We start from the raw sequence: 461,373 nt of genomic DNA, 5'->3' as shown, positions 1-461,373 counted from the left end.
CTTCGTACCCGACACGGCGTATGTGCGTGCGGTAGGCAGAAGCCACGCGTATCTAGCTGAGCAGGACCGGTGGGTTGATCATCGGGTGCTCGCACGGCTGAGGGCGAGCGAAAGGGCGATTACTCGCGCGCGGCGGCATATCGCGCGTGTGGACCGCATCCCTGAGGAGCAGGTGGCTCCGGAGAAAATCGATGCCGTGCTGGTGGAGAGGGCGCGCCGGAGGTTTGCCACTTTTCACCGGCTCGCTTGGCGTCTGCAGATCGCCCCCAATACGGAACGGGCATTGTATGCAGCTATCATCCCGCCCGGTACTGCTCACATTGGAGGCATCTATAGCCTCGCAATGTCCGAACCGAACCACACGGCTTTGGCGGCGGGATTCTTCGCTTCGCTTCCTCTTGATTATTTTCTTCGCGCCACTGGGCGCAGCAATCTCCATCCTCAGGTAGCCAAGGCCATGCCCGCCCCCACCCCAGACCACCCCTTGGCCTCGGCCCTCCTGCTCCGGACCCTCCGTCTGAACTGCCTAACCCGCGCCTACGCCGACCTCTGGTCTGACCTGTACGACCCCTCCTGGCCGGACCACGAACACTGGGTCCGCGACTGGCCCGGCCTCCAGCGCCTGGACGACGTGACCCCGGACTGGCGCCCAGAAACGCCCCTCCGCAGCGAGCGGGCCCGCCGATCCGCCCTAGTCGAGATGGACGCCCTGGTCGCGGTCTGGCTCGGCATGGATTCCGACGCGCTCATTGCTGCGTACCGGGGCCGTTTCCCCGTCCTCCAGAAGTACGAGGCCGTGACCTGGTTCGACGCCGACGGTTGGAAGCTCGCGGGCAACGCGCGCACGATCGGGCAGCGGCAGACGAAGGAGACGTGGGCGCAGTTCGAGGCGTACCGAGCTGCTCCAGACAGCGCCCCCATTCCCGACGGTTACACGGTGCCCTTCCACAAGGCGGACCGCGAGGTGGAGATGCGCGAGGCGCACGCCGTCTTCCAGAAGCGGCTCGACGATGCGATCGCCAACGGTGAGTGGGACCCGGTCAAGCAGGAGGTGCCGAAGCCGTGAGGCCGACGCTTGAGGCGCGGGGGCTCAAGGAGAGCCTGTTGCAGTATCTGTCGACAACGTACGCGTTGACGGACGAGGGTGCGCGGGAGGCACTGCACCGGTTCCTCGGAGACGAGACAACAGGGATGTTCCGCGGGCCGTACCTGCGGATCCGTACTCCGTTCACGGCGGCCGACGACGGGTGGCGCCAACACCTGGAATGGCAGCGCGAGGGGTTCACGCCGTACGCGCACCAGGCGGTTGCGTTCGAGCGGCTGACGTCCGCGAACGGGCACACGCCGGAGCCAACCCTCGTCACTACTGGGACGGGCTCGGGCAAGACGGAATCGTTCCTCTACCCGGTGCTCGATCACTGCCGTCGGGAGCGGGAGGCGGGGAAGACCGGCGTCAAAGCGGTGTTCCTGTATCCGATGAACGCCCTCGCGACCGACCAGGCGCAGCGCATCAACGACCTGCTCACGCAGAACGACGAGGCGCTCGGCAAGCTCTGGGCGGGGCTGTACATCGGGGACCGGGCGGCAACGCAGTACGAGAAGGTGCGTACGCGGCGTTCGGACATGCAGCTGTCGCCGCCGGACATCCTGATCACCAACTACAAGATGCTGGACCTGCTGCTGCAGCGTGAGGACGATGCCCCGCTGTGGCGGGAGGCGGACATCCGGTATGTGGTGGTGGATGAGTTCCACACGTACGACGGTGCGCAGGGCACCGACGTGGCGATGCTCCTTCGACGGCTCGCGTCCGCGGTGGGCATGTCCGAGAAGGGACGCCCGCTGGGACGCATCTGCCCGGTGGCGACCTCGGCGACGCTCGCATCAGGAACAGACAAAGACGGGGTGACGCGCCTGCTGGAGGTGGCGAGCGACGTCTTCGGTACGGAGTTCACGGCGGAGTCCATCGTCGGGGAGAACCGGCTGTCGGTGGAGGAGTTCATCCCGCTGACGGACGTGAAGATGCAGGGGCTTCCCACCCCTGACGAGCTGCTGGCTCTGCCCGATCCCGCTTCTGGAGAGGAGGCGATGCTCGACCTCATCAAAGCAGTGACCACGGTCTCCGATCCGGATCCGTTCCTGCTGGGCGAGAACCTGAAACGGCATCTGTTCACCCGAGCGGTGATGCAGGCGTTGGACGGCGAAGTGAAGACCAGCCCCGAAGTACTGGACGTCATGTGGCGTGCAGGCGCGGCCGGTTGGGCGGAGGCCGTGGCCCGGCAGCCGGAGAAGGCGGCCGAGGCGCTCGCCCGGTTCGTAGCTCTGCTGTCGTACGCACGCGACCCCAAGTCGCCTCCGGGAGAGCCGCGTCCGTTCGTACACGTCGAGGTGCACCAGTGGGCCCGGTCCGTCTCCCGGCTGCTGCGTGGCGTACTGCCTTGGCCAAAGGCCGAGTTCCGCTGGGACGCGGCCGGCATGGCAGACGCCAGCGCCACGGACGGCGGCCGAACGGCGCCGGTGACGACCGCGACGTCGGGGCAGAGCGCCAACCTGTTCCTGCCAGCCATCTACTGCCGGGACTGTGGGCGGTCGGGCTGGGCGGTGTTCTCGCCGGAGAGCGATGACCACGACGTCCAGTTCGACACCTTCAAGATCCGTCGCGCCTCCCTCGGTCAGGACAAAGCTCGGGTACGGAACCTGATCGCGGCGACCGAACGGGAGGCGCGCGAGGGCTCCGGAGCAGCGCCCATGACGGCCGGCGGTAGGGGTACGAGCGCGGCATCGCAGGGCTCGGGCGGTTTGCTCATGGTGCTGGACGGCGCGCGCAAGCGGCTGCGGCTACCCGATCCGCTCAACGACTACGACAAGGACACCAAGGAGCCGCGGCTGACCGCCCGCGACTCGGCGTTCGTACTGGTCAACTTCGGGGGCACGGTGGCGAACACCGCAGCCAGGGAAGACTGGTGTGCGGCGTGCGGCGAGCGCAACGCCATCCGCTACCTGGGAACCGGGTCGGCCGCGATGGCCGCGGCGTCGATCACGCAGCTGTTCACGGGCGGGGAGCTCGACAAGAAGCTGCACGAGGACAAGACGCTGATGTTCAACGACTCGGTGCAGGATGCCGCGCACCGGGCCGGGTTCGTCGCCAACCGTTCGTACACCTTCTCGCTGCGCGCCCTGCTGGCCAAGCACCTCAGGCACGACCAGCCGACGCCGCTCAATGACCTGATCGCGGGCGTGGTCGAGGCCACCACGGATAAGGACACTCTGGCTGCGGTGGTGCCGCCGGATCTGCACGGGTACAAGGGAGTTGATCGGCTGCTGTCCGGCGAGGGTCGTGGCGGGAGTCTGCCAGTGTGGCGTCTTATCGGGCAGCGTCTCGCGTTCGAAGCGCTGATGGAGTTCGGCTTCCGATCGCGCAATGGCCGCACCCTGGAGCTGACCAGGACCGCTGCTGCGCAAGTTCGTATCGACGATGCGGCGGCCGTCGTAGCCCTCGTCAAGCGGATCCACGAGGAGTGCGTGCGCGACGGTGTCCCGCTGATCGCTCAGCACGACGCACGCTATCTGGCGTTCGTACGGATCTTCTTGGAGCGGCTGCGCACCCGGGGTGCGGTGGCCCACAAGTGGCTGAGTAAGTACGTGGACGAGGCGGGTACCAGCCGGTACTTCATCTGGGGCAAGCGGGCGCCAGGCATGCGGGCTTTCCCCAAGCGCGTCGCGGCCCCGGTGTTCCTGCTCAGCCAGCCCAAGAACGGCAGCGAGTTCGACTTCGCGACCGGGCGGTTGTCCTGGTACGAGCGGTGGGCAGGGCGCTGCCTCGGTCTCCCGCGCGAGATGGCGCCGGAGTTCTGGAATCGGCTGCTGCCAGAGCTGGCCTCGCTCGGCCTGCTCTCGGTCCGTACTCCGACTGATACCTCGGTACGGGTGTACGGCTTGAAGCCGGGCAACATCGAGGCCCAGCTGCTGGACGACGAGCAGGTACGTCACGCCTACGTGCGCTGCCCGGTGTGTTTCTGGGAGCAGACGGTCCACCCGTCCCTGCTTGACCAGTGGCACGAGCAGCCGTGCCCCTCTTACCGCTGCCGCAACGGCCGCCTGGTGGCCGGCGACCGGCCCGAGGGCCTGGGCGCGCACCACCGCGACCGCGACTACACCGACGACTACTACCGTCGTCTGTACCGCAAGGCGGGCACCTATCAGGTGGTCACCGCTGAGCACACCGGGATGCTCTCCCGTCCGGAGCGGGAGAATGTGGAGAAGGCCTTCAAGCGCCGCGAGGGCTTCAAGGACCCCAACGTCCTGTCGTGCACCCCGACACTGGAGATGGGCATCGACATCGGTGACCTCTCGGCGGTCGTGCTTGCCGCTCTGCCGCGTCGCCCTGCCAGCTACGCCCAACAGGTCGGGCGAGCGGGACGCCGTACGGGCAATGCGTTCTTGCTGACCATCCCCGACCGACGGCGCCGCGACCTGTACTTCCTGGAGCGGCCCAAGGATCTGATCGCGGGCACGATCGTGCCCCCGGGCTGCCATCTGTCAGCCATCGAGATCCTGCGCCGCCAATATCTGGCGCACTTGCTGGACCTCGCGGCCGCCGGACGGCTGGTGCGTGCGGACGGCATCGTGCTGCGCGCGCTGCCGCACAAGGCGCCTCGTCTGTTCGGGCCTTCGGGCTACCTGGTTGACCTGGTGGAGCTGGCCATCGCCCAGGGGGAGGAGCTGGCGAAGGGGTTCATGGAGTTGTTCCCCTCCGGTGTCAACGACCAGGCCAAGGCCGATCTGCGCGCGTACGCCACCCACGACCTGCGCTCCAGGGTCGAGGAGGCCGAACGGGAGTGGTTCCGCGGCCAGCGAGCGCTGCGGGCCCGGCTGCGTGAGATCGACGATGCCCACGAGGAACTACACGACTCCGATCCGGACCAGGCACGGCAGAAGGCCGAACTGGACGCCGAACGACGTGGAGTTGGCCGCCGCCTGATGAACCTGGGCGAGACATCGGCCCAGACCGCGCTGTGTGATCTGGGACTGCTGCCCAACTACGCGCTGATCGACTCCACGACCGTTCTGTCGGCGACGCTTTACGGCGAGGACGGGGTGGACGCCAAGACCGGGCAGGTGAAGTACACCTCCACCACCGACTCCTACGAGAGGCCACGGCGTATCGCCCTGGAGGAGATGGCGCCGGGCAACACCTTCTACGTCAACGGCCACAAGCATCAGATCACCGGTCTGGAGATCTCCACCGGCGGACGGCAGGAGTGGCGCACCTGGCGGGTATGCCCGGGCTGCGGATATGTGCGTACCGAGGACGCCGCCGAGGACCGGTCACCGTGCCCGCGCTGCAAGACCAGTCACATCGCGGACGACGGCTCTTGTCTGTTCCAGATCGTCGAACCAGCAACCGTGACCTCGCGGGACAAACGGGAAGACGCCCAGATCCGCGACGACAAGGATGACCGGGACCGCCGCTTCTACACGGTCGTGGACGCGGTCGACATCCCGGTGGAGACCATTGAGCCGGGCTCCTGGCGGCACGACAGCCAGACGTTCGGCGTCGACTACTGCCGCAAGGCGATGATCCGCCGGATCAACGTCGGACCCGTCCGCTACGACGCCCCGAACCGTGACGACTTCGCCGGCCACCGCGTGCGCCTGAACCCGTTCCACGTGTGCACGGCCTGCGGCGCGGCCACCGCGGACGGCCAGCCGGTCTTCGACCACGACACCGACGCACTCGACTCCCTCGCCGTCCGCAGTGGAGCACTCAAGCACCACCGTCCATGGTGCCCGCTGCGGCGCGGAAAGAAGGACGGCGTCCGGCAGGAACCGGTCCTGCTCGCCCACAAGTTGGAGACCGAAGCCCTGCGGGTCCTCATCCCCGCCGCCACCGCAGACGTCGATTCCAAGGTGCACTCGTTCAGGGCCGCACTTCGCCTCGGCGTGGACCTTCACTTCGGCGGCGACCCTCAGCACCTGGCCACCACCGTCGCCTCCATGCCGGACAACGAGAGCGGCGAGCGCCGCTGGTTCCTCGTGCTCTTCGACTCGCTGCCCGGTGGCACCGGCTACCTGGACCGGCTGACCGACCCGATCGCGTTCCGCGACACCCTGGCCAAGGCGTACGAGATGCTCAAGGAGTGCCCGTGCGCCGAGGAGCAGCGCCGGGCCTGCCACCGTTGCCTGCACCGCTACACCCCGGAGCCGTTCCAGGACATCGTCTCGCGTCAGGCCGCGCTGACGATGCTGGAGTCCCTGCTGTTCAAGCAGGACGGCTCGGACGGCTGGGAGTGGAGCGAGGTCGACCACACCGGACTGGTCGGCCTGGATGCCCAGGTCGAATCCGACCTGGAAGCCCGCTTCCTGGCGGCCCTGCGCGACTGGGTGAAGGTCACCGACGACGCCTCCCTTGACGAAGACGGTCATGCGAGCGGGCATCTGCGCTTCACCAACGGTCCCGGGGTCATGCACTGGCGGCTGACTGCGCAGCAGCAACTCCGAGGCACTGTCACCGACTTCACCTTCATGCGCATCGACGGGCCGACCCAGAGCGTCAAGGTCTACCTCGAGGGCTTCCGCTTCCACGCGAGCCGCGAGCACAACCAGATCGCCACCGACGCGGCGAAGCGCACTCTCCTGCGAGCCGAAGGAGAGACCGTCTTCCAGATCACCTGGGCGGACATCGATCTCTTCGAGAAGCGCCCCACCCGTACACAGCCCGTATGGCCGCCGTACCGGGGCACGGCTCAGGAACAGGCTAAGACCGCGTACGAGCAGTACGGCGGCCAGCGCGCCCACTTCGCCGATGCTGTCTTCGCCAACCCCATCGACACCTTGATCGCCTACCTGCGTGATCCGGATGCCGACCGCTGGGCCCGCCGGGCCCGCGCTCTGGTCACCGGGCTGACGGCCCAGCCAGGCACGGCCCCGGTTGCCGCGGCCGGACGCCGCAGCGAACTCGTGGCAGCCCTGCGCGGCCAACTGGCCACCTTCTCCGCCACCGAGCGCCACGACAAGCCGGTCGTAGCGGATGCCGCCGGCATCGGGCCCGTCCATGTCTTCCGCACGCAGGACGAGACCGGGCTGCCGATCGTGTTCGCCCTGGACGCCGCCGACCCCGAGGCCCTGAAGTGGACCGCGCTCGCCGTGCTCGACGACTCCGAAGCCGTGCTGGACACGGATGAGCACAAGGAACGCTGGCGGTCCTGGCTGTATTGGACCAACCTCACCCAGTTCCTGTCTCTGGCCGGCGGTGACGGCGTCCAGCTCGCCACCAGCAAGGCCGCGGACTTCGAGGTTGAAGTCCTCGCGGTCTGCGGCGGGCTCGGCGAACTCGACTCGCTGATCGGCGCCCTCGCCCCTGTTGTGTCCGAGGCTCCCGCGGCCGTGGTTAAGCCCGTCGACCCGGACCCCGGGCACCACTCGGCCGCTGAAGCCGCCGTTGCCCAGGCGCTCCGCGACGCCGTCTGGGACGAGGACATCCTGGAGATCCTGCGCGAAGACACCGACGAGGCACCGGACTTGCTCCGCCTCGCCGAGACACTTGCCGACCGCGGCAAGCAGGCACCCGTCTTCGGCTACGAACTGGGCACCAGCCGCTGGCAGGCCGACTTCGCCTGGCACACCTCCGCCCTCAAGATCGCCGTTGTCTCCGCCCACCAGGGTGACGACGATCCCGAGGCCCAGCGCCGCGACGCCGCGTATGCCGAGGATGGCTGGGCCGTGCGTACCGCCGCCGAATGGCTCGCCCACCTCGACGAACTGCTCGACCAGCTCCCCGACACGGAAGAAGGCACGCTCCGATGACCGCCCGGCTCAGCCTGTACCGCAAAGCCGAACAGGAGCTGTACAAGCTCGACCGCTCGGTCAAGGCCCAGTTCTACGACTTCTGCCACAACTTCCGGAACAACCCCGATCTCCCGGGTCTCAGGAAGAAGAAGCTCAAGGGCGACTCCCGTATCTGGTCGGCTCGCGTCAACCAGGACTATCGGGCCCTGCTCACCCCCACCGGTGTCGACGCAGACGGCGCCGAGAGCTGGCTGGTCATCGCCGTCCGGCACCGCAAGGACGTCTACGAAGAGCTTCAGGTCGCTGTCAACCGCGTCACCGGCGAGATCGAGTTCGTCGACCTCGCCGTCGTCGGCGACAGCGCTCTCCGCAGGGTCGGCATCACCCTCACTCCGGCCGAGCCGGAGGAGCAGGCCTCCAAGCCCGAGACTGTCCCTGAGCCCGAGCCTGCGGCGCCGGCGCTGCTCTCCGCGTACGACGCAGGGCAACTGCAGGGTCTCGGCGTCGCCGAGCAGCTGATCGACCTGGCGCTTACGGTGACCACCAGCGCTGAGCTCGACCAACTCGTCGAGAGCGCCCCGCTGTTGTCGAAGGACATCCTGTACGGCCTCGCCGCCGGGATGGACATCGACGAAGTCCGCAATGAGATCACCGCACCGGTCAAACTCGACCAGCAGCCCGACCCCGACGACTTCGCTACAGCGTTCTCCCGTACCAAGGTCACCACAGTCGACGACGCAGTCCGCGCAGTCATCGAGGAAGGCGACTTCCGCGCGTGGAAGGTCTTCCTCCACCCCACGCAAGAACGCATCGTCCACCGCCACTACAACGGCCCTGCCCGCGTCTCCGGCGGTCCCGGCACCGGCAAGACGATCGTCGCCCTGCACCGGGTCAAGCACCTCGCTGAGCAGCTGCCCCCCGGGCACAACAAGCCGATCCTGCTGACCACCTTCACCAAGAACCTCACTACCGACCTGCGCCTGCGGCTCGCCTCCCTCGTTGAACCGGAGCTGCTGGCCCGCGTCGACATCGCCCACATCGACCAGCTCGCCGCTCGCGTCCTGGGCGAGAACACCGCCCCCGGACGTGGCAAGCAGCGCGTCTACGACCACGTGGCCTTGAACGAGATGCGCCAACTGCTGGCCGAACTCGACGACCGACGCTGGGAGCCGGAGTTCCTCCTCGAGGAGTGGGAGCAGGTGATCCTCGGCCAGTCGGTCCCCACCCGCTCCGACTACTTCAAGGCCCGGCGCGCCGGCCGGGGCCGCGCGCTGACCCGCCCTGAGCGCAACCACATCTGGAAGCTCATCGAGCAGTTCACCGCCCGCCTCGACAAGCTCGGCGTCGAGACGTGGGGCCAGGCCGCCGAACGCGCCGCCCGCTTCGAGATCGAGCGCGCCGCGAAGATCAGGGCCCGCCGCGAGTACAAGGAAGAGATCGGTGGCAAGGACCTCATCCACCGCGATGACAGCTCCGGCATGCGCTACATCGGATACCGCTACCGGCACATTGTCGTCGACGAGGCCCAGGACCTGCGCCCCGCGCACTGGAAGATGCTGCGGGCCATGGCCGACCCTGACCAGCCCAACGACATGTTCGTCGCGGGCGACACCCACCAGCGCATCTACGACCACCAGGTCGCTCTCGGCGCCCTCGGCGTCAACATCCGAGGCCGTGCCTCACGGCTGACCCTGAGCTACCGCACGACGAAGGAGATCCTCGCCGAGGCCCTCCGCGTCGTTGACCCCAAGAGCAAGAACGAGAAGGTCACGTACGACGACCTCGACGACGGCACCGACACGCTCGCCGGATACCGTTCCGTCCTCCACGGTCCCAAGCCCGACTTCAATCGGTACGACACCTGGGACGACGAACTCGCCGGACTCGCCACGACCTTGAGCACGTGGCGCGAGGAACTCTCCACCGACGAAAAGGGCGCCTCCCTCGACCCCAGCGGCCGCATCGCCGTGTGCGTGGCCGACCGCGACATGGTCAGCCAGACCATGTATTACCTGGCTACCAAGGCGGGCATCACCTGCGCCGAACTAACGAAGGACGGCCCCAAGGGCGACGGCGAAGTTCACGTCGGCACCATGCACCGCTTCAAGGGACTCGAGTACCAGCGCCTCGCCATCGTCGGCGCCAGCGACGGCATCATCCCGCGCACCAGCGTCATCGAGCGCTACCGCACCGAAGACCCGCCTCGCTACGAACGCGAGCAGCGCAAGGCTCGCTCCCTGCTGTTCGTCGCCACGACCCGGGCCCGCGACGCCTTGAACATCAGCTGGCACGACAAGCCCAGCCCGTACCTGCCGATCTGACACGCTGTATGGCACTCCCGGGCCGGAGTACCTACGGGGCCCCAGTCCGGGACAGAGAACTTGCCTCATAGCGCAGCTGGTAAGCGCGTACGCCCGTTCCGTTCATGCGGTAGAGCGTGATCGCCGACAGGAATTGCTTCTTGACCTCCGCGGTGCGGTGGCGCTCCTTCTCCCCGATGCCGCTGATCCACTCCTCGATGTGCTCTGGAAGCTTGAAGGCCAGTTCATAGGCGCCGACCGCGTCTGCGGGTGAGAGCGTCCATTCCGCCGTGGCTCCCACGCCCCGTCGCCTGATCCGCACCGTATGGTCGGGCTTGGCCTCCGCGTACTCCAGGAACCCTCGGTGATCATCGGCGGCGAGCGGCAGGATGAATGGTGCGGCTGGGAAACCGAGGAGCAGCTCCGCGTCGCTGTGCTGCCGGAGCACCGTGGCGAAGTCCTCAATCACGGTGCCGCCGGCCTGCTTGAACTTCCCCTCGGGGATGGAAACGGGTGGCAGCTCCAGCGGGGATGTCCCCAGCGCCTTCCGCAGCTCGGAGCGCATCCAATTCAGCGGGAACGGGGCCGACTTCGGCAGATGCTGCTGCGCCGTGCACAGACTCGTCGCCGTAGCTCCGATGTGGCCAAGCAGCCAGGCGAAGGAGGCACCCGACAGATCCACGAGAGAGATCTGGTGGGCGAGCGCGTACTTCTGGGCGTCGGCGGTGAACCCACTCGCGGAGAACAACGCGTACGAGTACTTGTACCGCTGCCGGGGCCGCGTCCCGGTGCCCGTCATGAAGTTCTCGTTCACGTCGTGCACAACACCGTGGGCGTTCCGGACGACCTCCAACTCGCAGCGTGTCTGGTAGTACTTGGCTTCCAGAAACAGCCGCACCGGCATGGAGAACGCCGGGGTGAAGGCGAACTCTCCGAGAACGTCGACCTGGTGGAGCGCGCCCCGCCCTCGGACCCGTAGAGTCTGGCCCTCCGTCACCAACTCCACCGGATCCTGATCTTCGTGGACGAGAAGCCGGTAGCCGCTGCAGCGCAGCAGCCAGGCCAGCGACTCTTCGAGTAAGTAGCCACGCAACGACGAGTCCTTGAGCATTGTTGCCGCCCCCATCTACGAGCTGGTCACACAGCCGAAGGCGATCATCTCACCGACCAATGCACTGCCGAAGCAACTGCTCCTCAACGATCAACTTAGGGCCTGTGATCCACTCGGTCGCTCTCGCACCGCCGCAGCCCTACCCAGCAAATCGATACGCTTGAGTGTGTGGACTCTGATGAACTGCAGCCCTTCGCGGCTGAGTTGATGGCTTGGTTCGCCGACGTACGCGCGCCCGGGTCGGCTGGATCGTACGTGGGGGATTGGCGGCCGCTGAGTGCTCTTGCCAGCTGGTCACGGGTCACCGCCAGTGTCGTTGCGCTTGCGCCTGAGGAACGGCGTCCCGATCTCTATTCCAAGGATCATCGTCTTCGTAACGAGATGCTGTTGGGGCTGAGTGGGTTGGGGCTCATCGCCGATGCCGTCGCGCGCGGCCAGGACGTCGATCTGGACCGGGCGGTGGCGGAGTTCGGTAGGTTCTGTCGTGCCTCGCTGCCTTCCTCGGAGGACTGGCTGCTTCTCGACGGGGAGATCCCAGCTGGCACGCGGATTGAGATCGGCGAGTATGTGCTGGAAGCGCTTTCGGATGAGGAGACGAAGCAGCTGCTGCCGCCCATGTACGCCGTGATGCCGTCAGCTCCTGCCAGCTGGCAGAACGTGTCCGTCCTCAAGGGCGCTCCGTTTCTTCGGCGGGTGGTCCCGGATCGGCCCCTGCTCAGCGGTCACCGGTTTCCACTTCTGGAGATGCCGTCATGTCCCGAACTCCACCACTGGCGTCCGCTACTGCCCATGCTGCTGTGGAGCGATGATGTCATCAGGATGAATGCCTGGTTCATCGTCGAGCCGAGACGGTGCGCGGATCTGTACGCCGGCTCTGTGCCGGTGGTCCCGGACATCTATTCCGCCGGCGACGGCCAGGAGATCGAGTACGAACGGCGAGAGACGGGGCTGTGGCGGCTGACGGGTCGGGACATTTCCCGGCTCGGCGTTTTCTGCGCGGCCGTCGACGGCTTGATCGGCGCGGTGCTCGAGGGCGCCGACGGGAGGAACAAGAAAGCCAAGACTCGGGCACGGCGCCTGCAGCGCGCCGCCGAGCACCTCCTGCGGGCCGCCCACCGCACCTACGGCAATGATTTCGTGTGGGAGGAGGACGCAGACGAGGTCACGCTGCACTACGTGATCGCCATGGAAGCGCTTCTGGCGGACGAAGGGCAAACCGATCTCAGCCGCAAGGTGAAGCAGCGGGCCGCGGCTTTGTGGATGACCGATCCGCTGCGCCTTGAGGTCGCCGAGGTGGTTGGCAGGGCGTACACGCGCCGCTCGAAGTACGCCCACGGAGACGACACGCGTGACATCGATGCGAAGGAGCTGGAGATGCTGCGCCGCGTCGCGCACGGCGTCATGCTGCGTTGGCTGGTCACCACAGTGCCGACCGGGCTGGATCTGCCGCTGGAGTTGGACAAGACCTTGCTGGCAGACACCGCCCGCGCTGCCGTGGTGATGAAGCCGTTGCGCGCGTTCTTCGACGCGGCTTCTCCTGCCCTGCTGCCCTCGGATGCACAGCTGCTTCGAGCCACGTAGGGGCAGTCAGTGTGCCCCTACGGTTACGGCCTCGCGGCAGTCTGCTTGGCCTGCTTTCCGGCGCGGACCAGTGCGATGGCACGCGCCCGGAACTCTTGAGGATAGGGGCGAGGCATGACTGCCAGCCTTCCGCGAAGGGCTGTCAGGTAGCCACCAGAATTGGAACCCGAGACATGGGGCAGGTCAAACCTGTCACCCAACCTTGCAGCAGACCCGACCCTGGTGACCGCAGTAGCGGGAAGCGGTGCAAAGCCAGCAGTCGAGGGTCGGCGTGGCGCCTCAGTCACCGCTACATGCCACTATGACGCGTCACATGAGGAGATGGGGGGCGACGATAGTCATGAGGTACGGCCAGAGGCAGGCGGACAAGCTCGATGAGACGATGCTCGAACTGCTGCTGCCGATAAGCGCGGTGGAGTCACTGGGGCAGTGGCTAGCCGACCCGGAGCGCGGCCAGCGGTACGCGAACGGAAGTGGCCCTCACACCATCCCGTACGCGCCATCCACCTGGATGGCCGTAACACCCTGGCCCACCGCCTTCGCCGACCGGGCGGCGGCCGATTCGGCCTCGGTGAGCCGAGCCGAAGTCGTGGCCGCGGTCCGGGCCGCGGAGCAGTCCGAGAGCTGGGCAGAGGCGTTCGTGGCCACGCAGGTGTGGGGCTACGGTGTTACGGGCTACGGCCCGTACCGCACTCGTCAGGTGCTCGCCCAGCCCAGCGCTGAGGCCGTCCTCACCGAGGCGGTGTCCCTGCTCGTCGACGAGGGCGCGGTCGCAGCCTACGAGGTGCTGCACACTCTCGATGGCCTCGGGCCGGCGTTCCTCACCAAATTCCTTTACTTCGCGGGCCAGGCGCTGCCAGACGTGAAGGGCCCGCGTCCCCTGATCCTCGACAGCGTGCTCGCCGGGGTCCTGCGCAGGCACGCCACGAAGGTTGGACGTGCGGTTGGCTACGAGTGGTCCGAGGCGATCGCCAAGTGGATCTGGCGCGACAGCGGCTGGAGCTCCCACCGTTACGACGTCTACCTCCGGTGGATGTACGCCGCCAACGAGCGACTCGCGGCCGCGTCGATCGACTGGCCCGCAGCCCCAGACGTGCTTGAGCTGGCCCTCTTCAGCGCCGTTTGGGACCTGGAATAGCCGTATCGCCGGTGTTCACCTTCTGAGGCCCGCTTGGTTCAGGTGCTTGCCCATGGCCGCAGCCAAGTCCCGAGGCCTCGAACGTCAGCAGACGATGACCGTCCACCTTGGAGATGGTCCCGCCAGGTGGTGTAGGCGATCAATCGCCGGAACCCGCAGATCGGGGCCGTGGCTATGTCGGGGTAGGCGTCCGGCCCGCCTCAGCAGGACGCCTGGCGGGCTGCCGCGCGGGGACGGCTGCACCGACGTCCGGCCGAGCCGCACGGATCGCCGCGACCAACGGGTACAGGTGCGGATTGAACATGGGCCGATACTTCGTGGGCGGCGACTGCATCAACACGAACCGCGCTTGCCGGTCACCGACGGGGACGTGGGACGCCGCCGTCACCGCCGCTCCTCGGACGTTGCTAGGCCACTTCGACGACAACTCTCCGCAAAGGCTGACGGGTACTCAGACATATCTGACGCACCGTCAACCATTCAAGATCATCTTGCACGTGCGTTGCACAAGGCGCTGAAAAACAACAGTGATCAATGAAGGGTTGTGAAGGTGAGTACTTGCAGGTCAGCTGGCATGTTGAGGTGTCGTGCCCCTTGCCTCCAAGGGGCACGACATTGCGCCGGATCAGATGTCCCGGAAGATCTCGATCTGCGCGCCCACCGAGTTCAGACGCTCCGCAAGGTCCTCGTAACCTCGGTTGATGACATAGACATTGCGGAGTACGGACGTACCCTCCGCCGCCATCATCGCCAACAGCACGACCACGGCCGGCCGCAGCGCCGGCGGGCACATCATCTCGGCCGCGCGCCAGCGGGTCGGGCCCTCGACCAGGACGCGGTGGGGGTCGAGGAGTTGGAGCCGGCCGCCGAGGCGGTTGAGGTCCGTGAGGTAGATGGCGCGGTTGTCGTAGACCCAGTCGTGGATCAGGGTCTGGCCCTGGGCCACCGCCGCGATGGCCGCGAAGAACGGCACATTGTCGATGTTCAGCCCGGGGAACGGCATCGGGTGGATCTTGTCGATCGGCGCTTCCAGCTTGGACGGCCGTACCGTCAGATCCACCAGCCGCGTACGGCCGTTGTCGGCGGAGTACTCGGTGGTGCGGTCGTGGTCGAGCCCCATCTCCTCCAGCACCGCGAGCTCGATCTCCAGGAACTCGATCGGGACCCGGCGGATCGTCAGCTGGGACTCGGTGACCACGGCGGCGGCGATCAGGCTCATCGCCTCTACCGGGTCCTCGGAGGGGGAGTAGTCGACGTCCACATCGATGGACGGCACTCCGTGCACGGTCAGGGTGGTCGAGCCGATGCCGTCGACCCGGACGCCCAGCGCTTCGAGGAAGAAGCACAGGTCCTGGACCATGTAGTTCGACGAGGCGTTGCGGATGACGGTGGTGCCGTCATGGCGGGCGGCGGCCAGCAGGGCGTTCTCGGTGACGGTGTCACCGCGCTCGGTCAGTACGATCGGGCGGTCCGGCGAGATCGTGTGGTCCACCTGGGCGTGGTAGAGGCCCTCGGTCGCGGCGATGTCCAGACCGAACCGGCGCAGCGCGATCATATGCGGCTCGATCGTGCGCGTACCGAGGTCGCAGCCGCCCGCGTACGGCAGCCGGAAGGTGTCCATCCGGTGCAGCAGCGGGCCGAGGAACATGATGATGGAGCGGGTGCGGCGGGCCGCCTCCGCGTCGATCGCCTCCATGTCCAGCTCGGCGGGCGGCACGATCTCCAGGTCCACGCCGTCGTTGATCCAGCGGGTCCGTACGCCGATGGAGTTGAGCACCTCCAGGAGCCGGAACACCTCCTCGATGCGCGCGACCCGGCGCAGCACCGTGCGCCCCTTGTTGAGCAGAGAGCCGCAGAGCAGTGCCACGCACGCGTTCTTGCTCGTCTTGACGTCGATGGAGCCGGAGAGCCGGCGTCCGCCGACCACCCGCAGATGCATGGGCCCGGCATAGCCGAGGGACACGATCTCACTGTCGAGCGCCTCACCGATGCGCGCGATCATCTCAAGGCTGATGTTCTGGTTACCGCGCTCGATGCGGTTCACGGCGCTCTGGCTGGTGGCCAGAGCTTCGGCAAGCTGGCTCTGCGTCCAGCCACGATGCTGACGCGCGTCACGGATGAGCTTGCCGATGCGTTCGAGGTAGTCGTCTGCCATAGGGGAAGATTATCTCAGGTGTGAGATAAGCGCCTGTTGGGGTGCGCTCCCCGGGTGACAGCCACCCGGGGAGTCTCCGGGGGCGGTGCTCCGTGGAACGGTCCGAGGGCGGCCACCCACGCTCCGATGGTGGGAGCCCGGGGCCGCCCCGGCAACCGTAGCGCCGCCGTACGGGTCAGGGCGGCTGACGTACCATCAGGCGCGCTGCAGCCCCGGCCGTCCCGCCTCGGTGAGATAGGAGATACGGGTCGACACGGGCGCACCGGGCCGGGTGACGTAGGGGAGCACCTTGAAGTCGGCCCGGCAGAACTCCCGGGTGGCCGTGCAGCGGACATAGCCGCGCTGGTAGTTGGTGAACTCGATATGCGAGTTGGCCGCGAGCAGGCTCGCCCCCGAGGGGTCCAGGTCCATGCCGTCCATCTTGGTGGAGATGGAGGTGCCGACGAATTCGACGCCGACCGTGTCGGAGTCGGGATCGTCGAAGTTCCGCTTGAGGTTGGCGGCGAGATGGCGGTGCATGTCGCCGGTGAGCACCACCGGGTTGCTCACCCGACGCGCGGCGATCTGGTCGAACAGCCGCTGCCGCGAGGACGCGTATCCGTCCCAGAAGTCCATCACGAACGACTGGCCGGGGCCGGGGTCGGTGTCGACCTGGTTCATCGGGATCTGCTGGGGGATGAAGTTCCAGGTCGTCCCGGAGCGGCCGAGGCTGTTGTAGAGCCAGCTCTCCTGCTCGGCGCCGAGGATGGTGCGGTCGGGGTCGAGGCGCTCGTCGCAGCCGCTCTTCGTACCGTCACCGCAGGGCTGGTCGTCACGGAACAGCCGGGTGTCAAGGATATGGAACGAGGCCATCCGCCCGTAGCCCAGCTTGCGGTACAGCCGGGCCTCGAAGCCCCTCGGCTTGTTGGGCAGGCGCAGCGGCAGGTGTTCGTAGTACGCCTGGAACGCGGCCGCGGCGCGCTGGCGGAAGACCGCGGGGTCCTGGTCGGGCTCGTTGTCGAGCTTGGAGTGGTCGCCCGCCCAGTTGTCCTCCACCTCGTGGTCGTCCCAGACGACGGCGAACGGATGGGCCTGGTGGGCGGCGATCAGATCCGGGTCGAAGCGGTGCAGCGCGTGCCGGTTGCGGTACTGGGCGAGGTCCATCGGCTCGGGGCGCAGCTCGGCGGCGACGGGGACCTGACGCACCCCGCCCATCGCGTCGATGGGGTTCTCGTAGATGTAGTCGCCGAGATGCAGGATGAGATCGATGTCCTCCTGCGCGAGATGGCGATAGGCGGTGTAGAAGCCCTCGAACCACGCCTGGCAGGAGACGAAGGCGAAGTTCAGCTCCCTGGGCCGGCTGTGCGGCGAGGGCGCGGTACGGGTGCGGCCGACGGGGCTGATCACACCGCCCGCGCTGAACCGGTAGTAGTACTGCCGACCGGACTGAAGGCCCGTCAGTTCGACATGGACCGAGTGGGCGAGCTCCGCCACCGCCTTGGTCCGTCCCCGGCGTACGACACGCCGGAAGCGTTCGTCCTCGGCGACCTCCCACAGGACCGTGACCGGGAGGGGCGGCATGCCGCCGTTGCCATCGGGGGCGAGGGGGTGAGGCGCGAGGCGGGTCCACAGGACGAATCCGTCCGGCCAGGGGTCGCCGGACGCGACCCCCAGGGTGAAGGGGTCCTCAGTGAATCGCTCGGCGGCCGCGGCCCGGCCGGCCGACAGGTTGCCGGCGGCGAACGCCAACGCGAGCGTTCCCGAGGCGCCGAGCATCGCGCGTCGCCCCAACCCTCTGGATCTGTCGATCCCACTGTTCAGTGGCATGGATGCTGGTCCGTTCCGTCGTGCGGGATCCCGCCCGAGCCGAGGTACTCGAAGGGGTATCGGCGCTTGATTTAACGTCCGTTCGTGTTGTAATCACACGGTGAATATCACATGAGAATCACGGGGTACAAGAGCACCCGCTGTGGGGGCTACAACGCTTGTCGTAGGCGACTGTAAGCGGCTCCTCAGCGAAGATCGATCGCGGCATGAGATGGCCAACGCGCACCCCGGTAACACTCTTGACACCTCTCGTGGGGGGCTCATAGTCTCCACGCCACAGAATTCACGTTAGATTTCACATTCGAAGATGGTCGTCTTCACGCCGTGCAAGTGACGACGAGCGGACGAACTGACGAACAGTCGACGCTGACGCGCCGCTCCCGGCGCGAAGGAAGGACGTGCTCGTGTCCCTGCGGCCCTACGCCCTGCGATGCGACCACCGCGCCACCCCGCTGGGCATCGACGAGGCCGCGCCCCTGCTCTCCTGGCGGCTCGCGTCCGCGCACCGGGGCGACGCGCCCCTCGCGTACCGCGTGCGGGTCGCCGACCGGGCCGAGGACTTGGACGAGGGAGGCCAACCCCTCTGGGACACCGGCCGGATCGAGGACCCCGACGCGATCGGCGCCGTCTACGCGGGACCCGCGCTGAAGTCCCGTACGCGCTACCACTGGCGGGTCGCCGTCTGGCCGGCCGAGCGGCCCGAACCCCCGGCCGAGCGGCCCGGCCCCAACGGTCCCGATCCCAACAGTCCCGACCCCAACGGGACGGAGGCCAGGACCGGTTCGGCCGCCGCCGTCGAGGCGACATCCTGGTTCGAGACCGCGTTCCATGGCACGGACGAGTGGCGTGCCTCGTGGATCGGCCACGATCCCCGCCCGATCCCGGTCATGGACGCGCCGACCGAGGGCGAACGCGCCCTGGACGACCACGGTCTCGCCCCCTGCCCCTTGCTCCGGCGCGTCTTCACCGGCCCCGAGGCCGTCCGCGCCCGGCTCTATGTCAGCGCGCGCGGTCTGTACGAGGTCCGCCTCAACGGCACCCGGGTCGGCGACGCGGAACTCGCGCCCGGCTGGACCGACTACACCCGTCGCGTGCAGTACCAGACGTACGACGTGACCGAACTGGTCCGCGACGGCGAGAACGTCCTCGCCGCGACCGTCGCCGACGGCTGGTGGAGCGGTTTCGTCGGCTTCGAGCCCCGCAGGGCCGGCGCCCACTACGGCGCGTTCCCGCAGTTCCTGGCGGAGCTTCATATCGAGGACGCCGACGGCCGTACCACCACGGTCGTCACCGACGACACCTGGCGTACCCACACCGGCGCGATCCGGCACGCCGATCTGCTCATGGGGGAGTGCCATGATCTGCGGCACGCCGCAGACGGCTGGGAACTGCCCGGCTTCGACGACACGGAGTGGTCACCGGCGCTGATCACGGACACCGACCATCGTCTGCTCGTGGCGTCCGTCGACGAACCGGTACGTGCCACGACCGCCTTGCGCCCCCGCTCGATCACCCGCGTCCCCCGCCAGGAGGGCGAAGGAGAACGGGGCGAAGGAGAACGGGGCGAAGGGGAGCGGGGCGACGGGGAGCGGGGCGACGCCGGACACGACACCCATATCGTCGACTTCGGCCAGAACCTCGCCGGCCGGGTGCGGCTCCGCGTCGCCGGACTCGCCGCCGGCGCGCGGGTGGTCGTACGCCATGCCGAGGCGCTGGACGAGACGGGCCGCCTCTACACCGCGAACCTGCGCACCGCCGCCGCCACCGACGTACTGATCGGTGACGGCCGTGAACATGTCGTCTTCGAGCCGCGCTTCACGTACCACGGGTTCCGTTTCGTGGAGATCAGCGGAATCCCGCGGCTGTACGACTCCGATGTCGTCGCCGTGGCGCTGCACAGCGACACACCATGGTCCGGCGCGTTCGACTGCTCCGACCCCGAGATCCGCCGGCTCCACGACTGTGTGGTCTGGGGACAGCGCTCGAACTTCGTCAGTGTGCCCACGGACTGCCCGCAGCGCGACGAACGGCTCGGCTGGCTCGCCGACGCGCAGGTCTTCCTGCCGACCGCCGCGCTCAACGCCGATGTCGCCGCGTTCTTCACCAAGTGGCTCCGCGACATCGAGGACGCCCGTACCCCCGAGGGCGGGTTCACCAATGTCGCGCCGCGTCTCATCGGCGTCGCCGACGAGGGCGCCCCCGGCTGGGGCGACGCGGGTGTGCTCATCCCCTGGCATCTGTACCGCACCTACGACGACCCGCGCTTCCTGGCCCGCGCGCTGCCCGCCATGCGCGCCTGGGTCGATCTGATCCACCGTCACAACCCCGACCTGATCTGGCGCCGCCATGTCGGTCCGCACTTCTCCGACTGGCTCGCCCCCGGGGTCCCGACCCCGCGCGAGGTCATCGCCACCGCCTACTTCGCGCACAGCACGACCCTGACGGCGAGCACCGCCGAGGTGCTGGCGCTCCCGGATGCGGCGCGGGACTGTCACCGGCTGGCCGCCGACATCCGTACCGCCTTCAATGAACAGTTCGTGACGACCGACAAGGACGCGGCAGGCGAGCCCACCGTACGGATCGCCGGCGACACCCAGACCGGCTATCTCGTCGCCCTCGCCTTCGGCCTGCTGCCCGAGGACGCCACCGGCCCCGCCGCCCGGCGGCTCGCCGAACTCATCGAGACGGCAGGACCCGCCCTCCAGACCGGCTTCCTCGGTGTCGCGCTCGCCGCGCCCGTGCTGGACGCGTACGGCCGCGCGGACCTGGCGCACGCGCTGCTGCGCCGTACCGAGGTGCCGTCCTGGCTGTTCCCGCTGCGCCACGGCGCCACCACCATCTGGGAACGCTGGGACGGCTGGACACCCGGTACGGGGTTCCGCGCCCCCTCGATGAACTCCTTCAACCACTACGCGCTCGGCTCGATCGGCGAATGGCTCTACCGGGGCGTCGCCGGACTCGACCAGCGCCCGGACTCCACCGGATACCGGCGGCTGCTGATCCGGCCCCGGCCCGGCGAACTCAGCCACGCGAGCGCGGGTTACGAATCGGCCCGGGGCACCGTCACGGTGCGCTGGGAACGCCACGACCGCACCATCGGCCTGCGCGTCCAGGTGCCACCGGGCGCGAGCGCCGAGGTGCATGTGCCCACCGACGACCACGACTCGGTCCGCGAGTCGGGCGCGGTACCGGTGGACGGCGAGCACCTGACGCTCCTCGCGACCGCCCCCGTCGCCCACACCGACACCCACACAGGCACCGACACCGGCACCGGCACCGGCCACTCGGTCTACCGCGTCGGCTCGGGCGTCTACCGCTTCACCGCGTCGTACCCCTCGCGTCCCCCGTACCCCTCGCGTCCCACGGGCGGGTACCCGACGGCGCCCGTCGCGAGCCCCGCGCCCCGACGTGCTCCAAGCCCGGCGGCGTCGCTCGCCGGATCCCACGAGGAGGACACACCATGACCACCGGTTCCCGCAGCCTGTCGGAGTCTGTCCCGGGCACGGTCGGCCGGCGGGGGTTCCTGCGCGCCGGCGGCGCAGTCGCGGCCCTGGCCGCGCTTCCCCCGCTGCTCACCGCGTGCTCCGGCTCCGGCGGCTCGGGCAAGGTACGTGTCGTCGGCGTCGCCGACCAGCAGAAGCCCATCGAGGAACTGCTCGCGCTCTACCGCGAGAGCCACCCCGATGCCGCCTTCTCCACGTCCTTCGCCCCCACCGACCAGGTGCAGACGGTCGTACGCACCCAGCTCGCCGGCGGCAACGCCCCCGATGTGCATGTGCTGTTCCCCGGCAGTGGCAGCGCGATGTCCATGGTCGAGCTGGCCAAGGCCGGACTCCTCACCGACCTCGGCGAACAGCGGTGGACCCGGCGCATCCCCAAGAACTTCGACCCCGCCTACCGCCACGACGGCAAGACCTATCTGTACTCCGCGGGCAGCAGTGTCATCGGCGCCATCTACAACAAGAAGGCCTTCGCCACGGCGGGCGTCCAGCCGCCCAGGACATGGAGCGAACTGCTCGATGTCTGCGCCAGGCTCAAGGCCAAGGGCATAGTGCCCATCGCGCTCGGCGCCCAGACCCCCTGGGTCACCCAGCTGATCAGCTACGCGCTGGTCCCCAACGCCGTCTACGCCAAGACCCCGGGCTTCGACGCCGACATGGCCGCCGGCCGCGCGAAGTTCGTCGGCTCCGGCTGGGCCGACGCCATGGGCAAGTACCAGGAGCTCCAGCGCAAGGGCTTCTTCAACGACAACCCCAACGGCACCACCTACGAGCAGCAGACCTCGCTGGTCGCGAGCGGGAAGGCCGCCATGGCCGTCCAGGTCTCGGCCGTACTCGCCAACTTCCGGCAGGCCACCTCCACCCCCGACGACCTGGGCATGTTCCCCTTCCCCGGCGGTGACAACGCCGCCGAGCCATGGATTCCGGCGGGCATCGTCGTCGGCCTCGGCGTCGCCGCGCACGCCAAGAACCCGGCCGAGGCGAAGGCGTTCATCGAATTCCTGGGACAGCAACAGAACATCAACCGCTGGGCGACGGCCGTCTCGGCGATCCCCTTCACCCGCGACGCCACCACCAAGATCGATCCCGCCCTCGCCGACTTCCTGCCCATCATCGACGCCAACCGCGCCGTCCCCTTCATGGACCAGAGCTGGCCCAACGCCGAGGTCCAGCCCGCCCACTTCGCCGCCGTGCAGGAACTGCTCGCGGGGAAGACGGATGTCGCGGGCGCGCTGGGGAAGATGGACCAGGCGTACGGGAAGGCCTCGTGAACTCCCTGCCGGACACGGCTGCTTCCGATGCCTCCGACCATGAGCGATCCGGCGTGGTGGCCGGCGCGGCGCCCGCGAAGGGCGGCGCGCCCGCTCCGGCGGGACGGACCCGGCGCCCTCGCGACGCCACCCTCCCGCCCTGGGCCTTCGTCGTCCCCGCGCTCCTCGTGTACGCCGTCGTCGTCCTCTATCCGAGCCTCGCCGGGGTGGTGTACGCCTTCACCGACTGGTCCGGCGTCGGCGACTTCGCCTTCGTCGGCCTGGACAACTTCCGTACCCTGCTGGACGACGACCGCGCCCTGGAGTCCGTCAGCAACACCCTGCTGCTCACGCTCGCGGTGGTCATCGTCCAGAACGGCATCGGGCTGCTGCTCGCGCTCGGCGTGAACGCCAACATCAGATCCCGGTCGCTGCTACGGGTGATCTTCTTCGCGCCCGCCGTCGTCAGCCCCGTCATGGTCGCCTTCCTGTGGAAGTACGTCTACAACCCGGACAACGGCGCGGGGCTCAACGCGATCCTCGGCGCTCTCGGCCTCGGCGGACTGCGGCAGGACTGGCTCGGCAACCCCTCGCTCGCGCTCTGGTCCGTCGCCGCCATGGTCGTCTGGCAGTACGCCGGATACTCGATGGTCATCTTCCTCGCCGGCCTCCAGGGCGTACCCGCCGAACTCCACGAGGCCGCCCGTATCGACGGCGCGGGCACCTGGCAGCGCTTCCGTTATGTCACCTGGCCGCTGCTGGCCCCGGCACTGACCATCAACCTCATGCTGTCGACCATCGGCGGCCTCAAGCTCTTCGACCAGGTCTACGCGGCCACCAACGGCGGCCCCGGCACATCGAGCGAGACGCTCTCGACCGTGCTGTACAAAGAGGCCTTCGTCTTCGGGAAGTTCGGCTACAGCACCGCCGTCGCGCTCGTCCTCGCTCTGTTCGTCGCCGCCGTCTCCCTCGTCCAACTCCGTTATCTGCGCGCCCGGGAGGTCACCGCGTGAGCACCACCACCGCCACGACCGCCCGCAGCGCACCCGGCAGGCGCCGCCCCCGGTACGGCGGTTACGCCCTGGAACTGGTCATGGCCGCCGTCGCGGTGGTGTTCCTGTTCCCGGTGTACGCGCTGGTCACGCTGGCGATGAAGGATCCGGCGCAGATCGCGGACTCGCCCTTGTCACCGCCCGCGCCACCCACCTTCGCCAACTTCGGCAACGCGTGGTCCTCCGCCTCCCTCGGACCCGCCCTGCTCAACAGCGCGATCATCACCGTCGTCAGTCTGCTGCTGCTGATCGTCCTCGGCTCCACCGGCGCCTACTACCTCGCGCGCCGCGCCCGGGGACTCGGCTACGGGCTCTACATCCTCTTCCTGCTGGGTATCGTGCTGCCGTTCCAGCTCGGCATGATCCCGCTGTACAAGCTCGTCGACGACCTCGGCTGGCTCGGTACGTACCACGGCATGGTCCTCTTCTACACGGGCATCCAACTGCCGTTCACGGTCTTCCTCTACACGGGGTTCATCCGCGCCCTGCCCCAGGACTACGCCCAGGCCGCGCTCATCGACGGCTGTAACCACCGCCAGGCGTTCACCCGTATCGTCTTCCCCCTGCTGCGGCCGATCACCGGCACCGTGATCATCCTCAACGCGGTCTTCGTCTGGAACGACTTCTTCACCCCGCTGCTGTATCTCGGCGGATCCGGCAAGGAGACCGTCCCCGTGGGCGTGTTCTCGTTCGTGGGCCAGTACGTCTCCGACTACGGCCTCGTCTTCGCCGGTCTGGCGCTGGCCGCCCTGCCGATCCTCGTGGTCTTCCTGCTGCTTCAGCGGTATGTGATCAAGGGCTTCGCGGGCGGACTCAAAGGCTGAAGGCCCCAACGGCTGAAGGCCCCAACCACTCAAGGCCCCAACGGCTCAAGGCTTCATAGGCTCAAGGCTCCATAGGCTAGGAACAGTTCATGACGCACGTAGGACCTTCCCTCCCCACGAGCATCGCGGAGGTCCTGACCGAACCGCCGCGCGCGTTCTCGCCCACCGCCATCTGGTGGTGGAGCGGGGAACGGCTCGACCGCGCGCGCCTGCGCGACCAGCTCCAACGCTTCGCGGAGGGCGGGGTGTTCAATCTGGTTCTGCTCAACCTCGCGCCGTCCGGGCCGCTGTTCGGCTCCGACGCCGACGATCCACCGTTCCTCTCCGACGGCTGGTGGGCCCTGCTCGAAGGGGTCTGTGACGACGCGCGCGAACTGGGCGTCGGGCTCTGGTTCTACGACCAGCTCGGATTCTCCGGAGCGGATCTCCAGGCGCGTCTGGTCGACGAGCGGCCCGGATACGCGGGCCGTCGGCTCGCACGCGTACGCGCCCTGGTCGACGGCCCAGGCGAGCTGCGCTGTCCCGACGGCGGGCAGCCGCTGGCGGGCCGCGCGGAGCCGGTCGACGGCGACGGATCCCCTGTCGGTCCGGCGATCCCGCTGCCTCTCGTCGCGGACGGGGGAACGGTGTCCGTACGGGCCCCCGGCCCCGGACGGTGGCGGCTGACGCTTCATCACCACACCGCCCTCGGCTTCGACTACCTCGGCGCCGACGCCTGCGCGGCGCTGCTCGCGGGGGTGCACGGCGAGTTCGAGCGACGGCTCGGCGACCGTCTCGGGACCGTCGTCGTCGGGTCGTTCCAGGACGAGCTGCCCGCGCTGCCCACCTGGTCCGCGGAGTTCGCCGATGCCTTCCGGCGATCGCGCGGCTACGACCTCGTACCGCATCTGGACGCCCTGTACGAGGACGGCGCGCACCGGCCCGAAGTCCACCGGATCCGCCACGACTACCATCTGACCCGGGCGGAACTCGCCGAGGCGGCCTTCTTCCGCCCCCTCGCCGCCTGGCACGAGCGGCACGGGCTGGTCGTCGGCTGCGACCAGCAGGACCCGGCACGCGCCGGACATCCGGTTGCCGGCGTGGAGCTGTACGCGGACTACGCCCGTACCCACCGCTGGTTCTCCGCGCCCGGCTCCGACCACCACGGGGACGCCCGGATCCACTCCTCCCTCGCCCATCTGTACGGCAGGCCCCGGACCTGGATCGAGGCATTCCACTCCACCGGCTGGGGCGGCACGCTGGAGGAGACCTACGACTGGCTCCTGCCCTGGCTGCGGGCCGGCGCGACCCTCTACAACCCGCACGCCGTCTACTACACGACCAAGGGCGGCTGGTGGGAGTGGGCGCCGCCGGGCACCGACTGGCGCCAGCCCTACTGGAGGCACCATCGCGTCTTCGCCGACGCCGTCACCCGGCTGTGCGCGATCCTCAGCCTCGGCAGCCATCTGTGCGACACCGCGATCCTGCTGCCCACGACCACCGCCCAGACCGGCGCCGCACTCGACGGAGTCTCCGCCGACGCGCGCCGGGCCCAGGCGGTCTATCTCGAACTCGTCGGGGACATGACCTGGTTCAGAACCCGGCCCGGGGTGACCGACCGGCTCGGTCTCGACGCCGATGTCATCGATGACGACTCCCTCGCCCGCGCCCTGATCAGGGATTCGGGCGACGGTACGCGGCTGTGCGTGGCGGGCGAGAGCTACGCGACGCTCGTGCTGCCCGCGTGCACGGCGCTCGAAGAGGACACCGCGCGCAGGCTCATCGAATTCGCCTCGGAGGGTGGGGAGTTGATCGCGATCGGCGCGCTCCCCGAGGAGGTCATAGGGCGTGACGGGGCCGCCGGCCCGGACAAGGTACGGGATGAGTTGCGCGCCTGCTTCGCCGATGGCCGCGCGGTTCTCGTCCGCACGGCGGACGAGCTGGGCGAGGCGCTGGGGCGGGTCCGGGCGCGGACCGGGACGCGGCCGGTCGTACGGGCGTCGGTACCCGCGCTCGCGCGCCGGGTGGCGGACGCGACGGTGGTGTTCCTGACCGCGGCCTCGTTCGACGCGCCGCGCGCGACCCGTGCCGCGGTCGCCGCTCCCGACGAACGCGGCGCCGCGCAGGGCTGGATCGACGCCCGTTACGACTTCGACCCCGACCGCTATGTGCGTCACGCATACGTGCGGGTCAGGGATGTGGAGGGGCCGGCCGTACTGCTCGATCCCTTCGGCGGAGAGCCGCGTACCGTACCGGTCCGGCGCGTCGAGGATGACGAACGGGCGGTCGAGGCCGAGGTGCCGTTCGACCGGGGGCCCGCGGCGCTGCTGGTCTTTCCGGGGCCGGCGGCGGAGCGCCCGGGGTGCGCGGACGGTCCGGTCGTGGAAGGTCCGGCCCGTACGACGGTCGAGGTCCCACCGGACGCCGAGTGGGACATGACGCTGGTACCGACCCTGGACAACAGCTGGGGCGACTTCGCGCGGCCCGGCCCGTACGGCGGCCCCGAGCGTCCGGTGGGCGGCGACGACCGGGAGGGCCGCGCCGTCGTCGAGTGCCGTACGTTCCGGCGGGGCCGCGCGGGCGATCCGGCGCGGCCTCGGGCACACGCCACCTTCGGCCCGCACGCGCTCCTCCTCGACAGCGACGGCGACGGCCTCGACGACGGCCTCGACGGCGACGGCGAGGGCGGGAGCGCCGGTGGCTCGCCGCTCGCATGGTCCGACACCCGGGGCGTTCACAAGGACCCGATCCACCGTGATGTCCTCGGACCCAAGGGGCATGTGCCCGAGGAGTTCGTACGGATCGGCCCGACCGCCGCCGGAACGGTGGCGCGCGTACGGACCGAACTGCTCCTGGACGAAGCGTTCGAGGGACATCTGGCGGTCGGGGCCGCCGCACGGAAGACGGTACGGCTCGGGGGCGTGCCCGTGGCGCTGGACGACGCCGGCCATCTCGCCATGGGGCCCGTACGGCTCGCGCCCGGGGGCCATCTCCTCGAACTGGATCTGACCCCCGATCAGGACCTCGACCTGCGCGCGCATATGGCGCTCGTACGCGATCCGGAGCGCTACCGCCGCCCGGAGTGGATCCTCGCGCCCGGCGGCCGGGCCTCCGTGGCGACGACACTGACCGTGCCGGACCTCCCGGCCCGTGCGATCGTCCAGATCGCGGCCCGGGGACGGTGTGTGCTGCGGGTCAACGGTCAGGTGGTCGGGATACAGGGCGGATTCGACCCGTACGCCGAGCACTCCGTGCCGCGCGTGCGACGGCACGACATCGCGTCGGCCCTGCGGATCGGCCTCAATGAGCTGGCGGTGGAGACGGACGACGGCGAGGACCCCGCCGTTCTGGTGGACGCGGCCCTTTATGACGTCCATGGCCGGTGCGTGACGACCGTGCACAGCGACGGCACATGGCGGGCCGAGCGCGCCGGTGAGCCGGTGCCGGTCGTGGTGCGGAGGGAACAGGTGGGGGACCCGGCCGCGCTGTATCTGCGCCGTCGGCCGCATCCGCTCCCCGGCGCTGCCTGGCTGGACCCGGACGCCGATGACGGCACTGTCGTACCGGTCGGCTTCGCCGTCCCGGGAGCACGGCCGGGAGTGGAGTGGTTCCGGTGTGAACTCCCGCCGGGCACAAGCCGGTTGACGGTGGACACCTATGGCGCGACCACCGTGTTCATCGACGGTCACGAGCGCGCCGCGACGACGACCGCCGACAGCGACTCCGACTCCGACAGCGACTCCGGCAGTGGCCCCGGCGTCGTCTCGGGCGGCGGTCCCGGCGGCGGTGTGGATGGCCCCCATACCGTGACCGTCGATCTGACCGCCGACGGCCCCTCCGGGACACGGACCGCCACCCTCCGTGTGGAGACCGGACCCGGCCACCAGGGCGGCGCCGCGCTGGCGGGCCCCGTACGGTGCGAGGTCGGTCCCGGGCGGATCCGCACCGGGGACTGGGAGTCACGCGGCCTCGCCGAGTACAGCGGCGGCGTGCGCTACAGCCGCGTGATGACCCTGCCCGCGGACGCCGGCACCGGGCAGGTCTCCCTCGACCTGGGGCGGGTGCGGGGCACGGCGGAGGTACGGGTCGACGGTGTCGCCGCCGGGGTGCGGGTGTGCTCCCCGTACGTCTTCGATCTGACGGGACTGGCCGGGCCCGGGGACCGTACGGTCGAGATCACCGTCTACGGCACGCTCGCGCCGTACCTGGACGCCGTGAGCCCGACCCACTTCGTCTTCCCCGGGCAGCGCGTCACCGGTCTGATGGGCCCCGTACGGCTGATCACCGGCCCGCTCGGCTGATCACCGGCCCATCCGGCCGACCGGGGGCCGCGCCGCTCAGTGGGTGGCGGCCGGCCCCCGCCACCGGGTCCGCGCGCTGCCGACCCGGAACAGATAGTCGGCGTAGGCCTGTTCGTAGAACGCGACGCCCGCCGGATCCGGGTCCACCACGGCGTCCGGCGCGGTCCACGCCGCGACGTCCAGGCTCTGCCCCAGCTCGGCTCCCCGGGCGTCGACCGCGGCGAGCACCGCGCCGCGCGCGCCCGGTTCCGGCCCCCGCGCGACCCGTAGCGGGCGGCCGAGGACATCCGCGAACAGCCGCAGCCAGGCGAGGTTGCGCGCGCCGCCGCCGCACACGGCCAGCTCGCCGCTGAGCCCCGCGGCCTCCAGACAGTGCCGGGCCGCGAACGCGATCGCCTCGCACATGCCCCGTACCAGATCCTCGCGCGAGGCCCGCAGATCGAGACCGGTGAACTCCGCGCGCGCGGTCGGGTCGACGAACGGGGCGCGTTCGCCGGACGGGGAGAGATAGGGCAGCGCGGCGACCCCCCGGGCGCCGCGCGGGGTCGCGTCCAGCATGCCGGAGACCTGGTCGTGGGTGGTGCCGGTGAGTTCGAGCACCCAGTCGAGCGCGACCGTACCGGTCATCGCGGGCAGCGCCCGCATATGGCGGTCGGGCCGGGCCAGCGCGAGATGGAAGCCGACGGGGTCGTCGTCGAACGCGACCCGCTCGACCACTACTTGGCACGCCAGGGTCGTGCCGACGATCAGCAGCCCGTCACCGGGCTCGGTCACGCCCGCGCCGATCGCGCTCGCGGGAAGGTCGTAGGGACCGGAGGTGACGGGGGTGCCGCGCGACAGTCCCGGGGTACGGCCATGGGCCTCCCCGTACGGCAGGGTCGCCGCGATGGGCGGCAGCAGCGCCGCGCGATGCTCCACCCCGAGGGCCGCGAGCGCCTCGGGGGAGTAGGTCCGGGTGCGCGGATCGAGGAAGGGGACCGACGCGTCGGAGAGATCGGTGGCGCGCTCGCCGGTGAGACGCAGCTGTACGACGTCCTTGCAGCACGCGGCGGTCGTGGCCGCGTCCAGGGACGCCGGCTCGTGACGGTCGAGCCACGCCAGCAGAGGCCCCGGGGAGCCGGGGAAGAGCACGTTCCCCGTACGCCGGTACATCTTCTCCGCGGTGCCGTCGTCCAGCCATCCGGCGACGAGCTCGCCGGCCCTGCCGTCCATCCACGACAGCGCGGGACGTACGGCGTGCCCCTCGGCGTCGACCAGCCACAGGCCGTCGCCCTGACCGGTGATCGCGACCAGGGCGGGCGCGCGTCCCCCGGTCACCGAGCCGAGGACGTCGGTGGCGGCGGCGACCACTTCCTCGATGTCCTGCTCGACACCGTCACCGTGGCCGCCGAGCGAGATCGGCTTCGATTCCACCCGCAGCGCCGTGCCGTCCTCGGCGAAGGCCGCGGCCTTGACGATCGAGGTTCCCATGTCCAGTCCGACGAACACCCTGTCTCCTCCGGTCGGTACGGCGAGCATGACGAGCGACGAGCCCGACTTGCCACGAGCGTGACGAGCGTTCAGATGACGCGATGGGCGAGCGGTTCCCCGCGCAGGAACCGGCCCACCTCGGCGGCGGCGATACGCGCCGCGTTGTGCGCGACCGAGATGTTCGCCCCGGCCAGATGGGGCGTCATGACGAGGCGGGGAGCGGCACGCAGCCGGGAGTCCGCGGGCGGCGGCTCCACGGCGAACACATCGAGCCCCGCCGCCGCGAGCCGGCCCGACTCCAGGGCGTCGCAGAGCGCGTCCTCGTCCAGGAGCGCGCCACGCGCGCAGTTGACCACGACCGCGCCCTCGGGGAGCAGGGCGAGTTCGCGGGCGCCGAGCAGCCCGCGGGTCTCGGGCGTGAGCCGCGCGTGCAGCGAGACGACATCGGAGCGGCGCAGCAGTTCGTCCAGGTCGGCGACGGGGGTGCCCCACTCGCGCAGCGCCTCCTGGTCCGCGTACGGGTCGTGGAGACGGACATGCGCGCCGAGCGCGCCGAGCGCGCGGGCCACCCGGCTGCCGACCGCGCCGCAGCCGATCAGCCCGACGGTCGCCCCGTCCAGACCGGGACCGCAGTTGTCGTACGTATAGAACTCGCCCGCCCAGCGGCCCGCCGCGAGCGCCGCCGAGGTCTCCGGGATCCGGCGCATCGTGGCCAGCAGCAGCCCGACGGTGTACTCGGCGGTGGCCGCCGCGTTGCGTCCGGGGGTGTTGCACACCTGGACGCCGTGCTCCTTCGCCGCGTCGAGGTTGACGTTGACGGGGCCGCCCCTGCCGACGACCACCAGCCGCAGGTCGGGCGAACCTTCCAGCACCTTGCGGGTCACCGGAGCCATCTGGGTGACACACACCCGCGCCCCGCGCAGCGCGGTGAGGAGGGTGTCCTCGTCACCGGACGCCTCGTCGACCTCGGAGACCGGCCCGAAGGGTGTCAGGGGCCAGGGGAGGCGCAGTTGGCCGATGGTGTGGTCCGTGCCGATCTCGGCCGTCAGCTCCCGGGTGAACAGATCGGGGGCGACGAAATGGTCACCGGCGGCGAGGATTCTCATCGTCGAGGTCTCCTTGACGGTCAGAACGGCGGAACAGGGCTCAGGTCTCGGCGACCTCGTAGTGGACACCGCTCTCGTCGAGCGAGCGCCGCACCTCGGGCGGGGTGCGGTCGTCGATCAGTATCAGGTCGAAGGTCGACAGCGGGGTCAGCCGGTGCAGCGCGGTGCGGCCGAGTTTGGAGTGATCGATCATCAGCACCTTGTGGCCCGCGGCCTTGAGCATCGCGCGCTTGACGGCGACGATGCGCTGCTCCTGGTGGAAGGCGAAGTCGTCGTAGACGGACGAGGTGGACACGAAACACATGTCCACCCGCAGTGCCTCGACGGCCTCCACACAGGGCACCCCGAGGAAGGAGTCGTGCAGGGGGTCGTAGTCGCCGCCCAGGGCCATCAGATGGATCCCGCGTTCGCCGGCCAGTAGATTCAGCGCTTCCCGAAAGTTGGTGACGACGGTCAGCGGTTCGATACGGGGGAGGAGCCTGGCCAGTTCCAGCACGGTGGTCGAGTCGTCGATCATCACCGACATACCGGGGTCGATCAGTGTCGCGGCCTTGGCGGCGAGCGCCTCCTTCTCCGGCCGCATGGACTTCTTGCGGTAGGCGACATTGCTTTCGAACACCCCGGAGGGCTGTGCGGTGACACCTCCGCGGAACTTCCGCAGGACGCCCTCGCTTTCGAGCTCGTCGATATCGCGGTAGATCGTCATCACGCTCACGCCGAACCGCTCCGCCAGGTCCGACGCCGATACCGATCCCTCGGTCAGTACATGATCGGAGATCTCCCGGCGGCGCTCTATGGGGCCCCGCTGGCTCTTGTCCTGTGACATTCCTCGGTCCTGTTCACCTCATGAATAACATGAAGCTCTGAGGTTATAACATAGATTGTTGAGGTACCGTTCGGCAGTGTTCCGTACGGTCGATGGCCTGGTCAACCCGTCCGTCACCACGTCAGCCCCTTCCCCACCAGGTGAGACGCGGAGCCCGGGGCGCTGAGCTGTGCCGACGCCCTCGACGGAATCCGCACTCGCGATGTGAAATGCGTCGTGAGATCAACATTCGTGCGAACACCGGACGACGACGAGAAGGCGGGAGCCTGTGCGCGAGCCCCTGACGGACACACGCCACCAGGACGTGTGGATGGGAGTCGACCTGGGGACGCAGAGCGTACGCGCCCTGGCTGTCACCGACGACGGGCGGGTACTCGGCCGCGGCTCCGCACCACTCACCGGTCACCGCGAGGGGAACCGTCATGAACAGCTGCCCGCCGACTGGTGGCGGGGCGCCGCCGACGCCATCCGCCGGACACTGAGCGCCCTGTCCGCTTCCGCTTCCGCCGCGCCCGCGCGGGGACACGCGCGCGTACGGGGAATCGCGGTGTGTGGTACGTCGGGCACGGTCCTGCTGACCGACGCGCTCGGGGTCCCCCTGACCCCCGCGCTGATGTACGACGACGGCCGGGCCGGGGCCGAGGCGCGGCACGCGCAGGAGACCGGTGCCGAGGTGTGGGACGCGCTCGGGCTCCGTATCCAGCCCAGTTGGGCCCTGGCCAAACTGCTCTGGCTGATCGGCGCGGGCGCGAGGAACGCCCACGGCAGCCTTAAGCGCGCCCGCGTCTGCCACCAGCCGGACTTCATCACCGGGCGCCTGGTCGGGCGGCCCGTACCGACCGACTCCAGCCATGCCCTCAAGACCGGCTACGACCTCCACACCCGCTCCTGGCCCACCGCCGTGCACGACCGGCTCGGTCTGACCGGGCTCGACTTCCCCGCCGTGGTGGCCCCCGGCACCCCGCTCGGTACGGTGTGCGCCGAGGCGGCGGCCGACACGGGGCTCGCCGAAGGCACCCCGGTCATCGCGGGCATGACCGACGGCTGCGCGGCCCAACTCGGCTCGGGGGCCTGGGAAGTGGGCCGGTGGAACACCGTCCTGGGCACCACGCTCGTCCTCAAGGGCGTCACCGCCACCCCGCTCCGTGATCCCGCCGGTGTCCTCTACAACCACCGTTCGCCGGACGGCCACTGGCTCCCCGGCGGAGCCTCCAGCGTCGGCGCGGGCGCCCTGACCCACGCGTTCCCCGGCGCCGATCTCGCGCGCCTCGACGCTCTCGCGGCGGACCGGGAGCCGGCGGGCGTCGTCACGTACCCCCTCGTCTCCCGAGGCGAACGCTTCCCGTTCCTGGCCGCCGAAGCCGAGCCCTTCACGCTCGGCCGCCCCGCCGACGAGGCCGACCGTTACGCGGCGCTGCTCCAGGGCGTCGCGCTCGCCGAACGGCTCTGTCTGGCGTATGTACGTTTCCTGGGCGCCCCGATCGAGGGGCCGGTCACCTTCACCGGCGGCGCGACCCGCAGCGGCTACTGGAACCAGCTGCGCGCGGACATCCTGGGCCGCCCCGCCGCCCTCCCCGAACAGGCCGACTCCGCCCTCGGCATGGCGGTGCTCGCCGCCCACGCGGTGACCGGTGACGACGCGGCCCGGCGCATGGTGCGTATCCGTACGATCCTGGAACCGCGGCCCGAGACCGGCCGGCGCTTCGACGGGCCCTTCGTCACCCTGGTCGACGCGCTCGAACGGCGCGGCTGGCTGCCCTCGGAGACCGCCACCTACGCACGGGAGCACGGATGACGACCAGCACCACCCTCTTTCTCGCCCGCCACGGCGAGACCGTCTGGCACGCCGAGAACCGCTACACCGGCATCAGCGACATCGAGCTGACCCCGCGCGGCCTGGTGCAGGCGGAGGCGCTCGGGGTGTGGGCCGCGGGCGCGGGACTCGACGCGATCGTGACCTCGCCCCTCTCCCGCGCCCGGCGCACGGCGGAGCCCGCGGTCCGGGTGACGGGGCTGACGGCGGTGGTCGAACCGGATCTGCTCGAAGTCGACTTCGGGATCGCCGAGGGCCGGACCATCGCCGAACTCGAAGCGACCCATCCCGGCGAGGTGGCGGCGTTCCGGCGCGACCCGGCCGCCCACCCGCTGCCCGAAGGCGAGGACCCGACGGCCGCCGCCGCGCGCGGTGCCGGGGCCCTGCTCCGACTCGCGGACATCCATCGGGGGGAGCGAGTGCTGACGGTCGCGCACAACACGCTGTTCCGGCTCGTCCTGTGCCGACTGCTCGGCATCCCCGGCAGTGAGTACCGACGCGTGTTCCCGGCGATGCGCAACTGCGCGATCACCGAACTGCGGGTGCCGGCGGCCCCGGCCGGGCAACCGCGGCAGGTCGCCCTCATGTCGTACAACGTGCCGACCTTCTGACGTCGCACCCACGCATGACCGAGCGGCGGTCATGTATTAGAGTTATCTCGACATCGAGATATCTGCCGAAGGCGTACCGCGGCCGCCCAGCTGGTAAGGGTTACCTAACTAAGTCTTACCTTAGCGGATCGGCGAGGAGTCGTGGCGGCAGCATGACGGTAGTACGCGCACATTGATGAAGGAGACTGTCGTGTCGGCGAACAGCTTCGACGCCCGCAGCACGCTGCGCGTGGGCGACGAGTCGTACGAGATCTTCAGGCTGGACAAGGTCGAGGGCTCGGCCCGCCTCCCTTACAGCCTGAAGGTGCTGCTGGAGAATCTGCTCCGCACCGAGGACGGCGCGAACATCACCGCCGACCACATCCGCTCCATCGGCTCCTGGGACTCCCAGGCGCAGCCGAGCCAGGAGATCCAGTTCACCCCGGCCCGGGTGATCATGCAGGACTTCACCGGTGTGCCCTGTGTCGTGGACCTCGCCACCATGCGTGAGGCCGTGAAGGAGCTGGGCGGCGATCCGGCGAAGATCAACCCGCTGGCCCCCGCCGAGCTGGTCATCGACCACTCCGTGATCGCCGACAAGTTCGGCACGCCGGAGTCCTTCGCGCAGAACGTGGAGCTGGAGTACGGCCGCAACAAGGAGCGCTACCAGTTCCTGCGCTGGGGCCAGACCGCGTTCGACGAGTTCAAGGTCGTCCCGCCGGGCACCGGCATCGTCCACCAGGTCAATATCGAGCACCTGGCCCGTACGGTCATGGTCCGGGGCGGCCAGGCGTACCCCGACACCCTCGTCGGGACCGACTCGCACACCACCATGGTCAACGGCCTCGGCGTGCTGGGCTGGGGCGTCGGCGGTATCGAGGCCGAGGCCGCGATGCTCGGCCAGCCCGTCTCGATGCTCATCCCGCGCGTCGTCGGCTTCAAGCTGACCGGCGAGCTGCCGGCCGGCACCACCGCCACCGACCTGGTCCTGACGATCACCGAGATGCTGCGCAAGCACGGCGTCGTCGGCAAGTTCGTCGAGTTCTACGGTGAGGGCGTCGCCGCCACCTCCCTCGCCAACCGCGCCACCATCGGCAACATGTCGCCGGAGTTCGGCTCCACCGCCGCGATCTTCCCGATCGACGACGAGACGCTGAAGTACCTGCGCCTGACCGGCCGCAGCGACCAGCAGGTCGCCCTCGTCGAGGCGTACGCCAAGGAGCAGGGCCTCTGGCTCGACCCGGCCGCCGAGCCCGACTTCTCCGAGAAGCTGGAGCTGGACCTCGCTACGGTCGTCCCCTCCATCGCGGGCCCGAAGCGCCCCCAGGACCGCATCATCCTGGCCGAGGCCAAGGAGAAGTTCGCCGAGGACGTACGCAACTACGTCTCCGAGGACGAGGAGGCGGGCAAGGAGTCCTTCCCGGCCTCCGACGCCCCGGCCTCCGCCAACGGCGTGCCGACCCGCCCGACCCTGGTCACGGCCCCCGACGGGACGACGTACGAGATCGACCACGGCGCCGTCACCGTCGCCGCGATCACCTCCTGCACCAACACCTCGAACCCGTATGTCATGGTCGCCGCCGCGCTGGTGGCCAAGAAGGCGGTCGAGAAGGGCCTGACCCGCAAGCCGTGGGTCAAGACCACGCTCGCCCCGGGCTCGAAGGTCGTCACCGACTACTTCGACAAGGCGGGCCTCACCCCGTACCTCGACAAGGTCGGCTTCAACCTCGTCGGTTACGGCTGCACCACTTGCATCGGCAACTCGGGCCCGCTGCCCGAGGAGGTCTCCAAGGCGGTCAACGAGCACGACCTCGCCGTCACCTCGGTGCTCTCCGGCAACCGCAACTTCGAGGGCCGGATCAACCCGGACGTCAAGATGAACTACCTGGCGTCGCCGCCGCTGGTCGTCGCGTACGCCCTGGCCGGCTCCATGAAGGTGGACATCACCAAGGACGCCCTCGGCATCGACCAGGACGGCAAGCCGGTCCACCTCGCGGACATCTGGCCGACCGAGGCCGAGGTCAACGACGTCGTCGCCAACGCCATCGGCGAGGACATGTTCAACAAGTCCTACGCGGACGTCTTCGCGGGCGACGCGCAGTGGCAGGCGCTGCCGATCCCGACCGGCAACACCTTCGAGTGGGACCCGCGGTCCACCTACGTCCGCAAGCCCCCGTACTTCGAGGGCATGACGATGGAGACCTCCCCGGTCGAGGACATCACCGGCGCGCGCGTGCTGGCGAAGCTCGGCGACTCGGTCACCACCGACCACATCTCCCCGGCGGGTGCGATCAAGGCCGACACCCCGGCCGGGAAGTATCTGACGGAGCACGGCGTCGAGCGCCGCGACTTCAACTCGTACGGTTCCCGCCGCGGCAACCACGAGGTCATGATCCGCGGCACCTTCGCCAACATCCGGCTGCGCAACCAGATCGCGCCGGGCACGGAGGGCGGCTTCACCCGCGACTTCACCGTCGAGGGCGCCCCGGTCTCCTTCATCTACGACGCCTCCCAGAACTACCAGGCCGCCGGCACCCCGCTGGTCGTCCTGGCGGGCAAGGAGTACGGCTCGGGCTCGTCCCGCGACTGGGCCGCCAAGGGCACCGCGCTGCTCGGCGTGAAGGCCGTCATCGCCGAGTCGTACGAGCGCATCCACCGCTCGAACCTGATCGGCATGGGCGTGCTGCCGCTCCAGTACCCGGAAGGCGCCTCGGCGGGGGCCCTGGGCCTGACCGGCGAGGAGACCTTCTCCTTCACCGGCGTGACGGAGCTGAACAACGGCACCACCCCGCGCACGGTCAAGGTGACGACGGACACCGGCGTCGAGTTCGACGCGGTCGTCCGTATCGACACCCCCGGTGAGGCGGACTACTACCGCAACGGCGGCATCATGCAGTACGTGCTGCGCAGCCTGATCCGCAAGTAGCGGGCGCTGCGACGGAAACGAGGGCCGTGTCCCGTACGGAGAGTACGGGGCACGGCCCTCGCCGTTCAGCGCGCGAACCACGTGGCTAGCGCAGCAGCTCCACCTCCGCCAGGGTCGACGGGGCGTCGCTCACCAGGCGGTACTTCGCGTATGACCCCGGCTCGCCGACGGTGAAGACCCGGGTCTGCCGGTCCCAGCCGAACGACTGGCCCGAGCGGGTGTCCAGGTCGCGCCAGGTCGTGCCGTCCGCCGAGCCCTGGAGCGTCCAGCCGGTCGGGGCCTTCGTCGCCGCGGCGGACGTCAGGGTGTACTGGACCGCCTTCGTCGCCGACGCCACCGGCAGCTCCACGGACTCGACCGGGGCCGAGGTGCGCGAGGAGTCGTCGAAGAGCGGGCCCGACGCGGTCAGCGCGTCGGTGCGCGGCGACGGCGCCTTGTCGTCCTGCTGGATCGAGACCGGCGCGGCGTTCTCACCCGTGCCCCAGGACGACGGCTTCGGACCCATCGCGAACTCCAACTGCCCGCCGCGCGCCAGCACATCGTGCGGGAGCGCCGTGGAGTTCCAGGACTTGCCGTTGACCTTCAGGCCCTGGACGTAGATGTTCTTGTCGCTGTTCTTCGGCGCCTTGACGACCAGCGTGCGGCCGTTGTCCAGATGGACGGTCGCCTTGGTGAAGAGCGGCGAGCCGATCGCGTACTCCCCGCTGCCCATCACGAGCGGATAGAAGCCGAGCGCGGAGAAGAGGTACCACCCGGACTGCTCGCCGTTGTCCTCGTCGCCGTGGTAGCCCTGGCCGATCTCGCTGCCGACATAGAGCCGTCCCAGGACCTCGCGCACCTTCTCCTGCGTCTTCCAGGGCTGCGAGGCCGCGTTGTACATGTACGCGGCGTGGTGGGCGACCTGGTTGGAGTGGCCGTACATCCCCATCCGTACGTCGCGCGCCTCCGTCATCTCGTGGATGACACCGCCGTACGAGCCGACGAACTCGGGTCCCGCCGTCTCGGGGGTCGCGAAGTAGGTGTCCAGCTTGTCCGCGAGACCGGAGCGCCCGCCGTAGAGGTTGGCGAGCCCGCGGCTGTCCTGGACCGCCGTGAAGGCGTAGCCCCACGCGTTCGTCTCGGTGTAGTCGTAGCCCCACACTCGCGGATCGAACGAGTCGGAGGGGACCCGCCAGTCGCCCTTGAGGTTACGGCCCTGGAAGAAGCCGGCCTTCGAGTCGAAGAGCGAGACATAGTTCTGGGCGCGGTTGCGGAAGTACTCGGACTCCTCCTTGTAGCGCTCCTTCTTCGTCTTCTTGTAGAGCGCCTCGCCCATCTTCGACAGGCCGTAGTCGTTGAGGTAGCCCTCCAGCGACCAGGACAGACCCTCATGGGTCTCCGTGGAGGCGTAGCGGAGGAACGGCGATGTCTCCATGCCCTTGCGGCCCACACCGGAGCTGGGCGGCACCACGGTCGCGTTCTTCAGCGCCGCCTCGTACGCCGCCTCCGCGTCGAAGTCGACACCCTTGACGTAGGCGTCGGCGAAGGCCACGTCCGAGCTGGTGCCGGTCATCAGGTCCGCGTAGCCGGGGGAGGACCAGCGGGAGATCCAGCCGCCGTCCTTGTACTGCTGGACGAAGCCGTCCACCAGCTCACCGGCCTTCTTCGGGGTGAGGAAGGAGTACGCGGGCCAGGTCGTCCGGTAGGTGTCCCAGAAGCCGTTGTTGACATACACCTCGCCGTCGACGATCTTCGCGCCGGTCTGGGTCGGGGTGTCGGCCCCCGTCCGCGGCGAGAACGGGCTGGCGTACTGCTGCTTCGGGCGGGACTTCGTACCGGTGTTCTCGAAACCGGAGTTGGGATACAGATACAGCCGGTAGAGGCTGGAGTAGAGCGTGGTCAGCTGGTCGTGGTCCGCGCCCTCCACCTCCACCCGCCCCAGGATGTCGTCCCAGGCGCTCTGCGCCCGGTCCTTGACCCGCTCGAAGCGGGTGGTGGCGGGGATCTCGTCGGAGAGGTTCTTCTTCGCCTGGTCGAGGCTGATCAGCGAGGTCGCGAGCCGCAGGGTGACGGTACGGTCCTTGCCGGCGTCGAAGCGCAGATAGCCGGTGACATCGGCGCCCCCGCCGCCGGAGAGCTTGCCGCTCGCGGTGACCGGCGCGTCGAAGACGCCGTAGACGAAGAGCCGTGTCGCGCCGGTCGACAGTCCGCTCTTCACGTCGGAGAAGCCGGAGAAGGAACGGGTCGCCGGGTCGAGGGTGAGTCCCCCCGCGTTGGAGATGTTGTCGAACACCATGCTGGCGTTGTCACCGGGATAGGTGAACCGCATCATCGCCGCGTGGTCGGTCGGGGTCATCTCGGTCTTGAGACCGTTCTCGAACGTCACGCCGTAGTAGTGCGGCTTCGCGATCTCGTTCTCGTGCCGGAAGGGCAGCGCCCGCGCGGTACGGGACGCCTCGGGTGTCCCGGCGGCCACCGACGGCATCACCTGGAAGGTCTGCCGGTCGCCCATCCAGGGGCTCGGCTCATGGCTGGCGCTGAAGGCCTGCACGGTCGGCAGATTGTCGGCGTTGTTGGCTCGGCTGTACTCGTAGAGCCAGCTGGTGGAACCGGCGTTGGTCACCGGCGTCCAGAAGTTGAAGCCATGGGGCACGGCGGTCGCGGGGAAGGTGTTTCCGCGCGAGAACGAGCCGCTGGAGTTCGTGCCGCGGGTGGTGGAGGCGTAGTCCGACAGATGCGCCAGCCGCTTCTCGGGGGCCTTGGGCGCCAGGCTGATGTCATCGATCCAGCCCTGGAACTTCGCCGGGCCCTTGCGGGAGTCGTACGCCACCAGGATCCGGTCGACGGTCTTGCCCGCCGCCACGGCGCCGATCCGGGCGTCCACCTGGTTCCACTGGTTGACATAGAGCCGCTTGGCGTCGCCCTGGCCCTGAGGCGTCAGCAGCCCGCCGTGCGCGTCGGTGGCCTTCAGATCACTCAGATAGGTGCCGTCGGTGAAGGCGAGATCGACCGAGACATTCGTGGCCGGATAGTTCAGATCCGTCTCCGGGAGGGAGGGATAGATCCGGTACGAGAGCGCGGTGTCGCGCCGTATGGCGGTGTGGACGTCGAAGACCTTGTTGTACGAGTACGCCCGCCCGTCCCCCTGGTGCGTACCGGCGTACTTCAGCGCCTTCGTACCGGTGAATCCGGCGCCGGACTTGGCGGTGGGGGAGCCGGAGGGGCCGCGGTCCACCTGGGTGCGCATGTCCTGGGGCGCGGGTGTGCTCGTGTCCCCGTCGGAGAACTGCACGTCGGCCAGCTGGGTCGCGTCGGAGGCGCCGTTGTTCGCCGTGATGTCCAGCCGGAAGTGCTGGTAGGCGGCCTGGCCCGGGACGGCGATGTCGTAGGACTTGGTCTGGAACCGCTCCGTGAAGGTCTCGCCCTTCCGGGAGTCCAGCTCCTTCCACTCCTTGCCGTCGGTGGAGCCCTGGAGCGTCCAGTCCTTGGGGTCGCGCTCGTCGTGGTCGTTCGCCGAGGTCAGCGCGTACGTGACGACCTTGACCGGCGCGTCGAGATCGAACTCGATCCAGGCGGTCGGCTCGAACGCCAGCCACTTCGTGGCCGACTGGACGTCGATGAGGTTCTCCTTGGTCTCACCGCCGCCCGTGTTCTCCCCGCTCGCGCGCAACTCCACGACCCGGTCGGTGACATTGCCCGGAATCCCGTTGGTGAAGCCGCCGTCGACGCCGGATGCCCGCTTCGCCCCGTCAGGCCCCACTTCGACGGTATTGCGCCAGTCCGGCTGGGGTTCATCCGCCTCGAAGGAGGAGGTGAATTCCCTTTCCGCCGACTTCGGTTGGGCGGGTTGTGCGATAGCCGCCGACTGTGCTGTGACGACGAGCAGTGAGGCGGCCGCCACCAGGGCGGCCGTATGCCATTGTCTGTGCCGGGGTCCGGTTCTCTGCCGCATACCGAGCCTTTCATCCTGCGTACCAAGTTGGACAACGTTGTCAAACGAAGCGCAGGGTCCAGTAGGGGCCAAGTGACGTGTGGTGTCAAGGGTGTTGCCGGGATGGCGTGATCGGAATGGCTCATTCTTGAGAGACCGAGGTGGTCGAATGAGTACACACCCGGCTCAGATATCCACGAGGTCTCAACTCGGGAAAGACTGCCGTCCAAACCTGCTTTCGATCTTGCCCCGTCGGCGGGAAGTGGACTATACCTGTCGCGTCCGGCCAAGCGTTGCGATCGAGCACGACCCAGCACGATCAAGCACAGCAATTCCGCACGACCCAGCTTCATTTGACCGCGGTGGCGGGGCCCTTCGCCTCAGAAGAGAAGGACGGGCGACCGGTACACCGCCTGAGTCCTGGAGAAGGCGAGGACTTGAGCATGGGATCCACCTCCGCTCAGAACAGCGAGGGCCTTGGCCGTCGTGATGTGATCAAGCGGTCCGCCGCGATCGGTCTGATCACCGTCCCGACGATGAGCTTCCTGGCCTCTTGTGCCAGTGGCGACAGCGGGAGCGACAAGAAGGTCGAGAAGGGCGAGGCGACCGAGAAGAACCCGCTCGGGGTGAACGCGAGCGCGCCTCTCGACTTCGTCCTGTTCGACGGCGGATTCGGTACGGAGTACGCCACGGACGCCGTCAAGGAGTACGAGAAGGCGTTCCCCGGGGCCAAGGTGAAGTTCACCCCGACCCAGAAGATCCAGTCCGAGCTGCAGCCGCGCTTCAACGGCGGCACCCCGCCCGACCTGATCGACAACTCGGGCGCCGAGCAGATGGACATGGGCGTTCTCGTCGGCAAGAAGCAGCTCGCCGACCTCACCCCGCTGCTGGACGCGCCCTCCATCGACGACCCGGCCAAGAAGGTCCGCGAGACGCTGCGCCCCGGTGTCGTGGAGATGGGTCAGTTCGACGGCGACCCGGTCTGGATCCTCTACTACGCCTACACCGTCTACGGCGTGTGGTACTCGCAGACCGCGCTCGACAAGCTCGACGCGGAGTACCCCGAGGACTGGGACGCCATGCTGGCCCTCTGCGCGAAGGCCAAGAAGCAGGGCATCGCGGGCTGGACGTACGCCGGCAAGTACCCGTACTACCTCCCCTTCTCGCTCTACCCGTTCATCGGCAAGATCGGCGGCCGCGAGGTCCTCGACGCCATTGACAACCTGGAGCCGGGCGCCTGGAAGCACCCTGCGGTGAAGTCCGCCTTCGAGGCGTACTTCGAGCTCTTCAAGAAGGGCTACATCCTCCAGGGCACCCCGGGTCTCGACCACATCCAGTCGCAGACCGCGTGGACCGAGGGCAAGGCGCTGTTCATCCCGAACGGCTCCTGGGTGGAGAACGAGGCGGCGAAGACGACGCCGGCGGACTTCCAGATGAAGGTGGCCGCGCCGTCCAGCCTGGACAGCTCGGACAAGCTCCCCTTCGGCACGCTCTGGGCGTCAGGCGGCGAGCCCTTCGTCGTACCGGCGAACGCCAAGAACCCCGACGGCGGCATGGAGCAGCTGCGCATCATGCTCAGCGAGGCGTCGTCGAAGAACTTCACGTCCAAGGTGAAGTCGCTGAGCTCCTTCAACGGCGGCACCGACGGACTCACCCTCTCCAGCGCGCTGCAGGCCGGGGTGGACGCGCTGGCCAAGGCCGGTGCCAATGTGCTCAACCCCCGGCTCCAGGACTGGTACGTGGCGCTCCAGAAGGAGAAGATCGGCGTGGGCGCGCTCGGCGAGATGATGGCCGGACGTCTCACCCCCGTCGAGGCCATCAACAAGTGCCAGGAGTACGCCGACGCGGCTGCCAAGGACACCTCCATCAAGCACTACAAGCACCAGTAGGAGTGGAAGTGACCGGAGGCCCCGCCGGGGCTTCCGGTTCCGGCCCGTCGCACGGGCCCCCAAGGCAGCACGGCGGCACCCGCCGGAGATTCGGGGTCGGGAGACATGCAACACGGCAAGTACCGGTTCATTGTGGGGTTTCTGGTATTCCCCCTGGCGATATACGCGCTCTTCGTCGTATGGCCATTCATCCAGTCCATCTATTACTCGTTCACGGACTGGACCGGTCTCAGCCCTGACTTCACGATGGTGGGCTTCGACAACTACATCCGGATGCTCGACGACGACACCTTCTGGAGTTCTCTCCAGCACAGTCTGATCTTCGCGCTTCTGCTGCCCGTGGTGGTCCTCGGCCTCGCGCTGTTCTTCGCCTTCATGCTGAATGTCGGCGGGCGCAGCCGGAAGGGGGCGGCCGTCGCGGGGGTCCGCGGATCCTCGTTCTACAAGATCGTCTACTTCTTCCCGCAAGTGCTCTCGATCGCGATCGTCGCCCTGCTTTTCCAGTTCGCGTACAACCCGAACAGCGGCGCCATCAACTCCGCGTTCAGCGCGATCGGTCTGGACAGCGTGAAGCCGGACTGGCTGGGCGATCCGAACCTCGCGCTGTGGTGTGTGATGGCCGTCCTGGTGTGGAGCACGACGGGCTTCTTCGTCGTTCTCTTCTCCGCGGGCATGGCCTCCATTCCGAAGGACTTCTACGAGGCGGCGCTGCTGGACGGCGCGAGCCGTGTCACCACCTTCTTCCGGATCACCCTGCCGCTGCTGTGGGACACCGTGCAGTCCGGCTGGGTCTACATGGGCATTCTCGCCCTGGGCGCGGAGTCCTTCGCGGTCGTCCAGATCATGACCGTGGGTCCCGGCGGTCCCGCCGATTCCACCAATGTGCTGACGTTGCTCGTCTACCAGAAGGCGTTCCGTGACGGTCAGGCGGCCTATGCGACCACGATCGGTGTCGCCCTCCTCGTCGTCACGCTGGCCTTCGCCGCCATCGTGATGCGGCTGGGTCGACGTGAGCGGCTGGAGTTCTGATGAAGACCACTGAGACCCCTCCCCCCGCCGACACGCCTCCGCCGGCGGACGCCGTACGGACCCGGCCCCCCGTGACCAAGACGGCCGCCCCGCCCGACAAGGAGTCGAAGACCGGCGGCGTGCTCAATGTCTTCTCCCACGGCGTGCTCGTCATCTGGGCCTTCCTGGTCGCGATGCCGCTGCTGTGGGCGGTGATGACGTCCTTCAAGGACGACAAGTCGATCTTCACCTCGCCGTGGTCCCTGCCGGACACGCTGCACTTCGAGAACTGGTCGCGCGCCTGGACCCAGGCGCATATGAGCGACTACTTCCTCAACACCGTTCTGGTGGTGGCGGGTTCACTGTTCGGCACGCTGCTGCTCGGCTCGATGGCGGCGTATGTGCTGGCCCGCTTCGAGTTCCCCGGCAACCGGCTCATCTACTACTTGTTCATCGGCGGGATGAGCTTCCCGATCATCCTCGCGCTGGTCCCGTTGTTTTATGTCATGAACAATATGGGCCTGCTGAACACGATCCACGGTCTGATCCTGGTCTACATCGCGTACTCGCTGCCGTTCACGGTCTTCTTCCTGACCTCGTTCTTCAGAACGCTGCCGACCTCGGTGGCGGAAGCGGCGATCATCGACGGGGCCTCGCACACCAGGACCTTCTTCCAGGTGATGCTGCCGATGGCCAAGCCGGGTCTGATCAGCGTCGGTATCTTCAACTTCCTCGGGCAGTGGAACCAGTACCTGCTGCCCACGGTGCTCAACACCGACCCGGACCACAAGGTCCTCTCCCAGGGGCTGGTCCAGCTCGCCGTCAGCCAGGGATACAAGGGGGACTGGTCAGGTCTCTTCGCCGGGCTGGTGATGGCGATGCTGCCCGTGCTCGCCGCGTACATCATCTTCCAGCGCCAGGTGGTCGCCGGGCTGACGGCGGGAGCGCTGAAGTAGCGCGTCAGCCGGACGAACCCGCCCGTCGGCCTCGGCCGGCGGGCGGTTCGGCGTGTTCCGATCGCTCAAGGTCTTGACGGGAAGGCGCCCCAAAGGCTGAGCTTAGGGTTCACAAGTTGGAGATACGTCGGGGTCTCATTGGCGCGGCCCCGGCCGGGGGCGGTGGTCGTGCCGTCCGCCAAGGGCAGGAGTGGATGAGTCGTGGAGACTCCGGGGTCGCAGTCGTCTCTGCACCGGGCCAACCTCGAACGGGTCGTGCGGGCGGTGCGCATGGCCGGTTCGCTCACCCAGGCGGAGATCGCCAGAAGCACGGGACTGTCGGCGGCCACGGTCTCCAATATCGTCCGTGAGCTGAAGGAGGGCGGGACTGTCCAGGTCACGCCCACCTCGGCGGGTGGCCGCCGGGCCCGCAGCGTCTCGCTCAGCGGGGACGCGGGCATCGTCATCGGGGTGGATTTCGGTCATACGCATCTGCGGGTGGCGGTCGGCAATCTGGCCCATCAGGTGCTCGCGGAGGAGTCGGAGCCCCTGGATGTGGACGCCTCGTCCGCGCAGGGTTTCGGCCGGGCCGAGGAACTGGTCGAGCGGCTGATCGTCACCACCGGAGTCAGCCGCCAGAAGGTGATCGGCGTCGGCCTCGGTGTCCCCGGGCCGATAGACGTCGAGTCGGGCACGCTCGGCTCCACCTCGATCCTCCCCGGCTGGACCGGCATCAACCCGAGCGACGAGCTGGCCGGGCGGCTCGGCGTACCGGTGTACGTCGACAACGACGCCAACCTCGGCGCACTCGGCGAGCTGGTCTGGGGGAGCGGTCGCGGGGTCAGGGACCTCGCCTACATCAAGGTCGCCAGCGGGGTCGGCTCCGGGCTGGTGATAGACGGCCAGATCTACCGAGGCCCCGGCGGTACGGCCGGCGAGATCGGCCACATCACGCTCGACGAGTCGGGCCCCGTCTGCCGCTGCGGCAACCGAGGCTGCCTGGAGACCTTCACGGCGGCCCGCTACGTACTGCCGCTGCTCCGGCCCAGCCATGGCGTGGATCTCACCATGGAGCGTGTCGTCCAGCTCGCCAGGGAGGGCGATCCGGGCTGCCGCCGGGTGATCGCCGATGTCGGCAGGCACATCGGCAGTGGCGTGGCCAATCTCTGCAATCTCCTCAACCCCAGCCGGGTGGTGCTCGGGGGGGATCTGGCGGAGGCTGGGGAACTGGTGCTCGGGCCCATACGCGAGTCCGTCTCCCGGTACGCGATCCCCAGCGCGGCACGGCAGTTGTCGGTGCTCCCCGGGGCGCTCGGGGGCCGCGCCGAGGTGCTGGGCGCGCTCGCCCTCGTCCTGAGCGAGATGGGTGATTCGACTCTTCTGGAGAGCGCCCTCCCGGCAGGGACTCCTGCCTTCACTTAGATAACGAATGGCACCGTTGTCATCTCGTTAAGGATTTACTCCTTGACGCTGGCCTCGCGCCGGAGTTGACTTCCTGCCACCTCGGCCGCAACGACGCGGCCTCGTCAGGGAGGTTTTTGAAGTGAGCGCAAAGATGCGTCGTGCTGCCGTGGCCACCGCCGCTACCGCTATGGCCGTCTCCCTCGCCGCCTGTGGCAGCGCCAAGGAGTCAGGCGACAAGGCCGAAGCGTCCGCGTCGGACAAGAAGGGCCCGATCACGGTCGGCCTGCTGCTGCCGGAGAACCAGACCGCGCGGTACGAGAAGTTCGACAAGCCGCTGATCGAGAAGAAGGTCAGCGAGCTGACCGACGGCACGGGCAAGGTCGTCTACGCGAACGCCAAGCAGGACGCGACGCTGCAGAACCAGCAGGCCGACACCATGGTCACCAACAAGGTCGATGTGCTGGTCGTGGACGCGGTCGACTCCAAGGCCATCGCCAGCTCGGTGAAGAAGGCCAAGGAGGCGGGCATACCGGTCGTGGCGTACGACCGTCTCGCCGAGGGGCCGATCGACGCCTACACCTCCTTCGACAACGAAGAGGTCGGCCGGGTCCAGGGCAAGGCGCTCCTCGAAGCGCTCGGCGACAAGGCCAAGTCGGGTCAGATCGTGATGATGAACGGCGCCGTCACCGACCCGAACGCCGCCCTGTTCAAGAAGGGCGCGCACTCCGAGCTCGACGGCAAGGTGAACATCGGCAAGGAGTACGACACCAAGGAGTGGAAGCCGGAGAACGCCAACGCCAACATGGAAGGCGCCATCTCCGCCATTGGCAAGGACAAGATCATCGGCGTCTACTCCGCCAATGACAGCATGGCGGGCGGCATCATCACCGCGCTCAAGGGCGCCGGCTTCAGCACGCTCCCGCCGGTCACCGGCCAGGACGCCGAACTCGCCGGGGTGCAGCGCATCGTCACGGGCGAGCAGTTCATGAGCGTCTACAAGTCCTACCCGCAGGAGGCGGCCGTGGCCGCCGAGATGGCCGTCGCGCTCGCCAAGGGCGAGAAGCTCGACTCCATCGCCAAGAGCACCGTGGACAGCCCGACCACCAAGGGTGTCCCCTCCGTGCTCGTCCCGGTCGTGTCGCTGACCAAGGACAACATCAACGACACGGTCATCAAGGAAGGCATCTACACCGTCGGTGAGATCTGCACCGACAAGTACAAGGCCGGCTGTGACGCGATCGGTCTGAAGTAGTCCGCTCGGGGACCGTCCGGTGACCGCCCCCGGTGCAAGCCTGTCCGGCACCCCGCCCGTCAACGCCCCGCAGCTGGGGCGGGGTGCCGGATGGAACCACCCCGGCCCGCCGGTGCGCCCCGCGTGCCGTGTCGCGCGGCGTCCGTGATCAGGACCCGCGCGGCCGGCCCCTTGCTCGTCTCTTCTGCTCGACCTCCGCGCCTCCCCCCGGCGCGGCATCCCCGCCGGTCAGGCGGCGAAGGAGATGGTTCACGTGACCGCTACGCCCGTGCTGGCGTTGCGAGGGGTCTCCAAGCGATTCGGTGCCGTTCAGGCGCTCACCGACGTAGAGCTTGAGGTCCACTCCGGTGAGGTGATCGCCCTCGTGGGCGACAACGGCGCCGGGAAATCAACGCTGGTGAAGACCATCGCCGGCGTACACCCCATCGATGACGGCGTCATCGAGTGGGAGGGCAGGCCCGTCTCGATCGACCGGCCGCACGACGCCCAGAACCTGGGCATCGCGACCGTCTACCAGGACCTGGCGCTCTGCGACAACATCGACGTCGTCGGCAATCTCTATCTCGGCAGGGAACTCCGCAGCTGGGGTGTCCTCAACGAGGTCGAGATGGAGCGCCGCTCGCGTGAGCTGCTCACCACACTGTCGATCCGGATTCCCAGTGTCCGTATCCCGATCGCCTCGCTCTCCGGCGGTCAGCGCCAGACCGTGGCCATCGCCCGGTCGATGCTCGGCGACCCCAAGCTCGTCATCCTCGACGAGCCGACGGCGGCCCTGGGCGTCGAGCAGACGGCGCAGGTGCTCGACCTCGTCGAGCGGCTGCGCGAGCGCGGTCTCGCCGTGCTGCTCATCAGCCACAACATGGCCGATGTGAAGGCCGTCGCCGACAAGGTGGCGGTGCTCAGGCTGGGCAGCAACAACGGCGTCTTCGACGTCGCGTCCACCTCTCAGGAAGAGATCATCGCCGCCATCACCGGCGCCACGGACAATGCCGTGACCCGCCGCGCGTCGCGCACCGTGGAGGTTCAGAAGTGAGTACGGACAAGACCTCCACGTCTCTTGAGAAGACCCCGGGCGAGACCCCGGGAGAGACGATCCCCGCCCAGGTCGACGCCCCCGCCGCGGCGGAAGGCGCGGTCACCGCGGTGGACCCCCGACTGCTGGTGCGCGAGCAGGGATTCGCGGGCTATGTCGCTGAGTTCAAGCGCAAGATACGCGCCGGTGATCTGGGCTCGCTCCCGGTCGTGGTCGGGCTGCTCATCATCTGCGTGGTCTTCCAGAGCCTGAACTCCAACTTCCTGTCCGCGGAGAACCTGAGCAACATCTCCGTGGCCATGGTCGGCACCGGCATGATCGCCGTCGGTATCGTCTTCGTCCTGCTGCTCGGTGAGATCGACCTCTCGGTCGGCTCGGTCAGCGGTGTGTCGGGCGCCATCGTGGCCGTACTGAGCGTCACCCACGGCATGAACGAGTTCCTGGCCCTGGTGGTCGCCATCCTCAGCGGCGCGGTCATCGGCGCGATCCACGGCTTCTTCTTCGCCCGCGTCGGCGCGCCCGCGTTCGCCGTCACCCTGGCCGGTCTGCTCTTCTGGCTCGGCTTCATGCTCCAGATCCTGGGCGACAACGGCACCATCAACCTGAACTCCGACGGTCTGGTGGCGAAGCTCACCACCTACTACTTCACCGATGTCGCGGCGGCCTACGGGCTCGCCCTCGTCGCGGTCGTGGCGTTCTTCCTGACCTCCTTCCTGGAGAACCGCCGCCGCGAGGCGGCCGGGGTCCCGTCCAGGCCGGTCAGCGAGACCGCGCTGCGCACGGCCGTCCTCGCGATCGTGGCCTTCGCCGCGGCGTTCATGTTCAACCAGTACAAGGGTCTGCCCCTCGCGCCGGTCATCTTCCTGCTGGTCCTGGTGGCGACCGATTTCGTACTGCGGCGCACGACCTACGGTCGCAAGGTCTTCGCGCTGGGCGGCAGTGTCGAGGCGTCCCGCCGCGCGGGTATCAACGTCACGCTGATCCGGGTCTCGGTCTACTCGATCGCCGGTACGTTCGCGGCCATCGGCGGTCTCTTCATCGCCTCCAAGATCGCCGCGGCCAACCAGGGCGCCGGCACCGGCGATCTGCTGATGAACGCGATCGCGGCGGCCGTCATCGGTGGCACCAGCCTCTTCGGTGGCCGGGGCCGTACCTGGAACGCGCTGCTCGGTGTCATGGTCATCACCTCGATCCAGTACGGACTGGCGCTTGAGGGCATCGCCACCCCGATCCAGTACATGATCACCGGTGGTGTGCTGCTGGCCACCGTCGTCATCGACTCCGTCACACGCAAGACCCAGAAGACCGCGGGCCGCGCCTGACCGCGGTCCCGCGCGCCGTGCCCGGCACCCTCGTGGTGCCGGGCACGGCGCTGCTCCGGGCGCAGCCGATATGACGTACCTACCGTCGATCGGGTGACGTGGGATGCACCGCCCGCCGACCACTCGCGCGAGTGGAACATTAGACTCGCCAGATCGGCATGCTCGACAGCTCATACCCAAGGAGGCACGGGTGGCGTTGCTGACCCGCATCAGGGGACCACGCGATCTGGACCGGCTCGGCCCGGAGCAGCTGACGCAGCTGGCCGGAGAGATCCGGTCCTTCCTCGTGGAGGCGGTCTCCAAGACCGGCGGCCACCTCGGTCCCAACCTCGGTGTCGTCGAGCTGACCATCGCCCTGCACCGTGTGTACGACTCCCCCAAGGACAAGGTCCTCTTCGACACGGGGCACCAGTCGTACGTCCACAAGCTGCTCACCGGCCGTCAGGATTTCTCCAGGCTCAGGAACAGGAACGGGCTCTCCGGCTATCCGTCCCGCGCCGAGTCCGACCACGACATCATCGAGAACTCCCACGCCTCCACCGTGCTGGGCTGGGCCGACGGTCTCGCCAAGGCCAACGAGGTCCTGAAGAAGGACGACCATGTGGTCGCGGTGATCGGTGACGGCGCGCTGACCGGTGGTATGGCCTGGGAGGCGCTGAACAACATCGCCGCCGCCAAGGACCGTCCGCTCGTCATCGTCGTCAACGACAACGAGCGTTCGTACGCGCCGACCATCGGCGGTCTCGCGAACCATCTCGCGACCCTGCGGATCACCGACGGCTACGAACGCTTCCTGGCCCGCGGCAAGGAGATCCTGGACCGCACACCGGTCGTCGGCAGGCCCCTCTACGACACCCTGCACGGCGCCAAGAAGGGCCTGAAGGACTTCATCGCACCGCAGGGCATGTTCGAGGACCTCGGGCTGAAGTACGTGGGCCCGATCGACGGTCATGACATCGAGGCCCTGGAGTCCGCGCTGCAACGGGCGAAGCGATTCGGCGGCCCGGTCATCGTGCACTGCATCACAGAAAAGGGCCGCGGCTACAAGCCCGCCGAGCAGGACGAGGCCGACCACTTCCACGGTATCGGCCCCATCCACCCCGACACCGGACTGCCCATCGCCGCCGCCGGCATGGACTGGACCTCCGTGTTCGGCGAGGAGATGGTCAAGCTCGGCCATGAGCGCGAGGACATCGTCGCCATCACGGCCGCCATGCTCCAGCCGGTCGGTCTGGAGAAGTTCGCGAAGGCCTTCCCCGACCGGGTGTACGACGTCGGGATCGCGGAGCAGCACGGCGCGGTCTCCGCCGCGGGCCTGGCCACCGGCGGTGTGCACCCGGTGTTCGCCCTCTACGCGACCTTCCTCAACCGCGCCTTCGACCAGCTGCTGATGGATGTCGCCCTGCACCGTTGCGGTGTGACGTTCGTCCTGGACCGGGCCGGCATCACCGGCACCGACGGCGCCTCGCACAACGGCATGTGGGACATGTCGATGCTCCAGTGCGTGCCGGGGCTGCGGATCGCGGCCCCGCGCGACGCCGACCAGGTCCGAGCCCAGTTGCGCGAGGCCGTGGCGGTGGAGAACGCCCCGACCGTGGTCCGTTACTCCAAGGGCGCGGTCGGCCCCGCGGTCGCCGCCGTCGGCCGGGTCGGCGGGATGGACGTCCTGCGCAGGACCGAGGAGGGTACGGCGGACGTCCTGCTGGTCTCCGTCGGCGCGCTCGCCCCGATGTGTCTGGACATCGCCGACCTTCTTGACAAACAGGGCATCTCGGCCACAGTTGTCGACCCGCGCTGGGTCAAGCCCGTCGACGAGGCACTCGCCCCCCTCGCCGAGCAGCACCGCGTGGTGGTCACCGTCGAGGACAACAGCCGGGTCGGTGGCGTCGGTTCGGCGATCGCCCAGGCGCTGCGCGACGCCGGGGTCGACGTACCGCTGCGGGACTTCGGTATTCCGCCGCGCTTCCTCGACCACGCCTCCCGCAAGGAGGTCATGGCCGAGATCGGGCTGACCGCACCGGACATCGCGCGCCAGGTCACCGGTCTGGTCGCGAGGCTGGATGGCCGGCTGGTGGACTCGCCCACCGAGGCCGCCCGCGACTGATCCTCCGTATCGCGTTGTACCGATGGGCCGGTGGGGCCGCCCTGTAAGGGTGGACGAATCGGCCCATCCGTGTGAAATTCGCCCATATCGGGTGCCCGGAAATGGCACGCCTCTCGATCATGGCCCGATGAACGCGCACACGGAGGTACGCCGGTGAGTACGCAGCAGGGCTCGGGACCGGCCGGAAACGGTCTGTTCCGTACCAAGGATGTCGAGCAGTCGATCCGTGACACCGAAGACCCCGAGTTCGCGCTCAGGAAGTCCCTCTCCGCGCTGGATCTGACGGTCTTCGGCGTCGGTGTGATCATCGGTACCGGCATCTTCGTCCTGACCGGTGTGGTGGCCAGACAGACGGCGGGGCCCGCCACCGCCATCGCCTTCGTCGTCGCCGGGATCGTCTGCGGGCTGGCCGCTCTCTGCTACGCCGAGTTCGCCTCGACGGTCCCGGTCGCCGGATCCGCGTACACCTTCTCGTACGCCTCGCTCGGCGAACTGCCCGCCTGGATCATCGGCTGGGACCTCGTCCTGGAACTGGCGCTGGGCTGCGCGGTCGTCGCGGTCGGCTGGTCCGGCTATGTGCGCTCCCTGCTGGGCAACGCCGGGGCGAGTCTGCCGGACTTCCTCTCCGGCACGCAGAACGGGAAGTTCGGCTTCGATCTGCTCGCGTTCCTGCTCGTCCTCGCCCTGACCTGCGTCCTCGTCGTCGGCGTCAAGCTCTCCTCGCGCGTCACGAGCGTCATCGTCGGCGTCAAGGTCACCGTCGTCCTGCTCGTGATCGTCGTCGGAGCGTTCTTCGTCAACGCCGCCAACTACCGGCCGTTCATCCCGCCGTCCGAGGCGACCAGCGGCGGCGGCGGGCTCAGGGCCCCGCTCATCCAGCTGATGGCCGGCTACACCCCCACCAACTTCGGGATCCTCGGCATCTTCACCGCCGCGGCCGTCGTGTTCTTCGCCTTCATCGGCTTCGACATCGTCGCGACAGCCGCCGAGGAGACCGTCAACCCGCAGCGCGATGTCCCCCGTGGCATCCTCGGCTCCCTCTTCATCTGCACCGTGCTCTATGTCGCCGTCTCGCTCGTCGTCACCGGAATGCAGCACTACAGCGAGCTGACGGTGGACGCGCCGCTCGCCGACGCCTTCAAGTCGGTCGGCCATCCCTTCTGGGCCGGGCTGATCAGCTTCGGCGCCGCCGTCGGACTCACCTCGGTCTGCATGATCCTGCTGCTCGGCCAGACCCGGGTGTTCTTCGCGATGAGCCGCGACGGACTGCTGCCGCGTACCTTCTCCCATGTCCACCACCGGTTCGGCACGCCCTACCGCTCCACCGTTCTGCTCGGGGTGATCGTCGCGATCGTCGCCGGCTTCACCTCCATCGAGGAACTGGCCGAACTGGTCAACATCGGAACGCTGTTCGCCTTCGTCGTGGTCGCGGTCGGCGTCATCATCCTGCGCAACCGGCGCCCCGACCTGCCGCGCTCGTTCCGCACCCCGCTGGTGCCGTATCTGCCGATCGCGTCCGTGCTCGCCTCCTTGTGGCTGATGCTCAACCTGCCCGCCGAGACCTGGCTCCGCTTCGGTATCTGGATGGCCGTCGGCGTCGTCGTGTACGTCGTGTACGGACGCGCGCACAGCCGTCTCGGGCTGTCCCGCTGACGGTCCGTCATCCCGCGGTGAGGTCCGCCACGCGGTCCGGCCCCGTATGTCCTGCTCCGGCACGGACCGCGGGGCCGGTTACTGTGCCGCGCATGGTCGTCGAGCCGCCCGCCCTCCGGTACGTCACGCCCCCACGACGTTCCGCCCCGCACCCCGTACCGGCACCCGCCCGGCCGCCGGTCCGCCCCAGCGCCGGCTACTGGCGGCGGCTGCTCCCCGTTCTCGCGCTGCTGACGCTCGTCACCCGGCTGCCCTCCTTCCGCCCGCCCCTGTGGAGCCCCGACGAGGGCTATCTCGCCGTCCAGGCACGGATACTGGCCGCCGGGGGAGCGCTGTACGACACCGTCGTCGACCGGAAGCCGCCACTGCTGCCCTGGCTCTACGAAACGGCCTTCGCGCTCTTCGGCGACCAGTCCCTGTACGCGATGAAGGCCCTCGCCGTCCTCGCCCAACTGACCACCGCGGCGCTGCTCGCCGCCGTCGCCCGGGAGCGCTGGGGCGACCGCGCGGGCCGCACCGCCGGGGTTCTCTACCCGCTGGTCTCCATCGGGCTCAACCCCGAGGACACCCAGTCGGCCACCTTCGAGGTCTTCATACTGCCGTTCACCGTCGCGGCGGTATGGTGCGCGGGCCGGGGCCGCTGGGGCGCCGCCGGGCTCGCCGTCGCCGGGGCGCTGCTGACCAAACAGACGGGCGGCGCGGTCCTCGCCCCGGTCCTGTGGCTGCTCTGGAACACCGCGCGCACCACTCCCGCCCCCCTCTTCCGGGCCGCCCTCGGGCGGCTCGCCGCCGGGCTCGTGCTGCCCGTACTCGTCGTGGCCCTGCTGACCACCCCCTCCGGCTTCCTCTTCTGGGCGGTGACCGGCTCGGGCGCGTACGCCACCCTGACGGGCTCCGAACTCCATGTGCTCTCCAGGGCCTTGGCCAACACCTCGCTGCTCTGCCTCGCCTGCGCGGGACTGCTGCCCCCCGTCGTCCGCGCCCTGCGCGTCCGCGGCGGCACCCGCGGACCGGGCGCCGACCTCTGGGTGTGGCTCGCGTCCTCGTCCGCCGCCGTCCTGCTCGGCTTCCACTTCTTCGGCCACTACTTCCTGCAACTCCTTCCACCGCTGGTGCTCCTGGCGACCGCCGCGCTGCGGCTGCTGCCCCGCGACCGGCTCGCCTCCGCTCTGCTCCCCTCGGCCTGCGCCTGCGCGCTGTTCCTCACCTGGGGCGTCCTGGCACCCCGGCCGGAACTCGCCCACGCCCAGCGCCTCGCGGACGCCGTACGGGCCCGTACAGCGCCCACGGACCGGGTTCTGGTCTGGGGGATACACCCGGAGGTCTACTGGCTCGCCGACCGCGCCCCGGCCAGCCGCTATCTGACGGCCGGTCTGCTGACCAACTACAGCGGCGGCCGGGACGGGCCCCGGGTCGGCGAGAAGTACGCGATGGCGGGCACCTGGCCGGTCCTCGTCGACGAACTGAGCGCGAACCCGCCCGCACTGGTGGTCGACGACTCACGCGGCAAACCCTTTGCCCCCGACCGGCTGCCCACCCTGCGCGGACTGCTCGCCCGGCACTACGAACCACTGCCGGGGACGGTCGACGGAGCGGTGCTCTACGTACCCGCGCCCGGCGAGCAGCCCGGCGAGCCGCCCGGCGGCCCGTCCGGGAGCCCGTCCGGTGCCCCTTCCGGCGGCGCGTCCGTGCTCAGGTCCGTCGTCCGGTCCCCGGGCTGGTCAGGGGCCGTGTCAGGGGCCGGGGACTGATCCTCCGGCGCCCGGCGCTCCGGTGCCCGCCGTACGGTCCTGGGCCCGGCGCACTCCGCCCCGTGCGCGGCCACCCGCCGGCGCAGTTCGCGGTCGGCCGTGACGACGACACAGCCCGCGCCGTCCGCCGCCGCCCGCGCGGCCAGCTCCACGATCAGATCGTCCCCGCCACCGGCCGCCGCCTCCACCCGTACTCCCGGTACGGACTCCACGCCCCGCGCGGCGCCCTCCACGACGAGCACGACCTCAACGGGCCCCGGATGCCCCGCCGCTCCTTTCGCGGCGTACGGCACCAGGGAATCACGCAGCCGCTCGGTGGCACCCCGCCGGTCGCGCCACCACCCGTCGGGAACGGATCCGACCACATTCGCCGCGTCGACGATCAACCGCATCAGCACAGCCGCAGCCTCGCACAGCGCCGGCCCGTACGGCCTCCCGGAGCCCTCGCCGACGCCCCTGAGTACTATCGAGCTCTGGGTTTTCCGCGCTCGGGAAGGTGGCAGTGGGCCATGACACCGCGGTCCGGACGGACGTCGAAGCGGTCGGGGGACAGCGCGAGCCAGGCCCCTGACCCCGGCACGAGGCCACTTGGGGCGCCGCCCGCGCCCCTTGGGGACGACGCCCTCCCCGCGACCACCGGCTGGCTGCTGCGCGGCAAGGACGGCAGGCTCACGGCGTACGCGCCGACCACCGACGGAGTGCTCCGCTGGACGGAGACCCGCCCCGGCGGCCCCGACTGGACGGGCCCCGAGCAGTTGGCCGCCCGGGGCCTGCTGCCGTATCTGTCGCTCGCGCGCAGCGCCGAGGGCTTCGTCCATCTCGTGGGCGTACGGAAACGCCCGCGCGCCGACGGACCCGCCGACACCGATCTCGTCCACGCCGTGCAGTACCAGACGGGCCGTCCGCTGCGGGACTGGCACTCACTGGGCAACCCGCACGGGAAGGACCGGGAGAAAGCCGTGGACATCGGCCTGCCGTCCGCGGTCCTGGACACCACCGGCTCGGTGCATCTGTTCCTCCGCAACACGAACGGCGGACTCTCGGCCAAGCACCAGTCGCCCACCGGCCGCTGGGGGCCCTGGGGCGGCGCCAACGCCGAGGACACGACACTGACCGGCGAGACGGCCGCCGCCGTCACCGACCGCGGACTGATCGATGTCCTCGTCCCGGCCGGGGACGCCGTGGTCCGCTGGCTGCGCCCGAAACCCGACGCGAAGCTGGAGCGCGCCGAGGACGAACCGGAAGGCGGGGTCGAGCCGGGCACCATCACCGCCTGGCCCACCGGAGGCGGACGGCTCACCCACTTCTGGCGCGACGCGGGCGACGGCACCGTCCGCGCCTGGCGCCCCGGGATCCGGCCCGCGCGGCTGGGCGGTCCCGGCACCGGCCCGCTCGCCCTGCTGCGTACCCCCGTGGACGGCCACGACTGCACGATCCTCGCCCAGCGCGGCGCCGACGGCCGCCCGCACATCGCCGCCTATCCGACGGAGGACGAGGCGGCGGGCCTGCACTGGACCCCGACCGGGGAGCGCTGCTCCGGCGCGCCCGCGCTGGCGCTGGACGGCCGGGGGCGGGTGATCCTGGCGGTGATCGGCGAGGACGGCGCCCTGCGGACGGCCCGTCAGAAGGCGGAACCGGGCCTGGCGCTGGAGGCCTGGACCCGGATCTGAGCGCCGCAAGGAGGCCGCGTCGTACGGAGGTCACCTCGTACGGAGGTCACGTCGTACGGGCGGGCACGGACGGCACAACGGACCGGGCCGGTACGGAAGTCCCCTTCCGCACCGGCCCGTTCGCCGCACGCCCGGGAACGCTACGCGGGGACGCTCGCGACGCCCGGTGCCAGGAACCGCTTGCCGTTCACCCGCTCCGAGACGCCCTCCCTGTCCAGGTACGGGGTGATGCCGCCCAGGTGGAAGGGCCAGCCCGCGCCCGTGAGCAGACAGAGGTCGATGTCCTGGGCCTCGGCCACGACACCCTCGTCCAGCATCAGACCGATCTCCTGGGCCACCGCGTCCAGCACCCGCTCGCGCGTCTGCTCCTCGGTGAGGACGGTGTCGCCCTGCTGGAGAAGCGCGGCCACCTCCGGGTCAAGCTCCGGCTTTCCGGAGTCGTGGACGTAGAAGCCGCGCTTGCCCGCCTTGACGACCGCCGCGAGGTTCCGGGAGACCGTGAAGCGGTCCGGGAACGCGCCGTGCAAGGTCTCCGAGACATGCAGACCGATGGCGGGCCCGACCAGTTCGAGCAGCACCAGCGGGGACATCGGCAGCCCCAGCGGCTCGACCGCGCGCTCCGCCACCGCCACCGGTGTGCCCTCGTCGATGACGTTCTGGATCTCGCCCATGAAGCGGGTGAGGATGCGGTTGACGACGAACGCCGGGGCGTCCTTCACCAGTACCGCGCTCTTCTTGAGCTTCTTCGCCACCCCGAACGCCGTCGCCAGCGCGGCGTCGTCGGTCCGCTCCCCGCGCACGATCTCCAGCAGCGGAAGGATCGCGACCGGGTTGAAGAAGTGGAAGCCCACGACCCGCTCGGGGTTCTTCAGCTTCGAGGCCATCTCGGAGACGGACAGCGACGAGGTGTTGGTGGCGAGGATCGCGTGCGCCGGGGCGACCGCCTCGACCTCCGCGAACACCTTCTGCTTGACGCCCATCTCCTCGAAGACAGCCTCGATGATGAAGTCCGCGTCCGAGAAGCCCTCCGCCTTGTCCAGCACACCCGAGACGAGGCCCTTGAGACGGTTGGCCTTGTCCTGGTTGATACGGGACTTCAGCAGCAGCTTGTCGATCTCGCCGTGGACATACCCGACGCCCTTGTCGACCCGCTCCTGGTCGATGTCCGTGAGGACGACCGGGACTTCGAGCCGGCGCAGGAAGAGCAGCGCCAACTGCGAGGCCATCAGGCCCGCGCCGACGACGCCGACCTTGGTGACCGGGCGCGCCAGCGCCTTGTCGGGGGCCCCGGCCGGCCGCTTGGCGCGCCGCTGCACCAGGTTGAACGCGTAGATGCCGGAGCGCAGTTCGCCGCCCATGATCAGATCCGCGAGGGCCCGGTCCTCGGCGTCGAAGCCGGCCTGGAGGTCGCCGTCCTTGACGGCGGCGATGATGTCCAGCGCGCGATAGGCCGCCGGGGCCGCGCCGTGCACCTTGGAGTCGGCGATCTGCCTGCCGCGCTCCACCGCGCGGTCCCAGGCCTCGCCGCGGTCCACCTCGGCGCGCTCGACGGTCAGTTCGCCCGTCAGCACGGACGCGGTCCAGCTCAGCGACCGCTCCAGGAAGTCGGCGCCCTCGAAGATCGCGTCGGCGATGCCCAGTTCACGCACCTGGGCGCCCTTGAGCTGCTTGTTCTGGTTGAGCGAGTTCTCGATGACGACCGAGACCGCGCGGTCCGCGCCGATCAGGTTCGGCAGCAGTGTGCAGCCGCCCCAGCCGGGGACGAGGCCGAGGAAGACCTCGGGCAGTGAGAACGCGGGCAGCGCGGCCGAGACGGTGCGGTACTGACAGTGCAGACCGATCTCGACACCGCCGCCCATCGCCGCGCCGTTGTAGTACGCGAACGTCGGCACGGCCAGCGCGGCGAGCCGCTTGAAGACCTCGTGGCCGCCCTTGCCGATCGCGAGCGCGTCCTCGTGGCGCTTCAGCAGCTCCACGCCCTTGAGGTCGGCGCCGACCGCGAAGATGAACGGCTTGCCGGTGATCCCGACGCCGACGACCGTACCGTCGGCCGCTTCCTTCTCGACCTGGTCGATCGCGGCGCCGAGGTTCGCCAGCGACTGCGGTCCGAAGGTGGTCGGCTTGGTGTGGTCCAGGCCGTTGTCCAGCGTGATGAGCGCGAAGCGCCCGGCACCCGCGGGGAGATCGAGATGGCGTACGTGCGCCTGTGTGACGACCTCGCCGGGGAACAGTTCGGCCGCGCCCTTCAGGAGTTCGGCGGTGCTGGTGCTCACTTGGTGCCTCCGTCGAAGTGCGGGTTCTCCCAGATGACCGACGCGCCCATGCCGAAGCCGACGCACATGGTGGTCAGCCCGTAGCGGACGTGCGGGTGCGACTCGAACTGCCGCGCGAGCTGGGTCATCAGCCGGACACCGGAGGAGGCCAGCGGGTGGCCGAACGCGATGGCGCCGCCGTACTGGTTGACACGCTCGTCGTCGTCCGCGATGCCGTAGTGGTCCAGGAAGGCCAGCACCTGTACGGCGAAGGCCTCGTTGATCTCGAACAGACCGATGTCGGAGATCGAAAGACCCGCCTTGGCGAGCGCCTTCTCCGTCGAGGGGATGGGGCCGTACCCCATGACCTCCGGCTCGACGCCCGCGAACGCGTACGAGACCAGCCGCATCCTGACCGGAAGGCCCTGCTCGCGCGCGAAGTCCTCGGCGGCGATCAGCGAGGCGGTGGCCCCGTCGTTGAGCCCCGCCGCGTTGCCCGCGGTGACCCGGCCGTGCGGCCGGAACGGGGTCTTCAGCCCGGCCAGCGTCTCCAGCGTCGTCCCCGGGCGCATCGGCTCGTCGGCGGTGGCGAGCCCCCAGCCGGTCTCGCCCGCCTCGGGGTTGGTCCGCCGGATGGAGATCGGCACCAGGTCCTGCTGGATCGTGCCGTCGGCGTACGCCTTGGCGGCCTTCTCCTGCGAGCGCACCGCGTACTCGTCGGCGCGTGCCTTCGTCAGATGCGGGAAGCGGTCGTGCAGATTCTCGGCGGTCATCCCCATGAAGAGCGCGGAGTCGTCCACAAGCTTCTCGGAGACGAAGCGCGGGTTCGGGTCGACGCCCTCGCCCATGGGATGACGGCCCATGTGCTCGACACCGCCGGCCACGACGATGTCGTACGCGCCGAACGCGATGGAGCCCGCGGTGCTGGTCACCGCGGTCAGCGCGCCCGCGCACATCCGGTCGATCGAGTAGCCGGGTACGGACTGGGGCAGCCCGGCGAGGATCCCCGCGGTACGGCCGAGCGTGAGGCCCTGGTCACCGATCTGGGTGGTGGCCGCGATGGCGACCTCGTCGATCCGGGCCGGGTCGAGGTCCGGGTTGCGGCGCAGCAGCTCCCGGATCGCCTTCACGACGAGATCGTCGGCACGGGTCTCGTGGTACATGCCCTTCGGGCCCGCCTTGCCGAACGGGGTGCGGACGCCGTCGACGAAGACGACATCCCTGACGGTACGAGGCACGATGGCTCTCCTCCAGGGTGCGGGGTGGCACTGCGGGGCGCGCTGAGGCGCGCTACCGCTTCTATGCTACTTGTGGGTAACCACGCTGCCCAGTCCCCCTTCCATTTTGAGGGCTCGGTTCGCCTCCGGGCGCTTGCTGTATCCATCAGCGGCCTCCGGCCGCGGGCCCTGTCGACGGTCGACCGTGCTCGACCCCTCGTTCCTCGGGGCCTCCGCCCACGCGGCGGAGCCGCATATCGAGCACAGCCTCCCTTACGACAGCGGCGCGCCCTTCGGCTCACTCGCCGGCGGTCGTGGGCATCCGGGACGTCCCGGGCGCCGCGAACCACCGAGTGGGGCCCGCGGTGGACCCGCGGGCCCGGCCGCCCGCGCCTCCGCCGGGAGGCGAGGCGCACCGTCAGTACGACACGACAGGTCAGTACGGCACGGCCGGTCAGCCCGACACCGTCAGCGCGCGCGTCAGCAGCGGCGCCACCTGCTCGACCTGCCAGGCGCGCGCCCCATGGCCCGCGAGCGCGTCCGCCACCTTCGCCACCGTCGGCTCGTGCGGCGGCTCCCAGCAGACCCGGCGCACCGTGTCCGGCGTGATCAGGTTCTCCTGCGGCATGTTCAGCCGCTCGGCCAGCTCCGAGACCGCCGCGCGGGCGGCCGACAGCCGGGCCGCCGCCTCCGGGTCCTTGTCCGCCCAGGAGCGCGGCGGCGGCGGCCCCGCCACCTGCTGCCCCGGCTGGGGCAGCTCCACGTCGGGCAGCGCCCTGGCCCGGTCGACCGCCGTCTGCCACTGCTCCAGCTGGCGGCGTCCCATCCGGTGGCCGAAGCCCGCCAGCGCGGTCAGCGCGTGCACGTTCACCGGCAGCGCCAGCGCCGCCTCGATGATCGCGGCATCGCTCAGCACCTTGCCGGGGGAGACGTCACGCCGCTGCGCGACCCGGTCGCGGGTGGTCCACAGCTCCCGTACGACCGCCATCTGACGGCGGCGGCGCACCTTGTGCATGCCCGACGTACGGCGCCACGGGTCCTTGCGCGGGGGCGGCGGCGGGGCCGAGGCGATCGCGTCGAACTCCTGGTGCGCCCAGTCCAGCTTGGACTGGCGGTCGAGCTCTTTCTCCAGCGCGTCCCGGAGATCGACGAGCAGCTCCACATCGAGCGCGGCGTAGCGCAGCCACGGCTCGGGGAGCGGACGGGTCGACCAGTCGACGGCGGAGTGGCCCTTCTCCAGGGCGTAGCCGAGGACGTTCTCGACCATCGCGCCGAGCCCGACCCGGGGAAAGCCCGCCAGCCGGCCTGCCAGTTCCGTGTCGAACAGCCGGGTGGGCGTCATGCCTATTTCGCGCAGACAGGGGAGATCCTGAGTCGCCGCGTGCAGGATCCACTCGGTCCCGGCGAGCGCCTCGCCGAGACCGGAGAGATCGGGGCAGCCGACGGGATCGATCAGCGCCGTGCCCGCGCCCTCGCGGCGCAGCTGGACAAGGTAGGCGCGCTGACCGTAGCGGTAACCCGACGCCCGCTCGGCGTCGACGGCCACGGGGCCGGTGCCCGCGGCGAAGGCCGCGATCACCTCGGCGAGCGCCTCCTCGGTGGCGACTACCGGCGGAATGCCCTCGCGGGGCTCCAGCAAGGGGATCGGCGCCGTTTCGACGTCGTCCGGGGGCAGCGACATGAGCGGCTGGCGCTCCTGGCCCCCGGTGGTTCGCAGTGCTGGCTCTGCTGCGGTCTCTTGGGCGTCGGTCACCTGTCAAGGGTATCCGTGAACGGAAGGCGCCCGTCGACGGAACGTTCCGTCGACGGGCGGTGGGGGCGAGAAGTGGTCAGTGGATGATTCCGGTACGGAGGGCCACGGCGACCATCCCCGCCCGGTCGCCCGTGCCGAGCTTGCGCGCGATCCGGGCGAGATGGCTCTTGACGGTGAGTGCGGACAGGCCCATCGAGACACCGATGGCCTTGTTGGACTGGCCCTCGGCGACCAGCCGGAGCACCTCGACCTCACGGCCGGAGAGCTCCCGGTAGCCACCCGGGTGGCTCGGGGCCCCCGGAGGACGGCGGTGCATCCGCTGGCCGGCGCCGATGGGGGCGGCGCCGGGACGGCCCGGGTGGCCGATGTTCGTGCGGGTACCGGTGACGACATAGCCCTTGACACCGCCCGCGAGGGCGTTGCGCACCGCGCCGATGTCATCGGCGGCGGAGAGGGCGAGGCCGTTGGGCCAGCCCGCGGCTCGGGTCTCGGACAGCAGGGTCAGCCCGGAACCGTCGGGCAGATGGACGTCGGCAACGCAGATGTCGCGCGGGTTGCCGACGCGGGGGCGGGCCTCCGCGATGGACGACGCCTCGATGACGTCACGTACTCCAAGGGCCCACAAGTGGCGGGTGACGGTGGAGCGGACGCGTGGGTCGGCCACGACGACCATGGCCGTCGGCTTGTTCGGGCGGTAGGCGACCAGGCTTGCGGGCTGCTCTAGGAGAACGGACACCAGGCCTCCTGGGAAGGTGCGGGACGGGGCCGGCTCTGGGGATGAAGCCGGGGCGATCCGTGCTTGAAGGGTCATTGACCTCTTCGGCAGCAATCCCGCCCGCCTTTAGAGAAAGATCACGATTTGGTGAGTAACAATTCGGGCAATTCGGACGGGTGATCGATCATTCCCTGTCGTGCCCCCACGACTGGACCCCACGACTGGAACTCACGGCCCGCCCCCGCGACCGGCCCCACCCGAGGCGGCGCGGTGAGGGCGGTCAGGACACCTGCGGCCCGCGCCGCTGGGGCAGCGACACCACACCCGCGCCGGCGCCCGGGTCCGTCCCGCCCGCGACCGGTCCCGTCGTGGCCGGCGGCAGCCCCGCGATCTGGCAGAGCAGATCGCACCAGGCCGCCAGATGCGCCGCCGCGTCGGGCACCCCGCCCCGGCCCTCGCGCGGAGTCCAGGACGCGCGGATCTCGATCTGGGTGGCCGGTCTGCGCTCGGCGAGCCCGCCGAAGTAGTGCGACCCGGCACGCGTGACGGTGCCGCTGGCCTCCCCGTACGACAGTCCGCGCGCCTCCAGCGCGCCGGTCAGCCAGGACCAGCACACCTCGGGCAGCAGCGGGTCCGCCGCCATCTCCGGCTCCAGCTCCGCCCGTACGAGCGTCACCAGCCGGAAGGCGCCCTGCCAGGCGTCATGTCCGGCCGGGTCGTGGAGCAGGATGAGCCGGCCGTCCGCCAGATCGTCGTCACCGTCGACGACCGCCGCCTCCAGGGCGTACGCGTACGGTGCCAGCCGCTTGGGCGGCGGGGTCGGGTCGACCTCGATCTCGGGACGCAACCGCGCCGTTCGCAGTGCTTCGACCGCCGAACGGAACGTGGCCGGACCGGAATCCCCCTCCGCGCCCCCCGTTCCCTCGGTGCCGTTGGAATGATCGGAAAACTGTCCCTGAGCCGCAGCCATGCGGGGAAGAGTAGGCGGAACGCGCGCCTCGCGCAGGGAAGGACACCCGGGCCGGGGCCCCGGCTTCCCCGTACATGCGAAGATTCTGGTCGTGAGCGCCATTGACCGCCCCTCGGGCCAGCAGACGAAGCCGTACGAATCGCCCTTTATGAAGGCGTGCAGGCGTGAACCGGTGCCGCACACACCGGTCTGGTTCATGCGACAGGCGGGCCGCTCGCTGCCGGAGTATCTGAAGGTGCGTGAGGGGATTCCGATGCTGGAGTCCTGCATGCGGCCCGAACTGGTCACCGAGATCACCCTCCAGCCGGTACGGCGCCACAAGGTCGACGCCGCGATCTACTTCAGCGACATCGTCGTCCCCCTCAAGGCCATCGGCCTCGATCTCGACATCAAGCCCGGGGTCGGCCCCGTCGTCGCCGAGCCGATCCGCACCCGCGCCGATCTCGCCCGGCTGCGCGACCTCACCCCGGACGACGTCTCGTATGTGACCGAGGCGATCGGCATGCTCACGGGCGAGCTGGGCGCCACCCCGCTCATCGGCTTCGCCGGCGCTCCGTTCACGCTCGCCAGCTATCTCGTGGAGGGCGGCCCGTCCCGCAACCACGAGCACACCAAAGCGATGATGTACGGCGACCCGGAGCTGTGGGCCGATCTGCTGGACCGGCTCGCGGACATCACCTCCGCCTTCCTCAAGGTGCAGATCGAGGCGGGCGCGAGCGCCGTGCAGCTCTTCGACTCATGGGTGGGCGCCCTGGCGCCGGTCGACTACCGCCGTTCCGTCCTGCCCGCCTCGGCGAAGGTCTTCGAGGCCATCGCGCCGTACGACGTCCCGCGCATCCACTTCGGGGTCGGTACGGGCGAACTGCTCGGGCTGATGGGCGAGGCGGGCGCGGATGTCGTCGGCGTCGACTGGCGGGTCCCGCTGGACGAGGCCGCCCGCCGGGTCGGTCCCGGCAAGGCGCTCCAGGGCAACCTCGACCCGGCCGTGCTCTTCGCCCCGACGGCGGCCGTGGAGACCAAAGCCCGCGAGGTACTGGACGCGGCGGCCGGTCTGGAGGGCCATGTCTTCAATCTGGGCCATGGGGTGCTGCCGACCATGGACCCGGACGCCCTGACCCGGCTCGTGGAGTACGTACACACCCAGACCGCCCGCTAGGGCCTGACCTCAAAGCCCCGCCTTCCGCACGGTCGTCGTCGCCTTGCGCGCGGCGACCAGCACCGGGTCCCAGACCGGGGAGAACGGCGGGGCGTAGCCCAGGTCCAGGGTGGTCATCGCCTCCACCGTCATCCCGGCCGTCAGCGCCACCGCCGCGATGTCCACCCGCTTCGCCGCGCCCTCGCGTCCGACGATCTGGGTGCCGAGCAACCGGCCTGTACGGCGCTCCGCGAGCATCTTCACCGTCATGACGGCGGCGCCGGGGTAGTAACCGGCTTTGTCGGTGGACTCGATGGTCGCGGTGACGAACTGGAGGCCCGCCCGGCGCGCGTCCTTCTCCCGCAGCCCGGTCCTGGCGATCTCCAGATCGCAGACCTTGCTGACGGCCGTGCCGACCACCCCGGGAAAGATGGCGTAGCCGCCGCCGACGTTCGCGCCGATGATCTGGCCGTGCTTGTTCGCGTGGGTGCCCAGCGCGATATGCCGGGTCGAGCCCGAGACCAGGTCGAGGACTTCCACGCAGTCCCCGCCCGCCCAGATGTTCTCGTGGCCGCGCACCCGCATCGCCAGATCGGTGAGCAGCCCGCCGTGCGGCCCGAGGGGCAGCCCCGCGGCGCGGGCGAGGGTGGTCTCCGGCTCCACACCGATACCGAGCACGACCACATCGGCCGGATACTCGGCGGCGTCGGTGACCACGGCGCGCACCCGGCCGTCCGCGCCGGTGCGTACGCCGGTGACCGTCGTGCCGCCGACCGTGGTGATGCCCAGCCCGTCCATCGCCTCATGGACCAGCCGGCCCATGTCGGGGTCGAGCGTCGCCATCGGCTGGTCCCCGTTGTGGACCACGGTGACCTGATAGCCGCGCTTCAGCAGCGCCTCCGCCATCTCCACACCGATGTACCCCGCGCCGACGACGACCGCGCGCCCGCCCTTCGTAGCCCCGAGGGTGGTCAGCAGCGCCTGCCCGTCGTCGAGGTTCTGCACGCCGTGCACGCCCGGCGCGTCGATCCCGGGCAGCGCCGGGCGCACCGGGCGGGCGCCTGTCGCGACGACCAGCTTGTCGAAGCCGGTCCAGCTCTCCGTACCGTCGGAGAGATCGCGAACGCGCACCCGCTGCCCGGCCACGTCGATCTCCATGGCCTCCGTGCGCATCCGCAGATCGATGGCGCGTGCGCGGTGTTCCTCGGGCGTCCGCGCGATCAGGTCACCGGGCCCGGCGACATCCCCGCCCACCCAGTACGGAATGCCGCACGCGGAGTACGAGCTGAAGTGGCCGCGCTCGAACGCGACGATCTCCAGCTCCTCCGGGCCCTTCATCCTGCGGGCCTGCGATGCGGCGGACATGCCCGCCGCATCACCGCCGATGACCACCATGCGCTCCGCCGCCATTGCGCGCCCCTCTCGCTTCCGTGTTCCGGGGGAACGCTACGCGGGCGGATCCGGATCAGTCCGCGCGCGTCCCCTCGGGGGCCGATGCGTCGGGAACCGGCGAGGGCTCGGCCGAGGGCGCGGGGGTGGGCCAGGGCGCGGGTACGGGCTCCGGCCTGCGGGGCAGCCGGCCCCGTACCAGCCGCCACAGCACGTAGAGCACCGCGAGCACGGCGGCGAACGGCGCCACCGCGCCGACCACCACCCCGATCCACCGCACGGTCGCGGTCAGCGCGTCCCAGCCGCCGCCCAGCGCGTCCAGGAACCCGGGGCCGTCCTCCTCCCTCTTCGTCTCCTTCTTGACGGCCGGAGCCTCGGTGAGCTCCAGGGTGATGGTGGCCAGGGACGTACGGTCCTTGAGCGACGCCTGCTGGGCGAGCAGCGCCTCCAGAGCGGCCTGACGCGTGCTCAACTCGCCTTCCAGCGAGACCACATCGCTGAGCGTCGTCGCCTGGTCCATCAACTCCCGTACGCGCGCGACGCTCGCACGCTGCGAGGCGATCCTGCTGTTCACATCGACCACCTGGTCGGTGACGTCCTTGGCGTCGGCCTTGCGCGCCACCAGCGTGCCGGTGCCCGCCAGTTCGGCGAGGACGTCGTCGTACGCGTCCTGCGGCACCCGCAGCACGATGCGCGAGCCCACATGGCCGCCCTCGACCCGCTCGGTGGACTCGTTCTCGACGAGACCGCCGGAGTTCACGGCCGCGGCCCGCGCCGTGGCGAGCGCCTTCTCCGTGTTCTTGACGCGCACCGTGAGTTCGGCGGTGCGGATCACATGCGTACGGGGCGTCGCGGGCCGCTGCTCGGCGTCCGTCCCCTCGCTGCCGGACGCCGGCGCACCGGCCCCCGACGCGGTGCCCGGCGCGTCCGCCTGCCGCTCCTGAGCCGGTTTAGCGGCGCTGTCCGCCGCCGACGCGTTGTCACTGCCACCGGAGGCGCTGCATCCGGCGAGCGTGAGCGAGACGGTGAGTAGTGCTGCCGCGAACAGTGGTGTCGCGCGCATATCGGCCCCCCAGAAACGGTTGAGAAGAAAGTGATGCCGGTTCGACGCGCGAGGGCCCGGCACGGATGCTCGTCCACGGTCCCGAAGCGGTCACGGTCGGGACTCGTTATGGACCGTCCCAACCGGTTTGAGAGAGTGGGGGCATGGAGTCGAGCGCGCAGCACGTGGACACGCATACGGGCCATGTCGTCGTCATCGGGGGCGGTATCGCCGGTCTGGCCGCGGCGCACCGGCTGCTGGGCGCCGGGATCCGGGTGACACTGCTGGAGGCCACCGACCGGCTCGGCGGCAAGCTGCGGACCGGCGAGATCGAGGGCGCTCCCGTCGACCTCGGGGCCGAGTCGATGCTCGCGCGGCGGCCCGAGGCCGTCGATCTGGCCGAGGCCGTCGGGCTCGGCGAACTCCTCCAGCCGCCCACCGCCACCACCGCGTCGGTGTGGACGCGCGGGGAGCTGCGGCCCATGCCCAAGGGCCATGTGATGGGTGTGCCGGGTGACCCCGCCGCCCTCGCCGGGCTGCTCTCCGACGAAGGGCTCGCCAGGATCGCCCGCGAACCGGAGCTGCCGCCGACCGAGGTCGGCGACGATGTCCCGGTCGGCGAGTACGTCGCCGAGCGGCTGGGCCGCGAGGTCGTCGACCGGCTGGTGGAACCGCTGCTCGGCGGGGTCTACGCGGGCGACGCGTACCGCATCTCCATGAAGGCGGCCGTTCCGCAGCTCTTCGATCTGGCCAGGACCCATGACTCCCTGCTGGCGGGTGTGCGCGACCTCCAGGCCGCGACCGCGGCGAAGCAGCGCGACGGCGCGGCGCCGGGCGCGGTCTTCGCGGGCATCGCGGGCGGTGTGGGCACCCTGCCCGGCGCCGTCGCGGACGCCGTACGGTCGGGCGGCGGCGAGATCCTGGTGGAAACGCCGGTCACCGGCCTCCGGCGCACGCCCGACGGCTGGCTGATCCGTACCGGGCGAGGCGATCTGCCCGCCGACGGCGTGGTGCTCGCCACCCCCGCCCGGTCCGCCTCGGCGCTGCTCTCCGACGAGTCCCCGGCAGCCGCCACCGAACTCGCCGGGGTCGAGTACGCGTCGATGGCGCTGGTCACGATGGCGTTCCGGCGCGCTGATCTCGGTGCGATGCCCGAGGGCAGCGGCTTCCTCGTACCGCCTGTCGACGGCCGCACGATCAAGGCGTCGACCTTCTCCACCCGGAAGTGGGCATGGGTCGCGGACGCGGCGCCCGGCCTCTTCGTCCTCCGTACCTCCATCGGACGGTACGGCGAGGAGGAGCAACTGGAGCGCGAGGACGCCGAACTCGTCGGTGTCTCGCTGCGCGACCTCGGCGACGCGGTCGGGCTCACCGCGAAGCCGGTGGCCACGGAAGTGACCCGCTGGATGGGCGGTCTGCCGCAGTACCCCGTGGGCCACCAGGCCAGGATCACCCGGGTCCGCGAGGCCGTCGCCAAGCTCCCGGGGCTGCGGCTGTGCGGGGCCGCCTACGACGGCGTCGGCATCCCGGCGTGCGTCGCGTCGGCCCGGCGCGCCGCCGACGAGATCATCGCCACGTCGACCCTGGCGTGGGGCACGGGACGGGGCGCGGGAGAATAGTCCTATGACTGCTGCACCAGAGAAGACCCCGAACGCGGGCAAGAAGGCCAAGGACCTCAACGAGGTCATCCGCTACACGCTGTGGTCCGTCTTCAAGCTGCGCGATGTGCTGCCGGAGGACCGGACCGGCTTCGCGGACGAGGTCCAGGAGCTGTTCGACCAGCTCGGCGCCAAGGACGTCACCGTACGCGGCACGTACGACGTGTCCGGGCTGCGCGCGGACGCCGACGTCATGATCTGGTGGCACGCGGAGACCGCCGACGAACTCCAGGACGCGTACAACCGCTTCCGGCGCACCCGGTTCGGACGGCAGCTGGAGCCGGTCTGGTCGAACATGGCGCTGCACCGCCCCGCCGAGTTCAACAAGTCGCACGTACCGGCCTTCCTGGCCGACGAGACGCCCCGCGACTATGTGAGCGTCTACCCCTTCGTACGGTCCTACGACTGGTACCTGCTGCCCGACGAGGACCGCCGCAGGATGCTGGCCGACCACGGGAAGATGGCCCGGGGCTACCCCGATGTGCGCGCCAACACCGTTGCCTCGTTCTCGCTCGGCGACTACGAGTGGGTGCTGGCCTTCGAGGCCGACGAGCTCTACCGGATCGTCGACCTGATGCGCCATCTGCGCGGCTCCGAGGCCCGGATGCATGTCCGGGAAGAGGTCCCGTTCTTCACGGGCCGCCGCAAGTCGGTCGCCGACCTCGTGGCGGGACTCGCGTAACCCCGGCCTCCGGAAGCGATGAGGATGTGATGGAGGGGGCCGGCCCGCCGCGGGCCGGCCCCCTCCATCCCGCCCGGAAGATCAGACGACCGGCGGCGGCCCCTGGCCGCCCGCCGGCTCGTCCAGCGACACCGGGTCCGGCTCAGGGTTCCCATCGGCCGCCGACCGCGGAAACCCGCGGGGAAGTCGGACTTCCGCGGCCGATGGAACCCGAGTTGGTTCGCAGCCCGAGTCGGTACGGAGAAGGACACACCGGGCGAGGCGCCCGGTCGTCGAACAGAACCGGCGGGGTCATAGGCGCACGATGACGAGGGCGGTGTCGTCCGTGACGCCGCCCGGCGGGAGCAGGTCGGCCAGCAGGGCGTCCGCGAGGGTTTCGGGGTCGGCCGCCCGGTGGCGGGCGAGCGAGCGGGCGAGCCGCGCGAGGCCGGCGTCGATGTCCTCGTGGCGGCGCTCGATCAGGCCGTCGGTGTACAGCACGAGCACGGAGCCCTCGGTGAAGGACGCGGTGGCCTGGGGGCGGGGGGCCGGTTCGGGGCGGGCACCCAGCGGGGGGTCCGTGGCCCGGTCCAGGAACTCGACGGTGCCGTCGCCGCGCAGGAGCGCCGGCGGAGGGTGGCCGGCGCTGCTGTAGGTGATGGTGCGGGTGTCCCAGTCGATGAACGCGGTGGCCGCGGTGGTGTTCTCGGCGCCCTCGACGGAACGGGCGTACAGCCCCAGGACTTCCAGGGCCCTGGCGGGTCCTTCGGTGGTGCGGGAGGCGGCGCTCAGCGCGCTGCGCAGCTGCCCCATGACCTGGGCCGCGGGCAGACCGTGGCCGACGACATCGCCGACGGCGACCGCGCCGCGGTCGCCGTCCAGGTCCACCAGGTCGTACCAGTCACCGCACACCTCCAGCGTGTCGATGGCGGGCCGGTAGCGTGCGGCCGACGCGTGGCTCCCGAGGCAGCGGGGAATGGGCAGCATCGCCTCTTGCAGGCTCAGCGCCACCTCGCGGGCGCGGATGAGTTCGGTGACGTCCTCCACCCGGTGCATCAGCAGTGCCATCCGCCCGTCCGGACCGAAGACGGGCGTGTTGATCATGCTCAGGTACCGCTCGTACCGCATTCCGGGCCGCTCGGGGTCCTCCCTGTCGTAGCGCTGAAGCTCCATCGTCTCGCGCTCACCTGTCTCCGCCACCCGGCGCAGTGAGGCCACGACGTTGCGCACCACGGCCGCGCCGGGGTCGTTCGGACTGTGGGCGAAATCGTCCCCCAAAAAGCGCCCGCCGGCGGCCTGCTCGCGGGTGCGGCCCATCTGCCGCAGGAACTCCTCGTTGACGTCCAGATAGAGCAGCTCCGGGGTCAGCAGCACCACCGCCCCGGGGAGGGCCTGGAACACCGCCTTGTAGTCGATCTCCGGTTCCGTCACGTTCGTCTCGCCTCCGCGCAGCGCTCCCGAACGTTCAGAGACGGATACCCGGATTGAGCCGTCTGCGCAGTTCGACAAGTCGGTCGGTCGGCCGAGGCGACGTTGGGTCGGGCTCCGCGCGCGGCGCGCAGTCAGCGGCCCGCACCGGCGCCTTTCCGTGCAGCAGGTAGTCCTCCAGATAGGCGGTGGCGCAGGCGTTGGCGCCACCCGTCACCCCGTGCGTACCGGCGTCCCGCTCGGTCACCAGGGCCGAACCGGCCAGCCGCTTGTGCAGCTCCAGGGCCCCCTCGTACGGCGTCGCCGCGTCCCGCTCCGCGGCCAGGATCAGCGTCGGCGGCAACTGGCCCGGCGAGGTGCGGACTTCGGCCGGCCGCCCGCGCGGCGCGGTCCAGTAGGCGCACGGCAGATTCATCCAGGCGTTGTCCCAGGTCTCGAACGGCGCGCGCCGCGCCAGTGCGGTGTTGTCGCGGTCCCACACCGCGAAGTCCGTGGGCCAGGGCGCGTCATTGCACTCGACCGCCGTATAGACCGCCCCGGCGTTCTCGCTCTCCGCGGCGGCGGCCGGACGGGGCGAGGCCTGGGCGATCAGCGGCTGCTGATTGCCCTTCAGATACTCGGAGAGGGCCGTGGCGCGCGTCGGCCAGTAGTCGTCGTAGTAACCGGCCCCGAGCATCGCCGCCTGGAGCTGGCCCGGCCCGACCTTGCCGCCGGCCGGCTTGTGCGCGACCCCCGCGCGTACCCTCTCGTAGCTCTGTCCCACCTGCTCGGCGTCGGTGCCCAGGTGGTACGTCGCGTCATGCTTGGCCACCCAGGTACGGAAGTCCTCCCAGCGCCGCTCGAACGCGACCGACTGGTCGAGGTTGTTGCGGTACCAGATCTGCTCGGGGTCCGGGTTCACGGCGGAGTCGAGGACCATCCGGCCCACGTGCGAGGGGAAGAGCGTCGCGTAGAGCGCGCCGAAGTAGGTCCCGTACGAGGCGCCCATGAAGGAGAGCTTCTGCTCGCCGAGCGCCGCGCGCAGCACGTCCAGATCGCGGGCGTTGTTCAAAGAGTTGTAGTGGCGGAGCGCGGGTCCGGCGGCGCGGGCACAGCCCTGCGCGTACGCCTTGGCCTCGGCGATCCGCTCCCGTTTGTACGACGCGGAGGGATGGACGGGGGACTGCGTCGGGGCTTTGATGTAATCCGCCGGATCCTCGCAGGAGAGCGGGGCGGACCGGCCCACTCCGCGCGGTGCGTAGCCGATGAGGTCGTACGCCTCGGCGATCCGCTTCCAGTGGGGCACCTCGGCGACCATCGGGAAGTACATACCGGAGGCGCCGGGACCGCCGGGGTTGAAGACCAGCGCGCCCTGCCGCCGCTCCGGACTCCCGCTCGCGGGCACCCGGCTGACGGTGAGGCCGATCGTCCTGCCGTCCGGTTCGGTGTAGTCGAGCGGGACCTCGACCGTGCCGCAGACGAGGGGGTCGGGCAGCCGCTCGGCCTCGGGGCAGGCGCCGAACGTGATGCCGGCGGTGGCGGCGCGCTCGGCGGCCCGCGCGACACCGCGGGCCGCGCTGATCGTGGGGTGAGCGCCGCCTGCGTCGGCGGCGTCCACGGGAACGACGACGAGGGCCGACAGGACCACGGAGCCGAGGGTGGTCAGCGCCCCGTATTTCGCTACTGCTCTCATCGCTTTCCCTTCCGTACGTACGGATCGGAGGATGATCCGCAGACAGAGGGTCAGCAGAGCGGCGGGGGCGGACAAGTATCCGTACGCGGTGTCGGTCGCAATGACCCCGATGCGTCGTCCGGCCACTCCGAAGGGTCCGAGCAGTGGCCGGACGGTACGGGATGTGCCGCCCGGACCGCCCGGACCGCCCGAACCGGCCAGGACCGCCCGGCGGCTCCGGAGCCCTACGATCCCCCGCCGCCACCCCCGCAGCCGCCGCCCCCACCGCAGCTGCTGCCGCCTCCGCCGCCCCCGTCCGACCCGCCGCCTCCGCAGGAGCTCGCGCCACAGCCCGACCCCGAACCGCCGCATCCCGTCCCCGAGCCGGGCTCGGCGCCGTAGCACCAGGCCACCGCGGCCGTGGACAGATGGTCCGCCGGCGCGAAGTCACGCCCCGGGCGCATCCGCGCGGTGGTGCGCAACTGCTCCCGCAGCTCCGGGTCCGGCACCCCCCTCACCCCGTGCGCCGCGACCTGGTCCGCCGCCGAGTAACCGAGCCCCGCGACGTAGTCGCGCAGCGCCCGCCGTCCCGCTCGGGTGATCCGCCGCCGGGCGACGGACGCGCAGACGAACCCCGTGATCATGCCCGCGAACAGGACCGGCAGCAGGGAGAACGCCCACATCCCGCTGGGACCGAACTCCAGGGAACCGAAGGTCACCAGCGCGCCCGCGACGAACGACAGGGGCAGGGCGACGAAGCAGAGCACCCCCTGGGTGACGCCCCAGGTCCGCCACGGGCGCGTCCGCGCGCGTGGCACCACCAGCCCGCGCGCCGCGAGTGCGTCGCCCACCTGCTGTACGGCGGGGGCGCGCATCACCGCGAGGCGCAGCGCCTGCAGGGCGCCGGTGGGCGCCTTGGCGTGCTCCTGGAGCACGGCCCGCTCCACCGGGTGGTACGCGACCCGCTGGAGTACGGCGACGATGCCGGGGCCGCCGACGGCCAGCCGGCCGTCCGCCCGCATCCCGGCGAGCGCGGCGTCCACGACCCTGCCGGGACCGCCGCCGAGGAACGAGGCCTCCCACACGTCATGGGCGGCCGGCGTCCCCGTCACCCGGGCACGGGACCGGACCACTCCGGCGATCAGCAGGACGGAGGAGAGGGCGACCGCGAGAGTGACCGCGGCGAAGAGGATCGTCGTCATCGCCCCTCACCTCCCGGCCAGCGCGGCACGGGCCACACGGAGGAGACGGGTCGCCCGGCGCGGTGGCCGCGCGGCGGCCCGCTCACGCCACCAGAGGGTCAGCCGCCGCCGGGCGGCGGAGTCCTCGGGCCGCCCCTCGATCAGCAGACTCTCGGCGAAGTCGAGCGCGTCTCGGCGGTATCCGGCGCGCATGGGCGTGTGCGCGGCGTACGCCAGGAACGCCGGGCGGAAGCCCTTGCCGAGGATCTCCGGCAGATCGGGGGCGACCTTGGCGACGACGCCTGCGCGTTTGGCGGCGAGGGCGTGGCTCTGCACACGCAGCCGCCGCGGATCGAACCCCTCGGGTACGGGCGTACCGGCGACCAGCGAGGAGAGCAGGGCGGTCTGGCTCAGCGCGAGCCGGCCGCGGGCGGCGTCGGTGTCGGTATCGGTGTCACCAGGCACTGTCCGGCACATCCCGCCCGGCTCGCGACGCCCGGCACGCGCGCTGGCGGCCGTGATCGTCTCCCGGATCGTGGTGAGTTCACCGGCCAGCTCCGTCGCGGGCGGGAAATCGTCGTCCCGTTCCAGCAGGACGCCCGGCGGGGCGACCCGGGCGCGCAGCTCGGACAGTACGTCCAGCACCGGCGCGGTGACCGGGTGCGCGTGGGTGTCGTGCCAGACCCCGTCGCGCTCGATCCCGCCCGCGACATGGACGTACGCGATGGCCTCGACCGGCAGTTCGTCCAGGGCCTTCGCGGGGTCCTCGCCCCGGTTCACCTTGTTGGTGTGCAGATTGGCGACATCGATCAGCAGCCGTACGCCCGTGCGCTCGACCAGCTCCGCGAGGAACTGCCCCTCGCTCATCTCCTCGTCCGGCCAGTTGATCAGCGCGGCGATGTTCTCCACGGCGAGCGGCACGGGGAGCGAGTCCTGGGCGATCCGGATGTTCTCGCAGAGCACGCGCAGGGCGTCCCTGGTGCGCGGGACCGGCAGCAGATGACCGGCTTCCAGGACGGGCGACGCGGTGAGCGCCCCGCCGGCCCGTACGAACGCGATGTGCTCGGTGACCAGCGGGGAGCCGAGGGCCTCGACGCGCTCCGCGAGATCCGCGAGCCGCCCCGCGTCCGGCCGCTCCGCTCCGCCGAGGCCGAGCGAGACCCCGTGCGGTACGACGGTGACGCCGCGTTTCCGCAGCCGTACCAGCGAGTCGGGCAGATGGCCGGTGCAGAGATTCTCCGCGACGGCCTCGACCCAGTCGACGCCGGGCAGCGCCTCGACGGTGTCCGCGATCTCCGGGCGCCAGCCGATGCCGATCCCCAGCTGTGGTGTGTCGTTCATGGCTCCCCCTCCTCGGTGTCCGAGGCGTTCCCCTGTCCGCGACGGGCGCGGTCCGGAGGTGATGACCCCGTGGCGCGCCGGTGAATCCTCAGTGGGGGACGTTCAGAGGTTGATTTGAGGTTCCCCACGCGCGACCGGGTTCCGCGCGGAGGGGAACCGGATGACAGGACCGGGCTCTACGGGTCGGTCCCCGGCGCCGGCCGGTCGGTGTTGATCGCCGTCGGTGCGCCCGGTTGGGTGGAGGGCCGGGAGGTGAAGGTGTCGTTGCCGGTGGGCGCCACGGCGTCCGGCGCGGGCGGCAGATTCCCGTTCGGGGGCGGCGGTCCTGTCGGGCTGGCCGTCAGGGTGCCCGCCGCCTCGTTGGCTAGGGCGTCGAAGTCGACCATGCCGGTGGCCTCCAGCATCGTGATGTGGTCCAGGACGGTCTGGTTGGCGTCGCTCGCCAGCTGCCGTATCAGTGTGTTCCTGGTGGTGTGCCGGACCTGCGCGATCAGTGCGAAGACCTTGCCGTGGGCATTGCGCAGCAGATTGGCGAACTTCCGCTCGTACTCCTGGCCGGTGGCCGCCGACAGCTCCCTCAGCCAGCCCTGCTGCTGCTCGTTCGGCTGGTTCGGCAGCTCGACCCCGAGCTTCGCCGCGACATCGCGGGCCCGCTTGTCGAGATCGGTGTGGCCGACGACCAGATGGTCACCGCACTCCTTGATCGCCCGGCTGGGGGCGCGTTCGATGGCCTGCTGTCCGGCGGGCAGCTCCCAGAGCCCGGCCAGCCGCACCTTCACCAGAAGATCGCGGTCGGTCGCGGAGAGCGGGCCCCACTGGGTGGCCACGCTGGAGGCGTTGAGGTTCGCCTGACCGGTGCCGGAGCGGTCGGCGTAGGACCATACGGGGAAGGCCAGGGCCCCGACCGTGACGACCAGTGCCGCGATGATGAGCGCCGTACCGTTGATGCGTCGCAACAATGTGCTGCCTCCCGAACCGAATTCCGACACCGCTGACCCGACCGTCGGCCTCGCCGCCGGTTCAACCCGCGTCGCGGTACCGGGAGATACGTACGGTCCGGCCGCGGTGTTCAGCTCCGCAGCGCCGGATGATCAGCGACCACGGTGCACGAGCCGGGTGCGATCTCGGTGAACCCGGCATCACGGACCACCGGCAGTCCACCGGCGGTCAGTTCGCGCCAGCGCCTCGCGTCGGCGGTACGTACGGCGAGCGGGAAGCCGGCCTCGCGCCATGCCTTGCGCTCCGTCTCCGACAGCTCCCACCAGGCGAGTTGGGCGCCGTGCCCGGCCTGGGCCATGGCCTTTCCCGCCGACATGTCCAGATCGGGGCTGAACCAGAGCACGGGCAGCGCCGGGTCCGGCGCGGGCGGCGCCTCGGCGTCGGCCAGTTCGGTCCCGGAGACCTGGAGCTTCGCCAGCTCCTTGGGCCAGCCGTCGAGCGGGACGGGCGGGAAGACCCGTACCTCGGCGGTGGCCGCCGTATCCGTCGTGGGCCCCTCGCCCAGGACCGTGAGCCCGGGGAGCGCGGAGGCGCGGCGCCACTCCGCGCCGCGCGCCCTCCGTACCACCTTGCGGATCCGGGCGTCCTGCCAGTCCCGCATGGCCCGCGCCCACTCGCCCTCACCCACCGACCGCTCGTCGGAGAGCATGACGAGCACCGCGCGGGCCGCCGTCTCCAGCGCGTCGGTACGGGCGGGCGGCGCGGCCTTCTCGATCCGGACCACCAGCGGCAGTACGAACTGGGGGGCCTCGTCGCGGGAGGTCCGGTCGGGCACGCCGTCGCCGCTGTCGCTCATGTCACTGCTCACCGGTCCAGTCTGCCAGGGGCCCCGGGCCCGCTTTCCCGGGCGGATTTCCTGGGCACACCTTTCTTGGGCAAACCTTTCTTGGCGGAACGGGCGCGTCCGGGTGACTATGCACGGCATGAAGAGCGATCTCTTTTCCGCCGAGTACCTGGCGCAGCCGGCCGCCGCCCCCGGGATGACGCTGCAGAACGCCAAGTCGATCAAGTACGCGGTCCATGGTGAGATGTACGCACGGCAGGGATCCATGATCGCCTTCCGCGGGAGCCTCCAGTTCGAACGCAAGGGCCAGGGCATCGGCGGCATGCTCAAGCGGGCCGTCACGGGCGAGGGCCTGCCGCTGATGAGCGTCAAGGGCCAGGGCGAGGCGTGGTTCGCGCAGGACGCCGCCAACTGCTTCATCGTCGAGATCGAGCAGGGCGACGCGCTCACCATCAACGGCCGCAATGTGCTCTGTTTCGATCCGACCCTGTCGTACGAGATCAAGACGGTGAAGGGCGCCGGGATGACCGGCGGCGGACTGTTCAACAGCCTCTTCACCGGCTACGGGAAGCTCGGCGTCATATGCGAGGGCAACCCCATCGTGATCCCCGTCACGGGCCAGGCCCCGGTGTACGTCGACACCGACGCGATCGTCGGATGGAGCGCGCAGCTCTCCACCTCGCTGCACCGGTCGCAGTCCGTCGGTTCGATGATCCGCGGCGGCTCGGGCGAGGCCGTCCAGCTGATGCTCCAGGGCGAGGGCTTCGTCATCGTCCGGCCGAGCGAGGCCACCCCGCAGAAGGCCACCTGACCCGCGCGGGGAGTGGCGGACGGCGCGCTCGGGCTGACCGCCGTCCCGCCGGGACACGTGCGGTCAGTGGCTCATCAGCTCGGAGACCTTGACGAACCGGTAGCCCTGCTTCCGCAGCTCGGGGACGATCTGCTGTACGGCGTCCTCCGTCACCGGCGCCGCGCTGCGCGTGCAGTGCATCACCACCAGTGACCCGGGCTTCACACCCTCCAGCACCTGCTGCGCGACCGCGTCCGCGTCCGTGGCGAAGGCGTCGCCGCTGACGACGTCCCACTGGACCGCCGTCACCTTCGAGGGCGCCAGCGCCCGGAGCGCCGTGTCGTCGTAGCAGCCGCCCGGGAAGCGGAAGTACGGCATCACATTGCGCGCGCCGGCGTCGCGGAACGCGGTGAAGGCCCGCTGCACGTCCTCGTTCATCTTCGTCTCGTCCACCCGCGGCAGCCCGTAGCAGTCGGCTGTGAAGGCGTGGTGACTGTAGGAGTGGTTGGCGATCTCGAAGAGCGGATCCTCGCCGATCGCCTTCGCCTGCGTCGGGTACTCCTCGGCCCAGCGGCCCGTCATGAAGACCGTCGAGGGCACTTCCAGCCTGCGCAGCAGGGCGATCAGCGAGGGGTTGTCGAACCGCTCGCCGCGCGCCGCCCGGGTGCCCTGATCCGCCGTCATATCGGCGTCGAAGGTGAGCGCCACGGTCTTGCCCGCAGCCGGGTTCCCGCGCTTGAAGACCGGGGTCAGCCCGCCGGGACCGGGGGCCAGGGTCGGCGGTGCCTTCACCACCGCGGAATTGGACGTCGCGGCGGCGCGCGCGCCGGAGGAGCCGGAGGTCACGGCCTTCCCGGCGCCGTCGGCGCAACCGGCGAGGGAGGCGCCCAGAACAGCGGAAATGGCGAGAATGCGTACATATGTGGTCACTCACGGAAAATATATGATGATCCGCCCGGAATGGTCGCACGGCACTCGCCCATGCCGAAGTCGCCCCGTAGGGTCCCGCTCGGGATCAGCCCGTCTCCAGCAGCTCCCGGCGGCACTCCTCGACATCGAAGTCGGCCTCCGGATACACCGGGTCCAGCGCCTCCAGATGTTCGAGCAGCAGCGTGCTGATCGCCCAGTTGCGGTACCACTTGCGGTCCGCCGGGACGAGGTACCAGGGGGCCGCCGGCGTCGAACAGCGGGACAGGGCCAGCTCGTAGGCCTCCCGGTAGTCGGGCCACAGAGCGCGGTCCTCGATGTCGGACGGGCTGAACTTCCAGTGCTTGTCCGGGTTGTCGAGCCGGGCCAGGAGACGGTCGCGCTGCTCGTCGTGGCCGAGATGGAGGAAGACCTTCACGATCGTCACGCCGTTCTCGGCGAGCACTTCTTCGAAGCGGTTGATCTGGCCGTAGCGGCGGCCCAGATCGCGCCGGGGGACCAGTTCCCGTACGCGGGTGATCAGGACGTCCTCGTACTGCGAACGGTCGAAGATCCCGATCTCGCCCGGCTCGGGCAGCGCCCGTCTGACCCGCCACAGGAAGGGGTGGCTCCGCTCCTCCGGGGTCGGCGTCTTGAAGGCCCTGACCCGGCAGCCCGACGGGTTGAAATGGCCGATCACATGCTTGATCGTGCCGCCCTTGCCGCTGGTGTCCATGCCCTGGAGGATCAGCAGCACCCGGCGCCGGTCGCCCGCCGTGCTGGCCGCGTACAACCGGTCCTGGAGACCGGCCAGGCGTTGCGCCAGCGGGGGGACGGCGGCCAGCGCCGCCGCCTTGTTCTCCGGGCCGCCCGGGGTGGCGCGGGAGTCGTACGAGGAGAGGTCGACGGGCTCGCCCTCGGGGAGGCGCAGCAGCTCACGCAGCGGCGGTGGCGGCTGTTTCCGCTGTCCGGCTTTTCTGTCCTTCTTGGCCACGGCGCACCCCTTAGGTCGGCTCCTTAGAGGGTGCGTCGGATCGCCGCGTTCTGCGACCGCTGACGCCGCCGGGGATCACTCCCGCCAGGGACCCGTCACCCGCGTGACGCACCTGTCGTGCGACAGGTGCGTCACGCGGGTCGGCGCCGCCTCGGGTGTCGCGTCAGACCAGCGACGCGCTCAGCGTGATGGTCGTGCCGGTGAGCGCCTGGCTGACCGGGCAGTTCACCTTGGCGTCCTCGGCCGCCTTCTCGAAGTCCGCGGCGTCCATACCGGGGACCTCGCCCTGGACGGTGAGGTGGATACCCGTGATGCCCGTGCCGGGCTGGAAGGTGACGTCGGCCTGGGTGGTCAGCCTGGTCGGCGGCGTGCCGCCCTTCGCGAGACCGTTGGAGAGCGCCATCGAGAAGCAGCTGGAGTGGGCCGCGGCGATCAGCTCCTCCGGGCTGGTCTTGCCGTTCGCCGCCTCCGCGCGGGAGGGCCAGGAGACCGCCTGGTCGGCGATGCCGGAGGAGTCGAAGGTGACGGTGCCCGTGCCCTGGAGGAGGTTGCCCTCCCAGACCGTGTGCGCCTGGCGCGTGGTGGCCATGGTGGAACCCTTCTGCTTGGTCTTGGTGATACGGGTGTGAGTACAGCAGATGCGATGACGCGAGATGGCAAGGCTTCGACATGTCAAGGCCCTGGGGCGCAGCGGCGTTACGGCGCCGCGGAGTTGCGGCTCCGAACCTACTGGCCGACCAGCCCCTTCGCGTCCCGCGCCAGCGCCGTCAGCCGTGAGATCGCCCGGAAGTATTTCTTCCGGTAGCCGCCGTTCAGCATCTCTTCGCTGAACAGCCGGTCGAAGGGGAGCCCCGAGGCGAGGACGGGCACCTCCCGGTCGTACAGCCGGTCCGCGAGGACGACGAGCCGCAGCGCCGTCGACTGGTCGGGCACCGGCGAGACATTCGTGAGACAGACGGCCCGCACCCCGTCCGTGAGCGCTCCGTACCGGCTCGGATGGACCCGGGAGAGATGTTCGAGCAGGCCGGGGAAGTCGTCCAGGCTGGCGCCCTCGGTCGCGTACGCGGCCCGGGTCACCTCTTCGTCGGAGTACGGGGCGGGAGCGGCGGGCAGTCCCCGGTGCCGGTAGTCCTCGCCGTCGATGCGCAGCGGGCGGAACCGCGCCGACAGGCCCTGGATCTCGCGGAGGAAGTCCGCGGCGGCGAACCGGCCCTCGCCGAGCTTGCCCGGCAGGGTGTTCGAGGTCGCGGCCAGTGCCACGCCCGCGTCGACCAGCTTGCCGAGCAGGGAGGAGACAAGGACGGTGTCGCCCGGATCGTCCAGCTCGAACTCGTCGATGCAGAGCAGCCGATGGCCGCTGAGCGTCCGTACGGTCTCCTGGAAACCCAGCGCGCCGACCAGATTGGTCAGCTCCACGAAGGTGCCGAAGGCCTTCTGTCCGGGCATGGCGGGAGTGGCGTGCCAGAGGGACGCCAGCAGATGTGTCTTGCCGACGCCGTAACCGCCGTCCAGATAGACCCCGCGCGGTCCGGTGGGCGCCGCCGGCTTTCTGGAGAACCAGCGCCGCCCGCCGTGTCCGCCGTCGGCCGGGTGCGCCCCGCCGAGCCCCGCCGCGAACGCGCTCAGGACCGAGACCGCCTCGGTCTGGCTGGGCTGCCGGGGGTCGGGTACGTACGTGTCGAACCGTACGGAGTCGAAGCGCGGTGGCGGCACCATCTCCGCGACCAGCCGGTCGGCGGGGACACGTGGCTCACGTGCGCAGAGGGAGAGCGGGGCCGCTTCGGTTATCGACTGACGGCCGGACGCCGCGGTGGAGGACGACACAGTTCGTAACTCTATGCGCCATGCCAGACTGCTTCGCATGCGACGCCTGTTCCCTGTGACCGATCAGACACCCTCCGCCGCGGCTTCCGGAGGGGAATCAGCGGTTGTGTCCGGCGCGGACCGCGAATGGACGCTCGACGAGCTGGCGGACGCCTACGCGTACCCCGTCGGCGCGGGCGGCGGCACTGGTTCCGGCACCGGGGCCGAGGGGGGTGCGCGGCCCTGGCTGCGCGCCAACATGGTGTCCACGCTGGACGGCGCCGCCCACCACGAGGGCCGTTCGCAGTCCATCTCCTCCGCCGCCGACATGCGCGTCTTCGGCACTCTGCGGGCGCTCGCCGATGCGGTGGTGGTGGGTGCGGAAACGGTTCGCCAGGAGGGGTACCGGCCGGCCCGCGCCCGCGAGGCCTTCGCCGGGCGCCGGGCGGCGGCCGGCCAGCGGCCCGCGCCGGTGATCGCCGTGGTCAGCGCGAGTCTGGAGCTGGACTTCTCGCTGCCGCTGTTCACCGCCGCCCTCGCCCCGACGCTGGTGCTGACCGGCGCGGCGGCCCCCGCGGAGCGGATCCTCGCGGCGGAGAAGGCGGGCGTGGAGGTGGTGATCGCCGGGGACGGCCCCGAGGCGGACCCGGAGCGTGTCGTGCGCGCCCTGGCGGATCGCGGACTGGTCCGGCTGCTCACCGAGGGCGGACCGCGGCTGCTCGGGCAGTTCGTGGCGGCGGGACTGCTGGACGAACTCTGTCTGACCGTGTCTCCGATGCTCACTTCGGGGTACGCGCAGCGCATCACGGGCGGTCCGGCTCCCGCCGTGCCCGAACGGTTCGCGCTGGCGTCGCTGCTGGAGCAGGACGGGTTCCTCTTCACCCGGTACCGGCGCGTCTGATCGACCCGGCACCCGGGTGTCTGACAATCAGCGGAATTTGTCGTTCCGGTTAGCTTCCGCTGGGCAGACTTAACCTCATGGACCCCGTGCGGGCACGGGGAAGGATGGTTTCAGCAGTGGGCCGCACGGCCCTGGAGGAAGAAGGGCGCCTGTCGTGTTCACAAGCGTATTGATGATCGAGAAGCCCCTGTCGTCGGAGGACGTGGAGTTCGTCACCACCCTCCACGGCGACGAGGAGATCTCGTTCGTGGTGCTCATGCAGCCGCGTGGCGACCAGGCCGATCTGCTGCTGCGGGCCATCGACGACATCGCGATCGGCGAGCTGCGGGACGCGGCCAGGGAGGACGAGGTGCCCGAGGGCAAGGCGGCCAGACAGCCCGCCGAACTCGCCCTCGAACACTCGCTGGCGCTGCTGCGCGGCCAGGGCTCCGCGGCCACCGGCCAGGTCGTCGAGGAGCATCCGCTCGACCGGCTCAAAGAGGTCGTGGACGAAGCAGGGGCCGACGAGGTGATCGTGCTCACCGAGCCGCACTACGTGGAGGAGTTCTTCCACCGGGACTGGGCGTCGCGGGCGCGGCACAAGGTCGGCGTACCGGTGCTCAAACTCTTCGCGCACAGCGAATAAGCTGGATCCGCTACAGCTGCACGCTGTACCCCGCCCGCGTCCTGGGCCCGCCTGCACCTTGGGAGAGAACACGTATGGCACCGGCACCCGGTATCCCCGCAGCCATGGAACGGCCGCACTTCATCGGTATCGGCGGCGCCGGAATGTCGGGTATCGCCAAGATCCTCGCCCAGCGCGGTGCCAAGGTCGCGGGCAGCGACGCGAAGGAGTCGGAGACCGCGGAGGCGCTGCGGGCGCTGGGGGCCACCGTGCATATCGGCCATGCCGCCGAGCACCTCGCGGACGACGCCTCGTGCGTGGTCGTCTCCAGCGCGATCCGGGCCGACAACCCCGAGCTGGCCCGCGCCGCCGAGCTCTCCGTACCCGTCGTGCACCGCTCCGACGCGCTGGCCTCGCTGATGGGCGGGCTGCGCGCGATCGCCGTCGCCGGCACCCACGGCAAGACCACCACGACCTCCATGCTGGCCGTCGCCCTCACCGAACTGGGCCTCGACCCCTCCTACGCCATCGGCGGCGATCTCGCGGGGCCCGGTACGAACGCCCGGCACGGCGAGGGCGAGATCTTCGTCGCCGAGGCGGACGAGAGCGACCGCAGCTTCCAGAAGTACGACCCCGAGGTCGCGATCGTCCTCAATGTCGAGCTGGACCACCACGCGAACTACGCGTCGATGGACGAGATCTACGAGTCGTTCGAGGCGTTCACCGGCAAGATCGTCCCCGGTGGGACGCTGGTGATCGCCGCCGACCAGCCCGGCGCCGTCGAGCTGGCCTCCCGGGTCCGGGCTTCGAGCGCGCTCAAGGTCGTCACCTACGGGGCGGCCGAGGACGCCGACATCCGCGTGCACAAGGTCACCGCACGCGGTCTGACCAGCGAGGTCACCGTACTGCTCGACGGCCGCTTCCTGACCTTCACCGTCTCGGTCCCCGGCCGGCACTACGCCCACAACGCGGTCGCCGCCCTCGCCGCCGGTATCGCCCTCGGTATCCCGGCGCACAATCTGGCCTCGGCGCTCGGCGCGTACACCGGGGTCAAGCGCCGCCTCCAGCTCAAGGGCGAGGCCGCGGGCGTGCAGGTGATCGACTCGTACGCCCACCACCCCACCGAGATGACCGCCGACCTGGAGGCGATGCGGGCCGCGGCGGCCCCCGGCTCCCGGCTGCTGGTGGTGTTCCAGCCGCATCTGTTCTCCCGTACGCAGGAGCTGGGCACGGAGATGGGCCAGGCCCTGGCCCTCGCCGACGCCTCGCTTGTGCTGGACATCTACCCGGCCCGCGAGGACCCGCTGCCCGGTGTCACCAGCGCCCTGATCACCGACGCCGCCGAGGCGGCGGGCGCCACCGTCACCGCCGTCCACGACAAGGGATCCGTCCCCGAGGCGGTCGCGGGAATGGCGCGCCCCGGTGATCTCGTTCTCACCATGGGCGCGGGCGATGTCACGGACCTCGGTCCCGACATCCTGGCCCGGCTCGGGGACTGACCCGCCGGGGCAGCCGGGCCCGTCCGACCGACTGAGGAGAGCGCATGCCGTACGACATCGACAAGCCGGACGAGCAGTGGCGCGCGGAGCTGACCGACGCGGAGTACCAGGTACTCCGCAAGGCCGGCACCGAGCCCGCCTTCACCGGCGAATACACGGACACCAAGACGACCGGCGTCTACTCCTGCCGCGCGTGCGGCGCCGATCTCTTCCGGTCCGACACGAAGTTCGAGTCGCACTGCGGCTGGCCGTCCTTCTACGACCCGAAGGACACGGACGCGGTCGAGCTGATCGAGGACCGCTCCCACGGCATGGTCCGCGTCGAGGTCCGCTGCGCACGCTGCGGCTCGCACCTCGGCCATGTCTTCGAGGGCGAGGGATACCCGACCCCGACGGACCAGCGGTACTGCATCAACAGCATCTCGCTGCGGCTGGCCCCTGACGAGAGCTGACCGGGCGCGGTGGGGACGGCCTCTGCTAACGGGGCCGTCCGAGGCCGCCGAGGCGACGGCTCAGCCTGCTGAGGGCCCCCGGGCGGTTCCAGGCCCTGAACTCCTCCGCGCGGTGGGCCCCCGCACGCTCAAGGCCGCGCTCGACGGAGGCGGTGTCCTCGTCGGACAGCGCGCGCACGACCGGCCGCAGCACCTTGTCGAGCAGTGCGGTACGGGTCGAGTCCCATGCCCGGGTCGCGCCGGGCAGTGAGCTCCACGCGATGAAGCAGTCGGCCGTGTAGGCCGGGGAGGTACGCAGCCGGTCGCGTACCCGCTCCTCCTGGGCGGCGGTCGCGTACGCATCGAGCAGCCGCGGCTCGCCGCTGTGGATCAGGGCGTACAGCTCGCCCTCCGGCCGTTCCTCGGAGAGCAGCCGGCGTGCGAGGGTCCCGAACACCCGGGCCAGCAGGGCAGGTTCCACCGGCTCGGCCTCGGCGCGCAGCGCCAGCACCCGCTCGGTCCACGGATGACCTGCCCGGCCCGCGCCGATCTCGCCGGCGAACTCAAGGAGCAGCAGGGCGCCCCGTACGCGCGGCTCCAGTTCGTCGGGGAAGCAGCGCAGCAGATCATGGGCGAGCGCGGCGGCATCCGCGTCGTCGATGCCGGCGGGGGCGTCGGTGCCGGTGGTGGGGCCGTCGAGCGCGGCCCGTACCAGCGCCCGCCAGGTGCCCGCGGCGCGATGCGCGTCGGAGCCCGTCTCGCTGAGCAGCCGCCGCGCCTCGCCCGGTAGCGGGGCGCCACCGTCCCACACCAGCCGTACGGCCGTACGCAGCACCAGCGGATCGGTGAACGGCGAGACTCCGCAGGCGCGCAGCGCGGCATGCAGCGCGGCGAGGCCGTCGCCGCCCCCGGCGGCCGGAGTCCAGGGCGCACCGGCGCACATCCGCAGATGCGGCAGGGACTGCACCCCCGTGAGAGCCAGGGGCGTACGCCCGAGCAGCCGGACGGCGGCGGGCGGATCCTCGGCGGCGAGGGCGTCCAGCGCGCTGAGCAGCGCGGTACGCAGCTCGAAATGCTCCTCCAGGACGTCTTCCAGGACCGTGAGCGGATCCGGGCTCCCCGCGGTCTCCCGGACAGGATCCAGCAGGGAGCGGGCCAGCCGGTGGGCGAGACCTGGCAGCAGATCCGTACAGTCCACCCCGAGCGCGTCGGCGACACGCAGCAGCTCCACCGGCCGGGTGATGCCGGGGCCGGAGTCTGCGACGCCCGCGCGCAGTTCGGGAGCCAGACCGGCCGCGAGCCGCTGCCCGAGGTCTTCGGGGAGCGCGGTGAACAGCCGTGTCAGGGCGGTGAGTTCGGCCGTCGTCCGGTCCTCGGCGGTCGTCCGGAACGTCTCGACGAGCCGGCGCAGCCGGGCGTCACCCAGGGCGTGCGCGTGCGTGTGCGCCCAGTCGGCCGCCGCCGTACGGCCGTCGGCACCGGGGGCGAGGTCCGCGCAGAGGGCCACGACGGCCAGGGCGCCGGGGGAGAAGACACCACCCGGCAGCGCCGCCGCCTCCGTGAACAGCTCGGGCGCCCGGCCCAGCCAGACGCGCGCGGCGATCGCGGCCCAGATGTCCGTCGGCGTGAGTTCCGCGGGCACGGGGGCGGGGCCGGGCGCGGGGGCGGGGGCGGGGGCGGTGCAGTCGTGCACTCGGCAGCGGTGGTCACGGCCGTCCGGCTCCGGCGCGTCCCCGGGGAGTACGCCGACGATCCGCTGCCGGGCCTCGCGCGGCCGGCGCGTATAGGTGGTGAAGGTCAGCCGGTCGGCATGGTCGCGCGGCAGTACGGCACAGGCCAGCGCGATCCACAGGGCCACATCGGCGCTGTCGCGCTCCACGAGGACGATCCGCGCCGCCGGCTCCGCCGCCCGCGGCCCGGATGTCTCCTCCGTCAGCTCGCGCAGACTGGCCAGGAAGCCGGGGAGCCAGGGGCCGCGCGAGGCGGCGAACCCGACCAGCGCCTCCCGTCCGAGAAGACCCGACGGGGGAAGGGCCTCCAGCTGCGCCGGAGCCCCGTCGGCCGGGGCGGCGGAGGCCCACCGCGACGAGTTCCAGGCGGAGATGGGCAACCCTCCGCCCGGCAGTCCCGCGTCGGCCGGCAGCAGCACGGCATGGGTGTGGGAGCAGGCCACGCCACCGCTGCCGCCCGCTCCCGTGCCCGTTCCCGCGCTGGTACGCACCGCGCGGGCGAGCAGACGCGTGCCGTCCGAGAGCAGACTGTGACTGAACGCCTGGGGAAAGGCGGCGAGTTCGGCGGCGCCGGGGCGCTCGGGGGCGTCGCGCGGCGGCTCGTACCCGAGCAGCGGCTCGGCCTCTTTGAGCAGGGACGCCGGTATGCCCGGGGTGACCGCGGTGTACCGGGAGCCCGGTCCGTTCGGTCCGTTCGGTCCATCGGTTCCGTAGGATCCGTCCGGTCCCTGCGGGGCCGAGGTGTAGTGCAGCTGCGCCAGGCTCATGCGCCGGCCCCCTTCGTTCTTGCGTGCCCCGCCGTCAACCCGGTTCGGGCGGCGTCGAATTCGGCAGCACGAAGGTACCGTTCATCAGGGGGCCGCGCGCAGGGACCCCCGCCCCCGCACGGGCGGAGGCAGGGAATCACACCCGCGTTCGGGGGGTGTGCTGAACCCCGGATTCGGGGGGCTGCCCTCCTGTGCTCGCGGGCTCGGTGCGAGAGAGTGGACGTGCTGAGGAAAGCGTCGCGGAAGGTGAAGGAAATCCCATGAAAGCCCTGCTCTGGATCGTGCTTATCGGCTGCCTGCTGGCCAACGTGTACTTGAACTTCCTGGTGGACGACGGCGGGACGGAGATCGCGCTGAGCGTCGTGGCCGGGCTCGGAGTGGTGGGGTCCGGACTGGGTTTATGGCTGCTGCGGAAGTCCCCCTCCTGACAAACGGGGGGCGGGACCTGGCGGGAGGCGCCGGGCAGGGCCGTCGAGGGCCGTACGGGAAGACGCCGTACGGCCTTCAGTCTGTCCTCAGGTCTTTCCGGCCGGGCCCTCAGGCGGGCTGGAGCAGGTCCCAGCGGTTGCCGTACAGGTCCTCGAAGACGGCGACCGAGCCGTACGGCTCGTGGCGCGGCTCCTCCAGGAAGCGGACGCCGGCGGCCCGCATGCGCGCGTGATCGCGGGCGAAGTCGTCGGTGTGGAGGAAGAAGCCGACCCGCCCGCCGGTCTGCACGCCGATGCTCGCGCGCTCGGTGTCGTCCTTGGCGCGCGCCAGCAGCAGACACACGGAGGCCGCCGAGCCGTCCGAGCCGTCCGGACCGCCGCCGGTGGAGGGGCGCGGGCGGACCACGACCCAGCGTGAGCCGTCGCCACGATCGGTGTCCTCGATCAGCTCGAAGCCGAGAGCCCGCGTATAGAAGGCGAGCGCCTTGTCGTAGTCGTCCACGACGAGGGTGACCAGGGCGATGTAAGGCATGTGACGTACGTTATACGTATGACCGGTGGCCAGCAAGAGTGGGCGAGGAAGGGGATGACAGGATGCGGTCCGCCGCGTGGTGACCCGCTGCGACTAGGTCCTGTCCGGCCGATCTTCGCGGCCCGTGAAGATCGGCCGGACAGGGCCTAGCATCAGAGGTTGGGCGATCACCGGGACGGGTGATCACCGGACGAGCGGGCGGGAGGCGATGGTGTGGGGCTGTTCCGACGAGGGCCGAGGCGCGACAGCCGCGACGCGCCCCGGGACCTCGCGTTCCCCTTCTTCTCGGTCGACGAGGCCGCCCTCTTCCGCAGCCAGGTCCGGGAGGCCTTCGCCGAGCACGGCCTTGAGGTGACCCTCTACGCGGACCAGGTGACCGACAGCTCCGGCCGTCAGTTCGGGCTGGCCAATCTCGCCGCCGTCTGCCACCACGACGAGCGCGGCCCCCGCGTCTGGGGAGATCTGGCCCGGCGGCACGCGGGCATGGTGCTGCGCACGATGGACTCCCCGTCCGCGCTGGACACCCTGCCCCCCGAACAGATCCGGGCGCAGCTCTACCCCCGGGTGATCAGCGAGGACGGCCTCGACCCGCAGACGTTCGGCTATGCGCGCTCGGTCGCTCCCGGGCTGTACGAGGTGCTCGCCCTCGACCTCCCCGAGAGCGTCATGATGCTCACCGACGAGGCCCTGGAGCCGCTGGGCCGGCTCCAGCACCTCCGGGACCGGGCCCTGAGCAATCTCCAGGAGCTGCCCATCGAGGGGCACGAGACCGTCAAGGACTCCGACGGGATGCGCTTCGAGGTGCTGCTCGGTGACTCCTTCTACACGGCCAGCAGGGTCCTGACCCTGGACACCGTCGTACCGAGGATCACGGGCCGGCCGATCCCGCCGGACGGCGCGCTGGTGGCGATGCCCTACCGGCATCAGCTCGCCTTCCATGTCATCCACGACACCTCGATCATCCCGACGCTCAACGCCATGACCGCGTTCGCCGCCTCCGGGTACGAGGACGCCCCCGGGGCGGTGAGCCCGTATGTCTACTGGTGGCGCGCCGGGGCGCTCACCCAGCTGAGCACCAGGGACGCCGAGGGGCTGCGGATCGTCGTCGGGGACGACTTCCACGCGTTGCTGGAACGGCTGGCCCGCAAGGAGTCACCGGATGACCTCTGAGAAAGACATCCCGGTCCGCGAGAGATCGAGAAGGAGCACCCATGCCCACCACCGCCCCGCCCCCGCCCTTCACCGCTGACGACTACCGCGCCAGGCTGGCCCGCGCGGCCGGGTCCGCCGCCGAGGCGGGACTGGCGGGTGTGCTGATCGCGCCGGGCCCGGATCTCACGTATCTCACCGGGTACCGGCCGACCGCCGACACCGAGCGGCTCACGATGCTCGTCATCGCGGCGGGCCAGGATCCGGTGCTCGTGGTGCCCACGCTGGAGGCGCCGGACGCGGCGCGCGCCCCCGGCGCCCCGGCGCTCACGCTGCGCGACTGGACGGACGGCAAGGATCCGTACGGTGTGACAGCCCCGCTGCTCGACCCCGCCGGACGGTTCGGCGTCAGCGACAACGCCTGGGCGATGCATCTGCTCGGGCTGCAACAGGCGCTGCCCGACACCTCGTACACGGCGCTCACCGAAGCGCTGCCGATGCTGCGCGCCGTCAAGGACGCGCGGGAGCTGGACCGGCTCGCGGCCGCGGGCGCGGCTGCCGACGCCGCGTACGGCGAGATCCTGAAGGTCCGCTTCGCGGGGCGCCGGGAGAGGGACGTGGCCGCCGACCTCGCCGCCCTCCTTCTCGAACACGGCCATTCCCAGGTCGACTTCACCGTGGTCGGCTCGGGCCCCAACGGCGCCGATCCGCACCATGAGGCCGATGACCGCGTCATCGCCCACGGCGACATGGTCGTCCTCGACTTCGGCGGGCTCAAGTACGGCTACGGCTCCGACACCACCCGTACCGTCCATGTCGGCGAGCCCGACGCCGAGGAGCGGCGCGTCCACGATCTCGTACGTGAGGCGCAGCAGGCCGGGTTCGAAGCCGTCCGGCCCGGTGCCGCCTGCCAGGACGTCGACCGCGCGGCCCGCGCGGTCATCTCCGGTGCGGGGTACGGCGAGTACTTCATCCACCGCACCGGCCATGGCATCGGGGTCACCACCCATGAGCCGCCGTACATGATCGAGGGCGAGGAACGTCCGCTGGTCCCCGGCATGTGCTTCTCGGTCGAGCCCGGCGTCTATCTGCCGGGGCGCTTCGGTGTGCGGATCGAGGACATCGTCACGGTCACGGAGGACGGCGGCCGTCGCCTCAACAACACACCGCGTGAGATGGCGATCGTCGAATAGGTCACAGACGCCGCGTCCGGGGGGAGGCCGCGCCCGAGCCGGAATCAGCCGTCCGTCAGCACCACGCACGACTCGGGCGGCAGCCGCAGCACGCCGTCCGCGCCCGGGGGCTCCGTGGGCTCCCAGGACGCCAGTACCCGGGCCGCGTTGCCGAGCGGGATCAGCGCGGGCTCGCCGGAGAGATTCACCGCGACCCGCAGATCGCCCCTCCGGTACGCCAGCCAGCGCGCCTCCTCGTCGTACGCCACCCGGACCGCCGCCAGATCCTGATCGGAGAGATCCGGCTGGGTGTGCCGGAGGGCGATCAGCTCGCGGTACCAGGCCAGCAGGCGCGCGTGCGGTTCCTTCCCGGCCTCGGAGCGGTCCAGACAGGAGCGTTCCCGCGTCGCCGGGTCCTGCGGGTCGGGGATGTCCTCCGCCGGCCAGCCGTGCGCGGCGAACTCCCGGCGCCTGCCGGTGCGTACGGCCTCGGCGAGCACCGGGTCGGGGTGGTCGGTGAAGAACTGCCAGGGGGTGGTCGCGCCCCACTCCTCGCCCATGAACAGCATCGGGGTGTGCGGCCCCGTCAGGACGAGCGCGGCGGCGCAGGCCAGCAGCCCGGGGGAGAGGGTGGCGGAGAGCCGGTCGCCGAGCGCCCGGTTGCCGATCTGGTCATGGGTCTGGGCGTAGCCGAGGAAGCGGTGGGCGGGCGTTCTCGTACGGTCGACGGGCCTGCCGTGCGCCCGGCCCCGGAAGCTCGAATACGTACCGTCGTGGAAGAAGACCCGGGTGAGCGTCTTGGCCAGCGCGGCAAGCGGCTCGCGCGCGAAGTCGGCGTAATAGCCCTGGGATTCACCGGTGAGCGCCGTGTGCAGCGCGTGATGGAAGTCGTCGTTCCACTGCGCGTGCAACCCGAGGCCGCCCGCCGCGCGCGGGGTGGTGGTGCGCGGGTCGCCCAGATCGGACTCGGCGATCAGGAACAGCGGTCGCCCCAGCTCGGCGGAGAGCGCGTCGACGGCCGTCGACAGCTCTTCGAGGAAGGTCAGCGCGCGCCGGTCGGCGAGCGCGTGCACGGCGTCGAGCCGTAGCCCGTCGAGCCGGAAGTCCCGCAGCCAGGCCAGGGCGCTGCCCAGCAGATACGCGCGTACCTCGTCCGAGCCGGGGGCGTCCAGATTGACGGCCGCGCCCCACGGCGTGTGGTGGGTGTCGGTGAAGTACGGGCCGAAGCTCGGCAGATGGTTGCCGGCGGGACCGAGATGGTTGTGCACCACGTCGAGCACCACGCCCAGACCCAGACGGTGTGCCGTGTCGACAAAGCGCTTCAGCCCCTCGGGGCCGCCGTACGGCTCATGGACCGCCCACAGCGAGACACCCTCGTACCCCCACCCGTGGGTCCCGGGAAAGGGGCACACCGGCATCAGCTCGACATGGGTGATCCCCAGTTCGGCCAGCGGGGCGAGCCGTTCGGCCGCCGCGTCGAAGGTGCCCTCGCGGGTGAACGTACCGATGTGCAGCTCGTACAGGACCGCGCCGGGCAGATCGCGGCCCCGCCACGGCGTGTGCCACGCGTAGGCCGCCTGGTCGACGACGGCGCTCGGACCGTCGGGGCCGTCCGGCTGGCGACGGGAGCGCGGATCGGGCAGGACGGGCCCACCGTCGAGCGCGAAGCCGTACCGCGTACCGTCGGCGGCGGGCGCCTCGACGGTCCACCAGCCCGCCCGTGCCTGATCGCGCTCCATGGGCAGCCCGGCGGGCCCGTCGTCCGCCCGCCGGAGTACGATCCCGTTCCGCGCCTGCGGCGCCCACACCTCGAACCGCACGGGTGGTTCCCCCTCGTCGTCGGCACTGTCACTGTCCACTGCTCTCCGCCACACGGTGACAAATTCCATGGTGACAAGCGAGGCGGCGCGAGGCGCGGCGAAGGTGGTGAAGGTGGTGAAGGGGTGGGTGTGGCCGGGGGCGCGTACGGAGTCCCGGGAACTCCGTACTGTCTGGACACCTCAGGTCCGTCGGAAGGACAATCACGTCTGTGACGTCCTCCTTCGAGTTCCACACGTATCCCGCGCGGCTCTCCGACGCCGAGCGCGACCGTGTCCTCGCGGTACTCCGGGAAGGCGCCGCGCAGGGCAAGCTGTCGCACGACACCTTCCTGCGCCGGATGGATCTGGCGCTGGCCGCCCGCAGGGCCGATGAGCTGAAGCTGCTCACCGCGGATCTGGAGTCCGAAGGGCCTTGGTCCCGCCGGGTGTTCGGCACGGTGAGCCGGGTGTCCGCGTTCTCGCAGCGGCTGCGCAGGGCCTGGCAGGCGGAGCGGCTGCCGAAGCTGTTGCTGCCTCAGCCCGGCCCCTATCCACTGCGGATAGGCCGTGATCCGGTCAACGGGCTCCGGCTCAGCCATGACACGGTCTCGCGGCTGCACGCCGAACTGAGCATGCAGGGCGGGCGATGGATCCTGCGCGATCTCGGCTCGACCAACGGCACGACCGTCAACGGACTGCGGGTGACCACGACGGTCGAGGTGCGGGACGGCGATCTGGTGAGCTTCGGGACGATCGGCTTCCGGCTCGCCTCGCACTGAGCGGGCTCTCGCGTGCGAGAAGACGGACCCGGCCCGCCGTTCCGGTGGGGGCGGGGAACGGCGGGCCGGGCGCTTGGTGGTTCGGTGTCCGGAACCGCGCGGGTCAGTGAACGGAACAGGGCGATGCGGAGGCGGTGTCCGGCGGGCCTCCGGTGGCCACGTAACTGAAGGTGGTGGAGGCCCCGGCGGCCAACGAGCCGTTCCAGTCGGCGTTGTGGACCATCACCTCCTGGCCGCCGTAGGTGGCGTTGCCATTCCAGAGACTGTCCACGCGCTGGCCGCTCGGCAGCGTGAACTCCACCATCCAGCCGAGGATCGGGTGGCTGCCGGTGTTCTTCACCGTCACCTCCGTCTGATAGCCGCCCGACCAGGTGCCGGTGGTGGCGCGGGTGGCGGTGCAGGTGGCCGTGGGATCGGTGGGCGGGTCGGTCGGGTTCCCGGGGTCACCGACACCGGTCACCTCGCCCTTGCCACCGTCGAAGACCACATCGGAGCAGCTGTAGAAGGTCTCCTTGCTGTCCGAGCGCTCCCACACCATGTAGATGATGTGCCGGCCGGACTTTCCGCCGGGGAGGTTGCCGGTCCACTTGTAGGCGCCCTCCACCGTCCCGACGGGCCCGGTGACCTGCGGGTGGTCGACGGTCAGGAAGGGCGCCGGCTCCAGATCGGCCCAGGTGAAGGTCCTGGTGGGGTCGAACCCGTCCTTGGTGATGTAGACCCGGAACCAACCGGGGTGCGCCGCCCAGGCGTTGTACGAGAAGTCGAGCGACGCGCCCGAGGTCAGATGGGTCAGCGGCCAGTCGTTCCTGGCCAGGTCGAAGCCGGTGAACGTGGTGTTGCCGCCGCTGCACAACTGCCCGTCGGGGATGAAGCCCTGGGTCCGGCCCGCGCCGTCGGAGCGCAGCACGGAGAACCAGTTGTAGAGCGGGGTGGTGCCGCCCGCGGCGACGGCGGCGCGGCAGGCGGGGTTGATGGGTTTGATCTCACCGGTGCTGCTCAGGCCGTCCCTCCAGCACATGAACGTACGGCTGGCCGGCTGCATGGGGGTGCCGTGGGCGGACGAGGTCCCGCTGTTGCCGACGACCAGCAGCAGGGCGGGGAGTACGGCGAGCAGGACGAGGAGGACGGCTCTCCGGGGGTGCGACAGCCATCGGGGCCGTCGTGGGGGGTGCTTCATCACGCGAGTCCCTTCGACGTGATCATGACAAGTGAATGACCGGATGATTGGGAGCGCTCCCATTTCGGAACGTAGCGCGAGCGGCGCACCCTGTAAACGCTTCGTGTACGTAAAGGCCGCGCGGACAGATTTTTCGGCCGGTCCGTCAGTCGGCCGTCAGCAGCGCCACCGGATACTGGTCGAGCAGTTCCGCGAGCCTCGGCGCGCCCGACACCTCACGCCCCGTCAGCACATCGCGCCAGTGGCCTGGCGGCAGCGCCAGTTCCGTGGAGCGCCACCCTCCGGAGCGCTCAAGTCCGTACGGCAGCCGGGTGGTCACCGTGATCACGCGCCCCGACCTGACGAAGGCCAGACAGTGCGAGGAGGCGGGACCGGCCGCGGGCAGCGGGGCGTAGGTCCCCGACTCGCCGAAGAGCTCGGGCCGTTCACCGCGCAGCCGGAGCGCCGCTGTCGTGATCACCGTCTTGTCGTCCGGCGGCCCGGTCCTGAACGGTCGCCTGTTGTCCGGGTCCACCAGCGCGAAGTACGCGCGCTCCGTGCCCTGGTAGAGATCGGGCACCCCCGGCATGGTCAGCTGCACCAGCGCCGCGCCCAGCGCGCTCGCCCGCGCGTAGGGCGCCAGCGCGCGGCTGAGCGCCGCGACCGTACGCCGCGCGGGACCGGCGGGACCGGCCTCCACGAACGCGGCCACCGCCTGTTCGTACAGCGGCTCCGCCTCCGTCCAACTGGTGTGCAGCCCGGCCTCCCGTACGGACTTCAGCAGCGCGGGCACCATCCGCGAGCCCTCCGGGAGCACGCCCTCGGCGGCCGGGGTGAAGCCCACCGCCGTCTGCCACGCCTGCCAGGCCACCTGCGGATCCGGCGCCGGCGCGGGCGCGGCCCCCACCACCCGCTCCAGCAACTCGTCCCAGCGCTCCGGGCACTCGGACAGGACGGCGATCCCGGCCCGTACGTCCGCGCTCCGCTTGGTGTCGTGCGTCGTCAGTACGGTGCCGGTGGCCGGCCAGTCGCGCGCCAGCCGCGCGCAGTACGCGTGGAACCGCTCGGGGCTCACCGCGGGATTGCCCGGATCGCCGCCCACCTCGTTCGCGGAGATCAGCGGCACATAGCGGTAGAACGCCGTGTCCTCCACCGACTTGGCGCGCAGCGCGGACGCGGTCTGGGCGAAGCGCGCGCAGAAGGCCGTATGGTCCGGGCCCGTACCGAGCCTGCCGAGGGCCAGCTCCCGCACCACGTCCACGGCCGTCGCCTCCCGCTCCACCGGGAAGACCGTCTTCGCCTGCCGTGCGGCCTCCGCCGGGACCGCCGCCTCGGCCGCCTCGGGGCAGGGGCCGCCCGCCGTCGTGTAGGGGCGGTAGACGGGGACCCGTACCAGCAGCTCCCGGATCGCGGTGCGCAGCGCCCACGGCGCGTGGTCGCGCAGCGCGGGGTCGGCGGCGCAGACGCGCTGTGCCGTACGGACCAAGGTGGAGATCTCGGCGGCCAGTTCATGGAAGACGACCTTGTACGCGGCCCGGCGTACCGTCCCCTCCCAGTAGCCGCCCCGGTCCCCGACGGGCGCGGCGACATCGCGGTAGCGCACCTCAAGCGCCTCGGCGCCCACCGGGTCCGTGAACACCCCGTCGATGTGGCGCAGCGCGTCATATCCGGTGGTGCCCGCGACCGGCCACCCCGCGGGCAGTACCTCGTCGTCGGCGAGGATCTTCTCCACGACCGTCCAGCACTGCCCGGCCGTCGCGTCGTGCAGCCGGCGCAGATACTCCTCCGGATCGGCGAGACCGTCCGGGTGGTCGACGCGCAGCCCTTGGACGACTCCGTCCCGTACCAGTTCGATGATCTTGGCGTGGGTGGCGGCGAACACCTCCGGGTCCTCCACCCGCAGGCCGATCAGTTCGGAGATGGTGAAGAAGCGGCGGTAGTTGAGCTCGGTACGGGCCAGCCGCCACCAGGCGAGCCGGTAGTGCTGGGCGTCGAGCAGTTCGGGCAGCCCCAGGTGTTCGGTACCGGGCGCGAGCGGGAAGCGCTGGTCGCCGTGGTGCAGCACCCCGTCCTCGACACTCAGCCCGCCCGCGTCCAGCTCCTCCCCGATCGGCCCTGCCAGTACGGGCAGCAGCAGCTTGCCGTCGCCCGCCGCCCAGTCGATGTCGAACCAGCGGGCGTACGGCGAGTCCCGGCCCTCGCGCAGCACCTCCCAGAGCGCCTTGTTGTGCCGGGGCGCGGCGGCCATGTGGTTGGGCACGATGTCGAGGACGATCCCGAGACCGTGCTCACGCGCCCGGCCGGCCAGCCGCCGCAGCCCCTCCTCGCCGCCCAGCTCGGCCCGTACGGTGGAGTGGTCGACCACGTCATAGCCGTGCGTCGAGCCCGGTACGGCCTCCAGGACGGGCGACAGATGCAGATGCGAGACCCCGAGCGCGGCGAGATACGGGACGGCCTTGGCGGCGGCCGCGAACGGGAAGTCCGGCTGGAGCTGGAGCCGATAGGTCGCGGTGGGAGTCATACGATCGTACGTACCCCGCTTCTCGGTATCTGTGTCATACGGGATTCGTACGAGATCTGTGTCATACGAGGTCATGCGTGGTCACCCGAGGGAGCCGGTGGAGCCGGTCGGGCTCGTTGACCCCGCTGACCCCTCTGAACCCGCTGAGCCCACTGACCCCGGTACTGGTGGCCGGTACACGAACGGCGTCGTCGTGCTGAGCACCCTGAACCCGAGGCGCTCAAGGATCGGGCGGCTCATGTCCATCGCGTCGACATGGAGCAGGCGGTAGCCGCGCTCGGCGGCGATCCGGGCCCGGTGGGCGACCAGGGCGCGGTAGAGACCGCGGCCACGCCATTCCCGTACCGTCCCGCCGCCCCACAGCCCGGCGAAGTCCGTGCCCGGGGGCAGCTCCATCCGGGCCGCGCTCACGGGCGTGTCGCCCGCCATGGCGACGACCGCCACGACGGTCTCCGGGGCGGACGCGAGCTGCGCCGACAGCCGCTCCCGCAGCGCGGTGCCGTCCGTCCCGAACGCCCGCTCGTGGACGTCCGCCAGCAGCGCCGCGCCCGCCGCGTCGGTCACGGTGAGCAGCCGTACCCCGTCGGGCAGAGCGGGCTCGCCGGGCGTGTCCCCGGTCTCCCGGACCATCAGCGCTTCCGTGGCCCCGGGGGTGAACCCGGCCGCGCGGAGCCGGTCGGCGAGGCCGACGGGCCGGTCATGGGCGTACAGCTTCCACTCGAACTCACGCCCGAGCGAGGTGAAGTACGCGATCTGCGCGGCGATCGCCCCCGCGGCCGTGTCCTCGGTCAGCTCCGACCAGAGCACCCCGTGCCAGTCGTGCGCCGCGCCCGACAGGCGGACGACCTCCCCCACCCGTTCGACCCGGACGCCGGGGCCGTCGGGCCGCGCGTCCCGCCGCATCCGCCGGTCGAAGGCCGCCAGTTCCACATCGTGATCCATCCGGCCACTGGAACATCACGGGGGCGGCGCGGCAACCGGGTTTTCCGTGCGCGCCGCCCCTCGGTACGGATCCGGGTCCCGGTCGGGACCCATCCGGAGAGCGGGCCCTACGCCGGTCGCATCAGCACCGTCAGGCTGCGGCCGATCATCGTGATCCGCTCACCACCGTCGACCTTCTCGCCCTGCCCCGGGGTCACTCCCTCCGGCCGGGCCGTGTCCACCATGATCCGCCAGTGCTCGCCGTGGTTCACCGGCACTACGAACTCCAGCTTCTCCGCGCTCGCGTTGAACATCAGCAGGAACGAGTCGTCCGAGATGCGTTCACCGCGCGGCCCCGGCTCGGAGATCGCGCCACCGTTCAGAAAGACCGTCATGGCCTTGGCGTGCGCGGCCTGCCAGTCCTGCTGGGTCATCTCCTCGCCCTCCGGCGTGAACCACGAGATGTCCGACAGATCGTCGTGCGTCCCCTCCACCGGGCGCCCGTGGAAGAAGCGCCGGCGCCGGAACACCGGATGGTCGCGCCGCAGCCACACCATCGCCTGGGTGAACTCCAGCATGGTGGTGTCGGTCTCCACCCCCTTCTCCGGCCAGCGGACCCAGGAGACCTCGTTGTCCTGGCAGTACGCGTTGTTGTTGCCGCCCTGCGTACGGGCGAACTCGTCGCCGTGGCTGAGCATCGGGACACCCTGCGAGAGCATCAGCGTCGCGATGAAGTTCCGCATCTGGCGATTGCGCAGCTCCAGGATCTCCGGGTCGTCGGTGTCGCCCTCCGCCCCGCAGTTCCAGGACCGGTTGTGGCTCTCGCCGTCCCGGTTGGACTCGCCGTTGGCCTCGTTGTGCTTCTCGTTGTACGAGACGAGATCGTGCAGCGTGAAACCGTCGTGACAGGTGGTGAAGTTGATGGAGGCCAGCGGCCGTCGCCCGTCGTCCTGGTAGAGATCGGAGGAGCCGGTCAGCCGGGACGCGAACTCCGCCAGCGTCCTGGGCTCACCCCGCCACAGGTCCCGTACGGTGTCCCGGTACTTGCCGTTCCACTCCGTCCACAGCGGCGGGAAGTTCCCCACCTGGTAGCCGCCCTCGCCCACGTCCCACGGCTCGGCGATCAGCTTCACCTGGCTGACCACCGGGTCCTGCTGGACGAGGTCGAAGAACGACGACAGCCGGTCCACCTCGTGGAACTGACGGGCCAGCGTCGCCGCGAGGTCGAAGCGGAAGCCGTCGACATGCATCTCGGTCACCCAGTACCGCAGCGAGTCCATGATCAGCTGGAGTACGTGCGGGCTGCGCATCAGCAGGGAATTCCCGGTCCCCGTGGTGTCCGTGTAGTAGCGGGGGTTCTCGGCGAGCCGGTAGTACTGCGCGTTGTCGAGACCGCGGAAGGAGAGGGTCGGGCCGAGGTGGTTGCCCTCCGCCGTGTGGTTGTAGACGACGTCGAGGATGACCTCGATCCCGGCGCGGTGCAGCGCCCGTACGGCCTGTTTGAACTCCAGGACCTGTTCGCCCCGGTCGCCCCAGGAGGCGTACGCGTTGTGCGGGGCGAAGAAGCCGATGGTGTTGTAGCCCCAGTAATTGCCGAGACCGGCGTCGACCAGCCGGTGGTCGTTGACGAACTGATGCACCGGCATCAGCTCCAGCGCGGTCACGCCCAGTTCCGTCAGATGTTCGATCACCGCCGGATGGGCGAGTCCGGCGTAGGTGCCGCGCAGCTCCTCGGGCAGCTCCGGATGGAGCATGGTCAGGCCCTTCACATGGGCCTCGTAGAGCACCGTGCGGTGATAGTCCGTACGGGGCAGCCGGTCGTCGCCCCAGTCGAAGTACGGATTGACGACGACGGAGGACATCGTGTGGGGGGCCGAGTCCATGTCATTGCGCGAGTCCGGCTTGCCGAAGTGGTAGCCGTACACCGACTCACCCCAGTCGATACTGCCGCTGATCGCACGCGCGTACGGATCGAGAAGCAGCTTGGCGGAGTTGCAGCGGTGTCCGCGCTCCGGCTCATAGGGGCCATGGACCCGGAAGCCATAGCGCTGACCGGGCATGATGCCCGGCAGATAGGCGTGCCGTACGAAGGCGTCCGTCTCGCGCAGCTCCACCGCCGTTTCCGAACCGTCGTCGTGCAGCAGGCACAACTCGATTCGGCCGGCGACCTCGGAGTAGACCGCGAAGTTGGTACCGGCGCCGTCGTACGTGGCGCCGAGGGGATACGTCTGTCCCGGCCAGACCTGCATAGATACGACTCTTTCCATTTCTGATCCGGGTGCTGCGGGCCTCTGGAGAGGCCACGTGCCTGGATGGGGCGGCCTCTGAGCCAGATCTTCCCCGAAAGAAGGGCAACCACCTAGGAACCCGATGGGTTCTTGCCTCTTCTTGCCGGTTCTCGGCCGGGGCGGCGCGGGGGACGGGACCCGGCGTCAATCTCGCGTGACGGGCCGTCGCCCGGATCGCCGCGACCGCCCCGGCGGACCCGCGCGCCCCACGGATCCCCGGCGGCCCCGGGAACGTACCAGGTCCAACAGCTATGAATCACCTCACTCCGGCTGATCTCGGCGCCAGGAACAAGCCTCACGATTAAGGGAGTTGGGAAAGGAGCCTGTGCATCCTGCTGCACCGCCTCCGGGATGCGGAGTACCCTTCCTTGATCGTTGAAGGGGAGAGAAGGCGGTGCGCGGGTGAGCTCGGGAGGGCTGGAGTTGCCCCCTGGTGACGCAGGTCATACGGGGGAATCCGGTGACATCCCGCCCGGAGCGGTTTCCCTCGCGCGACCGATGGAGATCGGGGCGGAACTGGAGTGGGGCGCGGACGCCTGGAGCGAAGTGCGTACGCGCGCACAGCGGGCCGGACGCGCCTATATCTGGCTGAATCTCGTGGAACAGCGGCTGCGCGCGGTGGTCGCCGCGGTCCTGCGGCCCATCTATGAGCCCGTGCACGGCGAGGAGTGGGTGGTCGCCGCCGCCGGACCCGCCGGACAGGAGTGGGTGCAGCGGGCCGTCGCCGTACGGGAGGTGTCGCGGCGCAAGGGGTATCTCCTGGACCCGGCCGACGACAACGTCCTGAGCTTTCTCACCCTCCCTCAGCTGCGTGAGCTGATGGTTCAGCACTGGCCCTGCTTCGAGCCCTACTTCGACGACCGCCGGGACGTGGAACTGGCGCTGGACGAGCTGGAGGTCGCGCGCAATGTCGTCTCCCGCAACCGCGCGCTCTCCGAGACGGTCCTCGCCCAGGCGGAGCGGGCCTCGGCCAAGCTCCTGGAGATCCTGGGCGGCGGCAGCGGGGTGCCCTCCGCGGCGCGGCTGCGGGTCGACGCGGTGGAGGACCTGGTCGGCGACCGGTACGCGGACGTGGTCTCCGTACACCCCGACCGGGTGAGGCTGCAACGGCAGATCCCCGCCGAGGATCTGTTCGGCGGCGCCCGGCGTGTCGACGCCATCGGGATCGGTCTGAATCTGCTCGTACAGAACTTCTCCGGACGGCGGCTGATCCGGCTCGCCGAATCGGGCTGCCGGATACGGCTGGTCTTCCTCAACCCGGCGAGCAGCGCCGTCAAGCGCAGGGAGCGCGAGCTGGGGCTCAAGAAGGGCGAGCTGAGCCGGTCGGTGGAGATGAACATCCTTCATATGCGCCGGGTGCGCTCCAAACTGCGCGATCCGGGCGCCTTCGAGATCCATGTCTTCGACGAGACCCCGCGCTTCACCGCGTATCTCGTCGACGGGGACGGCTCCGACGGACTGGCCGTCGTCCAGTCCTATCTGCGCCGGGCCCGGGGCATGGAGGCGCCGGTACTGGTGCTGAGGGGCGGCGGGCGTGAGGTGGTGCGCACGGGGCAGGACTCGGAGCACGGTCTCTTCCAGACCTACCGCGAGGAGTTCGAGGCGGTCTGGGCCGATTCCAGGCCGGTCTCCTGAGCCGGCGTCGGAGCCGGGAGCCGCGGCCGGCGGCCGGGAGCGAGAGCCGGGAGACGGAGCGCGTGCCGGGGCACTGTCAGTGGTGCGTGGCAGGGTGAATGTCCAACGGGGGAAGCACCACCGCACCATGAGGGAGGGCCACGATGACTTGGCATGGGGAATCACTGGTCGGTTTCGACCTGGAGACCACGGGCACCGAGCCGCTGGAAGCACGGATCGTGACGGCCGCGGTGGTCGAGGTGCGGGGCGGTGAGGTGGTACGGCAGCGGACGTGGCTGGCCGACCCGGGCATCCGGATCCCCGCCCAGGCGTCCGCGGTGCACGGCATCAGCAGTGAACGGGCCGCGGCGGAGGGGCGTCCCGCGCCCGAGGTGGCCGGGGAGATCGCCGGGATCCTCGGTGCGTACTGGACGCGCGGGGTGCCTGTCGTGGCGTACAACGCGCCGTTCGATCTGACCCTGCTCTCCGCCGAGTTGCGCCGGTACGGACTGCCGCCGCTGGGACCGGTCGGGCCGGTGATCGACCCGTATACGATCGACCGCGCCGTCGACCGCTACCGCCGCGGCAAGCGCACGCTGGAGGCGGTCTGCGCGGAGTACGGCGTGGTGCTCGACACCGCGCACGAAGCGGGCGCGGACGCGCTGGCGGCGGTCCGGGTGGCCACGGCGATAGCGGAGCGGCATACCTCGGTGGCCGGGCTGACCCCGGCCCTGCTGCATGAGCGTCAGATCGGCTGGTACGCCGAGTGGGCGGCCGGCTTCCAGAAGTTCCTGCGGAAGAAGGGCGACGCGGACGCGGTGATCGACGGGGTCTGGCCGCTGCGCGAGCCGGCGACCGAGCCCTCGGCCAGGGCGACGCCCTGACGCGAAGGGGCTCCCCCGTACGTCTCCGTACGGGGGAGCCCCTTCGCCCTACGATCACACACACGGGACGCCGCTCCTCGACACAGGTCTCACCTGCTCCGTCAGTGCGCGGCGATCTGCTGGAGGGCCGCTCCCTGGTAGCGGGCACCGGCGTTCCAGAGGATGAAGGAGTTCATCTTGTTGGCCGCCGCGGCCTTGATCTGTTCGGCCACCTGGGTCGGCCCGTACTTGCTGCCCATCGAGAAGTCCTGGAGCCACGGGACGATCTCGGTCTGGGTGCCCTTCGCCAGGCGGCGGAAGTCGGCGAGCGAGCGCTGCACGATCGCGTACGGGGCGGTGTCGGGGTTGGCGACGCCGTACTCTCCCGGCCCCCAGTGGGACGGGTAGACCATCGGCGCGATGTAGTCGGTGACCTTCACCAGGGCCGGGATGTCCTGGGCGATCTCCTTGGGCCGGGTCGCGGCTATGCCGAAGACCGAGACACCGAGGTACTTGCCGTGCGGGCGCATCGCGATCCGGGTGTCGCCGACGAACGAGGTGATGGACTGCTCGGGCGTCGCGGACCCGATGCCCGGGAAGCGCATCTTCGACAGCGGGCCGTCGGGACGGCGCACATAGTCGTAGAGGACATCGTCGAAGCCGAGCTGAGCCGCTTCGACGGCGAGGTCCTGGTTGTACTTGCGGACCGTGGGGTCGGCGAAGTTGGTGAAGGCCAGGTTCCCGTAGTGGCCGCCGCCCGCGTACGCCCCGCCGTCCGGGGTCTGCACGACCTGGTCGCGCTTGCCGGCCTTCCAGGCCGCCGTGGCGAGCTTGGGGTCGCGGAAGGCGACGATGCGGCCGATGACCTGGGCGCCGGCGGCGTGGATCTCGGCAATGGCCTTACGGGCGTCGTAGTAGCCCTTGGCGGCGCCGATCTGACGGGCCAGCGCCACCTGCGAGGCGTACCCGACCTCGCCGTCCTCGTCCTTGATGTCCAGTTCCACGGCGTTGAGCTTGCCGCTGCGGACCAGGGCCATGACGTTGGTGCGCAGGGTCTTGTCGCCCCAGCCGATGGCGGTGATGTGCGCGGCACGGATCATGGGGCGACGGCCCCGGGTCGACACGGCCTTGGCGGTGAGGTTTCCGGCGCGGTCCACAGCGGTGATGTTCACAGAGGGAGTGCCCTTGGGAACCGTGATCTTGAAGGCACCGCTCTTGTCGAGGGGAACCTCCTTGCCGTCGACGCTCACCTTGGCGTCGGTGGAGGCCGTGCCGGTGACAACAACGGGGTCGTTGGCGTTCTTGATCTCGGGGTCGGCCACCTTCAGATCGGGAGCGGTGGTGTCCACGGTGAAGCCCACCACCTCGCGGTACGAGGCGAAGGGGAGACTGCTCTCGCCCTCCACCACCAAGGTGTGCTTGCCCTCGGTCAGCCGCGGCAGGCCCAGTTTCAGCCGGGTGCCCTCAGGGGTGATGGGGACCGCGGTGCCATCGAGGGTGACGCGCACCTTGTCCTTGCTGCCGGCTTCCCCGGCGTCGAGGTAGGCGCTGATCTGTGCGGCCTTGCGTCCGTCGAGGACGGCGCCATCGCTGAGACCCTGCACGCCCGGTCCCGGCGCGAGGAAGGTCCAGGCCCCGACGCCGGCTCCGGCCAGTGCGAGCGCCACGGCCGTCGCTATCAGGGCGCGTCGGCGGGCCGGACGGTGGGGACGGTAGGAGGAAGGAGAGCGGGATATGTGTGTCGTGGCCATCATGACGCCCTTCGTGCTGTGGCCGGGGGTGGTTCCTCCATTGCTTGCCGCACCGGCGTGTCGGCGCTCCTGTTCCGACTGGATTTCACACGAACGGCCGCGCTCGGCCCCGGCGTGGTGACTGCGCCATCCAGGGGACGGTGCGGTACGGGGGCTCCCGCCGCCGGTAGGGATGGCGCGACACATTCGCCTTGGAGGTCCCTCATGCGCCACCCGCTCGTCCCGCTCTGCGCCCTGGCAGGCGCCGCCCTGCTCGCCTCGGGCTGTTCCCCGGGGTCGTCGTCAGCCGGTGGTCAGTCGGCCGCCTCGGCGGCGATGGCCAGCCCCGTCGCCGCGAAAGCCCCGGCAGAGGTGGGCGCCGACGAACTCGGCCAGGTGCCGGTCCTGATGTACCACCAGCTCACCGCGAAACCGGCCAGCGTCTATGACCGGACCCCGGCCGATTTCCGGGCGGAGCTGGAGCGTCTCGCCCGGGAGAAGTACGTGCCGGTCACCGCCCGGGACTTCCAGACGGGCCATATCGACATCCCGGCCGGCATGCACCCGGTGGTCCTCACGTTCGACGACTCCACCAACAGCCAGGTGAGCCTTGACGCGAACGGCAACCCGACGCGGGACTCGGCCATCGCCATCCTGGCGGAGACGGCGAAGAAGCACCCCGAGTTCAAGCCGGTGGGGACCTTCTTCGTCAACGCGGACGCCTTCTCGGCCACCGGTCCCGCCAAGGCGCTCAAATGGCTGAAGGACCACGGGCACGAGATCGGCAACCACACCGACCGCCACCCGAACCTGGCCTCCCTGGACCAGGCGGGCGCCGCGCGGGCCATCGTCGGCGGACAGCAGGCGATTGTGAAGGCCGCGCCCGGGACCAAGGTCACGTCCCTCGCCCTGCCCTTCGGGGCCATGCCCAAGCCGCCCGAGGTCGCCGCGAAGGGCACGGGCTACCGCAACGAAGGCGTGTACCTCGTGGGCGCCAACCCCTCGGTCTCGCCGTTCGCCAAGGACTTCAAGCCCGGCGCGATCCCGCGGATCCGCTCGGCGGGCCCCAAGGACGCGGACGCCGAGTTCGGTTCGTCGCGATGGCTGGACAAGCTCGCCGAGGGGAAGAACTGGTACGTCTCGGACGGGGACCCGAACACGATCTCCTTCCCCAGCGCCTCGCAGGACAAGGTGGCCCCGGCCTTCGCCAAGCAGGCCCGCCCTTACTAGGACGCGTCTTCGAAGCAGCGGCGCGTCGTCCAGTGTGCGTGCGCCCGGAGCGTCGCGCGCACTGGACGACCTGCCCGTCTAGAACGGGTACCAGCGGACCTCGGGATCGTCGTCGCGCAGCGAGGCGACCCGGCGGCGGAACTCGTCCAGAGCCTTGGGGTTGGCCGGCGCGTGCTGGGCCACCCAGGCGCAGCTGGCCGTCTCGCGGGCGCCGCGCAGGACCGGGCAGCCCGGCCATTCGCGTACGTCCCAGCCGTAGCCCGCCGTGAAGGTGTCGTACGCCTCGGCGGGCAGCCCGTACCGGTCGCGGGAGAGCGCCATGACCACCAGATCGTGTTCCCTGAGGTCCGACGAGAAGGTCTCCAGATCGACCAGCACGGGTCCGTCCGGGCCGACATGGACATTGCGCGGCAGCGCGTCGCCGTGGATCGGGCCCATCGGGAGCCGGGGGACGAGTGTGGCCGCGGCCTCGGCGAAGCCGTCGCGCCGGCCGCGCAGATAATCGGCGTCGGCCGGGTCGATCGCGTCCCCGGCTGTCCGCAGCCAGCGCTCGACGCCGCCGAGCAGTTCCCGGCGGGGGAGTGTGAGCAGCGACGGGTCCGGGGCGGGCAGGGCGTGCACCAGCCGCAGGAGGAACGCCAGATCGCCGGGCCCGGCGGGCCGTACGGCGGCGGGCAGCCGGTGCCAGAGCGTCACCGGGTGACCCTCCACCGACCGTGCCTCAGGCTCGGCCGCCCGTACGGCCGGAATGCCGGACTCCGCGAGCCAGGACGCGAGGGCGACCTCGCGGCGCGCCCGCTCCAGCAGTTCGGTGTGGTCCGTCGCGTCCCGGCCGACCTTGACGACCAGCTCGGCCGTTCCGAATACCGCGTTCTCCCCCAGGGCCAGCAGTTCCGCGTCCCGCGGCAGCCCCGTCGCGGCCAGGATCTCCCGCGCCCGCGCCTCGTCCATCGATGGCTCACTTACCTCTGGTGGTCACGCCTGTGGTTGTTCCTGTCCGGTGAAGTCTCGCATCCGTGCCGGTTCGTCCGAGAAGGAGGAGAGGCGGCCCCGGGCCATGAATTGAGTTGCACGAGACGTATCGTCTCGTTTAGCGTCGGGTCATGACCGCATCGAAGCGTGCCCATATCGCCATGTTCTCCATCGCCGCCCACGGGCATGTGAACCCGAGCCTGGAGGTCATCCGGGAACTGGTGGCCCGGGGCCACCGCGTCAGTTACGCGATCCCCGCCTCCTTCGCCGAGAAGGTCGCGGCCACCGGCGCCGAGCCGGTGATCTACACCTCCCTGCTGCCCGGCCCCGACGACGATCCCGAAGCCTGGGGCACGGAGCTGATCGACAATCTGGAGCCGTTCCTCGACGACGCCGTCCAGGCGCTGCCCCAACTGGTCGAGGCGTTCGAGGGCGACCGGCCCGATCTGGTCCTCGGCGACACCACGGCCTATGAGGCGCCCCTGCTCGCGCACCGCTGGGGTGTTCCCTACCTCCAGTTCTCGACGCACATGGTCGCCTGGGAGGGGTACGAGAAGGAGGTCGGCGAACCGATGCTCGCGGAGCTCGACTCCTCCGAACGCGGCAGGGCGTATCGCGCGAGGTTCCAGGAGTGGCTGGACGAGCACCACATGGACCACACCGACCCGGACCGGCTGATCGCCAGGCCCGCCCGGTCCCTCGTACTGATCCCCAAGGTGCTCCAGTACAAGGCCGAGGCGGTGGACGAGTCCGTGTTCACCTTCGTCGGGGCCTGCCAGGGGGACCGCGCCGAGCAGGGGGAGTGGCCGCGGCCCGCCGGGGCGGAGCGGGTGCTGCTGGTCTCGCTCGGTTCCGCCTTCACCAAGCAGCCCGCTTTCTACCGGGCGTGTGTCGAGGCGTTCGGCGATCTGCCGGGCTGGCATGTCGTCCTGCAGATCGGCGCGTATGTCGACGAGGCCGAGTTGGGTGACGTACCGGCCAATGTGGAGGTGCGCCACTGGGTGCCGCAGCTCGCCGTACTCAAGCAGGCCGACGCGTTCATCACCCACGCGGGCGCCGGCGGCAGCCAGGAGGGTCTGGCGACGGGCACGCCGATGGTCGCGGTGCCGCAGGCCGTCGACCAGTTCGGCAACGCCGACGCGCTGGTCGCGCTGGGCGTGGCGCGTCGTCTCGACACGGAGACGGCCACCCCCGAGGCGCTGCGCGCGGCGGTCCTCGCCGTGGCCTCGGACGCCGAAGTGGCCAGGCGGCTCGGGGAGATCAGGCGCGAGATGGCCGCGGAGGGCGGTACGCGACGGGCGGCGGATCTGATCGAGGAGGCCCTGCCGAAGGGCGCGGCCTGAGCGGCGCGTCCGCGGGGTGAACGGCGCGTGCTCACCGAACGGCCGCGCCGGTCATCCGGGTTGAGGCACGGGCGGGTTCAAGCCGTATCGGTCACGACGGCTTGAAGGTCTTGATATGAGCGCGTCAATCGGCCAGGGTTTCGCATCAGCCCGCCGGAGATCTTCCGTCCTGCGGGCGATCCCCCCACAGACAGTGACGAGGAGTCCCCTCTTCATGGCTATACAGAAGCGCGCGAGCAGGATCAAGCTCACCGCCGCCCTCACCGCCGTGGCCGCCGCGGCCGGAATCACCGCGTTCACCTCCCCCACAGCGGGCGCGGCTCCGGCACAGGGAGTGGTGTACGGCGCCGACGCCAAGGACGCGGTCGCCGGCAGCTATATCGTGCTGCTGGACCGGCAGACCGCCACGACGACCGACAAGAAGGACCTCGCGAAGGAGTACGGAGGTCTGCTGAAGCGCGAGTACAACACGGCCGTCAACGGCTTCGCCGCCAGCGGACTCACCGCGAAGGAGGCCAGGCGCCTCGCGGCCGACCCCGCTGTCGACAAGGTCGTCCAGAGCAGGACGTTCACCGTCAGCGCCACCCAGGACAACCCGCCGTCCTGGGGTCTCGACCGGATCGACCAGACCGCGACCGCGGGGGACAGCGCCTACACCTATCCGGACAGCGCGGGCGCGGGCGTGACGGCGTATGTCCTCGACACCGGAGTCCGGATCAGCCACCAGGACTTCGAGGGCCGCGCGAGCTACGGCTACGACGCCATCGACGGTGACGACTCCGCCGACGACGGCTACGGCCATGGCACGCATGTGGCCGGCACCATCGCGGGCGCCGCGCACGGTGTCGCCAAGAAGGCGAAGATCGTCTCCGTCCGGGTGCTCGACGACAACGGCTTCGGCACCACCGAGCAGGTAGTGGCCGGAATCGACTGGGTCGCCGCCAACCACCAGGGTCCCTCCGTCGCCAATATGAGCCTCGGTGGCGGCGCCGACCCCGCCCTCGACGAGGCCGTCCGTAACGCCATCGCCTCCGGCGTCACCTTCGGCGTCGCGGCCGGGAACAACGCCGGCGACGCGAGCCTGACCTCACCGGCGCGGGTCGAGGAGGCCATCACGGTCGCCTCGTCCACCGAGGCCGACGGCCAGTCGGGCTTCTCCAACTTCGGCTCGCTGGTGGACCTCTACGCGCCGGGCTCCGCCATCACCTCGGACTGGAACGACAGCGACACCGGCGTCAACACGATCTCCGGCACCTCGATGGCGACGCCCCATGTCGTCGGCGCCGCCGCGCTCCATCTCGCGGATCACCCGGACGCCACCCCGGACCAGGTCGCCACGGCCCTGACCGACGGGGCCATCCCGGACGCCATCACCAACCCGTCCCCGGGTACCCCGAACAGGCTGCTCAAGATCGTCGAGTAGCCGGCCCGCCCGTACGTCACCCACACTCGGTACGTCCGGCACACCCAGTACGTCCGGCGGCCGTCGCGCTCTCCCCCCACGGAGTGCGGCGGCCGGCGCGCCTGTCGGGCCCGGCCCGGCCCCGACCCGCTCGCGCCGGGACCCCCAGGCGCGGCCTCCCGTCCTATCGTGTGTTCATGACCACGACGTACGCCGCACTCCTGCGCGGGATCAATGTGAGCGGCCACAGACGGGTCCCGATGGCCGACCTCCGCGAGCTGCTGTCCGATCTGGGCCACGGTGATGTCCGTACCTACCTCCAGAGCGGCAACGCCGTCTTCACCAGCGAATCGGACGACGAGAGCGCCCTCGGCGCCGCTCTGGAGCGCGCCATCGAGCGGCGCTTCGGGTTCACCGTCGACTGTCTGGTGCGCGGCGCCCCGTATCTGCGGGCCGTCACCGAGGCCTGCCCCTTCCCGGCGCAGGCGCTGGAGGGCAAGCAGCTCCATCTCACCTGCTTCTCGGAACCGGTGGGCCCCGAACGGCTCGCGTCGCTCGATCCGGCCGCGTTCCTCCCCGAGGAATTCCGGCTGGGCGACCGCGCGCTGTATCTGTACGCGCCGGACGGCGTCGGCCGCTCGAAGCTCGCCGCGGCGCTGGCCAGGCCCGCCCTGTTCAAGGGCGTCGTCGCCACCAGCCGGAACTGGAACACCGTCCTCAAACTGGTGGAGCTCACCCGTGACTGACCGAACGTCCGCGATCTCCGCTGCCATCCGGGCCGAACTGCGGCTGCTCGACCGGAAGGTACGGTCCTCGCCCGCCCTTCTCGCGGAGCTTCTTCACCCGGACTTCAGGGAGTTCGGCGCCTCCGGCCGGGAGTGGGACCGGGCCTCGGTCATCGCCCTGCTCACCCAGGGCGGCGCCCCGGCGCCGCCGCCGATCACCACCTCCAAGATGCGGGGCGTGCGGCTCGCGCCCGACGTGGTGCAGCTGACCTACGACAGCGACTTTAACGGCCGCCGGGCGCACCGCAGTTCACTGTGGCGGCTGACCGATGACGGCTGGCTGCTCTTCTTCCACCAGGGCACGCTGTTCGACTAGGTCATGCCCCGGGCCCTCTTCCTGTTCAGGCGTGGCGGGGCCCGGCGCGGTACGGCCGACCCGTTCGGCGCGCGCCGTCCACCGGCCGTCCGTACGGGAGATCCGCACCGGATGGTCGAAGCAGGTGCTGATCCGGTCCGTCGTCAGCACCTCGTCCGCGAGCCCCGCCCCCAGGCACCGCCCCGCGCGCAGCAGCATCGCATGGGTGGTGGAGGCGGGCAGCTCCTCCAGATGGTGGGTGACCAGCATCGTCGCCAGCTCGGGGTGTTCCAGCCGCAGCGCGTCCAGACTGCTGAGCAGCTGCTCGCGCGCGGCGAGATCGAGACCGGTGGCCGGCTCGTCGAGCAGCAGCAGCCTCGGCCGGGGCATCAGCGCGCGGGCGATCAGGGCCCGGCCCCGCTCACCCTGCGAGAGCGTCGGCCAGCGCGCCTCGCCCTTGCCGGCCATGCCCAGCATGGCCAGCAGCTCCCCGGCGCGCTCGCGTTCGCGCGGGGTGGGGGACCAACGGGGCACCGGCTCGACGGAGTTCGTCAGCCCGGTCAGTACGACCTCACGCACCCGCAGCGGTGAGCGCAGCGGATGGCGGGGATTGACATGACCGAGCCGGGCGCGCAGCTGCCGCAGATCGACCCGGCCGAGGGACTCTCCCAGGATCTCGACCGTTCCGCGCGTGGGGTGCGTGACCGCGCCCACCATCCCCAGCAGGGTGCTCTTCCCCGCGCCATTGGCGCCGAGCAGGGCCCAGTGCTCCCCGCCGCGTACGGTCAGTGAGACCGAGTCCAGCAGCAGTTTTCCGTCCCGGACGACATCGACATCTTTCGCGCGTACCACGATGGCCGCGGTGGTCATACGTCTGTGCTCCCTGTTTCCGGCAGTCGGTGGCCATGGCCGACTGGAAGCAGGCGCAGAGCGCGGGACCATGGGGCTCGCGCGAAACTCGACACCGCCGCCGAGGTCCGGTCGAGGAGGGGGAAGCGGTTCTGCACCAAGGCGATCCCGGTCGGGGAGAGCGCCCGCTCCAGCTGGTCGGCGGTGATGGTGTTCAGACCGATGTACCGGATTCTACTCCCGGGCCGCGGCTCCTCCGGAGCCCCCGGCCGCTCCGCCGGCGCCCGCTCACCGCGTGGCCCGGACAGGGCGGCGGGGCGCCGTCACCGCCGGGAGGACTCCGCGGGTCCGGCGAGGTCGACGATGTCGTCGGAGGCCACGTCATGCAGCCGGATGGCCAGATCCTCCAGCGCGCGGCTGGCGGCGAGTTCGTCGCCTATCTCGGGTACGGTCCGGTCGATCGGATTGCGCCGGGCCATGCCTCTGCCCGCGATGCGTGAGGTGTCCCGGGTGGTCAGGACGGCATCGGCCTTGGTTTCGTTGCCCTCTTCCGTGATGTGGATTCGGACGGTCCATTCCTTGGATTCCATGGCTATCACCCTTCCGCTCTTCCGAGTCTCCGCACGGATGAGCGCCCTGCATAGGGCCGAACGGTACCGCGGGGTACGGGCCGGCCCGTGACGGACAGGGACGGCGCGACTCCGTGACGTGGCCAGGTCCCTTCCGACCGGACAGGACCTACGCGGGGCGGGCCAGCGGCGTGCGGCGTTCGGGGGCCGATGCCCTCTCGTCGTAGCGGCGCAGCAGCAGCCGCGCCAGCTCGGGGGCCGCGCCCAGCACCCCGGCCAGTATCCGCGCGCCGCCCTCCCGGGCACCGGCCGCGATGCGGTCGGGCAGAAAGCCGGGGGCGATGACGTACGGGGCCACGGCGACCCGTCGGACACCCTCCGCGCGCAGCGCGCGCACCGCGTCCTCGGTGCGGGGCAGTGATGCGGAGGCGAACGCGGGCCGCACGGCGCACCAACCGGTGTGCCGCCACTCCCGCGCGATTTCAGCGATCACCGCGATCGCCTCCGGGTCCGAGGAGCCCGCCGAGGCCAGGACGACCCCGGTCGAGCCCTTGTCGGCGGGGGTGAGCCCCGCCTCGTACAGCCGCCGCTCCAGCGCGTCCGTCAGCAGCGGCGAGGGACCGAGCACGTCGGCCTGCCGGATCCGCAGCCGCGGGTGGCGCCCCGACGCCTCGCGCAGCACCGCCGGGATGTCGGACTTGGCGTGGAAGGCGCGCGTCAGCAGCAGCGGCAGGGCGATCACGTCCCGTACGTCCTCCAGCGCCAGCCGGTCGAGCAGCTGGGGCACGGACGGGGCGTTGAAGTCCAGGAATCCGGTCTCCACGCGCAGCCCCGGCCGCAGCGACCGCAGCCGCCCGGCGAGGGCGCCCACGGTCGCGGCATGCCGGGGGTCGCGGCTGCCGTGGGCGATGACCAGCAGGACAGGAGGGCCCGCGTGGCGCGTGGGCCGCCCGCCGTGCGCGGGACGGGTGTGGTGCGTGGGATGCGTGTGGTGCATGGAATCAGCTCTTCACCAGCAGACCGCGGCCGCGCAGCACCCGCCGCTCCAGCGGACTGAAGATCAGCAGGTCGATGGCGATACCGACGATCAGGATCAGGAAGATGGCGAGGAACACCATCGGCATACTGCCGACCGTACGGCCGTTCTCCAGCAACTGCCCGAGACCCACGCCGAGATCGGGCGAGGACGCGATGATCTCCGCGGCCATCAGCGAGCGCCAGGAGAACGCCCAGCCCTGCTTCAGTCCGGCCAGATAACCGGGCAGCGCGGCCGGCATGACGATGTGCCAGGTACCGCGCAGCCCGGTGGCGCCGAGCGTACGCCCGGCCCGCAGGAAGAGCGGCGGCACCTGATCGACCCCGGAGACCAGACCGTTGGCGATCGAGGGGACCGCGCCCAGCAGGATGACCGCGTACATCATCGAGTCGTTGAGCCCCAGCCAGATCACGGCGGGCGGCACCCAGGCCACCGACGGCAGCGACTGGAGACCGGAGAGGATCGGGCCGATGGCCGCGCGGACGAACTTCACCCGGGCGACCAGCAGTCCGAGCGGCGTGCCGATCACCAGCGCCAGCAGGAAGCCCAGCAGACCGCGCGACACACTGGTCCAGATATAGCCGAGCAGCGTGCCCTGCGCCCAGGCGTCGGACACCTCGCCCCACACCGCCCCGGGCGAGGGCAGCTTGTAGTCGTCGGTGACCTTGGCCCAGACGAGGATCTGCCACACCACCAGCACCAGCGCGATGGCGATGACGGGCGGCAGCACCTTCTGGACGAGCGTGTGGCGCAGCGGTGGGCGCCCGGTCTGTACGGTGTCCAGCGCGTCGAGTCCGGCCTCCAGACCGGCCATGTCGCCGTGCGGCGAGCCACCGTGCGGCGAGGCGCCTTCCGTCGAGGACTCCTCCTCCGCCGAGGGGCCCTTCGGCGACGTGCCCTTCCGCGTCGTCTCAGTGCTGGCCATGGCGGCGGATCTCCCCACGCAGTTCTTCGGTGATCTCGACGGACAGCTCCGCGACGGCGCTGTCCTCGATACGGCGCGGCTGCGGGATGTCCACCCGCCACTCGCGGGCCACCCGGCCGGGGCGCGACGACAGCAGCACGACGCGCTGCGCGAGCCGTACCGCCTCGCGCACGTTGTGCGTGACGAAGAGGACCGACAGACTCGTCTCCCGCCAGATCCGGGTCAGCTCGTCGTGCAGAACGTCCCGGGTGATCGCGTCCAGCGCCGCGAACGGCTCGTCCATCAGCAGCAGTTGGCTGTCCTGGGCGAGCGCGCGGGCCAGCGCGACCCGCTGCCGCATCCCGCCGGACAGCTCGTGCACACGCTTGCCGTACGAGCCCTCCAGCCGTACGAGACCGAGCAGCCGCTCCGCCTCGCCGCGCCGCTCCTGCTTGGGCACACCGCGCAGCCGCAGGGCCAGTTCGATGTTCTTGCCCGCGGTCAGCCACGGGAACAGCGCGTGCTCCTGGAACATCAGGGCGGGCCGGCCGCCGGGCGTCTCGATGGACCCGGCGGACGGCCGGTCGAGCCCGGCGACCAGATTGAGCAGGGTCGACTTACCGCATCCCGAGGCTCCCAGGAGGGTGACGAACTCGCCCGGTGCGACATCGAGCGTGATGTCGTCCAGGACGAGCTGCTGCCCGGCCGGTGTCACGAAGGACTTCGAGACATGCGCGATACGGGCGGCGTGGTCCACCGCCGGGGTGCTCTCGGCGGCCTTGACGAAGGTTGTGGCCATGGTCGTCACCTCCTGGGAACGGCTGGATACGGTCGGGGTGCCGGCTTATTCGGCGCCGAGACCGGCGTCGGCCACCTCGGGCTGACCGGCGGCCTTGAGCACCTTGTTGAGGGGCCCCAGGTCGTAGATGCCCTTCAGGTCCGGCTTCTTGAGCAGTCCGGCCTTGACCGCGTGATCGGCCTCCGCCTGGAGCGTCGCGGCCAGCGGGTCATTGGTGATCTGGATGGACTGCCACGCTGGGTCGAGGACCTCGGGCGGCAGCGCCTTGCCGGAGAGCTTCTTCAGCGCCTCGTTGGCGGACGCCTTCGCCTTGTCCTGGTTGGCGTTGATCCACTCGTTGGTCTTCACCGAGCCGCGCAACACGGCCTCGACCACGTCAGGGTGCTCACCGAGGAACTTCTGCGACACGATGATGTTCGTGATCACGAACTTCTTGTCCGGCCACAGGTCCGACTCGTCGAGCAGCACCTTGGCGCCCTCCGCGACCAGCTTGGACGCGGTCGGCTCCGGCACCCACGCGCCGTCGATGGAGCCCGACGCGTAGGCGTCCGGGGTGATCTTGTTGTCCGTACGGACGACGGAGACATCGCCCTTGCCGGACTGGGCGTCGACCTTCCAGCCCTTCTCGGAGATCCAGTTGAGGAACGCCACGTCCTGCGTGTTGCCCAGCTGCGGGGTGGCGATCTTCTTGCCCTTGACGTCGTCCAGGGTCTTGATCTTCGCCGGGTTGACCACGAGCTTCACCCCGCCCGAGGCGGAGCCGCCGATGATACGCAGACTCTCGCCGCCGGTCTGGGTGTAGCCGTTGATGGCCGGTGAGGGGCCGATGAAGCCGATGTCGATGCTGCCCGCGTTGAGGGCCTCGATCTCGGAGGGCCCCGCGTTGAAGGTCGAGGGCGCCACCTTCGTACCGCCCAGCTCCTTCTGGAAGAGACCTTCCTGGATACCGACGAGGGCGGTGGCATGGGTCAGGTTCGGGAAGTAACCGATCTTCACCGTGTCGGCGGAGAGCGCCTTGCCCTCGGCGGCCGGCGCGGCGTTGTCGCTCTTGTCCGCCTCGGCGCCGTAGCCGCAGGAGGTGACCGCGACGGCGAGCAGCGGCAGTGCGGCCACGAGGGTGAGTCCGCGGCGGGCGGTGGTGCGGGAGACAGGCACGGGAGGGGTTCCTCTCGTTGGCCCGGTGCTCGCGCCCGTTTCTCTAGGTCGGGGGCGCGGCCGGGAAGTCGGCAGGTCTTCGGCGGAACGGGTCGTACGGGTACTGCGGGTGGGGGGTGCGGGCGCGCGTGCGGTGCGCGTACGTCATCGCGCACATCGCGCCACCCCGCCCGTTCCCGCGCCGAGGGCGCCGCTGCCGACCCGGCCGCCCTCCTTCGCGAACGTCGCGAAGACGTCATGAACCGCCAGGGTCATCAGAAGTCCCAGCCCTCGTCGTCGGCCGGGGCCGCGGCAGGCGTGTCGGCGAAGGCGTCGCCCGCCATGCCGGCGCTCAGCGTCGTACCGTCGGCGGGGTCGATCAGCAGGAAGGAGCCGGTGTGCCGGGAGTCGGCGTAGCTGTCCAGCGCGAGCGGCTCGGCGGTACGGACCCGCACCCGCCCGATGTCATTGGCCACGAGCTGTCCCGGGGCCGGGTGCTGGGAGAGATCGTCCAGCGTCAGCCGGGACGGGATGTCCTTCACGATCGCCTTGACCGTACGGGTGGTGTGCTTCAGCAGCACGCGCCGGCCCACGGTCAGCGGCTGGTCGGCGACATGGCAGACCGTCGCCTCGACATCCTGGGTCGTGGCGGGCAGTTGCGCGGTGGGCGCGATCAGATCGCCGCGTGAGATGTCGATGTCGTCGGCGAGCCGGACCGTCACGGACTGCGGCGCCCACGCGATGTCCACGGTGGTGGCCGCGCCGACGCCGACGCCCAGCGCGTCGATGCCCGCGATCGTGCTCGTACGGCCCGAGGGCAGGACGGTCACCGGGTCGCCGACGCGCAGCACCCCGGAGGCGATCTGGCCCGCGTAGCCGCGGTAGTCGGGGTGCTCGGCGCTCTGCGGGCGGATCACGTACTGCACAGGGAAGCGCGCCGGGCAGTTGGCCAGATCGTGGCTGACCGGGACGGTCTCCAGATACTCCAGCACGGTCGGACCGCCGTACCAGTCCATGTGCGCGGACGGCTCCACGACATTGTCACCGGCCAGCGCCGAGATCGGGATCGCCGTGATCTCCGGAACGCCCAGGGAGGCCGCGTACGCCGTGAACTCCTCGGCGATCGCGGCGAACACGGGCTCCGCGTACTCGACGAGGTCCATCTTGTTGACGGCCAGGACCACATGCGGGACGCGCAGCAGCGCGGCCACCGCGGCATGGCGGCGGGTCTGCTCGACCACGCCGTTGCGGGCGTCGACGAGAACCACGGCCAGCTCGGCGGTCGAGGCTCCGGTCACCATGTTCCGGGTGTACTGCACATGCCCGGGGGTGTCGGCGAGGATGAACCGCCGCCGGGGCGTGGCGAAGTAGCGGTAGGCGACATCGATCGTGATGCCCTGCTCGCGCTCGGCCCGCAGCCCGTCCGTGAGCAGCGCCAGATCGGGTGCCTCCTGGCCGCGGCTGCGGGAGGCGTGCTCGACGGCCTCCAACTGGTCGGTCAGCACCGACTTGGAGTCGTGCAGCAGCCGGCCGACGAGTGTGGACTTGCCGTCGTCGACGGAGCCCGCGGTGGCGAACCGCAGCAGGGTGGTCGCCGACAGCCGCTCCGCGAACCGCTCCGCGGCGCCGTCGCTCGTACTCGTGCTCGTCATGGCTAGAAGTACCCCTCGCGCTTGCGGTCTTCCATCGCGGCCTCGGACAGCTTGTCGTCGGCGCGGGTCGCGCCGCGCTCGGTGAGCCGGGAGGCGGCGATCTCGGCGATCACCGCGTCGAGCGTGGTGGCGTCGGAGTCGACGGCGCCGGTGCAGGACATGTCACCGACCGTGCGGTAGCGCACCAGGCGCTTCTCGACGGTCTCGGACTCCTTGGGGCCGCCCCACTCCCCGGCGGTCAGCCACATGCCGGAGCGCTTGAAGACCTCCCGCTCGTGGGCGAAGTAGATCTCCGGGAGTTCGATGTCCTCGCGGGCGATGTACTGCCAGACGTCCAGCTCGGTCCAGTTGGAGAGCGGGAAGACGCGGACATGCTCGCCGGGGGCGTGCCGGCCGTTGTAGAGGTGCCACAGCTCGGGCCGCTGACGGCGCGGGTCCCACTGCGAGAACTCGTCGCGCAGCGAGAACACCCGCTCCTTGGCGCGGGCCTTCTCCTCGTCGCGCCGGCCACCGCCGAAGACCGCGTCGAACCGCTCGGCCTGGATCTTCTCGGTGAGCGGCACCGTCTGGAGCGGATTACGGGTGCCGTCGGGCCGCTCGCGCAGCTTCCCCGTGTCGATGTACTCCTGCACGGACGCGACATGGAGCCGCAGTCCATGAGCGGCCACCGTACGGTCGCGGTACTCCAGCACCTCGGGGAAGTTGTGCCCGGTGTCGACATGGAGCAGCGAGAACGGCACCGGCGCGGGCGCGAACGCCTTCAGCGCCAGATGCAGCATCACGATCGAGTCCTTGCCGCCGGAGAAGAGGATCACCGGCCGCTCGAACTCGCCCGCCACCTCGCGGAAGATATGGACCGCCTCGGACTCCAGGGCGTCCAGATGGCTCAGCGCGTACGGGGCGTCCGTGCCCTCGGTGACGGCGGCGACGGTGGTGGTCACGCCAGACCCCTCTCGGTGAGCAGTGCGTGGAGCGCGGCGGCGGACTCCGCTACGGACTGGGTGTGCGACTCGATCCGGAGATCGGGCGAGTCCGGCGCCTCGTAGGGGTCGTCCACCCCGGTCAGCCCGGAGATCTCGCCGGCCGCCTGCTTGGCGTACAGCCCCTTCACATCGCGTACGGAGCACACCTCGACCGGCGTGGCCACATGCACCTCCAGATACCCGGTGCCCTCGGTCTGATGGCGCTTGCGCACCGCCTCACGGCTGTCGGCGTACGGCGCGATCACCGGCACCAGCGCCTTGACGCCGTTCGACGCGAGCAGTTCGGCGACGAAGCCGACGCGCTGCACATTGGTGTGCCGGTCCTCGCGGCCGAAGCCGAGGCCCGCGGAGAGGAATTCCCGGATCTCGTCGCCGTCCAGCACCTCGACGCGATGGCCCTCGGCACGCAGCCGGTCCGCCAGCGCGTTCGCGATGGTCGTCTTGCCCGCGCTCGGCAGTCCGGTGAGCCAGACCGTCGCGCCCTGCTCCGTCGCGCTCACACGCCCCTCCTGATGGTCCGTCATCCGTGCAGCCCGCACTCGGTCTTGCCGCGTCCGGCCCAGCGCCCGGCGCGCGCGTCCTCGCCCTCCAGCACCCGTCGGGTGCAGGGGGCGCATCCGACGGAGGCGTAACCGTCCAGCAGCAGTGGGTTGGTGAGCACCCCGTGCTCGGTGACATAGGCGTCCACATCGGCCTGCGTCCACCGGGCGATCGGGGAGACCTTGACCTTGCCGCGCTTCTCGTCCCAGCCCACGACCGGGGTATGGGCCCGGGTCGGGGACTCGTCGCGGCGCAGTCCTGTGGCCCAGGCGTCGTATCCCGCCAGGCCCTCCTCAAGGGGCGCGACCTTGCGCAGGGCGCAGCACAGATCGGGGTCGCGGTCATGCAGCCGGGGGCCGTGCTCGGCGTCCTGCTCCGCGACGGTCCTGTGCGGGGTGAGCGTGATGACCCGGACGTCCATCACGGCGTCCACCGCGTCCCGGGTGCCGATGGTCTCGGGGAAGTGGTAGCCGGTGTCGAGGAAGACCACATCGACTCCGGGCCGCACCCGGGAGGCGAGATGGGCGACCACCGCGTCCTCCATCGAGGAGGTCACGCAGAACCGCGCGCCGAAGGTGTCGACCGCCCAGGTCAGGATCTCCAGGGCGGGGGCGTCCTCCAGCGCGCGGCCCGCGCGCTCGGCCAGGGCCCGGGGATCGTCGGTCTCCGTTCGTGCCGTCATATCTCTTCGCCTCCGTCGCTCCGTTGGAGTCCGCGGGCCAGCAGCCCGAGGAACTTCAACTGGAAGGCGCGATTGCATGCCGCGCATTCCCACGCGCCATGGCCCTGCTCATTCGGACGCAGGTCCTCGTCGCCGCAGTACGGGCAGTAGAAGGGAGCCGCGCGCTCACTCATGACAGCGCCTCCTCGGAGGCCCGCGCCGCCCAGCTGGCGAAGCGCTCGCCGTCCTCGCGCTCCTTCTGGAACCGCCCGAGCACCCGCTCGACATAGTCGGGCAGCTCCTCGGAGGTGACCTTCAGACCGCGCACCTTGCGGCCGAATCCGGCCTCCAGGCCCAGCGCGCCACCCAGATGCACCTGGAAGCCCTCGACCTGATTGCCGTCCTTGTCCAGCACCAGCTGGCCCTTGAGACCGATGTCCGCTGTCTGGATACGGGCGCAGGCGTTCGGGCAGCCGTTGACGTTGATCGTGATCGGCTCGTCGAACTCCGGGATACGGCGCTCCAGTTCGTCGATGAGCGTGGCACCGCGCCGCTTGGTCTCGACGATCGCCAGCTTGCAGAACTCGATACCGGTGCAGGCCATCGTGCCGCGCCGGAACGGTGAAGGACTGACCCGCAGGTCCAGCGCCTCAAGACCGGCCACCAGCGAGTCGATCCGGTCCTCCGCCACATCGAGCACGATCATCTTCTGCTCGGCGGTGGTACGCAGCCGACCGGAGCCGTGCGCCGCCGCCAGCTCGGCGATCTTTGTCAGCGTGGCGCCGTCGACCCGGCCGACGCGGGGCGCGAACCCGACGTAGAAGCGGCCGTCGCGCTGCCGGTGCACACCGACATGGTCCCGCCAGCGGTGTACGGGCTGCTCGGGCGCGGGGCCGTCGACCAGCTCGCGCTTGAGGTACTCCTCCTGAAGGATCCGGCGGAACTTCTCCGCGCCCCAGTCGGCGAGCAGGAACTTCAGCCGGGCGCGGGTGCGCAGCCGGCGGTAGCCGTAGTCACGGAAGACCGAGATGACACCGGTGTAGACGTCCGGGATCTCGTCGAGCGGCACCCAGGCACCGAGCCGTTGGCCGATCTTGGGGTTGGTGGAGAGCCCGCCGCCGACCCAGAGGTCGAAGCCGGGGCCGTGCTCCGGGTGGTTCACCCCGACGAACGCGATGTCGTTGATCTCGTGTGCCACGTCCAGCGACGGCGATCCGGAGATCGCGGACTTGAACTTGCGCGGCAGATTGGAGAAGTCGGGGTTGCCGATGATCCGGCGCTGGATCTCGTCGATCGCCGGGGTGCCGTCGATGATCTCGTCCTCGGCGATACCGGCCACGGGCGAACCGAGGATCACGCGGGGGGTGTCACCGCAGGCCTCGGTCGTGGAGAGCCCCACCGCTTCGAGCCGGTTCCAGATCTCCGGCACGTCCTCGATCCGGATCCAGTGGTACTGGATGTTCTGCCGGTCGGTGATGTCGGCCGTCCCGCGCGCGAACTCCTGCGAGATCTCCCCGATGACCCGCAACTGCTCGGTCGTCAGCCGGCCGCCGTCGATCCGTACCCGCAGCATGAAGTACTCGTCGTCCAGCTCCTCCGGCTCCAGGATCGCGGTCTTGCCGCCGTCGATCCCGGGCTTGCGCTGGGTGTAGAGACCCCACCAGCGCATCCGGCCGCGCAGATCATTGGGGTCGATCGAGTCGAACCCGGCCTTGGAGTAGATGTTCTCGATGCGCGCTCGCACATTGAGGCCGTCGTCGTCCTTCTTGAACTGCTCATTGCCGTTGAGCGGAGTGAAGTGACCCACGGCCCACTGGCCCTCACCGCGGTGACGGCTCACCTTGCGGCGTGGCGTGGCACTGGAGGGCTTTTCCGGGGTGGCGGCCATGGCGGATACGTCCTTCGAGACATGCAGGAGGGCGGCTCTGAGCCGCACACTCGCGCGTGGGCGCGGCGGTGCGCGGCAGGGTCAGAGGAGAAATCGGGAGAGCGGGAAAGCGCTGGATCGCGGCGGTGCTGGGACTCTCAGCCCGCCGGACAGATGGCGCTGGACATGCGGCCGAGGTCGACGTGCAGCCGACTCACCAAGGCAATTCCAGCTCGGGACATGACGGAAGCGTGGCACGCAGATCTCCGGGCAGTCCACTGCTATCCATCATGTGGATTTATACGTCTCAAATGGCGAGACGATGTGGCGACCGTCACGGGCTCCCGGGGTTTACGCGGTGGCCGGGGGCTCCTCCTCGACCTTGGTGTCGAAGAGCCTGAAGCCCCGGCGCAGATAGTTGTCCATGGCGTACGGCCCGTCCTTCGAGCAGGTGTGCAGCCAGACCCGCTTCGTCGGTTCCGTCCCCGGCCACCGCTCGGCCAGATCCCAGGCCCTGGCCACCCCGTACGACAGCAGATGGCCGCCGATGCGCCGGCCCCGGAAGGCCGGGATCAGCCCGAAGTACACGATCTCGACCGTGGCCCCGTCCTGCGCCGCCAGCTCGATATACCCCGCCGGGGTGCCCCGCTCATACGCCACCCAGGTCTCCACACCGGGCGCGGCGATGATCTCCTGCCACCGCTCCCGCGTCAGCGGGAGCCGGTCATGCCAGCTCACATCGTCGCCCACGGCCGTGTACAGGAACCGGCTGAACTCCGCCGACGGCACCTCCGCCCGTACGATCCGCACCTCGCCCGGCGGCTCCGCCGCGGGCCGCAGATCGTCGGGCGAGGTCTGTTCCAGGGACCAGGTGGTCACAGAGATGCTCATACCGGCCAGCGAACCACGCCGCCCCCACGCCCAGGGAAGCGGCCCCCGTACCCGCCGGGCCCCACCGCCCCTCAGGGACAGGGCAGCCGCCGCGCGTCGAGCACCGCAGGGGCCGTCGAGTGCGGCAGCAGATCGGCGGGGTCCCGCGGCCGCACGACCTCCACCTCGACCTCCTCGCTGAACCGGTAGGGCCGGTGCGCCAGCACACCCGACAGATGGCGCCGCACCCGCGACATCTCGGCCCGTACGGTCACCGTCCTGGTGGGGTCGCCGAACACATCGCCCGCCAGCTCCGCCGCACTGCGGCCGGCCCGGTGCACCGCCAGGATGTACAGCAGCTCGGCATGGCGCGGGGTCAGCTCCTGCGCCCAGCTGCCCGCCGACCCGGACACCGCGACCGACCAGCGCCGCGGGCGGCTCAGGTCCAGCACCACCCGGCTGATCGTCTCACTGTGCGGACACTCCTCGTCCACCTGTATGAGCCAGCCGCCCGGCAGCGGCTCGACCGAGCACATGCCCAGCGAGGGCTGCCACAGCCGGCCGGCCCGCAGTGTCTTCGGCAGCGGCAGCCGGTCCACCGGCGGCATGCCCGTCACCGCGGCCGTCCAGCCATGAAGGTCGACGGCCAGGGCGCGGCCCCCCAGCCGGCACAGGATCGGCGCCGCCACCGAACGCAACCGCTCCACGGCCCTGCCGTGCCGCTGGCGCAGCTCGCTCTCCGCGAGCCGGGCGACGGAACTGACCAGCGCCAGCGTCGTCGGATGGAAGCCCGTTGCGGGGCCGCTCACATCGACCACCCCCAGCAGCCGCCCGTCGCGCGGATCGTGCACCGGTGACGCCGCGCAGGTCCAGGTGTGCAGACCGTGCACGAAATGCTCGGCCGAGTGGACCTGTACCGGCGTGCGCATCGCCAGCGCCGTGCCGATCGCATTGGTCCCCATGGCCCTCTCCGACCAGGCGGCGCCCTCTTCCAGACAGATGCCGTCCGCCTGCCGCAGCGTGGCGGGAGGGCCCTCCCGCCACAGCACCCGTCCCTCGTCATCGGTCACCACCATCACCTGGTGCGAGGAGTGGACGATCTCGCGGAGCGCGCCGCTGAGCGTGTCCATCGCCTCGCTCAGCACGGAGGCACGCCTGCGCTGCTCCAGTTCGTCCGGCCCCAGCAGCACTCCGTACGCGGACCGGTCGGGGTCAAGACCGAGCCCGAGCATCCGCCGCCAGGACGCCTCGATCACCGGCCGGGGAGCCACCGGTGGCCGCTCACCCGCCAGCGCGGCGTCCCGTACCCGGTGCAGCAGCCGGGCGGCCCGCGCACCGTCCATGGCCATGAGGCGCGTCAGATCGAGCGGCCCGTCGTTCAGCGGTGTGTCCTTCAGCGGTACGTCCTTCATCGGGCCCCCGGGTCACCTGCGGTGCAACGGATATCCAGCGCGCCCGCATGCAACGGCCTGCAACTCTGGCGGACCGCGGGCGAGTACGTGAAAGTGAAAACAAGTCAGGGGTGGTGCCGTGTCGGCGCGGCGCCACCCCGGCCTGCCGCCGGACAGCGCCTCAGCGCCTGTCCGGCGGGCCCCCTCGGACAGCGCCTCAGCGCCTGTCCGGCGGGCCCCGTCAGCCGACCGGCCGCGCCCGGTCCACGACGGACGCCAGATCGAGTGTGTGGGGCAGCGTGCCGAAGGCCGTACCCCAGTCCCCGCCCAGCCGTGAGGCGCAGAACGCGTCGGCCACCTCCGGCGGCGCCCACCGCACCAGCAGCGAGCCCTGGAGCACCAGCGCCAGCCGTTCCACCAGCCGCCGGGCCCGCGCCTCGACGCCGGACAGATCCGCCAGTTCGGTCAGCAGTCCCTTGATCGCGCCGTCCAGCCGGTGATCGGCTCCCCGCGCCTCGCCGACCTCCTGGAGCACCGCGTTCAGCGCCTCCGGCTCGCGCTGGAGGGCCCGCAGTACGTCAAGGGCCTGCACATTCCCCGAGCCCTCCCAGATCGAGTTGAGCGGTGACTCGCGCAGCAGCCGGGGCATACCCGACTCCTCCACATAGCCATTGCCGCCCAGGCACTCAAGCGCCTCGGCCACCAGCGGCGTACAGCGTTTGGTCACCCAGTACTTGGCCGCGGGCACCGCGAGCCGCAGAAAGGCCCGCTCCCGGTCCGCGCCGTCGCCGCCGTCCTGGACGGTGTCGTACGCGGACGCCAGCCGCAGCGCGAGCGTCGTCGCCGCCTCCGACTCCAGCGCCAGATCGGCCAGTACGTTGCGCATCAACGGCTTGTCGATCAACTCACCGCCGAACGCGCCGCGATACGTGGTGTGATGCACCGCCTGCGCCACCGACTGCCGCATCAGCGCGGCCGAGCCCAGCACACAGTCGAGCCGGGTCGCCGCCACCATCTCGATGATGGTGCGCACCCCGCGGCCCTCCTCACCGACCCGGCGCGCCCACGTCCCGTCGAACTCGACCTCGGCGGACGCGTTGGAACGGTTGCCCAGCTTGTCCTTGAGCCGCTGGATACGGAACACATTGCGGGTGCCGTCGGCCAGCACGCGCGGTACGAGGAAGCAGGTCAGACCGCCGGGCGCCTGCGCCAGCACGAGAAACCCGTCGCACATCGGCGCGGAACAGAACCACTTGTGCCCGGTGAGCAGATACTCCTCGCCCCCGTCGAGCGGCACCGCACGCGTCGTGTTGGCCCGTACGTCGCTGCCCCCCTGCTTCTCCGTCATGCCCATCCCGAAGAGCGCGCCGGCCTTCTCCCCGGCGGGCCGCAGCCCCGGCTCGTAGCGGTGGGAGGTCAGTCTCGGCTCCCACTCGGCGGCCGACGCCGGATCTGTGCGCAGGGCGGGGACCGCGGCGTGTGTCATCGACACCGGGCAGCCGTTCCCGGCCTCCACCTGCGTCCAGACGAAGAAGCCGGCCGCACGGCGCAGATGGCCACCCGGCCGGCCCCAGGCGTCGGTCAGCCCCACCTCGACCGAGCGTCCCAGCAGCTGATGCCAGGCCGGATGGAAGTCCACCTCGTCGATCCGGTTCCCGTAGCGGTCATGCGTGCGCAGCTTCGGGGGATTCTCATTGGCCAGCGCACCCCACTCCTGGACCTCGGCGGATCCGGCGGCCCGGCCGAGGGCCGTCAGCTCCGCGCGGGTCTCGTCGAGGAGTGCGGGCGCGCTGTGCCGCTCCACGCCCTCGGTCAGGGCACGGTCGGCGTTGAAGACGTCGTACCCCACCAGGGGCGGAACCTGGTTGGTCACTGTGTGGGTGCTGGCTGCCATGCCGATACGGTAAGGAGGTGCAGGCAGCAAAAGAAACACCCGAGCGACCAGCGGGTCGACTCCACCGGGCCCGAGTCCTCTATCGCGACGTATCCAAACGGAAGATGGCCTGGCTGCTGCTGAAGGACACCGTCAACTCGTGCATCGAGTACCGCATCCTGGGGCTCGCGGCCGAGGCGGCGTTCTTCACACTGCTCTCGCTGCCCCCGCTGCTGCTCGGCCTCATCGGGCTGCTCGGCTATGTGGACGACTGGACCAACACCACCACCGTCGCCTCCATCGAGAAGAACATCCTCTCGGCGGCCGGTACGGTGCTCTCGGAGCGAGGTGTCGACGAGATCGCCAAACCCCTGCTGAAGGACATCACGCACGGCGGGCGGCCCGATGTGATCTCGCTCGGCTTCGCGATCGCGCTCTGGTCCGGCTCCCGCGCGGTCAATGTCTTCGTCGACACCATCACCGTGATGTACGGGCTCGACGGCCGGCGCGGCATCGTCGCGACCCGGCTGCTCGCCTTCCTGCTGTATCTCGTGGCGATCGTGATCGGCGCGGTGGTGCTGCCGCTCGCGGTGGTGGGCCCCGACCGGGTCGTCGAGCTCATCCCCTGGGGCACGGAGGTCGTCAGCATCCTCTACTGGCCCGTGGTGATCCTGCTCTCCATCGTCTTCCTCACCACGCTGTACCACGTGTCCGTACCGGCACGCTCCCGCTGGATCGAGGACCTTCCCGGCGGTCTGGTCGCTCTGGGGATGTGGGTGCTCGGCAGCTTCCTGCTCCGGATCTATCTCTCCAACGCGGTCGAGGGCCCCACGATCTACGGGTCCCTCGCCGCCCCCATCGCCGTGCTGCTCTGGATCGGCGTCTCCGCGTTCGCGGTGCTGGTGGGCGCGGCGGTCAACGCCGCCATCGACCGGGTCTGGCCATCGGTCGCCACCGCGGCGGCGCGGGCGGCCAACGAGCGGCTGCGCGCCGCCCAGGCGGCGGAGCTGGTGGCCCGTACGAACGGGATGGAGGGGCAGGAAGGGCCGCAGGACGACGATGTGACCGATCCGGACATGCCCTCGGAGTTCCCGGAGCGATGGTCCAGGTTCCTGCCGCCCGACGATCTCAAGTCGCGGATGAGGTCGGGGTTGCACGGGACTCGGGACAACCGTGACAAGGGCGGGGACGGACAGGGAAGTTAGAGCCGTAGTCAGGGCCTGTCCGGCGGCCTTTCGGTATTCCCCCGGCTCTCCGGGTTCTCGTCCTCGGCGGTATCGCCGCCGAGGAGACGGCGCCACCAGGAGGGCCGGGCGGGGGGTTTGGGCGGCGCGTAGTGGATCACTCGGTACCAGACGACATGGGTGGTTCCGTCCTCGGCCGCCGTGTCGAAGGGGAGGTAGCCCTCGGGCGCCCCGGCGCGCCGGTACAGGTCGTCCCGTAGCCCCAGCGTCATGGCGATCCTCCCGAACCCCAGGCCGCCCAGCGATCCCAGGGCCGGGGACTTCCGCTCCAGTTCCAGGGCCAGGGGGTCGGGCGGCCCGGAGTGGAGATGGATGGTCAGCGTCACCGGCAGCGGGAAGAGCAGGCGTGACATCCCCTCGGTGAGGGTCGGGGCGAACGGGTCGGTGAGCCGGTCGAGCACCTGGGCCAGGGTGTATTCCGGTGCGGCAGTGACCCGGAGCAGGGCGTCCGGGACCGTGGCGGTGCCACGCTCCTCGAAGACGCCCGGATCGCCGAACGCCTCCCGGCACGCCCGCCGGAGCCGGGGGACGAAGACCAGCGAGGCTTCGGTACGGGTGTCCTGGGGGACACCCCACAACTCGGCGCCACCGATGGAGAGGTGGACATCGTCGCCCTGGACGTCCGGAGGTGGAGCCTCCGGTGGGGCGGCGGTCTCGGGCGGGGGCGCGGTCTGCTGCGGGATCATGGCTTGCTGCGGGAGCATGGCCTGCTGCGGGGGCGCGGCCCGCGGCGGAGTTGTCGCGCCCGGCTCCGGCAGCGCGTCGCGCGCGGCCTCCAACGAGCGCTGCCACCTGCGCAGTCGCGCACGCTCCTGCTTCGCCCAGGCGCCCTCGACGCCCTCCAGCGGCTCGCCGTACCAGTGCCCGAGCGCCGCCTCGTACAGCCCGGCGGCACGCCCGGTCTCGCCCGCCTCCGCCGCGCGACGCGCGTCGGAGGCCAGCCGTGCCGCGACGGAGAGGTCCAACTCGGTTTCGAGCCGCAGACGGTAGGCCCCGTCGGGTCCCTCCACGGCATGCCCGTCGTCCAGCAGGACATCGAGGACATCCGTGACGAGGGTCTCGTCCCACGGCGATCGCGCGCTCCCCAGAGCGAGGCCCAACTCCTCCCCGGACACCGGCTCGTCGCCCGCCAGCAGCAGTCGGCTGAGGACGATCCGCCCCGCGGGCGAGGCGGGTGTACGGTCGCGCCCGCCGTGTACCGCCCTCAGCGGCCCCAGTACGCCGTACTGCCATGTGCTCCCCGGTACACGCGACCTCAGCGCGTCGGCGCCGCGTCGGCGGGTCTCGGGGACGTCGGAGAGAAGATTCAGGATCGGCACCTCCAGTGAGGGGGGCAGCCGTCGCAGCGGTCGCGGGGCCTGCGCGGTGGCGGTGGGGTCGAGGCCGGTGCCGAGTTCGAACAGCACACGGCCCACGGCATGGAGCTCGTCGGAGGCCTCGTCGTCCCGATGAGCGGCCCCGAGGCCGAGGAGTTTCACCGTGCCGTCCGGCAGCCGGACGATGTTGGTCAGGGAAGGCGGCTCCGGCCGGACGTTCTTCGCTCCGGCATAGGACAGCACATCGAGCACCTGTGACGCGATACCGATGATCTCGCCCACGGGGAGCGGACGGCGGCCGTTCTTCACCATGAGTTCGCGAAGGGTGCTCCCCTCCAGAGGCTCGCTGACCAGGTGGGCGACGCCGCTGTCCGTGCCGCTCTCGTGAAGCTTCACCACGCCGGGGTGCCGCAGCCAGGTGGCGGAGTCCTGCTCCGATCGCGCCATCGCCCAGAGGGATTCGCGGGTCATCCCCGGGTGGTCGAAGATCTTGACGAGGACCGTGCGGTACCGGTCGCGCGCGCGCCACACCGCGCCGTACGCACCGCGGTCGATGACCTCCACCAGCCGGTACCGCCCGGCCACCACTCGCTCGCCGTTCTCCGGCTCGGACCCCCGCAGCAGCCGTACGCTCTCCCGGCTCACCAGCGCGAACGGTTCGCCCGCCGCCCGGCCGTACCCCGCCGGGCCGCCGCCGGCCAGCAGCGCCCGGAACTCTCCGCGCGCCGACCCCGCGCGCGACTCGATCACCGCCCCCACCCGTTCGAGCAGGCCGACCGTGTGGGCCAGCCCCGTACGCGGCAGCGCACCGAGCAGCAGTTCACGCACGCCGGGCCGGAAGTCGTAGGAGCCCGCGGGGCCCGGTACGGCCGTGAGCATGCCGCTCAGCACCACCTCCGCCAGATGCTGCGGCTGCGGATGTTCCTCGATGGCCGCCTGTACGAGCCGCATCACCGGCAAGTGCGGTGGACCCACCGCCAGATGGGCCGCCAGCCGGACCGCCTGCGGGGAGGAGACCGAGCGGAAGCGCAGCACCAGCTCCTTCGCCGACAGGTCCCACGCGATCAGACCGGCCCCGTCCTCCCCCGGGAGCGCCGCGGAACGCCCGGCCATCGGTCCGGCGGGCAACAGGGCCGCCGCTCCCGGGAATTCGGCTCCGGCAGGGGAGGCCACCAACCCGGCCCAGTGGCCGAGCCACTCCGCAGTCGGTTCGAGCACCGGCACGGGAATGCCTCGTGCCTCGCCGTCGTACGGTGTGAAGCCCAGCGCGGTGGTGGGAGCCCCGGGACCGGCCGCCGTGAACAGCCCCGGCACCGGCTGTGGCGGGGTGTGCCGCCACATCCGCTCCGGCAGCGGCTGGATCACGGCCACCGGCAGTTCACGGGTCCAGCGCCGCAGCGTCCGGTACCACCGCCGTCCCGCGTCCCCCGCCGCTGCGAACAGTTCCGGCCGCCACTGCGGGCCCATCGTGTCGCTGAGGACGAGCACGATCGTCCGCCCGGGGGTCCACTGCCGAGGGGGTACGGAACCGTCCGCGCCGAGCCGTACCAGCTCCACCGTACGGAACGCGCCCGTCTGCCCGAAGGCCGTGTACAGATCGCGCGCCAGCGGCTGCCACATGGCCATCGTCGGGCCGCAGTCCAGGACGAGCCGCAGATGGAGCCAGCGCTCCGGTGCGGGCCGCAGCTCGGGCAGCCACCGGCCGCGCCGGGCGCCGAGCGAGGCGATGCGGTGCGCGGTGCCCGTCTCGTCCAGCTCCCGCTCGCGCGGCGACGGCACGGTCCTGCGCAGTGGACGCAACGCCCGCTGGACCGCGAGTGGATGGGAGATCATCGGCGGGGCGGGGGCGAGCACTTCGGTCCGCGCGTCCGGAGCCGGGGAGGGCGAAGCCGGTTCGGTGCGCGGGGGCACCGCCCGGCTGTGCAGGGCGATCATGTCGTCGGCGTGGTCCGGGGAACGGGAATCGCCGGAACCCGCGTGCGGCATGGCCCGTCCCGGGGGAGTCCGCGTCCCCCGGGACACCCCGATCCCCCCGGGATCCGGGCTCTGCGGAGCACCGTGGGAGATGGCCATGCGCCAGGCGGCGGTGTTCGGCCCGAGCGGCGGAAAAATGTCCTCGGGCTCGGCTTCGGCGGCGGTTTCGGGCTCGGCGTCCGGTTCCGGATCGGGCTGTACATGAGTCGCCAGCCACAGCACCTCGGCCAGTTCCCTGCCGGTCGGCGGGTCACCACCCGCCGCCGTCAGCATCTCCCGCAGCGCGGCCAGTTCGGAGAGCGCCCGTTCAGGAGCGCGGTCAGAGGCCCGGTCAGAAGTCATCGGGTTCCGGCGTCCGGCTCAGATAGCTCATCAGCCGGTCCGCGAGCTCATCGCGCGTCGGCGCTTCGAGCCCCGAAGTCCGCGCCAGATAGATGGCGTTGAGCAGCTGGTCCGTCGCCAGCTCACCACCGCTGCCGCGCTCCAGGAAGCGGTGGACCAGCTCCCGCGCCTGCCCGTCGAGCGGGCCCAGATGCGCCTGGACGATGGCCTCCAGATGGGCCGCCTCGGGCTGCTTCAGCTCCAGCGTGACGCAGCGCCGCAGAAACGCCGGCGGGAACTCCCGCTCCCCGTTGCTGGTCAGGACGGTGAACGGGAACGCGCGGCAGCGTACCCGGCCACGTTCCAGCGCCACCAGCCGGTCCGCGTCGGCGACCAGCACCTCCGCGGTGGAGCGGGTCCGCGCGGCGCGCACCAGCTCGGGGATCTCGTACTGGCCCTCCTCCAGGATGTTCAGCAGATCGTTCGGGAGATCGAGATCACTCTTGTCGATCTCGTCGATCAGCAGCGCCCGGGGCCGCTCGTACGGCAGCAGCGCCGTGCCCAGCGGGCCGAGCCGCAGATGGTCCTCGATGTTGGTGTGCTCGGGATCGCCGCTCTCCGGGCCCCGGCCCGCCGCGTAGAGCCGGGAGAGCGGGTCGTACTGGTAGAGCCCGTCGCCGAGCGCGCTGCGGCTGGTGATGTTCCAGCGCAGTACGGGACCGAGCCCCAACTCCCGCGCCACCGCGTACGCGAGGCTCGACTTGCCGCTGCCGGGAGGACCCGTCACCAGCAGGGGCCGCCGCAAGTACAGCGCGGCGTTGACCAGTTGGACGCTCTCTTCCGTCGCGCGGTACGCCTGCGCGCGGTGCACCCGGTCCGGCGAGGGCGCCGGGTCGTCCTGGGGCGGCTCGATCACGGGACCGCCGTTGAAGGCACGCCAGGGCGGCGGCTCGGGCAACCGCCCGATGCCGTCGTGGGGTTCATCGGCTCCGGTGTAGACCGGCCACAGGGGCATCGCGTTCTCCAGGTCTCGGTTCGGCGGCGTCGGGCAGGCGGGACTTTGAGGACACGCCCTGGCTCAGCCGACCGGCATCGTGCTCAGCGGGGGGACATCGGGGAACCACCGCGGATCCTCCCAGACGAAGGAGAGGTCGGCGGCCCAGTGCGGCTCGGGTCCTTCGTGGCCGAAGGCGCTCTTGCGCAGTTCGAAGATCCGCTCGGGCAGATCGCCGGGCGGCAGCACGGAGAGCTGGTCGGCCAGTGCGTTCAGGAACGCGGCGCCCCGGCAGGAGCCGCCGCACGCCGCGCCGTCGGCGCAGCCCGTGCGGGGCCAGAGCACGATCGGGGCCGGGGCGTCCAGTACCGCGGTGTGCAGCCGGTCGCGCGGGCCCCTGGGCGGTCTGGTCAGCCCCACCGGGCCCACCACGTCCTGGAGTTGTACGGTCAGCCACTCGGGCCTGGCGGTGCCCGCGCAGTTGACCCCGTAGACGGCCGAGCCCGGCTGCCGGTCGAGCATGTCCCACATCTTCTTCAGCCGGAACTGGAGCCGCTTGTTGGCCCGCCGGTCGTGGTCCATCACCACCACCGGCGCGACACACCCCAGCGGTGTGCTCATCCCCTTGCGCGCGCTCCACTGGTCGACCGGCTTGTTGAGCCAGCGGCGCGGCAGGGCGAACGCGATCAGCTCCCTGCCCTCGGTGTCGATCTCGGCGAAGGCGTCGTCGATACGGTCCAGCACCCAGGCCCGGACCTCGCGCTCCGCCAATCGCTTCTCGCCGACCAGCCGCCGGCCGCCGTCGCGGTACGCGGAGACCTCGACCAGCAGCGCGCCGCGGTCGGCCCCGCTGCGCTTGATCTCGACGAGGATCGGCGACCAGCGACGGGTGGCGGGGTGGCCGGGCGGCGTCCCGACGGCCGGTCCCGGGACCGGGACCACGGCCGGGGCGGCGGCATACGGTACGACGTGCTCGGCCGCGAGCGGTGCCGCGTGGTCGGCCGTGTGCGGTGCCGCGTGCTCGGGCGTGTGCGGAGCGGCGAGCGATGTGGTGTGGTCCGCCGTGTACGACGGCGTCAGTGGCACGTGGCTCAGCAGGCCCACGGTCTTGTGGCTCGGCGCGGGCGGCGTCACGGGCGGTGGGTCGTGCCGCGCGCGGTGCGCGCGGGACCAGTCGCGCAGCTCCGCGCCCAGCGTCTCGTCATCGACCAGACCGGCCAGCCGCACCATGAGCTCGGCGAGCGGCAGCGCTCCCGGCTCCGGCCGCCGGGACTCCGACAGCAGGAACCAGACCGCCTCCCAGAGACTGCCCGGCTCACCGGGCGGCGGCTCGACGCCCAGCGGTCCTGCGGCGGCGCGCAGCAGTCCGCCGAGGGCCCCGGCGCGCGCGGGCGAGCCGACGCGGGCCACCAGTTCGCGCAGCCGCCGCTTCTCCTCGCTCGGATAGCCGGGGGTGGGGACGAGCTCGGCGAGCGGCGCCCAGTGCCGCGCGAGGATCCGCGCCGGGATCATCCGGCTGGTGTGGCTCACCGGGTCGTGCGAGACGACCATCCCGGCCACCGTGCCGGTGCCCTCCAGCATCACGGCGGCGCCGCTGAAGCCGTGGTCGGTCTCCTGCCCGTAACCGCGCCAGCCACCCAGCTGTGCCCACTCGTCGCGGATCAACTGGCTGGAGACGGAGCGTAATTCGCTCTGGACGCCCTCTTCGCCGTATCCGTAGGGGAAGCCGTACGCCACCAGCTTCGGCGCGGGCGAGGCGTACGGCGCGTCGAGCGGGGCGAAGGCCGCGGGGGCGAGGCCCGGCGGCCGGGCCAGCTCCAGGACGGCCAGATCGCCCGGGTCGCGGTCCCCGCCCGTCCAGGCGTCTGGCCGTACGACGACCCTGGCCGGTACGGGGGCGAGCCCCGGGGCGCCGGGGAAGACCACCGAGGCCCGGTCGCCGGCCACCACATGGGCGCAGGTCAGCACCGTACGGTCGGAGATGAGGAAGCCGGAGCCCACCGCCCCGTCGGTGTCGACCCTGGCGTGCCAGGCCGGAGAGCGCGTCACCGGCCCGCCGTTCCCGGACTCCCCGCCGATCCGGGGTCCCCGGTGGCGGCGGCCGGGCCGTCGACGGCGCCCGGGTTCCACGAGAGCTTGACCGTCATATGGCCCTCGGCCGAGGTCTTGGCGATCACCGCACCCGCCTCCGCCATCAGCTTCACCCCGAACTCCAGCTCCACACCGTCCGGTTTGAGCGAGCCGTCCCGGAACACCGCGAGGGCGGATTCCGCGGCCGAACGGATCCCCTGGAGCGCCTCGCCGAAGGTATGGCCCGCCTGCGCGAGGGAGTTGCCGCGCGCCACCGGTCTGGCACCGGGGGTGTCACGGTCGACCTCCACCACGACGGTGGCACCGCTGTCGGTGGTGAACTCCATCAGTGCCGTCATCGTCGCCCCCGCGATCGAAACATCTCAGGTCCCGCCGGACCCGCCGGACGCCCATTCTGGATCAATGGCCCTCTTCCCGGCGAGGCTTTGGGGTCTTTCGCTTCGATCGGGCCGCGCGGCTCGGTGCCGGGGTACGCGGCTGTGATGCCGGGGTACGCGGCGCGATCCCAGCGAAAGGTCCTAACCTGATCCGTATGTACGAGGAACGGACATCGCGGCTGGACGGCGCGATGGTCTGGACGCGCACGGTACGGGCGGACGACGGCGCCCCTGCCTATCCCGTGCTGCCGGACGGCTGTATGGACCTGCTGTGGATCGGCGGCAGACTGCTCGTCGCGGGGCCCGACACGCACGCGTACGCCCCCGAGGGGATCGACGGGCTGTACTGCGCCGGAGTGCGCTTCGCGCCCGGGACCGCGCCCGCGCTGCTCGGCGTACCGGCGCACGAATTGCGCGACCGGCGGGTGGAGCTGGCCGACCTGTGGTCCCCGGCCGAGGTGCGCCGGCTCACCGCCCGGCTGGCGGCGGCCCCGGACCCGGCGGCGGCCCTGGAAGCCGTGGCACTGCGCCGGGCCGCCGTGGCGGGACCGCCGGACCCGCGGCTCCGGGCGGTCGTCGACGCCCTGGAAGCGGGCCGTACGGTCGCCGCCAGCGCCGACGCCGTCGGCCTCGGCGCCCGGCAACTGCACCGCCGCTCGCTGGACGCCTTCGGCTACGGGCCCAAGACCCTGGCCCGGGTGCTCCGTCTCCAGCGCGCGCTGACGCTCGTACGGGAAGGGGCGCCCTTCACCGACGCGGCGCTCGCCGCGGGCTGCGCCGACCAGGCGCATCTCGCCCGGGAGACCCGCGAGCTGGCCGGGCTCACCCTCGGTGCCTACGCGGCACTGGCGAAGAGGGAGACCGCGCAGCCGTCCGGGTCGAGGACCACCGCGTAACGCTGTCCCCAGACCGCGTCCCAGGGCCTGAGATGCCCGGTGTGCCCGGCCGCGACCAGTGCCTCGTACGTGGCGTCCACCTCGGCCGGGCCGGCGCAGAGGAAGGCGAGTCCGATCCGCTCGCCGCCCTGCGGCCGGGTCCATTCCGGATCGTAGGAACGGACGGTCTCCTCCGTGTCCCAGAGGATCCGGAGCCCGCTGGGCAGCGTCGCCTCGGCGTGGGGCGCGGAGTCGGCGTCGGCGGGGACATCCACACCGAGCAGGCGGTAGAAGGCGAGCGAGGCGGCCATGTCGGAGACGACCAGGCCGATGGCGTCGAGTCGTGGTGCGCGTGGAACGGTAGTCATGCGCTCACCGTAGGACCGCGGGCCCGCCGGGTCTTGAACGAATCGGACGTGCGGGGTCTGAGGGGGATGCGATCCATCGCCGTCATGGTTTCGTCGGCCGTCATGGTTTCGTAAGGAGTGCGGGGCGGTGCACCGGCCACCGCCCGAGGAGACTGGACGTATGCACACCATCCTGGTCGTCGACGACGATCCGACCGTCGCCGAGGTCGTCACCGGCTATCTGGAACGGGCCGGTTTCTCCGTGGACCGGGCGGCCGACGGCCCCGAGGCACTGCGGCTGGCCGCCGTCCGTCCGCCCGCTCTGGTGGTGCTCGATCTGATGCTGCCCGGCATGGACGGCCTGGAGGTGTGCCGGCGGCTGCGGGCCGCCGCTCCCGTACCGGTGATCATGCTGACGGCCCGGGGCGACGAGGACGACCGGATCCTCGGGCTGGAGATAGGGGCGGACGACTATGTCACCAAACCCTTCAGCCCCCGCGAACTGGTCCTCCGCGTCGAGTCCGTCCTGCGCCGCCAGGGCGGCGACCAGAGGCGCGTGACGGGCGTCGCGGAGCCCGGTCTGCACCGGGCCGGTATCACCCTGGACCCGGCGGGCCGCCGCGCCACCAAGGACGGCCGGCCGCTCGCGCTCACGCTGCGCGAGTTCGATCTGCTCGCGCACCTCATGCGCCATCCGGGGCTCGCGATCGGCCGGGAGACGCTGATGCACGACGTCTGGGGATGGGAGTTCGGCGACTTGTCGACAGTCACGGTGCATGTACGGCGGCTGCGCGGCAAGATCGAGGACGATCCGGCCAGGCCCCGGCTGATCCGGACGGTCTGGGGTGTCGGCTACCGCTTCGACGTGCCGTCCGACGACGACGCGTCCGACGGCGACGCGTCCGCCGACCAGGGCGAGGGCCCGGCCTCCGAGCCGGGTTCCGTACCCGTGGCTTCCGCGGCGGTCGTACCGGCACCCGCACACGCACCCGCGTCGGAATCCCCACCCGCATCCCCACCCGTATCCGCGTCCGTGGCCACATCCTTCGACGGGAGCCGAGCGCGCCGTGCGTGACATGGCGCTGATCGCGCTCTTCGCCTTCCTCGGCGCGGCCGCCGCCGGTCTGCTCGGCGCGCTGGCGCTGCGGCTGCTGCGGGACCGCTCGGTCGCCGTCGCCCTGACCGTCGTCGCCGCCGTCACCGTCACCGCGATGCTCGCGGGCACGCTCGTCGTCGCGCAGGCGATGTTCCTGTCCGCCCATGACCTCTCCGTCGTCACCACGGTCGTGGCGATGGCCGCGGTCGTCTCGCTGGCCACCGCGCTGCTGCTGGGGCGCTGGGTGGTCGCCCGGAGCCACGATCTGACACTGGCCGCCCGCTCGTTCGGCGACGGCGGCAGCTTCGCCGCGCCCGACGGTGCCTCCACCGCCGAACTCGCCGCCCTGGGCCGCGAACTGGCGGCCACCAGCGCCAAACTGACCGCTTCCAGGGAGCGCGAACGGGCGCTGGAGACATCCCGGCGCGAGCTGGTCGCCTGGATCTCGCACGATCTGCGTACGCCCCTCGCCGGACTGCGCGCCATGTCGGAGGCGCTGGAGGACGGTGTCGTCCAGGACCCGGACCGCTACTTCCGGCAGATCAGGGCGGAGGTGGAGCGGCTGAACTCGATGGTCGGCGATCTCTTCGAACTGTCCCGTATCCACGCGGGGGCGCTGGCGCTCGCCCCGACCCGGATGTCGGTGTACGACCTGGTGGGCGAGGCGCTCGCGGGCGTCGATCCACTCGCCAGGGAGCACGGGGTACGGCTGGTCGGTGGCCGGGTGGAGGCCGTGCCGGTCGAGGTGGACGGCAAGGAGATGACCCGCGTCCTCGCCAATCTCCTGGTCAACGCCATCCACCGGACCCCGGCTGACGGCACGGTCGCGGTGGCCGCGGAACGGCGCGCGGGCTCCGTCGTCCTCTCCGTGACGGACGGCTGCGGCGGTATTCCGGCCGAGGATCTGCCCCGGGTCTTCGACACGGGCTGGCGCGGCACCCAGGCGCGCACCCCGCCCGCGGGCGCGGGCCTCGGTCTGGCGATCGTGCGGGGCATCGTGGAGGCGCACGAGGGGCGGGCCGAGGTGCGCAATGTGACGGGCGGCTGCCGGTTCGAGGTCACGCTGCCCGCGGCGGCCACCGGCTGACACCGGCGGCTCTCGGCACGGACCGGGGCCGCTTGACGGACCACGACACAACGGGCCGCGCACCAGGTGCGCGGCCCGTCGGGCCTTACGAGGAAGGGTGTCGCTGGTGTCGCCGGTGTCGCTTAGAAGACGCTGACGCCGTAGGCGTTCAGGGCCTCGACGACCGGCTGGAAGAACGTGGTGCCACCGGAGGAGCAGTTGCCGCTGCCGCCCGAGGTCAGGCCCAGCGCCGTGCTGCCGGCGAAGAGCGCGCCACCGCTGTCGCCGGGCTCGGCGCAGACGTTGGTCTGGATCATGCCGTAGACGATCTGGCCGCTACCGTAGTTGACGGTCGCGTTGAGGCCGGTGACCGTACCGCTGTGGACACCGGTGGTCGAGCCGCTGCGGCGGACGCTCTGGCCGACCGAGGGGTTCGCGGCGGAGGTGATGTCCTGGTACGAGCCGTTGTACAGGTAGACCCGACCGTCGGCGGCAGCCGCGTTGGAGTGGCGGATGATGCCGTAGTCGTTGGTCGGGAAGCTCGTGCCGGTACGGGTGCCGATGCTCCAGGACGCGCTGATGTTGGTGCAGTGTCCGGCGGTCAGCGCGTAGTACGTCGAGCCGCTGCGGACGTTGAAGCCGAGCGAACAGCGGCTGCCGCTCGTGGTGATGGCCTCGCCGCCGGCGATGAGCGTGTTGAACTTGCCGGGGGTGTGCTTGATCGTGACGCCCGCGGCGTCGCCCACGGAGTCCTTGATCGTGGCGATCTCCGAGTCCGTCACCGTGCTGTCGACGGTGACGACGACCTTGCCGGAGGCCTTGTCCGTGTACCAGGCCGTACCGGCGATGTCCGCTTCGGCGATGGCGGCGCTGGCGGTGGCGAACTGCGCCGCGGTCGGCTGGGGGGCCGGGGCCGGGGCGGCGACGGCCGACGGGGCCGCAAGCGCGACGGCGGTCACCAGACCGGAGGTGACGGCGAGAAGCCGAGCTCGTCTGGAAACCGCGCCGAGGGGGGAGAAGCGCTTGAAGGTCACAAAATCCTCCATTGGTGGGGGCAAAGCGTGGCCCGTTGGGTGAGCGGGCCGCTGGGGGATGCGGTTGTCCACAGCCATTCGGTTTTAGCCGTGGACCTGTCAACCGCACGCTCCGAATCGTTGACTCCGTTTGCTTTTGAAGCAAGGCCGAGTTCTGGACCGACGGCGGGGATCGACCGACGGCGGCCCTGATCTCCCCGAAGTCATGGGGTTGACAACCCTGTTGGCCGGTTCCACCGGCCCGGCCGGGGGTGCGTACATGAACTGCTGCAAAGCCTGTGCCGACGGCAAAGCACCGGCAAATATCCCTCAAAGCCCACGCCAGACGGGGGTTTGTGTTCTGACGTCATTCGGCCACGCGAAGATTCATCACAAACACACATGCTTAACCGAGGGTGTCGGATGTATGACGCAGTGGCTTCAAGTAGCCGGGGGGAGGTGGCTGATCGATCGTATCTATGCGCGTCCGTCGCCCGTTTAGATGCCGTACCACCGAATTGCCCTCGTGTTGATCATGGCTGAATTTCATCGGTACGGGCGTGGAATGGTGCGCAACGGCCCGAGACCGTACGGAGATTCGACCGGCAGGGCGCTCTTGCGTACCGGAGTGACGTGTGCTGCCAGTGGGCCGGGGCGGACGACCGTTCGGCCCCGGCGGGGCTACAGCGCGCTGTACAGCGCGTCGATCAGCGCCATTTTGCGGGGATCGTCGGCGATGTTCGACCCCATCCGGTTCATCACATAACCCAGGCTGACGCCCGCCTCCGGATCCGCGAGTCCGCAGGAGCCGCCGAAACCGTCATGGCCGATCGCCCTGGGATTGGGCCCGTACGAACCGTTCCTGCCGCTCAGCCAGAGGCCGAGGCCGATCTCCGTGTCGTGGGCGAAGCCCGCGCCCAGTACGAGGTCCCGGCAGGCGCCCTGGCCCTCGCGGACCCGCTCGACCGTCTCCGGGGAGAGCACGCGGTGCTCGCCGAGGCGTCCCCGCCCGGCCAGGATCCCGTACAGCGCGGCGACCGCCCGTGCCGTGCCGTGACCGTTGGCCGCGGGGATCTCCGCGGCCCGCCACGCGGGGGTGTTGGCATCGGCGGCGCCCGTCGCGGGGTTGCCCAGGGCCGCGAGCGCGACCGGCTCCATGTGCGCGAAGGCGGCGGCCTGTTCGGCGGTGGGCGGGGTGCGCGGATGCACCAGTTCGGCGGCGCGCGCGGCCTCCTTCTCCGGCAGCCCGATGGTGAAGTCGATACCGAGCGGCCCGGTCACCTCCCGGTGCAGGAACTCACCGGGCAGCAGGCCCGTGACGCGTCTGACGACCTCGCCGACCAGGAAGCCGTAGGTGATGGCGTGATAGCCGGACCGGGTGCCCGGCTCCCACCAGGGCTCCGTCGCGGCGAGCCGGGACGTGGTCAACTCCCAGTCGTAGAGCTGCTCGACGGAGTGCGGTTCGCGCAGTCCGGCCAGCCCCGCGCGGTGGGCGAGCAAGTGGCGCCCGAGCACGGACTCCTTGCCGGCCGCGGCGAACTCGGGCCAGTACGCGGCGACCGGCGCGTCCGGGTCGAGCAGTCTGCGGTCGATCAGCAGATGCGCGCACAGGGCCGTCGGACCCTTGGTCGTCGACCACACGTTGACCAGGGTCTCGCGCTCCCATGGCCGGGTCCGCGCGCCGTCCGCCCAGCCCGCCCACAGGTCGACCACCGGCTTGCCGTCGGCGAGCACGGTGACGGCCGCGCCCAGTTCGTCGCGCTCCTCGAAGTTCCGCTCGAACGCGGCGCGCACGGCGGCGAACCGTTCGTCGCAGTGCCCCTGTACCCGCGGTACGCGTGATGTCATCTGGCCCCTCCGTCGCCCCGGGCAGGCCGGGTGGCCCGCTGGCGGATCCGGTTGCCAGGAAACGTACCGACTGGTCGGACCGGCGGGAAGATGTCGGACAGTGCCGCACGGAACGTCCGATGTGCGACGCGATCCCTGTTTGTCCACGATTGAACAAATGTATCGGTCCATCGCGCATCGGAGCACGACGGCATCAAGTTGCCGGTCCTGCAAGGGGATAGGAGGGTGAGCCTTAGCGCGCAATCCACCATGAAACGGACCATGAGGAGTGATTCACATGCCACGAGGCTCCAGCCCCAAACGTGAGCGCCAGTACGAACACATCAAGGACAGCGCGCGAGCGCGCGGCGAGAGCACGGCGCGGTCGGAGGAGATCGCCGCGCGCACCGTGAACAAGGAGAGGGCCCGGGCGGGGGAGTCCCGTACGGCGAGCAAGTCGTCCACCCAGGACATGGCCTCCTCCAGGCGTGGCGGACAGCGCTCGCACAGCGGCGCCGCGGGCCCCACGTACGACCAGCTGTACGCCGAGGCGCAGCGCCGTAACGTGCATGGCCGCTCGTCCATGAACAAGGCCGAGCTGAAGCGCGAACTGGGGCGCTGACCCGCTCATGGCGGTCGGCGGGGCCCGGGAGGCGGACGGGGCCCAGGAGGCCTGAGGTGCCGAGGAGGCCTGCTGGACCGAGGAGGTCTGCCGGGCCCGGGGCGTACGCCGGCCGCCGCGCGGCACATCGACGTGATCGCGCGCGCCGACCTCGTCCGTGCCCGCCCCCGTCCGCGCCGACCTCGTCCGTGCCGGACCCGCCCCAACGGCCGCCGAACGGCCGCCACATGCCGATGCCCCGGACGAGGCCATGATCGTCGCCTCGGAGGCGGACGGCCGCCCGCCCACCGCCCGCCGGGATCGCCGCCCGCCCGGGCCACCCGGGCCGCCCGGAATCGACCGTACGGCGCAGACGCGCCATGTTTTTCACGCGGCGCCGGGCGTCACCCGGTCACTCGGGCCGTCACACGGCCATCACACGGCCACTGCCGCGCTCCCCGCCGCTGGCGAGACGTATCGGGCCCGAGATGCGGGGTCGAGAGCTTCCGCTCCGGTCCGATCTCCGGTGCGGTGAAGGGATGATCGCACCGCGCCACTACAGTTTCAGCGCCCCCTCAGCTCGGCACGAGAGGTATCTGTGACTCAGCACGCGTTCCCGGACGGCAATGGCGACGGCTACGGCGGCAGCGGCTACGACCACGGTGACGGCGACGGCGCGAGAGACCGCGGGCGTGACTGGTGGCGGGAATCCGTCGTCTACCAGATCTATGTCCCCAGCTTCGCCGACGCCGACGGCGACGGAATGGGCGACCTCCGCGGGATCACCGACCGGCTCGGCCATGTCGCCGAACTCGGCGCGGACGCCGTCTGGCTCACGCCGTTCTACCGCTCCCCGCTGGCCGACGGAGGCTATGACGTCGCCGACTACCGGGACGTCGATCCGCGGCACGGCACCCTCGACGACTTCCGCGCGCTGCTCGGCCGGGCCCGTGCGCTCGGGCTCCGTACGATCGTCGACATCGTGCCGAACCACTGCTCCGACCAGCATCCCTGGTTCGCCGAGGCGCTGGCGTCCGAACCCGGCTCGGCCGCCCGTGACCGCTTCGTCTTCCGGGAGGGACGCGGCCCCGACGGCGCCGAGCCGCCCGCGGACTGGCAGTCGAAGTTCGGCGGCCCGGCCTGGACACGCGTGCCCGACGGCCAGTGGTACATGCATATCTTCGCCGCCGAGCAGCCCGATCTGAACTGGGAGAACCCCGACGTCACGGCCGAGTTCGAGAGCATCCTGCGCTTCTGGCTCGACCTCGGGGTCGACGGCTTCCGTATCGATGTGGCGCACGGCCTGCGCAAGGACCTCAGCGCGCCGCTGCGCGACACCCGGGGCGGTGACACCGCGCCCCTCAACTCCCCGCCGAGCGGAGAGAACCACCCCTTCTGGGACCGCGACGAGGTCCATGACATCTACCGCGTCTGGCGGAAGATCACCGACTCGTACGCCCCGCCCCGGATCATGGTCGCGGAAGCGGGTGTGAGCGCGGCCAGGCTGCCGCTCTACACCCGGCCCGACGAGCTGCACCAGGCGTTCAACTTCTTCCATCTGCGCTGCCCGTGGGACGCCGGTTCCTTCCGTGAGGTCATCGACACCTCGCTCACCGGCGCGGCCTCCGCCGGGGCCCTGCCGACCTGGGTGCTCTCCAACCACGATGTGGTGCGCCACCGCAGCCGCTACGGGCTGCCCGAGGGCACGGACCTCCGTGCCTGGCTGCGGACCGACGGCCGGGACCCGGAGCCCGATGACGCCAGGGGAGGCCGACGGGCACGGGCCGCCGCGCTGCTGACCCTCGCGCTGCCCGGTACGACCTACCTCTACCAGGGCGAGGAACTGGGCCTCCCCGAGGTCGTCGATCTACCGGCGGACGCGCTGCGCGACCCGATGTGGGAGCGCACGGGCCACCGGGTGAAGGGCCGCGACGGCTGCCGGGTGCCGCTGCCGTGGACCACGGCCGGCTCCTCGTACGGCTTCGGACCGGGCGGCAGCTGGCTGCCGCAGCCCGACGGGTGGGGCGAGTGGTCGGTGGAGGCCCAGTCCGGCCGGCCGGACTCGTTCCTGGAGCTGTACCGTACGGCGCTGTCCGCGCGCCGGGGCTTCCGCGGCGACGAGAGCTTCGCGTGGCTGCCCTCGGCCCCGGGTGAACTGGCCTTCAGGAAGGGCGAGGGCCTGGTCTGCCGGGTCAACCTCTCCGAAGCGCCAGTGCCGTTGACCCTGCCGGCCGGGACGAAGCCACTGCTGGCGAGCGGCGAACTGACGGCCGACGCGGGACAGGACATCACCCTCCTGCCGCCGGACACGGCGGTCTGGCTGGACACGAGGAAGGCCTAGGGCCGACCGGGCGGGCGATGAAGACGCGATCCCTGGGTATGCGTGCAGTTGCGCAACTAAGCAATGTACGCGGACTGGGAGAACGACGTGGGCATCATCAGCTGGATCATTCTGGGGCTGCTGGCCGGGGTGATCGCGAAAGTCCTGCTGCCCGGACGCGATCCCGGAGGGCTGGTCGGCACCACGCTCATCGGTATCGCCGGTGCCTTCGTGGGTGGTTGGCTCTCCGCGAAGATCTTCGACCGCCCGGTGCAGAACGAGTTCTTCGACGCGGCCACCTGGGGCGCGGCGATCGGCGGCTCGCTCGTGCTGCTCATCCTCTACCGGCTGCTCTTCGGCAACTCCCGCGACTGACACGACTGACACGACTGACGGGACCGTGGGATCCCCGGGGCGAGATGAGACGCGGGGCGAGATGACAGGCGGGGCGGTGGCCGACGGCCACCGCCCCGCGCGCGTCCGGGCCGAGGGCGGCCGGGCCGCTACTCGTCGCCGCCCTCGTCCTCCTCGCCCTCGAACGCGTCACCGATCTCGTCGACGACCTCGGCGGCCACCATGCCGCCGACCACACCGACCGCCACGCCCGCGGCTACGCCGGCCACCACCGCTCCCGTGCTGGGGCCGGACCGATGCCCGCCGGAGTGGTGTTCTCCGTAATGCTGCCCGCCGTGGTGCTGCCCGCCGTAATACTGCTCTCCGTGGTGCTCCCCGTGATGTGCGCCGTAGTGGCCCGGGTGCGCGCCACGGCTGTCGACAAGTTGCTTGATCCACCTGTCGACTTCGGCGTTCCAGTCCATGTGCTGGACGTTGTGGTGCGAGACCGTGAACCGGTTGACCGTGTCGTGTCCGCCGGAGAAGAGCCCACCGCGCTTGTCCGCCTCGATGACGACGTCCATCCCGCCTGCGGTGGCGAGGAAGGTGACCTCGATCTCGTTCAGCGCGTGCGCGTAGTGCGCCGGCGGGGTGAGTTCGAGCTCCTGGTAGAAGGGCAGCCGCTGGTCGGTGCCGTTGATACGGCCCAATTCCAGATCGGCCGATTTGAAGCCCCAGCCCAGCTGCCCCAGGGCCTCCAGAATGGCCTCCTGGACCGGCAGAGGAGAGACGGTCAGCTGGTCCAGATCGCCCTTGTCCCGCGCCCCTGACACCGCCAGCTCGGTCCGTACCCCGAGCACCACGCCCAGTGGCTGGCCGTGGAGTTCGGTCACGGGCGTCTCCCACGGCAGGGTCAGCGTGAACGGAATCGTCTGCTCCGACTCCTCCGCCAGCCGGAACCCACCGGCGACGGTGACCCGGTCGAAGACGACCGTGCCCTCGGTCTCCTCGTCATGTCCCTCGGCCTCGACCCGGGCGACCAGGTCCAGCGTGATCTGCTCGATCTCCAGGTCCGTACGGCCGCCCCGCAGCCGCACCTGACCCGACAGCGGGCCGCCCGGCACGGCGGCCACGCTGTCCAGCACAGTGTCGACAGACGGTCCGCCGACACCGACGGCTCCGAGCAGTTTCTTGAACACCATCGTGGCGTCCACTCCTTCATAGGGGTGTTGAACGCCACCAGAACTACCCCAGAAGGTAAAGCGGTTCCCAAGAGGCGCCCCGGCCAGGGATATTTCCAGCCACTCGGCCGACCGTGCTCCACGCCGACCGCGCTCCGAGCCGGCCGCGCGGGGCACTACGCGGAGCGGTCGCGGCGTTCCCTGCCGCGGCCCGGCTTCTCACGCGGTACGAGCGTGGGGTTGACGTTGTCGAGCACGGTGTCGCGGTCGACCACGACCCGCGCCACATCGTCCCGGCTCGGCACCTCGTACATCACATTGAGCAGCACCTCTTCGAGGATCGCGCGGGCCGCGCGGGCGCCGGTGCGGCGCAGCAGCGCCTGCTCGGCGATGGCGCCGATGGCGTCCTCGGTGAACTCCAGCTCCACCCCGTCGATTTCGAAGAGCCTCTGGTACTGCCTGATCAGCGCGTTGCGCGGCTCGGTGAGGATCCGTGTCAGCGCCGCCCGGTCCAGCGGCTGTACGGTCGTCACCATCGGGAGACGGCCGACGATCTCCGGGATCAGCCCGAACTTCAGCAGATCCTCCGGCAGCACCTCGCCGTAGAGGTCGCGCCGCTCCCGCTCCTCCTTGCCGGCGAGCGTCGCGCCGAAGCCGATCCCCCCGCGGTCGGCCCGCTGCTCGACGATCCGCTCCAGGCCGGCGAAGGCGCCGCCGACGATGAACAGCACATGGGACGTGTCGATCTGGAGGAACTCCTGCTGCGGGTGTTTCCGGCCGCCCTGCGGCGGTACGGAGGCGACGGTGCCCTCCAGGATCTTCAGCAGCGCCTGCTGGACGCCCTCGCCGGAGACATCGCGGGTGATCGACGGGTTCTCGCTCTTGCGGGCGACCTTGTCGATCTCGTCGATGTAGATGATCCCGCGCTCGGCCTTCTTGGCGTCGTAGTCGGCCGCCTGGATCAGCTTCAGCAGAATGTTCTCGACGTCCTCGCCCACATAACCGGCCTCCGTGAGCGCGGTGGCGTCGGCGATCGCGAACGGTACGTCGAGCATCCGGGCGAGCGTCTGGACCAGATAGGTCTTGCCGCAGCCGGTCGGACCGATCAACAGGATGTTGGACTTGCCGAGTTCGATCGGCTCGCCCCCGTCCGCGGTCTCCGCCCGCTCATCCCTGCTGATGCGCTTGTAGTGGTTGTAGACCGCCACCGAGAGAGCCATCTTGGCGTTCCTCTGCCCGACGACGTACTGATCGAGGAAGGCATGGATCTCGCGGGGCTTCGGCAGCTCCCTTAACCCGTCCGCGTGGGCGCCGTCGAGCTCCTCCGCGATCAACTCATTGCAGAGCCCGACGCATTCGTCACAGATGCAGACAGGGCTCGGACCCGCGATGAGCTTCCTGACCTGCTTCTGGTTCTTCCCGCAGAAAGTACATCTGAGCAGTTCGCCGCCGTCACCGATGTGTGCCACTGGGAAGCGTCTCCTCAACGGTTGTACGGCATTCGCATGGTTGGACCATATGACATCACCATCTGAGTGGTCACGGTATCTTGAAGCGGCACTGAACAGCAAAGCGGGGACGAGTGAGGGCGATGGGCCGGCTCAGCAGAGCGGAGCTGCAGGAGCACAACCGCGCCAAAGTACTGGCCGCCGCCAGGGACGAGTTCGCCGAACGCGGGTTCAGGGACGCCAAAGTCGACGGTATCGCCGAGCGCGCCGGGTTGACACGCGGGGCGGTCTACTCCAACTTCCCCGGGAAGAGAGCACTTTACTTCGCGGTCCTGGCCGATCTGGCCGAGGGCGAATCCATACCCGCGTCCGAGGGCGACGACGAGACCCCATTCGCGCCCGGGTCCGACGCCGGGCCCGGGTCCGACGCCGGGCCCGCGCGTGATTCCGGGCTTGGTTCCGCGCGTGATTCCGTGTCCGGCACCACTCGTGACGCGCTCGGCGCGCTCGCCCGCGCCTGGGTCGCCCGGCTGCCGCTCGCCGACACCGACGAGGAACACGGCCCGGCACGGCTCGGTATGTATGTGATGCCGGAAGTCCTCGCCGAGGGACGGATCCGGCGTCCCTTCGCGCAGTTGATGAAGCTGGACGCGATTCTGCTCGGGCTGGCTCTGGAGCGCCTTCGGCCGCCCGAGGGGCACGACGGGCCCGGCAGCGCCGGGTCGGGCAGTGACGGCTCCGGCAGTGACGGGTCCGGCAGTGACGGGTCCGGCAGTCAGGTGCGGGTCGCGGAGGCCGCGCTCACCACCCTGCACGGCGCCAGCCGGCTCGCCGCCGTCGCGCCCGGTTTCGTGGAGCCCTTCAATGTCGTCAGCGCCGTCGAGCAGTTGGCCGGCCTCGCGCTCCACGACTGGTGGCCGCCCCCACATGTGATCACTCAGGCGTGGCCGACCGACGAGCCGTGGGACCCGCCGCCGGTGCGGGACGCGGTACGCGGCGAGCCCGCGCGGCTCACCGGCGACGGTGTGGTGGCGATTCTCGGGCTGCACCGCATCGAGGCCGTCGAAGAGGCGGTACGGGCCGCACCGCCCGGCGCCCGGATCACCGCCGTCCTGGTCACCGGCGACCCCGCCGAACTGGCACCGCTGGCGCGGCTGACCGTCGCCGGTCTCTGCAACTGCCTGCGCCAGGCGTTCCCGCCCTCGGCCTGGCCCCGGCTGCAAGTGGTGTTCGACGAGTCGGGCGCCTTCGCGGCGGCGGCCGGCCTGCCCGCCGTCAGCGACGCGACCGAGGCCGCCGTACGGGTCGAGGCGGGCCGTATCGTCGCCCGCGCCGACGGCCGCGGCGCCTGCCACGCGGCGGCCTCCGCCGGGGTGGCGGCCCCGAGGGTGAGCCCGTAATTACGGACGCCGGCCCGACCGCCGGCGCGGTGATCCGTCGATCCGGCGGCCCGGATAAATAACTCGCGTCACCTCGTCCGGTACGGCTAGGGTGAGCGCCGTTGGACCGGCCGACGTTCGTCGGCCGTCGGCCGTCCGCCGTCGCGGACCGGACGGGACCGAGGAATCAGGAGGTGAGGACATTGATGACTGTCACCACGCTGGGCGCCGCCCAGGAGCAGAAGTTCATCAATCCCACCCCCGTGGTCTCCGGCTGACCTTCCACCTCATCTCTCGCGCCCACGGGCGCGTGCCGGGGCCACCCTTGTGAAGGGTCCCCCTTGTCTCTCTCTTCTCTGCTCGCTTTCCCCTCCGCCCACCCGCTCGTTCCGTACGGCTGGGACGAGGGCTGGGAAGCCGCGTTCGCCCCGTACGCCGAACGCGGCCTGGTGCCCGGCCGTGTGGTGCGGGTCGACCGCGGTCAGTGTGATGTCCTCACCCCGGACGGCCTGGTACGGGCCGACACCGAGTTCGTGACCCCGCGCGATCCGCTGCGGGTGATCTGCACCGGCGACTGGGCCGCCGTCGACCCGGGCGGCGATCCCCGGTTCGTACGGGAGTATCTGCCGCGGCGAACCGCGTTCGTACGGTCCACCGCCTCCACCCGCTCCGAGGGCCAGGTCCTCGCGGCCAATGTCGATCACGCGGTCATCGCGATCTCCCTCGCCGTCGAACTCGACCTCGGACGCGTCGAGCGCTTCCTCGCCCTCGGCTGGGAGAGCGGCGCCCTCCCGGTCATCGTGCTCACCAAGGCCGATCTCGTGGACGACCCCGCCGTGCTCGACCATCTGGTCGAGGACGTACGGATCACCGCGCCCGGAGTGCAGGTGCTGACCGTCAGCTCGGCCACGGGGGAGGGGATCGATGTGCTCTCCGCCGTGCTCTCGGGCGGCACCAGCGTCCTCCTCGGTATCTCCGGGGCCGGCAAGTCGACCCTCGCCAACACCCTGCTCGGGGAGGAGGTGATGGACGTGCGGTCCACTCGTGACGCGGACGGGAAGGGACGGCACACCACCACGACCCGCAATCTCCTCGCCATGCCCGGGGGCGGCGTGCTCATCGACACCCCGGGGCTGCGCGGGGTCGGACTGTGGGACGCCGAGACCGGGGTCGGGCAGGTCTTCTCGGAGATCGAGGATCTCGCCGAGGAGTGCCGGTTCCACGACTGCGCGCATCTGGCGGAGCCGGGATGCGCCGTGCTCGCCGCGATCGAGGACGGCTCGCTGTCCGTGCGGCGGCTGGAGAGCTACCGCAAGCTGCTCCGCGAGAACCAGCGCATCGTCGCCAAGACCGACGCCCGGCTGCGCGGCGAGATCCGGCGGGACTGGAAGCGCAAGGGCGCGGAGGGCCGCGCGGCCATGGAGGCCAAGCGCGGACGGATCCGGTAGCGGCGGGCCGGGCGGCCCGGCAGCCCGCCCGGCAGCCCGCCCGGACGCCCGGCAGCCCGCCCGCCCGGCAGCCCGTTCCCGGGACCGCCGGGCGTCCGGCCGCGCCGCCGGGCTCAGGGAAACGTGGTGTCCGATATCCGCCAGTCTCGCGGGGCGGGCCGTCGCACACTGGGAACCGTGATGGACGAGGAGACGAGATACGAGGCGGTCGCCAGCCGCGACGCGCGTTTCGACGGCGCGTTCTTCTTCGCCGTCGAGACGACGGGGATCTACTGCCGGCCGAGTTGCCCCGCCGTGACTCCGAAGCGGAAGAACGTACGGTTCTACCCGACCGCCGCCGCCGCCCAGGGCCAGGGCTTCCGCGCCTGCCGCCGGTGCCGGCCGGACGCCGTGCCCGGGTCGGCGGAGTGGAACGTACGCGCCGATGTCGTCGGCCGTGCGATGCGGATGATCGGCGACGGGATCGTGGACCGGGAAGGGGTGCCGGGGCTGGCCGGGCGCCTGGGCTACAGCGCCCGGCAGGTGCAGCGCCAGCTCACCGCCGAACTGGGCGCCGGACCCGTCGCCCTCGCCCGCGCCCAACGGGCCCACACGGCACGGGTGTTGCTCCAGACGACCGGGCTGCCGGTCACGGAGATCGCGTTCGCGGCCGGCTTCGCGAGCGTGCGCCAGTTCAACGACACGATCCAGCAGATCTACGCCCGTACCCCCAGCGCGCTGCGCGCCGAGTCGGGGACCGGGACCGCGACGAGGACCGGGACCGGTGCGGGCACCCGCACGGTGACCGGGTCTCCTTCGGGACGAGGACCGGGACCGGTGCGGGCACCCGCACGGTGACCGGGTCTCCTTCGCGGGCCACCGCGTTCCTTCCCGACCTGGCGCCCCGCACCGATGTGCCGCTTCTCACCGGCATCCCCCTGCGGCTCGCCTACCGGGGCCCCTACGCGGCGCGCGAGGTCTTCGACCTCCTCGCCCGGGAAGCGCTCCCCCACACGGAAGAAGTGGTCGGCGAAGCCGGCGCCCGCACCTACCGCCGTACGCTGCGGCTGCCGCACGGCCCCGGCTTCGTCTCCGTGGACGAGACCCGGCCGGCCGGTGACGTACGCGACGCGCGCGACCCACGCGCCCGCAGCGGCTGGCTGGAGGCGCGGATCCATCTCACCGAGCTGCGCGATCTCACCACCGCCGTACAGCGGTTGCGCCGGCTCTTCGACCTCGACGCCGATCCGTACTCCGTGGACGAACGCCTCGGCGCCGACCCGCGGCTCGCCCCGCTCGTCGCGGCACGCCCCGGGCTGCGCTCGCCGGGCGCCGCCGAACCGGAGGAGTACGCCCTGCACGCGCTCGTCGGCCACGCGGCGGCCGCCCGGCTCGTCGAGAGATACGGCGAGCCGGTGGATCTCCCCTGCGGACGGCTCGACCGGCTGTTCCCGGAGCCGGCGGCCCTGCGTGACGACCCGGTCGCGGGCCCGCTCGCCGCCGCGCTCGCCGACGGGACCGTACGGCTCGACCCCGGAGCGGACCGCGACGAGTCCGAGCGGACCCTGCTGACCGTGCCCGGGGTGACCCGGCGTACGGCGGCGCTGATCCGGATGCGGGCGCTCGGCGACCCCGATGTGGCACCCGAGGGGGAGCGGGACGACGAGATGTGGCGTCCGTGGCGGTCCTACGCGACACGGCATCTGCGTCTCGACGCGGACCACGCCGTCGGCCACGTCGTCGGCCACGCCGGTTCGGTCGCCTAGGGCCGCACAGAACCGGGAACCCGGGCCCCGTGGTCCGAGGGCAGGCCCGCGGGCCCTACCCCCAGATCAACGCCCCCAGCCACGCGCCCACCACCAGCAGACACGCGAACAGCTCCGCCAGGATCGAGTAGCCCGCCGCCCGCATGACCGCCCGCGTCGACGCCCAGCCGTCCCGGCGGCTGCCGAGCCGTGCGCGCTCCGCGCCGTAGATCCCCCCGACGTACCCGGCGATCCCGCCCAGCGCGGGCACCACGAAGAATCCGACGATCCCGGAGACCCCGCCCACCAGCAGCGTCCGGGGCGGGGCTCCGGTCCTGCGGGTCCTGCGGGCCGGCAGTACGGGTCTGAGCGCCTGGTTGAGCAGCAGCAGCGCCGACGCGCCGATCAGAATGCCCCAGGCCAGGTGTGACGTGTCGGCCAGTGCCCACCAGAGCACGGCCGCCCATACGATCGCCTGTCCCGGCACCCCGGGGATGAGCACACCGAACAGGCCGAGCAGCATGACCAGGCCCACCAGGACGAGCTGCCACACTTCCATCTGCCCCACTGTGCAGGATCGGGCTCAGGGGCGCAGGTCGCGCGCCACCCAGCCCTTCTCGTAGGCGTGCCAGCCCAGCTGGAGACGGGTCGTCACCCCGCTCAGCTCCATCAGCCCCTTCACCCGGCGCTGTACGGTGCGCAGCCCCAGGTCCAGCTGCTTGGCCACGCTCGCGTCGGTCATGCCGGCGAGCAGCAGGGACAGGATCTCCAGGTCGGTCGTGTCGGGGCCGGGCAGGCCGAGCTCCGTGACCGTGCCGTCCGTACCGAGCCGCAGGGGCAGCGCCTCGCGCCACACCGCCTCGAAGAGCCCCATCAGCGACTCCAGCAGTCCGCTTGCGTGCACGACCAGCGCCGCGGGACCGAGCCCACGGCCCGTCAGCGGCACCATCGCCAGGGCTCGGTCCGCCACCACCAGCTTGGTCGGTACCCGCTCGGTCACCCGGACCTGCTCGTCGCGGCCGAGCGCGGCGGACAGCTCGGTGATTCCGGTGGGCAGCGAAAGCACCTCGCGTTCGAGCACCACCCGGTACGAGACGCCGCGCGTGGCCGCCCGTTCCTCGGCCTCGTTGTCCATCCCGGTCACGGCCACCGGCCGGCCGGTGACCAGGGCACAGACCTCGTCGGTGGCGCCCAGCTGCAACTGGCGGAAACGGTGGGCCACCGCGCTCGCGCCCGTCACCACCTCGATCAGATCGTGCACCGCCGGTTCGGTGGCCTCCGCGCGGTACTCCTCCGCGAGCAGTACGGCGGCCAGTTCGGCCTGTTCCAGCTCATGGCGGTGCTGGGTGAGCAGCGCGCCGAGCGCGACGGCGGGCGGCGCGGCGACCCATCGTCCGGTACGGGACGAGGACTGCGCGGCCAGGCCCTGGCGCTCCAGCCGGCGCAGCGCCCGTTCGGTGTCCGGCTCGGGGAGTGCGAGCCGATGGGCCAGATCCGCCACCTCCGCGGCGCCGATCGCCACCAGCGCGCGGTACGCGGACTCCTGTCTCTCATCGAGACCTATCGCTCCCAGCATCCCTGCCAACCCCTCCCTGGACGCCCGCGCGGCCTCCCCGGCCGCACTCTTTCCGCCACGGGCCGTGGCGGAAACCGGCCACGGCGTAAACCCGCCGCTCCCCATCATCCCTGTACAGGCCGTCTGTCTGCCAAGGTGGCGCCATCACAGCTGCAACAGACCCGGTCATATTCCTCCTGGGTACGCATGACCGGCTCTGCTCGAATCTGTGAATGTTCGCCGGGCGTCCTTCCCGTGGGGGGTGGGGTCGCCCGGCGGACTCCGAGGCTCTTCTCCCCAGCCCTTTTTCCTCCCGCGCCGTTTTCGCGTCCTCGGCGCGGTCGACAATAGGGTCATGAGCCAGCAGGGGGAGAGGTCGCCCGACGGCGACTGGTGGAACCGGCTGTACGACGACTCCGCACCGGACACGGGCCCCGCTCGGGCGGCGGGTGACACGCTCGACGACCGCTTCGACTCGGCGGCGGACGCGGTGTCGGAACCGGCAACGGATCCGGTGGTGGAACCGGTCTCGGAACCGGTCTCGGAACCGGTGTCCGAAGCGCTCAAGGGCCAGCCGGAATCCGTGACTCCGGAGCCACCGCGACCAGGGCCCCGACCCCCCGTCGCGGGGGCGCCGTGGGAGCCCCCCGCGCCGTACGCGCCCAGCGACGCACGCCCGCTGCCGGGCGCCGCGGCCGGGTCACCCCCCTCCTCGCCCCCGCCCCCGCCCTCGCCCCGGCCTCCGGACCCGCGTCGGCCAACTCCCCTGCCCCCCGCGCCCGCCGCCGCCCCGGCCGCCCCCCTCACCCATGTGGGCGACGGGCCGCCCACGTACGACCCCGAACCCACCGCCCTGCCCGCCACGCACGCCGACCGGCTGGACGAGATCGTCGCCGACACCGTCCTCGACGGCGCGCGCTACGGGACGTACACCCTGCGCGCCGTGTCGGTACGGGGCGACGCCGCGCGCCACCGCGGCGAGCCCCGCCGCGACGCCCTGTTGACCGCCCGCTTCGGGGACGGCGCCGACGCGCTCGTCCTCGTCGCCGTCGCAGGTGGCGCCCGCGCCACCGAGGGCTCCCACCGCGCCGCGGCGGACGTGTGCCGGTGGATCGGCGGCGCTGTCGGACGCAGCCACGACAGCCTCTCCGCGGACATAAGAGCGGGCCGCAGGGACGACCTCAAGTCCGGGCTGCACCGGCTGACCGACCGGGGGTTCGGCAAACTCCGGGCCCGCGCCGCCGAACTGGGGCTGCTCCCCGAGCAGTACACCGCCGGCCTGCGCTGTCTGCTGCTCTCCGCCGACCCCGACTGCCGTACGCGCGTGTTCTTCGGGGTCGGCGACGGCGGCCTCTTCCGGCTCAGGGACGGCGCGTGGCAGGACCTGGAGCCGCCCCTCGCCAGGCCGGGCGACTCCACCGGCCCGCCCGTGACCGGCTTCGGTTCCCCGCCCGCCGAGACGCCCGAGGGCGACCGGCTGACCATGGACCTGGAGATCACGAAACCCCCGTCCGCGTACGACACGTCCCGGCGCGACGCGTCCCCCTATGCCACTTCCCCGTACGCCGAAGGGCCGCCTCCGCCGCCGCCCGAGCCGTTCCGGTTCCGCGCCTCGGTCGCCCGGCCCGGCGACACCCTCCTGCTGTGCGGCCCCGGCCTCTCGGAACCCCTGCGCGCCGAGCCCGCATTCGCCCGCGAACTGGCCGACCGCTGGGGCCCGATCACCCCACCGGGTCTGGCCGGGTTTCTCGCGGACACCGCACTGAGGGTGAAGGGCCACGCCGACGACCGCACGGCGGTCGGCGTCTGGGAGTCGTAACCGCGTCCGGCACGGACCGCGCGTGCTCCCAAAGGTCCGCACGGAAGGGACAGGACCGACGCCGCGTCATGGCCGTCGGTCCTGTCCCGCCCCGCACACCCCCTACGCGGGCGTGAGCCGCAGCGTCAGGATCTGGAACGGCCGCAGCCGGAGCCGGAGTCCCTCCTCATCCGTCTCCGCGTCGTGCAGCGGCCGTTCCAGCAGATCCGTCACCCGCGCGCCGATCACGGGGAAGCCGACTCGCAGCGTCGCCCCGGCCCGGCCGCCGGCCGACTCGTAGAGCCGTACGATCACATCCCCGCTCCGGTCCTCGGCGAGCTTGACCGCCTCCACGGTCACCGCCGGGTTGTCGACCTTCACCAGCGGCGGTTGCTCCGGTGCCGGTGCCACGCGCAGCGGCAGATTGAGCGCCAGGCCCTCCTGTACGGTCTCCTCCACCGTCCCGCCGGGCAGCAGGGCGTACTGGAAGCGGTGCGTGCCGAGATCGGTCTCGGGGTCCGGGCTGTGCGGGGCGCGCAGCAGCGTCAGCCTTACCGTCGTGCCGAGACCGTCCCGGTGCGGCGCGCGCGTCGCCTCGTGACCGTAGGTCGAGTCGTTGAGCACCGCGACGCCGTAGCCGGGCTCGGCGACCCGCAGCCAGCGGTGCGCGCAGATCTCGAACCGGGCGGCGTCCCAGCCGGTGTTGTCGTGCGTCGCCCGGTGTACATGGCCGAACTGCACCTCGGCGGTGGACCGTTCGGCGTGCACGTCCAGCGGGAACGCGGCCTTGAGGACCTTCTCCGACTCCTGCCAGTCGACTTCCGTGACGATGTCGACCCGCCGGGTGTCGGCGGTGAGCCGGATCTCCTGCGTGATCCGGGACGACCCGAACGTCCGTACCACCCGTACCGCCGCCCTCAGCGGACCCTCCTCGATCAGCTCGACGGAGTCGGCGGCGGTCAGATCGGTGTGCCGGCGCCGGTAGTGCCGGTCGATGTCCCAGGCGTCCCACTGATTGGGGTGGTCGGGGTGGAGTTGCAGCAGATTGCCCCGGCCGCCGGGCGCCAGCACCTCGCGGTTCGCGACGAGATCGCGTACGGAGGACAGCAGCCCGTCGGCGTCGACGACCACCTCCAGCCGCTCATTGCTCAGCGTGAAGCCTCCGCCGGCCGGCGCGGCCGTCACGGGGGCCGGGGCGAGCGTGCTGAACGTGCCCGGTGCCAACGCCCTGACCAGGGCCGGGGCCAGCACCTCGGCGTCGGCCAGCGGCTGGGTCAGCACCCCGGGCGCCACATCGGCGGCGCGCGCCGCGACGACATCGCGCCGGGCGAACGGGGCCGCGTTCCAGACCCCCACCGCGCTGCCGTCGCCGCCCAGCGCCGCCAGCGCGTCGTCGATGATGCCCGTCAGCTCGTCCTGTACCGCCGCATAGGTCGCGCGCGCCTCACGGTGCACCCAGGCGATCGAGGAGCCCGGCAGGATGTCATGGAACTGGTGCAGCAGCACCGTCTTCCAGATCCGGTCCAGCTCCTCGTACGGATACGTGTACGGAGCGGCGCGGCCCCCCGAGTGCAGCGCCGCCGCCGTCGCCCACAACTCGGCCTCGCGCAGCAGGTGTTCGGCACGCCGGTTGCCCTGCTTCGTCTTGGCCTGGGTGGTGTACGTGGCGCGGTGCAACTCCAGATACAGCTCGCCCGACCAGACCGGGGCCCGCGCGCCGTACTCCTCCTCGGCCGCCGCGAAGAAGGCCGCCGGGGGCTCGATCTCGACCCGGGGCGAGCCCTCCAGGGACTTCAGCCGCCGTGCCCGCTCCATCATCTCCCGGGTGGGGCCGCCACCGCCGTCGCCCCAGCCGAACGGCACCAGGGACCGGGACGCCCGCCCCTTCTCCGCGAAGTTCCGCTCCGCGTGGGCCAGTTCGGAGCCGTGGAACTGCGAGTTGTATGTGTCGACCGGCGGGAAGTGGGTGAAGACGCGCGTGCCGTCGATGCCCTCCCACCAGAAGGAGTGGTGCGGCATCTTGTTGGTCTGGTTCCACGAGAGCTTCTGGGTCAGGAACCACCGCACCCCCGCGAGCTTCGCCAACTGCGGGAAGGCCGCCGTGTACCCGAAGGAGTCGGGCAGCCAGATCTCCTCCGTCTCGATGCCGAGCTCCTCCTGGAAGAAGCGCTTACCGTGCACGAGCTGCCGGGCCAGCGCCTCACCCCCCGGCATATTGGCGTCCGACTCCACCCACATGGAGCCCACCGGCGCCCATGTCCCGTCCGCCACCGCCTGCTTGATCCGCTCCCAGATATGCGGCTGGTGATCCCGCACCCAGGCGTACTGCTGCGCCTGCGAACAGGCGAAGACCAGCTCCGGGTAGTCGGCGGCGAGCGCCGTGACATTGGCGAAGGTCCGCGACGCCTTCCGTACGGTCTCGCGCAGCGGCCACAGCCAGGCCGAGTCGATATGGGCGTGCCCCGCCGCCGAGATCCGGTGGGCGCTCGGGGACGCGGGCCGGGAAAGGGCCTCCGCCAGCTCACCGCGCGCGGCGGCGGCCGTGCCCGCCACATCGTGCAGGTCGAGCGCGTCGAGCATGGACTCAAGGGCACGCAGGATCTCATGGCGCCGCGAGCGGTCCACGGGCAACTCGCGCATCAGCTCCGCGAGCACCTCGATGTCGAGGATCAGATGCCAGACCTCCCGGTCCAGAACCGCCAGGTCGGCGGCGGCGAAGCGATAGAGCGGGCGGTCGCCCGCGGTCAGTACGTCACCGAGAGGCGTCGGCCGGAAGTCGTGCAGGACGGCGGGGTTGGCGGCCGCCTCCAGCAGCAGCCGGACCGGCTCGCCGCCGGCCGCGGGCGACGCGACGGGGATGTACCGGTTGCGCGGATGAATGCCCTTGAGCGGGACGCCCGCGGCGTCGTACACCAGCCCCTCGGCCTGGAAACCGGGCCCCTCACCGGTGAACCCCGGGTCGATGACCACCTCCACCGGCAGCCCGGCCCAGGACTCGGGGACCACACCCTCCAGCCGGAACCAGTGGGTGGACCAGGGCGAGCCCCACTCCGTACCCGTGGTGAACGGCTCGTACGCGCCCCGCAGCGCCCGCTCCACCGGCACCGGCTCGCCCGGCGCGTGCCAGACGGAGAGCGAGAGCGGCTCCCGCGCCGCGTACTGCGCGGGACGGATGAACTGGCGCAGGGCCCGCTCCAGCCGCCCTTCCACCAGGGATCGGTCGTCGTGCATCGGTGCTCCTCGCTCCTCGGGATCGGCTCGCACGGTTTCACTCCCCCCGCACATCCCCGGACAGTCCTCGCACACCCGTCGCGCGCCCTCTGCCCCCAACACGACGATCAGGTGATGAACACCATGAGTGGTCCATTCCGGGTGGGGAATGCATCTCCTGTACGCATACGAACGTGGGGCGGGTCCGGACCGGCGAGGAGAGGGACGTCATGAGCGGGGGGACAGAGTGATGAGAGGTCTGCGGCGCAGAGTGGGGGGCGCCGATCTCGCGGCCGTCCCCGAAGTACGCCACGCGTTGCGGGAGATGCTGCGGCACTGGCAGGAGCGGGACTCCGCGGCGGTGGCGGAGCTGCTGATCAGCGAGCTGGTGACGAACGCGCTGGTGCATACGGACGACGGCGCCGTGGTCACCGCGACCGTCGCGGACTCCCGGCTGCGGGTGGAGGTGCGGGACTTCGTCGCGGGCGTGCCGACACCGCCCGCGCCGGAGCGGCCGGTGCCCGACGACGCCACGCACGGCAGGGGGCTCGCGCTGGTACGGAGCCTCGCGGACGACTGGGGGATACGGGCGCGGCCGGTGGGCAAGGTGGTCTGGTTCGAGCTCAACGGCGAGGCGGCGTAGGCGTGGTGAGGAGGAGTGCGCGGTGAGCGCGGTGGCGGCGGGGGCGAAACAGCGGACCGGCGTGACGGCTGTCCGTCACACCGGTCCGAGTGCTGTTCCCCGTGCTGTTTCCTTGTGCGGTCGCCCGCGTCAGCCGAACTGCTTCTCAAGGTCCTTGAGTTTGCGCTCCAGGGAGTCGAGCCTGGGCAGCGCCATGGTGTCGTCCTCCGCGGTCAGGTCCACCGTACGGGGAGTCTCGGTGGCCTTGACGGGCTGAAGGGAGAGCCGGGAGTGCTGGGTCAGCTGGCCGGGCTCCACTATGGCAGGCTCCGCTGCGGCTTCGACGGCCGGCGGCGATCCCGACCCCGAGTTCACCGCGGGAAGGGCCACCTGACGGCCGCCACGCCCTCGGCCCCAGGCCCGGTGCTGGCGGTTGAGCGCCTTGATCTGCGCCCGGTCCAGCTTCTCCTGCTCCCGCCTGCGGTGCCGGTTCTGCTCCTTCTGGCGACGGTCCTCGCGGACCTCGTCGACCGCCTCGTCCAGCGTACGGACACCTTCGAGCAGCATCAGCGACCAGGCGCCGAAGGTCTCGCGGGGAGCCCGCAGCCACCGTACGATCCGGATCTGCGGCAGCGGACGGGGGACAAGACCCTGCTCACGCAGCGCCGCACGGCGGGTCTGCTTGAGCGCGCGGTCGAACAGGACCGCGGCCGAGAGGGACATGCCGGAGAAGAACTGCGGAGCGCCTTCGTGACCGATGCCCGTGGGGGCGTGCACCCAGTTGAACCAGGCGGCGGCGCCGGCGAACGTCCACACCAGCAGTCGCGAGCCCAGGGCCGCGTCGCCGTGGCTGGCCTCGCGCACCGCGAGCACGGAGCAGAACATCGCCGCGCCGTCGAGACCGAACGGGACGAGATACTCCCAGCCGCCGCTGAGACCGAGATTCTCCTGGCCGAAGCCGACCAGGCCCTTGAACGAGAGCGCGGCGGCGACCGCCGCGCAGCAGAAGAGGAGTGCGTAGGAGGCGATGCCGTAGATGGCTTCCTTCCTTCTGCGGCGCTCCTCGCTGCGTTCCCAGGAGTCCTCGATGGGTGCGGACTTGTCGGCCGTCGCGCGCTTGCCGCGCGCGAACACCGCCACGGCCACCAGGATTCCGACGAGCAGGACGACGCCGGGAAGCAGCCAGTTCAGCGATATGTCAGTCAGTCGCATGCGGTGTTCCTTGCATCGCAGTAGGGCGTTTGGGTCGCCATTTTGGCGGAAGTGCGGTGACGCTCAGGGGGTTTTGGGACAAGAGAACACCAACGAGGCGGTGCAGCACGTGAAGAGGCACGAACGGCTGACACCGCCGTTCGGCAGGTGGCTGTCATGTTCGATTAATATCACCCCTGCGGGTGGCGTGGGAGCGAGGGTGACGCGGGGTCAGACGCTCGCGGCGAGCTTCCGGACCCGCTCGTTGTCGCAGGTACGCGGGCAGGTCACGCAGGTGTCCTCGGGACGCAGCGTGTAGAAAAGGCAGCAACTGGCCCGGTCACGGGTCGGCAAAGATTCACCGTCAGGACCGGTCAGCTCGCGGAAACCCGCCGCTCCGACGTACGGCGCGGTCGTGCCCGGCATCAGCCGCTCAAGCTCCGCCATCGCGTACCGCTCCTCGCCCAGCAGATGGGCGATGTACCACAGGCCCTCGACGATCTCGTCGGTCGCCATCCCCCACAGCGCCCGCCGGCCGCGCCGCAACCGGGGGGCGAAACCGTCGAGGACCGGCGCGAGATGGTCCGCGACGGCCGCCCGCACCTCCGCGCGCAGGGCTTCCTCGTCCGGAACGACCCGGGCGCCGGGCAGTGTCGCGGCGGGGTCGTCCGGCAGACAGGCGAACTCGTCGATCCGTACGGTCATCCGGCCCAGCGCCCGCTGGAAGGAGACGGCCTCGACGGGCAGCCGGGGCACCCTGCGGCGCAGGAACCAAGGCATCGTGATCAGCAGACAGGCAGGCCAGGCGTACCGGTGGAAGGCGAAGCCGGCGATCACATCGGGGCGCGCCTCCTGCCCGTAGTCCCGGCGCACCTGCGCCTCGTCCCAGGCGAGGAACGTGTCGAGGGCCGCGCCCCCGGCCGCCAGGTCCGCCGCGCTCACCCAGCCGCCGCCCATCGGGGGCCGCTCACTCCCGGTGAGCTGGTCGATGCTCAGCGCGGGGAACACCTCGGCCAGACGGGCGTACGCGTCCGTCACGGGCGAGGCGAGGGAGCCGGGCAGCAGCGTGGGCAGGGTCATGCGGGGGACCACCGAATCGGGATCGTTTGGAGGTAAGCCTTACCTTATCCGATGTGATCGAGGTTTGAACTACGGCCCGGTCGGCCTATCGTGCACGGGTAAGGAGGTGGGCCGGAGTGGAGCAAGGCAGAGCGCGCGCTGCCGCCGTGCGCCGTCACTCCGTGCGCGGACAGATCCTCGACGCCCTGCGCACCGCGCTCGTCAGCGGTGAGCTGACCCCCGGCGAGGTCTACTCCGCCCCCGTGCTCGGCGAGCGCTTCGGCGTCTCCGCCACCCCCGTACGGGAGGCCATGCAGCAGCTCGCGCTGGAAGGCGCCGTCGAGGTCGTGCTCAACCGGGGCTTCCGTGTCATCGCGCGCAGCGCCCGTGAACTGGCCGAGCTCGCCGAGGTGCGCGCCCTGCTCGAAGTGCCGGTGATGCTGCGGCTGGCCCGTACCGTATCCGCCGAACGGTGGGCGGAACTGGTCCCGTTGGCGGAGGCGACCGGTGCCGCTGCCGCGATCGGGGACCGCGCGGCGTACGCGGAGTGCGACCGGGCCTTCCACCGCGCGCTGCTCGCCCTCTCCGGCAACCAGCAACTGGTCATGGTGGCGGACGATCTGCACCGTCGCTCGCAGTGGCCGCTGGTCAGCGCCCCGACCGTACGCCGTGCCGATCTGGTCGCGGACGCGGCCGAACACTCCGCGCTGCTCGACGCGTTGACGGCGCGGGACCTGCCGGTGGTGCAGTCACTGATGAGGGAGCACTTCACAGGCTCGGCCGGCTGACCCCGCACTGACGTCACGGCGTCACCGACGTGTCGACGTCACCGGTGTTCCGATGCTCCGATGTCACCGATGCCGGGAGGCCGCCGCCGCCGCTGCCAGCGCGGAGGTCATCAGATCCGGGTCGAGAAGGGTGCTGTCCGCGAGACGGCTCGCGCCCCCGTACGCGTTCAGCATCGCCTTGGCCGTCCGCAGCGCCGCCGGAGACCTGCGGACCATCGGCCTGACCCACCGCTGGACAGCGTTGTCAAGCTCTTCCATCGGGACGACCTTGTGCAGGACGGACAGCTCCGCCGCCGTCGCCGCGTCGAAATTGTTACCGGTCAGCAGAAGCTCACGGACCCTGGCCGCGCCCGCCTCCTGTATCAGCCGGGGCAGGGCACCTCCCCAGGCGGGAGGCATACCCAGGGCGAGTTCGGGCATACGGAAACGGCAGTCGTCCGCCCCTGCCCTCAGATCGCAGAACACGGCGAGAGCGAGCCCCGCGCCTATGACGCCGCCGTGCAGCCGGGCGATGGTGACGGCATCGGCCGTCGCGAGCGCGTCGCAGACCCTGCGTGCCTTCTTGCCCAGGGTGCGAAGGCTCGCCCCACTGGGGTCCGCGGCCAGGAATTCGGCGAATTCCGCGCGGTCTCCGCCGAGACAGAAGTCCTTTCCCACGCCGGAGAGGATCAACACCCGGATTCCGGGGTCGTCCTGAAGGGCGCTCAGTACGGAGAGCAGTTCGTCCAGGAGCGTCCCCGAGACGGCATTGCCGGTTTCGGGTGAGTTCAGCTCCACCGTCAGCACGGGCCCTTCCTGAATGACCCGGAGCGCCTTGAAGTCTTCCACCACGCCGTTCCTTGTGTATGCGTCGGATCTCACTGTGCCCCTACGTCTCATTTTTCCCTGATGCCAGGTCAGGCTCTGGTCACCGGGAGTTCCGTGATCCGTCGGAAGCCCACGCGAGGCGCCCACACCGGATCGCCGTCGAGACGGAGATCGGGCAGCCTCCTCAGCAACGACGCCAGCAGAGTCGTCGCCTCCAGCCGGGCCAGGGGAGCGCCGAGGCAGTAGTGGATCCCGCCGCTGAAGCTGAGATGCGCGGCCTTGCGCCGGATGTCGAAGAGCTCAGGCTCGGTGTGCTGCTCCGGGTCGTGGTTGGCCACACCGACCATGAGATGCACCATCTGGTCACGCTGGATGTACGCGCCGCCCAGGGTGGTGTCCTCGCCGGCGACCCTGCTGATCACATGGTTCGGCGAGTCGTAGCGGAGCACCTCCTCGACGGCGCCCGGTATGTGCTCGGGATGCGTGCGCAGCCAGGCCAGTTGGCGCGGGTGCTTCAGCAGGAGCCACACCATGTGGGAGAGGAGTGTCGCCGTCGTCTCCGGCGCGGCCAGGAGGAAGAGGAACGAGAGGAAGTACACGGCTTCGTCGACCGTCTCCTGGTCGTCCTCAAGATCGTCCCAGGTCCGCAGCCACTCCGAGATCGGATCGTCGCCCGGTGCGCGGCGGCGTTCGCGTATCACCGCGGTGAAGTACTCGCGCAATTGGGCGGTGGCGGCGTCCGACAGCGCGAGCTGACTCGGCGTCGGCAGCAATTCCTGCGAGAACACCTGATCACGGGTGAGCGAACGGAGCAGGTGATAATCGGAGGGCGGCAGGCCGAGCCATTCGCCGATCGTAATGATGGGCAATTCGTCGCTGACCAGCGAACTGAAATCGGCCCGGCCGCTCCGCAATTTCTCGGTGAACCGGTCCAGCAATTGCTCCGTGGTCCTCTCGATCGAACCCTTGGAATTCGCGAGAGATCTACGGTCGAAAGTGTTGCCGACCGAACGCCGCACCCTGGTGTGGTGCGGCGGATTCAGTGCGGGCAGGGTCTTTCCCATTTCCTGCGCGGAGGAGGCGTTCCAGCGGGTCGCCGCGCCCTGCCTGGCGCGCCACTCGCTGTCGGGCACCTGCCAGGTCTTGTTCCTCAGTACCTGGTCACAGAGGTGGTAGGAGGTCACCAGATGCCCACCCCAGGGAGCGGGGATGATATCTCCCATTGCCCGGAGCTCTGCGTAGAGAGGCAGTGGATTCGACTGGCCATTGGATGTACGCAGACGGGAAAATATCGAGACTACAGCACGTCGATCTACTGACGAAGTAGTCAGGGAGGGCTCCACAGCGTCTCCTTTTCAGGGGATCACGTAAGATTCGCCCACCCTGTCTACCCCTGCGGTTGAACGTTCATGCGAAGGTAAAGGGCCCCGCTTTGTTGCGGATCTCACACCTTCCACCAGGCGAGGAATCCACTCCAGAAGCTACCCTTCTGCGGCTTGGCCTGATGGGCCGGAGCCGGGGCATTTCCGCCGGTACGCGTGCCGCTGGTCGGATACGGTACGGATTCCGACTTCTCTTTCCGTACCGGGGTGAATCGGGCCGGAAGCGCGGTGAGCGCCCGGTGGAACGGACCCGGCCGGGAGAGCAGGGTGTCCGCGGGCACCGCGAGCTCGATGTCCGGCAGGCCGTTGAGCAGCTTCTCGATGGCCAGTACGGAGATGAGCAGTGCCGGGTCCTTCGCCGGGCAGGCGTGCGGACCGGCGCCCCAGGCCAGATGCGCCCGCTTGCTGAGCGTCTGACGGCTCATGGACAGGCTCGGGTCGGTGTTGGCGGCGGCGAAGCTGATGAGCACCGGATCACCGGCGTCCAGCTTGCTGCCGTTGAGGTCGACGTCGTACAGCGGGTAGTGCGCCGCGTAGTTGGCTATGGGGGTGCTGTTCCACAGGACGTCGTTGATGGCGTCCTCGACCAGCAGGCCGGCCGAGTGCGGTCCGTCGGCGTACTTCTCGTCGGACAGCAGCACCCGCAGCGAGTTGGCTATCAGATTCGACAGCGGTTCCGTGCCCGCGCCGATGAGGAGCAGGATCTGATGGATCATCTCCTCGTCGGTGAGCCCGACCGGATGCTGCATCAGCCAGGAGGTGACGTCCTCGCCGGGCCTGGCCCGCTTGAGCGCGACCAGTTCGCTCAGCGCCTCGGTCAGGACCTCGTTCGCCTTCTCCGCGTCGATGCCGTCGAAGATGCCCGAGAGCCCGAAGACCAGCCGGTCACCGATCTCGGCCGGGCAGCCGAACAGGTCGTTGAAGACCAGCAGCGGCAGCACCTGCGCGTAGTCGCCGATCAGATCGGCCTTGCCCCGGCCGCTGAACTGGCTGATGAGATACGAGGCGACCCGCTCGACATGCCGGGTCACCCGGTGCGTGTCGATCTTGGCCAGACTCTCCGTCACGGCCTGACGGAGCCTCAAGTGCTCGGCGCCGTCGGTGAACATCGGGTTGGGCCGGTACATCATCATGGGCAGCACGGGGCTGTCGAGCGGCACCCGGCCCTCGTTGAGCGCGCGCCAGCGGCGCGAGTCCCGTGCGAACGCCTCGGGGTTCTGCAGCACATGGAGCGCCGCCGCGTAGTCCGTGACGAGCGAGGCCTCCACCCCGGGGGCCAACTCCACGGGCGCGGCTGGGCCGTAGTGCCGCATATGTTCGTAGAAGGCGTCCGGGTCGGCAGCGAATTCGGGACCGTGCAGGGGCACCCGCATACCGCTGTTGTGCGCCGGGCAGCCAGGTGGCGGGGCCTGGTACTCCGAATGAGATTGCATGCCGAACTCCTAGCGAAGGCGTGACTGGAGGTAACGGACGAGGACGATGAGCGCGTTCGCTGACGACCGCTGGTCCCGCGCGTCACAATTGACGAGGGGCGTCTCGGGGAGCAGGTCGAGAGCCTCTCGTATTTCCTCGTCCTCATGGGTCGATGTGTCGTCGAATCGGTTTACCGCTATGGTGTAGGGAATTCCGTAGTGTTCGACCAGGTCCATCACGGGGAAGGACTCTTCGAGGCGCTCGGGATCCACCAACACCAATGCCCCGAGGGCGCCCCGGGACATGTCTTCCCACACCTGGACGAAGCGCTGCTGTCCGGGTGTGCCGAAGAGATAGAGGACCAGCCTGTCGCTGAGAGTGAGGCGGCCGAAGTCCATGGCCACCGTCGTCGTGGTCTTGCCGGGCGTGCCCTTGAGGTCGTCGATTCCCTCGCCGGCCTGCGTCATCAGTTCTTCGGTGCGCAGCGGCGGGATCTCGGACATGGTCCCGATGAATGTCGTCTTGCCCACGGCGAAATGCCCGACCACCAGGATCTTCGCAGCGGTCTGCACTGATTCGCGCAGATAGACACCGTCATCCAAAGCGGGCTTGAAGGCCATTCAGCACCTCCTCAAGTATTTGCCGGTCGACGAGTTTCGCGGCAGGTATGGGGGCGCGTGTGAAGAGATACCCCTCCTCCGTGAGGTCGGACAGCAGGATTTTGACGACACCCACGGGAAGATGCGAGTGTCCCACTATTTCGGCGACCGAGAGATAACCTCCCGAACACAGGTCGAGCAGACGGCGTTTCTCAGGATCGAGATTCCCCGCCCTGGGTATGTCCTCGGCCGCTGTGACCAGAGTGATCAAGGAAAACTCGTGGTCACCGAGCAGACTGCGGCCGTTGGTGATGACATACGGTCGCACTAATGTCGGGGCTATTGGTTCCTGATCCGGCTCATCTGATGTGGTCATGCCTTGGTATCAGCAATCTCGCGAGGGGGACTGGTCAGGGATTTGCCGAGCTGGCCGACAAGCTGCTGCATACGGAAGGTGATCTCGGCCATGTCGACTTCGGGCGACGCGGAAACGGCGAGATAGGCGCCCTCGCCGGCGGAGATGAGAAAGACCCAGCCGTGGTCGAACTCCACCAGCGTCTGGTGCCACTGCGGCCGGGTGTTCGGCGGGCCGCCACAGAACTCGGCGACCGTACGGCTCAGCGACTGCATTCCGCTCATCGCCGCGGCGACGGTGTCGGCGTGATCCTTGCCGACATCCTTCGAGCGGGCCATGAGCAGGCCATCGGCCGAGACGAGGATCGCGTGCCGTGCTTCGGGCACTTCAAGGGCACTGTCAAGCATCCATGACAGGTCGTAATTCACTGAGTCTCATGCCCTTCGCTGCTTGCGTTGGTGGTACGACGGCCGGACTGCGTACCCCGTTGGAACGCGCCCATGACGGAGGCGGCTTGTTCGCTGGAGCGAGCCGGGGCTTCCGAACTGTCCGCGGTCGGCACGATGGATATCGCGCCTCTCCGCCGGCGTTTGGGAAGGCCGCCGAATGTGGTCGGGGGAGCCACCGGATTCTCCTCGGGCGGCATCGGGGAGGACGCGGCCACGGCGGGGAACTCCTTGGGCTCGGGCTTGGGCTCGGGCGCGGGCTCTGGCATGGCGGTGAGCAGCTCGTCGGGGAGCAGCACCACGGCGCGCACACCGCCGTAGGGGGAAGTGGAATCCACGGACACGGTGAAGCCGTAGCGAGCGGCGAGCACACCGATCACGGTGAAGCCGAACTGCGGCGGATTGCCGAGACCGGAGACGCCGGGGGAGCGTTCGCTCGACAGGAGCTTGGCCGCCCTGGCCTTCTCTTCCTCGTTCATGCCGACACCGGCGTCATCGACAATGATGCAGACGCCCTTGGGCACCGGCCGGATATTGATCTCGATCACTGTTTCCGGCGCCGAGTAACTGGTCGCGTTGTCCAGCAGTTCGGCGAGGGTGAGCGCGACCGGCTCGACGGCCCGGCTGACAATGGCGAAATTACTCTGGGCCCGGATCTCGACCCGGGTGAAGTGGCGAATACGGCCCTTCGCGCTGCGCACCACGTCGTAGAGTGAGGCGGGATCGCGCTGACGGCCGAGCCAGCCGTCGCAGAGCACGGCGATGGACTGCGCACGCCGGGCGAACTGCGAATTCATGTGGTCGATGTCCAGGAGGTCCTGGAGAATCTGGAGTTCGCCGTACTTGTCCTGAAGTTTGGTAATGGCCAGCTGCTGTTCGCTGGCAAGACCCTGAAGCGTCCGCATGGCGGACTTCAGCGCGGTTTTGGTGGCTTCTTCCGCCCTGTCCTTGGCCTCTTCCACGGCCTCCGCGTAGTGGTCCTCAAGGGTGGCGTAATGGGCCTTGAGCTCCTGCTTCTCCTTCCGTAGCTCGGCGATCGATTTTCTTCCGCGAATGATCGCGGTCGCGGCGACAGGAGTACCAGCGATCAGACCCCAAAGCGCTGGATCCTGGAAGTATTGCGTCATAAGACTCTCTTCGGGCGACTGGGCCACCAGGTACTGAATGTCTGGAGGGTACGTTCGAGTGATCTCGCGGTCACAGACATATCGCGGTCACTGATGAGGGGATAGGTCGGCGCATGGTAGCCTGCCGGACTGCCTTGAAGGCCCGGCTGATGGCATAGTTCTCCCCCGGGGGTGGCGGAATTCTGGGCCGATGCGCTGACTTTTCCTTTATGCCTTAGCGGGTTTGGCACCGCTTGGCAAGCTTGGCGATCTTATCACCACACGATGGGGGGACGTCCATGTCGTTCTGTTCTGTTTCTGGCATCTGACGGAAATTCAGCAAGCCTCCCCTTTTGGGGTTGTTGGTGATCCTTCCTCGTCCGTCCACGAGCGCTCCGAGCGGGAATTATTGCCCGGATTACGGGCGATGTGCTCCTTTTGCTCTTCCGGTGAGGGTGTACCGGAGACGTCAACCCGGGGTGTTCGTGGTGAGCCGGTGGTGAGGTCGTGCGGAGGCCGTAACGGTACGCGCGGCGGCGTGCGGCCCCGGGCGCCGCGCGGCGTGCCCCGGACGGCCCCGTAGGGTGCGAAGCATGGGGGACTCAATGGGGGAGTCAGACATGCATCCCGGCACTCCGGACCGGCGCAGCGCCGCGCGGTACTTGTGGTGGCTCGTCACCAGCCAGCGGGGGCGGGTGGCCGCCGGCGCGACCTGGGGCAGCGTCTGGATGATCGGGCTGACCCTGCCCCCGTATCTGCTCTCGCGCGCGATCGACGACGGCCTGGAGCCGGGGAACCGGGCGGCGTTCCTCGGCTGGGTCGGGGCGCTGTTCGGGGTGGGGGTGGCGAACGCCCTGGTCGGGATGGCACGCCACCGGACCATGACCAGGGTCCGGCAGGACGCCTCCTTCCGTACGGTGCGCGTCGTGATCCGCCAGGCGACCAGGCTGGGCGCCACCCTGCCGCGCCGCGTGACGGCGGGGGAGGTCGTCACGATCGGCATCGCCGATGTCAGCGCGCTCAGCCGGACGCTGACCATCACCGGCCCCGGCTTCGGCGCGGTGGTCGCGTATCTCGTCGTGGCCGCACTGCTGTTGTCCGTCTCCGTGCTCCTCGGCGCCGTCGTGCTGCTGGGTGTGCCGCTCCTCGCGGTGCTCGTCGGTCCGCTGCTCGGCCGGTTGCAGCGGTCGGAGACGGCATACCGCGAACGGCAGGGCGCCCTCACCGCGCGCTTCGTCGACATCGTCGGCGGGCTGCGCGTGCTGAGCGGGCTCGGCGGCAAGGACGTCTACGCGGGGCGCTACCGGCGCGATTCGGCGAGGCTCAAGGAAGAGGGGTACCGGGTCGGGGCCGTCACCAGCTGGATCGACGCTCTCGGCCTGGGACTTCCCGCGCTGTTCCTGGCCGCCGTCACCTGGCTTGCCGCCCGGTTGGCCGCGCAAGGGGCCATCACCGTGGGCGAGTTGGTGGCGGTGTACGGGTATGTGGCGGTCCTCGTCGTGCCCGTGGCGTTCTTCATCGAGGGCGGGTACGACCTGAGCCGCGGCCTGGTCAGCGCCCGCCGGGTCATCCGCTTCCTCGATCTGGAACCCGAACTCGCCGACGAGGAGGCGGGACCGGCCGCGGCGGACGCGCCCGCGTGCCCCGCCCCGCTGAGCGACCCGGCCTCCGGAGTCTCCCTGGCGCCCGGGACGCTGACCGCGCTCGTCTGCGCCCGGCCCTCGGACGCCACGGAAGTGGCCGACCGCCTGGGCCGGTTCGTCCCCTCGGACGCGACCTGGGACGGCATACGTCTCGACGCGATCGCGCTGTCCCGGATCCGCGAACGCGTACTGGTCGCGGACAACGAGGCCGACCTCTTCGCCGGGACCCTGCGCGACGCCGTCTCGGGCCGTCGCGACCGCGACGAGGAAGCCATCGCGGCGGCCGTCCACGCCGCCGCCGCGCAGGACATCGTGGACGGCAGAAGGAACGGCATCGACTCGCGCGTCCTCGCCGGGGGCCGCGATCTCTCCGGCGGCCAGCGGCAGCGCGTCCGGCTGATCCGGGCGCTGCTCGCCGATCCCGAGGTGCTGATCGCCATCGACCCCACCTCGGCGGTCGACGCGCACACCGAGGCCGCCCTCGCCTCCCGGCTGCGTACCGCCAGGGCCGGCCGCACCACCCTCGTCACCACCACCTCGCCGCTCGTGCTGGAGCGCGCCGACACGGTGCACTACCTGGTCGACGGGCGGGTGGCCGCCACCGGCAGCCACCACGAGCTGATCCGCGAGCAGGCCGGCTACCGCGCCCTCGTCTCGCGCGGTCTGGCAGAAGGGGCCGCCCGATGAGCACCGGCCGGACATCCGCCACCCCCGCCCACCATCTGCCCGTCGCCGAGCCGTCCCACGTCCGGCGCGCGGCGATCGAGCTGATCCGCCGGGACGGACGCGCCTTTGCCGCCGCGATCACCCTCAACGCGCTGGCGGCGGCCGTCGGGCTCGTCGGCCCCTGGCTGCTCGGCCGGATCATCAACACCGTACGGGCCGGCGGCGGGGTGTCCGCCGTCGACCGGTACGCGCTCGTCATCCTCGGGTGCGCGCTGGCACAGCTCCTGCTCGCGCGGTACGCACGCCTCATCGGCCACCGCTTCGGGGAGCGCACCTCCGCCCGTATCCGCGAGCGGCTTGTCGGCCGGGCGCTGGCGCTGCCCGCCTCGACCGTCGAACGCGCCGGTACGGGCGATCTGACCACCCGCGGCACCACCGATGTCACCGCCGTCGGCACCTCCCTGCGCGACGCCGGACCCGATGTGTTCATCGCGGGGGTACAGGCCCTGTTCATCCTGGGCGCGGTCTTCGTCCTCGACCCGCTGCTCGGCGCCTGCGGTCTGCTGGGACTGCTCGGTATCCGGGTCGTCACCCGCTGGTATCTGCGCCACGCGGGCACCGACTATCTGGCGGAGGGCGAGGCCAACTCCGTGCTGGCGGAGGTCCTTTCGTCCACCGCTTCGGCCGCCCGTACCGTCGAGGCGTTCGGACTCCAGGAGCGCCGCGTCGCCGCCTCCGAGGCGGCGATCGAGGAGTGCCTGCGGACGCGCAACCGGACGCTGTTCCTGCGCAGCGTGCTCTTTCCGGCCGTGGAGATCGGATACGTCGTCCCCGTCGTGGCGATCCTGCTGGTCGGCTACGCGCTGACCGGCGACGGCCTGGTGAGTCTCGGTACGGTGGTCGCCTGCGCCCTGTATCTGCGGCAGTTGGCGCAGCCACTCGACACGATCCTCCAGTGGGTGGAGCAACTCCAGAGCAGCGGCGCCTCCTTCGCCAGGATCGAGGGCCTGGCAGGCGCCGACACGGACACGGACTCCGACGCCCGCACTGACGCGGACCCGGGCACCTCGCGGACACGGACACCGGCCCGGCCCGCCCCGGACGGCGACCTGATCGAGGTCACCGGCGTGCGGTTCGCGTACGACGGCGGGCGCGATGTCCTGCACGGAGTCGATCTGACCGTACGGCCCGGCGAACGCCTCGCCATCGTCGGCCGCTCCGGCGCGGGCAAGTCCACCCTGGGACGGCTGCTCGCGGGCATCGACCGGCCCCGTACCGGTTCGGTGACGGTCGGCGGCGTGCCTGTCGCCGCACTCGACCCCGTCGAACTGCGCCGCCACGTGGTGCTGGTGACCCAGGAACACCATGTCTTCATCGACAGTGTCCGGGACAACCTGCTGATCGCCGCGCCCACGGCCACGGACGAGCGGATACGGGCGGCGCTCCACGCCGTCGGGGCGGACTGGGTCGACGACCTCCCGGACGGCCTGGACACGGAACTGGGCGCGGGTGTGCTCGGCGTCCCGGCGGGCTCCTCCGGCGCCGCTTCCGAGGGTGCCTCCGGCTCCGGTTCCGGCTCCGGTGGTGCGCCCGGCGAGATCGCGATCGATGGCGCGCGGTCGCAGCAACTCGCCCTGGCCAGGGTCGTGCTGGCCGATCCGCATACGGTCATCCTCGATGAGGCGACCGCACTCCTGGACCCGACGACCGCGCGCCACGCGGAACGGGCACTGGCCGCCGTACTCGAAGGCCGGACGGTCATCGCCATCGCGCACCGGCTGCACACGGCGCGCGACGCGGACCGGGTGGCCGTGATGGACGGCGGACTGCTGACGGAGCTGGGCACCCACGAGGCGCTGGTGAGCGAGGGCGGCGCATACGCCGGGCTGTGGCACTCCTGGCACGGCGACACCCCAGCGGCACCGTCCGGTCCGTAACGCGCGTACCCCGGCGGTCAGCGGCTGAACTGCACCGAGGCGAAGGCGAGGAAGTCCTCTCCACCGGGTTTGATCCGGGTGGCATGGCCCGCGCACCGCTTCTCGCTGTAGACGATCGCGACACGGTCGGTGGAGTTCTGCGGGTCCCGCGCGCTTCCGACGCTGTAGCACAGGCCGTCCGCGGGGTTTTCGAGGACGATCGGGCCGTACTCCGACGTGTAGAAGAAAAGCCCCTCGGCCGCTTGGGCGCTGAGCGGGAAGCCGATGCAGAGAACGGCGGCGGCACCGGCGGTGACCAGCGTCCTTCCGAGACTCTTCACGGGAACCTCTTTCGGTGGGAGTGAGGGGAGAGACAGGGAGAGAGGAGGGGAGGGAGGGGGAGGGAGGCGCTGAGCGGTGGAGCGGGGGCAGTCTGGCCACCTCGTTACGCGCGTATGCGTCGCCTCACTCGAACGGCCGCTGCGGAAACGTTTCTCTGTCACTCGTCCGTGGGGCGGCCGAGGGTACGATCGGCCGCCCCACCACACGTTCTCACCGCTCAGACCGCGGGGGCCGCCGACGCCGGAGGAGCGAGCTGGTCCGCGAGCCAGGTGGGGACTCCGCCGAGCAGTCTGAACAGACGGCCGGCCTCCGCGCGAAGACGGGTCGCCTCCGGTTCCGGTTCCGCGTCGGCCAGGGCCGCGAGGGCCGGGGCCGTGCCCACCAGGTAGCCCAACTCCTCCCGGATACGCAGGGACTCGCCGAAGCCGTGCCGTGCCTCCGCCAACTCCCCCTCGCGCAGGGCCAGCCCGGCCAGATGGCGCCAGGTGAAGGAGAGCAGAAGCGTCTCGCCGTGCGCGGTGGCCGCGGCATGGGCGCGGCGGTAGGCGGCGCGGGCCGACTGCGGGGAGTCCGAGAGGTGTTCGGCGACCAGACCGCGCCGGAAGTCGAGCAGGGCGCGCCCGGGAGCCGTCGGATCCAGCAGCGCCGCCGCCCGCCCCAGCGCCGACCGCGCCTCGTCCGCGCGGTCGCGTACACCGAGGACGGTCGAGGCGTAGGCGAGATGACCGCGTTCGCACGCGGCGGCGCCCCGTTCGTCGTCCTCGCGTGCCGTGGCCTCCGCCGCGCGGAGCGCGTCCTCGGCCTCCGGCCAGCCACCGCCCGTGAACAGACAGCGCTCCACGAGCAGCGCGGCCCGCTGGAGTGTCCGGGCGGGGACGGAGCTGTGCGGTGCGAGCAGGGCCGCTGCGTCGGTCCAACAGCCGCGCGAGCGCAGCCGCCATACCGCGGTCTGGAGAGGGTCGTCACCAGCGGTGGTTCCGGAACCAGACATGGCGGTATGCGCCACATTGCCCTCCCCGAGCGCGCCATTGTGCTGTTGAGTGTGGACGCATCTCAGCATGGATCGGCACGCCGGGCCAATAGGGCAGGTGAAAAATTTCACAATCGCTTGGTCATCGGCGGTGGTGGTGAGGCGCGGGCGACGGGGGTGTCCCGGGGTGCCGACCGGGGCGGGCGGGATCGCCGGGAGGGCTCTCACCTGGGGCGACTCATATGGAGCGAGGCACGGTGGGGCCCCGGAGCCCGACCTCGCGGCGCGAGCGGATCTTCCGCTGACCGTTCCGGGTGATGGCGGTCAACCTCCGTCTCCCTGGCACCCGGTGACGTCTTGATGACAAGGCGATGACAGGAGCGCGGTCTCAGCTCATCCGAAGCGCCTGTCTCAGCTCATCCGAAGCGCCAGGAAGAAGTCCAGCTTGTCCTCCAGGCGTGCCAGGTCACGGCCCGTCAGCTGTTCGATCCTGCCCACCCGATAACGCAGCGTGTTGACATGCAGATGCAGCCGGGCCGCACACCGGGTCCAGGAGCCGTCGCAGTCGAGGAACGCCTCCAGCGTGGGGATCAGCTCCGCGCGATGGCGCCGGTCGTAGTCGCGCAGCGGGTCGAGCAGGCGCGCGGTGAAGGCACGCCGTACGTCGTCCGGGACGAACGGCAACAGCAGTACGTGCGAGGCCAGTTCATGGTGGCCCGCCGCGCAGACCCGGCCCGGTCTGGCCGCCGCCACGCGACGGGCGTGGCGGGCCTCCTCCAGCGCGCCGCGCAGCCCCTCCGCCGAGTGCACCGCCGCGCTCACGCCCAGCGTCAGCCGGCCGTCGTCCGCGAGCCCCGCGGACAGCGGGTTCCGAACGGCGGCCAGCAGCGCGTCCGCGTGGATGCCGGGGTCCGCCGCGGGGGTGTCCAGGGGCTTCTCCGCCCCGGAACCGGCGCCCGGCGCCTCCCCGCCCGCTTCCGGGACGGCCGAGGGATCCAGGGACACCGCCGGCAGCGGCACCAGCGCGATCGCCTCATCACCCGTATGGGCTACCGCGATCCGGTCGGAGGCGTCCGCTCCCGCCCCGGCTCCGGTGCCCGCCCCCGTCCACGCGGGGTCGACAAGGATCTCCTCCAGCAGCGACTGGGCCACCGGACCGCCCTCGATCAGCGCCGCGCCCGCGCCGGCCGTACCACCCGTACCACCCGTACCTGCCGTACCACCCGTACCGCCCGCGCCCTCCGTGCCGTTCCCGGCGGCGCCCGTACCGTTCTGTGCCCACTCCACCCGGGCCACCACGACCTGCCAGTGCGGCGCCGTGCCCAGCCCCGGCAGCAGCACCGGAGCGGCCACGCGCAGCCGGGCGGCGATCTCGGCCGGGGCGGCGCCCGTCTGCACCAGCTCCAGGACCTCCTGGGCCAGTCGGCGTCGTACCGTACGGGCCGCGTCGCGCCGGTCGCGTTCCACCGCGATCAGCTGCGTCACGCCCTGGAGCAGGTCGAGCCGGGCCGCGGGCCAGTCTCCCGCGTCCGCCTCGACCGCGAGCAGCCAGTCGGAGAGCACGGTCTCGCGCACATCCCGGAAGGCGGTGGGGGTGGTTCCACGCCCCGCGTTGCGTACGGGGAAGAGGGAGTATGCCGTTCCGTCGACGGTCGTTCGAAAGGGGCTGTGGCGGCCCGCGCGGGTCGCGGCAAGGTGCTCGCCGGCCAGTACGACGGCCCTCGCCGGTGGCAGCGGGGCACCGGCGCCCGCGATCAGCCGCCCGGTGGGGGAGAGCACCCAGGCCCGCAGATCGAGGTCGGAGCCGAGGAGGTCGAGGACCACCTCGGGACCGCCGCCCGCCGGGCCCGAGGTCATCAGCCTGCGGTGCCGGTCGACCACCGCCGCCAGATCCCCGGCGCGCTCGCCGGACACCTGGCGCACCACATACTCCGTGATCGTCGCGAACGCCACGTCCTCGTTCACCGCGAAGAGCGGCAGCCGGTGCTGCTCACACGCCGTGACCAGATCCTTCGGGACAGCGCCCAACTCCGCCTCGCCCGCGGCGAGCCCGGCGACCCCGGCGCTCGCCAGGATGCGTACGAACGGTTCCGAGTCCTCGGCGGAGTGCCGCCAGGCGAGGCCGGTGAGGACCAGCTCTCCGCCCGACAGATAGCGGCTCGGGTCCCGCAGGTCGGTGGTCATCACCCCGCGGACCGTCCGGTCCAGCTCCTCCTCGCCGCCGAGCAGTCGCAGGCCCAGCGCGTCGGTTTCCAGCAGTGCGCGCAGCCGCATCTCGTCGCCGCCGATCTCTGATCTCGTCCCTTCGCACCGTGCGTTTCGGTACGAAGACCTTTTGGTTACCGGGCATTCGCCTTTCGTTCGAATCTACAAGACTCGGAAGGCGACCAGCCAATTCCTTCATGGTTTCGGTGACTGCACCAGGCGGAAGCGCTGCTTGTGTACTTGTGAGACCGGCCGTCCCCGGAGCCCAGCGATCACCAGCGATCACAGCGATCACAGCGATCACCACGATCACAGCGATCACCGAGACGATCAAGAAGAGAGCCGCATATGGACTTCCTTCGCCCCGCCGGCTGGGAGGAGGCGCTCGCCGCCAAGGCCGAGCACCCCAAGGCCGTACCCATCGCGGGTGGTACGGACGTCATGGTCGAGATCAACTTCGATCACCGGCGGCCGGAGTATCTGCTCGATCTCAACCGGATCGACGAGCTGCGCGACTGGGTGGTCGGCGAGGAGAACGTCCAGCTGGGCGCCTCCGTCCCGTACACCCACATCATGGAACACCTGCGGACGGAGCTGCCGGGCCTCGCGCTCGCCTCGCACACCGTCGCCTCGCCGCAGATACGCAACCGCGGGGGTGTCGGGGGCAACCTCGGCACCGCCTCCCCGGCCGGTGACGCGCATCCGGCGCTGCTCGCCGCGGGCGCCGAGGTCGAGGTCGAGTCGGTACGCGGCTCACGCCGTATCCCGATCGACGCGTTCTACACCGGCGTGAAGCGCAACGCCCTCGAACCCGACGAGCTGATCAAGTGGGTGCACATCAAGAAGGCGGCCGGGCCGCAGCAGTACTCCAAGGTCGGCACCCGCAACGCGATGGTCATCGCGGTCTGCGCGTTCGGGCTTGCCCTGCATCCCGAGACCCGGACCGTACGGACCGGCATCGGCTCGGCGGCGCCCACCCCCATCCGGGCGCGGGACGCGGAAACGTTTCTGAACGCGGCGCTCGACGAGGGCGGCTTCTGGGACAACGGAAAGATCATCACACCGTCCGTCGCCAAGCGGTTCGCGGATCTCGTCGCGGGCGCCTGCAACCCCATCGACGATGTGCGCGGTACCGCGAAGTACCGCCGTCACGCGGTCGGCATCCTGGCCCGCCGCCAGCTCGGCTGGACCTGGGAGCAGTACCGCGCGGACGGTGGCGGCACCGGCCGGACCCTCGAAGGAGCTGCCTGACCATGCGTGTCAATGTCACGGTCAACGGCCGCGCGCAGGAAGTCGACGACGTCTGGGAGGGCGAGAGCCTGCTCTACGTACTGCGCGAGCGCATGGGCCTTCCGGGCTCCAAGAACGCCTGTGAGCAGGGTGAATGCGGCTCCTGTACGGTACGGCTCGATGGCGTCCCGGTCTGTTCCTGCCTGGTGGCGGCCGGCCAGGCCGAAGGCCGCGAGGTCATCACCGTCGAGGGGCTCGCGGAGTACACCGGGCACGGCGGCGAGTCGGGCGAACTCTCCCCGATCCAGCAGGCGTTCATCGACGCGGGCGCCATACAGTGCGGCTTCTGCACGCCGGGCCTGCTGGTCGCGGCCGACGAGATGCTGGAGCGCAACCCCTCCCCGAGCGACGCGGACATCCGGGAGGCGCTGTCGGGCAACCTCTGCCGCTGCACCGGCTACGAGAAGATACTCGACGCGGTCCGCCTCGCGGCCGCCCGTCAGGGAGAGGCGGTCTGAGCATGGCCACGACCGACACACCCTCCGGCCGCGGAGCTTCCCTCGGCCGCGGACCCCTGCCCGGCCGCGGCGCCTCCTCCGGCGCCGGGGCTCCCATCGGGGCTCCCACCACCCTCAGCCAGGGCACGGGGACCAGGGGCGGCATAGGCGAGTCGACGCTCCGTCCCGACGGCATACTCAAGGTCACCGGCGAATTCGCGTACTCCTCCGACATGTGGCACGAAGACATGTTGTGGGGACACACATTGCGCTCCACCGTGGCGCACGCCGAGATCAGGTCGATCGACACCGCCGAGGCGCTCGCGACCCCCGGTGTCTACGCCGTACTGACCTATGACGATCTCCCGACGGCCGTCAAGAACTACGGTCTGGAGATCCAGGACACCCCCGTCCTCGCCCATGGCAGGGTCCGGCACCACGGCGAGCCGGTCGCCCTGGTGGCCGCCGACCACCCGGAGACCGCCCGTCGCGCCGCCGCCAAGATACGCATCGACTACGCCGAACTGCCGGTCGTCACCGACGAGGCGTCCGCGACCGCTCCCGGCGCCCCGCTGATCCACGAGAACCGCGACGACCACCACATCGGACATGTCCCGCACCCGAACATCGTCCACCGCCAGCCGATCGTCCGCGGCGACGCCGACGCGGCGGCGGCGCGCGCCGATGTGATCGTCTCGGGCGACTATGTCTTCGGCATGCAGGACCAGGCGTTCCTCGGCCCCGAGTCCGGTCTCGCGGTGCCCGCCGAGGACGGCGGCGTCGATCTGTATGTCGCCACCCAGTGGCTCCACTCCGATCTGCGCCAGATCGCCCCCGTGCTCGGCCTGCCCGAGGACAAGGTCCGGATGACGCTCTCCGGCGTCGGCGGCGCCTTCGGCGGCCGGGAAGACCTCTCCATGCAGATCCACGCCTGTCTGCTGGCGCTGCGCACCGGCAAACCGGTGAAGATCGTCTACAACCGGTTCGAGTCCTTCTTCGGCCATGTGCACCGGCACCCCGCGAAGCTCTGGTACGAACACGGCGCGACCCGCGACGGCAAGATCACCCATATGAAGTGCCGGATCGTGCTGGACGGCGGCGCGTACGCCTCCGCCTCCCCCGCCGTCGTCGGCAACGCCTCCTCCCTCTCCGTCGGCCCGTACGTCGTCGAGGACGTCGACATCGAGGCGATCGCGCTCTACACCAACAACCCGCCCTGCGGCGCGATGCGCGGCTTCGGCGCGGTCCAGGCCTGCTTCGCCTACGAGGCGCAGATGGACAAGTTGGCGGCGGCGCTGGACATGGATCCGGTGGAGTTCCGCCGGCTCAACGCCATGGAGCAGGGCACGCTGCTGCCGACCGGACAGCGCGTCGACTCCCCGGCGCCCGTCGCCGAACTGCTGCGCCGCGTCAAGGCAAGACCGCTCCCGCCCGAACAGCAGTGGCTCGTGGCCGGCGAGGCGGCCGACGTACGGGCACTGCCCGGCGGGCTCTCCAACACCACCCATGGCGAAGGGGTCGTACGGGGTGTGGGCTATGCGGTCGGCATCAAGAACGTCGGCTTCTCCGAGGGCTTCGACGACTACTCCACCGCGCGCGTACGGCTCGAAGTGATCAACGGGGTGCCGGTGGCGGTCGTCCACACCGCGATGGCGGAGGTCGGCCAGGGCGGGGTGACCGTACACGCCCAGATCGCCCGTACCGAGCTGGGCGTCACGCAGGTCACCATCCAGCCGGCCGACACCCAGGTCGGTTCCGCGGGGTCCACCTCCGCGTCCCGTCAGACGTATGTCACGGGCGGAGCGGTGAAGCACGCCTGCGAGAAGGTCCGGGAGAAGGTCCTGGAGATCGGCCGGCGCACGTTCGGTACGTACCACCCGGCCTGGGCCACCGCCGAGTTGCTGCTCGAAGGCGGCAAGGTCGTCACCGACGGCGGCGAGGTCCTGGCCGATCTGGCGGACGTGCTGGCGGACGAGGTCGTGGATCTGGAGCTGGAGTGGCGCCACCGTCCCACCCAGCCCTTCGATCTCCGGACGGGACAGGGCAACGGCCATGTCCAGTACTCGTTCGCCGCGCACCGCGCGGTCGTCGAGGTCGACACCGAACTGGGCCTGGTCAAGGTCGTCGAGCTGGCCGTCGCCCAGGATGTCGGCAAGGCGCTCAACCCGCTCTCCGTCCTGGGCCAGATCCAGGGCGGCACCACCCAGGGTCTGGGGGTGGCGGTGATGGAGGAGATCATCGTCGATCCCGTGACCGCGAAGGTGCGCAACCCGTCCTTCACGGACTATCTGATCCCCACCATCCTCGATACGCCGACGATCCCCGTCGACGTACTCGAACTGGCCGATGAACACGCGCCGTACGGTCTGCGCGGCATCGGCGAGGCTCCGACCCTCTCGTCGACTCCCGCGGTCCTGGCGGCCATCAGGAACGCGACGGGTCTGGAGCTGAACAGGACGCCGGTACGCCCCGAGCACCTCACCGGCACAGGCACCGGCACAGGCACCGGCACAGGCACCGGCACCGGCACCTGAAGCATCTGATTCGTCTCGGGCCGTCCCCCGGGTCGTGCAGCCCCGCACCATCCCAAACCCCGCGGTTCCAGTCTTTACGCGGGTGCCCCTTTGAACCTTGGGAGCAGGCACACATGACCCATTCGTCAGTGGAGTCCAGGACCACCGCCGAGGACGCCGGCACAGACTCACGTCCCCCGGCCGGCAGGTCCTGGCCCGACCGGTACTTCCATATATCCCACCGCGGCTCGACCGTCGCGCGCGAAGTGCGCGGCGGCGTCACGACCTTCATGGCCATGGCGTACATCCTGCTGCTCAACCCGCTGATCCTCTCCGGCAAGGACGCGGCGGGCGACACGCTCGGTCAGCAGGCCCTGATCACCGCGACCGCCTTCGCCGCCGCCCTGACCACCCTGCTGATGGGCTTCGTCGGCAAGGTGCCCCTCGCGCTCGCCGCCGGGCTCTCCGTCTCCGGTGTGGTGGCCGGCCAGGTCGCGCCCGTGATGACATGGCCGCAGGCCATGGGCATGTGCGTGATGTACGGAGTGGTGATCTGCCTGCTGGTGATCACCGGCCTGCGGGAAATGATCATGAACGCCATCCCGCTCGCGCTGAAGCACGCGATCACCATGGGCATCGGCATGTTCATCGCGCTGATCGGGCTGGTGAAAGCGGGCTTCGTGCACGCCTCACAGGGCGGGGGCCCCGTCTCGCTCGGCCCGGCCGGTGAACTCGTCGGCTGGCCCGTCCTCATCTTCTGCGTCACCCTGCTGCTGATCTTCATGCTCCAGGCCCGCGAGGTGCCGGGCGCCATCCTGATCGGCATCGTCATCGGCACGGTCATCGCCGTCGTCCTCAACGCCACGGGCGGCATCAGCCCCAAGGCGTGGAACAGCGGTCCGCCGGAGCTGACCGGCGGCGCCGTCTCCATGCCCGACTTCTCGCTCTTCGGGAAGGTGGAGTTCGGCGGCTGGGGGCAGGTCGGCGCGATGACCGTCGGCATGATCGTCTTCACCCTCGTACTCGCGGGCTTCTTCGACGCGATGGCGACCGTCATCGGCGTCGGTACGGAAGCCGGGCTCGCCGACGGCAAGGGCCGCATGCCGGGCCTGTCCAAGGCGCTGTTCATCGACGGCGCGGGCGGTGCCATCGGCGGGGTCGCGGGCGGCTCGGGCCAGACCGTCTTCGTCGAGTCCGCGACGGGCGTCGGTGAGGGAGCGCGTACCGGCTTCGCCTCCGTCATCACCGGCCTCCTCTTCGCCGCCTGTCTCTTCTTCACCCCCCTCACCCAGATCGTCCCGGGCGAGGTCGCGGCGGCGGCCCTGGTCGTGATCGGCGCGATGATGACGCAGAACGCCCGGCATGTGGACTGGGGCGACCGCGCCGTCGCCGTCCCGGTCTTCCTGACCGTCGTCCTGATGCCGTTCACCTACTCCATCACCGCCGGGGTCGCGGCGGGCGTCATCTCGTACGTCGCGATCCGCGTCGCCCAGGGCAGGGCCCGGGAGATCGGGGCCCTGATGTGGGGCCTCACCGTGATCTTCGTGGTCTTCTACGCGCTCCACCCGATCGAAACCTGGCTGGGCGTCTCCTGACACATGAGACACGGGCCAGCCGGCCCGGCCCTGCCCATCCGCCCGCATCCACCAGACCTGAGGAGACCGACATGCTGGACATCGCCGAAGAGCTGAACCGGTGGGTCGAGCAGGGACGTGACTTCGCCGTCGCCACCGTCGTGGCGGTCACCGGCAGCGCGCCCCGCCGGCCGGGAGCCGCGCTCGCCGTCGACAGCGCGGGCACGGCGATCGGCTCCGTCTCGGGCGGCTGCGTGGAAGGGGCCGTGTACGAGCTGTGCCAACAGGCCCTCCAGGACGGCACCACCGTCCTGGAGCGGTTCGGCTACAGCGACGAGGACGCCTTCGCCGTGGGGCTGACCTGCGGCGGTGTCATCGACATCCTGGTGACGCCGGTACGGTCCGACGCCACGGGCAGCGCCCCGCGCGCGGTGTTCGCGGCGGCGCTGTCCACGGCCGCACGAGGGGAGGCGGCGGCGCTCGCCCGGATCACCGAAGGACCGGCCGCCCTCCGGGGCCGCGCCCTGCTGGTGCGCCCCGACGGATCGTACGAGGGCGGCCTCGGCGGCCACCCCCGGCTGGACCGTACGGCGGCGGCCGAGGCCCGCGCCCTGCTGGACGCGGGCCGTACCGGCACGGTCGCCCTGGGGGAGCGGGGAGTACGGTGCGGACAGCCGCTGACGCTCCTGGTCGAGTCGAGCGTGCCGCCCCCGCGCATGATCGTCTTCGGCGCCATCGACTTCGCCGCCGCGCTGGTGCGGGCCGGCGCGTTCCTGGGCTACCACGTGACCGTCTGCGACGCGCGCCCCGTCTTCGCCACCCGGGACCGCTTCCCGGACGCCGACGAGATCGTGGTCGACTGGCCGCACCGCTATCTGGCGTCGACGGCGGTCGACAGCCGTACGGTGCTCTGTGTCCTCACCCATGACGCCAAGTTCGATGTGCCCCTGCTGGAACTGGCACTCCGACTGCCCGTCGCCTTCGTCGGCGCGATGGGCTCCCGCCGTACCCACGAGGACCGCAACAGACGGCTGCGCGAGATCGGTGTCACCGAGCGCGAACTCGCCGCACTGCACTCGCCGATAGGGCTTGACCTCGGGGCCCGTACGCCCGAGGAGACCGCGCTGTCGATCGCCGCGGAGATCGTCGCGGTCCGGCGGGGCGGCAGCGGTGTCCCCCTGACGGGCGCCCACACCCCGATCCACCACGACGGACCGAGGCCGCGGGCGATCGGGTCGGTCGCCTGAGCGCCGCGCCGCGCCGGTCCGATCTGCGGACCTCCGGATATTCGGACCTCCGGATATTCGGTTGCCGCGCGGGCCCGGCCGCCTGTTTCATCGAAGGGCGCTCACCGCGCGCTCCTGACGAGTGATCCCAAGGGTGGTGTTGTATGCCTGTGGCCGGTCGGAACCGTTCTCCTGACCGAGGCAGTTCTCTCTCCGTGATGCCTGCGCGGATGTCCGCACGGGACCGCTGCCGCTGACACGCACGGCCGACAGGCATCGCCCGACCGGAGCGAACTCCCCTGGTACGAGACGGCGTTCATCCCCGACCGTCCGAGCGTCACACCAGGAGTCGTTCTCACGATGTCCCGCACTTCCCGCAACACCTCCCGCAACACCTCCAGACGCGCGCGTCCGGAGTCACGCACCGAGTCCTTCCGCTGCCTCCACTGCGGTCTCGACGTACCGATGACCGCGGCCGGCACCGGCCACCGCAACCACTGCCCGAACTGCCTGTGGAGCCGTCATGTCGACGACACCCCGGGCGACCGGGCCGCCGACTGCGGTGCCCGGATGGAGCCGCTCGCCATCTCCGTACGCGGGGACGGCGAATGGGTACTCGTCCACCGCTGCGTCCACTGCGATGTACTGCACGCCAACCGCACGGCGGGCGACGACAACGTCCTGCCGCTCACCCGGCTCGCCGTACGCCCCCTGGCGCAGCCGCCGTTCCCCCTGGAACGGCTCGGCTCGCTCTGAGCGAGAACGATCGCCGCTCCGGGCCGTATCCCCCACGGGATGCGGCCCGGGGCGGCGGCGTCCCACTGGTGGAAACCCTCCAAGATCGCCTGGGCATTACTGTCCCCGACGAGACGACCGCGGCTGCCCGGGCCGTCGCAGACTTGCGGGACGCGGTGCGCGTTCCGGCGGACGCCGTGCCCGCGTGCCACGACGACCCGAAGGGCCCGCACCCATGACCGAGCGCGTCATCACCCCACGCAGCCGCGGCTTCCTCTTCCTCGACTCCCATCCGGCGGGCTGCGCGCGCCTGGTGGAGGACATGTGGCGGGCCGTCCCCGCCCCGGCCGCCGCCCCGGACCGAGCGCCGGTCGCGCTCGTCATCGGATCCTCCGCGGGGTACGGGCTGGCCGCCACCGTCGCGGGACTGGCCAGGGCGGGCATCCGTGGCATCGGAGTCTGCTTCGAGAAGGCCCCCGGCCGGCTCACCGGAACGGCCGGCTGGTACCGCACGGCGGCCACCGCGGAACTCGCCCGCGACCGTGGCCGGGAGATGGTCTTCCTCAACGGTGACGCCTTCTCGGACGCCATGAAGGAGCGGGTCTGCGAACTCGTCCGGCAGCGTTTCGGCGGACGCCTGGACTACCTCGTCTACTCCGTGGCGGCCCCGCGCCGTACCGACCCCGACACCGGAGCCGGCTACGCCTCGGTCCTCAAACCCGTCGGTGAGGCACACCGCACCAGGACGCTCGTCTTCACCGACCGGGGCGCCCCCGAGGTGAAGGAAGTCGAGACCCCGCCGGCCGAGGGTGACGACATCGCCCAGACGGTCGCCGTGATGGGTGGCTCCGACTGGGAGCGGTGGATCGATCACCTCGCCGAACGCGAACTCCTCGCCCCCGGCTTCACCACCGCCGCACTGTCCTACATCGGCTCCCCCCTGACCGCGGCGATCTACCGGCAGGGCACCATCGGCGCCGCCAAGGCCCACCTCGAACAGACCGCTCGCACCCTCGACGTCCGTCTCGCCGAACTCGTCGGCGGGCGCGCGGTGACATCCGTGAACGGCGCCGCCGTCACTCAGTCCTCCACCGCCATCCCGGGCATCGCGCTCTACGTCGGGCTGCTGCGCGGTGTCCTCGGCGACACCATGTCGCCGCCGGTCGCTCAGCTCACCGAGCTGTGGGACCGGCTCACCGGGGTCCGTCCGCTCGACCTCGACGCGGAGGGTCGCGTACGTCTCGACACCTGGGAACTCGACCCGGGTGTGCAGGCCGCCGTCGCCGAGCGGTGGAACAGCGCCACCACCGACACGATCGGCGAACTGGCCGACCTCGACTGGTTCCACGCCGAGGTCCGGCGTCTCTACGGCTTCGCGGTGCCCGGTATCGACTACACCGTGCCCGTCGAGACCGATGTCCCCTGGCCCGGCAGCACCTCCTGACGCCTCTGGCGCTGCCGTACGCCCGCCACGACCGGGCCGTCCGACGGGAGCCCCTCACCCGGCGGCGTGGAGCCGTTCACCCCGAGGCGCGTCGTACCAGTTCCGTGCGCAGGACCACATGCTGCCAGGCCGCCGAGGTGTCGTTGATCGTCTCCAGCAGTACCCGGGCCATCGTGCGCCCCATCTCCTCCACCGGCTGGCGCACCGAGCTCAGTTGAGGGTCCGTGTGGCGGGCGAGAGGGGAGTCGTCGAAGCCCACCACCGCCACATCCTCCGGGACCCGGCGGCCCGCCGCCCGCAGGGTGTGCAGGGCGCCCACCGCCATCAGGTCGGAGGCGGCGAACACCGCGTCGAGGTCCGGGTGGAGGCGCAGCAGCTCCGCCATCGCGCGGCGCCCGCTCTCCTCGGTGAAGTCGCCGTGCGCGATCCAGGAGGGTGCGGGGCGGGTGGCGTGTTCCCGTACCGCCTCCTCGTAGCCGCGCAGGCGGCACTGCGCCACATACATGTCCAGCGGGCCGGTGATGGTGGCGATCGCCCGGCGCCCGGACGAGAACAGATGGCGAACGGCGGTCCGCGCGCCTCCCACATTGTCGGAGTCGACATACGACACCGGTTCCTCCCCGGACCTGCGTCCGCCGAGGACCGTCGGTATCTCCATCTCGGCCAGCAGATCGGGCAGCGGGTCGCTGTCGTGGACGGAGACCAGGAGGACGCCGTCGATCCGGCGGGCGCGCGCGTACTGGAGGAAGCGTTGGCGCTCCTTCTCGGTACGGACGAGGGTCAGCAGGAGCTGGAGCTCGGTGTCGGCGAGTCCGTCGCCCACACCGTGGACGATCTCGGAGAAGTACGGCTCGGCGAAGAAGCGTTTCTCGGTCTCGGGGATCACCAGGGCCACGGCGTCGGTACGGCTGCCCGCCAGGGCGCGGGCGGCCCGGTTGGGTATGTAGCCGAGCTGGGCGATGGCCTGCTCGACCAGATGCCGCGTGGTGTCCTTCACCCCCGGCGAGTTGTTGACGACGCGGGACACCGTGCCCCGGCCGACGCCCGCGAGCGCCGCGACCTCCTCCAGGGTGGGCTGACCCGTACGGCTCTTCGTCACCATCGTGCGACCTCCAGTCCGGGCCCGGGCCGCCGACGGGAGCGGGAAGCGAGCCTGCGCCCATCCAATCACCGGGGACGGGGTGGTGGTGCCGCCGATGCGGACCTCCCTGACATCAGTGTGTCGCCTCGGGGGAGTTGCGGGCCCCGGGGGAGTCGGGAGAGCCGAGGGGGCCGGGGGAGCCCGGGGAGCGGGGGGTGAGGGCCGCGACGATCAGGGCGAACGAGATCGCCCCCGGGTCGGGTGAGCCGAGACCCCGGACCCCGTGGGTACGGGCCCGGCCCAGGCGCGCGGCGATCCCGGCGGTCGCCTCCGCGGCCTCGCCCGCGGCTCGCGCGGCCTGTGCCCACGCGGCGGTGAACCCGGCCGTCGGCAACGCCGCCTCCAGCCGGTCGGCGAATGGCACCGCCGCGTCCACCAGCGTCTTGTCACCGGGCCGCGCTCCGCCGATCCGCAGCACCGTGTCCACGGCGGCCCGTACGGCACGGGTCAGCCGGGCGCCGTCGCGCTCGGCGGTACCGCCGTCGCGTCCGCTCGTACCTCCGCCGTGTCCGGCCGTACCCGCGTCGCGTCCGGCCGCGGTGCCGTCGTGGTCGCCGAGCACCGCGCCGAAGGACGTCAGCGCCGCGCCCCACAGCGCGCCGGACGTGCCGCCGGCCCGTTCCGACCAGGCCGCGCCGGCGTGCGCGAGCACCGTACCGGCGCCCGCGCCGAGGGCGACCGCCTCCCGCGCGGCGACCGCGGCGGCCTCGGCCCCGCGCCGCATCCCGATGCCGTGGTCGCCGTCGCCCGCCACGGCGTCGAGGTCCCCGAGCCGTGTCTCATGGGCCACCACGGTGTCGCGCACTGTCAGCAGGGCCTCGGCCAGCCGCGCCCCCAGGGCCCGCGAACGAGGGTCGCCAGGTACGACCAGTGGCATCCGGTGGGTGAGGGTCAGATCGTCGGTACGCGGCGGCCGGGGCGCTAGGACGCCCCGGCGGAAGGCGGGCGTGGCGGCCGGAGCCGTCCACAGCGCTTCCAGTTCGTCGTCGAGGAAGGTCAGGGTGAGGGAGAGGCCGGCCATCCCGAGGCTGGTGACCTGCTCGCCGACCACCGGCGCGACGACGGTCAGGCCCTCGGCGGCCAGCCGCTCGGCGACGCGGCGATGGACGACGTACAGCTCCTCGTACTTGGTCCCGCCCAGGCCGTTGAGCAGCAGCGCCACCCGGTCGGATCCGCCCACACCGGCGGCGGCCACCGCCCGCTCCGCCAGGATCCTGTCCACCAGGAGGTCGGCGGCCCCGTCGGCGGTGGGCAGGGGGAGCTCCGCGATCCCCGGTTCGCCGTGGATACCGAGGCCGACGCTCATCCGCCCGGCGGGGACGGTGAACAGCGGCCGGTCCGCGCCCGGCAGGGTGCAGCCGCCGAAGGCGAGGCCGAGCGAGCGGGTGGCGGCGTTGGCCCTGCGGCCGGCCCGTACGGCCGCGTCGATGCCGAGACCGGCCTCGGCCGCTCCACCGAGGATCTTCAGTACGGAGAAATCGCCCCCGATGCCCCGGCGCGGCGCGGTGTTGTCGGCCGGTCCCGACGCGATGTCGTCCGTGACCGTGAGGGTCCTGACCTCCATGCCTTCCGCGCGGAGCTGTTCGGCCGCCCGCCCGAAGTGCAGGATGTCCCCGGCGTAGTTGCCGAAGCCGAGGATCACACCGCCGCCGCTGTCGGCGGCCCGTGCCACCGAGCAGATCTGCGAGGCGGAGGGGGAGGCGAAGACATGGCCGCAGGCCGCGCCGTGCGCGAAGCCGGGACCGACCCAGCCGGCGAACGCGGGGTAGTGGCCGGTGCCGCCGCCGATGACGACGGCCACCCGGCCCGGCGGGGTGGCCGAGGCGCGGACGACGCCGCCGTGCAGCGCCCGGATCTCCTCGGCGTGGGCGGCGGCGAATCCCGCCAGGGCCTCGTCCGCGAAGGCGCCCGGGTCGTTCGTCAGCACGGTCACGGCCGGGCTCCCTCGGGCCAGTCCTGTGCGCTGTGGGACATCGTCGTCTCCGGGTCTGTCAGAGGTGGCCGGGGCCGGGACCGGGATGTGGATCATAGACCCTATAGGATCTATTCAGTTGGAGGCGCCCCGAAGCCCTCACCCGGCCGGCCCGGTGAGGCGACGACGGCGAGCTACGATGGCGAGCGAGATGAACGGGAACGAGAGCAGTGCCCTGGCCGCTCCGGCCGTCGGCCGGGCGCCGGTGGTGCCTCGCCGGTCCCTTCGCGACGGTGTGTATGACGCGATCCTGGAGAGGTTGCTCGACGGCTCGACCCCGCAAGGGAGTTCGCTCGGTATCGACTCCCTCGCCCGGGAGCTGGGGGTGTCCCCGACCCCGGTGCGCGAAGCGCTCGTCCAGCTCGAACACACCGGGCTGATCTCGCGGGTGGCGCTCAAGGGCTATCGCGTCGCCCCGCCGCTGTCGTCCACGCAACTGGCGGAGTTGTTCGACACCCGCGCGATCCTGGAGACCGCGGCCGCCGAGCGCGCGGTCGCCAGGGCCGACGACCTCCTGCCCGAGTTGCGGGCCGCGCACGCACAGCATGTGCTCCGCGCCCGTCGCGTACGGACGGCACGGGGTGCCCAGGACCGGCCGGCCGCCTTCTCCGGTCTGCGCGAGTGCTTCGCGGCGGACTGGGAGTTCCACCTCACGATCATCCGGGCCGCCGGCAACCGCTTCCTCCTCAGGACCGCCGAGTCCCTGAGCGCCCAGGTGCACCGGTCGCGGGGGACCGCCGGTCTCGGTACGACGGGCATCGCCTCGGCCGTGGACGAACACGCGGCGATCCTGGGGGCGTTCGAGTCCGGCGACCCCGAACGTCCGGTGGTCGCCATGCGCGAGCATCTGGCCGCGGCGGCGCGGCGCGTGTCCGCCGACGGCTGACCGCGGCAGGAACGCTGACGGACACCAACGAAGGCTGACGGACCGTCAATTCCTGTTTGGTCCGGTGGGGGAACTCTCACTATCATCCGGCGATGATCATAAGTAAATGGCCGGCAGCCGCCGTGTGCGGTCTGGTGGCCACCCTGGCCGTAGGGCTCTTCCCTCCCGCCGCTGCCGCCGCCGACGAACCTACCGGGAAACCGGCCCCGAAGGTCGATCTGGTCCTCGATGTCAGCGGCTCGATGCGGACCCGCGACATCGACGGCCAGTCCCGGATGACGGCGGCCAAACAAGCGTTCAACGAGGTGCTCGACGCGGTTCCGCAGGAAGTGGAGCTGGGCATCCGCACCCTCGGTGCCAACTACCCCGGCAAGGACACCAAGGTCGGCTGCAAGGACACCAAGCAGCTCTACCCGGTGGGCCCGCTGGACCGCACCGAGGCGAAGACCGCGGTCGCCACCCTCGCCCCCACCGGCTGGACACCCATCGGCCCCGCGCTTCTCGGCGCGGCCGAGGACCTGGCGGGCGACGGCGACGCCACCCGTCGTATCGTCCTCATCACCGACGGCGAGGACACCTGCGCCCCGCTCGACCCCTGCGAGGTCGCGCGTGAGATCGCGGCCAAGGGAATCCATCTCACCATCGACACCCTGGGCCTCGTCCCCGACGACAAGACCCGGCGGCAGCTGACCTGTATCGCCGAGGCCACCGGCGGCACCTTCACCTCCGTCCAGCACACCGACGAACTCTCCCGCCGTGTCACACAGTTGGTGGACCGCGCGGCCGACCCCGTCGTCACCCCGGTGGCCACCGAGGGCGCCGCGCGCTGCGCCGACGCCCCGCGGATCAAGCCCGGCCTGTACAGCGACCGCGAGAAGTTCGCCGAGCACCGCTGGTACCGCGTGGACGTGCTGCCCGGCCAGGAGCTGCGCGCCTCCGTCAGCATCGGCGCCGACCGCGCCGTCAACCCGGACTACGGCGTGCTGCTGCGCGCCGTGACCGTACACGGCAGGGAGATCGTCCGCGGCTCGGAAGCGGGCGACGGACGCACCGACGTGATCTCGTCGGGGCTGCGCTACCCGAAGCCGCCGCTCGACGACGAGGACGATACCGACGTGAAGCCGGCCGCCGAGACGGTCTGCCTCCAGGTCAGCAACGCCTTCTCCGCGCCCGCCTCCGTCAAGACCACCCCCGGCCTGCCCGTCGAGCTGACCGTCGACCTGGTCGACTCGCCCGACGAGCCCTCCGACCTCGCCGCGTTCGGTCTCGGCCGCGGCTGGTGGCTGCTCGGCACCCTGGCCCTGACCGGACTGGTCGCCGGACTGCTCTGGGGCTGGCTCTCGCGCCTGCGTGTCGTATGGAGGAGCAACTGATGCGTATCACCGGTATGTTCACGGGTTCCCTGCTGGCCGGTGTGCTGCTTCTCGGTACGGCGGGCAGCGCTGTCGCCGATGAGACGCCGACACCCACCGGCAGCTCGTCCGACAGCTCCGACGGCGCCGACAGCGCGGAGGCGCCGACCGAGGCGGGCACCTCGTTCCGTACGGCCACCGCGTTCCGGCCGGGCCAGCGGGCCACGGCGGACGGCTCCTCGGGCGACTACCTGTACTGGGTGTTCCCCGCGGACGCCGGGCAGCGCCCGACCGTCACCGCCAAGGTCACGCTCCCCGAGTCCGCCGCGGCCAGGAAGGGCGCGACGACCTGGCAGGTGGACGTCTACGACGGACTGCGCCGCCGCCAGCCGTGCGTGTACGGCGCCCAGACCAAGGCGCTCGCGGCCGACGCGCGCTCGGTCGAACTGCGCTGCACGCTGCGTACCGTACGGTCCTGGGCCGAGCCGTGGTCCAACGATCCGCTGCCGGGCAGCTACTACGTACGGCTGACCGTCCTGCACGCGCAGGAGGTGGACCTCGGGCTGCCGGTACAGGCGGAGATCGAGGCCGCCACGCCTGACAAGGGCGGGGCCTTCGCGGTCGGCGGTCAGCTGACCGTCCCGCTGACCCCGGGCCGTACCACCGTCGCGGCGGCCGACGACGGCGACGGGACCGGCGGCGACAGCGCTCCCGGCGACGGGGCGCGGCCGGCCGCCTCCGGCGTCGAGCCCGAGGACGGCTGGTCCTCCGGCTGGTGGACGGACCGCTGGATCTGGACCGCGGCCGGTGGTGTGCTCGGAGCGCTCGCGGGCATCGCCGGCTACACCCTCGCGCGCCCGTCCCGTCGTCCGGTGGGACCGGGGGGCCTCTGACACCCGAAGGACGAGCGCGTACGGCATGAGCGGACGGCGGTCCGGGGAGACCCGGGCCGCCGTCGGCGTACCGGCACCGCGGGCCGCGCCGTCAGACCGCCGTCGCGCCCTCGTACAGCTTGTCCAGGAAACGGTCCAGATTCGTCCGCGCCCTGGCCAGCCGCTCCTCCTGGGTGAGGGACTCCTCCAGCCGCCGCCCGAGGGACTTCTTCCTGCCCCGCACATAGAGGGGACACGCCAGGTCCGCGCACATGTACATACCGACGGAATTACCCTGCCGGCCCGCCACGCCGACCTTGGGCGCGGTCATCAGGTCTATCCCGGAGGCGGCGTGCGGGGTGACACAGATCGAGCAGATGCTCGACTTGAGGAAGCTCTTCCGCCCGGACGACGGTGCGCGCAACGTCACACCCACCCACACGCCCGCGCGCTCCGCCACGAGACAGCCGCGGTCGGGAGCCCCCGGATCGCGCCAGCCCAGAAAGTCGAGATCGGCCCAGGGCAGGTCGGACAGCTCCCGAGGGAGGTTCATTCTGCGGGCCTCGCCCTTGGAACAGTTGACGAACGATCCGCGGATCTCGTCCTCGGTGAGCGGCTTCATGGTCCGGAAGCTAACAAACCGGACGCGCGCGTGTCGCGGGGTTTTCCACCCGTACGGAGGACAACGCGTCGGAGGCCGACATCCCCTCAGAGGCCGACGTCCCGGGCGCGCAGGTCGTCGAAGTTCTCCCGGCGCACCAGTAGTCGCGATCTCCCCCCGGAGACCGCCACCACGGGCGGGCGTCCCGTCATGTTGTAGCCCGAGGCCATCGACACCTGGTACGCTCCGGCCGCGGGCACCGCCAGTATGTCCCCGGGCCTGATGTCCTCCGGCAGCTCCACGGACTCCGCGAGCACATCGCCCGCCTCGCAGTGCCGGCCGACGACCGTCGCCGCGCGCATCGGCGCGTCGGACGCGCGTCCCACCCGGCGGACCGTATAGCGCGCCCCGTACAGCGCGGGCCGCGGGTTGTCGCTCATCCCGCCGTCGACGGCGACGAAGACCCGGCCGGCGGTGCGTTTCACCGACAGCACGTGATAGAGGGCGATACCGGCCGGGGCGATGATCGAGCGGCCCGGTTCCACCGTCAGCCGCGGGACCGGCAGTCCGTGTTCGGCGCAGGCGCGCGCCAGCGTGCCGGTGATCAGCGCGCCGTACTCCGCGGGCGTCGGCGCCGGGTCGCCCGGCAGGTACGCCACCGCGAAACCGCCGCCCAGATCCAGTTCGGGCAGGGTCACCCCGTACCGGTCGCGGAGGGCCGCCAGGAACGCCACCAGCCGCCGTACCGCCTCGGCGTACGGGCCGGGCTCGGTGATCTGTGAGCCCAGATGGCAGTGCAGGCCCACGAGTTCGAGCCGGGACTGACTGAGGACGCGGGCGATCGTGTCCTCCGCGCTCCCGTCCGCGAGGGACAGCCCGAATTTCTGGCCGTCCGCGCCCGTACGGATCTTGGGGTGCGCGCCCGCCTCGATCCCGGGCAGTACGCGGACCATCACCTGCTGCGCGTCCGGTCCCTGGACCCGGGCCGCCAGCCGGGCCGTCTCGCAGGCCGAGTCGATGACGACACGGCCGACACCGAGGCGCAGCGCCGTGCCCAGGTCCTGCGGCGACTTGGCGTTGCCGTGCAGCACGATCCGGTCGGGCGGGAAGCCCCGTGTGGCGGCCAGCTCCAGTTCGCCCGCCGAGCAGACATCGAGGCCGAGGCCTTCCTGCTCCATCCAGTCGACGACGGCGCGGCACAGGAACGCCTTGGCGGCGTAGACGACCTCGGCGTCGGGCAGGGCCTGTCGCCAGGCCCGCGCACGGGCCCGTACCTCGTCCTCGTCCAGGACGTAGGCGGGGGTGCCGTAGCGATCGGCCAGCTCCGTGAGGCAGACCCCGGCCACCGCGATGTCACCACCGGGGGCGAGGACGGCGGACGCGGGCCACACCGTCGGGGTGTTCACCCCACTGGCCAGCAGCAGAGGTTCGGCGGTCATGCGGCCATCGCCTCCGGCATCTCCAGAGCGCGCCGGGCACAGGGCCCGGCCGGCGCGGGCTGCCCGCCGATGGCGGGTGCGGGCGCTGGGGCGGTCAGCTGCGGGTCCACGGTGACGAGGGCCGCGCCGAGCGGTTCGGCGAGCGCGCGCAGCGCGGGCTCCGCCAGCCTGATCCACGGCTGTCCCGCACCGAGGACGGCGATCAGCCGGGAAGCGCTGGTGAAGCCGATCGCGGTCCGCGCGCCGAGCGGCGTGCGCGCGAACCGCAGATGGTGGCCGCCGGCCGAGCCGAGCCGTACGGGTACGTACAGCGGCCTGGCCGTGCGGGGTTCGTCGGGGTCGGCGTCGGGGTCCGCGGCCGGCGCGGTGTCCGAACCGTCGCCCGCGTCCTCGGGTACGAGACGCTCCATGGTGTCCTCCCTGGGGAGTCGATCGCTGATCTGAGCCGTCGGGGCCGTCGATACGCTCCGACACCTGGAAGCTATGCCCCGGAGGGGGCGGGACGGCCGGGCCATAACGCGGCGTTGACCAGGGGAGACCTCATTTTGACGCGATCCTGGCAGCATGGCGGGGCGCATCGGGTCATGGCGGAGTGGATCCGCCCGGACAGTAACCAGTGCCGGGAGGGGACCTAGTCCGTCCGGCCCGTCATCGCGACCGTCACACCGAGCCCGATCATCGCGCAGCCGCCCGCGCCGCCGATCGCCGACAGCCGCCGCTCCGAGCGGGCGAACCAGGTGCGCGCCGCCGCCGCGCCCAGACCCCACAGGGTGTCCGTGACGAGGCCGATGGCGATGGGAACCAGCCCGAGCAGCAGCATCTGTACGGGTACGTGGCCCGCCGAGTGGTCCACGAACTGCGGCAGCACGGCCGCGAAGAACACCACACCCTTCGGGTTGGTGATGCCCACGACAAAACCGTCCCCGACGGTACGGAGATCACCCCGTGCCGGGCCCGCGGGCGCCGACATGGCCGAGGCGCGCATGTCCTTGCGGTGCCGGAACGCCTGCACCCCCAGGAACACCAGATAGGCCGCGCCCGCCAGCTTCACCGCGAGAAAGACGGTCACCGACCGCGCGACGAGCGCGCCGATCCCCAGCGCGACCGCCACCACCAGGGCGTACGAGCCGATCACATTGCCCAGCACCGTCGCCATCGCCGTGCGCCGGCCGTGCGCCAGCGCGCGGCCGATCACGAACAGCACGCTCGGCCCCGGGATCACGATCACCAGCAGGGACATCGCGGCGAACGCCAGGAGACGGTCCGTGGACACCATGTTCGTACCTCCAGCTACCTGTGCGGGCACAGTCTGACGCGCACGCCGGGCACGGTGCCAGGGCCGTGCGGTGGGTACACAGGCCCTAGGGCAGCAGGCCCGCCCGGCGCGCCGCCACCACCGACTCCAGCCGGGTGTGCGTGCCCAGCTTGCGCATCGCCGAGCGCAGATAGCCCTTCACCGTCTCCGGCCGCACCCCGAGCAGTTCGGCCGCCGCCGCGTTGGTCGCCCCGGACGCGACGCAGGTCAGGACGTCCACCTCGCGCGGCGCCAGCGCGACCGGGGCCGGACGCGGCGCGGTGCCCGTCGGCGCCGACCCGCCCATCGGGTCCGACGCGCCCGCCAGCCGACCGCAGACGCCGAGCAGTTCCGCACGCAACCGCGCGTCGAGGACGCGTGGCGCCAGCGCCCGCAGTTCACTGTGGGCCGCGCGGACCTCCTCCCAGGCCGCCGGGCCCGGCGCGGGCTCGCGGCTCACGGTGAGCAGCCGCCGTACCTCGTCCCGTACGACCAGCGCCTGTTCCACGTCCCGCGCGGCGGCCACCGCCGCGTCGAAGGTGCGCTCACCGATCGGCAGCGCGCTGCGCAGGGCGCCGTACAGCACCCCGCGCACCCTGCGCCGTACGACCACCGGCACCGCGAGTACCGAGCGCAGGCCCTCCGCCGCCACCGCCGCGTCGTACTCGTGGCTGATGTGGCGTGCCTCCCGGTAGTCGGTCACCGCGCACGGCCGGGACAGCGCGATGGACTTGCCGCCCAGACCGTTGCCGGAGGAGATCGCCAGGCCGCGCAGCGCACCCGTCGACGCGCCGTTCAGCTCGGCGATGTCCATCCGTCCCGCCTCGTGCAGCAGCCCGCCGAACGCCACCGGGAGCCCGGTCGTCCTGCGCAGCCGCAGCAGCGCGGCCCGCATCTCCACCGCCTCGACCGGTTCGGCCACGTCACTTCCTCCCGTCGCCACCGCCCATCACCCCCATCCGGGGGTGGTGAGACCCACGTCACTGATTACACGATGTCAGAGAGTGGTCCGGCAATGAGGAGGACACATGACGGCGAGCAGGCCGAGGGCGGCCGACGGTCCGACCGATCCCACCGACCCGACCGAGCGGTTCCGGGCGGCCCGGGACTTCCTCCTGGCGCACCGGGAGGACTACGCGACGGCGTACGCGGGCTTCGACTGGCCGTGTCCCGAGCGCTTCAACTGGGCGCTGGACTGGTTCGACCGGATCGCCGAGGGCGCCGACGGGCGGGGAAACGGCCGGGTCGCCCTGCATATCGTCGAGGAGGACGGCCGCCGTGTCCGCGTCACCTTCGCCGAGATGTCCGCCCGCTCCAGCCGCGTCGCCAACTGGCTCCGTGAGCGGGGCGTACGGGCCGAGGACCGCGTCGTCGTCATGCTCGGCAACCAGGTCGAGCTGTGGGAGACCGCGCTCGCCGCGATGAAGCTGCGGGCCGTCGTCATCCCCGCGACCCCGCTCCTCGGCCCCGTCGATCTGCGCGACCGGATCGAGCGCGGCCGGGCCGCGCAGGTGATCGTACGCGCCGAGGACACCGGGAAGTTCGCCGCGATCCCGGGCGACTTCACCAGGATCGTGGTGGGCGCCGGTCCGGAAGGCGCCCCCGAGGGCTGGCTCCCGTACGAGGACGCCTACGACCGGTCACCCGCCTTCGAGCCGGACGGCGCCACCCACGCGGACGATCCGCTGATGCTCTACTTCACCTCCGGTACGACCGCCCGCCCCAAGCTGGTCGAGCACACGCATGTCTCGTATCCGATCGGCCATCTCGCGACGATGTACTGGATCGGGCTCAAGCCGGGCGATGTCCATCTGAACATCGCCTCACCGGGCTGGGCCAAGCACGCCTGGTCGAACCTCTTCGCGCCCTGGAACGCCGAGGCGACCGTCTTCCTCCACAACTACACACGCTTCGACCCGGCCAGGCTGATGGCGGAGATGGACAGCGCGGGCGTCACCAGCTTCTGCGCCCCGCCCACGGTCTGGCGGATGCTGATCCAGGCCGATCTGTCCCAGCTGCGCACCCCGCCGCGCGAGGCCGTCGCGGCGGGCGAACCGCTCAACCCCGAGGTCATCGAGACCGTCAGGCGCGCGTGGGGCGTGACGATCAGGGACGGCTTCGGCCAGACGGAGACGGCCGTGCAGGTCGCCAATTCGCCGGGGCAGCCGCTCAAGTCCGGATCCATGGGACGGCCGACGCCCGGCTTCACGGTCGAACTGCTCGATCCGGTCACCGGAGCGCCCGGTGCGCGGGAGGGCGAGATCGCGCTCGATCTCTCCGCCCGTCCGGTCGGGCTGATGACGGGCTATCACGGCGACCCCGACCGTACGGCCGAGGCGATGGCCGGCGGCTACTACCGGACCGGCGACATCGGCGCGCGCGACGCCGACGGCTACATCACCTATATCGGCCGCAGCGACGATGTCTTCAAGGCGAGCGACTACAAGATCTCGCCGTTCGAGCTGGAGAGCGCGCTGCTGGAGCACGAGGCGGTCGCCGAGGCCGCGGTCGTCCCCGCGCCCGATCCCCTGCGGCTCGCCGTACCGAAGGCGTATGTCGTCCTCGCGGAGGGCTGGGAGCCGGGCCCCGACACGGCGAAGGTCATCTTCGCCCACTCACGGGCGGTCCTCGCGCCGTACAAGCGCGTGCGCCGGCTGGAGTTCGCCGAACTGCCCAAGACCGTGTCCGGGAAGATCCGCCGTATCGAACTGCGGGAGCGTACGGCCGAGGGCTCCGACGCCGAGTACGACGAGGGAGACCTGCGATGACGACGGGGACCCCCGCGCCGCTGAACTCGTACACCCATGGCACCGGCACGATCCCGCTGCTCGGTGACACGATCGGTGCCAACCTCGACCGGGCGGTCGCCGCCTTCCCCGACCGGGAGGCGCTGGTCGACGTACCCTCCCAACGGCGCTGGACGTACGCGGAGTTCGGCGCGGCGGTCGGTGAGCTGGCGCGGGCGCTGCTCGGGCGCGGTGTGGCGAAGGGCGACCGGGTCGGGATCTGGGCGGTCAACTGCCCCGAGTGGCTGCTCGTGCAGTACGCCACCGCCCGGATCGGCGCGATCATGGTGAACATCAACCCGGCCTATCGCGCGTATGAAGTGGAGTTCGTGCTCCGCCAGTCCGGGATCTCCGTGCTCGTCGCCTCCCTCGCCCACCGGACCAGCGACTACCGCGCCCTGGTCGAGGAGGTCCGCGCGCGCTGCCCCGAACTGCGCTCCGTGCACTACATCCGGGACCCGACCTGGCACGAACTCCTCGCCCACGCTGAGGATGTGACCCGGGATCAGCTCACGGCGCGCGAGGCCACACTGTCCTGCGACGACCCGATCAACATCCAGTACACCTCGGGCACCACCGGCTTCCCCAAGGGCGCCACCCTCTCCCACCACAACATCCTCAACAACGGCTATTTCGTTGGCGAGACGGTCGGCTACACGGAGCATGACCGGGTCTGTCTGCCGGTGCCGTTCTACCACTGCTTCGGCATGGTCATGGGCAATCTCGGCGCCACCTCCCACGGCGCGTGCGTGGTCATCCCGGCGCCCTCCTTCGAGGCGACGGCCACACTCCGCGCGGTCGAACGGGAGCGCTGCACCTCGCTGTACGGCGTCCCGACGATGTTCATCGCGGAGCTGAACCTCCCCGACTTCGCCTCGTACGATCTCTCCTCGCTGCGCACCGGCATCATGGCGGGCTCGCCCTGCCCGGTGGAGGTGATGAAACGGGTCGTCGCCGAGATGAACATGGCCGAGGTCTCCATCTGTTACGGCATGACCGAGACGTCCCCGGTCTCCACCCAGACCCGGCGCGACGACGATCTGGAACGCCGTACGGGCACGGTCGGCCGGGCTCTGCCGCATATCGAGGTCAAGGTGATCGACCCGGTCAGCGGGGTGACGCTGCCGCGCGGCACGGCGGGCGAGCTGTGCACCCGGGGCTACAGCGTGATGCTCGGCTACTGGAACGAGCCCGAGCGCACGGCCGAGGTCATCGACGCGGGCCGCTGGATGCATACCGGCGATCTGGCGGTGATACGGGAGGACGGCTACGCGCAGATCGTCGGCCGGATCAAGGACATGATCATCAGAGGTGGCGAGAATGTCTCGCCCCGGGAGATCGAGGAGTTCCTGTACGGCCATCCGGAGGTCGCGGACGTGCAGGTGGTCGGTGTCCCCGACGAGAAGTACGGGGAGGAGATCCTGGCCTGTGTCGTGCCGCGCGACCCCGCCGCTCCGCCGGCCCTGGAGGACATCGTGTCGTACTGCCGGGAACGGCTCGCGCACTACAAGATCCCGCGCCGGGTGGAGATCATGGCCGAGTTCCCGATGACGGTGAGCGGGAAGGTGCGGAAGATCGAGCTGCGCGAGCGGTTCTCGGGGCCTTCGGGGGCCTGACCGGTCATCGGGGTGTCACGCCCCGGACGAGATCAGCTCCTCCGCCGGGCCGTTGACGGGCTGGGGAGCGCCCGTGAGATCGAGGACGAAGAGCGGGAGACCGAGGTCGTCGGCGCGGGCACGGGCGTCGTCCGCGTACCCCGCGAGGGAGAAGTAGACGCTCGTCGTCGACGCGTTCATGCCGTTGAGCCAGAGGCATTCGACGGAGCGGAGGGACGCGGGGCCGGTGGTCGGGTCGACCTGCGCGATCACATCGGGTCCGCGCAGACCGACGCCCGGCGTCCTGGCGCCGGGCGTCCTGATACCGGTCTCCAACGGCTCCCCGGACTCGACGACGCTCTTGAAACCGAGCCAGCGCAGATAGAGCGCGGCCGTCGACACCGCGTCCCGCGCCGTACGGATCGTCACCGGGCGGAACCCGGGGCGCGGCGAGGCGGCGGTCCGGGGCAGCGGGATGTGCGAGGGCAGCTCGGGGGCCGGTTCCTCCGCCGCCACCGGCTCGGCTGTGACCGACTCGGCTGTGACCGCCCCGGGCCCGAAAGACCCGGGCACGAAGGACCCGGGCGGGAGCGGCTCGGCCGTGTCCGGCTCCACCGCGATCCGCAGCATCGCACCGCACGGGCAGCCCAGCTCCGGCCGCGGCCACTGGCCCTCGCGCGCACAGGCCGCACAACGGACCGTCACCCACTCGTCCGCCCAGGCGCGCCGGGTGACCGCCTCCACGCGGGCGTCCCCGGAGAGTGCCGGTGCCACCCCGGCCCCGCACACGCACGGATAGACCGACGCCGTCAACGTATGGCGGCTGCCGCACGACGGGCAGCACACCGAGACTCCCTCTCCCATCAACGCCCTCTCCCCATCGCGATCTCCCCTTCATCGTCCTCGAAAGGCGGGGGGTTGGGGAGTGGCTTCGCCCATCCCTTGACGTCGTACCGCCAGGACCTTAGATTGATTCCGTATAACAGAATAACTCTTCCGCATCACGGAATTAGTGCTCTCAGGTGGCGCGACAGAGCCCTGATCCGCCGGCCGAAGCAGGAGCACTTCATGCCTCGAATGACCGCTGCCCGAGCGGCAGTTGAGATCCTCAAGCGCGAAGGCGTCAGCAACGCGTTCGGTGTGCCGGGCGCCGCGATCAACCCCTTCTACGCCGCCCTCAAGGCGGCCGGCGGGGTTCATCACACGCTCGCCCGCCATGTCGAGGGCGCCTCGCACATGGCCGAGGGCTATACGCGTACGCACCCGGGCAACATCGGTGTCTGCGTGGGTACGTCCGGGCCCGCGGGCACGGACATGATCACCGGCCTGTACTCCGCGATCGGTGACTCCATTCCGATCCTCTGCGTCACCGGCCAGGCGCCGACCGCGGTGATCCACAAGGAGGACTTCCAGGCCGTCGACATCTCCTCGATCGCGCGGCCGGTCACCAAGGCCGCGACGACCGTCCTGGAGGCCGCGCAGGTCCCCGGCGTCTTCCAGCAGGCCTTCCACCTCATGCGCTCGGGACGCCCCGGGCCGGTCCTCATCGACCTGCCGCTCGATGTCCAGCTCACCGAGATCGAGTTCGACCCGGAGACCTATGAGCCGCTGCCGGTCTACCGGCCGGCCGCCACCCGCGCCCAGGTCGAGAAGGCCGTCAGGATGCTGAACGCGTCCGAGCGCCCGCTGATCGTCGCCGGCGGCGGCATCATCAACGCCGACGCCTCCGAGCTGCTGGTCGAGTTCGCCGAACTCACCGGCACTCCGGTCGTGCCGACCCTGATGGGCTGGGGCGCCATCGCCGACGACCACGCCCTGAACGCCGGCATGGTGGGGCTCCAGACCTCGCACCGCTATGGCAACGCCACATTCCTGGAGTCCGACTTCGTCCTCGGCATCGGCAACCGCTGGGCCAACCGCCACACCGGCAAGCTCGATGTCTACCGGCGCGGACGCACCTTCGTCCATGTCGACATCGAGCCCACCCAGATCGGCAAGATCTTCCCCCCGGACTACGGCATCGCCTCGGACGCCAAGGCCGCGCTCGCGCTCTTCGTCGAGGTGGCGAAGGAGCTGAAGGCCGCGGGCGAACTGCCGGACCGCGCCGACTGGGCGGCCTCGGCACAGGAGCGCAAGGCCACACTGCACCGGCGTACCCACTTCGACAACGTGCCGCTCAAGCCGCAACGCGTGTACGAGGAGATGAACCGCGCCTTCGGTCCCGAGACCCGGTACGTCACCACCATCGGCCTCTCGCAGATCGCCGGCGCGCAGATGCTGCATGTCTACAAGCCGCGCCACTGGATCAACTGCGGCCAGGCGGGCCCGCTCGGCTGGACCATCCCGGCCGCGCTGGGGGTGGCCACCGCCGACCCCGAGGCCACGGTCGTCGCGCTCTCCGGCGACTACGACTTCCAGTTCATGCTGGAAGAGCTGGCGGTCGGCGCGCAGCACCGCATCCCGTATGTGCATGTGCTGGTGAACAACTCGTATCTGGGTCTGATCCGCCAGGCACAGCGCAATTTCGACATCGACTTCCAGGTCAACCTGGAGTTCGAGAACCTCAACTCACCCGAGCTGGGCGTCTACGGCGTCGACCATGTGAAGGTCGCCGAGGGCCTGGGCTGCAAGGCGATCCGGGTCACCGAGCCCGACCAACTGCTGCCGGCCTTCGAGCAGGCCAAGAAGCTGGCCGCCGAGTTCCGTGTCCCCGTGATCGTCGAGGCGATCCTCGAACGCGTCACCAATATCGCGATGAGCGGCAGCGACATCGCGAGCGTGAACGAGTTCGAGGACCTCGCCACCGAGCCGTGGCACGCGCCCACGGAGATCCTGCCGCTGACCTGACCCTGACCCGGCGGCAGCGAGGGCCCCGTTCCGGAGCGATCCGGGGCGGGGTCCTCAGCCGCGTCCGCGGCCGGTTCTGTCCGCCCTGGGCGCCGGCACGCGAAAGAGCGTGGAGCACGGGAGTTGTCCGTACTCCACGCTGCGCGCGGGGCGTTGGGAAGGTGGGCGGCAGAAGAGAGGACCGCGGCGGCGGCGACGGGAGACAGACGTTCCTTCCCTCGGGTCGAGAAGGACCGACGTTCCCTTCACCACCGCACTGGCTCGCTCGCCGCCGCGGTCCTCTCGCTGCCCGTACCGCCGGCCACCCCTCATACGGGACCGGTGGTGCGGGACGACGCACGGGAGCTGACCTCCCGTCATCTCCCGTGCGTGGCTCGGTCGTTCACTGGTGGGTCCCGGGCGGCGGCGGCGCCTGGGCGCGACAGGACAGGTGTCAGCGCCACCGCTGCCCGGAGTTCGGGGGAGCCGGACTCAGATCTCGGTGCCGGACAGCCGCTCGACCGAGCGCAGCAGCGCGGAATGGTCGAGCCCGCCGTCGCCCTGCGCGCGCAGGGAGGCGACGAGTTGGGCGACGACGGCGCCCACGGGGAGCGCGGCGCCCACATTGCGGGCGGCGTCCGTGACGATGCCCATGTCCTTGTGGTGCAGATCGATCCGGAAGCCGGGCTTGAAGTCGCGGTTGAGGAAGTTGTCCTTCTTGCGGGTCAGCACGGTCGACCCGGCCAGCCCGCCGTTGAGGACGTCCAGCGCGGCGGCGAGGTCCACACCGGACCGCTCCAGGAAGACCACGGCCTCGGCGCACGCCTGGATGTTCACCGCCACGATCAGCTGGTTGGCGGCCTTCACCGTCTGCCCCGAGCCGTGCGGCCCGCACAGCACGATGGTCCTGCCGAGCGCGTCCAGCAGCGGCTTGGCCGCGTCGAAGTCGGCCTGTTCACCGCCGACCATGATGGAGAGGACCGCCTCGATGGCGCCGGCCTCGCCGCCGGAGACCGGGGCGTCCAGCACCCGAATGCCCTTCTCGGCCGCGTTCTTCGCCAGCTCCACCGATGTGCGCGGGGTGATGGACGACATGTCGATCAGCAGCGCGCCCCGCCGGGCGTTGGCGAGGATGCCGTCCTCGCCGTACGCGACGGCCTCGACCTGCGGGGAGGCGGGCACCATCGTGACGATCACATCGGCGTCCCGTACCGCCTCGGCGATCGAGCCCGCGGCCGTACCACCGGCCGCGGCCAGCCGGTCCAGCTTGTCCCGCTCCAGCGTGAAGCCGGTCACGGAGTAACCAGCCTTGATCAGATTCTCGGACATGGGGGAGCCCATGATGCCGAGACCGATCCACGCGATCGTGGGGAGATTACTCATCTGGGTGCCTCTTTCACTACCCGCGCACATCGCAACACGCGCGTGAATACGGTCAGTTGGCGAGCCGGCGGTCGGGGAACCAGGCCCTGTCGGGCCCGTCAGGCCCCGGCGAGCCAGTCGAAGGACTCGGCGCTCGGCCGGTCGCCCGGTTTGTACTCCAGCCCGACCCAGCCGGTGTATCCGGCCTTCCGCAGCCTGCCGAGGAGGTCTTCGAGCGGCAGCGATCCGGTGCCCGGCGCACCGCGGCCCGGGTTGTCGGCGATCTGTACGTGGCCGGTCCTGTCGGCGTACCGGTCGATGACCTCGTTCAGGTCCTCGCCGTTCATCGACAGGTGGTAGAGATCGAGCAGGAACGCGGCGTTGCCGAGACCGGTGGCGGCGTTCACCTTGTTCACGACCTCGATCGCGGAGGGAGCGCTCACCAGCGGGTAGAGGGGGGACTCCGGCTTGTTGAGCGCCTCGATCAGCAGGACGGCCCCGATCCGGTCGGCCGCGTGGGCCGCCTGTACGAGGTTCTCCAGGGCCAGTTCGTCCTGCTCCCGCGGATCGACACCCTCGACGCGGTTGCCGTACAGGGCGTTGAGGGCCTTGCACCCGGTCGTGGCGGCGAAGTCGGCCGCGACCTCGATATTGGCGACGAACCGGTCGGACTCCTCACCGGGCACCGAGAGCGCGCCGCGGTCCGGCCCCGGCAGCTGTCCGGCGTAGAAGTTCAGCCCCACCAGCTGGGTGCCCGCGTCGTCGAGCGCCTTCCCCAGGGCATCGAGCTCGGCCTGCGGCGGGGTGGGGGTGTCGGTCCAGGGCCACCACAGCTCGACCGCGCCGAAACCGGCCGCCGCCGCGGCCGCCGGGCGCTCAAGCAGCGGGAGCTCGGTGAAGAGGATGGACAGGTTCACATCGAAGCGCTGCTCGGTGCCGCGCCCGTTCGTGAGGAGAGGGGCCATGAGGAGTCAGGCGCTCCTTCCGTATCGCGGAAGTCATATTCTACTTGATGGAAGACTGCCTGGATGGCTCGGGGGCTGTCAAGGGGGGCTCCCGTAATTCGTCACGCGCACGCTTCGTTTCGACAAGGTGTCCGTGTGGGCCGGTGGGCGGGAGTGGGTCCGTTAAGGTCGTCACGGGAGTCGATGTTTTCTGGGGGCACAGTGCGATTGCGAGTGGAGTTCACGACCGAGCCCTTCGATCTGGACACGGCGCCCGCCCATGCGCTGGTGGCCCGCGAGGTCGTCGAGGGTGCCGAGCTGGACGCCGTGGATGTCGGCCCGTTCGGAAATACGGCGGAGGGCGGCGCGGACGCGGTGCTGGACGCGGTGGGCGTACTGCTGCGCCGGTCGCTGGCCGCCGGGGCGACCCGGGTCTCCCTCCAGGTCAATGTGGTCGAGGGCGGCCCGGTGACCGAGGGCGGCCGGGTGAACGGGGAAGAGGGGAACGGCTGATGGCCGAGCCGCTGGACCACCCGTTCGTCGCGGCGGTCAAGCCGCTGATCGATGCCATGGGCGGCGAGCTGATGGCCCCCGGCGAGGCCCAGCCCGACGATGTCGTACTCGCCTGGGAGGGCGAGGAAGTGCTCGCCGTACGGCTGCCCCAGTTGTCCGACTCGCTGGATCACATCCTGGCCGCGCTGGAACGGCGGCACGGCATGCCGCTCGCGGAACTGGACCGCAAGACCAAGCAGTCGGTCGTCCGGATACTTGAGGCGCGCGGTGCCTTCTCCGTCCGGCATGGTGTCGAGACGGTGGCGAGCGCCCTCGGTGTCAGCCGCTTCACCGTCTACAACTACCTGAACAGGGAAAACGCCCGCGAAAGCGCGCGCGGGGGCGCGACCAAGGGCGAGTAGGTCCGGGTGGGGCTTTCCGTATACGGGATTTCAACAAACTGTTGACGCGGTGTTGTCGAGGGCGTTAGCTATGCCAAGCCCGCCCAGCACAGCCACGGAGGCTCCCGTGACGTCGACACCGCAACCGGGTCTCACCCGGTTCAACACCTCACCCGACAGCGTGGCGCTGACCGCGCTGCACGAGGTGTGCGCCGGCCGGGCGTGGGGGACCAAGGTCCTCGCCCGGCGCCCGTTCGCCGATCTGAACGCTCTCCTCGCCGCCAGTGACACCGCGACATCCGAGCTGGACGACGCGGACCTGGCCGAGGCGCTGGCGGGACATCCGCCGATCGGCCGGCCGAAGCCGGGAGACCCGGCCTCCGCCCGTGAACAGCGCGGGATGGCCGGCGCCTCGGAGGAGCTGAAGGCCGAGATGCTCGAACTCAACCTCGCCTACCAGGAGCGGTTCGGACATGTCTTCCTGATCTGCGCCACCGGAGCCACCGGTGAGCGGATGCGCGACGCGCTGAAGAGCCGGATGGGCCACACACCGGAACGGGAGCGTGCGATCGTGCGCACCGAACTCGGCAAGATCAACCGGATCCGGCTGACCCGTCTCGTAGCGGAGGACGACGACTCATGAGCACCGCCACCACGGCCTCGGTGTCCACGCACATCCTGGACACCAGCATCGGACGCCCCGCCGAGGGCGTCGCCATCTCGCTTGCGGCCCGTGGCGGCCCCGGCGCGCGGTGGCAGGCGCTCGGCGGTTCGCGTACCGACGGAGACGGGCGCTGCAAGGACCTGCCGGACCTGCCGGTGGGCACGACACACGTACGTCTCGACTTCGAGACCGAGGCGTACTTCAACAGCGGGCGAGAAGCCGAGGCACAGCAGGACGCCCCCCGCGCAAGGGACAGCGGTGTGTTCTTCCCGGAGGTGGCGATCACCTTCGCCGTCACCCCGGGCGAGCACTATCACGTACCGCTGCTGCTCAACCCGTTCGGCTACTCCGTATACCGAGGGAGCTAGCGACATGACCGATCAGCCCCGCCCGAGCCGCCCGGTGATGCTCGGACAGAACCAGTACGGCAAGGCGGAGAACCGCGTCGTCAGGATCACGCGGGACGGCGACACCCACCACGTCAAGGACCTCAATGTCTCCATCGCGCTCTCCGGCGAGATGGAGGACGTCCACTATTCGGGCTCCAACGCGCATGTACTGCCGACCGACACCACCAAGAACACGGTCTACGCGTTCGCCAAGGAACACGGCGTCGAATCGGCCGAGCGGTTCGGTATCCATCTCGCCCGGCACTTCGTCACCAGCCAGGAGCCGATCCGGCAGGCGCGTATCCGGATCGAGGAGTACGCCTGGGAGCGCATCGGGATCTCGGACGGCGACTTCGGGCACGGCGGCGCGGACGGGGCCAAGCACTCCTTCGTCCGCAAGGGCCAGGAGACCCGGCTCACCCAGATCACCTTCGACGGTGAGCGCTGGCAGGTCATCTCCGGGCTGAAGGATCTGACCGTGATGAACTCGACGGACTCCGAATTCTGGGGTTACGTCAAGGACAAGTACACCACTCTCAAAGAGGCGTACGACCGCATTCTCGCCACCGAGGTGTCCGCCAGGTGGCGTTACGGCTGGTCGGGCGACGACACCCGCATGCCGGACTGGGAGCGGTGCTACGAGGAGGCCAGGAAGCATCTGCTCCGGGCCTTCGCCGAGACCTACTCGCTCTCCCTCCAGCAGACCCTTTACCAGATGGGTTCGAGGATCATCGACAGCTGTGGCGAGATCGACGAGATCCGGTTCTCGCTGCCGAACAAGCACCATTTCCTGGTGGATCTGGCGCCGTTCGGACTGAAGAACGACAACGAGGTCTACCTCGCGGCGGACCGGCCCTACGGGCTGATCGAGGCGACCGTCCTGCGGGACGGAACGGAGCCGCGGATCCCGGTCGATCTGACCAATCTCTGACCGATCTCTGACCCGTCGCCGGCCCGAACTCGGCCCGAACCCGGCCTGAACCCAAGAAGAGGAACCGCCATGGCTGCTTCGCGTATCGTCATCGAGAACTGCGCCATCGCGACGGTGGACGCGCACGACACCGAGTACACCTCGGGACATGTCGTCGTCGCGGACAACCGGATCGAGTCGGTCGGCGCGGGCCCGGCCCCGGCCCGCCCGGAGCACGAGCCCGAGAGCGTGGTCACCCGGATCGACGGCACCGGCCATCTCGTCACCCCCGGCCTGGTCAACACACACCACCACTTCTACCAGTGGCTCACCCGCGGACTCGCCACCGACCACAATCTGTTCAACTGGCTGGTCGCGCTGTATCCGACCTGGGCGCGGCTCGACGAGCCGATGGTCCGCGCCGCCGCGCAGGGCTCGCTGGCGATGATGGTCCGCGGCGGTGTCACCACCGCGATGGACCACCACTACGTCTATCCGCGCGGCACGGGCGACCTGTCCGGCGCGATCATCGGGGCCGCGGCGGAGATGGGCGTACGGTTCACCCTCGCCCGCGGCTCCATGGACCGCGGCACATCGGACGGCGGACTGCCCCCGGACTTCGCCGTCGAATCCCTCGACAGCGCGCTCGCCGCCACCGAGAAGACCATCGACAACCACCACGACGCCTCCTTCGACGCGATGACCCAGATCGCCGTGGCGCCGTGCTCGCCCTTCTCCGTCACCACCGAACTGCTCAAGCAGGGCGCCGAGTTGGCACGCCGCAGGGGCGTCAGGCTGCACACCCACGGCAGCGAGACGGTGGAGGAGGCACAGTTCTGCAAGGAGCTGTTCGGGATGGGGCCCACCGACTACTTCGAGTCGACCGGCTGGCTCGGCTCCGACGTATGGATGGCCCACTGCGTCCATATGAACGACTCCGACATCCAGGCCTTCGGCCGAACCGGCACGGGCGTCGCCCACTGCCCCTCGTCCAACGCCCGGCTCGCCGCCGGGATCGCACGGGTCCCCGACATGCTCAGGGCCGGTGTACCGGTCGGCCTCGGTGTCGACGGCACCGCCTCGAACGAGTCCGGCGAACTCCACACCGAACTGCGCAACGCGCTGCTCATCAACCGCCTCAGCGCCCACGGCGAGTCCGCGCTCAACGCCCGCCAGGCGCTGCGGCTCGGTACGTACGGCGGCGCCCAAGTCCTCGGCCGCGCCGACCAGATCGGCTCCATCGAGCCGGGGAAGCTCGCCGACCTCGTCGTGTGGAAGCTGGACACCCTCGCCCACGCCTCCATCGCGGACCCGGTGACCGCGCTGATCTTCGGCGCCGCCGCCCCTGTCACGCTCTCCCTCGTCAACGGCCGACCCGTGGTGGAGGGCGGTCATCTGACCACGGTGGACGAGGACACCATCGCCCGCCACACCCGGAGCGAGGCCCAGCGTCTCGCGCGGATCGTCGAACAGGGCTGATCCCGCCAGGACACAGTCCAGCGCCCCCTCCCGCGCACACTCCCGCACACACTTCAGGACATCCGGTCGCGGGGGACGGCCCACGACCGGAGGCCATGGACCCCAGCGGGGTCCCTGACAGCCGTGCCCGGGAGGTGTCGTACCGCACGCTGCCGGTACCTCACCTCCCGGGACGGTGACATGTGTCTCGTGCCCGCACGCGCAGACAGGTGTACCCACCTCGTAACACCTCCCTGACACCCGCGCCGCCGCCGGCGCGTAACCGACCGGAGGAACCGCCGTGCCGACCGAACCCCCAAGAGAGCCTGAGTCACCGCCAACCTCCATACGGGCCAGGGAGGTTGATGTCGATCCCCACCGGAAGCACCCGGTCGACGAAACGCTCCCGCCCGCCAGGATGTTCACCAGCGGTCTCCAGCATGTGGCCGCGATGTACGCGGGTGTGGTGGCCCCGCCCATGATCGTGGGGCCCGCGGTGGGCCTCGACCCCGAGGAGACCGCCTTCCTGATGGGCGCGAGCCTCTTCACCGCCGGAATCGCCACCCTGCTCCAGACCCTCGGCTTCTGGCGGATCGGCGCCCGGCTCCCCTTCGTCAACGGCGTCTCCTTCGCCGGTGTGACCCCGATGATCGCCATCGGCAAGGACCGGGGCGCCGACGCACTCCCCGTCATCTTCGGCGCGATCCTCGTCGCCAGTGTGCTGGGCTTTCTCCTCACCCCGTACTTCTCGAAGCTCGTCCGCTTCTTCCCGCCCGTCGTCACCGGCACCGTCATCACCCTGATCGGTGTCTCGCTGCTGCCGGTCGCCTTCAACTGGTCCCAGGGCGGCAACGCCACGGCCGGCGACTACGGTTCGACACGGAACATCGGGATGGCCGCCCTCACCCTGGTCATCGTGCTGGTGCTGCGGAAGCTGCTGCGCGGCTTCCTCCGGCAGATCGCGATCCTCATCGGTCTGGTCATCGGTACGGTCATCGCCGTGCCGATGGGCATGACCGGCTTCGACGCGATCAAGGACGCCGGTCTCGTCGGCTTCCCGACCCCCTTCCACTTCGGCGCCCCGCAGTTCGAGATCGCGGCCATCGTCTCCATGTGCCTCGTGATGCTCGTCTGTATGACGGAGTCCACGGCCGACATGCTCGCGCTGGGCAGAATCGTGGGCCGGCCCGCGGACGCGCGGACCATCGAGGGCGGGCTGCGCGCCGACACCCTCGGCAGCGCCATCAGCCCGCTGTTCAACGGCTTCATGTGCAGTGCCTTCGCGCAGAACATCGGTCTCGTCGCGATGACCAAGGTCCGCAGCCGCTTCGTCGTCGCCGCGGGCGGTGGGATTCTGGTGCTGCTCGGGCTCTGTCCCGTGCTGGCGTCCGTGATCGCGCTCGTACCGCTGCCCGTACTCGGCGGCGCGGGGATCGTCCTGTTCGGTTCCGTCGCCGCGAGCGGTATCCAGACCCTGGCCGCGGCAGCGCTGGAGAGGGGCGAGAACGCGCTGATCGTCGCGGCGGCCGTGGGCGTCGGGCTGATTCCGATCGCCGCGCCGGACTTCTACCATGCCTTCCCCGACGACCTGCTGGTGGTGCTCGACTCGGGCATAAGTACGGGGTGTGTGGTGGCCATCGTCCTCAACCTGGCCTTCAACCACCTGGGCACGAGCCGGAGTTCGCGGGAGGGTCGGGCGGAGGCGGACACCGAGCCGGACACGGAGCCGGACGCGGAAGCGGAGGTGGAGCCGGTGGCGCCGGCCCGGACCGCGACGTAGACAGGGACGGCGGGTACGGAGCCGGTGCACCCGGTTCCGTACCCGCCGCCGTGGACCGCCCCCGGTGTCCGGTCAGCGGGTGGCGAGGAATTCGAGCGTGTCGATCACGCGGTTCGAGAAGCCCCACTCGTTGTCGTACCACGCGACCACCTTGACGTGGCGGCCGTCGACGCGGGTGAGGGCCGAGTCGAAGATCGACGAAGCGGGATTGCCCGTGATGTCGGACGACACGAGCGGATCGTCCGAGTACTCCAGGATGCCGGCGAGCGGCCCCTCCGCCGCGGCGCGGTACGCCGCCAGCACATCGTCGCGTGTCACCTCGCGGGAGACGGTCGTGTTGAGTTCGACGATCGAGCCCACCGGCACCGGTACGCGGATCGAGTCGCCCGACAGCTTGCCGTTGAGGTTCGGCAGCACCAGACCGATCGCCTTGGCGGCGCCGGTCGTGGTCGGCACGATATTGACGCCGGCCGCCCGGGCGCGACGGGCGTCGCGGTGCGGACCGTCCTGGAGGTTCTGCTCCTGTGTGTAGGCGTGCACCGTCGTCATGAACCCGTGCTCGATACCGGCGAGTTCGTCGAGGACCGCGGCCAGCGGCGCGAGCGCGTTGGTGGTGCAGGAGGCGTTCGAGACGATCGTGTGCGCGGCGGGGTCGTAGGCGTCGGTGTTGACCCCGAACGCGAGTGTGACGTCGGCGCCGTCCGACGGCGCGCCGACGAGTACCTTCGTCGCGCCCGCGTCGAGGTGGGCGCGGGCGGCCTCGGCCGAGGTGAAGCGTCCGGTGGCCTCCAGGACGATGTCGACGCCGAGTTCGGCCCACGGCAGCCGCGCCGGTTCGCGTTCGGCCAGCACCGTGATCCGACGGCCGTCGACGACGAGGGTGTCCCCGTCGACGGTCACCGGGCGCCCGAGCCGGCCGGCCGTGCTGTCGTAGGCGAGCAGCCGGGCGAGAGCGGCGGGCTCCGTCAGATCGTTGACGGCGACGATCTCCAGGGCGCTGTCGCGCTCCAGCAGTGCGCGCAGCACATTGCGTCCGATGCGGCCGAATCCGTTGATGGCGATGCGAGTCATGAGTGATGTCCCTTCCCTTCGCCACCAGGCTCGCCCGCGACCCGTGCCGCTGACAGTGGCGGGATCGCCATGGTTCGAAAGGATCCCGTCACGCACCAGGATTCCGTCACGCGGCGCCGGGCGGGTCACTCGCCCCGGGTGAAGGTGCGCCGGTACTCGCTCGGTGTGGTGCCGAGAATGCGCTGGAAGTGCAGGCGCAGATTCGCGCCGGTGCCGAGCCCGACGTCGGCGGCGATCTGTTCGACGCCGCGCTCCGAGCGCTCCAGCAGTTCGCGGGCCAGGTCGATGCGGGCGCGCATCACCCACTGCATCGGCGTGTAGCCGGTCTCCTCGACGAAGCGCCGGGAGAACGTGCGCGGCGAGACCCCTGCCTGCCGCGCCAGTGTGTCGAGGGTGAGGTGCTCGCCGAGCCGGTGCAGCGCCCACTCGCGGGTGACGGCGAACCGCTCGCCGAGCGGCTCGGGGACGCTGCGCGGCACGTACTGGGCCTGGCCGCCGCTGCGGTAGGGGGCGGCGACCAGACGCCGGGCCGCGTGGTTGGACGCGGCCACTCCGAGATCGCCGCGCAGGATGTGCAGGCACAGGTCGATGCCGGAGGCGGCGCCGGCCGAGGTGAGCACGCTGCCCTCGTCGACGAACAGCACGTTCTCGTCGACCCGGACGAGCGGATGTCTGGCCATGAGTGCCCGCGTGTAGTGCCAGTGCGTCGTGGCGCGCCTGCCGTCGAGCAGCCCAGTGGCGGCGAGCGCGAAGGCGCCCGTCGAGATGGCGGCGAGCCGCGCGCCCCGGTCGTGGGCGGCGATCAGCGCGTCGACGACGGCCCGCGGCGGGTCGTCGCGGTCCGGGAACCGGTAGCCGGGGACGAAGACGATGTCGGCCCACGCGAGCGCGTCGAGGCCGTGGGCGACGTCGTAGGCGAGGCCGTCGCCGCCGGTCACGAGGCCGGGGGTCGCACCGCACACCCGCACCTCGTACGGCATGCTCGCGCGGGTCGTGAAAACCTGCGCGGGAATGCCGACATCGAGCGGCTTCGCACCCTCAAGGACAAGGACGGCGACGCGATACAGGCGGGAGGCTGGCACAGGAGGAGGTTACGTGGGGCAGGACGTCGGGCACCGTTGTCAGACCCCCGTGGCAGCATTCCGGCCATGGATCTCGTACAGGTATTCGCCGACCTCGACGCCCAGCCGTGGGCGGAGCTTGAGCACGCCTACGGCAGCGCCGACGACGTGCCCGAGACGTTGCGGGCGCTGGCGGGTGCGGACGAGGAGGCGGCCGAGGAGGCGTTGGGCGAGCTGTACGGCTGCATCCTCCACCAGGGGTCGGTGTACGAGGCGTCCGCGCGGGCCGTGCCGTATCTCGCCGGGCTGGCCGCCGCCGGGGTGCGCACCGACGAGCTGCTCGTCCTTCTCGGAGGGATAGCCGAGAGCGAGGCCGTGTACGACGGCACGCCGCCCGGCGAGTGCCAGGCCGCCGTGATCGGCCAACTGCCCCTGATGCTGCCGCTGGTCGACGCCGAGGACGGGGCGGTGCGGCAGGCGGCCGTCTGGGCGGCGGCGCGTACGGGGGCCGTGGAGCCCGTTCTTCCGGTGCTGCTGCGGCGCTGGGAGCGGGAGGAGGAGCCGCTCGTACGGGCCGAGCTGCTGGCAGGGGCGGTCCTGCTCGACCCCGCGGGCGCGGCGGTGGGCATGGTCACGGGGGCATTGGCGGCGGGGGAGCCCGGGGAGCTTCGGATCGCCGCGGTCCTCGGCACCCTGGACCTGGGGCTGCCCTGGACCGGGACACACCAACAGGCCGTGCTGTCCCTGCTGCCTGCCGACCAACTGGTCGCCGGCCGCTTCGATGCGGAGCGGACGGAACCGCTGCACCACATCGTCGAGGCCCTGCTGGACCGCGATACCCCCGCCGATCGCGAGGCGGCGTTCGCGCTGCTCGATTTCGCGCTGCGCGTCCCGGACGACGAGGTGCGCGCGGAGGCCCTGTGGGCGACGGAGCAGGCGTGTGTGTTCTCGCGGAGCGCGCCCGCCCGGCTCGCGAACCCGCTGATCGCGCTGTTGGACGACCCGGCGTCGGCGCGTCCGGCGCTCAGCGCCCTGGACAAGCTCGGACCGTACGCGCTCGCCGCGGCGCCCGCGCTGACGGCGCTCGCCTCCGGGGGCGGGGATGTCGCGGACCGGGGCGGGGACAGCGCGGACCGGGGCGGCGATGTCGCGGACCGCGCGCTCAAAGTCCTGGCGGTCGTGGACCCCGAGCGGGCGGCCCCGCTGCTCGCGCGTGATCTGGCCGAGCGCCCGGCGGCCCTCGGCGCCGCCTGCGGCTTCCCCCGCGAAGGCCACGACGGTCCGTTTCCGTACCACCCGGAGCTGCTGGACGCCGCCAGAGTCAGACTGACCGTGCCGGGGCTCGACGGGAACGAGCCGAACCGGCTCATCCGGCTGCTCGCCTCCTGGGGCGAGCGAGCCGCGCCCGCCTTCTCCGAACTGGCCGCGCTGCTCGGCCAGTTCCCCGCGTTCGTGCCCGCCGCGCTGGCGGCTGTCGATCCGGGAAGGGCCGTCGTGCCGCTGGCGGAGGCCGCCGTCGCGGGGCCCGAGCCAGGCCGGTTCGCCGCCGCGCGTGCGCTCCACTCCCTCACCGGCGACCTCGAACCCCTGCTGACCGTCCTCGCCGCGGAGCTCGCGGCGGCCGACCTCCACCGCGTACGACAGGCCGCCCGCGCCACGGCCGATCTCGGCGAGGACGCCGCCGTGCTGGTGCCGCGTCTGCGGGCGGCGCTCGCTACGGACGACGATCGGGTGACGGCCCCACGGCTGGACGCGGACGTGGACATCGCCCTCGCCCTGTGGCGGCTGACCGGTGATCCGGGGGAGGCGCTGCCGGTGATCGCCGCCGTGCTGGAGGCGTCGGACAGCGAGTGGATGCGCTGGACAGCCGTCAACGCCGCCCGCGCCGCCGCCCGGCTCGGACCGGCCGCCGCGACGCTCCGTCCGGCCCTGGAACGGGGACTGGCCCACCCCGAACGGGCCCCGTCGATGGCGCTGGCCCTGCTCGCCACCGGAACGGCCACGCGGCACCGCGCGCGTCTCGCGGCCACGCTCCTGCGCTGCGCGGAACGCAACGCGGACCCGATGGGTGCACTCGAAGCGCTCGCGGCGCTCGGCCCCGAGTCTCTGACGGAGTCCGAACTCCACCGGCTGACCAGGCTGGCGGAACGGGACCACCGTGTATGGAGCACGGGCCTGGCCTCCGATGTCGTCTCCTCGGACGCGCGCTTCCAGGAGAGGGCCCGCGCACTGCTGCGGGCGCCCACCGCCTGACCGGATGAGGGTGGGCCGGCCGACCGCAGAGCCCCCCGGACCCTCGGGCGGCCGGCCCGGACCCTGGCCTACTCCCCGGGCCGCCAGTCGGGGCGGCGACCGCTCAGGCCGATCACCCGGTCCAGCAGCGGGGCGTCCTCGGGGACCCCGACCGGCGGCCCGAACACGCTGTCCGCGGCCGGGCCCGGGTCGTCGGCACCTCCCGAGTCGCCCGACCCGGCCGCCTGGGGCGGTGCCAGCACCGCGAGCGACGCCCGGAGCGACGCCTCGGCGGGGGCGTACGGCAGCCCCGTGCTCCGCGCCAGGTCCCAGCCGTGGATCTGTACTTCATTGAGGGCGACCAGCCCGGCCACCGCGCCCGGCAGATCGACACCACCGACCCGGGTGCCGCCCTCCCAGGCGGCGGGCGAACGCCAGGACTCGGCCAGTTCGTCCAACTGCCGGGGCAGCACCTCACGCCAGTCGTCGGGCAGTACGGGAAGGCCGGCGTCCGGCGGTGTGTCGGTCGTAGGCCCGGATTTCTTCGCCGCGGCGTCGCGGAACGCCACCGTCAGCCCGACGAGATGCGCCAGCACGTCCCGTACCGCGTAGTCGGGACAGGGCGTCGGGCCGGCGAGCTGATCATCCTTGATGCCGTCGAGCAACCGTGCCATCTCGTCGCACGCGGGGCCCAGGTCGAAGGGTTTCATCTCGGTATCTGTGTCCATATCGGGAAGACCGGCCCCGCCACCGAAACTCATCGCTCCGGAACACATCAACCGGGCCCGCGGTTACACCGTGTTGTCCCGGGCGAGAGACAACCTGTCTCGAAGGATGGTCAATCGTGGCTGAAAATAACCCTACGTATGTACGATCCAGTCGTTCCAGACCCCACTGCGACGCCGCGCGGGATCGAACCATTCCCTCAGACCGGAGCGAGCCCCGCATGTCCGTGCATACCCGTACTTCCGAGCCGACCGAGGCCGCCGTACAGCGGGCCGAGGAGGCGCGGGCGGCGCTGGAGACCTGGCACGCCGCGCGCCGGGCCGCCGTGACCGGCCCCGTGGGCAACTTGGCGCTGGTGGAGACCCGATGGCTGGAGCCCGGCGTGGACGCCGCCGAGGAGCAGGCCAGGATCGCGGTCCCGGACGGTGTGACCCTCACCACCGTGCGACGCGCCAACCTTCATACCGGCGAGCCGGAAGAGGCGCTGCGCTTCTGGGACGCGGACGCTCCGGCCATCCGGCATTTCTCGCATATCGCCTCATATTCGTTCCATCCGGACTGGGTGGTCGAGGCCACCTTCACCCCGGTATCCACCGACCGCCGGGTGCCGTTCGAGCACATTCGCGACAGCGGAGGCAGCCGCGAACTGGTTGTCCCCGGCGATATCCACGTCACACTGGACGGCGTGGACTACACACTGTCGGCCTTCGACGACGACGGGACACTCCTCCTGGTCTTCGGTGACCCGACGAACGGCGGCGACACCTACGGCGCCGGCCGCTTCCTGTTCGTCCCGCGCGAGGCCGACGGCGAAACGGTCGTCCTGGACTTCAACCGCGCGTTCGTGCCGCCGTGCGGATTCTCCGCTCAGTACAACTGTCCACTGCCGCCGCGGCAGAACCGGCTGCACCTGCCCGTCGAGGCGGGCGAGAAGCTTCCGGTCTTCCGCGACGGCTACACGGTCAACTGAGCACACCCAAGGCACACAGCCGGCACCCACCGCCCCACCCAGCGGCCCCGTCCGGCAGTCGATCAGGAGTAGAAGTGATGAGAAAGTCCGTACCGCTGCTCGGCGGCACCCTGGTGGTCACCCTGTCCCTCGCCCTCACCGCCTGCGGCTCCGGGACCGGCACGAACAGCAAATCGCCCGCCGGCTCATACGACAAGAACGCGACCATCGGGATCGGCTCGCTCTACGAACCGCAGAATCTGGACAACACCGGAGGCGGCGGCCAGGGCGTGACCGAGGCGCTCAACGGCAATGTCTACGAGGGGCTGTTCAAGCTCACCGACAGCGGCAAGGTCGAGAAGCAGCTCGCCAAGGACTACACCGTCAGCCCGGACGGCCTCACCTACACCTTCACCCTGCGCGACGGCGTGAAGTTCCACTCGGGCAAGGCGCTCACCTCCGCCGATGTGAAGCACAGCATCGAGAAGGTCCGGGCCGAGAACTCCCAGTCGGCGCGCAAGAGCAGCTTCGACATGGTCAAGTCGATCGCGACCCCGGACCCGGCCACCGTCGAGGTGACCCTGTCGTCCAAGTCGATCTCGTTCGTCTACAACCTCAGCTATGTGTGGGTGGTCAACTCCGCGGCCAAGGACCTCAAGACCTCGGAGGACGGCACCGGCCCCTACACCCTGGACAAGTGGACCCGGGGCTCCGCACTCAGCCTGGCGCGCTTCCCGGGGTACTGGGGTACGGCGGCGACCAACGCGAAGGTCGTCTTCCACTACTACAAGGACGCGACCGCCCTCAACAACGCGCTGCTCACCAACGCCGTGGACGTGGTGACCAGCGAGCAGAGCCCGGACGCCCTCGACCAGTTCAAGAACAACCCGAACTACAAGGTCAACGACGGCAACTCGACCACCAAGCTGCTGCTGGCCTTCAACGACCGCGTCAAGCCGTTCGACAACGTCAAGGTGCGCAAGGCCGTCAGCTCCGCGATCGACAACAAGAAGCTGCTCCAGTCGGTCTGGGGCGACCACGGCACACTGATCGGCTCGATGGTCCCGCCCACCGACCCCTGGTACGAGGACCTCACGAAGGTCAACCCGTACGACGTGACGCTCGCCAAGAAGCAGCTCGCCGAGGCCGGCTACCCCAAGGGCTTCAGCTTCACGCTCGACACCCCCAACTACGACCCGCACCCGACGGCCGCCACCTTCATCAAGTCGGAGCTGGCCAAGGTCGGTATCAAGGTCGACATCAATGTCATCACGCCGGACGAGTGGTACACCAAGGTCTACAAGAACCACGACTTCAGCGCGACGCTCCAGGAGCATGTCAACGACCGCGACATCGTCTGGTACGGCGACCCCGACTTCTACTGGGGCTATGACAACAAGCAGGTCACCGAGTGGGTGAAGCAGGCCGAGCAGTCGGACACCACCGACCGGCAGACCGCCCTGCTGAAGCAGGTCAACCGGCAGATCGCCGAGGACGCGGCGAGCGACTGGCTCTACCTCTACCCGCAGATCGTGGTGGCCAACACCAAGCTGTCGGGCTACCCGCTCAACGGCCTCAACTCGCAGTTCCACGCCTACGGCATCAAGAAGAGCTGACGTCTCACCCCGCCGTGCGGGCCCGGTCGCCACACCCTCCCCGGACCCGCACGGCGGAATTCCCGCTTCCGTCGATCGGTCCCCCTGCCTGATGATCTCCTACCTGCTGCGACGGCTGGTCTTCCTGGCCGGCTCACTGTTCCTGGCCAGCGTGGTGCTCTTCCTGCTGCTGCGGCTGCTCCCGGGCGACCCCGCGAACTCCCTGCTCTCGGTCGGCGCGAGCCCGGAGCAGATCGCCGCCGCCCGCCACGAGATCGGCTCGGACCGTCCCGTACCGGAACAATTCGTTCAGTGGCTCCGTCAACTGGCCACCTTCGATCTGGGGAACTCGTTCGTCAGCACTCTCCCGGTCGGCCCGGAGATCACCTCCCGGCTCGATGTCACCGTCCCGCTGACGCTGCTCTCCTTCCTGCTGGCCGTGGTGATCGCCGTCCCCGTCGGCTTCCTCGCGGCGCACCGGTCGGCCACCTGGTACGGGACGCTGATCAGCGGAGTCTCCCAACTGGGGATCGCCGTACCGGTCTTCTGGATCGGGATGATCCTCATCACCGTCTTCGCGCTGCGCCTCGGAGTGCTGCCCGCCGGAGGGTTTCCACAGGACGGCTGGGCGCGGCCGGGGGAGGCGCTGACCTCGCTGGCCCTGCCGGTGATCACCGTCGCGCTGGTGATGTCCGCCTCCCTCATCCGGTACGTACGGTCGGCCGCGCTGGATGTCCTCGGCAGCGACTATCTCCGTACCGCGAGGGCCCTGGGCTCGTCGTTCCACCGGGCGATGTGGCGGCACGGCATGCGTAACGGCGCCGTCCCGGTCGTCTCCGTCCTCGGGATCGAACTCGCCACCACCCTGCTGGGCGCGGTGGTGGTCGAGACGGTGTTCGCGCTGCCCGGCCTCGGCAGCCTGCTCGCCCAGGCCGTCGCCCAGCACGACTACCCCACGGTCCAGGGAGTCCTCTTCGTGAGCACCTTCGCGGTGCTCGTCATCGGATTCCTCAGCGACCTCGCGCAGCGGCTGATCGATCCCCGGCTGCGCGGTCGGCTGTCGGGAGGCACACGATGAGCGAGCGGACCGACCTGAACCCCGGCCCGGGAGCGGCGGACCCCGCCCCGGCGGCCACCCCCGCCGTCGAGAGCGCGACGGCGCCCCCGGTCACCCGACCCCGTCGCTCCCCGGCCCTGGTGAGCGGCTGCGTCCTGCTCGGGCTGATCGTCGTCACCGCGCTGGTCTCGCTGTTCTGGGTGCCGTACGCCCCCGAGGACACCACGGGCGGCCGGCTCACACCGCCCGGACTGCCGCATCTGCTCGGCACCGACAAGCTCGGCCGCGATCTGCTGACCCAGCTCATGGCGGGCGCGCGTATCGCACTGGAGGCAGGCCTCGGCGCGATCGCGATCGGGGCGGTGCTCGGTGTGTGCTTCGGTCTCGCCGCGGGCTTCGCCACCCGATGGCTCGACGACACCCTTTCCACCCTGCTCGATGTGCTGATCGCCTTCCCCACCCTGCTGCTGGCGATGCTGATGGTGGCGGCCCGCTCCGCCTCGCTCAGCTCCGCGATCCTCGCCATCGGGCTCGCGATGACGGCCGTGGTGGCCCGGCTGACCCGGATCCTGGTCAAACGGGTGCTGGCGCAGGACTACATCACGGCGGCGCGCACCTCGGGCACCTCCTGGCCCCGCGTGATCACCGGCCATGTGCTGCCCAATATCTGGCCCACCCTGGTGGTGAACCTCGCCCAGCAGTTCGGCCTCGCCGTCATGGCCGAGGCGAGCCTGTCGTTCCTCGGTCTCGGTGCCCCGCCGCCGAACGCGTCCTGGGGGCGCATGCTCCAGGAGGCGCAGGCGACCGTGTTCACCGCCCCCACCGGGGTCATCGCCCCCGGAGTACTGCTGGTCATGCTGGTCGTGGGCGTCAATCTGATCGCCGACGGACTGCGCGACACCCTCGACCCCACCCGGCGGAGGACCCGATGAACGCGCGCGATCCGCGGGTGCTCGACGTCAACGGACTGACGATCCGCACCGACCAGGGCCGGACCCTGGTCTCCGATCTGACCTTCTCGATCGACGCGGGCTCCCGGCTCGGGCTGGTCGGCGAGTCCGGCTCCGGCAAGTCACTCACCGCGCTCGCCGTGCTCGGCCTGCTGCCACCCGGTATGAACGCCTCGGGCAGCATCGTGCTGAGGACGGCCCCGGACGCACCGGGCACCGAAGTCGTCGGCGCGAGCGAGCGGCGGCTGACCGCTCTGCGCGGCCGGGCCGCCACCGTCGTCTTCCAGGAACCCCTCACCGCGCTCGACCCGCTGATGCGGATCGGCCGCCAGATCGCCGAACCGCTGCGCCGGTGGCGCGGGCTGCGCGGACCGGCGCTGCGCCGGGCGGTGGCGGAAGCCCTCGATCGGGTACGGCTCCCCGACCCCGAGCGGATCACCCGCGCCTATCCGCACGAGATCTCCGGCGGACAGCGTCAGCGGGTCGCGCTCGCCATGGCGCTGGCCTGTGAACCGGCCCTGCTGATCGCGGACGAGCCCACCACCGCCCTCGATGTCACGGTCCAGTCCGATGTGCTCGCGCTGCTGGACGGGCTGGTCGCCGAGCGGGACATGGCGCTGCTGTTCGTCAGTCATGACCTGGCGGTGGTCTCGTCCGTGACCGATCATGTCCTGGTGCTCAAGGACGGATCGGCCGTCGAGTCCGGCACTGTGGACGACATCGTGCGGCGCCCCCGGCACCCGTACACCCGAGACCTGGTGGACAGCGCCAGGCATCTCGAAAGCGCTCTGGAACGGATCGTCCGATGACCACCCCGATCCCGGCCACCCCGGCACCCACCCCGGACCACCGGGCCGCGGGCCCCTCGATCCTGGCCGCGCGGGACGCGGGGTTCGCCTACCGGGGCGCCCCTCCCGTACTGCACGGTGTCTCCCTCGACATCACCGCCGGCCGCAGCCTCGGACTGGTCGGCGAGTCCGGCGCGGGCAAGACCACGGTGCTGCGGCTGCTGCTCGGACTCACCCGCCCCACCGGCGGGCGGATCCTGTTCGACGGGGACGAACTCAGGCTCCGCGACCGCGAACAGATGCGCCGCTTCCGCCGGGGCGTGCAGAGCGTGTTCCAGGACCCGTACTCCTCGCTCGACCCCCGGCAGCGGGTCGGCGCCATCGTCGCGGAGCCGCTGCGCTCGCTCGGTCTGAGCCGGCCGGTGGCCCGTGGGGAGGAGGACCCCCGGGTGGCCGCCGCGCTGGAGGCGGTCGGCCTTCCCGCCGACGCCGCCCGCCGTTACCCGCACGAGTTCTCCGGCGGCCAGCGCCAGCGCATCGCCATCGCCAGGGCCACGGTGTGCGAGCCCCGGGTGCTGCTCGCCGACGAACCGGTCAGCGCGCTCGATGTCACCACCCGGGTCAGGATCGTCGATCTGCTCATCGAGTTGAAGGAGACGCGGGGGCTGACCATCGCGATGGTCTCGCACGACCTGTCGGTGGTGGCGGCGCTGTGCGAGCGGACGGCGGTGCTGGAGCACGGGCGGGTCGTGGAGCAGGGCGACACCGCGGCGGTTCTGGGCTCGCCCTCGCACCCCTACTCGCGCCGCCTGATCGCGAGCGTACCGAGGCTTCCGCCGGCCAGGACCCTTTGAGACCGCGACCGGGACCGGGGTCGCCGGGCACGCGGAAGCCCCCGGCGCCGTGCGGGGCACCGGGGGCCGTTCCTGCCCGGGGAGGCGTCAGCCGCGCAGCTGCTCGTACGCCGGGAGCGTGAGGAAGTCCGCGTAGTCGTCGTCCAGCGCGACCGTCAGCAGCAGATCATGGGCCTGCTGCCAGCGGCCGGCGGTGAAGGCCTCCTCGCCGATCTCGGCGCGGATCGCGGCGAGTTCGTCGGCGGCGAGGCCCCGGGCCAGCTCCGGGGTGGCGCGTACGGTGCGGCCGTCGTGGTCGAACTCGACACCCGCGTTGATCCACTGCCAGATCTGTGAACGCGAGATCTCCGCGGTCGCGGCGTCCTCCATCAGATGGAAGATCGCGACGGCGCCCATCCCGCGCAGCCACGCCTCGATATAGCGGATGCCGACCTGGACGGCGTTGCGCAGGCCCTCGTACGTGGGCCGCGCGTCGAGCGAGTCGATGGCGATCAGATCGCCCGCGGCGACGGAGACGTCCTCGCGCAGCCGGTCCTTCTGGTTCGGGCGGTCGCCGAGGACCGCGTCGAAGGAGGCCATCGCGATCGGGACCAGATCGGGGTGGGCGACCCAGGAGCCGTCGAAGCCGTCGTGCGCCTCGCGGTCCTTGTCGGCCTTGACCTTCTCGAAGGCGACCTTGTTGACCTCGGCGTCGTGCCGGGACGGGATGAAGGCGGCCATGCCGCCGATCGCGTGGGCGCCGCGCTTGTGGCAGGTGCGGACGAGCAGTTCGGTGTACGCGCGCATGAACGGCGCCGTCATCGTGACCGCGTTGCGGTCCGGCAGGACGAACTTGGCGCCGCCGTCACGGAAGTTCTTGACGATGGAGAAGAGATAGTCCCAGCGGCCCGCGTTCAGCCCGGAGGCATGGTCGCGCAGCTCGTAGAGGATCTCCTCCATCTCGTACGCGGCGGTGATCGTCTCGATCAGCACCGTCGCGCGGACGGTCCCCTGCTCGATGCCCAGATAGTCCTGCGCGAAGACGAAGACATCGTTCCAGAGACGGGCCTCCAGATGCGATTCCGTCTTCGGGAGGTAGAAGTAGGGGCCCTTGCCCAGCTCGATCAGGCGTTGGGCGTTGTGGAAGAAGTACAGCCCGAAGTCGACGAGCGCGCCGGGCACCTGCTCGCCGTTCCACTGGAGATGACGCTCCGCCAGATGCCAGCCGCGCGGGCGCATCACCACGGTCGCGAGTTCACCGGCGTCCTTGAGGGCGTACGACTTGCCGGAGCGCGGGTCGGTGAAGTCGATACGGCGCTGGTAGGCGTCGCTCAGATTGAGCTGACCGAGAATCACATTCTCCCAGGTGGGGGCGGAGGCGTCCTCGAAGTCGGCGAGCCAGATCCGGGCACCGGAGTTGAGCGCGTTGATGGTCATCTTCCGGTCGGTCGGACCGGTGATCTCCACTCGGCGGTCGTCCAGCGCGGCCGGCGACGGCGCGACCCGCCAGCTGTCGTCCTCACGGATCGCCGCGGTCTCCGGCAGGAAGTCCAGGCTGGAGGTACGGGCGATCTCGGCCCGGCGCTCGGCGCGGCGGGCGAGGAGCTCGTCACGGCGCGGGGTGAAACGCCGGTGCAGCTCCGCCACGAAGGTGAGGGCCGCGTCGGTGAGCACTTCGTCCTGGCGGGGCAGCGGTTCGGCGTCGACGACGGCCAGCGGGGAGGGCGCTGGTGCGGACATGAGCTGTCACTCCTTCACGGGCGGTGCCCGGGACCGCCGGCCGGCCCGGGACGGCACGGAGTGCCATGGCAGGGGGTACGGTCGCGGGCGCCGTTCGGGGGGTCGGGCGCTTCTGACCTGTGGATAATAGTTTCCTTATGGTGGAAGTTCAATGGTTTGTTGATATCGAGATTCTCCGGGTCGAGGGACCGTGGCGCCGAGTGCCACCGTCCTCACTCAAGGTGCGACAGATCTTCCTCCGTGTCGATGTCGTACGCCCGCGCGACATCCCCGCACTCCACCCGCACGATCTCGCTCTCATGCGCCCGCAGATACGCGCGCGCCCCGCGATCGCCCTCCGCGTCCGCCGCGATCTCCGCCCATCGGCGGGCGCCGAACAGCACGGGATGGCCGCGCGTCCCGTCGTACGAGGCCGCCACGAGCGAATCCGGCGTGCGGTACGCGCCCACCACCCGGGCCACCGCCGCCGCGCCGATCCCCGGCTGGTCCACCAGCAGGACGACCACCGCCGCCGCGTCCGTGTCCGCCAGCGAGGCGAGCCCCGCGCGCAGCGAGGACCCCATGCCCTCGGCCCACCGGGGATTGTCGACAAGTGCGCTGCCCGGCAGCGCGGCCCGGCTCCGTACCTCCTGGGCCGCCGCCCCCAGCACCACGCGCACCGGTCCGCAGCCCCCTTCGCGCAGCGCCCGCGCGCCGTGCTCGACCAGTGGCCGACCCCGATGCGTCAGCAACGCCTTGGGCCGCCCCCCGAGCCTGCGCCCGCCACCCGCGGCGAGCAGCAGTCCGGCGATCACGGGCGGGTTCGTGTCGTTCTGTGTGCCTGGCATGGGTACTGCGTACCTCATTCCGTCCCACTTCGGTCCGTGGAGTGGCGCGTACCACGCGTAATGGCGTTAACTTGCCCGCGAACCTTGGCGCTTGACCACCGTCCGAGGAGTCGGCCTTTTGGCGTATACCGGTACAGGAACGTGCCCGGCGCAGCGGTGTGCGCGGGCGAGGGGCAAGGGGGACAGCTTTGTTGCGGAGCGTGGGGCAGACGCCGGTGGCAGAGAAGGGCGAGGACCCGAGAATCGCGGAGCTGCGTGCCGCGGTGTCCCGACTCAGACGTGAACTGGCCGGTTATCAGGCCGAGTTCAGGGACCGCGCCATCGCGGAGGACGAGTTGGCCGCCCTCGCCGAGATGGTGGCGAGCGGTGCCCCCGAGGCGTCCCGTATGCGCCGTTCGCTGCTGCTGATCGTGGGCTCGATCGGTTCGGTCAGCGCGCTGGGGCAGGCGCTGATGGGGGTACGGGCCGCCGTCGACCTCTTCGGGGACGCGCCCCGCCGCCCCTGACCGGCCCCGTCCGGAGGCTCAGGCGTGCGGCTGGGCCCCTGCCGTGTTCGCCAGCGCCTCGGAGAGATCGCGCGCGACCTCCTGGAGTACCGGGACGATCCGCTGTGTGGCCTCCTCCGTCACCCGGCCCGCCGGACCCGAGATGGAGATGGCCGCGGCCGTGGGGGAGTTGGGGACCGGAACCGCCAGACAGCGGACGCCGATCTCCTGTTCGTTGTCGTCCACCGCGTACCCCACTCGGCGCACCAGCTCCAGAGCGTCCAGGAATCCGTCGGGTGTCGTGATCGTCTTCTCGGTGGCGGCCGGCATCCCCGTACGGGACAGCAGTGCGCGGACCTCCTCCGCCGAGGTGTGCGCGAGCAGCGCCTTGCCCACGCCCGTGGAGTGCGGCAGCACCCGCCGGCCGACCTCGGTGAACATCCGCATCGAGTGCTTCGAGGGGACCTGCGCGACATACACGATCTCGTCGCCGTCGAGCAGCGCCATGTTCGCCGTCTCGCCGGTCTCCTCGACCAGCCTGGCCAGATAGGGCCGCGCCCAGGTGCCGAGCAGCCGTGACGCCGACTCGCCGAGCCGGATCAGCCGGGGGCCGAGCGCGTACCGCCGATTGGCCTGCTGGCGCACATAGCCGCAGGCCACCAGCGTGCGCATCAGCCGGTGGATGGTCGGCAGCGGCAGCCCGCTGCTCGCCGAGAGCTCGCTGAGCCCGACCTCGCCGCCCGCGTCCGCCATTCGTTCGAGCAGGTCGAAGGCGCGCTCAAGGGACTGGACGCCGCCGCTGGCGGAGGCGGATTTGGTGGCGTCGGTGGTGCTGGCGCTGGACGACGGCACGTCAACGGTCCTTTCGGGGCGGGCGGGGCAGGCAAGCAGCCTACCGGGCCGTGCGACCGGGTACCTGATCAATCGTGGAGCGTATCTGCCGGTCAGGACGTTTCTGTCCGGTGTCCGCGGTCAAGGGTGCCCGAGGGATCCATTCTATCTGGCGAAATCAAGGTTTCACTCTGTGGAAACAATCAAGCGCGGTCCGGTCTTGACTCGCCAGGGTCCGGAGTGAAGACTCCTTCAACAGTTCGTTGAATTTCGCTCAGTGAGGGGCACCGGTGTCCGATGTGAGCCTGGTACTGCGCTCGACGCGCGTCATCACCCCCGAGGGGGCGCGGGCGGCCTCGGTCGCCGTCGCCGACGGACGGATCGCGGCCGTCCTGCCGTACGACGCGGAGGTGCCGCCCGGCGCCCGGCTGGAGGATGCCGGGGACGACGCCGTGCTCCCCGGCCTCGTCGACACCCACGTCCATGTGAACGACCCGGGGCGCACCGCGTGGGAAGGCTTCTGGACCGCCACCCGCGCGGCGGCGGCCGGCGGGATCACCACGCTCCTCGACATGCCGCTGAACTCCCTGCCGCCCACCACCACGGCCGCCCATCTGCGCACCAAGCGCGCGGTGGCCCGGCCGAAGGCCCATGTCGACGTCGGCTTCTGGGGCGGCGCCGTCCCGGACAACGTCAAGGACCTGCGCCCACTGCACGACGCCGGGGTCTTCGGTTTCAAGAGTTTCCTGTCGCCCTCCGGAGTCGATGAGTTCCCCGAGCTCGACCAGGAACAACTCAGCCGCTCGCTCGCCGAGATCACCGGCTTCGGCGGGCTGCTGATCGTGCACGCCGAGGACCCCCGTGAACTGGCGGCCGCGCCCCGCCGAAGCGGCCCCGCCTACGCCGACTTCCTGGCGTCCCGGCCGCGCGCCGCCGAGAACACGGCGATCACGAGCCTGATCACCCAGGCCCGGCGGTTCGACGCCCGGGTCCACGTACTGCATCTGTCGTCGGCCGAGGCCCTGCCGCTGATCGCCGAGGCCAAGCGGGACGGCGTACGGATCACCGTCGAGTCGTGTCCGCACTTCCTGACCCTCACCGCCGAGGAAGTCCCCGACGGGGCAACGGAGTTCAAGTGCTGCCCGCCGATCCGCGAGGCCGCGAACCAGGACGCGCTCTGGGGGGCCCTCACCGACGGCACCATCGACTGCGTCGTCTCCGACCACTCGCCCTGCACCACCGATCTCAAGACCCCCGATTTCGCGACCGCCTGGGGCGGTATCTCCTCGCTCCAACTGGGCCTGCCCGCGATCTGGACCGAGGCCCGCCGACGCGGCCTGCCGCTGGAGGACGTCGCCCGCTGGATGTCCACGGCCCCCGCCGCGCTCGCCGGACTGACCCGCAAGGGCGCCATCGAATCGGGACGCGACGCCGACTTCACGGTCCTCGCGCCCGAGGCGACCTTCACCGTCGACCCGGCCCGCCTCCACCACCGCAACCAGGTGACGGCGTACGCGGGCAGGACGCTCCACGGCGTGGTCGCGTCGACCTGGCTGCGCGGCACCCGGATCTATGACGGCGCGTTCACGGAACCCATCGGCCGACTGCTCGAAAGGAACAACTGACCGTGCCCGAAGCCCTGTTCACCGGTGACGCCCGCCCGTACGCCGGCGGCGACCCGTACGCCGACTACCGCACCACCGACTTCCCCTTCGCCCGCCTCGCCGATCTCGCCGACCGCCGGCTCGGGGCCGGGGTCATCGCCGCCAACGACGAGTTCTTCGCCGACCGCGAGAACCTGCTGAAGCCCGGAGCGGCGGAGTTCGACCCGGAGCGGTTCGGGCACAAGGGCAAGATCATGGACGGCTGGGAAACCCGCCGCCGCCGCGGCACCGACGCCGACCGTCCGCACCCCGCCGACGAGGACCACGACTGGGCACTGATCAGGCTCGGCGCGCCAGGGGTGATCCGGGGGATCGTCGTCGACACCGCCCACTTCCGGGGCAACTACCCCCGTGCGGTCTCGGTGGAGGCCACCTCGCTGCCGGGCGCCCCGTCACCGGAGGAACTGCTCGGCGACGGCGTGAAGTGGACGGTCCTGGTGCCCCGTACGGCCATCGGCGGCCACGCCGCGAACGGCTTCGCGGTCGACGTGGAACAGCGCTTCACCCATCTGCGGCTGAACCAGCATCCCGACGGCGGGATCGCCCGTCTCCGCGTCCACGGCGAGGTCGCGCCCGACCCGGTGTGGCTCGGTGCCCTCGGTACGTTCGACCTCGTCGCGCTGGAGAACGGCGGCCGGGTGGAGGACGCCTCCGACCGCTTCTACTCGCCCGCCACGAACACCATCCGGCCGGGCCGCTCCCACAAGATGGACGACGGCTGGGAGACCCGGCGCCGCCGGGACAAGGGGAACGACTGGATCCGCTACCGCCTGGTGGAGCAGGCGGAGATCCGCGCGGTCGAGATCGACACGGCGTATCTGAAGGGGAACGCGGCGGGGTGGGCGACGCTGTCGGTACGGGACGGGGCGACGGGGGCGTGGACGGTGATCCTGCCGCGGACGAGGCTGCAGCCGGATACGAACCACCGGTTCGTGCTGGAGGCGGCGGTGGTGGCGACGGATGTGCGGCTGGACATTTTTCCGGACGGGGGGATTTCGCGGTTGCGGGTGTTCGGGGGGTTGACGGAGGGGGGAGCGGGTCGGTTGGGGGAGCGGTAGGTACGGGGCGGGGTGCGGTGCGCTGTGGTTGCGGTTGCGTGTTCGTCTGCCGGGGGCCGGGGCCTCCGGAGGTACATGTCCGGACGGCATGATTTACGGCGCGATCCTGCCCAGACGATGGTTCGGGCGTCCGCGCGCCACAAATCACGCTTTAGTGTCCGGACACGCACCTCCTACGACCCCGACCCCCTCCCCCCCGGTGGTCGCCACCAAGCTCCGCCCGGCCGGGGTGGGTGGGCTGGTGCGGGAGGGTGCCGCCGCCTCCCCCGCCCACCCTCGCGCACGGACGCCTCGTCGGTGACGGGTGGTGAAGGGGGGCGCGCAGGGGTCGTGTCCGGGACGTAGAGCGTGATTTGTGGCGCGCGAACGCCCGAACCATCGTCTGGGCAGCTGCGCGCCGTAAATCATGCAGTCCCGGATGCGACCCCGGAGCGCACCCCGGCAACAACCCGCACACGAAAACCGGCCCCAGCCAAAACGCACCGCACCCAGACGAACGTTCACTGCCTCGTGACTTTGGTAGCTTCCAGGCCGCCGACGGACCCCGCACCGGGATCCGCTGCGTAACTTTGTCGATATGACACGCACGGACTATCCCTGGCTGCTCCCCTCGGAGATGATCGACCCACGAGGCCCCGAGCTGCCCGGCGACCGCGGCAGGGCCCGGCCGCGGCGGACCGTGCGCGACTGGATCATCGACACCCTGATGTTTCTCGTCGCCGCCGGCATCGGGCTGATTGCCGTGGAGGCCAGTGAGAAGGCCGGCAACTCCGACAACATCGTCTTCGTCGACATGGTCGTGGGCGTGCTGGCCTGCTGCGCGCTGTGGGCGCGGCGCCGCTGGCCCGTGGCGCTCGCGCTCGTGCTCGGCGTGGTGAGCACGGTGGCGCCGGTCACCGGCGGGGCCACAGTCGTGGCGCTCTTCTGCGTGGCCGTGCACCGGCCGTTCCGGATCGTCGCGGCCGTCGGCGGGCTGTCTCTGGTGGCCGGGTGCCTACAGGCGTGGATCCGGCCCGATCCGAGTACGTCCCTGACGACCGGGATGGTCGCGACCGTCGTGCTGATTCTGATGGTCACCGGCTGGGGCATGCTCGTACGGGCCAGGCGCCAGCTGGTCGTCGCGTTGCGCGAGCGGGCGACGCGGGCGGAGGCCGAGGCCGAGCTGCGGGCGGAGCAGGCGCAGCGGCTCGCCCGGGAGGCCATCGCGCGGGAGATGCACGATGTGCTCGCGCACCGGCTGACGCTGCTCAGCGTCCACGCGGGCGCTCTGGAGTACCGGCCGGACGCGCCGCCGCCCGAGGTGGCCAGGGCCGCCGGGGTGATCCGGGACAGCGCGCACGACGCGCTCCAGGATCTGCGCATGATCATCGGGGTGCTGCGGGCGCCCGGTGACGAGGGCGACCGGCCGCAGCCCACCTTGGCCACCCTGGACGCACTGGTCGCCGAGTCGCGTGAGGCCGGGATGAGGGTGACCCTGGACAGCCGGGTCGACGACCCGTCGGCGGTGCCGGCCGCCACGGGCCGTACCGCCTACCGCATCGCCCAGGAGGGCCTGACCAACGCCCGTAAACACGCGCCGGGCACGGAGGCCACCGTCGAGGTGACCGGGGGACCGGGGGACGGGCTCACCGTCGAGGTGCGCAACCACGCGCCGCGGGGTGAGGTCCCGAAGGTGCCGGGTTCCGGCCAGGGGCTGATCGGGCTGACCGAGCGCGCGCTGCTGGCCGGCGGCCGGTTCGAGCACGGAGCCACCGGCGACGGCGGATTCGCCGTCCGCGCTTGGCTACCGTGGGCCGCATGAGTATCCGGCTGATCATCGTCGACGACGACCCCCTTGTCCGCACGGGACTGACCTTCATGCTCGGCGGCGCCGACGACATCGAGATCGTCGGGGAGGCCGCCGACGGCGCCGAGGTCCCGGCGCTGATCGAGCGGACCGCGCCCGATGTGGTGCTGATGGACATCCGGATGCCCGGGGTGGACGGTCTGACCGCCACGGAGACGCTGCGCCGCCGCCCGGGCGCCCCGGAGGTGCTGATACTGACCACGTTCCACGCGGATGAACAGGTGCTGCGGGCGATGCGCGCGGGAGCGGCCGGGTTCGTTCTCAAGGACACCCCGCCCGCCGAGATCGTCGCCGCCGTGCGGCGGGTGGCGGCCGGGGATCCGGTGCTGTCACCGGCCGTTACCCGCCAGCTCATGACCCATGTGGCGGGAGCGACCACCGGCACCCGGAGGGACACCGCGTCGGACCGGCTCGGCTCTCTCGCCGAGCGCGAGCGGGAGGTCGCGCTCGCCGTGGGCCGCGGCCAGTCCAACGCCGAGATCGCCGCCGGGCTCTATATGAGCGTCCCCACCGTCAAGGCCCATGTCTCCCGCATTCTGGCCAAACTCGGTCTCAACAACCGTGTCCAGATCGCCCTGTTGGTGCATGACGCCGATCCGGCCACGGAGGCGGAGGGCGCCCGGAACGGCGACGTACGCTGATGCGATGGCGGCTATCGAACTGGCAGATTACGGACCGGACTTCAACGTCAATCCCTATCCGTACTACGAGAAGATGCGCGAGACCGGCCCCGTCCACGAGATACGGATGCCGGACGGCCACCGCTTCTGGCTGATCGTCGGTTACGAGGAGGGCCGCTTCGCCCTCGCCGATCCCCGGCTGTCGAAGTCGCTCGACATCATGGGATACGGGTCGACCGACGAGGCGGTCATGGGCCCGCACGTACTGACCCTCGACCCGCCGGACCACACCAGGCTGCGGAAGCTGGTCGCCCCCGAATTCACCCCGCGCCGGGTGGAGAAGCTGCGCCCGCGCGTCCAGCAGATCACCGATGACCTGCTGGACGCCATGATCCCGGCGGGTCAGGGTGATCTGGTCGACGCCTTGGCCTTCCCGCTGCCCATCACCGTCATCTCCGAACTGCTCGGAGTGCCGCACGCGGACCGTGACTCCTTCCGGGCCTGGACGAACGAGATCGTCGCGCCGACCACACCCACCGCCGCGGGCGACAACACCGTCGCGCTCTGCGCGTATCTCGACGCGCTCATCGAGGACAAGCGCGCCTCCGCGCCCCGCGATGATCTGCTCTCCACCCTGCTGCGCACCCGTGCGGAGGACGGCGACCGGCTGTCCGCGGCCGAACTGCGCGCCTGGGCCTATGTCCTGCTGATCGCCGGACATGAGACGACCGTCAATCTGATCGCGAACGCGGTGCGCACGCTGCTCGACCACCCCGGTCAACTGGCCGCTCTACGGGCCGATTTCGGCCTGCTCGACGGGGCGATCGAGGAGACGTTGCGGTTCGAGGGGCCGGTGGAGACCAGCACCGTACGGTTCACCGCCGAGCCGGTCACCTATGGCGACACGGTGATCCCGGCGCGTGAGACGGTTCTGGTCTCCCTGGCCTCCGTGGACCGCGACCCGGTCCGCTTCCCCGATCCGGACACCTTCGACATCCGTCGCTCCACCACTCCCGGCCGCGGCCAGAGCCATCTCGCCTTCGGCCATGGCATCCACTTCTGCATGGGCGCGCCGCTCGCCCGGCTGGAGGGCAGGATCGCCATCCGTACGCTGCTGGAGCGCTGCCCGGACCTGGCGCTCGACCCGGCCGCGGGCCCGTACGACTGGATGCCAGGACTGCTGATCCGCGGCGTGCGGAGGCTGCCGGTGCGCTGGTAGGGACGGTGGGCTCCCCGCTCAGTCGTCCTGGGCGGGGATCTCCGACAGCGGGACCGGGCGTCTCTCGCGACGGGACCGCTCGCACGCCTCCGCGATCCGCAGCGCGTGCAGCGCCTCCCGGCCGTCGCACGGATTCTCCAGCTCGCCGGAGACGACCTGGACGAAGGCGTCCAGCTCGGCCTCGTACGCCGGGGCGAACCGCTCAAGGAAGCCGGGCCACGGGTTGTCGGAGGGCGGCGGGCCCTTCGGCTCGGTCGAGGTGATCGGCGTACGGTCGTCCAGTCCGACCGCGAACTGGTCCAGTTCGCCCGCCAGTTCCATCCGTACGTCATAGCCCGCGCCGTTGCAGCGGGTGGCCGTGGCGGTCGCGAGTGTCCCGTCGTCCAGGGTGAGGACCGCGGCGGCGGTGTCCACGTCGCCGGCCTCGCGGAACATGGCGGGACCCGCGTCCGAACCCGTCGCGTACACCTCCACCACCTCGCGTCCGGTCACCCAGCGCAGGATGTCGAAGTCATGCACCAGACAGTCGCGGTACAGGCCGCCGGAGAGCGGCAGATACGCGGCGGGCGGCGGCGCCGGGTCGGAGGTGATCGCCCGTACGGTGTGCAGCCGGCCGAGCCGGCCCGACCGTACGAGCTCGCGCGCCGCGCCGTACCCCGCGTCGAAGCGGCGCATGAAGCCCAGCTGGAGCACCGTGCCCGCCGACTCCACCGCGCGCAGCGCGCCCAGCGTCCCCGGCAGGTCCAGGGCGATCGGCTTCTCGCAGAAGGCGGGGAGCCCGGCCCGGGCGGCGCGGCTGATCAGATCGGCGTGCGAGGAGGTGGCCGAGGCGATCACCACCGCGTCCGCGCCCGAGGAGAAGACCGCCTCGACGGAGGGGGCGGCGGTCGCTCCCGTACGTTCGGCGACCTGCGCCGCGCGGGCCGAGTCGGTGTCCGCGACCACCAGCGAGCCGACGTCGCGATGGCGGCTGAGTACATCCGCGTGAAAGGTGCCGATACGGCCGGTTCCGATGAGTGCGATGCGCATGGCCCCAAGGTGGCCGGGGGGCCCTCGTCATGTCAAGCGTTTGTCCTGACAATCGAACGTATCGACTTCCCGTCAACATGCCGTGCGGTTACGCTCACCCCGTGCCCCAGCAGCCGAGATCAGCCCAACCCGGCCAGGAGACGCCCGGACCGGCGGCGGATCACGCCACGCCGCTCCAGCTCAGCGTCGACCGCACCAGCCCGGTCCCGCTCTACTTCCAGCTCGCGCAGCAGCTGGAGGCGGCCATCGAGCGGGGCGGACTGGCGCCGGGCAGCCTGCTCGGCAATGAGATCGAGCTGGCGGGCCGGCTCGGACTGTCCCGGCCCACCGTCCGGCAGGCCATCCAGTCCCTGGTCGACAAGGGGCTGCTGGTGCGCCGCCGGGGTGTGGGCACCCAGGTCGTCCACAGCCAGGTCAAGCGCCCGCTGGAGCTGAGCAGCCTCTACGACGATCTGGAGGCGGCCGGCCAGCGCCCGGCCACCCGGGTGCTGCGCAACACCGTCGTGCCGGCCACGGCCGAGGTCGCCGCCGCGCTGGGGGTGGCCGAGGGCGTGGAGGTACGGCTCGTGGAACGGCTGCGGTACGCGCACGACGAGCCGATGGCGTATCTGCGCAACCATCTGCCGATCGGGCTGTTCGAGTGCGACACCGCGCGTCTGGAGACGACCGGGCTCTACCGGATGATGCGCTCCGCCGGGATCACCCTGCACAGCGCCCGGCAGACGGTCGGGGCGCGGGCCGCCACCGCGGAGGAGTCCGAGCGGCTCGGCGAGCCCGCGGGGGCCCCGCTGCTCACCATGGAGCGGACCACGTTCGACGACACCGGACGGGCCGTGGAGTTCGGCTCGCACATCTACCGTGCCTCGCGGTACTCCTTCGAGTTCCAACTGCTCGTCCGTCCGTAACGGACCCGACGCTTACGTCGCTTCGTAAGAATGTACGGACAAAGTATTGACGCCTCCCCAGGGGCCCGGCTAGAACTCCCCCCAGCCGCAACGGGGCGGCCGGGACAGAAGGCGGATCCATGGCGCGAACCCCTCGCAGGACGCGAACCACCGGAAACGGCGGGCGGGCCCCGGGCCCGGCTCGCCCAGGAGCGCACCCGCCCCGGTACCCGCTGACCGGCCGCCGAGCGGGCATGACCGATACTTGGGCGGCGCCGGGACCGAACGGGCCCCGGCCGCACCGAGGAGTACGGCAAGAAGGGCGCGGCGTCGTGGCAAGGGTTCGGACAGGGGTACGCGCGACGAGCGCCGTGCTGGCGGCGGTACTCGCGGCCTCGGTTCTCGCGGGATGCAGCAGCACCGGCGGCAAGCGCGCGGAGGATCGGGCCAAGGAGGCGGCCGCCCAGGGGCGGGCCGCGGTGGACACCCCCGAGTGGACCGTGGCCATGGTCACCCACTCGGGCAGCGGCGACACCTTCTGGGACATCGTGCAGAGCGGCGCCAAGCAGGCGGCCGTCAAGGACAACATCAAGTTCCTCTACGCCAACAGCGACGAGGGCCAGCAGCAGGCCCAGCTCGTGCAGTCCTACATCGACAAGAAGGTCGACGGACTGATCGTCACGCTCGCCAAGCCCGACGCCATGAAGGCCGTCGTGGAGAAGGCGGTCAAGGCCGGTATACCGGTGATCACCGTCAACTCCGGCGCGGCGGAGTCCGCGTCCTTCGGCGCGCTCAGCCATATCGGCCAGGACGAGACCATCGCGGGCGAGGCCGTCGGCGACGAGCTGGACAAGCGCGGCAGGAAGAAGGCCCTCTGCGTCATCCACGAGCAGGGCAACGTCGGCCATGAGCAGCGCTGCGCCGGAGCGAAGAAGACCTTCGACGGACAGCTCCAGAACCTCTACGTCGACGGTACGAACATGCCGGACGTCCAGGCGTCCATCGAGGCCAAGCTCCAGACCGACAAGAGCATCGACGCCGTCGTCACCCTGGGCGCCCCCTTCGCGGACACCGCCGTCAAGGCCAAGGAGTCCGCGGGCAGCCGGGCCGAGATCGACACCTTCGACCTCAACGCCAAGGTCGCCTCCTCGCTCACCTCCGGCGCGCTCGGCTTCGCCGTCGACCAGCAGCCCTACCTCCAGGGGTACGAGGCCGTGGACCTGCTCTGGCTCTACCGGTACAACGCCGATGTCCTCGGCGGCGGACGCCCCGTCCTCACCGGCCCGCAGATCGTCACGGAGAAGGACGCCGGCGCGCTCGCCGCGTACACGAAGCGGGGCACCCGATGACCACGACCGCCCCACCGGTCGACGACCGCCCCGGCGGGCCCGCGGGCGCCGACGAGCGGCTGCTGGGCGCCTCCCCGCTGCGCAAGCTGCTCGGCCGGCCCGAGCTGGGCTCGGTCGTCGGCGCGCTCGCCGTCTTCGTCTTCTTCTCGTTCGTGGCGGACTCGTTCCTCCAGCTGTCCAGCTTCGGCACCGTCCTGTACGCGGCCTCCACGATCGGGATCATGGCCGTCCCGGTGGCGCTGCTGATGATCGGCGGTGAGTTCGACCTCTCCGCCGGGGTGATGGTGACCAGCTCCGCGCTGGTCTCGTCGATGTTCAGCTTCCAGATGACCGCGAACGTATGGGTCGGCGTCCTGGTGTCGCTGCTGGTCACGCTGGCCTTCGGGGTCTTCAACGGCGTCATGCTGACCCGTACGAAGCTGCCGAGCTTCATCATCACGCTGGGCACTTTCCTGATGCTCACCGGCCTCAATCTCGGGCTGACGAAGCTGATCAGCGGCACGGTCTCGACCAAGAGCATCGGCGACATGGAGGGCTTCCCCTCCGCCAGGAAGCTCTTCGCCTCCCAGCTCACCCTCGGCGGTGTCGAGCTGAAGGTCACCATCCTGTGGTGGGCCGGTCTGGTCGCGCTCGCCACCTGGATCCTGCTGCGTACCCGCTTCGGCAACTGGATCTTCGCGGTGGGCGGCAACGCCGACGCCGCCCGCGCGGTCGGTGTCCCGGTCCTCAGGACGAAGATCGCGCTGTACATGGGTGTGGCCTTCTGCGCCTGGATCGCGGGCCAGCATCTGCTGTTCTCGTTCGATGTCGTCCAGTCCGGCGAGGGCGTCGGCAACGAGCTGATCTACATCATCGCGGCCGTCATCGGCGGCTGTCTGATCACCGGCGGCTACGGCTCCGCGATCGGCTCGGCGGTCGGCGCGTTCATCTTCGGCATGACCAGCAAGGGCATCGTCTACGCGGAGTGGAACCCGGACTGGTTCAAGTTCTTCCTCGGAGCGATGCTCCTTCTGGCCACCCTGCTCAACGCGTGGGTGCGCAAGCGTGCGGAGGCGACACGATGACGGACGGGACAACGGCGGACGGGACAACCGCGGACCGCGCCGCGGCGGGCACCACGAGCGGCGCGCTGGTCGAACTCGACAACGTCAGCAAGTACTACGGCAATATCCGTGCCCTGGAAGGCGTCTCGCTGGAGGTCCACGCGGGCGGCATCAGCTGTGTGCTGGGCGACAACGGCGCGGGCAAGTCCACCCTCATCAAGATCATCGCCGGGCTGCACCGGCATGACGCGGGCGACTTCCTGATCGAGGGCGAGAAGACCACCCTCGCCTCCCCCCGCGAGGCCCTGGACCGCGGGATCGCCACCGTCTACCAGGACCTCGCCGTCGTACCGCTGATGCCCGTCTGGCGGAACTTCTTCCTCGGCTCCGAGCCCACCACGGGCCGCGGCCCGTTCAAACGGCTCGATGTCGCCCTGATGCGCGAGACCACCCGCGCCGAGCTGCTGCGGATGGGCATCGATCTGCGCGATGTCGACCAGCCGATCGGCACGCTGTCCGGCGGTGAGCGCCAGTGCGTGGCCATCGCCCGAGCCGTCCACTTCGGCGCGAAGGTCCTCGTTCTGGACGAGCCGACCGCGGCGCTCGGGGTGAAGCAGTCCGGGGTGGTGCTCAAGTACGTGGCCGCCGCACGTGACGCGGGACTCGGAGTGGTGCTCATCACCCACAACCCGCACCACGCGTATCTGGTCGGTGACCGCTTCGTCCTGCTCAAGCGGGGCGTGATGGCGGGCAGCCACACCAAGGACTCGATCACTCTCGATGAGCTGACGCGGCAGATGGCGGGCGGTTCCGAGCTGGAGGAGCTGAGTCATGAACTGGAGCGCGCCCCCGCGCCCACCCGTATCGGCGGCCACCCCGGCGCACGCCCCGGTGACGGCCCGGAGAGCGAGGACTGACCCCGGGCGCGACCGTCAGCGCCCGGTCCCCGCCGGGCCGCACAGCCGACCAGCCCGCCACGGATGGCAGAATCTGGCACGGCGGACACCGTCCGCCGCCGCCGCCCGTCCGGGCCCGGCGGCTCCCGACCCCGCAGGGACGACACGACTCGTGCGCGTACGCAGCCGCCCACTCACCCGGCACGGCGAACCGGAGCCGCTCGCGCCGACGGACGAGGCCGGGGAGCCGGGCCGATGAGCACCTACCGCGACTTCGCACACCGCGGCACCGCCCGCGCCACCGTTCTGCGGACCGCCGGCACCCGTGAGCGCCGCTCTCTCCTCACCGCGCCCCGGGTCCCGACCGTCGGCATCGACATCGGCGGTACGAAGGTGATGGCCGGCGTCGTCGATCCTGACGGCAACATCCTGGAGAAGCTCAGGACCGAGACGCCGGACAAGTCCAAGAGCCCCCGGGTCGTCGAGGACACCATCGTCGAGCTGGTCCTCGATCTCTCCGACCGGCACGATGTGCACGCCGTCGGCATCGGCGCGGCCGGCTGGGTCGACGCCGACCGGTCCCGGGTGCTGTTCGCGCCGCACCTCGCCTGGCGCGACGAACCCCTCAGGGACGCGATCTCCTCACGGCTCGCCGTCCCCGTGATGGTCGACAACGACGCCAATGCCGCGGCCTGGGCGGAGTGGCGCTTCGGCGCCGGGCGCGGCGAGGACCATCTCGTCATGATCACGCTCGGCACCGGTATCGGCGGCGCCATCCTGGAGGACGGCCGGGTCAAGCGCGGCAAGTTCGGCGTCGCCGGTGAGTTCGGCCATATGCAGGTCGTGCCCGGCGGCCACCGCTGCCCGTGCGGCAACCGCGGCTGCTGGGAGCAGTACAGCTCCGGCAACGCCCTCGTGCGGGAGGCCAGGGAGCTGGCCGCCGCCGACTCGCCTGTCGCGTACAACATCATCGACCGGGTCAAGGGCAACGTCCATGACATCACGGGACCGCTGATCACCGAACTCGCCCGCGAGGGCGATGCCATGTGCATCGAGCTGTTCCAGGACATCGGCCAGTGGCTCGGTGTCGGCATCGCCAACCTCGCCGCCGCGCTCGACCCGTCCTGCTTCGTCATCGGCGGCGGGGTCAGCGCCGCCGACGATCTGCTGATCGGCCCCGCCCGTGACGCCTTCCGCCGCCATCTCACCGGCCGCGGCTACCGCCCCGAGGCCCGGATCACCAGGGCGCTGCTCGGCCCCGAGGCGGGCATGGTCGGCGCCGCCGATCTCGCCCGGCTGGTGGCCCGCCGCTTCCGCCGCGCCAACCGCCGCCGGGTGGAGCGCCACGAGCGGTACGAGAGATACGCCCAGGCCATCCGCACCGCCCGCCCGACGCAGGAAACCCGTACGACCCAGGAACCCCGTACGACCCAGGAACCGCCCTCATGACCATCGAGCTACCCGTGCCGGTGCGCGACGAGGGCGGCAAGCCGCCCGAGGACCGCGGGCACCGCAACCGCCGCCGCTGGCTGACGGCCATCGTCATCGTCCTGCTGATCGGCATCCCGGCCGGCTATCTGGTCATCTCGGCCGGGCAGAGCCGCGACAGCGGCCGGAACAAGGAGGCCGAGTCCTCGGCCACCGGTCTCCAGGAGCTGCGCCCGTCCAAGATGAAGCGCCGCATCTTCGAGGTGCCGATACCGCTGGGCGCCACCAACGTGCGCTACTTCGAGACGAGCAACTGGAAGACCAGCCGGCTGTATGTCCAGTTCGATGTCACCTCGGGACGGCTCGACACGTTCCTGACCGAGATGGGCACCAGCCGCTCCGCGCTCAAGGACGGCGCCATCACGATCACGCCGCGCGACCGCACCACGGTCGGCTGGAACTTCGACCTCCCGGGCCACGACTGGGCGGGCACCAGCCATCAGCAGAAGAGCCCGCGGCCCAGTCAGGACGTCGTGGTGGACCTGACGGAACCGGGCTTCCCCCGGGTGTACGTCGTCTCCACCACGACTCCCTGACGGCCGCCGGGCCCGGCCGGGCCCGGCGACTGCCGGAGGCGGACTACGCCGCCTTGCGCAGCCGGGCGATGACTCCGTTGATGTCGTCCGTCAGCCGCTCGGGGCGTACGAAGTGTCCGCCGGGTTCCTCGCGCCACTCGTGCGGGATGCCGGCACGGCCGAGAAGGTCCCGGAACTCGCGCTGGCCCGCGAGTACATGGCCCTCGTTCAACGTGTCGAACCAGTTGATCGGGTCGGGGCTGGTACCGGCCACCAGATAGACGCGCTTGTCGCGATAGCGCTCGATGTTCTGGACCGGGTTGTCGGCGGTGACCCTGGCCTCGTCCCACAGGGGCATGCCGTAGATCGAGCCGCCGGCCAGGTCCAGGGCCGCGGAGGTCACGTTGGCCCAGTGGGCGACCGCGCCGTCGTCGCGGCGCAGGCTGGGCGGGCCGGAGTGGGCGCTCACGGAGGCGAAGTGCCCGTAGTACTTGGCCGCGTACTTCAGCGCGCCGAAGCCGCCCATCGAGAACCCGGAGACGGCGCGGCCGTCGTACTCCGCGTACGTCCGGAAGTTCGCGTCGATCCAGCGGAGCAACTGCTCGATGTGGAAGGTCTCCCAGTTCCGGGGGCCGGTGTTGGAGTTGACGGGGTTGGAGTACCAGCCCGCCTGTCCGCCGTCGGGCATCACGACGATGAGCGGCTTTCCGGCGGTCAGGTCACGGATCCTGAGGTCGCGGTCGAAGGTGATGAAGTCCTGGCCGGGACCGCCGCCGTGGAACAGGTAGAGGACGGGGTAGGTGCGTCCGCCGGTGTGGTAGTCGTCGGGCAGCAGGACGTTGACGGCGGGGTTCCAGCCGATCGCGCTGGTCGCGAACCGGTAGTACCACATGCGGGGGTCGTTCTCGTTGCGCTCCTTGATGGTCAGCCCGAAGCCGTCGCCGGCGATTTCGGCCGCCGACGCGGTCGCCGCTAAGGACCCACCGCTCAGTGCGGTGGCCGCGGTGACTCCACCGGCGGCTTTGAGGAAGGTGCGGCGGTTGAGGCGGTGCTTGCTCAAGTCTCTCTCCCGGTCACGGAGTTCCACGAATCGCCGCAGCGTAGCGAGCCCGCTTGTCATGGCCGCGAACTACCCGTCAGTCCCCGGAAGACCTCCACAACCAGCCGCTTCGACCTCGAACGCGTGACCCATGTTCGTGCGTGCCTTCCCGCTGATGCCGAGGGAAGGGCGGCGCCCGGCGGTCGCGGAAGAAGTATCGGGCGAACTCTTGACCGGCGCGCGCCGGAGGTCCACATTACTCGTTAATGCGCATTACTAATGCGCATTAACGATCCGGAGGAACACGGTGGAGGAACCCAGGAAGCGGGCCCGGCCCGGCCGGACCCCCGCACCCACGGGCCGCACGTCCCGACCGCGCCAGGCCGAGGTCGCCAGGCTCGCCGGGGTCTCGCAGGCCACGGTCTCGCTGGTGCTCGGGGCCAGGAAGCAGGGCGCGACGATCTCCGAGGAGACCCGGCGGAAGGTGCTCGACGCCGTACGCAGCCTTGGCTACGTCCCCGACCCGGCGGCCAGCCGGCTCGCCGCCGCGCGCAACAATCTGCTCGGGGTCTTCAGCTTCACGTCCACCTTCCCGACCGACGTGCAGCACTCGTACTACCCGTTCCTCGTCGGCGTCGAGCGGGAAGCCGCCGCACGCGGCTACGACCTGGTGCTCTTCACCGGCTCCAGCACGGGCGGCGCGGGGGCCGCGGGACCGGGCGCCCTCAACCGGGTACGGCTCGCCGACGGCTGCCTCTTCCTCGGCCGCCACGCGCCCGCCGACGAACTGCTGCGCCTGGTCGCCGACGGCTTCCCCGTGGTCCACCTCGGACGCAGGGACGAGCTGGAGGGACTGGCGTGGGTCGGCGCCGACTACGTCAGCGCCGCCAAGGAGGTCGTCGCGCATCTCGCCGGGCTCGGCCACCGGCGGATCGTGCTGGTACGGGAGGACGACGAGGCCGCCGCGTCCACCGACCGTGAACACGGCTTCCTCAAGGGCCTGGAGGAGGCCGGCCTGCCCGCCGGCCCGGCCGCCGTCTTCCGCTCCGCCGACCCGGAGCACGACCTCACCGCCGAGCGGCTGCGCGGCTGGCTCGACGACGGTGTCACCGCGTTCGTCGCCGAGGAGACCGATACCGGCGACGCCTGGCGCGCGCTGCACGGCGCCGCGCACTTCGTGGGCATCGACTGCCCGCGCGACGCGTCACTCGCGCTGCTCGGCAGCCCGCCGCCGGATCTGTCGGACGGACCCACGCCCACCGGATTCGACATCCCCCGGCCGCAGTTGGGCGCCGCCGCCGTGCGGATGCTCGCCGCACTGGTGGCGGGGGAGCAGGCGGTGGAACCGCTGGTGGCCTGTGCCTTCCGGCCCGGTACGACGGCGGGCCCGCCACCCGTCCACCGCTGACCGCTGACCGCCGAACCGTCCGGCACCGGCCCGCCGCCGGAGGGGGCCGGACGCCCGCACCACCCGCGCACCACCCATCGCGAACCAAGCGCCAACCGCACCGAGCACACACAGCACTTCAAGGAGATCCGTGACATCCGCACCCGACATCCTCATCGTGGGCTCCGGGCTCGGCGGCGTGGCCGCCGCCCTCGCCGCCTGCCGGGCCGGACGCACCGTCGTCCTCACCGAGGAGACGGACTGGATCGGCGGCCAGCTCACCTCCCAGGCCGTCCCGCCGGACGAGCACCCGTGGGTGGAGCAGTTCGGCACCACAGCCTCGTACCGCACGCTGCGCGAGTCCATCAGGGACCACTACCGCCAGTGGTATCCGCTGCGCTCCGAGGCGCTGGCCCTCACCGATCTCAACCCGGGCGCGGGCCGCGTCAGCAAGCTCTGCCACGAGCCGCGCGTCGCCCTCGCCGTCCTGGAGGCGATGCTCGCTCCGCACCGCTCCGCGGGCCGGCTCACGCTCCTGACCGAACACCGCCCGGTCGCCGCCGAGTCGGGCGACGACGACACCGTACGGTCCGTCACGCTCACCGACCTGCGGGACGGCAGCCGTCGTACGATCAGTGCCCGTTACGTCATCGACGCCACGGAGACCGGCGAACTGCTCGAACTCGCCGGGGTCGAGCACACGATCGGCGCCGAGGCGCGGAGCGAGTTCGGCGAGCCGCACGCCCCCGAGGAGGCGGCGCCCCTCAACCAGCAGGGCATCACGGTGTGTTTCGCGCTCTCCCACCACGAGGGCGAGGACCACACCATCGACCGGCCGGCCGACTACGACTTCTGGCGCGCCTACCGGCCGGACTTCTGGCCGGGACCGCTGCTCGGTTTCCTCGCGCCCGACCCCCGCACCCTGGAGGCCGTACCGCGCACCTTCGTCCCCAACCCGGACCTCGACCCGCTCGATGTCACCGCCGACCAGTCGGCCGACGCGGGCGACAAGGAACTGTTCGGCTTCCGCCGGATCCTGGCCCGCAAGCTGCACCGGCCGGGCGCCTTCGACTCCGACATCACCCTCGTCAACTGGCCGCTCAACGACTACTGGTTGAAGCCCCTGATCGGCGCCGGAGAGGAGACGTCGGCCGCCGCGCTCGCCGAGGCACGCCAGCTCTCGCTCTCCGTCCTGTACTGGCTCCAGACCGAGGCACCGCGTGCCGACGGCGGCACGGGATTCCCCGGACTCCGGCTGCGCCCCGATGTCACCGGCACGCCCGACGGGCTCGCCAAGGCGCCGTACGTACGCGAGTCACGCCGTATCAAGGCCGTCACCACCGTCACCGAGCACGATGTCGCGATCGACCTCGTCGGCCCCTACGGAGGCACCCGCTACCGGGACTCCGTCGGCGTCGGCAACTACCGCATCGACCTGCACCCCTCGACCGGCGGCGACAACTACATCGACATCGGCTCCGTGCCCTTCGAGATCCCCCTCGGCGCCCTCGTACCGCGCCGCGTCCGCAATCTGCTGCCCGCCGCAAAGAACATCGGCACCACCCACATCACCAACGGCTGCTACCGGCTCCACCCGGTGGAGTGGAACATCGGCGAGGTCGCGGGCGCGCTGGCCGCGCACTGCGTCGCCGAAGGCGTCGAACCGCGCCAGGTCCAGGCCGAGGACAAGCGGTTCGACCAATTCGCCCGGCTGCTCGACCGCGAAGGAGTTCAGCGCCACTGGCCCGACGTACGCGGCTACTGACACCCGGCGACACCGGGACGGAACAGCCGGGCGGAAGCAGCTCCACCTGCCCCGCCCGGCCTACCGACCACGCCGTACCAACTCTGTGCACAAGGAGGTGCCCAAGCCATGAACACCCACCGCATCCGCGTCGGCATCGACGTGGGCGGAACCTTCACCGACGCCGTGGCCGTAGACGCCACGACCCTGCGACTCCTGGGGCAGGTGAAGGTCCCCACCAGCCACCATCACGAGGACGGCGTCGCCCACGGCATCGTGGAAGCTCTCGACCGTCTGCTGGAGCAGACCGGACACGCCCCGCAGGACGTGGCCTTCCTGGCCCACGGCACCACCCAGGCTACCAATGCCCTGCTGGAGGGCGACGTCGCCACCGTCGGCCTGATCGGTGTCGGCGCCGGTCCGAGCGCCGGGTTCACCCGGCGGCTCGCCGCCTTCCGGAAGCTCGAACTCACCCCCGGCAAGCGGCTACCGCTCGCCTACGCCCATGTCGCCGACCCGGACGACGCGCCCGCCGTAGGTGCCGCCGTCGACGCGGTCGTCCGGGAAGGGGCCCAAGTCGTCGTCGTCAGCCAGCCGTTCAGCGTCGACCGCCCCGAAGGCGAGGACGCGGTCGTCGCGGTGGCCAAGGAGCGCGGAGTGCCGACGACCGCCGCGCACGAGATCACCTCGCTGTACGGGCTCCACAAACGGACCAGGACCGCCGTCGTGAACGCCGCGATCCTGCCGCGCATGCTCGCCACCGCCGACCTCGTCGACGCGTCGATCACCAAGGCGGGCGTGAGCGCGCCACTGATGGTGATGCGCTGCGACGGGGGAGTGATGTCGCTGGACGAGATGCGGCGCAGGCCGCTGCTCACCGTGCTGTCGGGACCGGCGGCGGGTGTCGCCGGCGCGCTCATGCAGGAGCGCGTCAGCGATGGCCTGTTCCTGGAGACCGGCGGCACATCCACCGACATCAGCGTCGTACGGCGCGGCAAGGTCGCCGTCCGGCACGCCACCATCCTCGGCAAGACGTCCTACCTGTCGGCGCTCGACGTCAGGACCGTCGGTGTCGGCGGCGGCTCGATGGTCCGCATCGGCGGCGGCAGGGTCACCGGCGCGGGACCGCGCAGCGCGCATATCGCGGGGTTGCCGTACGCCTGCTTCGCGACCCTGGACGACCTGCGGGACGCCAAGGTCAGCACGGTCCGGCCGATGGACGACGACCCGGCGGACTACGCGGTGCTCGACGCCGCCGGCGGGCGCTTCGCGATCACCATGACCTGCGCGGCCAACGCGCTGGGCCGGGTACCCGAAGGGGACTTCGCCCACTGCGACCCGGCCGTGGCCGAGGCCGCGATGGCGCCCCTGGCCGCCGAGCTCGGCACGGATGTCGCCACGGCGGCGGCCCGTGTCCTGGACGCCGGCACCGACCAGGTGAAGTCCGTGGTCGACGCGATGATCCGGGACTACCGCCTGGACAAGGACACCGCCGTGCTCGTCGGCGGTGGCGGAGGCGCGGCCGCCGTCACCCCGCACCTCGCGGCCGTCACCGGACAGGAGGGCAGGATCGCGCGCCACAGTGAGGTCATCAGCCCCATCGGTGTCGCCCTCGCCCTCATCCGCGAGCAGGTCGAACGCATCATCCCCAGCGCCGGCCAGGAACAGATCCTCGCCGTACGGGCCGAGGCCGAGGCCGCCGTCGTCGCCCAGGGCGCGGCAGCCGACGGCGTCGAGGTGGAGGTCACCGTCGACCCGCAGACCAGCACCGTACGGGCCGTCGCGACCGGGGCCACCGAACTGCGGACGCAGGACCGCGCCCACCGGGCGGACGAGTCCGACCGGCTGCGCGCCGCCGCCGACAGCCTCAAGACCGACCCGGCGTCGGTGCGCGTCCTCGCGGGCACCCCCGCGCACACCGTGTACGGCACGGACGTGCACCGCAGGTTCCGCCCGGACCGCCACCCGGTGCGCGTCGTGGACGCCGACGGGGTCGTACGGCTCCACGCGCCGGACGCCCGTGTCGCGGCCACCACCGTCGGCCGCGCGCCCGAAGTCCTCGCCGACCTGGTGCGGGAGGCCACGTCGTACGGCGACGGCGGTGTCCGTGCCCCCGCCCTGCGGCTGCTCCTCGGCTCCCGGATCGCCGATCTCTCCGGCGTACTCGACCCGCAGCCGCTGCTCGCACTCGCCCGCAGCGAACTGCGCGCACGCGCCGCCGACGAGCCGGTCATCGCCGTGCTGGAGGTGCGCTCATGACCGTCGCCCTGCTCGACCGCGACGCGCTCACGGCGATCGGGACACTCGCGGCGACCGACGACATCGAGTTCGGCGTCCGGCTGCTCGCGAACACCCCGACGCACGAGCGCCGCGACCCCGCCCAGCTGCGCCAATGGGCGCGTACCGCCGACGAGTTCGGCGCCGCACTCGCCCCCGTCGCCCGGACTCCCCGGATCGTGGAGAGCGGCGACGGCCTGGCGAAGGGCCTCCTCGCCCGCTACACCTCCAGGCCGGTCCCGGCCGTCGAGCTGTTCACCGACACCCTGGCCCTCGCCGACGAGCTGATCGACCGCCTCGGCTGGCGCCACTGGTATCCGGCCGGGTCGATACGGGCGGCGGCGATCGCGCACGAGGCCGTGCACGAACAGCTCCACCACGGACCGGAGAAGACGGCCCTGAAGCGGTCCCTCGGCCATGTCGTCCTGCGCGCGGGACGCCATCGCCTGTACGGCCATGTCGCGGGCGCCGAGGAGATCGCCGCCCACGCCCACGCCCGCACGGTCTGCGGCCTCGGCCGCAGCCCGCTCCTGCTGACGGCCGCCCTGGCCACCGCCGCCGACGGGCGGCAAGGCTCCCCGCACGGAAGAGAGAAGTAACGCCATGGGCGTCGTCATCCTTCTTGTCATGGCGGCCGGTGTCGCCGCGATGCTCACCCGCAGACTCCCCACCGCCTTCGCCCTCGTCATCCTGGCGATCGTCATCGCCTTCCTCGCCGACGCCCCGCTGACCGGCGAGAACAGCGTCCTGGACACGGTCGTCCAGGCGGGTGCGCCGACCCTCGCCGCCACGATGATCGCGATCCTGCTGGGCTCCTGGCTCGGCAGGCTCCTCGACGAGACCGGCATCGCGGGCACCCTCGTCCGCAAGATCGTGGAGTTCGGCGGCGACCGGCCGGTCGTGGTCGCGCTCGGCGTCCTCGCCGTCGCCACCCTCGTCGGTACGGTCACGGGCTCGGCGCCCGCCGCGATGCTGGCCGGCATCATCGGCATCCCCGCCATGATCGCCGTCGGTATCCCCAAGGTCACCGCCGCCGGCACGATCCTGATGGGCATCGCCGCCGGTATGCCCTTCGAGCTGCCGATCTGGCAGTTCTTCTCCACCGCGCTCGAACTGCCCGTGGACACCGTGCGCGGCTTCATGATGAAGCTGTTCCCCTTCGCCCTGGCCGCCGCCGTTCTCTTCGTCCTCGTCGAGACGCGACGACGCGGGGTCGAACACGCGTGGTCGCTCACGTCCGCTTCCGCGAAGCCCACGTCGCGCCGTAAGCAGCTCGGCGACGCCCCCTGGTACGCGCTGCTCACCCCGCTCGTACCGCTGATCCTCGCCCTCGGTCTCGATGTCGCGATCCTGCCGTCGATGCTGGCCGGCGTCCTGTACGCGCTGGTCACCACCACCCGGCCGGGCGAGATGAGCAAACGGCTGCTGCGCACCCTGTACGGCTCCTTCGAGATCGCGGCGGCGCCGATCGTGCTCTTCATCGCGATCGGCATCCTGCTCGCCGCGGTGAAGCTGCCCGGCGCCGTGGCGGCGCTGGAGCCGCTGATCAAGGCGGTCAGCCCGCAGAATCCGGTGCTGTTCGTCGCGGTCTTCACCCTGCTCGTGCCGCTCTGCCTCTACCGGGGTCCGCTGAACGTCTACGGCCTCGGCGCGGGCATCGCCGGTGTCCTCATCGCCGCCGGCATCTACCCGGCCGTCGCGGTGCTCGGCCTGGCCACCTCGTACAACCAGGTCTTCGGGGTGGCGGACCCGACGAGCACCCAGACCGTGTGGAGCGCGCAGTACGCGGGGGTCACCCCGCAGCAGGTGATGCTGCGGACCTTGCCGTACGTGTGGGCCGTCGCCCTCGGCGGATTCTGCGTCACCGCCGCCACCTATCTGTGATCTCTCAACTCCCGGGACGGAGAACGACATGACACAGCACGACGCGCACGACCAGCCGCGGAACCCCGGCCGCCGGATCTTCCTGCGGGCGGCGGCGGCCACCGCCGCCGTGACCTCCGGCGTGCTGGCCACCGGCGCGACGGCCGGCGCCGCCGCGGCCGCCGCAGCGACCCCGGCCGCGGCCCCCGCCCTGGCGGCGGCGCCCGGCGGATTCCCCGACTACCGCTATCTGAAGACGCTTCTGACGCCCTCTCAGCTGAAGTACAACCCCACCGGCGAGATCATCTTCCCGTGTGTCCGGGGCGTCTACGACAAGTTGGCGAACCCGCTCGGCCGTTACTACCTCTACTACGGCCCGCACGACGCGCCCGGCGGTATCTGCCTGGCCTACGGCGACTCGCTGGAGGGGCCGTTCACCGAGTACACCGCGAACCCGATCGTCTCCAACAACTGGCAGCCGCACTACAAGGTCTCCCATGTCGCCTCGCCGCACGTCCTGTGGAACGAGGATGTCAGGGAGCTGTGGCTCTACTTCCACGGCGAGAACGGCACGACCCGCCTCGCCCGTTCCAAGGACGGCATCACCTTCACCTACGACAAGGTGGTGCTCACCACCGCGATGATGCCCGCGGGCAGCAGCGAGACCTCGTACGCGCGCGTGTTCCGGCACGACCTGCCCTCGCGCGACGCGCGCTACGTGATGCTCTTCATGCTCAACAACCAGTCCAACCACCGTGATATCGCCTGGGGTTGGTCGAAGGACGGCCGTGACTGGACGTTCGACCAGCAGCCGCTCGTCCGCCACTCCGACGTCGGGGCGAACAACATCGGGGGACCGCACCTGCTGAGCCGTAACGGCAGTACGTATGTCGTCTACAACACCAGCAAGGAGAACGGCGGCAATCTGCTGATCACCGAGGTCGGCAATGACTTCAGCCGCCGTGATCACCTCGGTCTCTTCTACGACTCGGCCAACAGCGCGCCGGACAACGGGCGCAGTGCCTCGCCGAGCTTCGGAACCGACCGGGGGGTGCCGTACATGATCTATGAGGCGGGCGAGCGTCTTCAGGGCTCCATCGCGGTCGCACGCGGCTGACCGCCCGGCGCCGGACGGGCCGCGGTGCGGCCCGTCCGGCCCGGTCAGAGACCAGCGGTGGCCGCGGGACCACCGGTGTGGGCGAGGACGCAGTCGACGGCCATGTACAAGGTTTCCGTCTCGGATCGCAGGATCGACTGCTCGGCGGGCAACGCCCTCTCGGTCGCGAGTCCGTTGAGGACGGTCATCAGGAATCTCGCGCGCCGGGTGTTCTCGCCCGCGGCCAGCGCGCCTTCCCGCGTGAGGATCGCCAGCCAGGACTCGATACGGCGTTGCCCTTCCAGGTCCATGGCGAGATACGCGGCGCGCACCTCGTCGGTCGGCTCGGGGGCGATGAAGGTCTCGAAGAGCCTGCCCCATGCCTCCCGTGCCTGTTCGCCCACTCCGGCGGGCGCGAGCACCTGCCGGAGGCAGTTCACCAGCCGGTCCCGTGCCGGTACCGAACGGTCGTGGATCCCGTCCTCGGAGACCACGTGGTCATAGATGACGGCCAGCACCGCGTCCCGCAGTTCGCGCTGCGTCGGGAAGAAGTGTCTGAGAGATCCGGTGCTCACCCCGGCCCGCGCCGCGACCGCCCGCACACTCAGATTGACCGAGGGGTCCTCTCCGATCATCGCGGCGGCCGCCGCGAGGATCCTGTCCCGCGTGCCGGCGCTCTCCTTCTTCTCCGCCGCTGCCTTCTCTGCCACTGCCGCTGCCTCTCATCACGCCGTACTAGTACGCCGTGATACTTTAGCCCTCGGGCCACTAGTACAGCGTGCTAGTGCGGGATGCGGCCGAGCGCCAGGGGGCTGAGGGATGTTCGAGGAGCGGCGGCGGCGTCGAGCCGCGAAGCGCGTGCGACCGGGGGACGGGCGGCCCCTGCGACGTTTTCGCTGGTGGCAGTTGCCGGGCCGCGCGCTGTTCCATCTTCCTCTGACGCGGCACGACGGGCGTCGGACGATATACGCGATCGATGTCCGGCACTGGCAGAACCAGAGCTCCGGCAACGTCAGGGCGCATCTGTACCTCGACGGCAGGCTCCACGCCGAATCCAGGATCCCCGCCGCCTTCCCCGTGCCGGACGGCACGATCGAGGTGGCGATGAGCGGCTTCGGGATCAAACGCTGCCACTACGTCACCACCGCGGGTACCGAGCACCAGCTCGTCCCGGACCCTGCCTCCGCCGAGGGCCGCCGCGCCCGCCTCGACCGCGACCACCCGACCCTGAGCCGCTGGATCGGCCTCTGCTCCCTTGTGGCGCTCCTCATTGGTGCCGGTCTTCTCGTCGTACAGATCGCTGAACCGCTCTCCCGGATACCTCCCATCGCCTCACGCGTCGGGAGCTTCGAGTCGCCGATCCACCTTCCGCTATGGCTCAACGTCACACTCGGGGCCGCGGCGGCGATGGGCAGCATGGAGCGAGCGCTTCGACTGTGCTACCACTGGCTGCTCGACGGCGCGGCGAACTAGTGCCCCTCCGGGCTCCTGCGGACCGGCAGACCTGGCTGTCAGGGGAGAGAGTGAGGTGTGAGAGGTTCGGACCCGTGAGTGAAACGACGTCGCAGACCCTCCAATACCGTCTTGACGGGCCAGAGCAGGCGCCCGTCCTGATCCTGGGACCTTCACTCGGAACCACCTGGCACATGTGGGATCGCCAGGTGCCCGAGCTGGCCCGCCAGTGGCGGGTGTTCCGCTTCGACCTGCCCGGTCACGGCGGCGCCCCCGCGCACCCCGCGACCAGCATCCCCGAGCTGGCGGAACGGCTGTTGGCCACGCTCGACGAGATCGGGGTGCAGCGGTTCGGCTATGTGGGCTGCTCCATCGCCGGTGCCATCGGCGCCGAGCTGGCGCTGCGCCGCCCCGACCGGATCGCCTCGCTCGCGCTGGTCGCCGCCTCGCCCCGGTTCGGTACGGCCGACGAGTTCCGTCAGCGCGGTGTGATCGTCCGTGCGAACGGACTCGACCCGATGGCCCGCAGCGCGCCCGAACGCTGGTTCACCCCGGGCTTCGCCGCCGCGCAGCCCGCCATCGTCGAATGGGCCGTCCAGATGGTCCGCACCACCGATCCCGGGTGCTACATCGCCTCCTGTGAGGCGCTGGCCGCCTTCGACATCCGGGCGGAGCTGGGCCGTATCACCGTACCGACCCTGGTGCTGGTCGGCGCCGAGGACCATGTCACCGGGCCCGCCGAGGCGCGCACGCTGGTCGCGGGGATACCGGACGCCCGGCTCGCGCTGGTGCCCGGAGCCTCCCATCTGGCTCCCGTCGAGCAGCCCGCCGCCGTCACGGATCTGCTCGTCCACCACTTCTCCACCGCCTGGTACAACCCGTCCGACACCTCCACCGGCCTCACCGTCCTGCCGGACCGGGGCCCCGTGCCCTCGCTCTCGGCGACGGTCGGCCCGATCGCCGAGATCGCCCCCGTCGAGCAGCCCGAGGCCGTGACCACCGGGCGGCCCGACCCGTACGAGGCGGGCATGCGGGTGCGCCGACAGGTCCTGGGCGACGCCCATGTGGACCGCGCCATGGCCGCCGCCGACGACTTCACGGGCGACTTCCAGGAGCTGATCACCCGCTACGCCTGGGGCGAGGTGTGGACCAGGGAGGGCCTCGACCGCCGCACCCGCAGCGCCGTGACGCTGACGGCGCTGGTCGCGGGCGGCCATCTGGAGGAGCTGGCCTTCCACACGAGGGCCGCGCTGCGCAATGGCCTCACCCCCGCCGAGATCAAGGAAGTGCTGATCCAGACGGCCGTGTACTGCGGGGTCCCGGCCGCGAACACGGCGTTCCGGGTGGCGCGGACCGTGATCCAAGAGGAGACCACGCCCGAGGCGTAGCAGGATGGCGGTGTGCGCTCGTGCGCCCGGCACCGACAACCGCGCCGAGAACGCACCGACAACCACACCGACAGCGGCACCGACAGCGGCACCGACAGCGAGGGAGGCGGTCAGCGGTGAGGCTCACCAAGAAGACACACGCCTGTGTCCGGCTGGAGAAGGAGGGCCGTACGCTCGTCATCGACCCCGGTGCCTACACCGAGGACGATGCCACGACCGGCGCGGACGCCATCCTGGTCACCCACGAGCACCCCGATCACTTCCATGAGGGGCATCTGCGGGCCGGTCTTGAGGCCAACCCGACGGCCGAGCTGTGGACGCTGCGCAGCGTCGCCGACCAGCTCTCCGCCGCCTTCCCCGGGCGCGTCCACACGGTCGGCCACGGCGACACCTTCTCCGCCGCCGGTTTCGACATCCAGGTCCACGGCGAGCTGCACGCGGTGATCCACCCGGACATCCCGCGGATCACCAATGTCGGCTATCTCGTGGACGGCTCGGTCTTCCACCCCGGCGACGCGCTGACCGTCCCCGACCAGCCGGTCGAGACGCTGCTCCTGCCCGTACAGGCACCCTGGAACAAGATCTCCGAGGTGATCGAGTACGTACGCGAGGTCAAGCCGCGGCGCTCCTTCGATGTCCACGACGCGCTGATCACGGAGCTGGCCCGGCCCATCTACGACACCCAGATCGGTGGTCTGGGCGGCGCGGAACACGGCAGGCTCGCCCCGGGGCGCTCCGTCGAACTGTGACTGTCGGACCCCGCCGATAGGCTGTCCCGCATGCGCATCGCGACCTGGAACGTCAATTCGATCACTGCCCGGCTGCCCCGGCTGCTGGCCTGGCTGGAGAGCACCGGTACGGACGTGCTGTGCGTCCAGGAGACCAAGTGCACGCAGGAGCAGTTCCCCGCGGAACAGCTCCGTGAGCTGGGCTACGAGTCGGCGGTCAACGCCACCGGGCGGTGGAACGGGGTGGCGCTGATCTCCCGGGCCGGCCTGACGGACATCGTCCCGGGGCTGCCCGGCGGACCGGAGTACGAGGGCGTGACGGAGCCGCGCGCGATCTCCGCGACCTGCGGCCCCGTCCGCCTCTGGTCGGTGTACGTGCCCAATGGCCGCGAGGTCGGCCATGACCACTACGCGTACAAGCTGCGCTGGCTGGAGGCGCTGCGCGCGGCGGTGGCCGACGACGCGGCGGGCGCGCGGCCGTTCGCGGTGCTCGGTGACTTCAATGTGGCCCCGGCCGACGAGGACGTGTGGGACCTGTCCCGCTTCGAGGGGGCCACGCATGTCACCCCCGCCGAGCGTGCGGCGCTCGCCGCGCTGCGCGAGCAGGGGCTCTCCGACGTGGTGCCCCGCCCGCTCAAGTACGACCGCCCGTACACCTACTGGGACTACCGCGAGCTGGGCTTCCCGAAGAACAAGGGCATGCGCATCGACCTGGTCTACGGCAACGCGCCGTTCGAGGGCGCCGTCAAGGACAGCTATGTCGACCGCGAGGAGCGCAAGGGCAAGGGCGCCTCGGACCACGCCCCCGTCGTCGTGGACATCGACGTCTGAGGACGGCCTCCGGCCCGCCGCCCGGCCCGCCGCCCGGCCCGCGCGCCCTATGGTGCGCCGGGAAGCGGAATGGCACGCTGAGCGGTATGAACATCCCCTTCTTGGACAACTGGCGCAAGCGGCACGGCGGCGAGGACGCGGCCTCGCTCGCCTCCGTCGTCGACGGCGACCCGGAGGGCGTGGCCGAGTTGCTCGCCGAGTGCGAGCTGCTGCGTGCCCGGGCGGGGGAGAACGGTCTTGAACTGGACGACTCCCCGGCCTCGTTGGAGGCCCTTGACCAGCTGCCGCCGCGCTGGCGCGACGACCCCGAGGAGCTGCCCTGGCTGGGCAACGACGCGGGGCTGTATCTGGGCACGGTGATCGTCCGTACGGTGCCCGGCGCGCTCTGGCACATCTGGCCCGGCGGACACCCCGTGGTGCGCCTCGTCTCCGGGCGCGAGATCCCGGTCGTCGAGTCCGGTCTCGACTGGGCGGCGACCGGAGCGCCCGAGCTGTCCCAGGTCTACGCGGAGGCCGCCGAGGCCTGACCCCCGGCCTCCCGCGCGGTCGGTCCTCCGCTGCCGTATGTCGTCCTGTGCAGTAAATACGGCTTATGCCCCACATGTGCGTGTCGAGCACGAAGTCCCTTGTCCGGCTGGATAGTTTGCGCTGACTTCGACACAGCCGGGAGTGGGTGGGGCAGCGTATGGCCGTCGATTCATTGATCGAGCTGCGAGGCGTCAACAAGTACTTCGGACCGTTGCATGTCCTCCAGAACATCGATCTGACGGTCGCCCGCGGCGAAGTGGTCGTGGTCATCGGCCCTTCCGGCTCCGGGAAGTCCACGCTCTGCCGGACCATGAACCGGCTGGAGACGATCGAGTCGGGCCGGATCACCATCGAGGGAACGCCCCTGCCGGCCGAGGGCCGCGGGCTCGCCCGGCTCCGCGCGGAAGTGGGCATGGTCTTCCAGTCGTTCAACCTCTTCGCGCACCGGACCGTGCTGGACAATGTCTCGCTCGCGCAGATCAAGGTGCGCAAGCGCAAGAAGGAGGACGCCGACCGGCGTTCCCGGGAACTGCTCGACCGCGTGGGACTTCTCTCCCAGGCCGACAAGCTGCCGGCGCAGCTCTCCGGCGGTCAGCAGCAGCGCGTCGCCATCGCCCGCGCGCTCGCCATGGACCCCAAGGCCCTGCTCTTCGACGAACCGACCTCGGCGCTCGACCCGGAGATGATCAACGAGGTGCTCGAAGTCATGCGGCAGCTCGCCCGCGAAGGCATGACGATGGTCGTCGTCACCCATGAGATGGGCTTCGCCCGCTCCGCGGCCAACCGCGTGGTCTTCATGTCCGACGGCCGCATCGTCGAGGACCGCACCCCGGAGGACTTCTTCACCGCCCCGCGGAGCGACCGGGCGAAGGACTTCCTCTCCAAGATCCTCAAGCACTGAGGGGGTGCGGTCCATGATCCCCGGTCGCGCACCGTGGACGAGGAGAACCCTCACGGCGCTCCTGCCCCTCCTGCTCGCCCTGCTGGCGGCGCTCGCCGCGGGCTGCGGAAAGCCGGGCAGCCCGCCCGTGAAGGGCCCGCGGGCCGACACGCTGCCGCACTACCGAGTGGACACCGCCTTCCGGCTGCCCGAGTCGCCGACCTGGACCGCGGCGAAGCGGCGCGGGTATCTGATCGTGGGCGTCAAGGAGGACCAGCCGTACATGGGGGAGCGGGACCCGGCCACCGGCGTCTACTCCGGCTTCGACATCGAGATCGCCAAAATGATGGCGGCGTCCCTGGGCTTCGCTCCGAAGACCATCCGCTTCCGTACGATCGCCTCCGCGAACCGGGAGACCGCCCTGCAGAACGGGCAGATCGACTACTACGTCGGCACGTACACCATCAATGAGAACCGCAAGAAGCTCGTCGGATTCGCCGGCCCGTACTACCTGGCCGGGCAGTCGCTGCTGGTGAGGGCCGACGAGCACGACATCCACGGGCCGCGGGACCTCGACGGCAAACGCGTCTGCTCGGCCGCGGGATCGACCCCGTACCAGCGGATCCAGCGGGACTACCCGCGCATCCAACTCGTGGGCTACGACACGTACTCCGCCTGTGTGGACAATCTGCTGACCTACCAGGTCGACGCCGTCACCACCGACGACACCATCCTCCAGGGCTACGCCGCCAAGGCGCCCGGCGAACTCAAGGTGGTCGGGGAACCCTTCTCGAAGGAGCCCTACGGCATCGGTGTCCCGCGCGGCGACAACGCGCTGCGCCTCGCGCTCGACGACGCCCTCGCGGCCAACGAGAGGAACGGCAACTGGCAGAAGGCGTACGACGCGACCCTCGGCCTCTCCGGGCGCCGGGCCACCCCGCCCCCGCCGATCGACCGTTACCCGGCGAGCTGAGGCAGGAGCCATGGACGTACTCACCGACAACCTCACCCTCTACGGCAAGGGCTTCCTCGGCACGGTCGAGCTGACGGTCTACGCCTCGCTGCTCGCGCTGGCCCTCGGGTTCGTGATGGCCTCCTTCCGGGTCGCGCCGGTCCGTGCCCTGCGGGCGCTGGGCACCGCATGGGTCACCGTCCTGCGCAACACCCCCCTGACGCTGCTCTTCTTCGCGGTTGTCCTCGGGCTGCCGCGCTTCGGTCTCGTCCTGCCCTTCCAGCTCTTCGCGGTCCTCGCGCTCGGCTGCTACACCTCCGCGTTCATCTGCGAGGTGCTGCGCTCGGGCATCAACACCGTGCCCAAGGGGCAGGGCGAGGCGGCCCGCAGCCTCGGGATGACCTTCGGGCAGACCCTGAGCGGAGTCGTCCTGCCGCAGGCGTTCCGTTCGGTCATCCCGCCCATCGGCTCCACCCTGATCGCCCTCGCCAAGAACTCGGCGATCGCGGGGGCGTTCAGCGTCACCGAGCTGCTCGGCACGTACAAGAGCCTGAACGAGATGGGCTACAGCATCGTCTGGACCTTCGTCTGGATCGCCGTCGGCTATCTGATCATCACCCTGTCCATCAGCGCGCTGTTCCACTTCATGGAGAAGCACTGGGGAGTCGCCCGATGACCTCGACGGCCTCGAAGACACCGAAGCCTCCGCGGACGTCGCGGACGGCGAAGACGTCCCGGAGCGATTCGTCCGCGCTGTACGACTTCCCGGGGCCCCGGACGGAGCGACGGCACCGCTGGTACGGCGTGCTGGCGACGGCGGCGGTCGCCGCGCTGTTCGGCTGGCTGCTCTATCTTCTCTTCGCCACCGACCAGTTCACCGCCACCAAGTGGTCCCCCTTCGAGTACCAGGGCATCCAGGATCTGCTGCTGCGCGGCCTCGGCAACACCCTCAAGGCCTTCGCGTACGCGGCGGTGCTCTCGCTCGTACTCGGCGCGGTCCTCGCCTGCGGCCGGCTCTCCGAGCACCGGCCGGTGCGCTGGGTGGCCACCGCGCTGGTCGAGTTCTTCCGCGCCATGCCCGTGCTGGTGATGATCTTCTTCATCTTCGTGGCCCTGAAGGTGCAGGCGCTGCCCGCGCTGGTGGCGGGACTGACGCTCTACAACGGCTCCGTGCTCGCCGAGGTGTTCCGTACCGGAGTCAACTCGGTGGAGCGCGGTCAGCGGGAGGCGGCGTACGCGCTCGGCATGCGCAAGACGCAGGTCATGACGTACGTGCTGGTGCCGCAGGCGGTCCGCGCCATGCTGCCCACGATCATCAGCCAGCTGGTGGTCGCTCTCAAGGACACATCACTCGGCTATCTGATCACCTATGAGGAGTTCCTCCATGCCGGAAAGCTCATCGCCTCGAATCTCGACTACGATTTGCCGTTCATCCCTGTGGTGATGGTGATTTCACCGATCTACATCGGGATGTGCATGCTGCTCTCCTGGTTCGCCCACTGGCTGGCCGGGCGGCAGCGGCGCAACCCGAGAACCGAGGCCGTGGGCGTCGCCCCGGCCTCCCCAGGGACGCTGCTGCCGGGCGGGCAGTAGCTCAGGGGCAGTGGCCCGTCCGGCGGCAGCCGGAGATCACTTCTCGTACGGATCTCGTACGGACGGGAAGAAGGTCAGCTGCGCGCCGGTCGGGTTGTGCTCCGCGGGGAGCGCGCCCGGCGGGCGGGCCACTTGGGACGCGCCGTCACTCACGCGCCTCCGCTGCTCACGCGCCGCCGTCCCTCACGCGGCGGCGGGGAGCGGCTGGTGGGCCGCCCGCGTCACATCCGCGACCAGCTCCACCACATCGGGACCGTACGCCACCGAGTTGACCACCTTCAGCAGCAGACAGAACGAGTTACCGCCGTGCTTGCGGGCCAGCTTCTCGTGATGGCGGAACAGATAGCGCGTGGCCGCCTGGTTGGTGATCGCCCGCTGGCCGCAGAAGAGGAAGACCGGCCGCGCCTCCTCACCGGCGGTGAGCCGCGCCAGCAGGACGTACTCGGTGACGCCCCCCTCCGCGCGGTAGCGCTCGGAGCCGATCTGGAACGAGCCCCGGTCCGGGCCGGATTCGGTACTGGTGTCGACTTTCACACCCGGCAGCAGTGAGCCCAGATGCGCGGCCATTCGCCGATTCGAGTACGGCCCGCCGAGGCAGAACTCCGTACGCTCCCCGAAGCCCTGGCGCGCCGAGTCGTGCTGGACGATCTCCGCGTGTGCCCCGCAGTCCTTGATCAGCGCGGCGAGCTCAAGCAGAGCGGAGACATCGTAGCGGTGAACGGCCCCGTCGCTGCCCGCCTCACGATTGACGACCAGCAGACATTCGGAGTTTCCGGGCAGACCGAAGAACGCCTGCTTGCGGCGGAGCCTGCGGCGCCAGAGATACGTACGGGCGAGCCAGCCCAGGGAAGCGCTGATACCGGCGGCGACTACGCCGAGCACGATGTTGCGTATGTCGTCATTCATGGGCGCGCATCGTAGCGGGACGAGGCGAACGCGGTTCGAGACGGTCCTGACGGAGCGGGGGCGTCGGCGTTACGCTGCGCGCACAGTTCTCGACTGGAGGTACGGATGCGTCGCTCCGCTGTGCGGAATGTGTCGTTGTCGGCTGTTGCCGCGGCCTTGCTCTCGGTGGGCGCGTGCGCGCCACCCTCGGTCTCGGGGACGAGCGGCGCACAGGCACCTCCGCCGGCCAAGACACCGGTGGCGACGGGGCACGGGGGAGCGGTCGCGAGCGTCGACGCCGACGCCTCGGCCGCCGGTATCGAGGTGCTCAGGAACGGCGGCAACGCCGTGGACGCGGCCGTGGCCACGGCCGCCGCGCTCGGCGTCACCGAGCCGTACTCCGCCGGTATCGGCGGTGGCGGCTACTTCGTCTACTACAACGCCAAGTCCCGTACCGTACACACCATCGACGGCCGTGAGACCGCTCCCGGGTCGGCCGACCGCTCGCTTTTTCTGGAGAACGGCAAACCGCTGCCCTTCGCGGACGCCGTGACCAGCGGTCTCAGCGTCGGTACGCCGGGGACCGCCGCCACCTGGAAGGCCGCTCTCGACGCCTGGGGCAGCCGCTCGCTCTCCCAACTGCTGAAGCCGGCCGAGCGGCTGGCGACGGACGGCTTCGTCGTCGACGACACCTTCCGCGCGCAGACCCAGTCGAACCAGGCGCGGTTCGCCGACTTCCCCGACACCGCCGAACTCTTCCTGCCCGGGGGACAGCTCCCGGTCGTCGGCTCCACCTTCAAGAACGCCGATCTGGCCCGTACGTACAAGGAGTTGGGGCGTACCGGCACCCGCTCGCTCTACGAGGGCGAGCTGGCCCGCGACATCGTCCGTACCGTACGCAAGCCCCCCGTGAACCCGGACTCCGGCCGCGACGCCCGCCCCGGCGATCTGACCACACGCGACCTCTCCGGCTACCGCACGAAGAAGCAGGCGCCGACCAAGGTCTCGTACCGGGGACTCGACGTGTACGGGATGGCGCCGTCGTCCTCGGGCGGTACGAGCGTCGGCGAGGCGCTCAACATCCTTGAGCGCACGGACCTTTCGAAGGCGACCGAGGCGCAGTATCTGCACCGCTTCATCGAGGCGAGCCGGATCGCCTTCGCGGACCGGGGCCGCTGGGTGGGCGACCCGGCCTTCGAGGACGTACCGACCAAGGGACTGCTGTCGCAGCGCTTCGCGGACGCGCGCGGGTGTCTGATCAAGGACAACGCGGTCCTCAAGAGCCCGCTGGCGCCCGGTGATCCGAGCGATCCCAAGCCGTGCGGGCGCGGCGGGACGGCGGCGCCGACCACCTTCGAGGGCGAGAACACCACGCATCTCACGGCGGCCGACAAATGGGGCAATGTCGTCGCCTACACGCTGACCATCGAGTCGACGGGCGGCAGCGCGATCACCGTGCCGGGACGGGGGTTCCTGCTCAACAACGAGCTGACGGACTTCTCCTTCGCCCCGGCGAACCCGGCCGTCCACGACCCGAACCTGCCGGGACCGGGCAAGCGACCGCGCTCGTCGATCTCCCCGACGATCGTGCTGGACTCGAAGGACCGGCCGGTCCTGGCGGTCGGCTCGCCGGGCGGCGCGACGATCATCACCACCGTGCTCCAGACACTGACCGGCCGGCTGGACCGAGGTCTGCCGCTCGTCGACGCGATCGCGGCGCCCCGGGCCAGCCAGCGCAACGGGGCGGCCACGGAGCTGGAGCCCGGCCTCTGGAACAGCCCGGTGCGTGGGCAGTTGGAGGCGCTGGGCCATGTCTTCACCCAGAACCCGGAGATCGGCGCGGCGACCGGCGTACAGCGACTGCCGGACGGCCGCTGGCAGGCCGCGGCCGAGAAGGTCCGCAGGGGCGGCGGCTCGGCGATGGTGGTACGCCCGGACGGCAAGTAGAAGGGCGCCCGGAACGACTAGGCACCCGGGTCCCGCCCCGCCGCCCTTCCGGCCGGGGCGGGACCCTCCGTGCGCCCCGTGTGCCCGCGCGTTCATGTGCTCGCTCATGCGCTCGTGTGCTCAGAGCGCCGTCAGGATCCTCGGGCCCTCGTCGGTGATCGCGACCGTGTGTTCCGCGTGGGCGGCGCGGCTGGAGTCCAGGGTGCGGATCGTCCAGCCGTCGTGGGCCGTGAAGTGCCGGTCGGTGCCGCTGCCGATCAGCATCGGCTCGATCGCCAGCACCATGCCGTGCCGTAGCGGCATCCCCCGGCCCGGGCGGCCCTCGTTGGGTACGCCCGGGTCCTCGTGCATCGTCCGGCCCACGCCGTGGCCGCCGAAACCGTCGGGGATGCCGTAGCCCGCGCGGCGGCAGACGCGGCCGATCGCATGGGCGATGTCGCCGATCCGGTTGCCGACGACGGCCGCCGCGATTCCGGCCTCCAGTGCCTCGTTGGCCGTGTCGATCAGCCGTATGTCGTCCGGGCGGGGCCGGCCGACCGTGAAGCTGATCGCCGCGTCGCCGACCCATCCGGCCAGCTCCGCACCGCAGTCGATGCTCACCAGATCGCCGTCGTGCAGCCGGTAGCCGTCGGGGATGCCGTGCACGATCGCGTCGTTGACCGAGGCGCAGATGACGGCGGGGAAGGGGGTGGGCGCCCAGTCGGGGTGATAGTCGAGGAACGGCGAACCGGCGCCCGCCTCGCGCAGGACCGCGCGGGCGGTCTCGTCGAGGGCGCGCAGGGTACTGCCCACGGCCGCCGCTTCCCGTACCGCTGTCAGCGCCTGTGCGACGACCCGGCCGGCGGCGCGCATGGCGTCCAGGGACGCATCGGTCTTGATCTCCACCATTCCAATAACTATACCGGTCGCCGGAGAATCGGGCACCCTTGTGCGGCGGTATTACAATGACGGGATGGTACGTAGTCCACTCACCCCCCAAGAGCACGAGCGCGGCGAGCGGCTCGGCCGGCTGCTCCGTGAGGCGCGGGGCTCGCGCAGCATGGTGGAGGTCGCCGCGGTCGCCGGGCTCTCCGCCGAGACCTTGCGCAAGATCGAGACCGGCAGGGCGCCGACGCCCGCCTTCTTCACCGTCGCGGCGCTGGCCGGGGCACTGGGGTTGTCGATGGACGAGATCGCCGCGAGCTGCGTGCTGGTGCCGGTCTGATCCCGGGCTGATTCCGGGCCGATCCCGGTCCGGTCACGGGCCGGTCTCTCGCGCGGTCACGGGTGGTCCGGGCTGTCGAGGAGGGCGAGGACCGCGTAGTCTCCCGCCCGTGACGACCCTCGACGCACTCGGCCGTAGCCGCTATGTCAGCCTCACCACCTACCGCAAGGACGGCACGGCCGTCGCCACCCCCGTCTGGCACGCGGTGAAAGACGGTGAACTGCTCATCTGGACCAGGTCCGACGCCTGGAAGGTCAAGCGGATCCGCAACAACAGCCGGGTCGTGGTGACGGCGTGTGATGTGCGCGGCCGGATCGCGCAGGGCGCGCCGAGCGCCGAGGGCAGTGCGCGGCTGCTTGAGGAGCCGGCGGCGCTGGAGCGTATCCGCAAGCTGCTCACCCGCAAGTACACCTGGCAGTTCTGGCTGATCGACTGGCCTGCCAGGGTCGTACGGCGCGGCAAGCGCATGCATACCGGCATCGCCGTCACCTTCTGACCCCATGGCCCGGTGAGGCACCCGAACCGCGCCGGAAAACTGTCCGTAGCCGCGCTGTAACACGACTGAGGTCGAATGCCAGCGGACCGGAGGGCTTCCTCCGGCGGAGCACGGCGGGGCAGGAACGGGGCCGGCGATGGCGGTGCGTCAACTTCCAGCGGATATCGGGGCGTTCGCCCGGTACTTAAGGGACCTGACGTCCCTCCTCGACCCGGAGGGCGGCTGGTACGGAGTCTTCCGCCGCCGTGACCCCGATGGTCTGCGCGCCTGCTTCGAGGGCACCGAGGTGCCGCCCTGGGACGTGGTGGAATCGCTGCTCCAGGACTTCGCCGCCGGACGTGACGACCGGGTGGTGGCCGCCGAGACCGAGCGGGCGGGTCGGCTCCACACGGCGTCCGCCACCGCGTACGACCGCCGCCCCGGCGGGCCGGAGGCGCTGTCCGACCGGCTGCGGCTGATGGTGCGTGAGCAGATGCACGCGGCGGGCCGGGCCGAGGAGTTGGTCCGGCTGCTCGGTACCACTCCGGAGCGCACGCCCCAGGCCGAACAGCTCGCCCACGACCTCGCCTGGATCCGCGACGACCACACTCGTGCCTCCGCGCGCTGCGCCGAACTCCGGGCCCGGCTGGAGTCGTTGGCGCCCCCGGCACGCGCCGCCGGGCCCGTGCGCCCACCGGCCCCGGACAGCTGGTTCCGCGCGGAGGAGCCCTCGGTCTTCGACCGGCCGGGCGCGGAGAGGCCCGGCGGGGAGAGGCCCGGCGCGGGCAGCCGTGGCGGGGCGCCCGGCGGGAGGCCCGCCGACGCCCCCGAGTCCCCCGCCTCCGTCGCTCCCCGAGCGGCGCCCGAGCCCGAGGAGACGCCGGGGCCCGAGGAGAAGAGGAAACGCGCGCCCGCGCCCCGGCGAAGGCCCCGTGGCGCCCGCTTCGCCGGGCTCGACGTCGATGACGTCGACGAGACGCCGCCCGCGGCGGAGCTCCCCGTACCACCGCCGTCCGCCCCCGCCTCCCCGCGCGGCGCCCGCTTCGGCGGCGTGCCCGCCGCGCCCGTCGAACCGGCCGAGCCCCGGCACTCCGCGGCGGATCTGCGGGCCGCCGCCGAGATGGTCGACACGCTGATCCGGCTGCGCGCCGAGGGCAGGACCGGTGAGGCGCATGTCGTGCTCTGCGAAGCCGCCGGCCGGCCCCCCGAACAGTTCCCGCTGCTCGCCGCCGAACTGCATCGCGCCGGACTGGGCGCCGACTGGGCCGAGCTGCTCTGGGAAGCGGCCTTCCTGCCACCCGCGCGGCTGGCCGCCGCGGCCGGGGCGCTCGCCGCCGCGGGCCGGGACGGTGACTGCGGGCAGCTGCTGCGCCAGGGTGTCTCCCGTCCCGCTGAGGAGATCGGCGACGCCGTACTCGCACTCGGCGAGGCGGGCCGCGCCCACGAGGCGCACGCGCTGCTGAGCGCCTTCGTCCAGGCCCGTACGCCCGAGGACGCGGTGCGGATCGCCGTACCCGATCCGCGCCGGCTGGTCCCGCAGCTGATCGACGCCGCCCGCGCGGTCTCGGTGGCCCGTGAGCGCGATCTCGTACATGCCCTGCGGGTGGCGGGGATCGTCGCCACCTGACCGGCCCCGGAGGTGAGCGGACCGGCCTCGGTGCTCGATCGGGACCGGCCCTGGGCCTGAGCGATTGATGCATCTTGCCCAATGTCGACCGCTCGGGTGTGAAACTTGATCGACTCTGCTGGTTAACGGCGATGGTCTTGCCCCAGTGTGAGACGGGGCTTACGTTCTCCTCCTACGCATCGTGTCTACGTGCGTAGAGCTCATCGACGCCCTCGCCGAAGGAGCAGCTCGTGGCCAGAGTCGTACGCGCCGCACTCGTCCAGGCGACCTGGACGGGCGACACCGAATCCATGATCGCCAAGCATGAGGAGCACGCCCGCGAGGCGGCCCTGCTGGGCGCGCGGGTCATCGGGTTCCAGGAAGTCTTCAACGCGCCCTACTTCTGCCAGGTGCAGGAGCCCGAGCACTACCGGTGGGCCGAGCCCGTCCCCGACGGCCCGACCGTCACGAGGATGCGGGAGCTCGCCCGTGAGACCGGCATGGTGATCGTCGTCCCGGTCTTCGAGGTCGAGCAGTCCGGCTTCTACTACAACACCGCGGCGGTCATCGACGCCGATGGCTCGTACCTCGGCAAGTACCGCAAGCACCACATCCCGCAGGTCAAGGGGTTCTGGGAGAAGTACTACTTCAAGCCGGGCAACGCGGGATGGCCCGTCTTCGACACGGCCGTCGGCAAGGTCGGTGTCTATATCTGCTACGACCGCCACTTCCCGGAGGGCTGGCGCCAGCTCGGGCTGAACGGCGCGCAGCTGGTCTACAACCCCTCCGCCACCTCCCGCGGCCTCTCCAGCTATCTCTGGCAGCTGGAGCAGCCGGCCGCCGCCGTCGCCAACGAGTACTTCGTCGCCGCGATCAACCGCGTCGGACAGGAGGAGTACGGCGACAACGACTTCTACGGGACGAGCTACTTCGTCGACCCGCGCGGTCAGTTCGTCGGCGACCCCGCCAGCGACAAGACGGAGGAACTGGTCGTACGGGACCTGGACTTCGGCCTGATCGACGAGGTGCGACAGCAGTGGGCGTTCTACCGGGACCGCCGACCCGACGCGTACGAGGGGCTGGTGCGGCCATGACACGTCCGCTCGTGAACGATCTGTACGACCGCCATCGCGCCGTACTCCCCGACTGGCTCGCGCTCTACTACGACGAGCCCATCGAGATCACCCACGGCGAGGGCCGCCATGTCTGGGACGCGGCGGGCAACCGCTATCTCGACTTCTTCGGCGGCATCCTCACCACCATGACCGCCCACGCGCTCCCCGAGGTCACCAAGGCGGTGAGCGAGCAGGCCGGGCGGATCATCCACTCCTCCACGCTCTATCTCAACCGTCCGATGGTCGAACTCGCCGAGCGGATCGCCGCCCTGTCCGGTATCCCGGACGCCCGGGTCTTCTTCACCACCTCGGGCACCGAGGCCAATGACACGGCGCTGATGCTGGCGACCGCGCACCGCGGGTCCAACCAGATCCTGGCCATGCGCAACAGCTACCACGGCCGGTCCTTCTCCACCGTCTCCGTCACCGGCAACCGCGGCTGGTCGCCCACCGGCCTCTCGCCGCTCCAGACGCTGTACGTGCACGGCGGCGTCCGCAACCGGGGCCCGTACGCCGGGCTCACCGACGAGCGGTTCATCGAGGCGTGCGTCGCCGATCTGGAGGATCTGCTCGGCCACACCCGCACACCCGCCGCGCTGATCGCCGAACCGGTGCAGGGCGTCGGCGGGTTCACCGCCCCGCCGAACGGGCTGTACGCCGCGTTCCGTGAAGTCCTCGACAGGCACGGCATCCTGTGGATCAGCGACGAGGTGCAGACCGGCTGGGGCCGTACCGGCGAGCACTTCTGGGGCTGGCAGGCGCATGGGAAGAACGGTCCGCCGGACATGCTCACCTTCGCCAAGGGCATCGGCAACGGCATGTCCATCGGCGGTGTCGTCGCCCGCGCCGACATCATGAACTGCCTTGACGCCAGCTCGATCTCGACCTTCGGCGGCAGCCCGATCACGATGGCGGCCGGTCTCGCCAATCTCTCGTATCTGCTGGAGCACGACCTCCAGGGCAACGCGCGCCGCGTCGGCGGACTGCTCATCGAGCGGCTGCGGGCCATCGGCGCCGGGGTCGACGCCGTACGCGAGGTACGCGGGCGCGGACTGATGATCGGCATCGAGCTGATCAAGCCGAGCACCGGCCAGGCGGCCCCCGAGACGGCGTCGGCCGTGCTCGAAGCGGCCCGCGAGGGCGGTCTGCTGATCGGCAAGGGCGGTGGCCACAACACCAGCGTGCTACGGATCGCCCCGCCGCTCTCGCTGACCGTCGCCGAGGCGGAAGAGGGCGCCGCGATCCTCGAACAGGCCCTGCGCGGGGCGTAGTCGGGCTTTCCGGGACCCGTGGCCGCGGTCTTCAACAGCGCCGTGGCCGGCTCCGCCGGACCGCGGCGGGCCGACCGTACGAAAGGGAGCGCCACCAGCATGAGCAGTACCCGCACCCTGATCCGCGGCGGACTCGTCATCACCGCCGCCGACGAGATCCACGCCGATGTACTGATCGAGGAAGGCCGGATCGTCGCCCTCGCCGCGCACGGGTCCGACGTGGCCGAGGGCTGGACCGCCAGCCGGACGATCGACGCCACCGGCAAGTACGTCATCCCGGGCGGGGTCGACGCCCATACGCACATGGAGATGCCGTTCGGCGGCACCTTCGCCGCCGACACCTTCGAGACCGGTACCCGCGCGGCGGCCTGGGGCGGCACCACCACCATCGTGGACTTCGCCATCCAGTCCCCGGGGCACGCGCTGCGCGCCGGACTCGACGCCTGGTACGCCAAGGCCGACGGCAACTGCGCCATCGACTACGCGTTCCACATGATCATGGCCGATGTCAATGAGAGCTCCCTGAAGGAGATGGACCTCCTGGTCCAGGAGGGCATCACCTCCTTCAAGCTCTTCATGGCCTATCCCGGCGTCTTCTACAGCGACGACGGCCAGATCCTGCGCGCCATGCAGCGCGCCGCGCACAACGGCGGGCTGATCATGATGCACGCCGAGAACGGCATCGCGATCGATGTCCTCGTCGAACAGGCCCTGGCCGCCGGACACACCGATCCGCGCTACCACGGCGAGGTACGCAAGGTCCTGCTGGAGGCCGAGGCCACCCACCGGGCGATCCAGCTCGCACGGGTCGCCGAGGCGCCGCTGTATGTCGTGCACGTCTCCGCCGAGGAGGCCGTCGCCGAACTGGCCGCCGCCCGTGACAAGGGGCTGCCCGTCTTCGGCGAGACCTGTCCGCAGTACCTCTTCCTCTCCACCGACAATCTCGCCGAGCCGGACTTCGAGGGCTCCAAGTACGTCTGCTCCACCCCGCTCCGGTCCAAGGAGCACCAGGCCGCGCTCTGGCGCGGACTGCGTACCGACGATCTCCAGGTGGTCTCCACCGACCACTGCCCGTTCTGCTTCGTGGGTCAGAAGGAGATGGGCCGCGGCGACTTCTCCAAGATCCCCAACGGGCTGCCGGGCGTGGAGAACCGGATGGATCTGCTCCATCAGGCCGTCGTCGAGGGGAAGTTGACCCGCCGCCGCTGGATCGAGATCGCCTGCGCCACCCCGGCCAGGATGTTCGGTCTCTATCCGCGCAAGGGCACCATCGCGCCGGGCGCCGACGCCGATGTCGTCGTCTACGACCCGGGCACCGAGCAGACCGTCTCCGCCGAGACCCACCACATGGACGTGGACTACTCCGCGTACGAGGGAAAGCGGATCACCGGGCAGGTGGAGACCGTCCTCTCACGCGGTGAACTCGTCATCGACAACCGGCGGTTCACCGGGCGGGCGGGGCACGGGCAGTACACCCCCCGCTCCCTCTGCCAGTACCTCACCTGAGACCTAGGAGTGACCAGGCCATGGACTTCGGACTCGTCCTCCAGACCGACCCGCCCGCGTCGGCGGTCGTCGGCCTCATGCGGCGCGCGGAACGCAACGGCTTCACCTACGGCTGGACCTTCGACTCGGCCGTGCTCTGGCAGGAGCCCTTCGTCATCTACAGCCGCATCCTGGAGCACACCAGCACACTGACCGTCGGCCCGATGGTGACCAACCCGGGCACCAGGACCTGGGAGGTGACCGCCTCCACGTTCGCCACGCTCAACGAGATGTACGGCAACCGCACCGTGTGCGGCATCGGGCGCGGCGACTCCGCGATGCGCGTCGCGGGCCGTAAACCCCACACACTGGCCCGGCTCGGCGAGGCCATCGATGTCATCCGCGATCTGGGGGAGGGGCGCGAGGCCGTGGTCGACGGCCGGCCGCTGCGCCTGCCCTGGGTACGCGACGGGAAACTGCCGGTGTGGATGGCGGCGTACGGTCCCAAGGCGCTGGCCATGGCGGGGGAGAAGGCCGACGGTTTCATCCTCCAGCTCGCCGACCCGTTCCTCACCGAGTGGATGGTCAAGGCGGTCCGCACGGCGGCGTCCGACGCCGGACGCGACCCGGACTCCCTCACCATCTGTGTCGCCGCGCCCGCCTATGTCGGCGACGACATCGCGCACGCGCGCGAGCAGTGCCGGTGGTTCGGCGGGATGGTCGGCAATCATGTGGCCGATCTGGTGAGCCGGTACGGAGAGCACTCCGGGCTGGTGCCCGACGCGCTGACCGACTACATCAAGCGGCGTGCGGGATACGACTACAGCCACCACGGCCGGGCCGGGAACCCGTCCACGGACTTCGTGCCCGACGAGATCGTCGACCGGTTCTGTCTGCTGGGGCCGGCCGAGGCGCATATCGAGAAGCTGAGGGCGCTGCGCGACCTGGGCGTGGACCAGTTCGCCGTGTATGACATGCATGACGCGAAGGAAGCGACGATCGACGCGTACGGAGCCGAGATCATCCCCGCGCTCCGGAACTGACCCGCACGATCGCGCTGTCCGCTCCACCACCGCCCGACACTGTCGCGCTGTCCGCTCCACTCCCGTCCGCACCATCGCGCTGCCGGTCCCACCGCCGCCCGCACGGCCTCGTTCGACGTCCCCGACACCCGCCCTCGAACGAAGGGTCCCCCGCCATGACCGCGACCGTACCGCCCGCCTCCCCAGGAGACCCGATAGCCGCCGCCGCGCGGACCGACCCCGAGGGCCGCGTCGAACTCCCGCCCGGCGCCATCCCCGACGACAGTCGCTTCGCCAACGCGGATCTGCTGCCCGTACCGGTGGCCCGCCGCCGCTGGACGACATACAACTTCGCGGCCCTCTGGGTCGGGATGGCGCACAACATCCCGTCCTGGCTGCTTGCCTCCGGGCTGGTCACCCTCGGCATGGACTGGAAACAGGCGGTCTTCACGATCGCGCTGGCCAATGTGATCGTGCTGTTCCCGATGCTGCTGACCGGGCACGCGGGGCCGAAGTACGGCATCCCCTTCCCGGTGCTGGCCCGCGCCTCGTTCGGGCTGCGGGGCGCGAATCTGCCCGCGCTGATCAGGGCGGCGGTCGCCTGCGCGTGGTTCGGGATCCAGACCTGGATCGGCGGCCAGGGCATCTTCGTCCTGCTCGACAAGGTCTTCGGCGGCTGGGCGGAGGCGTCGAGGATCGGCGGCCAGCCCTGGACCCTCTGGCTCTGCTTCGTCCTCTTCTGGGCGCTCGAACTCGCCATCATCTACCGGGGGATGGACACCCTGCGGCGCTTCGAGAACTGGGCGGCGCCCTTCGTGATCGTCGGCGCGCTGGTGCTGCTGGTCTGGATCACCGTCAAGGCGGGCGGCTTCGGACCGCTGCTCGACCAGCCGTCCGAGCTGGGCTGGGGAGCCGACTTCTGGCCGGTCTTCTTCCCGTCCCTGATGGGGATGATCGCCTTCTGGTCCACGCTGTCCCTGAACATCCCCGACTTCACCCGCTTCGGCGCGGGCCAACGCGCCCAGATCTGGGGCCAGTCGCTCGGTCTGCCCACGACCATGACCCTCTTCGCGGTGCTCTCGGTCTTCGTCACCTCGGGCTCGCAGGCGGTGTACGGGGCGGCCGTCTGGGATCCGGTCGAACTGGCCGCCAGGACCGACAACGTCTTCGGCCTGCTCTTCGCGCTGGTGACCGTACTGATCGCGACGATCTCCGTGAACATCGCCGCCAATGTCGTCTCGCCCGCCTACGACCTCGCCAATCTCGCGCCGAGGCTCATCAACTTCCGTACGGGCGCGCTGATCACGGGTGTGGTCGGGGTCGTCATCATGCCGTGGAAGCTCACCGCCACCCCCGAGCTGTACATCTTCACCTGGCTCGGTCTGGTGGGCGGTCTGCTCGGTACGGTGGCGGGCATCCTGATCGCCGACTACTGGATCGTCCGGCGCACCGTCCTCGACCTGGCCGATCTGTACCGCCCCGGCGGCCGCTACTGGTACGCCAACGGCTGGAACCCGCGGGCGGTCCTCGCCTTCGCCGTCGGTGGCGTACTGGCCGTGGGCGGCTCCCACTCGGCGCCGGGGAAGGGCCCGTTCCCGGAGAACGGACTGATCCCCTTCCTCAAGCCCCTCGCGGACTACGGCTGGGCGGTCGGCCTGGCGGCCTCGCTGGTGGTGTACGTCGCCCTGACGCTGCCGCGGTCGGCCGGGAGGACGGAATGACACGGGGACCGACCGACGCGGCCGACGGGACGGGCTGACCTGGCGTACGGGGCCAGGGGCCGACCGGCGCTACGGCACGCGGGCCGTCCACTCCGGGGTGGCGAACTTCGTCGCGGCCAGCTCCCTGGCCCGTGCCATCTCCTCGTCGGTGACCTTGCCGGCGGTCAGTCCGTACCGGCCGCGGAAGGAGTCGATCATCCGCTCGATGACGGTCTCGCGCGGCAGCCCGGTCTGGCGGCGCAGCGGATCGACACGCTTCTTCGCACTCCGGGTGCCCTTGTCGGAGAGCTTCTCGCGGCCGATGCGGAGCACGTCGAGCATCTTGTCGGCGTCGATGTCGTACGCCATGGTCACGTGGTGCAGCACCGCGCCCGTACCGCTCACGATCCGCTTCTGGGCCGCGCCCGCGATCTTGCCGGCGTCGGTGGCGATGTCGTTGAGGGGCTGGTACCAGGCGGTGATGCCCATGTCGCCGAGCGCGCCCAGCACCCAGTCGTCCAGATAGGCGTAGCTGTCGGCGAAGGTGAGGCCCTTGACGAGGGAGTCGGGGACGGAGAGGGAGTACGTGATGGTGTTGCCCGGTTCGATGAACATGGCACCGCCACCGGAGATCCGGCGGACCACGGTGATGCCGTGCCGTTCCGCGCCCTCGGGGTCCACCTCGTTGCGCAGCGACTGGAAGCTGCCGATCACCACGGCGGGCGCGGCCCACTCCCAGACCCGCAGAGTGGGCGGGCGCAGTCCGGCGGCGACCTCGGTGGTGATGACCTCGTCGAGCGCCATATGGAGGGCGGGTGACTCCGGGGCCGAGTGGATCAGCTGCCAGTCGTAGTCCGTCCAGTCGGTGGCGCGTGCCAGCGCGCGGCGTACGGCGATGGCGACGCCCTCGGCGCTGAGTCCGTACATCACGGTGCCGGGCGGCAGCGCCGCCTCGATCCGGGCGGCGAGCCCGGCGGCGTCGGTGTCGGCGGGGGCACCCTCCAGCGCCCGGTCGATCGCCTCGATCGCCTCGTCGGGCTCCAGGAAGAAGTCCCCGGCGACCCGGACATGGCGCAGCCGCCCGTCCTCCGTGTCGACATCGACCACGACGAGCTTGCCGCCGGGGACCTTGTACTCACCGTGCACCGTCATGCCTCCAGATCCGACCGGGCCGCCCCATGAACCGGCCCCTGCCCTGCTCAGCGCAACGTCGGCGCCGAGGCGGTTCATTCCGCCGTGTCCGGGCGTGCGCGCGCGCCGACGCCGCATCACCGAACAGCCGGTCACCGAACGTGTGCGGATGCAGCACGGCCTGAGCGGACTCGATGAGTTCGTCGTTGGAGGGAGTGATCACACGGCAGAAGCCAACGGTCCGCCCGCGCTCCGGCCACCGCATTTCCGCTCGGCCGAGGCGGTCACGGCGCCGGGCGGTCGTTACGCTGCGGGGTGACCGGGCGAACAACGGGTCCGCTTCAACCGCGAGGTGACGCAGCAATGTTCACGACTCGACCGACCCTCCAGGGAACCTTCGGCATGGTTTCCTCCACCCACTGGCTGGCCTCGCAGTCCGCGATGGCCGTCCTGGAGGACGGTGGCAACGCCTACGACGCGGCCGTCGCCGCGGGATTCGTGCTGCATGTCGTCGAACCCCATCTCAACGGTCCCGCCGGTGAGGTGCCGATCATTCTCGCGCCCGCCGGCGGCGAGGTACGGGTCCTCTGCGGCCAGGGGCCCGCGCCCGCGGGTGCGACCATCGGTCACTACCGCTCGCTCGGCCTTGAACTCGTCCCCGGTACCGGGCCGCTGGCCGCCGCCGTACCGGGCGCCTTCGACGCCTGGATGCTGCTGCTGCGCGACCACGGCACCAAGTCCCTCGCCCAGGTGCTGCGGTACGCCATCGGCTACGCGGAGGACGGCCACGCCCCCGTCGAGCGGGTCGGCGAGACCGTCGAGACCGTCCGTGAACTCTTCGAGACGGAGTGGACCTCGTCCCTGGACGTCTACCTCCCCGGCGGCAAGGCACCGGCGCCCGGTGAGCTGTTCCGCAACCCCGCGCTCGCCGCGACCTGGCGCCGGCTGATCGCGGAGGCCGAGGAGGCCGGCGCGGACCGGGTGGCCCAGATCGAGGCCGCCAGGGAGGTCTGGCGTACGGGCTTCATCGCCGAGGCCCTGGTGGCGCACTCCGCCCGCCCCACCATGGACACCAGCGGCGCCCGCCACACCGGCACCCTCACCGCCGCCGATCTGGCCGGCTGGTCCGCGACCTACGAGGAGCCCGTCACCTACGACTGGGACGGCTGGACCCTGTGCAAGGCGGGAGGCTGGAGCCAGGGCCCCGCACTCCTCCAGCAGCTCGCCCTGCTGCCCTCCCGCGCGGCCGAACTGCCCCGGTACGGATCGGCGGAGTATGTCCATCTCCTCATCGAGGGCTGCAAGCTCGCCATGGCGGACCGGGAGGCCTGGTACGGCGACGCCGGTGCCGAGGGCGAGGGCAGCCCGCTCGCCGCGCTGCTCTCGGAGCCGTACAACACCGCTCGCCGCGCGCTCATCGGTGAGCGCGCCTCGCACGAGCTGCGCCCCGGCAGCCCCGGGGGACGGGCACCCGTGCTCAGCGGCCATGCCACCGCCGTCGCCGCGGGCGAGCCCGGCTTCGACCCGCTCGGGATCCCCGGCGCCGGGGAGCCGACCGTCGCCAAGGACGGCGCCACCCGGGGCGACACCTGCCATCTCGATGTCGTCGACCGCTGGGGCAACATGATCGCCGCCACCCCCAGCGGCGGCTGGCTCCAGTCCAATCCTGTCGTGCCCGAGCTGGGGTTCCCGCTCGGTACGCGGCTCCAGATGGCCTGGCTGGACCCCGGGCTGCCGAACTCCCTGACTCCTGGCCGCAGGCCCCGTACCACCCTCACCCCGTCCCTCGCGCTGCGCGACGGCGTACCGGTACTGGCCTTCGGCACGCCGGGCGGCGACCAGCAGGACCAGTGGCAGCTGCACTTCTTCCTGGCCCTCGCCCTGCGGCCGCCCGTACGCGGCGGACTCGACCTCCAGGGCGCCATCGACGCGCCCAACTGGCACAACGACAGCTTCCCGGGCTCCTTCTACCCGCGCGGCATGCGCCCCGGCAGCGTGACCGTGGAGTCCCGGATGGACCCGGAGGTCATCGAGGAACTGCGCCGCCGGGGCCATGAGGTGACCGTCGGCGATCCATGGTCGGAGGGGCGGCTCTGCGCGGTCGCCAGGGACCCGGAGACCGGCATCCTCTCGGCCGCGGCCAACCCCCGCGGCATGCAGGGGTACGCCGTGGGCCGCTGACCGTCCGCGCCCGCGGACCCGGCTGTCGACGCCTTCGGATCTTCCCGTCCGCCGACCGTCCGCCGTCCCGTCATATGACCTGGCAGGCGGCCGGTCACCCGGGCGTGGTTGGCTGGGGGAATGATCGATGACTCTGTGTTCGGAACGGTTCCCCTCCCGGGAGCGGCCCGCGGACCCCGTGTGTCCGCCGTCGAGGAGGTGCTGCGCGCCGCCGCCGCCGCGGAGATCATGCCGCGCTTCCGGCAGCTCGCCGCGCACGAGATCGTCGAGAAGCACGGTCCGCACGATCTGGTGACGGTCGCGGACCGGGGCGCGGAGGAATATCTCACCGCCGCCCTCACCGCGCTGCTCCCGGGCTCCGTCGTGGTCGGTGAGGAAGCCGTGCACGCGGACCCCTCGGTGTACGACGCGCTGCGCGGTGACGCGCCCGTTTGGATCGTCGACCCGGTCGACGGCACCCGCCCGTTCGTCCGCGGCGAGCGGGGCTTCTGCACGCTCATCGCCCTCGCGCAGGGCGGCGAGGTGCTGGCGTCCTGGACGTACGCGGCGGCGCTGGACGAGATGGCGATCGCCGTACGCGGCCGGGGCGCCACGCTCGACGGTGCCCCGCTGCACTCCGGATCGCCCGCGCCCGGCGCGGTGCTCCGGGTCGCGATGTCCCACCCCGACTACACCTCGGACGAGCAGAAGCACGCCCTGCTGGGGCTGCGCACCGAGGGTGTCGAAGCCCGCCCGTGCGGCTCGGCGGGGCTCGAATACCTGGGCGTGGCGCGGGGCGCGCTGGACGCGGTGGCCTTCAACTGGGAGCTCGCGTGGGACCACGCGGCCGGCCTTCTGCTGGTCGAGGAGGCGGGCGGCGCCCAGATGACGCTCACGGGCGAGCCGTTCCGTATCACCGGCGGCAACGCGCTGCCCTTCACGGCGGCCAGGGACACGGCGACGGCCGAGCGGGTACGGGAGCGGCTGCTTGCCGGGGGCTGAGCGGCGTCAGTACCCCGCGCCCCCGGTACGGGGTACCGGGCACGCCGTCAGGCGCCGTCGTCCAGCACCGCCCGCACGTCCCGCACCAGTGCGTCCGCCGCCTCCAGCGCCGCCGCGTCCAGCCCCTGGAGCGCCGCCGCGACCCGGCGTGCGAAGTCCGGCGGGGTGTCCGGCAGCGTGGCGGCCGTCGCGAGCGCGCCCTTCTCGTTGAGGCACCAGACCCGGTGATGGGCGAGGAGGGCCTGCACGAGGATTCCGAAGGCCCGGGACAGACAGAGCGACACATACAGCGCGTCGCCCCCGGCCCCGGCTCCGCGCCCGCCCCCGGCGCCGGGCCCGGTGCCCGCCGCCTTGCGGGCCACCGCCACGGAGAAGTCCGCCTCCCAGACCGCCTCGGCGAGCGCGGTACGCAGCGGCTCGGGATAATCGCGCGCCGCCGCCCGCAGCGCCGTCAACTCGCCGTCCGTGTCCGCCAGTACGCGGCACAGCGCGACCTCACCGGCGTACGCGGGCGACCAGAAGCCGAGCGGATGGCCGGGCTGCGTGCCGATCTCGAACCGGCCCTCCCGGCACTCCGCCCAGACCCGTTCCACCCGGTCCAGATCCCGCAGGATCCAGTCCACGGCGACCCCGTCGACGGACAGCCAGGCGCCACCGTTCACCCAGGGACCCCAGCCACCGGGGCCCGCGACCTCCACCGGGGAGCCGGTCACCTCGGCGGCCAGCGCCGCCAGCGCGGCGATGTCGGGCTCGCCGCGGTAGTAGACGCCCAGGTCCCAGTCGGAGTCGGGGCGGTGCGCGCCCCGGGCACGGCTGCCGCCGAGGGCCACGGCGCGTACGCCCCGTACGGTCATCAGGCGCGTCGCCATCGCTTCGATTGTCGCGTTCATCGTCGCGGACAGTACCCGGGTTCGGGCTGTCAGTGCCCGGGAATATCCTGGGGCTCCTTGCCATCGGCTGACAAAGGAGTCCGAAGGTGACCTCGATGCTCGATGCCGTCGTCGTGGGGGCGGGACCCAATGGGCTGACCGCCGCGGTCGAGCTGGCCAGGCGTGGATTCTCCGTGGCCGTGTTCGAGGCCAAGGACACCGTGGGCGGCGGCGCCAGGACGGAAGAGCTGACGCTCCCCGGATTCCGCCACGACCCCTGTTCCGCCGTCCATCCGCTGGGTGCCGGCTCGCCCGTCTTCAAGACGATGCCGCTCGCGCGGTACGGGCTGGACTGGCTCCATCCCGAGCTGCCCATGGCGCACCCCTTCGACGACGGGACGGCGGCTGTGCTGTCCCGCTCCGTCGCCGAGACGGCCATGTCGTTCGGACCGCGCGACGCCGGGGCGTACCGCAGGCTCGTCGCCCCGTTCCTCGGCAAATGGGACAGCCTCGCCCAGGACTTCATGTCCCTGCCGTCGACCGCGCTGCCGCGCGATCCGATCACCCTGGCGCGGTTCGGTCTCACCGGACTGCCGCCGTCCACATGGCTGACCCGCCGGTTCCGCGACGAGAAGGCGAAGGCGCTGTTCGCCGGACTCGTCGCCCATGTCATCGCCCCGCTGAACGGGATCGCGACCGGCGCCGTCGGTCTGGTCTTCGCGCTCGCCGCGCACGCGGGCGGCTGGCCGATACCGCGCGGCGGCTCCCAGTCGATCGCGGACGCGCTCACCGCGTACCTCCGTGACCTGGGAGGCACGGTCCACACCGGATACGAGGTCAAGCGGCTGGACGAGCTGCCGCCCGCCCGCGCGTATGTCTTCGACACCTCACCCACCGCCCTGGCCAGGATCGCGGGCCTCGGCAGGGCCTATGACGGCTACCGGTACGGGGCGAGCGTCTTCAAGATCGATTACGCGCTGGACGGCCCCGTGCCCTGGACGGCCGAGGAGCCGGGACGGGCGGGCACGGTCCAGATCGGACCCACCAGCGGGGAGATCGGCACCGCGCTGCGCCAGGCCGCGGGCGGACAGGCGCCGCCGACGCCGTTCCTGATCACCGCGCAGCCCAGCCTTGTCGACCCGTCCCGCGCGCCCGAGGGCAAGCATGTCTTCTGGGCGTACGGCCATGTCCCGAACGGCTGGCGAGGGGACTTCACGGATGCGGTCGAACGGCAGATAGAACGCTTCGCGCCCGGCTTCCGCGACCGCGTCCTGGCGCGTGCGACCGCGGGCCCGCCCCAGCTGGCCGCCCGTAACACCAACTACGTGGGCGGGGACATCGCGTGCGGCGCCGCCTCCGGGCTCCAGCTGCTGCTGCGCCCGAAGATCTCCCTCTTCCCGTACGCCACCCCGAGTCCCGCGGTCTTCCTCTGCTCCTCCGCGACCCCGCCGGGGCCCGGGGTGCACGGGATGTCCGGGCACAACGCGGCGAAGGCGGTGTGGCGCATGCTGCGCGCCGCCTGAGCCGACGCCGGGCTTCCCCGATGAGCAGGGCCCGTGCCGGGCCCGAGGAGGTCATACGTGACGAAGCTGACTCTCGTCCTCGGAGACATCTCGTATCAGCGCGCCGACGCGCTCGTCAACGCCGCGAACTCCGGGCTGCTCGGCGGCTCCGGTGTCGACGGCGCGCTCCACGCCCGCGCCGGGCGGGCTCTCACGAACGCGTGCCGTGAGCTGCGCGAATCCACATACGGCCGCGGGGTGGCCACCGGACAGTCCGTCGCCACCACGGCGGGCCGTCTCCAGGCCCGCTGGGTGATCCACACCGTAGGGCCGCACTGGGTACGGTACGACGACCGGTCCAGCCTGCTCGCCTCCTGCTACCGCACCTCGCTGGAGGTCGCGGCCGAGCTGGGGGCGCGCACGATCGCGCTGCCCGCGGTGTCCACCGGCACCCATCGGTGGCCGCTGGACGACGCCGCCCGGATCGCCGTGCGCACCGTCCGCGAGACCCTGGCGGCCCGGGAGACCACCGGGCCTTCGGAGAGACGGAGCGGGGAGGGCCCGGCGGGAGGGGCGTCCTTCGAGGAAGTGCGGTTCGTGCTCTTCGAACAGCGGGTGTACAAGGCGTTCGAGACGGCGTTGGCCATTCGGGACGGCTGAGTCGTCCGGAGGTTGATGTCGGATTTCTGCCAGCCGAGAGCCCTCGCGTCACGGATGCTGGAGCCATGTACACCGATACCGAGCGCTGTGTGCGGGCCGTCAGGTCCAAGGACGCGCGGTTCGACGGCTGGTTCTTCACCGCGGTCCTGACCACGGGGATCTACTGCCGGCCCAGCTGTCCCGTGGTGCCGCCCAAGGCCGAGAACATGACCTTCTACCCCAGCGCAGCGGCCTGCCAGCAGGCCGGGTTCCGCGCCTGCAAGCGATGCCGGCCCGACACCAGCCCCGGCTCCCCGGAGTGGAACGCCCGCGCCGACACGGTCGCCCGCGCCGTACGGCTCATCCAGGACGGTGTGGTCGACCGCGAGGGCGTCCCCGGGCTGGCGGGCCGGCTCGGCTACTCGGCGCGCCAGATCGAGCGGCAGCTCCTCGCCGAACTGGGCGCGGGGCCGCTCGCCCTGGCCCGCGCCCAGCGCGCGCAGACCGCCCGGCTGCTGATCGAGACGACCGGCCTCCCCATGGCGGACGTCGCCTTCGCGGCCGGCTTCTCCTCGATCCGGGCCTTCAACGACACCGTCCGCGAGGTCTTCGCGCTGTCACCGAGCGAACTGCGCGCACGCGGTCACCGCGGTGCGCGCGGTACGGAACGGGCGACCACCCCCGGCGTGATCTCGCTGCGGCTGCCGTTCCGGGCGCCCCTCACCCCCGACAATCTCTTCGGGCATCTCGCCGCGACCGCGGTGCCCGGAGTCGAGGAGTGGCGGGACGGCGCGTACCGCCGCACGCTCTCCCTGCCGTACGGACACGGCATCGTCGCCCTCACCCCCCGCCCCGACCACATCGCGTGCCGGCTCTCGCTCACCGACCCGCGCGATCTCACGCTCGCCATCAGCAGCTGCCGCCGGATGCTCGACCTGGACGCCGACCCGGTGGCCGTGGACGAACAGCTGCGCGCCGACCCGCAATTGACCCCGCTGGTCGACAAGGCACCGGGGCGGCGCGTGCCCCGTACCGTGGACGCCGCCGAGTTCGCCGTGCGCGCCGTGCTCGGCCAGCAGGTCTCCACGGCGGCTGCCCGTACCCACGCGGCCCGGCTGGTCACGGCGCACGGCGAGCCGGTCGAGGACCCCGAGGGCGGGCTCACCCATCTCTTCCCGGCCCCCGAGGCCCTGGCCGCGCTCGACCCCGAGGCCCTGGCCCTGCCGCGCAGCAGACGTACCACCCTCACCACGCTGGTCGCGGCTCTCGCCGACGGCACGCTCCGGCTCGGCCCCGACAGCGACTGGGACAGGGCGCGGGAACAGCTCATCGCCCTGCCCGGGTTCGGGCCGTGGACGGTCGAGGTGATCGCCATGCGCGCGCTCGGCGACCCCGACGCGTTCCTGCCGACGGATCTCGGTATGCGCCGGGCCGCCGCGGGCCTCGGCCTGCCGTCCACACCCGCCGCGCTCACCGCGCGCGCCGCCGCCTGGCGGCCCTGGCGGGCGTATGCCGTGCAGTATCTGTGGGCCACCGAGGACCACGCCATCAACCACCTTCCCGTGTAAGGAAGTTCGTCATGACAGCGGAACATGGGCAGCACATCGTCCACACGGTGATCGACAGCCCCTACGGACCCCTGACCCTGGTCGCCACCGACGGCACGCTGAGCGGCCTCTATATGGCCGGGCAGCGGCATCGCCCGCCGGAGGAGACCTTCGGGGAGCCGGACCCGGGCCCCTTCGCGGAGGCGGTACGCCAGCTCGGCGCCTACTTCGACGGTGAACTGACCGAGTTCGATCTGCCCCTGCGGCTGAACGGCACCCCGTTCCAGCGCGAGGTCTGGGCCGGGCTCCTGCGGATCCCGTACGGCGAGACGCGTTCGTACGGCGAACTGGCCGACTCCCTGGGCAAGCCGGGTGCCTCGCGCGCGGTGGGGCTGGCCAACGGCAAGAACCCGATCAGCATCATCGTGCCCTGCCACCGGGTGATCGGCTCGACCGGCGGACTCACCGGCTACGGCGGCGGGCTCGACCGCAAGCAGCGGCTGCTGATCTTCGAGGGAGCGGCGGCCGAGGCTCCCGCCAACGCCGCCGCCACGCTCTTCTGACCGCGCCCACCCCGGGGGCCGCCCCCGGTCAGCCGGGGTGGAACCGCTTCAGCAGCGCGGGCAGCGCCGTACCGATCGGCTCGCGGACGATCTCGTCGGCGCGGTCGTCGTACGGCGTCGGCTCGGCGTTGACGACGATCAGCCGGGCCCCGTGGTCGGCGGCGATCCCCGCGAGCGAGGCGGCCGGCTGCACCTGAAGGGTCGAACCGACCGCGAGGAACACCTCGCAGGCCTTCGCGATCGCCATCGACTGGGCCAGCACCTCCGGATCGAGCCGCTCGCCGAACATCACCGTCGCCGACTTGAGGATCCCGCCGCACTCCAGACAGGGCGGGTCCGGCTCACCGGCCGCCACCCGTGCCAGCGCCTCCGCCATCGAGGAGCGCGCATGGCACTTCGTACAGCTCACCGACCGCGCCGTGCCATGGAGTTCGAGCACCTTGCGGGCGGGGAGCCCGGCCCGCTGATGGAGGCCGTCCACATTCTGGGTGATCACCCGGACCGCCGTCCCCGCCCGCGCCAGCTCGGCCACCGCCACGTGCGCGGCATTGGGCTCGGCGCGCAGCGTGGGGCTCTCGCTCCGCATCCGCCAGGAGCGGCGGCGGATCTCCGGATCCGTCATGTACGACTCGTACGTGACAAGCTTCTCGGCGCTCGGATCGCGCCGCCACAGGCCGCCAGGCCCACGGTAGTCGGGGATGCCGGAGTCCGTGGAGATCCCGGCGCCGCTGAGGATCGCGACGAGAGTCATGCCGCGAGCGTACGCAGCCACGCCGGGGACGGCGAGCGGATTCCCCGCCGGCCGGCGCGGATCCCCCGGCTTGTCAGGGGCGCTGCACCGGCCGTTCGGCCCGTACGGCGCCCGCACGCGGTACGGGCTCGACCGGCGGCGCCGGTGACACGGGCGCGAAGGGGTTCGGGGTCAGCCCCGTCCAGCGGTGCAGGACAGCGCGGCCGGTCTGCCGGGTGACGCCGTCGACCTGGACCGTACCGGCCTCGGCGACGTAGTGGCGCCCGCCGCCCAGCGAGATCAGCCCGTACTGTCCGGCCGACTCCCAGCCGTACACCCCGGACGCCGGGTCATGCAGCCCGCGCGGCAGGAGCGACAGCAACTGCCCCTGCTCGGACGGCCGCTGGCCCGGGACGGTGCCCCGCACGGGCCGCTTGGAGCCGTCGACGACGAAGAGCGAGTAGTTGGGGAAGCCCGGCTTGGTGCCCTTGTACACGGCCATCAGCCAATTGCCGCTCTCCGCGTCGTACTCCAGGTTCTGCACGCCGTAGGTGGTGTTCCCGGTGTACGCGAAGTACTTGCCGTCGGGGGAGGACGGGCCGCTCGTGTGCGGGGCGTCCTCCGTGAGCGGGCGCTCGTACCGCTTCCACTGCCGGACGTCGTACTGGAGCAGGACCTGATTGTCGTTGTCCTGGCGGCCGGTGTGGGCGTAGACCCCGTACGCGACGGTCAGTTTCGTACCGCCCTCGCGGTCGAAGGAGGGCCCGAACGCGACGCCGTCGATGCCACTGCAGCCGTACCGGTGGTCGGCGGTCCTGGCGGTGTCGCCGTCGAAGACGCCGTCACCGTTCATGTCCGCCGTGTAGTCCTTCACGACCTCCTGGAGATGGACGGTGGAGACCACGCCGGCGGACGCGGCGTCCATGTTCATCCGGGTGATGCGGTCGCCGTCGAAGACCGCGATGTAGAACGCCTTCGCGGCCTTGTACTCCAGCGAGCCGTAGACCCGTCCGTCCTCCTCGTTGAAGTCCAGGTCACCGAGGTGGCCGGTGAAGCCGGTGACGGAGCCGAGGGGTTTGCCGGCCAGATCCGTCTTCACCAGGAGGTTGGTGAAGGAGAAGTACATACGGCCCTTGCGGCGGTCGATGGCCATGCCCTGGAGATGGCCGGACTGCCAGGTACCGCCGTCGACACGGGCGGGCAGCGCGGCGGGGCGGCTGGGCAGGGTGGCGGGCGGCGCGGCCTCGGAGGAGGGCAGGGCCTGCGCCGCCCCGGCGCCGGCGACAACGGCCGACACCACGACCATGGACATGAACAGGGCCGCGAACCGGCCGCGTGGATGGCTTCGCATGATGCCTCCGAGTCCTGGGATTCCAGGATGATGCCGCGCCGTCGTGCACGGCGGGCCAACTCGGAATGAACGTGGGGGAACGCCCCTGACGGACCGTCAATCTCCCACCCGGTGAACGGTGTCAGGCGGCGCGCAGCGTGATGGCCGCGCTCAGCGCGGACTGCTCGGGGGCGGGCAGCCGCTTCTCGGCGTGGAGCATCCGCAGGGCGGTGGTGAGGCGTTCCTCGTCCTCGGATGTGCCGAGACTGCCCATATAGGCGGGAAGGAGCAGACTCAGCGCTTCGAGATCGGCGCGGGCGCACAGCCGCGCCAGCAGGTCACGGACCGGATCGTCCGCCGAGGGCGCGTCGTCGGTGGCCCGCAGCCCTCTGGCGACACAGAGCCGGACCCAGTCCCGGTACGGTCCTGGTGGTACGTCGTCAAGACGCTCGGCCGCCGAGTGGAAGTGCGCACGGGCCTGTCCCGGCCTGCCGAGAGCGAGTTGGGCCCGGCCCATGTTGCCGTGCAGGGAGGCGTAGAAGCCGCGCACGCGTGCGTCGCCGACCCGGTCGGCGCGGGCCAGACACTCCTGGTTCCAGCGCAGGGTCTCCTCCGGGGTCGGCTGATGGCGCGCGAGATAGTGCGCGGCGACGCATGCCTCGAAGTCGTCCCCGGCCGCTTCCCAGGCACGGAGGAACAGCTCGCGCGCGTCGTCCTCCCGGCCCTCGGCCTCGGCCCGCATGCCCTGCGCGCAGAGCCCTACGACGGGGTTGTCCGGGTCCATGTCCACTTCTCGTCTCCTTGTCGGTTTTCCTTGTCAGCGCGACGCGTCGGTGGGCGTGGGCCGGACGGTCGCGGTGTCGAGGCCGATGGGCATCACCAGGGTGGTGAAGCTGCCCTGGTCCGCCGAGCGCACCACCACCGGCTCGCTGACGGTGGCGATCTCCAGCAGGACGTCGGGGCCGACGCTCGCCTCCAGGGCGGGGGCGAGTACGGCGGGGTCGAAGCCGATACGCAGGGGCCCTTCGCCGTGGCGGACGGCCGGCAGAGTGGTGGCCCGGGAGTGGTCGGGCAGGGAGACGGCCACCTCGTCCTCGCCGAGCCGCAGCACGATCGCCGGTGTCTCGCCGCGGTCGTTGACGGTGTCGAGCAGGGCCGGCCGGTCCACGATCAGCCGGTGCCGAGGCGCTGAAAGTGCCGACAGCATCTCCCGGTACGCGGGGAACAGAGCGGTCGAGACGGGGAGTTCGCGGGAAGCGGTGCCCGCCGTCTCGTGGAGTACGGCGCCGTCCGGGCCCGCCTCGATCGTCACGGCGGCACACCGCGCTGCCCATGCCCCGATCCCGGGCAGGGAACCGGCCGTCAGCAGCAGCCGGCGGGCGGGCCCCTCGACCGCCGCCACCGGCCTCAGGACCCGCGTCGACAGCCGGTAGCGGTCGGTGGCCACCAGCCGGACTTCGCCGTCGTCGATCTCGACGAGGACGCAGCCGAGTTCCGGGTGCTCCGGGTCGTGCCCGGCCGCCGGCACGACCTGGCGGAGCGCGCTCGCCAGCTCCACGCCCCCGAGCCGTACGAGCGTGACGGCCTCGGCTCCGGACTCGCCCCCGGCTCCGGACTCGCCCCGGGCCCCGGAATCGCCCCGGGCCCCGGAATCCGCGCGCGCTCCGTCACCGGAGAGGGACCGGAGCACCGCCTCGATCGTCGCGTCGGCCGTCCGCGTCCGGTCCCGTACGGTGTTCCGATGCCGCTCCAGCACGGCGCGGGCCTCGCCCTCGTCGCCGTCGAGCACGACGGTGACCTCCGCGAGCGGCAGCCCCGCGGCCCGCAGGCTCCGCAGCAGCCGGGCCCTGATGTCCTGGTCGGGGCGGTAGAAGCGGTAGCCCGTCGTCGGATCGACCCGGGCGGGCCGCAGCACCCCGCAGTCGTCGTAGAAACGCAGCGCGCTCGGCGCGAGGCCGACGCGCCGGGCGAAGGCGCTGATGCCCAGGAGATGACCGGTGCCGTTGGTGTCGAGGTCCATGCCGGTGATTGTCGACGTTCAGCCAACCTGAGGGTCAACTCTCCACCGGCCACCGGTCACCGGCACCGGTCACCGGCACCCTCGCACCCGGCGGTGCTACGACGAGCCGGCCCGGTGCCCGTTCTCCAGCTCCACCGCGCCCGCGCCGGAATCCAGTACGTCGAGCGCGGCCAGTACCCGCGGTCCGAGCGAGCCCGGCAGATACGCCGGGACCTCGGCGCGGTCCACCAACCGCCACGACAGCAGCTCCTCCTCCTGGAGCCGGATCGCCGCCAGCCGCTCGTCGTCGAGCACCCCGCCGTCGTAGAGATACGCGGCGATCGGCGGCCGGGCCTTCCCCTCCACCCAGTCGATCGCCAGCAGCCGTCCCGGCTCGATGTCGAGGCCGATCTCCTCCAGGGTCTCCCGCCGGGCGCCCTGGCGAGGCGTCTCGCCGTCGTCGGACTCGATGGTCCCGCCGGGCAGCGCCCAGCCGTCCCGGTAGTTGGGCTCGACGATCAGCACGCGTCCCGCGCCGTCCCTGAACAGGACGGCCGCGCCGGCGAGGACGCGGGGGAGACCCGCGATGTAGGTGGCGTAGTCGGTATCGGTATCGCTGTCCGTATCGGTGTGTGTCACACGGGAAAGCCTAGGCCGTGTCCGACGGCGGTGTCCGGCGGCGGGGACGGGCACCGCGGGCGGTGCCCGTGGGCGCACAACGGCGGCCTATGGGCACGGAGCCGCCGTCCGGATAGGGTCGGGAACGGCGCGACTGCCTGTTCGAAGAGCAAAGGGATACATGGTGACGGACGGAGCAGCAACGGAGGCCGCACGCGTGCTCATCGCGGCGGACAAGTTCAAGGGTTCCCTCACGGCCGTACAGGTCGCGGAGCGGGTGACGGCGGGACTGCGTCGGATCGTTCCCGAGGTGGCGGTGGAGACCCTGCCCGTCGCGGACGGCGGCGACGGTACGGTCGCGGCGGCCGTGGCCGCCGGTTTCGAACGACGCGAGGTACGGGTCACCGGACCGCTCGGTGACGAGCTGACCGCCGCCTACGCGCTGCGGGACGGTACGGCCGTCGTCGAGATGGCGGAGGCCTCGGGCCTCCAGTGTCTGCCCGACGGGGTGTTCGCGCCGCTGACGGCGTCCACCTACGGCTCGGGCGAGCTGCTGCGCGCCGCGCTGGACGCGGGCGCGCGCGTCATCGTCTTCGGTGTCGGCGGCAGCGCCACGACCGACGGCGGCGCCGGAATGCTCGCCGCGCTCGGCGCCCGCTTCCTGGACGCGGCGGGGCAGCCCGTAGGACCGGGCGGCGGGGGGCTGCGCGACCTCGCCACCGCCGACCTCTCCGGTCTGGACGAACGGCTCGCCAGGACGGAGATCGTGCTCGCCAGCGATGTCGACAATCCGCTGACCGGACCCAAGGGCGCCCCCGCCGTCTACGGGCCGCAGAAGGGCGCGAGCCCCGAGGATGTCGCCACCCTCGACGCGGCCCTCGCCCACTACGCCACGGTCCTGGAGACGTCCATCGGCCCCCGTGCCGCCGATCTCGCGCACTCGCCCGGCGCGGGCGCGGCCGGCGGCATCGGCTACGGCGCGCTGGTCGGACTCGGCGCGGGCTTCCGTCCCGGGATCGAGGTCATGCTCGATGTGCTGGGCTTCGCCGACGCCCTGTCCCGGGCGACCCTCGTCATCACGGGCGAAGGTTCCCTGGATGAGCAGACCCTGCACGGCAAGGCCCCCGCGGGCGTCGCGGCGGCGGCCCGCGCCCGGCATATCGAGGTCATCGCGGTCTGCGGCCGGCTGAGCCTCCCGCCGGAGGCCCTGGGCAGGGCGGGCATCCGCCGCGCCTACGCCCTCAGCGGGCTGGAACCGGACCCGGCCGTCTCCATGGCACAGGCGGGCCCGCTGCTGGAACGCCTGGCGACGGAGATCGCGCGGGACTTCCTGCTCTGAACGTTGCCGGGAGGGCCTAAAGTCGGGGCGTGCGAATACGGGAGGCGCGCCCCGACGAGGCGTGCGCGCTGAGCGCGCTCGTGCTGCGCTCGAAGGCGCACTGGGGTTACGACGAGGCGTTCCTGGCCGCCTGCCGTGACGAACTGACCATCTCCGCCGGTCGGATGACGGAGCGTCGGCTCGTGGTCGCCGAGGACGAGATGTCAGGGGAAGCCCTGGGCGTCGCCTCGCTGGAGGGCCGGGCCCCGGACGGCACGCTCGGTCTGCTCTTCGTCGAACCACGCGTGATCGGACTGGGCATCGGCCGTGCCCTGTTCGCCCATGTCCTGGACACCGCGCGCGCGTGGGGCTTCGAGCGGCTGACCATCGACTCCGACCCGCACGCGGTGGACTTCTACCGGGCGCTGGGCGCGCGACCCGTCCGCGGCGGGGGCGCGCTGCCCCGCCTCCTGGTGGAACCGCCTCCGCGCAGGGCCTGGGTACGGGCCTGGACACGCGGTCTGCGCACCGTACAGCTCGGCAATGTCGGTGAGTTCCAGGCGCAGTTCGGTGAACTGACCCCGCTCGCGCGCCGGGCGAGCGGACACTACTCCTGCCTGGCCGTGCTGGGCAGTCCGTACCCGGCCGCGGTTGTGCTGCCGGAGACGGTGCCCCCGGGCTGGGTCGAGCTGCTGTGCCGCCAACTGGCCTGGGAATCGGTGGAGGTGTACGACGGGCTCGGCGCCGCCGCTCACACCGCCGAGGCCGCTCACGCCACCGACGCTGCCCCGGCCGAGACCGCCCCGGCCGACGACGCTCCCCCCTCCGGGCTCGCCGCCGCGATCCTCGCCCGCCCCGCCCTCACCCGCCGGCTGCGCGGGCTCGGGCTGCCCTTCGTACCGTGGGGCCACACCGGACCGTCCGGGGAGCTGTCCGGGGAGACACTGCCGCCCGGAGCACTGCGCTACGAGTCCAAGAGCGCGGCCAACACCCTCTTCCAGCGGCTGGCCCCCGCGCACGCCGCCATCACCGTGCCCGTTCAGCGGACGGCGGCCAACCGATGGGAGGCGGCCCGGCTGCTCCTCGCGCGGATCCGCTCCGGCGAGGGCGGAGTCGTCAAGACCGAGCACGGCGTGGGAGGTTCGGGCACCCATGTGGTCAGGTCCGTACGCGCTCTGCTGCCGGTGCTGCGCGCGCTTCCCCCCGGCCCGCTCCTCGTGGAGGACTACCTGACGGACGGCCCCGCCTCCCCTTACTCCGCCTCCCCTCACTCCGCCTCCGGTCGCGAGGGCACAGCGCGGGACCTCCCGCGCGACGTTCCGCGCGACCTCACCTACGACGGCCTCGTGGACACGGCCGGCACGGTGCACGATGTCGGCGCCGCGCGGATGGACGTGGCGGACACGGCGTACCGGGGAGCGACCGTCGGCCCCGGCGCCGTCCCTGAGCAGGCCGCCTCGATCGCTCTGCGGTTCGGGCAGGCCGTCGGCCTCGAACTCGCCGAGAGCGGCTACCGCGGCTGGTACGACGTCGATTTCGTGACCGCCGCCGACGGTCGGCTGGCACCGACGGAGATCAATCTGCGGCTGACGGGACCGTCCGTCGCCTTCATGGTGAAGGCCCGCCTCGACGAGACCAGGGGCGGCGATCATCTCGTACGCTCGCTCGATCACGTCCCGCTCGGCGCCCGGCTCCCCGACACCGAACTCATCGCCTGGCTGGAGGAACTGACGGGCCGCTGCGCGGGGATCGGTGCGGTGCTCGTGCCCTCGATCCCCACGGCCGCCTTCGACCCCGCCCCGTTCGTGGGCGTCCTGCTCGGTGCCCGGACACCGGACCGTCTCGACGCGGCCGAGGCGCTGGTCACCGGCGCGGCTCAGGATCTCGGCCGGATCTTCGCCCCCGTCGACCGGTCCGCCGGAGCTACCTGACCTGCTTCCTGACGGCGGGCAGCGACGCCACCACCCAGACCATCACGATGAACGCCGCGATCATCAACGGCACATTGAAGGCCCAGACGAGAGCCGCCTGCCGCGGCCAGTCCGTCTTGGCGGTCAGCCGGTAGAGGTTGTCCTGCGGCCACCAGGACACCAGCAGATAGACGATCGCCAGATGAGCCGCGGCCGTCAGCCCCCGCGACTCGCTCCGCCGCAGCATCACCCGCCGTCCCACCACCAGGAACCCCATCCCGACGGCGAAGGCGAGCCACTCGGCCAGATAGAGCAGCATGAACAGCGCGTTCCACGGCGCCGGCACCCCGGACACATCCGTGGCGCCGGGGAAGATCACGCCGGTGAGTACGGCGGCGAGGAAACCGGCGACGACCCCGACGAGGGCGGCGATCGCGCCCTCGGTCATGTCCTCGCCCGCCCCGCTCTTGCCGCTCGCGCGCACCGCCCCCGGGACCGGCGGCAGCGGCAGCTTCTCCCGGTTCACTTTTCCGGCCGCGTTCGTCGGCAGCTCTCCGAGGCGCACCACCACCTCCGGGACGTCGCCCGCCGGGACCAGGCCGGTGAGCCCGGCACGCAGGGAGGCCGCCTCCGGCGCGGCGCCGAACGGAGCCCGGGGGCTCGGCACCACGAAGGCGATCAGACGGCTTCCGGTGCGGCCCCGGTCCCCGGTGATGACCACGTCCTGGATATGCGGGTGACCCGCCAGCGCCGTCTCCACCCGGTAGGTGTCGACGGTCCTGCCGTCGATCGTGACCTGGTCGGCGGTCCTGCCGCGGAACTCGATGGGCCCTTCGCCCTGTCGCCGTCCCGCGTCCTCGGTGGGGACCGCGTCGCCGCCCTCCGGCGGGGTGAGCCAGATCCGCCCCTTGCGCAGTTCGGCCGCGCATCCCGGGAACGGCAGCCCCAGAAAGGCGGCCCGCTCCGGGTTCGCCACGGGGCCGGGCAGCTGCTCGGGCTCGAACCAGGTACCGCAGCCGGCGACCTCCGCCGTCCCGTACACGCTCAGCACCCGTGCTCCGGCGGCCGGCAGCAGCGCCTGGAGCCGCAGCTGCTCATCGAGCCGCAGCGGCGCGCCGCCCACCGCGAGCAGCCGCAGGGACGGCAGCTCCGTGTCCAGCACCCGGACGGCGGTCGCGGGGCTCATCTCCGCGACCGTGACCCGCTCCATCGTGATCCCCTCGGCCGTGATCGGCCGTTCGGAGAGGACCAGCGTCGCGCCGGAGCACAGGGCACGTATCCACCCGCCGGTGAACTCGGTGGTCGCGGGCGGCGCGGTCACCAGCACCCGGTCCTCCGGCGACACCCCGTAGACCGCGGACCAGGCGGAGTACGCGGCGAGCAGCCGGTCGTGCCCGGTGGGTACAGCCGTGCGCCGTCCCGTCGTGCCCGCCGTGAGCAGTACGGCGGCCGGTCCGCCGGGCGCCCGCTCGGCCGGGTCCCGGAGAGCGGGTACCGCGTGGGCGATGGCCGTCGCGTCGGTGTCCAGACAGATGGCCGTCCGCTCCCGGCCGTCATCGACCCGTGGCAACAGCGCTTCGTCGGTGATGACCGCCTTGGCCCGGGTCAGGCCGAGTAACCGGTGCAGTTCCTGGGCCGGAGCAGTGGGGTTCAGCACGGCGTACGCGTGGCCCGACTTCAGTACGGCGAGGATCGACACCAGTACCTCGTGCGGGCGCCGTGTACAGATGGCGACGGTGGAACCGGAAGCCGGCAGTCCGGCGTGCGCGGTGAGATACGCGGCGAGCTGTCCGGCGTCGGCGTCCAGCTGTGCGTAGTCGATCCGGTCACTGTCGGTGATGACGGCGAAGTGGTCGGGCGTCCGCCGCGCCCATTGCTCGAAGAGCTGGTGTATCGATCCCCCGGTCATGGCGGTCGATCCTTCCAGAGCGCCGGGGGCGGCGGAAGAGGGAGGGCACGGAAAAGGGCCCGGACGCGGGGAGGCGTCCGGGCCCTTCACGATCATTCGCCGTACGGCGAGCGCGCCGCTACGGCAGCTGCGCCGCCCGCGCCTCACGGCGGTTGTCGCGGAACGTGTTCACGCGCCGGGCCGTGGCGAAGAGCGGGATCACCGCTCCCGTCACCACCTGGAGCGCACAGCCGGTCTGGAGCAGCAGCTGACCGCCCGGCGCGTCGAACGCCCAGGCCGCCAGCAGCCCCATCGCGGCCACGATCCAGCTGAGCATCGCCACCGCGAGAATGCCTCGCGGCTTGGGGTACTCGACCCGGCTCACCATCAGCCAGGCCACCCCGATGATCGCGAGCAGCGTCGGGATGAAGGGCAGTTCGAGCAGGACGATCGAGATGACCGTCAGGGCGCCGAAGGGGCTCGGCATCCCCTGGAACATGCCGTCCTTCATCGTCACGCAGGAGAATCTCGCCAGCCGTAGCACGACGGCCAGCAGGACGACGATCGCCGCGAGCGCGGAGACCCGTTGATGCGCGTCGTCCGCGACCATTCCGTACACCAGTACGAAAAATGCCGGGGCGAGGCCGAAGCTGATCAGGTCGGAGAGGTTGTCGAGCTCCGCGCCCATCGGCGAGCTGCGCAGCTTGCGCGCCACGAGCCCGTCGAAGAGGTCGAAGATCGCCGCGGCCAGCATCAGGATCACGGCCGTCGCGGCGGAGTGCCGCGCCATGCCGGTCTCGTCGCTGCCCGTGAGATGCGGGATGAGGATGCCGGTGGTGGTGAAGTAGACGGCCATGAAGCCGCAGGTGGCGTTACCGAGCGTGAGGGTGTCCGCTATCGACAGCCGCAGTGAGAGCGGCATGTCTTCCGCGTCGTCCTCCTCCTCGGCCTCGGCCTCCGTGGCCCAGCCGACTTGCGTATCGGGATCAATCACGGTCAATTCGAGTCACCCCTGCGGTCGTGGTCTGACCGACCTCGACAGCGACATCGACACCTTCCGGAAGGTAGATGTCGACACGCGAGCCGAACCGGATCAGGCCGATGCGCTCGCCCTGTTCCACCTTGGTTCCCTGAGGCAGATACGGGACGATGCGCCGGGCTACCGCGCCGGCGATCTGCACCATCTCGATGTCGCCCAGTTCGGTGTCGAAGTGCCAGACAACGCGCTCGTTGTTCTCGCTCTCCTTGTTGAACGCCGGAACGAACCCGCCGGGGATGTGCTCGACGGACGTGATGGTTCCCGCGAGGGGCGCGCGGTTGACATGGACGTTCAGCGGGCTCATGAAGATGGCGACCCGGGTGCGCCCGTCCTTCCACGGCATGATGCTCTGCACCACACCGTCGGCCGGGGAGATGACCCGGCCCTGCGTGATCTCGCGCTCGGGGTCGCGGAAGAACCACAGCATGCCCGCCGCGAGCGCGGTGGCGGGCACAGCGAGGACCGCTGCGCGCTTCGAGTGACGTGCGCGGACAAGACCGATCGCCGCGGTGGCGACGGTCGGGAGGAGCCACGGCGATGCTCCGCGCGCGAGGCGTCCACCAAGGAAGCTGACGCGTGGTGCAGAGGTTTGGCTGTGGGGCATGGATGACCTTCGTAGCGGATGATGCCGCACTGGCAACGGGGGGACGGCGGCGGCTTTCCAGCGATGGTACTGGTTTCGAGTCGCAACTGAGCAAGCCAGGACCCGAGTCGAGCGGCTTGAAGCCAGCGCCTGAGGGCGACCGGGTGTGATCTTCTTCGCCATTAAACGCTAATAAAAGCGACAATCAACCCTGGAACCGGTACTCCTCCAGCAGCCGGCGGCCGATGATCATTTTCTGGATCTCGGCGGTACCCTCGCCGATCAGCAGCATCGGCGCCTCGCGGTAGAGGCGCTCGATCTCGTACTCCTTGGAGAAGCCGTAACCGCCGTGGATACGGAAGGCGTCCTCGACGACTTCCTTGCAGTACTCGGAGGCGAGGTACTTCGCCATCCCTGCCTCCAGGTCGTTTCGTTCCCCGGAGTCCTTTTTGCGTGCCGCGTTGACCATCATGGCATGGGCGGCCTCGACTTTGGTCGCCATCTCGGCCAGCTTGAACTGGATCGCCTGGTGCTGGGCGATGGGCTTGCCGAAAGTATGACGCTGCTGGGCATATGAGACGCCGAGCTCGAAAGCGCGCTGTGCGACCCCGCAACCACGCGCCGCGACATTCACCCGGCCGACCTCGACGCCGTCCATCATTTGGTAAAACCCTCGGCCGGTGGCCCCGCCGAGCACCCGATTGGCCGGAATGCGCAGTCCGTCCATGATCAGCTCGGTGGTGTCGACCCCCTTGTAGCCCATCTTGTCGATCTTCCCCGGGATGGTCAGTCCGGGCCGGACCTCGCCGAAGCCGGGCTCCTTCTCGACCAGGAACGTGGTCATCGACCTGTGCGGAGCCGTGTCCTCCGGGTGGCCCTCGTCGCTGCGGCACAGCACCGCGACGAGACTGGACGTGCCGCCGTTGGTCAGCCACATCTTCTGGCCGTTCAGTACATAGGAGTCGCCGTCCCTGATCCCCTTGGACGTGATCGCCGCGACGTCCGAGCCGAGTCCGGGCTCCGACATCGAGAACGCGCCACGCACCTCACCGGCGGCCATCCGTGGCAGGAAGGTGGCCCGCTGCTCCTCGGTGCCGTGCTGCTTGAGCAGGTAGGCCACGATGAAGTGGGTGTTGATGATGCCGGAGACGGACATCCACCCCCGGGCGATCTCCTCCACGCAGAGCGCGTAGGTGAGCAGGGACTCGCCCAGACCGCCGTACTCCTCGGGGATCATCAGCCCGAACAGGCCGAGTTCCCTGAGTCCGTCGACGATCCGGGTGGGGTACTCGTCGCGGTGCTCCAGCTCGGTGGCGACCGGAAGGATCTCCTTGTCGACAAAATCCCTTACGGTCGCCAGGATTTCCCGCTGAATGTCGGTCAGCCCGGCTGTCTGGGCGAGTCGGCTCATATCTCTGTCACTTCTCCCGCGGCTCGGGGCGGCCGGGCTGCTCCCCGCCGCGTTCCTTGATGTACGCCTCCGTGGGGACCATCACCTTGCGTCTGAACACGCAGACCAGCGTCCCGTCCTGCTTGTGGCCCCGGGTCTCCACGTACACGATTCCGCGGTCGCCCTTCGAACGTGACGGGGTCTTCTCCAGCACGACCGTCTCGCCGTAGAGCGTGTCCCCGTGGAACGTCGGCGCGACATGCTTGAGCGACTCCACCTCCAGATTGGCGATGGCCTTCCCGGAGACGTCCGGCACCGACATGCCCAGCAGCAGCGAGTAGATGTAGTTGCCCACGACGACGTTCTTGCCGAAGTCCGTCGTCTTCTCGGCGTAGTTGCTGTCCAGGTGCAGCGGATGGTGGTTCATGGTGAGCAGACAGAAGAGATGGTCGTCGTACTCCGTGACCGTCTTGCCCGGCCAGTGCTTGTAGACCGCGCCGACCTCGAACTCCTCGAAGGTGCGTCCGAACCGCATCGTCATGCCTCCGGGGCTTCGAACGAGGTCGTACGCCGCATCCCCGCGGCGCGGCCCTTGCCCGAGATGACCAGCGCCATCTTGCGGCTCGCCTCGTCGATCATCTCGTCGCCGAGCATCGCGGAGCCCTTCTTGCCGCCCGCCTCGGACGTGTAGTACTCGTACGCGTCGAGAATCAGCTCGGCGTGGTCGTAGTCCTCCTGGGAGGGCGAGAAGATCTCGTTCGACGCCTCGATCTGGCCCGGGTGCAGCACCCACTTGCCGTCATAGCCCAGCGCCGCCGCCCGGCGTGCCACCTCGCGGTAGCCGTCCACATCGCGGATCTGCAGGTAGGGGCCGTCGATCGCCTGGAGATCGTAAGTACGGGCCGCCATCAGAATGCGCATCAGAATGTAGTGATAGGCGTCCGCGCCATAGCCGGGCGGCTGCTGGCCGACGACGAGGGACTTCATATTGATGGAGGCCATGAAGTCGGCGGGACCGAAGACGATCGTCTCCAGGCGCGGTGAGGCGGCGGCGATCTCGTCGACGTTCACCAGCCCCTTGGCGTTCTCGATCTGCGCCTCGATCCCGATCCTGCCGACCTCGAAGCCCATCGTCTTCTCGATCTGGGTGAGCAGCAGATCGAGGGCGATGATCTGCTGGGCGTCCTGGACCTTCGGCAGCATGACGCAGTCGAGATTGTGTCCCGCGCCCTCCACCACCGTGATCACATCGCGGTAGGTCCAGTGCGTCGTCCAGTCATTGACCCGTACGACCCGGATCTTGCCCGTCCAGTCGCCCTTGTTGAGCGCGTCGACGATCGTGTGCCGGGCGCCCTCCTTGGCGAGCGGTGCGCAGGCGTCCTCCAGATCCAGGAACACCTGATCGGCCGGCAGCCCCTGGGCCTTTTCCAGGAAGCGCGGGTTCGACCCCGGTACGGCGAGACACGAGCGGCGCGGACGCAGCCGGTTCGCGGCGGGCGCTGCGGTCTCGGTGGTGACAGGCGCGGTCATACGGGGACCTCCCATGGGTCGAGCTTGTTCGCTGTGCGGATCTCGTCGACGATACGACCGATGATCTCCGTGATTCCGAAGTCCTTCGGGGTGAAGACGGCGGCAACCCCGGCCGCCCGCAGTTCCTCGGCGTCGGCGTTCGGGATGATCCCGCCGACGATCACCGGGATGTCGCCCGCGCCCGCCTCGCGCAGCCGGGTCAGCACCTCGGGCACCAGCGCGGCGTGCGAGCCCGACAGGATCGACAGGCCCACGCAGTGCACGTCCTCGGCGAGCGCGGCACCGACGATCTGTTCGGGTGTGAGCCTGATGCCCTGGTAGACCACCTCGAAGCCGGCGTCGCGGGCGCGGACCGCGATCTGTTCGGCGCCGTTGGAGTGCCCGTCCAGGCCGGGCTTGCCGACCAGCAGCCGCAGCCGCCCGGTGCCGCCGGGGACGCCGGCCGCGGCGGTCAGCTCCTCGGCGGTACGGGCCACCTTCTCCCGTACGGCCGCGAGCGCGCTGCCCGCCTCCGCGGACACCGCGATCGGGGCGCCGCTGACGCCCGTGGGCGCGCGGAACTCGCCGAAGACGTCGCGCAGAGCCCAGGACCACTCGCCGGTCGTCACCCCGGCCCGCGCGCACTCCAGGGTGGCGGCCATCAGATTGTCGGTGCCCGCGGCGGCCTTCTTCAGAGCGGTCAGCGCGTCCGTGGCACGGGCCTCCTCGCGGTTGACCCGCCAGCTCTGCAGCGCGGCCACCACCCGGGCCTCGTTCGCCGGATCGACGGTCATGATGGCGGTGTCGAGATCGGCGGTGAGCGGGCTGGGCTCCGTGGACTCGTAGCAGTTGACGCCGACGATCTTCTCCTCGCCGGACTCGATCCGCGCCCGCCGCTGCGCGTGCGAGGAGACGAGCCGCGACTTCAGATAGCCCGACTCGACGGCGGCCATCACCCCGCCCATCGCCTCGATCCGTTCGATCTCCGCGAAGGACTCGGTGACCAGGTCCGCCACCTTGGCCTCGACGACCCGCGAGCCCTCGAAGATGTCCCCGTACTCCAGCAGATCGCTCTCGTGCGCCAGCACCTGCTGGATACGGAGCGACCACTGCTGGTCCCAGGGGCGGGGCAGCCCCAGCGCCTCGTTCCAGGCGGGCAGCTGTACGGCGCGGGCACGGGCGTCCTTGGAGAGCGTCACCGCGAGCATTTCGAGGACGATCCGCTGGACGTTGTTCTCCGGCTGCGCCTCGGTCAGCCCGAGGGAGTTGACCTGGACGCCATAGCGGAAGCGGCGCTGCTTGGCGTTCTCGATGCCGTACCGCTCCTGGGTGATCCGGTCCCAGATACGGGAGAAGGCCCGCATCTTGCACATCTCCTCGATGAACCGGACACCCGCGTTGACGAAGAAGGAGATACGGCCGACCACCTCCCCCTTGCGCTCCTCGGGGATCCGGCCGGACGCGAACACCGCGTCCAGTACGGCGATCGCGGTGGACATCGCGTACGCGATCTCCTGGACCGGGGTGGCCCCCGCCTCCTGGAGGTGGTAGCTGCAGATGTTGATCGGATTCCACTTGGGGATGTGGCTCACCGTGTAGGTGATCATGTCCGTGGTCAGCCGCAGGCTCGGGCCCGGCGGGAAGACATGCGTCCCGCGCGAGAGGTACTCCTTGACGATGTCGTTCTGTGTCGTCCCCTGGAGCCGGCCGATGTCCGCGCCCTGCTCCTCCGCGACCACCTGATAGAGCGCCAGCAGCCACATGGCGGTGGCGTTGATGGTCATCGAGGTGTTCGTACGTTCGAGCGGGATGTCCTGGAAGAGCCGGCGCATGTCACCGAGGTGGGAGACCGGGACCCCGACCCGGCCCACCTCGCCGCGGGCGAGGATGTGGTCGGGGTCGTAGCCGGTCTGCGTCGGGAGATCGAACGCGACGGACAGGCCCGTCTGGCCCTTGGCGAGATTGCGCCGGTAGAGCTCGTTGGACGCCTCGGCGGTCGAGTGACCGGCGTACGTCCGCATGAGCCAGGGCCGGTCCTTCTGACGATCAGACATGGAGGAAACCCTCAGCTGTCGCGAGTGTGGGGGGCCGTCCGCTCCGCGGGCGCGTCGCGGAACAGATTGATGGCGTCGAGATGGCGCCCGCGCAGCTCCGTGTCGCGTACCCCGAGGCCCTCGCGCGGTGCCAGCGCCAGCACGCCGACCTTGCCCTGATGGCGGTTGAGGTGCACGTCCTGGGCGGCCTGGCCGGTGTCCTCCAGCGCGTACACCTTCGACAGGGTGGGGTGGATCTTCCCCCTGGCGATCAGCCGGTTGGCCTCCCACGCCTCGCGGTAGTTGGCGAAGTGGGAGCCGATGATCCGCTTCAGCGACATCCACAGATAGCGGTTGTCGTACTCATGGGTGTAGCCGGAGGTGGAGGCGCAGGTCACGATCGTGCCGCCCTTGCGGGTCACATACACGCTCGCGCCGAAGGTCTCGCGTCCCGGGTGCTCGAAGACGATGTCCACGTCCTCGCCGCCGGTCAGCTCGCGGATGTGCTTGCCGAAACGTTTCCACTCGCGCGGATCCTGGTGGTGCTCGTCCTTCCAGAACCGGTAGTCCTCGGCGCCGCGGTCGATGATCGCCTCCGCGCCCATCCGCCGGCACAGCGCCGCCTTCCGGTCGCTGGAGACGACACAGACCGGGTTCGCGCCGCCGGCCAGCGCGAACTGCGTGGCGTACGAGCCCAGTCCGCCGCTCGCGCCCCAGATCAGCACGTTGTCGCCCTGCTTCATCCCGGCGCCGTTGCGGGACACCAGCTGGCGGTAGGCGGTGGAGTTGACCAGACCGGGAGCCGCGGCCTCCTCCCAGCTGAGGTGCCGGGGCTTGGGCATCAGCTGATTGGACTTCACCAGCGCCAGCTCCGCCAGACCGCCGAAGTTGGTCTCGAAGCCCCAGATGCGCTGCTCGGGGTCGAGCATCGTGTCGTTGTGGCCGTCGGACGACTCAAGTTCGACCGAGAGACAGTGCGCGACGACCTCGTCGCCCGGGTGCCAGGCGTTGACGCCGGGCCCGGTGCGCAGCACGACGCCGGACAGGTCCGAGCCGATGATGTGGTACGGCAGATCGTGCCGCCTGGCGAGTTCGCTGACCTTGCCGTACCGCTCCAGAAAGCCGAAGGTCGGCAGCGGCTCGAAGATCGAGGTCCAGACCGAGTTGTAATTCACCGAGCTGGCCATGACGGCCACCAGGGCCTCGCCGGGGCCGAGTTCGGGCACCGGCACGTCGTCGAGATGGAGTGACTTGCGGGGGTCCTTCTCCCGGGTGGGGAGGTCGGCGAACATCTCCGTCTCGTCCTTGTGCACGGTCACCGCGCGGTACGAACCGGGCAGCGGCAGTGCGGCGAAGTCGGCGGACGTGGTGTCCGGCGACAGGATCGCGTCCAGGATTTCCTTCACGGTGTTGCCTCCGGCGAAGCTGAGGGTGCGAGATGCGAGGGGCTGCCTGCTGGTGCGGTGGAGGTGTGCCGTCGGTTCGGCGGGGTGCGGGTGCTGATCGAGCTCGCTTCGTGCTGATCGGCGGCGCCGGGTGGGCGCGGAGGTGCCTGTGACGCAGGCGTCCTGGCGCACAAGCGAGATGGCTTGCGGGAACAGCCGGACAACTTCACGTTATGGCACCCCGTGACAGCTGGCAAGGCACTGGGTGCCAACAATTTCCCTCGTTTGTCACCCGCAGGGCACGCATGAGCAATGTCTACCGCTCATTCCGCGACAAATATCACCGGACGCGGTCATGCGAGCGCATGGCGTAGGCGCGGGGCGGCGAAACGGCGGCGCACCGGACCCCGCGGGTCCGGTGCGCCTGTGGTCATCAGGAGGCGCTCACGCGTCCCTGAGCGCCTGCCTGATGGTGCGCATGACCTCGTCCAGCGGGGCGTCGGTGTGCGCCACCGCCACCAGCACGTCCCCGGTGGTGCGCGCGGAGGCCGCCGCGTGCTCCGGCTTGCCACCGATGGTCCGGCCCGCGCCGATGCCCGCGCCGAAGGTGTCCCGCACGATCGAGAAGGCATGGTCCAGCTGCGCCTCGACATCGCCCTGGCCGCCGGCCCGCAGCCAGCGGCGGAGCACATGATTGTGCGCGGTGACGACCGCGGAGGCGGCCACCTCGGCCAGCAGCGGATCGTCATTGCCGTCGGTGTGGTCGCGCTCGTCGAAGTGACCCAGCAGATAGCGGGTGAACAGCCGCTCGTAGCGGGCCACCGAGGCGATCTCGCGCTCCCGGAGCGTGGGCACCTCACGGGTCAGCCGGTAGCGCTCCACGGAGACCGCGGGGGAGGCCGCGTACATCCGCATGACCTCCTTGATGCCCCGGCAGACCGTGTCGAGCGGGTGCTCATGGGCGGGAGCGGCGTTCAGGACCGCCTCCGCCCGTACGAGCGTGTCGTCGTGGTCGGGGAAGATCGCCTCTTCCTTGGAGCGGAAGTGCCGGAAGAAGGTACGGCGGGCCACCCCCGCCGCCGCGGCGATCTCGTCGACGGTCGTCGCCTCGTACCCCTTGGTCGCGAACAGTTCCATGGCCGCGGCCGCCAGCTCGCGGCGCATCTTGAGCCGCTGGGCGGCGGCGCGGGTACCGGCGGCACTCTCCGGAACGTCGGTCCTGGACTTCGTACGGGAGGACTTGGCGGGCTGGGACATGAGGTGAACGTACTGCATCGGTGCAGGAGAGCGCGCCTGCGGGGCCGGGTCAGCGCCGGGCGTACTCGCGGAAGCCGCGGCCCGTTTTACGGCCGAGGCAGCCCGCGGCCACCAGATGTTCGAGCAGCGGCGCCGGGGCCAGGCCCGGGTCCCGGAACGCGCGGTGCAGGACCCGTTCGATGGCCAGCGAGACATCGAGGCCGACCACATCGAGGAGTTCGAAGGGCCCCATCGGATAGCCGCCGCCCAGCCGCATCGCGGCGTCGATGTCGTCCAGCGACGCGTAGTGCTCCTCGACCATCTTGATCGCGTTGTTCAGGTACGGGAAGAGCAGCGCGTTGACGATGAAGCCGGCGCGGTCACCGCAGTCCACCGGCCGCTTGCCGACGGCCGTGGACACGGCGTGCACGGTGGCCACGGTCTCGTCGGAGGTGAGGACCGTACGGACCACCTCGACCAGCTTCATCGCCGGGGCCGGATTGAAGAAGTGCATCCCGACGACATCCCGCGGGCGGGAGGTCGCGCGGGCACAGGCGATCACCGGGAGGGACGAGGTCGTGGTGGCCAGCACCGCGCCCGGCCGGCAGACCTTGTCGAGCATGGCGAACAGCCGCTGCTTGGTCTCCAGGTCCTCCGCGACGGCCTCGACGGCGAGATCCACCTCGGACAGCGCGTCGAGCGAGCCGGCCGGGGTGATCCGCGCCAGCGTCCCGTCACGCTCCTCGGCCGTCAGCCGGCCCTTGTCGACCGAACGGGCCAGGGACTTCGCGATACGGGACAGGGCGCTCGCGGCCTTCTCCGGGCTCCGGGCGGCGAGCACGACGTCGTAGCCCGCCTTGGCGAAGACCTCCGCGATGCCGCTCGCCATGGTGCCCGAGCCCGCCACCCCCACCGAATGGACGGGACGCCCGGCGCCGCCTCGCGGGCCGGCCGGCGGGGTGAGCGCGTCCGGCACGACCGTGCCGCTGCCGGGCGCCTCGTACGTGTAGAAACCGCGCCCGGACTTGCGGCCGGTCAGCCCGGCCTCGCTGAGCTGGCCGAGGACCGGCGCGGGCGCGTGCAGCCGGTCGTGCGACGCCGCGTACATCGCGTCGAGCACGGTACGGGCGGTGTCGACCCCGATCAGATCGAGCAGGGCGAGCGGCCCCATCGGCAGTCCGCAGCCCAGCCGCATCGCGGCGTCGATGTCCTCGCGGGAGGCGTACTTCGCCTCGAACATGGCGGCGGCCTGGTTGAGATAGCCGAAGAGCAGCCCGTCCGCCACGAAACCGGGCCGGTCACCCACCGCGACCGGCTCCTTGCCGAGCTCCCGGGCGAGCGCCGTGACGGCCGCGACCGCCTGCGGCGAGGTGAGGACCGAGGAGACCACCTCGACGAGCTTCATCGCCGGGGCGGGGTTGAAGAAGTGCAGGCCGAGCACGCGCTCGGGGTGCGCGGAGTCGGCGGCCAGCCGGGTCACCGACAGCGCGTTGGTGCCGGTCGCCAGGATCGTGGTGGGGCTGACGATCGTGTCCAGCGCGCGGAAGACCCGCTGCTTCGTCTCGTACGACTCCGGCACGACCTCGATCACCAGTTCGGCGTCGGCGGCGGCGCGCAGATCGGAGAAGGTGCGGAACCGCGCGAGCGAGGTCCGCCGCTCCTCCTCGCTGAGCCGCCCCCGCTCCACGGCCCGCGCGGCGGACGCGTCGAGCGCCCCGGCGGCCCGGAGGGCGGCGGCGTCGCTGATGTCGATACCGATGACCTCGTGCCCGGCGCGGGTGAGGATCTCGGCGATTCCGGTGCCCATCGTGCCGAGGCCGACGACGGCGATGGTGGAGAGAGGGATGTCCATCACGGGACTCCAGGGGATGAGGGTGACGACTGGGGGGCGCGCGGCGAGCGCCGGGCGCGCGGGAGCGTGCGAGCGTGCGGCTCGGGGGGTGTGGCGGGGTGGTGTGGCGGCGGACTCTGTCCCGGAGTCGCGCCGTACATCCCCGTTGAAGGCCGTACAGGCCCCTGGGGGCCGTGCACAGCTGTGCTGAACCGACAGCACTCACGACGGCTGCGTCACCAGGCCGTCGAAAGCCGCGGAGGTCATCCGCTCATCTGAGGCTAACCGACGAGTAACGAGCGCGCCATATCTGGGACGCTGTGCGCTGTGTCACGGGCGGCCGGAATTGCTCGTTCAGGCGCGAAGTGGCCGGTGGGGCACCCCACTTGGTGCCGACAGCGCCCCTCCGGATGGCTACGCTGGAGGGATGGACGAGGACTTCCGCTCGCTCGCGGACCGGGTGCGGGGCGAGTCCCGGGGCTCCGACGCCGGTGAGCGGCTGATCACCACCGAGGATCACGAGGCCCTGGCCGATGTCCTCGTCGCGCCCGAACAGCCCCTGTGGGCACGGGAGATCGCGGCGTTCCGGCTCGGCTGCGCGGGGGACCGGCGGGCCTTCGAGACGCTGGTGCTGCTCCTCAACCACCGGGATCCGGAGCGCTGTGTCTCCGCCTCGTACGCACTGGCACGGCTCGACGACCCGCGCACCCCCAGAGCCGCCGCCGCGCTCGCCACCAACGCGCTGCGCACGGCCTACGCGCTCCACCCCGTACGCCTGCTGACCGAACTGCGCGCGCCCGAGTCCGTACCGGCGCTGATCAGCACACTGGAACGGCTGCTGGCTCCGGACGAACCGTACTGGCGGGTGGCGCTCGCCTGTGTGGAGGGGCTGGGCCGCCTCGGCGACGACCGCGCGCGCCGGGTCCTGGAAGCCGCCGGCTCTCACCCGAGACTGGCCGCGGCGGCGGCAGCGGCCCTCAGCCGCGTCACCTAGGTCGTGTATCGAAAGTCCCGCCTGGCTCGACCCGGTCCGGCCCGTCGTCGGAGGCCGGGGTGATCGCGAACGCCTCGATCTCCAGCAGCAGTTCGGGACGGAACAGCGCGGCCACCTGGACCGCCGAACTCGCCGGCGGGCGCGATGTGTCGATCACCGCGTCCCGCGCCTCCCGTATCGCCGGCAGATGCGCGACATCGGTGACGAAATACGTCAGCTTGACCACATCGTCGAACGAGGCGCCCGCCGAGGCGAGACAGCGGCGCAGATTCTCGAACACCTGGCGTGCCTGGGCGGCCGGATCGCCGTCGCCCACGATCGCGCCGTCCTCGTCGAACGCGCACTGGCCCGAGACCGCGACGAAGCGGCCGGTGCCCCAGACGACATGGCTGTAGCCGTTGCCCGGGGCGACACCGGCGGGGGAGCGCAGATGGGTGAGTTCCGTCATGGGCCCATCCTCTCCGACGGCACTGACAACGGACCACGGGGTTCTCCGCGCCCGGAGGAGGCCGGGCGGCGGGCACGGTCCGGCCGCTACAGCAGCGTGAGCTGCGTGGCGCCGGGTCCGGGATCCGCCACCGGCCTGATCGGCAGACCCGGGAGGTCGGGATCCCGTGGCACGGTGATCCGCCGGGCCCCGCCCCGGCTCGCCGGGCCGATGCCGAACTCGTCGGCCAGTTCGTGCACCTGCCGGGTGATCCGGCGCTGGTACCACTTGGGCGCGTACGCCCCCTCCGCGTACAGCCGCTCGTACCGCGCCACCAGATGGGGATGGTGCCGCGTCAGCCAGGCCATGAACCACTCGCGCGCGCCGGGCCGCAGATGCAGGACGAGCGGGGTCACCGAGGTGGCTCCGGCGGCGGCGATCGCGCGTACCGTCGCGCGCAGTTGGTCGGGACCGTCGCCCAGGAAGGGGATCACGGGCGCCATCAGCACCCCGCAGCCGATGCCGTTGTCACTCATCGCCCGCACGACGTCGAGACGGCGCTCGGGCGAGGGCGTGCCGGGCTCGACCGTGCGCCACAGCTCCTGGTCGACAAAGCCGACGGAGACCGAGACGCCGACCTCCGTGACGGCCGCGGCCTCCCGCAGCAGTTCGAGATCGCGCAGTATCAGCGTGCCCTTGGTGAGGATGGAGAAGGGGTTCGCGTGGTCGCGCAGGGCCGTGATGATCCCCGGCATCAGCCGGTAGCGCCCCTCCGCCCGCTGGTAGCAGTCGACATTCGTGCCCATGGCGATATGGGCACCCTGCCACTGGCGGGAGCCCAGCCGGCGGCGTACCAGCTCCGGTGCGTTGATCTTGACCACGATCTGGGAGTCGAAACCGAGCCCCGTGTCGAGGTCCAGATAGCTGTGGGTCTTGCGGGCGAAGCAGTAGACACAGGCGTGTGTGCAGCCCCGGTACGGGTTCACCGTCCATTCGAACGGCATACGGGACGCGCCCGGCACCCGGTTCACGATCGAACGGGCCCGGATCTCGTGGAAGGTGATGCCGCGGAATTCGGGCGTGTCGAAGGTACGGGTGGTCACGGCGTCCGTACCGAAGAGCGCGATGTCCCCGGTCGGCCCGGTCTGCCCGGTCGGCCCGGTCGTCGAGTCGTTCTCGACCAGATTGTCCCAGCGCATGGGTGCCTCCTCGGTAGCACTGACCACAGAATAGAACACATGTTCCCTTGATCGCCGCAACCACGATTTGGGCGGGCGTGCCGGAGGGTGGTTGGCTGGCCGCACCCCACCGGAAAACGAGTGCTGGAGGAAGAGCCATGGCGCAGGTCGAGGCCACGACGGAGCGAATCATCGCGGCGGACCCGGAGACGGTGTTCGATGCTCTGGCCGACTACGAGAACACCCGCGCGAAGCTTCTGCCCGGGCACTTCAGCGAGTACGAGGTGCGGGAGGGCGGCGACGGCGAGGGCACCCTGGTCCACTGGCGGCTCCAGGCCACCAGCAAGCGCGTCCGTGACTGTCTGCTGGAGGTGACCGAGCCCGACGACGGCCGGCTCGTGGAGAAGGACCGCAACTCCTCCATGGTCACCACCTGGACCGTCACCCCGGCCGGTGAGGGCAGGTCGAAGGCCGTCGTGACCACCGTCTGGGACGGCGCGGGCGGCATCGGCGGCTTCTTCGAGCGGACCTTCGCCCCCAAGGGCCTGGGCCGTATCTACGACGAGATCCTGGCCAGGCTCGCCAAGGAGACCGAGAAGGACGCCACAAACTAGAACATGTCCCCCCGGATTCGGGCCGGTTGAGGCCGGCCCGGCAGATAGTTGCCGGGGGTCACCGTTTCGAGTGGATTTCCCCGCGGCGCCGTAGCGTGCCCCCGCACGACGCGTCGCGGGAAAGCCCCTGATGAGCGCCCTCGGCGTCAGCCCCACCTGTCAACCCGCCCCCGTCACAACCCCGTTCAGGGGAGAGCAACCCGCTTGCTCCTGCTTGGCGCGCAATGCGAACAATGACGCCGCGCAGGTGTGACGAGGGGAGCAGTACGTGGGCGGGACCACTCTGGTGAAGGACGTCGGGAACGGCGTCGGAAATGGCTTCGGGAACGGTGTCGGGAGCGATGCCGACGAGGCCGCGCGGGCCGCGTCACTCGCCACACCCGCCGCCGCGGATCCTCCGTCGCCCCCGCGCGCCGACGGCGCGGCCCCCGCCGAGGCCCTGAGCCCCCGCCGGGTGCGGCTGGTCTTCGTCGGGCTGATGCTCGCCCTGCTGCTGGCCGCGCTGGAACAGATGATCGTGGCCACCGCGCTGCCCAAGATCGTCGGCGAACTCCAGGGCCTGGACCGGATGTCCTGGGCGATCACCGCGTATCTGCTCACGGCCACGGTCGGACTGCCGATCTACGGCAAGCTCGGCGACCTCTTCGGACGCAAGGGCGTCTTCCAGTTCGCCATCGTCGTGTTCATCATCGGCTCCGCGCTGGCCGGCTGGTCACGCACCATGGACGAACTCATCGCCTTCCGCGCCATCCAGGGCATCGGCGCGGGCGGGCTCATGATCGGCGTCCAGGCGATCATCGCGGATATCGTGCCGCCCCGGGAGCGCGGCCGCTTCATGGGGCTGATCGGCGCGGCCTTCGGGCTCGCGTCCGTGGCCGGTCCACTGCTCGGCGGATTCTTCACCGACCATGTCTCCTGGCGCTGGTGCTTCTACATCAATGTGCCCTTCGGCCTGGTCACACTCGCCGTGGTCACGGTCGTCCTCAGGCTCCCCAAACCCACCGCCCGCGCCCGTCTCGACGTCCTGGGCGCGCTGCTGCTCGCCGCCTCGTCCACCTGTCTGGTGCTGCTGACCAGCTGGGGCGGTACGGAGTACGCCTGGGGCTCCCGCGTCATCCTCGGACTGACCGCGGGCGCCGTCGGAACGGCGGTGCTCTTCCTGGTCGTCGAGCACTTCGCCGTCGAACCGATCATCCCGCTGCGGCTGTTCCGCGACTCCGTCTTCAACATCACCAGCCTCATCGGGGCGGTGGTCGGCGTCGCGCTGTTCGGCGCCGCCAGTTATCTGCCGACCTATCTCCAGATGGTCGACGGGGCCAGCGCCACCGAGTCCGGTCTGCTGATGCTGCCCATGATGGGCGGGGTCGTCATCGCCTCCATCGTCTCGGGTCAGCTCATCAGCCGTACCGGCCGCTACAAGATCTATCCGGTGCTCGGCGGGGTGCTCTCGGTGGCCGGGATGTGGCTGCTGTCCCGGCTCGACGTCGGCACGTCACAGCTGGAGAGCGGGATCGCGCAGGCGATCCTCGGCCTCGGGATGGGGCTGGTGATGCCCGTGCTGATCCTCGCCGTGCAGAACGCCGTACCCCCCGCCGACCTCGGCACCGCCACCAGCGCCAACAACTACTTCCGGCAGATCGGCGGCAGTGTCGGAGCCGCCATCTTCGGCACGCTCTTCGCCAACCGGCTCGCGGACGCCCTCGCCGACCGCGTCCCCGCGGGCAGCGGCCTCCCCGACGTCGAGTCCATCACCCCGCAGGCGGTCCACGCGCTGCCGCCCGCGCTGCGTGACGGCTATATCCAGGCGTACGCGGACGCCATGCCGCGGATCTTCCTCTATCTCGTGCCGGTGCTCGTCCTCGGCCTGTTGATCGCCTTCTTCCTCAAGGAGAAACCACTGGTGTCCCAGAACGTCCCGACCGCCGAGTCCGGCACCGTCCCCGCCGCGCGCAGCGCCTCCGCCCCCGGCATCCCCGCCGCGCCGGCACCGGCCCCGTACATCTCGGGTGTCGCGGTCTGCGGCACGGTGCAGCACTACGACGGCTCCACCGTGCCCCGTGCCGCCCTCACCCTCATCGATGTCCACGGCAAACAGATCGGGCGCGGCGCGAGCGGCCAGGACGGACGGTACGCGCTGAGCGTGCCGGGCTCGGGGTCGTATGTGATGATCGCGGCGGCCGGCGGGCATCAGCCCCAGGCCGTCACGGTGACCGTCGGCGAACGCCCCGTCGAGCTGGACGTGGTCCTCGGCGGCGCCGGGCGGCTCGCGGGCGCCGTGCTCACGGCGGACGGGACGCCGGTACGGGACGCCGCCGTGACCCTCACGGATGTACGGGGCGAGGTGGTGGCGTCCACCCGCAGCGGGCGCGAGGGCTCGTATGTGATCTCGGAGCTGGTGGCGGGCGAGTACACGCTCGCCGCGAGCGCGCCCGCCTTCCGGCCCGCCGCGCTGCCGGTCAGTGTGCAGGCGTCCCGGGAGACCCGGCAGGACATCGAGCTGGCCGGCGGGGCGGTGCTGCGCGGCACCGTACGCGCCGGGGGCGGCCGTCCCGTCGAGGACGCCCGGGTCACCCTGCTCGACGCGGCGGGCAATGTGGTGGACACCCTCACCACCGCCGCCGACGGCACCTTCCGGTTCGTGGATCTCTCCTCGGGTGAGTACACCGTGATCGCCGCGGGCTATCCGCCGGTCGCCACCGTGCTCCAGGTGGCGGGCGGCGGACGCACCGAACGCGATCTCCTGCTCGGCCATGAGGACTGACTGAATTTCAGTCAATAGGGGGGTTGTGCGCGGGCGCACTACTGATTAGTTCATTGCCCGGCGCATCCCCCGCGCAGGGCCGTACCGTGGAGGGCGGAGCCGCGGATCCTGGCGGCAGGGAAGGAGCCTCCCACCCATGGACAGTGGTGTTCCGCCGGGACCGTCGCGGCAGCGGCCCGTCGCGGACGGCCGGATTCCGCTCGCTGTGGTCGTCGTGGACGGGGACGGCCTGGTCTCACACTGGTCGACCGGCGCACGGAGACTTTTCGGCCATTCGAAGGACGAGGCGGTCGGTCAGCCGGCCACCGATCTGATGCCGGTCGCCGGTGCCCTCGCCGCGGCGGAACGCGGCGTGGCGCACGGCGTGGACGACACCGGCATCGGTCTCGACCCGGACGTCGGCCTCGACACCGAGGGCGGACCGGAGCTGCACGGCCGCGGCTCCTACGCGACCGCGGGGCGCGCGACGCTCTCGGAGTGCGGACGCGACCGGCTCGACGTGGTGTGGTGGGCGTATCCGCTGATCGGCCCGGAGCCAGGGCGTCATCTCGTACTCGCCGCGGATACGGCCCAGTTCAAGCGGGACGGCGTGGACGGCCGGGCCGACACCCGGCGGATCTCCCCGGCCTTCGCCCTGCACGCCGAGCTGCCCGACGCCGAGGCGCTGGCCAGGCGGCTGCCGGACATCCTGCCGAACATGGGCCCGGCCGAATCCAATCGCATCGTCGCGCAGGTCCTCGAACTCGGCTATCCGGCCCTGGAGTTCAGCCATCACGACCGGGTGCCCGTCACCCCCGACTGGGGTGTGCCGAGGCGGCCGGAGGGCCGCGGCGGTGTGACGGAGCCGGTGGACGGGGACGGGGATCCCCGGCGGCGGGCCGCGCCCCGACCCGAGCTGGACCTCGAATACGCGGCGGTGCGCGAGCGGTTGGAGTTCCTGAACGAGGCCAGCGGCCGGATCGGCTCGTCCTTCGATCTGGCCCGTACCATCCGCGAGGTCACCAGCGCGGCCGTGCCCCGCTTCGCCGACTTCGCGGGTACGCATCTGCGCGCCGCCGTACTCGCCGGGGAGGGGTTCCCCGAAGGGCCGCCCGATGTGACCACCGTCTGGCACCGGGTCTGGGTCGAACACAACGACGAACCGGGCCGCTGGGACGACACGGTGCCCGTCGGCGAGGCCATAGCCTTCCCCGAACACACACCGTTCTTCCAGTGCATGGTCACCGGCGAGCCGGTGCTCATCCCGCGGCTCAGCGAGGAGGCGGGCGACCGGATCTCGGGCGAGTTCGAGAAGCGCGATCTGCGCCCCCTCATCAACCACCGGTCGATGCTGCTCGTCCCGCTGAAGGCGCGTGATGTGGTGCTCGGCTTCATGGTGCTGATGCGACGGCCCGACCGGCAGCCGTTCGACGGCATGGACCGGACGACCGGTGCCGAACTCGCCGCCCGCGCCGGGCTCGTACTCGACAACGCCCGGATGTACACGTACCAGGAGAATGTCGCCGAGACCCTTCAGGACAGCATGCTGCCGCGGGTCCCGCCGCATATGGCGGGGTGCGACATCGCCACCCGCTATCTGCCGGGCACCCGGCTCGGCCGGATCGGCGGTGACTGGTTCGACGCCGTCAAACTGCCCGGCTCGCGCACCGCCCTGGTCGTCGGTGATGTGATGGGCCACGGGCTCAACTCGGCCGCGATGATGGGTCAGTTGCGCACCGCCGTACAGACCATGGCGACCATGGAGCTGCCGCCCGCCCAACTGCTCCGCAATCTGGACGACCTGGCGCAGCGGCTCGGCGAGCTGTATCTGGCGACCTGTCTGTACGCGGTGTACGACCCGATCAGGTCCGAGCTCCAGATCGCCAACGCCGGGCATATCCCGCCCGTGCTCGTACGCGCGGCGGACGGCAGGGCCGAAGTACTCGACCTGCCGACCGGCGCCCCCATAGGGGTGGGCGGAGTGGCCTTCGAGACCGCGACCGTCGAAGTGAGGCCCGGTGACCGGCTGGTGCTCTGCACCGACGGTCTCGTCGAGGTGCGCGGGGTGGACATCGGGGACGGCCTGGCCGCGCTCTGCGCCTCGGCCGCGCACCCCGCCGCCTCGATGGACGAAGCCTGCGACACCATCATTCGCGCGCTCAACACCCACGAGGGGCGCAAGGACGATGTGGCGCTCCTGATGGCCAGGCTGAACGGCATCCCGGACGGGGACGTCGCGGAGTTCCGCCTCGCCCTGGACCCGCGCGAGGTGGCCAGGGCCAGACGGCTGGTGCGGGGGAAGCTGCTCGACTGGGAGCTGCCGGCCGCGGTGGAGACGGCCCAGCTGATGGTCAGCGAACTGGTCACCAACGCCGTGAAGCACGCGCGGACCCGGCGGGTCGGGCTGCGGCTGGTCCGTACGGACGCGCTGCTGTGCGAGGTCATCGACGACGAGCCGGCCCCCGCCGCCCTGCTCGACGCGGGCCGGGACGACGAGTTCGGGCGCGGGCTGCGCGTGGTGAGCACGCTGGCCCGGGAATGGGGCACCAGCAGCTCGGCGCGCGGCAAGACGGTCTGGTTCGAGCAGGCTCTCGCGCGAAAGGTACGGGCGCGGTCGAACGGAAGCTGAAAGTCGAACGGAAGCTGAAAGAGTCGAACGGAAGCGGAAAGAAGCGTCCGCCCTCTTCCGCGCCGACCCGCGGGGACGGTAGTCCGGATCTTCCACCGCCCGCCTCCGGCGGGCCGCAGCAGGGGAGACCGTACATGGATGTGTCGCGGCGATACCGCGAGTCATGGGAAGGATTCTGGGCGGCGACCTCCGACACGCCGGGCGAGGCGATCTGGGACTCCGACCCGTCGTTCACCTCCGTACCGGACAGCGAACTGCTGCTGCCGTACGCCGACGCCACCCTGCCCGTGGTCGACCTCGGCTGTGGCAACGGCACCCAGACGCGCTATCTGGCCACCCGCTTCGCGCGGGCGATCGGGGTGGATCTCTCGCACGCGGCGATCGAGCACGCGCGGGGCGCCGACACGGCGGGGACCGCGGAGTTCGAGCAGATCGATCTGGTGGACCTCGACGCGGTGCGCGCGCTCCGGGAGCGTACGGGCGACACCAATGTCTATATGCGCGCGGTCATCCACCAGAGCGAGCCCCAGGACCGGCCTGCGGTGGCGGCCGCGGTGGCGGAGCTGCTGGGGGAGCGCGGCCGGGCGTTCGTCGTCGAACTGACCAGCGCCTCCAAGGAGGTCCTCCAGCGGGCCGCGGCGGAGCCGGGAGGCCCGCCCCCCAAGCTGCGGCGGGTCTTCGATCATGGGCTCAAGCCGGCCGGCGCCGGGGACGAGGAAGTGCCCGAGGTGCTGCGCGCGGCGGGGCTGCGGATCCTGGCGGACGGGGACACCGCGCTGGTCCAGACGGAACAGCTGCGGGACGGCACCCGTATCGAGCTGCCGTCCCGGTGGTACGTCCTCGCCCGCGAATGAACCGCGACGCGTGCTGGGCCCCGATTCCCGCCGGGGAGAAGATCGCATGTCGTACGACAGGTGTAATGTCCCGCCGACGGCCATCTCGCACCAGGGAGAACGGAGTACCGGTGAAGATCCTGATCAGCGCCGATATGGAGGGCGCCACTGGGGTGACCTGGCCGGGCGATGTGCTGCCCGGCACGCCGCAGTGGGAACGCTGCCGCTCCCTGTTCACCTCCGATGTCAACGCCGCCGTGCTCGGCTTCCTCGACGGCGGCGCGGACGAGGTGCTGATCAACGAGGCGCACTGGAGCATGCGCAATCTGCTGCTCGAACGGCTCGACGACCGTGCCCAGATGCTGACCGGCCGTCATAAGTCGCTCTCCATGGTCGAGGGCGTCCAGCACGGAGACGTCGACGGCATCGCCTTCGTCGGCTATCACACGGGTGCGGGTACGGAGGGAGTGCTCGCGCACACCTATCTCGCCAACTCCCTCACCGGCGTATGGCTGAACGGCACCCGGGCCAGTGAGGGGCTGCTCAACGCGCATGTGGTCGCGGAGTACGGGGTCCCCGTGGTGCTGGTCACCGGCGACGATCTGACCTGCGTGGACGCGGAGGGCTACGCGCCGGACGCCCGCAAGGTCGCCGTCAAGGACCACGTCTCGCGGTACGCGGCCGTCTGCCGGACGCCGGCCCGTACCGCCGCGGACATCCGCGCCGCCGCCAAGGCGGCCACGGCCCTCGCCGGACGACACGAACCGGCCACCGGCGGTCCGTTCACCGTCGAGATGGAGTTCGACGCCGCCCATCTCTCCGACGTCGCCACGGTCGTACCGGGCGTGGCTCCCAGCGGGGAGCGCAAGGCCGCGTACACCAGCGGGACGATGTATGAGGCCATTCGTACCTTCAAAGCGGTCACCACGATCGTCTCGGCCGCCGTGGAGGAGCAGTATGGCTGATATGACACCCATGGCTGATAAGACCCCCATCGACACCGGTGGTGCCCCTGACGCTGTCGCGCTCGACGAGGTCGTCACGTTCACCTCGGACCTCATCCGTATCGACACCACCAACCGGGGAGGCGGCGACTGCCGCGAGCGTCCGGCGGCCGAATATGTCGCGGAACGGCTCGCCGACGCGGGGATCGAACCCACGCTGCTGGAGCGGACCCCCGGGCGCACCAATGTGGTGGCCAGGATCGAGGGCACCGACCCCTCGGCCGACGCGCTCCTCGTCCATGGCCATCTGGACGTGGTGCCCGCCGAGCCCGCCGACTGGACCGTGCACCCCTTCTCCGGCGAGGTCCGCGACGGCGTGGTGTGGGGGCGCGGCGCGGTCGACATGAAGAACATGGACGCGATGGTGCTGTCGGTCGTCCGCGCCTGGGCCAGGCACGGGATCCGGCCACGCCGGGACATCGTGCTCGCCTACACCGCCGACGAGGAGGCCAGCGCCGAGGACGGCTCCGGATTCCTCGCCGACCAGCACCCGGAGCTGTTCGAGGGGTGTACGGAGGGCATCAGCGAATCCGGGGCCTTCACCTTCCACGCCGGGCACGGCATGGCGCTCTACCCGATCGCCGCCGGAGAACGCGGCACCGGCTGGCTGAAGCTCACCGCCCACGGCAGGGCCGGGCACGGCTCCAAGGTGAACCGCTCCAACGCGGTCAGCAGGCTCGCCGCCGCCATCGCCAGGATCGGCGACCACCCCTGGCCGGTCAGGCTCACCCCGACGGTACGGGCCGCCCTCGCCGAACTCGCCGCGCTCCACGGCATCGACGCGGATCCCTACGCCGAGGACTTCGACACGGACGGGCTGATCGGCAAGCTCGGCCCGGCCGCCGCGCTGGTCGAGGCGACCATAAGGAACAGCGCCAACCCGACCGTCCTGGAAGCCGGTTACAAGGTCAATGTGATCCCGGGGCACGCCGTCGCCTATGTCGACGGGCGCATGGTGCCCGGCGGCGAGGAGGAGTTCCGTACCACCCTGGACCAGCTCACAGGACCGGACGTGGAATGGGAGTTCCACCACCGGGAGGTGGCCCTCCAGTCGCCGGTCGACTCGCCGACATTCGCCAAGCTGCGCGCCGCCGTCGAGCGCTTCGACCCGGCCGGGCATGTGGTGCCGTACTGCATGTCGGGCGGGACCGACGCCAAGCAGTTCTCCCGGCTCGGCATCACCGGCTACGGCTTCTCGCCGCTCAAGCTGCCCCGCGGCTTCGACTACCAGGCGCTCTTCCACGGCGTGGACGAGCGAGTGCCCGTCTCGGCGCTGCACTTCGGCGTCCGTGTCCTCGACCACTATCTGAAGTCCGCTTAGGAGCGTGACCCATGCTGTCCATGGGGGCCTACGGAACGTGGCCGTCACCGATCGACGCGGCGCTGGCCGCCTCGCACGACGGCCGCCCCGAGTATGTGGGGGTGGTCGGCGACGAGGTGTGGTGGACGGAGCCGCGTCCCGCCGAGGCCGGCCGGCGCGCGCTCGTACGGCGGCGGGCCGACGGCACCGAGGAGTCGCCGCTGCCGGCCCCGTGGAACGTCCGCAGCCGGGTCATCGAGTACGGCGGGGTGCCCTGGGCCGGTGCCACCCGCCCCGACGGCGGCCCGCTCATCGTCTTCGTCCACTTCCCGGACCAGCGGCTGTACGCGTACGAGCCGGACGGCGGCGGTGCGCCCCGGCCGCTCACGCCGGTGTCCGCGACCGGCGGCGGACTGCGCTGGGCCGATCCGCGGCTTCTCCTCGACCGCGGTGAGGTCTGGTGTGTGCTGGAGGAGTTCACCGGCGAGGCGCCCACCGACGTACGACGGGTGATCGCGGCCGTCCCGCTCGACGGCTCGGCCGCCGAGGACCGTACGGCCGTACGGGAGCTCACCGACGACCGGCACCGCTTCGTCACCGGGCCCCGGCTCTCGCCCGACGGACGCCGGGCCGCCTGGATCGCCTGGGACCACCCGCGGATGCCCTGGGACGGCACGGTGGTGATGCTCGGCGAGGTGCCGGAGAGCGGCCCCTTCACCGGCGTCAGGGCGGTCGTCGGGGACACCGACGAATCGGTCGCGCAGGTCGACTGGGCGCCGGACGGCTCGCTGCTCTTCGTCTCCGACATCGGCGGCTGGTGGGAGATACAGCGCGTTCGCCCGGAGAACCTGGGGCCGGCCGGAGCGCCGGGCGTCGTCCCGAGCACCGGCCTCTGCCCCGGCCGCGGCGAGGAGTTCGGCGGACCGCTCTGGAAGATCGGCCTCCAGTGGTTCCACCCCATGGAGAACGGGCTGATCGCCGTCATCCACGGCAAGGGCTCCACCACGCTCGGCGTACTCGACCCCGCGACCGGCGAGGTGGTGGACGCCGCCGGACCATGGACCGAGTGGGCCGCCACCCTCGCCGTCCAGGGCGACCGGGTGATCGGCGTCGCGGCCAGTCCGCGCAGCGCGTACGAGATCGTGGAGCTGGACACCGGCACGGGGCACGCCCGGGTGATCGGCGCGGCGCACCGGGACCCGGTGGACCCCGCCTACTACCCGGAGCCCCGGATCCGTACCTTCTCCGGTCCCGACAACCGCGAGATCCACGCCCATATCTATCCGCCGCACAGTCCCGACCACAGCGCGCCCCACGAGGAACTACCGCCCTATGTGGTGTGGGCCCACGGCGGGCCCACCGGCCACGCCCCGCTCGTCCTCGATCTGGAGATCGCCTACTTCACCTCGCGCGGCATCGGTGTCGCCGAGGTCAACTACGGCGGCTCCACCGGCTACGGCAGGGCCTACCGCGACCGGCTGCGCGAGCAGTGGGGCGTGGTCGATGTGGAGGACTGCGCGGCCGTCGCCTCCGCGCTCGCCGCCGAGGGCACCGCCGACCCGTCCCGGCTCGCCGTACGCGGCGGCAGCGCGGGCGGCTGGACCACCGCCGTCTCCCTCACCTCCACCGATGTCTACGCCTGCGGCACCATCAGCTATCCGATCCTCGATCTGCTCGGCTGGGCCACCGACGAGACCCATGACTTCGAGTCCCGGTACCTCGAATCGCTGGTCGGCCCGCTCGCCGAGGTGCCCGGTCGCTACCGGGACCGCTCGCCGCTGCACCACGCCGACCGCGTCAGCGCGCCGTTCCTGCTGTTGCAGGGGCTCGACGATGTGATCTGTCCGCCCGCGCAGTGCGAACGGTTCCTGGACCGGATGGCCGGACGTGGCGTACCGCACGCGTATCTCGCCTTCGAGGGCGAGGGCCACGGCTTCCGCAGGGCCGACACGATGGTCCGCGCGCTGGAGGCCGAACTGTCCCTGTACGCGCAGACCTTCGGCATCGACCGCACCGACATCCCACGGCTGGAGTTCCGCGGATGACGCTCACCCCACTGACCCGGCCGGCGCGACTGCGGGCAGGTGCCCGGGTCGCCGTCGTGGCGCCCAGCGGCCCCGTGCCCGCCGAGCGGCTCGAAGCCGGGCTGGACATCCTGCGCGGCTGGGACCTCGATCCCGTGGTCGCGCCCCATGTCCTGGACGTCCACAGCCGGTTCGGCTATCTCGCCGGACGGGACGAGGACCGCGCCCGCGACCTCCAGGAGGCCTGGTGCGACCCGGCCGTCTCGGCCGTGCTCTGCGCCCGGGGCGGTTACGGGGCCCAGCGCATGGCCGATCTGCTCGACTGGACCGCGATGCGGGCCGCGGGCCCCAAGGTCTTCGTCGGCTACAGCGACATCACCGCGCTGCACGAGGCGTTCGCCCGGCGGCTCGGCCTGGTCACCCTGCACGGTCCGATGACCGCCGCGATGACCTTCCTCAAGGACACCGGGACTCAGGAGTCGCTGCGCGCCACGCTCTTCGAGCCCGAGTCGGTGCGCACCCTCGGCCAGGACACCGCCCGGGGGCTGGTCCCCGGCCGGGCCCCGGGCATCACACTCGGCGGCTGTGTCAGCATGCTCGCCGCCGAGATGTCCACCCCGTACGCGCGCCCCTCGGCGGCCGGCGGGCTGCTGATGATCGAGGACATCGGCGAGGAGCCGTACCGTCTCGACCGTATCCTCACCCAACTGCTGCGCTCCGGATGGCTGGACGGCGTCGCCGGGATCGGCCTCGGCTCCTGGGCGGAGTGCGGACCGTACGAGGACGTCAGAGCGCTGCTGCTCGACCGGCTCGGCGGGCTGGGCGTGCCGGTCGTGGAGGAACTGGGCTTCGGCCACGGCGAGTCGAACCTGACCGTGCCGCTGGGCGTGCCCGCCGTACTGGACGCGGAGAGCGCCACCCTCACCCTGGACGTACCCGCCCTCGTCTGAGTCGGGAGATCGGGCCGGTCCGGGGTGACGGTGGCGGTCGGTGGCGGTCACTCAGTCCCGGTGGCCCTCCGGACCCCGGCCCATGGACTCCGGATGGCTGATCGGGTGGTCGAGCAGGACCTCCTCGGCGATCGCGAAGCCGTGGATGAGCGCCTGGGAATGCGGAGCCAGCGCGACGACGGCGTCCTCCGCCGCGTCGGGCAGCCGTCTCACCTGGTCGGCGGTGAGCCGCCCTTCGGCGAGGAGATCCCCGCTGTGCGCGGCGATCCGGCGCAGCGCGAAGAGCCGGTGCAAGGTGCTCAGGAGATACCGCGCCATCGGCTCGGCGGACTCGTCGTCGGCGGCGGTCAGCAGCGCCTCGGCGGCCCGCCGGTGGGCGTGCGCGTCGACCAGTTCGAGGGCGGGTGTGACCGTCGCGTTCCACCGGTTGAGCGGGTCGCCGGCCTTGCCCGCGCGCAGCCGGGTTCTGGCCCGCTGATGCCAGACGCTCTCGATGTCCGCCAGGAGGTCCTGGAGGAAGGCCGGATCGGTCAGCTCCCGGTCCTCGGGGGCGAGGGCGCTCGGCTCCTTCGGGGTGAAGTGCCCGAGCAGCATCTCCCCGGCCGCCTTGACCCAGATGACCAGGTTGTCGCCCTCCGCGGTGATGGTCCCCTCGTTGGCCGTCAGCTGGCCGGCGATGCCGTTGGCGAGGAACAGCCCCTGGGCGCCGCACCGTTCGCGGCACTCCGTCATGACGGCGCGGGCCCGCCAGGTGATCCAGCCCTTGGCGACGGCTGCCAGACGCTCGCCGTCCTCACGCTCCGCCTCCGTCGCCTCGGTCCACTGCCGTACGGCGGTGCGGTGCAGCAGGGTCGCGGCGTAGGTGGTGGCGAGGGCGTCGAGCAGCGGGGTGTGATGGCTGCGATGGGCGAACAGCGGCACGCTCCCGCCGGCGGTGACACCGGAGGTGTGCCGGGTGTGGGAATGGCGTACGGCGACGGCCAGCGCGTGGCGGGTGACCCCGAGGCTGTAGGCGCTCATGCAGAGCTTGCCGGCGGTGACCCGCCCTATGGAGTGCAGGAAACGCTTGCGGGGGCTGCCGATCGCGCTGCTGAAGACGCCGTCCCGGGTGAGCCGTCCATGGCCGGACTGGAGGAACGCGTCATGGGGCAGCCGGACGTTCTCGAAGGAGGTGACGCAGTGGTCCACCGGGCTGGTGGCCGTCTGCGGCAGCCTGCGTATCTCCACCCCCGGCAGCGGATCCCCGGCGTCGTCGCTGAGCGGGGTGAGGAACAGGAAGACGCCCCGGTCCTTGCCGTCCGTGATCAGCCGGGCCGCGACGACACCGGTCTTGGGGCCGCCGGTGGAGCTGGTGTTCGGCATGAACTTGCCCGCGGCCGGTGACGGTGTGTGCAGGACGAAGCCGCCGGTCGCCGGGTCGAAGGTGGCGGTCGTCTCCATCTGGGAGGCGCTGTTGCCGTGTCCGGCCTCGGTACAGAGGAACGTACCCGTGCGCCGCAGTTCGGTGAAGGCCCGCAGGTCGCGTTCCCCGTCCGGGCTGTGGTCGAGGAGGCTGCCGAGGAAGAGGTTGTAGTGAATGCTCGCCACTGTCGCTAATCCGGCGTCCACCGGGCCGGCCCACTCGTGGAGCGCGCTGAGCCGTTCCACGTCGACGACAAGGTCCTCGGGGCTGTCGATCGTGTCATTGACGAGCCGCAGCCGCTCATAGGACAGCGCGGCACGCTCCCGCGGTGTCAGCCCCTCACGGAAACGGAACGGCCCGGTACTGAAGAGTTTTCGCCACGGCTGGTGGATCTCTTCGAACCGTTCGCCGAAGAGGGCCCTGGTCAGCGCGGCGACGGCCGGGGAGTTCTGGACAGGAGGAAGGGGAGAAGCGGAAGTCACCATAGTCACAGGGCGGAACGCTAACCCAGCGAACAGTCACGTCCGATGTGATGATCAACACGCAGGGCCGGGGCGCCGGGAACGTTTGGTGGACCCGTCTCCGAGCCACCATGATCGTCCGAGTCACGCTCACGTTAGGCTGGCGCGATGCCCGACCTTCCCGAACGGCTCGCCGAAGGATCCCGCACGTTCGTCCGCGCGTACCGGCACGAGGACGCCGACGAGTTCACGGCGCGTGCCCGCGAGAGCCGGGAGCTGCACGGCCCCTGGCTGTTCCCGCCCACCGACGCGGCGGGGTACGCCGCCTACGCGGGCCGGTTCACCGAGGACCCCACGAGGGAGGGCTATCTCGTCTGCGCCCGGGAGGACGGCGGGATCGCGGGCTTCGTCAATATCAACAACATCGTCCACGGCGCGTTCCGGAGCGGCGCGATCGGATACGGCGCCTTCGCGCACGCCGCGGGCCGGGGCCTGATGACGGAAGGGCTCGGGCTGGTCGTACGGCACGCGTTCGGCCCGCTGGGGCTGCACCGGCTGGAGGCCAATGTGCGGCCCACGAACACGGCGTCCCTCGCGCTCGTCAGGCGCGCGGGCTTCCGGCTGGAGGGCTACTCGCCGGACTTCCTCCATATCGACGGCGCGTGGCGCGACCACGAACGCTGGGCGATCACCGCGGAGATGGTGGACCGGGACCCGTCCCGCCCGGCACGCACGGTCACCGGGTAGGCCCGCCGAGCGGCCGTCCGGCGGCCCGCCGTCCCGCCGTTCTCGCTGTCCGCGAACTCAATTGAGGATCGACCCCACGGCGGTGAGGATGGTGCGCATGCGGAATATCGTGGTGATCGACGCGCCCTCCAACCTGGGGCTGCGGCCCCCGGCCCCCGGTGTCGTGCCGGGCTGCTACAAACTCGCCGGCGCCCTGCGCGAGCAGCGGATCGTCCAGCGGCTCGGCGCGTTCGAGGGCGGGGTCGTCGTGCCGCCGCGCTACGACCGCGGCGACTGGCAGGAGGGTGACGGAGTCTTCAACGCGGCGGCGATCGCCGCGTACACGCCCCGGCTCGCCGACCGGATCGAACACCATGTCAGGGCCGGGGACTTCCCGCTCGTGCTGGGCGGCGACTGCTCCATCCAGCTGGGCGCCTCGCTCGCGCTGCGCCGCATGGGACGGTACGGGCTCGCCGCCATCGACGGCTCGGCCGACTTCCGGCACGCGGGCAACTCCGACAACATCGGCGCGGCGGGCGGTGAGGAACTGGCGATCGGCACCGGCCGGGGCCAGCGGGATCTGAGTGACCTGGAGGGACTGCGCCCGTATCTGCGGGACGAGGACGTACGGCTCTTCGGGATCCGGGACTACGACGAGGACCGCGAGGAGCTGGCCCGGCTGCGGATCCCCACCGTGACGGTCGGCGAACTACGGGAGTGGGGCGCGGCCGAGCTGGCCGGAGCCGTGCTCCAGACGCTGGAGACGCCGGTCACCGACGGGTTCTGGGTCCATCTGGACGCGGATGTGCTCGACCCCGAGGTGATGCCCGCGGTCGACAGCCCGGACGCCGGTGGCCTGCTGCCGGACGAACTCTCCGTACTGCTGCGGACCTTGGTGAGCTCCGAGCGCTGTGTCGGTCTCAACGTCACCATCTACGACCCGGACCTCGACCCGGACGGGACGGCGGGGGCGCTGCTCGCCGATCTGGTGGTGGGGGCTTTCACCGGCGAGGGGCCCCCGGCCGTCGGCTGACCGGCCGGGCTGACCGGCCCGCGTGATCAGCCCTGTCGACCGGCCAGGTGGATCAGCCCGCCGGCTCAGCCCGGTGTCGGGACGGCTTTGCGGTCGACGTACTCGAAGACCGAGCCGTCGGGGTGCAGGGCGATCACATTGCGCCCCACGGGCGTCGGCACCGGGCCCGCGACGATATGCGCCCCGACGCCGGTGAGGACGGTGATCGCCTCGTCGACGTCCTTGACCGCGATCGTCGCCGTGACCTTGCGCAGGACATCGATTTCCGACGCGGGGCCGGACATGAGGAGAAAGCAGCCGACGGCGGCGACGGAGACCCCACCGCGCTCGAAGCGGAGCGCGGGGCTTCCGGTGAGGCGTTCGTAGAACACCACCGAGGTCTCCAGGTCGTCGACGCAGATGCGCAACGTGGTTCCCAGGATTTCCATGGGCATCAGGGTAGTTGGCCCGGCCGGGACACGTGATCGATTCGGGCGGCCGGGGGTGGGCGCGTGCGTCCCCGGCTCGGGTGTCCCGGGCCGGGTGTCCCGGGCCGGGTGTCGCGGGCGTACCGGATTCATACCCGGCAGATGATCTCCCCGTGCGGGACCATGAACCAGCCGTCCTCGGCGGCGCCCCACTCCCGCCACGCCCCGGCGATCCCGGCCAGCCGCTCCTGTGTCGTATGACCGCCGTCGACCGCCAGCGCGGCATAGCCGGAGGCGGTCGTGCGCTCCGCCCACAGCCCGCCCCACCACGCGCGCTCGTCGGGGGTGGCGAAGCACCAGGTGGTGGCGGTCGAGGTGATGTCGGTGAAACCGGCCCGCCGCGCCCAGGACAGCAGCCGCCGCCCGGCGTCCGGCTCACCGCCGTTGGCGCGCGCCACCCGGCGGTAGAGCTCCTGCCAGCCGTCCAGCGCCGGTACGTCGGGGAACCAGGTGAACGAGCCGTAGTCCGCGTCGCGCGCCGCCACGATCCCACCGGGCCGGCACACCCGGCGCAGCTCCCTCAGCGCCTGTACGGGATCGCCCACATGCTGGAGGACCTGATGGGCGTGGACGATGTCGAAGGAGTCGTCGGGGAAGTCCAGGGCGTGGACATCGGCGACCGCGAAGCGGACATTGTCCCTGCCGGCGGAGGCCGTCGCCTCCCGCGCCCTGCCGAGGACGTCCTCGGCGGCGTCGACGGCCGTGACCGTGCCCGGGGCGACGAGCCCGGCCAGATCGGCGGTGATGGTCCCGGGGCCGCAGCCGACATCCAGCAGGTCCTGGCCCGGCCGCAGTTCGGCGAGGAGGTACGCGGCGGAGTTGGCGGCGGTGCGCCAGCGGTGCGAGCGCAGTACCGACTCGTGATGCCCATGGGTGTAGACCGCGGTCTCCTTCGGCATGGCGGGCTCCCTCTCGTGACGTGGTACCGCCACCGTACGCCGTGATGTCGCATGATGAGACCCGCGTCTTGCTATGCGGACAGTGCGGACATGCTCAGGTCCGCCCCGATCCGGCGACCGATTCCACCGGCCGTACCGCGAGTCCGTCGATCACTGTCGTCGGCGGGCCGCCCCCGGAGAGCAGCAGGGCGGTGATCGCGTCGGCGGGGCCCTCCGTGAAGTGCACCTGGCCGAGCGGCAGCGGCACCACCGTGGGCGACGCCACGGGCGGGATGCCGAGCAGCTCGCCCAGCCAGGCCGCCGAGGCGCGCGGATCGGGGGTCTCGACCAGGATCCCGGCGAGGTCGTGCGGGCCCCGGTTGACCCGGCCCGCGCTGTACTTGGCCAGAATCGTCTGCCGGTCGGGCTCGTAGGTCACGAAGAACGGCGCCCAGGGCGGGCCGTCCGTCAGTAGCGCCTCGCGGAACGAGACGGGGGAGCCCTCGCGGGCGAAGGTCAGCAGCTCCACCCCGTGCCCCCGCGCGCGCAGCCGCTCCGCCGTGTCGCCCGCGTCGGTGACATGGACGCAGAACGTGAGCGCGCCGCCGCCGCGCGCGACGAGTTCGTCGGCCCGGGGCTGCCAACTCCTCATGGCCTTGCCGTAGGGCGAGTCGAGGAAGACCAGGCGGTTGACGATGCTCGACAGCTCGATATAGCGGGTGTCCAGCCGCCAGGCGCCGTTGCGATAGCCCAGATACTCCGGGTTGGCGTGGGCGGGCAGTCCGGCTTCGGTATAGCGCCGGACCGTGGCCTCGACGTCCGGTACGCAGTGCACCAGATGGTCGAACTCCGGCTGCTCGTCACCGGGCTGTTCGAACTCCGTTGATTCGATGGCGGATTGCGCTCTCAACACTGCCTCCCAGGTCGGTTAGGCGAGCCTAACCTTTCCAGGCTTCCCGGGTGAGTTCATACGCCACATCGCCCGTCCACCGGGATTCCGGGGCCATGACCCGTGGTCCCGTTGGAGCGGCCGGCTACAGCAGTGCCTTCGGCCGGTAGACCGTCAGCGCCTCCGCCGCCTTGTCCAGTGTCAATTCCCTGGGGGCCTCGGCCACTTCACCATCGAACGCGAGCGGCGTACCGGGCGCGATCCGGGCGATCCGGACCCGCCGCATCCGCTCCGCCGCGTGCACCGGCGAACGGCTCAGCGGCCCGGCGAGCGCGGCGGCGAGCAGCCGGAGCCCCGGGGCCCTGCCGCCGTGGACGATCCGTACGTCCAGCAGACCGTCGGCCAGATCGAGCCGGTGGCCGGGGGTCGGTCCCACCGGCTGGTAGATGCCGTTCCCCGCGAACAGCAGCCACAGCGCCCGGTGCCTGCCCTCGAACTCGGCCTCCAGCTGGTGTTCACCGCGCAGCACCTTCAGCGCGGCGAGGATTCCGGCGGGCCAGTCGCCGACGCGCGGCGCCCAGCGCTCCCGCACCCGTACCAGCTCCGGGTAGACGCCCAGGCTGAAGGTGTTGAGGAAGTGCCCCGTCGCCGCCCCGCCGGGCCCGGGGGTGAAGCGCCCCAGGTCGACCCGTACGGCGTCGCCCGCCGTCAGCGCCCGGCAGGTGTCCTGGACGCTCTCGATGCCCAGGTCGTACGCGAAGTGATTGAGCGTGCCGCCGGGGAAGACGGCCAGCGGCAGTCCGTGCCGTACGGCGAACGCCGCCGCCCGGTTGACCGTGCCGTCGCCGCCGAGGACACCGAGGGCCACACAGCGGTCCGCCGCCTTCGCCAGCTCCGTGTCCACCGTGTCCGGAGCGCACTCCACGATGTCCGCGTGCGGCAGCGCGTCCCGGACCAGTGCGGCGCTGTCCGACGATCCCGAGGCCAGGTTGACCACGACCACCAGACCGCGGCCGCCGGGCAGCTCGGGTGCCGCGGCGTACGGACGTCCCGGCGAGGGCAGTTGGGAACGGGTCGGCACGATCCCGCGTACCGCGAGGGCCGCCCCCACCCCGAGCGCGGCGCCCACCAGCACATCGCTCGGATAATGCACCCCCGTATAGACCCGGGAGAGGGCCACGGCGGCGGCCACCGGCGCCACGACGGCGCCCCAGCCCTTCGACTCCAGCGCGACCCCGGTCGCGAAGGCGGCGGCCGAGGCCGCGTGCCCGGAGGGGAAGGAGGTGGTGAACGGCTGGTGTTTCAGCCGCCGTATCACCGGGACGACATCGAGCAGCGGCCGCTGCCGGCGTACCGCCCGCTTGCCCACGGTGTTGATGGTGGCCGAGGCGAGCGCCAGCGACACCGCGCCCCGCAGGGCCGCCCGGCGCGAGCGCGCCCCGCGCCCCAGCACGGCGATGCCCGCGGCGGCGCCGAACCAGAGCAGTCCGTGGTTGGCGGACCGGCTCAGCCGGGGCAGTACCGGGCCCGCGCCCGGCCAGCGCCGGTCGGCGACGGAACGGAAGACCCGCTCGTCCCAGTTGTCGAGCAGCGCCGTGATCCGGGCACGGGTGCCCGGGGCGGCCTGGCCGTAGCTCCCAGAGGTCTCTGACATGGAACGCGGGTACCCCGCGAGCGGTCGCCTCAAGCAGCCCGTCCGGGGGAGCGGGCCGAACGGCCCCGGAGCGTCCGGCCGGACGGAGCCCGGAGAGCGGTGTATGTCAAACCTCCGTATAAAGGGTCAGAGCAAGGGACCCCGGCGGACGGCGACTGCGGGAGGTGACGGTATGCGGCGGACGGCTCCCGAGGGCCGGGGCTCCGTACGGTTCGGCCCGCCCGCCCCCGACGCGGGGCTGCCCGCGCTGCCCGAGCTGGTCGTCGAGTGCGCGGGCGCGGCGGGACACACCGCGCCGCAGCCGCCCGGCGGTGACGCGGTCCTGCGGGAGGCGGCGGCCGGCTACTGGTCGCGGCGCGGCCTGCGCACCCTTCCCCACGACATGGTCGCCGCGCCCGCCGCGCAACCCCTGCTGTTCGCGCTGCTCGCCGCGTACGACGGGGACGTCCTGATGCCCCGGCCGTGCCCCGCCTCCTGGACCCCGCAGACCCGGCTGCTCGGCAGGCCCGCCTACCATGTGCCGGCCGCGGCGGACGCGGGCGGCGTACCCGACCCGTTCGCCCTGCTGGAGACGGTACGGCGGGTACGGGCCGAGGGCGGCCGGCCACGGGTGCTGCTGCTCTCCGTCGCCGACGACCCGACCGCCGCGGTCGCCCCGCCGGAACTGGTCCGTGAGGCCTGTGAGGCCGCGGTCGGCGAGGGGCTGCATATCGTCAGCGACGAGACCTGGCGCGACACCCTGCACCGGCCGCACGAGACGGTGTTGCTCAGCCCGGCCGAGATGTGGCCCGACGAGGTCGTCGTCCTCTCCGACCTGGCGGGCGCGCTGCTCCCGGCCGCCTGGCCGATGGCCGTCGCCCGCTACCCGGCCGCCGACGCCGGAATCGCGCTGCGCGCCAGGACGCTCGACATCCTCACCGCGCTCGGGGCGCTGGTCGCGGGGCCCGTCGCCGCTGCCGCCGCCCACGCGCTCGACGAGCCGGACGCCGTCACGGCCAGGACGCGGGCCACCGCCGCGCTGCACGGGCAACTGGCCGCCGCCGCCCACCAGGTGGTCCTCGCCTCCGGGGCCCTCGCCGTGGTGCCGCGGGCGGGCCGGCATCTCTACGCCGACCTCGGACCGCTGCGCGGACAGCTGGCCCGGCTGGGTGTCACCGACTCCATGGAGCTGGAGAACCATCTGAGCCGTCGCCTGGAGGTGCCCGTACCGGGCGGCCACCGGTTCGGGGACGAACTGGGGGCGCTGCGCGTACGGTTGCCGACGGGACCGCTGCTCGGGGCGACTCCGGAACAGCGGCTGAAGTCCCTCACCGCGGCGGCGCCGCTGGAACTGCCGCATGTCGTACGGGCGCTGGACCATTTCGTGGCGGTCTTCGACGAACTGCGCTGAGGGGACCAGGACGAGGCGGACCGGGACGAGCGGGTCGGGGGCCGGCTCGGACCCCCGCGCCCGCCGAGTCGGACACGACCTAGGTCGGCCTGCCCTCCGAGTCCGGGCTCCCGGGGCTCTCCGGGCGGCCCGGCCCGCGCAGTCTGCGCCAGAGCGCCGGGGCGCCGCTGAGCAGCAGCGTCAGCACCACCGCGGCGAGCACCCCCTCCCAGGCCTCGTCGAAGAGCGAGCCGCCGAGCACCCCGATCAGCTGGTACGTCGCCGCCCAGGCCAGACAGGCCGGCACATCGCCCCGCGCGAACCGGCGCAGCGGCCACTCCGCGAGCAGACAGGCCAGCATCACCGGAATCCGTCCGGCGGGCACCAGCCGGGAGAGCACCAGCACCGTCACGCCGTGCTCGCGCAGCTTCGTCTGCGCCTGCTCAAGCCGTTCGGGCGGGGCGTGTCTGCGTATCGCCGCCAGCCAGCGCGACCCGTTCCTGGAGCCGACACCGCGCCGCCCCAGCCAGTAGAGGGATATGTCACCGAGGAAGGCCGCGCACGACGCCACCAGGAAGACATAGAGCATGGCGAGCGGCGCGGTCTGATGGAAGGCCACCACCGCCGCCGAACTCACCACCGCCCCCGTCGGTACGACCGGCACCAGCGCGCCCAGCGCCACCAGCAGAAAGACGGACGGATAGCCGACGGCCTGCTGCGTCGACTCGGGCGGCAGCTCCGCGAGCTGTGTGAGGAGCCGGTCGATCACAGGCCGGCCTCCGGCCGGGCGCTCTCGCCGTGGCGCAGCAGATGGACGGTGACCTTCGGCGCGAGCCGCGCCGCGTGCCGTACGAACTCGTCGCCCGGCGCGTAGAACTCGTGGGGGCGGACCCCGTCCAGACCGATCGGCCAGTACGTACCGAAATGCACCGGTACCGCCGCGCTCGGCGCCAGCTCGGCCAGCGCCCGCGCCGCCCGGCCGGCGTCCAGATGCTCGGGCCCCAGATGCGGCCCCCAGCCGCCCACCGGCAGCAGCGCCACATCCACCGGGCCCACGGCGTCCGCCATGTCGTCGAAGAGTCCGGTGTCCCCGGCGAAATACGTCCGTGAGGCGCCGCTGATCACAAAGCCCAGAGCGGGGGAGCGGTGCGGTCCGACCGGCAGCCGCCGTCCGTCGTGGCGCGCGGGGACGGCCCGTACCCGCAGCGCCCCGATCTCCACCTCGTCGCCAGGCGCAACCTCGGTGATCCGCAGTCCCGAGGGGTTTCTGCGGGCGTCCAGCCTGCGCAGCCCCGGCACCGACCGCCCGGCACCGCGCGGCACGATCAGCCGGGTGCCGGGCGCGAGCCTGGTCAGCGAGCGCAGATGGAGATGGTCGGAGTGCAGATGCGAGACGAGCACGGCATCGGCGACGGACGCCTCGGGCGGCGGTACCGGACCGCGCCGGCGGCGCAGATGGGCCAGCCGGCGGACGAAGACCGGATCGGTCAGCACCCGTACCCCGGAGTCCTCGACCGTGCAGGTGGCATGACCCCACCAGGTGATGACAGTTCCCAACCCGACCTCAGCTCCGTCCGCCCATGGACCGCGCTCCCGCCCCGGGCCCGTCCCGGGCCTGTCGTTCGGATCAGGCCCAGGTGCTCAGCGTACGGCGGATACCCGCGCGGGCGGAGCCGGATGCGCTGGTCGCGCGCCGTTGACCGCCGGGCACGCGCCTGCCTCGCGGGGGCGCGCGCCGAGTAGGGTCTGCGGACGGAGACGAGTGCCGGGGAGCGGGGGCAGGCATGCGTGAGGTACGAGTGGCCGTGATCGCCAGCCTGACGCCGCTGGAGGAGCTGGACAGCGACCCCTTCCTCGTGGACACCCGTGGCCAGCACACGATGTGCGCGCGCTGGGCCGAGGACAAGGGGTACCTCGTCAGCCGGCTGCTGCTCCTGTACGGGCTGCGCCCCGACCACTGCGGACTGTGGGCGGATGTCGAGGCGGGTCTGGTGGATCTTTTCGTCGCGGCGAACGAGCGTGTTCTCGAACGGGCGTTCCGTTCGGTACCCGCCTTCGCCGCGGAGTGCGCGCGCAGAGGCGTGCCGCTGGAGACCGTCGGACTCGACGAACCGCTGTACGACGCCGCCATGAAGGCCGATGTCCATCGCAGGCTCTCGATGCCGACGGCGGGGTACGACGGCTGCTGACCCGCCGTGAGACCTCCGATACCCCGCGTGAATCCGGGGCTCTCTGTGCGACGCTGGGCCGACGGCCTGATCCGACGGACGGGCCCGAGCCCGTGAGTGCGTACGGGCCTGGACGTGAGGTGACGGAGCGACGTGTTCAAGGGGCGGTGGCGTACGACAGGCGGAGCCCTGCTGCGGGTGATCATCGTATGGGCGGTTTCCACGCTCACGATGCTCGCGCTGGCCGGGATCCTGCCGGACTTCAAGCTTCAGTCGGACAACCAGGACAGCATCACCAGGATCGCGCTCACCGCGGCCTGGGGCGCGGGTGCGTTCGGGCTGCTCAGCGCGTTGGTCTGGCCCCTGCTCGTACGCGCCCTGCTGCTCGTCCCCGCGCTGGTCCTCGGTCTGCTGGTGTTCTTCCTCAACGGCTCGCTGCTGTGGATCGCGCTGCGGCTCATCCCCGACGGGCGCGGGGCGGCCAATCCGGAGACGGCCGTGGTGGTCGCGGCCGTGATGTCCGCCGTGGCCTCCGCGACCTCGACGGCGCTCGCGGTCGGCGACGACGACGCCTACCGGCGCCGGCTCTCCCGTCTCGCGGACCGGCGACGGCGCAGGAGCGGCGAGGACGGCGGGCGCGGCGGACCGCCCGGGACGATGTTCCTGCAACTCGACGGGGTCGGGCACCAGGTGCTGCTGGACGCGGTCGCCGCCGGGGTGATGCCGCATGTCGCCGGCTGGCTGGGCGTGCCGCCACCGGACCCGGACGGCGGGTGCGCCACGCAGACCGGCCCGGCGCGCGCCCCGGCTGCGATATCTCCGGACGGCCTGACGGCCGGCCCGCCCGAGAGTCCCCGGCCGACCCACCGGCTCACGCCCTGGCGCACCGACTGGTCCAGCCAGACGGGCGCCAGTCAGCTCGGCATCCTGCACGGCTCCAACCACGATGTCCCCGCCTTCCGCTGGTACGAGAAGGACACCGGCCGGATCATGGTCAGCAACCGGCCCGCCAGCGCCGCCGAACTCCAGCGCCGTGCCATCGGCCGCACCAACGACGGGGGCCTGCTCACCCTCGACGGCGCCAGCCGCGGCAATCTCTTCAGCGGCGGCGCCGACCAACTCGCGCTGGTGCTGTCGATCGCCGCGCGGCGCGGCAGGGCCAACCGCTCCCGCGCCGGCTACTTCGCCTACTTCTCCGACCCCGCCAACGCCGTTCGTACGGCGGTCTCGTTCGTCGCCGATGTCGGCCGCGAGATCGGTGAATCGACCCGGGCGCGGCTGCGCGGCGACCGGCCGCGGGTCGGCCGGGGCGGGCTCTACCCGTTCATCCGGGCCTTCGCGACCGTCGTCGAGCGCGATGTGGTGGTCACGGCCGTGATCGGCGACATGCTGGCCGGGCGCACCGCCGTCTACGCCGACCTCGTCGCGTACGACGAGGTGGCCCACCACTCGGGACCGCACAGCCGGGACGCCGAGCGGGTCCTCGCCCGGCTCGACCGCTCGGTCGGACTGATCGCCAGGGCCGCCGAGCACGCACCCCGTACGTACCGGATCGTGCTGCTCTCCGACCACGGGCAGAGCCCCGGCGAGACCTTCGAGAGCGCGTACGGACTCACCCTCAAGGACCTCGTCAGGGCCGGCTGCGGACTGCCCGTGTCGCGCCGGGCCGAGCGTACGAAGAGCGGCGCGGAGGCGCGTGAGGCGGCCAGGCACGCCGTCCGCGGCGCGCTGCACCGGCCGGAGCCCGAGGGCGCGGGCGAGGAACCCGCGCACGGCTCCGACCCGGTCGTGCTCGCGTCCGGGAACCTCGGTCTGATCTCGTTCCCCGATGTGCCGGAGCGGATGAGCCGCGAGCAGATCGACCGGCGCCATCCCGCGCTGCTGCGAACCCTCGCCAGCCATCCGGGGATCGGCTTCCTGCTGGTACGGAGCGAGGAACACGGATCGGTGGTGCTCGGCCCCGGTGGGGCGGAGGTGCCGGTCGACGCGCTCGACGACAGCGGTCCGCTCGCCGGCATGGGTCCCGGCGCGGCCGACGCCGTACGGCGCACCGACTCCTTCCCGCATGTCGCCGACATCATGGTCAACTCGATGTACGACCCGGCGACGGGCCGCGTGCACGCCTTCGAGGAACAGATCGGCTCGCACGGCGGGCTCGGCGGCGAGCAGTCGCGGCCCTTCCTGCTGTCACCGCTGGTGCTCTCCGCGCCGGTCCCCGACAGCGGTGAACTCGTGGGCGCCGAGCGGGTGCACCGGGTGCTCAGACGGTGGCTGAGGGAGGGCAGCGGACCGCAGGTACCGCTGGGAACGGTGTCCCTCTCCGTGGCGAAAGCGCGCTCCGACGAGGCACGAACCGCCGAGGAGGAGCGGGACTCGGCGTAGGTCGCGTCCCCCGTGTGAGCGGTTTCCGCCGGTAGCAGGACGGCGCGCGTGTGTTTCTGGGCAGAGGTGCGTTGTCCAGGAGGTCGTGCCCATGAAGCGTGCCACGTCCGTTCCCACCCGCGCCGCGGCTGCCCGCGCCGCCGCCGCGCGCCGGGCCGCCCTGGTGGCGGTGCTGGTGCTGATCGCCTTCCTGGGCATGTCGATCGCGCCGTCCTCGGCGGCGATGCGGGACGCCGAGTCCCTGCCGCCCGCGTCCGGTTCCCGGGACCCGGCGGGTGAGGGACACCAGGACACCGCCGAGTCCGAGCAGTCCGCCCCGGCCAGGAACGAGCGGACGGGCAGGGAGCCCCAACAGCCCCTGACCCAGAGCGGACTGATCGGTGAGCGGGTACCGGTTCCCTACGCCGGACGGTGCGCCCCGGTCTGGCCGCCGCGCACTCCGGTCATCACGCGCTGTGTGGTGCTGCGCTGCTGACAGGTCCGGCCCTTCAGTGCCTCGCGGGGCCCTGAAGTGCCTTTCGGACCAGAGCAGTCGCATTCATCAGCACCTTCTCACCGTGAGGACACAGCCATGCCGCTTGACCCCTTCGCCGCGCTCAACGCCATGATCCGCGCCGAGGCCGCGCGCTCCGACGCGTCGAACCTCCGTCGACGGGCCCCGAGTCCGGGCGGTGGTTCGGACGACTCCGGGTGGGACTCCGAACCCATCGCCACCGCCGACCGGCGCCTCGCCGAGCGGCGTTCCCTCGACCCGCGCCCGGTCGGCCGACGTGCCAAGGACGAGGAACGAGGTGAGCGCGGTACCGTTCAGTAATATCTCCCGCGCCCTCGCGCGCTGTTGACGACGGCCGGCCGCCACCGCGCGGCCGGCCGTCCGGCGCTCCCGTCACGCTCTCGTCAGACGACGGTCACCCGGTGGCGTACCACGGCGTTGAACAGATACCCCTGTGTGTTGTGGACGGCCACCTCGGGCTGGACCTGACCCGAGCTGTCCGTCGCGCGCGCCAGCAGCAGGGCCGGGCCCGGACCGCCCGGTGTCCACTCGGCGGACCAGCGGACCCAACTGCCACGCCGGGGCGCGTCGTGCAGACGCGCGCGCCTCCAGTGTGTCCCGCCGTCGGTACTGATCTCCACCGACCGTACCGGCGCGCCGCCCGACCAGGACCGCCCGGTCAGCACGTGCGGCCGATGGGCGGCGACGGTGGCGCCGTCCGCGAGTTCGAAGGCGCTCTTCAGGGTCTGCCGGGTCAGCGGCGCACTGCCCTCGGGCGGATAGCCGGCGCCGAACAACCGGTAGAGCGTGGTGTTCCAGGGGCTGTACAACGGCTCGGCGCTCACCTCGATGTCACCGAGCCACTTGATGTTCGCGATGCCCACCCAGGACGGGACGATCAGCCGGACCGGATACCCGTGGTCGGGCGGCAGCGGCTCGCCGTTCAGCTCGTACGCGAGCAGTACGTCGTCCAGCGCCTTCGCCACCGGCAGCGGCCGGCGTACCCGCCCCAGATTCGTTCCCTCGCTGATGACCTCGTCGTCCAGCCCGCGCGGCAGGATGTCGACGGCGTCGGGGCTCAGGTCCGCGCGGCGCAGCACCTCGGCGAGCCGCACCCCGCGCCACCGCCCGACCCCGATGGCGCCCAGTGTCCAGGCCGTACCCGACACCGGCTGGTTCTGCTGGGTGGCGTAGTGGCTGCGACCGTTGCCCGCGCACTCGATGAACGCGGTACGGGTCACGGAGGGGAGCGCGCGCAGCTCGTCGTAGCCGAAGTCCACCGCGCCGCCGCGCAGTCCGCTTCCCCAGATCCTCAATGTCCAGCCGGCGGCGTCGATCCGGGGTGTGACGGTGTGGTTGCGGACGAAGAAATGGCTCGCGGGTGTGAGTGGTCCGGTGGTGCGCAGCGCCGCGAAGTTGGTCTCGGCGTTGGTGCCCCGGATGGTGAACACCTCGGACGGCAGCGGCTTCACGATGCCAGGGGCCGCGCCGGGTGCCGCGGGCGCCGCCGGGTTCGCGGGGTTCGCGGGCGCACGCGAGGCGGCCCGCGCCGTGCCGGGCGCCGCCGCGGCGAGCGGTCCGGCGGCAGCGGCCGTCGCGAACAGCCGTAACAGATCCCTGCGTTCGACCCCGGCTGAGCGGGCGAGACCGCGCCGCCACTGGCGCAGCCGCGTTCGGTCGTACGCGGATTCATCGGATTCGGTGGATTCGGATTCGGTGGATTCGGGGGGAGGAACGGGTGCCACGGACATGCCGGGAGAGTCGCAGCGGCCCAAATGCCCCGTCAACCACGGTGCGGGGTATTTCATCCCGTCGCAACAACCGCCCCCTCCACGGGGCCGGAAAATTCTCCGATCAACTGCGTGACCTTTTGAGCTGCTCAACAGATGAACGGGATGGAAAGTACCGCTGTTCGAGGGACACGAGGGTGAGGAGCCAACGATGAACGGCACGACGAGGACCATCTCCCGGTGGGCGGTCGGCATCGCGGCGACGGCGGTGGTGACGGGGGTGCCCGTGGGCGCGGCGAGCGCGGACGAGACACATCACAACTCGCACAACGGGTCGCGGTTCACACTGATCAACACCGGCCAGATCGACGACCCGATGGAGGATGTGCTGGAGCACACGCTGCTGTTGGGCGACGGCTACCGCTGGGACTGACCCACCGGGGCCGGCCCCCGGCACGGCCGCCGGGCGCGGAGGGTCGCCGGCACCCTCCCCGCCCGGCGGCGCGGACTCAGCGGACCGGAGCCCCCGGGCCGAGCGGAATGCCCACCGCCCACCAGACGAGGAACAGCAGGGTCCACGCGACCGTCATGGTCAGGGCCAGCGGCAGCGTGTACGAGGCCAGGGTGCCGATCCCCGCGCTCTTGCGGTAGCGCTGGAGGAAGCCGAGCGCCATCACGAAGTACGGGCTCATCGGGGTGATGGCGGTCGATCCCGAGTCGGCGATCCGGAACAGCGCCTGGGTCGTCTCGGCCGGCACGCTCACCAGCATCAGCATCGGCACCAGAACGGGCGCGCACATCGCCCACATCGCCGACCCGCTGGTCACCATGACATTGACCAGCGTCAGCAGGACGAGGATCAGCAGGAACACCAGGACGATCGGCATCCCGCTCTGCTCCAGCGCCTCCGCCGCCCTGACCGCGAGGACATCACCGATATGCGTCCAGTCGAAGTACGCCAGGAACTGGGCGATCGCGAAGAACAGCACCAGCACCGGCGCCATCTGCATGATGCCCCGGCCCATCAGCCTCGGTATGTCACCGGCCGACGTGACCGAGCCCGAGCGGTATCCGTACACGATGCCCACCAGTCCGAAGACCAGCGCGACGACCGCCGCGATGCCGTCCAGGAACGGCGACTCCACGATGCTGCCGCCCTCACCGCGCAGCGGTGACGACGGGGGCACCATGACGGCGACGAGCACCACGAGCGCCGCCAGCAGGGCGAGTACGGCCGCGCGCAGCGCCGAGCGTTCCCGCGCGCTGAGGGTGAGCGTGCCCAGGTCCTCCAGATCGGCGTCCGGATCCGCGTCGAGATCGGGCCGCTTGCTCAGCACGAACTTCGTCACCAGCGTGATGACGAGGGCCAGCAGCAAGGACGAGGCGATATTGAAGAACCAGTTGCTCAGCGGCGACACATACGCGTCCTCACCGCCCACGATCCGCGCCGCCGCGGTGGTGATCCCGGCGAAGATGGCGTCGTTGGGCGTGGGGACGGGGCTCGCGTCGTACCCCGAGGCTATGGAGGTGTACGCGACGACGACACCGAGGATCGGGGAGCGCCCCACGGCCCGGAAGGCCAGCCCGCCCAGCGGTACGAGGATGATGTACGCGGCGGCCGAGGCGACATGGGAGACGGTGCCGGCGAAGGCGACGGCGAACACCACCCAGGAGGCGGGTACCCGCGAGACACCGACCCGCATCAGCGCCGCGAGGAAGCCGGTGCGCTCGGCCACCGCGACGCCCATGATCACCACGACGATGGTGGCCATCGGCGGGAAGGTCGCGAAGTTCTCGATCATCGTCGAGACGGCCATGGCGAGCCCGTCACCGCTGAGCAGATTCTGCACCGTGACGGTCTTGTGGTCGCTGGGGGAGACGACGGAGACATCGGCGGCGGCCAGTATCGCGCTGATGACCGCGAGCAGGCCGGAGAGGATCCAGAACAGCCAGAACGGGTGCGGCAGCGCGTTGCCGGCCCGCTCGATGACGGCCATCGCGCGGACGATGCGCGGGAGTCGGGTCCCCTCGTCGGACCCTGCGCCGCGCGCGTCGGGTGGTGGGGACGGTCTGTCCGGTGGTGCGGGTGTCGGCGTGGTCATGGGAGCGGGCTCCTTGCTCGGTTCCTGCGATCGGCGGGGACGGGGGCGGCGCGGGTCTCAGTGACGGGGGGACGCGGGGGTACGGAACGGGCGCAGGAACTGCCACATGACCTCGTGCGCCTCGATGGTCTGGGTGGTGTAGCCGCCGCCGCTGTAGCTGTCGGCGCCGGGCCAGGTGTGTCCGCCGTCGGTGACCGCGACATGCCGTACCTCGGCCCCGCGGTCGCAGCCGCGCCAGCGGGAGACGGTGATGTCGGGCTCGGTCACCCGGTCATGGGCGCGCGCGTCGCAGCCGTTCCGCTCGGCCCACTGGGCCACCCAGTCCTGGATGGCGGGGAGTCCGCGGTCGGCGTCCCCGGCGTACGGGATGGTGACATCACCCGTGCCGTGGAAATCGATGACGGGCACCGGACGGGACGGCTCGCACGGCTCACCGGTGGGATAGAGGGCGGCGGCGACGGGCGCGATGGCGGCGATCCGGTCCGCCATGCGGCAGGCGAGCAGGGTGGAGACGAACCCCGCCCCGTTGGACTTCCCGGTGGCGTACACCCGTCGCTCGTCCACGCAGAGGGTGGACTCCAGCCGGTCGAGGAGGTCTTCGGTGAACCGGACGTCGTCCACCCCCGCCGCCGCGTACGGCGCGCCCTGCCACGCCTGGCGGTCGCCGTCACCGGTGCCGATGACCCCGTTGGGGTAGACCACGACGGCCGGCAGGGCGGAGAGCTTGGAGAACTCCTCGGTCCCCGCACCGGTGTTGCCCCGGCCGTGGAAGGCGAGGACGACCGGCCAGTCGCGCTTCTTCGCGTAGCCGTCCGGGAGATGGAGCTGATACGTCCGCTCCCGGCCGTCGCTGCTGATCGTGTGCGCCGCGCTGGTGCCGGACGGCTGAGGGGCGGGCAGCCGGCAGGCGGCCTTGGACGCGCCGCGCGGATCGGGGGCGGCGGCCGCGGTCGCGGTCGTCGCTCCGGTCGCCGTGAGGCACAGGACGAGGCCCACGGCGGCGGTCGCCATCCGCTGGAGGGAGTTCATGACAGGCTCCTTCTGCCGGACGCCTGGGGCGGACGGCTCACTGGATTTCGGCAGGGGTGCCCCGTGCGGCGGGGCGGGGGTCGCGGCTCGGACGCGCGACGCGTGGACACCTGAGGTGTGGGGGCACCTGGGGTGCGTTATGGGACGCGTACCGCGTGCGGCGTGAGGGTTGACGAGGAGCGCTCACGCGCGGGGGCGGTACGCGAGGGGTGTCGTACGGACCCGGCGGTGCGGGCGGGTGCTGCCTACGGCACCACGCGCGCCGTTACCGGTGGCGCGGGCGGCGCGGTGCCGTCTGCGGGGAAGTGGCGGGCGTGGGCGCCCGGTTCAGGCGTCCAGCCACTCCTTGACGAAGGCGACAACACGGACCACGACGGCGTCGACGACCGCCTGTCCGTCCTCGGTGGTCGCCCGGCGCGGGTCTCCGAGGATGCCATTGGGGCTGAGCCGGTCGTAGCGCACCACGAGCGCGGGGTGGGCGCCGTGCCGCGAGAGCCGGGAGAGCGGGTCGAGTTGGGCGGTGGAGGTGGTACCGGCGGTGAGCCGGTCGGTGTGCACCAGTCCGGGGGCGAGATGGAGCATCTGCGCGGTCTCGGCCTCGCCGCTGTGACCGTGCACCTCGCTGACCCCCATCCCGGACACGACATCGGCCGCGAGCGGGGTGACGGGGGTCCAGGCGAACTGGAGATCGGGGTGGGTGGTGAGCAGATCCTGTGCCACCGTGGACAGGGTGGCGTTGTTGCCGCCATGGCCGGTGATGACGAGCACCTTCCGCCAGCCGTGCCGGTACAGGCTCTCGATGTACTCGCGCACCACGGCGGCCAGGGTCGTGGTGGTGAGCGTGACCGTACCGGCGAAGGCGAGATGGTGCGGTGAGACACCGACCGGCAGCGCGGGGCCGATCACCGCGCGGCCGGCCAGTGCGGCGGCCACGCGCTCGGCCACGCCCTCGGCCCGGATCGTGTCCGTGGCCAACGGCATCGCCGGACCGTGCTGTTCGAACGCGCCGGCCGGAATGATCACCACGGGGCTTCCGGTGACGGCGGTGGCCGCCTCTTCGGTGGTCATCTCGGCGAGTCGCGGTGGCCGGGCGGCGCTCATCGGCGGATCTCCGGATCTGTCGCGGCGCCGTACCCCGTGGTCGCCGCCGCGTCGGTGTGAGCTGTCCCGGTGTCCGGGAAGTCGGCGGTGAGGACCGCCTCGCGGATGAAGCCCAGATGTTCCCGGGTCAGCCGCTCGGCCGTGTCCGCGTCCCCGTCCCGTACCGCCTCGAAGATCTCCACATGCTCCGCGTGGTCCCGGGCGCGGTCGTTGTAGCGATGCCGGATCTCGACCTGCTCCCGCGCCCTGACCTGGAGCAGCGCCTCGACGGCCTCGCGCAGCAGCGCGTTGCCGCTCGCCGCGGCCAGGGCGACATGGAAGTGCACCCAGGCCCCCGGCGACTCGCGCGGCGGATGCAGCGCGTTGGCCGACGCGGTCCGCAACCGCTCCACCGCTTCCGGCACTCGGGTACGTGCCGCCGCGGCCGCGATGGCGGGTTCCAGGACCAGCCGGGCCTCGACGAGTTCGAGCACCGACTCGCGACTGCCGTGCGGCAGATGCGGGTTGGCGAGCAGCCGTCGCTCGCTGCCCGGCCCCACATAGGTCCCCGAGCCGTGCCGGAACTCCACCACGCCGGTGGCCTCAAGTCTGCGCAGGGCCTCGCGGACCGTGGGCGTGGTGACGTCGAACCGGCGGGCGAGGTCACGCGAGGACGCCAGGGCGTCCCCGGGGACCAGCCGTTCGGTACGGATGATCTCGACGATGCTGTCCGCCAGATGCTCGGACAGTGACAGTTCACTGCGACTCATGAAGTGAATAGATCACTTGATCTCTTCGGGTGTCAATGGTCGTGCGCCGATGTATTTCCGACGCGTTACGGCCGTGCCCGGTCCAGGCTCTCCCGCTCGATCAGCCGGGGGAGCGGCACTTGTACGGTGCGGGCCCCGCCGCCGTCGAGCAGCGCGGCCAGCTCCGTCGCGGCGATCCGGCCGAAGGCCACCGAGTCACGGGAGAGCGCGGTGAGCCAGGGGCGCACCAGCCGGCACAGGGCCGAGTCCTCCCAGGAGATGACCGAGACATCGCCCGGTACGGAGAGACCGAGCCCGGTCGTCACCGCCGCCCCGGCGGCGGCCATCACATCGTTGTCGTAGATCAGGGCGGTCGGCGGGCGGTCCTCCTCCAGCACCCGGCGGGTCACCGCCGCGCCCTGGGTGTCGGAGTAGTCCGTGGTCAGCGAGCGCGCCTCGGGCAGCCCGCGCCGGTCGGCCTCGATCCGCAGCGAGCGGATACGGCGCTCCGTGTGGGCGAGCGAGGGCAGCCCCGCGATATGGACGATGCGGCGGTGCCCCAACGCGTGCAGCCGGCCCACGATGGCGGCCATCGCGCCCGCGTCGTCGGCCCGTACCTGCGACAGACCGGGGTGGCGGCCCGTGTCGCCGGCGGGCAGCGCGCCGATGACCACACCGGGGAGTCCCAGCTCGTCCAGGAGGTCGGGGCGGGGGTCGTCGGTCCTGGGGTCCACGACCAGTACGCCGTCCACGCGGTGCTCCGCCCACCACCGCCGGTAGACCGCGCACTCGGCGTGCACGTCCTCCACCACCTGGAAAAGCAGGCCGAGTTGACGTTCTGACAGGATCTCCTGGATGCCGGAGATCAGCTGGAGGAAGAACGAGTCGACGCCGAGGGTCGCCGCAGGACGGGCCAGCACCAGACCGACCGTCGCCGAGCCCTCGCCCGACAGCGCGCGGGCGGCGGTACTGGGCCGCCAGCCCAGCTGTTCCGCGACCCGGCGTACCCGGTCGCGGGTCACCTCGGAGACCCCGGGGCGGTCGTTGAGCGCGAAGGAGACCGCGCTCTCCGAGACCCCGGCGCGCTTCGCGATGTCCTTCATGGTCGGCCGGCGCGGGCGAGTACGTCTGGCCGTGGGCGTGTCCCTGTCCGACGGCGGGTTCGCTGCCACCCGTGTGCCTCTCTCTTCTCGCCTTCCCTGTCGCGTCCCCGGCGTTCCCGGTCGCGTTCCACGCTCCCGCTCCCGGGTGTGCAACGGGGGCATCGCAGGCCTTCCGGCCGTACCGGACGAGCCATGTGGACCCCGTACTAATGCGCTTGAGTCCTCGCATCCTAAAGCGCATTAGTGGCATACCGCAAGAAGAGCAAAAGGACCGCTCTGACCTGCTGTGATACCGGGACGATGGGTCTTTGTCGCACGAATGTGTTGACTTTCACGCCAACACATTGCAAGGTCTGTTGAAATTCGCAGCCGTGGCCCGGAGCTCCGGCTGGCCGTACGCACGCCTGGTCCGAGCAAAGGAGCCGTTCTCCGTGCGCATCTCCCGAAGAGCAGTCGCTGTCGCCGCTGTTCTCGCTTCCGTTCTGCCCCTCAGCGCCTGCAGCGGCGGTTCGGGTGACGATTCCTCCGACGCCTCGGGCCCCGTCAAGGGCAAGATCACCTTCCAGACCTGGAACCTCCAGGCCAACTTCAAGGACTACTTCAACGGGGTCATCAAGGACTTCGAGAAGAAGTACCCCGACACCGAGGTGAAGTGGGTCGACCGGCCGGCCGAGGGCTACGCCGACAAGCTGAGCGCCGACGCCGCCGGCGGCACACTGCCGGACGTCGTCAATGTCTCGCCGGACCTGGTGGCCCCGCTGGCGAAGGCCGGGCTCGCGCTCGACCTCGACAAGGACGAGACGGCGGCCTCGTTCCGTGACGAGTACCTGCCGGGCGCGTGGCAGAGCCACCAGCTCCCGGGCATGGACGGCACGTTCGGCTTCCCCTGGTACCTCAACACCGGCCCGATGTTCTACAACAAGCGGCTCTTCGAGGAGGCCGGGCTCGACCCCGAGAAGCCGCCGACGACCTATGACGAGGTCTTCGACCAGGGGCTCAAGCTGGCCGAGCGGAGCGACGGCGAGATAGCCACGCTCGCGCAGGTGCCCACCATCGAGGACTTCGGCCGCTACGGCGTCCAGCTGATGAACAAGGAAGGCACCGGCTTCGCCTTCAACGACGCCAAGGGGGTGGAAATGCTCACCCGCTACAAGGAGTTGTTCGACAAGAAGGCGCTCGACCCGCAGGCGCTGACCGCCACGCCCGAGTCCTCCGGGACGAAGTTCCTCACCGAGTCCGTGGCCATGAACCCGGGCAGCGCGCTGGACCTGGAGAACTTCAAGACCAAGGCCCCGACGCTCTACAAGAACATCGGGATCACCGACCAGGTCACCAGCACCGGCAAGGTCAACATGTACGTCATGGGCGTCATGGTGAACGCGAAGACCCAGCAGAAGCCCGCCGCTGTGGCGTTCGCCCACTTCGTGACCGACGCGACCCGCCAGATGTCGTTCGCCAAGCAGGTCGCCATCTTCCCGAGCACCAAGGGCTCCCTGGACGACCCGTACTTCACCAAGGAGGACGGCACCGACGAGACGCGCGTACGCGTCGCCGCCGCCAAGTCCCTGAAGACGGCCGTCAATTACACGCCCGTCCTGTTCAGCGAGCAGATGAAGACCGAGCTGCGCAACCAGGTTGCCAAGGCGCTCCAGGGCAAGCAGAGCCCCCAGGAGGCGCTGGACCGCGCGGTCGAGGCCTGCGACACCCTGCTCAAGCAGAGCTGAGAGCCGAGCCCCGCACCATGAAGAGCACCACCGCCCCCAGGGCGCTCCCCCCGGACGCCGCCGCGGCGGGGCCCACGCACCGGGGCTCCGGCTCCGGCCGTGGGCCCCGCCGCGGCCCCGCGACCGCCATCAGACGCCAACTGCCCTCCAGTCCCTGGCTGTTCGCCGCGCCGGGGCTGCTGATCGTCGGCGCCTTCAGCCTCTACCCGTTCCNCCCCCGGGGGGCGCGGCCCCCGCCGGGGGCCCCCCCCGCGGCCCCGCGACCGCCATCAGACGCCAACTGCCCTCCAGTCCCTGGCTGTTCGCCGCGCCGGGGCTGCTGATCGTCGGCGCCTTCAGCCTCTACCCGTTCCTCAGCACCCTGGTCAACTCCTTCACCGACCGGCGGACCCTGGTCGCCGGCGAGTTCGTGGGGCTGGCCAACTTCCGGGAACTGATCCAGGACGAGATGTTCTGGATCGGCCTGCGCAACAGCACGCTGTATGTCGTCGGGGTCGTCCCGGCGCTGATCATCCTGCCGCTGCTGCTCGCCATGCTCGTCCAGCGCGACATCCCCGGCATCGCCTTCTTCCGTTCCGCCTTCTACACCCCCGTGGTCGCCTCGATCGTGGTGGTCGGGCTGATCTGGGTGTGGATGCTGGACGACCGGGGGCTGATCAACGCGGTGCTGGAGGCGGTGGGGGTCGGCAGGGTCGGCTTCCTCAGCGACCAGTGGCTGCTGCTGTTCAGCGCGATGGCCGTCACGGTCTGGAAGGGCCTCGGCTACTACATGATCATTTACCTGGCCGCGCTGGCCAACGTACCGCGCGAGCTGCACGAGGCCGCCGCCGTGGACGGCGCGGGCGCCATCCGCCGTTTCCTCACCGTCACCGTACCGGCGGTCCGTTCCACCATGGTCCTCGTCGGGGCGCTGTCCTCGGTCGCCGCCTTCAAGGTGTTCTCCGAGGTCTATCTGATGGCCGGGCCCAGCGGTGGTCCCGCCGGCGAGGACACCACGCTGGTGATGCTCGTCCAGCGCGTCGGGACCGGACTGAGCGGCCGGGTCGGCTACGCCTCCGCCATCTCCGTGGTGGTCTTCGTCGTCACCGTCGCCCTGATGCTGCTGGTGCTCCGCGCCGACCGCAAGGAGGACGCGTGAGCTTCCCGAAGACCGTCCACGCCGACGGCCGGCGCATCGCGCCCTGGCAGCTCGCCCTGCGGTACGCCCTGCTGCTCGTGATGCTGGCCGTGATGATCGGGCCGTTCGTATGGCAGTTGTCCACCTCGCTCAAGGGCATGCACGAGGACATCTACAGCTCCCCGCCCACGTTCCTCCCGAGCGAACCCACCCTGGACAACTTCGGCCGGGTCGCCAGGACCATCCCGGTCTGGGACTACGCGTTCAACTCCCTCAAGGTCGCCTCCGCCAATGTGGTCACCAACTGCGTCGGCGCCGCGCTGGCCGGCTACGCGCTGGCCCGGATGCGCTATCGGGGCCGCCGCGCCGCGACCCTGGCGTTCATCCTCGCCATGCTCGTGCCCGTCGAGGGCATCATCATCGCCCAGTTCACCACCATGCGTGATCTCGGTCTGAACAACACCCTGCTCGGGGTGTTGCTGCCCGGATCGATCGGCGCGATGAACGTCCTGCTGATGCGCAACGCCTTCCTCAACCTTCCGCAAGAGGTGGAGGAAGCGGCCTTCGTTGACGGGGCCAACACCTGGCAGCGGTTCCTGCGGATCGCGCTGCCGTCGGTCAAGGGCACCCTCGCGGTGGTGGCGATCTTCGCCTTCATGGGCGCCTGGGACGACTTCCTCTGGCCGCTGATCGTCCTCAGCGACCCGGAGAACTTCACCCTGACCATCGGACTGAACTATCTGCACGGCACGTTCGCCCAGGACCCACGGCTGGTCGCGGCGGGTACGGTCATCGCCGTCGTACCGCTCATCGTGCTCTTCGCCTGTCTCCAGCGTTACTTCTTCCGAGGCGTCGGCGAAGGCGCCGTGAAGGGCTGACCGGCCCGGTCCGCCGATCCCGTACCCCCGCCCGCACTCCTCGCACCTCGCACCTCGCACCTCTCGCCTCTCCGCCCGCTGTCCAACGCACCACAGAACCAGGACAACGTTGCCCGTATGAGCACTCCCGCGCCCCGCTTCGGCGCCAACTACACGCCCAGCCAGGGCTGGTTCCACCACTGGCTGGACTTCGATCTCGACGAGGTACGCGCCGACCTGGACTCCATCGCGGGACTCGGCCTGGACCACATCCGGGTCTTCCCGCTCTGGCCGCTCTTCCAGCCCAACCGGACGCTGATCAGGCCCCGCGCCGTCGAACAGCTCGTCCAGCTCGCCGACGCCGCCGCCGAACGCGGTCTGGACGTCAATGTCGACGGGCTCCAGGGCCACTTGTCGAGCTTCGACTTCCTGCCCGCCTGGACCCAGACCTGGCACCGGCGGAACATCTTCACTGACAACGATGTCGTCGCCGGACAGGCCGAGTACCTCCGCACCCTCGCCGCCGCTCTCGCCGACCGGCCGAACTTCCTCGGTATGACCATCGGCAATGAGATCAACCAGTTCTCCGGGCCGCCGCACCCCGATCCCGATCCCATCACCCCGGCGGGGGCCGCCGACTGGCTCCGGCGGCTGCTGGACGCCTGCGAGGAGGGGGCGCCGGGCAAGCTCCATCTGCACGCCGAGTACGACGCCGCCTGGTACCAGGACGGGCACGCCTTCACCCCCGCGCACGCGGCCAGGATCGGGGCCGTCACCGCCGTACACTCCTGGGTCTTCAACGGCACCGCGCAGCGGCACGGCAGGACGGGCACCGCCACCGAGCACCACGCCGCCTATCTGATCGAGCTGTCCAAGGCATGGGCGCTGGAACCGCACCGGCCCGTCTGGCTCCAGGAGGTCGGCGCCCCGGCGCCGCTGATCCCGGCCGAACACGCCGCCGCCTTCACCGAGGCGACCGTGGCCAACGCGCTGGACTGCCCCGATGTCTGGGGCGTCACCTGGTGGTGCTCGCACGATGTGTCGCGTTCGCTCGCCGACTTCCCCGAACTGGAATACAGCCTCGGTCTGCTGACGAACGACCGGCAGGTCAAGCCCGCCGGGGAGTCCATCGCCCGGATCGTCGAGGAGTGGCGCGGCAGAACGTATCGCCCGGCGCCCCGCACCACCGCGCTGGTGGTCGACATCGGAGACGACGAGACGGCGGACCACCCGACCGCGGACCACCCGGCCGGGGACGACCCGACCGGGGACGGTGAGCGGGCGCCCGCCCGGAGCACCTGCGCTCCCGGCGGGGCGTTCTTCGAGGCCTTCGCACGGCTCACCGAGGCCGGCGCCCGCCCCACCGCCGTCCTCGCGAGCCGCGCCGGGGACAGGGAGCATCTGGCCGCCCGCGGCATCACCGAGGTCGTACACCCGGACCAGGTCCGGTGAGCGGGCCGAGCCGGGTGAGTCCGGTGCCGGGGGAAACGGACAGGCCCCGACCCATGGCCCGATCCCCCCGACCCGTGTACGAGTAGTCCTGACCTCTGACCGGAAACCCGCACCCACACGCACCTCAGGAGCATCCCTTCATGCACGACGACCGCAGCCTGGTGGAGGCCCGCCTCAAGCGCGTCCTCGACGAGCGCATCCGGCCCGCCGTATACCCCGAATCGATACCGCTGGACGTCGCTGTCTGGAACGCGCCGGGTGAACCCGTACCCGTCGCGGAGGGCCTGGCGGGCCCGGCCGAGCCGGTCAGGACCGGCGACCGGTGGGGCGCACCCTGGGGCACCAGTTGGTTCCGGGTCTCCGGGACCGTCCCCGAGCACTGGGCGGGCCGTACGGTCGAGGCGATCCTCGACCTCGGCTTCGACGAGAACATGCCCGGCTTCCAGTGCGAGGGCCTGGTCTACCGGCCCGACGGCACCCCGGTGAAGGGCCTCAACCCGCGCAACCAGTGGGTACGGATCGGAGCGCCCGTCGCGGGCGGCGAAGAGGTCCTGCTCCATGTCGAGGCCGCCTCCAACCCGGTCATCCTCGACTACCACCCCTTCCTGCCGACCCGGCTCGGTGACAAGGAGACGGCGGGCAGCGAGCCGCAGTACACCCTGGCCCGGATGGATCTCGCGGTCTTCGACGAGACCGTCTGGCAGCTGATCCAGGACCTGGAGGTACTGGGCGAGCTGATGGCCGAGCTGCCCGTCGACGGCGCCCGCCGCTGGGAGATCCTGCGCGCCATCAGCCGCGCGCTCGACGCGGTCGACCTCCAGGACGTGAACGGCACCGCGGCGGCTGCCAGGGAACGGCTCGCCGAGGTGCTGGCGACCCCCGCGCCGCCGACCGCCCACCGCCTCAGCGCGGTCGGCCACGCCCATATCGACTCCGCCTGGCTGTGGCCGCTGCGCGAGACGGTCCGTAAGGTCGCCCGTACGACCGCCAATATGACCGCGCTGCTTGAGGACGAGCCGGAGTTCGTCTTCGCGATGTCGCAGGCGCAGCAGTTCGCCTGGATCAAGGAGCACCGGCCCGAGGTCTACGCCAAGGTCAAGCGGGCGGTGGCCGACGGCAGGTTCGTACCGGCCGGCGGTATGTGGGTGGAGTCCGACACCAATATGCCCGGCTCCGAGGCGATGGCCCGGCAGTTCGTGCACGGCAAGCGCTTCTTCCTCGACGAGTTCGGCATCGAGAACGACGAGGCCTGGCTGCCCGACACCTTCGGCTTCGCGGCGGGACTGCCGCAGATCATCAAGGCCGCCGGGTCCAAGTGGCTGCTCACCCAGAAGATCAGCTGGTCCACGATCAACAAGTTCCCGCACCACACCTTCCGCTGGGAGGGCATCGACGGCACCCGCGTCTTCACCCACTTCCCGCCCGTCGACACCTACAACTGCTCCATGACGGGCGAGCAGATCGCGCACGCCGCGAGGAACTTCAAGGAGAAGGGCGTCGCCAGGCACTCCCTCGCACCGACCGGCTGGGGCGACGGAGGCGGCGGCACGACCCGCGAGATGATCGCCAAGGCGGCCCGGCTGCGCAGTCTCGAAGGCTCCGCGACGGTCGAGTGGGAGACCCCCGGGGAGTTCTTCGCCAAGGCCGAGGCGGAGTACCCGAACCCGCCGGTCTGGGTGGGCGAGCTGTATCTGGAGCTGCACCGCGCCACCCTCACCAGCCAGGCGAAGACCAAGCAGGGCAACCGGCGCAGTGAGCATCTGCTGCGCGAGGCGGAGCTGTGGGCCGCGACCGCCGCCGTACGCACCGGCGCGCCCTACCCGTACGAGCGGCTGGACCGGATCTGGAAGACCGTACTGCTCCACCAGTTCCATGACATCCTGCCCGGCTCGTCGATCGCCTGGGTGCACCGCGAGGCGGAGAAGACGTACGCGGCCCTCGCGGCCGAGCTGAACGAGATCGTGGACACCGCGCAGCGCGCCCTGGCGGGGGACCCGTCGGGCGGGACGACCCTGCTCTTCAACTCCGCGCCGCACGCGCGCGGTGGTGTCCCGGCGGGCGCGGCGGGACCGGTCGGCGGGAGCGGCAGCGCGCAGCTGTCGGCGCGCGAGGGCGGCGGGTATGTCCTGAGCAACGGGCTGCTGGAGGTGGAGATCGACGGCCGGGGCCTGGTGGTGTCGGTCTACGACATCAGCGCGGAGCGCGAGACCGTCGCCCCCGGGGAGGCGGCCAACCTCCTCCAGATCCACCCCGACTTCCCGAACCAGTGGGACGCGTGGGACGTGGACGAGTTCTACCGGAACACCGTCACCGATCTGACGGACCTCGACACGCTCACCCCGGTCGAGGCAGGCGACGAGGCGGGCGTCGAGGCGGGCGACGCCCCGGCCGGCACGCTGCCGGCCGGCGCGGTCGGTGTCCGCGTCGTGCGCGGCTTCGGCTCCTCGAAGGTCACCCAGCTGCTGACGCTCGCCCCCGGGGTCAAGCGGCTCGACATCGACACCGAGGTCGACTGGCACGAGACCGAGAAGTTCCTCAAGGCGGCCTTCCCGCTGGACGTCCACGCCGAGCGGTACGCGTCGGAGACGCAGTTCGGCCATGTGTACCGGGCCACCCACACCAACACCAGCTGGGAGGCGGCCAAGTTCGAGGCGTGCAACCACCGCTTCGTCCATCTGGAGGAGCCGGGGTGGGGCATCGCACTTGTCAACGACTCGACGTACGGACATGACGTGACCCGTACGGTCCGCTCCACGGACGCCGGTACGACCACGACGGTCCGGGTCTCGCTGCTGCGCGCCCCGCGCTTCCCCGACCCCGAGACCGACCAGGGCGTCCACCGTTTCCGGCACGCCCTGGCGCCCGGCGCGTCGATCGGTGACGCGGTCCGCGAGGGCTACCGCGTGAACCTGCCGGAGCGCCGGATCCCCGGCGACGCCGAGGTGGCCCCGCTGGTGAGCGTCGACAACGACGCCGTCGTCATCAGCGCCGTGAAGCTGGCCGACGACGAGAGCGGCGATCTGGTCGTACGGCTCTATGAGTCGACCGGAGGACGGGCCAAGGTACGGCTCGGCCTCGGGTTCGGGGCCGCCGGACTGGCCGTGACCGATCTGCTGGAGCGTCCGCTGGCGGATGTCGAGCCGCCGGCGGTGGCCGACGGATCGGTCCAGCTGGCGCTGCGTCCGTTCGAACTGGTCACCCTGCGCCTCACGCGCGGCTGACCGCCGGCCGGCACACGCGGCGGGCGCCCGGGAGTCAGGGGGCGTCCGCCGCCGTGCCGTCATGTGTGGGGCCGGTGATCCAGCGCCTGTGCGGCCACCAGATGGAGGAACTCCCGCTCGTTGCCCGCCAGGCCCGCCGCGTCGAGCGCCTCGTCCGCCTCGGCGATCGGGGCGGCGAGCAGCGGCGCCGCCAGGGACGCCTGCAGGGGGTCGTCCAGCACGGCGCGTACGGCCGCCAGAAGGCGCAGATAGGCCCGTGCCGCGGTGCACTCACCCGATGTGCTCGATGTGAGGGTCGTGGTGGTGGTCATCCCGGCTTCCTCTCGATGGATCTGTCGGACCCTCAAGTCTGGGTCATGGGTCTGACAACCGGCCCGAGGAGCTGCCGGGCCGAGGGCGCCGCCATGGCGCCCTCGGGCGCCGGGACCACAGCTGCGGCCAGGTCCTGATCAGCAGCCAGGCCGCCGAGAGCGCGAACAGCGCGGCGGTGATCAGCAGCCAGCGGCCGAGGAAGACATCGATATCGAGCGCCGTGGCCGGCTCGTACGGCTCCGGGGTCCGCAGTACCAGCGGCCAGTACACCAGCAGCAACAGCAAGGAGAGGAAGGCCGGTACGCGTACGTAGTTGACGCCCGCGCGCGGCGCCGGCCGCCGACGCCGGGCCAGGGCGGTCCTGACGGCCCGGTCGCCGAGCGAGTACAGCGGCACCAGCACGAGATCGTGCAGCACCGCCACGCCCACGAACCAGAGCACGATCAGCGGCCAGTCGCCGCCGAGCAGCCGGACCCCCGCGTATCCGCAGACCGCGAACGAGGCGAGCAGGATCAGGAGTTGGGCGGGCGACTCGCCGTACAGCCGGCGGAAGCGCCGTCGTACGTCCAGATGACGTCGCAGGTCCCGGAGACTCACCCGGGGCCAGGACCGGGGCATCCTCATACGGGCCATGACGACTCCCCGAAGCTCAGCCGCCCGACCCACTTGGTGTTCATCACGCCCGGTGCGCCCGGCACGATGGTCCGCGCCGGATAGCCGTGATCCTCGGACAGTTCGGCGCCGTTGACCCGCAGGGCCAGCAGCGAGCGCGGATCGCGAACCTGGTTGTCCCGCAGGGCCACCTGCCGGAAGGAGCCGTGCGACTGCACCGACTCCACGTACACGCTCGGCGGCGCGTCCCCGAGCCCCACCAGGGCGGCGAGATCGCGCAGCCGGACCCCCTCCCAGTGCTGGTCGGAGGTGGACCAGCCCTCCACACAGGCGATCGGCAGCGCGGAGGTGTGCTGGGCCATGCGTTCCAGCTCGGCCCGGGTCAGTACGGTCTCCCGGCCGCCGCCCCGCACGGTCAGCCGCCAGTCGGGGCCGATGTCCCGCGCCCGGATCCCGACGGACCTCGCCGTCTTGTTGATCTGGAAGCCGTTCGGACCTGACCCGGGCTCACGGCCGTGCGGGGCGAGCAGCGCCGTACCGCGCAGCGGGCCGCCGATGCTCTGACCGGCCGTCACCACGAGCAGCGCCAGCGAGCCGACCCCCACTATGCCGAGCGCGCCGCGCCGCGAGAGGGTGGGCGGTGCCGGATCGCGGGAGACCAGACCGGTCTCGTCCAGCGGCTCGGGCACGGTCCGCGACACCGGGGTCCGCAGCTCCGCGCGCAGATCCCGGCCGCGCAGCGCCCGCACCGTACGCGGCAGCCGCAGGGCCGCATGGGCGATGAACGCCCCGATGAACACCCAGGCACCGTAGAAATGCAGCGGATAGAACGAGCCCGGGAAGATGTACTCCAACTGGACGTTGAGCACGCCGGTGGCGAACTCGAACAGCCCGCCCCCGACGAGGAGCAGCAGGGACAGCCGGTCCAGCGCGTGGCCGAGCGAGCGTACGGGCGGCATCACGAACAGCTTCGGCACGACCGACCACAGCTTCGCGAGCAGTACCGGTACGAGCACGATCCCGAGGGTCACATGCACGCCCTGCGTGACGCGGTAGAGCCAGTAGGGATCGGTCGGCCAGGCGAAGAGATAGAAGCCGAGCAGCCCCTTGTCCGGTGTCTTGTCATTGACCGGGGCCAGATCGGGGTTGTACGCGAGATAGGACACCAGCCCCGTCAGGAAGAGGACGGGGATGCCGATCAGCAGCACCACGGCGAAGACGGATGTCAGCCAGGGGCCACGCAGCGGGCTGCGCCACGAAGAGGTCAGACGGGCGGGGACGTTCATACCGCTGACCGTAGGACGCCGGACGGGCCGGACGCGCCTTTCGACTCATGACAAAACGCTGACGTCTGTCATTGGGTCCGAACGGCGGAGATCTGACGGTTCGATGACGCGGCCTGTCGATCGCCCCGGGAGAGGTGACCACGCGCCTAACGTGACGCCGTGACCCTGCTACCCCGCCCCGGCACCGGCTCCGAGACCGCGCACACCCCGGACGCCGCGTGTGCGCCGCCCGACCCCGGACACCGCTCGGGCCGCCGACTCGACCTGGCGGCGGCCGGAGCGGGTGCGCTCCTCTTCGCCGTCGCCGCCGTGTCCGGCACCCTGATCGAGCACTACGAGGGGACTCTCCACGTCAGTTGGCCGCCCCTGCTGGCCCAGTGGATGCCCCACCTCGGCCCCGGCACGCTCCCGGCGCTCCTGACCGCCGTCGCGGTGATCGCGTACGGACCGCCCCTCGCCGCCCGGCTGTCCTGGCGCCGGCTGACCTGGCTCAGCTGGGCCGCCGCGCTGGCCTGGACCTGGGCGCTGGCGCTGGTGGACGGCTGGCAGCGCGGTGTGGTCGGCCGGCTGACCACCCGGCACGAGTATCTGAGCGGTGTCGACCGGTTCGACGACATCCCCGCCACCCTGCGCGACTTCACGAAGCACATCCTGATCGGCCCGCCGGACAACTGGCCGACCCATATCGCGGGCCATCCGCCGGGCGCCATCCTGACCTTCGTCGGACTCGACCGGATCGGGCTCGGCGGCGGCGCGTGGGCCGCCGCGTTCTGCGTGGTCACCGGCGCCTCGACGGCCGCCGCCGTCCTGGTGACCCTGCGCGCGCTGGGCGCCGAGCGCACGGCACGGGCGGCGGCCCCCTTCCTCGTGCTCGCCCCTGGCGCCGTATGGGTCGGCGCCTCGGCCGACGGCTACTTCGCGGCCGTCGCCGGCTGGGCACTCGCCCTGCTGGCGCTCGCGGCCACCCGTACCGTCCGCGCGCCCCGGGCGGCGGCGCTCGGCTCCGGGCTGCTGTTCGGGGCGACGGTCCATCTGTCGTACGGGCTGACGCTGATGGTCGTCCCGGCCGTGGCCGTGCTCGTTCTCGCCCGTAGGGCACGGCCACTGCCGGCGGCGGGGTTCGCCGTGCTGGGGTTCGCGGCCGTGGCGGTCGCGTTCCTGCTGGCCGGGTTCCACTGGTGGGAGGCGTACGAACTGCTGGTGGAGCGCTACTACCAGGGCGTGGCCAGGGAACGCCCGTACGGCTACTGGCTCTGGGCCAATGGAGCCTGCGCGGTGATCGCGGCGGGACTCGCCGCTGTCGCCGGGATCCGGCGCCTGCCGGCCGCCATCCGCGGAACCCAGGGCTCCGGCCGGGGGTCCGGGAGCGCCGACCGGACCGTCGCCCTGCTGATGGCCGCCGTGCTCCTGGCGTTGCTGGTCGCGGATCTGTCGGGGATGAGCAAGGCCGAGACGGAGCGCATCTGGCTGCCGTTCACGCTCTGGCTGCCGGCCGCCGCCGCGCTGCTGCCGTCCCGCGACCACCGGGGCTGGCTCGCGGCCCAGGCCTGCCTGGCTCTCCTCGTCAACCATCTGCTGCTGACGAGCTGGTGACCGCCGCGCGCGCCCAGGGCTCGTGCGGCGGGCCCCGGCTCAGACATCGGCCGCGTAGCGCCAGAAGTCCCGCATCACCGGCGGCGGGGTCGGACCGGTCATCGCCAGCTGGCCGAGCAGGATCGTGACCGCCCCGGTGGACGGGGTGAGATGCCCCGCCGTTCCCGTACCGCCGACCCAGCCGTACCGTCCCGGCACATTCCAGGGATCGATCGCCGCGACATCGACCGAGCCACCGAACCCCCACCCCTGGCCCTCCAGGAACAGCGTGCTCGCCGCGCGCTGGGCCGGGGTCAGCTGGTCGGTGGTCATCAGCCGGACCGACGCGGGCGACAGCAGCCGTTGGCCGCCGTCGGCCGTCCCCTCGGCGAGCAGCATCCGGGCGAAGGCGTACCAGTCGTCGGCGGTCGAGACCAGTCCGCCGCCGCCGGACGGGAACGCGGGCGGGCTGCTCCACTGACCGTCGGGGGCGTCGATCAGCTCGGGGCCGCCCGTCGGACCCGTCCCGTAGTAGCCGGTGAACCGGTCGAGCTTGCCGGCCGGTACGTCGAATCCGGTGTCGGCCATGGCAAGCGGCTCGAACAGCCGCTCCGCCAGGAACTCGGGCAGCGGACGGCCCGCGACCCGGGCGATCAGCACGCCCAGGATGTCGGAGCAGGTGTTGTAGAGCCAGACCTCGCCCGGCTGGTGCAGCAGCGGAATACGGGAGAGCGCCGCCATCCACGCGTCGGGCGCCGCCACCCGCTGCGGCTGCGGCGGTCCCTGCCTCAACTCGCTGAACAGCAGTCCGACCGCGGGCAGCGAGAAGTCCGACGGGAACCCGTACCCGGCGCGGAAGGTGAGCAGATCGGCCACGGTGATCGCCCGTACGGCCGGCACCACGTCATCGACGGGACCGGCCGGTGTCCGCACGACCTTCGGCTCAGCCAGCTCCGGCAGCCAGGGCCCGACCGGGTCGTCCAGCGCGATCAGACCGTCATCGACCAGCATCATGACGGCCGCGGCCGTGACGGGCTTGGTCATCGAGGCGATACGGAAGATCGAGTCCCTGGCCATCGGGGACGTGCCCTCGCTGTCGGTGGAGCCGACGGCCGCCACCTCGATCCGGTCGCCGCGGGCCACCAGACCCACCGCTCCCGGCATCGAGCCATTGCCGACGTGCTTCTCCAGGGTGTCGTGCAGAGTGGTCATCCGTTCGCCTTCCCGAGTACGCGATCACCTGTGCGATCAGAGGGAAGACTCCCGCCGCCGCGCGAACTCATCGGACTCAGCGGAGCGGAGCCCGCGCTTCCGGAGCGGTGGGTCACCGAGCGCGCGAGGTCAGATAGGCGACCGTGGCCGGATCCGCCGGGAGGAACGTCTCGATGGCCAGCTCGGCGACCGTCACGTCCATCGGGGTGTTGAAGGTGGAGATGGACGAGAGGAAGGAGAGCACCCGCCCGTCGTGCTCGATGATCATCGGCAGCGCGAAGCTCGGCCCCGCGACGGAACGGAGCGCGCCCGCCTCCCCGGCGGCCGTCGTGCCCTCCTCCGCCGCGGACCGTGGCAGCGGGTACGCCGCGACCTCGTCGTACACGGCGCGCAGCGCGGGGGAGCGGTCCAGTGCGAGCTGGCGCTCCATCTGGTCCAGCAGATGCCCGCGCCACTCCGGCAGATTGCGGATGCGCGGAGCCAGTCCCTCCGGATGGAGGGTGAGCCGCATCGCGTTGAGCGGCGGCGCGAGCAGTTTCGCGGGCAGCCCCTCCATCAGCATGGCGATGCCCCGGTTGGCGGCCACCACGGTGTACGTCCCGTCCACGACGACCGCCGGATACGGCTCGTACCCCTGGAGCAGCCGCTCCAGTCCCTGACGCACGGCGTCCATGGCCGGGTCGTCCAGCGCCGTCTCGGTGAACCGGGGCGCGTAACCCGCCGCCAGCAGCAGGGTGTTGCGTTCCCGTACCGGCACATCGAGCCGGTCGGCGAGCCGCAGCACCATCTCCTCGCTGGGACGGGCGCGGCCCGTCTCGATGAAGCTGATGTGCCGGGCGGACGAATCCGCCCGGATCGCCAGTTCCAGCTGGCTGACCCGACGCCGCTTGCGCCAGTCGCGCAGCAGGGGACCGACGGCCGGCTCGGCGGCACGAACCGCCTTGAATCCGGCCGTGACCTGAGCCGTCGTACCGCGAGCTGCCATACGAGGACGGTAATGCACCGGTCCGGGGAGGGGCGTACGGGGTGCGCGCGGCACGGCGGGCCCGGCGGCGCGGAGGGACGACGTATCGTCGGCCGCGTCGCTGCCCGTTCCCGTAAGGAGCCCGGCCATGGCCACCGAGCCGCTGTCGCAGAACGAGATCGAGGAGCTGCTGCCCGAGCTTCCCGGCTGGTCCGTGGAGAACGGCCTGCTGACCCGCACCTACCGGCTGGGCACGCACTTCGCCGCGACCGCGATGGTCGTCCATATCGCCCAGACCCAGGAGGAGTTGAACCACCACTCCGCGCTGACCCTGGGCTACAACACCGTCTCCCTCGCGGTGAGCACACATGACGCGGGCGGTGCCATCACGGCGCGCGACATCGAACTGGCGCGGCGCGTCGAGGCGTTCGCCCCCGCGCACGGCGCGGCCTGACCGACGCCGCCGGTCCCGCGGCCGGTCCTCCCGCCGGTCCATTTACGCTGGTGACATGGACGTACTGGCGGGACTCCTCGACGGACCTCGGGCGCGCGGGGCTTTTCTGCTGCGCATGGTGATGGAGCCGCCGTGGTCCGTGCGGATCGAGGACCGGGCCCCGCTCTGTCTGATGTGTGTCACCCGCGGTGAGGCCTGGATCGTCCCCGACGGTGGCGGGGATCCGGTGCTGCTGCGCCCCGGCGATGTCGCGATCGCCCGCGGTCCTGAGCCGTACACCGCCGCCGACAGCCCCGGCACCGCGCCCCGCGCGCTGATCGGCCCGGGCGGCGTCTGCCACACCCTGGAGGGCGAGCCGCTCGCCCAGTCCATGCGGCTGGGCGTACGGACCTGGGGCAACGCCTCCGACGGCGGGACGACCGTCCTCACCGGTACGTACCAGATGGACGGCGAGGTCAGCAGACGGCTGCTGGACACGCTGCCGCCGCTGCTCCATCTGCCGGCCGACGCCTGGAACTGCCCGCTGATGCCCGTACTCGACGACGAGATCTCCCGGGACGAGCCGGGGCAGAGCGTGGTGCTGGACCGGCTGCTGGATCTGATGCTGATCGCCGTGCTCAGGACGTGGTTCGCCGGCCCCGGCGCGCAGGCGCCCGGGTGGTACCGCGCCATGGCCGATCCGGCGGTCGGCAACGCCCTGCGACTGCTGCAGAGCGAGCCGGCCCGAGCCTGGACGGTCGCCTCGCTCGCCACCGCGTGCGGGATCTCCCGGGCGGGGCTCGCGCGCCGCTTCACCGAGCTGGTCGGGGAGCCCCCGATGGCGTATCTCACCGGCTGGCGGCTCGCGCTCGCCGCGGATCTGCTGCGCGGCACGGACGCGACGGTCGAGTCGGTCGCCAGGAAGGTCGGCTACAGCGGTTCGTTCGCGCTGAGCGCGGCCTTCAAACGCGTACGCGGCGTCAGCCCCCAGGAGTACCGGTCGGGCGCGCTGCCGGTCGGCTCGTAGCGCGGCCCGGACGACAGCGCCGTCGGCCGGAACCGGCGGACGGCGCCGAGGTGTTCGGGCTCAGCCGTTGACCTCCGCCGGGTCGGGACCGAGGCGCCTGCCCTCGTCCAGCGCGGCGAACGCCGCCAGATCGTCGGCGTCCAGCTCGAAGTCGAAGACCTCGATGTTCTCCTGGATCCGGGACGGCGTCACGGACTTGGGGATCACCACGTTCCCCAGCTGGAGGTGCCAGCGGAGCACCGCCTGCGCCGGGGTCCTGTCGTGCTTGCGCGCGATGGCGACCACCGTCGGGACATCGAGCAGCCCCTTGCCCTGGCCGAGCGGCGACCAGGCCTCGGTGGCGATGGAGTGCTTCGCGTGGAACGCCCGGGACGCGGCCTGCTGGAGCTGCGGGTGCAGCTCGATCTGGTTGACGGCGGGGACCACGGAGGTCTCGCCGAGCAGCCGCTCCAGGTGCTCGGGAAGGAAGTTCGAGACGCCGATGGCCTTGGCGCGGCCCTCGTTCAGGATCCTCTCGAACGCCTTGTAGCTGTCGACATAGGTGTCGCGGGCGGGCAGCGGCCAGTGGATCAGATAGAGGTCGACATACTCCAGACCGAGCTTCGCCAGCGAGGTGTCGAAGGCACGCAGCGTCGAGTCGTAGCCCTGCTCGCCGTTCAACAGCTTGGTGGTGACGAACAGTTCCTCACGGGCGATCCCGGAGGCCGCGATCGCCCTGCCCGTGCCCTCTTCGTTGCGGTAGAGGGCGGCGGTGTCGATGCTGCGGTAGCCGGCCTCCAGGGCGGTGCCGACGGCCCGTGTCGCCTCGTCGTCCGGAACCCGCCAGACGCCGAAGCCGAGCCGGGGCATCTCGATGCCGTTGTTGAGAGTGAGGGTGGGGACCTTGCTCACGAGCGGTCGATCCTAACGTCGTCGGTTGCTGCTCGGGAGTCCAACGATCACGGCGGCGGGCGGATTCCCGCGGTCGTGGACGCCACTGGCACCTCAACGGTAGAGCGCGTCCACCTCGACCGCGTAGGCGGCCTCGATCGCCTTGCGCTTGAGCTTCAGCGACGGTGTCAGCAGACCGAGCTCCTCGCTGAACGGATGCGCGAGGATCCGGAACGTACGGATCGACTCGGCCTGGGACACCGCCGTGTTCGCGGCGACCACCGCGCGCCGGATCTCCATCTCCAGATCCTTGTCCCGCACCAGATCGGTGGGTTTGAGCGAGGGCCTGCCCTGAAGGGACAGCCAGTGGTCGACGGCCTCCTGGTCCACGGTCACCAGCGCCGCGATGTACGGCCGGTCGTTGCCGACCACGATGCACTGGGACACCAGCGGATGCGCCCTCACCCGGTCCTCCAGGGCGGTGGGCGAGACACTCTTGCCGCCGGAGGTGACCAGGATGTCCTTCTTCCGTCCGGTGATGGTCAGATAGCCGTCCTCGTCGAGCGAGCCGAGGTCGCCGGTGGCCAGCCAGCCGTCCCGCAGTACGGCGTCGGTGGCCTTGGGGTCGTTGAGATAGCCGGAGAAGATCTGGCCGCCGCTCAGCCATACCTCACCGTCCGCCGCGATATGCACCGAGGTGCCGGGGATCGGCTGGCCGACCGTGCCGTAGCGGGTGCGCTCCGGCGGGTTGGCGGTGGCCGCCGCGCAGGATTCGGTGAGCCCGTACCCCTCATAGACGGTGACGCCCGCGCCCGCGAAGAACAGCCCGAGCCGCCGGTCCATCGCCGAACCGCCCGACATGGCGTGCCGTACCCGGCCGCCCATCGCCTCACGGACCTTGCTGTAGACGGCCTTCTCGAAGAACTGGTGCTGCACCCGCAGCGTCGCGGAGGGGCCGGGACCGAGACCGAACGCCCGGTGCTCCAGCGCCTCGGCGTACCGCACCGCCACCTCGACGGCCTTGTCGAAGGGCCCGGCCCTGCCGTCGCTCTCGGCCTTGCGCCGCGCCGCGTGGAAGACCTTCTCGAAGACGTACGGCACGGCCAGGATGAAGGACGGCCGGAACGCCACCAGATCGGGCAGCAGCGCGCTCGCCTGGAGGACGGGCTGATGGCCCAGCTTCACCCGGCCGCGGATCGCGGCGATCTCGATCATGCGCCCGAAGACATGCGCGAGCGGCAGGAAGAGCAGGGTCGACGTCTCGTCACCCGGCTTGGCGCGGAAGACCGGCTCCCAGCGATCGAGGACCGTGTCCGCCTCGAACATGAAGCAGGCGTGGGTGATCAGGCACCCTTTGGGCCGTCCCGTGGTGCCCGAGGTGTAGATCACGGTGGCCACGGAATCCGGTGTCACCGCCCTGCGGTGCCGGTGCACCACCTCGTCGTCGATGCCGGCGCCCGCCGCGAACAGCTCGCCCACCGCGTCGGCGTCCAACTGCCAGAGCCGCTTGAGCCTGGGCAGCCGGTCGATGACCGAACCGATGGTCATGGCGTGGTCCTCGTGCTCGACCAGGCAGGCCGAGACCTCGGCGTCGTACAGCATCCAGTAGACCTGTTCGGCCGAGGACGTGGGATAGACCGGTACGGACTGCGCGCCGACCGCCCACAGCGCGAAGTCGAAGAGCGTCCACTCGTAGCGGGTACGGGACATGATCGCGACCCGGTCACCGAACCGTACGCCGTGCGCGAGCAGCCCCTTGGCCAGTCCCAGCACCTCGTCACGGAACTCCGCCGAGGTCATGTCCCGCCAGATCCCCTGCTCGTCCTTGCGGCCGAGCGCGACCCGTCGCGGATCGTCGACGGCATGATCGAACACGGCGTCCGCGAGCCCACCGATGTGGGGGGCGGCCGGCAGAGGGGGGACGGTGAACTCGCGCAATGACTTGCTCCTTGTGGCGCTCCGCGCAGCGCGGGTGACGGTACCCCAACGGGCGCTCCCGGGTGAGAGCGTCCACGGAACCGGATGGAAGCCGTGTCACCGCAGGTCAGGGCCCGAATCGGGGCCGCTTTCGCGGGCTCGTGACGGACATCTGACCCTGGAGTAAGTGGCCGGTGGGGGAATCTCCACCGAATCCGTACGCCGCTGTCACGCACGCNGCGCACACCCGGGGGCTGATACCACCGGGCCTGGTCCCGGTCCCGGCGAAGGCGGGCCTGCCCGAGCTGGGTGGGGTGGACTTCGTCCTGCTCCACGGCAGGCGCCGCGGCCGGTCCGAGACCCAGGAGGCCGCGGACGCGCTGGCGGCGGCGATCCTGGCGGGCGGCGACCGGCTGCACCGTCCGGCGTCGGACAGCTAGTTCCTGTCCGGCCGATCTTCGCGGGCCCGCGAAGATCGGCCGGACAGGAACTAGCTGTCCGACGCCGGACGGTGCAGCCGGTCGCCGCCCGCCAGGATCGCCGCCGCCAGCGCGTCCGCGGCCTCCTGGGTCTCGGACCGGCCGCGGCGCCTGCCGTGGAGCAGGACGAAGTCCACCCCACCCAGCTCGGGCAGGCCCGCCTTCGCCGGGACCGGGACCAGGCCCGGTGGTATCAGCCCCCGGGTGTGCGCCATGACGCCGAGCCCCGCGCGGGCCGCCGCGATCAGTCCGCTCAGGCTGCCGCTCGTACACGCGATGCGCCAGCGCCGGTCGTGCGCCTCCAGCACCTCCAGCGCGCGGGCACGGGTGAGGGCGGGCGGCGGAAAGGCGATCAGCGGGACCGGGCGCTCGGGGTCGAGGCGCAGCCGCGGCGCCCCGATCCAGGCCAGGGTGGACTGCCAGACCAGCTCGCCATGGCGGTCGCCCGTGCGGCGTTTGGCGAGCACCAGATCGAGCCGGCCGTCCGCCAGATGTTCGTGCAGGATGCCGGAGAGCTCCACGGTCAGCTCCAGGTCGACCTCGGGATGGTCGAGCCGGAAGGTCTCCAGGATCTCCGGGAGCCGGGTGAGGACGAAGTCCTCCGAGGCGCCGAATCTGAGCCGGCCGCGCAGCCGGGTGCCGGTGAAGTAGGCCGCCGCCCGGTCGTGGGCCGCCAGGATCGTCCGGGCGAAGCCGAGCATGGCCTCGCCGTCCTCGGTCAGCTCCACGCTGTGGGTGTCCCGGGTGAACAGGAGCCGCCCCGTCGCCTCCTCAAGACGGCGGATGTGCTGGCTCACCGTGGACTGGCGCAGCCCCAGCCGGTGCGCGGCCTGCGTGAAACTCAGGGTCTGGGCCACGGCCAGGAAGGTGCGCAGCTGTCGTGGGTCGTACATACCGCCAGGTTAGAGCGTTATCACGGAACCCGATGACAGTCAGAGCGGTATGCGGGATTCCCGATCATGGAGAACGAGGGGACCATGGGGAGGCACGCGCTGTACCGACAGTCAGTAGTGGAGCACATGAATCGCCGTCTTTCCCCGCGCATCCGGATCCCGTCCTGGCTGCCTGTCGACCCCTACATCCTGGCGCTCATCGGAACCGTCGCCCTCGCCGCGCTGCTACCGGCCTCGGGGACGGCCGCCGACCTCGCGGGCGGGGCCTCGACCGGGGCGGTGGCGCTGCTGTTCTTCCTCTACGGGGCGCGGCTCTCCACCCGCGAGATGGTGGACGGGCTGAGGCACTGGCGGCTCCATCTGACCGTCCTCGCCTGTACGTTCCTGCTCTTCCCGCTGCTCGGGCTGGCCGCGCGAGGACTCGTACCGTTCGTCCTCACCCCCGAGCTCTACAGCGGACTGCTCTTCCTCTGCCTGGTGCCGTCCACGGTCCAGTCGTCCATCGCCTTCACCTCCATGGCCCGGGGCAATGTGGCCGCCGCGATCTGCGCGGGATCGTTCTCCAGCCTCGTCGGCATCGTGATCACCCCCCTGCTCGCGGCGCTGCTGATCGGCGGCGGGGCGGCCGGTATCTCCGCCGACTCGCTGTTCAGGATCGTCGCGCAGCTGCTTCTGCCCTTCCTCGCGGGCCAGTTGCTGCGCCGCTGGATCGTCGGCTTCCTCACCCGCCATCGGGCGCTGCTCGGCCTGGTCGACCGAGGCTCGGTGCTGCTGGTCGTCTACACCGCGTTCAGCCAGGGCATGGCGGCGGGCATCTGGCACCAGGTGACCCCCGCCAGACTGGCGGCCCTGCTGGGCGTCGAGGCGGCGCTGCTCGCCGCGATGCTCGCGCTGAGCTGGTACGGCGGCAAGCGCCTGGGCTTCGGGCGCCCGGACCGGATCGCGATCCAGTTCGCCGGATCGAAGAAGAGCCTGGCGGCGGGGCTGCCGATGGCGAGCGTACTGTTCGGCGCGCAGGCGAGCCTGGCCGTACTGCCGCTGATGCTGTTCCACCAGATGCAGTTGATGGTGTGCGCGGTGATCGCGAAGCGCCGGGCGAAGGACACCCGGACGCCGGAGCGGCCGGGCAGACCCGGGCCTTCGGAGCAGCCCGCCGCCGGGCCGCGGGCTCACACGTTGACAGTGAACACGTAGTACAGGGCGTAGAGGATGGCCGGCAGCACCCCTACGAGCCCCGCGATGGCTGTGATCACCACCGGCAGTCGGCGCGTCGCCCTCAACGCACCGGCCAGATAGCCGACCAGAACGAAATAGGCCAGGGTCACTACGACCCCGGCCGTGAGCCACATGGCAGGACTCATTGCTCGCATAACAGCGTCTTCTCCTCGCGACAGTGCCCAGTCCGGATTTCGCGGCACGCGGCAGACCAGAGAAGCCGTTGGCGGTCCTTGGCATGGAGGACCCGGCCCCACTCGCAACAGCGTGGCGTCGAGCATGACGGTAGCTCAAAGTCCCTTCGGCGGAACAGAGTTCACGGCGGAAGGCTCCGGCGCACCCGAAGAGGTCGCGTAGCGAACGGCCATGACACAGGCCGAATGTCACCACTGGAAGACATGAGCGGAAAGAGACAGAGTGGGGGTCCCGGGATGCCAGTCCCGGGAGTCCCCGCTCGCGCAGGCTCCGGACTGGGCAGTCACGGAAGCACGCTCAGTCATCGTGTCACGCGGCTCTGAACGTCCAATCAACGAGCCTGTTCATCGTGCCCGTTGAACGTTTATGTCACCCGGAGGCATACTGCCGAGGTGACATACCCGACGCGGCCACGGAGGTGACGATGAGTGGGGCGCGCTCCGACTTCAGCGAGTACCGCTTCTCGGTTCTGGGCCCGGTTCGGGTATGGCACAACGGGATTTACCTGCCCGCAGGATCCCCACAGCAGAGAAGTCTCCTCGCCGCGCTGCTGCTGCGTGACGGGAGAACGGCCACCGCGGGCGAACTGATCGACGCCATGTGGGGGGACGAGCCGCCTTCGCAGGCACTGGCAGCGGTTCGTACGTACGCCTCCCGGCTGCGCAAGAAACTCGGCCCGGAGGTACTCGTCACCGAGTCGGGCGGATACGGACTGCGGATCCAGGACGGTTCCCTCGATCTGACAGTCGCCCAACAGCTAGCGGCGGAGGCGGAAAAGGCGCGGATCGGGGGCGATCGCGTCGCCGCACGTGTCCTGCTCAACAGATCGCTGGGCGTGTGGGACGGGGAGGCCCTGGCCGCAGTGCCGGGACCGTACGCCGAGGCCCAGCGGACGCTACTGGAGGAGTGGCGCCTGCAACTCCTCGAAGTCCGTCTGGACATCGAACTGGAGCTCGGCGACCACGCGAGGACGGTCGCCGAGCTCACCGCGCTGACCTCCGCGTATCCCTTGCGTGAGCGGCTGCGCGAGCTGCTGATGCTCGCGCTCTACCGCAGTGGACGACAGTCCGAGGCGCTGGCTGTGTACGCCGATACGCGTCGGCTTCTCGCAGAAGAACTGGGCGTCGATCCGCGCCCTGAACTGAAACTCCTTCAGGAACGGATTCTGCAGGCCGACGCGGACCTGACGACACCGGAATCCCCACGCCACGACCTACGGTACTCCGCACACATTCTTCCGGCTCAACTCCCCGCGACGGTTCCTGATTTCACCGGGCGGGCCGCCCTCGTGGCGGAAATGGGCGCACGGCTCGCCGCCACGGACCGTCATGTCATGGTGGTGACGGGCATGGCCGGCATCGGAAAGACCGCGCTGGCCCTGCGTGTCGCACACGCCGCGCGGGACCACTTCCCGGACGGACAGCTCTATGTCGACCTGCGCGGAACGGATCCCCGGCCGCTGGATCCGGCGTATGTCCTCGGTGAGTTTCTCCGCGCTCTGGGAGCGCCGACCGCCGATATCCCGGAGAACGTGGAATCGCGGGCAGCCCTCTACCGATCGGCCCTGTCCGGCCGGAGAGTGCTGGTCTTCCTCGACAATGCCCGCGACGCGGCCCAGATCCAGCCCCTGCTTCCTGGCACCGCCGTCAGTACGGCGCTTGTCACAAGCCGCGCCCGGCTGGTCGATCTCGCGGGGGCGCGGCTGGTCGATCTGGGCCCGATGCCCACTGATGAGGCTCTTGAGTTCTTCAGCCGGACAGTAGGCCGGGAGCGCGTCGCGGCCGAACGCGCGCAAGCGCTGGAGGTCGTCCGGTTCTGTGGCTTCCATCCACTCGCCATGCGTATCGCGGGCTCGTGCCTCGCCTCGCGCGGTACGTGGACGGTATCCGGGTTCGCTACCAGACTGGCCGACGAGCATCGTCGCCTCAAGGAGCTGAGCGTCGGGGGGCTGACCGTCCGGGCCGCGTTCGAACGGAGCTACCACCAGCTCGAAGCGCCCCAGGCGCGAGCCTTCCGCCTGCTGAGCCTTGCCGACACCGACATTACGGTGGACGCCGCGGCGGACCTCCTCGATCTGCCGCGAGAAGAGACCGAGGATCTCCTGGAATCACTGGTGGACACGGCGCTGCTGGAGTCTCCCGCGCCCGGCCGCTACCGGTATCACGAACTGGTAAGGCTTTACGCCCGCACCATCGCGGAACGCGCCGCCTCGCCCGCCCCGGCACAGCCCGCCTCGATCCGTACGCCCGTCTCCACGCCCGCCGGCGAGTGAGCCGAAGGGGCGCGTCGACGTCGAAAGGGCGGCTGTGCTCGATATGCGGCTCCGCCGCGTGGGCGGAGGTTCGTGAGGAACGAACGAATCGAGCACGGTCAACCGTCGACGTCGGCAAAAAGCGCCCCGGAGGCGAACCGAGCCTCGAAAAAGAGAGAATGGACCCGGCCGACGCAGGGGGCGCTCCCCGCCGGCCGGGCCCAGTTCCGTGCAGCGGGGGTGGTCAGACCCCGGTATGCAGGGCGATCCTCTCGTCCCCCGCGTACACGTTCATGGAGGTGCCGCGGAGGAAGCCCACGAGCGTCAGCCCGGTCTCCGCGGCGAGATCGACGGCGAGCGACGAAGGCGCCGACACCGCCGCCAGTACAGGAATGCCGGCCATCACGGCCTTCTGTGCCAGTTCGAAGGACGCGCGGCCCGAGACGAGCAGGATCGCCCGGGAGAGCGGCAGCAGGTCCTGCCGCAGTGCCCGGCCGACGAGCTTGTCGACCGCGTTGTGCCGGCCGACGTCCTCCCGGATGTCCAGCATCTCGCCGTCCTCGGAGAACAGCGCGGCCGCGTGGAGGCCCCCGGTCCGGTCGAAGACCTGCTGGGCCGCTCGCAGCCGGTCGGGGAGGCCGGAGAGCAGTGCGGGTTCGACGCGGACCGGGGGAGTGTCACTGATCGGGAACCGCGCCGTGGTCCGTACGGCGTCCAGGCTGGCCTTGCCGCACAGCCCGCACGAGGAGGTCGTGTAGACATTGCGCTCCAGCGTGATGTCCGGGACGGGCACCCCCGGCGCCAGCCGCACATCCACCACGTTGTAGGTGTTCGAGCCGTCGTCCTTCGCTCCGGCGCAGTACACGATGGACTGGACGTCGGACCCCGTCGCCAGCACCCCTTCGCTGACGAGGAACCCCGCCGCGAGCGCGAAGTCGTCGCCCGGGGTGCGCATGGTGATGGCGAGGGGCTTGCCGTTCAGCCGGATCTCCATGGGCTCCTCGGCCACCAGGGTGTCCGGGCGGGCCGAGACGGCTCCGTCCCGGATACGGATGGTGCGGCGGCGCTCGGTTACCCGTCCCATGGTGATCCAGTCCTACTCGTCAGTGCTGCTGCCGGTGCTGCTGTCGGGCCGTTGTCAGTGTTGTTGTCAGTGCTGTTGTACGTGCTGGTAGCCGAACCGCCCCTTGATACAGAGGTTTCCGTGGGTCACCGGGTTGTCGTGCGGCGAGGTGACCTTCACGATCTCATTGTCCTGCACGTGCAGCGTCAGATTGCAGCCAACACCGCAGTAGGCGCAGATCGTGGTGGTCTCCGTCTGGGCCTTCTCGTTCCATGTACCGGCCTCCCGCATGTCGAACTCCGACTTGAAGCTGAGCGCTCCGGTCGGGCAGACCTCGATGCAGTTGCCGCAGTAGACACAGGCCGAATCGGTGAGCGGTGCGTCGTGCTCGGTGGAGATACGGGCGTCGAAACCGCGGCCCGCGACGGAGATCGCGAAGGAATTCTGCCACTGCTCGCCGCACGCGTCGACACACTTGTAGCACTGGATGCACTTGTCGTAGTCGCGGACGTACAGATCGTTGTCGATCTTCGGCTCTTCGTTCAGCCGGGCCGCGTCGGGACCGAAGCGCTCGGGCTTCGCGTCGTACTCCTTGATCCACTCGGCGGCCCTCGGGGTGGTCGAGAGATCGGTCGACGAGGCGAGGAGTTCGAGGACGACCTTTCGGCTGTGCCGGGCGCGCTCGGTGTCCGTACGGACGTCCATGCCCGGCTCCGCCCGGCGCGAGCAGGCGGGCGCCAGCGTACGGGCGCCCTCGACCTCGACGACACACACCCGACAGGCGTTCTTGGGGGTGAGCGTGTCGCCCTCGCAGAGCGTCGGGATGTCTTTGCCGGCCGCCCGGCAGGCGTCCAGCAGCGTGGACCCCTCGGGCACCCGGGTCTCCTGGCCGTCCAGTGTGAACTCGATCAGCCGGCGCGGCGGCTGAAGCGGTATCGCGGTCACTCGGCACCCCTTGACTCGAAGACGTCCAGACGGTCGATGGCGGACTCGACGGCGCTCCACGCGGTCTGTCCGAGACCGCAGATCGAGGCGTCCTTCATGGCCCGGCCGACCTCGCGCAGCAGCGCTATGTCCCCGGCGGCCTCGGCGCCCGTACGGTCCAGGATCCGGTGCAGGGCCTCCTCCTGCCGTACCGTGCCGACCCGGCAGGGCACACACTGCCCGCAGGACTCGTCGCGGAAGAACTCGGCGATACGGAGCAGCATCCGCGGCAGTTGGACGGTGTCGTCCAGCACCAGCACCACACCGGATCCGAGTGTGGTGCCGGCCGCTCTGGTCCCCTCGAAGGTCAGCGGGATGTCCCGCTCGTCGGGCCGTACGAACCCGCCCGCCGCGCCGCCGAGCAGGATCGCCCGCACCTCGCGCGGGGTGCCCGCCAGATCGAGCAGGTCGCCCAGCGAGGCGCCGAAGGGCAGTTCGTAGATACCGGGGCGCGACACATTGCCGGAGACACAGAACAGCTTCGGCCCGGTGGACCCCTCGGTGCCGATCGCCGCGTACGCCTGGGCGCCGTCGGTCAGGATCGGCAGCACATTGATCAGCGTCTCGACGTTGTTCTCGGCGGTCGGCTTGCCGAACAGGCCCTGTTCCACGGGGAAGGGCGGCTTGGAGCGCGGCTCGCCCCGGTAGCCCTCGATGGAGTTGAACAGGGCGGTCTCCTCGCCGCAGATGTACGCGCCCGCACCGCGCCGGATCTCGATGTCGAAGGCGTATCCCTGGCCGAGGATGTCGTCCCCGAGCAGTCCGCGGGCGCGCGCCCGGTCGATCGCGTTCTGGAGGAGGCGCAGGGCGCGCGGGTACTCACCGCGCAGATAGAGATAGCCGCGGTGCGCGCCGACCGCGTACCCGGCGATGGTCATCGACTCGATCAGGGAGTACGGATCGCCCTCCATGACCACCCGGTCCTTGAAGGTGCCGGGCTCCGACTCATCGGCGTTGCAGACCAGATAGTGCGGATGGGCCGGCTGCGAGGCGGTGGCCCCCCACTTGCGGCCGGTGGGGAAGGCCGCGCCGCCGCGGCCGACCAGACCGGCGTCGGTGACCTCCCTGATGACACCGGCGGCCCCGATGTCGAAGGCCCGCCGCAGCGCCGCGTAGCCGCCGTGCGCCCGGTAGTCGTCGAGGCTGTACGGGTCGACGACCCCGACGCGGCGGAGCAGCGTCAGCCCCGGCTGCCCGGCCTGCGGTACGGCCATCGAGGCGGCGGGCTCCGCGGGCGCCGCCTCGGGCGCGGCCGTGGCCAGGACGAGCGCCTCGGCGGTGGCGGGGGCGATGACGGCCGTGGCGTACGGCCGGGGCGGCGGCTCCGTCGCCCCGGCGCCCGTCGCCCCGGCGTCCTCCGCGGTTCCGTCGCGCTCCGTCGCCGCGTCGTCCTCCGCCGCGCCCGCCTGGATGAGCAGCGCCGCCGGGGCCCGCTCGCAGAGGCCGAGACAGGGGCTCGGCTGCCAGACGGCGCCGGCCGTGGGCACGCCCGCGGGTGCCAGGCGCTCCTCCAGGCTCGCGCAGAGCGCCTGGGAGCCATGGGCGGCGCAGGCCAGGTCGGTGCAGACGTGCAGCACCTTCGCGGGGCGGGGTTTGACCGCGAACATCGCGTAGAAGGTGGCCACGCCGTACGCCTCCGCCGGCGGCACCGTGAGCCGTCGGCAGAGGTAGTCCAGCGCGCCCTCGCTGATCCAGCCGATGCGGTCGTTGACCGCGTGCAGCCCCGGCAGCAGCAGGTCCCGTCGCGCCCGTGCCTCGCGACCGCCCCTGGCCCAGCGCAGATCCGTGTCCGTACGGTCGTCCGCGCCCTCCCAGGCCGAGGCCGGCGGGCCGAGCAGGGCGTCGACCGCCGCTCGCTCCTCGTCGGTCGGCTTGCTGTCGCCGAAGTGCAGGTCCACTGAGTCTCAGCTCCTTGACGCCGCTGCGGGCAGCTTCTCGATCCGGATCGCCGACGCCTTGAACTCGGCGGTGCCCGCGATCGGGCAATTGGCCTCGATGGTCAGCTGGTTGGTGTCCACCTCGTCGGGGAAGTGCATGGTCATGAAGGCCAGTCCGGGACGGAGCCCCGGGTCGACCCAGACCGGCGCCTGTACGGTGCCGCGCCGCGACGAGATACGGACCTCCTCGCCCACCGTCACCCCGTACCGCTCGGCGTCCTCCGGGCACAGCTCGACATACTCGCCGCGCCGCAGCGGTGAGGCGAAACTCCCGCTCTGTACACCGGTGTTGTACGAGTCGAGCCGACGGCCCGTGGTGAGCCTGATCGGGTACTGCTCATCCGTCAGATCCACCGGCGGGTCGTGCTTGACGAGGCCGAAGGGGGCGAGCCGGCCCCGCTTGGCCGGGTCGGCCTCCCACAACCTGCCGTGCAGATAGCTCGGTTCGAGCTTCTCGGTGTCCGGGCAGGGCCACTGGATGCCCTGATGCTCCGCCAGCCGCTCATAGGTCATGCCGTAGTGGTCGGGGGAGACCGAACGCAGCTCGTTCCACACCGACTCCGCGTCCGCGTACTTCCAGGCGTGCCCGAGCCGGCCGGCCAGCTCGCAGATGATGTCGATGTCCTCACGCGCCTCGCCCGGCGGCTCGACGGCCTTGCGCACCCGCTGCACCCGGCGCTCGCTGTTGGTGGTGGTGCCGTCCGTCTCCGCCCAGGCGGCGGTGGCGGGCAGCACCACATCGGCGAGTTCGGCGGTCTTGGTGAGGAAGATGTCCTGCACCACGAGACAGTCGAGCCGCTTCATCCGCTCCACGGCCTGCTCGCTGTCCGCCTCGGACTGGGCGGGGTTCTCGCCGATGCAGTAGACGGCCTTGAGCTCGCCGGTCTCCATCGCCTCGAACATGTCCGTGAGATTGAGCCCGTAGTGCGGCTGGATGACGGTGTCCCACGCGGTCTCGAACTTCCGCCGGACATCGGGCTCCAGGATGTCCTGGAAGCCGGGCAGCCGGTTGGGGATGGCGCCCATGTCGCCGCCGCCCTGCACATTGTTCTGGCCGCGCAGCGGCTGTACGCCCGAGCCGTACCGGCCGACATGTCCGGTGAGCAGGGAGAGATTGATCAGCGCCCGTACGTTGTCGGTGCCGTTGTGGTGCTCGGTGATGCCCAGCGTCCAGCACAACTGGGCCCGTTCGGCGCGGGCGTAGGCGTGCGCGAGCTCGCGGATCGCCTCGGCCGGTACGCCGGTCACCTGCTCGGCGACCGAGAGCGTCCACGGCTCGACCTCGGCGGCGTACTCCTCGAACCCGGTGGTGGCCCGTTCGATGAACGAGCGGTTGTGCAGCCCCGCGTGGATGATCTCGCGGCCGACCGCGTGGGCCAGCGGGATGTCCGTACCGACGTTCAGTCCGAGCCAGCTCTCGGCCCACTCGGCGGTGGAGGTGCGGCGGGGGTCGACGGCGTACATCCGCGCGCCGTTCCTGATGCCCCGCAGCACATGCTGGAAGAAGATCGGGTGGGCGAAGCGGGCGTTGGAGCCCCACATCACGATCAGATCCGTGTGGTCGACCTCCCCGTAGGAGGAGGTGCCGCCGCCGGATCCGAATACGGCGGAGAGGCCGGCCACACTCGGCGCGTGACAGGTCCTGTTGCAGGAGTCCACGTTGTTGGTGCCCATCACCACGCGGGCGAACTTCTGGGCGACGTAGTTCATCTCATTGGTGGCGCGGGCGCAGGAGAACATCCCGAACGCGCCGTGTGCGGCACGCAGGCCCTCCGCCGCGCGGTCCAGCGCCTCGTCCCAGGTCGCCCTGCGGAAGGGGCCGCCCTTCTCGTCCCGCACCAGAGGGTGGGTGATGCGGGCATACGTTTTCGGCGTTCGGTCTCGCTTCTTCACGCTGCGCTCTCCTTTGGGAGTGATGGCCGCGCCCCATTGCATACAGTATCCCGGTGGCGGGTACGCGGGGGAACCCCGGTGCGGGGATTTGACGCGTACCCGCCCCCTCCAGGGTTGGGTGACGAGCGGTCAGGCGGCGGCGGTCACACCGCGGGCCAGCAGATCGGAGATCGCGTCCACCGTGCGGAGCGTCGGCACCGGAACGTCACTGATCGCGGCGAGTTCCACGACAGCGGCGAGCAGGACGTCCAACTCCAGCGGCTTGCCCTTCTCCAGGTCCTGGAGCGTGGATGTCCGGTGGTCACCGACCCTTTCCGCACCGGCCAGCCGCCGTTCAACGGATATGTCGGGGCGGCAGCCCAGCGCCTCGGCGACCCGCAGGGCCTCCGACATCATCAGTTCGATGACCTCGCGGGTGGAGCGGTGCAGGCACATCTCCCGCATGGTGGCGCGGGTCAGGGCGCTGATCGGATTGAACGAGATATTGCCGAGAAGCTTGATCCAGATGTCCTCGCGCAACTCGGCCTCGACGGGACATTTGAGACCTCCCGTCCGCATGGCATCGCTGAATTCCAGACACCTCGCGGAAACCGAGCGATCGGGTTCGCCGATCGAGAACCGGGTGCCTTCGAGATGCCGGACGACGCCCGGTCCCTCCAGCTCCGTCGCCGCGTACACCACACACCCGATCGCACGTTCGGGTGGGAGTACGGCGCTGACCGAGCCGCCCGGGTCGACGCTCTCGACCCGCCGGCCGTCGTGCGGACCGCCGTGGCCGTGGAAATACCACCAGGGGATGCCGTTCTGGGCGGCGATGACCGCCGTACTGTCCTTGAGCAAAGGCGTCACCAGCGGCCCGCACGCCGCGTAGGAGTTGGCCTTCAGTCCGAGAAACACATAGTCGACCGGACCGATGTCCTCCGGCCGGTCGGTGGCGTGCACCCGTGCGGTGAAGTCACCGCGCGGGCTGAGCACCCGGACTCCGTGCTGCCGCATGGCCGACAGATGCGGTCCACGGGCGATGAGATGGACGTCGGCGCCCGCTCGGTCGAGCGCGGCTCCGACATAGGCACCGATGGCTCCGGCGCCGACAACTGCGACTTTCACTGTGGGGCTCTCCGTTCGGTTTGAGGGAGACCGAGGGAAGGGTCACACTCCGCTCGCTGCTTTCTGTGCTGTTGATCACACTTCGCGTTTGACGATATATTGTCTACAGTATGTAGTTCTGGTCGACAAGGCTCCGGAAAGGTATGCAGTCGGCAAACTCCTCTGCGGATCTTCCCAAGAGGGTTGATCGGTTCTTAGAGTCGCCTGCATGACGCCACCACTAGCGCCCGCCGGCTGGAGTCGCTGGCTGGTACCCCCCGCAGCGTTGTCGGTGCATCTGTCGATCGGCCAGGCCTACGCCTGGAGCGTGTTCAAGCCACCGCTCGAATCGGCGCTCGGTCTCTCCGGCACCGCGAGCGCGCTCCCGTTCCAGCTGGGCATCGTGATGCTCGGTCTGTCCGCGGCCTTCGGCGGCACCCTTGTCGAACGCAAGGGGCCGCGCTGGGCGATGACCGTCGCGCTGTGCTGTTTCTCGTCGGGCTTTCTGCTCGCCGCGCTCGGCGCCGTCACCGAGCAGTACTGGCTGATCGTCTTCGGCTACGGCTTCGTCGGCGGTATCGGTCTGGGCATCGGCTATATCTCGCCGGTCTCCACCCTGATCAAGTGGTTCCCCGACCGGCCGGGCATGGCCACCGGCATCGCCATCATGGGCTTCGGCGGCGGCGCGCTCATCGCCTCGCCGTGGTCCGCGCAGATGCTGGACTCGTTCGGCACGGAGAGCAAGGGGATCGCGCTCGCGTTCCTGGTGCACGGGCTGGTGTACGCCGTGTTCATGACGCTCGGCGTCCTGCTCATCCGCGTACCCCCGCCCGGCTACCGGCAGGGCGGGGACGGCGGGGCGCGGCCGGCCACCGACGCCGCGAAGCCCGCGGCGAGCGCGCTGATCTCCACCGCGCAGGTGTCCGCGAAGTCCGCCGTGCGCACCCCGCAGTTCTGGTGTCTGTGGGTCGTTCTGTGCATGAACGTGACCGCGGGGATCGGCATCCTGGAGAAGGCCGCCCCGATGATCACCGACTTCTTCGCGGAGACCGACGCGCCCGTCAGCGTCTCGGCCGCCGCCGGCTTCGTGGCACTGCTCTCCGCCGCCAACATGGCGGGCCGGATCGGCTGGTCCTCCACCTCGGACCTGATCGGCCGTAAGAACATGTACCGCGTCTACCTCGGCGTCGGCGCGGTGATGTATCTGCTGATCTCGCTGTTCGGCGACTCCTCCAAGCCGCTGTTCGTCCTGTGCGCGCTGGTGATCCTGTCCTTCTACGGTGGCGGATTCGCCACGATCCCCGCCTATCTCAAGGATCTCTTCGGCACCTACCAGGTGGGCGCCATCCACGGCCGGCTGCTCACCGCCTGGTCCACCGCCGGTGTGCTCGGCCCGCTGATCGTCAACCGGGTGGCGGACAGCGAGGAAGCGGCGGGCCGCAGCGGATCGGGCCTGTACGGTCTCTCGTTCACCATCATGATCGGGCTGCTGGTCATCGGCTTCGTCGCCAATGAACTGGTCAGGCCCGTCCACCCGCGCCACCACGTCCCCGCCCCCAGGGAGGCCGCCGATGACCATGTCACCACCGAACAGCACCGCCCGGCCTGAGTCCCGCCGTACCGGTCTGATCGTCTTCGCCTGGCTTTGGGTCGGGATCCCCCTCGCGTACGGTGTGTACGAGCTGGTACTGAAGGCGGCCCAGCTTTTCACCGGATGATATGGACTCTCCAAGCGGCGCGGCTGAATCCTGTTGGTTTACTTGCACCCTTACCGGTGAGTCGCTGACGAGACTGGAGCACTCCTGACGTCGAACCAGAGGGGGTCCCGGGCATGACCGGCACTCGTATCGCCGCGCTCGGGCACTATCAGCCCGCCAAGGTGCTCACCAATCACGACCTGGCGGCCATGGTCGACACCAGTGACACCTGGATCAGCAGCCGGGTGGGCATCAGAACCCGCCATATGGCAGGGCCGGACGAGCCGGTGGACGAGCTGGCGGCACACGCGGGAGCCAAGGCCCTGGCATCCGCCGGGCTCACCCCGGCGGACATCGATCTGGTGCTGGTCGCCACCTCCACGGCCATCGACCGCTCCCCGAACACCGCGGCCCGGGTCGCCGCCCGGCTCTCCATGGGCTCGCCCGCCGTGATGGACCTCAATGTCGTCTGCGCGGGCTTCACCCACGCCCTCGCCACCGCCGATCACGCCGTACGGGCGGGCTCCGCGTCCCGCGTCCTGGTGATCGGGGCGGACAAGATGACCGCGATCACCGACTGGACCGATCGTTCGACCTGCGTACTGGTCGGAGACGGCGCGGGCGCGGCGGTCGTCATGGCGGACGGCGCCGCCGAGGAGCCCGGCATCGGCCCGGTGCTCTGGGGTTCCGTGCCGGAGATGGGTCACGCGGTACGGATCGAGGGCAGCCCGCCGGTCTTCGCCCAGGAGGGGCAGTCCGTCTACCGCTGGGCGACCACCCAGCTGCCGCCGATCGCCCGCCGGGTCTGTGAACGGGCGGGTGTCACCCCCGAGGAGCTGGCCGCGGTCGTGCTGCACCAGGCCAATCTGCGGATCATCGAGCCCGTGGCCCAGAAAATCGGTGCGATCAACGCGGTCATCGCCCGTGATGTGGTGGATTCCGGCAATACGTCCGCGGCGTCGATCCCGATGGCCCTGTCCAAACTCGTGGACCGAGGTGAGATTCCGTCGGGTGGGCCAGTACTGCTTTTCGGCTTCGGGGGGAACCTCTCCTACGCGGGTCAAGTCATCCGTTGCCCATGAATCCCCCTGTTCTCGGTAGACTGTAGACGATAGCCAATGTCTTGATGCTCATCACCCCTGGTGACATCGGTCCATCGCTACAGTCAATGACACTGCCGGCCAGGAGGGGGACGCGATGTTGTCCGCGAAGTTGGCGCAAGGTGCCGTGCCTAAACTCGAACGACCGGGACCACTGCGAGAACGGGTGTACGAGGCCCTGCTCGAACTGATCACGACCCGGGCGCTCCAGCCCGGTCAGCACCTCGTCGAGAGTGAACTCGCGCGTCATCTGGGGGTCTCCAGGCAGCCGGTGCGTGAGGCCCTTCAACGCCTCAACACCGAGGGCTGGGTCGATCTGCGCCCGGCGCAGGGCGCCTTCGTCCATGAGCCGACCGAGGACGAGGCGGACCAGCTCCTGTCGGTCCGTACGCTCCTGGAGGCGGAGGCCGCCCGGCTGGCGGCGGCCAACTCCGGCGCGGCGGGGATCGCCGAGCTGGAGGCGCTGTGCACCAAGGGTGAGCAGTCGGTGGCCGACGACGACAGGGATCTGACGGTCGCCACCAACGCCGCCTTCCACGCCAAGGTCATGGAGCTGGCGGGCAATGTCGTACTGGCCGAGCTGGCCGCCCAGGTGGACCGCAGGGTGCGCTGGTACTACACGCCGGTCGCCCGCCAGCGCGGCAAGCAGTCCTGGATCGAGCACCGGGAGCTCATCGCCGCGATTTCTACGCGCGACGAACGGCGCGCGACGGAAGTCATGAAGGCGCACACGGAGCACACGCGCAACACGTACCACCACCGGCAAGAGTCCTGATCGCCCCAAGTCCGGGCATTACCCCCCTCATCCGAAAATCAGGTGCGAAGGGTCACTGAAGCGACGCCTCGAAACGGCTTTGTCCTCGGTGTGGAGAAAGTTGGGACTGATTCCCGCTCAACTTCTTCCCCCTGCGGGCAAGCGCTGCTACGTTCCCTCGAAAGCCCGACGCATAGGCCGAGAAGGCGGGGAGGGGCGCGTGAGACGTATGACCGCACGACCCGCGAACGCGCATCAGGCGCGACTGCTCAGGCTGTTGCGCGACGGTGGCCCCAACTCCCGTGCGCAACTGGGTGACCAGGTCGATCTTTCGCGCTCCAAGCTCGCCGTCGAGGTGGACCGGCTGCTGGAGACCGGCCTGGTGGTCGCCGACGGACTCGCCGCCTCGCGCGGCGGCCGGCGCTCCCACAACATCCGGCTGGCGCCCGCCCTGCGCTTCCTCGGTGTCGACATAGGCGCCACCTCCATCGATGTCGCGGTGACCAACGCGGAGCTGGAGGTGCTGGGACATCTCAACCACCCCATGGATGTCCGCGAGGGCCCCGTCGCCGTCTTCGAGCAGGTCCTCGTCATGGCGGGCAAGCTCAAGGTCTCCGGGCTCGCCGACGAGTTCGACGGCGCCGGGATCGGCGTACCGGGCCCCGTCCGCTTTCCCGAGGGTGTCCCCGTCGCGCCGCCGATCATGCCGGGCTGGGACGGCTTCCCCGTACGGGAGGCGCTCAGCCAGGAGCTCGGCTGTCCGGTGATGGTCGACAACGATGTGAACCTGATGGCGATGGGGGAGCAGCACGCGGGCGTCGCACGCTCGGTCGGTGACTTCCTCTGCGTCAAGATCGGGACCGGTATCGGCTGCGGGATCGTCGTCGGCGGCGAGGTCTACCGCGGCACGACCGGCAGCGCCGGCGACATCGGCCATATCCAGGTCGAGTCGGACGGCCGCGCCTGTGCCTGTGGCAACAAGGGCTGTCTGGAGGCCTACTTCAGCGGCGCCGCCCTCGCCCGGGACGCGGAGGACGCCGCGCGCTCCGGCCGCTCGCCCGAGCTGGCCGCCCGGCTGGAGGCCGGTGACCGGCTCTCCGCCGTGGATGTCGCCGCCGCCGCTGCCGCCGGTGACCCCGCCGCACTCGAACTCATCCGGGCCGGCGGCAATCGCGTCGGCCAGGTCATCGCCGGGCTCGTGAGCTTCTTCAACCCGGGCCTCGTGGTGATCGGCGGCGGGGTGACCGGTCTCGGTCACACGCTGCTGGCCAGCGTACGTACCCAGGTCTACCGGCAGTCCCTGCCGCTGGCCACCGGCAATCTCCCCATAGTCCTGGGGGAGTTGGGCCCGACCGCCGGAGTCACCGGCGCGGCCCGGCTCATCAGCGACCACTTGTTCTCGCCGGCCTGACGCCCGTTCAGGGCCGGCGGCGCACCACCGGACACCACCGCGACACCACCGCTCCATCCGCGACAACAGCACCACAGCACACCGCACGAGCCGTACCACGCACGAGCCGCACCACCCCGTAACAACCGCAGTACGCACGAGCCGCAGTACGCACGAGCCGCAGTACCCCGTACCCGCAGTACCCGCACGAGCCGCGTCAGTCGCACGAGCCGCATCCGTACGACGTACCAACACCGCTCCGCCGCACCTGGTTCCGCCCTGCCCAACTCCGTTCCGCCTTCTTCCTTTTGTTCACTTTCTGCCCTGCCCGCTCTACGGCCGCATCCGCCGAGGGGATACGCCATGGCACCAACACTCGCACCACCCGAGAATCTTCTGCTCACCATGTCCGGCATCACCAAGCTCTTCCCCGGTGTCCGCGCCCTCGACGGTGTGGACCTGGAGGTCGAGGCGGGCGAGGTCCACTGCCTGCTCGGCCAGAACGGCGCCGGCAAGTCCACCCTCATCAAGGTGCTCGCCGGGGCCCATCAGCCCGACGGCGGTGTGATCACCTGGCGCGGCGAGGCCGTCACACTGAAATCGCCCATCGCCGCCATGCGGCTCGGCATCGCGACCATTTACCAGGAACTCGACCTGGTCGAGGGGCTGACGGTCGCCGAGAACATCTTCCTCGGGCACGAGCCCACCACCGCCGGCTTCGTGGTCAGGGGCCGGGAGGCGAGGACCCGCGCGACCGCGCTGCTCAAGCGGCTCGGCCACCCCGAGATCCAGGCGCACCGGCCCGTCGGCTCGCTCTCCGCCGCGCAGCAGCAGATCGTGTCGATGGCCCGCGCCCTCTCGCACGAGGTACGGCTCATCGTGATGGACGAGCCGTCCGCGGCCCTCGACCCCGACGAGGTCGACAACCTCTTCCGTATCGTCGACACCCTCACCGCCGACGGCGTGGCCGTCATCTATATCTCCCACCGGCTGGAGGAGATCCGGCGCATCGGCGACCGGGTCACCGTCATCAAGGACGGCCGGACCGTGGCCGTCGCCCTGCCCGCGAAGGAGACCCCGACCCGCGAGGTCGTCGCGCTGATGACCGGCCGGAACGTCGAGTACGTCTTCCCCGAGCGGCCCGCACCCGCCACGGCGGGGGCGGCGCGGCCCGAGCCCGTACTGAAGGTCGAAGGGCTGGCCAGGGACGGGGAGTTCGCCCCCGTCGATCTCGAACTGCGGCCCGGCGAGATCGTCGGACTCGCGGGACTCGTCGGCTCGGGCCGCTCCGAGATCCTGGAGACGATCTACGGGGCACGCAAGGCCACCGCGGGCCGGGTGCTCGTCGACGGCACCCCGTTGCGACCGGGCAGCGTACGCGCCGCCGTCCGCGCGGGGCTCGGCCTCGCACCCGAGGAGCGCAAGGCCCAGGGCCTGCTGATGCTCGAATCCGTCACCCGCAATGTGTCGGTGTCATCGCTGTCGCGCTTCTCCCGGGCCGGCTGGCTCGACCACTCGGCGGAACGGACGGCGGCCCGGCAGGCCACCAGGGAGCTCTCTCTGCGTCCCGACAACCCGGACGCCCGTATCCGTACCCTCTCCGGCGGCAACCAGCAGAAGGCGGTCCTCGCCCGCTGGCTGCTGCGCGGCTGCCGGGTGCTGCTGCTCGACGAGCCGACGCGCGGAGTCGACGTCGGCGCCCGCGCCGAGCTCTACGCCGTGATCCGCCGGCTGGCCGACGAGGGCCTTGCCGTACTGCTCGTCTCCAGCGAGGTCCCCGAAGTCCTGGGCCTCGCCGACCGGGTGCTGGTGCTCCGCGAGGGCCGGGTCGTCCACCGGGCGCCCGCCCAGGAGCTCGACGAGCACCGTGTACTCGACCTTGTGATGGAAGGGAGCCCGACGTCATGAAACAGCCTGCCTCCGAGGCGCAGCAGGGCGGGCCCGACGCGGCGGCCACGCCCGAGCCGCCCACGCCGCCCGCCACGACCCACGCGTCCGCCAAGTCCACGGAGGAGAAGGGCGGTTGGCGTGCCCTCGGGCTGCGGCTCGACGTCCGTAACCTCTCCCTGCTCGGGGTGCTCGCCGCACTGATCATCGTCGGCGGTATCACCAAGCCCGATCAGTTCCTGGACACCAACAACCTCCAACTGGTGCTCACCCAGGCGTCCGTGATCGGTGTGGTCACCGTCGGGATGACGTTCGTGATCACCAGCGGCGGGATCGATCTGTCGGTCGGCGCGATCGTGGCACTGGCGTCCGTCTGGGCGACCACACTGGCCACCCAGGAGTACGGGTTCGCCGGCATCCTGTTCACCGCGGTGATCGTGGGTCTGGCCTGCGGACTGGTCAACGGCGTGCTGATCGCCTACGGCGGGATGGTGCCGTTCATCGCCACTCTCGCGATGCTCGCCTCCGCCCGCGGTCTGGCCCTCCAGATCACCGACGGCAAGACCCAGATCGTGACCGTGGACTCGGTCCTCGACCTCGGCGTCCGTGACTCGTACATCCTGGGCATCCCGCCGCTCGTCCTGGTCTTCGCGGCCGTCACGGTCATCGGCTGGCTGCTCCTCAACCGCACGACCTTCGGCCGGCGCACCGTCGCCGTCGGGGGCAACGCGGAGGCCGCGCGGCTCGCCGGTATCGACGTACGCAGGCAGCGGCTCTATCTGTATCTGCTCTCCGGCCTGTGCTGCGGTATCGCGGCGTTCCTGCTGATCGTCCTGGCCGGCTCGGGCCAGAACACCAACGGGAACCTCTACGAGCTGGACGCCATCGCCGCGGCGATCATCGGCGGCACCCTCCTCAGCGGTGGCCGCGGCACGATCGTCGGCTCCGTACTCGGTGTTCTGGTCTTCACCACGATCACCAACATCTTCGCCCTCAACAACCTGCAGAGCGACGTCCAGCAGATCGCCAAGGGCGCGATCATCGTCGCCGCCGTACTGGTCCAGCGCCGCACCGTGCGCAACGGCGAGTCCTGATTCCGGTCTCGCACCCGCTTACTGTCGTACCGCCCTACCTGAAGGGTTGAACCGTCATGCCAGAAACCAGCCGCAGAGGAATGCTCTTCGGCACCGCCGCCATCGGCGCTGGTGCTTTCCTCACCGCCTGCACCAGCAACGAGCCGGCGAAGAAGGAGCCCGCGGCCAACGACCAGCCCGCCGCCGACGACAAGCCGGGCAAGCCCGTCACCATCGGCTTCGCCGGCCCCCAGGCCGACCACGGCTGGCTCAACGCCATCAACGAGAACGCCAAGTCGCGCGCGGAGACCTACTCCGATGTGACGCTCGACATCACCGAGGGCTCCAACGACACCGCCGCCCAGATCGGCCAGGTCGAGACCCTGATCAACAAGAAGGTCGACGTCCTGGTGATCCTGCCGGCCGACGGCAAGGCGCTCACCCAGGTCGGGCTGAAGGCCATGCGCGCCGGGATCCCGGTCATCAACCTGGACCGCATCTTCGCCTCCCCGCAGGCGTACCGCTGCTGGGTCGGCGGCGACAACTACGGCATGGGTCTCAACGCCGGCAACTACATCGGCGAGAAGCTCAAGGACAAGCCCGACGCGAAGGTCATCGAGCTGTCCGGGCCCGACAGCCTGGAGCTGACCCAGCAGCGCACCCAGGGCTTCGACGACGCCCTCAAGAACTACCCGAACATCAAGAAGGTCGCGCGCCAGGCCGCCGACTTCACCGTCGAGTCCGGCCAGGCCAAGATGGCCCAGCTGCTCCAGGCGCAGTCCAGCTTCGACGCCCTCTGGAACCACGACGACGACCAGGGCGTGGGCGCCCTGCGCGCCATCGACCAGGCGGGCCGCGACGGCTTCCTGATGGTCGGCGGGGCCGGTGCCAAGGCCGCGATGGACGCGATCAAGGCGGACAACGGTGTGCTCAAGGCCACCGTCCTCTACCCGCCGATCATGGCCGCGTCCGCCATCGACCTGGCCCGCGCTCTCGGACAGAGCAAGGGCATCAGCGGTCTGTCCGGGCTGGAGATCCCGGCCCAGGTCACGCTGTTCTCGGCCGTGGTCGACAAGACGAACATCGACGACTACCTGCCTCAGGGCTTCAGCTGACCGGTCCAGTCATGGCCGCCCCCACCAGCGAGAGACGAGGAGTACTCCGTATGACCCCCAGGGAAGCGTCGGAGAAAGAAGCCGGTGCACCACCGACACTCGGCATCGGCATGGTCGGATACGCGTTCATGGGCGCCGCACACTCACAGGGGTGGCGCACGGCGGGACACGTCTTCGATCTGCCGATGCGCCCCGTGCTCGCCGCCATCTGCGGCCGTGACGCGGACGCGGTCCGCGCCGCGGCGGACAGACACGGCTGGGCCGCGGCCGAGACCGACTGGCGGCGGCTCATCGCGCGCGACGACGTGCAGGTGGTGGATATCTGCACCCCTGGGGACAGCCACGCGGAGATCGCCATCGCCGCACTGGAGGCGGGCAAGCACGTCCTGTGCGAGAAGCCCCTCGCCAACTCGGTGGCCGAGGCCGAGGCCATGGTCAGGGCCGCGGCCGACGCCAGGTCGCGCGGTCAGCTGGCCATGGTCGGCTTCAACTACCGCCGGGTGCCCGCCATCTCGTACGCCAGGCAGCTCATCGCGGAGGGCAGGCTCGGTACCCTGCGCCATGTCCGGGTCACCTATCTCCAGGACTGGCTGGCCGATCCTGCCGCCCCGCTCACCTGGCGGCTCATGCGCGAGCGCGCGGGGTCCGGGGCGCTCGGCGACCTGGGGGCGCACATCGTCGACCTGGCGCAGTTCCTGACGGGCGAGCGGCTGGTCGGGGTCTCGGCGCTCGCGGAGACCTTCGTCAAGGAGCGGCCCGTACTCAGCGGGGCGACCGCCGGTCTCTCGGGGACCGCGGGCAGCGAGACGGGCCCGGTGACCGTGGACGACGCGGCGCTGTTCACCGGCCGGCTCGCCTCGGGCGCGCTGGCCTCCTTCGAGGCCACCCGAATGGCCTCGGGACGCAAGAACGCGCTCCAACTGGAGATCAACGGTGAGCACGGCTCGCTCGCCTTCGATCTGGAGCGCCTCAACGAGCTGTCGTTCCACGACCACACCGAGCCCGCCGCCTCCTCCGGCTTCCGCCGGATCCTGGTCACGGAGCCGGAACATCCCTATCTGGAGGCGTGGTGGCCGCCCGGCCACGCGCTCGGCTACGAGCACACCTTCGTCCACCAGGCCCGCGATCTGGTCGAGGCGGTCGCCGCCGGGACCGATCCGGTGCCGTCCTTCGCGGACGGACTCCAGGTGCAGCGGGTGCTCGCCGCGGTGGAGGACAGCGCGGCGAAGAACGCCGTGTACACGCCTGTGCCGCAGCCTTAGGTCATCACATCGAGGAGGAGGTCCGAATGCCACGTCCGTTCACGCTGTTCACCGGCCAGTGGGCCGATCTGCCCCTGGAGGAGGTGTGCCGGCTCGCCCGTGACTTCGGTTACGACGGGCTGGAACTCGCCTGCTGGGGAGATCACTTCGAAGTCGACAAAGCACTCGCGGATCCGGGCTATCTGGACGGCCGCCACCAGCTGCTCGACAAGTACGGGCTCAAGTGCTGGGCCATCTCCAACCACTTGGTGAGCCAGGCGGTCTGCGACAGCATCATCGACGAACGCCACCAGGGCATCCTGCCGTCCCGGATCTTCGGGGACGGCGATCCCGAGGGCGTCAGGCAGCGCGCCGCCGCCGAGATCAAGGACACCGCGAGGGCCGCCGCGGCCTTCGGGGTCAATACGGTCATCGGCTTCACCGGCTCGTCCATCTGGCATCTGCTGGCGATGTTCCCGCCGGTGCCGCCCGGCATGATCGAGCGGGGGTACGAGGACTTCGCGGAGCGCTGGAACCCGATCCTCGACGTCTTCGACGCCGAGGGTGTGCGCTACGCCCATGAGGTGCACCCCGGCGAGATCGCGTACGACTACTGGACCACGCACCAAGCGCTGGAAGCGGTCGGCCACCGGGCCGCGTTCGGGCTGAACTTCGACCCGAGCCACTTCGTCTGGCAGGACCTGGACCCGGTCAACTTCCTCTACGACTTCCGGGACCGGATCTACCACGTCGACTGCAAGGAGGCCCGTAAGCGCCTCGACGGCCGTAACGGCCGGCTCGGTTCGCATCTGCCCTGGGGCGATCCGCGGCGCGGCTGGGACTTCGTCTCGGCGGGCCACGGAGATGTCCCGTGGGAGGACGTCTTCCGGATGCTGCGGTCGATCAAGTACGAGGGCCCCATCTCGGTCGAGTGGGAGGACGCGGGCATGGACCGGCTGGCCGGTGCCCCCGAGGCCCTGGCGGACCTCAAGCGCTTCGACTTCGACCCGCCGACCGCGTCCTTCGACGCGGCCTTCGGGGGCGGGGAGTAGCTGCCTCTCCCCGGATCGGGCTCCGGGGAGAGGGCTGGGCAGCCCGGTGGCGGACCTCGCCGCCGGGCGGTCCGGCCTGCCCGGAAAGGGCTTTGTCCTGAGGGAGGAAAAAGGCAACTTCTCCTCTGCGCAAGGTCTTTCGGTACCGGACGAACACAGCTACGGTCCACTGAGATGTACAGGACATAGGTACACGACATAAGTACAGGACACAGGTGGTCTCCGATGTGACGGCGCACGTCGGTGACACAGCCACCTCCCCCCAGGGATCCGGTGCAGGACGAGCACCGCCCCCGGGGGGCGAGAGCGCTCCTCCGCGCTCCCTTGGCAACCCGCACGTACGAACAGCCCATTGTGGAGGACTTTCGTGCACAGAAAACGCCCCAGAGCCAGAACCTTCCTCGCCCTCCTGACGGGCGCCCTGCTCGCAGGGTCGAGCCTCAGCGCCGTACCCGCCGCCGCGCACCCCGATGAGCCGCACGCGGAAGAGAGCTTCCAGCAGGTGACGCTCGCGAAGGGCGCCGACGCGGTCGGCGAGCCCATGTCGCTCGCGGTCCTGCCCGACCGGCGGGTGCTGCACACCTCGCGTGACGGCACGCTGCGCATCACCGACGCCGGCGGCGACACCATGGTCTCCGGCACGCTGGATGTCTACAGCCATGACGAGGAGGGTCTCCAGGGCGTCGGGGTCGACCCCGACTTCGCCGAGAACCGGGCCATCTACCTCTTCTACGCGCCCAAGCTGGACACCCCGGCGGGCGACGCCCCCGAGAACGGCACGGCGGCGGACTTCGCCCCGTTCGACGGATACAACCGCCTCTCCCGGTTCACCCTGAACGAGGACGGCACGCTCAACAAGGCGAGCGAGAAGAAGGTCCTCGATGTCACCACCTCGCGCGGCACCTGCTGCCACGTGGGCGGCGACATAGCCTTCGACGCGGACGGCAATCTGTATCTGTCCACCGGCGACGACACCAACCCGTTCGCCTCCGACGGCTACACGCCGATCGACGAGCGGCCCGACCGCAACCCGGCGTTCGACGCCCAGCGCTCCTCCGGCAACACCAATGACCTGCGCGGCAAGGTGCTGCGCATCAAGGTCGCCGAGGACGGCTCGTACACCATCCCCGAGGGCAACCTCTTCGCCCCGGGCACCGAGAAGACCCGGCCCGAGATCTACGCCATGGGCTTCCGCAACCCCTTCCGTATCTCCGTCGACAAGAAGACGGGCATCGTCTACGTCGGTGACTACGGACCCGACGCCGGCGCCGCGTCCCCGACCCGCGGTCCGTCCGGCACGGTCGAATTCGCCCGGGTGACCGAGGCGGGCAACTTCGGATGGCCGTACTGCACGGGTGACAACGACCCGTTCATCGACTACGACTTCGCCACCAAGGCATCCGGCGCGGCCTTCGACTGCGCGGCGCCCAAGAACACGTCGCCGCACAACACGGGCCTCACCGACCTGCCGCCGGCCCAGCCCGCCTGGATCCCGTACGACGGGGGCAGCGTGCCCGAGTTCGGCACCGGCTCCGAGTCCCCGATGGCCGGACCGGTCTACCGCTACGACGCCGACCTCGACTCCCCGGTCAAGTTCCCCGAGGAGTACGACGGGGACTTCTTCGCCGGTGAGTTCGGCCGCCAGTGGATCAAGCGGATCGAGCAGGGCGAGGACGGCACCGTCAACAGCATCAACCCGTTCCCGTGGTCCGGCACCCAGCCCATGGACATGGAGTTCGGCCCCGACGGCGCGCTCTACGTACTCGACTACGGCCTGTCCTGGTTCGGCGGCGACGAGCACTCCGCGCTCTACCGCATCGAGAACTCGACGGGCGGCAAGTCGCCGATCGCCGAGGCTGCCGCCACCAAGACGTCGGGCAAGTCCCCGCTGAAGGTCACCTTCTCCTCCGCGGGCACCCAGGACCCCGACGGCGACGCCCTCACCTACGCGTGGGACTTCGGCGACGGCGGCACCTCGACCGAGGCCAACCCCTCGTACACGTACAAGAAGAACGGCACCTACACCGCGCGGCTCACCGTCACCGACCCGACCGAGCGCACCGCGAGCGCGTCCGTCCGGATCGTCGTCGGCAACACCGCGCCGAAGGTGACGCTCGAACTCCCCAATGACGGGCACCTCTTCAACTTCGGGGACACCGTCCCCTTCAAGGTGAAGGTCACCGACCCGGAGGACGGGCCGATCGACTGCTCCAAGGTCATCGTCCGTTACATCCTCGGCCATGACAGCCACGGCCACCCGATCACCTCGGCCAACGGCTGTGAGGGCACCATCACCGCGCCCGCCGACACCGAGCACGACCCCAACGCCAATATCTTCGGTGTGATCGACGCCGAGTACACCGACGGCGGAGGCGGCGGCCAGGCCGCGCTCACCACGCACGACCAGGCGCAGCTCCAGCCGCGCCACCGGCAGGCCGAGCACTTCAACGCCTCCTCCGGTATCAAGATCTACGACAAGGCACCGGCCAACGGCGGCAAGACCGTCGGAGACATCGACAACGGTGACTGGATCTCCTTCAAGCCGTACAACCTGACCGGGTCCAAGACGCTCACCGCCCGGATCTCCTCCGGCGGCGCCGGCGGATTCCTCGAGGTGCGCACCGGCTCGGCCACCGGCAACCTGCTCGGCTCCGCGCCGATCCCGGTCACCGGCGGCTGGGAGACCTTCCAGGACATCGACGTACCGCTGCGTTCCGTACCCAAGCAGACCACCGAGCTGTTCCTGGTCTTCAAGGGCGGCGCCGGCGCGCTGTTCGACCTGGACGACTTCGAGCTCTCCACGGCCGTACCGGGCAAGACCGAGAAGCGGGTCCTGGTCTTCTCCAAGACCGGCGGCTTCCGCCACGACTCGATCCCCGCGGGCATCGCCGCGCTCAAGGAGCTCGGCAAGACCACCGGGATCACCGTCGACGCCACCGAGGCGGCCGGCCAGTTCACCACCAACAACCTGGCCAGGTACGACGCGGTGGTCTTCCTCTCCACCACCGGTGATGTCCTCAACGCCGACCAGCAGAAGGCGTTCGAGAACTATGTCGCCACCGGCGGCGGCTACATGGGCGTGCACGCCGCGGCGGACACCGAGTACGACTGGTCCTTCTACGGCGGTCTGGTGGGGGCCTACTTCGACTCCCACCCGCAGATCCAGCCGGCCACCGTACGCGTCGAGGACCATGACCACCCGTCGACCGCCCACCTGGGCGACGAGTGGCAGCGCACCGACGAGTGGTACAACTACCGCACCAACCCCCGGGATCAGGCCCGCGTCCTCGCCACCCTGGACGAGACCACCTACCAGGGCGGCAACATGAAGGGCGACCACCCGATCGCCTGGTGCCAGACGTACGAGGGCGGCCGTGCCTTCTACACCGGCGGCGGCCACACCAAGGAGTCGTACGCGGACGACGCCTTCCGCCAGCACCTGCTCGGCGGACTGCGGTACGCGGCCGGCCAGGTGAAGGCGGACTGCAAGCCCAAGACGGGCTACCGGGATCTCTTCAACGGCAAGACCCTGGAGGGCTGGAAGCAGGCCGGACCGGGCAAGTTCAACGTCGTGGACGGTGAACTGCGCACGGAGGGCGGCATGGGTCTGCTGTGGTACCAGGCCAAGGAGCTGAAGTCCTACTCCCTGAAGCTGGACTGGAAGATGGACGGGGACGACAACTCCGGTGTCTTCGTGGGCTTCCCGGCCTCCGACGACCCGTGGTCCGCGGTCAACAAGGGGTACGAGATCCAGATCGACGCCACCGACTCCGCCGACCGCACCACCGGCTCCGTCTACGGCTTCAAGTCGGCCAACATCAAGGCCAGGGACCAGGTTCTGCGGCCCCCGGGCCAGTGGAACAACTACGAGATCAAGGTCCAGGGTGAGCGTCTGCAGATCTTCCTCAACGGCGTGAAGATCAACGACTTCACCAACACCGACCCGGAGCGCAGTCTCAAGGACGGCTACATCGGCCTGCAGAACCACGGCGCCGATGACCAGGTGTCCTTCCGTGACATCCAGCTCAAGGAGCTGCCCGCCGCCTAGAGACCTCTAGCAGCCAGAGGCCTCTGGGACGGGGCGGCCCGTCAGCCGGCGGCGGGCGGGGAGGCGCCGTACCCCCCGCCCGCCGTCCACCAACCAGCACACCACCGGCAGGGAGGCAGCCCCGTGACGACGACCAGTCCCGCGAAGACGACCAGCACCGAATCGACCGCAGTACGCACCGGAGTCTGGTTCGTCGGAGCACGCGGCTCCGTCGCCACGACGGCCGTCGCGGGATGCGCGGCGGTCACCGCCGGGCTCCACCCCGCGACGGGCATGGTCACCGAGACCGCGCCCTTCGCGGGCACGGGCCTCCCCGCGCTCTCCTCGCTCGTCTTCGGCGGACACGACACGGCGAGCTGCCCGCTGCCCAAACGCGCGGAGGCGCTGACCGCGGCGGGCGTTCTGCCGCACGGTCTGCCCACCGCGATCCACACCGAACTCGCCGCCGCCGACCGGGAGATACGGGCCGGCGGCCCCCAGCCGGGCGACACCAGGGGCGACGAGGAGATCATCGACTCCTTCGCCGACGACCTCCGGGAGTTCGCGCGCCGCACCGGCGTCGCCCGCACCGTCGTCATCAATGTCTCCTCCACCGAACCCCAGCCCGCCCCGGACGATCCACGGCTCCCCGCCAGCTCACTCTACGCGGCGGCCGCGATCCGGGCCGGCTGCTCGTATGTCAACTTCACGCCCTCCACCGGGCTGCGCACCGAAGCCCTCACGGCGGCCGCCGAGGCCGGCGGACTTCCCCACGCCGGCCGCGACGGCAAGACAGGCCAGACGCTGCTCCGTTCCGTGCTCGCCCCCATGTTCGTCCAGCGCGCCCTGACCGTACGGGCCTGGTCGGGTACGAACCTGCTGGGCGGCGGGGACGGAGCGGCGCTGGCCGACCCGGCAGCCGCGGCGGCCAAGAACGCGGGCAAGGAACGCGTACTGGCCGACACTCTCGGCACGGCCCCCGAGGGCGAGGTCCATATCGACGACGTCCCGGCGCTCGGCGACTGGAAGACCGCCTGGGACCACATCGCGTTCGACGGCTTCCTCGGCTCGCGGATGATCCTCCAGACCATCTGGCAGGGCTGCGACTCGGCGCTCGCCGCGCCGCTCGTACTCGACCTGGCCCGGCTGGTGGCCCGCGCGCACGAGGCCGGGCTGAGCGGGCCGCTGCCCGGACTCGGCTTCTACTTCAAGGACCCGGACGGCGGTCCCGCCGCGCTCGCCGAACAGTTCGACGAGCTGCTCGCCTTCGCCGACCGGCTGAAGGAGACCAGGTGAGCCTGCGCGGACGTATGCGGGCCTGGGCCGAACTGCTCCGTGTCTCGGCCCTGTTCACGGTCCCGGGCGACGCGCTGGCCGGGGCCGCGGCCCTCGGCGTACGCCCCAACCGCTCCACCGCGCTCGCCGCGGGCGCCTCGCTCTGCCTGTACGAGGCGGGGATGGCGCTCAACGACTGGGCGGACCGCGAGGAAGACGCGATCGACCGCCCGCACCGCCCCATCCCGTCGGGCCGGATCTCCCCACCGGCGGCCCTCGCGGCGGCCGGTGTTCTGACGGCCGCGGGCCTCGCCCTCGCCGCCCGCGCGGGCCGTCCGGCCCTGGCGGTGGGCACGGCCCTGGCGGCCACGGTCTGGTCGTACGATCTGCGCCTGAAGCACACGGCGGCGGGCCCGGCGGCGATGGGCGCGGCCAGGGCGCTGGATGTGCTGCTGGGCGCGACGGCGACGGTACGCGGGGGTGAGCGGGCGGCAGCGCGGGCCCGGGTGCCCGTGCACGCCTCGTCGTCCCCGACGCCCGGCGCTCCCGCGCACACGTCGTCCCGTACGGATGGCCGTGCGCCGATCGTGGGCGTGGGCGTGGGCGTGGGCGTGGGCGCCGGAGCTGGTGCCGGTGCCGTGCGTGCCGCCGGCCGCTGGGCCGGTCTCCGTACCGCACTGCCCTCGGCCGCTCTCGTCGGCGCGCACACCGTCGCCGTCACCACCGTCTCGCGCCGCGAGGCGCAGGGCGGTTCGACGGCCGCGCCGCTCGCCGCGCTCGTGGCCACCGGCGTGCTGGGCGCCGCGGCCGGAGGCGCGTCGCGCGGTGGTGTCCGGGACGCCCTGCGTCGGGCCACGAGCGCGGGGCCGCGGACAGGATCCGCCCCCGCCGGCCCCCAGGCCGGCCCCGCGCTCGCCGGGGCGCTCGCCCTCGTCTACGCGGGGACCGCCGGGCGGCCCCTGCTGCACGCCGCGCTCAACCCGTCGCCACCGCTCACCCAGCGCGCCGTCGGCGGCGGCATCCGGGCGATGATCCCGCTCCAGGCCGCGCTGGCCGCGCGCGGCGGGTCCGCCGGGGTCGCGCTCGGCGTCATGGGACTCGTACCGCTGGCCCGCTCGTTCGCACGGAAAGTGAGTCCCACATGAGTCTGCGCTTCGGATACGGCACCAACGGGCTCACCGATCTGCGCCTCGACGATGCCCTCGGACTGCTCGCCGATCTCGGGTACGACGGCGTCGGGCTGACCCTCGACCATATGCATCTCGACCCGCTGGCCCCCGATCTCACCGCCCGCACCCAGCGGGTCGCCCGGCGGCTGGCGGAGCTGGGCCTCGGGGTCACCGTCGAGACCGGCGCCCGCTACATACTCGACCCGCGCCGCAAGCATGGCCCCACACTGCTCGACCCGGACCCCGACGACCGCGCCGCCCGTACTCGCCTGCTGGTCACGGCCGTTCGGGTGGCCGCCGACCTCGGCGCGCACGCCGTCCACTGCTTCAGCGGGATCGTCCCGGGCCCCACCGACACCGACACCGCCTGGAAGCGGCTCGAAGAGGCGATGGGCCCGGTACTCGACGCGGCGGAGGCCGCCGACATCCCCCTCGCCGTCGAACCCGAACCCGGCCATCTCGTCTCGGACATCGCGGGGTTCCACCGGCTCAGACATCTGCTCGGCGACCCGGAACCACTCGGGCTCACCCTCGACATCGGCCACTGCCAGTGCCTGGAGTCCGCGTCGCCCGCCGACTGCGTACGGGACGCCGCGCCCTGGCTGCGGCATGTGCAGATCGAGGACATGCGGCGCGGTGTGCATGAGCATCTGCCGTTCGGGGACGGCGAGATCGACTTCCCGCCCGTGCTCGCCGCGCTGGCCGCGACCGGTTACGAGGGCCTGACCGTGGTGGAACTGCCCCGCCACTCCCACGCCGGGCCCGAACTGGCCCGCACCTCCCTGGACTTCCTGCGCGCCCAGGGGGTGTCCTGATGACTCCCACCCGCGAGGAACTTCTCCTCAGGCTCGACGCGCCCGCCAGGTCCTGGCTCGACGACGCCCTCGCCGAGGCCACCGCCGCCCATGACGCCGACAACGTTGCCGCCGCCCCCTGGGAGCTGCGCTTCGCCGCCGCCGGTCGGCACTGCGGCCCCGCCACGGACACCGTCGACGCCGTACGCACCCTGCTGCTCCAGGAAGCGGGCGCCGGGCTCGCCACCCTGACCCGGCTCTACCAGCGGGGCACCGCCGCCGAGCGGCGTGCCGTCCTGCTCGCCCTGCCCCACCGGGTCACGGGACCCGGCGCGCTGCCACTGGTCGAGGACGCGCTGCGGACCAATGACACCCGGCTGGTCGCCGCCGCCGTCGGCCCGTACGCCGCCGCCCATCTCGACCCCCACGCCTGGCGGCACGCCGTCCTCAAGTGCCTCTTCACCGGCGTGCCGGTCGACGCCGTCGCGGGCCTGGCCGCACGCGCCCACGGAGACACCGAACTGGCCAGGATGCTCGCCGACTTCGCGGCGGAGCGCACCGCCGCCGGCCGTCCCGTACCCGCGGACCTGCACCATGCGTTGACCCTGACCGGCGAGGAGTCCTGATGCGCATCTTCGACCCCCACATCCATATGACCTCCCGCACCACGGACGACTACCGGGCGATGTACGACTCCGGTGTCCGCGCCCTGGTCGAGCCGTCCTTCTGGCTCGGCCAGCCCCGCACCTCACCCGAGAGCTTCTTCGACTACTTCGACGCGCTGCTCGGCTGGGAGCCGTTCCGCGCCGCCCAGTACGGCATCGCCCACCACTGCACGCTGGCCCTCAACCCCAAGGAGGCGAACGACCCGCGCTGCACCCCCGTCCTCGACGAACTGCCGCGCTATCTGGTCAAGGACGGTGTCGTCGCCGTCGGCGAGATCGGCTACGACTCGATGACCCCGGCCGAGGACACCGCGCTGGCCGCCCAGTTGCAGCTCGCCGCCGATCACGGGCTGCCCGCGCTCGTCCACACCCCGCACCGGGACAAGCTGTCGGGGCTGCGCCGTACCATCGACGTCGTACGGGAATCCGCGCTCGCCCCGGACCGGGTGCTGCTCGACCATCTCAACGAGACGACCGTCAAGGACGCAGCTCAGAGCGGTAGTTGGCTGGGCTTCTCGATCTATCCGGACACCAAGATGGACGAGGCCCGGATGGTCGCCGTCCTCAAGGAGCACGGCACCGAGAAGGTACTCGTCAACTCGGCGGCGGACTGGGGCAACAGCGATCCGCTCAAGACCCGCAAGGTCGCCGACGCGATGCTCGCCGCCGGGTTCGGCGAGGACGATGTCGACCAGGTCCTGTGGCGCAACCCCGTCGCCTTCTACGGGCTCAGCGGCAGACTCCAGCTGGACGTCCCCGCGCCCGAGGCCCTGCACGAGGGCAACTCCATTCTGCGCGGAGGGGAGTGAGAGCATGCGCTTCCGCCACCCCGACGGCTCCACCGTCCACCTCTCGTACTGCACCAATGTCCACCCCGCCGAGAACCTTGACGGCGTACTCGCCCAACTGCGCGACCACTGCGAGCCGGTACGCAGACGCCTCGGCCGGGACCGCCTCGGCATCGGCCTCTGGCTCGCCAAGGACGCCGCCCAGGCCCTGATCAACGACCCGGCGGTGCTGCGCGGGCTCCGCGCGGAACTGGACCGGCGCGGTCTGGAGGTCGTCACACTCAACGGCTTCCCGTACGAGGGCTTCGGCGCCGAAGAGGTCAAGTACCGCGTGTACAAGCCGGACTGGACCGATCCCGAGCGGCTCGCCCACACCAGCGATCTGGCCCGGCTGCTGGCCGCGCTGCTGCCCGACGATGTCACCGAGGGCTCCGTCTCCACCCTCCCGCTCGGCTGGCGCACCCCCTGGGACGACGCCGCGGCCCGTACCGCTCAGCAGGCGCTGGCCTCGCTCTCCGAGCGACTGGACGCACTGGAGGAGCTGACCGGCAAGTCCATCAGGATCGCGCTGGAACCGGAGCCCGGCTGCACCGTCGAGACCACCGCCGACGCGATCGGCCCGCTCACCGCCATCGCCGGTGACCGCATCGGCATCTGTATCGACACCTGTCATCTCGCCACCTCCTTCGAGGACCCGGCCGGCGCGCTCGGCGCCCTGGAGGCCGCGCACATCGCCATCCCCAAGGCCCAGCTGTCCGCCGCCCTGCACGCCGAGCAGCCACATCTGCCGGAGGTACGGGAGGCGCTGGCCTCCTTCGCCGAGCCCCGCTTCCTGCACCAGACCCGTACCCGCACGGCCGCCGGGCTGCGCGGTACGGACGATCTGGACGAGGCGCTGGCCGGCGGTGTGCTGCCCGACAGTGCCCCCTGGCGCGCGCACTTCCATGTCCCGCTGCACGCGCCGCCCGCCCCGCCGCTCGCCTCCACCCTCCCGGTGCTCCGGGACACCCTGGCCCGGCTCGTCGGCGGACCGCATCCGCGCACCCGCCATCTGGAGGTCGAGACCTACACCTGGCAGGCGCTGCCGCAGGAGCTGCGCCCCCGTTCGCGCGGACAGCTCGCCGACGGGATCGCCGCCGAACTCACCCTGGCCCGAGACCTGTTGACCGACCTCGGTCTGAAGGAGCTGCCATGACCGAGACCCAGGCCGAGACGCCGGCCGAGACCCGGGACCCGAACCCGCTGCTGGTTCTCGATGTCGTCGGGCTCACGCCCCAGCTGCTCGCCCATATGCCGAACCTGCGCAAGCTGGCGGCGTCCGGCTCCCAGGCACCGCTCTCCACGGTGCTGCCCGCCGTCACCTGTAGCGCGCAGTCCACCTTCCTCACCGGGGCGCTCCCCGCCGAGCACGGCATCGTCGGCAACGGCTGGTACTTCCGCGAGCTGGGCGATGTGCTGCTCTGGCGCCAGCACAACGGCCTTGTCTCCGGCGACAAGCTCTGGGACGCCGCGCGCCGCGCGCACCCCGGCTATACGGTCGCCAACATCTGCTGGTGGTACGCGATGGGCGCGGACACCGACTACACGGTCACCCCGCGCCCCGTCTACTACGCGGACGGCCGCAAGGAACCCGACTGCTACACCCGTCCGCCCGCGCTGCACGACGAACTCACCGAGAAGCTCGGTACGTTCCCCCTCTTCCACTTCTGGGGACCCGGCGCCGATCTCGTCTCCTCGCAGTGGATCATCGACGCCACCCGTCATATCGTCACCACCCGGCGGCCCGATCTGGCGCTCTGCTATCTGCCGCATCTCGACTACGACCTCCAGCGCTACGGCCCCGACGATCCACGCTCGCACCGGGCGGCGACCGATCTCGACACCGCCATGGCCCCGCTGCTGGACGACGCCAGGGCGGAGGGCCGTACGGTCGTCGCGCTCTCCGAGTACGGCATCACGCGTGTCTCACGGCCTGTCGACATCAACCGGGCCCTGCGCAGGGCCGGGCTCCTTGAGGTGCACACCCAGGACGGCATGGAGTATCTCGACCCGATGGCCTCCCGGGCCTTCGCCGTCTCGGACCACCAGCTCGCCCATGTCTACGTACGCCGCCCCGAGGACCTTGACGCCACGCGCGAGGCGCTGAAGGATCTCCCCGGGATCGACGAACTCCTGGACGACGAGGGCAAGAAGGCACACGGCCTGGACCATCCACGCTCGGGTGAGCTGGTCGCCATCGCCGAGCCCGACGCGTGGTTCACGTACTACTACTGGCTCGACGACGACCGGGCCCCCGACTTCGCCCAGCTCGTCGAGATCCACCGCAAACCGGGTTATGACCCCGTCGAGCTGTTCATGGACCCTCACGATCCCTACGTGCGCCTCAAGGCGGCCAAGGCGATCGCCCGCAAGAAGCTCGGTATGCGCTACCGCCTCGCGGTCGTCCCGCTGGACGCCTCGCCCATCCGCGGCAGCCATGGCCGGCTGCCGAAGAGCGACGACGAAGGTCCGCTCATCCTGTGCTCCACCCCCCGCGCTGTCGGTGACCGGGTCGCGGCCACCGACGTCAAATCCCTTCTCCTCCAGCTTGCCGGACTGCACTGAACGAAGGAGTTCCGCAATGAGCCGCAAGAAGTCAGCCGACCCAGAGCTCGCCCAGAAGCTGAGCAGACGCAATATGCTCGGCGTCGCCGCGGGCGCGACCGCCGCCGCCGTCCTCGGCGCCTCGGCGACCCCCGCCGCCGCCCAGGGCAACGGTCACGGTCATGGACACGGCCATGGACACGGCCAGCCCGTCCTGCCCCCCGGCCGGCTCGGCATCCAGCTCTACTCACTGCGTGACAAGGTCTCCACGATCGGTTTCGCGAAGGTCTTCGAGGAGCTGGAGCGCTTCGGCTACGACGAGGTCGAGTTCGCCGGATACACCCAGGGATCCGCGGGCGCGATCACCCTGCCCCAGCTCAAGCGGCTGGCCAAGGACCATGGCCTCAAGGGCATCGGCAGCCATGTCAACTATTACGACGACAACAACCCCAACGCCTACAGCTTCGCCCAGAACCTCACCAAGGTCCTGGACGACGCCCAGGAGCTGGGTCTTGACCACATCGGTACGGCGTCGGGCCCCTGGCGCTACGGCTCGACCGTGGACGGCTGGAAGCGGGCCGCCGCGGACTTCAACACCTATGGCGCCGCGGCCAAGCGGCGTGGCATGAAGTTCTACCAGCACAACCACGCGGAGGAGTTCTCCTTCGCCAGCGACCAGCCCAACGTCCGGCTCTACGACGTACTGCTGGCCGAGACCGACCCCAGCCTGGTCTATCTGGAGATGGACATCTACTGGGCGTTCGCGGGGCAGTTCCGCTTCAGCAAGACCCCCGAGGGCAAGCCCGCGCCCTTCGACCCGCTGCGCTATGTGCTCAAGCAGCCGCACCGCTACCCGCTCTTCCATGTGAAGGACGGCGTCGAGGACATCGCGGCCCGCGACGGCTACCGCATGGTGGACGTCGGTGACGGTGACATCGACTACCAGCGCTTCATATCGGCGGTGAACAAGACCCGCGGCGGACGCCGTGACCACCACTGGCAGGTGGAGCACGACCAGCCGGTGGACTCCATCCTCTTCGCCAAGAAGTCGTCCGCGCATCTGCACTCCCTGCGCGAACGCCGTTAGTTCCTGAGGCACGTATGTCAGTGTGACGGCTGTCAGTGTGACGGCCCGGTGGTTGGACCACACGACGGCGGCCCTCCTCGCGGCTCGGTATGAGCCGCGAGGAGGGCCGCTTGTTCGCGAACGGTCACCCGCCTGCCGGTTGTGGCACGGGGGGAGCGCTGTTGTCCCGCGATTGACCGGGGTTGCGCAACAGCATGGCCATGGCCGCCGCTACCAGGGACAGTCCACCGGCGAGGATGTACGCGCCGTTGTAGCCCCAGGAGTGGACCGCCATCGCTCCGAGCCCGCCTCCGAACAGCCCGCTGATCAGCTTGCCGCTGTAGGCGAGACCGTAGTTGGTGGCGTTGTAGTTCTCACCGAAGTAGTCCGGTGTGAGCGCCGCGAACAGCGGGAAGAACGCCCCGCCGCCGAAGCCGGAGATGAAGGCGAACACCAGGAACAGGATCTCGTTCTTCGTGTTCCCCGCCCACAGGACGCCGAACTGTGCCAGTCCCAGCACCGTGATCACGAAGATCAGTGTGCTCTTGCGGCCCCAGAGGTCCGACAGCCAGCCGACGACTCCTCGCCCGACGCCGTTGACGACGGACAGCACACCGGCCGACGAGGCGGCGACGAGCGGTCCGAACCCGACGTCCTTGGCGAACGGCACCTGGAAGGAGATGCCGAAGATGGACACACCGGCGGTGATCACCAGCAGCACCCAGATCAGCGGGAGCATCCCCGTCCTGATGGCCTCCATGGGCCGGTACTGCTTGGCCGCCGGAGGGTTCTTGGCCAGGGTCTTCGCGTTCTTGCTGTTCGCCGCGATCTTCAGCGGGTCGATATCCGCCGGCCACCAGTTCTGCGGGGGGTCCCTGAAGAACAGGGCGCAGACGGCGACGATGACCAGGACATAGACCCCGATCAGGTCCAGCACCGTCCGGTAGTTCCCGAGGTTGAACGCGTAGTTGAAGATGAAGATGAACGGCACCGCGCCATAGGCGAATCCGCCGTTGACGAATCCCGTCTTTCCACCACGGCGTTCCGGGAACCACTTGCCCACCATATTGATGCAGGTGGCGTAGATGAGACCGGATCCGACACCGCCGAGCAGGCCGAATCCGAGGACCGCGGCCGACACGTTGTTGAAGTGCGAGATGGAGAGGAAGCCCACGAAGGAGAGAGCGGCGCCGATCAGTGTGGCGGCGCGCGCCGTCAGAATCCCCTTCTCCCGCAGCCAGCCTGCCGGGAAGGCGACACCCGCCTGGAAGAACACCCAGATGCTGAGGATCCAGAAGGTGTTGCTCTGGGACCAGCCATGCGCCGCGGAGAGGACACTCTCGGCCGAGCCGAAGGCGTACTCGAAGACGCTGATGGCCATCATGGCCGCCCATGGCAGGTACACCATGAACTTACGGGAGTGTCCGAGTATTTGTCGGTCGGTCTCGCCGATGCGGTAGACGCGGCCACGATCATCTGTGATTTCGCGGTAGCCCGCGTCGGCCGTGGCCGACGCGGACCTACCGGAAAGAGGTTCTGCTGACATTAAGCGATTTCACGGCCAATCGGGTTCGGGTTTGCTTCGATTTTCTTGCTGTTCGGCCTTCCTGGCGCCTTGAGGAACAGGGCCAGTACCGCTGAGGCGAGTCCGATGCTTCCGGCGATGATGAACGCGCCCTCGTAGTCCCAGGCGGCCACCACGACAGCTCCCATACCCGAACCGACCAGCCCGGAGATGAGCTTGGAGCTGTAGACCATGCCGTAGTTGGACGCGTTGTTGTTCTCTCCGAAGTAGTCCGCCGTCATCGCGGCGAACAGCGGGAAGATCGCGCCGCCACCGAAGCCGGAGACCATCGAGCAGAAGAGGAAGAACGGCATGCTGCCCATGGACCCGGAGACGAGCACACCGAACTGCGCGCTGCCCAGGACCAGGCAGACGAAGATCAGGGTGTTACGGCGTCCGTACCGGTCGGAGATCCAGCCGATGACACCGCGACCCGTGCCGTTCACGATCGCCTTGAGCGACATCGCGGTGGCCACGATCCCGCCCGCGAACCCCATGTCCTTGCCGAAGGGCACCTGGAACGCGATTCCGAAGATATTGATGCCGGCCGTGCAGAGCAGGCAGAACCACATCATCCACAGCACGGGTGTACGTGCCGCTTCCTTCGGTGTGTACTGCTTGACCGCCGGCGGGTTCTTCTCCAGCGCACGCCGGATCCTCGGGTCGTCCGACGTCTTCAGCGGGTCGACCTCGGCGGGCCACCAGTACTTCGGCGGGTCCTTGAAGAACCAGCCGGAGACCGCGACCACAGCACAGCAGATGACACCGACAATCACCAGAACCGTCTGGTAGTTGCTCAGGTCCATGTACGAGGTGAAGAGGAAGACGAAGGGCACCGAGCCGTAGGCGAAACCGCCGTTGACGAGGCCGGTCTTGCCTCCCTTGCGCTCCGGATACCACTTGCCGACCATATTCACACAGGTGGCATAGACCAGACCCGCGCCGATGCCGCTGAACATACCGAAGCCGATGTACGCCACGATCACATGCGGCGCGTAGGCCAGTGAGAGATAGCCGAGGAGCGTACCCAGCGCGCCGAGCATCATGGCGTACCGGGCGGGCAGCTTGCCGCTCTCACGGAGCTGCCCCGCGGGGAAGGCCACGGCCGCCTGGAAGAATATCCAGACGCCCATCAGCCAGAATATGTGCCCGCTGCTCCATAGATGGGCCTCGTGCAGAGTGTCCTCCGCCGAGGTGAACGCGTACTCCGACGAGCTGATGCCCATCATCCCGATCCACGGGAAGAGCACCATCGTCCATCGCGCACGGCCCATGATGTCCCGGTCGGACTCACCGATCCGGAACACACGGCCGTTGGCATCCGTCACCTCCTTGAAGGGGACGGTGCTGGAGAGTTGAGTGGTAGTCATGCGGTGTAGACACCCCTTGCATCGAAAGAACTGGCCAGCGCCCCCTGTCCGAACTTTCGTGCCACCCGACTTGGTCAGGTCATCGACTTCCTCCCAACGGGCTTAACACCACGTCTTTTTGATGGTGTGTCATGTACGTGTTCCGAGTGACGGTCAGCAGCCCCGTCGCTCGCGTCCACACGGCGGTGTCAGGTCCGGGGCGCAGCCCCAGGACCGGCCGGTGGAAGTCTGGTGGTTGTGTCACAGCAGCCCCGCCGCCCGCGCCCACGCGTACTTCGCGCCGAGCGCCGCGACCGGCTTCTCGGTGGTGTACGGATAGGCCACCACTCCGCGCTCGAAGAGGTACCGACAGGCCTCCTCCACCTCGATGTCGCCCGCGAGGGACGCCACCACCGGTTTGCGGATGCCCTTCGCCCGGAACTCCGCGACCACGCGGGCCGTTAGTTCTGCGAAGGCCATGGGAGGAGTGACGATCGTGTGCCAGTAGCCCAGCACCAGCGCGTGGATCCGCGGGTCCTCAAGGCCGAGCCTGATCGTCGCCTCGTACGTGGCCGGCGGCTCGCCCCCGGTGATGTCCACCGGATTGCCCGCCGCGCCGAAGGGAGGGATGAACGCGCGGAACGATGTGTCGAGGTCCGGCGGGATCTCCATCAGCGACATGCCGTTGTCGACGACGGCGTCGGAGAGCAGTACGCCCGAGCCGCCCGCGCCGGTGATGATGACGACGTTGTCGCCCAGCGGAGTGGGGAGCACGGGCAGCGCCCGCGCGTACTCCAGCATCTCGTTGAGGCCCGGCGCCCGGATGACGCCCGCCTGCCGCAGCACATCGTCGTAGACGGCGTCGTCACCCGCGAGCGCGCCGGTGTGCGAGCCCGCCGCCCTGGCGCCGGCCGCCGTACGCCCGGCCTTGAGGACCACGACCGGTTTCCTCGGTACGGTCGCGCGCGCCGCCGCCACGAAGGCCCGGCCGTCCTTCAGGTCCTCCAGATGCATGGCGACGCACTCGGTGTTCGGGTCCTCGCCGAACCAGGTCAGCAGATCGTCCTCGTCGAGGTCCGACTTGTTGCCGAGGCCGACGATCGCCGAGACACCCGTTCCCGTGCTCCTGGCGAAGCCGAGGATCGCCATCCCGATGCCGCCGGACTGCGAGGTCAGCGCCACGCCGCCGCGGACGTCGTACGGGGTGCAGAAGGTGGCGCAGAGGTCCTGCCAGGTGGAGTAGTAGCCGTAGATGTTCGGCCCCAGCAGCCGTACGCCGTACTCCTCGCCGATCTCCACGATCCGCGCCTGGAGTTCGTGCTCGCCGGTCTCGGCGAAGCCGGAGGGGATCAGCACGGCGTTCGGGATGCCCCGGCGGCCGACCTCTTCGAGGGCCGAGGGGACGGAGGCCGCGGGGATCGCGAAGACCGCCACATCGGGCTGGCCCGGAACGTCCATCACGCTCTTGTACGCCTTACGGCCGAGTATGTCATCGGCCTTGGGGTTCACCGGATGGATCTCTCCCGGGAATCCCCCGTCGATCAGGTTCCGCATGACCGAGTTGCCGATCTTGCCCGGCTCGCCGGAGGCCCCGATCACCGTCACCGAGGCGGGCTTCATCAGCCGCCGCATCGAGACGAGGATCTCCTCGCGGGTGTACGTACGGCGCCTGACCGGCTTCTCGGCGGCCAGCAGGATACGTACGTCCGCGGCCGTCACCCCGCTCGCCGAGGCGAACACCGGGTTGAGATCGATCTCCGCGATCTCCGGGAAGTCGGCCGCGAGCCGCGACACCTTCACCACCAAGTCGGCGAGCGCGTCCCGGTCGACGGCCGCGCCGCCGCGGGCGCCGCGCAGCACCTCCGCCGCGCGGATCCCGTCGAGCATCGACAGCGCGTCGTCCCTGGACGCCGGCGCGAGCCGGAACGTGACGTCCTTGAGGACCTCCACCAGGACACCGCCGAGACCGAAGGCCACGATCGGGCCGAAGGTCGGGTCGGTGACCGTACCGACGAGCACCTCGGTGCCGGCCGGCACCATCTGCTGCACCTGTACGCCGAGGATCCGCGCCTGCGGGTCGTACGCCCGCGCGTTGCTGACGATCCCGGTGAACGCCCCGCGCACCTCCGCGGTCGAGCGCAGGCCCGTCATGACGCCGCCCGCCTCCGTCTTGTGCGTGATCTGCGGCGAGACGATCTTCAGCGCGACCGGGAATCCGATCCGGTCGGCGAGGGCCACCGCCTCGTCGGCGCACTCGGCGAGGCCCTCCGCCGGGGTGGGGATGGCGTACGCGTCGGTGACGCTCTTGCCCTCGGGCGCGGTCAGGGCCGTACGTCCCTCGGCCAGTGCGGCGTCCAGGACAGCGCGTACGGCCTTCTGACGCTCCTCAGTGATGTCCACCGCTAGATGACTCCGTTCGTTTTGAGCAGTCGCAGTTCCTCGTCGTCGAGACCGAGTTCGCCGACGTAGACCTCCGCGTTGTGCTCACCGAGCAGAGGTGAGGTGACCACGTCAACAGGAGAGTCGGAGAGCTTCAGCGGGCTGCCGACCGTGGTGAACGTGCCGCGCTGAGGATGCGGGACCTCGACGACCATCTCGTTGGCCGCCAGGGAGTCGTCCTCGATGATCTCCTTGGTGGAGAGGATCGGGCCGCACGGGATGTTGTGCGCGTTGAGCTTCTCCAGCACCTCCCACTTGGGAAGCGTGCTCGTCCACTCCTCGATGAGCTGGAACATCTTGCCGAGCTTGGGCAGCCGGGCCTCCGGGGTCGCCCAGTCGGGGTCGTCGGCCAGCTCGGGCCGCCCCATCAGCTCGGTGACCGGCCGCCAGCCGACCGGCTGGACGATCACATACACATAGTCGTTGGGGCCGCCCGGCGCGCATCTGACGGCCCATCCGGGCTGTCCGCCGCCGCTCGCGTTGCCGCTGCGCGGTACGTCGTCGCCGAAGTCCTCGTTGGGGTACTCGGCGAGCGGTCCGCGCGCCAGCCGCTGCTGGTCGCGGAGCTTGACCCGGCAGAGGTTGAGGACGGCGTGCTGCATCGCGACATTGACGCGCTGGCCGCGACCGGTGTGCTCACGCTGGAAGAGCGCGGCGAGTATGCCGGCGACGGCGTGGATGCCGGTGCCCGAGTCGCCTATCTGCGCGCCGGTGGCGAGCGGGGGCCCGTCCTCGAAGCCGGTGGTGGTCATCGAGCCGCCCATGGCCTGCGCGACGACCTCGTACGCCTTGAAGTTGGTGTACGGGCCCTCGCCGAAGCCCTTGATGGAGGCGTAGACGATCCGCGGGTTGATCTCCTGGATGCGCTCCCAGGTGAAACCCATGCGGTCCACGGCGCCGGGGCCGAAGTTCTCCACCATGACATCGGAGCGGCGGATCAGCTCGGTGAGGATCTCCTTGCCGCGCTCGGTCTTGGTGTTGAGGGTGATGGACCGCTTGTTGCAGTTGAGCATCGTGAAGTACAGCGAGTCGACATCGGGGATGTCGCGCAGCTGCTTGCGCGTGATGTCGCCGGTCGGAGCCTCCAGCTTCAGCACGTCCGCGCCGAGCCAGCCGAGCAACTGGGTCGCGGAGGGGCCGGACTGAACATGCGTCATGTCCAGGACCCGTACGCCGGAGAGTGCCTTGCCCGACGCGGTCGTCCTGGGGGTCTCAAGAGCCTGAGTCATGGAGGGACTCCTCTACTTGTACCTGGTGTGGTCCGTGGGTACGGGGGCGTGCGTTTCGCTCGCTTCTGTCCGGCATGAGGAGGCCCCTGTCCCTTCGCATACGGGAGGGCGCTCGCCCTCGCGGTACATTGCATACAGTCGACGAATACTGTATGAAGCTTGTTATCCCGCATCCTGCGGATGGTGTCCAGGGGGCGTGCGGCACTTTCGTCAAAAAGGGAGCCGGCATGGATCTGTACGAGCACCAAGCGAGGGAACTCCTCACGGACCATGGCATCGCGGTGCCTGAGGCCGAAGTGGTGGAGCTGGCGAGGGAGGCCCGATTCGCCGCCGAGCGGCTCGGTGGCCGGGTGGTCGTCAAGGCACAGGTGAAGACCGGAGGCCGGGGCAAGGCGGGCGGAGTGAAGCTCGCGACCGACCCGGCCGCAGCGGAACTGACCGCCCGTCAGATGCTCGGAATGGATATCAAGGGCCACACGGTCAGGAAGGTGATGCTGGCCCAACCAGTGCATATTGCATCTGAGTTCTATGTGTCCTACGTCCTCGACCGGGCCGCGGGCACCTTCCTCGCGATCGCCTCGGCCGAGGGCGGCATGGACATCGAAGAGCTCGCGGCGAGCCGCCCCGAGGCGGTGGCGAGGGTCCCCGTCGACCCCGCGGAAGGGGTCACGGAAGCGAAGGCGGCGGAGATCGCGAGGGCCGCTCAGCTGCCCCCCGAGACCGTCCCCGTACTCCGGGCGCTCTGGCGGGTGGTGGTCCGGGAGGATGCCCTTCTGGTCGAAGTCAACCCATTGGTCCGTACCGAAGAAGGGCTGATTCTCGCCCTCGACGGAAAAATAACCCTTGACGACAACGCGCGCTTCCGGCAAGAGCGTTGGGGTGACCGTGAGAGCGACGAGCACGGTGACCCGCTGGAAGCCCTGGCGTCGGCCAAGGGGCTCAACTACGTCAAGCTCGACGGCGAGGTCGGCATCATCGGCAACGGCGCGGGCCTCGTCATGTCCACCCTCGATGTGGTCGCCGGCTGCGGCGCCCGCCCCGCCAACTTCCTCGACATCGGGGGAGGGGCGTCCGCCCAGGTGATGGCGGACGGCCTGACGGTCATCCTCTCCGACCCGGCGGTCAAGTCCGTGTTCGTGAACGTCTTCGGCGGCATCACGGCCTGCGACGCCGTCGCCGAGGGCATCGTCCAGGCCCTGGAATCCGTGCGGTTGACCAAGCCGCTCGTGGTGCGCCTCGACGGCAACAACGCGGCCCGTGGCCGAGCGATCCTCGCGGACCGCGCGCACCCACTCGTGGAGCAGGTCAACACCATGGACGGAGCGGCCCGGCAGGCCGCCGTCCTGGCGAACGTCGGATAGCGATCGGATTTGCGGGATACGCGGGATAAGGAGAGCGACAGACCATGGCGATCTTCCTGACCAAGGAGAGCAAGGTCCTCGTCCAGGGCATGACCGGCGGCGAGGGCATGAAACACACCCGGCGGATGCTCGCCGCCGGGACCGACATCGTCGGCGGTGTGAACCCGCGCAAGGCGGGCCGTACCGTCGACTTCGACGACCGGGCCGTACCCGTCTTCGGCTCGGTGAGCGAGGGCATGGCGGCGACGGGCGCGGACGTCACCGTCGTCTTCGTACCGCCACCGTTCGCCAAGGCCGCGGTCATCGAGGCCGCGGACGCGCGCATCGGGCTCGCGGTCGTGATCACCGAGGGCATCCCCGTCCATGACGCCGTCGCCTTCCAGGCGTACGCCAAGAAGCGGGGCACCCGGATCGTCGGCCCCAACTGTCCCGGACTGATCAGCCCCGGGCAGTCCAACGCGGGCATCATCCCGGCGGACATCGCCGCCAAGCCCGGCCGGATCGGACTCGTCTCCAAATCCGGCACCCTGACCTACCAGCTCATGTACGAGCTGCGGGAAACCGGCTTCTCCTCCGCCGTCGGCATCGGCGGCGATCCCGTCGTGGGCACCACTCATATCGACTGCCTCGCCGCCTTCGAGGACGACCCGGACACAGAACTGATCGTTCTCATCGGGGAGATCGGCGGCGACGCGGAGGAACGCGCGGCGGCCTACATAGCCGAGCGCGTCACCAAGCCGGTCATCGGTTACATCGCCGGATTCACCGCGCCGGAAGGCAAGACGATGGGACACGCCGGCGCGATCGTCTCCGGCTCCTCCGGTACAGCGGAGGCGAAGAAGAAGGCCCTGGAGGCGGTCGGCGTGCGGGTCGGCTCAACCCCCTCGGAGACCGCGCGACTGGTACTCGACCGCCTCGCGACGTCACGTGACGTCGCTCATAATTGAAGGGAGTGTGTGCCTCCCCCCATCCGGATCACGGTTCACTACGGACGAGAGCCGAGCCATGCAACTCCCGCCACGCTAGAGCGGAGACCCTCAATGGCACCCACCCTCACCACTTCCCCACTCATACTCAAGCCGGGCACGGCCTGGTCGGACGCATGGGACCGCTGCCTCACGGTGGCGCCCGAGGCGTTCCAGGACGACCGTGTGCGCAACCTCTGGGCCGCGTCCTGGAAGTCAGACGGCCGCGCCGTGCCCGCGACCAGCCCGGTCGACGGCAGTCCCATCGCCGGCCCGCCCCGGCTCGACTCCGAAACCGCCCAGCGGGCTGTGCGCGCCTGCCTGGACACACACCGCGCCTGGCGCGATGTCCCACTGTCCGAGCGCAAGGCACGCGTCACGGCCACGCTCGACGCGCTCACCGAACACCGTGAACTGCTCGCCCTCCTGCTCGTCTGGGAGATCGGCAAGCCGTGGCGGCTCGCCCAGGCCGACGTCGACCGGGCGATCGACGGCGTGCGCTGGTACGTCGACGGCATCGAACCGATGCTGGCGGACCGGACCCCGCTGGCGGGCCCCGTCTCCAACATCGCCAGCTGGAACTACCCGATGTCCGTCCTGATCCACGCGATGCTGGTGCAGGCACTGGCCGGCAACGCGGTGATCGCCAAGGCGCCGACCGACGGGGGAGTGGCCTGTCTGACCCTGGCCTGCGCGCTCGCCGTCCGCGAGGGCGTCCCCCTCACGCTGGTCAGCGGCAGCGGCGGCGAACTCTCCGAGGCGCTCGTGCGCGCGCCCGAGATCGGCTGCGTCTCCTTCGTCGGAGGCCGCGACACCGGCGCCAGAATCGCCACAGCAGTCGCTGACCTGGGCAAACGGCATATCCTCGAACAGGAGGGCCTGAACACCTGGGGTATCTGGAACTTCAGCGACTGGTCCTCATTGACCGCGGTCATCCCCAAACTCTTCGACTACGGCAAGCAGCGCTGCACCGCGTATCCACGCTTCGTGGTCCAGCGCTCGCTCTTCGCCGACTTCCTGGCCGCCTATCTCCCCGCCGTACGCTCCATCCGCCTGGGCCATCCCCTCGCGGTCGAGCGGCCCGGCGACCCGCTGCCGGAACTGGACTTCGGACCGCTCATCAACGCGGCCAAGGCCAAGGAACTGAACGACCAGGTGTCCGAGGCGATCAGCCGCGGCGCCGTCCCGCTGCACCAGGGAGTACTGGAAGAGGGACTGTTCCTGCCCGGCCAGGACACCAGCGCCTATCTCCCGCCCGTCACCCTGCTCAACCCGCCCCCGTCCTCCCCGCTGCACCACGCGGAACCCTTCGGCCCGGTCGACACGATCGTCCTGGTCGATACGGAGGCGGAACTGCTGGCCGCGATGAACGCCTCGAACGGAGCCCTCGTCGCGACCCTCTCCACCGACGACCCGGCCACCTACGCCCGGCTCTCCCCGCAGATCCGCGCCTTCAAGACCGGCCACGGCAAACCCCGCTCCCGCGGGGACCGGGACGAGCTGTTCGGCGGCTTCGGCCACTCCTGGCGCGGCGCGTTCGTCGGCGGTGAACTCCTCGTACGAGCGGTGACGGACGGCCCCACGGGCGAGCGCCCGCCGGGCAACTTCCCGGACTACCACCTGATGCCATAACCCCTACCGTGCCGAGCGCTCCCCATCCCCCCGGGGGGAGCGCTCGGCACCCCCTTCAGCCCGCCATGACGTTCGGTCCCCGCCCCGCGACGCTCTGTACCGGCCACCCCGCACGAGGCGTCGGGAACGTCGAAGCGCGACCGGCCATGGACCCCTGACCACCGGATATACGGGTGAGAGCCACCTCGAACCCCTGGTATCGTTGTCTCTGTCGCCGCGGCCACACACCGCGGTTCGACCACTCGTCCGGGTGGCGGAATGGCAGACGCGCTAGCTTGAGGTGCTAGTGCCCTTTATCGGGCGTGGGGGTTCAAGTCCCCCCTCGGACACCAGTAATACCGATAACCAGTAGAGACCCCAGTTGATCTGGGGTCTTTCTGTTTCTCGCGCGCTCGTCGAGGGCGAGGCCATCGCCGCGATCGCCAACGGTCCCGAACTCGCCCGCACCGCAGCCGACTTGGGCATCGGCTTCGGCGTTGACGCGGTCTTCGGCGCCTCCTCGTCGGAGGCCGTGCTGTCCTGGGCCGGGCACGGCATCCTTGGCCCCGGCGGCGACTGGTACCGCCGCCCGGGCTGTAGGGGTCAGGAGACGACCCGCGCGAGGAAGCCGCGGATATGGCCGGTGATCTCCTCCAGATGGCTTTCCAGGGCGAAGTGCCCGGACTCGACGAGATGGATCTCCGCGTCGGGCAGGTCGCGCTGGAAGGCGCGGGCGCCGTCCGGGCCGAAGATCTCGTCGTTGGCCCCCCACACGGCCAGCAGCGGCACCTGGCTGTCGCGGAAGTACTGCTGTAGCTGGGGGTAGAGAGCGACATTGGTCGGATAGTCGCGGAACAGCGCGAGCTGGATGGCGTCATTGCCCGCCCGGTTGAGCAGCGACTGGTCGACGGTCCAGCCGTCCGGGCTGACGAGGCTCGGATCCGCGACCCCGTTCAGGTACTGCCAGCGGGTCAGTTCGAGGGTCAGGGCGGCGCGGAGAGGGGCTTCGTTCTTGGGCGTCGGGTTCTCGGCGTAGGCGAACAGCCTGTCCCAGAACGCCTTGACGAACCCGTCGGTGTAGGCGTTGCCGTTCTGCGTGATGATCGCGGTGATGCTCCGGGGGGACCGCGTCGCGAGCCGCCAGGCGATCGGCGCCCCGTAGTCGTGCACATAGACCGCGAACCGCTCGACACCCAGCCGCTCCAGCAGAGCGGCGGTCACGTCGGTGAGGGAGTCGAAGGTGTAGTCGAACTCGTCGACCGTCGGCATGGCCGACTGGCCGTATCCGATCATGTCGGGCGCGATGACGCGGTAGCTGTCGGCGAGAGCCGGAATCAGGTTCCGGAACATGTGTGAGCTGGTCGGGAAGCCGTGCAGCAGTACGAGCGCCGGCGCCTGCGGGTCTCCGGCCTCCCGGTAGAAGACATCCATGCCGTTGACGGTGGCGGTGCGGTGATGCACAACGCTGCTCATGCCAACCTCCAAGATTGCTTTGAACGGTTAGTTACAGTGCAGCACGTGACATCTAACTCGTCAAGTCAGCTTTAATGGTTAGGTGTGCCGACGGGTGACGGTGAGGGTCGGTGTGAGGGTGGGGTAACCTGTCAACAGTGGAAAACAGGTTAGGGGCGGGGTGTGGTGATCGACAGGACTCAAGAAGACACACTGCTGGCACTGCTCAACACGACCCCCGTGGTCGAGGGCACGACACACGACGCCCTCGGCACACCCTCGGCGGGCCGCGCATGGGCGCGTGACCACGGGGGGAGTGGGTCGAGCGATGAACTCGGCTGCCTCATCGCCGTACGCGACGCACTTCAGGACGTGGTGAGAGGCGAGCGCGAGCCGGCGTGCCTGGGCGCATTCCTTGAGGGCGTCAGCAGCGTTCCCGACCTCTCGGACGGCAAGCTCGAATGGTCCCTTCGGGCACCCGAGGCGCGTCGTCTGGCGGTTGAGACCGTACTGACCTGGGCCGGCCTCCAGCAGGCCAGGCCGGGACGGCTCAGGCCGTGCGCGAACACGGAGTGCCAACGCTTCCTTCTCGATCGCAGCAAGCCCAACAGCGCCCGGTGGTGCTCCATGGCCGAGTGCGGCAACCGGATGAAGGCCCGGCGCCACTATCAGCGCGTCAAGGAAGCCCAGAACCCCTAGAAAAGGGTCCGGCCGGCCCGGAGCCGGCTCACAGGTCGAGAATCACGTCCGTGGCGGGGATGCTGCAGCACGGCAGAGCTTCACCCGAGGCGGGATCCTCCAGGGGCTGCGTTGTGTACTGGACCTGGCCGGTGAGCAGGGGGGTGGCGCAGGTGTGGCACACCCCGGTACGGCAGGACCAGCGGGTGGGGATGTCGCACGCCTCCGCCAGCTCCAGCAGCGTTCCGTACCGGTCCGACCAGCGGGTGGACAGTCCGCTGCGGGCGAAGGTGACGGAGGGCCCCGTGCCCAGGGGGCCGGGCGGCTGGTGGGGGCGTCCGGTCACACGATCCGTGACGCCCGGGTTGATGGCCGTCAGCGCGCCGAAGACCTCGGTGTGGATGTGCGAACCGCTCAGCCCCGCCAACTGGAGAGCGGACGTCACGTCCGACATGAAGCCCGTCGGCCCGCACAGGTAGGCGTGCGCGTCGCCGGGGATGCCCAGTTCCCGGATGTTTTCGCTGGTCATGCGACCGTGGGTGACGTAGGGTCCCTCGGCGACCTGGAGGTCCGGGGCGGTGTAGTAGAGGAAGGCGCGGGCGTTGGGCAGCCGCGCGAGCAGGTGCCGGGACTCCTCCGCGAAGGCGTGCTGCCCGGGTTCCCGTGCGGTGTGCACCCACCACACGGCACGGGAGCTGTGCTCACCGGCCAGCGCGTACAGCATCGCCAGTACGGGGGTGACACCGATTCCCGCCGAGAACAGCGCCACGGGCGTGTGCTCCCCGGTCAGCACGAACGCCCCGCGTGGGGCGGCCGCCTCGATGATATCGCCCCTCTTCAGACGCGTGTGGAGGTAGGTGCTGACTTCGCCGTGTTCCTCGCGTTTGACACTGATCCGGTACTCGGCGGCGCCGGGAGCGGAGGACAGCGAATACGAACGCACCGGACGCTGCCCGCCCTCTCCGGGAATCCGCACACTCAGATACTGGCCGGGCATGGCTGCCGGCAGTGGCCCGGAGTCCGGGGACCGCAGATAGAACGAGGCGACCACCGGGGTCTCGGTGGCGACCCGGCTCACGCGCAGCCGCTTGAAGCCCTTCCACCCCGGCGCGGCGGGCGCGGGGCCGGGCGGCTGGTCGAGCCGGCGGCTCATGTCCTCGAAGGACTGCCGCCAGCCGGGGCTGAGCGCCTCGATGCTCAGGGCGGCACGCAGCTTGGCCGGATCGGCCCCCGGGAGATAGAGGAGGGCGTCGATGTCGGCGACGGTCAGCGACCCCTTGCCGGTACGGGTCCGTGTGATCCGGTCTCCCGCGCGGACCCGGCCCTCGGTGATGACACGGAGGTAGAAGCCGGGGCGGTGGTGGGCGACCAGCAGGGAGGCCATGCGCGGTTCGTTCAGCCGCATGCCGACCCGGTAACAGGTCACACGCGGCTGGGTCACCTCGAACTCGGCTTCACCGATGCGGTACCGGTCGCCGACGCACACCTCGTCGTCCGCCAGCCCGTCCACGGTGAAGTTCTCCCCGAACCGGCCGAATTCGAGATCGTCGCGCTCCAGAACCTCGCGCCAGTACGCGTACGACTGCGTCTGGTAGACGAGGACCGCCCGCTGCTCCCCGCCATGGCCCTGAAGGTCGCCCTGGCCGTCTCCGTCGATGTTGAGGCGGCGCACCATCCGGGGGCCGTCGACGGGATACTTCCACGCTCCCGTGTGTACGGTTCTGCCCTGCCAGGGCACGTCCTTCGGCAGTCCCACATTGACTGACAGCAGGGTCGCCATCGCATCCTCCCAGCGCGGCGCCGCCGCACACCAGGTCCGCCCGCCGCCACGACAGGCAGAGAAGCCCACCAAAAGGTACAAAGGTTATGTGAGCAAGAACGCCGAACACTCCCGCGACATGGAGGAATGGGCCGACCGGATCCGGAAGGTCTCCACGGCGCACGACCCGAAGGCCGCCCGCAAGCTGGCCGACGACATCTACCGTGCCGCGCAGGAGGACCTTGACGCCGAGCGTGCCCGGGCCGAACTCGAACGCGAGGAATAGCCGGCCCCCGACCCCTGGCCGCCAGTGACACGCGGGGAACGGCCCTGCGCCGCTCACACGAGCGGCTGCCCTCCGTCGACCGCCAGGCTGACACCGGTCATGAAGGTGTTGGTCAGGGCGAACAGCACGGCCTGGGCGATGTCCTCGGGTGTGCCGATCCTGCGTGCGGGGTTGGTCGCGGACTTCGTCTCCAGGAAGGCGTCCTTCTTCTCGCCCAGCCCGTCCCACGCACCGGTGTCGACGGTTCCCGGGGAGATGGCGTTCACCCGCAGTGGGGCGAGTTCCACGGCCAGTGAACGGATCACCACGTTCACCGAGCCGTTGGTCGCCGCCACCCCGAGATATCCGGGATCCGGCTCAAGAGCGGCCACCCCCGAGAACAGTACGAACGATCCTGTCCTCGGCATCTTCGGCGCGAAGTGCTTGGCCAGCATGATCGGGCCCACGACCTTCGTGTGGAAGGACAGCAGGATCGCCTCCGGCGTCAGGTCGCGGACGGCGCCGCGTGCCCTGGCCGATGCCGTGGACACCACGTGGTGGACGCCGCCCACCTCGTCCGCGAGCGCCGCGATCGAGGTCTCGTCCGTCATGTCGACGCTCTTCACGGAGACGCCGGTGTCCTTGTACGCGGTCGCGAGCGCATCCCGGTTGCGACCCGCGGCGATCACACGGGCCCCCTCGGCCGCGGCGGAGTCGACAATCGCCCGCGCGATGCCGCTCCCGCGTCCGACCACAAGGACCGTCTCGCCCTGCAAGGAATCCGCCACCAGGTGCTCCTTCGATTGGTCCGCGCGACAGTAGAGCCTCCTGCCCATACGCGGGGATTACGGGGATTCGGGACATGTGAGTACCGGAGGATCAAAACACACTGCGCGAACGATCCCCGGGCGGCAGGCCCGCCGAAAAGTCCCCGGGGCCGAATTGACGGGCATTCTGCCGCCGTCCCACGCGGACGGGTTGGACATTCGTTCGCTCACCGCGCATGAGCAGTTCTTCGGCTACGGCACGGTCCTCGCTCCACACGGAAATCGCGGCGCCTGATCGCTTGTCATCCCGCGAATGGCTCGCCTACGGTCCTGCCCCAGGGATTCCCCCCACACCCCCCACCCCCCACAACCCCCCACCGGTCGGGCCGAATTGGTCGCGAATTCACCTTCGGCCGGGTCGGCCAACACCACCGGAGCGCCTTGATGAGACCACTGTCCAGAGCCGTCACCGGAGCGGCCATGGCCGCCCTGCTCTTCTTCCTTGTCGGCACTCCCAGCCCGGCGGCGGCCGGGGTCACGGAATCGACGTCCGTCGTGTTCGACCCGGGCCCCGAGAACCGCTGCTTCGGCGTGGTGCGTGAGCCGGAGAGCATCCCGGCGGCCACCACAGAGGATTTCCATGACACCTCGGGCTGCGGCCCCGTGGACGACCGCCAGCGGGTCGACGACCGGTGCTTCAGCCGTTTTCCCTATACGGGCGCGGCTGGAAAGGCGTGTCCTGCCTGGGACTTCGTCACCTACAACTGGACCCGGGAGCAGTTCCGGAAATACCCGGGCTACGACACCCAGGTCTGGGGGAGCACCGGTTCACCACTGACCCTGACGATGCAGAACAATGCGACGGGGACGACCGGTTGCGAGTTGCGTGAGGTCGCGTTCTCCTACCACTACCCGTCGAGTTCGCTGCGCCGGAAGGCCGACGGTTCCACCTATCACTTCTCGGACGGGCGGCTCAAGGTCTCCTACGACGCCTACGCGGAGCAGACGGGAGGCTTCTCCTGCGAGGAGCAGCGGGCGATCCTGACGACGGATCTGATCTACTGGGTCAACGGCAAGCTGAATGTCATCTCGGTGGTTCACTTCAATCCCGGGGGGTTCATGGAACCTCCGAACGGTGACGGCGTGATGTGGACGAATAACTGTGCCAATGGCTGCCGCCTCACCGTGCCCGGCCAGCAGATCACGGCGAAGGCCACCACCCGGGTAACCGTCGACTTCACCGAACTGGCGAGAAAGTATGCCGCGTATCTCGGTGGCGACGGCATTCCCGCGAGCTCCCAGATCGAGGCGGCCCAGATGGTCAACAGCGGCAAGGGGACCGATCTCAAGACCCAGGTCTCCAACGCCTCGGTGACGCTCGAACCTCTCGCGCTGACTCCCTGAACGCCGTCCGGCCCGTCCCCACCACCGAGGACGGGCCGGCTGTCCTACGAGGCGTGCAGGGCCAGCGTCGGGGACATCCTCGACGCGCGGACCGCCGGATAGAGCCCGGCGATCGTACCGATGACCAGCGTCGCTCCGAAGCCGCCCGCCATCGCCCAGGGCGGAATCGTCCAGGGCATCCCGGTGGCGCCGACGTAGATGTACGTGGCCAGTGCCCCGAGGGCGACGCCGGCCAGCCCGCCCAGCCCGGAGAGCATGAGCGATTCGGTGACGAACTGGATCCGGATCTGGCCGCGGGTGGATCCGAAGGACCGTCTCAGACCGATCTCGTGTTTCCGTTCCAGTACGGAGATGATCATGGTGTTGGCGATGCCGACCCCGCCGACCAGCAGCGCGACCCCGCCGAGCCCGAGCAGCAGACTGGAGAAGGCTCCCTCGGAGGCGGTCTTCGCCTGGAGCGCGGCCGACGGGTCGGAGACCATCACCTCATGAGGCGCCTGCGGGTTGACCGTCCGCGCCAGCAACTCCCGTACCCGCGCGACCTCGTCGTCGGCCGACCGTTCGTAGAGCGATGTCGGATGGCCGTCGAATCCGAGGCGCTTCCGTGCCGCCTCCCAGCCCACCAGCGCGGAGCTGTCGATCTCGGGCGCGAGCGGCAGCGGTTGAAGGACACCGAGGACCGTGTAGTACTCCTCGCCCAGCCAGATCCGCTGACCGGCCTCGGTGATGCCCAGCCGCCTGGCCGCGGAGTGTCCGAGGACGACGGAGGGATAGGAACCGGTGGCGCCGTTGAGCCAGGTGCCCGTGGCCATGGCGCCGCGCAGTGTGTTCTTGAGGTTCTCCGTGGCGGCGTTGACCTGGATGCCGCCGGTCCGTTCCTTGGGGATGTGCTCGGAGCGGTAGACCTTGACATCGCCGACGCCGCCGGTCGCGGCGACCTGCTCCACACCGTCGATCCGGCCGACCATCCGCGGTGAACTCTTCGGGAGCTTCACCTCCTTGTCCGCGAAGAACGACTGGCCCGGTGTGACCACCAGCATGTTGGTACCGAGCCGGTCCAGGTCCCGCATGAGTTTGGCCTTGCTGGACGCGGAGATACCGACCACGGCGATCATCGTCGCGATCCCGATGGCGATACCGAGCGCCGACAGGACGACCCGCACGGGCCGGCCGCGCAGCCCCGCGGAACCGACCTGTGCGATGTCCCGGAGACCGAGCCTGGCGGGGACGAGCCTTCGGCCGCGGCGGCTCGTCATCGCGCACCTGCCGGAATGTCCCGCGAGGTGTCCTCGACGACCTGTCCGTCGCGGATACGGACCTGGCGCGGCAGCGCGTCGGCGAGTTCGCGGTCGTGGGTGATGACGGCGATCGTCGCGCCGTCCGCGTTGAGTTCGCGCAGCAGCTCCACAACGGCCTCTCCGGACGCGGAGTCCAGTGCCCCGGTGGGCTCGTCGGCCAGCAGCAGCTCCGGTTCCCCTGCCACCGCCCGCGCGATGGCCACACGCTGCTGCTGCCCTCCGGAGAGGGCGCCCGGCCGGTGGTTCATACGGTCCGCCAGCCCCACGCGTTCCAGCGCCGTCGCCGCACGGCGACGTCGCTCGGAGGAGGACAGCCCGGTGTACCGCAGCCCTTCGGTGACATTGCCCAGTGCGGTGGCGCCCGGGACCAGATGGAACGCCTGGAAGACGAAGCCGATATGGCGGGCTCGCAGGGCGGACAGCTGCCGGTCGCGGAGCCGCCCCACGTCATGGCCCGCGATGCCGACCGTACCGGCGGTGGGCCGGTCGAGTGTGCCCAGAATATGCAGGAGCGTGGACTTGCCCGAACCGGACGGCCCGACGATGGCGAGCAGTTCCCCGGCCCGGACACGCAGATCGACACCTCCCAGGGCCGTCACACCGCCCGGATACTCCTTGGTCACACCACACAGCTCGGCGACGGTCTCGGCGGACCGCGCACGGGAGATCGCGGCGGTCATGCCGGGACCCCCACCTTCATGCCCGCGCGCAGGTCCCCGCCCGACACCTCGACCCGGCCGTCGGCGAAGAGCCCCAGCCTCACCCGCACGTCCCGCGCGGTGTCACCCTCCACCACACGGACGCCGAAACCACCGCCGTCCACGGCAAGCAGCGCTTCCACCGGTACGGACAGCACATCCTCGCGCCGCTCGCCGGTCAGCCGCACGGTGACCGGTGCCTTGTCGACTCCGGAGACCTTCTCCGGCTCGTCGAACTCCACCGTGACCTTGATCACCGCCTCCTTGTCCGGTGACTGCTCGTCCGTCCGCGCCGTACGTCCGATGGAGCTGATCCGGCCTTCGGCGCCGGCCCCGCCGGGCAGTTCGACCGTGACGGCGTCGCCGGCCTTGATCTTGTCGGCCTTCGCCACCGACAGGTCGAACTGCACGACCCGCTCGGAGCTTGTCGTCGTCAGCACCGCCATGCCTGGTGTGACGCGGGCGCCCACCGACGTGTCCGCGTTCTGTACGCGGACGGCACCGGGCGCGAAGGCGATCTGGTCCGGCCCGATCCTTCCGGTCCGCTCCAGGCCCTTGCTCTTCTGCCAGGCCTTGACACCGCGCTCGGTGCCCTGGGTGAACTCGTCGTCCGCCGCGAGACCTGACCCGAAGCCGAGCGCGATCAGGTTCTCCTTGAGCCGGCGTACGTCCTCCCCCTCGTCGCCCCGGGCGAGAACGCGGTAGGCGGGGGTCTGGCCGTACATCAGGAACACGGGGGAGCCGTCGACCTCGTACAGCGTGCCGTTCCGCTCGATGGTTCCGCCGCCCGACGGCAGCCAGGTGAGCACTCCCTGCCCACCGGCCGTGATCTCGCGCTCGGCCGAGAACCCGAGTGTGCCCTTGGCCGTGTCGGTGGTGACGAGATCGCCCTTGGTGACGTCGGCGGTGGCGGTGGGTACGGAGGTGCTGTCCGCCGACGGCGCAGAGCCGGATTCGGCCGGTACGGTGACGGCCACCGCTCCCCCCACCGCGACGAGCGCCGCCGCACCGAGGGTGAGCAGAAGCTTCTTGTGTTTCATACGGAGTGCCTTTCACTCGCCGATCGGGAGCGTCAGCCGGTCTTCGCCGCACAGACCTTGTCGGCGGCGGCGAACGCGTCCTTGTCGCCGTCCGGGACTTGCTGGAGCTTGGCCGAACCGCCCTCGAACTCCGGATCCGGGTATTCGAGGCCCTCGTCCCGCATGCACTCGGCGTAGGCGAGCATCTTGTCCTTCTGCGCCTGGGTGAAGCCGCCGCCGTTCGGACCGCCGCCGCCCACTTCGCAGTCCTTCATGGCCTGGGCGAACTCGTCCTGCGACAGCTTCCCGGGCTGGATCGCCGCCATCTCGCCCGGCTTCCCGGGCTCCGTGACCTCGGCGCCCTTCTCGCGCAGACAGTCGTTGGCCTTCGCCCGTTTGTCGGCGGGCGAGCTCTGGCCGCCGGTACCGCCGCCCGACGAGCTCTGGCCGCCGGAGTCGCCCGAGCATCCGGTGAGGAACAGTGTGAGCGCCGTTATCGCGCATGCCACGGCCGGCTTGATCTTCTTCGTCCGCATGATCGGTCTCCGCGTTTCGGTGTGCTGAAGTGTGCTGACGTGTGCCGAGGAGACCTTCGCGGCAGTGTGTGTTTCATCGCTTTCACCGAACCCGTAACAGTGGTGAAAGGTGTTCCTCCGGTACACAGGTATCCATGCGCGTGCTTGTTGTGGAGGACGAGGAATTCCTCGCCGAGATGATCGCCGACGGGCTGCGTCGAAACGCCCTCGCCGTCGATGTGGCCGGTGACGGCCTGGCGGCGATGCGGCGGCTGACCTTCGGCGCGTACGACGTGATCGTCCTGGACCGCGACCTCCCAGGACTGCCCGGCGACGAGGTCTGCCGGCGGATCGTCGAGCGCGGGCTCCTCACCCGCGTCCTGATGCTGACCGCGTTCGGGACGGTCCATGACCGTGTCGAGGGCCTGGGCCTGGGAGCGGACGACTATCTGGCCAAGCCCTTCGCGTACGAGGAACTGCTGGCCCGCGTGCTGGCTCTGGGCCGCCGCGCCAACCCCATGCTGCCGCCCGTGATCAGACGCGCGGGCATCGTCCTGGACACCTCCGCCCGCCAGGCGCGGCGCGACGGCCGGCCGCTGCGGTTGTCCCTGAAGGAGTTCGCCGTGCTGGAAACACTCCTGCGGGCGTGCGGGAGTGTGGTCAGCAGTGACGATCTCGTCGAGCAGGTGTGGGAAGAGGGGATCAGCTACCGCACGAACGCGGTACGGGTCACACTCAGCCGGCTCCGGACGAAGCTCGGTGTGCCCGATGTGATCGAGACCGTGCCGGGCGCCGGGTACCGCATCGCCGCGGAGGACGACCGGTGACCGGGCACGGTCGCCCGTACCGCCGGCTCGGCCGGAGGGCGGGGCGCTTCCCGGTGCCGACGCTGGGAAGCGAACGCGCCCGCCTCACCGCGTTGTGCACCCTGATGCTGCTTCTGGTCGGCGGCGCCCTCATCGCGCTGATCTATGTGCTGCTGGGGCAGGGGCTGTACTCCAGCATCGGTGGAGCGGTGAAGAGGCTCCCGGCCACAGCGGTCGAGGTCTCGCCCGGCCCCCGACAGGGCTCGGGAGAGTCCACCGCCGACCTGACGCCCCTCCCCGGGACGACTCCGGGGGCGAGCTCCGACGAGACCCACGACGGCCGCCGGATCGAGCGGTCCATGGTCCTGGCCGGCGAGGCCCAATCCACCAGGTTCATCGACGACATACGGTCCGCCGCCCTCAACGACCTGGTCGTCGTCTCCCTGATCGCCCTCGTCGCGTTCGCCGCGGCGGCGGTCGCCGTCGCCTGGTGGATGGCCGGCCGTGTGCTGCGTCCGGTACGTCATGTCACCGAGACCGCTCGGCTTCTCTCCGGCACGAACCTCCATGAACGCATCGCCCTGCGCGCGCCCCCGGGCGAGCTGAAGGTACTCGCCGACACCTTCGACGAGATGCTCGACCGCATACAGCAACTGGTCCACGCGCAGCAGAGATTCGCCGCCAACGCCGCACACGAACTGCGCACCCCGGTGGCACTCCAGCGGGCCGCCGCCGAGATCGGTCTGGCGGACAACCCGGATCCCCAGCGGGTGGCCCGGATCCGTACCAAGCTCATCAAGACATCCGAACAGCAGGGCCATCTGATCGAGGGGCTGCTGCTCCTCGCCACGTCCGAGCAGGGCATGCGCCGCCGCGAACCGGTCGATCTGCGCGAGGTCGCGCGTGCCGTGGCCCTCGCCGCCGGCCCCGAGGCGGCCGATCGCGACGTGACACCGCACCTCGATCTCCAGCCCCTGCGGACCACCGGCGACCCCGTCCTGCTCGAACGGCTGACACACAACCTGGTGAGCAACGCGATCCGGCACAACCACCCGGGCGGCAGCGTCAGCGTCCGCACCGGCGCCGGCCGCCTGGAAGTGAGCAACACCGGACCGGTCATCCCCACGGGGACCGTCCCGCTGCTCTTCGAGCCGTTCCGGCGTATCGAGGAACGCCGGCACGCCCCGGGCGACGGTGTCGGCCTCGGTCTCTCCATCGTCGCCGCCATCGCCCGTGCCCATGGCGCCACCGCCGTCGCGACGGCCAACGCGGCGGGCGGCCTCACCATCCGGGTGCGTTTCACCGCCGCCGAGCCGCCCGGCCAGGGACATGGACGTCATGGACGGGGGACGGTCCAGTGAGGGCAGTCAGCTGCCTCATCGGACCGTCGTCCCCCGCGCCGTCAGTCTGCCCGGTACGACGTGCCGCCGCATCCGGACACCGCACGGTGTTCCTCCGGCCGGTCGAGCTGTCCGGCCCCGGACACGGGGGTGGCTGATGGATGTACGCGGCCGGACAGCACCTCAAGCGAACCCCGAACCTCCCGGATACGCATGTCGGGAGGGGCCGCTGCCCGACGCCCCGACCGCCGGTCGACCGGACGGGCACGCCCCGGGCGGACGCTCACCGGTGCGTGGCCGGCAGGGCCCGCATCGCCTGGTCGGCCATCTTCTCCTCGCCCAGCGCGTTGGGGTGCACCGGATTGAGCTGATCGAAGAAGAACACCGGTTCCACCCACCGGGTTCCCCGGGGCTGACAGGCGTCATGGCCGTCGGAGGCGCCGGCCATGTCGGCGTACGTCGTCCCTGTCTCGTTCGCGGCCTGCTCCAGGATCTCGTTCATATGGCCCTGCATGCCGCGCAGATACGGCACATCGCCCTCGGAGATAGGCATCTTCGCGAAGCATGAGCGGTCGGCCTTCGCCGGCAGCAGCCAGGGGTAACCCACCACGACCACGCGCGCGTTCGGCGCCTTCTCCTTGACCTTCTGGAGGGCGGTTCTGACGGCTGGGTAGGTCTTCTCCTCGATCAGCCGGTCGAAATGGTCTCCCCAGGTGTCGCGGCAGGGGCTGCCCTTGCCCCCGGAGAGCACCCCGGCCGCGCCACAGGCGAGGACCGCTCCGGCGAAGACGGAGCTGTCGTTGCCGCCGATGCTGACCGTCACCAGGTCCGTGTCCTCGGTGACCGCGTCGAGTTGAGGGGCGACACCGGGGTACTGGGACGTCTCGAAGTGCCGGGTCTCGGCGCCACCACAGGTCACGTCGGTCAGCTTCGCGTCCGTCGCGTCGGCGATGACCCGTGGATAGTTCTTCGCGGAGCCCAGACAGAGGAGCGGCGCCGGGACGGCGAAGGGCAGTACGCCCGACCCGGCCGCGTAACTGTCGCCGAGCGCCACATAGTTGAGGGGCGAGGTGTTCTCCGCGGCCTGCGCCGGCGCCGCCGATCCGATGAGGGAGATCGTGACGGCCATGGCCGCCAGGCCGTACCCGGCTGAACGTAGGGACATGTCGTTCTCCTTTGAACAGGACACGATCCTGGGCAACGGCCCCCAGAACGAGGGCCGTTGGTGCGCGCCGACTCGGGGCGGAGCCTGGAAGTTACCGACGGGTTCGAACCGGGTCAAGACATCGAACCGGATCGGCGCCCTCCACGCACCCGCACGCGCACCCGCACCCGAACGCGCTCGTCCGGCGCGCCGACCGTCATGCGACGGGCGCCCCGCCGACCGTCCGGAAGAACCGCCGTACGTCGCCGACCAGCAGGTCCGGCTGCTCCATGGCCGCGAAGTGCCCGCCCCTGTCGTACTCCGTCCACTGCACGATGGTGTTCGTCCGGTCCGCGACATGCCGCAGCGGGATGAAGTTCTCCCGCGCGAAGTCGGCCAGCGCGGTCGGCGCCGTCGACGGCTCGGGCGGTGTGCCCCAGTAATCGGCGTGCGCCCGCTCGTAGTAGATACGGGCCGACGAGCCGGCCGTGCCGGTCAGCCAGTACAGCATCACGTTCGTGAGCATCTGGTCGCGGTCGACGGCATCCTCCGGGCGCTCCCGGGAGTCGGTCCACTCCTTGAACTTCTCCACGATCCAGGCCAGTTGACCCACCGGCGAGTCGGTCAGGCCGTACGCCAGCGTCTGCGGCCGGGTGGACTGGATGTCGGCGTATCCCTGCCGGTCCCGACTCCACTCCTGGGCGCGTTCCCAGGAGGCGAGCGTGCGCTCGCGCTCCTGCGGGGGCAGCGCGTCCAGTTCGTCCGCGCCGGGCTTGTGGGCCGCCGCCGCGTTCGGCAGCAGGTTCAGATGGACGCCGATGACCAGATCGGGCCGGGTCCGGCCGATCTCCCGGGAAACGGCCGCCCCCCAGTCGCCGCCCTGCACCCCGTACCGCTCGTAGCCGAGGCGCCGCATCAGCTCGGTGAAGGCGGCGGCCACCCGCCGGAACTCCCAGCCCGTCTCCCTCGTCGGGCCGGACAGCCCGAACCCGGGGAGGCTCGGCAGCACCAGATGGAACGCTTCCGAGGGGTCGCCGCCATGCGCGCGCGGATCGGTGAGCGGACCGACGACCCGGGCGAATTCGACGATCGAGCCCGGCCAGCCGTGGGTCATCAGCAGCGGGGTCGCGTCCGGTTCCGGGGAGCGGACATGGGCGAAGTGGATGTTCGCGCCGTCGATGGTCGTGGTGAACTGCGGCCAGGTGTTCAGCCCGGCTTCCGCGGCCCGCCAGTCGTACTCGTGCCGCCAGTAACGCGTGAGTTCCTTGAGGTAGCCGAGGGGGACGCCGTAGGCCCACCCCACCCCCGGCAGTTCGTCGGGCCAGCGGGTGCGATCCAGGCGATCCCACAGATCGTCCAGTTCGCTCTGGGGGATGTCGAGATGGAAGGGGCGGATGGAATCAGGTGCCGATGTCGTCATGGACGCGCATGCTATGTCCGGCCGTCCACCACCCTGACGACGGCGCCCCGGTGTGGGAGTCGCCCCCTCCTCAGAGATTCTCCGGCCGCCGGTACGTGCGGCCTCCCCGGCGTGGCAGCGCGCCGGGGGAGTCGTCCGGGCCGGCGAGGGTCTCCAGCGCGAGATAGAGGTCCGCACGGACGGTCGCGGACGACAGGTCCACATCCAGCAGCCGGCCGATCTCCTCCAGCCACCGCCGGAGCGTCGTACGGTGCAGACCCAACTCCTCGGCGGCCGGGGCGACGCTGCCGAGATGGCCGAACCAGACACGCAGGGCGATCCGTTGCGGTGTGTCGAGCGGTTCGGTCAGTTCCGTGGCCCAACGGCGCGCCGACGCGGCGTCCACGAGTTCCGTGGGGAGCGCGGCGGGCGGGCCCGCGTCGGCGGGCCCGGCCGACTCCGTGGGCCCGGCGGCCGGGGCGCGCAGCGCCAAGGAGAGCCGCGCCAGGGCGAGTGGGGTGTCCAGACCGCCCAGCCGCTCGCCCGCCGTCCGCAGCCGTGAGCGCGTGGTGCCTCGGGAGACCCCCAGCATCTGTGCCGTGGCCCCGACCGACCCGGTACGCAGCCAGCCTTCCAGCGCCTGGCGCTGCGGCCGTGTGAGCGGCCCCAGCAGGGACGACGCCCATGCGGCGAGCCGGTCGGGCGGGATGATCCGCAGCAGGGCACGGTCGCCGAGCCCGGCCGCCGGGACCAGCCAGCGGCCCACCGCGGCCCCCGCGCGTGCCTGCCCCGCCTCGGTGAAGGCCGCGGCCAGCAGGTCGAGCGGCACGGGGTCCGCGACCCCGCCGAGCAGCCCGTGCCGCTCCGCCGAGCGGGCGATGAGCCGCAGGACGCGTCCGTCGTCCCGCGCGGCGTCATGGAGGGCCACGACGACCAGTTCACCGTCCAGGAGGGAGATGAGCGTGGCCGCGCCCAGACCCCCTCCGGTCGATCTTCGCGGGCCGGCGAAGATCGACCGGACAGGTGCCCGGACAGGACCCGGCCGGGCACCGGTGGGCAGCAGTGCGCGCCACACCGCCTGGTACACGGCCTGCGGATCCGCGCCGCCGGAGAGCCGGTAGACGGTGGCGTGCGAGGGCAGACCGCCGACGACCTCCGCCACGAGACGGGTTTCGCCCCGCAGCAGCAGGCGTGTCAGCACGGCGTGCAGCCGCATCTCCGCGCTCGTGAGCTCTTCGGCGCGGCGGGCACGTACTTCCAGCAGCCCGGCCGTGGTCCGGGTCACCAGCTCGGCCCGGCGGGCGGAGACGTCCGGGCCCGCGTGGACCACGAGCGCGGCGCCCACCACCTGCCGGACCGTCGTATCGCCGTCGCCCTCGCCGTCGCTGTCCCCGGACCGCGCCGCCGTGTACTTGGCCCCTGCCGCGGCGCTGGTCCCCGCCGCGGCCGCGTGCTCCGGCGAGCTGTAGACGGCACCCGCGGTCGGGTCGACCAGGACGGCCCATCCCGAGACGGCGGCGGCGGTCTCCGCGATCAGCGAGGCGCCCGAGCGGGCCGCCGCCTCGATCAGCCGGCGCGCCACCAGCCCGTCACTGTCCATCCGTACAGCTTCGGCGAGAGGCGGTACGCGCGCACGCGCTGGACGCGGTCGGGGGAAGTGGCCGGCGGGAGTGGTCAGGGGAGTGTTCAGAGGGAGGGGGACTGGTCAGGGGATACGGGCGACGCCTCCCCAGCCGCCCCGCTCGGCGACCGACGTGGTGGTGGCGTCGGGGTGCCAGTGGGGCCAGGACACCACCCCCGGCTCGACCACCTCCAGCCCGTCGAAGAACCTCACGATCTGCTCGGGTGTGCGGAGGATGTACGGGATGGCCCCGGACGCGTTGTACGCGTCCTGGGCCGCCGCGTGTCCCTCGTCCGAGGCCGCCGCGTGGCTCAGGGCCAGATAGCTGCCGGACGGCAGCCGCTCCACGAGCCGCTTGACCAGGGCGAGGGCCTCGTCGAAGTCGACGATGTGGCCGAGCACGTCCGAGATGACCAGCGCGATCGGCCGTGACATGTCGAGAGTCCCCGCCGCACCCTCGAGCACCGCGTCCGTGTCCCGCATGTCCGCCTCGATATAGGCGGTCGCGCCCTCGGCGGTCGAGGTGAGCAGCGCGTGGACGTGCAGCAGGACCAGCGGATCGTGATCCACGTACACGATGCGCGCGGTGGGGGCGATGCGCTGCGCGACCTCGTGCGTGTTGTTCACGGTCGGCAGCCCGGCGCCCAGATCGAGGAACTGCGTCATCCCCGCCTCCGCCGCGAGATAGGTGACGGAGCGCCGCAGAAAGCCGCGCGACTCCCGCGCGAACGCCTCGATCAGGGGATAGGCCTCTCGGTAGGCGTCCCCGGCCTCCTGGTCGGCCGAGAAATGATCCTTGCCGCCCAGCCAGTAGTTCCAGATGCGCGCGGAGTGCGGAACGGAGGTGTCGATACGACGCGGAGTCTCATCCGGCACGGTGGATCCTTTCGGTCACTGGTCAGAAACGGGTGGTCAGGTCATCGGGTGCGGAGCACTCGGGTCGGCCTCGGACACGGGGCACGGGTACGGCAGCGGCGTGGACGGATGCGGGGCGGCGGCGCACGCCTGGTCGATGAGTGTCCGGTACGCCGTCACGGTCCGTGTGTCACTCCAGACGTCGGCCGGTCCGACAGGGCTGTCCCGGACCACATGGTCAGGGATCTCGGGCACATCCACCCGGTACAGCGTCAGCGCGGCCACGCCGCTGAGCGGATGCGGTGGATCGGTCAGCCGCGCCACCTGAAGGATGACGTCCGGGCGGTCGGCGGCCTCACGCAGCGCGGCGAGTTGCTCCTCCATGATGCCCCCGTCGCCCACGCGCGTACGCAGCGCCGCTTCCGTCATCAGGGACCAGATCCGTGCCCCCCGCTCCGCCAGCCGGGCCCGGCGCTCGGTCAGCAGTTCGACGCGTCTGGCGCGATCGGCCGGTGAACGGTCCGTCCCGAGCATGTCCTCCACCGCCCTGGCGTACGCGGGGGTGCGCAGCAGAGGGGGCACCAGCGCCGGATGCCAGACACGGACCATGCGGGCCGCGGATTCCACGTTCATCAGGTCGAGGTCCCACGGGTCCATCACGTCCCGCCAGGGGTGCCACCACCCCGGCAGATTGGCGGTGGCCAGCTCGCTGAGGAACTGCCGGATCTCCTCCTGACCGGCCCCGTAACGCTCAAGCAGGGTGCGGACCTGGCCCGCGTCGAGCGCCGTCTCGGCCCGTTCGATCCTCATGACCGTCGTCCGGTGCGCGCCCAGTGACGCCGCCGCCTGGGTCACGGACAGACCGGCGCCCACGCGCAGCGACAGAAGCCGGGCGGCCAGGACCGCGTGGTGCACCGTGGGGCCGGACCTCGGTCTCATGATCTGCCCCCTTTCCGCCGCTCCCACATCCCGCGGGATGTGCTCCAGGGTCCCGTATGCGACACCGTGCGCACCTTGCCCGCCGTGCACACTCCGCACGTTGCATATCGGGCACGGTGCTCCGACAGTGATGAGTATGTCCCCATCTGCCCCAGCCGCATCCTCCGGGAGCGGACCGATCGAAACCCCGGGCGGGCCGTGTGCCGCAGTGAGCGGCGTCCGGCTCCTCGGCGCCGTCCCCGCCCGGGGGACCGCGTGGGTCGCGCGCCAGACATCACGGGACGACCGGTCCTCACGCGGTGGGTCCTCGCCGGACGCTCAGGCCGCCCGGAACACCCGCCGGATCTCCCTGAGCCTCGACCGCAGCGACGACTCGTGCCGGCGCGCCCGGCAGTGGGCCCGCGCCGCGCTGGCCGACTGGTCGCATGCCGACCGCGACGACATCGTCGATGACACTCTGCTGGTCGTGTCGGAGCTCGTCGCCAACGCCGTACTGCACGCCTGTGGCCCCATCCGCGCTCATCTGGAACGCCGTCCTGACGGCAGCGTTCATATCGCAGTGGACGACGGGGGGCCGGCCGAGAGCAGCCGTCCGCATGAGCTGGCCGGTGATCACGGCAGGGGCCTCGACGTCATCTCCGCGCTGGCCGCCGACCACGGGCGGACCACCGCGCTTCCCTGCCCGTACCGCGCCCGTTCCTGGGCCACCCTCACCACGGGCCACCGCTGATCCTCCTCGACAGGAGCCACCCATGTCCGCTCTGTCACACCGTTCCGGTGCTGGTGCGAGCCTCCCCGGCCCCGCCCATGCCATCGACCCCGCCCGCGTCACCTGCCGCCCGGTCCGTACCGCCGGTTCCGCCACCGCCCGGCTGGCCGTCACCGTCAACGAGACCCGTCGGCTCGTGATCGAGGACCCGGGACTCCTGATGCACCGTGCGTGGCAGATCGCGCGGAGCGACCCCGAGGCGGCGGCGGAGCTGGGCTACGGGGAGCCGTACATCATGGACGAGAGACAGGCGTTCACTCTCGTGCTCGCGGAGCGCGGCGGCGCCGAACTGGGTGAGTGCGCGGAACAGATGGGCCTGCGCGTCGTATCCACCGTCACGGTGGCGACCTGCACCGATTCGGACAGCCTCGTCTATGAGGACGAACGGGTATTCGAGCAGAGCTGACCCGGCGGAGAGTGACGTCTGTGCGCCGACGGTGCGTGTCATGGCGGGAGCGGACGACGGGCGTTGTCTGATGGCTGTTGTGGCGCGCAGCGAGAAGATCCGGGGTCGGTCGGTGGCATGTCTCCGGATCCTCGGCGTCGCTGTCGTCTATTTCGCGGGCGCGTGCGTCGGCAGGATGGAGGGCGTGGTACGGGTCGAGGGCGCGAACGTCTCACCCCTCTGGCCGTCCACCGGCATCGCCCTGACCTGTCTGTTCCTGATGGGCGTCGGGGTCTGGCCGGGGATCACGCTGGGCGTCTTCCTCCACCTCGTCACGCTCGACCCGTTGACCGCAGTCACCCCCGGGGTCCTGGCGGGCGCCACCCTCGCACCGCTCTGCTCCTATCTGCTGCTGCGCCGGGTGGGCTTCCGTGTCGAGCTGGACCGGCTGCGGGACGGGATGGCACTGGTGTTCCTGGGCGCCCTGGCCGGGATGTCGATCAGCGCGACGCTGGGTACGAGCATGCTGGTGCTCAACGGCAAGCTCCCGGTGGGCTTCTGGCCGACCTGGCTGGCATGGTGGGCGGGCGACGCCATGGGGGTTCTGCTGGTCACGCCCCTCCTGCTGCTGATCCCCCGTATGCGGTCGCCCCTGCGGACCGACCGCTGGGTCGAGGGGACGGCCGTGGTGCTCGCCGCCCTCGTCATCACCCCGCTGGCCATCACGAACTCCCTCACCCTGATCTTCCTGTTCTTCCCCGTACTCATCTGGGCGGCGCTGCGCTTCCAGCTCGCCGGGAGCGCTCCGTACGCGCTGTTCGTCTCCGTCATGGTGATCCTGGAGGCGAACAGAAGCCGGGGGGCCTTCGCCCACCACAGCCTCACGGAACGGCTGGTCAGCCTTCAGGTGCTCAACGGGACGGTGGCACTGACCTCGCTGCTGGTGGCGGCGGTCGTCACCGAGCAGAAGAACACCCGGATGCGGATCGAGCAGGCGTGCGTAGCGCTGGCGGAGGTGGTGGAGCGGCTCGCGCCGGCGGAGATGGCGAGGCTGAGGCCGCTGGAGAGGGAACCGGAGGGGGAGGAGGAGAGCGGATGACCGACCGTCAGGGACCAGGGCCGTCCGGCACCCCGAGGCTGGAGGGCATGATGACCGGGCTCGGACTGGCGTCCCTGCGCTGGCTGTCCGTCCGCCGGTAGAACCGGCGCGACGGGGAAAGCCGTCGGATAGTGGTGCAGTGCGACGTACGTGACGCGGCGCACGGACGTACGCGACGGCGGGAGGGAAGCGATGACGCCGCCTGCCGCACCGGAGCCGGGGACCATCACCACGGCCGTACCCGCACGGCTCGACCGGCTGCCCTGGTCGCGCTGGCACTGGATGATCGTGGTCGGTCTCGGCACGGTCTGGATCCTCGACGGCCTCGAAGTGACGATCGTCGGCAATGTCGCCGGGCGTCTGTCCGAGCCGGGCAGCGGTCTGGCGATCACATCGGCACAGGTCACGGGCGTCGCCGCCGCCCTGTATGTGGCGGGCGCGTGCACGGGCGCGCTGTTTTTCGGGCGGCTCACCGACCGCTACGGCCGCAAGAAGCTGTTCATGGTGACCCTCGCGGTCTATCTCGGCGCGACCGCGATGACCGCGCTGTCCTTCGACGCCTGGTGGTTCTTCCTCTTCCGCTTCCTCACCGGATTCGGCATCGGCGGCGAGTACGCGGCCATCAACTCGGCCATCGACGAGCTGATCCCGTCCGCCTACCGGGGACGTGTCGACCTGATCATCAACGGCAGCTACTGGCTGGGGGCCGTGGGTGGTTCGCTGCTGTCCATCGTGATGCTGAACACCGAGCTCCTTCCGGAGAACCTGGGGTGGCGCCTCGCCTTCGGGCTCGGCTTCGTCCTCGGTCTGGTCATCCTTCTCGTACGACGGCACGTACCGGAAAGCCCCCGCTGGCAGCTCATCCACGGGTACGGCGACGAGGCGGAGAAGCTGGTCGATTCCGTCGAACGGAGCATCGAGGCGGAGAAACACGGGAAACTCCCACCGCCGGCCGGCGAGATCACGATGCGTGAGCGCGAGAGCGTCGGCTTCGGCCTGATCGCCAGGACGGTCTTCCGGCGGTACCCCAAGCGGGCGGTCCTGAGCCTGTCGCTGTTCATCGGGCAGGCGTTCCTGTACAACGCGATCACCTTCGGCTTCGGCGCGATCCTGACCACCTTCTTCGACGTCGGGACGGGACACACGGGCTACTACTTCGCGGTCATCGCCGCCGGCAACTTCGTCGGTCCGCTGCTGCTCGGCAAGCTCTTCGACACGGTCGGCCGCCGGATCATGATCTCCGGCACCTATCTGCTGTCGGGCGTCCTGCTCTTCGTCACCGCGTGGCTCTTCGACCGCGGTTCACTGACGGCGACGACCCTCACCGCCTGCTGGTGCGTGGTGCTCTTCTTCGCGTCGGCGGGCGCGAGCAGCGCCTATCTCACCGTCTCCGAGATCTTCCCGATGGAGACCCGCGCCATGGCGATCGCGTTCTTCTACGCGCTCGGTACGGCGGCGGGCGGCATCAGCGGCCCGCTGGTCTTCGCTGAGCTCACGGCGTCGGGGGTGGTCGGGGACACGGCGCTCGCCTTCCGGATCGGCGCCGGACTCATGTGCGCCGCGGGGCTGGTGGCGGCGTTCCTCGCGGTACGGGCCGAGGGCCGGGCGCTGGAGGACATCGCCGAGCCCCTGTCGACGGTGAGATGACCGGGTGGGCGCGGCGGGGCCGGGCGCGTGAGGCAGGTCCGGGCGCGTGAGCGGCCTTCGCCGGTCACGCGGCTCGCTCCCGTACCACCTCGGCCGGATCCTTGTCGTCGCGCAGTCCGCGGAACCGGGGGTGGCGCAGCATCCCGTCCCGTGTCCACTCGGTGAACTCGATCTCGGCGACGAGCGAGGGGCGCGCCCAGTGCGGGGCGCGCTCACGGACCGGGCCGGCGAACGGCGAGTGATCGACGGCCAGTTCACCGAGCCGGCGCCGCAGCTCCAGCAGGGTGCGGCGGTCGTACCCCGTACCCGCCTTGCCCGCGTAGCGCAGCCGGCCGCCGTCGTAGTACCCGAGGAGCAGCGCTCCGAAGCCGATGCGCGAACCGGATGGTTCCGTGAAGCCCCCGACGACGAACTCCTGGGCGCGCAGACACTTGAGCTTCAGCCAGTCGGGGGACCGGCGCGGCTGGTAGCGGCCGGCGGCCCGTTTGGCGATCAGCCCCTCCCAGCCCCGGGCGCACGCCTCGTCGAGCAAATCCTGGCCGCCGTGGTTGCGGTGCGTGATGAAGCGCAGCGGGGGGCGGTGGACCAGGGCTCTGCGGAGCAGGGATTTGCGTGAGCGCAGGGGGAGTCCGGTGACATCGACGCCGTCGAGCCTCAGGAGGTCGAAGAGACAGTAGGTGACGGCGACCCCGGTGGCACGGGCCCGACGGGCGTCGGAGAGCCCCATCCGCTTCTGGAGCAGGGCGAAGTCGGTACGGCCGTCGGCGAAGGCGACGATCTCGCCGTCCACGGTGAAGTCGGCGCGGTCCTGCGCGGCGAGGGCGTCCACGATCTCCGGATAGGTGCTGTTCAGCCGTATCCCATTGCGCGACAGCAGACGTACCCCGCCCGTGTCCCGCACCGCGAGCACCCGGACCCCGTCGAGCTTGCGCTCGAAGATCCACTCGTCGTCGAACTCGCGGCGGTCGCTCAGCGTCGCCAGCATCGGCCGGGACGCCAGCTCGACGCCCGGCCGCGCCTCGGCCAGCCGCCGGCGTTCGGCGGCCGGCAGCGTCTCCAGGAGACCGGCCATCACCGCTCGCCTCCTCCTGCGCGTTCTTCCCTGACGACCCGCGTCTTCTCTGAGTCCGAGCATCGGCGAGCGCTTCCCCGTCGGCAACCGCGGTCACCGCAGGTCCCGAGCGCGCGTACCCGGGGACAGGGCCGGACGGCACCGCCATGGGTCTCTTGGCCCCTATCGGGGCGGACGGTCCGCGTGGTGCGGTGGAAGCGGGGCTTCGGGAGAGGAGGCGGGCATGCGCTTCGCCGACCGAACGACCGCCGGTATACAGCTCGCCGGAGAAGTGGCACGGCTGCGGCTCGACGACCCTGTGGTGCTGGGGCTGCCGCGCGGCGGGATCCCCGTGGCGTACCAGGTGGCCCGGGTGCTCGGCGCGCCACTGGATGTCATCGCCGTCCGCAAGCTGGGAGTGCCGTCCAGGCCCGAGCTCGGGTTCGGCGCCATCGGCGAGGGCGGGGTACGCATCCTGAACGACGATGTGGTCCGGGCCGCCCGGCTCGGGCCGCGCGAGCGCGGCGCGGTGGAACTGACCGAGCGGACCGCGCTGGAAGGGCGCCTTCGTGCCTACCGCGCGGAGCGACCGGCCACCGCGCTCACCGGGCGGACGGTGGTGATCGTCGACGACGGCATCGCCACCGGCTCCACCGCCTCCGCCGCCTGCCAGGTGGCACGGGCACGCGGTGCCGCCCAGGTGGTGCTCGCCATCCCCGTGGCCCCGCCCGGAGCGGTGGCGGAACTGAGCGGGGAGGCCGACGAGGTGGTGTGTCTGTACTCGCCGGACTACTTCGGGTCGGTCGGCCAGTGGTACACGGACTTCTCGCAGACCAGCGACGCCGAGGTCATCGAACTGCTCAACGACCGCCTGGCCGCCTCCGGGGGCCCCACGAAGAGCGGCATGGAGGGTACGGAGGGTACGGGGGCCGGAAGCGGCCGCACGGACGATGTCCCGCCCGTCGGACCCGGCCTCGAACGGGAAGTCGAGATGACCGTCGACGGCCGCGTACTGCCCGGAAATCTCACACTGCCGGACGGCGCACCGGGCGTGGTGGTCTTCGCCCACGGCAGCGGCAGCAGCCGGCACAGCCCCCGCAACCGGTCGGTGGCCGCGCGGCTGAACCGGGCGGGCCTCGGCACCCTGCTGTTCGACCTGCTCACCCCCGAGGAGGAACGCGACAGGGCCAATGTCTTCGACATCCCGCTGCTGGCCCGCCGGCTCACCCTGGTCACCGCGTGGCTGGAAGCCGAACACGCCCCGCCGGTCTGCTACTTCGGTGCCAGTACGGGCGCGGCGGCGGCGCTTCTGTCCGCGGCGGAGCCGCACGCGGACATCAAGGCCGTGGTCTGCCGCGGTGGCCGTCCCGATCTGGCCGCCGAAGCGCTCGCCGACGTACGGGCCCCCACCCTGCTCATCGTGGGCGGCGCCGATACGCAGGTGCTCGATCTGAACCGCCGGGCCGCCGAGCGTATGCACTGCGAGCACCGCCTCGACGTGGTGCCGGGGGCGACGCATCTCTTCGAGGAGCCGGGCGCTCTCGAAGCGGTCGCGGATCTGGCCCGTGCATGGCTCACGGAACATCTGTCCCCGAGTGCGCAGCGCGCGGGGCATTGAGCGCGAGTTCAGGAGGCCGGACCATGCGGACGCCGGATCCACGGGACCCCGGACACCACCGGAAGCCCGGACACCACCGGAAGAAGGACAATCCGCTGCGTCGGCCGGCCGACCGGCTGCGGGTCTTCGTCAATGTGCTCCTGATCGTCGTACTGATCATCGGCCTGCCGCTCGCGGGATGGGGCGTGGGCACCCTCACCTATGACCACTACCAAGGGGTCGTGCACTCCCAGAACCTGGGGAAGCACCAGGTCACGGCGCATCTGACCGCGAACGCGAGCCGTCTCGTACCGGGCGCGGTCCCCGGAGGCGCGGTGGGCAGCGCGCCGGTCTCCTGGACCGACGGGAGCGGAACACACACCGGCAGGACGTTTGTCGTCGAGGGCCAGAAGAAAGGTGCGGCCATCCGCGTCTGGGTGGACCGGACGGACCGGATCACCCTGCCCCCGGAGAACTCGTCCGTGGGCCTCACCTCCGGAGTGACCGCCGGGATCGTGGCCGCGAGCACGGCCGCCGTACTCGTGAGCGGCGCGGCGGTGGGGTTCCACCGCTCGCTCGACCGTCGGCTCGACGCGCGGTGGGACAAGGAATGGGCCGAGGTCGAGCCCAAGTGGTCGCACCGGAGCGACCGTTGACGACCGCTCGGGCGACCGTTGGCGACCGTTCGGGCCCCCGACGCGCACAGCCCCCGGTGCCACAGGCCGGGCGTACGAGGAACACCACCGACCCCCGGGAGAGCCACCATGACGGACAGGACGACGGACAGCACGACGGACGAGGGTTTCCAGCCGGGGCACCCTGTCCCGCACCGCGCCGACCTGGGCCGGCGGGTCCTGGCACGGCGGCAGGAACTGGGGCTGACGCGCGAGGACGTGGCCGTACGGGCGGGCTCGGCACCCGGCTACATCCAGTATCTGGAGGAGCACCCCGCGGCGCCGGGAATCGGCTTCCTGCTGCGCCTCGCCGACGCGCTGGAGACCACCGTTCCGGAGCTGACCGGCGCCACGACGGATCTCCCGCCCGGGATCGGCAGGGCCGGATACCACCCCGAGATGATCACCCTGAGCGCCGAGGACTCCCGGACACTGCTGTCCACCCACGGGGTGGGGAGAGTGGCGGTGACGCGGGAAGGCGAGCCCGCGATCTTTCCCGTGAACTACACGGTCGACGGCGAGCTGGTGGCGTACAGGACCGCTCCCGACGCCGCCCCGGCGGCGGCGGCCGGCCACGAGGTCGCCTTCGAGGTGGACCATATCGACGAGGCGTTCAGCCAGGGCTGGAGCGTTCTGGTGGTCGGTGCGGCACAGTCGGTCACCGAGCCCGAGCGGGTGCGACGGCTGGAGGAGCTGGCCCACACCACCGCCTGGGCCGGGGGCGACCGGGGTCTGTGGATCGCCATCAGCCCCACGCAGGTCACCGGGCGCCGGATCCAGGTGCACCACGGCCACCGGGTCTGAGCCTTCCGCCCGGTCCCTCCCGTCGGCCCGCTGCCCGCTGCCCGCTGCCCGCTGCCCGCTGCCCCCGGCCCTCGGCCGCTGCCCGAGCCCGGCCCTGGCCCCTTCGTCCGCGCCTTCCCCCCGGTCAGCCCTTACGGTGGAAGTGCGGCCGGTCAGCGGTTCGAGGCCCGGCCGCGACGGAGGGACCGTGGGCGACGACGGGAACAGATGGGCCGATGGTGCCCCGAGGCGGCTGGACGTCCTCCCGGAGGAGTTGCAGGCCCAGCTCGACGCTGTCCAGCACGGGACGCCGCAGTCGATGCAGAGCCTGCTCGAAGCCGTACTCTCGGTCGGGCGCGAGCTGGACCTGTCACAGGTGCTGCGGCACATCGTGGAGGCCGCGGTGGTGCTCGTGGACGCCGAGTACGGCGCGCTCGGCGTCATCGGCGAGGGGATGACACTCTCCCGCTTCCTGCCCGTCGGCCTCACACCGGACGAGATGGACGCCATCGGCAGACTGCCCGAGGGCCATGGAATCCTGGGCGAGCTGATCCGCCACCCCGAGTCCCTGCGGCTCTCCGAGATCTCGGACCACCCGGAGTCGTACGGGTTTCCGCCCAGCCATCCGCCCATGCACTCGTTCCTCGGCGTGCCGATCAGAGTGCGTGACACCGTGTTCGGCAACCTCTACCTCACCGAGAAGAGGGGCGGCAGGGACTTCGACGACGAGGACGAGACCGTCCTGTCCACCCTCGCCGTGGCCGCCGGGGTGGCCATCGAGAACGCGCGGCTGTACGAGAAGGCCCGGGACCGGCAGCACTGGCTGGAGGCCAACGCGGAGATCGTCGCGGGTCTGCTGTCCGGAGCGGACGAGACCCAGGTGCTCCCCCTGGTCGTCGATCACGCGCGCCGTATCCTCTCCGTCGACCTGGGGGCGCTGGCGCTGCCCGACGAGACCGGGGACGTGCTGCGGATCGCGTTCGCCACCGGAGTCGACGCCGAGGCGCACAACGGGCTGGTGCTGCCGCGGAAGGGCTCGTTCGTGGGGGCCGCCCTGCACGCGGGACAGCCGCTGATCAGCGTGGACGTCGAGAAGGATCCGCGGAGCGCCGCCGGTCCCGCGCGGTGGGGCGGTCTGGGGCCCGCCGTGGCGGTGCCGATGGTCGCCCGGGACGATGTGCGCGGGGTGCTGCTGCTGGCCCGGCTCCGTGGAAAGGTCCCGTTCACCGTGGCCGAGACGGCGCCCCTGCTGGCCTTCGCGGGACAGGCGGCGCTCGCGATGGAACTCGCCGGGCGACGGCGCTCGGCCGAACAGCTCACCCTGCTGGAGGACCGCGACCGGATCGCCCGTGATCTGCACGATCTGGCCATCCAGCGGCTCTTCGCCACCGGCATGACCCTGCAGAGCACCCTGCGGTTCGTCGACCATCCGGCGGCGCGCGAACGGCTGCTGCGCGCCGTGGACGATCTCGACGAGACCATCAAGATCATCCGCTCGACGATCTTCGGTCTGCGCGCCCATGACACGGGGCGTACCCGGCAGGGGCTGCGGGTCCGCGCCACGGCCGTGGTCGAACAGGCCGTACGCGCGCTCGGCTTCACCCCGTCGCTGCGTATGGAGGGGCTCATCGACACGGATGTGCCGTCGGCCGTCGCCGACCACGTCGTCGCCGTCCTGGGCGAGGCGCTGAGCAATGTCGCACGTCACGCGCGCGCCACCGGCGCGGAGGTGTCCCTCGTCGTCCGCGATCACCGGCTGACGCTGGCCGTCTCCGACAACGGGATCGGCATCGCACCGGACTGTCCCAGAAGCGGACTGGACAACCTGGCCGGGAGAGCCGAGACGCTGGGCGGCCGGATGACGGTCGAGGCGGGTGGTCACCAGGGCGGCACCGGCCGTGGCGGCACGCGCCTCGTATGGACCGTGCCCGTCGACCCCTGCTGAACCGTGCCCGTCGACCCCTGCCGAGGATCCGGGGGCGCGCTGGACGGGCGCGGGCTCAGTGGCCTTCGTGGGCGGGGTCGGCGGAGTGCGGGGCGGCGTGGGTGGCGAGGACGGCGGCCTGGATCCGCCGTTCGACGCCGAGCTTGGACAGCAGCCGCGAGATATGGTTCTTGACCGTCTTCTCGGAGAGATAGAGCCGCTCGCCGATCTGCCGGTTGGTCAGCCCCTCGCCGATCAGCCCGAGGATCTCGCGCTCGCGAGGGGACAGCCCGGCCAGCGCGTCGGGTTCCCGGCGCTCCTCCGTCCCGTCCTCGCCGCGCAGACTGCTCATCAGCCGGGCCGTCGTGGCAGGGTCGAGCATCGACCGGCCCGAGGCGACCGTACGCACGGCGTCCACCAGATCCGACCCCTTGATCTCCTTCAGCACATAGCCCGCCGCCCCGGCCATGATCGCGTCGAGCAGAGCGTCGTCGTCATCGAACGACGTGAGCATCAGACACGCCAGGCCGGGCATCCGCGACCGCAGCTCCCGGCAGACCGTGATCCCGTCACCGTCCGGCAGCCGTACGTCGAGCACGGCGACGTCGGGCCGGAGCGCCGGGCCCCTGGCCAGGGCGTGGTCCGTCGAGCCCGCGTCGCCGACCACCTCGATGTCCGGCTCCGCGTCGAGCAGATCCCGCACCCCGCGCCGGACGACCTCGTGATCGTCGAGCAGAAACACCCGGATCGGCTTCCGCGCCGAGAAGTCCCGTGCCTCGTCCATGCCAGTCCTCCGCGCCGTCGTGGGCCCGCGCCCCCTCCATCGTGGCGCCACCCCACCATCGTGGCGCGGGCTCCGGCGGGCGGACCAGGGCCGAACGGGGCCCACGCATGGGCCGTCCAGGTCCGATGGGGCTCCCGGGGTCCCTTACCGGTCGCTTCTCCCGGGTCCCTTCCCGGTCGCACCGGCCTCGCGTTCGCCCGTCAGGCGCCGGCGTCACGCTCACGGTCCTCCGCGCCGGGAGTCGCGGGCGGTGACACGGGCAGAGTCACCGTGAACACGGTGCGCCCGGGGGCGCTCTCCACACCGACCGTGCCGCCGTGCGCGGAGACCACCGCGTACACGATGGCGAGCCCCAGCCCCGTGCTGCCCGCCGCGCGCGAGCGACCGGCGTCCGCGCGGACGAATCGGCCGAAGATCTCGGGCTGGAGCTCTTCGGGGATGCCCGGGCCGTCGTCCGCCACGCTCAGCCGGATGCCGTCCTCGTCGTGCGCCAGCCGGACGGTGACCCGCGTACCGGAGGGTGTGTGCGAGCGGGCGTTGGCGAGGAGGTTGCCGACGGCCTGGTGCAGGCGGTGCTCGTCGCCCGTGATGGTCACGGCCTCCTCCGGCAGATCGAGCAGCCACCGATGGCCGGGTCCGGTGGCCCGCGCGTCGTCCGTGGCGTCGAGCACCAGCCGGGTGAGGTCCACGGGCTCGCGCTCAAGGGCCCGGCCCGCGTCGATACGGGCCAGCAGCAGCAGGTCGTCCACCATGCGGCTCATCCGCACCGACTCGGACTGGATACGGTCCAGCGCCCGCTCGACCTCGGCCGGTACGGGACCCTTGTGCCGGAGCGCGAGCTCCGCGTGGCCGCGGATGTTGGCCACGGGCGTGCGGAGTTCATGGCTGGCGTCCGCGGCGAAGTGGCGCAGTCGCTCCTCACTGGCCTGCCGTCGCTCCAGGGCGTTGCCGACATGGCCGAGCATGCGGTTGAGCGCCGTTCCGACCTGACCCACCTCGGTGCCCGGATCCGTGACCGGTACGGGGTCGGGCATGGCGACCTCGCCGCTGGCGAGCGGGCGCTCGGCCACATTCGCCGCGGTGGTGGTCACCCGGCGCAGCGGGCGCAGCGACAGCCGTACCCACAGCGCCGCCAGGGTTCCCGTGACGATCAGGGCCGCGCCGAAGACGGCTCCCTCCACCCACTCCAGCCGGTGCAGGGTTTCCTCGACGGGGCGCAGCGGCAGTCCGGTGATCAGCACATCGCCTTCGTCGCCCTTGACGGCTTCGAGCCGGTAGTGCCCCAGCGCGGACAGCCGGAGCGTATGACCCTTTCCGTCGAGGGGCAGTTCGGCGAGCGCCAGCCGGTCGCCCGAGGTGAGCCGTACCTCCGAGACGTCGCCCTCCTTCCCGACGACGGCCGCCCGGGTGGTCGTGCCCCGCAGCAGGCGGGCTCCGAATGTGCCCTTCGACTGGCCTCTGGTATCGGGACGGTTGTCGCGGTCCGGGGTCGCCTCGTGTTCCAGACTCGCCGCGAACTTCCCCCCGGACGCGGAGAGCTGCTGGTCGAGCCGGCGGACGAGGAAGCCTTCGAGCGCGAAGGCCGTGGTGACCCCCACCATCAGACAGGCGAGGGCGAGCAGCACGACGAGCCCGGCGGTCAGCTGACCGCGCAGCGTACGCGGCGGCAGGGAAACGGCTGACAGCAGCCGACGTGCGGGAGCCGCCATCAGGGCTCCGGCTTGAGTACGTACCCCACGCCGCGCACGGTGTGGATCATCGCGGGGCGCCCGGAATCGATCTTCTTGCGCAGATAGCTGATGTACAGCTCGACGACATGCGCGCGGCCACCGAAATCGTAGGACCAGACCCGGTCGAGGATCTGTGCCTTCGACAGCACTCTGCGGGGGTTGCGCATCAGGAATCTGAGCAGTTCGAACTCCGTGCGGGACAGCTCGACGAGATCGCCGCCCCGCGTGACCTCCCGGGCCTCCTCGTCCATCACCAGATCCCCCACGACCAGCAGCCGCTCACCGTTCGTCTCGCGCGCCATCCCGGCCCGCCGCAGCAGCCCGCGCAGCCGGGCCAGCACTTCCTCCAGGCTGAAGGGCTTGGTCACGTAGTCGTCACCGCCCGCGGTGATCCCGGCGATCCGCTGCTCGACGGAGTCGCGCGCGGTCAGGAACAGCACACACACATGCTCCAGCTCCCCGCGCAGCCGGTGCAGCACCCCCAGACCGTCCATGTCGGGCAGCATCCAGTCCAGGATGACGGCGTGCGGACGGAACGCGCGGGCGACGGCGACGGCCGACGCGCCGTCGGCGGCGGAGCGCACGTCCCAGCCCTCGCCCGACAGCACGCCGGTGAGGACCTCGGTGAGATCCGGTTCGTCGTCGACGACGAGGACCCGCACCGGGCCGCCGTCGCTGCCGTACAGACGGGGCGGGTGGCTGTGGTTGTCCATGGTCCCTACAGCATCCCCCGTGCTACGGCGCGGGTGGCTCAGGGCTCGCTCTGAGTTTCCTCTGAATAACCCTGGAGCGACGGCGCTCAGAAGGTCCTCAGAGGTTGAGTTGCCAGGCTGGGCGGCCACCGAAGGAAAGGGAGAGGGACCCATGACCAGCGTGAACCACGGGACAGGTCCGGGTCCACGTCCGGGTCCGGGTCCACGTCCGGGTCCGGGTTCCGGTTCGGGTCCGGGTTCCGGTTCGGGCACACGGCCGGGGCAGGGCGGATGGCGCCATGTCGAGCACGCGATGGGCACCGTCTTCTCGTTCGACATCCGCGACCCGCGCACGCCCGCCATCGAGGTCGCCCTGCGCGAGGCGGTGCGCTGGCTGCACCACGTCGACGAGGTGTACTCCACGTACCGGCCCGACAGCGTCGTCTGCCGTCTCTCGCGCGGTGAGATCGGACTCGACGAGTGCTGCCCCGAAGTACGGGAAGTCCTCAACCTGTGCAAGCGGGCCGTACGGCACACCGGCGGCTGGTTCAGCCATCTCGCGGGCGGTGTCCTCGATCCGTCGGGGCTGGTCAAGGGGTGGTCCATCGAGCGCGCCTCGCGAATGCTGCGTGAGGCGGGCGCGCACAACACCTCGGTCACCGGCGGCGGGGACCGGCAGCTCGGCGGCGAGGCGGCGCCCGGCTCCCCGTGGCGCATCGGGATCCCGCACCCGCTGCGCCCCGGTGATCTCTGCACCGTCGTCACCGGCCGCGGCCTGGCCATCGCCACCTCGGGCGACACGGAACGCGGAGCCCATATCCTCAACCCCCACCACGGCATGCCCGCGGACGGCCCGGCCTCCGTCACGGTGGTCGGCGCCCGGCTCACCATGACCGACGCGTACGCGGTCGCGGCCTTCGCCATGGGGGAGTGCGCGCGGGACTGGCTGGAATCCCTCGACGGCTACGAGGGGTTCGCGGTGACACGGGACGGCGGGACATGGCGCACCAGCGGATTCCCCGGCGAAGCGCCGTCGGCCACGCGCACCGGGTTATCCGGGCATCAGGGCCCCGCCCCCGCGTGAGGCGGTGCCGTGGCCGGGGCGCCCGGTCCCACCAGATCGCATTCGACGTCGACGACCCCCTCGACGGCCCGGACCATACGGGCCGCCACCGGCACCAGCGCGGTGTCGCCGACGCGGCCCGTCAGCGTGACGACACCGTCCGCCACGCCGACCCGTACGTCCTCGCCCGCCACCAGGAACAGGCGCTCGACCACCTCCGTGCGTACCTCCTGGGCCAGGTCCTCGTCGGACCGCAGGAACACCTTCAACAGGTCGCGACGGCTGACGATCCCCCGGAGCATGCCCTCGCCGTCGACGACGGGCAGCCGCTTCAGCTTCCCCCGGATCATGGTCCGCGCCGCCCGGGCCAGCGGGGCGTCCTCGTGGACGGTGATCGCCGGCACGCTCATCAGCTCCTCGGCGGTCAGCGCGCCGGCCTTCCGCAGATCGTCGAGACGGCGCATCTGTTCCAGACGGCTCGGGTCCGCGTCCCGGAACTCCTCCTTGGGCAGCAGATCGGCTTCCGAGACCACCCCGACCACGCGGCCGTCGCCCGCCAGCACGGGCACGGCGCTCACTTTCCACCGCGCCATGGTCGCCACGATCTCCTTGAACCCGGCCCGCGGGCTCACGGCGACCACGGGGCGCGTCATCACCTCGCTCACCCGGTGCGGCGTGTGGTGCATGGTCCCTCCTGTGCTCCGGAATCCGGCCACAGCCATGTCGAGGGCAGGCCGTGCCGTCTCCCAGGTCAAGCGTGAGCCCATCGGGCGCGACGCCCCAAGGGCTGACCGGCCCTGACCTCGGTCCGAGCGGCCCCGGACCGAGGTCGGGGCCGGAGCCCGCGGACCCGAGCCGGAGCCCGCGGATCCCCGGACTCCGGTCAGCGGCGGGAGGCCGCCTTGCGAAGGCCGTACGCGGCGGCGCCCAGCGCGAGCACCACCGTTCCCCAGAGGACCGAGTCCGCAGGCAGGGCGAAGGCCAGTCCCAGACAGCCGGCCATGCCCACGACCGGCACGAACCTGGCGGGACGCCCCTCGGCCGGGGTGAGCGTCCAGGCGGAGGCGTTGGCCACGGCGTAGTAGGCCAGCACACCGAAGGACGAGAAACCGATCGCGCCGCGCACATCGACCGTGGCGGCCAGCACGGCGACGACCGCGCCGACCGCGAGTTCGGCGCGGTGCGGCACCTCGAAGCGCGGGTGGACGGCGGCCAGGGCGTGCGGCAGATGGCGGTCGCGGGCCATGGCCAGCGTGGTACGGGAGACACCGAGGATCAGCGCGAGCAGCGAGCCGAGCGCCGCCACCGCGGCCCCGACCCGTACCACGGGCACCAGCCCCGGGACCCCGGCGGCCCGCACCGCCGCGTCCAGCGGCGCGGCGGCCCCGGCCAGGCCGTCGGGACCGAGCACGGAAAGGACCGCGAGGGCGACGGCCGCGTAGACGGCCAGCGTGATGCCCAGGGCGAGCGGGATCGCGCGGGGAATGGTCCGGGCCGGGTCGCGTACCTCCTCGCCGAGGGTGGCGACGCGCGCGTAGCCCGCGAAGGCGAAGAACAGCAGCCCCGCCGCCCGCAACACCCCGCCGAAGGTGGCGTCCGCGCCCAGGTCAAGCCGCGCGGACTCGGCCGTGCCGCCGGTCAGACAGGCCGTGACCACGGCGGCCAGGACCGCCAGCACGACCGCGACGATGCCCCGCGTCAGCCACGCGGACTTCTGTACCCCGACATAGTTCACCGCGGTCAGCGCCACCACCGCGGCCACCGCCACCGCGTGCGCCTGGCCGGGCCACGCGTACGCGCCGACCGTCAGGGCCATCGCCGCGCAGGAGGCGGTCTTGCCGACCACGAAGCCCCAGCCGGCCAGATAGCCCCAGAAGTCACCGAGGCGCTCGCGGCCGTAGACGTAGGTGCCCCCGGACTTCGGGTAGCGGGCGGCCAGTCGCGCCGAGGAGGTGGCGTTGCAGTACGCCACCACCGCGGCCACCGCCAGGCTCAGCAGCAGCCCGGACCCGGCCGCCGACGCGGCAGGCGCGAGCGCGGCGAAGATTCCCGCGCCGATCATCGCCCCGAGCCCGATCACCACGGCGTCGAACACACCCAGATGCCGCTTCAGCTCGCCCGCCCCGGCAGATCCCGCCGACGTACTCATCACTCTCGCTCCTCGACGCTGATCGGACGACACACCTCCACCGGCTGTCGGCGCACGCACGATATCGGCAGCGGAGACAGGGACGACCGGCGGCATCCGCGTCGCCGCCCGATGCGGTGGCCCCCACTGAACCGGCCCGACTCCGCCGGTCAGGATCCGGGTGTTCGCGATCGGGCCGTGGCGCGGCCGGGGCGGCTGGTAGACATGGACCATGACGTATCAGATCCCCCCGCCGGTGGCGCACTTCGTCGGCCGGCGGCGCGAACAGGCCCTGGCTGCCACGGCTGTCGCGGAGCGGGACGGCGAGTCCCGCCCGCTGCTGTTCGCGCTGAGCGCGCTGGGTGGCACGGGGAAGACGGAACTGGCGTTCCGGCTGGCCCGCACGCTGCGGCCACGCCACCCGGACGGGGTCCTCTATGTCGATCTCGACGACCTCAGGCGTGGCGGCGTGGTGGAGGTCGGCGACGCCCTCGGGGATCTGCTCGGTTCGCTCGGGGTGGAACCGGAGTGGCTGAAGCCGTCGTTCAAGGCCCGGTGCAAGCAGTACTGGACGAAGACGGACGGCAGGAGTCTCGTCATCGTCGTCGACAACGCGCGCTACGCGGCCGAGGTCGTACCGCTGCTGCCCGCGTCCGGCGACAGCGTGGTGATCGTCACGAGTCACGGGCCGCTGTACGACCTTGAGAACGGCGCGGCGATCGATCTCGCTCTGCCCCCGCTGGATCCGCCCGATGCCATGGAGCTGTTGCGGAGCATCGCGGGCGACGCGCGGCTGGACGCCGAACCGGAGGCCGCCGAGAGGCTGATCCGACTCTGCTGCGGTCTGCCCGCCGCCCTTCATGTCGCCGGCCGGTGGATCCGCAAACACCGGCGCGGTCCGCTGCCGCGGCTGATCGACGAGCTCACCGCCGAGCTGCACGGGAAAGGGATCCCCATGGTGGAGGTGCTGTGGGACGCGGCCTATCGCGGGCTGGGTCCCGAGGCGGCGCTGCTCTACCGGATGCTGCCGAGCATCCCCGGGACGTCCTTCACCCCCGAGGCGGCCACAGCGATCCTGGGCCGGGGGCGCGACGCCGCCGACCGGGCGCTGGAGGAGCTGGAGACGGCCGGCTTACTCGACACCAGGGATGTGTCGGACACCGGCGACGACCGGAAACGCCTGCCCGAGCTGGTGCGCGCCCACGCGAGGCGCAGGGCCGAGGACAGCACCGAGGAAGAGCGGGCCGAGTGGCGGCTGCGTATCGTGCGCTGGCTCCTGCGGCAGGCACAGCACGCCGACCGGTACGCGGCGGGTACGCGCATGACCTTCGCGGACCCGGTCGGACCCATCCCCGGCGCCCCTGATGTCCGGTTCGAGGACGGCGAGGGCGCGGCGGCGGACGCGGCACCCGGCGACGCGGCCGGCGGCGGAGCCAGGAAGGAACGGGCGTTCCGCTGGCTGGAGACCGAGCGTCACGCGCTGTACGACTGCGTGGACCTCGCCCACGCGCGCGGGTACGACACCGAGGCCGCGGCCTTCGGTGAACCCCTGTGGACCCACTACCTCGACCACCCGCACTACACGGATGGCATCGAGGCGTTCCGTACCGCCCTGGCGGCGGCTCAGCGAGCCGGACACGTTCCGTTGACCGTACGGCTGCGCTGCCAACTGGCGCGCCCGCTGTGGAAGCGGGGGGAGTTCGCGGAGGCGGAGCGAGAGCTGGCACAGGCGCTCAGCGCGGTACGGTCCCTGGGCGAGTCCGACCGGTACCGCAAACTGGGCGCGTCGGTCGTCGAGTTCCACGGCATGCTCAGGTCGGCGCGTGGCGACTGGGCCGCGGCGGCGGCCGATTTCGAGGCATCGCGCGAGGTCCACCGGGCGATCGGCAATGAGTACGGCGTCATGCTCCAGACCTACCGGCTGGGCGAGGCCGTCGCCGCGCTCGGTCAACTGGAGCGGGCCGCCGCGCTGTTGGAAGAGGCGCAGGCGCTGGCGAGGCGGCTCGGGCGCGCACGCCTCACGGCGCGGACCGGGTTCGCGCTGGGGGGTGTACTGCGCCGTCTGGGCCGGGGCAGCGCGGCACACGAGCTGTACGTGGCGGCGCTCGGCAGTGCGCGGGAGCGTGGCGCCGACCACGACGAGGCGGGGATCCTGGACGCGCTCGCGCTGCTGGCCGAGGAGGAGGGGCGCGCGGCCGAGGCACGGGAACACCGTGCGGAAGCGCGGGTCATCCGGCGGCGGAACGGCCTTGTCTAGTGCCGGGAGGGGCACTAGAGCGTGAGTTCGGCCTCGTCCGGAGTGGTGGGGGAGAGCCGGACCGGGAAGAGCCGTCCCCCGATCCGGCACTCGATCTCGACCGCGGTGGCATCGGCGGCGGGCGGGACGGGATGTACGGCCAGCCACGCGTGAACGGCGCTCAGCACAGCGGCCGGATCGGCGTACACGATCCGATCGGCGTCCCGGCAGGGGGAGATACGGACCGTGAGCAGTGCCCCGGCGCGGGTGCGCACCACACAGAGCGACCCTACTGACAGGACGGCCGAGGCGGTGCGGCACCCCGGATAGCTGTCCAGAATCTCGGCGGTCCACCCGGCCACCGTCCGGACGGCGCGGTGCGGGGAGGCCCCGGGCGGCTGGGCCCGGCGGTAGAGCAGCCCCGCGCTCTGCGCGTGCCGCTCACCGGCGGTGCCGTGCTCGGCGGCGAGGTGATGCGCGGGCGCGTCCGTGTGAGCGGGATACCGCTCGACCCGCACCTCGGTGCCGCTGATATGGACGCGCACCGCGAAGGCCGCCGGTACGCGGGCGGGCGGGGCGGGTGGCGGAAGGGGGCGGGCGGTTGCCGGTTCGGCCGGCGGGTCGAGTCCGAGCAGCGCGTACACCTCCTCGCGCAGTCGCTCCAGCGCGCGGCCCCGCTCGGCGAAGGCGGCATCCGCGAACGCGCGGGTGGCGCCGGGACGGTGCGCGTCGAGCGCGGCGTCGAGTGTGGCTTCGAGCGTGGTGTCGAGGTGGTCGGCCGGTGCCAGGCGCGGGCCCTGGCCGAGGAGTTCGGCCATCGGACTGCCGGGGATCAGCTCGTCGCCCCCGTCGTACGCGGCGATCACCGTACGGTCCAGAGCGGCGGCGTACAGCGCCGTGGAGCCGTGATCGGTGATGACCGCGTCGGCGGCGACGAGCACCGAGGCCCACTCCTCGTACGGGCCGGCGAGGATCAGGCCGGCGTCGAGGGCGGGGGCGAGGCGTTCCACGAGATCGAGGGCGCCTGTCCGGCTGCGTTCGTTGGGATGCACGATCAGTGCGGGCTGGTAGCGGTCCTGGGGCAACCGGACCGCCAGCTCGGCGGGTAGTCCCGGGCGCCGTGCGAGGAGCGATTCGGGGCCCCAGGTGGAGGTGAGGACGATCAGCTTGCGGTCGCCCGTTCCGAGGGCCGTGCGAAAGCGGTCACGGTGGGAGACGGACGCGAGCAACCGTTCCAGGGTGGGGTCACCGACCACCGCGCTCTGCCTCGCGGCGGACGGGCTGACGGCGGCCAGTCGCGCGACCTGGCTCGGGTGGGCCAGCGCGTAGAGGGTGGACACGGGGCGACCGCCCGGCAGCACATAGGCCGGATCGAGACCGGAGGCGGAGTCGCCGGAGCCCTCGCCGCGGATGGTCTTGTTGAACCCCGCTCCGTGCGGAAGCAGTACGCGGTCACCATGCAGCAGACCGAGATCGCCCTTCGGGCTGGCGGCGAGGATCAGATCGAAGGGGCGTCGGCACGCCTCGTCCCACGGGATGCTGCGGGCGTGGACCCGTTCGATGGCGGCCAGCGCGTCGACATCGAAATCGGAGCCGGGGACGAGGGTGAAGAGCCGGCGGATCCGGTCGTCACCGGCGAAGACGGGGAGCACGTCGAGGAGCCGGTGCAGGGCGTTCGCCGACCGCGCGGCGAAGAGTACGTCGCCCGTCGCCCGTCGCCCGTCGCCCGTCGCCCGTCGCCCGTCGCCCGTCGCCCGTCGCCCGTCGCCCGTCGCATGGATTGTCCAATCCTAGACCGGGAGTTGTCGCCCCACGCGCCGTTTCCGCAGATGAGGGGGGTCGGTCAGCGGCGTCCGGCGGCATGCCGTGATCGTACCCGTCGGCGCGCGCGGACCGGCTCCGGCACCGCTGGAGCCGGCGCGGGATGTCCTGATCCCGCTGCGCGGAGCCGCGGCGGTGTGAAGAATGTGGCCCCATGAGTGAGTGGGGAATCGCATTGATCGCGGCGGGCTCGGCACTGGTCGGCAGCCTCATCACCGGGTGGTTCACCCGCACCGCGGGCGGCAGACAGGCCGAGGCGGCACGGCACGCCGGGGACCGGCAGGCGGACGCGGTGCTGGACACCGTACGGGCGACCCTCGAAGAGCAGCGGGCGGTACGGGTACTCGACCTTCGCCGGCAGACGTATGTGCGGTTCCTCGAAGCCGCGGAGGTGGTCGGTCTGTCCTGGCGGACCGGCCACGATCAGCCCGGCGACCGCCCTGCCCTGCAACGGGCCTTCGTCGCGGTGCTCTTGGAGGGACCGGAGGACGTCTCCCGGGCGGCGCGGCGACTGGTCGACCGCCTGCGTGGCGATTCCTCGCCCGATGATCTCGACCACGCGCGGTCGGAGTTCATCGACGCCGCGCGCGGGACGCTGAGCCTGCCGGGCGGAGGTCAGCTCCCGTCCGCCCCCACCACCGCCCCGGCGCCCGGCGTGACCTCGTAGGCCCGCCGCGGAGGCCCGGCGGCTGCGCGCCGGTCGTCGGTAGAATGGCCCGCATGGGTCATGGGACAGAGGGCAGGAGCGGCGCCAGCGCTCGCGAGCGCCTTGACGCCGCGGGGCCCGCCGACGTCGCCTCCACCCTCCAGGCGCTGGCGACCCCGTCGAGGCTGTATATCCTCGCTCGTCTCCAGGAGGGACCCTGCGCCGTCGGTGAGCTGGCCGAGGCGGTCGGGATGGAGCAGTCGGCCTGCTCGCACCAGCTCCGTCTGCTGCGCAATCTGGGCCTGGTCACCGGCGAGCGCCGGGGGCGCTCCATCATCTACGCGCTGTACGACCATCACGTCGCCGAACTCCTCGACCAGGCGCTGTTCCACGTCGAGCACCTGCGCCTCGGCCTGCGCGATGTCGCCGTCGCCGACGGCGTCCCGCAGCCGGCCGAACCGACGACAGCGGCGGCGCCCGCACGGTCCGCCACCGCCCCGAGGCGGAGCTGAGCGAGGACGAGCGCGCTTGCCCCGGCCCTCGCCCGACTCGCCCCCGGTAGGGTGGTTTCGCTTGAGGCCGGCCGCCACGCCGGCCTCGCTACCGCGCCGACGACTCGGCCGACGACTCATGGGGGCCAGTGGTGACCTTGCGGGGGGACGATCCACGCTCCGTCGGTGAGTACCGGCTCGTGTCGCGGCTCGGCGCGGGTGGCATGGGCGTCGTCTACCTCGGGCGGTCCGTCTCCGGACGCCAGGTCGCGGTGAAGATGATCCGGCCCGAGTTCGCCGAGGACGACGGGTTCCGCGTCAGGTTCCGCCGCGAGGTGGACGCGGCGCGGCGCGTGAGCGGGGCCTTCACCGCGCCCGTGGTGGACGCCGATCCGGAGGCCGAACAACCCTGGCTGGCCACGCTGTTCGTGCCCGGGCGCACGTTGCACGCGCGCGTGGCGGACGACGGTCCGCTGCCCCCGGGAGAGATACGGATCCTCGCGGCCGGTCTCGCGGAGGCGCTGCGCGACATCCACAGGACCGGTCTCGTACACCGTGATCTCAAGCCCGCCAATGTGCTGCTCGCCGAGGACGGGCTGCGCGTCATCGACTTCGGGATCTCCCGGGCGGTGGACAGCGATCCACTCACCCGTACCGGTCTGGTGGTCGGCACACCGCCGTTCATGGCGCCGGAGCAGTTCCGCGCGGGTGAGGCGACGGGGCCGTTCACGGATGTCTTCGCGCTGGGTTCGGTGCTGGTGTTCGCGGCGACCGGGCACGGCCCCTTTGACGCGACCGACCCGTTCGTGTGCGGCTACCGGGTCACGCACGAGGAGCCGGACCTCGCCGGACTCCCTGACGAGCTAAGGGCGTTGATCGTCCCCTGTCTGTCGAAGGACCCGAGCGAGCGCCCCACGGTGGGGGACCTCCTCAAACGGACGGAGGAGGCGCTTCCCGAGGCGCTTCCCGAGGTATCGCCCGAGGAACGCCCCGAGGCGCGTTCGCAGTTGGAGGGCACCACCGCGAGCGCGCCGGTGCGGGAGTCCGAGCCGGCCGCCCGACCGGTGTCCGGACCGGTCACCGAACCCTCGGCTCCGCCGGTCACCGAGCCTGCCGTTCAACAGGCCGTCAGGCCCGCCGCTCCGCCGGTCACCGAGCCCTCCGCGCAGCCGGTCACCGAGCCGGCCGTTCAACAGGCCGTCAGGCCCGCCGCTCCGCCGGTCGCCGAGCCCGGCCCCGCGCCGCGACTCGCCGCCTTCGCGCGGGCCGGTACCCGTCTCGCGCCCTCGCCCGAGCCCGCGGCGGCCCCATCCCCCGAGCCGCCCACCCCGGAACGCCCCTCGGGCGCCTTGTCCCGGCGGCGTATCGCCCTCGCCCTCGTCACGCTGGCGGCCGTCGTGGCGGGCTCGCTGTGGGTCGTGAGTCAGGGCGGCGGCCAGGGAGGAGAGGCCGACGACAAGGGTGAGTCGGCCGGGTCCGCCCCGCCCCGTTCCTCCGACTCCGCCACGCCCTCCCCTTCGCCCAGAACCGACGCCCTCGGTCCCGTCCCCGACCCGCCCGGCGGATTCCGCGAGTGGACGACGCGGATCACACTCGAAGGGCGCGTCTACGAGTTGGGCACCAGCAGTTGTGCGGCGGCGAGCAGCGGTGTCTACTGCGCCACCTCCTACCGCCAGGCGGTCAGGCTCGACCCCGCCACCGGCGCCGAAGGGTGGAAGAGGGACTACCCCGACGGCCACGGCTACATGGACCAGGGCATCGCCGGTGTCAGCGGTGACACCGTGATCGGCTGGACCTCCGTCCGGTATTCCGGCGCCCAGGCGCGGCTCACGGGACTGGCCGCCACCAACGGCGAGCCGCGCTGGGCCAAGCACTACACGCAGTTCGCCAACCCCGCCCACGACGGCCGGAACACGGTCTTCATGGCCGACGCCCCCCAAGGCCGGCCGACAGTGCTCAGGGCGCTCGACGCGGCCACCGGCAAGGAGAAATGGACCGTGGACGGTCCCTCGCCGGGCGTGGGACAGGCGCTGTGGGCGGGGGACGGTGTCCTCGTCACGACCGAGGCGTACGGGGACAGCACCATCGCCGCGGGGTACGGGGCGGAAAGCGACGAACAGCTCTGGAAGATCACCTTCACGGGCTCCGTCCTACGGTGCGAAGTGCGCGCGGGCACGGTGTACTGCCTGGTGGCGGACGGTGACGACGGACCGCGCCACATCGTGCGGTACGACCCGAAGGAGCCGCGGGACAGTAACTTCGACACCATCGATGTCGAAGGCACCTTCCACACCGGCACGTTCGCCGACGATGTCTTCTACGCCGCCGACGAAACGGCCGCGTACGCCTATGACTTCCGTACGGGCAAGCTGATGTGGCGCCGCGCGTTCCCCAAGGGCGTCGGCTTCGCCGCTCCCGCCACCGCTCCCGGCAACCGGCTGCTCGTACCCGTGGGCAAGGGTGGCGTCGCGGTGCTCAACGCCACCACGGGCAGTCCGCTGTGGACCGCGCGATCGAAGGGCGGGATCTCGGCGGACGCCGGTGAGAGCCGGCCGATGACACTCGGCGGTGCCGTGTACACGGTCTCCGGGGGGACCGACATCCGCGCGTTCCGGCTGGACGGCGGGACAGGCTGACGTCGGTCAGTCCGTCCGGCCGCGGTGGAGCGCGAACTGGTCAACCAGGCCCTGCGGTGCGTCGGGACCGAAGCAGAGGGCGAGGTTGTCGGCGGATTCCACGGCGGCTGCCTCGCCGCGCGGGAACATCGCCTCCTCGTACACGGTCAGCGCCTTCTCGGTGTCGCCGGAGTGGGCCACGATCGCGGCGGCCAGTTCGGCGCCGTCGAGCATGGCGAGGTTGGCGCCCTCGCCGGCGAAGGGCGACATCAGATGCGCGGCGTCGCCCAGCAGGGTCACACCAGGAACCCGGTCCCAGCGGTGGCCGATGGGCAGCGCGTGGATGGGGCGCGGTACGAGTGGGCCGTCGGCGTCGGTGATCAGCGCGCGCAGCCGCTCGTCCCAGCCGTCGAAGTGCTCCAGCAGCCGGGACGTGGCCGCCGCGGTGTCGGTGAAGTCGATACCGCTGGAGGTGATCCAGTCCGCCGGGGCCCTGAGCGCGCAGTAGATGTGCAGCCTGCCCCCGGCCTCGCGGTGCGCGAGCAGGCCCTTCCCCTCGGCCAGGGCGAACAGCATGCCGCCCCCGACGACGGCGGCGCTGCCGGGGTGGCGGGCGTCGGCGTCGTGGACATTCATCTCGACGAAGGAGTGGCCGGAGTAGCCGGGCGTGGCGTCGGAGACCAGCGGACGCACCCTCGACCAGGCCCCGTCCGCACCGATCAGCAGATCGGTGGTGAAGGTGGTGCCGTCACCGAGTGCGACCTCGTGCCGGCCCGCACCGACCGGGCGGGCGGCGGTCACCTTCGCACCCCAGCGGATGGTGCCCTCGGGCAGGGAGGCGAGCAGGAGGGCGCGCAGATCGTTGCGGTTGACCTCCGGCCGGCCGCCGACGCCGTCCTCCTCGCTCTCCTCCATCCGGACGGTGGCGTGCTTGTCGAGGATGCGCATGGCCTCGCCGCCGGGATGGACGGCGGCACGGAACTCCGCGAAGAGACCGGCGGCGCGCAGCGCCACCTGGGCGGTGTCCTCGTGCAGGTCGAGCATGCCGCCCTGCGATCGGGCGGTGGGTGAGGCGTCACGTTCGTACACGGCGGTCTCGATCCCGTGCAGATGGAGGACGCGGGCGAGCACAAGGCCGCCGAGGCCGCCGCCGACGACGGTGATGGGGTGATGGATTCGGTGGCTCGCCATGTCGTTCAGTCCCTTTCGCCTGCCGTCGTGTCGCGGCGTGCCGCGTCATGCCGAGAAGGGTAGCGAACATGTTCGTGGCGAACAAGTTCGTAGCGAACGGCACCGCCCCCGACGTGGCACCGCCCGCAGGCGGCACCCCGCGGGCGGCATCGTCGCGGACCGGGGTGCGTGTCACCGGCCCCCGGAGACCCTCAGTACCGTCCCCGTCGTGTACGAGGCGTCTGCCGACAGCAGCCACGCGACGGCGGCGGCGATCTCGGCGGGCTCTCCGGGCCTGCCGAGCGGGATCGCGGCGGCCGCCTTCGCCGGACGGTCGGGATCCCCCATCGCGGCGTGCATCTCCGTGTTGATGACGCCCGGCGCCACCGCGTTGACCCTGATGCCGTTCCGGCCGAGCTCCTTGGACAGACCGATGGTCAGGGCGTCGGTGGCCGCCTTCGTCGCCGCGTAGTGCACATACTCGCCGGGGGCGCCGAGGGTGGCCGCCGCCGAGGAGATATTGACGATGGCCCCGGAGCCGAGCGCCGCCATGTCCCGGGCGGCACGCCGGCAGCACAGTAGATAGCCCAGGAGGTTCACCTCGATCACCCGTCGCAGGTCGGCGGTCCTCGTATCGGCGAGTCTGCCGAGCGGGCCCGTCACACCGGCGTTGTTGACCAGGCCCGTCACCGGCCCGAGTTCGCTCGCGGCGGTGTCGAACAGCCGCTCCACGTCCGCCTCTTCGGAGGTGTCGACCTGTACGGTGACGCAGCGCGCACCCGTCGCACGGACGGCCACCGCCGTCTCCTCGGCCGCCTCTTCGTCGCTGACGTAGCCGAGAGCCAGATCATGCCCGTCGGCAGCCAGCCGGACGCACGTCGCGGCGCCGATACCCCGGCTGCCGCCTGTGACGACAGTGATCGGACGTGACATGAGCTGCCTCCTGCTGAGCGACGGGTGTGAGGGATTCGCCGGATTCACCGACCGGACAGCAAGTCGTATCTCACCCTCGTCGGGCGCACGCGTTCGGGGCGGTTCCCTGTGTGAACAGAACCATGTGAACAGGCCGTTTAAAACGAACTGTTGACATCAATGTGTGTGTCGTCGATCCTGGTCGTATGTCATCGACTTCCGGTCGGCCCACCGACCCCTTCACCCCGCCGCACCCGGAACAGGCGCGCGCGCACCGCGCCCACGCGTCCCTGTTCCGCATCGCCGAGCGGCACGCGGCCACCGACGAACAGCGCCGCCGGCAGGTCCATCCCTCCGTCATCGCGCCCCACGAGGCCATCAGGCTGGTGTCGTTCCTGCTCAGCGGCGCGGCGCGGCCGGACGAGGGCGAGCCGCCGGTGGACCACGCCGACATCACCGCCGCACTGAGCCTGATCCCCCTGGCACGCGGCGACATGGACGAACTGGAGGCCGGACTCCTCAAGATGGCCCGGGGCCGCGAGATGACCTGGCAGGAGATCGCCTTCGGCCTCGGCCTCGGCACGCCACAGGCGGCGAGGCAGCGGTACGAACGGCTGGCCGGCCGTACCGCTGCCGACACCGAGGGAGCGGAGGAGGCGCGGGAGTCGCTTTAGTCCGCGTCAGGGCGTCGCCGCGGTCGCCCTGCGCATCATGGTCATCGGGATGAATCCACCTGTTCGGTGCACGAGGGTGACGTGCGGTCACCGGGGTCCGGCTCAACCCCCGTACGGGCTGACAGGTCACGGCCGTCCGCACCATCGGAGGAGTCCGGTTGTCGGCTGTTCCGGCGCCTCATACGCTCCATTTGTCGAGGACCGTCAGCAGTCGGCCGGCCGCCGCCGGCCGCCGGTCGCGGTCGCGGTCGCGGGTAAGGAGCCACAGCCATGAGCGTCTGGATGATCACCGGTGCCTCGCGCGGATTCGGTGCGGAGATCGCCCGTACCGCCCTGGCGTCCGGGTATGACGTCGTGGCCACCGCCCGTGATCCCCGGGCCGTGAAGTCCCTCTTCCCCGACGCGGGCGACGCCTTGCTCGCGCTTCCCCTGGACGTCACCGACGAGGACGCGGCGCACGCGGCCGTCGCCGCGGCGACGGAGCGGTTCGGCCGTATCGACGTGCTGGTCAACAACGCGGGCCGGGGGCTGCTCGGCGCGGTCGAGGAGGTCTCGGACGCGGCGGCCAAGGCGGTGTACGAGACCAATGTGTTCGGCACGCTCAATGTGCTGCGCGCCGTGCTGCCCGGGATGCGCGAGCGCAGGTCGGGACACATCGTCAACATCAGCTCGGTCGGCGGCTTCACCGCCGCGCCGGGCTGGGGCGTCTACGCCTCCACGAAGTTCGCCGTCGAGGGCCTGTCCGAAGCGCTGGCCGCCGAGGTCGCGCCGCTCGGCATCACGGTGACCCTGGTCGAACCCGGCCGCTTCCGTACGGACTTCCTGGACGGCTCCAGCCTCCACACCGAGGAGAACGTGATCCAGGACTACGCCGCCACCTCGGGCGGCACCCGGACCGGCGCGGTGGACCAGAACCACGCCCAGCCCGGCGACCCGGTCAAGGCGGCCCGCGTCATCGTCGATCTCGGCGGCAGCGAACGTGCCCCGCTGCGCATCCAGCTGGGGGCTGACAGCGTCGCCCGGGTGGAGGACAAACTACGCTTCGTCCACGACGAGTTGGAGACGTGGCGGAAGGTGGCCACGAGCACCGACCACGACGACGTCACCACCGGCTGAGCCGCCCGCCGCCCCCTCGGCGGCGCTCCGCGACCTTCGCGGGCAGGTGCCCCGGCACGCGTGGCGACCGGGCGACAGGTGTATGTGCCGCTATGTTCCTCGCGGACCCGCGCACGCACCTGCCACACCAGCCGAGGGACGCGATGAGACTCCGTGCCGTCAGAATCAGCCGATCGCCTCTTCTGCCGCTCGTTCTCCTGATCAGTACGGCGCTGGCCCTGTGGCCCGCCGCCCCGAGCACCGCGCGGCCCTCGACCTGCGAGCCCTCCGTGCCGTACGAATCCGGGACCGAGGGCTACCACACCTTCCGGATCCCGGCCGCCCTCCAGGTGCCGGACGGACCACTGCTCGCGTTCGCCGAGGGGCGGCGTGATTCGGCCGCGGACGACGGCGACATCGATCTGGTGCTCCGGCGCTCGCTGGACGGGGGGTGCACCTGGCAGCCGCTCCACGTGGTCGCCGACGCGGGGGAGGACACCGTCGGCAACCCCGCGCCGGTGATCGATCCGGCCAGCGGGGACGTGGTGCTCGTGACCTGCCGGACGATCGGCGGCGCGACCAAGCGCCAGGTGGTGGCGGGCGCGGTCGCCGGTTCCGTCCGCCGGGTGTACGTACAGCGCAGCACGGACGACGGCCTGAGCTGGTCACCGCAGCGGGACATCACGGCGTCGGTCAAGGCCGCGGACTGGCACTGGTACGCGGTGGGTCCTGGGCACGCGGTGGCGCTGCGCCACGGCCCCCACCGGGGACGGCTGCTGGTCCCCGCGAACCACAGCGCGGGCCCGGCGGCCCGCAGCGGCGCGCACTCCCTCGTCAGCGACGACGGCGGTCTCAGCTGGCGCGTCGGCTATCTGAGCCCCGGGGCCGACGAGCCGCTGGCGCTCAACGAGAGCACGCTGACGGAGCTGCCCGACGGCCGCGTCTACATCAACTCCCGTGATCACGACCGTACGACCGAGGGCTCACGGGCCGACGCCTACAGCGACGACGGCGGACTGACCCTCTCCGTCCCGTTCCGGCCCCAGCCGATGATCGAGGGGCCCGTGGTGCAGGGCAGTGTGCTCCAGGTCCGCGGTCCCACCGGGGACGAGCCGCTTCTGTACTCCGGCCCCTCGGACCCCGGCGAACGGCTCAGGATGCAGGTGCGGGCCAGTGGCGACGGCGGGTTGTCATGGCGACCGGTGTGGACGGTGTCGGAGGACCGGGCGGGCTATTCGGACCTGGTGCAGACCGGCGAGGGGACCGTCGGCCTGCTCTACGAGACGGGACAGCGGACCTATCACGACAGCATCCGCTTCACCCGGCTCCCCTGGGTCTGGAAGCTCCTGCCGGACCTGACGGTTTCTCAGGGCGAGGCGGGCGGCGCGGCCCGGTAGGGCCGGCGGCCGACGAAGGCGCCGGAGCCCCGACCCTCGTAGCGGACTCCCGCCCGGTCCCGCCGCGCCCAAGACCGTCAGCCGTGGTGCCATGGGTCCATGGGCCACCACCTCGAACGGACCGGGCACGTACGGACCGGGCACGTACGGAATGGGCACGTACGCAATGGACACGAACGGAACGGGCCATGACCGGCGCGTCGGCCCTGGCCCCCTGTCTGCGCACCGTGCGGGCCGTGGTCCTCGACACCGACGGGGTCATCCTCGACTCCGCCGGAGTGCACGCCGCGGCCTGGAAGGGCGCGTTCGACGCGTGTCTGTCCGCCGCGGGCATTCGAGCCCCCTTCGACGCGGTGGACGACTACCGCCGCTATGTCGACGGCAGGTCCCGCGAGGACGGGGCGATGGCGTTCCTGAACGCGCGCGGACTCGACCTGCCCTTCGGCGATCCCGGCGACGGACCGGGGACGGCCACCGTCCGGGCCGTCATGGCACGCAAGGAGCGGCTGTTCACGCGGCGACTGCGTGAGCATGGCGTCGACGTCTGGCCGGGGACCGTACGCCTGCTCCACGCGCTGGCCGCCCAGCGGGTGCCGTGCGCCGCCGTCTCGGCGTCCCGGCACGCGTGGGACCTGCTGACGTCGGCCGGGGTGCTCGGTCTGCTGCGGACCGTCGTGGACGGCAACGAGGCCGACCGGTTGGGGCTGCCGGGCAAGCCCGACCCGGCACTCTTCCTGGAGGCCGCGCGCCGCCTCGGGTTTCCGCCCCGGGACACGGCCGTCGTGGAAGACGCGCTGGCCGGTGTCGAAGCCGGCCGGCGCGGCGGGTTCGGCCTGGTGATCGGCGTCGACCGGACGGCCGGGCCCACGAGCGCGGCCGAGCTGCGCGGGCACGGCGCCGATGTGGTGGTCGCCGACCCCGGAGAGCTGCTGACCGAAGAAGAGGACCGGGGCAGCGCGAAGGGGACAAGCGCGGCGGCGACAAGCGCGAAGGGGACAAGCGCGAACAGGAGAAGCGGGTGACCTCACGCGCCTGGACCTGGACATACGAGGGCTACGACCCCGAGGCGGAGCGGCTGCGCGAGGCGCTCTGCACGCTGGGCAACGGCTACTTCGGCACCCGCGGCGCCGCGTCGGAGACATCCGAAGGACCGGCGCACTACCCCGGCACCTACGCGGCGGGCTGCTACAACCGGCTCGTCTCCACCGTCGCGGGGCGTCAGGTCGAGAACGAGGACATGGTCAATCTGCCCAACTGGCTTCCGCTGCGCTACCGCGTACGCCCCGAAGGAACCGCGCCGGGACCGTGGCTCTCACCTGACGGCCCCCACCTCCTCACCCACCGGCAGAGCCTGGACCTGCGGCACGGCACCCTGACCCGCTGGTCGGTGTACGAGGACGGCGCCGGGCGGCGGCTGCGCGTCGAGCAGTGCCGGCTGGTGCACATGGGCGAGCCGCATCTCGCCGCGCAGCGCACCTCGTTCACCGCCGAGGGCTGGGCCGGGACGGTGGAGGTGGAGTCGGGTCTCGACGGCGATGTGCGCAACGCGGGAGTGGAGCGGTACCGCGATCTGGCGAACCGGCATCTGATCCATCTGCGTACCGGCGCGGAGCGCGACGACAGCGTGGTGTGGCTGCGGTGCCGCACCGTCAACTCCGACATCCGGATCGCGCTGGCCGCGCGCACCCGTGTCACCGACCGCCGTCACCTCGCGCCCCGTGCGCGGCTCACCACCGCACAGGCCGTCCAGACCCTCACGATCCCCGTCGGGCGCGACGAGACGGTGACCGTCGACAAGACGGTCGCGCTGTACACCTCCCGTGACCCGGCGATCAGCGGTCCGCGGTTCACCGCGGTCCAGGAGGTACGGCGGGCCGCCGACTTCCCCCGGCTGCTGGCCTCGCACCACCGGGCCTGGGAACGTATCTGGCGGGAGGCGGCACTCGACGTGCCCGGCGAGGCGGGCCGGATCCTGCGGCTGCATCTCTTCCATGTACTCCAGACCCTCTCCCCGCACACGGCGGGACTGGACGCCGGCGTACCGGCCAGAGGGCTGCACGGCGAGGCCTACCGCGGGCATGTCTTCTGGGACGAGCTGTTCGTCCTGCCGTTCTTGAACCTGCACTTCCCCGAGGTCTCGCGGTCCCTGCTCGGCTACCGCTACCGGCGGCTGCCCGCCGCCATCCACGCGGCCCGCAGCGTGGGCCGGCGGGGCGCGATGTACCCCTGGCAGAGCGGGAGCGACGGGCGCGAGGAGACCCAGGAACTGCATCTCAACCCGCGCTCCGGCCGCTGGCTGCCCGACTACTCCCGGCTCCAGCACCATGTCGGCTCGGCGGTGGCGTACAACGTGTGGCAGTACTGCCAGGCCAGCGGCGACATCGAGTTCCTGCACACCGACGGCGCGGAGACGCTGCTCCAGATCGCGCGGTTCTGGGCGAGCAGCGCGGTCTGGGACCCGGCGCTTGGGCGCTACCGCATCCGCGGTGTCGTCGGCCCCGACGAGTACCACGACGGCTACCCGGATGCCACGGTGCCGGGACTGGACGACAACGCCTATACGAATGTCACCGCGGCGTGGGTACTGACCCGGGCCCTCGAACTCTGCCGGACCCTGCCCCTCTCGCACCGCCATCAGCTCTTCGACCGCATCCGGCTCGCGCCGGCGGAACAGGAGGGCTGGGACGACATCGCCCACCGGCTCCATGTGCCGTACCACGCGGGGGTCATCAGCCAGTTCGCCGGATACGGGGACCTCGCCGAACTCGACTGGGAGGGCTACCGGCGGCGGTACGGCGACATCCGGCGGCTGGACCGGATCCTGGAGGCGGAGGGCGACACGGCCAACCGCTACCAGGCGTCCAAGCAGGCCGATGTGCTGATGCTCGGCTATCTCTTCTCGCCCCGGGAACTCGCCGGGCTCTTCCGGCAGCTCGGTCACCGGCTCGACGACGACTCCTGGCGGGCCACCGTCGACTACTACCTCGCCCGCACGAGCCACGGATCCACGCTCAGCTCCCTCGTCCACGCGTGGGTGCTGGCCCGGGCCCGCCGTGACGAGGCGTGGGCCTTCGCCGAGGAGGCGCTGGCCGGGGACGTGGCCGACGTGCAGGGCGGCACCACGGCGGAGGGCATCCATCTCGGCGCGATGGCGGGCACCCTGGACTTCGTACAGCGCGGGCTGACCGGACTGGAGACCCGGGACAACGCGCTGTGGCTGGATCCGGCGCCGCTGCCCCAGCTGTCGAAGTTCGGGGTCGTCATCCGCTACCGCAGTCACTGGGACGTGGATCTCCGTATCCGCGCCGAGCGGGTACGGATCGCCGTGCCGGACGGGAGCGACGGTCCGGTACGGGTGGTGCTCGGCGGGGTCGAGTCCGTCATCGTCCCCGGCACCACGCGCCGGCTCGAACTGCCCGGCAGATGACACGAGGACCGACCGGACAGGACCTGGACTCCCGTCCACGTACGCGCGCTCGAACCGTACGTGCGCGCGAACCGCCCGATACCCGCGTCAGCCGGGGACGAGCACCGCCGCGCCGGTCACCCGCCCGGCCGCGAGGTCGCCGAGCGCGCGGTCTGCCTGGCTCAGCGGATAGCGGCTGATGGTGACCCGGATGCCGATGCGCTCGGCCAGGGCGAGGAAGTCGTGCCCGTCCTGCCGGGTGTTGGAGGTGACGCTGCGCAGATTCCGCTCCTGGAAGAGATGGCGCTCGTAGTTCAGTACGGGAATGTCGGAGAGATGGATACCGGCGATCGAGAGCGTGCCCGACCGGTCCAGGGCCTCCAGCGCCACCGGCACCAGATCACCCACCGGCGCGAACAGGATCGCCGAGTCGAGCGGTTCCGGTGGCCGGTCCCGGTCGCCACCGGCCGACGAGGCGCCGAGTTCCATGGCGAGTTCACGCGCCCGCGCCGACCGGGTCAGGACATGGACATTGGCCCCCTCGGCCAGTGCCACCTGCGCGGCCAGATGGGCGGAGGCGCCGAAACCGTAGATCCCCAGACGCCCGCCGCGAGGCAGCGCGCTGCGGCGCAGCGAGCGATAGCCGATGATCCCGGCGCACAGGAGCGGCGCGAGCAGCGCGGCGTCCTGGTCCTCCGGCAGTCGGTACGCGAACGCCTCCGGGACGATGGCCAGTTCGGCGAAGCCGCCGTCCGCGTCCCATCCCGTGTAGAGGGACCCGGGGCAGAGATTCTCCTGTCCCGCCCGGCAGTAGCGGCAGGTGCCGCAGGTGCCCCGCAGCCAGGCCCCGCCGGCCCGCTCACCGATGCGGAACCGCGTCACCGCCTCGCCGACGGCCGTCACCCGGCCGACGATCTCGTGGCCGGGGATGGACAACGGGCGGTGCGGGGTGAGATCGCCCTCGGTCAGATGCAGATCCGTACGGCAGACACCGCACGCCTCCACCCGCAGCAGCAGTTCACCGGGGGCGGGGACGGGCACGCGGCGGCTGACACGGACCAGCGGCCGTCCGGTGCCGATCGGTCCTGGGGTCTCGACGGCCCAGCCGTCCATGGTCTCCGTGGCGGGCGCGGCGGACGCGGGAGCAGCCATACCTCCAGCCTGCGGCGCACACCGACCCGCGGCAAGCGGGCGCCGTCCCGGCGGCGCGGGTCCATACGTCGTCCGGGTCAGTGGTCGATCGCCGTCGCGGGCGCGCTCAGCTGCCACACGCGCGCCGGGGGGACATTGCCCCAGACGGTGCGGCAGTCGACGGCATGGGCCCGCTGGAAGGAGTCGAGTACACGCACGACTCCGCTGTGCCTGGCCAGGCTCCGGGAGCTGCCGAACACCGCACGCAGCCTCGTGGTGGCGCGATAGCCGAAGTACGTCAGCCGGCCGCCCGGTCCGAGCGCGGTCAGATAGCGCGCGAGCAGGTCGGACACCTCGTCGGGGTGGAAGTTGGTGAAGGGCAGCCCGGACACGATCACGTCGTACCGCGCCGAGGGATCCAGCTCCTGGACCGGCGCGGCGATCAGCCCGACGCGCTCCCCGAGGGCCGCGAGCCGGGGGTCGGTGCGCAGGTCGGCCTGGAGTACGCGGGCGAAGCGCGGGTTGGACTCGACCAGGTCCAGGGTGTCCTCGGGACCGAGCAGGCCGGCGAGGACGCGGGAGACCGCGCCGGTGCCGGCGCCGACCTCCAGCACGGCGCGGGGCCGCCCGGTACGGTCGGCCAGCGGCGCGGCGAGCGCCCGGGCGAGCGGGCGCCCGCTAGGTGTCACGGCGCCCGTCGTACGGAACGTCCGCAGCGTCTCGGCGAGGAACAGCCCCCGGTCGGCGAGCCGCCGGGCCGGGGTACGCCGACGCCGGGCACCGAAGGACCCGGGTATGCCGGTGAGCGAGGGATCGGGCGATGACGTGCCGGACGGTGCGGTGTCCGACGGTGACATGCCGGGTGGCGAGGTGCGGACCAGCGGGGTACGGGGCGGTGGAAGAGCCATGCCGGTGACGCTAGGGAGCGGCCGGGGCCGGGGGATCGGCTGTTGTGCGACAGCGGTGTCCGACGAAAGTAGGGGGTCGCGATGTCCGTCCCGCGGGGGTACGTGGCGTACGCGCGTCCCTAGGATGACAAGGTGAGATCCGAGCCGGGACGCGGAATGCCGCTGTGGGTGGAGGCACCCTCGGCGGTGGTGCTCGCCCTGATGTCCGTGCTGGAGGGCTACCGGTCGGCCGGCGACACGCTGGCGGATCCCGCGCCGTGGATGGCGGTGATCGCCTCGTTCGCGGCGCTCGGCCGCCACCGGTATCCCCGTGCGGCAGCGGGCGTGGCGCTCCTGTCGGCGGCCCTGGGCGCCCTGCTGCCGCTGCTGGTGACGCTGTACCACTTCTCCTCGCGCGGCAGGCTGCGCGAGGTGTGGGTGTGTCTGGGGATCGTCCTCACCACGGGCCTGCCGTGGCTCGCCGTCGCGCTGACCCGGGGACAGCCGCTCTCCGGAGGGCGGCTGAGCAACTGGACCAACGCGGGCTTCGGCAACTCCGTGCTCATCGGGCTCGCCCTGGCGCTCGGCATGTGGCTGGGCAGCAGACGCCGGCTGCTCGCGGCGCTGACGGAGCAGGTGGAGCAGCTGCGGGTGGAGCGCGAACTCCGCGCGGAGCAGGCGAGACTGGCCGAACGGTCGCGGATCGCCCGCGAGATGCACGATGTCCTCGCGCACCGGCTGAGCCTGCTGATGCTGCATGCCGGGGTGCTCCAGCTGCGCGGGGAGGGGATGCCCCCGGCCACCGTGGAACGGATCGCCCTGCTGCGGAACACGGCCGGACAGGCGCTGGACGATCTGCGCGAGGTGCTCGGGGCGATGCGCTCCGACGAGCGTCCCGCCGCAGCGGACGGGACGGCCGGTGCCGCCGGAACCCACGAGGCGGCCGTGCCCGCCCCGGCGCTCCAGGACCTGGCCGAACTGCTCGCCGAGGCACGGGCCGCGGGCCAGCTGATCGAGTCGACGGTGGCCGGCGACGCGGCCGGCACCTCCACCGCCCACCGGCTGGCGGTGCACCGGCTCGTACGGGAGGCCCTGACCAACGCCCGCAAGCACGCGTTCGCGGCGCCGGTCGTGGTGCGTGTGCACTATGGGCCGCCCGCCACCACGGTCGAGGTGGTCAACGGCCCCGCCGGGGAGGCACTTCCGGCATCCGGGGGCCCCGACGCGCGGGCGCCCGGTGGGTACGGTCTGATCGGTCTGGCGGAGCGGGTCGCGGCGCTGGGCGGCCATCTGCACACGGGTGCCACCGGGGGCGGCTGGCGGCTCGCCGCCCGGCTGCCCGTGGCCCCCTCGGACCTCGCCACGCCGGCCGGCTTCTCCACGACGGCGTCATGATCAACGTCCTGGTGGTGGACGACGACGCCCTGGTGCGGCTCGGTCTTGTCGATCTGCTGACCACCGACCCGGAACTGACCGTCGTCGGCGAGGCGGCGGACGGACTGGCCGCCGTCGAGCAGGCGGGCAGGCACCGCGTGGACATCGCGCTCGTCGACATACGGATGCCGCGTATGGACGGTATCGCCGCGACCCGCCGGCTGCGCGCGCTGCCGGCCCCACCGCGGGTGATCACGCTGACCACCTTCGACCTCGACGAGTACATCTACGACGCGCTCGCCGCGGGCGCGGACGGCTTTCTGCTCAAGGACACGGATCCGCTGGAGATCATCCGCGCGGTCCATGTGGTGGCGGCCGGCCAGGGAATGCTGCATCCCGCCGCGGCCCGTCGGGTGATCGACCGCTTCCACCACGCCGAGCGGCCCGCGGCGCTGGCGGCGCGCGCCAGGCTCGCCCGTCTCACACCGCGTGAGACGGACGTACTGGCACGGCTCGCGCTGGGCTGCTCCAACGCGGAGATCGCGGCGGCGCTCGGTATGCGCGAGAGCACCGTCAAGGCGCACATCAGCCGGATCCTCATGGCCCTCGGCGCCGGAAACCGCGTCCAGGCCGCCCTGCTGGCCAGGGACGCCGGGCTCGGCGCTCCCGGCTGAGTCCTGGCCAGGACCGGTTCCGCCGGTCCTGGCCAGGACACGTGTCGTCGCTGACGGCCGCTACGACAGCCTGTCGGCGATCACCGACGCCGCTTCCGCGATCAGCCTGTCGTCGTGTTCGGCGTCCTTGTCGGCGCGGTTCGACATGATCGCCATGACGATGGGGGCGGAGTCGGGGGGCCACACCACGGCGATGTCGTTGCGGGCGCCGTGATAGCTGCCCGTCCCGGTCTTGTCGCCGACCACCCAGCCCTTGGGCACCCCGGCCCTGATGAGCGCGTCCCCGGTGGTGTTGGTCCGCAGCCACTGCGTGAGCTGGGCCCGTTCGGCCTCGGGGAGGACATCGTCGAGAACGAACGCGCGCAGATCCTCGGCCAGCGTGCGCGGCGTGGTCGTGTCCCGTGTGTCGCCCGGGACCCATTCGCTCAGATCGGGCTCGATGCGATCCATCCGGGTGACGTCGTCGCCGATGTCCCTGAGTACGGCCTGGAGGCCCTTGGGACCGCCGATTTCGTCGAACAGCAGATTGGCCGCGGTGTTGTCGCTGTAGCGGACGGTGGCGTCACACAGCTCCTTCAGGCTCATCCCCGTCTCGACGTGCTTCTCGGTCACGGGCGAGTTGGCGACCAGATCGTCCTTGGAATAGGTGATCACCCGGTCCATGCCGCTCAGGGTGTACTTCTTCAGCACGGCACCGGCCTCCAGCGCCTTGAACGTGGAGGCGAAGGGGAACCGCTCACCGTCGTTGTACGCCACCTCGCGCCCGGTGCCGGTGTCGATGGCGTAGACACCCAGCCGCGCGTCGAACTCGCGCTCAAGTTCGTGGAGCTCACCGGCGAACGGCTTCGCTGCGGCCGGACTCGGCTTCGACGTATCGACGGACGGGGACGCCACGGCGGAGGACGCCGAAGAGGCCGCGGACGCGCCCTGGCCGCAGGCCACGAGCGGGACGAGGGCGAGCGAGGCCAGCGCACCGAGAGCGGCGCGCCTGACACGGGTGTGCTTCATGGTTCGAACCTCCGGGGCGCCCCGCACGCGGGGCGCGTAGGGGATGGAGTGACACCGCCCCATCCCGATGCGTGGTCGTGGTCGTGGGTGCCGTGACCACCCTCGCCTCCCCGCGGTCATGCGGTCCAATACGCTCATGCGCGGTTCCATGCCGATCTGGCATAGAGTGCGGGCTGTGGATCTGGTGGGAGCGTGTCGCGCGTTCGTCAGCGTCAGCGAGCACGGCAGTTTCACCGTCGGAGCGTCCGCTGCCCGGATGTCCCAGTCGGTGGCCAGCCGCCGCGTCGCCGCGCTGGAGGAGCACTTCGGTGAGCAGTTGTTCGAGCGCACGTCGCGACGGGCCGTCCTGACCCCCTTCGGACGGGACATGCTGCCGGCGGCCAGGCAGCTCGTACAGACGGCCGAGGTGCTGCTGAACGAGGCGGCGGCCGCCAAGCGCAAACCCTGGCGGCTGGCGGTGCCCGGCATCTGCTCCACGGCCGGTCTCGCCCGGCTCGTCGCCGAGGCGCGGGGACACGGTGTCACGCTCGAACTCCGCGTCGCGGCGCCGGCCCGGCGCAGGGAGCTGATCCACGCCCAGCAGGTACGTGCCGCCGTGCTCGCGGTGCCCGCCGACGAGGCGACGTGGTCCGTTCCGCTCGGTCTGGCCAGTGCCCAGGATCCCGGCATCAGACGTGTGTATGTCGAGACGCTGCGGTTGGGACGAGGCTCCCCCGGCCCGGCCCGGCGTATCTGGATCCAGCCGGAGGACGATGTGCCGCACATCCGGGACCCGCTGACGCGGCTGCGCGACGCGGTGGGACTGCGGCCCGCCCAGCTCGTCGCCTCGGCCGATCTGACGACCGCCGCGGCGGAAGTCCTCTCCACCCACGACCTGTTGCTGTGCTCACCGGCACAGGCCGAGGAACTCGCCCTGAACTGGCGGCCCATCGGGGAGATCACGCTCAGCCGGGGGTTCGCTCTCACCGCCGCGGCCGACGGCAATCCACAGCACATCGAAGCGCGCCTGGGCGACGCCCTCGCCCGTCTCCTCGGCGCGGACACCCGGGCGGGCACCTCGGGAGGGGCGGCGGCGTGAACACGGAGGCACTGCTCGGCGACATGCGCCGGCAGCTGAGCGACGGAGGTCTGCACGGCTGCCTGCTCGTACGGGATCTGCACACGGGAGAGGAGCTGGGGATCGACCCGGACACCCAGCTGCCCGCCGCTTCCCTGGTCAAGGTCCCGCTCGCGCTGGCGACTGCGGAGCGCGTCCGGCGGGGCGAACTCGACGGGGCGACGATGCTCGACGTGCAACCCGGGCGGATCACCACACCGGGCCCCACCGGGCTGAGCCGATTCCGCCACCCCAGCCGGATCGCCATCGACGACCTGCTCTATCTGAGTACGTGTGTGAGCGACGGAACGGCCGCCGACGCGCTGTTCGACCTCACCCCGCCAGGACAGGTCGCCGACATCCTCCACGAACTCGGCGTCCGCGGCATCACCGTCCGGCACGGCATGCTCGAACTGTCCGACACCCCCGCGGAACGCTTCGACGCCGCGCAGGCCCATCTCGCGCACGCCCTGGCCATCGACGCGGGCACCGGCGGACGTGGACACCGGGTGCCGCAGCTCGACACCACCCGCGCCAACACCGGCAGCGCACGCGCGTACGTCGAACTGCTCCAGGCCCTGTGGACCCCCTCGGCGATCCACCCCGAGGTGGCCGAGCGCGTGCGCGGTCTGATGCGGAACAACGTGCTACGGCACCGGCTCACCCCGGACTTCAGCTCCGACGCCACCACCTGGTCCTCCAAGACCGGCACCCTGCTCAATCTCCGCCACGAGATCGGTGTCGTCGAACACTCCGACGGCCAGGCCTTCGCCATCGCCGTTCTCACCGAGTCACTGGTCCCGGCCGGCACGCAACCTGGCGCCGACGCCCTCATGGCGCAGGTCGCACGCGGCCTGCGCGATCACCTCAGGCAGCTTTAGCTTCAGGGCGTGTCGGCGGCGGAGGCGCGGCACAGCGCGAGCACGGCGATGTCGTCCTGCTGATGTCCGGCGGCGAAGGTACGGGAATCCGCGTGGAGCGCGCGCGTGAGCCGGCCCGGAGGCTGCCCCGCCTCCTCGGCGAGACGCTTCCTCAGCGGGAAGAACGTGCCGTCGGGCGACCGCGCCTCGGTCAGCCCGTCGGTGCAGAGCAGCAGCGTGGTGCCGAAGGGGAAGTCGAACCGGCCGACGGTGCGGGCCGCGGGCGCCAACGAGCCGAGGCCGAGGGGGAGATCGGCCTCTTCGAGGAGTACGGAGACGGTCGCGCCCGGTCCCACGAGATACGGGCGGGGGTGTCCGCAGCTGATGGCCTGCACCGTCGTCGAGTCGTCGATGCAGAGGACCAGCGCGGTGACGAACCGTTCGGGCTCGTCGGCGTCGGCGGCGATGGCGTTGTGCCGTACGACGGCCTCCTCCAGAGCGTCCACGAGTCCGGAGAGCGTCCTCTCGCGGTACGCCGCCTCGCGGAACGCGCCGATCACGGCGAAGGCCGCGCCGATGGCGGGCAGCCCCTTGCCCTGGACGTCACCGATCAGTACGCGGGTGCCATAGGGCGAGGCCGCCAGGTCGTAGATGTCGCCACCGACGAGTTTGTCCTCCTGGAGCGGCTCGTAGACACCGTCCATCAGCACCTGGTCGGTCAGCAGGGGAAGCGGCCTGAGGATGCTCCGCTGCATGGCGGTGGCGGTCGACCGCAGCCGCAGCATCTCGTTCTCGTGCCCGATCCGGTACCGGCAGCCCAGCACACTCAGGCCGCCGAAGACAGCGGTGAGCGTCAGCGCCACGATGTCGTCGCCCCGGCTCTGCTCGGGGTGGTACAGCAGGGACAGCGCCACCGCGGCGGCGGACCAGCACGCGGTGTACACCGTCTGCCGGACGCTGCAGAAGGCGGCGGCGAACGCGGGGAGGAAGACGAGCAGGCTGATCAGGCGCAGTCCGGTGCCGGTCAGCAGGCCGAGCACCAGGATCAGCGCGGTCAGCCCCACCACCCAGAGCAGGAGGGCGCCGTTCGACGGCCGTCGTGCCCGGTGGGCCTCCGGATCCGCCGGCTCGCCGGCCCTGGTGGCCACACCGCGCTCCCTTCGCCGTCGGACTCTCCCCCCACCTTCGGTCCGGGCCCTCGGGCCCGCGAGCGGCGAGGAGCACACGTGTGATCACGGCGTGGGGGATCGCGGCACCCCCGCCGTGCCCGCGGTCACGTCCGGCCGCGGGCGCGGCGGGTGCGGCTACCGCAGGTCGATCTGGAACACCCTGTCCGCGCCGGCCGGCTCACCACCGTTGGCGTCGGCGTTGGTCGTCGCCAGCCACAGGGCGTTCTGGCCGGGGAGCTTCTCCACCGTCCGCAGCCGGCCGTACTGACTGGCGTAGTACGCGACCGGCGTGCCCGTGCCCGTACCGGTGACCGGCACGCGCCACAGTCGCTCGCCGCGCAGCGCCGCCAGGTAGAGCGCGCCGTCGGCGAACGCGACCGCGCTGGGGGAGGCCTCGCTCGTGGTCCACTGCCGGGCGGGGTTGGTCATGCCCGCGGTGGTGCAGCTGCCCTCGCAGACCGGCCAGCCGTAGTTCTTGCCTGACTCGATCAGATTCAGCTCGTCGAACCGGGTGTTGCCGAACTCGGCCTCCCACAGCCTGCCTTGCGCGTCCCAGGCGAGCCCTTGGGGGTTGCGGTGGCCGAGGGAGTAGACGAGCGTGCCGAAGGGGTTGCCGGGCGCGGGCCTGCCGTCCGGCGTCATCCGCAGGATCTTGCCGCTGAGCGAGCTCTGGTCCTGTGCGAGGTTCGCGTTCTGCGCGTCGCCGGTGGTGGCGTAGAGATAGCCGTCCGGGCCGAACTTGAGGCGCCCGCCGTTGTGATAGCGGTTCTTCGCGATTCCGCTGACCAGCACGGTGTAGCCGCCGAGCGAGGTGCCGTCGTAGGTCATCCGGACGATGCGGTTGTCGCTGGAGGACGTGTGCATCAGATAGATGTGGCGGTCGCTGTTCCAGTTCGGCGAGACCGCGATGCCGAGGAGCCCGCCCTCGCCGCCGGTGGTCACGACATTGGGCACGGTGCCGACCTGCGTCCTGGTGCCGGACTGCGTGAGCTTGAAGATCTTGAACGAATCCCGCTCGGTGACGAGCGCCGCGCCGTCGGGCAGCCAGCCGAGTCCCCAGGGGACGGTCCAGCCGGACGAGACCGTCCGGATGGCGGACGGGACGGAGGCGATGCCGCTGTCGGTCCCTTCCGTGGCGTTTCCCGTGCCGGCGGTGGCGAGCAGGCCGGCGGTCATCGCGGTCGCGGCGGCGACGGCGGTCAGTGCGGTGGGCAGGAGCCTGCGGGCGGTGTGGGGGTGGCGTGCCATGGAACGGCCCTCCTGGGGGAGTCGGTATGGCTGGAACGTCGCGCGGGCCGGTGGATGTCCGGCCGTGAATGACGAGCACCTGACAAGGGCTTCGGGCTCCTGAGGGAACGTAGGAGGTGTGTCATGGCCGGTCAAGGGCGACGGACGCGCGTTCCAACGCGCTTTCGGATTGGGGTGGTTGGGGCGGATGTATACGGTCGTCTCACCCGTACGGCCCACACCCGCTACCCGAACAGGTGGTTTGGCTTTGGCGTCCGTCTTCCGCGGCGACGGCGTCCGGCAGTCTCCTCCCGTGCCGGAGAGCCCGGCCCGAATCGTGTCAGGAGAATTCATGTCGGCTTACAAGCTGAACTGGGTCGCCGCGGCCGCCGCTCTCGCGGGAACGATGCTTGTCGCGTCGATGACGCCGACCGCGTCCGCGCAGCCGGATGCGGACAGGACGGTCAGGACGGACAGGGCGGAGAGGGCGGTCACCGTCCAGCAGCTCAGCCTGCGTCTGGCCGCCGACCCCGGCCAGGTGGCCAATGTGAAGGGCGGTGGAAGCGCGAACGGCACGCCGGTCATCCAGTGGCCCTGGTCCGGCACCCCGAACGAGCGCTGGGAGGCCACGGCCAAGGGCGGCGGCTACTACCAGTTCGCCTCCCTGGAAAGCGGAAAGTGCCTGAACGTCAAGGGCGGTGGGAACGCCAACGGCACCGCGGTCATCCAGTGGACCTGCGGCAACGACGCCAACGCGCTGTGGAAGTTCGTCCCCAAGGGCATCGGCTACGAACTGGTCGTCAAGTCCAGCCAGAAGTGCCTCAATGTCAAGGGCGGTCTCGGCCGGGGCAACGCACTGATCCAGTACACCTGTACCGGCGTCGCCAACGACATCTGGCTGCCCGTCTGGGAACACTGACGGCCGCCCCGCGCCGTGTCGGTCCGGCCCGCTGACGAGCGGCCGGACACACGGCGCGGCTGACCCCGCGATCGGCTCGCGAGAGGG

General features: G+C 70.9%; 374 protein-coding genes, 1 tRNA gene and 5 pseudogenes (1 of these 380 cut by a window edge). 209 read left to right on the top strand and 171 right to left on the bottom strand.

What is annotated here, in order from left to right:
• The 3 genes in view from M1203_RS03005 to M1203_RS02995 are tightly spaced (each overlapping or abutting the next) and all read left to right on the top strand, a layout consistent with a single transcriptional unit that may run on beyond the window.
• On the top strand, positions 1-1,066 hold the 3' end of the coding sequence (locus tag M1203_RS03005) for a hypothetical protein (RefSeq protein ID WP_249947868.1). 4,430 nt of this gene lie to the left of the window's left edge; only the last 1,066 of its 5,496 coding nucleotides appear in the window; the start codon falls outside the window, past its left edge; it ends in the stop codon at positions 1,064-1,066.
• A complete protein-coding gene (locus M1203_RS03000; protein ID WP_249947867.1) occupies positions 1,063-7,803 on the top strand; it encodes a DEAD/DEAH box helicase in 6,741 nt (2,246 codons plus the stop codon). Before M1203_RS03005 ends, M1203_RS03000 begins: the two co-directional genes overlap by 4 nt.
• The gene (locus tag M1203_RS02995) at positions 7,800-10,106 is read left to right on the top strand and encodes a UvrD-helicase domain-containing protein (RefSeq protein ID WP_249947866.1); all 2,307 of its coding nucleotides are present in this window, start codon (positions 7,800-7,802) and stop codon (positions 10,104-10,106) included. Before M1203_RS03000 ends, M1203_RS02995 begins: the two co-directional genes overlap by 4 nt.
• A 31-nt stretch (positions 10,107-10,137) precedes the next feature.
• On the opposite strand, the gene M1203_RS02990 is transcribed toward M1203_RS02995, so the two are convergent.
• The gene (locus M1203_RS02990; RefSeq protein ID WP_249947865.1) at positions 10,138-11,211 is read right to left on the bottom strand and encodes a restriction endonuclease; all 1,074 of its coding nucleotides are present in this window, start codon (positions 11,209-11,211) and stop codon (positions 10,138-10,140) included.
• A gap of 153 nt (positions 11,212-11,364) precedes the next feature.
• Here M1203_RS02990 and M1203_RS38990 point away from each other — a divergent pair, with 153 nt between their 5' ends.
• Positions 11,365-12,777: a HEPN domain-containing protein gene (locus M1203_RS38990; protein ID WP_249947864.1), complete on the top strand. Its 1,413-nt coding sequence runs from the start codon at positions 11,365-11,367 to the stop codon at positions 12,775-12,777.
• 340 nt (positions 12,778-13,117) lie between these two features.
• Complete coding sequence (locus tag M1203_RS02980; protein WP_249947863.1) at positions 13,118-13,915, top strand: hypothetical protein; 798 nt, start codon at positions 13,118-13,120, stop codon at positions 13,913-13,915.
• 625 nt (positions 13,916-14,540) lie between these two features.
• Here the strand turns inward: M1203_RS02980 and M1203_RS02975 are convergent.
• Both M1203_RS02975 and M1203_RS02970 read right to left on the bottom strand, forming a co-directional pair.
• Positions 14,541-16,070, bottom strand: a complete 1,530-nt coding sequence (locus tag M1203_RS02975; RefSeq protein ID WP_249947862.1) for a UDP-N-acetylglucosamine 1-carboxyvinyltransferase — start codon at positions 16,068-16,070, stop codon at positions 14,541-14,543.
• Between the two features lie 195 nt (positions 16,071-16,265).
• Entirely contained in the window at positions 16,266-17,876 is a 1,611-nt protein-coding gene (locus M1203_RS02970; RefSeq protein WP_249947861.1) for an alkaline phosphatase, read from the bottom strand.
• 398 nt (positions 17,877-18,274) lie between these two features.
• Between M1203_RS02970 and M1203_RS02965 the strand changes: the two genes are divergently transcribed.
• The 5 genes from M1203_RS02965 to M1203_RS02945 all read left to right on the top strand — a co-directional run bounded on the left by M1203_RS02965 (position 18,275) and on the right by M1203_RS02945 (position 28,782).
• A complete protein-coding gene (locus tag M1203_RS02965) occupies positions 18,275-21,340 on the top strand; it encodes an alpha-L-rhamnosidase (protein ID WP_249947860.1) in 3,066 nt (1,021 codons plus the stop codon).
• On the top strand, positions 21,337-22,647 hold the full coding sequence (locus M1203_RS02960) for an extracellular solute-binding protein (protein WP_249947859.1): 1,311 nt from the start codon (positions 21,337-21,339) through the stop codon (positions 22,645-22,647). Before M1203_RS02965 ends, M1203_RS02960 begins: the two co-directional genes overlap by 4 nt.
• Positions 22,644-23,639, top strand: a complete 996-nt coding sequence (locus M1203_RS02955; protein ID WP_249947858.1) for a carbohydrate ABC transporter permease — start codon at positions 22,644-22,646, stop codon at positions 23,637-23,639. The genes M1203_RS02960 and M1203_RS02955 overlap by 4 nt, the downstream gene beginning before the upstream one ends.
• Complete coding sequence (locus M1203_RS02950; protein WP_249947857.1) at positions 23,636-24,502, top strand: carbohydrate ABC transporter permease; 867 nt, start codon at positions 23,636-23,638, stop codon at positions 24,500-24,502. The genes M1203_RS02955 and M1203_RS02950 overlap by 4 nt, the downstream gene beginning before the upstream one ends.
• A gap of 89 nt (positions 24,503-24,591) precedes the next feature.
• The gene (locus M1203_RS02945; RefSeq protein WP_249947856.1) at positions 24,592-28,782 is read left to right on the top strand and encodes a glycosyl hydrolase; all 4,191 of its coding nucleotides are present in this window, start codon (positions 24,592-24,594) and stop codon (positions 28,780-28,782) included.
• A gap of 36 nt (positions 28,783-28,818) precedes the next feature.
• Here the strand turns inward: M1203_RS02945 and M1203_RS02940 are convergent, their stop codons facing one another.
• The 3 genes from M1203_RS02940 to M1203_RS02930 form a co-directional block, all read right to left on the bottom strand.
• A complete protein-coding gene (locus tag M1203_RS02940; protein WP_249947855.1) occupies positions 28,819-30,270 on the bottom strand; it encodes an FGGY-family carbohydrate kinase in 1,452 nt (483 codons plus the stop codon).
• A 71-nt stretch (positions 30,271-30,341) separates the two neighbouring features.
• Entirely contained in the window at positions 30,342-31,358 is a 1,017-nt protein-coding gene (locus M1203_RS02935) for a 2-hydroxyacid dehydrogenase (RefSeq protein ID WP_249947854.1), read from the bottom strand.
• Positions 31,359-31,398: 40 nt separating this feature from the next.
• Complete coding sequence (locus M1203_RS02930) at positions 31,399-32,184, bottom strand: DeoR/GlpR family DNA-binding transcription regulator (RefSeq protein WP_249947853.1); 786 nt, start codon at positions 32,182-32,184, stop codon at positions 31,399-31,401.
• Between the two features lie 310 nt (positions 32,185-32,494).
• Here M1203_RS02930 and M1203_RS02925 point away from each other — a divergent pair, with 310 nt between their 5' ends.
• From M1203_RS02925 to acnA, 3 genes are all read left to right on the top strand, one after another.
• A complete protein-coding gene (locus M1203_RS02925; RefSeq protein WP_249947928.1) occupies positions 32,495-33,979 on the top strand; it encodes an FGGY-family carbohydrate kinase in 1,485 nt (494 codons plus the stop codon).
• Positions 33,976-34,608 (top strand): histidine phosphatase family protein, encoded by a 633-nt coding sequence (locus tag M1203_RS02920; protein ID WP_249947852.1) that lies wholly within the window; start codon positions 33,976-33,978, stop codon positions 34,606-34,608. The genes M1203_RS02925 and M1203_RS02920 overlap by 4 nt, the downstream gene beginning before the upstream one ends.
• 190 nt (positions 34,609-34,798) lie before the next feature.
• Entirely contained in the window at positions 34,799-37,513 is a 2,715-nt protein-coding gene (acnA, locus tag M1203_RS02915; RefSeq protein ID WP_308404828.1) for an aconitate hydratase AcnA, read from the top strand.
• An 85-nt stretch (positions 37,514-37,598) separates the two neighbouring features.
• Here acnA and M1203_RS02910 read toward each other — a convergent pair whose 3' ends face one another.
• Positions 37,599-41,444 (bottom strand): GH92 family glycosyl hydrolase, encoded by a 3,846-nt coding sequence (locus M1203_RS02910; RefSeq protein WP_249947850.1) that lies wholly within the window; start codon positions 41,442-41,444, stop codon positions 37,599-37,601.
• 422 nt (positions 41,445-41,866) lie between these two features.
• Between M1203_RS02910 and ngcE the strand changes: the two genes are divergently transcribed.
• The 10 genes from ngcE (at position 41,867) to M1203_RS02860 (ending at position 55,774) form a co-directional block, all read left to right on the top strand.
• On the top strand, positions 41,867-43,312 hold the full coding sequence (ngcE, locus tag M1203_RS02905) for an N-acetylglucosamine/diacetylchitobiose ABC transporter substrate-binding protein (protein WP_249947849.1): 1,446 nt from the start codon (positions 41,867-41,869) through the stop codon (positions 43,310-43,312).
• Between the two features lie 105 nt (positions 43,313-43,417).
• Entirely contained in the window at positions 43,418-44,341 is a 924-nt protein-coding gene (locus M1203_RS02900) for a carbohydrate ABC transporter permease (protein ID WP_249947848.1), read from the top strand.
• On the top strand, positions 44,341-45,276 hold the full coding sequence (locus M1203_RS02895) for a carbohydrate ABC transporter permease (protein WP_249947847.1): 936 nt from the start codon (positions 44,341-44,343) through the stop codon (positions 45,274-45,276). The genes M1203_RS02900 and M1203_RS02895 overlap by 1 nt, the downstream gene beginning before the upstream one ends.
• Before the next feature lie 201 nt (positions 45,277-45,477).
• Complete coding sequence (locus M1203_RS02890) at positions 45,478-46,677, top strand: ROK family transcriptional regulator (protein WP_249947846.1); 1,200 nt, start codon at positions 45,478-45,480, stop codon at positions 46,675-46,677.
• 133 nt (positions 46,678-46,810) lie between these two features.
• Positions 46,811-47,911 carry a substrate-binding domain-containing protein gene (locus tag M1203_RS02885; protein WP_249947927.1) on the top strand — a complete coding sequence of 367 codons (1,101 nt, stop codon included), beginning with the start codon at positions 46,811-46,813 and terminating at the stop codon, positions 47,909-47,911.
• Between the two features lie 244 nt (positions 47,912-48,155).
• Positions 48,156-48,944 (top strand): ATP-binding cassette domain-containing protein, encoded by a 789-nt coding sequence (locus tag M1203_RS02880; RefSeq protein WP_249947845.1) that lies wholly within the window; start codon positions 48,156-48,158, stop codon positions 48,942-48,944.
• On the top strand, positions 48,941-50,266 hold the full coding sequence (locus M1203_RS02875; protein WP_249947844.1) for a sugar ABC transporter permease: 1,326 nt from the start codon (positions 48,941-48,943) through the stop codon (positions 50,264-50,266). Before M1203_RS02880 ends, M1203_RS02875 begins: the two co-directional genes overlap by 4 nt.
• Before the next feature lie 190 nt (positions 50,267-50,456).
• The gene (dxs, locus tag M1203_RS02870) at positions 50,457-52,370 is read left to right on the top strand and encodes a 1-deoxy-D-xylulose-5-phosphate synthase (protein WP_249947843.1); all 1,914 of its coding nucleotides are present in this window, start codon (positions 50,457-50,459) and stop codon (positions 52,368-52,370) included.
• A gap of 153 nt (positions 52,371-52,523) precedes the next feature.
• Complete coding sequence (locus tag M1203_RS02865) at positions 52,524-54,023, top strand: amino acid permease (RefSeq protein ID WP_308404827.1); 1,500 nt, start codon at positions 52,524-52,526, stop codon at positions 54,021-54,023.
• 92 nt (positions 54,024-54,115) lie between these two features.
• Complete coding sequence (locus M1203_RS02860) at positions 54,116-55,774, top strand: glycosyltransferase family 39 protein (RefSeq protein WP_249947842.1); 1,659 nt, start codon at positions 54,116-54,118, stop codon at positions 55,772-55,774.
• Between the two features lie 29 nt (positions 55,775-55,803).
• On the opposite strand, the pseudogene M1203_RS02855 reads toward M1203_RS02860, so the two are convergent.
• Positions 55,804-56,166 (bottom strand): annotated as a pseudogene (locus tag M1203_RS02855) (NTP pyrophosphohydrolase); the annotation flags it as partial.
• Between the two features lie 117 nt (positions 56,167-56,283).
• Here M1203_RS02855 and M1203_RS02850 point away from each other — a divergent pair.
• The gene (locus tag M1203_RS02850; RefSeq protein WP_249947841.1) at positions 56,284-57,444 is read left to right on the top strand and encodes a hypothetical protein; all 1,161 of its coding nucleotides are present in this window, start codon (positions 56,284-56,286) and stop codon (positions 57,442-57,444) included.
• Between the two features lie 140 nt (positions 57,445-57,584).
• Here M1203_RS02850 and M1203_RS02845 read toward each other — a convergent pair whose 3' ends face one another.
• The 5 genes from M1203_RS02845 to M1203_RS02825 all read right to left on the bottom strand — a co-directional run bounded on the left by M1203_RS02845 (position 57,585) and on the right by M1203_RS02825 (position 64,351).
• Positions 57,585-59,717 (bottom strand): 3-hydroxyacyl-CoA dehydrogenase NAD-binding domain-containing protein, encoded by a 2,133-nt coding sequence (locus M1203_RS02845; RefSeq protein ID WP_249947840.1) that lies wholly within the window; start codon positions 59,715-59,717, stop codon positions 57,585-57,587.
• The gene (locus M1203_RS02840; RefSeq protein ID WP_249947839.1) at positions 59,714-60,934 is read right to left on the bottom strand and encodes an acetyl-CoA C-acyltransferase; all 1,221 of its coding nucleotides are present in this window, start codon (positions 60,932-60,934) and stop codon (positions 59,714-59,716) included. Before M1203_RS02840 ends, M1203_RS02845 begins: the two co-directional genes overlap by 4 nt.
• 433 nt (positions 60,935-61,367) lie before the next feature.
• Complete coding sequence (locus M1203_RS02835; protein ID WP_249947838.1) at positions 61,368-62,666, bottom strand: ribonuclease D; 1,299 nt, start codon at positions 62,664-62,666, stop codon at positions 61,368-61,370.
• A gap of 76 nt (positions 62,667-62,742) precedes the next feature.
• A complete protein-coding gene (locus tag M1203_RS02830) occupies positions 62,743-63,402 on the bottom strand; it encodes a response regulator transcription factor (RefSeq protein WP_030350743.1) in 660 nt (219 codons plus the stop codon).
• A gap of 259 nt (positions 63,403-63,661) precedes the next feature.
• The gene (locus M1203_RS02825) at positions 63,662-64,351 is read right to left on the bottom strand and encodes a DUF3000 domain-containing protein (RefSeq protein ID WP_249947837.1); all 690 of its coding nucleotides are present in this window, start codon (positions 64,349-64,351) and stop codon (positions 63,662-63,664) included.
• A 91-nt stretch (positions 64,352-64,442) separates the two neighbouring features.
• Here M1203_RS02825 and hemE point away from each other — a divergent pair, with 91 nt between their 5' ends.
• Entirely contained in the window at positions 64,443-65,507 is a 1,065-nt protein-coding gene (gene hemE / locus M1203_RS02820) for a uroporphyrinogen decarboxylase (protein ID WP_374401599.1), read from the top strand.
• 9 nt (positions 65,508-65,516) lie between these two features.
• Here the strand turns inward: hemE and M1203_RS02815 are convergent, their stop codons facing one another.
• A complete protein-coding gene (locus tag M1203_RS02815) occupies positions 65,517-66,896 on the bottom strand; it encodes an FAD-dependent oxidoreductase (RefSeq protein ID WP_249947836.1) in 1,380 nt (459 codons plus the stop codon).
• Positions 66,897-66,951: 55 nt separating this feature from the next.
• The gene (locus tag M1203_RS02810) at positions 66,952-67,938 is read right to left on the bottom strand and encodes a DUF4349 domain-containing protein (protein ID WP_249947835.1); all 987 of its coding nucleotides are present in this window, start codon (positions 67,936-67,938) and stop codon (positions 66,952-66,954) included.
• Positions 67,939-68,081: 143 nt separating this feature from the next.
• Between M1203_RS02810 and hemG the strand changes: the two genes are divergently transcribed.
• Positions 68,082-69,536, top strand: coding sequence for a protoporphyrinogen oxidase (hemG, locus tag M1203_RS02805; RefSeq protein ID WP_249947834.1), 1,455 nt, complete (start codon positions 68,082-68,084; stop codon positions 69,534-69,536).
• 4 nt (positions 69,537-69,540) lie between these two features.
• Entirely contained in the window at positions 69,541-70,257 is a 717-nt protein-coding gene (hemQ, locus tag M1203_RS02800; protein WP_249947833.1) for a hydrogen peroxide-dependent heme synthase, read from the top strand.
• A 291-nt stretch (positions 70,258-70,548) separates the two neighbouring features.
• Here hemQ and M1203_RS02795 read toward each other — a convergent pair whose 3' ends face one another.
• The 6 genes from M1203_RS02795 to M1203_RS02770 all read right to left on the bottom strand — a co-directional run bounded on the left by M1203_RS02795 (position 70,549) and on the right by M1203_RS02770 (position 77,632).
• The gene (locus tag M1203_RS02795) at positions 70,549-71,667 is read right to left on the bottom strand and encodes a SpoIIE family protein phosphatase (RefSeq protein ID WP_249947832.1); all 1,119 of its coding nucleotides are present in this window, start codon (positions 71,665-71,667) and stop codon (positions 70,549-70,551) included.
• A 34-nt stretch (positions 71,668-71,701) separates the two neighbouring features.
• Entirely contained in the window at positions 71,702-73,336 is a 1,635-nt protein-coding gene (locus M1203_RS02790) for an alpha/beta hydrolase (RefSeq protein ID WP_249947831.1), read from the bottom strand.
• 224 nt (positions 73,337-73,560) lie between these two features.
• Entirely contained in the window at positions 73,561-74,517 is a 957-nt protein-coding gene (locus M1203_RS02785; protein WP_249947830.1) for a TIGR04222 domain-containing membrane protein, read from the bottom strand.
• A gap of 6 nt (positions 74,518-74,523) precedes the next feature.
• Positions 74,524-75,837, bottom strand: a complete 1,314-nt coding sequence (locus M1203_RS02780) for a DUF692 domain-containing protein (protein ID WP_249947829.1) — start codon at positions 75,835-75,837, stop codon at positions 74,524-74,526.
• A gap of 176 nt (positions 75,838-76,013) precedes the next feature.
• A complete protein-coding gene (locus M1203_RS02775; RefSeq protein WP_249947828.1) occupies positions 76,014-76,793 on the bottom strand; it encodes a DUF4142 domain-containing protein in 780 nt (259 codons plus the stop codon).
• A gap of 113 nt (positions 76,794-76,906) precedes the next feature.
• Positions 76,907-77,632, bottom strand: coding sequence for a peptidyl-tRNA hydrolase (locus M1203_RS02770; RefSeq protein WP_249947924.1), 726 nt, complete (start codon positions 77,630-77,632; stop codon positions 76,907-76,909).
• 127 nt (positions 77,633-77,759) lie between these two features.
• Between M1203_RS02770 and M1203_RS02765 the strand changes: the two genes are divergently transcribed.
• A complete protein-coding gene (locus tag M1203_RS02765) occupies positions 77,760-78,431 on the top strand; it encodes an AIM24 family protein (RefSeq protein WP_249947827.1) in 672 nt (223 codons plus the stop codon).
• Positions 78,432-78,494: 63 nt separating this feature from the next.
• Here the strand turns inward: M1203_RS02765 and M1203_RS02760 are convergent, their stop codons facing one another.
• The 4 genes from M1203_RS02760 to zapE all read right to left on the bottom strand — a co-directional run bounded on the left by M1203_RS02760 (position 78,495) and on the right by zapE (position 82,134).
• Complete coding sequence (locus M1203_RS02760) at positions 78,495-79,256, bottom strand: polysaccharide deacetylase family protein (protein ID WP_374401667.1); 762 nt, start codon at positions 79,254-79,256, stop codon at positions 78,495-78,497.
• A 169-nt stretch (positions 79,257-79,425) separates the two neighbouring features.
• Complete coding sequence (locus tag M1203_RS02755; RefSeq protein WP_249947825.1) at positions 79,426-80,310, bottom strand: PPK2 family polyphosphate kinase; 885 nt, start codon at positions 80,308-80,310, stop codon at positions 79,426-79,428.
• Between the two features lie 163 nt (positions 80,311-80,473).
• Entirely contained in the window at positions 80,474-80,899 is a 426-nt protein-coding gene (locus tag M1203_RS02750) for an OsmC family protein (RefSeq protein WP_249947824.1), read from the bottom strand.
• A 137-nt stretch (positions 80,900-81,036) separates the two neighbouring features.
• Positions 81,037-82,134: a cell division protein ZapE gene (gene zapE / locus M1203_RS02745; protein ID WP_249947823.1), complete on the bottom strand. Its 1,098-nt coding sequence runs from the start codon at positions 82,132-82,134 to the stop codon at positions 81,037-81,039.
• A 37-nt stretch (positions 82,135-82,171) separates the two neighbouring features.
• Here zapE and M1203_RS02740 point away from each other — a divergent pair, with 37 nt between their 5' ends.
• The 4 genes from M1203_RS02740 to msrB all read left to right on the top strand — a co-directional run bounded on the left by M1203_RS02740 (position 82,172) and on the right by msrB (position 85,569).
• Entirely contained in the window at positions 82,172-83,014 is an 843-nt protein-coding gene (locus M1203_RS02740; RefSeq protein WP_249947822.1) for a pyrimidine reductase family protein, read from the top strand.
• A gap of 154 nt (positions 83,015-83,168) precedes the next feature.
• The gene (locus M1203_RS02735) at positions 83,169-83,639 is read left to right on the top strand and encodes an indole-3-glycerol phosphate synthase (protein WP_249947821.1); all 471 of its coding nucleotides are present in this window, start codon (positions 83,169-83,171) and stop codon (positions 83,637-83,639) included.
• 74 nt (positions 83,640-83,713) lie between these two features.
• Positions 83,714-85,117: a UDP-N-acetylmuramate--L-alanine ligase gene (gene murC, locus M1203_RS02730; RefSeq protein WP_249947820.1), complete on the top strand. Its 1,404-nt coding sequence runs from the start codon at positions 83,714-83,716 to the stop codon at positions 85,115-85,117.
• Positions 85,118-85,161: 44 nt separating this feature from the next.
• Positions 85,162-85,569 (top strand): peptide-methionine (R)-S-oxide reductase MsrB, encoded by a 408-nt coding sequence (msrB, locus tag M1203_RS02725; protein WP_030350719.1) that lies wholly within the window; start codon positions 85,162-85,164, stop codon positions 85,567-85,569.
• Positions 85,570-85,594: 25 nt separating this feature from the next.
• On the opposite strand, the gene M1203_RS02720 is transcribed toward msrB, so the two are convergent.
• Positions 85,595-88,045: a GTPase-associated protein 1-related protein gene (locus tag M1203_RS02720; protein ID WP_249947819.1), complete on the bottom strand. Its 2,451-nt coding sequence runs from the start codon at positions 88,043-88,045 to the stop codon at positions 85,595-85,597.
• Between the two features lie 260 nt (positions 88,046-88,305).
• On the opposite strand from M1203_RS02720, the gene M1203_RS02715 reads away from it, so the two are divergent.
• Positions 88,306-88,473, top strand: coding sequence for a hypothetical protein (locus M1203_RS02715; protein ID WP_249947818.1), 168 nt, complete (start codon positions 88,306-88,308; stop codon positions 88,471-88,473).
• 109 nt (positions 88,474-88,582) lie between these two features.
• On the opposite strand, the gene M1203_RS02710 is transcribed toward M1203_RS02715, so the two are convergent.
• Positions 88,583-89,005 carry a VOC family protein gene (locus M1203_RS02710; protein ID WP_249947817.1) on the bottom strand — a complete coding sequence of 141 codons (423 nt, stop codon included), beginning with the start codon at positions 89,003-89,005 and terminating at the stop codon, positions 88,583-88,585.
• A 213-nt stretch (positions 89,006-89,218) separates the two neighbouring features.
• Here M1203_RS02710 and M1203_RS02705 point away from each other — a divergent pair, with 213 nt between their 5' ends.
• Together M1203_RS02705 and M1203_RS02700 are read left to right on the top strand one after the other, a co-directional pair.
• Entirely contained in the window at positions 89,219-90,175 is a 957-nt protein-coding gene (locus M1203_RS02705) for a hypothetical protein (protein WP_249947816.1), read from the top strand.
• Positions 90,176-90,216: 41 nt separating this feature from the next.
• A complete protein-coding gene (locus tag M1203_RS02700) occupies positions 90,217-91,347 on the top strand; it encodes an aminopeptidase P family protein (protein WP_249947815.1) in 1,131 nt (376 codons plus the stop codon).
• 44 nt (positions 91,348-91,391) lie between these two features.
• Here M1203_RS02700 and treZ read toward each other — a convergent pair whose 3' ends face one another.
• A complete protein-coding gene (gene treZ, locus M1203_RS02695; RefSeq protein WP_249947923.1) occupies positions 91,392-93,146 on the bottom strand; it encodes a malto-oligosyltrehalose trehalohydrolase in 1,755 nt (584 codons plus the stop codon).
• Between the two features lie 209 nt (positions 93,147-93,355).
• Here treZ and M1203_RS02690 point away from each other — a divergent pair, with 209 nt between their 5' ends.
• Positions 93,356-93,904, top strand: a complete 549-nt coding sequence (locus M1203_RS02690) for a DUF1707 and FHA domain-containing protein (protein ID WP_249947814.1) — start codon at positions 93,356-93,358, stop codon at positions 93,902-93,904.
• A 103-nt stretch (positions 93,905-94,007) separates the two neighbouring features.
• Here M1203_RS02690 and M1203_RS02685 read toward each other — a convergent pair whose 3' ends face one another.
• The 4 genes from M1203_RS02685 to glgX form a co-directional block, all read right to left on the bottom strand.
• Positions 94,008-95,081, bottom strand: a complete 1,074-nt coding sequence (locus M1203_RS02685; RefSeq protein ID WP_249947813.1) for a lytic polysaccharide monooxygenase — start codon at positions 95,079-95,081, stop codon at positions 94,008-94,010.
• Between the two features lie 145 nt (positions 95,082-95,226).
• Complete coding sequence (treY, locus tag M1203_RS02680; RefSeq protein WP_249947812.1) at positions 95,227-97,581, bottom strand: malto-oligosyltrehalose synthase; 2,355 nt, start codon at positions 97,579-97,581, stop codon at positions 95,227-95,229.
• 81 nt (positions 97,582-97,662) lie between these two features.
• The gene (locus tag M1203_RS02675; protein ID WP_249947811.1) at positions 97,663-98,523 is read right to left on the bottom strand and encodes a GNAT family N-acetyltransferase; all 861 of its coding nucleotides are present in this window, start codon (positions 98,521-98,523) and stop codon (positions 97,663-97,665) included.
• A 107-nt stretch (positions 98,524-98,630) separates the two neighbouring features.
• Positions 98,631-100,751, bottom strand: a complete 2,121-nt coding sequence (gene glgX / locus M1203_RS02670) for a glycogen debranching protein GlgX (RefSeq protein WP_249947810.1) — start codon at positions 100,749-100,751, stop codon at positions 98,631-98,633.
• A 441-nt stretch (positions 100,752-101,192) separates the two neighbouring features.
• Between glgX and M1203_RS02665 the strand changes: the two genes are divergently transcribed.
• Positions 101,193-102,425 (top strand): SAV2148 family HEPN domain-containing protein, encoded by a 1,233-nt coding sequence (locus M1203_RS02665; protein ID WP_249947809.1) that lies wholly within the window; start codon positions 101,193-101,195, stop codon positions 102,423-102,425.
• 143 nt (positions 102,426-102,568) lie between these two features.
• Positions 102,569-103,288 (top strand): 3'-5' exonuclease, encoded by a 720-nt coding sequence (locus tag M1203_RS02660; RefSeq protein ID WP_249947808.1) that lies wholly within the window; start codon positions 102,569-102,571, stop codon positions 103,286-103,288.
• Between the two features lie 101 nt (positions 103,289-103,389).
• Here M1203_RS02660 and M1203_RS02655 read toward each other — a convergent pair whose 3' ends face one another.
• Positions 103,390-104,934, bottom strand: a complete 1,545-nt coding sequence (locus tag M1203_RS02655) for a putative glycoside hydrolase (protein WP_249947807.1) — start codon at positions 104,932-104,934, stop codon at positions 103,390-103,392.
• Positions 104,935-105,222: 288 nt separating this feature from the next.
• Between M1203_RS02655 and M1203_RS02650 the strand changes: the two genes are divergently transcribed.
• Positions 105,223-106,227, top strand: coding sequence for a polysaccharide deacetylase family protein (locus M1203_RS02650; protein WP_249947806.1), 1,005 nt, complete (start codon positions 105,223-105,225; stop codon positions 106,225-106,227).
• 78 nt (positions 106,228-106,305) lie between these two features.
• Here the strand turns inward: M1203_RS02650 and M1203_RS02645 are convergent, their stop codons facing one another.
• Positions 106,306-107,178 (bottom strand): phosphotransferase enzyme family protein, encoded by an 873-nt coding sequence (locus M1203_RS02645; RefSeq protein WP_249947805.1) that lies wholly within the window; start codon positions 107,176-107,178, stop codon positions 106,306-106,308.
• 152 nt (positions 107,179-107,330) lie between these two features.
• Here M1203_RS02645 and mgt point away from each other — a divergent pair, with 152 nt between their 5' ends.
• The 4 genes from mgt to M1203_RS02625 all read left to right on the top strand — a co-directional run bounded on the left by mgt (position 107,331) and on the right by M1203_RS02625 (position 111,045).
• Positions 107,331-108,542, top strand: coding sequence for a macrolide-inactivating glycosyltransferase (gene mgt / locus M1203_RS02640; RefSeq protein WP_249947804.1), 1,212 nt, complete (start codon positions 107,331-107,333; stop codon positions 108,540-108,542).
• 214 nt (positions 108,543-108,756) lie between these two features.
• Entirely contained in the window at positions 108,757-109,965 is a 1,209-nt protein-coding gene (locus M1203_RS02635) for a S8 family peptidase (RefSeq protein ID WP_249947803.1), read from the top strand.
• Between the two features lie 176 nt (positions 109,966-110,141).
• Entirely contained in the window at positions 110,142-110,690 is a 549-nt protein-coding gene (locus tag M1203_RS02630) for a DUF1697 domain-containing protein (protein ID WP_249947802.1), read from the top strand.
• A complete protein-coding gene (locus M1203_RS02625) occupies positions 110,683-111,045 on the top strand; it encodes a nuclear transport factor 2 family protein (RefSeq protein ID WP_249947801.1) in 363 nt (120 codons plus the stop codon). The genes M1203_RS02630 and M1203_RS02625 overlap by 8 nt, the downstream gene beginning before the upstream one ends.
• Here M1203_RS02625 and M1203_RS02620 read toward each other — a convergent pair.
• From M1203_RS02620 to M1203_RS02550, 16 genes are all read right to left on the bottom strand, one after another.
• Positions 110,980-111,894, bottom strand: coding sequence for an ABC transporter ATP-binding protein (locus tag M1203_RS02620; protein WP_249947800.1), 915 nt, complete (start codon positions 111,892-111,894; stop codon positions 110,980-110,982). The two genes, M1203_RS02625 and M1203_RS02620, sit on opposite strands and share 66 nt — an antisense overlap.
• A gap of 302 nt (positions 111,895-112,196) precedes the next feature.
• The gene (locus M1203_RS02615) at positions 112,197-112,463 is read right to left on the bottom strand and encodes a DUF1876 domain-containing protein (protein WP_249947799.1); all 267 of its coding nucleotides are present in this window, start codon (positions 112,461-112,463) and stop codon (positions 112,197-112,199) included.
• Between the two features lie 148 nt (positions 112,464-112,611).
• Complete coding sequence (locus M1203_RS02610; protein WP_249947798.1) at positions 112,612-113,439, bottom strand: sirohydrochlorin chelatase; 828 nt, start codon at positions 113,437-113,439, stop codon at positions 112,612-112,614.
• A 4-nt stretch (positions 113,440-113,443) separates the two neighbouring features.
• Complete coding sequence (locus tag M1203_RS02605) at positions 113,444-114,292, bottom strand: ABC transporter permease (RefSeq protein ID WP_249947922.1); 849 nt, start codon at positions 114,290-114,292, stop codon at positions 113,444-113,446.
• A gap of 97 nt (positions 114,293-114,389) precedes the next feature.
• Positions 114,390-115,181, bottom strand: coding sequence for an ABC transporter ATP-binding protein (locus M1203_RS02600; RefSeq protein WP_249947797.1), 792 nt, complete (start codon positions 115,179-115,181; stop codon positions 114,390-114,392).
• A 45-nt stretch (positions 115,182-115,226) separates the two neighbouring features.
• Positions 115,227-116,336 (bottom strand): aliphatic sulfonate ABC transporter substrate-binding protein, encoded by a 1,110-nt coding sequence (locus M1203_RS02595; protein WP_249947796.1) that lies wholly within the window; start codon positions 116,334-116,336, stop codon positions 115,227-115,229.
• 254 nt (positions 116,337-116,590) lie between these two features.
• Positions 116,591-117,967 carry a sulfate adenylyltransferase subunit 1 gene (locus M1203_RS02590; protein WP_249947795.1) on the bottom strand — a complete coding sequence of 459 codons (1,377 nt, stop codon included), beginning with the start codon at positions 117,965-117,967 and terminating at the stop codon, positions 116,591-116,593.
• Positions 117,968-117,969: 2 nt separating this feature from the next.
• Entirely contained in the window at positions 117,970-118,908 is a 939-nt protein-coding gene (gene cysD, locus M1203_RS02585) for a sulfate adenylyltransferase subunit CysD (RefSeq protein WP_249947794.1), read from the bottom strand.
• Positions 118,905-119,474, bottom strand: a complete 570-nt coding sequence (cysC, locus tag M1203_RS02580) for an adenylyl-sulfate kinase (protein ID WP_249947793.1) — start codon at positions 119,472-119,474, stop codon at positions 118,905-118,907. Before cysC ends, cysD begins: the two co-directional genes overlap by 4 nt.
• Positions 119,471-120,172 (bottom strand): phosphoadenylyl-sulfate reductase, encoded by a 702-nt coding sequence (locus tag M1203_RS02575; protein WP_249947792.1) that lies wholly within the window; start codon positions 120,170-120,172, stop codon positions 119,471-119,473. Before M1203_RS02575 ends, cysC begins: the two co-directional genes overlap by 4 nt.
• Entirely contained in the window at positions 120,169-120,345 is a 177-nt protein-coding gene (locus M1203_RS02570) for a hypothetical protein (protein WP_249947791.1), read from the bottom strand. Before M1203_RS02570 ends, M1203_RS02575 begins: the two co-directional genes overlap by 4 nt.
• Complete coding sequence (locus M1203_RS02565; RefSeq protein ID WP_249947790.1) at positions 120,342-122,039, bottom strand: nitrite/sulfite reductase; 1,698 nt, start codon at positions 122,037-122,039, stop codon at positions 120,342-120,344. The genes M1203_RS02570 and M1203_RS02565 overlap by 4 nt, the downstream gene beginning before the upstream one ends.
• Positions 122,040-122,176: 137 nt before the next feature.
• Entirely contained in the window at positions 122,177-122,260 is an 84-nt protein-coding gene (locus M1203_RS39175) for a putative leader peptide (RefSeq protein ID WP_326614601.1), read from the bottom strand.
• Positions 122,261-122,369: 109 nt separating this feature from the next.
• On the bottom strand, positions 122,370-122,909 hold the full coding sequence (locus M1203_RS02560) for a GNAT family N-acetyltransferase (protein ID WP_249947789.1): 540 nt from the start codon (positions 122,907-122,909) through the stop codon (positions 122,370-122,372).
• 71 nt (positions 122,910-122,980) lie between these two features.
• Positions 122,981-124,300 carry a helix-turn-helix domain-containing protein gene (locus M1203_RS02555; RefSeq protein ID WP_249947788.1) on the bottom strand — a complete coding sequence of 440 codons (1,320 nt, stop codon included), beginning with the start codon at positions 124,298-124,300 and terminating at the stop codon, positions 122,981-122,983.
• Between the two features lie 220 nt (positions 124,301-124,520).
• Positions 124,521-126,173 carry an acyl-CoA dehydrogenase family protein gene (locus M1203_RS02550; protein ID WP_249947787.1) on the bottom strand — a complete coding sequence of 551 codons (1,653 nt, stop codon included), beginning with the start codon at positions 126,171-126,173 and terminating at the stop codon, positions 124,521-124,523.
• Positions 126,174-126,190: 17 nt separating this feature from the next.
• On the opposite strand from M1203_RS02550, the gene M1203_RS02545 reads away from it, so the two are divergent.
• On the top strand, positions 126,191-127,357 hold the full coding sequence (locus M1203_RS02545; protein WP_249947786.1) for a YihY/virulence factor BrkB family protein: 1,167 nt from the start codon (positions 126,191-126,193) through the stop codon (positions 127,355-127,357).
• A gap of 8 nt (positions 127,358-127,365) precedes the next feature.
• Here the strand turns inward: M1203_RS02545 and M1203_RS02540 are convergent, their stop codons facing one another.
• The 4 genes from M1203_RS02540 to M1203_RS02525 form a co-directional block, all read right to left on the bottom strand.
• The gene (locus tag M1203_RS02540) at positions 127,366-131,028 is read right to left on the bottom strand and encodes an SAV_2336 N-terminal domain-related protein (RefSeq protein ID WP_249947785.1); all 3,663 of its coding nucleotides are present in this window, start codon (positions 131,026-131,028) and stop codon (positions 127,366-127,368) included.
• Positions 131,018-132,022, bottom strand: coding sequence for a MoxR family ATPase (locus M1203_RS02535; RefSeq protein WP_249947784.1), 1,005 nt, complete (start codon positions 132,020-132,022; stop codon positions 131,018-131,020). The genes M1203_RS02540 and M1203_RS02535 overlap by 11 nt, the downstream gene beginning before the upstream one ends.
• Positions 132,023-132,085: 63 nt before the next feature.
• Positions 132,086-134,050 carry a trypsin-like peptidase domain-containing protein gene (locus tag M1203_RS38985; RefSeq protein WP_249947783.1) on the bottom strand — a complete coding sequence of 655 codons (1,965 nt, stop codon included), beginning with the start codon at positions 134,048-134,050 and terminating at the stop codon, positions 132,086-132,088.
• Positions 134,047-134,430 (bottom strand): CU044_2847 family protein, encoded by a 384-nt coding sequence (locus tag M1203_RS02525; protein ID WP_249947782.1) that lies wholly within the window; start codon positions 134,428-134,430, stop codon positions 134,047-134,049. Before M1203_RS02525 ends, M1203_RS38985 begins: the two co-directional genes overlap by 4 nt.
• Positions 134,431-134,624: 194 nt before the next feature.
• Between M1203_RS02525 and M1203_RS02520 the strand changes: the two genes are divergently transcribed.
• Positions 134,625-135,365 carry a helix-turn-helix domain-containing protein gene (locus M1203_RS02520; protein WP_249947781.1) on the top strand — a complete coding sequence of 247 codons (741 nt, stop codon included), beginning with the start codon at positions 134,625-134,627 and terminating at the stop codon, positions 135,363-135,365.
• On the opposite strand, the gene M1203_RS02515 is transcribed toward M1203_RS02520, so the two are convergent.
• Entirely contained in the window at positions 135,305-135,712 is a 408-nt protein-coding gene (locus M1203_RS02515; protein WP_249947780.1) for a VOC family protein, read from the bottom strand. The two genes, M1203_RS02520 and M1203_RS02515, sit on opposite strands and share 61 nt — an antisense overlap.
• A 160-nt stretch (positions 135,713-135,872) precedes the next feature.
• On the opposite strand from M1203_RS02515, the gene M1203_RS02510 reads away from it, so the two are divergent.
• Positions 135,873-136,766, top strand: coding sequence for a response regulator transcription factor (locus M1203_RS02510; RefSeq protein WP_249947779.1), 894 nt, complete (start codon positions 135,873-135,875; stop codon positions 136,764-136,766).
• Positions 136,759-137,874: a HAMP domain-containing sensor histidine kinase gene (locus M1203_RS02505; protein ID WP_249947778.1), complete on the top strand. Its 1,116-nt coding sequence runs from the start codon at positions 136,759-136,761 to the stop codon at positions 137,872-137,874. The genes M1203_RS02510 and M1203_RS02505 overlap by 8 nt, the downstream gene beginning before the upstream one ends.
• A gap of 122 nt (positions 137,875-137,996) precedes the next feature.
• Here the strand turns inward: M1203_RS02505 and M1203_RS02500 are convergent, their stop codons facing one another.
• Positions 137,997-138,887, bottom strand: coding sequence for a S1 family peptidase (locus tag M1203_RS02500; protein WP_249947777.1), 891 nt, complete (start codon positions 138,885-138,887; stop codon positions 137,997-137,999).
• Between the two features lie 660 nt (positions 138,888-139,547).
• A complete protein-coding gene (locus M1203_RS02495; RefSeq protein ID WP_249947776.1) occupies positions 139,548-140,714 on the bottom strand; it encodes a serine hydrolase in 1,167 nt (388 codons plus the stop codon).
• A gap of 277 nt (positions 140,715-140,991) precedes the next feature.
• Between M1203_RS02495 and M1203_RS02490 the strand changes: the two genes are divergently transcribed.
• The 3 genes from M1203_RS02490 (at position 140,992) to M1203_RS02480 (ending at position 143,989) form a co-directional block, all read left to right on the top strand.
• Complete coding sequence (locus M1203_RS02490; protein ID WP_249947775.1) at positions 140,992-141,315, top strand: plasmid stabilization protein; 324 nt, start codon at positions 140,992-140,994, stop codon at positions 141,313-141,315.
• Between the two features lie 703 nt (positions 141,316-142,018).
• Entirely contained in the window at positions 142,019-143,635 is a 1,617-nt protein-coding gene (locus tag M1203_RS02485) for a glycoside hydrolase family 13 protein (RefSeq protein WP_249947921.1), read from the top strand.
• Positions 143,636-143,722: 87 nt separating this feature from the next.
• Positions 143,723-143,989, top strand: coding sequence for a GlsB/YeaQ/YmgE family stress response membrane protein (locus tag M1203_RS02480; protein ID WP_249947774.1), 267 nt, complete (start codon positions 143,723-143,725; stop codon positions 143,987-143,989).
• Positions 143,990-144,117: 128 nt separating this feature from the next.
• On the opposite strand, the gene M1203_RS02475 is transcribed toward M1203_RS02480, so the two are convergent.
• Both M1203_RS02475 and clpX read right to left on the bottom strand, forming a co-directional pair.
• Entirely contained in the window at positions 144,118-145,149 is a 1,032-nt protein-coding gene (locus M1203_RS02475; protein ID WP_249947773.1) for a sporulation protein, read from the bottom strand.
• Between the two features lie 155 nt (positions 145,150-145,304).
• Positions 145,305-146,597, bottom strand: a complete 1,293-nt coding sequence (clpX, locus tag M1203_RS02470) for an ATP-dependent Clp protease ATP-binding subunit ClpX (RefSeq protein WP_249947772.1) — start codon at positions 146,595-146,597, stop codon at positions 145,305-145,307.
• Positions 146,598-146,719: 122 nt separating this feature from the next.
• On the opposite strand from clpX, the gene M1203_RS02465 reads away from it, so the two are divergent.
• The 4 genes and pseudogenes from M1203_RS02465 to M1203_RS02450 form a co-directional block, all read left to right on the top strand.
• On the top strand, positions 146,720-147,976 hold the full coding sequence (locus M1203_RS02465) for a TetR/AcrR family transcriptional regulator (protein WP_249947771.1): 1,257 nt from the start codon (positions 146,720-146,722) through the stop codon (positions 147,974-147,976).
• Positions 147,977-148,077: 101 nt separating this feature from the next.
• Entirely contained in the window at positions 148,078-148,233 is a 156-nt protein-coding gene (locus tag M1203_RS02460) for a hypothetical protein (protein ID WP_249947770.1), read from the top strand.
• Between the two features lie 402 nt (positions 148,234-148,635).
• Positions 148,636-149,403: pseudogene (rsgA, locus tag M1203_RS02455) on the top strand (ribosome small subunit-dependent GTPase A); the annotation flags it as partial.
• A 197-nt stretch (positions 149,404-149,600) separates the two neighbouring features.
• Positions 149,601-151,148, top strand: a pseudogene (locus tag M1203_RS02450) (AlkA N-terminal domain-containing protein); the annotation flags it as partial.
• A 55-nt stretch (positions 151,149-151,203) separates the two neighbouring features.
• Here the strand turns inward: M1203_RS02450 and M1203_RS02445 are convergent.
• The gene (locus tag M1203_RS02445; protein WP_249947768.1) at positions 151,204-151,686 is read right to left on the bottom strand and encodes a DUF456 domain-containing protein; all 483 of its coding nucleotides are present in this window, start codon (positions 151,684-151,686) and stop codon (positions 151,204-151,206) included.
• 24 nt (positions 151,687-151,710) lie between these two features.
• A complete protein-coding gene (locus M1203_RS02440; protein WP_249947767.1) occupies positions 151,711-152,703 on the bottom strand; it encodes a helix-turn-helix domain-containing protein in 993 nt (330 codons plus the stop codon).
• A gap of 334 nt (positions 152,704-153,037) precedes the next feature.
• Here M1203_RS02440 and M1203_RS02435 point away from each other — a divergent pair, with 334 nt between their 5' ends.
• Positions 153,038-154,501: a protein phosphatase 2C domain-containing protein gene (locus M1203_RS02435; protein ID WP_249947766.1), complete on the top strand. Its 1,464-nt coding sequence runs from the start codon at positions 153,038-153,040 to the stop codon at positions 154,499-154,501.
• 102 nt (positions 154,502-154,603) lie between these two features.
• On the opposite strand, the gene M1203_RS02430 is transcribed toward M1203_RS02435, so the two are convergent.
• Positions 154,604-157,711, bottom strand: coding sequence for a glycoside hydrolase family 38 C-terminal domain-containing protein (locus M1203_RS02430; protein ID WP_249947765.1), 3,108 nt, complete (start codon positions 157,709-157,711; stop codon positions 154,604-154,606).
• A gap of 229 nt (positions 157,712-157,940) precedes the next feature.
• On the opposite strand from M1203_RS02430, the gene M1203_RS02425 reads away from it, so the two are divergent.
• Positions 157,941-158,333 (top strand): ATP-binding protein, encoded by a 393-nt coding sequence (locus tag M1203_RS02425; protein WP_249947764.1) that lies wholly within the window; start codon positions 157,941-157,943, stop codon positions 158,331-158,333.
• Positions 158,334-158,462: 129 nt separating this feature from the next.
• On the opposite strand, the gene M1203_RS02420 is transcribed toward M1203_RS02425, so the two are convergent.
• Complete coding sequence (locus M1203_RS02420) at positions 158,463-159,524, bottom strand: DUF2637 domain-containing protein (RefSeq protein WP_249947763.1); 1,062 nt, start codon at positions 159,522-159,524, stop codon at positions 158,463-158,465.
• A gap of 210 nt (positions 159,525-159,734) precedes the next feature.
• Positions 159,735-160,583: a (2Fe-2S)-binding protein gene (locus M1203_RS02415; protein WP_249947762.1), complete on the bottom strand. Its 849-nt coding sequence runs from the start codon at positions 160,581-160,583 to the stop codon at positions 159,735-159,737.
• A gap of 116 nt (positions 160,584-160,699) precedes the next feature.
• Here M1203_RS02415 and M1203_RS02410 point away from each other — a divergent pair, with 116 nt between their 5' ends.
• Positions 160,700-161,350: a GntR family transcriptional regulator gene (locus M1203_RS02410; RefSeq protein ID WP_249947761.1), complete on the top strand. Its 651-nt coding sequence runs from the start codon at positions 160,700-160,702 to the stop codon at positions 161,348-161,350.
• Between the two features lie 63 nt (positions 161,351-161,413).
• Here the strand turns inward: M1203_RS02410 and M1203_RS02405 are convergent, their stop codons facing one another.
• From M1203_RS02405 to M1203_RS02375, 7 genes are all read right to left on the bottom strand, one after another.
• Positions 161,414-162,181 (bottom strand): enoyl-CoA hydratase/isomerase family protein, encoded by a 768-nt coding sequence (locus M1203_RS02405; RefSeq protein WP_249947760.1) that lies wholly within the window; start codon positions 162,179-162,181, stop codon positions 161,414-161,416.
• A gap of 65 nt (positions 162,182-162,246) precedes the next feature.
• Positions 162,247-163,341 carry a cytochrome P450 gene (locus M1203_RS02400; RefSeq protein WP_249947759.1) on the bottom strand — a complete coding sequence of 365 codons (1,095 nt, stop codon included), beginning with the start codon at positions 163,339-163,341 and terminating at the stop codon, positions 162,247-162,249.
• Positions 163,342-163,601: 260 nt separating this feature from the next.
• Positions 163,602-164,972, bottom strand: coding sequence for a cytochrome P450 (locus M1203_RS02395; protein ID WP_249947758.1), 1,371 nt, complete (start codon positions 164,970-164,972; stop codon positions 163,602-163,604).
• A gap of 9 nt (positions 164,973-164,981) precedes the next feature.
• On the bottom strand, positions 164,982-165,572 hold the full coding sequence (locus tag M1203_RS02390) for an ATP/GTP-binding protein (protein WP_249947757.1): 591 nt from the start codon (positions 165,570-165,572) through the stop codon (positions 164,982-164,984).
• The gene (locus tag M1203_RS02385) at positions 165,547-165,927 is read right to left on the bottom strand and encodes a DUF742 domain-containing protein (protein WP_249947756.1); all 381 of its coding nucleotides are present in this window, start codon (positions 165,925-165,927) and stop codon (positions 165,547-165,549) included. Before M1203_RS02385 ends, M1203_RS02390 begins: the two co-directional genes overlap by 26 nt.
• Positions 165,924-166,334, bottom strand: a complete 411-nt coding sequence (locus M1203_RS02380; RefSeq protein ID WP_249947755.1) for a roadblock/LC7 domain-containing protein — start codon at positions 166,332-166,334, stop codon at positions 165,924-165,926. The genes M1203_RS02385 and M1203_RS02380 overlap by 4 nt, the downstream gene beginning before the upstream one ends.
• Entirely contained in the window at positions 166,331-167,479 is a 1,149-nt protein-coding gene (locus M1203_RS02375; RefSeq protein WP_249947920.1) for a sensor histidine kinase KdpD, read from the bottom strand. Before M1203_RS02375 ends, M1203_RS02380 begins: the two co-directional genes overlap by 4 nt.
• Positions 167,480-168,078: 599 nt before the next feature.
• On the opposite strand from M1203_RS02375, the gene M1203_RS02370 reads away from it, so the two are divergent.
• Both M1203_RS02370 and M1203_RS02365 read left to right on the top strand, forming a co-directional pair.
• A complete protein-coding gene (locus M1203_RS02370; RefSeq protein WP_374401544.1) occupies positions 168,079-169,788 on the top strand; it encodes an ABC transporter transmembrane domain-containing protein in 1,710 nt (569 codons plus the stop codon).
• Positions 169,785-171,704 carry an ABC transporter ATP-binding protein gene (locus tag M1203_RS02365; protein ID WP_249947753.1) on the top strand — a complete coding sequence of 640 codons (1,920 nt, stop codon included), beginning with the start codon at positions 169,785-169,787 and terminating at the stop codon, positions 171,702-171,704. The genes M1203_RS02370 and M1203_RS02365 overlap by 4 nt, the downstream gene beginning before the upstream one ends.
• A 17-nt stretch (positions 171,705-171,721) precedes the next feature.
• Here M1203_RS02365 and M1203_RS02360 read toward each other — a convergent pair whose 3' ends face one another.
• The 3 genes from M1203_RS02360 to M1203_RS02350 all read right to left on the bottom strand — a co-directional run bounded on the left by M1203_RS02360 (position 171,722) and on the right by M1203_RS02350 (position 175,269).
• A complete protein-coding gene (locus M1203_RS02360; protein WP_249947752.1) occupies positions 171,722-172,024 on the bottom strand; it encodes a hypothetical protein in 303 nt (100 codons plus the stop codon).
• 218 nt (positions 172,025-172,242) lie between these two features.
• A complete protein-coding gene (locus M1203_RS02355; RefSeq protein WP_283958052.1) occupies positions 172,243-173,016 on the bottom strand; it encodes a hypothetical protein in 774 nt (257 codons plus the stop codon).
• Positions 173,017-173,406: 390 nt separating this feature from the next.
• Positions 173,407-175,269, bottom strand: a complete 1,863-nt coding sequence (locus M1203_RS02350; protein WP_249947750.1) for a PucR family transcriptional regulator ligand-binding domain-containing protein — start codon at positions 175,267-175,269, stop codon at positions 173,407-173,409.
• 279 nt (positions 175,270-175,548) lie between these two features.
• Between M1203_RS02350 and M1203_RS02345 the strand changes: the two genes are divergently transcribed.
• The 7 genes from M1203_RS02345 to fabV all read left to right on the top strand — a co-directional run bounded on the left by M1203_RS02345 (position 175,549) and on the right by fabV (position 184,419).
• Complete coding sequence (locus M1203_RS02345; protein ID WP_249947749.1) at positions 175,549-176,451, top strand: xanthine dehydrogenase family protein subunit M; 903 nt, start codon at positions 175,549-175,551, stop codon at positions 176,449-176,451.
• Positions 176,452-176,453: 2 nt separating this feature from the next.
• Entirely contained in the window at positions 176,454-176,948 is a 495-nt protein-coding gene (locus M1203_RS02340) for a (2Fe-2S)-binding protein (protein WP_249947748.1), read from the top strand.
• A 2-nt stretch (positions 176,949-176,950) separates the two neighbouring features.
• Positions 176,951-179,461 carry a xanthine dehydrogenase subunit D gene (pucD, locus tag M1203_RS02335; protein WP_249947747.1) on the top strand — a complete coding sequence of 837 codons (2,511 nt, stop codon included), beginning with the start codon at positions 176,951-176,953 and terminating at the stop codon, positions 179,459-179,461.
• A gap of 113 nt (positions 179,462-179,574) precedes the next feature.
• Entirely contained in the window at positions 179,575-181,035 is a 1,461-nt protein-coding gene (locus M1203_RS02330; RefSeq protein WP_249947746.1) for an NCS2 family permease, read from the top strand.
• Positions 181,036-181,106: 71 nt separating this feature from the next.
• Complete coding sequence (locus M1203_RS02325) at positions 181,107-182,261, top strand: XdhC/CoxI family protein (RefSeq protein ID WP_249947745.1); 1,155 nt, start codon at positions 181,107-181,109, stop codon at positions 182,259-182,261.
• Between the two features lie 339 nt (positions 182,262-182,600).
• Positions 182,601-182,996 (top strand): RNHCP domain-containing protein, encoded by a 396-nt coding sequence (locus M1203_RS02320; protein ID WP_249947744.1) that lies wholly within the window; start codon positions 182,601-182,603, stop codon positions 182,994-182,996.
• Between the two features lie 214 nt (positions 182,997-183,210).
• Positions 183,211-184,419 carry an enoyl-[acyl-carrier-protein] reductase FabV gene (fabV, locus tag M1203_RS02315; protein ID WP_249947743.1) on the top strand — a complete coding sequence of 403 codons (1,209 nt, stop codon included), beginning with the start codon at positions 183,211-183,213 and terminating at the stop codon, positions 184,417-184,419.
• Positions 184,420-184,495: 76 nt separating this feature from the next.
• On the opposite strand, the gene M1203_RS02310 is transcribed toward fabV, so the two are convergent.
• Positions 184,496-185,521 carry a LacI family DNA-binding transcriptional regulator gene (locus M1203_RS02310; RefSeq protein WP_283958051.1) on the bottom strand — a complete coding sequence of 342 codons (1,026 nt, stop codon included), beginning with the start codon at positions 185,519-185,521 and terminating at the stop codon, positions 184,496-184,498.
• Positions 185,522-185,633: 112 nt separating this feature from the next.
• Entirely contained in the window at positions 185,634-187,493 is a 1,860-nt protein-coding gene (locus tag M1203_RS02305) for a dihydroxyacetone kinase family protein (RefSeq protein WP_249947742.1), read from the bottom strand.
• Positions 187,494-187,683: 190 nt separating this feature from the next.
• Here M1203_RS02305 and M1203_RS02300 point away from each other — a divergent pair, with 190 nt between their 5' ends.
• The 3 genes from M1203_RS02300 (at position 187,684) to M1203_RS02290 (ending at position 190,663) form a co-directional block, all read left to right on the top strand.
• Positions 187,684-188,418, top strand: a complete 735-nt coding sequence (locus tag M1203_RS02300) for a GntR family transcriptional regulator (protein WP_249947741.1) — start codon at positions 187,684-187,686, stop codon at positions 188,416-188,418.
• Positions 188,419-188,510: 92 nt separating this feature from the next.
• Positions 188,511-189,791, top strand: coding sequence for a VWA domain-containing protein (locus M1203_RS02295; RefSeq protein ID WP_249947740.1), 1,281 nt, complete (start codon positions 188,511-188,513; stop codon positions 189,789-189,791).
• The gene (locus tag M1203_RS02290; protein ID WP_249947739.1) at positions 189,791-190,663 is read left to right on the top strand and encodes a hypothetical protein; all 873 of its coding nucleotides are present in this window, start codon (positions 189,791-189,793) and stop codon (positions 190,661-190,663) included. The genes M1203_RS02295 and M1203_RS02290 overlap by 1 nt, the downstream gene beginning before the upstream one ends.
• A gap of 91 nt (positions 190,664-190,754) precedes the next feature.
• On the opposite strand, the gene M1203_RS02285 is transcribed toward M1203_RS02290, so the two are convergent.
• The 5 genes from M1203_RS02285 to M1203_RS02265 all read right to left on the bottom strand — a co-directional run bounded on the left by M1203_RS02285 (position 190,755) and on the right by M1203_RS02265 (position 194,898).
• Complete coding sequence (locus M1203_RS02285) at positions 190,755-191,264, bottom strand: FBP domain-containing protein (RefSeq protein ID WP_249947738.1); 510 nt, start codon at positions 191,262-191,264, stop codon at positions 190,755-190,757.
• Positions 191,265-191,350: 86 nt separating this feature from the next.
• The gene (lysA, locus tag M1203_RS02280) at positions 191,351-192,682 is read right to left on the bottom strand and encodes a diaminopimelate decarboxylase (protein ID WP_249947737.1); all 1,332 of its coding nucleotides are present in this window, start codon (positions 192,680-192,682) and stop codon (positions 191,351-191,353) included.
• Positions 192,679-193,092: an SAV_915 family protein gene (locus M1203_RS02275; protein ID WP_249947736.1), complete on the bottom strand. Its 414-nt coding sequence runs from the start codon at positions 193,090-193,092 to the stop codon at positions 192,679-192,681. Before M1203_RS02275 ends, lysA begins: the two co-directional genes overlap by 4 nt.
• Before the next feature lie 221 nt (positions 193,093-193,313).
• Positions 193,314-193,958: a LysE family translocator gene (locus M1203_RS02270; protein ID WP_249947735.1), complete on the bottom strand. Its 645-nt coding sequence runs from the start codon at positions 193,956-193,958 to the stop codon at positions 193,314-193,316.
• 85 nt (positions 193,959-194,043) lie between these two features.
• A complete protein-coding gene (locus M1203_RS02265; RefSeq protein WP_249947734.1) occupies positions 194,044-194,898 on the bottom strand; it encodes a LuxR C-terminal-related transcriptional regulator in 855 nt (284 codons plus the stop codon).
• A gap of 106 nt (positions 194,899-195,004) precedes the next feature.
• Between M1203_RS02265 and M1203_RS02260 the strand changes: the two genes are divergently transcribed.
• Both M1203_RS02260 and M1203_RS02255 read left to right on the top strand, forming a co-directional pair.
• On the top strand, positions 195,005-196,744 hold the full coding sequence (locus tag M1203_RS02260; RefSeq protein ID WP_249947733.1) for an AMP-binding protein: 1,740 nt from the start codon (positions 195,005-195,007) through the stop codon (positions 196,742-196,744).
• Entirely contained in the window at positions 196,741-198,378 is a 1,638-nt protein-coding gene (locus M1203_RS02255; RefSeq protein ID WP_249947732.1) for an AMP-binding protein, read from the top strand. Before M1203_RS02260 ends, M1203_RS02255 begins: the two co-directional genes overlap by 4 nt.
• A gap of 15 nt (positions 198,379-198,393) precedes the next feature.
• Here the strand turns inward: M1203_RS02255 and M1203_RS02250 are convergent, their stop codons facing one another.
• A complete protein-coding gene (locus tag M1203_RS02250) occupies positions 198,394-199,221 on the bottom strand; it encodes a hypothetical protein (protein WP_283958050.1) in 828 nt (275 codons plus the stop codon).
• Between the two features lie 204 nt (positions 199,222-199,425).
• On the opposite strand from M1203_RS02250, the gene gcl reads away from it, so the two are divergent.
• Positions 199,426-201,204: a glyoxylate carboligase gene (gene gcl, locus M1203_RS02245; protein ID WP_249947730.1), complete on the top strand. Its 1,779-nt coding sequence runs from the start codon at positions 199,426-199,428 to the stop codon at positions 201,202-201,204.
• Between the two features lie 471 nt (positions 201,205-201,675).
• On the opposite strand, the gene M1203_RS02240 is transcribed toward gcl, so the two are convergent.
• Together M1203_RS02240 and M1203_RS02235 are read right to left on the bottom strand one after the other, a co-directional pair.
• The gene (locus tag M1203_RS02240; protein ID WP_249947729.1) at positions 201,676-202,566 is read right to left on the bottom strand and encodes a 2-hydroxy-3-oxopropionate reductase; all 891 of its coding nucleotides are present in this window, start codon (positions 202,564-202,566) and stop codon (positions 201,676-201,678) included.
• Between the two features lie 98 nt (positions 202,567-202,664).
• Entirely contained in the window at positions 202,665-203,510 is an 846-nt protein-coding gene (locus tag M1203_RS02235) for a TIM barrel protein (RefSeq protein WP_249947728.1), read from the bottom strand.
• Positions 203,511-203,711: 201 nt separating this feature from the next.
• On the opposite strand from M1203_RS02235, the gene M1203_RS02230 reads away from it, so the two are divergent.
• The 7 genes from M1203_RS02230 (at position 203,712) to M1203_RS02200 (ending at position 209,583) form a co-directional block, all read left to right on the top strand.
• A complete protein-coding gene (locus M1203_RS02230) occupies positions 203,712-204,002 on the top strand; it encodes a hypothetical protein (RefSeq protein ID WP_249947727.1) in 291 nt (96 codons plus the stop codon).
• Positions 204,002-204,403, top strand: a complete 402-nt coding sequence (locus M1203_RS02225; protein ID WP_249947726.1) for a helix-turn-helix domain-containing protein — start codon at positions 204,002-204,004, stop codon at positions 204,401-204,403. Before M1203_RS02230 ends, M1203_RS02225 begins: the two co-directional genes overlap by 1 nt.
• A gap of 106 nt (positions 204,404-204,509) precedes the next feature.
• Positions 204,510-205,025 carry a 2-oxo-4-hydroxy-4-carboxy-5-ureidoimidazoline decarboxylase gene (gene uraD / locus M1203_RS02220; protein WP_249947725.1) on the top strand — a complete coding sequence of 172 codons (516 nt, stop codon included), beginning with the start codon at positions 204,510-204,512 and terminating at the stop codon, positions 205,023-205,025.
• Positions 205,022-205,414, top strand: coding sequence for a hydroxyisourate hydrolase (uraH, locus tag M1203_RS02215; protein ID WP_249947724.1), 393 nt, complete (start codon positions 205,022-205,024; stop codon positions 205,412-205,414). Before uraD ends, uraH begins: the two co-directional genes overlap by 4 nt.
• 4 nt (positions 205,415-205,418) lie before the next feature.
• Complete coding sequence (gene pucL / locus M1203_RS02210) at positions 205,419-206,366, top strand: factor-independent urate hydroxylase (RefSeq protein WP_249947723.1); 948 nt, start codon at positions 205,419-205,421, stop codon at positions 206,364-206,366.
• Positions 206,367-206,435: 69 nt separating this feature from the next.
• Positions 206,436-207,824 carry an 8-oxoguanine deaminase gene (locus M1203_RS02205; RefSeq protein WP_249947722.1) on the top strand — a complete coding sequence of 463 codons (1,389 nt, stop codon included), beginning with the start codon at positions 206,436-206,438 and terminating at the stop codon, positions 207,822-207,824.
• A gap of 325 nt (positions 207,825-208,149) precedes the next feature.
• On the top strand, positions 208,150-209,583 hold the full coding sequence (locus tag M1203_RS02200) for a nucleobase:cation symporter-2 family protein (protein ID WP_249947918.1): 1,434 nt from the start codon (positions 208,150-208,152) through the stop codon (positions 209,581-209,583).
• Positions 209,584-209,655: 72 nt separating this feature from the next.
• On the opposite strand, the gene gap is transcribed toward M1203_RS02200, so the two are convergent.
• On the bottom strand, positions 209,656-210,654 hold the full coding sequence (gene gap, locus M1203_RS02195; RefSeq protein WP_249947721.1) for a type I glyceraldehyde-3-phosphate dehydrogenase: 999 nt from the start codon (positions 210,652-210,654) through the stop codon (positions 209,656-209,658).
• Between the two features lie 125 nt (positions 210,655-210,779).
• Positions 210,780-211,736 carry a GlxA family transcriptional regulator gene (locus tag M1203_RS02190; RefSeq protein WP_249947720.1) on the bottom strand — a complete coding sequence of 319 codons (957 nt, stop codon included), beginning with the start codon at positions 211,734-211,736 and terminating at the stop codon, positions 210,780-210,782.
• A gap of 66 nt (positions 211,737-211,802) precedes the next feature.
• Here M1203_RS02190 and M1203_RS02185 point away from each other — a divergent pair, with 66 nt between their 5' ends.
• On the top strand, positions 211,803-213,968 hold the full coding sequence (locus M1203_RS02185) for a HEAT repeat domain-containing protein (protein WP_249947719.1): 2,166 nt from the start codon (positions 211,803-211,805) through the stop codon (positions 213,966-213,968).
• A 68-nt stretch (positions 213,969-214,036) separates the two neighbouring features.
• On the opposite strand, the gene M1203_RS02180 is transcribed toward M1203_RS02185, so the two are convergent.
• Entirely contained in the window at positions 214,037-214,657 is a 621-nt protein-coding gene (locus M1203_RS02180) for a TIGR03086 family metal-binding protein (protein ID WP_249947718.1), read from the bottom strand.
• 236 nt (positions 214,658-214,893) lie between these two features.
• Here M1203_RS02180 and M1203_RS02175 point away from each other — a divergent pair, with 236 nt between their 5' ends.
• The 6 genes from M1203_RS02175 to M1203_RS02150 all read left to right on the top strand — a co-directional run bounded on the left by M1203_RS02175 (position 214,894) and on the right by M1203_RS02150 (position 220,866).
• Positions 214,894-215,643 (top strand): DUF1684 domain-containing protein, encoded by a 750-nt coding sequence (locus M1203_RS02175; protein WP_249947717.1) that lies wholly within the window; start codon positions 214,894-214,896, stop codon positions 215,641-215,643.
• 77 nt (positions 215,644-215,720) lie between these two features.
• A complete protein-coding gene (locus M1203_RS02170; protein WP_249947716.1) occupies positions 215,721-217,238 on the top strand; it encodes an ABC transporter substrate-binding protein in 1,518 nt (505 codons plus the stop codon).
• A 91-nt stretch (positions 217,239-217,329) separates the two neighbouring features.
• Positions 217,330-218,295 (top strand): ABC transporter permease, encoded by a 966-nt coding sequence (locus M1203_RS02165; RefSeq protein ID WP_249947715.1) that lies wholly within the window; start codon positions 217,330-217,332, stop codon positions 218,293-218,295.
• On the top strand, positions 218,292-219,206 hold the full coding sequence (locus tag M1203_RS02160) for an ABC transporter permease (protein ID WP_249947714.1): 915 nt from the start codon (positions 218,292-218,294) through the stop codon (positions 219,204-219,206). The genes M1203_RS02165 and M1203_RS02160 overlap by 4 nt, the downstream gene beginning before the upstream one ends.
• The gene (locus M1203_RS02155) at positions 219,203-220,033 is read left to right on the top strand and encodes an ABC transporter ATP-binding protein (RefSeq protein WP_249947713.1); all 831 of its coding nucleotides are present in this window, start codon (positions 219,203-219,205) and stop codon (positions 220,031-220,033) included. Before M1203_RS02160 ends, M1203_RS02155 begins: the two co-directional genes overlap by 4 nt.
• Positions 220,030-220,866 carry an ABC transporter ATP-binding protein gene (locus M1203_RS02150; protein WP_249947712.1) on the top strand — a complete coding sequence of 279 codons (837 nt, stop codon included), beginning with the start codon at positions 220,030-220,032 and terminating at the stop codon, positions 220,864-220,866. The genes M1203_RS02155 and M1203_RS02150 overlap by 4 nt, the downstream gene beginning before the upstream one ends.
• Positions 220,867-220,953: 87 nt before the next feature.
• Here M1203_RS02150 and aceB read toward each other — a convergent pair whose 3' ends face one another.
• Positions 220,954-222,585, bottom strand: coding sequence for a malate synthase A (gene aceB / locus M1203_RS02145; protein WP_249947711.1), 1,632 nt, complete (start codon positions 222,583-222,585; stop codon positions 220,954-220,956).
• Between the two features lie 212 nt (positions 222,586-222,797).
• Positions 222,798-223,412, bottom strand: coding sequence for an NTP transferase domain-containing protein (locus M1203_RS02140; protein ID WP_249947710.1), 615 nt, complete (start codon positions 223,410-223,412; stop codon positions 222,798-222,800).
• Between the two features lie 188 nt (positions 223,413-223,600).
• On the opposite strand from M1203_RS02140, the gene M1203_RS02135 reads away from it, so the two are divergent.
• Positions 223,601-223,918: a DUF5955 family protein gene (locus tag M1203_RS02135; RefSeq protein WP_249947709.1), complete on the top strand. Its 318-nt coding sequence runs from the start codon at positions 223,601-223,603 to the stop codon at positions 223,916-223,918.
• Between the two features lie 18 nt (positions 223,919-223,936).
• Here the strand turns inward: M1203_RS02135 and M1203_RS02130 are convergent, their stop codons facing one another.
• Positions 223,937-224,749, bottom strand: coding sequence for an IclR family transcriptional regulator (locus tag M1203_RS02130; RefSeq protein ID WP_249947708.1), 813 nt, complete (start codon positions 224,747-224,749; stop codon positions 223,937-223,939).
• 269 nt (positions 224,750-225,018) lie between these two features.
• On the opposite strand from M1203_RS02130, the gene allB reads away from it, so the two are divergent.
• The 5 genes from allB (at position 225,019) to M1203_RS02105 (ending at position 231,135) form a co-directional block, all read left to right on the top strand.
• Complete coding sequence (gene allB, locus M1203_RS02125) at positions 225,019-226,353, top strand: allantoinase AllB (protein ID WP_249947707.1); 1,335 nt, start codon at positions 225,019-225,021, stop codon at positions 226,351-226,353.
• Positions 226,354-226,355: 2 nt separating this feature from the next.
• Positions 226,356-227,450, top strand: coding sequence for an allantoicase (gene alc, locus M1203_RS02120; protein ID WP_374401508.1), 1,095 nt, complete (start codon positions 226,356-226,358; stop codon positions 227,448-227,450).
• 577 nt (positions 227,451-228,027) lie between these two features.
• Positions 228,028-229,251: a sensor histidine kinase gene (locus M1203_RS02115; RefSeq protein WP_249947706.1), complete on the top strand. Its 1,224-nt coding sequence runs from the start codon at positions 228,028-228,030 to the stop codon at positions 229,249-229,251.
• Positions 229,248-229,937, top strand: a complete 690-nt coding sequence (locus M1203_RS02110; RefSeq protein ID WP_249947705.1) for a response regulator transcription factor — start codon at positions 229,248-229,250, stop codon at positions 229,935-229,937. Before M1203_RS02115 ends, M1203_RS02110 begins: the two co-directional genes overlap by 4 nt.
• Before the next feature lie 4 nt (positions 229,938-229,941).
• Positions 229,942-231,135 (top strand): cytochrome P450, encoded by a 1,194-nt coding sequence (locus tag M1203_RS02105; RefSeq protein WP_249947704.1) that lies wholly within the window; start codon positions 229,942-229,944, stop codon positions 231,133-231,135.
• An 18-nt stretch (positions 231,136-231,153) separates the two neighbouring features.
• Here the strand turns inward: M1203_RS02105 and M1203_RS02100 are convergent, their stop codons facing one another.
• On the bottom strand, positions 231,154-232,164 hold the full coding sequence (locus M1203_RS02100) for a Gfo/Idh/MocA family oxidoreductase (protein WP_249947703.1): 1,011 nt from the start codon (positions 232,162-232,164) through the stop codon (positions 231,154-231,156).
• A 101-nt stretch (positions 232,165-232,265) separates the two neighbouring features.
• Between M1203_RS02100 and M1203_RS02095 the strand changes: the two genes are divergently transcribed.
• From M1203_RS02095 to M1203_RS02070, 6 genes are all read left to right on the top strand, one after another.
• Entirely contained in the window at positions 232,266-233,069 is an 804-nt protein-coding gene (locus M1203_RS02095) for a GntR family transcriptional regulator (protein WP_249947702.1), read from the top strand.
• 311 nt (positions 233,070-233,380) lie between these two features.
• A complete protein-coding gene (locus M1203_RS02090; RefSeq protein WP_249947701.1) occupies positions 233,381-234,397 on the top strand; it encodes a sugar ABC transporter substrate-binding protein in 1,017 nt (338 codons plus the stop codon).
• Entirely contained in the window at positions 234,394-235,461 is a 1,068-nt protein-coding gene (locus tag M1203_RS02085) for an ABC transporter permease (protein ID WP_249947700.1), read from the top strand. Before M1203_RS02090 ends, M1203_RS02085 begins: the two co-directional genes overlap by 4 nt.
• A complete protein-coding gene (locus M1203_RS02080) occupies positions 235,458-236,357 on the top strand; it encodes an ATP-binding cassette domain-containing protein (RefSeq protein ID WP_249947699.1) in 900 nt (299 codons plus the stop codon). Before M1203_RS02085 ends, M1203_RS02080 begins: the two co-directional genes overlap by 4 nt.
• 234 nt (positions 236,358-236,591) lie before the next feature.
• The gene (locus M1203_RS02075; RefSeq protein ID WP_249947698.1) at positions 236,592-237,785 is read left to right on the top strand and encodes an ROK family glucokinase; all 1,194 of its coding nucleotides are present in this window, start codon (positions 236,592-236,594) and stop codon (positions 237,783-237,785) included.
• Positions 237,782-238,360 (top strand): hypothetical protein, encoded by a 579-nt coding sequence (locus M1203_RS02070; RefSeq protein ID WP_249947697.1) that lies wholly within the window; start codon positions 237,782-237,784, stop codon positions 238,358-238,360. Before M1203_RS02075 ends, M1203_RS02070 begins: the two co-directional genes overlap by 4 nt.
• A gap of 43 nt (positions 238,361-238,403) precedes the next feature.
• Here M1203_RS02070 and M1203_RS02065 read toward each other — a convergent pair whose 3' ends face one another.
• Positions 238,404-239,399 carry an alpha/beta hydrolase family protein gene (locus tag M1203_RS02065; RefSeq protein WP_249947696.1) on the bottom strand — a complete coding sequence of 332 codons (996 nt, stop codon included), beginning with the start codon at positions 239,397-239,399 and terminating at the stop codon, positions 238,404-238,406.
• Between the two features lie 286 nt (positions 239,400-239,685).
• Here M1203_RS02065 and M1203_RS02060 point away from each other — a divergent pair, with 286 nt between their 5' ends.
• The 6 genes from M1203_RS02060 (at position 239,686) to M1203_RS02035 (ending at position 247,766) form a co-directional block, all read left to right on the top strand.
• On the top strand, positions 239,686-240,786 hold the full coding sequence (locus M1203_RS02060; protein WP_249947695.1) for a LacI family DNA-binding transcriptional regulator: 1,101 nt from the start codon (positions 239,686-239,688) through the stop codon (positions 240,784-240,786).
• 130 nt (positions 240,787-240,916) lie between these two features.
• Complete coding sequence (locus tag M1203_RS02055) at positions 240,917-242,530, top strand: FAD-dependent oxidoreductase (protein WP_249947694.1); 1,614 nt, start codon at positions 240,917-240,919, stop codon at positions 242,528-242,530.
• Between the two features lie 108 nt (positions 242,531-242,638).
• Positions 242,639-244,768: a hydantoinase/oxoprolinase family protein gene (locus M1203_RS02050; protein ID WP_249947693.1), complete on the top strand. Its 2,130-nt coding sequence runs from the start codon at positions 242,639-242,641 to the stop codon at positions 244,766-244,768.
• Entirely contained in the window at positions 244,765-245,385 is a 621-nt protein-coding gene (locus tag M1203_RS02045; protein ID WP_249947692.1) for a hypothetical protein, read from the top strand. Before M1203_RS02050 ends, M1203_RS02045 begins: the two co-directional genes overlap by 4 nt.
• A 4-nt stretch (positions 245,386-245,389) precedes the next feature.
• On the top strand, positions 245,390-246,670 hold the full coding sequence (locus tag M1203_RS02040) for a TRAP transporter large permease subunit (protein ID WP_249947691.1): 1,281 nt from the start codon (positions 245,390-245,392) through the stop codon (positions 246,668-246,670).
• A 28-nt stretch (positions 246,671-246,698) separates the two neighbouring features.
• Positions 246,699-247,766 carry a hypothetical protein gene (locus tag M1203_RS02035; protein WP_249947690.1) on the top strand — a complete coding sequence of 356 codons (1,068 nt, stop codon included), beginning with the start codon at positions 246,699-246,701 and terminating at the stop codon, positions 247,764-247,766.
• A gap of 44 nt (positions 247,767-247,810) precedes the next feature.
• Here the strand turns inward: M1203_RS02035 and M1203_RS02030 are convergent, their stop codons facing one another.
• A complete protein-coding gene (locus tag M1203_RS02030) occupies positions 247,811-248,455 on the bottom strand; it encodes a TetR/AcrR family transcriptional regulator (RefSeq protein WP_249947689.1) in 645 nt (214 codons plus the stop codon).
• 109 nt (positions 248,456-248,564) lie between these two features.
• Here M1203_RS02030 and M1203_RS02025 point away from each other — a divergent pair, with 109 nt between their 5' ends.
• The 9 genes from M1203_RS02025 (at position 248,565) to M1203_RS01985 (ending at position 256,097) form a co-directional block, all read left to right on the top strand.
• Positions 248,565-249,218, top strand: a complete 654-nt coding sequence (locus tag M1203_RS02025; RefSeq protein WP_249947688.1) for a hypothetical protein — start codon at positions 248,565-248,567, stop codon at positions 249,216-249,218.
• Positions 249,219-249,292: 74 nt separating this feature from the next.
• Positions 249,293-250,585, top strand: coding sequence for a 4-carboxymuconolactone decarboxylase (gene pcaC, locus M1203_RS02020; RefSeq protein WP_249947687.1), 1,293 nt, complete (start codon positions 249,293-249,295; stop codon positions 250,583-250,585).
• A gap of 116 nt (positions 250,586-250,701) precedes the next feature.
• On the top strand, positions 250,702-251,334 hold the full coding sequence (locus M1203_RS02015) for an MBL fold metallo-hydrolase (RefSeq protein WP_249947686.1): 633 nt from the start codon (positions 250,702-250,704) through the stop codon (positions 251,332-251,334).
• A gap of 30 nt (positions 251,335-251,364) precedes the next feature.
• A complete protein-coding gene (locus tag M1203_RS02010) occupies positions 251,365-252,144 on the top strand; it encodes an exodeoxyribonuclease III (protein WP_249947685.1) in 780 nt (259 codons plus the stop codon).
• 86 nt (positions 252,145-252,230) lie between these two features.
• The gene (locus M1203_RS02005; RefSeq protein ID WP_249947684.1) at positions 252,231-252,671 is read left to right on the top strand and encodes a DUF6278 family protein; all 441 of its coding nucleotides are present in this window, start codon (positions 252,231-252,233) and stop codon (positions 252,669-252,671) included.
• A 158-nt stretch (positions 252,672-252,829) separates the two neighbouring features.
• Entirely contained in the window at positions 252,830-253,573 is a 744-nt protein-coding gene (locus M1203_RS02000) for an amino acid ABC transporter ATP-binding protein (protein WP_249947683.1), read from the top strand.
• Positions 253,574-253,586: 13 nt separating this feature from the next.
• Entirely contained in the window at positions 253,587-254,525 is a 939-nt protein-coding gene (locus tag M1203_RS01995) for a glutamate ABC transporter substrate-binding protein (protein WP_249947682.1), read from the top strand.
• Positions 254,526-254,535: 10 nt separating this feature from the next.
• Complete coding sequence (locus M1203_RS01990; RefSeq protein ID WP_249947681.1) at positions 254,536-255,180, top strand: amino acid ABC transporter permease; 645 nt, start codon at positions 254,536-254,538, stop codon at positions 255,178-255,180.
• Positions 255,177-256,097, top strand: a complete 921-nt coding sequence (locus M1203_RS01985) for an amino acid ABC transporter permease (protein ID WP_249947680.1) — start codon at positions 255,177-255,179, stop codon at positions 256,095-256,097. Before M1203_RS01990 ends, M1203_RS01985 begins: the two co-directional genes overlap by 4 nt.
• Before the next feature lie 183 nt (positions 256,098-256,280).
• Here M1203_RS01985 and M1203_RS01980 read toward each other — a convergent pair whose 3' ends face one another.
• On the bottom strand, positions 256,281-257,003 hold the full coding sequence (locus M1203_RS01980; protein WP_249947679.1) for a hypothetical protein: 723 nt from the start codon (positions 257,001-257,003) through the stop codon (positions 256,281-256,283).
• 105 nt (positions 257,004-257,108) lie between these two features.
• Here M1203_RS01980 and ggt point away from each other — a divergent pair, with 105 nt between their 5' ends.
• Entirely contained in the window at positions 257,109-258,929 is a 1,821-nt protein-coding gene (ggt, locus tag M1203_RS01975) for a gamma-glutamyltransferase (protein ID WP_249947678.1), read from the top strand.
• A gap of 120 nt (positions 258,930-259,049) precedes the next feature.
• On the opposite strand, the gene map is transcribed toward ggt, so the two are convergent.
• A complete protein-coding gene (map, locus tag M1203_RS01970; RefSeq protein ID WP_249947677.1) occupies positions 259,050-259,817 on the bottom strand; it encodes a type I methionyl aminopeptidase in 768 nt (255 codons plus the stop codon).
• Positions 259,818-259,881: 64 nt separating this feature from the next.
• Between map and M1203_RS01965 the strand changes: the two genes are divergently transcribed.
• The 8 genes from M1203_RS01965 (at position 259,882) to M1203_RS01930 (ending at position 268,828) form a co-directional block, all read left to right on the top strand.
• Complete coding sequence (locus tag M1203_RS01965; protein WP_249947676.1) at positions 259,882-260,133, top strand: helix-turn-helix domain-containing protein; 252 nt, start codon at positions 259,882-259,884, stop codon at positions 260,131-260,133.
• Between the two features lie 109 nt (positions 260,134-260,242).
• Positions 260,243-260,629, top strand: a complete 387-nt coding sequence (locus M1203_RS01960; RefSeq protein WP_249947675.1) for a PPOX class F420-dependent oxidoreductase — start codon at positions 260,243-260,245, stop codon at positions 260,627-260,629.
• Between the two features lie 136 nt (positions 260,630-260,765).
• Entirely contained in the window at positions 260,766-262,235 is a 1,470-nt protein-coding gene (locus M1203_RS01955) for a hypothetical protein (RefSeq protein ID WP_249947674.1), read from the top strand.
• Between the two features lie 230 nt (positions 262,236-262,465).
• Positions 262,466-263,308 carry a nitrilase-related carbon-nitrogen hydrolase gene (locus M1203_RS01950; RefSeq protein ID WP_249947673.1) on the top strand — a complete coding sequence of 281 codons (843 nt, stop codon included), beginning with the start codon at positions 262,466-262,468 and terminating at the stop codon, positions 263,306-263,308.
• The gene (locus M1203_RS01945) at positions 263,305-264,600 is read left to right on the top strand and encodes an aspartate aminotransferase family protein (protein ID WP_283958044.1); all 1,296 of its coding nucleotides are present in this window, start codon (positions 263,305-263,307) and stop codon (positions 264,598-264,600) included. The genes M1203_RS01950 and M1203_RS01945 overlap by 4 nt, the downstream gene beginning before the upstream one ends.
• Positions 264,601-264,699: 99 nt before the next feature.
• Positions 264,700-266,106, top strand: coding sequence for a dihydropyrimidinase (gene hydA / locus M1203_RS01940; RefSeq protein WP_249947672.1), 1,407 nt, complete (start codon positions 264,700-264,702; stop codon positions 266,104-266,106).
• A gap of 20 nt (positions 266,107-266,126) precedes the next feature.
• Entirely contained in the window at positions 266,127-267,128 is a 1,002-nt protein-coding gene (locus M1203_RS01935) for a TIGR03842 family LLM class F420-dependent oxidoreductase (protein ID WP_249947671.1), read from the top strand.
• Positions 267,129-267,283: 155 nt separating this feature from the next.
• Positions 267,284-268,828: an NCS1 family nucleobase:cation symporter-1 gene (locus tag M1203_RS01930; protein ID WP_249947670.1), complete on the top strand. Its 1,545-nt coding sequence runs from the start codon at positions 267,284-267,286 to the stop codon at positions 268,826-268,828.
• A gap of 69 nt (positions 268,829-268,897) precedes the next feature.
• Here the strand turns inward: M1203_RS01930 and M1203_RS01925 are convergent, their stop codons facing one another.
• Complete coding sequence (locus M1203_RS01925) at positions 268,898-269,953, bottom strand: biotin/lipoate A/B protein ligase family protein (protein WP_249947915.1); 1,056 nt, start codon at positions 269,951-269,953, stop codon at positions 268,898-268,900.
• A gap of 348 nt (positions 269,954-270,301) precedes the next feature.
• On the opposite strand from M1203_RS01925, the gene M1203_RS01920 reads away from it, so the two are divergent.
• Both M1203_RS01920 and M1203_RS01915 read left to right on the top strand, forming a co-directional pair.
• Positions 270,302-272,119 (top strand): gamma-glutamyltransferase family protein, encoded by a 1,818-nt coding sequence (locus tag M1203_RS01920; protein ID WP_249947669.1) that lies wholly within the window; start codon positions 270,302-270,304, stop codon positions 272,117-272,119.
• A gap of 120 nt (positions 272,120-272,239) precedes the next feature.
• On the top strand, positions 272,240-273,100 hold the full coding sequence (locus M1203_RS01915; protein WP_249947668.1) for an inositol monophosphatase family protein: 861 nt from the start codon (positions 272,240-272,242) through the stop codon (positions 273,098-273,100).
• A 47-nt stretch (positions 273,101-273,147) separates the two neighbouring features.
• Here the strand turns inward: M1203_RS01915 and M1203_RS01910 are convergent, their stop codons facing one another.
• The gene (locus M1203_RS01910; protein WP_249947667.1) at positions 273,148-273,990 is read right to left on the bottom strand and encodes a nucleotidyltransferase domain-containing protein; all 843 of its coding nucleotides are present in this window, start codon (positions 273,988-273,990) and stop codon (positions 273,148-273,150) included.
• 86 nt (positions 273,991-274,076) lie between these two features.
• Between M1203_RS01910 and M1203_RS01905 the strand changes: the two genes are divergently transcribed.
• The 4 genes from M1203_RS01905 to M1203_RS01890 all read left to right on the top strand — a co-directional run bounded on the left by M1203_RS01905 (position 274,077) and on the right by M1203_RS01890 (position 278,220).
• Entirely contained in the window at positions 274,077-275,492 is a 1,416-nt protein-coding gene (locus M1203_RS01905; protein ID WP_249947666.1) for an NAD(P)/FAD-dependent oxidoreductase, read from the top strand.
• 57 nt (positions 275,493-275,549) lie between these two features.
• Positions 275,550-276,131, top strand: a complete 582-nt coding sequence (locus tag M1203_RS01900; protein ID WP_249947665.1) for an O-acetyl-ADP-ribose deacetylase — start codon at positions 275,550-275,552, stop codon at positions 276,129-276,131.
• A 65-nt stretch (positions 276,132-276,196) separates the two neighbouring features.
• Positions 276,197-277,678, top strand: a complete 1,482-nt coding sequence (locus M1203_RS01895) for an AlkA N-terminal domain-containing protein (RefSeq protein ID WP_249947664.1) — start codon at positions 276,197-276,199, stop codon at positions 277,676-277,678.
• Between the two features lie 11 nt (positions 277,679-277,689).
• Positions 277,690-278,220, top strand: a complete 531-nt coding sequence (locus M1203_RS01890) for a methylated-DNA--[protein]-cysteine S-methyltransferase (RefSeq protein WP_249947663.1) — start codon at positions 277,690-277,692, stop codon at positions 278,218-278,220.
• 28 nt (positions 278,221-278,248) lie between these two features.
• Here M1203_RS01890 and M1203_RS01885 read toward each other — a convergent pair whose 3' ends face one another.
• The 5 genes from M1203_RS01885 to M1203_RS01865 all read right to left on the bottom strand — a co-directional run bounded on the left by M1203_RS01885 (position 278,249) and on the right by M1203_RS01865 (position 282,918).
• Entirely contained in the window at positions 278,249-278,971 is a 723-nt protein-coding gene (locus M1203_RS01885) for a Sir2 family NAD-dependent protein deacetylase (RefSeq protein WP_249947662.1), read from the bottom strand.
• A gap of 73 nt (positions 278,972-279,044) precedes the next feature.
• Positions 279,045-280,301 carry a hypothetical protein gene (locus M1203_RS01880; protein WP_249947661.1) on the bottom strand — a complete coding sequence of 419 codons (1,257 nt, stop codon included), beginning with the start codon at positions 280,299-280,301 and terminating at the stop codon, positions 279,045-279,047.
• A gap of 121 nt (positions 280,302-280,422) precedes the next feature.
• A complete protein-coding gene (locus tag M1203_RS01875; RefSeq protein ID WP_249947914.1) occupies positions 280,423-281,064 on the bottom strand; it encodes a hypothetical protein in 642 nt (213 codons plus the stop codon).
• A 33-nt stretch (positions 281,065-281,097) separates the two neighbouring features.
• A complete protein-coding gene (locus M1203_RS01870; RefSeq protein ID WP_249947660.1) occupies positions 281,098-282,300 on the bottom strand; it encodes a MerR family transcriptional regulator in 1,203 nt (400 codons plus the stop codon).
• 96 nt (positions 282,301-282,396) lie between these two features.
• Entirely contained in the window at positions 282,397-282,918 is a 522-nt protein-coding gene (locus M1203_RS01865; RefSeq protein ID WP_249947659.1) for an NUDIX hydrolase, read from the bottom strand.
• A gap of 160 nt (positions 282,919-283,078) precedes the next feature.
• Here M1203_RS01865 and M1203_RS01860 point away from each other — a divergent pair, with 160 nt between their 5' ends.
• Both M1203_RS01860 and M1203_RS01855 read left to right on the top strand, forming a co-directional pair.
• Complete coding sequence (locus M1203_RS01860; RefSeq protein WP_249947658.1) at positions 283,079-284,236, top strand: glycerate kinase; 1,158 nt, start codon at positions 283,079-283,081, stop codon at positions 284,234-284,236.
• Between the two features lie 29 nt (positions 284,237-284,265).
• Positions 284,266-286,146, top strand: a complete 1,881-nt coding sequence (locus M1203_RS01855; RefSeq protein WP_249947657.1) for a GNAT family N-acetyltransferase — start codon at positions 284,266-284,268, stop codon at positions 286,144-286,146.
• On the opposite strand, the gene M1203_RS01850 is transcribed toward M1203_RS01855, so the two are convergent.
• The 10 genes from M1203_RS01850 to M1203_RS01805 all read right to left on the bottom strand — a co-directional run bounded on the left by M1203_RS01850 (position 286,139) and on the right by M1203_RS01805 (position 299,040).
• Positions 286,139-288,034, bottom strand: coding sequence for a class I adenylate-forming enzyme family protein (locus M1203_RS01850; protein ID WP_249947656.1), 1,896 nt, complete (start codon positions 288,032-288,034; stop codon positions 286,139-286,141). The genes M1203_RS01855 and M1203_RS01850 overlap by 8 nt on opposite strands.
• 118 nt (positions 288,035-288,152) lie before the next feature.
• A complete protein-coding gene (gene pssA, locus M1203_RS01845) occupies positions 288,153-289,013 on the bottom strand; it encodes a CDP-diacylglycerol--serine O-phosphatidyltransferase (protein ID WP_249947655.1) in 861 nt (286 codons plus the stop codon).
• Complete coding sequence (locus M1203_RS01840; RefSeq protein WP_249947913.1) at positions 289,000-289,656, bottom strand: phosphatidylserine decarboxylase; 657 nt, start codon at positions 289,654-289,656, stop codon at positions 289,000-289,002. Before M1203_RS01840 ends, pssA begins: the two co-directional genes overlap by 14 nt.
• 184 nt (positions 289,657-289,840) lie before the next feature.
• Positions 289,841-291,046 (bottom strand): acyl-CoA dehydrogenase family protein, encoded by a 1,206-nt coding sequence (locus M1203_RS01835; RefSeq protein ID WP_249947654.1) that lies wholly within the window; start codon positions 291,044-291,046, stop codon positions 289,841-289,843.
• 7 nt (positions 291,047-291,053) lie between these two features.
• Positions 291,054-291,560: a MaoC family dehydratase gene (locus M1203_RS01830; RefSeq protein ID WP_249947912.1), complete on the bottom strand. Its 507-nt coding sequence runs from the start codon at positions 291,558-291,560 to the stop codon at positions 291,054-291,056.
• Positions 291,561-291,562: 2 nt separating this feature from the next.
• A complete protein-coding gene (locus M1203_RS01825) occupies positions 291,563-292,555 on the bottom strand; it encodes a CoA ester lyase (protein WP_249947653.1) in 993 nt (330 codons plus the stop codon).
• Complete coding sequence (locus tag M1203_RS01820) at positions 292,552-294,588, bottom strand: protein meaA (RefSeq protein ID WP_249947652.1); 2,037 nt, start codon at positions 294,586-294,588, stop codon at positions 292,552-292,554. The genes M1203_RS01825 and M1203_RS01820 overlap by 4 nt, the downstream gene beginning before the upstream one ends.
• A gap of 11 nt (positions 294,589-294,599) precedes the next feature.
• On the bottom strand, positions 294,600-295,973 hold the full coding sequence (ccrA, locus tag M1203_RS01815) for a crotonyl-CoA carboxylase/reductase (RefSeq protein ID WP_249947651.1): 1,374 nt from the start codon (positions 295,971-295,973) through the stop codon (positions 294,600-294,602).
• Between the two features lie 423 nt (positions 295,974-296,396).
• Entirely contained in the window at positions 296,397-297,209 is an 813-nt protein-coding gene (locus tag M1203_RS01810) for a TetR family transcriptional regulator (RefSeq protein ID WP_249947650.1), read from the bottom strand.
• Positions 297,210-297,258: 49 nt separating this feature from the next.
• On the bottom strand, positions 297,259-299,040 hold the full coding sequence (locus tag M1203_RS01805; RefSeq protein WP_249947649.1) for a 3-hydroxyacyl-CoA dehydrogenase family protein: 1,782 nt from the start codon (positions 299,038-299,040) through the stop codon (positions 297,259-297,261).
• Between the two features lie 406 nt (positions 299,041-299,446).
• Between M1203_RS01805 and M1203_RS01800 the strand changes: the two genes are divergently transcribed.
• Positions 299,447-300,013 (top strand): adenylosuccinate lyase, encoded by a 567-nt coding sequence (locus tag M1203_RS01800; protein WP_249947648.1) that lies wholly within the window; start codon positions 299,447-299,449, stop codon positions 300,011-300,013.
• Here the strand turns inward: M1203_RS01800 and M1203_RS01795 are convergent.
• Both M1203_RS01795 and M1203_RS01790 read right to left on the bottom strand, forming a co-directional pair.
• A complete protein-coding gene (locus tag M1203_RS01795; RefSeq protein ID WP_249947647.1) occupies positions 300,006-300,461 on the bottom strand; it encodes a RidA family protein in 456 nt (151 codons plus the stop codon). The two genes, M1203_RS01800 and M1203_RS01795, sit on opposite strands and share 8 nt — an antisense overlap.
• A gap of 86 nt (positions 300,462-300,547) precedes the next feature.
• A complete protein-coding gene (locus M1203_RS01790; protein ID WP_249947646.1) occupies positions 300,548-301,639 on the bottom strand; it encodes an Rv2578c family radical SAM protein in 1,092 nt (363 codons plus the stop codon).
• Positions 301,640-301,776: 137 nt separating this feature from the next.
• Between M1203_RS01790 and M1203_RS01785 the strand changes: the two genes are divergently transcribed.
• The 8 genes from M1203_RS01785 to M1203_RS01750 all read left to right on the top strand — a co-directional run bounded on the left by M1203_RS01785 (position 301,777) and on the right by M1203_RS01750 (position 313,712).
• Complete coding sequence (locus M1203_RS01785) at positions 301,777-302,232, top strand: SRPBCC family protein (RefSeq protein WP_249947645.1); 456 nt, start codon at positions 301,777-301,779, stop codon at positions 302,230-302,232.
• A gap of 268 nt (positions 302,233-302,500) precedes the next feature.
• On the top strand, positions 302,501-304,993 hold the full coding sequence (locus M1203_RS01780; RefSeq protein WP_249947644.1) for an MFS transporter: 2,493 nt from the start codon (positions 302,501-302,503) through the stop codon (positions 304,991-304,993).
• A gap of 136 nt (positions 304,994-305,129) precedes the next feature.
• On the top strand, positions 305,130-307,601 hold the full coding sequence (locus tag M1203_RS01775) for a SpoIIE family protein phosphatase (protein ID WP_249947643.1): 2,472 nt from the start codon (positions 305,130-305,132) through the stop codon (positions 307,599-307,601).
• Positions 307,602-307,735: 134 nt separating this feature from the next.
• On the top strand, positions 307,736-308,455 hold the full coding sequence (locus M1203_RS01770; protein WP_249947642.1) for a class I SAM-dependent methyltransferase: 720 nt from the start codon (positions 307,736-307,738) through the stop codon (positions 308,453-308,455).
• Between the two features lie 110 nt (positions 308,456-308,565).
• Positions 308,566-309,399, top strand: coding sequence for a M55 family metallopeptidase (locus tag M1203_RS01765; RefSeq protein ID WP_249947641.1), 834 nt, complete (start codon positions 308,566-308,568; stop codon positions 309,397-309,399).
• Between the two features lie 10 nt (positions 309,400-309,409).
• Positions 309,410-310,759, top strand: a complete 1,350-nt coding sequence (locus M1203_RS01760) for a M20/M25/M40 family metallo-hydrolase (protein ID WP_249947640.1) — start codon at positions 309,410-309,412, stop codon at positions 310,757-310,759.
• Positions 310,760-310,770: 11 nt separating this feature from the next.
• Positions 310,771-312,783, top strand: coding sequence for a prolyl oligopeptidase family serine peptidase (locus M1203_RS01755; protein ID WP_249947639.1), 2,013 nt, complete (start codon positions 310,771-310,773; stop codon positions 312,781-312,783).
• Positions 312,780-313,712 carry an LD-carboxypeptidase gene (locus M1203_RS01750; protein WP_249947638.1) on the top strand — a complete coding sequence of 311 codons (933 nt, stop codon included), beginning with the start codon at positions 312,780-312,782 and terminating at the stop codon, positions 313,710-313,712. Before M1203_RS01755 ends, M1203_RS01750 begins: the two co-directional genes overlap by 4 nt.
• A gap of 51 nt (positions 313,713-313,763) precedes the next feature.
• Here the strand turns inward: M1203_RS01750 and M1203_RS01745 are convergent, their stop codons facing one another.
• Positions 313,764-315,599 (bottom strand): acyl-CoA dehydrogenase, encoded by a 1,836-nt coding sequence (locus M1203_RS01745; RefSeq protein ID WP_249947911.1) that lies wholly within the window; start codon positions 315,597-315,599, stop codon positions 313,764-313,766.
• Between the two features lie 144 nt (positions 315,600-315,743).
• Here M1203_RS01745 and M1203_RS01740 point away from each other — a divergent pair, with 144 nt between their 5' ends.
• Positions 315,744-316,322: a GNAT family N-acetyltransferase gene (locus tag M1203_RS01740; protein WP_249947637.1), complete on the top strand. Its 579-nt coding sequence runs from the start codon at positions 315,744-315,746 to the stop codon at positions 316,320-316,322.
• Positions 316,323-316,419: 97 nt separating this feature from the next.
• Complete coding sequence (locus M1203_RS01735; protein ID WP_249947636.1) at positions 316,420-317,334, top strand: arginase family protein; 915 nt, start codon at positions 316,420-316,422, stop codon at positions 317,332-317,334.
• A gap of 65 nt (positions 317,335-317,399) precedes the next feature.
• On the opposite strand, the gene M1203_RS01730 is transcribed toward M1203_RS01735, so the two are convergent.
• The 4 genes from M1203_RS01730 to M1203_RS01715 form a co-directional block, all read right to left on the bottom strand.
• Entirely contained in the window at positions 317,400-317,762 is a 363-nt protein-coding gene (locus M1203_RS01730; RefSeq protein WP_249947635.1) for a VOC family protein, read from the bottom strand.
• 128 nt (positions 317,763-317,890) lie between these two features.
• Positions 317,891-318,700, bottom strand: coding sequence for a methyltransferase domain-containing protein (locus M1203_RS01725; protein ID WP_249947634.1), 810 nt, complete (start codon positions 318,698-318,700; stop codon positions 317,891-317,893).
• Between the two features lie 94 nt (positions 318,701-318,794).
• Positions 318,795-319,589 (bottom strand): VOC family protein, encoded by a 795-nt coding sequence (locus tag M1203_RS01720; RefSeq protein ID WP_249947633.1) that lies wholly within the window; start codon positions 319,587-319,589, stop codon positions 318,795-318,797.
• Positions 319,590-319,713: 124 nt separating this feature from the next.
• On the bottom strand, positions 319,714-321,222 hold the full coding sequence (locus tag M1203_RS01715; protein WP_249947632.1) for a bifunctional phosphatase PAP2/diacylglycerol kinase family protein: 1,509 nt from the start codon (positions 321,220-321,222) through the stop codon (positions 319,714-319,716).
• 172 nt (positions 321,223-321,394) lie between these two features.
• On the opposite strand from M1203_RS01715, the gene M1203_RS01710 reads away from it, so the two are divergent.
• Complete coding sequence (locus tag M1203_RS01710) at positions 321,395-322,612, top strand: aminotransferase class I/II-fold pyridoxal phosphate-dependent enzyme (protein WP_249947631.1); 1,218 nt, start codon at positions 321,395-321,397, stop codon at positions 322,610-322,612.
• A gap of 79 nt (positions 322,613-322,691) precedes the next feature.
• Here the strand turns inward: M1203_RS01710 and M1203_RS01705 are convergent, their stop codons facing one another.
• Together M1203_RS01705 and M1203_RS01700 are read right to left on the bottom strand one after the other, a co-directional pair.
• Entirely contained in the window at positions 322,692-323,357 is a 666-nt protein-coding gene (locus M1203_RS01705; RefSeq protein WP_249947910.1) for a VTT domain-containing protein, read from the bottom strand.
• Entirely contained in the window at positions 323,357-324,148 is a 792-nt protein-coding gene (locus M1203_RS01700) for an MBL fold metallo-hydrolase (RefSeq protein WP_249947630.1), read from the bottom strand. The genes M1203_RS01705 and M1203_RS01700 overlap by 1 nt, the downstream gene beginning before the upstream one ends.
• A gap of 227 nt (positions 324,149-324,375) precedes the next feature.
• Here M1203_RS01700 and M1203_RS01695 point away from each other — a divergent pair, with 227 nt between their 5' ends.
• From M1203_RS01695 to M1203_RS01680, 4 genes are all read left to right on the top strand, one after another.
• Complete coding sequence (locus tag M1203_RS01695; protein WP_249947629.1) at positions 324,376-324,780, top strand: hypothetical protein; 405 nt, start codon at positions 324,376-324,378, stop codon at positions 324,778-324,780.
• A gap of 132 nt (positions 324,781-324,912) precedes the next feature.
• The gene (locus M1203_RS01690; RefSeq protein ID WP_249947628.1) at positions 324,913-327,141 is read left to right on the top strand and encodes a phage holin family protein; all 2,229 of its coding nucleotides are present in this window, start codon (positions 324,913-324,915) and stop codon (positions 327,139-327,141) included.
• Positions 327,142-327,232: 91 nt separating this feature from the next.
• Positions 327,233-327,616: a hypothetical protein gene (locus M1203_RS01685; protein WP_249947627.1), complete on the top strand. Its 384-nt coding sequence runs from the start codon at positions 327,233-327,235 to the stop codon at positions 327,614-327,616.
• A gap of 96 nt (positions 327,617-327,712) precedes the next feature.
• Positions 327,713-327,955, top strand: coding sequence for a hypothetical protein (locus M1203_RS01680; protein WP_249947626.1), 243 nt, complete (start codon positions 327,713-327,715; stop codon positions 327,953-327,955).
• A gap of 83 nt (positions 327,956-328,038) precedes the next feature.
• Here M1203_RS01680 and M1203_RS01675 read toward each other — a convergent pair whose 3' ends face one another.
• Positions 328,039-329,385 (bottom strand): sulfite oxidase, encoded by a 1,347-nt coding sequence (locus M1203_RS01675; protein WP_249947625.1) that lies wholly within the window; start codon positions 329,383-329,385, stop codon positions 328,039-328,041.
• A 190-nt stretch (positions 329,386-329,575) separates the two neighbouring features.
• Between M1203_RS01675 and M1203_RS01670 the strand changes: the two genes are divergently transcribed.
• Positions 329,576-329,797 (top strand): hypothetical protein, encoded by a 222-nt coding sequence (locus M1203_RS01670; RefSeq protein WP_249947624.1) that lies wholly within the window; start codon positions 329,576-329,578, stop codon positions 329,795-329,797.
• A 76-nt stretch (positions 329,798-329,873) separates the two neighbouring features.
• On the opposite strand, the gene M1203_RS01665 is transcribed toward M1203_RS01670, so the two are convergent.
• The 5 genes from M1203_RS01665 to M1203_RS01645 all read right to left on the bottom strand — a co-directional run bounded on the left by M1203_RS01665 (position 329,874) and on the right by M1203_RS01645 (position 335,427).
• Positions 329,874-331,466, bottom strand: coding sequence for an AbgT family transporter (locus M1203_RS01665; protein ID WP_249947623.1), 1,593 nt, complete (start codon positions 331,464-331,466; stop codon positions 329,874-329,876).
• Positions 331,467-331,523: 57 nt separating this feature from the next.
• Positions 331,524-332,495, bottom strand: a complete 972-nt coding sequence (locus tag M1203_RS01660; RefSeq protein ID WP_249947622.1) for a PHB depolymerase family esterase — start codon at positions 332,493-332,495, stop codon at positions 331,524-331,526.
• Between the two features lie 327 nt (positions 332,496-332,822).
• Positions 332,823-333,596: a creatininase family protein gene (locus tag M1203_RS01655; protein ID WP_249947621.1), complete on the bottom strand. Its 774-nt coding sequence runs from the start codon at positions 333,594-333,596 to the stop codon at positions 332,823-332,825.
• On the bottom strand, positions 333,593-334,345 hold the full coding sequence (locus M1203_RS01650) for a FadR/GntR family transcriptional regulator (protein WP_249947620.1): 753 nt from the start codon (positions 334,343-334,345) through the stop codon (positions 333,593-333,595). The genes M1203_RS01655 and M1203_RS01650 overlap by 4 nt, the downstream gene beginning before the upstream one ends.
• A 65-nt stretch (positions 334,346-334,410) precedes the next feature.
• Complete coding sequence (locus M1203_RS01645; protein WP_249947909.1) at positions 334,411-335,427, bottom strand: LacI family DNA-binding transcriptional regulator; 1,017 nt, start codon at positions 335,425-335,427, stop codon at positions 334,411-334,413.
• Positions 335,428-335,858: 431 nt separating this feature from the next.
• On the opposite strand from M1203_RS01645, the gene M1203_RS01640 reads away from it, so the two are divergent.
• The 5 genes from M1203_RS01640 to M1203_RS01620 all read left to right on the top strand — a co-directional run bounded on the left by M1203_RS01640 (position 335,859) and on the right by M1203_RS01620 (position 343,798).
• A complete protein-coding gene (locus M1203_RS01640) occupies positions 335,859-337,151 on the top strand; it encodes a sugar ABC transporter substrate-binding protein (protein ID WP_249947619.1) in 1,293 nt (430 codons plus the stop codon).
• Positions 337,152-337,419: 268 nt separating this feature from the next.
• Entirely contained in the window at positions 337,420-338,289 is an 870-nt protein-coding gene (locus M1203_RS01635; protein ID WP_249947908.1) for a carbohydrate ABC transporter permease, read from the top strand.
• Positions 338,286-339,146, top strand: coding sequence for a carbohydrate ABC transporter permease (locus M1203_RS01630; protein ID WP_249947618.1), 861 nt, complete (start codon positions 338,286-338,288; stop codon positions 339,144-339,146). Before M1203_RS01635 ends, M1203_RS01630 begins: the two co-directional genes overlap by 4 nt.
• A 117-nt stretch (positions 339,147-339,263) precedes the next feature.
• On the top strand, positions 339,264-340,577 hold the full coding sequence (locus tag M1203_RS01625; RefSeq protein ID WP_249947617.1) for a glycosyl hydrolase: 1,314 nt from the start codon (positions 339,264-339,266) through the stop codon (positions 340,575-340,577).
• A gap of 140 nt (positions 340,578-340,717) precedes the next feature.
• Positions 340,718-343,798, top strand: coding sequence for a glycoside hydrolase family 38 C-terminal domain-containing protein (locus M1203_RS01620; protein ID WP_249947616.1), 3,081 nt, complete (start codon positions 340,718-340,720; stop codon positions 343,796-343,798).
• Between the two features lie 59 nt (positions 343,799-343,857).
• On the opposite strand, the gene M1203_RS01615 is transcribed toward M1203_RS01620, so the two are convergent.
• The 3 genes from M1203_RS01615 to M1203_RS01605 are packed head-to-tail and all read right to left on the bottom strand — an operon-like array spanning position 343,858 to position 346,008.
• Positions 343,858-344,109, bottom strand: a complete 252-nt coding sequence (locus tag M1203_RS01615) for a hypothetical protein (RefSeq protein ID WP_249947615.1) — start codon at positions 344,107-344,109, stop codon at positions 343,858-343,860.
• A 43-nt stretch (positions 344,110-344,152) separates the two neighbouring features.
• Entirely contained in the window at positions 344,153-344,728 is a 576-nt protein-coding gene (locus tag M1203_RS01610; protein ID WP_374401656.1) for a hypothetical protein, read from the bottom strand.
• 2 nt (positions 344,729-344,730) lie between these two features.
• Positions 344,731-346,008, bottom strand: a complete 1,278-nt coding sequence (locus M1203_RS01605; RefSeq protein ID WP_249947613.1) for a molybdopterin-dependent oxidoreductase — start codon at positions 346,006-346,008, stop codon at positions 344,731-344,733.
• Between the two features lie 165 nt (positions 346,009-346,173).
• On the opposite strand from M1203_RS01605, the gene M1203_RS01600 reads away from it, so the two are divergent.
• Complete coding sequence (locus M1203_RS01600) at positions 346,174-347,601, top strand: hypothetical protein (protein WP_374401653.1); 1,428 nt, start codon at positions 346,174-346,176, stop codon at positions 347,599-347,601.
• Positions 347,602-347,640: 39 nt separating this feature from the next.
• On the opposite strand, the gene M1203_RS01595 is transcribed toward M1203_RS01600, so the two are convergent.
• The gene (locus M1203_RS01595; protein ID WP_249947612.1) at positions 347,641-348,792 is read right to left on the bottom strand and encodes a serine hydrolase; all 1,152 of its coding nucleotides are present in this window, start codon (positions 348,790-348,792) and stop codon (positions 347,641-347,643) included.
• 112 nt (positions 348,793-348,904) lie between these two features.
• Complete coding sequence (locus M1203_RS01590) at positions 348,905-349,777, bottom strand: helix-turn-helix domain-containing protein (RefSeq protein WP_249947611.1); 873 nt, start codon at positions 349,775-349,777, stop codon at positions 348,905-348,907.
• A 127-nt stretch (positions 349,778-349,904) separates the two neighbouring features.
• On the opposite strand from M1203_RS01590, the gene M1203_RS01585 reads away from it, so the two are divergent.
• Both M1203_RS01585 and M1203_RS01580 read left to right on the top strand, forming a co-directional pair.
• Positions 349,905-350,210 (top strand): 4a-hydroxytetrahydrobiopterin dehydratase, encoded by a 306-nt coding sequence (locus tag M1203_RS01585; RefSeq protein ID WP_249947610.1) that lies wholly within the window; start codon positions 349,905-349,907, stop codon positions 350,208-350,210.
• Positions 350,211-350,265: 55 nt separating this feature from the next.
• Positions 350,266-351,216, top strand: a complete 951-nt coding sequence (locus M1203_RS01580; protein WP_249947609.1) for an AraC family transcriptional regulator — start codon at positions 350,266-350,268, stop codon at positions 351,214-351,216.
• 60 nt (positions 351,217-351,276) lie between these two features.
• Here M1203_RS01580 and M1203_RS01575 read toward each other — a convergent pair whose 3' ends face one another.
• On the bottom strand, positions 351,277-352,107 hold the full coding sequence (locus M1203_RS01575; RefSeq protein ID WP_249947608.1) for an aldo/keto reductase: 831 nt from the start codon (positions 352,105-352,107) through the stop codon (positions 351,277-351,279).
• Positions 352,108-352,200: 93 nt separating this feature from the next.
• Positions 352,201-354,024, bottom strand: coding sequence for a long-chain fatty acid--CoA ligase (locus M1203_RS01570; RefSeq protein ID WP_249947607.1), 1,824 nt, complete (start codon positions 354,022-354,024; stop codon positions 352,201-352,203).
• 218 nt (positions 354,025-354,242) lie between these two features.
• On the opposite strand from M1203_RS01570, the pseudogene M1203_RS01565 reads away from it, so the two are divergent.
• Positions 354,243-354,443: pseudogene (locus M1203_RS01565) on the top strand (LysR family transcriptional regulator); the annotation flags it as partial.
• Between the two features lie 50 nt (positions 354,444-354,493).
• Here M1203_RS01565 and M1203_RS01560 read toward each other — a convergent pair.
• Positions 354,494-355,375, bottom strand: a complete 882-nt coding sequence (locus M1203_RS01560; protein WP_249947606.1) for a LysR substrate-binding domain-containing protein — start codon at positions 355,373-355,375, stop codon at positions 354,494-354,496.
• A gap of 126 nt (positions 355,376-355,501) precedes the next feature.
• Between M1203_RS01560 and M1203_RS01555 the strand changes: the two genes are divergently transcribed.
• The gene (locus M1203_RS01555; protein WP_249947605.1) at positions 355,502-356,569 is read left to right on the top strand and encodes a bile acid:sodium symporter family protein; all 1,068 of its coding nucleotides are present in this window, start codon (positions 355,502-355,504) and stop codon (positions 356,567-356,569) included.
• Here M1203_RS01555 and M1203_RS01550 read toward each other — a convergent pair.
• Positions 356,545-356,736, bottom strand: a complete 192-nt coding sequence (locus M1203_RS01550) for a hypothetical protein (RefSeq protein WP_249947604.1) — start codon at positions 356,734-356,736, stop codon at positions 356,545-356,547. The genes M1203_RS01555 and M1203_RS01550 overlap by 25 nt on opposite strands.
• Positions 356,737-357,209: 473 nt before the next feature.
• Here M1203_RS01550 and M1203_RS01545 point away from each other — a divergent pair.
• A pseudogene (locus M1203_RS01545) lies at positions 357,210-359,021 on the top strand (BTAD domain-containing putative transcriptional regulator); the annotation flags it as partial.
• A 259-nt stretch (positions 359,022-359,280) separates the two neighbouring features.
• Here the strand turns inward: M1203_RS01545 and fdhD are convergent.
• From fdhD to M1203_RS01520, 5 genes are all read right to left on the bottom strand, one after another.
• Positions 359,281-360,120, bottom strand: a complete 840-nt coding sequence (fdhD, locus tag M1203_RS01540) for a formate dehydrogenase accessory sulfurtransferase FdhD (protein WP_249947603.1) — start codon at positions 360,118-360,120, stop codon at positions 359,281-359,283.
• Positions 360,121-360,186: 66 nt separating this feature from the next.
• On the bottom strand, positions 360,187-361,044 hold the full coding sequence (locus M1203_RS01535; RefSeq protein WP_249947602.1) for a 2Fe-2S iron-sulfur cluster-binding protein: 858 nt from the start codon (positions 361,042-361,044) through the stop codon (positions 360,187-360,189).
• Complete coding sequence (locus M1203_RS01530) at positions 361,041-362,981, bottom strand: NAD(P)H-dependent oxidoreductase subunit E (protein ID WP_249947601.1); 1,941 nt, start codon at positions 362,979-362,981, stop codon at positions 361,041-361,043. Before M1203_RS01530 ends, M1203_RS01535 begins: the two co-directional genes overlap by 4 nt.
• Positions 362,982-362,987: 6 nt before the next feature.
• Positions 362,988-364,913 carry a molybdopterin oxidoreductase family protein gene (locus tag M1203_RS01525; protein ID WP_249947600.1) on the bottom strand — a complete coding sequence of 642 codons (1,926 nt, stop codon included), beginning with the start codon at positions 364,911-364,913 and terminating at the stop codon, positions 362,988-362,990.
• A 129-nt stretch (positions 364,914-365,042) separates the two neighbouring features.
• Positions 365,043-366,020, bottom strand: coding sequence for a 2-dehydropantoate 2-reductase (locus M1203_RS01520; protein ID WP_249947599.1), 978 nt, complete (start codon positions 366,018-366,020; stop codon positions 365,043-365,045).
• Between the two features lie 208 nt (positions 366,021-366,228).
• On the opposite strand from M1203_RS01520, the gene M1203_RS01515 reads away from it, so the two are divergent.
• The 19 genes from M1203_RS01515 (at position 366,229) to M1203_RS01425 (ending at position 389,696) form a co-directional block, all read left to right on the top strand.
• Positions 366,229-367,608 carry an OFA family MFS transporter gene (locus M1203_RS01515; RefSeq protein WP_249947598.1) on the top strand — a complete coding sequence of 460 codons (1,380 nt, stop codon included), beginning with the start codon at positions 366,229-366,231 and terminating at the stop codon, positions 367,606-367,608.
• The gene (locus M1203_RS01510) at positions 367,571-367,717 is read left to right on the top strand and encodes a hypothetical protein (protein WP_249947929.1); all 147 of its coding nucleotides are present in this window, start codon (positions 367,571-367,573) and stop codon (positions 367,715-367,717) included. The genes M1203_RS01515 and M1203_RS01510 overlap by 38 nt, the downstream gene beginning before the upstream one ends.
• Before the next feature lie 113 nt (positions 367,718-367,830).
• Positions 367,831-368,778: a beta-ketoacyl-ACP synthase III gene (locus M1203_RS01505; protein ID WP_249947597.1), complete on the top strand. Its 948-nt coding sequence runs from the start codon at positions 367,831-367,833 to the stop codon at positions 368,776-368,778.
• A gap of 115 nt (positions 368,779-368,893) precedes the next feature.
• Complete coding sequence (locus M1203_RS01500; protein WP_249947596.1) at positions 368,894-369,571, top strand: GntR family transcriptional regulator; 678 nt, start codon at positions 368,894-368,896, stop codon at positions 369,569-369,571.
• 208 nt (positions 369,572-369,779) lie between these two features.
• Positions 369,780-370,961, top strand: a complete 1,182-nt coding sequence (locus M1203_RS01495) for an ROK family transcriptional regulator (protein WP_249947595.1) — start codon at positions 369,780-369,782, stop codon at positions 370,959-370,961.
• 342 nt (positions 370,962-371,303) lie between these two features.
• Positions 371,304-372,848, top strand: coding sequence for a sugar ABC transporter ATP-binding protein (locus M1203_RS01490; RefSeq protein ID WP_374401428.1), 1,545 nt, complete (start codon positions 371,304-371,306; stop codon positions 372,846-372,848).
• The gene (locus tag M1203_RS01485; RefSeq protein ID WP_249947594.1) at positions 372,845-373,921 is read left to right on the top strand and encodes an ABC transporter permease; all 1,077 of its coding nucleotides are present in this window, start codon (positions 372,845-372,847) and stop codon (positions 373,919-373,921) included. Before M1203_RS01490 ends, M1203_RS01485 begins: the two co-directional genes overlap by 4 nt.
• Before the next feature lie 56 nt (positions 373,922-373,977).
• The gene (locus M1203_RS01480) at positions 373,978-375,015 is read left to right on the top strand and encodes a substrate-binding domain-containing protein (protein WP_249947593.1); all 1,038 of its coding nucleotides are present in this window, start codon (positions 373,978-373,980) and stop codon (positions 375,013-375,015) included.
• 50 nt (positions 375,016-375,065) lie between these two features.
• A complete protein-coding gene (locus M1203_RS01475; RefSeq protein WP_249947592.1) occupies positions 375,066-376,277 on the top strand; it encodes a Gfo/Idh/MocA family protein in 1,212 nt (403 codons plus the stop codon).
• A gap of 26 nt (positions 376,278-376,303) precedes the next feature.
• A complete protein-coding gene (locus tag M1203_RS01470) occupies positions 376,304-377,308 on the top strand; it encodes a sugar phosphate isomerase/epimerase (RefSeq protein WP_249947591.1) in 1,005 nt (334 codons plus the stop codon).
• A gap of 367 nt (positions 377,309-377,675) precedes the next feature.
• A complete protein-coding gene (locus M1203_RS01465; RefSeq protein WP_249947590.1) occupies positions 377,676-381,356 on the top strand; it encodes a ThuA domain-containing protein in 3,681 nt (1,226 codons plus the stop codon).
• A 123-nt stretch (positions 381,357-381,479) separates the two neighbouring features.
• Positions 381,480-382,631, top strand: a complete 1,152-nt coding sequence (locus tag M1203_RS01460; RefSeq protein WP_249947589.1) for an inositol-3-phosphate synthase — start codon at positions 381,480-381,482, stop codon at positions 382,629-382,631.
• The gene (locus M1203_RS01455; RefSeq protein ID WP_374401421.1) at positions 382,628-383,755 is read left to right on the top strand and encodes an SCO3242 family prenyltransferase; all 1,128 of its coding nucleotides are present in this window, start codon (positions 382,628-382,630) and stop codon (positions 383,753-383,755) included. Before M1203_RS01460 ends, M1203_RS01455 begins: the two co-directional genes overlap by 4 nt.
• On the top strand, positions 383,752-384,594 hold the full coding sequence (locus tag M1203_RS01450; RefSeq protein ID WP_249947588.1) for a sugar phosphate isomerase/epimerase: 843 nt from the start codon (positions 383,752-383,754) through the stop codon (positions 384,592-384,594). The genes M1203_RS01455 and M1203_RS01450 overlap by 4 nt, the downstream gene beginning before the upstream one ends.
• Entirely contained in the window at positions 384,594-385,199 is a 606-nt protein-coding gene (locus M1203_RS01445) for an EboA domain-containing protein (protein WP_249947587.1), read from the top strand. The genes M1203_RS01450 and M1203_RS01445 overlap by 1 nt, the downstream gene beginning before the upstream one ends.
• Positions 385,199-386,047, top strand: a complete 849-nt coding sequence (locus tag M1203_RS01440; protein ID WP_249947586.1) for a TatD family hydrolase — start codon at positions 385,199-385,201, stop codon at positions 386,045-386,047. Before M1203_RS01445 ends, M1203_RS01440 begins: the two co-directional genes overlap by 1 nt.
• Positions 386,048-386,051: 4 nt before the next feature.
• Positions 386,052-387,221, top strand: coding sequence for a metabolite traffic protein EboE (gene eboE / locus M1203_RS01435; protein WP_249947585.1), 1,170 nt, complete (start codon positions 386,052-386,054; stop codon positions 387,219-387,221).
• On the top strand, positions 387,218-388,630 hold the full coding sequence (locus tag M1203_RS01430) for a nucleotide pyrophosphatase/phosphodiesterase family protein (protein ID WP_249947584.1): 1,413 nt from the start codon (positions 387,218-387,220) through the stop codon (positions 388,628-388,630). The genes eboE and M1203_RS01430 overlap by 4 nt, the downstream gene beginning before the upstream one ends.
• Positions 388,631-388,646: 16 nt before the next feature.
• Entirely contained in the window at positions 388,647-389,696 is a 1,050-nt protein-coding gene (locus M1203_RS01425; RefSeq protein ID WP_249947583.1) for a sugar phosphate isomerase/epimerase, read from the top strand.
• 124 nt (positions 389,697-389,820) lie between these two features.
• On the opposite strand, the gene M1203_RS01420 is transcribed toward M1203_RS01425, so the two are convergent.
• The 4 genes from M1203_RS01420 to frc all read right to left on the bottom strand — a co-directional run bounded on the left by M1203_RS01420 (position 389,821) and on the right by frc (position 396,256).
• The gene (locus tag M1203_RS01420) at positions 389,821-391,221 is read right to left on the bottom strand and encodes an OFA family MFS transporter (RefSeq protein ID WP_249947582.1); all 1,401 of its coding nucleotides are present in this window, start codon (positions 391,219-391,221) and stop codon (positions 389,821-389,823) included.
• Positions 391,221-392,609 (bottom strand): OFA family MFS transporter, encoded by a 1,389-nt coding sequence (locus M1203_RS01415; protein WP_249947581.1) that lies wholly within the window; start codon positions 392,607-392,609, stop codon positions 391,221-391,223. The genes M1203_RS01420 and M1203_RS01415 overlap by 1 nt, the downstream gene beginning before the upstream one ends.
• A 240-nt stretch (positions 392,610-392,849) precedes the next feature.
• Positions 392,850-394,982, bottom strand: a complete 2,133-nt coding sequence (locus tag M1203_RS01410) for an acetate--CoA ligase family protein (RefSeq protein ID WP_249947904.1) — start codon at positions 394,980-394,982, stop codon at positions 392,850-392,852.
• 8 nt (positions 394,983-394,990) lie between these two features.
• On the bottom strand, positions 394,991-396,256 hold the full coding sequence (gene frc / locus M1203_RS01405) for a formyl-CoA transferase (RefSeq protein ID WP_249947580.1): 1,266 nt from the start codon (positions 396,254-396,256) through the stop codon (positions 394,991-394,993).
• Between the two features lie 227 nt (positions 396,257-396,483).
• Between frc and sucC the strand changes: the two genes are divergently transcribed.
• The 4 genes from sucC to M1203_RS01385 all read left to right on the top strand — a co-directional run bounded on the left by sucC (position 396,484) and on the right by M1203_RS01385 (position 400,546).
• Entirely contained in the window at positions 396,484-397,617 is a 1,134-nt protein-coding gene (sucC, locus tag M1203_RS01400) for an ADP-forming succinate--CoA ligase subunit beta (RefSeq protein ID WP_249947579.1), read from the top strand.
• 44 nt (positions 397,618-397,661) lie between these two features.
• Positions 397,662-398,564, top strand: coding sequence for a succinate--CoA ligase subunit alpha (gene sucD, locus M1203_RS01395; RefSeq protein ID WP_249947578.1), 903 nt, complete (start codon positions 397,662-397,664; stop codon positions 398,562-398,564).
• Between the two features lie 93 nt (positions 398,565-398,657).
• Entirely contained in the window at positions 398,658-400,214 is a 1,557-nt protein-coding gene (locus M1203_RS01390; RefSeq protein WP_249947577.1) for an aldehyde dehydrogenase family protein, read from the top strand.
• A gap of 244 nt (positions 400,215-400,458) precedes the next feature.
• Positions 400,459-400,546: transfer RNA gene (locus tag M1203_RS01385), tRNA-Leu, on the top strand.
• Between the two features lie 250 nt (positions 400,547-400,796).
• Here the strand turns inward: M1203_RS01385 and M1203_RS01380 are convergent.
• Positions 400,797-401,666, bottom strand: a complete 870-nt coding sequence (locus tag M1203_RS01380) for an alpha/beta fold hydrolase (protein WP_249947576.1) — start codon at positions 401,664-401,666, stop codon at positions 400,797-400,799.
• A gap of 165 nt (positions 401,667-401,831) precedes the next feature.
• Between M1203_RS01380 and M1203_RS01375 the strand changes: the two genes are divergently transcribed.
• Positions 401,832-402,344 carry a CGNR zinc finger domain-containing protein gene (locus tag M1203_RS01375; protein WP_249947903.1) on the top strand — a complete coding sequence of 171 codons (513 nt, stop codon included), beginning with the start codon at positions 401,832-401,834 and terminating at the stop codon, positions 402,342-402,344.
• 28 nt (positions 402,345-402,372) lie between these two features.
• Here the strand turns inward: M1203_RS01375 and M1203_RS01370 are convergent, their stop codons facing one another.
• Positions 402,373-404,103 (bottom strand): MOSC and FAD-binding oxidoreductase domain-containing protein, encoded by a 1,731-nt coding sequence (locus M1203_RS01370; protein WP_249947575.1) that lies wholly within the window; start codon positions 404,101-404,103, stop codon positions 402,373-402,375.
• Between the two features lie 88 nt (positions 404,104-404,191).
• On the opposite strand from M1203_RS01370, the gene M1203_RS01365 reads away from it, so the two are divergent.
• Positions 404,192-404,368, top strand: a complete 177-nt coding sequence (locus M1203_RS01365; RefSeq protein ID WP_249947574.1) for a hypothetical protein — start codon at positions 404,192-404,194, stop codon at positions 404,366-404,368.
• Positions 404,369-404,421: 53 nt separating this feature from the next.
• On the opposite strand, the gene M1203_RS01360 is transcribed toward M1203_RS01365, so the two are convergent.
• The gene (locus tag M1203_RS01360) at positions 404,422-405,135 is read right to left on the bottom strand and encodes an SDR family oxidoreductase (protein ID WP_249947573.1); all 714 of its coding nucleotides are present in this window, start codon (positions 405,133-405,135) and stop codon (positions 404,422-404,424) included.
• Positions 405,136-405,558: 423 nt separating this feature from the next.
• Here M1203_RS01360 and M1203_RS01355 point away from each other — a divergent pair, with 423 nt between their 5' ends.
• A complete protein-coding gene (locus M1203_RS01355; RefSeq protein WP_249947572.1) occupies positions 405,559-406,518 on the top strand; it encodes a hypothetical protein in 960 nt (319 codons plus the stop codon).
• 44 nt (positions 406,519-406,562) lie between these two features.
• Here the strand turns inward: M1203_RS01355 and M1203_RS01350 are convergent, their stop codons facing one another.
• Genes M1203_RS01350 through M1203_RS01335 form a run of 4 tightly spaced genes read right to left on the bottom strand, consistent with a single transcriptional unit; the run spans position 406,563 to position 410,069 of the window.
• A complete protein-coding gene (locus M1203_RS01350) occupies positions 406,563-407,774 on the bottom strand; it encodes an ABC transporter permease (protein WP_249947571.1) in 1,212 nt (403 codons plus the stop codon).
• Positions 407,771-408,496 carry an ABC transporter ATP-binding protein gene (locus M1203_RS01345; RefSeq protein WP_249947570.1) on the bottom strand — a complete coding sequence of 242 codons (726 nt, stop codon included), beginning with the start codon at positions 408,494-408,496 and terminating at the stop codon, positions 407,771-407,773. The genes M1203_RS01350 and M1203_RS01345 overlap by 4 nt, the downstream gene beginning before the upstream one ends.
• The gene (locus tag M1203_RS01340; RefSeq protein ID WP_249947569.1) at positions 408,493-409,554 is read right to left on the bottom strand and encodes an efflux RND transporter periplasmic adaptor subunit; all 1,062 of its coding nucleotides are present in this window, start codon (positions 409,552-409,554) and stop codon (positions 408,493-408,495) included. The genes M1203_RS01345 and M1203_RS01340 overlap by 4 nt, the downstream gene beginning before the upstream one ends.
• A 32-nt stretch (positions 409,555-409,586) precedes the next feature.
• Complete coding sequence (locus tag M1203_RS01335; protein WP_249947568.1) at positions 409,587-410,069, bottom strand: hypothetical protein; 483 nt, start codon at positions 410,067-410,069, stop codon at positions 409,587-409,589.
• Between the two features lie 134 nt (positions 410,070-410,203).
• On the opposite strand from M1203_RS01335, the gene M1203_RS01330 reads away from it, so the two are divergent.
• Both M1203_RS01330 and M1203_RS01325 read left to right on the top strand, forming a co-directional pair.
• Positions 410,204-410,875, top strand: a complete 672-nt coding sequence (locus M1203_RS01330; protein WP_249947567.1) for a response regulator transcription factor — start codon at positions 410,204-410,206, stop codon at positions 410,873-410,875.
• Complete coding sequence (locus tag M1203_RS01325; RefSeq protein ID WP_308404826.1) at positions 410,872-412,215, top strand: ATP-binding protein; 1,344 nt, start codon at positions 410,872-410,874, stop codon at positions 412,213-412,215. The genes M1203_RS01330 and M1203_RS01325 overlap by 4 nt, the downstream gene beginning before the upstream one ends.
• Before the next feature lie 262 nt (positions 412,216-412,477).
• On the opposite strand, the gene M1203_RS01320 is transcribed toward M1203_RS01325, so the two are convergent.
• From M1203_RS01320 to M1203_RS01300, 5 genes are all read right to left on the bottom strand, one after another.
• Positions 412,478-413,359 carry an SGNH/GDSL hydrolase family protein gene (locus M1203_RS01320; protein WP_249947566.1) on the bottom strand — a complete coding sequence of 294 codons (882 nt, stop codon included), beginning with the start codon at positions 413,357-413,359 and terminating at the stop codon, positions 412,478-412,480.
• A 196-nt stretch (positions 413,360-413,555) separates the two neighbouring features.
• The gene (locus M1203_RS01315) at positions 413,556-414,758 is read right to left on the bottom strand and encodes an epoxide hydrolase family protein (protein WP_249947565.1); all 1,203 of its coding nucleotides are present in this window, start codon (positions 414,756-414,758) and stop codon (positions 413,556-413,558) included.
• A gap of 70 nt (positions 414,759-414,828) precedes the next feature.
• Complete coding sequence (locus M1203_RS01310; protein WP_249947564.1) at positions 414,829-416,337, bottom strand: helix-turn-helix domain-containing protein; 1,509 nt, start codon at positions 416,335-416,337, stop codon at positions 414,829-414,831.
• Between the two features lie 105 nt (positions 416,338-416,442).
• Complete coding sequence (locus M1203_RS01305; protein WP_249947563.1) at positions 416,443-417,234, bottom strand: SAM-dependent methyltransferase; 792 nt, start codon at positions 417,232-417,234, stop codon at positions 416,443-416,445.
• Between the two features lie 36 nt (positions 417,235-417,270).
• Complete coding sequence (locus M1203_RS01300; RefSeq protein WP_374401649.1) at positions 417,271-418,155, bottom strand: helix-turn-helix domain-containing protein; 885 nt, start codon at positions 418,153-418,155, stop codon at positions 417,271-417,273.
• A gap of 205 nt (positions 418,156-418,360) precedes the next feature.
• Here M1203_RS01300 and M1203_RS01295 point away from each other — a divergent pair, with 205 nt between their 5' ends.
• The 4 genes from M1203_RS01295 to M1203_RS01280 all read left to right on the top strand — a co-directional run bounded on the left by M1203_RS01295 (position 418,361) and on the right by M1203_RS01280 (position 422,052).
• Entirely contained in the window at positions 418,361-418,882 is a 522-nt protein-coding gene (locus M1203_RS01295; protein WP_249947561.1) for an ATP-binding protein, read from the top strand.
• Between the two features lie 22 nt (positions 418,883-418,904).
• Positions 418,905-419,327, top strand: a complete 423-nt coding sequence (locus M1203_RS01290; RefSeq protein ID WP_249947560.1) for a hypothetical protein — start codon at positions 418,905-418,907, stop codon at positions 419,325-419,327.
• A gap of 40 nt (positions 419,328-419,367) precedes the next feature.
• Positions 419,368-420,405, top strand: a complete 1,038-nt coding sequence (locus M1203_RS01285; RefSeq protein WP_249947559.1) for an MASE1 domain-containing protein — start codon at positions 419,368-419,370, stop codon at positions 420,403-420,405.
• Positions 420,406-420,597: 192 nt separating this feature from the next.
• Positions 420,598-422,052 (top strand): MFS transporter, encoded by a 1,455-nt coding sequence (locus tag M1203_RS01280; protein ID WP_249947558.1) that lies wholly within the window; start codon positions 420,598-420,600, stop codon positions 422,050-422,052.
• A 64-nt stretch (positions 422,053-422,116) separates the two neighbouring features.
• Here M1203_RS01280 and ligD read toward each other — a convergent pair whose 3' ends face one another.
• On the bottom strand, positions 422,117-423,124 hold the full coding sequence (ligD, locus tag M1203_RS01275; RefSeq protein ID WP_249947557.1) for a non-homologous end-joining DNA ligase: 1,008 nt from the start codon (positions 423,122-423,124) through the stop codon (positions 422,117-422,119).
• 223 nt (positions 423,125-423,347) lie between these two features.
• Here ligD and M1203_RS01270 point away from each other — a divergent pair, with 223 nt between their 5' ends.
• From M1203_RS01270 to M1203_RS01255, 4 genes are all read left to right on the top strand, one after another.
• Positions 423,348-424,721, top strand: coding sequence for a phosphoribosyltransferase family protein (locus tag M1203_RS01270; RefSeq protein ID WP_249947556.1), 1,374 nt, complete (start codon positions 423,348-423,350; stop codon positions 424,719-424,721).
• A gap of 23 nt (positions 424,722-424,744) precedes the next feature.
• The gene (locus tag M1203_RS01265) at positions 424,745-425,356 is read left to right on the top strand and encodes a hypothetical protein (protein WP_249947555.1); all 612 of its coding nucleotides are present in this window, start codon (positions 424,745-424,747) and stop codon (positions 425,354-425,356) included.
• Between the two features lie 108 nt (positions 425,357-425,464).
• Positions 425,465-426,178, top strand: a complete 714-nt coding sequence (locus tag M1203_RS01260) for a pyridoxamine 5'-phosphate oxidase family protein (protein ID WP_249947554.1) — start codon at positions 425,465-425,467, stop codon at positions 426,176-426,178.
• A 187-nt stretch (positions 426,179-426,365) separates the two neighbouring features.
• Positions 426,366-428,102, top strand: a complete 1,737-nt coding sequence (locus tag M1203_RS01255) for a GAF domain-containing protein (RefSeq protein WP_249947553.1) — start codon at positions 426,366-426,368, stop codon at positions 428,100-428,102.
• A gap of 55 nt (positions 428,103-428,157) precedes the next feature.
• Here M1203_RS01255 and M1203_RS01250 read toward each other — a convergent pair whose 3' ends face one another.
• The 3 genes from M1203_RS01250 to M1203_RS01240 all read right to left on the bottom strand — a co-directional run bounded on the left by M1203_RS01250 (position 428,158) and on the right by M1203_RS01240 (position 431,308).
• The gene (locus M1203_RS01250) at positions 428,158-428,865 is read right to left on the bottom strand and encodes a response regulator transcription factor (RefSeq protein ID WP_249947552.1); all 708 of its coding nucleotides are present in this window, start codon (positions 428,863-428,865) and stop codon (positions 428,158-428,160) included.
• 200 nt (positions 428,866-429,065) lie between these two features.
• Positions 429,066-430,574, bottom strand: coding sequence for a HAMP domain-containing sensor histidine kinase (locus M1203_RS01245; protein ID WP_249947551.1), 1,509 nt, complete (start codon positions 430,572-430,574; stop codon positions 429,066-429,068).
• A complete protein-coding gene (locus M1203_RS01240; RefSeq protein WP_283958038.1) occupies positions 430,574-431,308 on the bottom strand; it encodes a response regulator transcription factor in 735 nt (244 codons plus the stop codon). The genes M1203_RS01245 and M1203_RS01240 overlap by 1 nt, the downstream gene beginning before the upstream one ends.
• 292 nt (positions 431,309-431,600) lie before the next feature.
• On the opposite strand from M1203_RS01240, the gene M1203_RS01235 reads away from it, so the two are divergent.
• The gene (locus M1203_RS01235; RefSeq protein WP_249947550.1) at positions 431,601-432,371 is read left to right on the top strand and encodes an FAD:protein FMN transferase; all 771 of its coding nucleotides are present in this window, start codon (positions 431,601-431,603) and stop codon (positions 432,369-432,371) included.
• Here the strand turns inward: M1203_RS01235 and M1203_RS01230 are convergent.
• Positions 432,350-433,036 (bottom strand): CBS domain-containing protein, encoded by a 687-nt coding sequence (locus M1203_RS01230; RefSeq protein WP_249947549.1) that lies wholly within the window; start codon positions 433,034-433,036, stop codon positions 432,350-432,352. The two genes, M1203_RS01235 and M1203_RS01230, sit on opposite strands and share 22 nt — an antisense overlap.
• Before the next feature lie 197 nt (positions 433,037-433,233).
• Complete coding sequence (locus M1203_RS01225) at positions 433,234-434,499, bottom strand: APC family permease (RefSeq protein WP_249947548.1); 1,266 nt, start codon at positions 434,497-434,499, stop codon at positions 433,234-433,236.
• A 211-nt stretch (positions 434,500-434,710) separates the two neighbouring features.
• Here M1203_RS01225 and M1203_RS01220 point away from each other — a divergent pair, with 211 nt between their 5' ends.
• Entirely contained in the window at positions 434,711-436,735 is a 2,025-nt protein-coding gene (locus M1203_RS01220) for a hypothetical protein (RefSeq protein WP_249947547.1), read from the top strand.
• Between the two features lie 14 nt (positions 436,736-436,749).
• Here the strand turns inward: M1203_RS01220 and M1203_RS01215 are convergent, their stop codons facing one another.
• Positions 436,750-438,366, bottom strand: coding sequence for a translation initiation factor 2 (locus M1203_RS01215; RefSeq protein ID WP_249947546.1), 1,617 nt, complete (start codon positions 438,364-438,366; stop codon positions 436,750-436,752).
• A 323-nt stretch (positions 438,367-438,689) separates the two neighbouring features.
• Between M1203_RS01215 and M1203_RS01210 the strand changes: the two genes are divergently transcribed.
• The 3 genes from M1203_RS01210 to M1203_RS01200 all read left to right on the top strand — a co-directional run bounded on the left by M1203_RS01210 (position 438,690) and on the right by M1203_RS01200 (position 442,308).
• A complete protein-coding gene (locus M1203_RS01210) occupies positions 438,690-439,202 on the top strand; it encodes a hypothetical protein (protein ID WP_249947545.1) in 513 nt (170 codons plus the stop codon).
• Between the two features lie 53 nt (positions 439,203-439,255).
• Positions 439,256-439,693, top strand: a complete 438-nt coding sequence (locus M1203_RS01205) for a metalloregulator ArsR/SmtB family transcription factor (RefSeq protein ID WP_249947544.1) — start codon at positions 439,256-439,258, stop codon at positions 439,691-439,693.
• Between the two features lie 131 nt (positions 439,694-439,824).
• The gene (locus M1203_RS01200) at positions 439,825-442,308 is read left to right on the top strand and encodes a PQQ-binding-like beta-propeller repeat protein (RefSeq protein ID WP_249947543.1); all 2,484 of its coding nucleotides are present in this window, start codon (positions 439,825-439,827) and stop codon (positions 442,306-442,308) included.
• Positions 442,309-442,314: 6 nt separating this feature from the next.
• Here M1203_RS01200 and M1203_RS01195 read toward each other — a convergent pair whose 3' ends face one another.
• Entirely contained in the window at positions 442,315-443,478 is a 1,164-nt protein-coding gene (locus M1203_RS01195) for an NAD(P)/FAD-dependent oxidoreductase (RefSeq protein WP_249947542.1), read from the bottom strand.
• Between the two features lie 171 nt (positions 443,479-443,649).
• A complete protein-coding gene (locus M1203_RS01190; protein ID WP_249947541.1) occupies positions 443,650-444,390 on the bottom strand; it encodes an SDR family NAD(P)-dependent oxidoreductase in 741 nt (246 codons plus the stop codon).
• A 185-nt stretch (positions 444,391-444,575) separates the two neighbouring features.
• On the opposite strand from M1203_RS01190, the gene M1203_RS01185 reads away from it, so the two are divergent.
• The 5 genes from M1203_RS01185 (at position 444,576) to M1203_RS01165 (ending at position 450,962) form a co-directional block, all read left to right on the top strand.
• Entirely contained in the window at positions 444,576-445,043 is a 468-nt protein-coding gene (locus M1203_RS01185; RefSeq protein ID WP_249947540.1) for a DNA-binding protein, read from the top strand.
• Between the two features lie 270 nt (positions 445,044-445,313).
• A complete protein-coding gene (locus M1203_RS01180; RefSeq protein WP_249947539.1) occupies positions 445,314-446,159 on the top strand; it encodes an oxidoreductase in 846 nt (281 codons plus the stop codon).
• Positions 446,160-446,302: 143 nt separating this feature from the next.
• A complete protein-coding gene (locus M1203_RS01175; RefSeq protein WP_249947538.1) occupies positions 446,303-447,535 on the top strand; it encodes an exo-alpha-sialidase in 1,233 nt (410 codons plus the stop codon).
• Positions 447,536-447,723: 188 nt separating this feature from the next.
• Positions 447,724-448,557: an HAD family phosphatase gene (locus M1203_RS01170; protein WP_249947537.1), complete on the top strand. Its 834-nt coding sequence runs from the start codon at positions 447,724-447,726 to the stop codon at positions 448,555-448,557.
• Positions 448,554-450,962, top strand: coding sequence for a glycosyl hydrolase family 65 protein (locus tag M1203_RS01165; protein WP_249947536.1), 2,409 nt, complete (start codon positions 448,554-448,556; stop codon positions 450,960-450,962). Before M1203_RS01170 ends, M1203_RS01165 begins: the two co-directional genes overlap by 4 nt.
• A gap of 87 nt (positions 450,963-451,049) precedes the next feature.
• On the opposite strand, the gene M1203_RS01160 is transcribed toward M1203_RS01165, so the two are convergent.
• Together M1203_RS01160 and M1203_RS01155 are read right to left on the bottom strand one after the other, a co-directional pair.
• Positions 451,050-452,054 (bottom strand): zinc-binding alcohol dehydrogenase family protein, encoded by a 1,005-nt coding sequence (locus M1203_RS01160; protein WP_249947900.1) that lies wholly within the window; start codon positions 452,052-452,054, stop codon positions 451,050-451,052.
• A gap of 116 nt (positions 452,055-452,170) precedes the next feature.
• On the bottom strand, positions 452,171-452,980 hold the full coding sequence (locus M1203_RS01155; RefSeq protein ID WP_249947535.1) for a class I SAM-dependent methyltransferase: 810 nt from the start codon (positions 452,978-452,980) through the stop codon (positions 452,171-452,173).
• A 132-nt stretch (positions 452,981-453,112) separates the two neighbouring features.
• Here M1203_RS01155 and M1203_RS01150 point away from each other — a divergent pair, with 132 nt between their 5' ends.
• Both M1203_RS01150 and M1203_RS01145 read left to right on the top strand, forming a co-directional pair.
• The gene (locus M1203_RS01150) at positions 453,113-454,354 is read left to right on the top strand and encodes a histidine kinase (protein ID WP_249947534.1); all 1,242 of its coding nucleotides are present in this window, start codon (positions 453,113-453,115) and stop codon (positions 454,352-454,354) included.
• Positions 454,351-455,007: a response regulator transcription factor gene (locus M1203_RS01145; RefSeq protein WP_249947533.1), complete on the top strand. Its 657-nt coding sequence runs from the start codon at positions 454,351-454,353 to the stop codon at positions 455,005-455,007. The genes M1203_RS01150 and M1203_RS01145 overlap by 4 nt, the downstream gene beginning before the upstream one ends.
• 60 nt (positions 455,008-455,067) lie before the next feature.
• Here the strand turns inward: M1203_RS01145 and bla are convergent, their stop codons facing one another.
• A complete protein-coding gene (gene bla, locus M1203_RS01140) occupies positions 455,068-456,015 on the bottom strand; it encodes a class A beta-lactamase (RefSeq protein ID WP_249947532.1) in 948 nt (315 codons plus the stop codon).
• A gap of 175 nt (positions 456,016-456,190) precedes the next feature.
• On the opposite strand from bla, the gene M1203_RS01135 reads away from it, so the two are divergent.
• Positions 456,191-457,093: a LysR family transcriptional regulator gene (locus tag M1203_RS01135; RefSeq protein ID WP_249947531.1), complete on the top strand. Its 903-nt coding sequence runs from the start codon at positions 456,191-456,193 to the stop codon at positions 457,091-457,093.
• Positions 457,090-457,992, top strand: a complete 903-nt coding sequence (locus M1203_RS01130) for a serine hydrolase (protein ID WP_249947530.1) — start codon at positions 457,090-457,092, stop codon at positions 457,990-457,992. The genes M1203_RS01135 and M1203_RS01130 overlap by 4 nt, the downstream gene beginning before the upstream one ends.
• A 2-nt stretch (positions 457,993-457,994) precedes the next feature.
• Here the strand turns inward: M1203_RS01130 and M1203_RS38980 are convergent, their stop codons facing one another.
• Positions 457,995-459,119: a PP2C family protein-serine/threonine phosphatase gene (locus M1203_RS38980; protein ID WP_249947529.1), complete on the bottom strand. Its 1,125-nt coding sequence runs from the start codon at positions 459,117-459,119 to the stop codon at positions 457,995-457,997.
• A 156-nt stretch (positions 459,120-459,275) separates the two neighbouring features.
• On the bottom strand, positions 459,276-460,388 hold the full coding sequence (locus tag M1203_RS01120) for a sorbosone dehydrogenase family protein (RefSeq protein WP_249947528.1): 1,113 nt from the start codon (positions 460,386-460,388) through the stop codon (positions 459,276-459,278).
• 331 nt (positions 460,389-460,719) lie between these two features.
• Here M1203_RS01120 and M1203_RS01115 point away from each other — a divergent pair, with 331 nt between their 5' ends.
• On the top strand, positions 460,720-461,286 hold the full coding sequence (locus M1203_RS01115) for an RICIN domain-containing protein (protein WP_249947527.1): 567 nt from the start codon (positions 460,720-460,722) through the stop codon (positions 461,284-461,286).
• Positions 461,287-461,373: the final 87 nt, after the last annotated feature.

The sequence above is a fragment of the Streptomyces sp. 35G-GA-8 genome, assembly GCF_023534745.1.
Taxonomy (GTDB): Bacteria; Actinomycetota; Actinomycetes; order Streptomycetales; family Streptomycetaceae; genus Streptomyces.
Note: the sequence above shows the minus strand (reverse complement) of the source record. Positions and strands in the feature narration are given on the sequence as shown.

Bases quoted from the DNA above. Each gene is read 5' to 3' on its own strand.
- M1203_RS02995 (WP_249947866.1), top strand. From the start codon at position 7,800: ATGACCGCCCGGCTCAGCCTGTACCGCAAAGCCGAACAGGAGCTGTAC.
- M1203_RS02990 (WP_249947865.1), bottom strand. From the start codon at position 11,211: ATGGGGGCGGCAACAATGCTCAAGGACTCGTCGTTGCGTGGCTACTTA.
- M1203_RS02980 (WP_249947863.1), top strand. From the start codon at position 13,118: ATGAGGTACGGCCAGAGGCAGGCGGACAAGCTCGATGAGACGATGCTC.
- M1203_RS02975 (WP_249947862.1), bottom strand. From the start codon at position 16,070: ATGGCAGACGACTACCTCGAACGCATCGGCAAGCTCATCCGTGACGCG.
- M1203_RS02970 (WP_249947861.1), bottom strand. From the start codon at position 17,876: ATGCCACTGAACAGTGGGATCGACAGATCCAGAGGGTTGGGGCGACGC.
- M1203_RS02960 (WP_249947859.1), top strand. From the start codon at position 21,337: ATGACCACCGGTTCCCGCAGCCTGTCGGAGTCTGTCCCGGGCACGGTC.
- M1203_RS02945 (WP_249947856.1), top strand. From the start codon at position 24,592: ATGACGCACGTAGGACCTTCCCTCCCCACGAGCATCGCGGAGGTCCTG.
- M1203_RS02935 (WP_249947854.1), bottom strand. From the start codon at position 31,358: ATGAGAATCCTCGCCGCCGGTGACCATTTCGTCGCCCCCGATCTGTTC.
- M1203_RS02930 (WP_249947853.1), bottom strand. From the start codon at position 32,184: ATGTCACAGGACAAGAGCCAGCGGGGCCCCATAGAGCGCCGCCGGGAG.
- M1203_RS02925 (WP_249947928.1), top strand. From the start codon at position 32,495: ATGGGAGTCGACCTGGGGACGCAGAGCGTACGCGCCCTGGCTGTCACC.
- M1203_RS02920 (WP_249947852.1), top strand. From the start codon at position 33,976: ATGACGACCAGCACCACCCTCTTTCTCGCCCGCCACGGCGAGACCGTC.
- M1203_RS02910 (WP_249947850.1), bottom strand. From the start codon at position 41,444: ATGCGGCAGAGAACCGGACCCCGGCACAGACAATGGCATACGGCCGCC.
- ngcE (WP_249947849.1), top strand. From the start codon at position 41,867: ATGGGATCCACCTCCGCTCAGAACAGCGAGGGCCTTGGCCGTCGTGAT.
- M1203_RS02900 (WP_249947848.1), top strand. From the start codon at position 43,418: ATGCAACACGGCAAGTACCGGTTCATTGTGGGGTTTCTGGTATTCCCC.
- M1203_RS02895 (WP_249947847.1), top strand. From the start codon at position 44,341: ATGAAGACCACTGAGACCCCTCCCCCCGCCGACACGCCTCCGCCGGCG.
- M1203_RS02885 (WP_249947927.1), top strand. From the start codon at position 46,811: ATGCGTCGTGCTGCCGTGGCCACCGCCGCTACCGCTATGGCCGTCTCC.
- M1203_RS02880 (WP_249947845.1), top strand. From the start codon at position 48,156: ATGGTTCACGTGACCGCTACGCCCGTGCTGGCGTTGCGAGGGGTCTCC.
- M1203_RS02860 (WP_249947842.1), top strand. From the start codon at position 54,116: ATGGTCGTCGAGCCGCCCGCCCTCCGGTACGTCACGCCCCCACGACGT.
- M1203_RS02850 (WP_249947841.1), top strand. From the start codon at position 56,284: ATGACACCGCGGTCCGGACGGACGTCGAAGCGGTCGGGGGACAGCGCG.
- M1203_RS02825 (WP_249947837.1), bottom strand. From the start codon at position 64,351: ATGGCTGCGGCTCAGGGACAGTTTTCCGATCATTCCAACGGCACCGAG.
- M1203_RS02815 (WP_249947836.1), bottom strand. From the start codon at position 66,896: ATGGCGGCGGAGCGCATGGTGGTCATCGGCGGTGATGCGGCGGGCATG.
- M1203_RS02810 (WP_249947835.1), bottom strand. From the start codon at position 67,938: ATGCGCGCGACACCACTGTTCGCGGCAGCACTACTCACCGTCTCGCTC.
- hemG (WP_249947834.1), top strand. From the start codon at position 68,082: ATGGAGTCGAGCGCGCAGCACGTGGACACGCATACGGGCCATGTCGTC.
- hemQ (WP_249947833.1), top strand. From the start codon at position 69,541: ATGACTGCTGCACCAGAGAAGACCCCGAACGCGGGCAAGAAGGCCAAG.
- M1203_RS02790 (WP_249947831.1), bottom strand. From the start codon at position 73,336: ATGAGAGCAGTAGCGAAATACGGGGCGCTGACCACCCTCGGCTCCGTG.
- M1203_RS02785 (WP_249947830.1), bottom strand. From the start codon at position 74,517: ATGACGACGATCCTCTTCGCCGCGGTCACTCTCGCGGTCGCCCTCTCC.
- M1203_RS02780 (WP_249947829.1), bottom strand. From the start codon at position 75,837: ATGAACGACACACCACAGCTGGGGATCGGCATCGGCTGGCGCCCGGAG.
- M1203_RS02770 (WP_249947924.1), bottom strand. From the start codon at position 77,632: ATGAGCGACAGCGGCGACGGCGTGCCCGACCGGACCTCCCGCGACGAG.
- M1203_RS02765 (WP_249947827.1), top strand. From the start codon at position 77,760: ATGAAGAGCGATCTCTTTTCCGCCGAGTACCTGGCGCAGCCGGCCGCC.
- M1203_RS02750 (WP_249947824.1), bottom strand. From the start codon at position 80,899: ATGGCCACCACGCGCCAGGCGCACACGGTCTGGGAGGGCAACCTCCTC.
- M1203_RS02740 (WP_249947822.1), top strand. From the start codon at position 82,172: ATGCGACGCCTGTTCCCTGTGACCGATCAGACACCCTCCGCCGCGGCT.
- murC (WP_249947820.1), top strand. From the start codon at position 83,714: ATGGCACCGGCACCCGGTATCCCCGCAGCCATGGAACGGCCGCACTTC.
- msrB (WP_030350719.1), top strand. From the start codon at position 85,162: ATGCCGTACGACATCGACAAGCCGGACGAGCAGTGGCGCGCGGAGCTG.
- M1203_RS02720 (WP_249947819.1), bottom strand. From the start codon at position 88,045: ATGAGCCTGGCGCAGCTGCACTACACCTCGGCCCCGCAGGGACCGGAC.
- M1203_RS02715 (WP_249947818.1), top strand. From the start codon at position 88,306: ATGAAAGCCCTGCTCTGGATCGTGCTTATCGGCTGCCTGCTGGCCAAC.
- M1203_RS02710 (WP_249947817.1), bottom strand. From the start codon at position 89,005: ATGCCTTACATCGCCCTGGTCACCCTCGTCGTGGACGACTACGACAAG.
- M1203_RS02700 (WP_249947815.1), top strand. From the start codon at position 90,217: ATGCCCACCACCGCCCCGCCCCCGCCCTTCACCGCTGACGACTACCGC.
- M1203_RS02685 (WP_249947813.1), bottom strand. From the start codon at position 95,081: ATGAAGCACCCCCCACGACGGCCCCGATGGCTGTCGCACCCCCGGAGA.
- treY (WP_249947812.1), bottom strand. From the start codon at position 97,581: ATGACTCCCACCGCGACCTATCGGCTCCAGCTCCAGCCGGACTTCCCG.
- M1203_RS02675 (WP_249947811.1), bottom strand. From the start codon at position 98,523: ATGGATCACGATGTGGAACTGGCGGCCTTCGACCGGCGGATGCGGCGG.
- glgX (WP_249947810.1), bottom strand. From the start codon at position 100,751: ATGCAGGTCTGGCCGGGACAGACGTATCCCCTCGGCGCCACGTACGAC.
- M1203_RS02660 (WP_249947808.1), top strand. From the start codon at position 102,569: ATGACTTGGCATGGGGAATCACTGGTCGGTTTCGACCTGGAGACCACG.
- M1203_RS02650 (WP_249947806.1), top strand. From the start codon at position 105,223: ATGCGCCACCCGCTCGTCCCGCTCTGCGCCCTGGCAGGCGCCGCCCTG.
- M1203_RS02645 (WP_249947805.1), bottom strand. From the start codon at position 107,178: ATGGACGAGGCGCGGGCGCGGGAGATCCTGGCCGCGACGGGGCTGCCG.
- mgt (WP_249947804.1), top strand. From the start codon at position 107,331: ATGACCGCATCGAAGCGTGCCCATATCGCCATGTTCTCCATCGCCGCC.
- M1203_RS02635 (WP_249947803.1), top strand. From the start codon at position 108,757: ATGGCTATACAGAAGCGCGCGAGCAGGATCAAGCTCACCGCCGCCCTC.
- M1203_RS02630 (WP_249947802.1), top strand. From the start codon at position 110,142: ATGACCACGACGTACGCCGCACTCCTGCGCGGGATCAATGTGAGCGGC.
- M1203_RS02620 (WP_249947800.1), bottom strand. From the start codon at position 111,894: ATGACCACCGCGGCCATCGTGGTACGCGCGAAAGATGTCGATGTCGTC.
- M1203_RS02615 (WP_249947799.1), bottom strand. From the start codon at position 112,463: ATGGAATCCAAGGAATGGACCGTCCGAATCCACATCACGGAAGAGGGC.
- M1203_RS02610 (WP_249947798.1), bottom strand. From the start codon at position 113,439: ATGCACCACACGCATCCCACGCACCACACCCGTCCCGCGCACGGCGGG.
- M1203_RS02605 (WP_249947922.1), bottom strand. From the start codon at position 114,292: ATGGCCGGTCTGGAGGCCGGACTCGACGCGCTGGACACCGTACAGACC.
- M1203_RS02600 (WP_249947797.1), bottom strand. From the start codon at position 115,181: ATGGCCACAACCTTCGTCAAGGCCGCCGAGAGCACCCCGGCGGTGGAC.
- M1203_RS02590 (WP_249947795.1), bottom strand. From the start codon at position 117,967: ATGACGAGCACGAGTACGAGCGACGGCGCCGCGGAGCGGTTCGCGGAG.
- cysC (WP_249947793.1), bottom strand. From the start codon at position 119,474: ATGACGGACCATCAGGAGGGGCGTGTGAGCGCGACGGAGCAGGGCGCG.
- M1203_RS02575 (WP_249947792.1), bottom strand. From the start codon at position 120,172: ATGACGGCACGAACGGAGACCGACGATCCCCGGGCCCTGGCCGAGCGC.
- M1203_RS02570 (WP_249947791.1), bottom strand. From the start codon at position 120,345: ATGAGTGAGCGCGCGGCTCCCTTCTACTGCCCGTACTGCGGCGACGAG.
- M1203_RS02565 (WP_249947790.1), bottom strand. From the start codon at position 122,039: ATGGCCGCCACCCCGGAAAAGCCCTCCAGTGCCACGCCACGCCGCAAG.
- M1203_RS39175 (WP_326614601.1), bottom strand. From the start codon at position 122,260: ATGTCCCGAGCTGGAATTGCCTTGGTGAGTCGGCTGCACGTCGACCTC.
- M1203_RS02560 (WP_249947789.1), bottom strand. From the start codon at position 122,909: ATGAGCATCTCTGTGACCACCTGGTCCCTGGAACAGACCTCGCCCGAC.
- M1203_RS02555 (WP_249947788.1), bottom strand. From the start codon at position 124,300: ATGAAGGACGTACCGCTGAAGGACACACCGCTGAACGACGGGCCGCTC.
- M1203_RS02550 (WP_249947787.1), bottom strand. From the start codon at position 126,173: ATGGCAGCCAGCACCCACACAGTGACCAACCAGGTTCCGCCCCTGGTG.
- M1203_RS02540 (WP_249947785.1), bottom strand. From the start codon at position 131,028: ATGACTTCTGACCGGGCCTCTGACCGCGCTCCTGAACGGGCGCTCTCC.
- M1203_RS02535 (WP_249947784.1), bottom strand. From the start codon at position 132,022: ATGCCCCTGTGGCCGGTCTACACCGGAGCCGATGAACCCCACGACGGC.
- M1203_RS02525 (WP_249947782.1), bottom strand. From the start codon at position 134,430: ATGACGGCACTGATGGAGTTCACCACCGACAGCGGTGCCACCGTCGTG.
- M1203_RS02520 (WP_249947781.1), top strand. From the start codon at position 134,625: ATGTACGAGGAACGGACATCGCGGCTGGACGGCGCGATGGTCTGGACG.
- M1203_RS02515 (WP_249947780.1), bottom strand. From the start codon at position 135,712: ATGACTACCGTTCCACGCGCACCACGACTCGACGCCATCGGCCTGGTC.
- M1203_RS02510 (WP_249947779.1), top strand. From the start codon at position 135,873: ATGCACACCATCCTGGTCGTCGACGACGATCCGACCGTCGCCGAGGTC.
- M1203_RS02495 (WP_249947776.1), bottom strand. From the start codon at position 140,714: ATGACATCACGCGTACCGCGGGTACAGGGGCACTGCGACGAACGGTTC.
- M1203_RS02490 (WP_249947775.1), top strand. From the start codon at position 140,992: ATGCCACGAGGCTCCAGCCCCAAACGTGAGCGCCAGTACGAACACATC.
- M1203_RS02475 (WP_249947773.1), bottom strand. From the start codon at position 145,149: ATGGTGTTCAAGAAACTGCTCGGAGCCGTCGGTGTCGGCGGACCGTCT.
- M1203_RS02465 (WP_249947771.1), top strand. From the start codon at position 146,720: ATGGGCCGGCTCAGCAGAGCGGAGCTGCAGGAGCACAACCGCGCCAAA.
- M1203_RS02445 (WP_249947768.1), bottom strand. From the start codon at position 151,686: ATGGAAGTGTGGCAGCTCGTCCTGGTGGGCCTGGTCATGCTGCTCGGC.
- M1203_RS02440 (WP_249947767.1), bottom strand. From the start codon at position 152,703: ATGCTGGGAGCGATAGGTCTCGATGAGAGACAGGAGTCCGCGTACCGC.
- M1203_RS02435 (WP_249947766.1), top strand. From the start codon at position 153,038: ATGAGCCAGCAGGGGGAGAGGTCGCCCGACGGCGACTGGTGGAACCGG.
- M1203_RS02430 (WP_249947765.1), bottom strand. From the start codon at position 157,711: ATGCACGACGACCGATCCCTGGTGGAAGGGCGGCTGGAGCGGGCCCTG.
- M1203_RS02425 (WP_249947764.1), top strand. From the start codon at position 157,941: ATGAGAGGTCTGCGGCGCAGAGTGGGGGGCGCCGATCTCGCGGCCGTC.
- M1203_RS02420 (WP_249947763.1), bottom strand. From the start codon at position 159,524: ATGCGACTGACTGACATATCGCTGAACTGGCTGCTTCCCGGCGTCGTC.
- M1203_RS02415 (WP_249947762.1), bottom strand. From the start codon at position 160,583: ATGACCCTGCCCACGCTGCTGCCCGGCTCCCTCGCCTCGCCCGTGACG.
- M1203_RS02395 (WP_249947758.1), bottom strand. From the start codon at position 164,972: ATGCAATCTCATTCGGAGTACCAGGCCCCGCCACCTGGCTGCCCGGCG.
- M1203_RS02390 (WP_249947757.1), bottom strand. From the start codon at position 165,572: ATGGCCTTCAAGCCCGCTTTGGATGACGGTGTCTATCTGCGCGAATCA.
- M1203_RS02385 (WP_249947756.1), bottom strand. From the start codon at position 165,927: ATGACCACATCAGATGAGCCGGATCAGGAACCAATAGCCCCGACATTA.
- M1203_RS02375 (WP_249947920.1), bottom strand. From the start codon at position 167,479: ATGACGCAATACTTCCAGGATCCAGCGCTTTGGGGTCTGATCGCTGGT.
- M1203_RS02370 (WP_374401544.1), top strand. From the start codon at position 168,079: ATGCATCCCGGCACTCCGGACCGGCGCAGCGCCGCGCGGTACTTGTGG.
- M1203_RS02365 (WP_249947753.1), top strand. From the start codon at position 169,785: ATGAGCACCGGCCGGACATCCGCCACCCCCGCCCACCATCTGCCCGTC.
- M1203_RS02355 (WP_283958052.1), bottom strand. From the start codon at position 173,016: ATGTCTGGTTCCGGAACCACCGCTGGTGACGACCCTCTCCAGACCGCG.
- M1203_RS02350 (WP_249947750.1), bottom strand. From the start codon at position 175,269: ATGCGGCTGCGCGCACTGCTGGAAACCGACGCGCTGGGCCTGCGACTG.
- M1203_RS02345 (WP_249947749.1), top strand. From the start codon at position 175,549: ATGGACTTCCTTCGCCCCGCCGGCTGGGAGGAGGCGCTCGCCGCCAAG.
- M1203_RS02340 (WP_249947748.1), top strand. From the start codon at position 176,454: ATGCGTGTCAATGTCACGGTCAACGGCCGCGCGCAGGAAGTCGACGAC.
- pucD (WP_249947747.1), top strand. From the start codon at position 176,951: ATGGCCACGACCGACACACCCTCCGGCCGCGGAGCTTCCCTCGGCCGC.
- M1203_RS02330 (WP_249947746.1), top strand. From the start codon at position 179,575: ATGACCCATTCGTCAGTGGAGTCCAGGACCACCGCCGAGGACGCCGGC.
- M1203_RS02325 (WP_249947745.1), top strand. From the start codon at position 181,107: ATGCTGGACATCGCCGAAGAGCTGAACCGGTGGGTCGAGCAGGGACGT.
- M1203_RS02320 (WP_249947744.1), top strand. From the start codon at position 182,601: ATGTCCCGCACTTCCCGCAACACCTCCCGCAACACCTCCAGACGCGCG.
- fabV (WP_249947743.1), top strand. From the start codon at position 183,211: ATGACCGAGCGCGTCATCACCCCACGCAGCCGCGGCTTCCTCTTCCTC.
- M1203_RS02310 (WP_283958051.1), bottom strand. From the start codon at position 185,521: ATGGTGACGAAGAGCCGTACGGGTCAGCCCACCCTGGAGGAGGTCGCG.
- M1203_RS02300 (WP_249947741.1), top strand. From the start codon at position 187,684: ATGAACGGGAACGAGAGCAGTGCCCTGGCCGCTCCGGCCGTCGGCCGG.
- M1203_RS02295 (WP_249947740.1), top strand. From the start codon at position 188,511: ATGATCATAAGTAAATGGCCGGCAGCCGCCGTGTGCGGTCTGGTGGCC.
- M1203_RS02290 (WP_249947739.1), top strand. From the start codon at position 189,791: ATGCGTATCACCGGTATGTTCACGGGTTCCCTGCTGGCCGGTGTGCTG.
- M1203_RS02285 (WP_249947738.1), bottom strand. From the start codon at position 191,264: ATGAAGCCGCTCACCGAGGACGAGATCCGCGGATCGTTCGTCAACTGT.
- lysA (WP_249947737.1), bottom strand. From the start codon at position 192,682: ATGACCGCCGAACCTCTGCTGCTGGCCAGTGGGGTGAACACCCCGACG.
- M1203_RS02275 (WP_249947736.1), bottom strand. From the start codon at position 193,092: ATGGAGCGTCTCGTACCCGAGGACGCGGGCGACGGTTCGGACACCGCG.
- M1203_RS02270 (WP_249947735.1), bottom strand. From the start codon at position 193,958: ATGGTGTCCACGGACCGTCTCCTGGCGTTCGCCGCGATGTCCCTGCTG.
- M1203_RS02260 (WP_249947733.1), top strand. From the start codon at position 195,005: ATGACGGCGAGCAGGCCGAGGGCGGCCGACGGTCCGACCGATCCCACC.
- M1203_RS02255 (WP_249947732.1), top strand. From the start codon at position 196,741: ATGACGACGGGGACCCCCGCGCCGCTGAACTCGTACACCCATGGCACC.
- M1203_RS02250 (WP_283958050.1), bottom strand. From the start codon at position 199,221: ATGGGAGAGGGAGTCTCGGTGTGCTGCCCGTCGTGCGGCAGCCGCCAT.
- gcl (WP_249947730.1), top strand. From the start codon at position 199,426: ATGCCTCGAATGACCGCTGCCCGAGCGGCAGTTGAGATCCTCAAGCGC.
- M1203_RS02240 (WP_249947729.1), bottom strand. From the start codon at position 202,566: ATGAGTAATCTCCCCACGATCGCGTGGATCGGTCTCGGCATCATGGGC.
- M1203_RS02235 (WP_249947728.1), bottom strand. From the start codon at position 203,510: ATGGCCCCTCTCCTCACGAACGGGCGCGGCACCGAGCAGCGCTTCGAT.
- M1203_RS02225 (WP_249947726.1), top strand. From the start codon at position 204,002: ATGGCCGAGCCGCTGGACCACCCGTTCGTCGCGGCGGTCAAGCCGCTG.
- uraH (WP_249947724.1), top strand. From the start codon at position 205,022: ATGAGCACCGCCACCACGGCCTCGGTGTCCACGCACATCCTGGACACC.
- pucL (WP_249947723.1), top strand. From the start codon at position 205,419: ATGACCGATCAGCCCCGCCCGAGCCGCCCGGTGATGCTCGGACAGAAC.
- M1203_RS02205 (WP_249947722.1), top strand. From the start codon at position 206,436: ATGGCTGCTTCGCGTATCGTCATCGAGAACTGCGCCATCGCGACGGTG.
- gap (WP_249947721.1), bottom strand. From the start codon at position 210,654: ATGACTCGCATCGCCATCAACGGATTCGGCCGCATCGGACGCAATGTG.
- M1203_RS02185 (WP_249947719.1), top strand. From the start codon at position 211,803: ATGGATCTCGTACAGGTATTCGCCGACCTCGACGCCCAGCCGTGGGCG.
- M1203_RS02180 (WP_249947718.1), bottom strand. From the start codon at position 214,657: ATGAAACCCTTCGACCTGGGCCCCGCGTGCGACGAGATGGCACGGTTG.
- M1203_RS02175 (WP_249947717.1), top strand. From the start codon at position 214,894: ATGTCCGTGCATACCCGTACTTCCGAGCCGACCGAGGCCGCCGTACAG.
- M1203_RS02170 (WP_249947716.1), top strand. From the start codon at position 215,721: ATGAGAAAGTCCGTACCGCTGCTCGGCGGCACCCTGGTGGTCACCCTG.
- M1203_RS02165 (WP_249947715.1), top strand. From the start codon at position 217,330: ATGATCTCCTACCTGCTGCGACGGCTGGTCTTCCTGGCCGGCTCACTG.
- M1203_RS02160 (WP_249947714.1), top strand. From the start codon at position 218,292: ATGAGCGAGCGGACCGACCTGAACCCCGGCCCGGGAGCGGCGGACCCC.
- M1203_RS02155 (WP_249947713.1), top strand. From the start codon at position 219,203: ATGAACGCGCGCGATCCGCGGGTGCTCGACGTCAACGGACTGACGATC.
- M1203_RS02150 (WP_249947712.1), top strand. From the start codon at position 220,030: ATGACCACCCCGATCCCGGCCACCCCGGCACCCACCCCGGACCACCGG.
- aceB (WP_249947711.1), bottom strand. From the start codon at position 222,585: ATGTCCGCACCAGCGCCCTCCCCGCTGGCCGTCGTCGACGCCGAACCG.
- M1203_RS02140 (WP_249947710.1), bottom strand. From the start codon at position 223,412: ATGCCAGGCACACAGAACGACACGAACCCGCCCGTGATCGCCGGACTG.
- M1203_RS02115 (WP_249947706.1), top strand. From the start codon at position 228,028: ATGACACGCACGGACTATCCCTGGCTGCTCCCCTCGGAGATGATCGAC.
- M1203_RS02110 (WP_249947705.1), top strand. From the start codon at position 229,248: ATGAGTATCCGGCTGATCATCGTCGACGACGACCCCCTTGTCCGCACG.
- M1203_RS02105 (WP_249947704.1), top strand. From the start codon at position 229,942: ATGGCGGCTATCGAACTGGCAGATTACGGACCGGACTTCAACGTCAAT.
- M1203_RS02100 (WP_249947703.1), bottom strand. From the start codon at position 232,164: ATGCGCATCGCACTCATCGGAACCGGCCGTATCGGCACCTTTCACGCG.
- M1203_RS02085 (WP_249947700.1), top strand. From the start codon at position 234,394: ATGACCACGACCGCCCCACCGGTCGACGACCGCCCCGGCGGGCCCGCG.
- M1203_RS02080 (WP_249947699.1), top strand. From the start codon at position 235,458: ATGACGGACGGGACAACGGCGGACGGGACAACCGCGGACCGCGCCGCG.
- M1203_RS02075 (WP_249947698.1), top strand. From the start codon at position 236,592: ATGAGCACCTACCGCGACTTCGCACACCGCGGCACCGCCCGCGCCACC.
- M1203_RS02070 (WP_249947697.1), top strand. From the start codon at position 237,782: ATGACCATCGAGCTACCCGTGCCGGTGCGCGACGAGGGCGGCAAGCCG.
- M1203_RS02050 (WP_249947693.1), top strand. From the start codon at position 242,639: ATGAACACCCACCGCATCCGCGTCGGCATCGACGTGGGCGGAACCTTC.
- M1203_RS02045 (WP_249947692.1), top strand. From the start codon at position 244,765: ATGACCGTCGCCCTGCTCGACCGCGACGCGCTCACGGCGATCGGGACA.
- M1203_RS02040 (WP_249947691.1), top strand. From the start codon at position 245,390: ATGGGCGTCGTCATCCTTCTTGTCATGGCGGCCGGTGTCGCCGCGATG.
- M1203_RS02035 (WP_249947690.1), top strand. From the start codon at position 246,699: ATGACACAGCACGACGCGCACGACCAGCCGCGGAACCCCGGCCGCCGG.
- M1203_RS02025 (WP_249947688.1), top strand. From the start codon at position 248,565: ATGTTCGAGGAGCGGCGGCGGCGTCGAGCCGCGAAGCGCGTGCGACCG.
- M1203_RS02010 (WP_249947685.1), top strand. From the start codon at position 251,365: ATGCGCATCGCGACCTGGAACGTCAATTCGATCACTGCCCGGCTGCCC.
- M1203_RS02005 (WP_249947684.1), top strand. From the start codon at position 252,231: ATGAACATCCCCTTCTTGGACAACTGGCGCAAGCGGCACGGCGGCGAG.
- M1203_RS02000 (WP_249947683.1), top strand. From the start codon at position 252,830: ATGGCCGTCGATTCATTGATCGAGCTGCGAGGCGTCAACAAGTACTTC.
- M1203_RS01995 (WP_249947682.1), top strand. From the start codon at position 253,587: ATGATCCCCGGTCGCGCACCGTGGACGAGGAGAACCCTCACGGCGCTC.
- M1203_RS01990 (WP_249947681.1), top strand. From the start codon at position 254,536: ATGGACGTACTCACCGACAACCTCACCCTCTACGGCAAGGGCTTCCTC.
- M1203_RS01985 (WP_249947680.1), top strand. From the start codon at position 255,177: ATGACCTCGACGGCCTCGAAGACACCGAAGCCTCCGCGGACGTCGCGG.
- M1203_RS01980 (WP_249947679.1), bottom strand. From the start codon at position 257,003: ATGAATGACGACATACGCAACATCGTGCTCGGCGTAGTCGCCGCCGGT.
- ggt (WP_249947678.1), top strand. From the start codon at position 257,109: ATGCGTCGCTCCGCTGTGCGGAATGTGTCGTTGTCGGCTGTTGCCGCG.
- map (WP_249947677.1), bottom strand. From the start codon at position 259,817: ATGGTGGAGATCAAGACCGATGCGTCCCTGGACGCCATGCGCGCCGCC.
- M1203_RS01965 (WP_249947676.1), top strand. From the start codon at position 259,882: ATGGTACGTAGTCCACTCACCCCCCAAGAGCACGAGCGCGGCGAGCGG.
- M1203_RS01955 (WP_249947674.1), top strand. From the start codon at position 260,766: ATGGCGGTGCGTCAACTTCCAGCGGATATCGGGGCGTTCGCCCGGTAC.
- M1203_RS01945 (WP_283958044.1), top strand. From the start codon at position 263,305: ATGACACGTCCGCTCGTGAACGATCTGTACGACCGCCATCGCGCCGTA.
- hydA (WP_249947672.1), top strand. From the start codon at position 264,700: ATGAGCAGTACCCGCACCCTGATCCGCGGCGGACTCGTCATCACCGCC.
- M1203_RS01935 (WP_249947671.1), top strand. From the start codon at position 266,127: ATGGACTTCGGACTCGTCCTCCAGACCGACCCGCCCGCGTCGGCGGTC.
- M1203_RS01930 (WP_249947670.1), top strand. From the start codon at position 267,284: ATGACCGCGACCGTACCGCCCGCCTCCCCAGGAGACCCGATAGCCGCC.
- M1203_RS01920 (WP_249947669.1), top strand. From the start codon at position 270,302: ATGTTCACGACTCGACCGACCCTCCAGGGAACCTTCGGCATGGTTTCC.
- M1203_RS01915 (WP_249947668.1), top strand. From the start codon at position 272,240: ATGATCGATGACTCTGTGTTCGGAACGGTTCCCCTCCCGGGAGCGGCC.
- M1203_RS01910 (WP_249947667.1), bottom strand. From the start codon at position 273,990: ATGAACGCGACAATCGAAGCGATGGCGACGCGCCTGATGACCGTACGG.
- M1203_RS01895 (WP_249947664.1), top strand. From the start codon at position 276,197: ATGTACACCGATACCGAGCGCTGTGTGCGGGCCGTCAGGTCCAAGGAC.
- M1203_RS01890 (WP_249947663.1), top strand. From the start codon at position 277,690: ATGACAGCGGAACATGGGCAGCACATCGTCCACACGGTGATCGACAGC.
- M1203_RS01885 (WP_249947662.1), bottom strand. From the start codon at position 278,971: ATGACTCTCGTCGCGATCCTCAGCGGCGCCGGGATCTCCACGGACTCC.
- M1203_RS01880 (WP_249947661.1), bottom strand. From the start codon at position 280,301: ATGCGAAGCCATCCACGCGGCCGGTTCGCGGCCCTGTTCATGTCCATG.
- M1203_RS01875 (WP_249947914.1), bottom strand. From the start codon at position 281,064: ATGGACCCGGACAACCCCGTCGTAGGGCTCTGCGCGCAGGGCATGCGG.
- M1203_RS01870 (WP_249947660.1), bottom strand. From the start codon at position 282,300: ATGGACCTCGACACCAACGGCACCGGTCATCTCCTGGGCATCAGCGCC.
- M1203_RS01860 (WP_249947658.1), top strand. From the start codon at position 283,079: ATGGTGACGGACGGAGCAGCAACGGAGGCCGCACGCGTGCTCATCGCG.
- M1203_RS01850 (WP_249947656.1), bottom strand. From the start codon at position 288,034: ATGACCGGGGGATCGATACACCAGCTCTTCGAGCAATGGGCGCGGCGG.
- M1203_RS01840 (WP_249947913.1), bottom strand. From the start codon at position 289,656: ATGCCCCACAGCCAAACCTCTGCACCACGCGTCAGCTTCCTTGGTGGA.
- M1203_RS01835 (WP_249947654.1), bottom strand. From the start codon at position 291,046: ATGAGCCGACTCGCCCAGACAGCCGGGCTGACCGACATTCAGCGGGAA.
- M1203_RS01830 (WP_249947912.1), bottom strand. From the start codon at position 291,560: ATGCGGTTCGGACGCACCTTCGAGGAGTTCGAGGTCGGCGCGGTCTAC.
- M1203_RS01825 (WP_249947653.1), bottom strand. From the start codon at position 292,555: ATGACCGCGCCTGTCACCACCGAGACCGCAGCGCCCGCCGCGAACCGG.
- M1203_RS01820 (WP_249947652.1), bottom strand. From the start codon at position 294,588: ATGTCTGATCGTCAGAAGGACCGGCCCTGGCTCATGCGGACGTACGCC.
- M1203_RS01810 (WP_249947650.1), bottom strand. From the start codon at position 297,209: ATGTCCCAGCCCGCCAAGTCCTCCCGTACGAAGTCCAGGACCGACGTT.
- M1203_RS01805 (WP_249947649.1), bottom strand. From the start codon at position 299,040: ATGGACATCCCTCTCTCCACCATCGCCGTCGTCGGCCTCGGCACGATG.
- M1203_RS01800 (WP_249947648.1), top strand. From the start codon at position 299,447: ATGGACGAGGACTTCCGCTCGCTCGCGGACCGGGTGCGGGGCGAGTCC.
- M1203_RS01795 (WP_249947647.1), bottom strand. From the start codon at position 300,461: ATGACGGAACTCACCCATCTGCGCTCCCCCGCCGGTGTCGCCCCGGGC.
- M1203_RS01790 (WP_249947646.1), bottom strand. From the start codon at position 301,639: ATGCGCTGGGACAATCTGGTCGAGAACGACTCGACGACCGGGCCGACC.
- M1203_RS01785 (WP_249947645.1), top strand. From the start codon at position 301,777: ATGGCGCAGGTCGAGGCCACGACGGAGCGAATCATCGCGGCGGACCCG.
- M1203_RS01775 (WP_249947643.1), top strand. From the start codon at position 305,130: ATGGACAGTGGTGTTCCGCCGGGACCGTCGCGGCAGCGGCCCGTCGCG.
- M1203_RS01770 (WP_249947642.1), top strand. From the start codon at position 307,736: ATGGATGTGTCGCGGCGATACCGCGAGTCATGGGAAGGATTCTGGGCG.
- M1203_RS01760 (WP_249947640.1), top strand. From the start codon at position 309,410: ATGGCTGATAAGACCCCCATCGACACCGGTGGTGCCCCTGACGCTGTC.
- M1203_RS01755 (WP_249947639.1), top strand. From the start codon at position 310,771: ATGCTGTCCATGGGGGCCTACGGAACGTGGCCGTCACCGATCGACGCG.
- M1203_RS01750 (WP_249947638.1), top strand. From the start codon at position 312,780: ATGACGCTCACCCCACTGACCCGGCCGGCGCGACTGCGGGCAGGTGCC.
- M1203_RS01745 (WP_249947911.1), bottom strand. From the start codon at position 315,599: ATGGTGACTTCCGCTTCTCCCCTTCCTCCTGTCCAGAACTCCCCGGCC.
- M1203_RS01740 (WP_249947637.1), top strand. From the start codon at position 315,744: ATGCCCGACCTTCCCGAACGGCTCGCCGAAGGATCCCGCACGTTCGTC.
- M1203_RS01735 (WP_249947636.1), top strand. From the start codon at position 316,420: ATGCGGAATATCGTGGTGATCGACGCGCCCTCCAACCTGGGGCTGCGG.
- M1203_RS01730 (WP_249947635.1), bottom strand. From the start codon at position 317,762: ATGGAAATCCTGGGAACCACGTTGCGCATCTGCGTCGACGACCTGGAG.
- M1203_RS01725 (WP_249947634.1), bottom strand. From the start codon at position 318,700: ATGCCGAAGGAGACCGCGGTCTACACCCATGGGCATCACGAGTCGGTA.
- M1203_RS01715 (WP_249947632.1), bottom strand. From the start codon at position 321,222: ATGTCAGAGACCTCTGGGAGCTACGGCCAGGCCGCCCCGGGCACCCGT.
- M1203_RS01710 (WP_249947631.1), top strand. From the start codon at position 321,395: ATGCGGCGGACGGCTCCCGAGGGCCGGGGCTCCGTACGGTTCGGCCCG.
- M1203_RS01695 (WP_249947629.1), top strand. From the start codon at position 324,376: ATGCGTGAGGTACGAGTGGCCGTGATCGCCAGCCTGACGCCGCTGGAG.
- M1203_RS01685 (WP_249947627.1), top strand. From the start codon at position 327,233: ATGAAGCGTGCCACGTCCGTTCCCACCCGCGCCGCGGCTGCCCGCGCC.
- M1203_RS01680 (WP_249947626.1), top strand. From the start codon at position 327,713: ATGCCGCTTGACCCCTTCGCCGCGCTCAACGCCATGATCCGCGCCGAG.
- M1203_RS01675 (WP_249947625.1), bottom strand. From the start codon at position 329,385: ATGTCCGTGGCACCCGTTCCTCCCCCCGAATCCACCGAATCCGAATCC.
- M1203_RS01670 (WP_249947624.1), top strand. From the start codon at position 329,576: ATGAACGGCACGACGAGGACCATCTCCCGGTGGGCGGTCGGCATCGCG.
- M1203_RS01665 (WP_249947623.1), bottom strand. From the start codon at position 331,466: ATGACCACGCCGACACCCGCACCACCGGACAGACCGTCCCCACCACCC.
- M1203_RS01660 (WP_249947622.1), bottom strand. From the start codon at position 332,495: ATGAACTCCCTCCAGCGGATGGCGACCGCCGCCGTGGGCCTCGTCCTG.
- M1203_RS01655 (WP_249947621.1), bottom strand. From the start codon at position 333,596: ATGAGCGCCGCCCGGCCACCGCGACTCGCCGAGATGACCACCGAAGAG.
- M1203_RS01650 (WP_249947620.1), bottom strand. From the start codon at position 334,345: ATGAGTCGCAGTGAACTGTCACTGTCCGAGCATCTGGCGGACAGCATC.
- M1203_RS01645 (WP_249947909.1), bottom strand. From the start codon at position 335,427: ATGAAGGACATCGCGAAGCGCGCCGGGGTCTCGGAGAGCGCGGTCTCC.
- M1203_RS01625 (WP_249947617.1), top strand. From the start codon at position 339,264: ATGAGCACTCCCGCGCCCCGCTTCGGCGCCAACTACACGCCCAGCCAG.
- M1203_RS01620 (WP_249947616.1), top strand. From the start codon at position 340,718: ATGCACGACGACCGCAGCCTGGTGGAGGCCCGCCTCAAGCGCGTCCTC.
- M1203_RS01615 (WP_249947615.1), bottom strand. From the start codon at position 344,109: ATGACCACCACCACGACCCTCACATCGAGCACATCGGGTGAGTGCACC.
- M1203_RS01610 (WP_374401656.1), bottom strand. From the start codon at position 344,728: ATGCCCCGGTCCTGGCCCCGGGTGAGTCTCCGGGACCTGCGACGTCAT.
- M1203_RS01605 (WP_249947613.1), bottom strand. From the start codon at position 346,008: ATGAACGTCCCCGCCCGTCTGACCTCTTCGTGGCGCAGCCCGCTGCGT.
- M1203_RS01595 (WP_249947612.1), bottom strand. From the start codon at position 348,792: ATGACCACTCTGCACGACACCCTGGAGAAGCACGTCGGCAATGGCTCG.
- M1203_RS01590 (WP_249947611.1), bottom strand. From the start codon at position 349,777: ATGGCAGCTCGCGGTACGACGGCTCAGGTCACGGCCGGATTCAAGGCG.
- M1203_RS01585 (WP_249947610.1), top strand. From the start codon at position 349,905: ATGGCCACCGAGCCGCTGTCGCAGAACGAGATCGAGGAGCTGCTGCCC.
- M1203_RS01580 (WP_249947609.1), top strand. From the start codon at position 350,266: ATGGACGTACTGGCGGGACTCCTCGACGGACCTCGGGCGCGCGGGGCT.
- M1203_RS01560 (WP_249947606.1), bottom strand. From the start codon at position 355,375: ATGTACGACCCACGACAGCTGCGCACCTTCCTGGCCGTGGCCCAGACC.
- M1203_RS01555 (WP_249947605.1), top strand. From the start codon at position 355,502: ATGAATCGCCGTCTTTCCCCGCGCATCCGGATCCCGTCCTGGCTGCCT.
- M1203_RS01550 (WP_249947604.1), bottom strand. From the start codon at position 356,736: ATGAGTCCTGCCATGTGGCTCACGGCCGGGGTCGTAGTGACCCTGGCC.
- fdhD (WP_249947603.1), bottom strand. From the start codon at position 360,120: ATGGGACGGGTAACCGAGCGCCGCCGCACCATCCGTATCCGGGACGGA.
- M1203_RS01515 (WP_249947598.1), top strand. From the start codon at position 366,229: ATGACGCCACCACTAGCGCCCGCCGGCTGGAGTCGCTGGCTGGTACCC.
- M1203_RS01510 (WP_249947929.1), top strand. From the start codon at position 367,571: ATGACCATGTCACCACCGAACAGCACCGCCCGGCCTGAGTCCCGCCGT.
- M1203_RS01505 (WP_249947597.1), top strand. From the start codon at position 367,831: ATGACCGGCACTCGTATCGCCGCGCTCGGGCACTATCAGCCCGCCAAG.
- M1203_RS01500 (WP_249947596.1), top strand. From the start codon at position 368,894: ATGTTGTCCGCGAAGTTGGCGCAAGGTGCCGTGCCTAAACTCGAACGA.
- M1203_RS01495 (WP_249947595.1), top strand. From the start codon at position 369,780: ATGACCGCACGACCCGCGAACGCGCATCAGGCGCGACTGCTCAGGCTG.
- M1203_RS01490 (WP_374401428.1), top strand. From the start codon at position 371,304: ATGGCACCAACACTCGCACCACCCGAGAATCTTCTGCTCACCATGTCC.
- M1203_RS01485 (WP_249947594.1), top strand. From the start codon at position 372,845: ATGAAACAGCCTGCCTCCGAGGCGCAGCAGGGCGGGCCCGACGCGGCG.
- M1203_RS01480 (WP_249947593.1), top strand. From the start codon at position 373,978: ATGCCAGAAACCAGCCGCAGAGGAATGCTCTTCGGCACCGCCGCCATC.
- M1203_RS01475 (WP_249947592.1), top strand. From the start codon at position 375,066: ATGACCCCCAGGGAAGCGTCGGAGAAAGAAGCCGGTGCACCACCGACA.
- M1203_RS01470 (WP_249947591.1), top strand. From the start codon at position 376,304: ATGCCACGTCCGTTCACGCTGTTCACCGGCCAGTGGGCCGATCTGCCC.
- M1203_RS01450 (WP_249947588.1), top strand. From the start codon at position 383,752: ATGAGTCTGCGCTTCGGATACGGCACCAACGGGCTCACCGATCTGCGC.
- M1203_RS01445 (WP_249947587.1), top strand. From the start codon at position 384,594: ATGACTCCCACCCGCGAGGAACTTCTCCTCAGGCTCGACGCGCCCGCC.
- M1203_RS01440 (WP_249947586.1), top strand. From the start codon at position 385,199: ATGCGCATCTTCGACCCCCACATCCATATGACCTCCCGCACCACGGAC.
- eboE (WP_249947585.1), top strand. From the start codon at position 386,052: ATGCGCTTCCGCCACCCCGACGGCTCCACCGTCCACCTCTCGTACTGC.
- M1203_RS01430 (WP_249947584.1), top strand. From the start codon at position 387,218: ATGACCGAGACCCAGGCCGAGACGCCGGCCGAGACCCGGGACCCGAAC.
- M1203_RS01425 (WP_249947583.1), top strand. From the start codon at position 388,647: ATGAGCCGCAAGAAGTCAGCCGACCCAGAGCTCGCCCAGAAGCTGAGC.
- M1203_RS01420 (WP_249947582.1), bottom strand. From the start codon at position 391,221: ATGTCAGCAGAACCTCTTTCCGGTAGGTCCGCGTCGGCCACGGCCGAC.
- M1203_RS01415 (WP_249947581.1), bottom strand. From the start codon at position 392,609: ATGACTACCACTCAACTCTCCAGCACCGTCCCCTTCAAGGAGGTGACG.
- frc (WP_249947580.1), bottom strand. From the start codon at position 396,256: ATGACTCAGGCTCTTGAGACCCCCAGGACGACCGCGTCGGGCAAGGCA.
- sucC (WP_249947579.1), top strand. From the start codon at position 396,484: ATGGATCTGTACGAGCACCAAGCGAGGGAACTCCTCACGGACCATGGC.
- sucD (WP_249947578.1), top strand. From the start codon at position 397,662: ATGGCGATCTTCCTGACCAAGGAGAGCAAGGTCCTCGTCCAGGGCATG.
- M1203_RS01390 (WP_249947577.1), top strand. From the start codon at position 398,658: ATGGCACCCACCCTCACCACTTCCCCACTCATACTCAAGCCGGGCACG.
- M1203_RS01380 (WP_249947576.1), bottom strand. From the start codon at position 401,666: ATGAGCAGCGTTGTGCATCACCGCACCGCCACCGTCAACGGCATGGAT.
- M1203_RS01370 (WP_249947575.1), bottom strand. From the start codon at position 404,103: ATGGCGACCCTGCTGTCAGTCAATGTGGGACTGCCGAAGGACGTGCCC.
- M1203_RS01355 (WP_249947572.1), top strand. From the start codon at position 405,559: ATGAGACCACTGTCCAGAGCCGTCACCGGAGCGGCCATGGCCGCCCTG.
- M1203_RS01350 (WP_249947571.1), bottom strand. From the start codon at position 407,774: ATGACGAGCCGCCGCGGCCGAAGGCTCGTCCCCGCCAGGCTCGGTCTC.
- M1203_RS01345 (WP_249947570.1), bottom strand. From the start codon at position 408,496: ATGACCGCCGCGATCTCCCGTGCGCGGTCCGCCGAGACCGTCGCCGAG.
- M1203_RS01340 (WP_249947569.1), bottom strand. From the start codon at position 409,554: ATGAAACACAAGAAGCTTCTGCTCACCCTCGGTGCGGCGGCGCTCGTC.
- M1203_RS01335 (WP_249947568.1), bottom strand. From the start codon at position 410,069: ATGCGGACGAAGAAGATCAAGCCGGCCGTGGCATGCGCGATAACGGCG.
- M1203_RS01330 (WP_249947567.1), top strand. From the start codon at position 410,204: ATGCGCGTGCTTGTTGTGGAGGACGAGGAATTCCTCGCCGAGATGATC.
- M1203_RS01320 (WP_249947566.1), bottom strand. From the start codon at position 413,359: ATGTCCCTACGTTCAGCCGGGTACGGCCTGGCGGCCATGGCCGTCACG.
- M1203_RS01315 (WP_249947565.1), bottom strand. From the start codon at position 414,758: ATGACGACATCGGCACCTGATTCCATCCGCCCCTTCCATCTCGACATC.
- M1203_RS01310 (WP_249947564.1), bottom strand. From the start codon at position 416,337: ATGGACAGTGACGGGCTGGTGGCGCGCCGGCTGATCGAGGCGGCGGCC.
- M1203_RS01290 (WP_249947560.1), top strand. From the start codon at position 418,905: ATGTCCGCTCTGTCACACCGTTCCGGTGCTGGTGCGAGCCTCCCCGGC.
- M1203_RS01285 (WP_249947559.1), top strand. From the start codon at position 419,368: ATGGCGGGAGCGGACGACGGGCGTTGTCTGATGGCTGTTGTGGCGCGC.
- M1203_RS01280 (WP_249947558.1), top strand. From the start codon at position 420,598: ATGACGCCGCCTGCCGCACCGGAGCCGGGGACCATCACCACGGCCGTA.
- ligD (WP_249947557.1), bottom strand. From the start codon at position 423,124: ATGGCCGGTCTCCTGGAGACGCTGCCGGCCGCCGAACGCCGGCGGCTG.
- M1203_RS01270 (WP_249947556.1), top strand. From the start codon at position 423,348: ATGCGCTTCGCCGACCGAACGACCGCCGGTATACAGCTCGCCGGAGAA.
- M1203_RS01265 (WP_249947555.1), top strand. From the start codon at position 424,745: ATGCGGACGCCGGATCCACGGGACCCCGGACACCACCGGAAGCCCGGA.
- M1203_RS01260 (WP_249947554.1), top strand. From the start codon at position 425,465: ATGACGGACAGGACGACGGACAGCACGACGGACGAGGGTTTCCAGCCG.
- M1203_RS01250 (WP_249947552.1), bottom strand. From the start codon at position 428,865: ATGGACGAGGCACGGGACTTCTCGGCGCGGAAGCCGATCCGGGTGTTT.
- M1203_RS01245 (WP_249947551.1), bottom strand. From the start codon at position 430,574: ATGGCGGCTCCCGCACGTCGGCTGCTGTCAGCCGTTTCCCTGCCGCCG.
- M1203_RS01240 (WP_283958038.1), bottom strand. From the start codon at position 431,308: ATGGACAACCACAGCCACCCGCCCCGTCTGTACGGCAGCGACGGCGGC.
- M1203_RS01235 (WP_249947550.1), top strand. From the start codon at position 431,601: ATGGGCACCGTCTTCTCGTTCGACATCCGCGACCCGCGCACGCCCGCC.
- M1203_RS01230 (WP_249947549.1), bottom strand. From the start codon at position 433,036: ATGCACCACACGCCGCACCGGGTGAGCGAGGTGATGACGCGCCCCGTG.
- M1203_RS01225 (WP_249947548.1), bottom strand. From the start codon at position 434,499: ATGAGTACGTCGGCGGGATCTGCCGGGGCGGGCGAGCTGAAGCGGCAT.
- M1203_RS01220 (WP_249947547.1), top strand. From the start codon at position 434,711: ATGACGTATCAGATCCCCCCGCCGGTGGCGCACTTCGTCGGCCGGCGG.
- M1203_RS01210 (WP_249947545.1), top strand. From the start codon at position 438,690: ATGAGTGAGTGGGGAATCGCATTGATCGCGGCGGGCTCGGCACTGGTC.
- M1203_RS01205 (WP_249947544.1), top strand. From the start codon at position 439,256: ATGGGTCATGGGACAGAGGGCAGGAGCGGCGCCAGCGCTCGCGAGCGC.
- M1203_RS01195 (WP_249947542.1), bottom strand. From the start codon at position 443,478: ATGGCGAGCCACCGAATCCATCACCCCATCACCGTCGTCGGCGGCGGC.
- M1203_RS01190 (WP_249947541.1), bottom strand. From the start codon at position 444,390: ATGTCACGTCCGATCACTGTCGTCACAGGCGGCAGCCGGGGTATCGGC.
- M1203_RS01185 (WP_249947540.1), top strand. From the start codon at position 444,576: ATGTCATCGACTTCCGGTCGGCCCACCGACCCCTTCACCCCGCCGCAC.
- M1203_RS01180 (WP_249947539.1), top strand. From the start codon at position 445,314: ATGAGCGTCTGGATGATCACCGGTGCCTCGCGCGGATTCGGTGCGGAG.
- M1203_RS01175 (WP_249947538.1), top strand. From the start codon at position 446,303: ATGAGACTCCGTGCCGTCAGAATCAGCCGATCGCCTCTTCTGCCGCTC.
- M1203_RS01170 (WP_249947537.1), top strand. From the start codon at position 447,724: ATGACCGGCGCGTCGGCCCTGGCCCCCTGTCTGCGCACCGTGCGGGCC.
- M1203_RS01160 (WP_249947900.1), bottom strand. From the start codon at position 452,054: ATGGACGGCTGGGCCGTCGAGACCCCAGGACCGATCGGCACCGGACGG.
- M1203_RS01155 (WP_249947535.1), bottom strand. From the start codon at position 452,980: ATGGCTCTTCCACCGCCCCGTACCCCGCTGGTCCGCACCTCGCCACCC.
- M1203_RS01145 (WP_249947533.1), top strand. From the start codon at position 454,351: ATGATCAACGTCCTGGTGGTGGACGACGACGCCCTGGTGCGGCTCGGT.
- bla (WP_249947532.1), bottom strand. From the start codon at position 456,015: ATGAAGCACACCCGTGTCAGGCGCGCCGCTCTCGGTGCGCTGGCCTCG.
- M1203_RS01120 (WP_249947528.1), bottom strand. From the start codon at position 460,388: ATGGCACGCCACCCCCACACCGCCCGCAGGCTCCTGCCCACCGCACTG.
- M1203_RS01115 (WP_249947527.1), top strand. From the start codon at position 460,720: ATGTCGGCTTACAAGCTGAACTGGGTCGCCGCGGCCGCCGCTCTCGCG.